Below are 449,377 nucleotides of genomic sequence, written 5' to 3'. Positions count from 1 at the left end.
GTCGGCCGGGAGCTTGGATGCCGGGCGCAGCGCGCCGGCGATGTCGGCGACCATCTGCTCGACGCGTCCGGCCAGCAGTTCGTGCTGCTGCTCGGCCCGCAGGCCGAGTTCGACAGAGCGGGCCGTCGATCCGAAATCGGCGACGGTCTGACCGAGGCTGCGGAGGCCCGCACCGTGGAAGACCTTGCCCGCCGTCTGGCCGACGGCGAACTTCGCGAGGGCCGCGGCATCCGCTCCCTTGAACTGCTTGGCGAAGTCGGCGAGCAGACGCTTGCCGACGAGCTGCAGGAGGACGTTGTTGTCGCCCTCGAAGGTGACGTAGACGTCGAGGTCGGAGCGGAGACCGACGAGGCGGTTCTCGGCCATGAAGCCCGATCCGCCGCAGGCCTCGCGGGCCTCCTGGATCGTGTTCAGCGCGTTCCACGTGCTGAGCGGCTTGAGCGCGGCCGCGAGGGTCTCGAGGTTCTCGCGCTCGGCGGGGGTGTCGGCCTTGCCGCCGAAGACGCCGTCGAAGGTGCGCAGCAGCTCGTCATGCGCGAAGTACTGCGCGTAGTTCTGAGCGAGGAGGGGCAGGAGGCGCCGCTGGTGCTTGCCGTAGTCGAGCAGCACGACCTCGTCGGTGCCCGCTCCCGAGTCGAACTGACGACGCTGGTTGCCGTACGTCAGCGAGATGTACAGGGAGAGCGACGAGGCGATCGTCGCCGCACCGTCGAGCGAGACGCGACCCTGCACGAGGGCGCCGAGCATCGTGAAGAAGCGGCGACCGGTGCTCTCGATGGGGCTTGAGTAGGTGCCGTCGGCGGCGACATCGCCGTAGCGGTTGAGGAGGTTCGTGCGCGGCACCCGGACGTTGTCGAAGGCGAGACGACCGTTGTCGATGCCGTTGAGCCCGCCCTTGACGCCGTCGTCCTCGCTCTGCACGCCCGGGAGCAGCTCGCCCTCGGTCGTGCGGATCGGTACGAAGAAGCAGTGCACACCGTGGTTCACGCCCTTCGTGATCAGCTGCGCGAAGACGGTCGCGGCCTGTCCGTGGACGGCCGCGTTGCCGAGGTAGTCCTTCCACGCCGCGCGGAACGGGGTGTTGATGACGAACTCTTCGGTGTCGGGGTCGTACGTCGCGGTCGTGCCGATGGCGGCGACATCCGATCCGTGCCCGATCTCGGTCATGGCGAAAGCGCCGGGGAGCTTCGCATCGCGGATGTCGGGGATCCAGCGGTCGTGGTGCTCCTTCGTGCCGAGCTGGAGCACGGCCGAGCCGAAGAGTCCCCACTGCACACCGGACTTGATCTGCATGCTGGGGTCGGCGAGGACGAGCTCCTCGAAGCCCGCGAGGTTGGCACCGTTGTCCTCCTCGCCGCCGTACTCCTTCGGGAGGGCACGGGTCGAGCCGCCGTTCTTCGCGAGGAGGCGCACCTGGCCCATGACGCGCTCGCGGTGCTCGGCGACGCTCTGGCCGTCGATGCGCCAGTAGGCGGGGTCCTTGATGAGTTCGCGGACGGTGAGGCGGGTCCCGCCCCACGTGCCCCGGAGCATCGCGCCGACCGTGTCGATGTCGATGCGGGCTTCGTGCGCCTCGTCGGCGCTGTGCGGCGCGGTGGGGGCCCCGCCGGCGGGGGTGCGCTTGTCGGCGGCGGGGGTGGAGGAGCGGACGACGGTGTCGGTCATCACTGGCCTTTCTGAGGACGCCGGGGTACGGCGACGGGACAGGGAAGTTCGACAATCACGGTAGGAGTCCTCCAACACGACACCAAGTTGGTTGTGCTATCGCGACAAGTGGCGTCGGGGACGTGGTCCGGGCGGGTTGTACGGCGCCTACACGGGCGGCGCAAAGGCAGCTCGCTCGGGCCGGAACGGCGTCCGGTGCGTGCACGTTCACGGAGCGTGACTGACAGACTTGGGGGATGCCCGTTCTCCCCTCCGACGCGAGCGTCGTCCACCTCCGTTCCGGCGGCACCAGCGTCGTCGTCGACCTGCAGCCCGACACCGCCGCGGCCATCGTCCACTGGGGCGCGGATCTCGGCGATGCACCGCACGACACGCTCGTCTCGCTCGCGACCGCCTCGCGTCTGCAGCGGGTCTCGGGCGGGCTCGACCGCACGGTGCGCCTCGGCGTCGTCGGAACCGCGGCATCCGGCTGGGCGGGAACGCCGACCCTCGAGGGTCACCGCGACGGCGAGGACGTCGGCGCCCTCTTCGCCCTGACCGACCTGCAGGCGACCGAGGACACCCTCGAGCTGCACTTCACCGACAGCGAGATGCAGCTGTCGGCACGGCACGAGCTGCGGGTCACGGCATCCGGACTCGTGCGGGCGCGGACGACGGTCCGCAACGACGGTGCGGGCGTCTACACGGTGCAGGCTCTGCACACGACGCTGCCGCTGCCGTGGGACGCGACCGAGATCCTCGACACGACGGGGCGCCACCTGCGGGAGCGCTCGGCCCAGCGCCACGAGCTCACGTTCGGTACGCACGTGCGTGAGTCGCGTCGCGGCCGTCCGGGGGCGGACTTCACCCTGCTGCTGGCTGCCGGCACGCCCGGGTTCGGGTTCGAGCGCGGCACCGTGCACGGCGCGCACCTTGCCTGGAGCGGCAACTCCCGCATCTTCGCGGAGCGGATGCCGACAGGTGAGTCCTTCCTCGGGGCGGGCGAGCTCTACCTGCCCGGCGAGATCCGTCTCGCGCAGGGCGAGGAGATCTCCTCGCCCGAACTGCTCGGCTCCTGGGGAGACGGCCTCGACGAGCTCGCGGTGCGATTCCACGAAGAGTGGCGAGCACGCCCTCAGCACCCCACCCGCCCTCGGCCGATCACCCTCAACACGTGGGAGGCGGTCTACTTCGACCACCGCCTGCCCAAACTCATCGCCCTCGCCGATGCGGCGGCGGAGATCGGCGTGGAGCGCTACGTCTTAGACGACGGCTGGTTCCGTCACCGCCGCGACGACACCGCGGGCCTCGGCGACTGGTACGTCGACGACACCGTCTGGCCCGACGGCCTGCATCCCATCGCCGACCACGTCGTCGCGAAGGGGATGGAGTTCGGCCTCTGGTTCGAGCCCGAGATGGTCAACCCCGACAGCGACCTCGCCCGGTCGCACCCCGACTGGATCCTCCGCGGCCGCACCGACCTGCCACCGTCCGCGCGTCAGCAGCAGGTGCTGAACCTCGCGCACCCCGAGGCCTACGCGTACATCCGCCAGGTCATCTCGGACATCCTCGCGGCGTACCCGATCGCGTACATCAAGTGGGATCACAACCGTGACCTCGTCGACGCCGCCGCCGGTCCCGGCGGTGCGGCCCGCGTCCATGCGCAGACCCTCGCGGTCTACCGCCTGATCGACGAGCTCAAGGCCGCCCACCCGGGCCTCGAGATCGAGAGTTGCGCCTCGGGCGGCGCGCGCGTCGACCTCGGCATCCTCGACCGCACCGACCGCATCTGGACCAGCGACTGCCTCGACCCGGTCGAGCGCCTCGAGAACCAGCGCTACACCGCGCTCGTCGTGCCGCCCGAGATGATGGGCATGCACCTGACGACCCCGCACGTTCACTCCACCGGCCGCACCGTGTCGCTCACGATGAGCGGCGCCGTCGCCCTGTTCGGCCACTTCGGCATCGAGTGGGACGTCACGACGCTGTCAGAGACGGATGCCGCGACCGTCGGCGCGTGGGTCGCCCTCGCCAAACGGGTGCGCCCCCTCGTCGCGACGGGCCGCTTGGTCAACGCGGACGTGGCCGACCCGGGGCTCGACGTCCGCGGCGTCGTCGCGGAGGACGCGGCATCCGCCTTCTTCACGATCACGCAGACGCAGACGCTCATCTCCTCGCCCACCGGCCGCGTGCGCCTGCCGGGACTCGACGCGGACCGCGTCTACCGTGTGCAGCTCGTCACGCCGGGCGGGATCGTCGAGACCCCCGCGCAGTCGCCGCTCGAATGGGCGCACCACGACACCGTGATGACCGGGCGTCAGCTCGCCGTCGTCGGTGTACGTCCGCCCGTGCAGAACCCTCAGCAGTCCGTCGTCGTCGAGGTCACCGCGGTCTGACGTCCGTCAGATCCGTTCGAGCTGGTCGAGGAACTCGTCGGCCATCTCGACCTGACGACGGAGCTTCTCGCGCCGTGCCGCGGCCTCGGCGCGGACGCCGTCGAGGCGGGCACGGATCTGCGGGTCGTCGGCATCCCCCGCCATCGCGTCGACGACCTCGAGGAGGTCCCGCATCTCGTCGAGGGTGAAGCCCAGCGGCTTCATGCGACGGATGAGCAGGATGCGGGCGACGTCGCCCTCCGTGTAGAGACGGAAGCCGCCGTCGGTGCGCGCGGACGGGGTGACGAGGCCGATCTCGTCGTAGTGGCGGAGGGTGCGGAACGAGAGCCCGGTCCGCTCGGCGACCTCGCCGATGCGCATCGTGTCGTCGGTCATGCGTTCCCCTCGGGTGGACAGCAAACCTCACGTTACGTTAGGTTTGGTCGTGCGCGATCTGCGCGCCCCCATTCTTCCGCGCCGGCACCGGGTCTGTGCGCACCCCTCCTCGACGGAGTCATCATGACCGCCACCACTCCCGTGCGCCCGCGCATCGAACCGACAGTGCTGCAGGCCCTCCGCAGCCCGCGCCTGCTGACGCGGGAAGTCCTCGCCGGACTCGTCGTCGCCCTCGCCCTCATCCCCGAGGCGATCGCGTTCTCGATCATCGCGGGCGTCGACCCCCGCGTCGGGCTCTTCTCGTCGTTCATCATGGCCGTCGCGATCGCCTTCCTCGGCGGTCGCCCTGCGATGATCACGGCGGCGACCGGAGCTGTCGCGCTCGTCATCGCGCCCGTCGTCCGCGAGTACGGGATGGACTACTTCATCGCGACCGTCCTCCTCGGCGGGGCCATCCAGATATTGCTCGGCCTCGTGGGCGTCGCGAAGCTCATGCGCTTCATCCCGCGCAGCGTCATGGTCGGCTTCGTCAACGCGCTCGCGATCCTGATCTTCCTCGCCCAGCTGCCGCAGCTGTTCGGCAACGGGATCCCGTGGCTCGTCTGGCCACTGTTGGCCGCAGGCCTCGTCATCCTCTACGCGATGCCGCGGCTCACCAAGGCCGTCCCGGCTCCCCTGGTCACCATCGTGCTGCTGACCGCGGCCGTCGTCGTCTTCGCGTGGAACGTTCCGACCGTCGGCGACCAGGGTGAACTCCCCGAAAGCCTGCCGTCCCTGTTCATCCCGAACGTGCCGCTCACGCTCGAGACGCTGCAGATCATCGGCCCGTTCGCCCTCGCGATGGCGGTCGTGGGGCTCCTCGAGTCGCTCATGACCGCCAAGCTCGTCGACGACATCACCGACACGCACTCCTCGAAGACCCGCGAATCGCTCGGCCAGGGCGCCGCGAACATCCTCTCGGGGGCGTTCGGCGGGATGGGCGGCTGCGCGATGATCGGCCAGACGATGATCAACGTGAAGGCTTCCGGTGCCCGCACCCGCATCTCGACGTTCCTCGCCGGCGTGTTCCTGCTCATCCTCGTGCTGGCGCTCGGCGACATCGTCGCGATCATCCCGATGGCGGCCCTCGTCGCCGTCATGATCATGGTCTGCATCGGCACGTTCGACTGGCACAGCATCCGCCCGGCCACGCTCCGCCGGATGCCCAAGAGCGAGACCGCCGTCATGCTCATCACGGTCGTCGCCACCGTCTGGACCCACAACCTCGCGATCGGCGTCGTCCTCGGCGTGATCGCGGCGATGATCATGTTCGCCCGGCGGGTCGCGCACTTCGTGACCGTCACGCGCACGGTGGATGCCGCGGCATCCACCGCTCACTATGCGGTCGACGGCGAGCTGTTCTTCGCTTCCAGCAACGACCTGACGACGCAGTTCTCGTACCCGGACGACCCGGCGAACGTCGTGATCGACATGTCGCGTTCGCACGTGTGGGATGCCTCGACGGTCGCCGCCCTCGACGCCATCGTGAACAAGTACGAGCGGATGGGCACCGCGGTGACGATCGTCGGGTTGAACGACACGGCATCCGCATTCCACGGCCGGCTCAGCGGAAAGCTGGGCGCCGGCGAGTGATCGGGGGTTGACGGTGGTGCGGCAGGCCTGAAGGATGCCGGGGGCGCCCCGCTTCGGAGCGTCACGACGAAGGGGTCCCATGGCAGAGCCGGCACGATTCGCGATCATCGGCACGGGCTGGCGCTCGGAGTTCTTCCTGCGCATCGCCGCGGCGGCACCGGAGCGGCTGCAGGCCGTCGGCGTGCTCGCCCGGTCCGACGCCTCGGCGGCACGGGTCGCCGGCTGGAACGTGCCGATCCACCGCTCGCTCGACGACCTGCTGGCCGCCCGGCCGGACTTCGTGATCGCGTCGGTGACGTGGCCCGCGATGCCGGGGGTGATCACCGAGCTCGTGGAGCGCGGCGTGCGCGTGCTCGCCGAGACGCCGCCCGCCCCCGACGCGGACGGCCTGCGGAAGCTGTGGCACGACGTCGGCGCGAGCCGGCTGGTGCAGGTCGCCGAGCAGTACATGCACATGCCGGGGCACGCCGCCCGACTCGAGGTGGTCCGGTCGGGTGCACTCGGCGCCGTCGGCGGGGTGCAGGTCTCGTCGACGCACCTGTACCACGCGACCTCGATGATCCGGACGTTCCTGGATGCCGGCATGGCCGAGGCGATCGTGTCCGCACGAACCTTCACCGCGCCGCTCGTCGATCCGTTGACGCCGGCCGGATGGTCGGACGACCTCGCACCGAAAGAGCGGACGACGACGATCGCGACGCTCGACTTCGGCGACGGGCGGATGGGCCTGTACGACTTCGTCGACAACCAGTGGTGGAACCCGATCCTGTCGCGCCGGATCGTCATCCGCGGCTCGCACGGGGAACTCACCGACGACACCGTGCGCCGCTTCGAGGGCGCCGAGGTGCTCACCTCGCCGATCACGTACCGCCGTACGGGTGTCGACCTGAACCTCGAAGGCAACGACGTCGTGTCGGCCGCCTTCGAGGGGCGGATCGTCTACCGGAACCCCTGGGTCGGGACGCGACTGTCGGAGGACGACATCGCCGTCGCGTCGTTGCTCGAGCTCACCGGTCGGTGGGCCCGCGGTGACGGCGCGGAGCCGTATCCGCTGGCCGACGCCTGCCAGGACCATCTGCTCGGTCTCGCGATCGGCGAGTCGGCTCGGACGGGCGCCGATGTGCGGGTCGCCCGTGAGGCGTGGAGCTGACGGCCTCAGGCCTTGTCGTGCAGGGTGATCCGGTAGCCGTCCGGGTCGGCGAAGGTGAACGTCCGGCCGAACGGGCCGTCGATGGGCGCTGCGACGATCTCGTGGCCGTCCGCGGCGAGCGCGTCGTGGATGTCCTGGACGTCGGTCGCGCGCAGCCAGATCGCCGCGCCCATCCCGGGGTGGACCCCCGAGGCGAGATCCGTGCCGGGCACGATGTCGCGGAGCGCGAAGGCGATCGGCGCGGTCTCGAACACGACGGCGTGCGGAGGCCCGGCGGGTGAGCGGACGAGCCCGAGGTAGTGCTCGTAGAAACGTTCCGAGGCGTCGAGGTCGCTGACCTGCAGGGAGACGAAGTCGGGTCCGATGGCGGGCATGAGGCATCCTTTCGTTGTCAGTTATCTGACACTTGCCAGTGTATGTCAGAATACTGACATGGTCCACTCGGATGAGATCGATCTGCCGACGTCGCTCGGCTATCTCCTCAAGGAAGCGGCGACCGCGCTGCGGGTCGCGATGGAGGATGCGCTCCGCCCGTTGGAGCTGACGGTGACCGCCTACTCGTGCCTCGAGATCCTCGCGCAGCGTCCGGGGTCGTCGAACTCCGATCTCGCTCGAGGTGCCTTCGTGACGCGGCAGAGCATGAACGTCCTGCTGCAGACCCTGGAGCGGGAGGGCCTCGTGACGAGGCCGGCGACCCCTGCGGAGGGCCGGGTGCTGCCGGTCACCCTGACCGATGGCGGGCTGCGGCGTCGGGAGCAGGCGAGCTCCGTGGTCAAGTCGGTGGAGGATCGGATGCTGGCCGAGTTGTCTGCGCAGGAGCGCGCTCAGGCGTTCGACGTGCTCACCCGCATGACGCGGGCGCTGCGGGAGGCGTGAGCGGGGCTACGCCTTCGCGATGACGGCGACGACGGCCTCGCCGTAAGCCTCGCGCTTCTTCGCACCGATGCCGGTGATGCCGTCGAGGTCGGCGACCGACGTCGGACGGTGCTCGGCGAGGGCACGCAGGGTCGCATCGCCGAAGACGATGTACGCGGGGACGCCCTGCTCCTTCGCCTGCTCGGCACGCCACGCGCGGAGCGCCTCGAAGAGGTCGCGGTCACCCTCGGGCAGCGCGTCGGCGGCCGACTGCTTCTTCGCGCGGGTCGATCCGCCGCCGGTGCGCCCGAGGACGTCGCGCCGCAGTGGCACGGGCTCCTCGCCGCGGAGCACCGGCATGCCCGCGTCGCCGACAGCGAGGACGCCGTACTCCCCCTGCGCGACCAGGATGCCGCGAGCCAGGAGCTGGCGGACGACCGAGCGCCAGTCCTGCTCGGACAGGTCGTTCCCGATGCCGTAGGTGGAGAGCTTGTCGTGCCCCTGCTGGCGGATCCGTTCGGTCGAGCCGCCGCGGAGGATGTCGATGAGGTGCCCGGCGCCGAAGGCCTGGTTGCGCTCGCGCTGCAGGCGCACGATCGTCGAGAGGAGCTTTTGCGACGCGACGAGGCCGTCCCAGGTGTCGGGCTGGGTGAGGCAGGTGTCGCAGTTGCCACAGGCATCCGACGACTGTCCGAAGTAGCCGAGGAGGTTCTGCCGGCGGCACGAGACCGTCTCGCACAGGGCGAGCATTGCGTCGAGGTGCTGACCCATGCGCATCTTGTAGGTGCGGTCGCCGGGCGACTGGTCGATGAGGCGGCGCTGCTGGACGACGTCGCCGAGGCCGTAGGCCATCCATGCGACCGCGGGCTCGCCGTCGCGGCCGGCGCGGCCGGTCTCCTGGTAGTAGCCCTCGACGGATTTGGGCAGGTCGATGTGGGCGACGAAGCGGACGTCGGGCTTGTCGATGCCCATGCCGAACGCGATCGTGGCGACCATGACGACACCGTCTTTGCGCAGGAACCGGGACTGGTGCCGGGCGCGGATCGAGGCATCCAACCCCGCGTGATACGCGAGGGCGTCGACGCCCTGCGTGCGCAGGTACTCGGCCGTCTGCTCGACCGACTTGCGGCTGAGCGCATAGACGATGCCGGCGGAACCCTCGGGCTGCGTGCGCACGAACTGCACGAGCTGACGCCGCATGTCGACCTTGGGCTCGATGCGGTACTGGATGTTCGGCCGGTCGAAGCTCGCGACGAAGTGGCGGGCGTCGGGCAAGCGGAGGCGCTCGGTGAGCTCGGTGTGCGTCGCGCGCGTCGCCGTGGCGGTGAGTGCCATGCGCGGGACGCCCGGGAAGCGCTCGGCGAGGTCGCCGAGCGCCAGGTAGTCGGGGCGGAAGTCGTGGCCCCACTGCGACACGCAGTGCGCCTCGTCGATCGCGATGACGCTGAGCTGGGCGCGCTGCAGGAGCGCCGTCGTCGCGGGGACGGACAGCCGCTCCGGGGCGACGTAGATGAGGTCGAGTTCACCGTCGAGGAGCGCCTGCTCGACACCGGCGCGCTCGGCCGGGGTCTGCGTGGAGTTCAGGAAGGCGGCGCGGACGCCGTTGGCGATGAGCGCGTCGACCTGGTCGTGCATGAGCGCGATGAGGGGACTGACGACGAGGCCCGTGCCGGGACGCACGAGCGCCGGCACCTGGTACGTGATCGACTTGCCGCCACCGGTCGGCATGAGCACGACCGCATCGCCGCCCGCGATGACGTGCGAGACGATGTCGCCCTGATCGCCGCGGAACGCCGTGTAGCCGAAGACCTCGGTGAGCACCTTGACCGGGTCGTCGCCGACGTGGTCGCGGCGCTCGAGACGGAGGACGGATGCCGGGGGTGCGGAGGTGCGCTGCTGCGGGGCCGGCTGAGCTCGTGCGGGCTGGGCACGGGCGGGCTCGGAGCGCGTGGGCTCGGCGCGCGCGGCGCGGGCGACGGACGCGGCGTAGTCGTCGTAGCGCGGGTCGGGCGGCGGCGGTGAGTCGAAGTCGTCCGGCGGCGGAACGTCGTCGGGATCCCACACGAGATCGGCGTAGGGGTCGTTCTGCCATCCGCCGTCACTCACCCGGTCAACCCTAGCCGCGGCATCCGACACGGTCTGCGGGTGTGGAGAGTCTCGGCGCCCGCGCGGGGTTGGGGAGGAGGGGTGATCCGGGTTCGCGAGGCGGGTCGGGCTCGCGGGGCGGGTCGGGTCGGGTTCGCGAGACTGCACCCGCGCGACGAGACTGCATCCGCGCGACGAGGGTGCGGCGCGCGAGCGCAGTCTCGATGCGGACGTGCAGTCTCGGGGCGAGGGGCGGGACGGGGGCGAGGGGCGGGACGGGCGCGAGCGGGGCGGCGGCCCGCGGCGCGGGCGAGCGGCGCGGCGGGCGCGCTGCGGCCGTGCGAGGCGGTTCGGCCGCGAGACTCCACTCGCGCGACGAGGATGCGGCGCGGGCACGCAGTCTCGATGCGGGCGTGCAGTCTCGCCGACGGCGGGGGGCGGGGGGCGGGCGCCGTCAGCACCACTTCTCGGCGAGCGTGCCGATGACGTTCGCGTTCCGATTCGTCGCCGCGCCCAGCAGTTTCGCCGCGCCCAGCGGGTCGACCGTGCCGTCCTGATAGCCGGGCTGCAGCAGCGCGTGCACCGCGCGCCCCCGCACCACCATCCGCCCGCGACCATCGTCGCGCGCCTCGATCTCGGCGATCCGCTCCGGGGTCAACTCGTCCTTCAACAGGTAGACGTAGTGCCGGGCGAGCCCTGGATTCGCCTCGGCCAGCTCACGCGTCTGCCGAGCGACCTCGCGGAACTCCGCGGCGGAGTAGACGATCGACGGCACCTCGAAACCCCGGTCGGCGAGGAACGCGTCCTCGAGCGTGCGCTCGATCCGCTCGCGCGAGCGCATCCGCGACGCGAACCGCACGTTCCCGGTGTTGATGTGCGTCTCGACGTCCTCGAAACCCACACCCTCGACCACCCGGCGGATGTCCTCCTTCGGGAAGACGCGCTTCGCGCCGAGATTGATCGCCCGCAGGAACGCCAGGTACGTCGTCATCCGCCCAGTCTGCCCGCACCGGCCGACACCCACGAGGGAGCAGGATGAAGACATGAACGAGCTCACGCGCTGGCTCCGCGACCAACCGTCCCTCACCGGAACCCCGCCGCCGCTCGACCTCTCCGATCTCCCCACTGACCCCCACGACCTCTTCGACGCCTGGATCCGCGCCGCCGCCGATGCCGACATCGCCGAGGTGCGTGCCGCGACGCTCGCGACGGCGGATGCCGGTGGCCGCCCGGACGCGCGGACCCTCATCCTGAAGGGTGTCAGCGCCGATGGGTGGGAGTTCGCCGGCCCGCGATCCTCCGCGAAGGGACGCCAGCTCGCCGACAACCCCGCCGCTGCGCTCAACTTCTGGTGGCAGCCCGTCATGCGCGCCGTCCGCGTCCGCGGCACCGTGCACGAGGCGACACCCGAGGAGAGCGCAGCCGACTTCGGGGCGCGCCCCGCCTCCAGCGACGCGGCGCCGTCCGACTGGGTGCTCTGGCGCCTCATCCCAGACCGCATCGAGTTCTGGCAGGGTTCCCACGACCGTCGGCACACCCGCATCGTCTACACGCGCGACGGCGACGACTGGGGCCACGAGAGCTGAGGCCCGCGGCCGCGAGGCATTCGTCGACGGATGCCTCGGGGTCGACACGTCACCGCCACGACGTGGCGCGGCCGACCGGTCGCGCAGGATTGCCCGCGACGATCGCTCCGGGGGCGACGTCGCGAGTCACGACGGCACCGGCTGCGACGATCGCGCCGTCACCGATCGTGACGCCCTTCAGGATGATGGCGCGTGCTCCGATGAGCACGTGACGGCCAATGCTGATCGGCGCGGAGCGCACGTGGCGTCGTCCGTCCTCGAACTCGATGTCGTGGAAGTCCGTGTCCATGATCTCGACGTCCCACGACAGTTCGGCGCCCTCGTGCAGTGTGACGCCGGTTTCGACATTGATCGTGTTGCGGGCGCCGACGGCCGCTCCCGGCATCACCGTGAGCCGAGCCCCGGACCCGACGTGGATCCGCGCACGCCTGCGGATGATCGCTCCCGGACGCAGATCATAGGTGCCACGCCCGGCCATCTTGACGCCGGGCTGCAGCTTGACCCCATGGTGCCCCCGCGCCGAGGCGCGCAGCCTGTTCATGATCTTCTTCAGTACGCGCATGATGTCCCCTCGATCGCGCGGAATCGCCCCGTCGCGATTATGACGTCGCGAGCCGATCCGCGCGAGTCCGCGCACAGACCGAGCCGAAGCCTAGAGCCGCACGACCTCGGTCACGCGGACGACCGCGGCGCCCTCCTCGACGGATGCCTCCAGGTCGACCTCCGCGCGGATACGCCAGTCGTGGTCGCCGGCCGGGTCGTCGATGATCTGCTCCACACGCCAGACACCCTCGGACGCAGCCGACTCGTCGATGACGCACAGCGCGGGACTGCGCGCGGTACCGCCCGTCAGGATCTCGTCGTGGTCGTCGAAGTAGCGGTCGAGGACGTCGGGCCAGGCGGCATCCGGATCCAATTCGACCAGCGCATCGTCGTTCTGGAGCGCAGCGAGCTGCACCCGGCGGAACATCTCGTTGCGCACCAGCACGACGAACGCGCGCCGGTTCGCGATGATCGACGGCGGCGCGGGCGGCACGACCGGCGCCTCGGGATCGTCGGCGGGGTTGATGAGTGCGTTCCACTCGTCGACGAGGCTCGAGTCGACCTGGCGCACCAGCTCGCCGAGCCACTCGATCAGATCCAGCAACTCGTCGGTGCGGGCCTCGGCCGGAACCGTCTGCCGGATCGCGCGATAGGCATCGGACAGGTACCGCAGCACCAGGCCCTCGCTTCGGCCCAACTGGTAGAACGACACGAACTCGCCGAACGACATCGCCCGCTCGAACATGTCGCGGACGACCGACTTCGGCGACAGCTCGAAGTCGCGCACCCAGGGCTGGCTCGACGCGAACGTCTCGTACGCCTGCGCCAGCAGCTCCGCGAGCGGCTTCGGCCACGTCACCGCCTCAAGCAGCTCCATCCGCTCGTCGTACTCGATGCCGTCGCGCTTCATCGCCGCGACCGCCTCGCCACGCGCCTTGAACTCCTGCTGCGAGAGGATCGCGCGCGGATCGTCGAGCGTCGACTCGATCACGCTCACGACATCGAGCGCGTAGTGACCGCTGCCGGTCTCGCTGTCGTCCGGGGACAGCAACTCGATCGCGGCGAGCGCGAACGGCGACAGCGGCTGGTTCAGCGCGAAGTTCGGCTGCAGATCGACGGTGAGACGGATGCCGTCGGCATCGGCCTCGACGATGTCCGCCGCCACGAGGGTCCGGAACAGCGCGATCGCCCGGCGGGCGAGCTCGTACTGCCGCGCCTTCGGTTCGTGGTTGTCGAAGACCAGCGAGCGGACGTTCTCGAAGACGTCGCCGCCGCGACCGATGACGTTGATGAGCATCGCCGCGGTCAGCTTCAGCTGCGGCGACAGCGGCTCGGGCTCGGCGGCGACGAGGCGCTCGAACGAGCCCTCACCCCAGTTCACGACGCCGGTCGGCGCCTTCTTGCGGACGATCTTCTTGCGCTTGGCGGCATCGTCCCCCGCCTTCGCGAGCGCGACGGCGTTCTCGATCTCCCACTCGGGCGCCATCACGACGACGCTGCCGTGCGTGTCGAAGCCGGCCCGCCCCGCGCGTCCGGCGATCTGATGGAACTCGCGGGCTGACAGCTGGCGCATCTTCGTGCCGTCGTATTTCGACAGCGCCGTGATCAGCACCGTGCGGATGGGGACGTTGATGCCGACGCCGAGGGTGTCGGTGCCGCAGATGACGCGGAGCAGCCCGCGCTGCGCGAGCGTCTCGACCAGCCGGCGGTAGCGCGGCAGCATCCCGGCATGGTGCACGCCGATTCCCGCGCGGACGAGCCGCGACAGCGTCTTGCCGAACCCCGTCGTGAAGCGGAACCCGCCGATCGCCTCGGCGATCGCGTCGCGCTGCTCGCGCGTCGTGATCTTGACGCTCGACAGCGCCTGCGCCCGCTCGAGCGCCGCTGCCTGCGAGAAGTGGACGATGTAGACCGGCGTCTCGCGATTTTCGAGTAGCCCCTCGACCACCTCGTGCACGGGCCGCCGGGCGTAGGAGTAGTCGAGCGGCACCGGGCGCTCGACACCCGCGATGTGCGCGACGGCGCGGCCCGTGCGTCGCTCGAGGTCGCTCTTGATCGCCGAGACGTCGCCGAGGGTCGCCGACATCAGCAGGAACTGCGCTCCCGGGAGGAGCAGCAGCGGCACCTGCCACGCCCATCCGCGATCGGGGTCGCCGTAGTAGTGGAACTCGTCCATCACGACCTGGTCGATCTCGGCGTCAGGACCGAGGCGCAGCGCGACGTTCGCCAGGATCTCGGCGGTGCAGCAGATGATCGGCGCGTCGGGGTTCACCGACGAATCGCCCGTGACCATGCCCACGGCATCCGGTCCGAAGATGTCGACGAGCGCGAAGAACTTCTCGCTGACGAGGGCTTTGATCGGAGCCGTGTAGTACGTGCGGCCGCCGCGGGCGAGGGATGCCGCGTGTGCCGCGACCGCGACGAGCGACTTGCCCGTGCCGGTCGGGGTCGCGAGGATCACGTGCGATCCCGACGCGAGCTCGAGGACCGCCTCGTCCTGCGCGGGGTACAGCTCGATGCCGCGCTCGATCGTCCACTCGAGGAAGCCCTCGTAGACGGCGTCGGGGGTCGACCCCGCCGGAATGCGGTCCCGGAGCGTCGAGGTCATCCCTCGAGTCTGCCCCACCGGCGGCGGGACGGCGTGCCCAGTGCAGGCTTGATCGGCTCCGACCGCCCGGAACGGGTGCGAGCGCGCGTCTCAACCTGCACTCGGCACACGTCAGGGCATGTCCGCCTTCGCCGCGAGCACGCGCGCCGCCGCGGCGTCGACCTGCGCGGCGAACTGCGGGTCGGCGGTCGCCTTCGCGAGCACCGCGTCGTACATCGCCGGGAACGCCGACGGATCCGCCGAGACGAGCACCACGTCGACGCCGGCGGAGATCGCCTGCACGGCGCGATCGGCGGGCGACCAGGCCGAGACGGCGACGGCCGCGGAGAGGTCGTCTGAGAACACCACACCGTCGAAGCCGACCTCGCTCCGCAGGAGCCCGACGACCTTCGGAGAGAACACGGCCGGCGTGGATCCGTCGATCCGGTCGTAGATCGCCGACGAGACCATCACCGCGCTCGGCCCCGCCTCGGTGAGCGGCCGGTAGACGCCGACGTCCGGACCGTCCGGAGTCACCGTCGTGTCGACCACGTCGGCCGTGGTGTCGGTGTTCGCGGACACGTGGCCGAGGCCCGGGAAGTGCTTGAACGTGGGGAGGATGCCGGCATCCCGCATCCCCTCGGCGAAGGCGCCCGCCTTGCCTGCGACGGTCGACGCGTCGTAGCCGTACTGCCGGCCGTACCCGCCGATCGGCGGGTTGTCGAAGCGGGTCGCCTTGCTTGTGACGATGTCGGCGACGGGGGCGAGGTCGAGGTTCACCCCCGCCTCGGCCAGCTCACGCCCCCACGCCTCGGCCTTCTCCTGCAGCTGATCCGACGGCAGGTCTGCCTGACGGATGCCGTAGGGCATCGCCCCGAACCCCGGCCCCCGCAGCACTTGGACCTCGCCGCCCTCCTGATCGGTCGCGACCCAGAGCGGCAGGTCGCGCTCGGCGAGCGACGTGAAGCGCGACACGACGCCCGCCGTGGCCGCCACCCCGCCCGTCGACCGCCCGCTCAGGAAGACGCCGCCGGCGTACCGGTCGCGGACGGCGGCGAGGGTCGTCGGCGATGCGGTGGTCGCGCGAGTTCCGACCATGAAGAGCTGGCCGACACGCTGCTCGAGCGAGAGCGCGTCGACCGACTCAGGGGTGGAAGAAGGTGACGCGGAGGGCGATGCGGGGGGAGGGGATGCCGAGGGTGACGCCACCGGCGACGCTGAGGCGGTCGGCGACGAGGCGGGCGGTGCAGGAGACGCCGTCGGCGAGGCGGCACACCCCGCGAGGAGCGACGCGGCCATCACCGTGACGAGAGCGGACCATCTCCACGACCGACGCACACCGACATTCTGCGCCTGCTCCGGCCGTCGTGGGCCGGGCTCGGCGTTCCGTATTCAGTCTCGTCGGCAACTCACAAGGACGCGACGCCCCGGGCGTCCGCAGGTCCACCCGTCACGGGTCGCCACCCGAGACTGAATACCGGACGGTCAAACCGCGCGCCTCAGCTGCGCCCCGGCGTGTGCAGCCTCGCGAGGTAGGCGCCCGCGCGCACGGGTGCGCCGCCGCGATCGGTGAGCGAGACGACGACCGTGACGGCGGTCGCGAGCGGGATGGTCCATGCGGCGGGCTGCGCCAGCAGCGGAGCGGCGATGCCGACCCCGCCGACCGCCGCGTGCACGAGGAACGCGAGCCCGCACGCGACCGCGCCGGTCACCATGCCCGCCACCGCGCCGCGGGCCGTCAGCCGCGACCACCAGATCGACAGCAGCAGGACGGGGGACAGAGCGGATGCCGCGAACACGAACACGGCGCCGACCGAGGCCACGAGTCCCGCCGGCTGGGTCAGCAGGGCGATCGCGAGGGGGACGAGGGCGACGAGCAGGGCGGACAGCCGGAACGAGCGGACGGACCCGCTGAACACGTCCTGGCTGATGACGCCGGCGAGCGAGACCGTGAGTCCCGCCGACGTCGCGAGGAAGGCGGCGAAGGCTCCGGCGACCACGAGGGCGGTGAGCAGTTCCCCGACGAACCCGGGGAAGACCCGTGCGGGAAGGACGAGCGCGACGGTGTCGGCGACGCCCGGTCGGGCGAGATCGGGCGCCACGATCCGCGCGAGCAGACCGATGACGCTCGAGACGGCGTAGAAGACGCTCACCATGACGATGACGAGGACCGTCGTCCGCCGCGCCGAACCGCCGGTCGGGCTCGTATAGAAGCGCACGAGGACGTGCGGCAGTCCCATCGTGCCGAGCAGGAGTGCCAGCAACAACGAGCCCGCCGCGTAGGCGTCGAGCCCCGAGGGCCCTGCATCGGCGGGGAAGACGACGAGCGGATCGATCTCTCTCGCTCCCCCTCCGACCGCGAAGGCGATGAGGACGGCGGGCACGAGTAGGGCGGTGAGCTTCAGCCAGTACTGGAACGCCTGCACGTATGTGATCGCCCGCATCCCGCCGGCTGCGGCCGCCGCCGCGACCAGCACCGCCACGAGCACGGCGCCCACCCACGGCGGGATGTCGGCGACGACCTGCAGCGTGATCCCGGCGCCGTGGAGCTGCGGCACGATGTACAGCCACCCGATCAGGAGGCACGCGACGCTCGTCACCCGGCGCGCGCGTCGCGAGTCCAGCCGCGCTTCGATGAAGTCGGGGATCGTGTACGCGCCGCTACGTCGCAGCGGTGCGGCGACGAACAGCAGGACGAGCAGGTACCCGGCCGCGTACCCGATCGGGAACCAGAAGCCCTCCGACCCGCTCAGCAGCACGAGTCCCGACAGCCCGAGGAAGGTCCCGGCCGAGAGGTACTCCCCGCTGATCGCCGAGGCGTTCCACACCGGCCTCACGGTCCGGGATGCCACGAAGAAATCACCCGTGGTCCGCGAGACGCGCAGCCCGTAGACCCCGATGAGTGTCGTCGCGCCGACGACGAGCGCGACGGCCACGAGGTCGAGGACGGCGTTCACCGCTCGTCCTCGTCGCGGAGCGCGCGGTAGCGCCGCTCGTTGCGGTTCGCCCCGCGCACGTAGAGGATCGCGAAGCCCGCAATAGCGGGGTAGAACCCGAACGCGTGCAGCAGCCACGACAGCGGCACGCCGAACCACACGATCTCATCGAGTTCCGGGATGAGCGTGAGGGCGCCGTAGAGGACGAGCACCACCACGACGAAGCCGAACAGCGTGCCGAGCGCGAGGCGCAATTGCGACCGCCGCAGCGCCCGCGCGTATGCCGCCTCGACGTCGTCGACGGGCGCCCCCGGCAGGGCGATGCCGCGCGTGGGTGCGCCGGGCTTGCCGGCGCCCGCCGAGACGCGAACGCGGTCCGCGCTCACCGCGCCGCCGGCCTCACGCGCCGGTCCGTCCGAGCAGGGCCTCGCGCACGAGCGGCACGAACCGGCGACTGACGGGGAGCGCGGTGTCCCCGACCCACACGGCGGGTTCGGCACCCGAGAGGCGGACTTCGGTGACGGATGCCGCCCGCACGAGGAACGAACGATGGATCCGGACGAAACCGGCATCCGCCCACCGCGTCTCGAGCTCGGAGATCGGGATGCGCACGAGGTGCCCGGCGTCGCCGTCGGTCTGCAGACGCGTGTAGTCGCCCTCGGCCCGCACCCAGCGGACGTCGCGACGGTGGACGAAGCGGACGGTCGACCCGACCGTGACGGGCAGGACCTCGTCGCCGTCCGCCGGCGGTTCTGTCACGACGATCCGGTCGACGGCGCGGCGCAGGCGGTCGGCGCGGACCGGCTTGAGCAGGTAATCGAGGGCCCGCAGCTCGAACGCATCGACCGCGTGCGCGTCGTCCGCGGTCACGAACACGATCGCCGGCGGCTGCGCCAGCGCTCCCAGGGCGGCGGCGAGGTCGAGGCCCGACAGCCCCGGCATGTGGATGTCGAGGAAGGCGGCGGCGACCGCGCGCTCGGTGAGCAGCCGCAGCGCCTCGGCACCCGATGAGGCCGTGATCACCTCGCCTATCCGCTCGTCTGCACGCAGGAGGAAGGCGAGCTCGTCGAGCGCCGGCTTCTCGTCGTCGGCGACGAGGACGTCGATCATGGCGGTCACCTCAGCCCTGCCGAATCGTGATGCGGTTGCGACTTCGGGACGCGCATCCGCACCAGGGTACCGGCGCCCGTGTTCGTCTCGACGACGAGCCCGCCCTCGGCGCCGTAGAGCTGCCGCAGCCGGGTGTCGACGTTCCGGAGTCCCACGTTCGCCGCATCGCCGGTGCGGGTCAGGAGCGCATGAAGCTCGTCGGGATCCATGCCCGCGCCGTCGTCCTCGACCGTGATCTCGGTGTGGGTGGCGGCATCCTCCGACGCGATGAGGATCGTCCCGCCGCCCTCCCCCGGCTCGAGACCGTGCCGCACGGCGTTCTCGACGAGCGGCTGCACCGAGAGGAACGGGATGACGGTGGCCAGCGTCTCGGGCGAGATCCGCAGCGTCACGGTGAGGCGGTCGCCGAAGCGCGCCCGCTCGAGTTCGAGGTAGGAGTGGATGCTGCGGAGCTCTTCCGCCAGTGTCGTGAACTCGCCCTGGCGCCGGAACGAGTACCGGGTGAAGTCGGCGAACTCCAGCACCAGCTCGCGGGCGCGCGGCGGATCGGTCGTGATGAACGAAGCGATCGCGGTCAGCGCGTTGTAGATGAAGTGCGGCGAGATCTGCTGCCGGAGCGCACGCAGGTCGGCTTCGGCGAGCGCGGCGCGCGAGGCATCCAGCTCCCCGAGCGTCGCCTGCGCGGCGCACCACTCGGCGACCTCTCCCGCGGCGCGGACGAGAGCGGCCCGCACGGGAGCGGCGAAGGCGACGAGCACGCCCGCGACGACGCCGTCCACGCGGATCGGTGCGCCGACGGCCTCGAGGCCGTCCCCTCCCTCGGCGCGGGGGAAGACGCGGCGCTTGCCGGTCTCGGCGACCTGCGCCGCGATGCGGCGAGCCGCGGCATCCAATCCCTCGGACTGGCCGTCACGCGCGACGACCACGTCGCCGACCACCAGCACGACCGCCGCGCTGCCGAGGACGGCGCGCAGATGCCGCGCGGCGCGCGCGACGTCGGGGGTCGCGAGCCCGCCGCGCAGGTAGGGGGCTGCGAGGCTCGCCTGGTGGAGGGCGCGGTAGGTGGCCTCCTCGGCCTCGCTGCCGAGGCCACCCGCGCCTCGTGCGTAGCGGCGGGCGAGCAGCAGCAGGGCGGACAGCACGATGCCGCCGACCACGCCGAGCAGGGCGGCGAGGACGACGGCATCGGTCATGCGATGAGCCTAGATCGCGGGCGTCAGCAGCAGCGGGCGCCCGGGTTGCGGTCCTGGTCGTCCATCTTCTGACGCCAGAACTGCCGCTCGGTCATGGGCTCCTCGTCGGGGTGCACCCGACGCTGATGCGCGACGTACGTCGCGTAGGCCGTGTCGCCCATGAGGGTCGTCATGTACCAGCGGATGCCGCGGCCCGTCCGCAGCACGAGGTCGAGCATCGCCCGCATCGGCGAGACCGCGGCATCCATCCGTGTACTCATGTCAGTGCCTGTTCGCTGCGCGCTCGTCGGCGAGGATCGGCTCCCACTGCTTCTCGAGCTCGCGCTCGGAGGCGGTGCCGATGAGCCCGGCGGGGGCGAAGCGGCGCGAGGGCACCGGCTCGTCCTCGTGGTTCTCGCCGCCGCCGCGGCGGATCGCGGCGATCGTGACGATCACCGAGGCGATGATCACGATGATGGCGAGGACGACGAACACGATCGACAGGGTGCCCTGCACGAAGGTGTTGCGGATGACGGCCTCCATGACCGCCGGCTCGCCGAGTTCGGTGTTCCCCTGCGCCAGCGCGTCGCGGTAGCGGAAGTGGTTCGACCAGTATCCGATCGCCGGGTTCGGCGAGAAGATCTTGTAGGCCGAGGCGGTGATCGTCACGACCGCCGCGAACGCGAGCGGCAGAGCCACGATCCACAGCCACCGCACGTACGTCGGGCCGCGCTTCGCGATGATCGCGAGGACCACGGCGAGGGCGATCGCGGCGAGCAGCTGGTTGGCGATGCCGAACAACGGGAAGAACGTGTTGATGCCGCCGAGCGGGTCGGTGACGCCGAGGATGAGGATCGCTCCCCAGCCGGCGACCATGATCGCCGTCGTGATCCAGACGCCGGGACGCCACGACACATCGCGGAACTTGGGGACCCAGTGGCCGATCGAGTCCTGCAGCATGAAGCGCGCGACGCGGGTTCCGGCATCCACCGCCGTGAGGATGAACAGCGCCTCGAACATGATCGCGAAGTGGTACCAGAAGGCCATCATCGCGGGGCCGCCGAGGGCCTGCTGCATGATGTGCGCGAGGCCGAGCGCAAGCGTCGGCGCACCGCCGGTGCGCGACACGATCGATTCTTCGCCGACGGCCGCCGCCGTGCTCGTGAGCATCTCGGGAGTGAGGTTCACCCCCGTGATGCCGAGCGAGTTGACGAAGGCCACGGCACCTTCGACGGTGCCCATGGTCGATGCCGCCGACGCGTTCATCGCGTAGTAGATGCCCTGGTCGATCGAGATCGCGGCGACGAGGGCCATGATCGCGACGAAGGACTCCATGATCATGCCGCCGTACCCGATGAAGCGCGTCTGGCGCTCCTTCTCGACGAGCTTCGGGGTCGTGCCCGAGGAGATCAGCGCGTGGAATCCCGAGAGGGCGCCGCACGCGATCGTCACGAACAGGAACGGGAAGAGGGGGCCTGCGAACACCGGCCCGGTGCCCTCGAGGGCGAAGTCGGTGACGGCGGGAACGGTGATCTCGGGGCGGACGAGGACGATCGCGCCGGCGAGCATCACGATGACGCCGATCTTCATGAACGTCGAGAGGTAGTCGCGGGGGGCGAGCAGCAGCCAGACCGGCAGGACCGCGGCGATGAAGCCGTAGATGATGATGCCCCAGGCGATGACGCTGCGGTCGAGGTGCAGGAACTCCTGGCCCCATGCGGTCTCGGCGACCCAGCCGCCGGCGACGATCGCGCCGATGAGCAGGACGAAGCCGATGATCGAGACCTCGGTGACCTTGCCGGGGCGGAGGTACCGCAGGTACAGGCCCATGAAGAGGGCGATCGGGATGGTCATCGACACCGAGAAGACGCCCCAGGGGCTCTCGCCGAGCGCGTTGACGACGACGAGGGCGAGGATCGCGACGATGATCAGCATGATCAGCAGCGACGCGACGATCGCGGCGGTGCCGCCGATCTTGCCGAGCTCCTGGCGAGCCATCTGGCCGATCGTGCGGCCGCCGCGGCGCATCGAGAAGAAGAGCACCGTGTAGTCCTGGACAGCACCGGCGAGCACGACGCCGACGATGATCCAGATGGTGCCGGGGAGGAAGCCCATCTGCGCCGCGAGCACGGGACCGACGAGGGGACCTGCGCCGGCGATGGCGGCGAAGTGGTGGCCGTAGAGGACGCGACGGTCGGTCGGGACGTAGTCCTTGCCGTCCTGCTTGACCTCGGCCGGGGTGGCCCGACGGTCGTCGGGGCGCAGCAGGTGCTTCTCGATGACCTTCGAGTAGAACCGGTAGCCGATCAGGTAGGTCGCGACCGCGGCGAACACGAACCAGATCGCGTTGACGGTCTCACCGCGCACGATCGCGAGCATCGTCCAGCCGAGACCGCCGGCGAGCGCGATGAGCGCCCAGACGACGATCTTCAGCGGCGTCCAGCGGCCGTCTTTGGCTTTCTGCTCCTCGGTGAGGGCGACGGGGGGAAGGGAGGGATCGGGTTCGAGCGTGGCGGCCTTGCCACGGCGCGACGGTGCAGACATGGGCGACTCCTTCGGGCGCGTCTTTGCGTACACGTCAGGGTAGGAAAACGGATGCCGCCTCCCCCGGCTCGCTCGTGGGGTGCTGCGACGAGCGGCGTCACCGGCGCGACGAACGGCGGCGGTGCGGATGTCCAGTCCTGGCGGCGAGACGTTCGAGACGCTTACGGTTGACCCACACGACAGAGGGAGTCCCCGTGGCACACGACGCCGCACTGACGGTCACGCGCAACGACGAGAAGAACCGCTACGAGATCCACGTCGACGGAGCCGTGGCCGGCTACACCCTCTTCACCGTCGACGACGCCGGTCGCACCGTGATGCCCCACACCAAGATCGACCCCGCCTACAAGGGCCAGGGCCTCGGCTCGACCCTCGTCGCCGACGCGCTCGCCGACCTCGCCCGCCGTGGCGACGAGGTCGTCCCGCAGTGCCCGTTCGTCGCGGGCTACCTCGCGGAGCACGACGTCCCCGGCCTCACGGTCGCCTCTCCCGACGCGGAGTGAACGATGACCCGCCTCGACGCCGACCCGACCGAGACCGTCGACGCCCCGGCATCCTGTGACGGCCCGAGGGCGCTGCTGCTGACCGCACGCGAGGTGCCGCTCGGCGGCGTCCGCGGCATGCAGGTGCACCGTGCCCTGCCGCAGCGCGAGCTGCCGATGGTCGGCGCCTGGTGCTTCCTCGATCGGTTCGGACCGCAGGTGACGACGATGCGCGTCGAACCCCACCCGCACATCGGGCTGCAGACGGTCACGTGGCCGTTCGCCGGCGAGACCCGCCACCGCGACACGATCGGCTCCGACGTCGTCATCAAGCGCGGGCAGCTGAACATCATGACCAGCGGCGCAGGCATCGCCCACTCCGAGTACTCGATGGGCGACGAGCCCGCCGTCACCGACGCCCTGCAGCTCTGGGTCGCGCTGCCCGAGTCGCGCCGCCACGGGGGGCCCGACTTCGAGCGGCACACCGACCTGCCCGTCGTGGACCTGGGCGACGGCGCGGCGGCGGTCGTCGTGGTCGGCGAGCTCGCCGGCATCCACTCGCCCGCGACGATGTACACGCCGATCGTCGGCGCAGAGGTGTTCCTCCCCGCGGGGGCCCGCGTGCGGATCCCGCTGAACCCGGCGTGGGAGCACGCCCTCGTGGGTGTCGACGGCGCACCCGTCGTCCACGCCGCCGACGAGGAGTCGGTCGAGCTCGGCGACCACGATCTGCTCTACCTCGGCCTCGCGCGGGAGGTCATCGAGATCGAGGCGCCGACCGATGTCACGGTCTTCGTGCTGGGCGGCGAACCCTTCGAGAGCGACATCGTCATGTGGTGGAACTTCGTCGGACGCAGTCACGACGAGATCGTCGCCGCACGGGACGAGTGGGAGGCGGACTCCCCGCGCTTCGGGCACGTCGTCACCCACGGCGACGAGCGCATCCCGGCGCCACCGCTGCCCACCGTCCGCCTCACGAAACGCCGCCGGCGGCTCTGAGGCCTCAGGTCGCCGTGTCGACCCGGACGACGAGCGAGGCCGTGTACCCCGCATCGACATCCCCGGTCATGGTCGCGAGTTGCAGCGCTCCGCCGTCGTCGCCGAAGACCATGTCCGACGCGAGCGAGAGCCGGCCGAGGTTGCTCGCCGAGTCCCCGTAGCCCGCCCGCGCGTACACGGCCGACGCCGCGGACTCCGGGAACGCCAACTGCGAGGTCGCGATCGCATTCCCCGAGTCCGTGATCGATGCGGCGTCGGGGTAGACCTCGAAGTGGATGTGCGGCCAGCGGCCCGGGTAGCAGCCGGGGAAGATCGACGTGAACGTGACCTGGCCGTCGGCATCCGTCACTTGGACACCGCGAAGCCACGAGCGGTCCTCGACGCCGCCCGTGTACATCGAGTACCGCCCCTCGGCGTCGCAGTGCCACACGTAGACGGCGACCCCCGCGAAGGGACGGTCGCCGTTCGCCATGTCGGTCAGGCGCAGCGTGAACGAGAGCGGCACGCCGTCGACGGCGTCACCGCCGCCGACATCGGCGCGGATGTCGCTCCGCACGACTCCGCTGCCCTCGAGCACATCGGGCCCGTTCGAGCCGTCGCCGGGGAACGGTCCGGCCGTCTCCTCGGGGATCTCGCCGGAGGGCAGGGCGGTGGCCGCGCCGCCGGCGGTCGCCGTCGCCGAGGGGGTCGCGGCCGGCGAGGCGGCGGCCGAGCTCGGCGCCACGGACCCGCGCGGCGTGCACGCGGCGAGGAGGGCGGCTCCGGCGGCGATGCCGACGGCGCCGAGCATGCCGCGGCGGGTGAGGAGCGTGCGGATGTCGAAGGCGGCGCCCTGATCGACGACGTCGTCGTCGGGCCGGTCGAGCAACCGGCCTTCGAAAGCGGGGCCGTCGGGTGTGCGAGTCGGTTCGGGGCTGTTCACGGGGCGGTCTCCTCGGTGTCGGATCCCAGCGTGGCGGAGGGGGTGATGCGCCCCCGGTGGCAAGGCTATGGGAACACTGTGGCCGCCGCCGTTCCGCGGTTTTGCACGGCCCAGTGGTTCCGCACGCGCGGATAGCCTTGGACCCGTGACCCGGACCCTGCTCTCGACGCGCGTGCTGCTGGTCTGCGCCGCACTCGGAGTGGCGACGGGCCTGCTCGGCGGGGTCGCCGGCATCCTCACGCCGTTCGTGATCGCGGCGGCTCCCTACGCGTACGGCCTCGTCCTCGGTTCCCACGTCCTGCCGGGCATCATCGCGCAGCAGGTTTTCCGGATGCCGCTGGTCGCGCTGACGACGCACGTCCTCGCCGCCCTCGTCGCGAGCGCCGTGAACCCGGCGTGGATAGGCCGGTTCCTCGCCACGGCGCTCCTGTTCGGCGCGATCCAGGAGGGCGTCGCCGCCCTCACCCGCTACCGCGCCTGGGGGCGCTGGCGTTTCTACGTCTCGGCCGTCGCCATCGGGGTCGTCGTCGCCGTTGCGGTCGCCTTCGCCGCCGACCTCACGATCCTCCCCACCTGGGCGCAGATCGCCTACTTCGTGTTCTCGATCCTCGGGCCCGTCGCGTGGACCGCCGCCGGCCTCGGCGTGGGCTCGAGCCTGCGCCAGGCGGGTGTCGCGCGACAGCCCCTCAGGAGCAGGTAAGGGCAGGCTAACCTAGGAGTCACCCCTCCTCGTTTGGACTCTCGTGACCTCTGCCGACTCCGGCGCCACCGAAGCCCCGCTCGCCCCGGGAGCCCCGCCCGCGCTTCTGCACGTCCGGGATCTCGCGATCGTGCACGAGGGAGCGATTTCGGCATCACCGGCATCCGTCTCGTTCGATGTCGCGGCGGGCGAAGTCGTGCTCCTGCTCGGACCGAGCGGATCGGGGAAGTCCACCCTCGCCCTCGCCCTGAACGGGCTGATCCCCCAAGCTGTGCCGGCCGCGCTCACCGGCACGGTGTCGGTCGCCGGCCTCGACGCGACGACGACACCCGTGGCGACGCTCGCCTCGCGCGTGGGGATGGTCTTCCAGGACCCGGACGCGCAGCTCATCACCGGCTCGCTGCTCGACGACGTCGCCTTCGGGCCCGAGAACCTGCGGCTCCCGGTCGAGGACGTGCTGTCGCGCACCGAGGACGCGCTCCGGGTGATGGGGCTGTGGGAGAGGCGTCACGAGAACCCCGACCGCCTGTCGGGCGGAGGGAAGCAGCGCCTCGCCATCGCGAGCGCACTCGCCCTCGGTTCCGATCTGCTCGTCCTCGACGAACCCACGGCCAACCTCGACCCGGCCGGCATCGAGGACGTCTACGACGCGCTCACCGCCGTGGTCGCCGACGGCCGATCGATCCTCCTCGTCGAGCACAACCTCGATGCCGCCGTCGGGCTCGCCGACCGGGTCGTCGTCCTCGACGCCGCGGGCCGGACGGTCGCCGACGGCGCGGTCGACGAGGTTCTCCGCGAGCGCGCCGAGCAACTCCACACGATGGGTGTGTGGCTGCCCGTGTCGACCCTCGCCGCCCTCGCCCTGCGCCGTGCCGGATGGCGGATCGAGCGGATGCCGCTGACCGCCGCCGAACTCCGCGAGGCCCTCGAGCAGGTCGACGCCCCCGTACCCAGTGCAGGTTCAGACGCGCGGGAGGCGGCCGAACGGGCACCGAACCCGTCGCTGGACCTGCATCCGGCGCACCCGGCGGTCGAGGTGCGCGGGCTCACCCTCCGCCGCGGCCGGCGCGAGGTGCTGCACGACGTGGACCTGACGGTCGCGCCAGGCGAGTTCGTCGCCGTCGTCGGAGCCAACGGGGCGGGGAAGACCAGCCTGCTGCAGGCGATCGCGGGGGTCGTCCCGCCGCCGCGAGGCGCCGTCCGCGTGGCGGGAGCGGACGCCGCGCGCACCCCGCTCCGCGACCTCTCGCGGCGCGTCGGATTCGTCTTCCAGAATCCCGAGCATCAGTTCATCGCCCCCACCGTCTTCGACGAGCTGGCCCACGGCCTGCGCGGCCGCCATCTCTCCGCCGATGAGGTCCGCGAGCGGACGATGGAGGTTCTGACGCGGTTCGGCCTCGAGCACAAGGCGGACGTCCACCCGTTCCTGCTCTCGGGCGGGCAGAAGCGGCGGCTGTCCGTGGGGACGGCCCTCGTCGGCGGCGCGCCGATCCTCGCGCTCGACGAACCGACGTTCGGACAGGATCGCGCGCGCGCCGACGAGCTGCTTCGCCTGCTCCGCGGTCTGAACCAGGACGGCACGACGATCCTCGTCGTCACCCACGACATGCAGCTCGTCGCCGAGTACGCGACCCGCACGATCGTCGTCGACGGCGGACGCATCGTCGCCGACGCCCCCACGCGGGACGTCTTCGCCGATGAGGCGCTGCTGCGCCGATCGGGACTGCGCACCCCGCCGCTCACGGCGGCCCTGCGCGACGTGACGCGGCATCCATCCCTCAGGACGATCAACCGACTAGCCGATCTCGAGGCGGCGGCCGGATGACCACCGCGATCGACCCCTACGCCGTCGCGGCGCCCGCAGGCGCGTGGCTCACGCGATTGAGCCCGCTGGCCAAGCTCGCCGGTCCGCTGCCGGCGATGCTGCTGCTCATCTTCACGCGCGACCTCGCCACCCCGGCCGTCTTCCTCGGGTCGGCGTACGTCCTCGTGCTCACGGGCGCGCGGCTCACCGGTCGCGTCGCGCTGCTGCTGTTCGTCGCGGTCCCCGTCGGCGCGGCGGTGATCGGTTTGGCACTGTCACTGTGGGCCGACCCGGGACGGGTAGATCAGGCCGTGCCGGTCCTCTCGGTCGGTGACTGGACGCTGTACCTCGGCGCGATCGAGGTCGGGCTGGCGACGGGCCTGCGGCTCGCCGCGATCCTCGCCCTGGGCTTCATCGCAGGGCTCACCACGACGGGCTCCGACCTCGTCCGCGCGCTGGTGCAGCAGCTGCGCGTGCCGTACCGCATCGGGTACACGGCACTCGCCGCGTTCCGCTTCGTGCCGCGCTTCGGCTACGAGCTCGAGGTCATCCGCCAGGCCCACCGGGTGCGCGGAGCCCACGTCGGCCGAGGTCCCCTCGCGGCGATCGCCCGCTGGTGGGGCTACATCGTGCCGCTGCTGGCGGGCGCGATCCGTCACGCCGAGCGTGTGGCGCTCGCGATGGACGCCCGCGCCTTCGGCGCGCACCCCGACCGCACCGAACGGCACCTGCTGCCCTGGCGACGGCGTGACACCGTCTTCACCGCCGTCTTCTGGATCGCCTCGGCGACCGCGCTCATCGCCCTCTTCCCGTGGACCCTGTGACGAAAGGATGGCGATGGCCCGCGCTAGCGCACTCGTGAAACCCGAGGTGCAGGAGCTCCTGCACCTCACCGTCGTGCGGACCGAGAGGATCGCTCCGCACTGGATGCGCGTCACCCTCGGCGGCGGCGAGATCGATCGATTCACCTTCCGCGGATACGACCAGTGGTTCCGCCTGTTCCTGCCCATCGGCGGTGAGGAGGGGCTCGATCGCATCCCCGCCAAGGCGAACGGGCTGCTGGGGTACCTCCGGTTCCTGCGCATCCCCGAGGGCGTCCGCCCCGTGATGCGCAATTACACCGTACGGGCGTACCGCGCGGCATCCGCCGACCGCGGCGCCGAGATCGACGTCGACTTCGTCCTGCACGGTGACGGGGATGCCGCGGGTCCGGCCTCGGGATGGGCCGAGCGCACCCAGCCCGGCGAGAGCGTCGTGATCATCGACGAGGGCCTCGGGTTCAACCCGGCGCGCGGGGTGGAGCGCGTCGTGCTCGTCGCCGACGAGACGGGCGCGCCGGCGGTGGCCGGCATCTGCGCCTCGCTACCGGCATCCGCCACCGGCATCGCGATCGTCGAGGCCCCGACCGCGGCGGACGTCCTGCCGATCGACGCCCCTGCCGGTGTCGAGGTCCGCTGGCTGGTGCGGGAGGCGGATGCCGCGCCCGGCCGGAGCGCTCTCGCCGAGCTCGAGCGGCTCGCTCCCATGGCGGGCACGCACTACTTCATCGTCGGCGAGCAGCACCTGCCGACCTCCGCCCGTCGTCACCTCGTCGCTCACGACGTCGACAAGGCGGCGATCAGCTTCATCGGATATTGGCGCTCGACGACGGGACACTGACATGGGGAAGATCACCACCGCGTACCTGCTCACCTGCGCCGCGATCGGCGTCGCCTCGGGGATCGTGCTCGCGGTCGGATGGTGGGTGTCGCTGGGCCTGTTCGCCACGATCCCTTTCGCGAGCGTCGCGATCGCCGGGCTCTGGGTCATGCCCGCCGTCATCGCCTTGCGCCTGCTCAACCGACCGTTCGCGGGGCTTCTCGTCGGCGTCATCTCGGGTCTCGTCCTCGCACCGTTCTGGACGATCTCCGCGGTCGCGACCACGGTGTTCTGGTCGCTGTTCCCCGAGCTGCCCTTCTTCGTGACCCTGTACCGCCGCTGGGCGACGTGGCTCCACTACGCCGGCGGCGCGGCGGTCGGCGTCGCGTATCCGATCCTCGCCGCGCAGTCGTTCGACCTGTGGTCGATGAGCCCTCCACTCGTCGCGCTGTTCATCGCGCTCTGCGCGGTCAGCTGCCTCGTGGGGACGTGGGCCGGCATCCTCCTCGCCGACCGGTTGCGCGCGGCCGGAGTGGCCCGTCTGGCGCGACGGCGGGCGCCCCGGACCGCCTGAACGGATGCCGCAGAATGCCCCTCGTGCGCGCGTGATCTCCGGTGCTACTGTGAGGCACCCTTCCCGCGAGGCCGGCACTCCCGAGGTCGCCGACCGCCCCCCGTGCGGGGGCGGTTCGCGTTTCTGAGGAGGCCCGCGTGACCACGACACCCGTTCACCTGACCCGGCCGGACGGCAAGGGTCTCGCCACCGGTACGCTCGGCCTGTGGGGGTCGACCGTCATCGGCCTCGCCTCGACCGCGCCGGTGTATTCGCTCGTCGCGACGCTCGGCTACGTCGTCCTGGCCGTGGGAGGGCAGGCGCCGATCGCGTTCGTGATCGCGTTCGTCCCGATGCTGCTCATCGCCTTCGCCTACCGCGAGCTCAACAACGCCGTCCCCGATTGCGGGACGGCGTTCACATGGGCGACGAAGGCGTTCGGACCGTGGGTGGGGTGGATGGGCGGCTGGGGCGTCGCGATCGCCGGAATGATCGTGCTCGCCAACCTCGCTCAGGTCGGTTCGGTCTACTTCTGGGCTCTCCTCGGGCAGGAGTTCGAGGAGCAGAACGACTGGCGGATCATCCTGGTGGCCGTCGCCTTCATCGCGGCGATGACCTGGATTTCGTGGCGCGGCGTCGAGATCGGCGAGCGCATCCAGAACGTGCTGCTCGGCATCCAGTACCTCGCCCTCATCATCTTCGTGATCGCCGCCCTCACGCAGTTCTTCACGGGGGGCGCACCGGACGCGACGCCCTTCAGCTGGGAATGGCTCAACCCGTTCGCGTTCGGCGACTGGGGCGGGTTCGTCGAGGCGATCCTGCTCGCGATCTTCATCTACTGGGGCTGGGACACGTGCCTCGCCCTCAACGAGGAGACGAAGGACCCCAAGCGCATCCCGGGGTTGGCCGCGCTGCTGACCTGCGTCCTCCTCCTCGTCACCTACGTCTCGGTGACGATCGCGGCGATGATGTACGCGGGCCTCGGCGAGGAGGGGGGTGGGCTCGGCAACCCCGAGAACGCCGACGACTTCTTCCTCGGCATCCGCGACGGTCTCCTCGGGCCGTGGGGCTGGCTGCTCGTGGTCGCCGTGCTCATCTCGGCGGTGTCGTCGACGCAGACGACGATCCTCCCGACGGCGCGCGGCACCCTCGCGATGGGCGTCTACCGGGCGCTCCCCGCCAAGTTCAAGGACGTCCACCCCGACTACCGGACGCCCTCGTTCTCGACGCTCGTCATGGGCGTCGTCGCGATTGTCTACTACGTCGTCATGACGACGATCAGCGATGCGATCCTGCAGGACACGATCCTCTCCCTCGGCCTCGCGATCGCCTTCTACTACGCCCTCACGGGGTACGCGTGCGTCTGGTACTTCCGCGCCGACCTGTTCCGCTCCGCGCGCGACTTCTTCTTCAAGGGGCTGTTCCCGCTCATCGGCGCACTCATGCTCACCTACGCGTTCGTCCAGTCGGCGATCGACATGCTCGCTCCCGACTACAGCTACTACGGCACGCTGCTCGGGATCGGCTCGACGTTCGTCGTCGGCATCGGGGCGCTCGCGCTGGGCGTGGTCCTCATGGTCGTCTGGTTCTTCTTCCCCCGGGCCAAGCGCTTCTTCCGTGGCGAGAGCCTCAACCGCGACACCCCCGTCCTCGTCCCCGACGACACCAGCTCGCTCCCCCGTTCGATCGACGGCGGCATCTGACCGCCCGAAAGGAACCTCCCGCATGCGCATCCTCATCATCGGCGCTGGCGGTGTCGGCAGTGCTGCCGCCCGCATCCTCCGCCGCCGCGACTTCTTCGAGGCCGTCGTCATCGCCGATTACGACCCGGCCCGCCCGCAGGCGCTCGTGGAGGAGCTCGGCGACGAGCGCTTCGTGGCCGCGCAGGTGGATGCCTCGAGCGCGGAGTCCGTGGCATCCCTCGTCCGCGAGCACTCCGCCACCCACGTGCTGAACGCCGTCGACCCCCGGTTCGTCATGCCGATCTTCGACGGCGCGTTCGCGGCCGGGGCGACGTACCTCGACATGGCCATGAGCCTGTCGCAGCGGCATCGGGAGCGCCCCTACGAGAAGGTGGGCGTGAAGCTCGGCGACGCGCAGTTCGCGAAGGAGCAGGAGTGGCAGGATGCCGGGCGCCTGGCGCTCGTCGGGATCGGCGTCGAGCCGGGCCTGTCGGACGTGTTCGCCCGCTACGCCGAGGACGAGCTGTTCGACGAGATCGACGAGCTCGGCGTCCGCGACGGGGCGAACCTCGTCGTCGCCGGCTACGACTTCGCGCCGTCGTTCTCGATCTGGACGACGATCGAGGAGTGCCTGAACCCGCCCGTGATCTACGAGGAGGGGAAGGGCTGGTACGTCACCGAGCCGTTCAGCGAGCCGGAGGTGTTCGACTTCCCCGAGGGGATCGGGCCGGTCGAATGCGTCAACGTCGAGCATGAGGAGGTGCTCCTCATGCCGCGGTGGACCAAGGCCAAGCGCGTGACATTCAAGTACGGCCTCGGCGACGAGTTCATCGAGGTGCTGCGGGTGCTCAACAAGCTCGGCCTCGACAAGACTGACCCGCTGACGGTGAAGGGGGTACAGGTCTCGCCGCGCGACGTCGTGGCGGCGGCCCTTCCCGACCCCGCCACGATCGGCGACAGGATGAGCGGCAAGACCTGCGCGGGCGTGTGGGTGACAGGCACCGGCAAGGACGGGCAGCCGCGCTCGACGTACCTATACCACGTGGCTGACAACGAGCAGACGATGCGCGAGGACAACTCGCAGGCCGTCGTCTGGCAGACCGCGATCAACCCCGTCATCGCGCTCGAGCTCCTCGCCCGCGGCACCTGGTCGGGCACGGGCGTGCTCGGCCCCGAGGCGTTCGACGCGAAGCCGTTCCTCGACCTGCTCGCCGCGCCGAAGCCCGAGGGCTACGGCTCGCCCTGGGGCATGCGGGAGCAGCCGCATCCCGTTCCGTCCGAGGCCTGACGCGACCGAGGTCCCGATCGGGCCGGGAAACGTCGCATCGTTTCCGGCCCGATCGGGACCTCGGGTCGTGTGGTCAGCGCTTGCCGGCGATCCGGCGCGAGACGATGTCGCGCATGATCTCGTTCGTGCCGCCGTAGATGCGGTGGACGCGAGCATCGAGGAAGGCGCGCGCGATCGGGTACTCCATGATGTAGCCGTAGCCGCCGTGCAGCTGGACGCAGGCGTCGAGCACCTCCCACTCGCGCTCGGTGGCCCAGAACTTGACCTGGGCGGCATCCTCCGCCGAGAGCTTGTTCTCGCCGTACAGCGTGATCGCCCGGTCGATGTAGGCCCACATGACGTCGACCGTCGTGACGAGGTCGGCCATCGCGAAGCGCGTGTTCTGGAAGTCGATGATCCGCTGGCCGAACGCCTCGCGGTCCTTCGTGTAGGCGATCGTCCATTCGACGCCGGCTTGCGCGGCGGCCGCGCCCGCGACACCGATCGACAGGCGCTCGAGGGGCAGGTTCATCATCAGCTGGACGAAGCCCTTGCCCTCCTCGCCCCCGATGAGATTGGCGTCGGGGACGAAGACGTCGGTGAAGCTGAGCTCCGCCGTGTCGTGCCCGTGGAAGCCCATCTTGTGCAGCTTCTTGCCGTGGTCGAACCCGGCCATGTCGGCCTCGAGCAGCAGCAGCGAGAAGGCGTCCGGACGGTTGCCCTCGCCCGTCTTGACGAAGACGACGAAGATGTCGGCTGTCGCGCCGGAGGAGATGAACGTCTTCGCGCCGTTGACGATGTAGCCGCCGTCGGTCTTCTTCGCGGTGGTCGAGATGCCACGGAGGTCGGAGCCGGCGCCGGGCTCGGTCATCGCGAGCGCGCCGATGATCTCACCGGTCGCCATGCGCGGCAGCCAGGTTTCCTTCTGCTCCTGGGTGCCCATGTGCACGAGGTACGGCACGGCGAGGTCGTCCTGGATGCCGAAAGCGCCGGCGAGCGAGCCCGCTCCGGCACGGATGATCTCCTCGTTCACGACCGTGCGGAAGCGGTAGTCCTGCAGCATGCCCGCGCCGCCGAACTCCTCGGGGACGCTCAGGCCGATGACGCCCGCCTCGCCCGCCGCGAGCATCGTCGCGCGGTCGATCTCGCCGGCGGCATCCCACTGTTCGCGCTTCTCGTTCGTGACGTACCGCTTGACGAACTCCTTGACGACGTCGCGGAACGCTTCGTGGTCCTCTTCGTAGATGTTCCGCTCCATGCGCGGCCCCCTTCGTGTCTGTGCTTTCACACACGGCTTTCACACACGCGCGACGCTGCGCTCGTGGGCGGCGTCGCCACCGTTCACTGTACGCGCGTCGTGGGATCGAATGCCAGGGCGGGCGCGACTGAGTGCCGCGCCCTCAGTCGTAGTCAGGGGCGGGCTCGAGCCCGAAGAATTCCTCGAGTGTCCGGAACCCGCCGTCCGCATAGGCGGCGGCGAGTTCTCGGCCGATGAAGCGCAGATGCCAGGGTTCGGCCGAATACCCGGTCGTGCCGGTGTGACCCTCTTCGTAGCGGACGATGAATCCGTAGCGCCACGCGTTCTCGACGATCCAGTCCGACTGCGGCGTCCCGCCGAAGCCGTCGTGGTCGCCGCACCCGGCGTCGCACGCGACCACGTCGACGGCGAGTCCCGTCTGGTGCTCGCTGTGCCCCGGGCGCGCGCTGCGCAGGTCGGCCGCCGCCTTCCCACGGTTCGCGACATGGCGGTTGTAGGTCTCGACCTGGTTGTCGTAGGGGCGAAAACCGCTGCTGACGCCGATGTTCCCAGCACCCGCCGCGGCGAGGTCGATCGCGAGCTCATCGAGCGCTGCGGCCGTCTGGTCGAGCAACCAGCCGCCCGCGACGATCCGCAGCTCCTGCGGCCGGGCTTGAGGTGTCGGCCAGTGGTCGATTGGATTCAACGGATGCCGCTTGTTCGCGACTACCCAGACGCGCCCCGCCTCGTGCAGGTCGATGCAGGGCGCCGAGCCGTCGGCGACGGCGGCGCGGAAGGGCTCGGCTCCTCCGAAGGCGGCGATCACATCGCCGTCGGAGCCGGTCGCGAGCGCGGTGGTCACGGCTTCCGTCTCGCAGATCGGCGTGGGCTCGTCGACGGGTTCGGCCGTGGGTTCGGTGACGGGTGAAGCCGCCGGGGACGACGCGACAGCGGCAGGATCGGATGCCGGTTCCGCGACCGCCTCGTCGGGTGCGAAAGCGCGCGACAGCACGATGACGAGAGTCACCACGACGGCCGTCGCGAGCGTGAGGAGGACGAGGGCCCGGCGCTGCCGTCGACGACGGAGTACTCTTCGCCGGACGGCGCTCCTCGACTCGGACACCTGGCCAGTCTTCCAGGAGGCCACCGGAGTCCGTGATGTTCGAATCACCCGCGCGTGTCGTTGACTTAGATTAGTAGATGTGTTCGAATGGGTCGATGCGATGGCAGGGACAGGACATCTCGGCGGTCGACGACGCGGCCCTGCCCGGACTCGAGTCGATGGGCGGCCTCGTCCGATCGGTCGCCACGCCGGAGTTCGCCGGGATGACCTTCCACGAGGTCGTCGCGAAGTCGGCGCTCAACCACGTGCCGAGCGGGTCGGCGATGCCGTTCTCGTGGACGGTGAACCCGTATCGAGGCTGCCAACATGCATGTGCCTACTGCTTCGCTCGTCAGACGCACACGTACCTCGACCTCGATGCAGGTGCCGATTTCGATTCTCAGATCGTCGTCAAGGTGAACGTCGCAGAGGTGCTCGCGCGCGAGCTCGCCAAGCCGTCGTGGCGACACGAACCTGTCGCCCTCGGGACGAACACGGATCCGTACCAGCGCGCTGAGGGGCGCTACAAGCTGATGCCCGGCATCATCGACGCACTGACGTCCAGTGGCACACCGTTCTCGATCCTGACGAAGGGCACGCTGCTGCGCCGCGATCTTCCCTTGCTGACGGATGCCGCGACCCACGTCCCGATCCATATCGCCATGTCGATCGCAATCCCCCACGAACCGCTGCGGCAGCTCCTCGAACCGGGAGCCCCGTCGTTCCAGGCACGGCTCGACACGGTGAAGGCCGCAACGGATGCCGGCTTCTCGGTGACCGTCTTCCTCATGCCGATCGTCCCGCACCTGACCGATGGGATCGACGTCCTCGACGATGCGATTGCGCGGATCGCGGCATCCGGAGCACGTCGGGTCGTCTTCGGGGCGCTGCACCTGCGCCCGGGCGCGAAGGAGTGGTTCTGGCAATGGCTCGAGCGGGAGTGCCCGGACCTCGTGCCGGCCTACCGTGGCCTGTACCCGGGCGCCGCCGTGTCGGCGCCGAAGGGCTACCGCTCGTGGCTGTCGGCGCGCGTGCGTCCGCTGCTGCGGCGACACGGCCTGCACGGCCGACTCGAGGAAGAAGACGTCCCGCCGCGCGGGATGGGTCCGGTGCGGACCACGGGGCCGGTCATGAAGACCGCGACCCGGGAACAGGCATCCGCGATGCTGTTCTGACTCAGCCGTCGGGGATCAGGCGCTTGCCGAGGACCGAGGTCGCGTCGCGGGCATAGCCGAGGGTGTCGTAGAACTCCGCGACGGCGTCGTTCCCCTCGCGGACCATGAGCATCACCTTCGGGCAGCCGAGCGCCTCGAGTCGGCGCTCCGCCTCGGCGACCAGCATCCTTCCGATGCCCTCGCCACGGCGGTCCGGGTCGGTCGCGAGGTAGTACAGCCAACCCCGGTGGCCGTCGTAGCCGGCCATGACCGAGCCGACGACGCGATCGCCGTCGGCCGCGACGAGCAAGAGGTCGGGCCAGACGGCGCGCGCACGTGCGATGTCGCGGTGCGGATCGTTCCAGGGACGCGTCAGACCGCACGCGTGCCAGAGCGACACGACCTGCTCGACGTCGGGATCACCGAGGGGGCGGATGACAACCGGCATCCGCCCACCCTAGTGAGCGATCTCAGGCGTCGACGTTCGAGGCCTGACGACCCGTGATCTCTTCGAGCACGTCGTCGCCGGCGCGCGCCTCGTCGAACGGCGCGTCGATCTCAGCGCGCTCGAGCATCTCGGTCATGCGACGGCGGCGCTGACGCGTGATGAGGGTGACGACCGTGCCCGCGCGGCCCGCGCGACCGGTACGGCCGGAGCGGTGCGTGTACGTCTTGTACTCGTCGGGCGCGTCGGCCTGGACGACCAGGTCGATGTCGTCGACGTGGATGCCGCGGGCCGCGACATCGGTCGCGACGAGGACGTTCACCTTGCCGTCGGTCAGGCGCTGCAGGTTGCGCGTGCGCTTGGCCTGGTTCAGGTCACCGTGGAGGGCGACGGCGGCGATCCCGGCATCCTCGAACTGCTCGACGAGCATCTCGGAGTAGGCGCGCGTACGGGTGAAGACGAGCGTCTTGCCGTCGCGGTCGACCAGCGACGTGAGGATCTCGGCCTTGTCGCGGTGGTCGATCACGAGCACGCGGTGGTCGATCGTGCTGGTCTCCTGCGTCTCGCCGGCGACCTCGTAGACGGCCGGGTCGACGAGGAACTCGTCGACGAGCGCGGCGACCTCGCGGTCGAGCGTGGCCGAGAAGAGGAGCTTCTGCGCGTCGTCCTGCACGAGCCGGAGGATGCGCTGCATCGGCTCGAGGAAGCCCAGCTCGCTCATGTGGTCCGCCTCGTCGAGGACGACGATGCCGACCTCCGACAGGTCGAGTTTGCCCTGCTTCTCGAGGTCCTCGATGCGGCCGGGGGTGCCGATGACGATGTCGACGCCCTTCTTGAGCGCGCCGACCTGGCGGCCCTGCGGCACGCCGCCGTAGACCTGCGTCGTGAACAGGCCCACGCTCTGCGCGAGCTCCTGCACGGTGCGGTCGATCTGCAGCGCGAGCTCGCGCGTCGGCGCGAGGATCAGAGCCTGCGGCGAGCGGCCCCAGGCGCGGCGCTTGCCGGCCTGACCGCGCAGCACGCGCTCGACGAGCGGGGCACCGAAGGCGATCGTCTTGCCCGAGCCGGTGCGGCCACGGGCGAGGACGTCACGGCCGTCGAGGATCGGGCGAACGGTGGCCGCCTGGATCGGGAACGGGCTCGTGGCGCCGAGGCCTTCGAGGGTCCGGACGATGTTCTGGCCGAGGCCGAGGTCAGCGAACGAGGCCTGCTCGACGGACGCGGCATCCACCGCTTCGGCCTGCAGCCGCTCGTGCACGACGTCGACGTGGTCCTGGTGCGCCTTCGACTTCTCGTCGGCCTTCCAATCCGACCGGTTCGCGCGCTCGTCGCGACGGGGGCGGTCGTCGCGGCGGGGGCGGTCATCGAACGACCGGGTCGGACGCTCGCTGCGGTCGAAACGGGGACGCTCAGCCCGGTCATCACGACGGGGACGGTCATCGAACGAACGAGCGGGACGCTCGTTGCGATCAAACCGCGGACGCTCGGTCCGGTCATCACGACGCGGACGGTCATCGAAGCTTCGCGCGGGGCGCTCGGTGCGGTCGAAACGCGGACGCTCGGCGCCACCGGCACGGTCGAACCGCGGACGCTCCGTGCGGTCATCGCGACGCGGACGGTCATCGAACGACCGAGCCGGACGCTCGTTCCGGTCGAAACGCGGACGCTCAGCGCCACCGGCACGATCGAAACGCGGACGCTCGGTCCGGTCATCCCGACGCAGACGGTCGTCGAAGCTGCGCGCCGGACGCTCACTACGGTCGAAACGCGGACGCTCCGAACGGTCATCACGACGCGGACGGTCATCGAACGACCGAGCAGGACGCTCACTACGGTCGAAACGCGGACGCTCATTACGGTCGAAGCGCGGGCGCTCAGCGCGATCGAACCGCGGACGCTCGCCCTCGGCGTCGCGACGGGGACGGTCGTCGAAGCCGCGGTCGCCGCGGGCGTTCGAACGGATGCCGCGGGCTTCTGCCCGGCCGGCGCGGTCCTGTTCGGTCCAGCGGCCCTTGGCGGGTGCCGACTCCTCGGCGGCGCGGAAGCCGCGGTGCTTGGGGCTCTTGCTGCCGGCGGTTCCGGCGGAGGCCTGACCGGGGCGACGCTTCGCGTCCTGGTACGAGGTCTTCTTGCCGTAGCGGGGTTCGAAGTTCTGCGCGCGGCCGCCGGCCGGCTTCTTGTTCTTGGGCATGCGTGTGCTTTCTGAGTTCTCGCACGAAACAGCGCCGTGCGCGCGCGCACGGTGAGACCCGGACTTCCGTCGGCCGGGGGCCATTCCAGTTACTGGTTCCGAAACCGCGGATCGGGTTTCGAGATCGGCCCCGAGGACTACACAGGATGCCCGCGCACAGCGCGGTGTCCTCCGCCGACTGCTCCACGATACCCGCCTCACCTGTGAAGCGGCCGCGCGGATACGCTGGCCGCATGGCCGCCGACCCCACCGGAACCCGCTTCACCCTCCACACCGCTGGCGTCTCCGCCGAGATCACCGAGGTGGGCGCCGCGCTCCGCGCGCTGCGCGTCGGGGAGGTCGACCTCGTCCCCGACTACCCCGACGACGTGCCGACACCCGCGGCATCCGGGATCGTCCTGGTGCCGTGGCCGAACCGCATCCGCGACGGCCGCTGGGAGGACGACGGCGAGCTCCGCCAGCTCGCGATCACCGAGCCGAAGTTCGGCAACGCGTCGCACGGGCTGCTGCGGTTCGCGCCGTACCGGGCGGAGGAGCAGACGGATGCCGCCCTCACCCTGCGCGCGGACGTGTTCCCGCAGTCGGGGTACCCGTACCACCTCGACAACCGGGTGACCTACGCGCTCGAGGAGCGCGGACTGCGCGTCACCCACGCGATCACGAATGTCGGAGCCGGCGACGCGCCCGTCGCGGTCGGAACCCATCCCTACTTCCGCATCTCCGACGTCGACACGGCCGACCTGTCGCTGCAGCTCGAGGCGCGGACGTGGTTCCGCCTCGACGAGCAGAACATCCCCATCGCCGAGGAGCTGGTCGACGAGGCGCACGACCTGAGCTCACCGCGACGCGTCGGTGACCTGTCGCTCGACGTCGCGTTCGCCGGGCTCTCCCGCCGTGACGGTCGCATCGAGGCTCACCTCGTCGCACCCGACTCCCGGCGCCTGACGGTGTGGGCCGGCGAGGGCTTCGAGTACGTGCAGGTGTTCACGACCGATCGATTCCCCGGGCACGACGTCGCGGTCGCGATCGAGCCGATGACGGCGCCCGCCGACGCGTTCAACTCCGGGCGGAGCCTGCGCCGACTCGCGCCCGGCGAGACATGGACGCTCGAGTGGGGCGTCGACCTCACCGAGGCCGACTGACCCTCACTCCTCGCGCCGCGGCTCGTCCGCGCCCGGCTCTTCGACGTCAGGCTCCTCGACGGCGGCCGGCTCGTCCATCGGGATCTCGATGTCCGGAGCCTCCTCGATGACGAGCGCCGTGTCGACGGCCGCAGCACCCGTGACGGCGACGGATGCCGCATCCCGCCGCGCGCGCCGCGTCAGCGGAGCCTGGCTTCCCGCCGACGCACCGGCGACAGCCGGGACGACGTCGCCGCGCCTGGCGGCACGACGCTCCTTAGCACCCTCGACGAGGTTGTAGAGGGCGGGAAGGACCAGCAGCGTCAGGATCGTCGACGACACGAGGCCGCCGATGACGACGATCGCGAGCGGCTGCGAGATGAACCCGCCGTGTCCGGTGATGCCGAGCGCCATCGGCGTGAGCGCGAAGATCGTCGCCAGAGCCGTCATGAGGATGGGTCGCAGACGGCGAGCGCCACCGGCGAGCACCGCCTCGGGGGTCGACAGACCCTTCTCGCGGTACTGGTTGACGAGGTCGATGAGGACGATCGCGTTCGTCACGACGATGCCGACGAGCATCAGCACGCCGATGAGCGACGCGACACCCAGGGGCACACCCGAGGCGATCTGCAGCAGGATCGCACCGGTCGCCGCGAAGGGAACCGAAATCAGCAGCAGGATCGGCTGACGCAGCGACTTGAAGGTCGCGACCATCACGATGTAGACGATCAGGATGGCGGCGAGGATGGCGAGACCCAGCTGCGCGAAGGCATCCTGCTGCTGCGTCACGACGCCGCCGACCTCCGCGTCCGCTCCCTGCGGGAGGTCGGCGCCCGCGAGCGCCGCGGTCACGGCGGCGCCCGCCGCGTTCAGGTCGTCGCTCGCAGGGGTGACGGTGACGGTCGCCGTCCGCTGGCCGCGCTCACTCGTGATGGACGAGGGCCCCTCGGACTGCTCGACCGTCGCGACCTCGTCGAGGCGGATGAGTCCCGAGGCGCTCGCGATCTCGAGTCCGCGGAGCTCCTCGATGGTGTCGGGGATCTCGGCGGCCTTGAGGTAGACGGTCAGGGTCGAGTCGTCGATCTCGACGGTGCCGATCTGGCGCGGCTGCATCGTGTTCGCGACGAGCCCGCCGACCGCGACCTCCGACAGGCCGAGCTCCGCCGCCTTGTCGCGGTCGACGGCGACCGAGACGAAGGGGAGGGATGCCGACAGGTTCGAGTCGACCTGGTCGACGCCGTCGGCGTCCTTCAAGGCCGCGACGACCTTGTCGGTGGCGTCGCGGAGAACACCGGCATCGGGCGCCGTGATGTCGACCTCGACGTCGGTCGAGCCGAACCCGCCCTGGGCGGCCGCGACGGTGATCTCACCGGCATCCTCCACGTCGGCGACGGCCTTCTGCACGTCGGTGCGGATCTGCTCCTGGTCGGCGTCGGGGTCGGTCGTGATCGAGTAGGTGATGCCCGTTCCGCCGCCCGAGAAGGCGTCGCGGAGCGCGGAACCGGTGGAGCCGATCGAGGTCTGCACGGTGTCGACGCCGTCCACGTCGAGGAGGACCTCTTCGACGCGCTTCGCCGCGGCATCCTGCGCGTCGAGGCTCGCGGTCGCGCCGATGTCCTGGCGGACGGTGAAGGTGTTCTGACCCGAGTCGCCCAGGAAGTTGACCTTCATGAGCGGCACCGCCAGGATCGTCCCCCCCAGCACGAGGACGGCGAGGAGGATCGTGACGACCGAGTGCCGAAGCGTCCAGCGGAGCACAGGGAGGTACGACTTCTGCAGGCGGGTCGGCGGGGCGGCGGGGTCTTCGGGGTCGATGGCCCGGCCCGCGGCATCCAGAACCGGCTTGCCCGGCCGCAGGAACCAGTACGCCAGCACGGGCACGATCGTCAGCGCGACGAAGAGCGAGGCGAGCATCGCGATCGTGACGGTCAGTGCGAACGGACGGAACAGCTCGCCCGTGAGGTCGCCGACGAAGGCGATGGGGAGGAAGACGGCGACGGTCGTGAGGGTGGATGCCGTGATCGCCGACGCCACCTCGCGGACCGCCAGGCGGATCGAGGCCAGCTTGTCGGCGTCGCCGACGTAGTGCCGCTTGATGTTCTCGATGACGACGATGGAGTCGTCGACGACGCGTCCGATCGCGATCGTCAGCGCGCCGAGCGTCAGGATGTTGAGCGAGTAGCCGAACGCCTGGATGCCGATGAACGTGATGAGCACGCTCGTCGGGATCGAGATGGCGGTGACGAGCGTCGAGCGCACCGACAGCAGGAAGATCAGGATCACGACGACGGCGAACGCGAGGCCGAGCAGTCCCTCCTGGGCGAGCGCCTCGATCGACTGCTCAATGTACGGCGCCTGGTCGAAGACCACCGTGACGGTCGCGCCGTTGCCGAGGTCGTCCTTGATCGTGGACAGCGAGTCGCGGACGAGGTGCGAGACGTCGACGGTGTTGGCTGCGGGAAGCTTCGTGATTGACACGGTGAGCGCCGGCTTGCCGTCGACGCGCGAGATCGACGTCACGGGGTCTGTGTCGAGGACGACCTTCGCGACGTCGCCGATCGTGACATCTCCCGCTGCGATCTGGTCGGCGTCGGTCGGGACGAGCGGGAGATCCGAGATGCCGTCGACGGAGTCGAGCTTCGTGCCCGTCTGCACCGTGAGGGTCTGGTCGCCCTCCGAGACGGTGCCGCCGGGGAAGAGCGTGCCGTTCTGGTCGAGGGCGTCGGTGATCGCCGTCTGGGTGTAGCCGGCCTCTGCGAGCTTCTCCTGATCGGGGGTGATCGTGACGCGCGAGGTGCGACCACCGACGATCTGCGCCGCGGCGACGCCGTTGAGATCCTCGATATCGGGGATCACGGCGTTCTCGAGTCGGTCCTGCACGGCGGTCTCGTCGCTGTAGCCGGTCACGGCGATCGAGATGACCGGCAGGTCGTCGGTCGAGAAGGCGAGAACGTTGGTGTCGAGGTCGTCGGGCAGCGAGTCGAGGCGGTTGATCGCCTGGAGGATCTTCTGCTCCGCCGTCGCGAGGTCGGTGCCGTAGGCGAAGGATGCCTGGACGATCGACGCGTTCGTCGTGCTCGTCGACGTCGTGGACTCGAGGTCGGGGACGGCCTGGATGGCCTGTTCGATCGGGGTCGACACGTCGTTGTTCACGACGTCGGGAGAGGCGCCCGGGTAGGTCGTCAGAATCGACAGCTGCGGCAGCTGGATCGGCGGGATCAGCTCCTGCTTGAGGCTCGTGAGTGCGAGGCCTCCGAAGATCGCGGCGACGATCGTGATGAGGGCGATGAGCGCACGGTTCTTGAGGCTCAGGACGGCGAGGTGAGACAACGGGGGCCTGTTTCCACGATGCAGGGGGCGGTGCGGGGACGCGCGCCAGTATTTCACGCGTGTCAGCCCCCGAGGCTGGGAACCGTCGTCAGGCGAGGATGAGCGTTCGGATGGCGGATTCGGGCGAGACCGTGGTGTCGAGGATCAGGCCTCGCCGATACCGGTCGAAGACCCTCGGGTCGATGTACGAACTCCTCGCGACCGTGGGGGTGTTGCCGAGAGCTTCGGCAGTGACCCTCACGGCGAGCACCTCGGCCCGTTTGAGGTCGCTCTTCTTCGTCGCCGGGCCGATCTGAGCGAGCGCTTCCGCTGCGGTGATGGTGCCGCGGAGAGTGCGGAAGTCCTTGGCCGTGAAGCTTCCGCCGGTCATCGACCGGACGTAGAGATTCACGTCCCGGGCGCTCAGTGCGACGCGCCGACGCCCGCGCAGGTACGCCAGGAGGGGCGAACTGGGACGCCCTCCGACGAGCAGCTCGACCGCCGCAGCGAGGTCCACGTCGTCGACTTCCATCTCCTGCCGCTGACCGCTCTTGCCGGGGAACCGCAGCGCGACGACGGTGCCGTCGACCACCGCGTCGCGACGGAGCAGCGTCGTGAGCCCGCGGCTGCCGTGCTTGACGAGGTACCGCTCAGCGCCCACGCGCGGGGCGGCGAGGTCGAGGAGACGGAAGGCTGCGGCGAGGACGCGCTCCTGGTCGATGTCGTCCCGGCGGAGCGATGTGGTGACCCGTCCGCGGGCGCGCGGCAGAGCCTCGGCGAGCTGCAGCGCTCGGGCGTACTTGCCTTTGTCGCGGCCGGCGGTCCACTGCGGGTGGTACCGGTACTGCACCCGCCCCGCCTCATCGACGCCGGTCGCTTGGACATGGCCGTTCGCGTCGGCGCAGATCCACACGTCCTGCCATGCCGGCGGCAGCACGAGGGCGCGCACGCGGTCGGCCTCCGCCTTCGGGAGCGGAGAACCGTCGGCATCCACATAGCGGAAGCCGGTGCCGGAACGCATCCGCCGGTATCCGAGGTCGACACCCGGCCGTACGCGCTTGAGTCGTGGCACGTCAGTGCGATCGGAGCATGTCGATGAGCTCCGCCTTTCGAGCGTGCGAGTACCCGCTGAGCCCGAGCTCCTTCGCCCTCGAGCGGAGGTCGGCCACCGTCCAGTCCTCGTAGTCGCCGGCCTGACCGCCGCGCTTGCCGACCGCCTTCCGACCGTCGCGGGCGGCAGCGTTGGAGATGCGCGCGGCCTTCTCCTTCGACGCCCCGTCGGCGCGGAGCTCCTCGTACAGTTCGGGGTCTTTCAGGCTGTTCGAGCCGCGTCCTGCCGGCATGGTGCATCCGCCTCACGTGTCGATCACGGGCAAGGATCGCCCGCGTGCGGCCACGTTATGTCACCGCATGGCCGACCTGTCAAGGCCTGTCGTCACCTGAGAGAACGCTGATAGCAATGTCTGGACGCACACCCGCGTCACCCCCGCCCCGGCGGACAACGGAGACAATCAGAGGGAGCCTCCAATGAACCTCGCACTCATCATCATCATCGTGATCGCCATCGTGCTGGCGATCGTGGGTGGCATCACGGAAGGCCTCCAGTTCCTGCTGTGGGTCGCCATCATCGTCGGTGTCATCGCCCTGATCGCCTTCTTGCTGCGAGTACTGCGCAAGAACACATGATCGTCTGACGCGCTCCCCCAGGCGTGTCAGCGGCGCTCTCCCCCAGAGCGCAACGAGGCCCCCTCCCGTTCACGGTCGAGGGGGCCTCATCATTCCCGGCATCCGTTCTCGACACTCGAGATATATCGTGTTATCTTCTGTCCAACGCGATATATCTTGACTCGCGCTCACCCGCAGGAGACAGAATGACTCTCGAAAAGTGGCTCGTGCAGCCCGGGGAGACCCGCGTCATCGACCTCGACGGCATCCGTCGACTCAAAGTGGGACTCGTCGGCGGACAGATCGACGTCGTCGCCCACGACGAGCCCGGCGTCCGCATCGAAGTGCACTCGGTCACGCAGAAGGAACTGCGCATCGAGGCGCAGAACGGGGCGATCGAGATCGACCATGCGCAGCTCCGATGGGACAACTTCCTGACCTCCTTCCGCAACTTCGGGAGCGGAGGCCCGCAGGCCGAGATCAGCATCGCCGTTCCGCGTGACATCGCCCTCACCCTCGGCGTGGTCAGTGCAAGCGCGCTCGTCGCAGGCCTCACGACCGACGCGAAGCTCAACACCGTCTCGGGCGACATCATCGTCGACGGGCTCACGGGCGACGTGACGGCGAACTCCGTCTCGGGCGATGTGCAGATGCGCGGACTCACCGGCACCCTGAACGCCAACGCCGTGTCGGGGGCCATCACCGCCGCGGGCACGATCCGAACCGCCTTCGCCGACACGGTCAGCGGCGCCGTCCTCATCGACTCGAGCGGGCCGACGCAGAACGTGTCGTTCAACACCGTCAGCGGCGCGGCCACACTGCGCCTCGACGAATCGGTGGCCGCGAAGTACACCCTCCGCACCGTGAGCGGAAAGCTCAACGTCGACGGGATCGACCGCTCGCAGAGCGGGATCGGCTCGAACTACTCCGGCACGGTCGGCGAGCTCAGCGGCTCGTTCGCCGAGGTCCGCGCCAACACCGTCTCGGGCGACGTCACCGTCATCCGGCGCACCAGCGCGGCCATCGCCGACGAGGCTCCGATCCGAGAGGAGATCTGACATGCCCCCCGTCTTCTCCCACGGCGATCTGCGCATCTACCTGCTGAGCCTCCTCGACGGGGCGCCGCGCCACGGTTACGACCTCATGCAGGCACTGTCGGACCGCACCGGCGGCACCTACACGCCGAGCGCGGGAACCATCTACCCGCGCCTCTCCAAGCTCGAAGAAGAAGGACTCGTCACCAAGACCGTCGACGGGCGCAAGACCGTCTACGAGATCACGGATGCCGGTCGTGCCGAAGTGGCATCGCGCTCGGGTGACCTCGCCGGGATCGAGGCCGGGCTCGCCGACAGCGTCCGACTCATCGCCGACGAAGTGCGAGCGGGCGTCCGCGAGGCGATGCGGAGCCTGCAGGCCGACCTCGCCGCAGCCTCCCAGCCCTCCGCACGTCCGACGCCGTCCTCGACGCCCGACCCGCGCGCATCCGCTCGCGAGCAGGTGCGGCGGGCCGACGAGCTGCTGGCGGAGTTCCGCGCCGAGCTCCGTGCGGACCTTCGGAGCCACGTCGCGCGGGGCGGCGACCTGGCGGCATCCGTCATCGACGACCTCAAGGGTGCGCTCGACGAGGCGGCCGAGGCCGTGCGACGCGCAACGCGGGGCTGATCAGCCGCCGGGCCAGAGCTCCTCGGGCCAACTCTGCTTCTCACGCCACGGATCCTCGTCGTCGCGCGCCGGTTCGCCGATGGGCACGACGAGGATCGGTCGCGGCTGCCGGTGGGCCAGGCGCGCGGCGACGGACCCGGTGAAGAACTCGCGGATCGATTCGCCGATGCCGCGCTTGCGGGTTCCCACGACGATCAGCCGCGCGTCGGTGCGCTCGGCCAGATCCTTCATCGCGAGCGCGGGATCCCCCGCGAGCATCTCGAGCTGCCAGGCGATGTCCACTCCGTCCAGCGCACGCGTCGCCTCGTCGCGGAGTTGCGTCTCGAGCGCCTCGCTGGGGATCGCATCGAGGTTGATCGGCGCGGTGTGCACGTAACCGTCGGGATCCTCGTAGGAGACGAACCGCGTCACGTCGACATGAGCGACAAGGAGCGCCGCACCGTGCATCCGGGCGTACTGCGCCGCTTCCCTGAGCACACGGGACGACTGACCGGGCACGATCCCGGCGATCACCGGACGGTGAGGACGACGGACCATAGGCTGCGACTCGGCGTCGGGCATGGCGGATCACCTTTCCTGGATCCCCGCCCGCGAGGGCGGCGGGAACGCTCCGTGGTACCCTGAATGCTACTCTTCCCGGCCTCTGCCGGACTGTGACTGCGTCGGGCTGCCGGACCAAGCCCGCACTCGTGAAATGAGGGGGTTACGCATGGGGCGTGGCCGTCAAAAGGCGAAGAACACCAAGATCGCCCGTGAGCTGAAGTACGACACCTACAGCTTGAACATCAACGCGCTCGAGCGTGAGCTCGGCGCGCCCGGTGACGAGCAGTACGAGGACAAGTGGGCCGATCAGTACGCCGACGAGGATGACGAGGACGACGAGTCCGAATCTCCGTCGCCGTCGCTCGAGAAGGCCTGACCTCCACCTTCACGCTCACCACGATCCGTGGCGCTGTTCCCACTCCTGTTCGACCGTCTTCCGTCGTGCGATCACAACGCCTGCGGGAAGCGCCAGGAGCGAGATCCCGATGAGGATCACGAGCGGCGCCGTCCATGAGTCGGTGGCATCGTGCAGGACGCCGACCCCGATCGGCATGAACATCGTCACGCCGTAACCCACGCTCTGAGCGAATGCGCTGAGGGCGACCGTCGCGTCGTGCGTCCGCGTGCGAAGTCCGACCGAGGTCAGCACGAGCGGGAACAGCAGCGGGAGCGTTCCGAGGAGCGCCACCCAGAGCCAGGGAGCGGATGCCGGGGCCACCAGCAGCCCACCCGCTCCGAGCACACCCGACGCCGAGGCCACGATGAACAGCGGCAGCACGACGCCGCGCCGTGCGACGAGCGCGGGCACCACGAGCGACGCCGGCAGCCCGATGAGAGCGAACAGCGAGAGCAGGACCCCGGCGACCTGGGGCGTGACACCCGCGGTGTCGACGAGGATCTTCGGCAGCCAGGCGAACGACGTGTAGGCGACGGCGCTCGAGGCGAAGAAGGTGATGGCGAGCGCCCACGCGGTGGGGAGCCGCCACATCCGCCCGAACACACGGGTGCTGGGAGCCTCGAGGTCCACGTCCGCCGCGGCGGCGCGGCGGGAACGGACGGCGAGCACGATCCAGGGGATCAACCCCGCCACCGCGAACACCGCCCACACCCCGAGCGACGTACGCCACCCGGCGGCGTCGGCGATGGGCACCGCGATCAGCGGGGGCAGGAACGTCGACACGGCCATGGTCGTCGTGTAGACGGTCGTGAGCAGGCCGATGCGCTCGGCGAAGTACTTCTTCACCAGCGCCGGCACGAGGACGTTGCCGACGCCGACACCCGCGAAGATCAGCGCGGACCCGAACAGCAGTCCGTACGCATCGAGCGCGGCGGCGCGGGCGACGAGTCCGAGCCCCACGGCGCCGAGCGCGACGAGGGTCGTGCGCTCGAGGCCGAACCGGCGTTCGAAGCCGGCGGCGAGCAGACCGAAAACCGCGAAGCAGAGCGGCGGCACCGTGCCGATGAGTCCCAGCACGGCGGCGGGGAGATCGAAGTCCTCGCCGATCGCATCGAACAGCGGCGACAGCGACGCGACCGCCGATCGCAGTGAGAACGCGAGGAGGACGATGCCGACGACGGCGAGGATCCGGCCCCGTCCCACGGCGAGGGGGTCAGGTGTCGTCACCGACTCAGCCTAGGCCGCTCAGGACTCCTGGGTGCCCTCGACCCAGGCGAGGTACTCGTCGCTGACCGTGCCGGTGACGTACCGACCGTCGAAGCAGCTCATGTCGAGGTCCTCGACGTCGGGAGCGCCCTCGAGGATCGCCGCCTTCAGATCGTCGATCTCCTGGTAGACGAGATAGTCGCAGCCGAGCTCCTCGGCGATCTCGGGGATCGTCCGGTTGTACGCGACGAGCTCGTGACGCGACGGCATGTTGATGCCGTAGACGTGCGGGAAGCGGATGGGGGGCGCGGCCGACGCGAACGTCACCGACTTGGCCCCGGCATCCCGAGCCATCTGGATGATCTCGCGCGACGTGGTCCCGCGGACGATCGAGTCGTCGATCAGGAGGACGTTCTTGCCCTTGAACTCGGTCGACATCGCGTTGAGCTTCTGGCGCACGCTCTTCTTGCGGATCGCCTGGCCCGGCATGATGAACGTCCGGCCGATGTAACGGTTCTTGTAGAAGCCCTCGCGGTACTCGATGCCGAGCTTGCGCGCGACCTGCATCGCGGCGGGACGAGAGGAGTCGGGGATCGGCATGACGACGTCGATCGACCCATCGGGGGTGTACTTCGCGATCGTGTCGGCGAGGCGCTCGCCCATCCGCAGACGGGCCTCGTAGACCGAGATGCCGTTCATGACCGAGTCGGGACGCGCGAGGTAGACGTACTCGAACGAGCACGGCACGAGCTTCGGGCTCGGGGCGACCTGCTGCGTGAAGAGGTTGCCCTCGAGATCGATGAACACGGCCTCGCCCGGCTCGACGTCGCGGACGACCTCGAAGCCGCCGTTCTCGAGGACGAGCGATTCGGACGCGACGGTCCACTCGTACCGGCCGTTCTCGGCCTTGCGGGTGCCGAGGATCAGGGGACGGATGCCGAAGGGATCACGGAAGGACAGCAACCCGTATCCGGCGATCAACGCGATCGCGGCGTAGGAGCCCTCGACGCGCTGGTGGACGCGCGTGACGGCCTCGAAGATCTGCTCGTGGTCGAGCTCGAGACCCGAAATGACCTGCTGCAGCTCGTTCGCCAGGACGTTGACGAGCAGTTCGGTGTCGGAGCTCGTGTTCAGGTGACGGCGATCGGTGCGGAAGAGCTCCTCGGTGAGCTCGCGCGTGTTCGTGAGGTTGCCGTTGTGGACGAGGACGATGCCGTACGGGGCGTTGACGTAGAACGGCTGCGCCTCCTCCTCGTTCGAGGCGGTGCCCTTCGTGGCGTAGCGGACGTGACCCAGGCCGATCGTCCCCAGGAGCGCGCGCATGTCGCGGGTGCGGAACGCCTCGCGCACCATGCCGCGGTTCTTCGCGATGTGGAAGATGCCGCTCGATTCGGCCGTCGCGATACCGGTCGAGTCCTGACCGCGGTGCTGCAGCAGCAGCAGGGCGTCGTAGACCTCTTGGTTGGCGGGCCCCTGAGCGACGACGCCGACGATTCCGCACATAGGTGTAGCTCAGTCCGTTTCTGCGAAGGAACCGACCAGGCGGACTGCGCCGCCGTCGACGCCCTTCGCGCCCTGCTCGTAGTCGCCGGCCGGCAGCGCCGAATCCGACACCGTCCCGACCTGCCAGGTGTGGATGCCCTCTGCCGAGAGGGTGGATGCCGCAGCCTCGGCGGTCTCAGGCGAGACGACCGCGAGGAAGCCGATGCCGAGGTTCCACGTGCCCTCGGTCTGCTCGAGCGACAGCCCGCCGATGTCGGCGAGCACGCGGAAGACGGGCGAGGGCGACCAGGTGGAGCGGTCGACGTCGACCCAGGTGCCCACGGGCAGCACGCGCGCGAGATTGGCCGCGATGCCGCCGCCGGTGACGTGGCTCAGGGAGTGGATCGCGCCCGGGTGCGCGTCGATCGCGCGCAGCAGCGGTGACGTGTAGAGGCGGGTGGGCTCGAGGAGCTCCTCGCCCCACGTGCGACCGAAGTCGGCGGCGTTGTCGCCGTAGCCGATCCCCGCGTTCGCGATGATGTGGCGGATGAGCGAGTAGCCGTTGGAGTGCGGCCCGCTCGAGGCGAGTGCCAGGACGACGTCGCCCGAGCGGACGCGGTCGGCGCCGAGGACGGCATCCGCTTCGACGACACCGGTCGCGGCTCCTGCGACGTCGTAGTCGTTGATGCCGAGGAGCCCCGGATGCTCGGCGGTCTCGCCGCCGACGAGCGCCGTCCCCGTGGCGGAGCAGCCGTCGGCGATGCCGCGGACGATGTCGGCGATGCGCTCGGGGAACACCTTGCCCGTCGCGATGTAGTCCGTCATGAAGAGGGGCTTCGCACCCACCACGACGATGTCGTCGACGACCATGCCGACCAGGTCCTGGCCGATCGTGTCGTGCTTGTCGATCGCCTGCGCGATGGCGACCTTCGTGCCGACGCCGTCGGTCGAGGTCGCGAGCAGCGGCTTGGTGTAGCCGAGCAGGGCGGATGCGTCGAAGAGTCCGGCGAAGCCGCCCACGCCGCCGAGGACCTCAGGGCCCTGGGTGCGACGGACGGCCGATTTCATCAACTCGACGGCGAGGTCCCCCGCCGCGGTGTCGACGCCGGCAGCGGAATAGGGATCGGTGGGAGTCGAGGCCACCCGCACAGCCTACCGGCCACCGGACCGGGTGATCCGCCATCATCGCCACGGGACGCCGACCACAGGGGCGCCATAGGATGTCGCCATGAGCGGGGCTGAGCGGCCCGAGTGGGTCGTACGGGAGGACGCGAGCACGACGGTGCTCGTCGCGCTGTACGTGCGCCAGGCGCTCGGCATCCGTGCTCCCGAGGAGCTTCCCCACCTGCGAGGAGCTCCCGCAGCGCAGCCCGTCGACGATGACGCCGCCGCCGTCCTGCAGCGGCAGTGGTTGGCGTACTGGGCGATGGCGGTCGAGCCGCAGGCGCACCCCTCTCCTGTTCCGCTCGATCTGGTCGACGGCTTCGAGACCCTCGCTGTGCTGCCCGTCGAGGGGTTCGACGAGCTGCGGGCGGCCATGGCCCCGTTGGCGGAGGATGCCGTCGCCTACGCGAACTGGGCGAGCGACCGCTACGCCGCGCAGGCTCGTTCGGGCTCGGCCAGCAGCTACCGCGCCTACGCGAGCGCGATCGCCGAACACGAGCGGCGCGTCGGACGTCGCGCGCACTCGTTCGAGCTCAACGTTCAGGTGCTCCCGCTGACGCAGCGGGGCGTGTGGTGGATCGGCTCGCTCACGATCGCTGTCACCGACGGACTGCGCGGTGATGTGGCAGCGTTCGACCCGGCGATTCAGCCGATCATCGCCGAACTCGCCTGATCAGTCGGACTCTTCGACGCGTTCCCGCTCGATGCGCACCGTGGTGCTCCGCCGTCCCAGCACGCGGTCGAAGATGAGGGCGACGAGCCCGCCGAGCGCTACGCCCGCCGGCACGCAGCCGAGCAGCAGGAAGCCGAAGACCTGGCTCTGCGAATAGGTCGCGCCCGTGCTCTCACTGATCTGACCGTCACCGAACGCGTACGTCAGGATGAGCGCAACGACGATGCCGAGTGCCGCCCCCGCTGCGAAGAACGCGGCGAACCGAGGAGTGCGCCGCAGTTGCGCGGACTCGACGTTCGTTTCGGAATGCTCGGCCATGAGTCCATTGTCCACCCCCGCCTCACGGACGCGGGTCGTCGACCATCTCCGGCTGGGCCGCGCGAGCGCTGTTGCGCTTGCGCCGCTGCACCGATCCGACCGCCAGAAGCGTCGCGAGGAGCGCCGCGACCCCCACGACGATGACGGGAACCAGGATGCCGGTGCCCCCGGCATCCGCTTCGTCACCGGCCGGCGCCGCAGCCGGCTCGGCGGTGGTGCACGTCGCAGCGACGGCCAGGTCGAGCGTGCCGGAGGCTCCTGACCACAGGACCTCGCGACCCTCGGCGGTCGGCTCGGTCGCCGCGGCGACCCCGTCGAGGTTGACGGTGTCGCCCGCCTCGGAGACCGCGGCGGCTCGCAGATCGATCGTCGCCAACGGAGCCTGCGGCATCTGGTCGGCACCCTCGGGTTGTACGTCGAAGAGAAGAGATCCCCTCTCGCCGTCGAGGACGAGGGTCGGCGCCGAAAGGGTCGTCTTCACGCCGGCCGTATTCGTGTAGACGAGCGAGCCGTCGAAGCTCACGCTGCCGGCCGGGGCGATCGGCTCGAGCACGCCCTTGCCCTCCTCGAAGGTGAGGGTGCTGTCATCGGCGGTGACGGAGCCGCTCGCCTGCACATCGGAGGCACCGGCATCCCACACGAGCTTTGCCTCGGACACGGTGCACGTGCGGGGTGCGGCCTGAGCGGAGATCGCGGTGACGGGGAGGAGAGCGGCCGCCAGAGCGATCACGAGGATCGCCGAACGCGCGTTCACCCCGAGGTGTCGTGCCTGCATGCGGTTCCTCTCCGCAGGCGATCGTACCGGCGGGCGGGGCTGCCGCGAGGTCTTCAGGGTCGCAGCGGGAGGAGTCCGTCGAGGTTGGCCCGCACGCCCGACGCGCGGACGGTGCCGGCTGTGACGGCGTCGGCCCAGGCGGTCTGACCGGTGGCGAGCGCGATCCAGGTCGCGGCATCCGTCTCGATGACGTTGGGAGGGGTGCCGCGTGTGTGACGCGGGCCCTCGACCACCTGCACGGCGCCGAAGGGAGGGACGCGGACCTCGACGGAGTTGCCGGGCGCCTTCTCGACGAGCAATTGCAGCAGATAGCGGACGGCGGTGGCGAGGTCGGTGCGCGCCGCGGAGCCTGCGGCGACGGCGGCGAGCGCGTTGCGCCCGTCTCCGGTGCTGATGGTGCGAGCCATGGATGCCACCGTAACGCGCGCGCGGCGCTCGGTAGTCTGGCGGGGTGAAGATCCTGGTCCTCGGCTCGGGCGCGCGCGAGCACGCCATCATCCTCGCTCTGGTCGCCGAAGGCGCCGGGCACGAGATCTTCGCGGCCCCCGGCAACGCCGGCATCGCCGCCGACGCGGCCCTCGTCGCAGACCTCGACCAGAACGACCCCGCCGCCGTGACCGCCTTCGCGAACGAGCAGCACATCGACCTCGTCGTGATCGGTCCCGAAGCACCGCTGGTCGCGGGCGTCGCCGATGCGCTGCGCGAGCGCGGCATCCCCGTCTTCGGACCGGGCAAGGCCGCCGCGCAGATGGAGGGGTCGAAGGCGTTCGCGAAGCGGATCATGGATGCCGCGGGCGTCCCGACCGGACGCGCGGCGCGCGCGCAGACCCGCGACGAGGTCGCCGCCGCGATCGACGAGTTCGGCGCCCCCTACGTCGTGAAGGCCGACGGGCTCGCTGCCGGAAAGGGCGTCATCGTCACGTCCGACCGCGAGGCAGCCCTCGCCCACGCCGACACCTACCTGCCGAGCGGCCCCGTGCTGGTCGAGGAGTTCCTCGCCGGCCCCGAGGTCTCGCTCTTCTTCCTGAGCGACGGCGACACCGTCCGCGCGCTCAGCCCCGCGCAGGACTTCAAGCGCGCGCTCGACGGCGACGAGGGGCCCAACACGGGCGGCATGGGCGCGTACTCGCCCCTCCCCTGGCTCGCGGATCGCTTCGGCAGCGAAGAGGCGTTCGTCGCGCAGGTGACCACTGAGGTCGCGGAGCCCGTCATCCGACAGCTGGATGCCGAGGGCACCCCGTTCATCGGGCTGCTCTACGCCGGGCTCATCCTGACCGACGCCGGCGTGAAGGTCATCGAGTTCAACGCGCGCTTCGGCGACCCCGAGACGCAGGTCGTCCTCCCCCGGCTGACGAGCCCGCTGTCACGGCTGCTGCTCGCCGCCGCGAGCGGCACGCTCGAGTCCGAGCCCGCTCCGGAGTTCTCCGCCGAGGCGGCCGTCACCGTCGTCCTGGCCAGCGAGGGATACCCCGAGCAGCCGCTCACGGGTCGCCCTCTCACGGGAACGGATGCCGCGGCATCCGTCGACGGCGTCCACCTCGCCCACGCGGCGACCACGGACGCCGATGGCGGACTCATCGCGACCGGTGGCCGCGTGCTGAACGTCGTAGCCCTCGGCGCGGACCTCGCCGACGCCCGCGCCCGGGCGTACGCCGCCCTCGAGCAGATCTCGCTCGAGGGGGCGCACTACCGCCGCGACATCGCGCTCAGCGCTTCGCAGTGACCTTCAGCGCTTCGCAGTGACCTCTAGCGCTTCGCGAGGTGCGCCGGCCGACGCAGGAACAGCACCAGCACGACGCCCACCGCGATGACGGCGGCCGGCAGCAGCATCGCCTGACCCATGGCGGTCGAGAATCCCTCGGCGACGGCGGGCGGCATCCCGCCACCTCCGCCGAAATCGCCACTGGCTGCATCGCCCGCACCGGGCAGGTTCGCCTCGAGGCGCGCCTGCATGACGGCGGCGATCGCAGCCGACCCGATGACCGAACCGATCGTCCGCGTCGTGTTGTAGATGCCCGAGCCCGCGCCCGCCTGCTGCGGCGGGAGGTTGCGGGTCGCGGTGGTGGCCAGCGGTCCCCACATGCCGGCGTTCGCGACGCCGATGATGGCCGAGGGGATGAGCAGCAGGAGGACGGGGGCCTCGGTGTTCATCAGAAGCACGTAGCCGACGAGACCGACGACCATGAGCGACAGTCCGGGAACGAGCAGCACCCGCGGGTCGACCCGGTCGAGGATGCGGCCTGCAAAGGGTGCGAGGACTCCCGACAGCACCGCCATCGGGATGAGCAGCAGTGCCGACTCCGTCGGGGTGAGTCCGCGCGCGAGCTGCGTGAAGAACGCCATCGGCAGGGCCATGCTCGTCACGGTGAAACCGACGGCGGCGATCGCGAGGTTCGAGATCGCGAAGTTCCGGTCGCGGAACAGCGCGAGCGGCACAAGGGGTTCGCTCTTGGTGCGCGCCTGCGTCCAGACGAAGACCGCGAGGACGGCGACACCGGCGACGATCATGACCCACACCCAGGGCGCCCACTCGTAGTGCTGGCCCTCTTGCAGTCCGAAGACGATGAGGAACAGGGCGACCGCGCTGAGGACGACGCCGAGCACGTCGAATCGGTGCGGGTGCGTCTCGAGCTGCGGAACGAGGCGCACGGCGAGGACGAAGGCGATGATCCCGACGGGGATGTTGACGAAGAAGATCCACTCCCAACCGAAGCCGTCGACGAGCAGTCCGCCCGCGAGCGGACCGACGAGGGTGGCGACACCGGCGGTCGCACCCCAGAGGCCCATGGCCGCTCCGCGTCGCTCGGCGGGGAACGTGCGGGTGATGACTGCCATCGTCTGCGGCGTCATGAGCGCGGCGCCGAGGCCCTGGGCGGCGCGCGCGATGATCAGCATCTCGAGCGAGCCCGACAGTCCGCACGCCAGCGAGGCGAGCGTGAAGATCGCGAGCCCGATGAGGTAGATGTTCTTCGGCCCGAACCGGTCGCCGAGGCGCCCCGTCACGAGCAGCGGGACGGCGTACGTCAGCAGGTAGGCGGACGTGACCCACACGACGTTGTCGAGGTTGCTGGTGGTGGGGTCGAGCGCCGCCTTGATGGCAGGGTTCGCCACCGAGACGATCGTGGTGTCGACGAGGATCATGAAGAACCCGAGGACGAGCGCCCACAGCGCGGGCCACGGATTCGTCGGGACGGGGGCCGCACCGGGGGTGCGGACGGTGGTCGTGCTCTCGCTCATGCGCGTGCGGATTCTCTCTGTGCCAGATAGCGGTCGGTGACGGGGATGTCGACGACACCCCAGACGGTGTCGGGACGCCGGATGAACTCGACCGCGTCGTCGAGCCAGGCGATGTCGGCGGCCAGCAGAGCGGCCTGCCGGTGGACCTCGATGAGGAACTGCGGGTGCGACCCGTGCGCGATGGCGGTCTCGCGGGCGCTCCGGTGCGCGTCGAGGGATGCCGCGAGCAGCTCGCGACGTTTCGCGAGCAGCGCGATCACCTCGGACCGATCGAGGTTGTGCGCCTCGGTGAGGGCGATGCGGAACCGCTCGGGGCTGTCGATGGATCGCAACTCGTGCCGCACCCATGCCAGAAGCGCCCGAGCCCCGGCATCCGTCAGCGTGTACGTCGTCCGCTCGGGCCGGTTCCCCTCGCGGTCACTGCCGGCCTCGGCGAGGAGATTCTGCCGTTCGAGGCGAGCGACCGTGTGGTAGATCGTGCCGTGGGTCAGGGGGATCATGCGATCCGCCCGACGCTCGCGCAGCAGACGCACCATCTCGTAGGTGTGCATGTCGTCCTCGTGCAGGAGCGCGAGGAGCATGATCGCGGTGGGGGTGAGCCGCGAGACGGCGTCCGCCATGGTGCTCCCTCCGCCGATTAGTCCATGTGGACTATACGCCTCTTCTCGGGATCAATCGGTGGCGTCGGTGGCTCGGAGGACGGCCCACGCCTGGTCGACGCCGTCGGTGACCGCCGTGATCTGGATGCCCACCATCCGACTGACCGTGATCCCCGTGATGCGCCCCGGAGCACCGCATCCCTGCGTCACGGTGATGGGTCCCTTGAGCGTCACCGGCGGATCGTCTTCACCGGCCGCGGGACTCAGCGACAGGGTGATGGTGGCGTCTCGGGGGATGCAGTCGAAGTCGAGGGTGTACTCCTGCTCGCGCACAGCGCTTGCCGCCACGTTCAGGGCGGTCCGGGGTTCGACGCCGACCGCATCGCCGTCGAACACGAGGCGGGTCGCTTCGAGCGGGCTCTCGTCGGGAACCCGGTAGGACGGATCGGCAGACTCCTCGACCGATGGGGACGGGGCCGGCGACGGAGGGGGCGACGACGGTGGCTCGACGATGGATACGGACGGGGCCGGCGAGGGCACCGCGTCATCGACCCCGGTGGTCGAGACACAGCCGCTCAGACCGAGCGACAGCGCGAGGGCGGTCAGGGCGAGGAGCGGGCGGCGCATGACGACAGGGTACGCACGGGCCCGCGCCGCCCGCGATAATGGCCGGGTGACGGATGCCGCGACTGCCCTGCCCGGATGGACCCACGTGTACTCGGGCAAGGTCCGGGACCTCTACCGACCCGCCGACGGCACGGACGGACGGATGCTGGTGGTCGCCAGCGACCGCGTCAGTGCGTTCGACCAGGTGCTGGACCCGGGCATCCCCCAAAAGGGCGAGCTCCTCACCCGCCTGAGCCTGTGGTGGTTCGCGCAGCTCGCGGGCGGTGACGGAGGACGGCCCATCCCGAATCACCTGATCGACGGCGTCGAGGCGCCCGCCGAGGTCGCCGGTCGCGCCATGGTCGTCCGCGAGCTCGACATGCAGCCGATCGAGTGCGTCGTCCGCGGCTATCTCACCGGGTCGGGCTGGGCCGAGTATCAGGCCGACGGCACGGCCTGCGGCATCCCGCTCCCGTCGGGCCTGCACAACGGCGATCGCCTGCCCGAGCCGATCTACACCCCTGCCTACAAGGCACCGCTCGGCGAGCACGACGAGAACATCTCGTTCGAGCGCAGCGCCGAGCTCATCGGTGAGGCCCGTGCGGCCGCGCTGCGCGACGCGTCGCTCGAGATCTACCGCCGCGCCGCCGCCCTCGCCGAGGCGAAGGGGCTGATCCTCGCGGACACGAAGTTCGAGTTCGGCTACGACGCCGACGGCGTCCTGACCCTCGCCGACGAGGTCCTGACGAGCGACTCGTCGCGGTACTGGGATGCCGAGACCTGGCGCACCGGCTCGACGCCGGCCGAACGCATGGCGAGCTTCGACAAGCAGATCGTCCGCGACTGGCTCGCGGCGAAGTGGGACAAGCAGGGAACGCCTCCCACCGTCCCCGCCGACGTCATCGAGCAGACGGCAGCCAAGTACCGCGAGCTCCTCGAGCGCCTCTCCTCATGACGGCGTCGCTCCCGCACGCACAGCCCGCTCCCAGGTAGCCTGACCCCAGGCATCCCCCACCATCTGAGGAGCACGCGCATGCCCATCTGGACCCTTCACGGCGATGGACGCCGCGTCGCCCCCGGAGCCGTCGTCACCCCGAGCGAGCGTCTCGGCTGGGGCAGCACGATCGCGATCGGCGCCCAGCACGTCGTGGCAATGTTCGGCGCGACGTTCCTCGTGCCGCTGCTGACCGGCTTCCCCGTCAGCACGACGCTGCTGTTCTCGGGACTCGGGACGCTCCTGTTCCTGATCCTCACGCGCAACAAGCTGCCCAGCTACCTCGGCTCGTCGTTCGCGTTCATCGCCCCGATCACGGCCTTCGGCCCGGGCCAGGGCCAGCCGCTCGACAGCCCCGAGCAGATCGGTCAGGCGCTCGTCGGCGTCTTCGTCGCCGGCATCCTGCTCGCCGGCATCGGGTTCCTCGTGCAGGCGACGGGAACGCGCTGGCTCGAGAAGCTCATGCCGCCGGTCGTCTCGGGCGCGATCGTGGCCCTCATCGGCCTCAACCTCGCGCCGGCCGCGTGGAACAACTTCCAGACCGACGCGGTCCTCGCGACCATCACCCTGGTCGCGTGCATCCTGTTCGCGGTGCTCTTCCGCGGCATCCTCGGACGCGTCTCGATCTTCCTCGGCGTCGTCGTCGGCTACATCGCCGCGCTGATCATGGGCAAAGTCGACTTCTCGGGAGTCACCACGCTGATCGACAACGGGCAGTGGATCGGTCTGCCGACCTTCCACCTGCCGTCCTTCGGTGATCCGGTCGCCTGGGGACTCCTGCCGATGTTCCTGCCGGTCGTCCTCGTCCTCGTCGCCGAGAATGTCGGCCACGTGCGCGGTGTCGCGACGATGACCGGAGACCCCACGGTGAACAAGCGCACCGGCCGCGCCCTTCTCGCCGACGGTCTCGCGACGACCCTCGCCGGCGCGTTCGGCGGCTCGGGCACGACCACCTACGGCGAGAACATCGGCGTCATGGCGGCGACCCGCATCTACTCGACGGCGGCGTACTGGGTGGCCGGCATCATCGCCGTGCTGCTCTCGTTCTCGCCTGTCGTCGGCGCCGTGCTCTTCACGATCCCGAGCGGCGTCATCGGCGGCGTCACGACTGCGCTGTACGGTCTCATCGGGGTCATCGGCATCAAGATCTGGGTCGACAACCAGGTCGATTTCTCGCGGCCGGTCAACCAGTACACGGTCGCCGTCGCGTTCGTCATCGCGATCGCGAACTTCACGATGGACCTCGGTCAGCTGCAGTTCGGCGGCATCGTGCTCGGCACGGTCGCCGCCCTCGTGATCTACCACGCCGGCAACGCGATCGCCCGGGCGCGCAAGACGGGGGCAGACGACGGCGGTCCCATCGTCCCGATCGGTCAGCTCGGCGGCGACCCCGACTGACGGGGAACAACCTCGGGTGCGGATGCGTTCCATATTCACATGAATACGTCCGCGCTCGACCGGCTCGCTCCCACCACCGCGATGGGGGCCGTCACGCTGCTCGTCGGCGACCTCGACGGCATGACGCGGTACTACCGCAACGTCGTCACGCTGACGGTGCTCGACGCGGCCGGTGACACCGTCACGCTGGGCCGCGCCGGACGTCCGATCGTCGTCCTACGCCACGAGCCGGGACTCCGACACGCCCCGGCCGGCGCCGCGGGCCTGTTCCACACCGCGATCCTTTTCGAATCCCAGACCGCGCTGGCCGCAGCGATGTTCTCGCTCGCGCAGCACTCGCCGCAGTCGTTCGCCGGCAGCGCCGACCACCTCGTGAGCCAGGCCTTCTACGCCACCGACCCCGAGGGCAACGGCATCGAACTCTACTGGGACCGCGAGCGCACCGAGTGGTCCTGGACCCACGGCCAGGTCGAGATGGACACCCTGTACCTCGACCCCAACGCCTTCCTCCGGGAGCATCTGACGGATGCCGCGGCCCAGGGCGCGAGCGCCGATGATGCGGCATCCGTCGGTCACGTCCACCTCTCCGTCGGCGACGTGCGGACCGCCCGAGCGTTCTACGTCGACGCGCTCGGCTTCGACGTGACGGCGGAGCTCGGCGGGTCCGCCCTGTTCGTGAGCGCGGGCGGCTACCACCACCACATGGCGATGAACGTGTGGAACTCGCGCGGTGCGGGACCGCGCATGCCGGCGCTCGGGCTCGGCCGCGTCGACCTCGCCCTGCCCGATCAGGACGCGCTCGGCGAACTCGGTGAACGCCTGAGTCATCACGGCGTGCAGGTCGTCGACGACGGTCGGACGGTCTCGTTCACCGACCCGTGGCGCAACACCCTCCACGCCGGCGCGGCGCTGTAGGCCTCAGGCGGATTCGCGCACGACCAGCTGCGTGTCGAGCAGCGTCTCGTGGGGCGGGAACCCGCCGGCCAGGAGCGTCAGCAGGACATCGGCCATGACCTCGCCCTGCTGCAGCGAGGGCTGCCGCACGGTGGTGAGCGTCGGCGAGACCGACGTGGCCACCGGCGAGTCGTCGTACCCGACGATCGCGACGTCCTCGGGGACGCGGAGTCCCGCACGAGCCAGCTCGACGAGCGTTCCACGCGCCATGAGGTCGCTCGCCGCGAAGAGACCGTCGAACCGGGCGCCGGATTCGAGGATCCGCCGGACGGCCGCGGCGCCTGCTGCGGCGGTGAAGTCGCCGTCCTCGACCGCGACGGGCGCCAGGCCCGCGGCATCCAGCGCTTCGCGGAAGCCCGTCAGACGGTCGATGCCACCGGGCATCGTCGTCGGGCCGGTGATCGTCGCCAGCCGCGTGCGACCCTGGTCGATCAGGTGCTGCGTCGCGAGGCGGCCGCCTTCGACGTTGTCGACGTCGACGTAGTAGTCCCGTTCTCGCTCCCGGACGGGCCGGCCGCCGTAGACGACGGGCATCGCGGCGGCGATGCGGTCGATGAAGGCGTCGCTCGTGTGGTGCGAGACGATGATCGCCCCGTCGACGGCACCGCTGCGGAGGTACGCCGTCGCCTTGTCGTCCGGATCGTCGCTCGCGATGATCAGGTTGAGCACGTAGTCCGACTTGGAGACCCGCGTGTTGATGCCGCTCACGATCGCCGCGAAGAACGGGTCGCCGAAGAAGCGGGTCGTGTCCTCGGGAACGACGAGGGCGATCGCCATCGTCGCCCGGCTGGCCAGCGACCGCGCCGCACGATTGGGCACGTAGTTGAGCTCGTCGATCGCCCGGCGGACGGCAGCGAGCGCGGCAGGACTGACGGCGGTCGACCCGTTCACCACGCGCGAGACGGTGGAGCGGGACACCCCCGCCGCTGCAGCGACCTCTTCGATCGTGACCGGCGACGCGAGCGTTCCGGGCGGAGGAATCGTCACCGAGGGGCCGCTCGTCACCGGCGAGTGAAGGGTTTCGGACACGGTCACCTCGGGAAGTGCAATCAGTCGATCGCTCGGTCGGCGATGACCCGACGATACTCCAGCGCGCTGTCCTTGAACGTCCGTTCCTGGGTGTCGTAGTCGACGCGGATGAGCCCGAAGCGCTTGTCGTACCCCCAGGCCCACTCGAAGTTGTCCATGAGCGACCAGTAGAAGTACCCGCGCACGTCCACACCGGCGTCGGCCGCATCCAGGATCGCCTCGAGATGCCCCCGGAGGAACTCGACCCGGTCCTCATCGTGCACCCGGGTCTGGCCGCCCTCGTCGACGGTCTCGTCGTCGTAGGCGGCGCCGTTCTCGGTCACGAACAGGGCGGTACCGGCATCCTGCGCGTATTCGTCCCACACCCGCTCGAGAAGCGTCGTCAGCCCCGCGGGCTGCACCTCCCAGTGCATCGCCGTACGGGGAAGTCCGCGCTCGTACCAGTGGATGCCGTGGCCCGCCGGCCAGGGCGAGCCCACGACGCGGTCGGTCGGCGCATCGCCCGGCAGGGGCGGGTCTGCCGGGGCCGTGCCGCCGACGAACTCGCCGTGGTAGTAGTTCACGCCCAGCACATCCAGCCGCTGCGAGATGGTGTCGAGGTCGCCGGGGAGGACCGCCGCCTCGAAGCGGGCCACCTCGTCGGCATCGACGCCGCGGATGTCCTCGACGATGTCCGCAGGGTAGCTCCCGCGGAAGATCGGGTCGAGGAACCACCGGTTGAACTGCCCGTCGATGCGACGCGCGGCGTCCACATCCTCCGGTTTGGCCGGATCGGCCGCCTCGGCGACGGTGAGGTTCAGCGTGATGCCGAGGTTCAGCGCGGGGTCGCGGCGGCGCAGCTCCTCGACCACGAGACCGTGTCCGCGCAGCAGGTGGTGGGATGCCAGCATCCCGTCACCGATGCTGAACCGGCCGGGGGCGTGGATCCCGCCCGTGTAACTGAGGAACGACGAGCACCACGGCTCGTTCAGGGTCGTCCAATCGGTGACGCGGTCCCCGAGGGCGTCGTGTACCGTCAGCGCATACTCGGCGAACCGCTCGCTCGTCTCACGCGCCGTCCACCCACCGCGCTCCTCGAGCGCCTGCGGCAGGTCCCAGTGGTAGAGCGTGAGCCACGGGCGGATGCCGGCGGCCAAGAGCTCGTCGACGAGGCGTTCGTAGAAGTCGACGCCCTTCGGGTTGGCCGCTCCCCCGTCGGGCCGCACGCGCGACCACGAGGTGGAGAAGCGGTAGGTGTCGAGGCCGAGCTCTTTCATGAGCGCCACGTCACCGCGGTAGCGGTGGTAGTGATCGCACGCGACATCCCCGTTGTCACCGCCGATGACGGCGCCCGGCACGCGGCTGAACGCATCCCAGATCGAGGCCGTGCGGCCGTCCTCGAAGGCAGCTCCCTCGATCTGGTAGGCGGCGGTCGCGGCGCCGAAGAGGAAGTCGGTCGGGAAGGGGCGCGGGGTTCGGGCGGGCACGGGGGCAGAGTACTCCTGCGAAAGGACGTTCACGGTGAGGCCGTCAGCCCTTGACCGCGCCGGCCATGATGCCGCTGACGAGCTGCTTGCCCGCGAAGACGAACAGCAGGATCAGCGGAACGGTGGCCAGGAGGACGCCCGCCAGGACGACGGAGTAGTCGACGAAGTAGTTCGCCTGCAGAAGCGACAGCGCCACCGGGAGGGTCGGGCTCTGCCGGTCGAGCACGATGAACGGCCAGAAGAACTGGTTCCACGCACCGACGAACGTGAAGAGGAAGAGCATGGCCGCGGCGGGACGCGCTGCGGTGACGCCCACCGTCCAGAAGGTGCGGATCTGACTGGCTCCGTCGACGCGGGCGGCCTCGATGAGTTCGTCGGGCACCGTCTGGCCGATGTACTGCGTCATCCAGAACACCCCGAAGGCGCTCGTCAGCGCCGGGATGATGATCGCGCCGATGGTCCCCGTCCATCCGAGGTCTGCGAACAGGATGTACAGCGGGACGACGCCGAGCTGCATGGGGACGGCCATGGTGGCGACGACGAACGCAAGCAGGAACTTGCTGCCACGGAAGCGCAGCTTGGCGAACGCCCATCCGGCGAGCGTCGAGAAGACGACGACCGACGCCGCGATCAGCGTCGAGCTGAAGACCGAGTTCCACAGGGCCAGCCAGAAGTTGACGGCCGGGTCGTTCATGACCGAGAGGGCGTTCGTCACGAAGTTGGCGCCGGGGATCCACGACATGTTCGGGTCGTTGATCGTGAACTGGTCTCCCGAACCGATGAGGAACGACCAGTAGTAGGGGAAGATCGCCGACACGGCGACGACGCCGAGCCCGACATAGACCCAGAAGCCGGCGCGCACGCCGCGGATGCGGGTGGTCCGCTCGCCGCGACGACGACGGGCGGCGTTCGGGATGTTCTCTTCGACGATGGCCAGGGGCGGCTCGCTGATGGTGGTCATCGCGCGGCATCCTTCCGTGCGCGTCGCGGCGCTTTCACGCCGCGGCCGCCCTCGTCGCGGACGAGGCGGCGGGTGATGAGGAGGTTCACGAGACCGATCACCACGATGATGATGAACAGGATCCACGCGAGGGCGGCGGCGCGACCGAAATTGAACTCGCCCCAGCCGATGTTGTAGAGGTACAGCGTGATCGTGAGCCACTGCTGGGCGGGTCCGCCCTCGCCGGTGTTGTCGAACATCCGCGGCTCGTCGAAGATCTGCAGACCGCCGATCGTCGAGGTGATGATCACGAAGATGAGGGTCGGGCGGAGCGAGGGCAGCGTGATGCTGACGAACTGGCGGAACGCGCCGGCGCCGTCGACCGTGGCCGCCTCGTAGTACTCGCGCGGCACCGCCTGCATGGCCGCCAAGAGGATGAGGGCGTTGTAGCCGGTCCAGCGGAAGTTCACCATGGTGGCGATCGCGACGTGGCTCCAGAACGGGTCCTTGTGCCAGGCGATGGGATCGAGGCCGACGGAGCCCAGCGCGTTGTTCACGAGGCCGTGGACGTCGCCGAACATGTTGCTGAAGATCAGCGCCACGGCGACGGGCGCCATGACGAACGGGAGCAGGACGCTCATGCGCCAGAACGTCTTGGCGCGGATGTTGCGGTCGAGCATCGCCGCGATGAAGACGGCGAGCAGCAGCTGCGGGACGGTCGAGAGCAGGAAGATGCTGAACGTGTTGCGCAGGGCGACCCAGAACTTCGGGTCGTTCAGGATCCAGGAGTACTGCTCGAAACCGACGAAGGTGCCGGAGTTGCGGATGAGATCCCATTCCTGGAACGAGATGACCGCCGTGAACCCGATCGGGAACAGACCGACGATTGCGAACAGGATGAAGAACGGCGAGATGTAGAGATAGGGCGAGACCTTCACGTCCCAGCGGCTGAGTCGCTGACGGAAGGAGAGCACACGGATCGGACGGTCCCCGGCGGTGGGCCGCTCGTCCACGGGGGTCTGTGGGCGGATGTCGGTGGTGGTCACGAGTCGTCTCCGTGGTGGTCGAGCGATGGAAAGGGATGCCGGCCGCCGCAGAGCGCGGCCGGCACCCCCGTCAGGAGTGGATCAGAAGGCCTCGACCTCGGAGACCCAGGTCTCCCACGCGGCATCCTCGGACTCGGACTTGTCGAAGACGCGGTTCACGGCGTTCTGGAGCGCGTCGTGGTACTTGAAGTAGTCCGCGCTCTTGAACGGCAGGACCGTGACGGCCTCGGCGCGGTCCGCGCCGATCTCGCCGGTCTTGGCGCCGTTGTAGTAGTCGTTGACGTAACCCGTCAGGTCGGCGTTCTCGTACGCGTCGACCTGGCTGGGGAACGCGCCGACGTTGACGAACGCCTCGACCTGCTGCTCAGGAGCGGACAGCCAGTCGGCGAGCTTCTGCGCTTCCTTCACGTTCTTGCCGTTGGCAGGAATGGTCAGGTACGAGCCGCCCCAGTTGCCGCCGCCGCCCGGGAAGGTGTTCGCGATCTTCCAGTTCTTCTGATCCGGCGCGTAGCCGGAGATGATGCCCTGCATCCAGCCGGGGCAGAGGACCGTCGCGAAGTCGTCGCCCTGGAAGGACGCGATCCAGTCGTCGCCCCACTGCGCGGAGTATGCCGAGTTCGGCACGGCGCGCTCGACGACGCTCTTATAGGCGTCGGCGATCTCGGGGTTCGAGGTCGCGATGACGGAGCCGTCCGGCTTGTCGTAGGTGTACTCGATCTGGTTGACGATGCCCTGCAGGACCGAGTTGGCCGAGTCGATCATGGCCTTGCCGGATGCCTCGCGGTACTGGTCCGCCACGTCGAAGTAGTTGCTCCAGTCGCCGTCGAACAGCGCCTCGACCTCAGCGGGCTCGGACGGCAGACCGGCCGCCTCGAAGAGGTCCGACCGGTAGCAGATCGCCTGCGGACCGATGTCGGTGCCGTAGCCGATGAGGTTTCCCTCGGGGTCCGTCGCGGCCTTCTCCTTCCAGTCCAGCCAACGGCCCTTGAGGTCGTCGGGGACGGGGGCGAGCAGGTCGGAGTACTGCATGGCCTCGCTGAGCCAGTCGACCTCAACGGCCTCGATGTCGGCGAGACCGCCCTTGCCGAGCTTCTGGAAGAAGTTCTTGCGGGCGTCACCCGACTCGGCCGCCTTGTTGTGGACGATCGTGACGTTCGGGTTCTCGTCCTCGTACTTCTGGAGGAACTCGTCGGTGTAGCCGAAGTTGTTGAAGGTGGCGATGGTCAGTGTGACCTTCTCGCCTTCCGCTCCGGTGCCGCCCTGGTCGCCGCCGCCGGCGCAGCCGGCGAGGACGAGAGCGGAGGTGGCGGCGACGCCGGCGATCAGGCCGACGCGGCGCAGGGCGCGTGCGTTCACAGAACACTCCTTTGTGGTGTGGCGAGAGCGAGGTGCAAGGATCTCCCGCATGGGAGCGCTCTCATCGAGTGATGCCGACGTTATGGGATCGCTCCCACGACTGTCAAGGGAGCGCTCCCACGACGGCGATCACGGTTTGGTCACGAGCCTCGACCTGCGCGGACGGTGCGCGGGCACGTCGGGCTCTAGACTGGTCGCGCACCCCTGCCCGCGACATCCCGGAGCTTTCTGATGCCCACCATCGTCGTCGACGTCATGCCCAAGGCCGAGCTCCTGGACCCGCAGGGGAAGGCCGTCGCCGGAGCGCTGCAGCGCCTCGGCCACGCCGGATTCGGCGATGTCCGGATCGGCAAGCGCTTCGAGCTCACCGTCGAGACGGCCGACGAGCAGACCCTCGCCGCCGTCCGCACGATCGCCGAAGAGATCCTCTCGAACTCCGTGATCGAGGACGTCGTCGGTATCGAGGTCGTCGAGTGACCGTCCGCGTCGGGGTCATCACCTTCCCCGGCTCGCTCGACGACGGCGACGCCCGCCGCGCCGTCCGGCTCGCCGGCGCCGAGCCCGTCGCCCTCTGGCACGGCTCCCACGACCTCGAGGGCGTCGACGCCCTCGTCCTGCCGGGCGGCTTCAGCTACGGCGACTACCTGCGCGCAGGCGCGATCGCGGCGCTCGCGCCCATCATGTCCGAGGTGAAGGATGCCGCGGCCAAAGGGATGCCGATCCTCGGCATCTGCAACGGATTCCAGATGCTCGTCGAGGCCCACCTGCTGCCGGGCGGCCTGATCCGCAACGCGCACCAGCAGTTCATCCGCCGCGACCAGCGCCTCGTGGTCGAGAACGCCGACACCGCGTGGACGAACGAGTTCCGCCGCGGCCAGGAGATCGTCATCCCGCTGAAGAACGCGGACGGCGGCTACATCGCCTCCGACGAGACCCTCGCGCGGATCCAGGGCGAGAACCTGGTGGCGTTCCGCTACGCGGGCGTCAACCCGAACGGGTCGATCGACGACATCGCGGGGCTCACGAACGAGCAGGGCAACGTCGTCGGGCTCATGCCGCACCCGGAGCACGCGATCGAGCCCGGGTTCGGACCCGACACCGCGGCCGCGATGCGGTCGGGGGTCGATGGCCTGCGGTTCTTCACGGCGGCCGTCTCGGCCGTCGTGCACGCCGCGGCCTGATCCGGCTCAGCCGCCCAGCCTGCGGGCGAGGTGCGGTGCCGTGCGACTGTCGGGTTCTGCCGCGACGGCTTCGGGCGTCCCCTCGGCGACGACGCGGCCCCCGGCATCCCCGCCCGACGGGCCGAGGTCGATGACCCAGTCGGCCGACGCGACGACGTCCATGTCGTGCTCGACCACGACGACGGTGTCGCCGGCGTCGACGAGGGCGTGCAGCTGCGCCAACAGTCGCCGGACGTCGGCGGGGTGCAAGCCGGTCGTCGGCTCGTCGAGGAGGTACAGCGTGTGGCCGCGCCGCGCGCGCTGCAGCTCCGTCGCGAGTTTGATCCGCTGGGCCTCGCCGCCGGAGAGCTCTGTCGCCGGCTGGCCGAGGCGCAGGTAGCCGAGACCGACGTCCTGCAGGGTGCGGAGGCTCCGGGATGCCGCGGGCACCCCCGCGAGGAACGTCGCCGCCTCGTCGACGGTCATCGCGAGGACGTCGGCGACGGTCTTGCCCTCGTAGGTGACTTCGAGCGTCTCGGGGTTGTAGCGCGCACCGTGGCAGGTCGGGCACCGGCCGTAGCTGCCGGGCAGGAAAAGGAGCTCGACGGTGACGTAACCCTCTCCCAGGCACGTCTCGCAGCGGCCGCCCGCGACGTTGAACGAGAACCGGCCGGGCGTGTACCCGCGTTCGCGCGCGAGGTCGGTCGCGGCGAACACCGCGCGGACGGCGTCGAACAGTCCGGTGTAGGTCGCGAGGTTCGACCGCGGGGTGCGACCGATGGGCTTCTGGTCGACGCGGACGAGGCGGTCGACGGCCTCCAGGCCCGTGACGGCGCCTACCCGCAGGGTGTCGATGGACGCCGCCGGCAGCGTCGCCTCGGCGATGCGCTCGGACGGCTCGTCGGCATCGCCTCGGCCGTCGGCATCCGCGTCGTCGACGGCGTCGCCCCGCAGATGACGATCGACGACCTCGCGTAGGACGCGGCTGACGAGCGTGGACTTGCCCGAGCCCGAGACGCCCGTGACCGCCGTGAAGACGCCGAGGGGGAACGCGACGTCGAGCCCGTCGAGGTTGTGCAGTGAGACACCCTGGAGCGAGAGGATGCCGGTGGCCTCGCGGCGCTCCCGTCGCACCGATGCGTCGGCGCCGGGGAAGAGGAACGGACGCGTCGCCGACTCGGCGACGGCGGCCAGCCCCTCGACCTCGCCGGAGTAGAGGACGGCGCCGCCGGCCTCACCCGCGCCGGGACCGACGTCGATGATCCAGTCGGCGCGACGGACGACGTCCATGTTGTGCTCGACGACGAAGACCGAGTTTCCCGAGGCGCGAAGCTGCTCGAGGACGTCGAGGAGCGGTGCGGCGTCGTCGGGGTGGAGGCCGGCCGACGGCTCGTCGAGGACGTAGACGACCCCGAACAGGCCCGAGCGCAGCTGGGTCGCCAGCCGGAGGCGCTGCATCTCACCCGGCGAGAGGGTCGTGGTGACCCGACCGAGGCCGAGGTACCCGAGACCGAGGTCGAGCAGCACCTGGATGCGGGCCACGAGGTCGGTCGTGATGGCGACGGCGACATCGGTGCGCTCGCCCGACGCGGTGGTCGGGAGGGCGGGCGAGGCATCCCGGATCTGCGTCGTCGGACGCAGGACCTCGGCGAGTTCGCGGATCGGCAGGGCGTTCAGCTCGGCGATCGAGTGCCCTGCGAACGTGACGGCGAGCGCTTCGCGGCGCAGGCCCGTCCCGCCGCACAGCGGGCACACGCCGGTGCGGACGAAGCCGAGCACGCGGTTGCGCATCGACGCGCTCTGCGAGTCGGCGAGCGTGTGGAAGACGAACTTCTTCGCGCTCCAGAACGTGCCGTTGTAGGGCTTGGCGACACGGTCGCGCTGCGGAGTGATCTGCACGACGGGCTGCTCCTCGGTGAACAGGAGCCAGTCGCGGTCGGCCTGGTCGAGTTCGCGCCACGGGCGATCGACGTCGTAGCCGAGGGTGATCGTGATGTCGCGGAGGTTCTTGGCCTGCCATGCCCCCGGCCACGCCGCGATCGCGCCGTCGCGGATGCTCAGCGACGGGTCAGGCACGAGCGTGTCCTCGGTCACCGTGTGCGCGACGCCGACGCCGTGACACTCGGGACAGGCGCCCGCCGCCGTGTTCGGCGAGAACGCGTCGGAGTCGAGGCGCGTCGTGAAGCCGGTCGGGAACGTGCCCGCCCGCGAGAACAGCATGCGCAGCGAGTTCGACAGCGTGGTGACCGTACCGACGCTCGACCGCGAACTCGGCGCGCCCCGCCGCTGCTGCAGGGCGACGGCGGGCGGGAGCCCCGTGATCGAATCCACGTGCGGGTCGTGACCCTGTTGGATCAATCGCCGCGCGTACGGCGCGACCGACTCCAGGTAGCGGCGCTGCGCCTCGGTGAAGATGGTGCCGAACGCGAGCGAGGACTTGCCCGAACCCGAGACACCGGTGAAGGCGACGATCGCGTCGCGGGGGACGTCGACATCCACGTTCCGCAGGTTGTTCTCGTGCGCCCCGCGCACACGGACGAAGGCATCGGCGTCGCGGCGGGGGGTTTCAAGCATCGAACCAGCCTAGGTGTCGTGGTCCCGGCACGGGCCGAGGCCCTGGGCCGGACGATAGCCTCGGACGCATGGCTTCGATCAGCGTCAGCGTCCCCTCTGCCCGCCTCGCCGAGGACCTCTCCGACATCGACGGGGCCGACGTCTTCGTCTGGAAGATGGATGCCGCCTCCCCCCGCCCGCGCATCGACATCGTCGTCCCGCCGTACATGTCCGGGCAGGACCCCCTCGCCCGGCTCGAGGGTGTCGAGGTCGGACTCGTGCAGGGTCAGGCGATCGGCTACGAAGGCATCGAAGACCGCCTGCCCGCCGGTACGGTCTTCGCGAACGCCACGACCGTTCACGAGGCGGCCACCGCGGAACTCGCCGTCGCCCTGACGCTCACAGCGCAGCGCGGCATCGACCGGTTCGTCCGCGCGCAGGAGAAGGGCGACTGGTCGCCGTTCCAGGCCACCGGTCTCGCCGACCGCCGCATCCTGGTGCTCGGCTACGGCGGCGTCGGCAAGGCGATCGCCGCACGTCTCGCCCCCTTCGAGGTCGACCTGGTACCGGTCGCCTCGAGCGCGCGCGACGAGGACGGCATCCGTGTGCACAGCGTCGACGAGCTGCCGGACCTCCTCCCCGGCGTCGACATCGTCGTTACCTCGCTCCCCGGAGGCGACCAGACCCGGCACATCATCGACGACGCGTTCCTCGCCGCCCTGCCCGACGGCGCCCTCGTCGTCAACGTGGGACGGGGGTCGCTGATCGACACGGACGCCCTCGTCGCGCACATCCGGAGCCGCGGCATCCGAGCGGCCCTCGACGTCACCGACCCCGAACCGCTCCCCGCGGACCACCCGCTGTGGACGCTCGACGGCGTCGTCATCGCGCCGCACGTCGGCGGGGCGACCGATGCGATGCACCCCCGGATCGTGCGGCTGCTGCGTCGCCAGATCGGGCACCTGCTCGCGGGCGAGGAGCCCGAGAACGTCGTGATCCGGACCTGATCAGACCGTGAACACGCTGTGCACGGGGCCGCAGACGGAGCGGCCCCCGAGCGCGGTGAGCTCCATCAGCACCGACGTGCCGGCGAGGCTGTAGCCGAGCTGCTCGAGCAGCTGCTGCCCGGCGCGGAGCGTGCCACCCGTGGCGAGGACGTCGTCGACGAGCAGGACGCGCGCGCCGGAGGACAGGTCGCCCGACATCTCGATCGTCGCGCTGCCGTACTCGAGGTCGTAGCTCACCGAGCCGGCGGGACGCGGAAGCTTGCCCGCCTTGCGGATCGGGGCGAGACCGGTGCCCGAGGCGATCGCGATCGCGCCGGCGAGCAGGAAGCCGCGCGCTTCGACGCCCGCGACGACGTCGAACGAGCCGATGAACGGCTCGGCCATGGCCATCGCGATGGTGCGGAGCCCCGCGGGGTCGGCCAGCAGCGGCGAGATGTCGCGGAAGAGGATGCCGGGTTCGGGGAAGTCGGGGATCGTCGCGATGAGCGCTTCGGCTCGGGCGAGTGCGTCGGGATTCACTGGGTCGAGGGTACTCGACAGCGTCTGATACCGCGTGCGCAAGCGCTTGCGCTAGGCTGGCGCGCATGACTTCGACCCCCTCCCCGACCGTCACCTCGACGCTCGCTCCGATCGGCGAGAGCCGGCCCGGCGCCGAGTGGTGGCGCACCGCCGTGATCTACCAGATCTACCCCCGCTCCTTCGCGGACGCCTCGGGCGACGGCATCGGCGACCTGCCCGGCATCACGTCGCACCTCGACGACCTCGCCTCGCTCGGCGTCGACGCCGTGTGGCTGAGCCCCTTCTTCACCTCTCCCCAGAAGGATGCCGGCTACGACGTCGCCGACTACCGTGACGTCGACCCGCTGTTCGGCACCCTCGGCGACTTCGACGACATGCTCGAGGGCGCTCACGCCCGCGGCATCCGAGTCATCATCGACCTCGTCCCGAACCACTCCTCCGACAAGCACGTCTGGTTCCAGCAGGCCCTCGCCGCCGCTCCCGGCAGCCCCGAGCGCGCGCGCTACATGTTCCGCGACGGCACGGGCGAGAACGGCGAACTGCCCCCCAACAACTGGGAGTCCGTCTTCGGCGGCCCGGCCTGGACGCGGATTGCCGACGGCCAGTGGTACCTGCACCTGTTCGACACGTCGCAGCCCGACTTCGACTGGACCAACCCCGAGGTGCGCGCCGAGTTCGAGGCGACGCTGCGCTTCTGGCTCGACCGCGGCGTCGACGGCTTCCGCGTGGACGTGGCGCACGGCCTGATCAAGGCCGACGGCCTGCCCGACTACACCCCGCCGGCCGAGGCCGACTCGATGGGCGGCGCGGAGCCGGTCCCGTATTGGGGTCAGGACGGCGTCCACGAGGTCTGGCGCGAATGGCACCGTGTGCTCGCGGAGTACGACGGGGACCGCGCGCTGTGCGCCGAGGCGTGGCTGCCGACGGTCGACGAGACCGCCAAGTGGGTGCGCTCCGACGAGATGCACCAGGCCTTTAACTTCCCCTACGCGATGAGCGAGTGGGATGCCGCGCAGCTGCGCGAGATCATCAGCGAGTCCCTGCGCGCCTTCCCCGCCGTCGGCGCTCCGGCCACGTGGGTCCTCTCGAACCACGACGTCATCCGCCACGCGACCCGCCTCGCGATGCCCGGTCACCCCCAGGGGCACGGCGTCGGGCCCGAGACGCCCGGCAAGCCCGATCCCGCCGCGGGACTTCGTCGCGCCCGCGCGGCGACCGCGCTCATGCTCGCCCTCCCCGGCTCGTCGTACCTGTACCAGGGCGAGGAGCTCGGACTCCCCGAGGCGATGGAGTTGCCCGACGACGTCCGCGAGGACCCGACCTGGTTCCGCACGAACGGTGAGCGCTACGGACGTGACGGATGCCGCGTCCCGCTGCCCTGGACCGCCGATCAGGGCGCGTTCGGCTTCAGCCCGACGGGCGAGAGCTGGCTGCCGCAGCCTGCGGAGTGGACGGCGCTCGCCCGCGACGTGCAGGAGGACCAGCCGGACTCGACCCTGTGGCTGTACCGCACGCTGCTGGCGACCCGCCGCGCGCACGACCTCGGGTCGGGCGCGCTCGAGTGGCTGGACGGCTACGGCGAGGACGTCATCGCCTTCCGCAACGGCGACATGACGGTGATCGCGAACGTGGGCACGACCCCGGTCGCGCTGCCGAAGGGGACGCTGCTGGTCGAGAGCGACGCGTTCGAGGGGCGCGAGCTGCCGGCCGACACGACCGTGTGGATCGCCGCGGACTGACGTGACCGGCATCGACGACGTCGCCCGCGCCGCAGGCGTCTCGGCGGCGACCGTCTCACGCGCGCTCAGCGGGCGCGGGCGCATCTCGGATGCGACCCGCGCCCGCGTGCGTGCGGCCGCGGCCGACCTCGGCTACGTGGTTTCGGCTGCGGCATCCGCTCTGGCGACGGGGCGTGCCGCGAACATCGGCGTCGTCGTCCCGCTGCTCGACCGGTGGTTCTTCGCGAACGTGCTCGACGGCATCGCGAGCCGCCTCGCACCGCAGGGCTACGACATGACGCTCTACAGCATGAGCGACGAGCGGTCCCAGCGGGACGGCGTGCTGGACGTGTCGCTGCGGCGCGGCCGGGTCGACGGAATCATCGTCCTCTCGGTGACCCTCGCCGACGACGAGGTCGACCGGCTCCTCGCGCTCGATCTGCCCGTCGTGGGCCTCGGCGCCACCACTCCCCGGCTGCCGGCACTCCGCGTCGACGAGCTGGCCGTCGCCCGCGCCGCGACCGAGCACCTGCTGACCCTCGGCCACCGGCGCATCGCGCACATCGGCGCAGGCTACGCGGGAGATCCGGGCCTCGACATCCCGTCGCTGCGCCGGCACGGTTTCACCTCGGCGATGGCGGATGCCGGCATCCCGGACGCTCCCTTCGCCGCGGCGGACTTCACGATCGAGGGCGGACATCGCGCCGCACTCGCCCTGCTGGACGGTGCCGCTGCGCCGACGGCGATCTTCGCGGCATCCGACGAGATCGCCTTCGGCGCCATGTTCGCGGCGAGGGACCGCGGACTCGAGGTGCCGAGGGAGCTCTCGGTGATCGGCGTCGACGGGCACGAGATGGGCGGCTTCTTCGGCCTGACGACGATCGCCCAGTTCCCGCACGAACAGGGCGAGCGTGCCGCCGCCGCCGTCCTCGCCGCGCTCGAAGGGCGCCAGGAGCTCGGCGAACTCGCGTTCCAGCTCGTCGAGCGGACCTCGACAGCCGCTCCCGTAGAGGACTCACTGAGGTAGCGGCGGCCCCGTCCCCGTAGGCTCGACGTCATGCCTCTCGACCTCGAAGCGATCTACACCGACCTGCACCGGCACCCGGAACTGTCGTTCCAGGAGACCCGGACGGCCGGCGTCATCACACGCGAGCTCGCATCGCTCGGCCTCGACTACGAGGAGGGCGTCGGCCGCACCGGCGTCGTCACCGCGATCCGCAACGGCGACGGACCCGTGATCTGGCTCCGCGCCGACATGGACGGCCTCCCGGTCCCCGAGCAGACCGGCCTCTCCTACGCGAGCACCGCCCGCGGCGTCGACCCCTCCGGGCAGGACGTCCCGGTCATGCACGCCTGCGGCCACGACATGCACGTAACCGCCCTGCTGGGCGCGCTCGAGAAACTGCAGGCGACCCGTGAGGAGTGGTCGGGCACCGTCGTCGCCGTCTTCCAGCCCGCCGAGGAGTACGGCGCAGGGGCACAGGCGATGATCGCCGACGGCGTCTTCGACCGGTACCCGAAGCCCGACATCGTCCTCGGCCAGCACCTGACACCGCTTCCCGCCGGAACGATCGGCGTGCGCCCGGGCACCCAGATGGCGGCATCCGACGGCATCACCGTCACGATGCACGGCCGCGGCGGTCACGGCTCGCGTCCCCACGCGACGATCGACCCGATCGTCATGGCGGCGGCGACGGTCATGCGCCTGCAGACCGTCGTCTCGCGCGAGGTCGACCCGCGCGAGATGGCCGTCGTCACCGTCGGCTCGATCCACGCCGGCCTGAAGAACAACATCATCCCGGCCGAGGCGACCCTCGAGCTGAGCCTGCGCTATCCGAACGACGAGGCACGGGCCGACATCCTCGAACGCGTCGAGCGTGTCGTCCGCGCCGAGGCCGCGGCATCCGGTGCGGAGCAGGAACCGACGATCACGACGCTCCACACCCTGCCGCCCACCATCAACGACATCGACTCGACCGCCCGCCTGACCGCGGCGATGGACCGCGCGTTCGGCGAGGGCACCGTCGTGGATCCCGGTATGTTCACCGGGAGCGAGGACGTCTCGTGGTTCGCCCGGGAGGCCGGCGTTCCGCTCGTCTACTGGTTCTGGGGCGGCGTCGACCCGCAGCAGTACGCGGATGCCGCTGCTGCCGGTACGATCTCGCGTGACATCCCGACGAACCACTCCCCGTTCTTCGCCCCCGTCCTGCACCCGACCATCGAGCGCGGCGTCGACGCCCTGACCGTCGCCGCGCGGGAGTTCCTCACATGAGCAACGACGACTGGCTGCCCTTCGCGCCCCTCGACCCGCAAGAGCACGAGAAGCCCGAGCGTCCGGCGAACCCGAACCGGGTCCCGATGATCCTCGGCGCGGTCGCCGGCGTGCTCCTGGTCGCCGTCATCGTGGTCGTCAGCGTCTACCTGCTACGGGCGACCGAGCCGACGACGGCAGCGCCGCCGGCGCCGGCGACCTCGCAGGCCGCACCCCAGCCGGCGCCCTCGCCATCGCAGGACCCCGAGCCGTCGGAGCCCGTGGCGGAGGAGCCGCCCGCCGCGGCATCCACCATCGAAGTGAACGGGTCCGGTTTCACCGTGAAGACCGCCGACGGCACGGTCGACCACAAATGGGCCGATGACTCGGGTCCGGTGATCGCTGCGCTGACCAAGGCTTTCGGCACCGCGCCGAAGGAGGAGTTCGTCAACGGCGACGCCGAGAACTGGGCGTACGACATCTACGTCTGGCCGGGGTTCCGCCTGTACGACGTCTTCCTCGGCGACGGCGGCCGTTCCCGGGGCGAGGTCCCCGCACCGACGTGGATCGCACTGACCTCCGGGCTCCCCCAGGACGTGCAGGTCGCGAACGAGTTCGGAGTGGCCGTCGGCGACAGCCTCGACCAGGCTCGCAGCAAGGGGCCCTTCGACGAGTTCACGCTCACGAACGGCCGCGTGCGCCTCACCTACGGCGAGGGCCGCGGAAAGTTCTACAGCAACGGGTCGCGCGAATTCAGCGCCTTCGTCGAGTCCGACGAGTCCGGTCAGAAGGTGGCCTCGATCACCTACACGTTCCGCGCCCGCGGTCAGTGATCGGTCGGCGCCGTCGTGCGCGCATCCACCAGTCGCCGTCCGCTGACGACGCCCGGTAGCCCGCGCCCGGCGGGGGTGGCGAAGAAGAGGACCGCCCACACCAGCACGAAGACGACCGAGAGGATGCCGAGGGCCGCCCCCAGCTCGCTGAGCAGGAGGTAGCCGCCGATCCCGCCGACGAAGCGGAGCGCCCGTGCGCCGGGCTCCGGCAGGCGGCCGCCTTCGTAACGCAGCTCGACGCACAGGTCGCCGACGGTGCGGCCCGTCGCGAGGACGACGACGGTCCACACGGCGATCGGCACCCATCCCGAGGCGATGTCGGCGATGACCCCGTCGGCGACCAGGTCCTCACGGCGCAGTGCGTACTGCAGGAAGAGCTGAATCGTGGTCCCCGCGGCACCTCCGAGGATCGCCGTGCCGAGCAGGTCGCAGACGGCCCCGAGCAGGCGGCGGCCGCGCGTGACCGGGCGGGGCTCACCGGCATCCGCTGCCTTCTCGACGCCGCGCAGTCGCGCCGGGACGAGGAGGGCGACGATCGAGCCGACGAGGGCGCCCAGGGTGTTGGTGAGCAGGTCACCGACGTCGAAGAGGCGGTACCCGCACGGGAACAATCCCCACACCCCGGTCAGCTGGGTGGTCTCGATGAGCAGGGACAGGAGGAACCCGACGAGAGTGGCGATGACGACACCCCGACGCCCCACGACCCGGATCAGGAACCCGAGGGGGAGGAAGAGGAGGACGTTGAAGGCGACCTGGAGGAGTCGGATGTCGGTCAGCGGCGACCCGTCGGCGAAGGCCCCCACGAGGTCGTCGATGGTCGGCGCGAGCGAGAGCACCGCCCCCGAGCAGCGGTAGTCGTCCGAGGCGGGCAGGGGAAGGAGCGTGTAGCTCCAGATGGCCAGGAAGTAGACGAGGGATGCCGCCCAGAACGCCACGCGGCCGAGACTGAGACGACCACGGCGACGGTAGCTGACGGCTACGACGGGGACGAAGAGGATGAGCCCGACGACTGCCCCGAACAGGATCGCGACGACTGCCGGGAAGACTTGTCCGCTCATCCGGCGAGTCTAGGGAATAGTCCGTGACCCGCCCGCGTTGCGGCGGGTTCGCGGGAGGCGTAATGTCGCCCGCCGTGACCAGTGACAGCCGCGACCCGAACGCGGTCCCTTCTCCCGCCGTGAAGCGCATGCTGATCGGCGAACCCCTCGACACCGAGAAGCTCGATGGGCAGTTGCTTCCGAAGAAGCGCGCGCTGCCCATCTTCGCGTCGGATGCACTGTCGTCGGTGGCCTACGCGCCGCAGGAACTCCTGATGATCCTGCTCATCGGCGGGACGGCGTTCATGGCGTTCGCGCCGCCCGTCGCCGCCGCGGTCGTCGTGCTGCTCGTCGTCGTGGTCCTCAGCTACCGCCAGCTCATCAAGGCGTATCCGTCGGGCGGCGGCGACTACGAGGTCGCCCGCACGAACCTCGGCGAGAAGGCCGGCGTCGTGGTCGGGTCGGCGCTGCTCGTCGACTACGTCCTGACCGTCGCGGTGTCGGTGTCCTCCGGCGTCGACAACATCATCTCGGCGCTCCCGTTCCTCAACGCATGGCGCGTGGAGCTCGCGGTGGGCTTCGTGATCCTCCTGGTGATCGTGAACCTGCGCGGCGTGCGCGAGGCGTCGCAGGCGTTCGCGATCCCCACGTACGTGTTCATCGGCTCCGTCGCGCTGATGATCGGGACCGGCCTGTTCCGCTGGGCGATCGGCGACGCACCTGTCGCCTCGAGCGCGGCGTACACCGTCGAGCCCGAGGCCCTGTCTCAGGTCGCGTTCATCCTGCTGCTGCTGCGCGCCTTCTCGAGCGGCTGCTCCGCCTTGACCGGAGTCGAGGCCGTCAGCAACGGTGTGCCCGCATTCCGCACCCCCAAAGTCAAGAACGCGCAGACGACCCTCGTGCTCATGGGCGGCATCGCGATCGTCCTGTTCGCGGGGCTCACCTCGCTCGCCCTCATCGCCGGCGTGCACTACGCCGAGAACCCCTGCAGTCTGATCGGCTTCGATTGCGCGGCCGGCCCGCAGCCGAGCCTCATGGCGCAGGTCGCGGCAGCCACCTTCGGCGGCGACTCGGTGTTCTTCTTCATCATCCAGGCCGCTACCGCCTGCGTCCTGCTGCTCGCCGCCAACACGGCGTTCAACGGGTTCCCGCTGCTCGGGTCGGTGCTCGCCCGCGACAGCTACGCACCCAAGGCGCTGAACTCGCGCGGCGACCGCCTCGTCTTCTCGAACGGGATGCTGATCCTCGGCGGCGCGGCGATCGCGATCCTCGTGGTCTTCCAGGCGAACCTGACCACCCTCATCCAGCTCTACATCATCGGCGTGTTCGTGTCGTTCTCGCTCGGCCAGATCGGCATGGTCCGGCACTGGCGTCGCGAGCTGCGACTCCTCAAGGGGAACTCGGCCGCGCGGCGGGCTGCCCTGTCGGGACTCGCCATCAACACCGTCGGGGCGGCGTTCACCGTCGCGGTCCTCGTCATCGTGACGATCACGAAGTTCACGCACGGCGCCTGGCTGGTGTTCCTGGCGATGCCGGTCCTCGCGTTCCTCATGATCGGCGTGAACCGGTACTACCGCGACGTCGAGCACGAGATCGAGATGGACGACACCGTGAGGTTCGGCGCATCGGGCGACCTCGCGATCATCCTCGTCGGCAAGCTGCAGAAGCCCGTGGCCAAGGCCATCGACTACGCCCTGGCCGCCAAGCACGAGAAGACCCTCGCCGTCCACGTCGCGGTCACGACCGACGACATCGCCGAGTTGAAGGCCGATTGGGAGTACCACCGGATGCCGGTGCCCCTGGTCGTGGTCGATTCGCCCTACCGCCACTACGGCTCGCCCCTGATCGGCTTCATCGAGAAGTACCGCGAGAAGCACGGGCCCTCCGTCGTGACCGTCTACCTGCCGCAGTACATCGTGGGCCACTGGTGGGAGACCCCGCTCCACAACCGCCGCGCCCGCCGGATCGCGCAGCAGCTCATGATGGTCCACGGCGTCACTGTGACCCTGGTGCCGTGGCTGCTCGACTCGTCCGAGATCGTCTACGGGCGCCGGTCGCGCCCGCTGCCCGGCGACGATCGCGGCGGCCGCGTCGATCAGCGTCATTACGGTTTGGTCGAGCATTCCGACAACTGACGCGCCGGGCCGTGCCACCGCGCACCGGCGTAGCCTAGAGGGGTGACTTCTCCCGCCCTGTCCGAGTCGGCCACGCTCGACGCTGCCCGGCTTCGCGAGGACTTCCCGATCCTCCAGCAAGAGGTCAACGGGCACCCGCTTGTCTACCTCGACTCCGGAGCGACGAGCCAGAAGCCCCGGCAGGTGCTGCAGGCCGAGTACGACTTCCTCACCCGCAGCAACGCGGCCGTCCACCGCGGCGCCCACACCCTCGCCGCCGAGGCGACGGATCTGTTCGAGGATGCCCGGGCTACCGTCGCGCGCTTCGTCGGCGCGCGCGAGGAGCAGCTCGTGTGGACGAGCGGCGCCACCCAGGGCCTCAACCTGGTGGCCTACTCGATCGGCAACGCGACGCTCGGGCGGGGGGCACCGGCATCCGCTCGCCTGGCTCTGCAGCCCGGCGACGAGATCGTCGCGACCGAGTCCGAGCACCACGCGAACCTCATCCCGTGGCAGGAGCTCGCCGCGCGCACCGGCGCCGTTCTGCGGCACATCCCTGTGTCGGACGATGGCCGCCTCGATGTGGATGCCGCGGCGCAGATCATCGGCGAGCGCACGCGGATCGTCGCGTTCTCGCACGTGTCGAACGTCCTCGGGATCGTGAACCCGGTCGCCGAGATCGTCGCGCTCGCGCAGAAGGTCGGCGCGCTGACCGTGCTCGACGCCTGCCAGTCGGCACCGCACATGCGGCTCGACCTGCCCGCGATGGGGGTCGACCTCGCCGTCTTCAGCGGGCACAAGATGCTCGGGCCGTACGGGGTCGGCGGTCTCTACGGCCGCAGTGAGATCCTCGAGGCCATGCCGCCGTTCCTCACGGGCGGGTCGATGATCACCACCGTGACGCTCGACGAGGCCGGCTATCTGCCGCCGCCTCAGCGTTTCGAGGCGGGCACGCAGCCGATCGGACCCGCGATCGGGCTCGCGGCCGCCGTGTCGTATCTGGAGGACGCCGGCATGTCCGCCGTACACGCGCACGAGGTTCGCCTCGCCGCGCGCATGCGCGAGGGACTCGTCGACATCCCCGGCATCCGTCTGCTCGGCGATGCCGAGGGCGCGGAGCGCGTCGGCCTCTGGAGCTTCGTCGTCGACGGCGTGCACGCGCACGATGCCGGCCAGTTCCTCGACGCGCAGGGCATCGCCGTCCGCGTCGGACACCACTGCGCAGCTCCCCTGCACCGCCGGTTCGGCGTGACGGCATCCGTCCGCGCATCCGCCGCCCTGTACAACACCGACGCCGATGTCGATGCCCTGGTCGATGCCGTCAGCGGCATCCGGTCCTATTTCGGAGTGAACGAATGAACGGTCTCGACTCGCTGTATCAGGAGCTGATCCTGGACCACTCGAAGCACCCGCACGGCCAGGGCCTCTCGTCCGAGGAGGGGCGGACCGCGAGCTCGCACCAGCACAACCCGATGTGCGGCGACGACATCACCCTCCGCGTGCGCGTCGACGACGCCGGCGAGCGCATCGTGGACCTGTCGTGGGAGGGTTCGGGCTGCTCGATCTCGCAGGCGTCCGCATCGATGCTCGCGGCCCTGATCGAGGAGGACGGCGGCGACGCCGGTCTGCCGCGCGAGGACGCCGTGAAGCTCATAACTGGGTTCCGCGAGGCGCTGCGTTCGCGCGGAGCGATCCCCCTCGACGAGGAGACGTTCGCCGATGCCGCCGCGCTGTCGGGGGTCTCGAAGTTCTCGGCTCGCGTCAAGTGCGCGATGCTCGCGTGGGTCGCGCTCGAGGACGCCCTCGCCCGGGCCTGAGCCGGCGGACGAGGACGTCGCTTCGGCCAGGCGTCACGCCGCCTGCAGCACCTCGCGCTCGAGCCGAGCGTAGGACGCTTCCATGCCGTCCGCCATGCCGGTGGCGAGGATCATGTCGCGCGTCTCGCGATCGGGGTATTCGATGAGGAGCGTCAGCAGCGTCGCACCGTCCTCCTCGTAGAACTGCAGGTCGTTCGTCGTCGACGGACCCTCCATGCCGATCATCCTCTCGGTGCTGACCGAGCGGCGCGGTTCGTCGAGGAGCAGCGTCTCGCCCTCGAAGCCGAAGCGGCTCTCGGGCTTGCCGTCCTCCTCCCACACGTTCCGGTAGTGCTCGCCGACGACGCACTCCACCATCGACCACCCGTCGGGGCCCAGCATCCACTTCTTCAGCAGCTCGGGGTCGTTGTGCGCCCGCCAGACGAGCTCCCGCGGACCGTCGACGAGACGCGTGATGCGGACGTGGGTGTCGTCGAGCAGTTCGACGTTCGTGCCCTCGCCCTGGAACCAGTCGCGCAGGTCGTGGAGGACCGTGTCGAGCTGGTTCATCGCCATGCGCGATCCTTCGACGGCGCCCATCGCGACGACCTGCTCAAGCGCCTCGACCGAGGTGAAGTACGTGATGTTCGAGAGCCGGGAGCCGGTGGCGGTTTCGTCGAAGGAGAAGCGCATGCGCATGGAGGGGAAGCCCGACATCGGCTCGCCGTTCTCGTCGGCGAACGCGTCGAGCACCTCGAAGCTGCGACCCTCGTCGATGGCGAGGAACTCCCATGTGCCGCGGGACTTCTCACCCTGGGGGCTGGTCATCGCGTAGTCGGCGTGACCGCCGACGGTGAAGTCGAAGGCGGTGAACGTGGCCGGCCAGCCGGGAGGACCCCAAAACCGCTCGAGCTGACGCGGCTGCGTGAACGCACGCCACAGGCGGTCGACGGGGGCGTCGACGTCAGCCGTGAGCGTCATCGTGAGGTTGTCGGTGTCGGTGGTGATGTCGGTGACGGGCATGTCTCACTCCTTCGTGGGATGGGTCAGTTCTCGGGCTCGGCGAGAAGGGCGTCGAGCCGATCGACGCGGGAGCGCCAGAGGTCTTCGTACTGTCCGAGCAGCGCCCGGGCGCGGGCGATCATGTCGGGGTCCGCTCGAACGAGGCGCTCGCGGCCCTCCGCGCGCTTGACGACGAGCTCGGCCGCCTCGAGCACGGCGACGTGCTTCTGGACGGCCGCGAACGACATGTCGTAGTCCGCGGCGAGCGTGGAGACGGACTGCTCGCGCTCGAGCGTGCGACGCAGGATGTCGCGCCGCGTCGCCGCCGCCAGGGCGTGGAAGACGCGGTCGATCCGATCATCGCTGAGCTCCGTTTGTGCAACCATTTGGTTGTACGTTAGATCAGCGGATGCCGGGCGTCAAGAGGTCTTCTTCTGCCAACCCCGGGCGGTCAGGCGAGCGAAAGGAACAGCTTTTCGAGCTCTTCGGGCGCCATGTCCCCATCGGGATCAGTGAGGCACTCTCGCAGTGCCGTCGAGATGACGAGGAACCCGGCCCGGTCGAGCGCCTTCGACACGGCGGCGAGTTGATGCACGACATCGCGACACGAGGCATCCTCTTCGACCGCGGAGATCACGGCGGCGAGCTGCCCCTGCGCGCGCTTGAGACGATTGACGACCTTGCGCTTGGCTTCGGGGTCGCCGGTCGCCGGGTCGTCGATTCGCGCTGCGTCACTCATGTCGTCACCCTCTCGTCGCGTCGGCATCGATGATACCCCCCTGGGTATTGATCCCCGCGGAATCGAAAGCGAGTGTGAGCGGCGCGAAGCGCGCTCGGTGTGCCGCGCGCGCTGACCGAGGGGGAATGGGCCGGTGAGAGGTTTCTCATTCTGGGCGTCGTTCATAACGGGTGGTTTCGGTGGTTTTTCGGGGTCTGAATGTCGGTGGTTGGTGCGAGAGTGCAGGTATGACGGAACCGATGGAAATCCCCGATGGTGAGACGTATCCCGCTGCCATCGCGGGCATCGTCGCGGACGTCGAAGACATCGGGGTCGAGTTCGCCCGCGTGAAGATTCGTGAGCTTCGCGCCCTGGCCGCCGCGGGACGGTTGGCGGACGCGCAAGGCGCACCCCGGAACGCACGGGTCCAGGTGCACGACATGGTGCTCCGGTCGATCTCCGCCGAGGTCGCCGGGGTGATGCGACTCACCGACCGGGCAGTGCAACGACGGATCGGCGAAGCGCGAACAATCGTCGAAGGATTCCCCGCTGCGGTCGCTGCGTGGGAGGCCGGGCGGATCGTGCAGGGCCACGTGAAAGCGATCGTCGACGCCGGGCTGAACCTGCCCGCGGAATTGTGGGCGGAGTTCGAGAAGGTCGCGATCGAACGTTGCGACGGCGAGACGCCGAACCGTGTCCGGGGTGAGCTCGAAATCCTCGCGCACCGGATGCACCCACGATCGTTCGCGGAACGGCACGAAGAGGCAGCCACGGGCCGGTGCGTGCGACTGATGCCGGGGCGGGATGGGATGAGCGACCTGATCGCGACGTTGCCGACGGTGATCGCGGAGGGGATCCACGACCGGCTGACGCAGCAGGCACGGGCGATCATCGACACCCGGGATGAGCGTGCTTCCGGCGAGGACGCCGACGTTGTCGCGACAGATGCACGATCGACCGATCAGGTCCGGGCCGACGTATTCGCCGACCTGCTGCTCGCAGGCTCCCCGGCGTTGGATGACACGCGCGACACGACCGCCGGACCCCTCGGCGCGATCCGCGCGAGGGTGCAGGTTCTTGTGCCCGCCGCGACCCTCGCCGGTGCGGACGACGGGCCGTGCGATCTCGCGGGCCGATCCCCGATTGACCCCGCGACCGCCCGCCTTCTCGCCGGGGCGACGCACATCTGGGAACGCCTGTTCCACGACCCCACCACCGGCGTCACCGTCGCGACCGACTCATACCGCGTGCCATCCGCGATGCGACGGTTCCTGCAAGCCCGCGATCAGCACTGCCGGTTCCCCGGATGCCGCGTCGCGGCCATCCGCTGCGAGATCGACCACACCCACGACCACGCCCTCGGCGGCAAAACAGAACTCTCCAATCTCGCCCACCTGTGCCAGAGACATCATTCGATGAAGCAGTTCACCGCCTGGCGGGTCCGACAACTGTCGGGTGGAGTCCTGGAATGGACCTCACCCCTCGGCAGGACCTACAGAGAAGACGCACCCACACCGGCCGTCGCCTTCACCCCTGGCACAGCACACCCCGGAGACCCGGCACCCTTCTGAACCGCTGGGCGCCAGCCGCACCTCGCACACGCACGCGCACGCTCCCGCACGATTCGCCGCAGCTCGCGATGGCTACTCAGACGAGCGACGCGCACGCGACGCACATCGTCGCCTGCGGCCGAACCTCCAGCCGCGCCTCGGGAATCGGACGGCCGCAGCGTTCGCACACCCCGTAAGTCCCGGCATCCACTCGCGCCAGAGCCGTTGCGACCTGCGCCAGTTCATCCCGCGTCGACGCGCGCAGCGCGGCCACCCGCTGCCACTCCCCTGACAGAGTCGACCCCTCGGGGTCGTGCTCGTCGTCCGCGGTCGCGTCGGCCCTGTCGACCCGCAGCGCGGCGTCGTCGGCATCGAGACGGGCCAACTGGTCCGTCAGCTCCCGCTCCCGCTCCCGCAGCCGTTCGATCGGATCCATCCGGTCAGCGTAGGCCTACCCACCGACCCGGCGACCGTCAAGACCGTCGCGGCACCGGCATCCGACCTCCAGAGTGAGACTCAACGGAAGGAGCCCCCATGGCTGACAACGACGGCACCGAGCACGCCGACCCCGAAGAGATGCCCGACACCGAGGAACTCGAAGAGCCCAGCGTCGCGAAGGAGGCCGGCGAGGAGCCGAAGGCACCTCAGCCGCAGGGCGAGGAGCCCAGCCACCACGCGGTCGGCATCGGCGTCATCGACTCCGACCCGGACGACACCGAGGAGTGAGTCGGACTACTCGCCGGCGCCCTCCAGCGAACCGGTGAGCCGGTCGTACTCTGCCGTGCTCGCTACGCACGAGACGAGGCGGTCGTCCTGGTACTGCCAGGTGTCCGAGGACGGCGAGTAGAACGAGTACTCGTACACGGACTCCTCGTAGGGCACCCCGATGAACTCGGCGAATGCCGCCTCGCACTCGGCGTAAGCCTTCTCCTCGACGACCTCGGCACCCGGATACTCACCCTCGGGCAGCGTGAACTCGTGGTACGCCTCGAACGTGTGCTCCTCCGCGCACGGCACCGCCGCGACACTGCTCGTCTCACTCTGCTCGTCCACCGCCAGCCCCGCGAGAGCATCGTCGAAGAAGCAGTCACCCGGTGCGATCGTGAACACATCGAGGTCGCCGCCGGCGTCGATCTGCCCCGTCTCATCCCGGGACGCACCACCGAGCAGCGCACTGAGCGACGTGGCGCACCCCGACAACATCACAACGGCAACGAGAAGGGCGACGGCAGCGCCCGAACGACGAACAGACATGGATCCCCCAGGACCAGAAAGCGATAGCGGCGGTTCAGCGTATCGGAGTCGTCACGAGACGAAACGGCCCGAGCCCGCCGCACTTCCCTCAATGGTCCCGTCCTCGAGGCCGATGACGCATCTCGCTATGCGGTCGCCGAGCGCCCAGGACTCCGCCGTCGGCAGGTAGTACCAGAAGTCGAGCGTCGAATCCTCGTACGATCCGCCGACGTAGTCAGCGAAAGCGTCGTAACAGATCTCTTCCGCGGCATCACTCACCGCGTCGTCGCCCGGGAACAGGGCCGTCGGCGACATCGCGTCGGGGAAGTGAGACATGCCCAGGTCGCCCTTGGCGTACAGCTCGTACCAGTGCGGCTCCTCGCACGGGATGAGGAGCATCGTCCACGCCCCCTCGCCGTCGTACGCACCGTACTCGTTCGGATCGTCGAAGCAGTCCCCGACCCTGAGGTACTCGAAGGCGATGTCGTTGTCGACATCCTCGGCCTCGGTCTCCGCCTCGGCCGGACGTTCCGGCGATGACGCCCCGCCCCGCACCTCGAGGATCGTTCCCGCGACGACGGCCACCACCTGAGTACACCCGGACAGCAGCGGCGCCATCGCCGCGGCGACCACGAACGCCGCGAAAACGGCACGGCGCCGCGAGTGAGCTGTCGACATGAATCCCCCAGGAGTGCGCGTCGAGCTGATGCGGTCAGCGTATCGAAGCGGGCCCCCGCAGACACGACGGGATGCCGGTGCCCCGCCGATAGGATGGGGGCGTCCCCCGGCATCCCGAGTCTTGGAGCCCAGCCGCGTGAGCACCCCAGTCGCAGACACCGTCGAGAACGCCATCGCCACGCCGGAGCGGGAGCAGCCGTACGGCGCCCTCGGCCTGAAGCCCGACGAGTACGACAAGATCCGCGAGATCCTCGGCCGCCGCCCCACCTCCGGCGAGCTGGCGATGTACTCCGTCATGTGGAGCGAGCACTGCTCCTACAAGTCCTCGAAGATCTACCTCCGTCGCTTCGGCGACAAGGTCTCGGACGAGATGAAGGAACGGCTCATGGTCGGCATGGGCCAGAACGCCGGCGTCGTCGACGTGGGCGAGGGCTGGGCCGTCACCTTCAAGGTCGAGTCTCACAACCACCCGAGCTACATCGAGCCCTTCCAGGGCGCCGCGACCGGCGTCGGCGGCATCGTCCGCGACATCATCTCGATGGGCGCGCGCCCCGTCGCGGTCATGGACCAACTCCGCTTCGGCGACATCGACGACCCCGACACGGCGCGCGTCGTGCACGGCGTCGTCAGCGGCATCAGCTTCTACGCCAACTGCCTCGGCCTCCCCAACATCGGCGGCGAGACCGTCTTCGATAAGGTCTACCAGGGCAACCCGCTCGTCAACGCGCTCGCGGTCGGCGTCCTCCGCCACGAGGACATCAAGCTCGCCAACGCCACCGGCGCCGGCAACAAGGTCGTGCTGTTCGGCGCCCGCACCGGCGGTGACGGCATCGGCGGGGCATCCATCCTGGCGTCCGATACCTTCGCCGACGGCGGCCCCACCAAGCGTCCCGCCGTGCAGGTCGGCGACCCGTTCGCCGAGAAGGTGCTCATCGAGTGCTGTCTCGAGCTGTACCAGGGCGAGCTCGTCGAGGCGATCCAGGACCTCGGCGCCGCCGGCATCTCGTGCGCGACGAGCGAGCTCGCCGCCAACGGCGGCTCGGGCATGAAGGTCGACCTCGAGAAGGTGCTGCTGCGCGACCCGTCGCTCACGCCCGAGGAGATCCTCATGAGCGAGAGCCAGGAGCGCATGATGGCGATCGTCGCTCCCGAGAAGCTCGACGCGTTCCTCGCCGTCGTCCAGAAGTGGGATGTCGAGACAAGCGTCCTCGGCGAGGTCACCGGTGACGGCCGCCTGCAGATCTTCTGGCACGGCGAGCAGATCGTCGACGTCGACCCCTCGACGGTCGCGGTCGACGGCCCCGTCTACGAGCGCCCCGTCGCTTACCCGACCTGGATCGACGCGCTCCGCGAGGACTCCGCCGCCGCCCTCGAGCGGAGCGACGATCCCGAGGTGCTGCGCGAGCAGTTCGTGAAGCTCCTCGGCAGCCCGAACCTCGCCGACACGTCCTGGGTCACCAACCAGTACGACTACTACGTCATGGGCAACACGGCCCTCAGCTTCCCCGACGACGCCGGCATGATCCGCGTCGACGAGGAGTCGGGCCTCGGCTTCGCGATAGCGACCGACTGCAACGGCCGCTACTGCCAGCTCGACCCGTACGCCGGTGCGCAGCTCGCCCTCGCCGAGGCGTACCGCAACGTCGCCGTCACGGGTGCCGAGCCCACCGCCGTCACCGACTGCCTCAATTTCGGCAGCCCCGAGAACCCCGAGGTCATGTGGCAGTTCGGGCAGACCGTCGACGGTCTCGCCGACGCCTGCTTCGAGCTCGGCGTGCCCGTCACCGGCGGAAACGTCAGCTTCTACAACCAGACCGGCGACCAGCCCATCTTCCCGACGCCCGTCGTGGGCGTGCTCGGCATCATGGACGACGTGTCGCGCCGCATCCCCAGCGGTTGGCAGGATGCCGGCGAGAACATCTACCTGCTCGGCACGACCTCGACCGAGCTCGACGGCTCGGCCTGGGCCGACACGATCCACGACCACCTCGGCGGTCGCCCGCCCAAGGTCGACCTCGCCGGCGAGAAGACCCTCGCGGGTCTGCTGCAGGCAGCCCGTGACGAGATGCTCGTCTCGAGCGCCCACGACCTGTCGGCCGGTGGCCTCGCTCAGGCTCTCGCCGAGGCGACGACGCGGTTCGGCGTCGGCGCCCGCGTGTGGCTGCGCGAGATCATGGAGCGCGACGGTGTGGATGCCGCGACCGCCCTGTTCAGCGAGTCGACCGGCCGAGTCATCGTGTCGGTTCCCCGCGAGGAGGACGTGAAGTTCCGGGGCCTCTGCGAGGGGCGCGGCTACCCCGTGCTCCGCATCGGCGTGACCGACGACGCACCGGAAGGCGAGCAGGCGGCCCTCGAGATCCAGGGCGTCTTCACGCTCCCGGTCGGCGAGCTGCGCCGCGTCTCGAAGGCGACCCTCCCCGCCGCGTTCGGTGCGATCGTCGACGAGGTCCCCGCGTGAGCGACGACCCCGAATACGCCGACTTCGTCGGGCGCAAGCGCGCCCGCACCAAGGTGGTCGCGTGGACCGTCATCATCGCGATGGTCCTCGTAGGCGGCGGCGCGACCGTCCTCACGCTGCTGTTCGGCTGAGCCGACCGATGGACGCCACCGCGCCTGCCCTACCGGGTCGCGCGGTGCTGCAGCAGCGCTGGAGCGGCGCCTGCTTCCTGCACTGGCGGGTCGATCCGGCGCTGATCACACCGCACCTGCCGCCCGGGACCGAGCCCGACGTGTTCGACGGGTCGGCGTGGGTGGGCCTCATCCCGTTCGTCCTGAGCGAGTTCCGCTTCCTGCCGCTGCCCCCGGTCCCCTTCGTCGGCCGGTTCGTCGAGATCAACGTCCGAACGTACGCGAAGGATGCCGACGGTCGCCGCGGCGTCGTCTTCCAGACCCTCGAGGCCGAACACCTCCTGCCCGTCCTCGGTGCGCGCGCCGTGTTCGGCCTGCCCTACCGCTGGGCGAAAGCCGCGACGCGGACGGACGGCGATGCGATCGAGTACGCCTCGCGACGGCATCCGGGATTCGGAGATCGGGTGCGCACCCGCATCCGCGTCACGGCCGGCGACGAGATCGTCGACGACGAGCTGAGCCGCTTCCTCACGGCGCGCTGGGGCTTCCACGAGCGGCACCTCGGTCGCACGATCTGGGCTGCGAACGAGCACGAGCCGTGGCCGCTGGTCCGCGCCGAGCTCGATCGACTCGACGACGGCCTGCTGGCGGATGCCGGATTCCCGGGTCTCGCGGATCGCGCGCCTGACTCCGTGCTGGCGATGCCCGCCCGGCATCCCGGCGTCGTCACCCGCTTCTCGGGCGCACGCCTCGTGCGCTGACGCGCGTCAGGCGGGGAGCGCGTCCCGCAGCCGGGCGAGCGTCGCCCGCCAGTCGTCGAGCCCGTCCGCGTCGGCCCACAGCTCGGCGAGCTCGGACTCCCCGCCGACCTTGTCGAGTGCGGCGCGAGCGGCGGTCACCGCGGATGCCGGAGGTGCTCCCACCCGGCCGAGGAACCCTTCCACCGACTCGGTGTCCTCCTCCTCGGACAGCGCGAGGCCCGCGCCGTGAGCGACGACCGCCGCCGCGGCGACCGCGACCTCGTCGAGGCCCGAGTCCGTCTCGTCTTCGCCGAGATAGTCCCGCAGCACGTCGCTGACGACGTCCCACGAATCCGCCTCATCGAGTTCCCATGCCCAGTCCGCCGCGGTGTCGTTGCCGAACGGTTCTTCACTCCATGTGCCCACGCCGCAGAGCGTAGCGAGCGGAAGCGACATCCAGAACGGCCGATCCCTGGGAGCGCGTCCACCGGTCGCGGATAGCATGGCGGCATGCAGCTCTGGATCGTGGGGATCGGAGCCGCGCTGGCCGAGTTCTGGTGGGTCGCCCCCGCCGCTGCAGGAGCCGGTGCGGTCGGGTTCGTCGGCGTGCGCCGCGGCCGGACGACCCGTGCCCGTCGCCTCGCCCTCACCGCCGCGCAGCGCGAACTGCAGCAGGCGCGCACCGACGCCGTCGGCGCGCGCGCCGCGGCGCGCGTCGCGCAGGCCGAGCTCAGCCGCGTCGACGCCGAACGCGCCACTGGGCGCGCCCGCCCCGACGACGTCCGCGCCGCGCGTCGGGCCCTCGAGACCGCGCAGCGCGCCAAGGCCGCCGCGAGTGCGACGATCCGCGTCGCCCGCGCCCGCGTCAGCGCGGAACGAGCCGCCGTGCCCGCCCGCGGCACGGACCCGAAGCATCTCCCGCTCGCGCGTCTCATGGCCGCCCACGATGCGATCGCGGCGCGATGGATGGAGTACGAGACGGATGCCGCCCGCCGCCTCGCGTTCCCCGCGCTGAGCGACGTGCGCGTCCCCGCGACGGCCGAGTTCCTGCGCCTCGAGGGCATCGCCCGCGAGCACCGCCCGGCATCCCCCACCGCTCCTCTCACCCCCGAGCAGTTCACGGCGTACCGCTCCGCCGTCGACGACGCCGGTCGTGCTTTCGGCGTCGCCGAGCAGGAGGCCTGGCGTCTCGCCGGGCACCGCCCGAACGACGCGCCGACCGACACAGCGGCGCCGCTGTGGAGCGTCATCGCGTCCGAGGCGATCGCGCGATCGGTCGACGGCATCGCGCGCGCGGCGGAGGGCGCGGCATCCGCTCTCGAGGCCTACCGGTCGCGGCGCGACGGTCGTGACCGCGACCAGCCGCGCCCGTAAGGTGTAGCGAGTGGACGGATTCTGGGCCTTCGCGGGCAACTACTGGTGGCTCGTGTTCCCGCTCTTCGGGCTCGCCTCTGCCGCGAGTGGATCCTTCGCCGCGGCCTCGAAGCGCCGCCACAAGCACCGCCTCGAGATCATGAAGGCGAAGGCGGAGCTCACCGCCGCCCGCGCCGCCGCCAAGCGCGGCATCGGCTCCGCCGCGGCGGCCGAGGTAGAAGCCCCGTCGCAGTCCCTCACCGACCAGGCCGACGACCTCCGCGCCGTCCACGACGAGGTCACCCACCGCTGGCTCGACTACGAGCTCGACGTCGCGAAGCTCATCGCGTTCCCGTCGATGAGCAACGGCCGCGACCCCCTCACCGCCGGATTCCTCCGCGCCAAGAAGATCGCCGATCGCGCGCGCCCCGCCGACGGCTCCAAGCCCACCGCGGAGCAGATCGCCGAGTACCGCCGGGCCGTCACCGACTTCGAGGTCGCCTTCGACCTCGCCGAGCGCGAAGCCCGTCGCACCCGTGATTCGGGACTGACGGATGCCGAGCGCAAACGCCTGGCGACGGCATCCCGCATGCTCGCCGTCGCCACCGACGATGCCGCAACCCCTGCTGAGCGTCACCTCGCCTACCAGCGCGTCCGCGAGGAGATCGACGGGCTCATCGCCCTGTCGGACGAGGCGGTCGAGGTGCTCGAGAAGAAGGTCGCCCAGCCGATCACCGAGCGCCCGAACACCGAGCGCCGGGACACCGAGCGCCGGAACGACGAAGGGGACCCGGCCGAAGCCGGATCCCCGTGACGTCGCCGACCGATCAGTCGGTGACGATCGTGTCGTAGGCGTCGGGGTTCTCGGTCAGCCACTCGTCGATGGCCTCGGCGTACTTGCCCTCGCCGTATTTGTTGACGACGGTGTCCTCGAGACTCGCGTACTGCTCGTCGTCCAGCGTGATGCCGGCGATGAGCTCAGCCGCCTCGGGGTACTCCTCCGTGAAGCCGTCGGTCGCGAGGAAGTGCAGGGCCTCGGCCTCGCCCATCGCGCCCTTCGGGTCCTCGAGGTCCTTGAGGTTGTACCGGTCGTTGGCCCAGAACGGACGCCACGAGGTCACCACGATGTCGCGCTGCGCCGCCTCGGCGCTGTCGAGCTCGGTGAGCATCGCCGCAGTCGACGAGGTCACGAGCTCGTAGGTGTCCTCGAGGCCGTACTCGGGGAGCATCGACTCCTGCGTCTGCTTCGTCAGACCCGCACCCGGCTCGATGCCGTAGATCTTCCCGCCGAAGCGGTCGGCGTTCGCCTTCAGGTCGTCGATCGAGTCGATGTCGACGTAGTCGGGCACCGCGATGGTCAGCTTCGCGCCCTCGTAGTACGCACCGAGGTCGTCGATCTTGTCGCCGTACTTGTCCATGTAGGACTTGTGGGTGAGCTCGGGCCAGGCCGACGGGTAGATGTCGACATCGCCCTGCGCGAGACCGGCGTAGAGCGGCCCTGCCTCGGTGAGCTCCTGCATCTTGACCGTGTAGCCGGCCTTCTGGAGCTGGTCCTCGAGCAGGTAGGCGGTGCTGAGACCGTCGGTCCACGAGGGCAGGTAGCCGAGGGTGATGGTGCCGAGGCTGTCCTCGCCGCCCTCCTGCGCGCCGCCCGCGGCCTGGTTGCCGGTGGCGCAGCCGGCGAGGGCGAGGGATGCCGCAGCCCCGATCGCGAGGATCCCGGTCAGGTGTCGCTTGTTCATGAGTGCCTTCCGTATGTGATTGCTGGTTCCGTATCGTGCAGGTCCGGGTGCAACCGGACCGTGCGGCGCGAGGCCGCACGTGTGTGGGGTCAGATCCCGCCCGTGGCGATCGGTGCGCGGCGCGGGGATGCCTGCTCACGCTCTGCCTCGGTGGCCGCATCCTGCGCAGCGTCCTGAGGATGCGACGCATCGCCGCCCTTCTGACCAGGTGTCCGGCGACGCGCGATCGCACCGAGAAGCGATCCCCGCTGGTTCTTCAGCGCACCGAGCGCTCCCGTGAGGCGGTCGAGGTAGACGGCGAGGATGACGACGCTGAGGCCCGCCTCGACGCCCTTCGCGATGTCGACCGTGGACATCGCCTGGACGATCTCCTTGCCGAGGCCGTCGGCGCCGGCGATACCGGCGATGACCGCCATCGACAGCGCGAGCATGATCAGCTGGTTGATGCCCGCCATGATGCTCGGCATGGCCAGCGGGAGCTGCACACCGCGGAGTATCTGGCCGGGAGTCGCACCGAACGCGTGACCGGCTTCGACGGTTTCACTGTCCACGCCGCGGATGCCGAGCTCGGTGAGACGCACACCGGGGGGCAGCGCGAAGATCACCGTCGCGACGACGCCCGGCACGACGCCGATGCTGAAGAAGACGATCGCGGGGATCAGGTAGACGAACGCCGGCATGCTCTGCATGAGGTCGAGCACGGGGCGGAGGATCGCGCTGAACGTGTCGTTCCGAGCTGCGGCGATGCCGAGCGGCACGGCGATCACGACGGCGATGATGGCCGCCACGAGGACGAGCGCGAGGGTCTGCATCGAGGTCACCCACTGGCCGACGCCCAGGATGAGGACGAAGCCGACGACGGTGCCGATGGCGAAGCGCCACGAGCGCAGCAACCACGCGAGCGCGGCGAAGACGACGATGACGGCGACGATCGGCAGCGAGAGCAGCGCGTTCGCGAGCGCGTCGACCAACCAGCCGACGACGGCCGAGACGCCCGACAGCAGCCAGCCGAGGGTGTCGCGGATCCAGTCGACGCCGGCGTCAGCCCATTCACCGATCGGAATGCGGAAACCATCCATCAGCGCACCTCCTCCTTCTCGGCGGCGGGGCCGTCGACCGCGCCTCCGGCGAGTGCTTCGTCGATCACGGAGCCGGGCACCGGGTCGAGGATCACCGGGATCTCCGTTGTCTCAGTGGTGGAGGGTCCGAGCGCCGTGAGCAGCGTGATGCGGGGGATGACGCCGACGAGGCGGCCCTCGGCATCCGTCACCGCCAGCGGCAGCGGCGACTCGGCGGCGGGGACGAAGAGGTCCATGAGGACGTCGTCGCGGCCGACCGCCTGCGGCACGGGGCGCAGGAGCGACGAGATCGTCGTCTCGCCACGGCGGACGAGCTTGAGGGCGTCGCGGTCGCTGATCATGCCGAGGAGCTTGCGGCTGCGGTCGGTCACGTAGACGGCGGCCATGCGGGCGTCGCGCATGGTGCGCAGCGCCGTGCGGGGGCCCGCTGCCTCGGTCACCGACACCGAGCCGGGTCGTTCCATGACGTTCGCCGCCGTGAGGACGCGGGCGCGGTCGACGTCCTGCACGAACTGCTCGACGTAGTCGTTGGCGGGGTCGGTGAGGATGTCCTCGGGGGTGCCGATCTGCACGATGCGGCCATCGCGCATGACCGCGATCCGGTCGCCGAGGAACATCGCCTCGTTGAGGTCGTGCGTGATGAAGATGATCGTCTTCTGCAGCTTCTGCTGCAGGTCGAGCAGCTGCTCCTGCATCTCGCGTCGGATGAGCGGGTCGAGGGCGCTGAACGCCTCGTCCATCAGTAGGATGTCGGTGTCGGCGGCGAGCGCGCGGGCGATCCCGACGCGCTGCTGCATCCCGCCCGACAGCGCGGACGGCAGCTTGTCACCCCAGCCCTCGAGGCCGACGAGGGCGAGGATCTCCTCGGCCTTCGCAAGGCGCTCGGCCTTGCCGACGCCCTGCAGTTCGAGCGGGTAGGCGACGTTGGCGGCGACCGTGCGGTGCGGCAGCAGGGCGAAGTGCTGGAACACCATCGCGATGCGCTCGCGACGGATGCCGCGGAGCTTCGAGGCCGGGATGCCGGTGATCGGCTCACCGTGCACGAGGACTTCTCCGCCGGATGCGTCGTGCAGACCGTTCAGCATGCGGATGATCGTGGACTTCCCCGAGCCGGACAGACCCATGATCACGAAGATCTCGCCCCGCTCGACGCGGAAGCTCGCGTCGATGACGGCGGCGGTCCCCGCGTCGCGGACCTGGTCCCGGGGTTCCCCGGCCTTCAGGCGCTTGACCGCCTGGCCGGGGTTGCGTCCGAAGACTTTGAACAGATTCTTCGCTTCGACAGCGGCAGTTGTCACGTGCTTCCCTCGGCGGGCGCGCACGCGTCCGCATCGGTAGCGTCCGGGTGGCGATCACCGGCATCCGCACGAGCGAAATGTCACTCGAGTGCAGAGCTTCGGCGACGAACATCGGGATCGTCGCCCAGACCGCCGACCATACGAGCGCTCGTCGCCGGCTCCCCAGGAAGTCGGTTCGAACGGCCGCGGACTGGTCGTCGAGGGCACTGGGCCCGCCTTCGACGGTAACGAAGTCGGTTGACATGGATCAAATCGAGCCACCCTCTTGACCATGTCGAAATGCGACGGTATTCCGCGCGCGCGGCAGTCGGAACAAGCCTCACCGACCCTCGGGGGTGCAGAGTGGGAGGGTCCGCCCGGAATGAGGAGCACCACGCATGAGCGAGTTCGCCCGACGCATCGACGCCACGACGATCGACCACCTGCGGTCGACGGGTGCCACCAAATGGTCGGCGGAGGACGGGACGCTCGGTGCGTTCGTCGCCGAGATGGACTTCGGGATCGACCCGACGATCACGGCGGCGCTGCACCGCGCGGTGGATGCCGGGTCCTTCGGATACATGCCGCGCGGGATCAGCGCCGACCTCTCCGACGCGACCGCCGAGTTCGTGGCGCGCCGGTACGGCTGGGGGGTCGCGGCATCCGACGTCCAGCCGATCCCCGACGTGATCATGGGACTCGAGCTCGCCATGGAGCACTGCTCCGCACCGGGCTCGAAGATCATCGTCCCGACACCGTCGTACATGCCGTTCCTCTTCGTCCCCCCGATGCGCGGGCGCGAGGTCATCGAGGTGCCGCTCGCCGTCCGCGAGGGTCGGTACGAGTTCGACCTCGACGCCCTGCAGCGGGCGTTCGACGACGGTGGCAACCTCCTGCTGCTCTGCAACCCGTACAACCCGGTGGGCCGGGTCTTCAGCCGCGCTGAGCTCCTCGCGATCTCGGAGGTGGTCGAACGCAACGGCGGCCGGGTGTTCTCGGACGAGATCTGGGCACCTCTGGTCTACGGCGGCTTCACCCACACCCCCTACGCCACGGTCTCTCCCGCCGCGGCGCAGCACACCATCACCGCGATGAGCGCCTCGAAGGCCTGGAACCTGCCGGGTCTCAAATGTGCGCAGCTCGTGCTCACGAGCGACGCGGACCGCGAGGTCTGGGAGGAGATCGGCCCGTTCTCAGGTCACGGCACGAGCAACCTCGGCGCGATCGCGAACACCGTCGCGTACCGCGACGGGGACCCATGGCTGGCCGATCTGGTGCCGTACCTCGAGCACAATCGCGACACCCTGCTCGAGCTGCTTGCCGAGGAGATCCCCGACGCATGGATGCCGAAGCCCGAGGGGACGTACGTCGGGTGGATCGACTTCCGCGCCACCGGCATCGGCGATCGTCCCGCGGAATTCTTCACGCGCGAGTCGTCGGTCGTCCTCACCGAAGGAACGATGTGCGGCGTCGCCGGGACCGGCTTCGCCCGCCTGATCTTCGCAACTCCGCGGCCGATCCTCGAACAGGTCGTGCGCCGTCTCGGCGCGTCCCTTCGGGCCTGACCGCCCGCTGATCGGATCCCGCGGCCCCTGGGGGTCGCGGGATTCGTCGTATCCGGGTGTTGACACCCCCTAGGTTCAGTGGTTACCTACTGATGTAACTAACCCACTAACGAGAACGCGGAGTCGGAATGGTCGACGAAGGACGCCCGCTCTTCCTGCAGATCGCGGAGAGCGTCGAGGACTCGATCATCGACGGCACCCTGTCCGAGCTGGAACAGGCGCCGTCGACGAACGAGCTGGCGGCCTTCTACCGCATCAATCCGGCCACCGCGGCGAAGGGAATCGCGATGCTCACCGACAAAGGCGTCCTCGTGAAGCGCCGCGGCATCGGCATGTTCGTCGCCGACGGCGCTCGCGAGCTGCTGCTGACCGAACGGCGATCGGCCTTCGCCGACCGCTACCTCGACCCGCTCCTCGACGAGGCACGCAAGCTCGGCCTCGGACCCGACGACCTCGCCCGCCTCCTGGCGGAGCGCGCCCAGACCACCACCACGAAAGGAACGTCACGATGACCGCCGTCATCGAGGTGAAGAACCTCACCAAGCGTTACCGCGACACGATCGCCGTCGACGACGTCTCGTTCTCGATCGAGCGCGACGCCATCTACGGCCTGCTGGGCCGCAACGGCGCCGGCAAGACGACCGTCATGTCGATCCTCACGGCGCAGAACTTCGCCACCGCGGGCGAGGTCCGCGTCTTCGGCGAGCCGCCCTACGAGAACGCCGCCGTCCTCAGTCGCATGTGCTTCGTCCGCGAAAGCCAGAAGTATCCCGATGACGCGACGCCGACGCACGCCTTCCGCATCGCGCGACTGTTCTACCCGAACTGGAATCAGACCGTCGCCGACCAGCTCATCCGCGAGTTCCGTCTGCCGATGAAGACCCGCATCAAGAAGCTCTCGCGCGGTCAGCTCTCGGCCGTCGGAGTGATCATCGGGATCGCAGCGCGCGCCGAGGTCACCTTCTTCGACGAGCCGTACCTGGGGCTGGATGCCGTCGCGCGCCAGATCTTCTACGACCGGCTCCTCGAGGACTACGCCGAGCATCCCCGCACGATCATCCTGTCGAGTCACCTCATCGACGAGGTCGCGAACCTCCTCGAGAAGGTCATCGTCATCGACGGGGGTCGGATCATCATGGACGAGGACACCGAGTCGATCCGCGGTCGCGCCTCGACGATCGTCGGCGACACCGCGGTCGTCGAGGAGTTCGTCGCCACTCGCGAGGTCATCCACCACGAGAGCCTCGGACGGATCACCAGCGCCACCGTGATCGGCGCGCTGAGCGCCGAGGACCGCAGCGAGCTCGCCCTGGCCGGCCTCGACGTCCTGCCGGTCTCTCTGCAGCAGCTCATCGTGCGGCAGACGCAGAACGCCGCCAAGACGGACGAAGGAGCACTCCGATGAACCGCACACTCAACGTCGTGCGCATGCAGCTGGTCAACCGCTCCACCTTCATCTGGGTGCCGTTGATCGTCCTGGGCGGCACGGTCGCCATCAGCCTGGCCATCTTCTGGCTCCTCGCGGGCAACGTCGAGTCGACGACCATGTTCGGCGGCGGAGCGCAGGCTCCCCTCTGGTACTTCCTGGCCGTCGGCATCCAGGCGCTCACGCTGAGCTTCCCGTTCGCGCAGGCGATGAGCGTGACGCGGCGCGAGTTCTACCTCGGCACTCTGCTGACGGCCGCGTTGACCTCGGTCGGTCTGGCCGTGCTCTTCGTGGTCGGCGGGCTGATCGAATCGCTCACGCGCGGCTGGGGCATGAACGCCTACATGTTCCGCCTGACCTGGATCTGGTCGCAGGGACCGCTCGTCGCGGGACTGTTCTTCGCCGTCGTCGCGATGCTGTTCTTCGTCGTGGGGTTCTTCTTCGCGAACGTCTACAAGCGGTGGGGCAACCTCGTCCTGACCGTCCTGCTGATCGCGCTGGCGCTGGTGTTCATCGTGATCCTGTGGATCATCGGTCGAGCGGATGCCTGGGGGCCGGTCTTCGCCTGGTTCGGGTCGCTGACCCCGATCGCTCTGACGGGCGCGTTCGTCCTCGTCATCGCGGCGTTGGCCGCGATCTCGTACGGCAGTCTCCGGCGGGCCATCGCCTGACCAGCCGCCGACCGACGGGGCCGGGATCGCACATGCGGTCCCGGCCCCGTCGTCGTGCTGTGCGGAACGCGCCGATCAGCGCTCTTCAGCCGCTTCCGTGTGATGGCGGATGACCTCCGCCACCACGAAGTTGAACCACTTCTCGGCGAACTCGGGATCGAGGTCGGCCTCTTCGGCGAGCCGGCGCAGCCGCGCGGTCTGCTGCTCCTCGCGGGAGGGGTCGGATGCCGGCATCCCGTGCTCCGCCTTGAGGACGCCGACCTGCTTCGTGCAGCGGAACCGCTCGGCAAGCATGAAGACGAGGGCGGCGTCGATGTTGTCGATGCTGGATCGCAGGGTCTGCAGCTGGACGTTCGGGTCGGTCATGATTCCTCCGGCGACGAGAGTACCGCGGTCGATGATGGTCAGCCGTGCAGGAAGTCCTTTCGCGACGGCTCGTGCACGGGTTCGAGCCAGAGCTTCACGACGACGCCGACGGCGGACGGCGGGGTCTCGGGCAGGGTGACGCGCAGGGCGTCGGCATCCTGCGACCACTCCGCGGGCCCCGCGCCGAGCACGGTGAGCTCCGCGATCCGGCGCCCCAGCAGTCCGCTCGACCGCCCCCACGAGCGGATGCGGGCGACGCCGTCCTCGGGCCACCGCAGGACGGTCGCGTACAGGTAGTCGCCGGTGACGTCGGTCCGGGTCGTGAAACGGACGTCCTCCGACGTGTAGGGCGCGAACGCGTCGTCGATCATCGACCCCGCGACGACCTCCGTCGGCCCCTCTCCGGGGATGAGCCACGGCCGCGACCCGAAGACCGCCTCGCCGTTCACCGTGAGCCAGTCGCCGATCCCCTCCAGCAGCTCGCGCTCGGCCGGGGCGATCGTGCCGTCGGCCTTCGGACCGATGTTCAGGAGCAGGTTGCCGTTCTTCGCGACGACGTCGACGAGCTCGCCGACGAGGTCGTCGAGGCTCTTGTAGTCGTGGTCCTCGATCCAGCCCCACGACGTCTTGCCGACCGAGCTGTCGTTCTGCCAGACATCGGGACGGATGCCGGGCATCGCCCCGCGCTCGATGTCGTAGACCGCGCTCCCCTCCGCGAACGCCGTCCACTTGTAGTTGATGACGACCCCGCGGCCCCACTCCGCGGCGCGGTTGTAGTAGTACGCCGCGAGCAGGCGGAGATAGGGCTCGAAGGCGGGCTGTTCGAGCCACCAGTCGAACCACAGCACTTGCGGCCGGTACCGGTCGATGATCTCGACGGTCCGCAGCAACCAGTCCTCGAGGAACTGCTCGTTCGGCGCCGTCTCCTCGCGCTGGGCAGGACCATAGAAGTCCGAGAAGCGGGCATCGCGGACGTCGGAGTCGAACCGCATCCCGCCGTTCATGAAGAACCAGTGCTCCGCCCGGTGCGACGAGGCACCGCGCACCATCCACGCGTCGTCGACGGCCGTCATCAGCTCGCCGAACACGTCGCGTCGCGGACCCATCTGCGCTGCGCTCCACCGGGAGCGGGCGGTGTCGTACATCGCGAAGCCGTCGTGGTGCTCTGCGACCGGCACGACGAACTGCGCGCCCGCGCGACGGAACACCTCCGCCCACTCGGCGGGGTCGAAGCGGTCCATCGTGAACGAGGGGATGAAGTCCTTGTACCCGAACCGATCGTGCGGCCCGTAGGTCGCGCGGTGGTGTTCGAACGCCCGGTCGGCCTCGAGGTACATCGTCCGCGAATACCACTCCCCCTGTGCCGGGACCGACGGGATGCCCCAGTGGATGAAGATGCCGAACTTCGCATCGCGGTACCAGAGGGGCGCCTCGTATGCGCGCAACGATTCCCACGTCGCGTCGAACGGGCCGGCGTCGACGACGGCGCGGACAGCGGCGAGCGCCGCCGAGTTGTCGCTCACGTCGACGCGAGGAGGGAGGGATGCCGGGTCGAGGGGCTTGAGGGGAGAGTCGGCCATGCCACGATCCTGGCTCCGACCGGCCGGGGCTGCAACGTGGGAGTCGTGGTCGTCGGGAGATCCCTCAGAGATCCACACGTCGCCCGAAGCGGCGCTCGCCCCGCGGCCGCGGCGAGCATGTGGCAGCCGAGCGCAGCCGGACGATCTCGTGCGGCTGCAAGCCCGCCGCTTCGCCGAAGTCCTCGACCGAGACGAAGCCGCCGTTCTTGGTGCGCACCTTCACCGCCCGACGTGCCTTGGTGCGGCTGAGCCCCGGCAGGTCGGCGAGCTCATCCGCCGTCGCTGTCTGCACGTCGACGGGCTCGGCCGGTTCCGCCGGTGCGCGCGCCTGGAGAAGATCCGCGGAGGTGGCGCCGACGGCGTCCGCCAGCCGGACCGACTCCGGCAGCGGCGCGACCTTCACCGCGGAGCGCTTCCGTCGGGTGCTGCTGCGCGACGACGTCGACCGCGTGGATGCGGCCGACCGCGCGGGCTGCGACGCGCGCCCGCCCGCGGAACGACGCTCCCAGCGGGTCCGCAACCAGCCGGGGTTGATCATGAGCGCACCGACGATGCCCCCGAGGTGGCAGACCGCGTTCACGACGCCCGTGAACGGCCCCCACAGCTCGAACAGGACCGTCAGTGCGAGTGCACCGCTAGCCACGCCGATCACCCATGCCGCACGCCTGCGCGACGCCGTCGCGACGACGAGGAAGCCGAGCCATGCGACCGCCGGCCCGATGAAAGGGAGGAGGAGCCATGAACTGGTGCCGATCAGCCAGCCCCAGGTCGGGACGTCCTCGCGGGACGACGTGGTCACGCGTAGTCCCGCACGTTCAGGACCATCGTGACCGTGTCGTCGTCGTCACGCGTCTCGGAGACGAGCTCGAAGCCGGCCTGGTCGGCGCGCGAGCGGATGCGCTCGGCGACGGCGCGCTGCACGTGACGGGCGTAGGCGGCATCCAACTGCGTCATGAGGGAGGTCGCCTCGGCTTCGGTCACCTCGTGGCCGTCGAGGCGCGACAGGTGTGCGCCCCACACACCGTCGTCGGTGCGCGACATGACGATCTCGACGCCGTCGATGGTCGCCGTCAGAGCGCCGTTTGCGATCGCCGCGTCCGCTGCGCCGAGGTCGGCGAGCGCCGCCGCGAGCAGGTCCGGGTCCTTCATGCGGGTCTGCACTGCGATCGGCACGGCCTCCGACTCGCCCCGGGGGTCCGACTTCGCGCCGGAATTCATCGCGATCGCGCCGAGCGCGCCGGTCCCGCCGACGGCCGCCGCGGCGGCGAGCGCGGCGGGCAGGAGGATCAAGGAGATGCTCATCGGATGGTTCCCTTTCCCACGGATGCGGCGCGGTCCCCGCGCACGCCCAGATCGTCCAAGAGTTCGGCGAGCGCGGCATCCGTCGCCCAGCCGTTGACGGAGACCGCACCGTCCACCGCAATGCGCACCTCGAGCGAGTCCCGTCCCCCGTCGCGCGCGATGCGCTCGACGTCGGGCGCGTACCGCGGGGTGAGCGCGCGGATCGACTGATTCCGCGAGCCGATCCACGGCCGGCGCGTATCGGGGAGGTCCCGGAGGTACGGACCGTCGCACAGCAGATCCGTCGCCGCGAGCAGACGCGAGATGTCGTCGCGCTCCGCCGACCACGCCTGCAGCCGGTCGAGCGTGTATCCCGAGAAGGCCATGACGCCGAGATCGGCTCCGCGGAACGCCTCGGCCACGACGGCGAGCGCACCGGCCTGGTCGAACGGTTCCCCGCCTAGCAGCGTCACGCCCTCGGCGCCGACCGCGTGCGCCTCGGCGATCCAGCGGTCCGCGAGCGCGGCGGGGTCATCGAGCAGCGCACCCCGCTCAGCCCACATGTGCGGGTTGAAGCATCCGGGGCAGCGGACCGCACACCCCTGCACCCAGACCGCTGCCCGCAGCCCCGGGCCTTCAGCCGCGGTGGCCGGCACGAAGCGGGACCACCGCAGCGCTGCGCCGCTGCGCGCGGGCGGTGTCGTCCCGAGAAGGCTCCCCTCCCCGCCGACGCCGAGCGACTGGGCGACGATCACCGGTCCCGATCCTCCTGCAGGAGCGAGTCGGATGCCGTCGCTCCGGTGCGCGTGTAGTCCTCGGTGAACTGCGACGAGGTCGTCTCGGCTTCCAGCAGCGCTTCGAGCTGCTCGATGTAGTCGAGGCATTCCGCCCCGGTCATGCCGAAGGTCTCGGCGGCGACGGATCCGTCGGGCCGCAGCTGCACCACGAGCTTCTTCATGTCCACTCTCGTTCCTCACCCGACAATCAGTAGTCCACGGTACGTCCGCCGCGGCGCGAGGAGAGGGGCCCGTGGCTCTCGGGCGCGATGCCGACGGCGTCGAGGGCGTCGAGGTCCTCCGTCCCCGTCGCACCGACCGCACGCTGGGCGGCCCACGCGCGTATCCGCTGGACCTCCTCGGCCTGCGTGACGGCGAGGGGGATCATCGACTCGACGACCCGCGTGACCACATCCGTCGTGATCGTCTTGCGGCCGCTGAACCCCTCGTAGAGGGCGGCGACCACGGCTTGCTCGATCTCGGCGCCCGAGTGGTTCTCGCTCGCGGCGACGAGGGCCGACACGGCGGCGGGATCGCCGGCGACGTTGGCGAGACCGTTCGCCTCGGAGGCGTGGGCCGCGAGCTGCAGCGTCCAGATGGCCTCGCGCTCGACGGTCGTCGGCAGGTCGACGAAGAAGATCTCGTCGAAACGCCCCTTGCGCATGAACTCCGGCGGCAGGGCGTCGATGTTGTTGGCGGTCGCGACGACGAAGACGGGGTGCTTCTTCTCCTGCATCCAGGTGAGGAACGTGCCGAACACGCGCGCCGTGGTCCCCGAGTCGCCCTGCCCCGTGGTGTTCGAGAAACCCTTCTCGATCTCGTCGACCCACAGGATGCAAGGGGCCACGGCCTCGGCGGTCGCGATGGCCGTTCGCAGGTTCTGCTCGCTCGACCCGACGAGCCCCGAGAAGATGCGGCCGATGTCCAGTCGCAGGAGAGGAAGACCCCAGGACGCGGCCGTCGCTTTCGCGGTCATCGACTTGCCGCAGCCGGGCACGCCCGTGATCAGCACGCCCTTCGGGGAGGGCAGCCCGTATTCGTGGGCGCTGGGCAGCCACGACCCATTGCGGCGCTCGAGCCAGCGCTTGAGGTTGGTGAGGCCGCCGACGTCGTCGAGGTCGAGGTCACCCGTGATGAACTCGAGCACACCGGACTTGCGCACCACCTGGCGCTTCTCATGGAGGACCACGCGGATGTCGTCGCCGGTGAGGGTGCCGTCGTTGACCATCGCCTGCGCGAACGCGTTCTCGGCTTCGGCCATCGTGAGACCGAGGGCGGCCTGGACGAGCGCCTCGCGCGCCGCGTCGTCCGCGTCGACGCGGATCTCGCCGGCGTTGTTGGTGATCATCGTGTCGAGCAGCTCGCGGATCTCCGCCGCGGTCGGCAGGGGGAAGTCGAACAGGTGGGTGAGCTCGTCGAGCTCGGGCGGGATCACCCGCACCGGCGCCGTGATGACGAGCGTGCGCGACACGTCGCCGTGGCGGAACTCGAGCGCCGTCTCGCGCACCGTCCGCACGATCGCCGGGTCACCGGGACGGTGCTCGCTGCCGAAGTACGCGTGCAGGTCGCAGAAGATGAAGACGCTCGGGTCACTCACCCCCGCCGCGTGCTGCAGCGCCCGTGCCGGATTCGTCGTGTTGGACACGCTCTTGCCGTCCGGATCGATGAGTCCCAGGGCGGACGTCCACGTCCACACGCGGCGGCGGTTGCGCTGGGCGTGCGCGGCATCCGTGATCGCGGACACCGCCCGGACCTCCTCCGCGGTCTCGAGGTACAGCAGCGGCAGGCGTGCCTTGAAGGCCGCGTCCAGCGTGGCGTCGAAGGTCACGTCGTTTCCCTTTCGTGTGGAGGTCATGGTCAGTCGGATGCGGGTTCGTCGAGTCGGATCGTCCACGTCCCCGATCCGTCGTCGGAGTCGACGCGGAAGACGACCCGATCGCTCGGCGGCCAAGACGATCTCGTGTCGACGTCGTCGAATCCCTGCGCGACGTCGGTGGCGGCCTCGCCGGGGTAGAGGGCTTCGACTCCGAAGAAGCCATCGCCCCGGTAGACGAAGCGTCCGCTCAGGGCCTCGCCGTCGTAGACGAGGAGGGCGGGTCCCTCGCCCGTCACCGTCCTGCCTTCGACGGGCGTCGGCGTCTTCCGAGTGACCGTCGCCCGCCAATCCGTCAACCGAGGGGCGAACCAGAGACGACTCGCGTGATCGCCGGCCACGAAGGTGAGCGGCCGCGACCCGGTCACGAGCCCGATGTACGTCGGCCGGTCCTCGGTGGCGCTGACGTCGACGTCGGTCTGCTGATGGACGTTGACGTAGTCCTGCTGGCCCTGGGTGAGCGGGCCGATGACCCAGACGTCGTCGCCCGCCGGGAGATCGAGGTACCCGCTGCCCGCCGTCCCGATCAGCGTGTCGCCGTCGAGGCGGACCTCCCGCGCTGCGGGGTCCGACCACGGACGGTACTCGTACTCGTTCGGGTCGGTCAGCAGCAGATCTCCCGTCGCGGGGTTGATGCCCACGAACGGCACGACGATGAACGCCACGACGACCGCGACGACCGACCCCGCGAGGAAGGTGATCGTCGAGAACCGCCGGATCCGGGCATCCGCCGCCGTCATGGCGTCTCCGTCGGCGTCGGCGTGGATGCGGCGTCGGTCGGAAACTCGATCCGCCACGAGGTGTCGTGCCAGGACTCGACGTAGAACAGGACGAGGGGCGCGTCCCGCCAGGCGATCGAGCGGTCGAACGGTGACTCCTCGAAGAGCGGCTGCTCGCTGCCGTGCGCGGTGACGACCTGGATCACGAGGTCGTCACCGCCTCGCGCGCTCACGCGCGCCGTCGTCGCGCCGCCGTCGTGGGTGAACATGAGGGTCTGCGAGCTCGAGAGGACATCGTCGGCCCGCAGGCCCCGGTCGAAGCGCAGCGACGCCTCCCAGGTCTCGTCGCGGGGACCGTCGACCCACAACTCGACGTCGGGCTGGTCGACGAGGACGACGATCTTTCCGTCCCAGAGCGTCGAGAAGCGCGGCGGCTCTCCGCCCTCACCCTCCGTGACGATGCGGCCGTCCGCACCCGTGACCCAGACGGCGTTGAGGCGGGTGCCCTCCGCGGGGGTGAGGACGATCGGCGTGTCGACGTCGAGACCAGTCAGCCGGATCACGGCGCCGTCCGGGCCCCGATAGGTGTCGGCTTCCGGCTCGTCTGCGACGGTGGGGTCGGGATTCGTCCAGGGCGACAGAGCATGGTCGCCGCCGCCGCCTATCGCCCGCACCTCGAAATCGCCGGCGTCCGCGTATCCGAGAGCGATCAGCCCTGCGATCACCAGGCCGACGGTGGTGATCAGCACGGTGAAGCTGTTGACGCTCGGCCCCGCGGACCTGCCCGCCGTCATCCGTCCGCCCGCGCTCATGAACCCCTCCGACCCGTCACGTTACCGAGCCGCCGGATCAGGCTGGGAAGGCTAGGAGCGCCGTCGGTGACGGTGCTATTGTCCGATGCCGCACGCGGCCCGGGACCCCGGTGCGCTCGTCGATCGCGAGCGAGACGATCTCGTCCGCCTGCTGACCGGCGACCACGACGGTGTCCCGAGCGACGACGTGGTGACGCGGCCAGATCGTGCCGGACTCGGCGAGCGCGATCGGCTGCAGTGTCTCGCCGCCACCGCGCACTCTCACCGTCGCGAGGGTGTCGCTCCCCCGCAGGCCCGCATAGAGGAAGACGCCGTCGCGCGACATCGCGAGCTCCGCCCCGGCATCGCCCGGGTACGCGCCCAGCTGCGCACCGCCGACGAGCCGCCACGTACCCGATGCGTCGGCGGCCAAGGCGAAGACCTCGCCGGAGTGCTCGGTCACGACGTAGAGATGCCCGCTCGGGTGTGCACGCAGGTGGCGGGGCCCCGTGCCCGCCGGCAGCTCGAGCCGCTGGATCTCACGACCGCTGCGCCAGAAACGCACGAGGTCGAGGCCGGTGTCGGTCGTCGCGATGAGTCCGCCGGGGAGGGATGCCGCCTGGTGGGCGCGCGAGGGACGCGTCGACGCCACGACCTCGGACTCGTCGTCGTCGGCGTGCGGCACGAAGTCCGCGTACTCCTCGCCGACGACGGCGCGCAGGGCCCGCGCCGCCGAGGCGAGATCGGATGCCGGGGCTCCCTCGGCGACGGCCGCCCAGCGCCGCGCGGCGCCGGGGCGCCCGTCGGCGTTCAGCGCGACCCTCACGACGCCGCCGTCGCCGTAGCACGACACGATCAGCGCGTCCTCGAGCGCGAGCACGTGGCACGGGCTCTCGCCGACGGCGACCTCCGCGCCGAGCGGCACGAACGTGGTGTCGCCGGTCCGACGGTACGCGCGCACACTGCCGCGCCCCTCGAGCACGGCGTAGACGACGTCGAGAGACGGATGCCGCGCGACCCATGACGGCGATTCGGCCGCGACGACATCACGGCCGACACCGAGCGGACCGCTTGCGAGCGGCGAGTCGGGGCCACCGGCATCCAGCAGTCCGATGCCCGTCGCCGACCCGCCCATGTCGGCGGAGTACCCGCCGAGCAGGAACCGCACCGGTCAGTCGAGCAGGTCGTGGCGCACGATGACCGCGTCGCGCGCGGGGCCGACGCCGATCACCGAGATGCGCGTGCCGCTCATCTTCTCGAGCGCGAGGACGTAGTCCTGCGCGGTCTGCGGCAGGTCCTCGAACGTGCGCGCAGTGGAGATGTCCTCGTCCCAGCCGGGGAAGTTCTCGAGGATCGGCGTCGCGTGGTGGAAGTCGGTCTGGTTGACCGGCACCTCGTCGAACCGCTGCCCGTCGACGTCGTAGGCGACGCAGACGGGGATCTCCTTGAGACCGGTGAGGATGTCGAGCTTCGTGAGCACGAGGTCGGTGATGCCGTTGATCCGCGTCGCGTAGCGCGTGATCGGGGCGTCGTACCAGCCGACGCGGCGCGGCCGGCCGGTCGTCGTGCCGAACTCGAAACCGCGCGAGCGCAGGAAATCGCCGCTCTCGTCGAAGAGCTCCGTCGGGAACGGACCCGAGCCGACGCGGGTCGTGTACGCCTTCACGATGCCGACGATGCGGTCGAGGCGGTTCGGGCCGACACCCGATCCGGTCGAGGCGCCGCCCGCCGTCGCGGACGACGACGTGACGAACGGGTACGTGCCGTGGTCGATGTCGAGCATCGTGGCCTGGCCGCCCTCGAAGACGACGACGTCACCGGCATCCAGCGCATTGCTGAGCATGAGTCCGGTGTCGGCGACCATCGGGCGCAGGCGCTCGGCGTAGGAGAGCAGATCCTCGACGACCTCGTCGACCGTGATGGCGCGGCGGTTGAAGACCTTCACCAGCAGGTGGTTCTTCTGATCGAGTGCACCCTCGACCTTCTGCCGCAGGATGTTCTCGTCGAAGAGGTCCTGCACGCGGATGCCGGTGCGGTTGATCTTGTCGGCGTACGTCGGTCCGATGCCGCGACCGGTCGTGCCGATCATCTTCTTGCCGAGGAAGCGCTCGGTCACCTTGTCGAGCGTGCGGTGGTACTGCGTGATGATGTGCGCGCTCGCGCTGACCTTGAGCCGCGAGACGTCGAGGCCGCGGGCCTGCAGCGCGCCGAGCTCGGCGAAGAGCACCTCGAGGTCGATGACGACGCCGTTGCCGATGACGGCGTTGACGCCGGGCGACAGGATGCCGCTGGGCAGCAGGTGCAGGGCGTACTTCTCGTCGCCGATCACCACGGTGTGGCCGGCGTTGTTGCCGCCGTTGAACTTGACGACCCAGTCGGTGCGCTCGCCCAGGAGGTCGGTGGCTTTACCCTTGCCCTCGTCTCCCCATTGAACTCCGACGATCACGATGCCTGGCATGGGCTCTCCCCCGTTATCGGACGGTTACACCCCATCCTATCGGGCCGGGTGAGACGTGCCGACGGAGGGTGGCGGATACTCTGTCCGTCAGAGTATGGTCGGCGCATGACCCGGGAGATGCGGGAACCCACGTTCCTCATGCTGACGGCTCTCGCCGACGGCCCCAAGCACGGCTACGCCCTCATCGAGGAGGTCGACCGTGTCTCACGCGGACACGTGCGCCTCAAGGTCGCGACCCTGTACGCCGCGCTCGATCGCCTCGAGAAGGAGGGCACGATCCGCATCGCCCGCGAGGAGCGGGTGCAGGGTCGCGTGCGCCGGTACGTGGAACTCACCCCCGACGGCGTGGGCCTTCTCGCCGAGGAGGTCGCCCGGCGCGAGGTCACCGTGGCCGAGGCCCGGCGGCGCCTCGCTCTGCGCCCCGCGCTCGGAGGTGCCCTGTGACCACGGTCGACGACACCCCCTGGCGCCGCGCGCTCCGCGCGTACCCCTCCTCGTGGCGCGACCGGCACGGCGAGGCCATGCTCGGGACCCTGCTCGACGAAGCCGAGGCGCAGGGACGGGACGAACCCTCGCGCGGCGAGCGCATCGCGCTGATGCGCAGCGGCCTCGCGGTCCGCATCCTGGGGTGGATGCCGCAGCCCGCCCGCGAGGCCGTCGCCACCGCATCCGCGGCCACCGGATTCGCCCTCGCCATGGTGTTCGCCGTCTTCAGCGGGTTCGAGGTACGGATGGACTGGCGCCTTCCCCCCGAAGGTCAGAACCCCGACCTGCAGGCGAGTCCGGGACTCATCGCCGCGGGCCTGTGGGCGATCGCGTTCGTCCTGATCCTCTGCGGCGCCGCACGGGCGGCGCGCCTTGCGCTCGCGGCCGCCGTCGCGGGCGCCGTTGGAGCGCTCGTCTACGCGCAGATCGATCCGCTGGCCGGCCCCCGCGCGATCGTGACGGTGACGCTCACGGTCCTCGCGCTGCTCGCCCTGCTGGCCCCGGTGCGCGCCCGCCTTGCGGCAGGCGTGACGGCAGCGGTGACGACCGGCATCCTCCTCTTCTTCCACCTCTCCTTCGAGGTGCCGCCCGGCAGCCCGTCGGATGCGATCTGGACCCGGGTCCTCACGGCGGAGTTCACCGGCTTCCTGGCGGGTGCCGTCTGGGTGCTCGCCCTCCTCACGGCGATCGTGCGCGCTCGCACCGTCGCCCGTCTCGTCGCCGCCGTCGCGGGTGTCTGGACGATCGTCTGGCTGATCCGCCTCACGATGTGGGACGTCGCGACCGGGATGCTGGGGCTCGCGGTTGTCGTCGCGGTCGGCGCCGTCGGGGTCGGGATCTTCCGCGCGGGGGCCCGATGGGGGCACGGAACCCACCCGCGGGAAGGCGCTGCCTGACACGGCTCGCAGCGCGCTAGGGTTCGGTCATGCGTACCCGAACGTGGCCGACAGTGTGGTCGGTCCTCCGGCTGATCGCGGCCGCTCTCATGATGTCCGCCGTCGTCACGCAGTTCGTGACGACGGTCCGGACCGCGATCGCGAACGATCGCGACGTCACGACGACGATCGCGAACTTCTTCAGCTTCTTCACGATCCTCTCCAACATCGTCGGGGTGCTGGCACTGCTCGCTGCGGTCATCTGGTTCTGGATGCGGCCGTCTCACGAGGAGCGCGAACCGGCCGGCGTCGCGCTCGGCCTCGCCGCGGCGACGACATACCTCTTCATCACCGGCGTCGTCTACAACCTGCTCCTCCGGGGCTTCCCGACATCCGACGACCACGTCGCCTGGGCGAACGAGATCGTGCACGTCGTCGCGCCGCTGTTCCTGCTGCTCGACCTCGTCGTCGCACCCACCCGCAGAGCCCTCCCCTGGCGCGCGGTCGTCGCGATCCTCGCCGTCCCGATCCTCTGGATCGGCTACACCCTCGTGCGCGGACCTCTCGTGATCGACCCGACGGACGGTGTGGCGTTCTGGTACCCGTACCCGTTCCTCGACCCGAACGGCGTAGCCGGCTGGGGCGGTGTCGGCGCCTACATCGTCGGGATCGCGACCGCCTTCGTGGTCATCGGCGCGCTCGTCGTCTGGGTCGGGCGCCTGCGCACGCGGTCGACGCGCGTCCCCGTCACGGCCTGACGGCGACGGAGGACTCGCGCACGATCAGGTGCGTGGGCAGCGGTGTGTCCTCGGTGAGGGCGTCGGGTTCCTCGACCGCGAGGAGGACCTTCTGCATCATCAGCTCGCCGAGCGCGCGGAAGTCCTGCCGCACCGTCGTGAGCGGCGGCGACAGGTAGGCGGCCTCGGGAACGTCGTCGAATCCGACGACCGCGACGTCGTCAGGGACGCGGAGGCCGCGCCCGCGGAGAGCCGACAGCAGACCGATCGCCATGTGGTCGTTGCCCGCGAACACGGCGTCGCCGGGCTCGAGATCCAGGCCGCGGCCGATCTCGGCTCCGCTGGCCGCCGTCCAGTCGCCGTGGATCGGCTCGACGACCGCGAGCTGGTGCGCCCCGAGCTCATCGCGCCACCCGCGGATGCGCTCGACGGCGTCGGGATTCCGGGCGGGGCCGGCGATGTGGAGGATGCGGCGGTGCCCCCGCTCCGCGAGGTGGCGTACCGCCGAACGGGCGCCGCGGTACTGATCGATCGACACGAGCTGGCGGTTCCGGCGCTGGGTCGCGGCAGCGGCGACCATCGGCACGCCGAGGTCGAGCCCGCGGACGACCTCGAGCACGCCGAGGTCGTTCACGACGATCACGATGGCGTCGACCCGCTGACGGAGCAGGCCCTCGACGACCGAGCGGATGCTGGCGGCATCCGTGTCCGCAGCCGTCACGGAGTCGACCGAGTACCGCTCGACGCGCGCCGCGACGTTGAAGTGCATCGCGACAGACGTGGGCCCGAAGTCCGCCGTGCCCGGCGTGATCAGCCCGATCGTCCGGGTGCGCTTGGTGACGAGCGCGCGGGCGGCGGGCGACGGGCTGTAGCGCAGCTGCGCCATCGCCTGCTCGACGCGGGCGCGGGTGGCCGGGCGGACGTTCGGCAGATCGTTGAGCACGCGCGACACGGTCTGGTGCGAGACGCCCGCCAGGCGCGCGACGTCGAAGATGTTGGCGGACTTCGCGCCGCGCTCGTCGCTCACGACTCGTCCTCGGGACGCGCGACGAGCGCCAGCAGCGAATCCACCGTGAGCGAATCGGCGGGAATCGTGTCGACGAGGCGTCCGCCGCGCATGATCGCGATCCGGTTCGAGACCCGCAGCACCTCTTCGAGCTCGGCCGAGATGAACAGCACCGAGAGGCCGTTGTCGGCGAGGTCGGCGACGAGCCGCTGGATCTCGACCTTCGCGCCGACGTCGATGCCGCGCGTCGGCTCGTCGAGCACCAGCACCCGCGGCGACAGCGCGAGCAGGCGGGCGAGCAGCACCTTCTGCTGGTTGCCGCCCGACAGCGTCCCTGCCGGCCGGTCCGGGTCGGCGGGGCGGATGTCGAGCGCCTCGATCCAACTCATCGCGAGCTCCCGACGGCGCGCGTTGCCGAGCCGGTGCAGAATGCCGCGATCGGCCTGCAGCGCGAGCGTGATGTTGTCCTGCACGCTGAGCTCGCCGATGATGCCCTCGGTACGGCGGTTCTCGGACGAGTAGACGACGCCCCGACCGATCGCCCGGCGCGGGGTCGGCAGGTGGGCGGGAGCACCGCGCACCTCGAGCTCGCCGGCATCCGGTCGGTCCACACCCGTGAGCGCACGCGCCAGTTCGCTCCGCCCCGAGCCGAGCAGCCCCGCGAGTCCGACGACCTCTCCCTCGCCGATCGACAGAGTCGCCTCGGTGAGGCCCGTCCCCGAGGCGAGGCCCCGTCCGGCGAGCGCGATCGGGACGGATGCCGCGGCATCCTCCCTCTGATGGACGTCCATCTCGTCGGCCCCGCGACCCAGCATCTTCTCGACGAGATCGATGCGCAGGAGCTCGGCCGGCACGTACTCGCCGATCAGACGCCCGCCGCGGAGGACCGTGATGCGATCGCAGATCTCGTAGACCTGGTCGAGGAAGTGCGAGACGAACAGCACCGCGACGCCGCGGGAGGTCAGCTCGCGGATGACCCGGAAGAGTTCGGCGACCTCATCCAGGTCGAGGCTCGAGGTCGGCTCGTCGAGCACGACGACGCGCGCGTCGACCGAGATCGCGCGCGCGATCGCGACGAGTTGCTGAACGGCGAGCGAATGCCGCGACAGGCGCGTGCGCGGGTCGATGTCGAGCCCGAGCCCCTCGAGGATCTCGGCCGCCCGGCGGTGGGTCTCGCGCCAGTCGATCGCTCCGAAGCGGCGGCTCTCGCGACCCAGGAGCACGTTCTCACCGACCGACAGGTTCGGGAGCAGGTCGATCTCCTGATAGACCGCGCTGATCCCGGCGGCGAGGGCATCGGCGGGCGAAGCGAAGTGCACCGGCTCTCCGCCGACGCGGATCGTCCCGGCATCCGGTCGGAGCGCACCAGTGATCGCCTTGATGAGCGTCGACTTGCCGGCGCCGTTCTCGCCCATGAGCGAGTGGACCTCGCCCGGCAGCAGCCGGAAGTCGACCGCGTCGAGCACGGTCTCGGCGCCGAAGCGGACGGTCGCGCCGGTCACGTGCACGACCGGCGCGACCGCTGCTTCGCGCGCATCCATACGGACCATCATGCCCGCGGTGAGCCTCCCCCGAGGTTCACCGCGTCGTTCGCGCGGTCCGCGCGACCAGCAGACGCTGCACGACGACGAAGACGAGCAGCAGCGCGCCGATCGTGATGCGCGTCCAGGACTGGTCGACGCCGAGGAACGAGATCGCCGTCTTGATGGTGCCGTAGACGAACACGCCGATCATCGAGCCGAGCACGAACCCGCTGCCGCCCGTCAGCAGCGTGCCGCCGATCACCACCGCGGCGATGGTGTCGAGCTCGGTCCCGATGCCGTTCAGCGGGTACGACGCTCCGGTGTACGCCGTGAACACGACGCCCGCGAGCCCCGCGCACACCCCGCTGATGACGTAGGCGAGCAGCTTCGTCCGCACGACCGGCAGACCCATGAGCCGCGCCGACTGCTCGTTGCCGCCGATCGCGTAGATCGTCCGGCCGAACCGCGTGAACTGCAGGATCAGGATGCCGACGACCACCACGACGAGCGCGAGGATGCCGGTCGGGGTGATGTAGAAGCTGCCGGGGCCACCCTGCATGCGGGTCGACTGGAGCCACAGGATCGCCGGCTCCTCGACGCGGATCGAGGACAGGCTCACCATGAACGCGAGCCCGCGAGCTGCGAACATCGCCGCGAGCGATGCGATGAACGGCTGCACCCCGAAGTACTGCACGAGCACCCCGACGAACAGGCCCATGAGCGCCCCGAGGACCAGCATGACCGGGATGACGAGAGCCACCGGCATCCCCTGGCTCAGCATGCTGGCACCCAGCATCCCGGTGAACGCCATGACCGCGCCGACCGAGAGGTCGATGCCGCCGGTGAGGATGACGAAGGTCATGCCGACCGCGAGGATCAGCAGGTACGCGTTGTCGAGCAGGAGCGCCGACAGCACGCGGGGGGTGACGAAGTTGCCGAAGTAGGCCTGCGCTCCGACGAGCATCGCGATGAGGATCACGACGGCGGCGAACACGGGCACCCATGAGGCGTGCCGGCTGCGGAAGCGCTGGATCGTGTCGGCGAACCCGCCGGTGCGACCGAAGTCTGCGGTGACGGCGCTCACGAGGCCACCTCCGCGGTGCGACGGCCGCCGCCTCGGACGGCATCGACCCCCTTCGCGAACAGCGACCGCGTCCGCGGCGACTGCACGAGGACCACGATCACCACGACGATCGCGAGGAACAGCGGGCTGACCGCCGGCGGAACGCCGAGGAAGGTGATCGTCGACTTGAGCGTCTGGATCGTGAAGACGCCGACGACGGTGCCCGCAATCGTGAACTTGCCGCCCATGAGGCTCGTGCCGCCGAGGACGACGGCGAGGATCGCGTCGAGCTCGATGTAGAGACCCGCTGCGTTGGCGTCGGCCGCCATGATGTTCGACGAATAGAGGATGCCGGCGAACCCGGCCAGCAGACCGCTCGCCGCGTACGCGCCCCAGATGATGCCGCGCGAGCGCACACCCGCGAGGCGACTGGCCTCGGGGTTGATGCCGACGGCCTCGGTGAGGACGCCGAGGGCGGTCCGGCGCTGCAGCACGGCGACGATGACGATCGCGATGACCGAGACGTAGAAGGCGAACGGCAAGCCCACGAGGTAGCCCTGCGCCATGAAGCGGTAGGGCGCGCTCGTGATGGTCGTGATGAAGCCGCCCGTGATGAGCAGGGCGACGCCGCGACCGGCGAGCATGAGGACGAGGGTCGCGATGATCGGCTGGACGCCGACGACCGCCACGAGGAAGCCGTTCCACACACCGAGCAGCAGCGCCACGAAGACGGCGAGCGCGATCGCGATGAGCACGGTCGACAGGTCCTCGGGAGCGGGCGAGGCCGAGATGTAGGTGAGCGCGACGGCACCCGAGACCGCCATGATCGCGCCGACCGAGAGGTCGATGCCGCGCGTCGCGATGACGAGCGTCATGCCCAGCGCCACCAGCATGAGCGGTGCGCTGTTGCGCAGGATGTCGATCAGCGGGCCGTACAGCTGACCGTTCTGCACCGTGATCGAGATGAAGGAGGGACGCGCGATCGTGTTGACGATCACGAGCACGAGCAGTGCCGCGATCGGCCAGACGAGGCGGTGCGCCAGGAAGCGCTTCAGGGTCGGGTTCATGCCGCTGTCTCCGGGTTGAGGCGAGACGACGTCGTCTCGCCGGACTCTTGCGCGATGAGGGCGACCAGATCGTCGACCGTCACGTCGGCGGCGTCCAGTTCGCCGATCTTAGAACGGTCGCGCAGCACCACGATGCGCTGGGCGATGCGGACCACCTCCTCGAGCTCCGAGGAGATGAAGACGACCGAGAGGCCCTCGGCCGCGAGCTCGGCGACCTTGCGCTGGATGTCGGCCTTCGCGCCGACGTCGATGCCGCGCGTGGGCTCGTCGAGGATGATCAGCTGCGGCGCCGTGGCGAGCCACCGGGCGAGCAGCACCTTCTGCTGGTTGCCGCCCGAGAGGTTGCGCACGAGCGCGTTCGGGTCGGCAGGGCGGACGCCGAGCGCCGAGATGTACTCCGAGACGATGGCGTCGCGCTCGGCCTTGCCGATGGGACGCATCGCGCCGCGCTTGGCCTGGATGCCGAGCACGATGTTCTCGGCGACGGTGAGGTCTGCGATGATCCCCTCGGCGCGACGGTCCTCGCTCGAGAAGGCGATGCGCTTGTCGATCGCGTTCCGCGGGGTCGTGATGCGCGCGGCATCCCCCCGCACCTCGTGCGTACCGGCATCGGCGCGGTCCGCGCCGTAGACGAGACGGACGAGCTCGCTGCGGCCTGAGCCCAGCAGGCCGGCGATGCCGACGACCTCGCCCTCGTAGACCTCCATGTCGACGGGTTCGATGACGTTCTTGCGACCGAGCCCCGCGACGCGGAGCACCGGCGTCGCGCCGCGGTCGATCTCGCGCTCGGACGTGCGGGACAGCGCCTCGAGCTCATCGAGCTGACGGCCGATCATCTTGGCGATGAGCTCGCCGCGCGGCAGCTCGGCCGGCAGGTACTCCCCCACCAGCTGACCGTTGCGCAGGACCGTCAGGCGATCGGAGATCTCGTAGACCTGATCGAGGAAGTGCGTGACGAAGAGGATGGCGACGCCGCGGTCGCGAAGGCCGCGCACGACCGTGAACAGCTGCTCGACTTCGCTGCGGTCGAGGCTGGAGGTCGGCTCGTCGAGGACGAGCACGCGGGCGTCGGCGACCGTCGCGCGGCTGATGGCGACGAGCTGCTGCACGGCGATGGAGTGCGACGAGAGCGCGGACCGCGGATCGATGTCGAGCCCGAGGGCGGCGAGATGACGCGTCGCCTCGCGGTGGGTCGCACGCCAGTCGATGAAGCCGGTGCGCCGCACCTCGCGGCCGAGCATGACGTTCTCACCGACCGACAGGTTCGTGCAGAGGTTGACCTCCTGGTACACCGTGGAGATCCCGGATGCCTCTGCGTCGGCGGTCGAGCGGAAGACGCGCTGCTCGCCGGCGACCTCGATCGTCCCGCCGTTGATGGCGTAGACGCCCGTGAGCGCTTTGATGAGCGTCGATTTTCCGGCGCCGTTCTCGCCCATGAGGGTGTGCACCTCGCCGGCGCGGAGGGTCAGATCGACCCGGTCCAGCGCGAGCACGCCGGGGAACCGGATGGTGACGTCCCGCATCCGCACGATCTCGTCGTGCTGCGGAACGGTGGCCGGGGATTCCGGCGTGGCTGCGACATCGACCATGGGGCGCGCCTTTCCGTGATGACCGCCGGGGACCGGAATCCGGTCCCCGGCGGTGGTTCGGTGATCCGAGCGGATCGTGAGGGGTGGCGACCGATCAGTACGGGCGGGAGTCCAGGACCTCGGCGGCCTGCTCCTGCGTGAACGACTGGTCCTCGACGATCGTGCGCTTCTCGACGGTCTTGCCGTCGACGACGGACTTCACGAGCTCGGCGGCCTTCTCGCCCAGGAGCGGGTTGCACTCCACGATGAAGTTGAATTCGCCGCCCGCGAGGGCGGTCATGCCGTCCTTCACCGCGTCGATCGTGACGATCTGGATGTCCTTGCCGGGGGTCAGTCCCGCCGCCTTGATGGCGTCGAGTGCACCCAGACCCATGTCGTCGTTGTGCGCGAACAGCACGTTGATGTCCTTGCCGTACTTCTGGAGGTAGCCCTCCATGACCTTCTTGCCGCCGTCGCGGGTGAAGTCACCCGTCTGCGAGTCCATCACCTTGACGTCCGTGCCCTCGATGGCCTCGTTGAAGCCCGTGGCGCGGTCGAGTGCGGCCGACGAGCCGGTCGTGCCCTCGAGGACGACGAGGTTCGCGCCCTTGCCGTCGAAGTTCTCCTTGACCCACTCGCCGGCGGTGCGACCCTCCTGCTCGAAGTCGAGGCCGACCCACGAGGCGTAGAGGTCGTCACTGGCCGAGACCGTGCGGTCTTCGAGGATGACCGGGATGCCGGCATCCTTCGCTTCCTTCAGGACGTCGTCCCAGCCGTCGACCGTGATCGGGGCGATGACGATGGCGTCGACGCCCTGGTTGATGAAGTTGCGGACGGCGGAGATCTGCGCCTCCTGCTTGTTGTCCGCTGCGTTGAACGTCAGCTTGAACCCGTTCTCCTCCGAGAACGCCTTCTTCATCGACTCGGTGTTGGCTGCGCGCCACCCGGACTCGGAGCCGGTCTGTGCGAACCCGACCGTGATCAGGTCGCCGCCGCCACCGTTGCCACCCGCGCCGGGTGCGCCGTTGCCCGCGCATCCGGTGACGACGAGTGCCAGTGCCCCCAGCATGGCCGCTGCTGCGAAAGCAGTCTTCTTCATCCCAAAACCTCCTTGTTCGGGTCCGGCTCACCGCCGGTGTTCCGGGCCGCCATGGCTTCCGGTTGCTCGAATGTTAGCCTTCACATTTTGCTCCGCGCTAGATTGTGAGCGGTAACATTTGCGTAACGCGGCGGATGAGTGGGTGTCACCTCTCGAGGTGGGGAATGGCCCGTTCTGCACAATGTGAGCATTCACATACGGCGCACCGAGCCGCCGAGCGGAGATCCTCACCGACATGCCGCGGCCCGGCATCCATTCCCCCGCGTGTCGCCCGGATCTCCGCCGCACCGCCCGCGCGTAACCGCGCCGGGGCCGGACCGCCCCCTCGATAGGATGGGGACCATGTCGAAGGTCCTTCAGTCCCTGCCCGTCGGCGAGCGCGTCGGCATCGCCTTCTCGGGGGGTCTCGACACCTCGGTCGCCGTCGCCTGGATGCGCGACAAGGGCGCCGTCCCCTTCACCTACACCGGCGACCTCGGCCAGTACGACGAGGACGACATCGCGTCGATCCCGGGTCGCGCGCTGCAGTACGGCGCCGAGGGATCCCGCCTCATCGACTGCAAGCCGATGATGGTCGAGGAGGGTCTCGTCGCCCTGTCGTGCGGCGCGTTCCACATCCGCTCGGGCGGACGCACCTACTTCAACACGACCCCGATCGGCCGGGCCGTCACCGGCACGATGCTCGTCCGCGCCATGAAGGAGGACGGCGTCGACATCTGGGGTGACGGCTCCACTTACAAAGGCAACGACATCGAGCGGTTCTACCGCTACGGCCTGCTCGCGAATCCTGCGCTCCGCATCTACAAGCCGTGGCTGGATGCCGACTTCGTCACCGAGCTCGGCGGCCGCACCGAGATGAGCGAATGGCTCGTGGCGCACGGGTTCCCGTATCGCGACTCGGTCGAGAAGGCGTACTCGACCGACGCGAACATCTGGGGCGCGACCCACGAGGCCAAGACCCTCGAGCACCTCGACGTCTCGCTCGAGATCGTCGAGCCCATCATGGGCGTCCGCTTCTGGGACCCGGCCGTCGAGATCGAGACCGAGGACGTGTCGGTCACCTTCGAGGCGGGACGCCCCGTCGCGATCAACGGCGTCGAGTACTCGGATGCCGTGGGCCTGGTCATGGCGGCGAACGAGATCGGCGGGCGCCACGGCCTCGGCATGAGCGACCAGATCGAGAACCGCATCATCGAGGCGAAGTCCCGCGGCGTCTACGAGGCGCCGGGTATGGCGCTGCTGTTCATCGCGTACGAGCGCCTGGTCAACGGCATCCTCAACGAGGACACCCTCGCCACCTACCACGAGCAGGGCCGTCGCCTCGGTCGCCTCATGTACGAGGGTCGCTGGCTCGAGCCGCAATCCTTCATGCTGCGCGAGTCGATCCAGCGCTGGGTGGGCTCCGCGATCAGCGGCACCGTGACCCTGCGTCTGCGCCGCGGCGAGGACTACACGATCCTGAACACCGAGAGCCGCAACCTGTCGTACTCCCCCGAGAAGCTCTCGATGGAGCGCGTCGGTGACGCCGCCTTCGGTCCGACCGATCGCATCGGTCAGCTGACGATGCGCAACCTCGACATCGCCGACTCGCGCGCCCGCCTCGAGCACTTCGTGTCGCTCGGCATGATCGGCGGCGCGACCGCCGACCTGGTCGGCGAGCTCGAGCAGGGCGGCGCCGACGCCATCACCGGCAACTCCGGTGAGATCGACGAGCTGGCGGGTGCGATCGACGAGGCGGGGGACTCGGCATCCTTCGACTTCGGCGCCGACTGAGAGCTCGCTGAATTAAGTTGCACACGATTGTGCAACTTCGTATGATCGTGGCGTGACCACGACTGCATCGCCGCGTCGTCCGAGAAAGGATGCCGCGGCGAACCGCGCGGACATCCTCGCGGCGGCAGCGGCCACCATCGCCCGAGACCCCCACGCTCCGATCGACGCCATCGCGCGCGCCGCCGGGCTCAGCCGTCGCGCGCTCTACGGGCACTTCGACGACCGCGACACGCTGCTGCGCGCCATGATCCTGGGCGGCGCCGAGCGCTTCAACGCGCTGGCCGGCGACGTCGATGACAGCGGCCCCGCGCCCGTCGCCCTCGCCCGTCTCGCCCTCGCGCTGTGGGATGGCGCCGCCGACGTGCAGTTCGCCGCGACCGTGGCCCTCGACGACTCGCACATCGAGGAGACCGCGGCGGTGCTCACCCCGGTCCGCCGGCGGGTCCTCGCGATCGTGACCCGGGGACGCGACGAGGGCACGATCCGCACCGACATGCCCGCTGCGACCGTCGCGCGCCTGATCGAAGAGGCCGCGCGCACCGTCATCACCCGGCTCGACACCGCCCGGCCCGAAGCCGCGTCGGTCGCCGTCCGGGCGATCCTCGGCGTCGCCGGCCTCGGCTGGCGGGAGGCCGACGAGGTGCTCGAAGGAGCCCGCGCGTGAAGATCGTGCTCGACGACGTCTCGAAGGGTCGCGCCGGCGGCATCCTTCCCGCGACGGACGCCACGTTCGCGTCGGGTCGCGTCACCCTCACCACCGCCGAGACAGAACAGCGCCCGTCGGTGCTCGGTCTCATCGCCAGCGGACGCATGCGAGCCGACACCGGCACCGTCACGATCGACGGCCGCCGCAGCCCCCGCCGGCTGAGGAAGGTCGTCGCCCTCGTCGACGCCCCCGATGTCAACGACCCGGCGCCCGACGTCGCCGTCGTCGGCGTCGTCGAAGAGGAGCTCATGTTCGCCGGGCGGCGCGCCGATCCGCTCTCGGCCCGCCGTTGGCTCGACGAGCACGGCTGGCGACCGCTCGCACGCACACCCATCGGGCAGCTCGACGCCGACGACCGCATCCGGATGCTGCTCGAACTCGCCGCCCTCCGACGCGGCATCGAGGCGCTCGTCCTCGTCTCGCCCGACCGTCACGGGGGCGATCCCCGGCACTGGCAGCGCATCGCCAAGGACTTCGCCGCACGCGGCTTCGCCGTCCTCGTCATTGCCGGCACGGCCGCCGCCACGGCCCTCGAGGCTGAGCCCCCCGCCCGCCAGGGTCGTGTCGGCCGGCCCCGCCTCCGGGCGACCTCGGCCCTGCGCTCCCGGCGCCGTGCCCTCACCGACTCTTCGACCGAAGGCATCCTCTCGTGAAGATCCCCGCTCTGTTCGCGGCCGAGCTGCGCCGCCTCACCTCGACCCGCATGCGGGTCATCGCCCTCATCGCCCTGATCCTCGTGCCGGTCCTCTACGGCGGCCTGTACCTGTGGGCGAACCAGGACCCGTACGGCAACCTGTCGGAGGTGCCCGTTGCCCTCGTCGTGCAGGACGAAGGGGCCACCCTCAACGGCGCCGACCGCAACCTGGGCGACGAGGTCGCCGACTCGCTGCTCGAGGACGGCAGCTTCGACTGGCACGAAGTGGATGCCGCCGGCGCCCGACGCGGCCTCGATGACGGCTCGTTCGATTTCGCCGTCACGCTCCCCGCCGACTTCACCTCATCCGTCGCGTCCATCTCGTCGAAAGACCCTCGGCAGGCCGAGATCGACCTGACCACAAATGACGCCAACAATTACCTCGCCTCGACGATCGGCAGTCAGGCGGTCTCGCGGATCCGCACGACGGTCACGGAGAAAGTGGTCCGTGAAGCCGGGCTCACGATGCTCGATGCGCTCAACACCGTGCGGGTGAAGCTCCTCGATGCGGCCGACGGGGCCGGTCAGCTGACCGACGGACTCGCGAGCGCCGGTGACGGTGCCGACACGCTCGCCGACGGCGCCGCCACCCTCGCGGACGGGACGGCGAAGCTCCGGACCGGTGCCGATTCACTGGCGTCGGGCATCGACACGCTGTCCGACGGACTCCAGTCCCTGACCTCGGGCGCTGAGCAGGTCTCGGGCGGCACGGCGAAATTCCGGAGCATCGCCGACCGCGTCGGCTCCGCCGCGGACCGGGCCGCGTCCGCCGTTCCGTCGCTGCATGACGACCTCACGGCACGGTTGCAGAAGCAGGGACTCGACGCCACCCAGATCGCGCAGGTGCTCGACGTCGTCGACCCGATCGGCACCCGCGTCGCCGACCTCGACACGCGCGTGCAGCAGGCCGTCGCGCAGATCGACGCCCTCGATGCCGGCGCCGCCCAGGTCGCCGACGGCAGCGCGAAGCTCGCGTCGGGGGCCGCCACGGCCGCGACCGGCGCCCACACCCTCGCCGACGGGGTTGCGAGCGCCGACGCCGGTGCGCACAAGCTCGACGAGGGATCCCACACGCTGGCCTCCGGCATCCACACCCTCGACGAGGGCGCCACAAAGCTCCGCGACGGCCTGCGGGACGGTGCGCAGCAGCTCCCCGACGACAGCGCCGACACGCGCAAGGCGCAGGCGTCGACCCTCTCGGACCCGGTCGGCATCTCCGAGGCGTCCGTCACCCAGGCGCAGAACTACGGCGCGGGCCTCGCGCCGTTCTTCGCCGCCCTCGCCGGCTGGATCGGCATCTACGCCCTGTTCCTGATCGTGAAGCCGATCTCGAAGCGCGCCGTCACGGCGCTCCGCTCCCCCATCCGCGTCACCCTCGCGGGGTGGCTCACGCCGGCCGCCCTCGGCGCGGTGCAGATGGTGTCGCTGTTCGGCGTGCTCTCGATCGCGCTGGGGTTCTCGTTCACGCATCCGCTGCCGACCCTCGGCATCCTGCTGCTCGCATCGGCGACGTTCGCGGCGATCATCCTCGCCCTCAACGTCTGGCTGGGGTCGGTGGGGCAGTTCGTCGGACTCGTCCTCATGGTGCTGCAGCTCGTCACCGCGGGCGGCACGTTCCCGTGGCAGACGCTTCCGGCACCGCTGGCCGCGCTGCACCACGTCCTGCCGATGGGGTACGTCGTCGACGCGATGCGGCAGGTCATGTACGGCGGTGTGGCCGGGCGCGCCTGGACGGATGCCGCGGTCCTCGCGACCTGGCTGGTCGGCGCCCTGGTGGTCGCGGTCGCGGGCGTCACGCGGATGACGTTCCGCCGGACGATGCGGGACCTGCAGCCGAGCCTGATCGGCTGAGTCAGCCGCCCGCGGCGGGCGGGGTCTCCTTCGCCTCGGCGAGTTCGTCGACGTGGAGGTTCCGGCGATCGATCGTGCCGTTGCGGTAGGCCTGTCGTCCGACCATGTGCGCCGAGAGCGGCGCGGTCGCGAACTGGATGAGCAGGACGGGGACGAGGAACGCCACGACCGCCCAGGACTGCAGCTCGAGGCCGATCGCGATGGCGATCAGCAGCAGTCCGAGCACCTGCGGCTTCGTGGCTGCGTGCAGCCGCGTAGGCACGTCCCGGAACCGCATCAGGCCGATCGCGGCCGTGAGGCACAGGAGCGCGCCGACGAGGATCAGCAGCAGGGCGACGACGTGGAGGATCTCGATCATCGGTCGACCTCCGAGTCGCGGCGCGCCACGAAGCGGGCGATCGAAACCGATCCGAAGACGCCGACGGCGGCGACGATCAGCAGCACCGGCAGGGTTCGGGTGTGGTGGTTGATGGCCATCTCGGCGCCCAGCGCGCAGATGAGGAGCGTCAGGAGCACGTCGGAGGCGACCGCGCGGTCGAGGATCGACGGACCGATGATGATGCGCCAGACGGTCATGAGTGCGGCGACACCGAAGACGGCGCAGATGAGGACGATGAGGATGGTGGTCACGAGCTCTCCTCCTTCACGCGCGTGCGAATGCCCTCGGCGCCGGCCTGCGATGCGCGGACGGCGTCGAGCTGAGCCCGCGAGCCGACCGCACGGACGAGCCGTGCCTCCCAGCGCTGCACCATCCGGCGCTGCTGCTCCACCTCGGCATCCGTCGACGCTCCGAGGACGTGCAGGTACAGGATGCGGCGGTCGCGGTCGGTCTCGAGGACGAGCGATCCCGGAATGAGGGATGCCGTGACCCCCACGTGCGCCATGATCAGGTCGTCGTCCGTCACGAGCGGCACGGCGACGACCGAGACGCCGGGCTGATGACCGGGCCGCACGACCTGCCACGCGACGACGAGCGAGCCCTTCACGACGGCACCGACGAACTGGAGCGTGAAGACGAGCAGCCACCACGGGTTGAGTCGTCCCGACAGTTCGACGGGGGGCAGGCGGAAGACGCTCGTCACGAAGACGGCGACCACGACGCCGGTGAGGAAGGCGAGCACCGTGAACTGACCCCACAGCAGCATCCAGAGCGCGACGAGCCACAGGAAGAACGGCAGCTGCCGCCAGATGCCGGTCAGCGCGCTCCGCTGGATGTCAGTTCCCACCGTTCACCTCCTCCTGCAACTGGGTGAGGCTCACGGGGTTCAGGAGCGACGCTCCCATGCTCGCGCACAGGTGGTAGAGCGGACCGGCGAAGACGGTCAGTGCGATCGTCACGGCGACCATGCCCGTCGTCGAGGCGGTCATGATGCGCGGGATGACGCGGCGTTGCGTCTGGACGCCGGCGGCGGGGGCGTCGTCGAGGTACGAGATGCGGTCGATGACGCCGGACTCCTCGTTCGCGTCCTCCTCCTCGCGCCAGAACGAGAGGTTCCAGGCTCGCATGAGGGCGTACAGGGTGAGAAGGGACGTCAGGATGCCGGCGACGATGAGCGCGTACATGATCGGCGTGCCGACGGCGGCGGCCGCATCGAACAGCGCGTACTTGCCGATGAATCCCGAGAAGGGAGGCAGTCCGCCGAGGTTGATCGCCGGGATGAAGTAGAGCACGGCCAGCAGCGGCGCCGCGCGCATGAGCCCCTTGACCTTGAGGATCGAGGTCGATCCTGCGCGGCGCTCGACGAGCCCGACCGCGAGGAAGAGCGTCGTCTGCACCACGATGTGGTGGACCATGTAGTAGATCGTGGCGCCCAGCGACGCGGGCGTCGCGATCGCGAGCCCGAAGACCATGTATCCGATGTGGCTCACGAGCGTGAACGACAGGATGCGCTTGAGCTCGGCCTGAGCGACGGCGCCGAGGATGCCGACGATCATGGTGGCGAGCGCGACGATCAGCAGCAGTTGGTTGACGTCGTTGTCGCGGAAGATCTGCGTCTCGGTGCGGATCATCGCGTAGACGCCGACCTTGGTCAGCAATCCGGCGAAGACCGCGGTGACCGGCGCCGGCGCGGTCGGGTACGAGTCGGGCAGCCAGAACGACAGCGGGAAGACCGCGGCCTTGATGCTGAAGGCGAGCAGCAGCATCAGATGCAGCACGAGCTGCACCTCGTCGGGGAGCTCCCCCATCCGGTCGGCGAGCTGCGCCATGTTGACGGTGCCGAGGGCGCCGTAGATCGCCGCGATGGCGGCGAGGAAGAGGATCGATGAGACCAGTGAGACGACGATGTAGACGACGCCGGTGCGGATGCGGGACTCGGTGGACCCCAGCGTGATGAGCACGTACGACGCGACGAGCAGGATCTCGAACCCGACGTAGAGGTTGAAGAGGTCGCCCGCGATGAACGCGTTGAAGATGCCGGCGGCGAGGATCAGGTACGACGGGTGGAAGATCGAAACCGGCGTCTCCTCATCGCCGTCCGCGGCGCCCTGACCCACGGAGAAGAGGAGGACGGCCAGGAGCACGATGCTGGAGACGAGCACGAGGAGCGCGGCCAGCCGGTCGACGTATAGGACGATGCCGAACGGGATCGGCCATCCGCCGACCGAGACGGCCAGCGGCATCCCGCTGACGTCCACGTAGTACAGCAGCACGGCGGCGATGACCGCGGCGACGGTGAGGGTGACGATCGAGACCCCGACCTGCACCCGACGCCGACGCCCGAAGATCAGCGCGATGCCCGCGCCGAGGAGCGGCAGCGTGACGAGCAGGGGGACGAGGGCGGTCATCGGTGCCCTCCCGGCTTGTCGGTGGGGGCGTCGTCGCGCAGTTCGGCGATGTCCTGCGCGTGGAGGATCACGATGGGGGAGGTCTCCGTCCCGATGAAGTCGGTCGTGGCGTCGTCGTCCTCGTCGGTGATCTCGTCGTCCATCGTCTCTTCGTCGCGGGCGCCGCGCTCGCGCACCTCGCGGTCGGCCTCGTCGTCGGCGACCGTGTCGGCCTGTCCCAGCTGCCAGGAGCGGTAGATGAGCGCGAGCAGGAACGACGAGATCGCGAACGTGATGACGATGGCCGTCAGCGACAGGGCCTGCGGCAGCGGATCGCTGAACTCCTCACCCTCGCCGTCGCTGCCGAAGAAGGGCGCGACGCCGGGAGCACCCATGACGATCAAGAGGAAGAGGTTCGCAGCGTTACCCAGGAGCAGGAAGCCGATGAGGACGCGCGTGAGGCTGCGCTCCAGCATCGCGTAGACGCCGGCGGCGAAGAGCACACCCATGATGATCACGAGGACGAGCGAGACGGTCATGCGCTCACCCGCTCCCGCTGCGCCTGCGTCTGCCGGTCGACCTCGGCGCCGAGGGAGCGCAGCACGTCGAGGACGAGTCCGATCACGACGAGGTACACGCCGACGTCGAAGATCGTCGAGGTCACGAACTCGACCTCGCCGAGTAGGGGGATCTCCGCCTCCCAGTACGTGCTCGTGAGGGGCGCGGCACCGAAGAACAGCGGCACGATCGCACACGACAGGGCGAGCACCATGCCCGCGCCGAGGAGTCGGCCGGCATCCGTCGGCGCGGCCGCACCCAGCTCCCACCGTCCGCCGGCGACGTAGCGCATGACGAGTGCCATACCGGCGACCAGGCCGCCGGCGAATCCGCCGCCGGGCAGGTTGTGGCCGGCGAACAGCAGGTACACCGACACGACGATGATCGAGTGGAAGAGGACGCGCACGATCACTTCGAGCAGGAGCGATCTGTTCTCGGGCTTCACCTTCAGTCCGCCCACGAGCCACGCCTGGCGGGTCGAGCCCGGCGCCGTGGAGCGGGGGCGCGGTCCGTCGGCCGTCTCGACGAGCGGACGGCGGCTGCGTCCGGAGCTCGTCGGAAGAGAGGGCAGGACGCGGCTGTCGGAGCGGTTGGTGACGAAGACGAGGGATGCCACGCCTGTCGCCGCGAGGATGAGGACCGAGAGCTCGCCCATCGTGTCCCACCCGCGCAGGTCCACGAGTGTCACGTTGACGACGTTCTTGCCGTGCCCGATCTCGTAGGCGAGGTCGGGGAACGGACCCGAGACCGGGTCGGCCACGCGGGCACCCGTCGCGATGAGGGCGACGGCCGCCATCGTGACGCCGACCCCGATGCCGATGACGGCGCGGACGACGGGGAGCACCGACGCGTTGTGGTCGCCCAGGCGTGCCGGGATGCGGCGGAGCACGAGCGCGAACGCGATGAGGGTGACCGTCTCGACGAGGATCTGCGTGAGGGCGAGGTCGGGGGCGCCGCTGGTCGCGAACAGGAGCACCATGCCGAGACCCGTGACCGAGACGAGCACGACTCCCGTGTAGCGCTTGCGTGCGCGGATCGCGACGATGCCCGCGAGGATCATGACGGGAGCGGCGAGCAGCTGCGCCGGGCTCTGCCAGGCGTCGACGGCGATGCGCCACTCGGTCGAGGCCAGCAGGGCCGTGGCCTCGGCGGCGATGAAGACGACGAAGATCGTCCCGACGTAGAACGGCAGCGAGCCGCGCTGGGTGAGCGACGTCGTCCAGACCGAGACCTTCGCGACGCCGCGCAGCGACAGGTTGTAGACGTCGTTCGCCGTGAACGGCAGCATGCGGGTTCTGAGTGGGCGGCGCTGCGTGATCCAGAACAGCAGCGCGCCGAGGGCGATCGAGCCGAGCGAGAGGAAGAGCGCGGGCTCCCACCCGTGCCAGAGAGCGAGGTGATATTCCTTGCCGCCCTCCTCGAGCGGGATGCTGTCGGCGTAACCCGCGAGACCCGAGTCCAGCAGCGGCGCCGTGACGCCGGCGACCATGGTCAGCCCGCTGAGCACGACCGGCGCCACCAGGAAGCCGATCGGCGGGTCGGGCCACTCCGTGCGCTCGCGCGGCGCACCGGCGGCATCCTTCTTCGTCCAGAAGGCACCCCACACGAAACGGATGCCGTACGCCGCCGTCAGAGCGGAGCCGCCGAGGATCCCGATCAGGGGGATGAGGGCCGTCGCGGACGCGCCGCCCTCGAGGAACGAGGTGAGCGCCGCTTCCTTCGCGACGAAGCCGACCGTGGGCGCGACCCCCGCCATCGACGCGATCGCGATGATCGAGAACGTCGCGAGCGTCGGCGCCTGGCGCCCCACCCCTGAGAGCTCCCCGATGTCGCGGGTGCTCAGCTGACGGTCGATGACGCCGACGATGAGGAACAGCGCCGACTTGAAGAGGGCGTGCCCGACGAGGAGGGCGAGACCGGCGAGGGCGCTGTTGCGTTCGCCGTAGCCGAGGACGACCGTGAGCATGCCGAGCTGGCTGACGGTGCCGAAGGCGAGGATGCGCTTGAGGTCCGACTCGCGCATCGCCTGGAATCCACCGAGGAGCATCGTGAAGATCCCGAGGCCGATGACGATGGGTCGCCACGGGTCGGTATCCGCGAAGGCGGGCGCGAAGCGGGCGATCAGGTAGATACCGGCCTTCACCATGGCGGCGGCGTGCAGGTACGCGCTCACCGGCGTCGGCGCGGCCATCGCGCCGGGGAGCCAGAAGTGGAACGGGAAGATGGCCGACTTGCTGAGGGCCCCGACGAGGAGCATGACGATCGCGGCATTCAGGGCGACGGCCTCGCCGCCCTGGAAGACGGGCCCGGTCTCGATCATCGTGGTGATGCTCGTCGTGCCGTAGAGGACGACGAGCATGACGACGCCGATCAGCATGACGAGCCCGCCGAGCGTCGTCACGAGCAGGGCCTGCAGAGCGGCGCGTCGGCTCGCGCCGCGGCGGTGGTAGAAACCGATGAGCAGGTACGAGAGGACGCTCGTGACCTCCCACAGCATGATGAGCACGACGATGTCGTCGGTCAGCACAAGCCCGTACATCGCACCCGCGAAGGCGAGGAGGACCGCCGAGAACGTCGCGAGGCCCTCGCGCTTGCCGGCGAAGTACCAGCGGCAGTAGAGCATGACGAGCGCGCCGACGCCGGTGACGATGAGCGCCATGACCCAGCCGAGAACGTCCATCCGCATCGACAGCTGGACCTTGAGATCGGGAATCCAGGCGTATGTCTCGAACGGGATATCACCGTTCAGCACGCGCGGGGCCTGCAGCGCCGTGTGCACGAACGCGGCGATCGGAACGAGAGCCGCGACGAGGAAGGTGCGCGAGCCGAGCCGGGAGACGAGGGCCGGCAACAGGAGCGGCACGAGGGCGAACGCCGCGAGGAGGATCAGCAACCTGGCCTCCTTGTGCAATCGCGGGGGTCGAGATGTCCAGTCTACCGGCTGAGGGATAGGCGGCGCCCGGCCGGCTCCCAGGTCACCCCGGTACGGGCGCGGTCGTGTTCCCTCGTCGGAATGTGCAGGTGAGGGTGAGGGATGCCGGTTCCCGCCCCTCGAGCATCGCGACGACCGCCTCGCCCGCCGCGCGTCCCTTCGCGCCCGCGTCCTGCGCGAGCGTCGTGAGCGCGTAGGGGGCCAGACCGTCCACTGCGACACCGTCGAAGCCCGTCACGCTCAGGTCTTCCGGAACCCGGAGCCCGGCTTCCTCGGCGGCACGGATCACCCCGGCCGCCAGGAGGTCGCTCTGCGCGATGATCGCGGTCGGCCGGCGACCCGAGAGCAGCACACGGCCCGCGGCGAGCCCTTCGTCGATCGAGCTCTCGCGGACCGCGTAGGCGGCAGCATCGGGGAAGATCTCCCGGGCGCCGAGCAGTCGATCGCGCGTGACGTCGACGGTGATCTGCGCGGGATCGTCGATGAAGCCTCGGGGACGCGCGGCATCCTTCGCCAGCGTCACCAGCGCCACGTCATCGTGACCGAGGGAACGCAGGTGCTCGGCGGCCGTCCGCTGGGCCTCGACGTTGTCGAGGAGCACGCGGGGGACGTCGGCTCCGGCATCGCCCTCGATCACCACGACGGGGATGCCGCGACCGCGGAGCACGTCGACCGACGACTGCAGGATCTCGTTGCAGCCGAGGAGGATCGCCGCGTCCAGGGGCGCGGTCGTCAGGGTGGGGCCGGACTCCGCCGGGCCCTCGTCGGTGAGCAGGAGGATGCCGGCGCCGATCGGGCTGAGGGCGGCCGTGAGTCCGTCCATCATCTCGGTGGTGACGGGGTCGCGGAACGCGATGCCGAGCCGCTCGCGGAAGAGCACCGCCACGACGCCGGCTCGGCCGGTCCGCAACGACGCCGCTCGCGGGTCGGGACCGGTGTATCCGAGGGCATCGGCGGCGCGCATCACCTTCGCGCGGGTGGCGTCGGAGACGGCGACCTTGCCGCTGAAGACGACGGATGCCGTCGAGGCCGAGACTCCGGCGTGGCGCGCGACGTCGGAGATCGTCGCTCGGCGGCTGCTCATGCTCTCGATCGTAGCCGCACGGATCCGATTGTCGAATCGATTCGGAGATGCCGCTAGAGTGACCGTCATGACCCTCGAGCTCACCTCCGCGCGCCTGTGGACCTGGCGTCTCGCCGTGTTCGCGATCTTCACCGCGAGCGGCTTGAGCATCGCGACGTGGGCGTCGCGGGTGCCGTCGATCAAGGCGGCGCTCGGTATCGACAACGCCACCATCGGACTCCTGCTGCTCGGCATGGGAGCGGCGTCGATTCTGGGCCTGTCGGTCTCTTCGGTCATCGCGGCGCGTATGGGTACCCGGCGCGGGATGCTCCTGGTAATGCTCGTGCTGGCGACCGGCCTGTTCCTCATCGGGCTGGGCACGGACGTCCTTGCCGCCGTCCCCGTGGTCCTCGTCGGGCTGATGCTGTTCGGCTTCGGCAACGGCGCCCTCGACGTGCTCATGAACGTCGATGGGGCGGCGATCGAGGTCGAGGTGAAGAAGACGATCTTGCCGCTGTTCCATGCGTTCTTCAGCCTGGGCACCGTCATCGGAGCCGGGCTCGGGGCCCTCGCCGCTCGTGCGCAGATCTCGGTGTTCGCCCATGCCGCTGTGATCGCGGTGTCGATCGCGGTCATCGCCGTCGTCGCGTTCCGTTTCGTTCCGCACCGTGAGTTCGGTTCACCAGACGCAGCACCGGCCGGGTGGCGGGCCCGCCTGATGATCGCCCTATCGGCGTGGCGTGAGCCGCGAACCTACGTGCTCGGCGTCGTGATCCTGGGAATGGCGTTCGCCGAGGGCGGCGCGAACGACTGGATGGCGCTCGGCGTGAGCGAAAACCACGACAGCACGGAGGAGCTCGGCGCCGCCGCACTCATGGTCTTCTCCGTCGCGATGACCGTGCTGCGTGTGTTCGGCGGACCTCTCGTCGACCGTTTCGGTCGAGTGGCGACGCTGCGCGTCCTCGCTGCGACGACGGTCGCAGGCATCCTGCTGTTCATCCTCGCGCCGAACCTGCCGCTCGTGTTCGTCGGGGCTGCGCTGTGGGGGGTGGGCGCCTCGCTCGGCTTCCCGCTCGGCATGTCGGCGGCGGCCGACGATCCCGAACACGCGGCAGCGCGCGTGAGCGCTGCGGCGACGATCGGCTACATCGCGTTCCTGTGCGGGCCGCCGATCCTCGGTGTGATCAGCGACCACATCGGTCTGCTGAACGCGCTGTTCATCATCGCCGCCCTCGTCGCGGCGTCCGGGTTCGCGTCCGGTGCGGCCAAGCCGCTGCCGGGAACCCGCGGCACCGGTCACTGACGCAGATCAGAACAGGCGGGGCGCCCCGGACTCGATGCCCTTCATCTCGTCGTAGTCCAGAGTGACGCAACGGATGCCGCGGTCGGTCGCGAGCACCTTCGCCTGGGGCTTGATCTCCTGGGCGGCGAACACGCCGGTCACGGGTGCGAGGTGCGGGTCGCGCCCGAGCAGCTCGAGGTAGCGCGTCAGCTGCTCCACGCCGTCGATGTCGCCGCGGCGCTTGACCTCGACGGCGATCGTGCCGCCCTCGGGGTTGCGCAGCAGAAGGTCGACCGGCCCGATGGCCGTGGGGAACTCACGTCGCACGAGCGTCAGGTTCTCGCCGATAACCCCCACCTGCTCCGCGAGCAGCCGCTGCAGGTCGGCCTCGACGCCGTCCTTCACGAGACCCGGATCCACGCCGAGCTCGTGCGATGAGTCGTGGAGCACCTCGTAGATGCGGATCGTCAGTTCGTCGCCCGTCTTGGCGTGCGTGACGCGCCACTTCTCGACGACGTCGATGTCGTCCTCGCCGGGCTCGATGATCGTCAGCGTGCACGGCGGGCTCATCCAGTTCAGCGGCTGATGCTGGATGTCGCGGTGGAACGCGACCGTGCCGTCCGCCTTGACCATGATGAGACGGGTGGCGGGGGGCAGATGCGTGTTCAGGCGACCGGTGTAGTCGACGGAGCAACGGGCGATGACGAGACGCACGGCGACGAGCCTACCCGCGGCATCCGTCCCCGTAGGCTGGTCGCATGACGACGCGCTCCCCCTGGTCCTGCATCCTCTGGGACGTGGACGGCACGATCGTCGACGCATCCGTGGGCATCCTCAGCCGCCTCGACCGCTGCCTCACCCACTTCGGGTACCCGGCGCCGACGCGCGCAGAGCTGGTCCACTGGATCGGCCCGCCCATGTACGACTCGTTCCAGAAGAACGTCGGGATGACGCCGGAACAGGCCACCGAAGCGGTCACCTATTACCGGGCTCTCGGCAAGGCCGACGGGTACACCGCGAACGTGGAGCTCTACCCGGGGGTCGGGGAGCTGATCGCGGACATCGCGGCGGCGGGCATCCCGCAGGCGACCGCGAGCTCGAAGCCCGAGGTCCAGGTCGTCGCGCTCATGGAGCACTTCGGCCTGTCCGAGCACATGCAGGCGATGGCGGGTGCGACACCGGACGAGAAGACACTCGCCACGAAGGCCGACATCGTCGCCGAGTCATTGCGTCGCCTGAAGGCGGCTGGAGCGGATATCAGCCGCCCGATCCTCATCGGCGACCGCCACCACGACGTAGACGGGGCCGCCGCGAACGGCGTCCCCGTCATTTTCGTACGGTGGGGCTTCAGTTGGCCCCACGAGAGCGATGGGGCGCAGGCGGCGGTCGACACGATGGCCGAACTCCGCCGCCTGCTCCTCACTGCTGAGGTGTGAAACCTCAGACGGGGCGAATGTTCTCCGCCTGCAGGCCCTTGGGGCCCTGGGCGATGTCGAACTCGACTCGCTGGTTCTCTTCCAGCGAGCGGTAGCCCGAAGATTCGATGGCTGAGTAGTGGGCGAAGACGTCGGCGCCGCCTTCATCGGGAGCGATGAACCCGAAGCCCTTTTCCGAGTTGAACCACTTGACGGTACCGCTGACGCTCATGAACTGCCTTACTGATTGATGCCGGCGACACGTCCGCCGGTCCTTCCCCAACCTAGCCCTCACAACCTGTACAGTCACCCCCTCCGTAGGAAGGTGACACAAACGTTGCCCGCCAGACACCCATGGAGGGACGAAATGAGGGACGGATGACACCTCTCAATACCCCCGGGGGTATTCTGGTGACCATGCGCACCATCATCATCGGTGGAGTCGCCGCAGGCATGTCCGCGGCGACCCGCCTGCGTCGACTCGACGAGGACCGTGAGATCGTCGTCTTCGAGCGAGGCCACCACGTGTCCTTCGCGAACTGCGGGCTCCCCTATTACGTCGGCGGCGTGATCGAGGACCGCTCCTCGCTGCTGCTGCAGACGCCGGCATCCCTCGCCTCCCGCTTCGCGCTGCAGGTCCACGTCCGCCACGAGGTCGTCGCGATCGACACGGCTGCGAAGACCGTGAAGGTCCGCGACCTCGAGACCGGCGACGAGCGGATCGAGCCCTTCGACGATCTCGTCCTCGGCATGGGCGCGACGACGGGCGATCCCATCCCGGGTGAGGGGATGCCGGTCATCACCCTCCGGAGCGTCGAGGACGTCGACGCGATCACCGCCGTCCTCGCCGAGGCCGCCTCGCCGCGAGCCGTCGTCGCGGGAGGCGGGTTCATCGGGATCGAGGCGGTCGAGAACCTCGTCGCCCGGGGCGCACGGGTGACCCTCGTTCAGCGGGGCCATCAGGTACTGAGCCCCCTCGACCCCGAGATGGTCTCTCCCGTCCACCGGGCACTCAGCGATGCCGGAGTGGATCTGCGCACGGGCGTGACCGTGTCGGGAATCGGTGCCGGCGTCGCCACCCTCTCCGACGGGACCGAGGTGCCCGCAGAGCTGGTCGTCGACGCTCGCGGCGTGCGTCCCGAAGTGCAGATCGCGAGGGCCGCGGGGATCGCGCTCGGTCCGACGGGCGGCATCGCCGTCGACGACCGGCACCGCACGAACGTGCCCGATGTGTGGGCCGTCGGCGACGCCGTCGAGAAGACCGATCACCTGGACGGCACCGCGACCCTCGTCACCATGGCCGGGCTCGCGAACCGGCACGGTCGCGCGGTGGCCGACGACATCGCCGGTGCGGCGACCGTCGCCGCGACCCCTGCTCTGGGGACGACGATCGTCGGAGTCCTCGGCCTCACGGTCGGTCTCGTCGGCTGGAGCGAACGCCGACTCGTCGCGGCGGGCCGGCCGCACCGCATCGTGCACACGCACCCCTTCTCTCATGCGACCTACTACCCGGGCGCCGAGCAGATGGCCATGAAGCTGTTGATCGATCCCGACACCGACCTGATCCTCGGCGCGCAGCTCGTGGGGCGGTCAGGCGTCGACAAGCGGCTCGACGTCCTGGCCGTCGCGATGACGGCAGGGCTCACGGCATCCGCTCTCACTCAGTTGGAACTCGCCTACGCGCCGCAATACGGTTCGGCGAAGGACGCGATCAACATGGCGGGGTACGTGGCCGAGAACCTGGCGACCGGTGCCGACCGTACGATCCAGTGGCATGAGGTGGATGCCGCCCGCGCAGCCGGCGCCGTGGTCGTCGATGTGCGCACGACGGGCGAGCACGAGGCGGGATCGATCCCCGGGTCGATCCTGATCCCCCTCGACGAGCTTCGCGAGCGTCACGGCGAGCTCCCCGATGCGCCGCTCATCGTCCACTGCAGGGTGGGCCAGCGGGGCCACACGGCCAGCCGCATCCTGCAGCAGCTCGGTCACGACGTCCGCAACCTCGACGGCGGGTGGCTGACGTGGACCGACGGAGCCGAGACCGCCGGCCGCAGCTGAGCCGGCTGGACGAGAGCCCCGACAACGGAGAGCTCACGGGCCAACCGCCCGAGGGATGTCAGCGAGTCCGACGAACGAGAGCGGAGACCACGGCGACGGCGGTCCCTGCAACGATGCCGACGAGCGTCTCCCCCAGACGATCGCTCAGCAGGACTCCGGCGGTGGTCGGTGCCGCGAGCTGCACCATCAGGAGCGCCAGCGGCGTGATGAACACCATCGCGATCGCATAGTTGCGGCCGACGAACAGTTCGGCGGCCGCTTGGAGGGCGACGGCGATCAGGATCACGCCGAGCGGCGGCACCCCCAGGGCGAGGATGGCTGCGGCCACCACCACTCCGAGACCCGTTCCGATGAGACGCTGCAGGCCGCGGATGATGCGCGCCTTCACGTGCGGCCCGCTGACCGCCGCGACGGCACCGACCATCGCCCAGTACCAGTGCGAGTCGAGCAAGAGGAGCCCGGCGATTCCACCGAGGAGCGTCGCGACCGCGACCGTGATGGCCATCTCCGCGGCCACGGCACCGACGGCAATGCGGTTCTTCGTCCGTGTCAGGCGCGGGATGCTCCGGGCCGAAACGGCCTCGTAGACGAACGTGATGATGATCGAGAAGATCACCGCCGCGAGGCCGACGGCGAGGACGTCCATCAGTCGGGTGACATCAGCGGGGACGGATGCCGTGGCTCCCGCGGCGAACACGATGAAGAGGGCGCCCGGCGGGTGCCATTGCGCCGAGTAGGCGAGCAGCGTGACGAGCGAGGCGACAGCCGACACCACGACGATCGCCCACGGCGCCGCCAGGCCGGCGACCGACGTCGCCGTGCCGATGAGCATCGCGGTGAGGAGGACGGCGCCGGCGGCCGCCTGCATCCTGACCCGATCGCCGATCCGGTCGGTGCGCCCGTAGAGCGACGCGAAGGCTCCGAAACTCGCGTAGATGCTGAGATCGAGCCGGCCCATCGTCCAGAGGAAGAGGAGCGGGACACCCACGCTGATCGCCGCGCGGATCGCGACCGTGTGATCGCGGTCGTACGGTGCGACGCGGATGACCCCGGTCCAGATCCGGCCACGCGATGCACTCACCTGACGAGCCTACGCGCCGAGGGCTGACGCCTCAGGGGGCCGCATGCGAGCGAATCACGGGAGACGCCTCAGTGCACGGGGCCCTGTGCCTCCGACTCCCCGACGGGCTTCCGCACGAAGGCCGCCAGCACAACGGCCACCGAGGCGACCGCCGCGCCGACGAAGAAGGCGGTGTGCACGCCGGACGCAACAGCGCCGATCGCATCGGCCCCGGATGCCGCCGCGGCAGCGCCACCGACCGACATGAGCGTGATGAACAGAGCCGTGCCGGCCGCACCGGCGACCTGCTGCAGCGTGCTGACCGTCGCGCTGCCGTGCGAATACAGCCGCTGCGGAAGAGACCCCAGCGCCGACGTGAGCAACGGCGTGAAGACGAAGCCGAGCCCGAGGTTCAGAGCCATGTGCACCGCGATGATCCATGCGACCGACGTGCCTTCACCGAAAGTCGTCATGCCCCACAGGGCCGCCGCCGCGACGACCATGCCCGGAAGGACCAGCGGCCGCGGTCCGAAGCGGTCGAAGAGCGATCCGACGACGGGAGCGATGATGCCCATCAGCACACCGCCGGGAAGGAGCATGAGTCCGACGGTCAGGGTGTCGAGCGCGAGGACCTGCTGCAGGTAGATGGGAAGCAGGATCAGCGACCCGAACAGCGCCGACATGACCACGATCACGAGGACGACGGCGAGGCTGAACGAGCGCGACCGGAAGGTCCGCAGGTCGAGAAGAGCGGCATCCGTCCGCTGCAGCACCAGCTGACGGACGACGAAAGCGATGAGGGATGCCGCGCCCACGACGAGCGGGATCCACACGGGAACCGGGGCGTGGCCCGACGCCGACTCGCCGATGGAACTGAGGCCGAAGATGAGACCGCCGAAGCCCAGGGCCGACAGGACGACGGAGAGGATGTCGAAACGCGCGTCCCTCGTCTCGGTCACATTGCGCACCCAGAGCGCGCCGAGGGCGATGGCGACGAGCGCGATCGGCAGGACCAGCCAGAACATCCAGCGCCAGTCCAGCGCCGAGAGGATGAGCCCCGAGACCGTGGGGCCGATCGCCGGCGCGACCGCGATCACGATGCTGATGACCCCCATCATCCGCCCGCGGTGTGTCGCCGGCACGACGTTCAGCACCGTGGTGAACAGCAACGGCATCATGATCGCGGTACCCGACGCCTGGACGATGCGGCCGACCAGCAGCATCCCGAATCCCGGCGCCAGAGCCGCGATGAGCGTGCCGATCGCGAACAGCGTCATCGCGGTGAAGAACACCTGGCGCACGGTGAAGCGCGCGAGAAGCGTTCCGGTCAGGGGGATGACGACGGCCATCGTGAGGAGGAAGCCTGTCGTCAGCCACTGCGCGGTGGCTGCCGTGATATCGAGGTCGACCATCAGGCTCGGCAAGGCGACGCCCATGATCGTCTCGTTGAGGATGACGACGAAGGCGGCAACGACGAGGAGCGCGATGACCGGTCCGGTCTTCGCGGGGGGAACGGCGACCGTCGGGGCGGGCGCTGTGCCGGGGCGGGAGTCACTGAGTGTCATGGGTTGCCTTCGATGTCGCGCGATGAGGATCGTGTCGATGATATATGACAGTGACTGCCATATTGGCGGTCAGCGCATATTTGACGATCAGTGCAACAATGAGGTCATGAACGGGTATTCCCCTACCGACGGGCCCGCCACGGAGCGGCCCGCCGAGGGACTGCGCGAGCGGCGTCGCCGCGAGACCCAGCGCGAATTGTCGGATGCCGCGATCGAGCTGTTCGAGAAGCACGGCGTGACCGGCACCACCGTAGATGACATCGCCGAGCTCGCAGGCACATCGCCCCGCACCTTCTTCCGCTACTTCCCGACGAAGGAGGCGGCCATCCTGCAGCCGACGGAGGACTCCGAGTCGATGCTGAAGGCGGTGAGCGCCGCCGTGGTGAGCGGAAACCCGCTGTTGCGCGCTCTCGAGAACACCTGGCTGGCGCAGATCACCTGGTTCGACTCCCGTCCCGAAGAGCATGAGCGTGCCCTCCGGGTCAGGCGGCTCGTCGGTCAGGAGCCGACGCTTCTCGCCCTCGCGCTGCGCAACGAGGCAGACCAGGTGGATGCTCTGACGGCGACCGCGACGGATGCCGCGGGGTCGGATGCCGACGTCCTCACCGCCCGCGCCGCGATCGGGATCGTCTTCCTCATCGTCCGGCTCGCCTTCGATGAGTGGGCCCGTCGCGCCGAGATCGGAACCTCAGCCAGCGTGCGGGAGATCTACCTCGAGATTCGACGCAGCACCGCGGCGATGAGCGATCAATTGGGCGACTCGCCCGCCTGAACTCGGTTCAGTAGGTCTCCGACGGGGAGCCCACGTCGATGCCCCTCAGATCGGCAAGACACAGGCCGCTGTCACCGACCGGACGATTGTCGCTGTCCCAGCTGGTCAGATAGTCGATGTCCCACTCGACGTCTCTGGCTGTCAGGGTCTCCAGCAGCAAGTCGGCGCGTTCTGTGTCACCCTGAGCCGCGGCATCCCAAGCCGCCGTGATCACAATGCACCCCCAGAGGCGCTCGGTTCGATACGGCAGCTCAGAACGAGGGCCTCCGGTGAAGAACTCCGGGGGGTAATCGACGGGCCAGTGATATCCCTCCGGCAGCGCGAGATCGAAAGAGCGAACGGCCTCCTCGTACTGCTGCTGAGGGGAGGGACTGGGGGTCTGCGTCTGCGCGAGGGAGCTGGGGGTGACCATCTGCGGGTCGGGCGCGGTCGACACGACGCACGCCGACAGAGTCACGGACACCGCGAGACCACCCAAGATGACGACACTGATCACCAGGGCTCTGCGCGACGTGAAGAACATGTACCGAACCGTACAGCGACCCCAAGACGGGCCGACAACCTCAGTCGGTTTCGACGTAGACGTCGAGGTTCTTCGCTACCTCGGAGAGCGACACCTCGAACGAATCGACAGACGCCCAGCTCTGAAGGGCCGAGGGACACGCCTCGTCGGACAGGAGAACGGTTCGCGTCCCCGCTTTGAGCGCGAGCAGTCCACAGCCGTGAGCTGCCGCGCTGTCCGATCCCTGCCCGAAAGAAGCAGAGCCATATCCTCCGAAGAACACCCCGTAGGTCGTGTAACCGTCCGATGTCTCGGCCGAGTAGACCGCCGCATTAGTGTCGCGCAGCCGGGGGGTGTCACCTTCGTCGAGGTCTGACTCCGTCAGGTCGTTTCCGAACACTGCTGCGACTTGCGGAGGTGACAAGGTGCGGCCTGGCTCGAGACCCGCGAAGGTGTCCCTCGCCTGCTTCAGCACGAAGCCCATCTCAGCCTCCACGCTGTCTTCCGCCTCTTCGGTCACCTGTCGATGAAGTTGGGACGCGACGCACCCCGTGAGGACGAGGGTCACGACGGCCACCATCGACAGTGCGGGCAGAATTCCCACCCGTACAGATGTCCGGGTCATGCCGGTTCCTCCCTTTCCATCGGCGGACGACGGGGCATCACGCATCGGCCCCAGACGCATCGGCTGATGTGAGTGTGCGCGCGAGGGCTCGCACCTCGGATTCAGGCAGCAAGCCTGAGTAGAAGGCCAGCCCTTCCCGAACCGCACTCAATGTCGTCTGGATCTGGCCCGCGCGAATGTCAAGCGCATGGTGGGTGCCGTAGACGGTCGATGCCGGCTTGGCGCGGAACTCCGCACCCTGAATAGCCCCCAGCATCTCTTTCGAGTTCTTCCAGAACTCAACGCCGTCCCGTGTACCGACGATGTGGACGTAGCCCGCCTTCACAGGCTTGCCCACGAGGCGGCTGAAAGAATCCACGTCGTCAGCGCGCAACACGGTAGGCGCAACCACCGCAGCGTCACGACGCGCGCGGCGGAGGGCTCGCGTGTGCAATGACAGGCGTACGCCCACGAAGAGGACGATGGCCACCACGGCAGCTATCCCGGGCAGAATTCCCAGGAGTATCGCGTCTAGAGCAGACCCGCCCATCCGCTCCACCCCGGACCCGGTGATCAGGAAGCGAGCCAGGATCGCCAGGAGGCAGATCGCGAAGGTTGAGGCGAGAAATACTCCTAGCCACTTGCCGGATTGGTTTGTTCTCATTGGTCGCTCGCCGTCCCAGCAGAGTGGATGCCTCAGGTAGCTTGCCACTCCCGCTGGTGCGAGACCTACACCGCCCGCGCCGCGAAGAAAGGTGCCCCACCAACGACGAAGCCGGTCGGGGTTCTCACCACCAACCGGCTTCGTGTCGCACTGTCTGTGGGTGTGTTTGGATTTCCTCGGGGCCAGGCACCGACAGGGCCCGCGAGAGGTGGGCTCCGTCGCTTTCCACGTTTGCGGCTGACATTTTCCAACTCCCAGGTCAGCGGTGATTCCCACGGCAGCGTCTCAGGCACGGGCCGGGCTTCGCCGAACAGACATCCGGAGGCCCCTCCCGTTCGAAGTGATACTCGTCCGACCTGGAGGCCCTCGGCAGACGCCGTCGTTCGGGGCCGGTACGCGACTGACGAGCGTCTGCAGAGCAGATTCGCGGTTCTGCGCGCTGAGGCGACCAAGGTGGTAGATGGTGGCGTCCTCGAGGGACGACCCCCAGCCCTCGTAGGCCTGATAGGAAACGGACGGGTTGACGTTGATGGTGGTGGCCGAGCTGTTCGTCAGGGCGGTGAGCGTCTTGTCGGCCTGGGGGCTCAGCCGGTACGAACCTTCGTCGACGTTGTATGACGTATAAGTGACCGCCACTGCCCCGCCAGCGCCCGTGACGGCGGCCGCGGATTCGTGGTTGAACGGCTGGACCCCTACTGCAAGGAGGGCGGCGGTGGCAGCGACGGCAATGCCGGCGCGCCACGGTTTCAACGCGGACATGTCAAGCTCCTTTGCTTGGTGTGCGGGGCGACAGTGCCCCAAAGACCAAGGCCCGGGCGTACTGCCCGGGCCCTGGTGCGTTCAGTCAAACTCTTCGATGGTCCATTCGTGGCGCCATTCGATGACGGGCCGGTCGCCGTCGAAGCGGATGGGCAGCCAGACGTAGTCCGCGATGGTCGTGTCGACGTCGGCGAACTCTTCCATCGGCTCATCGCCGTCCTTGCCAGGGGCGAAGTGCTCGACGAACGCGTCGTGGGCGCGGGCGCCGTGGTCCAGGTACCTCGGTAGCCACCGGTCGGCGATCGCGATGTAGAGGTCCTTCTTGTCCGGGTGTTTGAAGACGGAGGAGATCTGGGAGTGGAACGAGGTGCGGGATTCGTCGGTCGGGTGCAGGTCTCCGAGCACCTCGAACGGACCATGGTAGGAGCGCGATACGGCCGCTTCTGACGGGTTCGGGTAGTACCCGGTTGTTCCCGAGGTCAGGAGGTAGTGCAGCCGGTTGCGGTACAGGTGGGCGGGAGCTTCGCGGACGAAAGGCGGTTGCGGCTGCGGGAAGTGGGTGGAGTAGTAGCCGGTGACGTCGGTGTAGTCGGTGGTGAGATCGGCACAGATCATCTCCGAGTGCACGCGTTCGAAGTAGTAGTACCCCTTGCCGTCGTGCGGGTCGACGACCAGATCAAAGTCCCCGGCGCTCATGTCCAACGGTTTCAACCAGGTGCGCACGATCTCATATGGTCCGAGGATGTCGTCGGCGACCAGGACGGTCGAGCGCTGTAGTGAGCCCTTGGTCATGATCTTGAGCCACGCGACGAACTTCTTCGTCTCGGCGTTGTAGATGATGTGCGGCCGGTCGACGAGCTGCTTCGGGTGCAGCGGAGAGTCTTCATCGTCTTCCACCGGCGGGATGATCAGCCCGCGGTCCTCCCAGTTGTAGAGGTCGGTCGACGAGTAGCACCGGACACCCCAGTGCCAGATACCGCTTCCGGGTGCGGAGAACTCTTTGTTCTCGCCGTACCAGTAGTGGACACCGTCGACGGTGATCACAGAGCCGCCGTGCGCGTGGATACGTTCGCCCTTGGTGTCGAGCCACACCTGGCCGGGCTTGATGGATGTCTGCATGGACGTCTCTCTGCAACGCGCTCAGGCGTCAACGGGTTCAGGTTTGCGCCATCCGACGACCGGTGCCGCCGGATCGTCGCTGGCGGGTCGGAATGACTCGGTGAAGGTGTGCTCGCCGGGACCGACCTCGATCTCCCGGCCGCTGCCGGGTAGGACGACGACACCGGTGGAGGCGGCGGGCACCTGGATGCGGATGGTCAGGGCGTCCCCGTCGCGCGCCCATCGGATGGAGGCGGTGCCGCGGACGCTGTCATAGCGAGCGGATGCGTGGGTCAGTCCGCCCCCGGGTCGCGGCTGGTACCGCACCTGTTTCCACCCGGGCGCATCGCTGGCGAGCCCGGCGACGGTCTCGTGAAGGAAGCTGGCGACGGCCCCCAGCGCGTAGTGGTTGAAGGAGGTCATGTCGCCGGGGTTGATGTTGCCGTCGGGCAGCATCGAGTCCCACCGCTCCCAGATAGTGGTGGCTCCCATCGACACCGGATAGAGCCACGACGGCAACTCCTCCTGCCGAAGCAGGTGGTACGCGTAGTCGACACTTCCTGCGAGGACGAGCGCGTCGCAGATGATGGGCGTGCCTACGAATCCCGTGGAGATATGGAACCCGCTATGCTCCACCAGCTCGAGGAGCCGCCTTCCGGCCCGTCCAGCCTGAGCCTCGCTCTCGAAGAGGTCGAACACGAGGGCGACGGCGATGGACGTGGGTGTGTCGCTGACAACCCGACCGGATCCGGAGATGAACTCGTCCTGGAACGCACGTGTGGCGCGATCGGCGATCGCCGCATATCGCTGTGCGTCCTCCTCTTTGCCGAGGAGCGCTGCGGTGTCCGCGAGGATGCGTGCGGTGCGTACGTGGTAGGCAGTCGCTACGAGGTACTTATCGGTGTGGGACTTGCCCGGGTCCTCCGGCGGTGCGGTGGGGTCAAGCCAGTCGCCGAGCTGGAAGCCGCCGTTCCAGAGGCCGCTATTGCCGGTGAGGTTGTCGACCAGGTCCACCCAGGCGCACATGCTCGCGTACTGCTCGGTGAGGATCCGGGTATCGCCGTCGGCGAGGTACATCTCCCACGGCACGACCACCGCGGCGTCTCCCCACGCGGCTGTCGGGAAGTTGGGGAAACCGCATTCGATCCACGGCACGAACTGGGGCACATGCCCTTGCTCGGCCTGCTCGAAGGCGAGATCCCTGAGCCATCCCGTCAAAGTTCCCTGAGCAGCGAAGAGGCGCAGCGCGGTGGGTGCGAAAACCTGGATGTCGCCGGTCCAGCCGACGCGCTCATCGCGTTGCGGACAGTCGGTGGGGAGGTCGACGAAGTTGTCGCGCATGCTCCACTGCACGTTCGAGTGGAGCTTGTTCAGACCGGGATGGGATGACTCGAACCAGGCCGTCTGACGCATGCTGGTGTGGATGACCACGGCTTCCACGTCCCCATCAGTGAGTTCGCCGGGCCAGTTCTCCAGTTCCGCGTACTGGAACCCGTGGATGGTGAACCGCGGCGTGTAGACCTCTTCCCCGCCTCCGCGCGTCGTGTACGTGTCGATGGACGTGGCGCCGCGGAGCGGTCGAGTTCCGAGTTCGCCGTTCTCGATGACTTCGGCGTGATGGAGCCGCACAGTGCGGCCGGCTTCAGCTCGTACTCGGATCCGGATGACGCCGGAGATGTTCTGACCGAAGTCCAGGCGGATGCGACCGTTTGGTCGACGCTCCGCGGACACCGGCGCGATGGTTTCGACCTGTTGTACGGGAAGGGCCGTGGGTGATTCGATGCGCGCGGTGAAGTCGGCGCGGGGCAGGACCCGGACCGGGCTCCAGGCAGCGGCGTCGAAGGATCGCGTCGACCAGCCGCGCGGCAGGAGCCTCGCGTCGAAGGTTTCCCCTTCGTACAGGCCGACCGCCGTGATGGGTGACGCGGACCACGCCCACTCCAGCGGAATGTGATGCATGGTGCCGTCGGTGGTGGTGACCTCGAGCTGAGCGAGCAGGGCGACGTCGGTGCCGTAGATGTCCCACAGCCCGCCATCAAAGCCGATATGGCCTCTGTACCAGCCGTCCGCGAGCCAGGCTCCGATGACGTTCGTTCCGCCGACGAGCCCGTCGGTGACATCGTGCGTCTGATAGCGGATCCGGTGGCCGTAGCTGGTCCAGCCGGGTGCCAGGACGTCGTCCCCGACGCGCGCGCCGTTGAGTTCCAGTTCGTAGACTCCGTGCGCCGTCGCGTACACGCGGGCGCGGGCGATGTCGCCGGGGACTCGCGCGAGGTCGAAGGTTGCACGCAACAGCCATGCAGGGCGAGGCCCTTCGTGGTCCGCTTCGACGGAAGGTGAGACGAAGTCGACGTTCCAGTCGTCCCCGAGGCCTGTCTCAACCCGGACCGAGAGGGCGTCCTCGGTGGACCCGGCGCGCAGTTCGCCGCCCTCCCGGGCGCTCAGCGGCGCAAAGGGCCAAGCGACAAGCTGCGTGTCCGAAACGGCGGTCATCTCTACGCGGCCGTCGTCGTGCGCGAAGCGAAGGTCGAACGGTCCGGGCCCGACGGCGGTGAAGGAGATGCGGGGTGCCGCTTCTCCGATGCCGATCGTCTTTCCGCCGCGCCTGTTCTCGAGCCAGAGCTCGGTGATGGTGGTCATGTCAGCCTTTCACTGATCCTGCGGTGAGGCCCTTCATGACCTGCTGGTTGAGGAAGAGGTAGATGAGGAGGGTGCCGAAGACATTCACGGCGATGGCGGCGAAGGTAGGCCCGTATTGGACAGCTCCGTACTGGCCGGTGAAGTTGAGCAATCCGACCTGGATCGTACGGAGATCGCTGCTGTTGGTGAACGTCAGCGCGATGAGCAGGTCGTTCCAGAGGAAGAAGAACTGGACGAGTCCCACGGTGAACAGCGCGTTCCGCACGAGCGGCAGGCCTACGGACCAGAAGGACCGGAAGATATTGGCACCATCGAGCGTGGAGGCTTCGAAGATCTCGCGGGGCACGGCTCGGAAGAACGTGGCCATCATGAAGACGGTCAGCGGCATGCCGATCGCCGTGTAGGTGAGGATCAGCGGCCAGAGCGATCCGTTCAGGCCCGTCCGGAAGTAGATCGTGAACAGCGGCAGCAGGATCATCTGAGCCGGAACCATGATCCCGGCAAGGAAGAGGAGCAGGACCGTGCCCCGTCCTTTCCACACCATTACCTCGAGAGCGAAGCCAGCTGCGGCGCCGAACACGAGGATGATCGCGAGGGATGGGAAGACGGCGATCACGCTGTTGAGGACGTACTTGCCGAACTCCCCGGTCGTGAACACCTCGACGTAGTTCTCGAAGCCGAACGAGCTCGGGAGCGCCCAGAACGGCTCATTGAGGAACTCGTTCTGCGTTTTGAAGGAACCGAGCAGCATCCAGACCATCGGGTAGATCTCGATGATCAGGAGGATCGCGATGCCGATCCGTAGGGGGAGACGTCCGAAGAAGTCCTTCGGGCCTCGACGGCGGCGAGCGGGGGGTCGCGTCGCGGTCTCGAGTCGCTTGCCGGATACCAGCAGGCTGGTGGTCGTCATGGTCAGCTCTCCTTCGTGAGGTCGCGGCGCGTTGACCGGAAGATGAACACGGTAAACAGGAGGCAGAGGATGGTGAGCATGAGCGCGATCGTGCTTCCGTACCCGTACTGGCCGTAGGTGAAGGACGTGCGGAACATGTAGAGGGTGAGCGGGGTGGTGGCGCTGCCTGGACCGCCGTTGGTGAGCGCTACGACGGTGTCGAAGACTTTGAGGGTGCCGTTGATGCTGAAGATCAGCGAGGACAGCAGCACCGGCAGCGACAGGGGTAGGACGATGGTCCGGACGAGCTTCCACCCAGCGGCACCGTCGATGCGTGCGGATTCGAGGAGCTCGTCGGGGATGTCGACGAGGCCTGCGTACAGGAGCACGGCGTAGAACCCCATCGACCGCCACAGGTCCATCAGGATGATGATCCAGAAAGCGGCTCCCGGCGTCCCGAACCAGTCCACCGACTCCAGCCCGAAGGCGTTGAGCAGGGAGTTCACGGGGCCTGTGGTGGGTGCTGCTTCGAAGAGCCGCTGGAACAGGAGAGCGACGGCGACGGTCGGAAGAACGACCGGGAAGAAGACGATCGTCCGGATGAGGCCCGACGCCTTCCTCAGCCAAAAGACGTACATCAGCGCAAGCAGGTAGCCGACGCCCACCTGGAGGACCGTCAGGATCGCGGCGTACATCAGGGTGAATCCGATGGCGTTCCACGCGGCGGGGTCCTGGAAGAACGTGACGAAGTTGTCGACGCCGTTGAACTCGAACCCCGTGATGGGGTTACCGTCCTGAACCGTGTAGAAGAGCGACCACACGATCGGGATCAGCATGATCAGGGAGTAGACCAACAGGGCTGGGCCTACGAGGACGAAGATGGCGCGCTTGTCGCCCAGGACTTTGTTCATTGGGGGTCTTTCGGGTGTGGATGAGCGGAGGTCAGGGCGGGCCCAGGGCCCGCCCTGACCGTGGTGTGGCTCAGCCCTTGTCGTTGGCTGCCTGGACCAGTTCCATGAACTGCTGACCGGAGACCGAGCCCGTGGCGAGACCGCCTCCGTTGGTCTGGCTGACGCTGGTGCCCTCCGAACTGAACAGCGCCTCGAACCAGAGCACGCTCGAGGGCGCCGCCTCGATCTCGGCCTGGACGGCCTGAGTGGTCGAGGGGAGGTCTGCCGGCGGGTTGTCGACGACGAAACCGGATACGACACCGCTGTCGGCAAGCACGGTGTCGCCGTAGTTCTCGGCGATGCACTTGATCCACGCGCCGGTGTCGTCGCCGTAGTTCTTCTGCGCGAACATCACGGGGATGCCGACGTTGGCCGGGATCTCGTCGATGCTGCCGGCGCCGCCGTCGACGGCAGGGAAGCGGGCGAATCCGATGTTGTCCGGTCCGCCGATCTGGTTCTGGGCTTCGTCGGCGAAGTTCGCCAGGGCCCAGCTGCCCATGTAGAAGAAGGCGGCCTTGCCGGTCAGGAAGGTGTTCATCGCGGCGTTGTAGTCGACAGACCCGACCGCGTCGCCGAAGTATCCGGCTTTCCCGAGCTCGGCGACGGCGTCAGCGGCTGCGACATACTCGGGGTCGGTCAGCTTCGCTTCTCCGTCGGCGACCTTCTGGAGCGCGTCGGCGCCCAGGTCGCGGAAGATGTAGTCGCCGACCAGACGGGTGACGGGCCAGCCGTCCTTGCCCGCCGCGCTGAAGGGCTGGACGCCGGCGGCATCGAGGGTTTCAGCTGCCGAAACGAGGTCGTCCCAGGTCTCCGGGACCTCGACGCCGTTGTCGGAGAGAAGCTCCTTGTTGTACCAGAAACCCTCGATGTTGAACTCGGTCGGGAGGGCGTAGAGGCTGCCGTCACCGTACAGAGCCTTGATCGTCGACTCGGCTGCGGGCTGGATGCGATCCGCCACACCGAGCTCATCGAGGGTCTCGGACAGGTTCAGAACCTGGCCTGCGTCGATGAACTGGCTCATCAGAGAGGGGGTTCCCGCTGCCATCGACATGCTCGACAGGCCATCCTGGCTGGCCAACAACTGGAGCTGCTGGTCCCACTGCGTACCGGCGATGTCGTCCGCCTTCAGCGGAGCCGCCTTCTCCTCGGCTGCGCACTGGTCTTTGGACAGTGTCTCGAGGGTGCCGACGATCGTCGTGTTCTCGGTCTGACCGAGGTAGGTGAACTCGCCGGTCGACTCCCCGGAAGACGGGCTTCCGGCCGGACCACAGGCCGCAAGCGCGAGAGCGCCTACGCCGAGAGCGGCGAGAGCAGGAACGAGGCGACGGGCGCGCCGCGATGCTGTGGACACTATTCCTCCTTGAATGTGACGCCTCGGTTTTGAAGCGCTCCAACGAACGATGACACCGGTTTTATGGACTGTCAAGGATGCGGGAGGTAACGAATATGAAACGCTTCATTTCAGATGCGGTCACCGATATGATCGCAACTGCCACGACGTCGCCCGACTCGTCGCGGTGAAGGGATCCGATGGTCATGGAGCGGTCACCGGCGCCGAAGCCGCTGCCCAGCATGGCCGACGTGGCTGCGCACGCAGGGGTCGCCCTGGGCACGGTATCGAACACGCTGAACAACCCCGAGAAGGTGCGGGAAGCAACAAGGCGACGAGTCTTGTCGGCAATCGCGGAACTCGGGTTCGTGCGGAACGACGCAGCGCGATCCCTCGCCGCCGGAGTAAGTACTTCCGTGGGCCTCGTACTTGCCGACCTCGGCAACTCGTTCTTCGTCGACATCGCACGAGGCGTCGAAGCGGTGATGCGACGACGCGGCATGGACGTCCTGATCGTCAACTCCGACATCGAGCCCACTCGTGAAGTTCACAACCTCGAGTTGCTCGATCGCTCGAGAGTTGCCGGCATCATCATTGCTCCCCTCGACACGGACCTCGCTCGTTCAAACTTCCTGCCCACTCGTTCAACACCGACCGTTCTCGTCAACTTTGAGTCCCCATCGCTCGCCTACTCGGGTGTCATAGTCGACGAGCATCACGGTGGCCGCTTGGCCGCTGACCATCTCCTCGCCCTCGGTCGGAGGCGGCTGGTCTTCACAGGTGGTCCGCTGTTCCTCTCCGCGGTTTCCGCGCGACTGGAGGGCGCCCGCGAGGCCGTCGCGGAGGTCCCAGGCGCATCGCTCGAGATCGCCGAAACGCGGGGGCTGAATATTCGTCACGGGCGCGAGGTGGCAAAGCGGCTCTTGAGCCGGGGCGCCGGTGCATTCGACGCGGTGATCGCAGCCTCCGACCTCCTCGCGATCGGTCTCATCCAGGTGTTCGGTGAGGTGGAAGGCTTTTCTGTGCCCGGCGACATCGCGGTCACCGGGTATGACAACAACCACTTCGCATCTGAGAGTGCCGTGCCAATCTCGACCGTCGCTCAGCCCGGTGAAGAGATGGGACAGGCTGCTGCGGATCTTTTGCTGGAGCGGATCGAAAGTCCCACAGCACTGAACAGAACAGTGACACTCGAACCACGCCTCATCCCGCGTACGTCTTCGCTGGGTGCTGCTTGGCGTCGGGACTGACGACGTGCACCACCATCGCTTTTGAGCAACGAATGACCGAGTCAGGCGCGAGCCCGGCTGCGCCGCTGGACAGGGACGAACTCCGAAGCCACGCCAAGTTCAACAGCCGTTAGGTGAAAGCTGACGCCGACCGACCTGGGCAATCCGGAGAAACGGCGAGCGCGCGACTACGGCTACCGCGCACTCACCTCAGCGGCGGCGTTCGCCATCGACGACATGCGCCGCATGGTCAGCTTCATCAGCAGCAAACGCGGCTGAACTCGCCCACCGACGACGAAACCGGTCGGGGTTCTCACCACCGACCGGCTTCGTGTCGCACTGTCTGTGCGCGAGGGGGGAGTTGAACCCCCACGCCCTTTCGGGCACTGGCACCTGAAGCCAGCGCGTCTGCCTATTCCGCCACTCGCGCGAACCCGTGTCGCCACGGGATCAACTTTCCGAGGATATCATGGCGCGAGCCCGCCGGAGAAACGGCCGCAGCTGTGTTCCCCAGACCCTGCCAGGGTCGACAACTAGCATGTGAGCACCGGTCCAGACTGCCTGAGGAGCCCCGTGGGACTACTTGACAGCTTCGAGAAGGGAATCGAGCGCGCCGTGAACGGCGCGTTCGCGAAGACCTTCCGCAGCGGTGTGCAGCCTGTAGAGATCGCCTCCGCACTGCGTGCCGAACTCGATGCGAAGGCCGCCGTGGTCTCGCGCGACCGCATCCTCGTTCCGAACACTCTCGTCGTCCGGCTCGCTCCGGCAGACCACGAGCGCATGGGCGCGCTGGGCCGCGCGCTCCACGACGAGCTCGTTCAGCTCGTCGAAGGCCATGCCAAGGCGCAGCAGTACAGCTTCGCCGGTCCGGTCTCGCTCTCGATCAACGCCGACGAGTCCCTCACGACCGGAACCGTCCGGGTCGACTCGCACTCGGCCGGCGCCGAGGACGTGTCGTGGCACGGTGTCGTCGAGATCGACGGCCAGCAGCACCGCCTCACCGCGAGCCGCACCGTCATCGGACGCGGGACGGATGCCGACATCACGATCTCCGACGCCGGAACCAGCCGCCGGCACGTCGAGATCCTGTGGGACGGCCGCCGCGCCATGGTTCGCGACCTCGGTTCGACCAACGGCACACAGCTCAACGGTATGAAGGTCGGGGAGGCGGCCCTCGAGCCGGACTCGGTCGTCACGATCGGGCGCACGCGCATCACGTTCCGCGTCGTCGCGCAGGCATCCCGCCGCATCCCCCCGCGGCCGCAGGATCCGGCGACGCGCATGTTCGACATCGGAGGCCAGGCATGAGCGAACTGACACTCCTGCTGCTGCAGATCGGGTTCCTGATCCTGCTGTGGTTCTTCGTCTTCGCGGTGGTCTACTCGCTCCGCGCCGACCTCTTCGGGGTCAAGGTGCGGAAGATGCCCGAGCCGGTCGCCGCCGCGCCCGGACCCGTGGCGACCGCTCCGGCGAACGCTGAGACCTCGATCGTCTCGCCGATCGCGAACCGGCCGGCCGCCCCGAGCGGTCCGCAGAAGGCCACGAAGAACACGGCCTCGCGCATCGTGATCACCAGCGGACCGAAGGCCGGGCTCGAACTGCCGCTCGGTGACGAACCGCTCACGATCGGTCGCTCCAGCGAATCGGGCCTCGTCATCCGCGACGACTACACCTCGAGCCACCACGCGCGGCTCGTGCTGTGGGGCGAGCAGTGGATGGTGCAGGACCTCGACTCCACGAACGGCACCTGGCACGACGGCGAGCGCGTCGCCTCTCCCGTCCCCGTGATCGTCGGCGCCCCCATCAAGGTCGGCGCCACGACGTTCGAGCTGCGGAAGTAGCGGCCCGCACCGATGGTCTTCGAGGGGTCGAGCGCCGCCATCTCCCATACCGGGAAGGTCCGCTCCAACAACCAGGACTCGGGCTTCTCGGGCTCGAACCTGTTCGTGGTCGCGGACGGCATGGGCGGCCACGCCGGTGGCGACATCGCGTCGAGCATCGCCGTCCACCACCTGGAGGGCCTCGACCACGGGTTCCCGACCCCGGCCGAGGCGGAGCGGGAGCTCCGTGAGGCGATCGTGGATGCCGCGCACGTCCTCGTCGACACCGTCGCCGAACGTCCCGAGCTCGCCGGCATGGGAACGACGGTCAGCGCCGTCCTGATGGTCGACGACTACGCCGTCATCGCCCACATCGGCGACTCGCGCGTCTACCTGTTCCGCGATGGGGCCTTCACCCAGATCACGACGGACCACACCTTCGTCCAGCGGCTCGTCGACTCGGGTCGGATCACACCCGAAGAGGCCCGTTACCACCCGCGCCGTTCCGTCCTCATGCGCGTGCTCGGCGACATGGGCACCGACCCCGAGGTCGACGCGTTCATCATGCAGACCCAGCCGGGCGACCGCTGGCTGATCTGCTCCGACGGTCTGTGCGGCGTCGTGGACGATGCGCAGACGGCGAAGGTGCTGCGCCAGGATCTCGCTCCCGGCCGCACCGCTGACATGCTCCTGAAGCTGGCGCTGGATGCCGGGGCCCCCGACAACGTCACGATCGTCCTCGTCGACGTGGGGGGCCGGCATCCGATGTACAGCGGGACGGCGACCGTTGTCGGCTCCGCGGCCACACCCAAGGGCATCGAGATCCCCGTCGCCCGGCCGGCCCGCACGGGCTGGTTCCAGACCGGACGCCAGGCGGCGAACGAGCCGAGCCACTTCGAACCGGCAGCCGAGTACCTCGAGGAGCTCATCGAGGAAGACCGTCGCCGGGGACGCCGCCGGCGCGTCTGGTGGTTCGTCGGGTTCATCGCGATTGTGGCGGTCATCGCGGCGGGCGTGTTCGCCGGATACGCCTGGACGCAGACCCGCTACTTCATCGGCGCCGACGACGACAGCGTCGTGATCTATCGCGGCATCCAACAGGACATCGGTCCGATCTCACTGTCGACGCCGTTCGAGGACACCGACATCCTCCTCGCCGACCTCCCCGCCTATCAGCGGCAGTCGGTGGAACAGACCATCTCCGCCCGATCGCTCGCCGACGCGCAGGCGATCGTCGACAACCTCCGCCAGGGGACCCCATGACAGCCTCGGTAGAGACCGACACGACGGTCATCAAGGCACTGCGCAAACTGCGGATGCCGGCGACGCAGCGCAACCGCGAGCTCGGACTCCTCGTGTTCGCGGTCGTCGTGACGACGGTCGCGGTCATGCTCGTCCAGCTGGGCACCCGCGGCGAGATCGACCCGACGTTCCTCTCGTACTGCGGCGGGCTCGCCGGTCTGGCGCTCGCTCTCCACATCGTGACCCGCATCTGGGCACGGGACGCGGATCCGTTCGTCCTGCCCATCGCGACCCTGCTGACCGGTCTCGGCGTCGCGATGATCTACCGGCTCGACATCGCCGAGGGGCGTCTCGGCTGGGGTTCGCTGGGCTTCCGCCAGCTGGTGTGGGCTGCCATCGCGATCGCGGGGGCGATCCTCATCGTGGTCTTCCTCCGCAACTACCGCGTCCTCTTCCGCTACACGTACGTGTTCGGGCTGACGGGCATCCTGCTGCTCCTCCTGCCGTTCGTGCCGGGTCTCGGCATCAAGGCCGGCGCAGATGTCTGGGTGTCCATCGGCGGCGTCTTCTCGTTCCAGCCCGGTGAGCTCGCGAAGATCTGCCTCGCGGTCTTCTTCGCGGGATATCTCGTCCGCACCCGCGAAGCGCTCAGCTCGGTCGGCACGAAGTTCCTCGGCATCACGTGGCCGAAGGCCCGTCAGCTCGGCCCGCTGCTGATCGTCTGGGGTGTCTCGCTCGGGATCATCGTCCTGCAGCGCGACCTGGGTACCGGCATCCTCATCTTCGGCATGTTCATCGCGATGCTCTACGTCGCGACGGGCAAGGCCAGCTGGGCGATCCTCGGAGTCCTGATGGCCGCCGCCGGCGCTCTCGTCGCCTCGCGAGTCCTGCCCTACGTCGGACTGCGCTTCTCGAACTGGCTCGACGCGTTCAACCCGGACTACATCAACGGCAGCAGCTTCCAGCTCGTGTCCGGGATCTTCGGTCTCGCCCACGGCGGGCTGATCGGCACCGGCTGGGGTCTGGGGCGCCCCGACCTGACGCCGCTGGCGCACAACGACTACATCCTGCCGAGCCTCGGCGAAGAGCTGGGTCTGGTCGGTGTGTTCGCGATCCTCGCGCTCTACATGGTGTTCGTCAGCCGCGGCATCCGCATCGGCATCGCCGGTCAGGACGATTTCGGCAAGCTCCTCGCGACGGGCCTGTCGTTCACTCTGGCCCTGCAGGTGTTCATCATGGTCGGCGGCGTGACCCGCGTCATCCCGCTCACCGGTCTCACGATGCCGTTCCTCGCGGCGGGCGGATCGTCGCTCATCGCGAACTTCCTCATCATCGCGATCCTGCTTCGCATCTCCGACGCGGTTCGCTCCAGGCCCCGGGTGGTGATCGGATGACCAAGCAACTACGCCGACTGAGCGTCGTCGTGCTCCTCATGTTCCTCAGCCTCTTCGCGGCGACGAGCGTCATCCAGGTCGCTCTCGCCGGGCAGCTGAACGAGAACCCCAACAACCGCCGCACCCTGTACGACTCGTACGAGGTGCAGCGCGGGACGATCTTCGCCGGCGGTACCGCGATCGCCTCGTCGAACCCGAGCGACGACGTCTACAGCTGGATCCGCACGTACCCGGATGCCGAGATGTGGGCGCCCGTGACCGGGTTCATCAACCCCGTCCTCCGTTCCTCGACCGGTCTCGAGTACGCGATGAACGCGGCCCTCGCCGGAACGGGCAGCCGCCAGTTCCTCACCCGCTTCGACCAGATCGTGAGCGGACAGCCGCCGCGCGGGTCGAACGTGCTCCTCTCGCTCGACCCGAAGATCCAGAAGGTCGCCTACGACGCGCTCGACGGCCTCGAGGGAGCCGTCGTCGCGATGGAACCCGACACCGGCCGCATCCTGGCCATGGCCACGAGCCCCAGCTTCGACACGAACCTGCTCGCGTCGCACAACAGCTCCGCCGTCAACGCGGCCGACCAGAAGCTCGAGGCCGACCCGCTGCGACCGCTGACGAACCGCGTGACCCGCGAGACCGAGCCTCCCGGATCGACGTTCAAGCTCGTCGTCGCGTCGGCGGCGCTGTCGTCGGGCAAGTACACGCCCGATTCGGAGTTCGACAACCCGGCGACCTTCACGCTCCCCGGAACGAGCAACATCCTGCACAACTTCGACCGCGGCACCTGCGGCCCCGGCGAGAAGACGACCCTGGCGACGGCGCTGCGGCTGAGCTGCAACATCCCGATGGCCGAGCTCGCGCTCGAGCTCGGCACCGACGCGATCCGCGAAGAAGCACAGAAGTTCGGCTTCAACTCGGCCTTCGAGATCCCGCTCAACGTCGCCGCCTCCAGTTACCCCGAGGGCTTCGACGCGCCGCAGACGGCGCTGAGCGGCATCGGCCAGACCGACGTCCGCGCGACCCCGCTGCAGATGGCGATGGTCGCGGCCGGCATCGCCAACGACGGCGTCGTCATGAACCCTCGCATGGTGGACCGCGTCGTCGCCCCCGACCTGACGGTGCAGGACGAACCGGCGAACACCGAGTTCGGTCGCGCCGTGAGCCCGGAAGTGGCGAAGACCATGACCGAGCTGATGACCGCCAATGTCCAAAACGGCGCGGCGTCGGGTGCGAGAATAGACGGCGTCGACGTCGCCGGGAAGACCGGAACGGCGGAGCACAATCCGGGGGACCCGTACACGCTGTGGTTCACCGGGTTCGCGCCCGCTGAAGACCCGAAGGTGGTCGTCACGGTGATGGTGGAGAACGGTGGTGGGCTCGGCCAGAACGGCACGAGCAACGGGATCGCGGCCCCGATCGCGAAGAAAGTGATTGAGGCGGTGCTGAGCGAATGAGACCGACGCAAGGTGTGAGCTTCGGCGGACGGTACGAACTGGACTCCCGGATCGCCATCGGCGGCATGGGCGAGGTCTGGGAAGCCACCGACCACGTCATCGGGCGTACCGTCGCGATTAAGATCCTCAAAGACGAGTACATGGGCGACCCCGGCTTCCTCGAGCGCTTCCGCGCCGAAGCTCGGCACGCCGCTCTCGTCAACCACGAGGGCATCGCCAGCGTCTTCGACTACGGCGAGGAGAACGGCTCCGCCTTCCTCGTGATGGAGCTCGTCCCGGGCGAGGCTCTGTCGACGATCCTCGAGCGTGAAGGCGCCCTGTCGACCGACAAGACGCTCGACATCGTCGCTCAGACCGCCTCGGCTCTCCAGGCGGCGCACGCCGCAGGCCTGGTCCACCGAGACATCAAGCCCGGCAACTTGCTGATCACCCCCGACGGCCGCGTCAAGATCACCGACTTCGGCATCGCCCGTATCGCCGACCAGGTGCCGCTGACGGCGACCGGTCAGGTCATGGGTACGGTTCAGTACCTCTCGCCCGAGCAGGCGTCAGGGCACGCGGCATCCCCCGCGACCGACATCTACTCCCTCGGCATCGTCGCGTACGAGCTGCTGGCGGGACGCCGTCCGTTCACGGGCGAGTCGCAGGTCGCGATCGCGATGGCGCAGATCAACGACACCCCGCCGCCGCTCCCCGACACCGTGTCGGAGCCCGTGCAGCGCTTCGTGATGAGCATGATCGCGAAGAAGCCCGACGAGCGTCCCGCGTCGACCTCCGCCGTCGCGCGCGCCGCGGGAGCCCTGCGCCGCGGTGACGTCGCGGGTGCTGCGGCGATCGTCCCGGCCATCGCGGGTGCCGCCTCGACGGACGCCTTCACCCAGCTGCTGACCTCCAACACGGGTTCGGATGCCACGACCCGCCTGCTGCCGTCTGCGGGTGCCGCCGCGGCCGGAGCGGGCGTCGGAACCGGCACGGCTGCACTCGCGACGGAGCAGGCCGCGTCGGAGCAGAAGCCCAAGAAGAAGCGCAGTCCCTGGACGTGGCCTCTCGTGGCCCTCATCGCCCTGCTCGCGGTCGTGCTCATCGGCACGCTCATCGCGCTCTTCGGGCCGAAGGACGACACAGCGGATCCCGGGCCGTCCAGCCCGCCGCCGAGCTCGCCCTCCCCGCCGGCATCGTCGCCTCCTCCCTCGTCGCCGCCGCCCCCCACGACCGCGGCGCCCAACCCCGCCTCGCTCGGACTCGAGGGCAAGTCGTGCGACGAGGCGACGCGCATCCTGAACGACAACGGATTCAACAACGTCCAGTGCGAAGACGGCGACCCCGCCCCCACCGACGGCCAGGTCGGTCAGGTGTACCGCGTGAACCCGACGGGCAACGTCAACACCGCGGACCAGATCACGCTGCTGCGCTACACCGACGCGGCGCAGATGGAGACGCCCGCGGCGCCGAGCATTCAGGGCGGCAACGCAGACGGCACGGTCACCGCCGGTTCCACGGTCCGCATCATGTGGGACAGCTACACCTGCCCCGCCGGTGCCCCGCAGGCGACGAGCTACACGATGACGGTCTCGGGCGGAGTGTTCAACACGAACGGCGAATCGACGGCGAGCTTCGCGATCGGGGATCGGCCGCAGGAGGTCGTCGTCGACGACAACGGCAGCCAGGCCCTGTCTGTCACGTACACGGTGACCTGCAACGGCGACAACACCGAGCGCGTCTCGGGAGACTCGTCGGAGGCCGCGGCATCCATCGTCCCGGCGCCGGAAGAGACCCCGCCGCCGGCCGACGGTGGGTCCGACGAGGGCCAGGGCTGATCGCGACGGCTTTCAGCAGGCTTTCGAACGCGGTCGGATAGGCTGTCCGGGTTCCATTCCGGGGAGTGAAGTGTCCGTTACATCACGTGTGCTGTCGGGCCGCTACCGAGTCGATGACCTCATCGGCCGGGGTGGCATGGCTTCGGTGTACCGCGGGCAGGATCTGACGCTCGGGCGACCCGTCGCGATCAAGATCCTCGAGCCCGACCTCGCTGCCGACGGCGCGTTCCGCACCCGGTTCCGCCTCGAGGCGCAGTCGGCGTCGCGCATGTCGCACCCCGCGATCGTCCGCGTCTACGACGCCGGTGAGGAGACCCGGACGGATGCCGCGGGCCGCCCGCACCCCGAGCCGTACATCGTCATGGAGCTCGTCACCGGCCACCTGCTGAAGGACATCATCAGCGAGGGACCGGTGCCCCTCGAGGACGCACTCCGGTACACCGACGGCATCCTCGAGGCGCTCGAGTACTCCCACCGCGCCGGTGTCGTCCACCGGGACATCAAGCCGGGCAACGTCATGGTGACCGATGCCGGTCAGGTGAAGGTCATGGACTTCGGCATCGCACGCGCGGTGTCGGATTCCTCCTCGACCGTGGCCGAGACGACGGCCATCATCGGCACCGCGTCGTACTTCTCGCCCGAGATGGCCAAGGGCGACCCGGTCGACGCACGCGCCGACATCTATTCGGCCGGCATCGTCCTGTACGAGCTCCTCACGGGCCAGCCGCCCTTCCGCGGCGAGAACCCGATCGCCGTCGCGTACCAGCACGTCTCGGAAGCCCCGATCCCGCCGTCCGAGGTCGTCGAGACCGTCCCGCGCTCCCTGGACGCCCTCGTCCTCCGCGCGCTGGCCAAGGATCCGTTCCAGCGTCCCCAGACGGCGGTCGCGTTCCGCGACGCCCTCGCCGCCGCGACGGGTCGCAAGGTGCCCAGCAAGCGCCGGGTCGAATCGCTCAGCAACGAGCTCTACGGTCCCGACCCGAAGCAGGCCGCCGAGACCGCACGGTCGCTCCGGCAGCTCACGAGCGACGACACCATGCGTCGGACCCAGGCCGGTCCTCCCGCCGCGTGGGTCTGGGCCGGCATCGCGATGCTGGCCGTCCTCCTCGTGTCGGTCTTCATCTGGGTCAACAGCATCCGACCCGATGAGGGGACGGTCACCCCCAACGCCCTCGTCGTGCCCGACGTCGTGACCATGACGTGGGACCGCGCCGATCAGGTGATGGGCGCGGCCAAGCTCGAGGCCCAGCAGGTCCAGGAGACGAGCGCCGATGTTCCCGAGGGAGCCGTGATCAGGACGGATCCCCTCGCGGGGACGACGGTCGCACCCGGCGACCAGGTGACGGTCTACGTCTCGAAGGGCATTGAGAAAGCCGCCCTTCCGACCCTCGCGAACCTCACGGTGCGCGAAGTCACGACCTCTCTCGAACAGGCCGGGCTGACCCTCGGCTCCATCACCCGACGGAACGACCCCCAGCTCGCCGCCGACGTCGTCATCAGCGGGTCGGTCAACGGCGCGTCGGTGGCCCCCGGAGACGAGATCCCGAAGGGCACCGCCGTGGATCTCGTCGTCGCGACGGGAACCGTCACGGTCGAGGACTTCGCCCTCAACTACACCGTCGACAAGGCGGTGGAGATCCTGAAGTCGGAGCAGTACGGCCTCAACCCGATCGTGCAGGAAGACCCCTCCTGCCCCGCGACCGATCCCCGCATGGTGAAGGTCCAGTCCGCGATCGGTGAAGTCCCCGTCGGATCCGAGATCACCCTCACGACCTGCAGCGGCTGACCGCCTCAGCCGACGGTGCGATGCGGCGACAGCCGGGCGCCCCGCTGGGCCGCCCCTGCGACCCCGATGCCTTCGAGCCATGTCCCGAGCAGGAGATAGCCGGCCTCGGTCAGCACGCTCTCGGGGTGGAATTGCACGCCCTCGATCGGCAGCGAACGGTGGGCCAGGCCCATCACGGTGCCCGATTCGGTTCGCGCCGTCACGCTGATCTCGGCGGGGAGGGAGTCCTCGCGGACGGCGAGCGAGTGGTACCGGGTCGCAGTGAACGGCTGCGGCATCCCTGCGAGCACACCGGACCCGTCGTGCGTCACGCGGGAGGTGCGTCCATGCATGAGGTCGGAGGCGTGCGACACCACGCCGCCGAAAGCGACCGCGATGGCCTGGTGCCCGAGACACACGCCGAGAAGCGGCGTCCGCGTGTCCGCGCAGTGTCGCACGATCCCGATCGACGCCCCCGCGTCCTCGGGCGTCCCGGGACCCGGGGAGATCAGGACGCCGTCGGCCGCGTCCACGCGCGCGACGGCACCGGCGGCATCCGCCTCGACCATGTCCACCCGAGCCCCCAGCTCCACGAGGTAGCCGATGAGGGTGTGGACGAAGCTGTCGTGATTGTCGACGACGAGAACCCGGATGCCGGTGGTCACCCGCCGCCGCCGACGGTGGACTCCTCGCTCGGCCACACGGTCTGGAAGACCCACGGGAAGACGTAGAAGTACAGCAGGTACAGGATGATGGCGACCAGCACGAGGAGAATGAACACCCGCACCCACCAGGGACCGGGCAGTGCTCGCCACAGCGCGGCGTACATCAGGCGCCCACCCCGCCGGTCAACGAGGCCGGCGGACCGTCGGCTGCGGGAGTGAACTCGTCGAACACGGCGTAGGCGATGATGCGCTCCAGGGAATTCAGTTTCGGGGCACAGCTCGTCAGCGTGAGGTAGCGGCCATTGGCGGCGACGCCTTCCTGGTTCGGGACCGGCAGGAGCACCTGGACCTGACTGGGCTGGACGTACTCGAACGAGCGGAACCGGTAGGTGTACCACCCGGCTTTGGTCTGGATGACGATCGCGTCGCCGACCACCAGCTTGTCGATCGGATCGAAGGGCGCGCCCGAGGTCCAGCGGTGAGCCGCGTACGCCGTGTTGCCGACCGCACCCGGCATGGCGGTGTCGGGGTAGTGCCCGATCTCGCCGCGGTCCATGATGTCGGGGCGGGTCACACCCGAGGCGATCTTGAACTGCCAATCCTTGCCGAAACGCGGGACCTTCATGATCCCGAACACCTCGGCGTGCTTCTGGTCGCCCAGGACGGGAATCGCTTCTTCCGCGGAATCGGGTTGCTGCGTGGGGCTCGGGGCAGGAGACGCCTCGGGGGTCTCCTCCGCCTCGGTCGCCCACTGATCGGCCAGCGCCTGAGCCGCGGCGTGCTGCTCGCTCTGCACGATCGCGTCGCCGATCCAGGTGTGCCACGAGACGTAGAGGAGGACCACGACGCCCAGAGTGAGCAGAATCTCACCCAGGACGCTCGCGACGGTGGCGCGGGGTCGTGGGCGGGATCGACGCGTGCGTCGGGTCTGGTGCTCCGTGGGCGAGGAGTCGGTCACGATCGGAGTTTAGCCAGCGAAGGCTGAATCGGGGCTGGCAGGTAGACTTCTCGCCATGGCACGTGGAGACAAGGACGAGGACCGACTGGTTCAGCCCGAGGGCGAAGCCGCCCCCAACCCGGTCTGGTTCAAGCCGATCATGATCGGGCTGATGCTGATCGGACTCGTCTGGATCATCGTCTTCTACCTGAGCGGCCAGGCCTTCCCGATCCCGCAGATCGGTCCGTGGAACCTCGCAATCGGGTTCGGCATCGCGTTCATCGGATTCCTGATGACCACGCGCTGGCGCTGAACCCTGGCATCCCACCGACAGGAATTACACCGGTGTGATTCATCCCCAGCCTGGGGATGAATCTGTGGATAACTCAGAGATACAGCAGGGCGGGTACCGTCGCGGTCACCGCGACCAGGCCGACGCCCACCGCGACGAGCAGTGCGGCCTGCAGCGGTTGACGCTTCTGCGCGCGCGTCCGCGCGAAGATGAACCCGATGAGCAGGCCCACGAGCCCACCACCGATGTGGGATTGCCACGAGACGCCGGACCCTACGAACGAGAACACCAGGTTGATCCCGAGCAGGATCGCGATGGGCAGGATGTTCGCGCCGACGTGTCGGCCGATGATGAGCATCGCCGTGAGGAGGCCCCAGACCGCTCCCGAGGCGCCGACGACCGCGGACCCCGGTGCGATCAGAGCAACCAGGGCCGAGCCGCCGATCGCACTCAGCACATAGAGCGCGATGAAGCGCACCTTGCCGAGCAGCGGTTCGAGGCTGCGGCCGAGCGCCCACAGGGCCAGCATGTTCAGGGCCACGTGGAAGGGGAGCGGCGTCGAGTGCACGAAGGCGACCGTCAGCATGCGCCACGGTTCGAACGGCGCAGCGCTCCCGGGAACCGCGTACGCGGGCGCGAACGCGAGGGCGTTCGTGACCTCGCCGCCGACGACGGGGATCAGCTGCACGAGGTACATCGCGAGCGTGAAGATCATGATCGCGTAGGTGACGACAGGGCGGTCGCTGCGCATCTTGCGCGCGAAGCGCCCCGGCATCCGCTTGACCTCCGCCGACCGTGCCCCCTTCTGCTGCTCCGCCAAGCACTCCGGGCAGATGACGCCGACAGGAAGCGGTGTCTGGCACTCGGGGCAGATGGTGCGCAGGCATCGCTGGCAGAGCACGAAGCTCTGACGGTCAGGATGCCGGTAGCAGAAGTTGTCCGGATTGGTCCGGGGGTCGGCGGAGGTCACGAAGGGATCAGGCCTCGGCGATGTCGATGGAGGAGATGACGACGGGCTCGACCGGACGGTCCTGCGCACCGGTCGGGACGGCGCTGATCTTGTCCACGACGGCACGCGACGCGTCGTCGGCGACCTCGCCGAAGATCGTGTGCTTGCCGTTGAGCCACGGGGTCGGGTCGGTCGTGATGAAGAACTGCGAGCCGTTGGTGCCCTCGGCCTTGCCGGTGATCGCATTGCGGCGCAGGCCCGCGTTCGCCATGGCGAGCAGGTAGGGCTTGCCGAAGGTCAGCTCCGGGCTGATCTCATCGTCGAAGTTGTAGCCGGGGCCGCCGATGCCCTGGCCGAGCGGGTCGCCGCCCTGGATCATGAAGCCGGGGATGATGCGGTGGAAGATGACGTCGGTGTAGAGGGGACCTTCGCCGGGCTTGCCCGTGGCGGGGTGCGTCCAGGCCTGGGATCCATCGGCCAGACCCGTGAAGTTCTTGACGGTGCGCGGCGCCTGATCGCCGAACAGGTTGACGACGATGTCGCCGTGGGTGGTGTGCAGTGTCGCGACAGCGGAGTGAATCGGCATACTCATCATCCTCTCACTTGCAACCCCCCGCGCCGCCTGAATGCGTCTGGCAGTATGGACCCACTACGTCCCCGGATGAACCCCGAAAAGGGAGGGCCCCGTGAGCCTCAACCGCAAGACCAAGAAGGAACTCCGCAAGCTGCAGAAGCAGGCAGCGAACCTGTGGGAGTCGCAGCAGGTGCTCGTCGGTCAGGCCGGTGACGTCGCCCGTGAGGCGGGTCGCCAGCTCGGCAAGTACAACCACGACCACGTCGTGCCCGCTGCCAAGCACTCCTACGAGCGTTACGCCGCTCCCTACGTCGACCGCGGCGTCGAGACGGGACGCAAGGTGCTCAACGGCGCCGTCGTTCCGGCTGCCGGTGCCGTCGTGGGAACCGCACTCTCGGTGTGGGATGTCGCCAACGACCAGCGCCACCGCTTGTCGAAGGGCAAGGGCCTCGGCGGCTTCGACGCCGACTCGTTCCGCAAGAACGCCGCCAAGGCGGGCAAGAAGGCCACCAAGAAGCTGTCGGTTCCGCAGAAGAAGAAGGGGCTCGGCGCCGGTGGCGTCCTCGCCATCATCTTCGGCGTCGCCGCGACGGCCGGTGTGCTCTACGCCGCGTGGCAGACGCTTCGCGCAGACGACGAGCTGTGGGTGGCGGACGACCCGCTGCGCGCGCCGGATGCCTGAATCCACGCCCGTACCGTCGGAGCGCGTCGCTGAAGCGGCGCGCTCCCGGTCTTTGTCGGTGCAGTTCGTCGCTCGCCCCGCGGCCGGGAGCCTCGAGGAGGCCGCGGAACTTCTCGGGCTCGCGGCATCCGACATCGTGAAGACCCTCGTCGTCAAGCGCAGTGACGACACCTATCTGTTCGCCCTCATCCCCGGTGACCGGGCGATCTCCTGGCCAAAACTGCGGGCGGTGGTGGGCGTGAACAAGCTGCGTCTCCCGGAGCCCGAGCTGGCGCTCGCTGCGACCGGCTACGAACGGGGAACGATCACGCCGATCGGCAGCACGACCGCCTGGCCGGTCTACGCCGACGCGAGCATCGTCGGCAAGCAGATCGCTATGGGAGCCGGCGCGCACGGCTTCAGCCTGTTCGTCGACGCCGATGACCTCATTCGCTCCTACGATGCCGTCGTCGCAGACATCTCGCAATCGATGGGCGAACGGCGGGTCTGACCGCTCATTACGGCACGCGGGGTACCCGGCGCCACGCGTTGTCGCCATTCCAGACGTCGACCAGCATGATGGCATGACCTCCGCTGTCTCGCGCCGTCTGCTTTCTATCCTCACCGTGGTCGTCGCGGCGCTGACCTTGGTCGGCTGCGCAGGCACGTCGACGGCGGGCGGTGCGTCGGCGACGCCGTCAGCATCTCCCACGCAGACCACGTCGGCAGAGGACGCCGCCTTCACCGCTGAGATCGCGGCCAGGCTGCCCGAGGCCGACATGGACACGCTCATCCCGATGGTGCACCAGCTCTGCGAAGACCTGTACGACGATGACAAGGGCTATCTGCTGGGATACGGGGTCTTCAATGACAAGATCCGTGAACAGTATGGCGACGAGGCCGTGGAGATCATCGTCCCGCCGGCCGTCGAGACCTACTGTCCCGGAGACGAGCCGAAGATGGTCGAGGCGTTCAAGAAGCAGATGGCCGAGGAGTTCCCCGACGTCGATCTCGCCGAGTCCCTCGCCATCTCCCGCGCGTTCTGCGCCGACCTCGAAAGCATGTCCATCGAGAAGTCCGTCGACCGCTTAATCACGACGGCCGAATCGTTCCTGACCAGTGAGAGCGCCCCGGCGATCATCGGGATGGCACCGACGGCGTTCTGCCCCGAGAAGACAGACGCCGTCATCGCGTACCTCAGAACGCTTTGCGCGAAGAGGCGCATGGTCAGGCGATGAGCCCCGCCATCCGCATCGCCGTGTCGACCAGACCGACCCGGGTCAGGGCCGCAACCTCCCTCACAGGGAACCAGGCGGCCTCATCCGTCGAGCCCTCCTCCTCGTTCCGGAGCTCGCCACCGACGACGTGGGCTCGGTAGACGATGCGGAGGGCCTGGATCGGTCCACTGCCGTGGAACCGGTCCTTCTCGGCGATCACCTGGGAGTCGGTGCCCAGGATTCCGTCGAGTTCCACGTGAAACCCCGTCTCCTCGAGGACCTCCCGGACCGCGGCATCCATCGGATCCTCACCGGGACCCAGCCCTCCGCCGGGCATCGTCCACGCGGGTCGCGTGGGGCTGTTCCAATGGGCGAGCAGGATGCGGTGGTCGTCGACGACGACGGCGTAGGCAGCAACGCGGATGTCCACGCGTTCACCCTAGAGGATGGGCGGTCCTGGACGTGGTGGCAGGCGACTGCCTGGGACGCAGGATCCCCAACCGTACGTCCCAGGCTGATGTCGCGAGCGGATCCCCAAAGATCCCGCTGCCCACGCGGGACTTCTGCTCATCGCTGGGCCGAAGCTGCGGGTCATCGGCGCCATCGGCGACACCTTCATCGTCGCCATCCGAACGCAAGCGCAGCGCAAGGCTCGCTCAAGATTCGCGCAAGATGCCCTGAAGGAAGAGGTGCGGAACGGGAGAAAGCCGGGATCCGTGGGGATTCCGGCTTTCTGACTGTGGAGCCTAGGAGATTCGAACTCCTGACATCCTGCTTGCAAAGCAGGCGCTCTACCAACTGAGCTAAGGCCCCCGGTGCGGTGACGGTGGGGCTACCAGGACTTGAACCTGGGACCTCTTCATTATCAGTGAAGCGCTCTAACCGCCTGAGCTATAGCCCCGTCGTTGCCGGCTCACGCCTGCAACCTCCAAGACTTTACCCGACGATGGCACTGTTTGACGAATCCGCGCGACCGGCGGGGCCCGTCGCATGCCGCCGTTCTGGTTCACTGGGCTCATGAGCACGACCATGCACGCCGAGCCGCAGGGCGCCGGCCTCGGACAACGACTGAACTGGCTGCGCGCCGGAGTCCTCGGAGCGAACGACGGCATCGTCTCCGTCGCGGCTGTCGCGGTCGGCGTCGCCGGCGCGACGACGGACCTCGGGCCGATCATCACGGCCTCCTCCGCCGCGCTCGTCGGCGGGGCCATCTCGATGGCGCTCGGCGAGTACGTCTCGGTGAGCAGTCAGCGCGACACGGAACGCGCGCTGATCGAGAAGGAGAAGCGCGAGCTCGCCGAGATGCCGGAGCAGGAGCTCGCAGAGCTGACGGAGCTGTACCGCGAGAAGGGACTGTCCGAAGAGACGGCACGCAAGGTGGCCGAGGAACTCACCGCCCACGACGCGCTGGGTGCTCACCTCGACATCGAGCTCGGCATCGACCCGGACGAACTCACGAGCCCGTGGCAGGCCGCTCTCTCGTCGGCGATCGCGTTCACGCTCGGCGCTCTGCTGCCGTTCCTCGCGATCCTGCTGCCACCCGCGGAATGGCGCGTTCCGACCACCTTCGCCGCTGTGCTCGTCGCGCTCGCGCTGACCGGAACGATCTCGGCCCGCCTGGGCGGCGCCGGCAAGCGTCGAGCCGTCACCCGGCTCGTGGTCGGCGGGGCACTCGCCCTCGCCGTCACGTGGGCGCTGGGTCTGCTGCTGGGCACCTCCGTCGTGTGACGGGATGCCGCGGCATCCGACTCAGTTCGAGGTGAAGCCGACGAGCAGTCCTCCGGTGACCTTGACCATGAGGTTGTAAATACCGGCCATGACTGCGCCCAGCACGGTCACGACGATGAGGTTGAGGATCGCGACGACAGCGGCGAACGCCATCACCTGGGGCAGGTTGATGACGGACCCGAGCGTGAACGAGTTCTCACCGTTGACCGCACCGAGCAGCGCGTCGACCTGACCGATCAGGTTCGTCGAGCTGATCACGAGGTAGATCAGCAGGGTCGAGACGACCGTGACGATCGCCAGAGCGACCGCAGCCAGGAACGACAGCTTCACGGCCGACCAGAAGTCGACGTAGACGAGACGGAGGCGGACCTGCTTGGCGGTCGTCCGGCTCGAGGACTTCTTGGCGAGTTTGTCGGCAACAGAGCTCATGCGTCACTCTCTTCGGTGGTCTCGGGAGCCGAGGCGGCTTCAGGATCGGCTGCAGCTTCGGCCAGTCCACGCTCGCCGTTTCGGGCGATGGCGAGGATCCGGTCGTCGTCGTCGGGCCGGGCGAAGACCACGCCCATTGTGTCGCGGCCCTTGGCGGGCACCTCGGCAACGGCCGAGCGTACCACCTTGCCGCTGGCAAGAACCACGAGGACCTCGTCGTCCGCGCTGACGATCAGCCCGCCGGCGAGCTCGCCGCGGTCGTCGTGCAGCTTGGCGACCTTGATGCCCAGACCACCGCGGCCCTGCACGCGGTACTGATCGACGGCCGTGCGCTTGGCGTACCCGCCTTCGGTGACGACGAAGACGAATCCTTCGTCACGGACGACGGATGCCGAGAGCAGGCTGTCGCCGTCGCGGAAGGACATGCCCTTCACACCCTCGGTCGACCGGCCCATCGGGCGGAGGGACTCATCGCTCGCCGTGAAGCGCAGCGACATGCCGAGCCGCGAGACGAGCAGCAGGTCGTCGGTCGAGTCGACGAGCATCGCGCTGACGAGCTCATCGCCGTTCTCCTCGTCCTGACCACGCAGACGGATCGCGATGATGCCGCCCTGACGGTTGGTGTCGTACTCCGTGAGGGCCGTCTTCTTGATCTTGCCGTCGCGCGTGGCGAGGACGAGGTACTCGGCCGTGGCGTAGTCGCGGATGTCGAGGATCTGGGCGACGTCCTCGCCCGGCTGCAAGGCCAGGAGGTTCGCGACGTGCTGGCCCTTCGCGTCGCGCCCGCCCTCGGGGAGCTCGTAGCCCTTCGCGCGGTAGACGCGACCCTTGGTCGTGAAGAAGAGGAGCCAGTGGTGCGTGGTCGACACGAAGAAGTGCTCGACGATGTCGTCGGCGCGCAGCTGCGCGCCCTTCACTCCCTTGCCGCCACGGTGCTGCGAGCGGTAGTTGTCGCTGCGCGTGCGCTTGACGTACCCGTTGCGCGTGACGGTGACCACGATCTCCTCTTCAGGGATCAGGTCCTCCATCGACATGTCGCCGTCGTAACCGTGCAGGATGTGCGTGCGACGCTCATCCCCGAACTTCGCCACGATCTCGCCGAGTTCGTCGCCGATGATAGCGCTCTGCCGGTCGCGCGAGGCGAGGATGTCGTTGAGGTCGGCGATCTTGAGCTCGAGCTCGGTCGCCTCGTCGACGATCTTCTGGCGCTCGAGGGCCGCCAGGCGGCGCAGCTGCATCGTGAGGATCGCATCGGCCTGCGCGTCGTCGACGTCGAGGAGCGCCTTCAAGCCCTCGCGCGCCTCATCGACCGTAGGGGAGCGGCGGATGAGGGCGATGACCTCGTCGAGCGCATCGAGCGCCTTGAGGTAGCCGCGCAGGATGTGCATGCGCTTCTCGGCCTCGCGCAACCGGTACCGGGTGCGGCGGACGATGACCTCGAACTGGTGCGTCAGCCAGTAGCTGATGAAGCCGTCGATCGGCAGCGTGCGCGGCACGCCGTCGACGATCGCGAGCATGTTCGCGCCGAAGTTCTCCTGCAGCTGCGTGTGCTTGTACAGGTTGTTGAGGACGACCTTCGCGACGGCATCCCGCTTCAACACGATGACGAGTCGCTGACCCGTGCGGTCGCTCGTCTCGTCGCGGATGTCGGCGATGCCGCTGAGCTTGCCCTCGCGCACGAGAGCCGTGATCTTGGCGGCGACGTTGTCGGGGTTGACCTGGTACGGGAGCTCCGTGATCACCAGGCAGGTGCGGTTCTGGATCTCCTCGACGTTCACGACGGCGCGCATCGTGATCGAGCCGCGGCCGGTGCGGTACGCCTCGCGGATGCCCTTGGTGCCGAGGATCTGCGCACCGGTGGGGAAGTCGGGCCCGGGGATGCGCTCGATCAGCGCGTCGAGGAGCTCTTCGCGGGAGGCATCCGGGTTCTGCAGCGCCCACATGACGCCGTCGGCCACCTCGCGCAGGTTGTGCGGCGGGATGTTCGTGGCCATACCGACGGCGATGCCGACCGACCCGTTGACCAGGAGGTTCGGGAAGCGCGAGGGGAGGACGACCGGCTCACGGGTCCGGCCGTCGTAGTTGTCCTCGAAGTCGACGGTGTCCTCGTCGATGTCGCGGACCATCTCGAGCGCGAGCTGCGCCATCTTCGTCTCGGTGTACCGCGGGGCGGCGGCGCCCATGTTGCCGGGGGAGCCGAAGTTGCCCTGACCGTCGGCGAGAGGGTAGCGCAGCGACCAGGGCTGCACGAGGCGGACGAGCGCGTCGTAGATCGCGCTGTCACCGTGCGGGTGGTACTGACCCATTACCTCGCCGACGACGCGGGCGCACTTCGAGTAGCTCTTGTCGGGACGGTAGCCGCCGTCGTACATGCCGTAGATGACACGACGGTGGACGGGCTTGAGGCCGTCCTCGACGCGCGGCAGCGCACGCCCCACGATCACGCTCATCGCGTAGTCGAGGTAGCTCCGCTGCATCTCGACCTGGAGGTCGACCTGGTCGATGTTGCCGTGCGAGTAGCCGGCAGTCGGGTCGGGACGCTCTTCGTCAGCCATGTTCTCTCAGTCTTCGTTCGTCGTCGTCGGAGTGCAGGGGCGGATGCGGCGGACTCAGATGTCCAGGAACCGCACGTCCTTGGCGTTGCGCTGGATGAATCCGCGCCGCGCCTCGACGTCCTCGCCCATCAGCACGGAGAAGATCTCGTCGGCCGCCGCGGCATCGTCGATGGTGACCTGACGCAGCGTGCGCGTCTCGGGGTCCATCGTCGTCTCCCACAGCTCCTTGGCGTTCATCTCGCCCAGACCCTTGTAGCGCTGCACGCCGTTGTCCTTGGGGATGCGGCGGCCCGCGGATGCGCCCTCGCGCAGCAGCGCGTCGCGCTCGGCGTCGCTGTAGACGTACTCGTGAGGAGCGTTCGACCACTTGAGTCGGTACAGCGGCGGCTGCGCGAGGTACACGTAACCGGCCTCGACGAGCCCGCGCATGTAGCGGAACAGCAGCGTCAGCAGAAGCGTCGTGATGTGCTGGCCGTCGACGTCGGCATCCGCCATCAGGACGACCTTGTGGTACCGGGCCTTCTCGATGTCGAAGTCCGGTCCGATGCCCGCGCCGAACGCCTGGATCATCGCCTGGATCTCGGCGTTTCCGAGCGCCCGGTCGAGCCGCGCCTTCTCGACGTTGAGGATCTTGCCGCGCAGCGAAAGGATCGCCTGCCGCTCCGGGTCGCGACCGGAGACGGCCGACCCACCGGCGGAGTCACCCTCCACGAGGAAGATCTCGCTGATCGACGGGTCCTTGCTCGTGCAGTCCTTGAGCTTCTCCGGCATGGATGCCGACTCGAAGACGCTCTTGCGACGGGCGGTCTCGCGCGCCTTGCGCGCAGCCATACGTGCAGTCGCGGCCTCGATGGCCTTCGTGATGATGAGCTTGGCCTGCTGCGGGTTGCGGTCGAGCCAGTCCATGAGCTGGTCGCCGACGACCTTCTGGACGAAGGCCTTCGCCTCGGTGTTGCCGAGCTTGGTCTTCGTCTGCCCCTCGAACTGCGGTTCGGACAGCTTCACCGAGATGACGGCGGTGAGGCCCTCACGGATGTCCTCGCCCGCGAGGTTCTCGTCCTTGTCCTTGAGGAGGCCCTTCTCCTTCGCATAGCGGTTGATGTACATCGTCATCGCCGCGCGGAAGCCCTCTTCGTGGGTGCCACCCTCATGGGTGTTGATCGTGTTCGCGAAGGTGAACACGTTCTCGGTATAGCCCGAGGTCCACTGCATCGCGAGCTCGAGCGAGATGTGGCGGACCGTGTCCTCGGACTCGATCTCGATGATCTCGTCGTTGATGACCTCGGCCTTGCGGACCTTGTTGAGGTACTCGACGTAGTCGACGAGGCCGCGCTCATAGAGGAAGTCGTCGTGGCGCTGGGCCGTCTCCGACCCGCCCTCGGGAAGATCCACGACGTCGATCGCTTCGGGACGCTCGTCGGTCAGGGTGATGCGCAGCCCCTTGTTCAGGAACGCCGTCTGCTGGAACCGGGTGCGCAGCGTGTTGTAGTCGACCTCGGTCGTCTCGAAGATCGACCCGTCGGGCCAGAACGTGATGGTCGTCCCGGTCTTGTCGCTCTCCTCGCCCTTGGCCAGCGGGGCCTCGGGCTTGCCGCCTCCCGAGAAGGTCTGACGCCACACGTGTCCCTGACGTGCGATCTCGACCTCGAAGCGCGTCGACAGCGCGTTGACGACCGACGAACCGACGCCGTGGAGACCACCCGAGACGGCGTAGCCGCCGCCGCCGAACTTGCCGCCGGCGTGGAGGACCGTGAGAACGACCTCGACGGTCGACTTGCTGGGGTCGGACGAGTGCGGGTCGACGGGGATGCCGCGACCGTTGTCGACCACGCGGAGTCCGCCGTCCTCGAGGATCGTCACGTGGATCGTGTCGCAGTACCCCGCGAGAGCCTCGTCGACGGAGTTGTCGACGATTTCGTACACGAGGTGGTGGAGGCCGCGCTCACCGGTGGAACCGATGTACATGCCGGGCCGCTTGCGAACCGCTTCGAGACCCTCCAGAACCTGGATCTCAGAGGCGCCGTATTCGGCGGGAATCCGGGGCTCGGCGGGAGTTTCGGGGTCTTCGGGAACGGTGTCGGGGGTTTCTGACGTCATCGGTTTCGTGCGCTCCACATCCATCGTTCAGGCCTTCCTCCCAGTCTATCGGAAAGGGGGCGCTATGAGCGGCTGAACGGCGCTGTGAGCGCGTGAAAGCTTCTCGGAGGGTGCGGGACGTGCCTCACCCGTAGGTATCGCGAGGGCCCCGCCCTGGAACGGCTCTGGGGCCCCATTTCCATGAGGGGACGTCCGGGCCCACGAAACGGACCGATTCGACGCCGGCTTCGGGGAACCGTCGGATGAGCTCCGTCACGATCGTCGCGCGCATGAGGTGCAGGTTCTTCGCCCACGCGGTCGAATCGCACTGGACGGTGAGCACACCGTCGCTCAGCGCGACGGGATCTGCGTGACGCGCCGTCTCCTCACCGGCGACCTCGGCCCACTTGAGGACGAGGTCCTCCTTGGCGAGTTGCACGTCCCATCCGGACTGACGCGTGAGGTCGGCGAGCAGATCGCCCATTCCCTTCGGGTCCCGCCCCGACGTGAACGGCTGGTTCTCGTCGTCGTCGTTCCGCCGCCGCTTGCGGCGCTTCTTGGCCGCGGAGGGCTCGAGACCGCGCAGGCGCAGGTAAGTGGAGACCGTCTCGGGGATGCCGCCGGCGTCAGACATCGGCATCCGCCACGATCGTTCCCGCCTCGACACGGACGGTCCGGACGCGGAGGGCCTCGGGGACGTCACCCTCGACGGCGGCGGTGACGATGACCTGTTCGAAGTCCGCGACGACCCCCGCCAGACGTGTCCGACGATCGGCGTCGAGTTCGGCGAAGACGTCGTCGAGGATGACGATCGGGTCACCGAGTCGCAACTGGTCGCGCAGGAGCTGCGCCGACGACAATCGCAGCGACAGCGCGGTCGACCACGACTCGCCGTGCGACGCGTATCCCTTCACGGGGAGCCCGCGGAGCCGGAGGAGCAGATCATCCCGGTGCGGCCCGACGAGGGTCACACCGCGCTCGAGTTCCTGCGCGCGTTTCGCGGCGAGACCGGCGCGGAAGGATGCCGCGATCGCGTCCGCTCCGATCGCCGAACCCGTCTGCGTCACGGCAGCGCCGTCGTCCTCGGGGTCGGCACCCTCCACGGTCAGCATCCATTCGAGCTGCGGGCCGTGATCGGCGCCGGCGATCGCCTCGTAGGCATCGCGCATCGGCTGCGCGAGGTCCTCCGCCAGACGGAGCCGCGCCAGGATGATCTCGGTCCCGAGCGAGACGAGCTTGTCGTCCCAGACGTCGAGGGTCGTGAGCTGCTCTGCCTTGAGGCTCCTGGCCCGCGCGGATTTCAGCAGGGCGGTGCGCTGCTTGAGTACGCGGTCGTAGTCGGCCAGCACACCGGTCATGCGGGGGGAGCGCTGCACGAGCAGCTGATCGGCGAACCGACGGCGCGACGACGGATCGCCGCGGACGATCTGCAGGTCTTCGGGGGCGAACAGCACCACCTGCGCGTAGCGCGGGAGTTCGGAGGTCCGTACCGGCGAGCCGTTGACCCGCGCCTTGTTCGACCCGGACCGGTTGAGCTGCGCCTCGAGCTGGATGCGCCGGTCGCCGTAACCGAGCCGCGCGCGGACGAAGGCGGCATCCGCTCCGTAACGGACCATCGGCGCGTCCTGTGAGACGCGGTGCGAGCCGAGCGTCGCGAAGTAGCCGATCGCCTCGGCGAGATTCGTCTTGCCCTGACCGTTACGGCCGACGAAGACGTTCGGACCGGCGACGAGGCCCACCTCGGCCGACGCGTAGTTGCGGAAGTCGACGAGACTCAGATGCTCCACGATCACCAGCTCACCCTCCTTCGAGGCACCGACACGCCTCGAGGTGGACGGACGACGGGGTCAGCGCAGCAGCAGGTTCGGCTGCAGCAGGTATTTGAAGCTCTCGGGCGTGCCCGAGGTCTGCGGCGTGATGAGAACGGGGCTGAGCTTGTTCGCGTTCTCGCTGGAGGTGAACGTCACACGCGTGAACTCGCTCTTCACCGCACCGAGGGCCTCGAGCAGGTACTGCGGGTTCAGACCCAGCGTGACCTCGTCACCGGCGAGCGTCGCGTCGACCGATTCGGTCGCGCGAGCCTGCTCGGTGCCTGCGGCATCCATCGACACGCCCTCGTCCGAGAACGTGAACCGCAGCGGCGCGGAGCGGTCGAGCACGAGCGAGACGCGGCGGACCGCTTCGGCGAGCTCGGCGGTGTTGACGACGGCGTAGTGCTCGGTCTGCGCCGGGAAGAGGCGCCGGACCGGGGGGAAGTTGCCCTTGATCAGGAGCGACGTGACGGTCTTGTTGCCCGCGGTGAAGGCGATGATCTCGCGATCACCCGATCCCGAGAACGACACCTGGATGTCACCGGCGTGGGCGAACGTCTTGCCGACCTCGGTCAGGGTGCGAGCGGGAACCAGCGCCGTGGTCGCCTCTTCGCGGGCGACGGCGCCGCTGTCGAAGTTGATCTCACGGAGAGCGACCCGGTAACGGTCCGTGGCGACGAGGCTGAGCTCGTTCCCGGTGACCTCGAGCTGGACGCCGGTGAGCACGGGGGTGACGTCGTCACGGGATGCCGCGAACGCGACCTGCGCGATGGCCGTCGAGAAGTCGTCGCCCGGGACGAGGCCCGAATCCCCCGAGACCTCGGGAATCGCCGGGTACTCGGCGACCGGCATGGCCGCGAGGGTGAAGCGCGCCGACCCACAGGTCAGGAGGATCTCGCCGTCGGCGTCCTGCGTGATCTGGATGGGAGCGTTCGGCAGCCGGCTGGCGATCTCGGAGAGGAGCCGGCCGTGCACGAGGATCGTGCCCGGTTCGTCGACGGTCGCGTCGATGCGGGTGCGAGCGGATGCCTCGTAGTCGAATGCGGCCAGCGACAGACCGTCGTCGGTCGCTTCGATGAGCACGCCGGCGAGGATCGGCTGGGGGTTCCGCTGCGGGAGCAGCTTCACCACGAACGACACGGCTTCGCTGAATACGTCGCGGTTGACGTGGAACTTCACGGATGCTCCCTTGACGGCGAGATGGGCCCTCTCATGCTAGTGCCCATGTCGAGCCGGTCCGGAAGCGTCTCTGCGTGGATCGAGCGGAGCCGGATCTCACCCCTCGGTGTGATCGGACCGGGTTCTCATTAGATAGTTCTCTGTCTTCTTGTTAACAGTTGTGGAAACTGTGGATAAGTCGGTGGATCCCAGTCGCCGAGCCGGAACCACATCTGTGTAACTTGTGCACGGGCTGCGGAAACTCGCGGGACAACGCGGACGTCGACGATGTCGCGTTCAGACCTTCATCCACAGGCGGCCGCCGTTCGTTCACATCTGAGGGCCGTCGCCGCACAGTTATCCACAGGCTTTCCACACTGTGGGAAACCGCATTGTGGGGGTGAGTCCGGGAGCGTGTCAAGTACGCCCGAACGCTCGGGCGTGTGCGTCCGTCAGCGGCCGGAGCGGCCCAGCTGCGACGTGATCTCCGACACCTGGTTGTAGATCGAGCGACGCTCCTTCATGAGTTCGCTGATCTTCTTGTAGGCGTACATGACCGTCGTGTGATCGCGGTTGCCGAAGAGCTGACCGATCTTCGGCAGTGACAGACTCGTCCGCTCGCGGCACAGGTACATCGCGATCTGTCGAGCGGTCGCGACCGACTGCGACCGGCTCGATCCGTAGAGGTCGTCGACTGTGAGGCGGAAGTACTGGGCCGTCGCGGAGATGATGTCGGTCGGCGAGATGACGTTTGCGTCGTCCTGGTCCACGATGTCGCGGAGCACGGTCTGCGCGAGCGAGATGTCGAGGTTCGACCGGTTGAGGCTCGCGAAAGCCGAGACGCGGATGAGCGCGCCCTCGAGCTCCCGGATGTTGCTCGAGACCTTGGTGGCGATGTACTCGAGGACCTCGTCCGGCACCTGGAGTCGCTCCGACTGGGCCTTCTTGCGCAGGATAGCGATACGGGTCTCGAGGTCGGGGGCCTGCACATCGGTGATGAGGCCCCACTCGAAGCGGCTCCGCATCCGGTCCTCGAAGCCGGTGAGGTGCCGGGGCGGGACATCGCTCGTGATCACGACCTGCTTGTCGTGGTCGTGCAGCTGATTGAAGGTGTGGAAGAAGGCTTCCTGGGTCTCGGCGCGACCCTGGAGGAACTGGATGTCGTCGATGAGCAGGATGTCGACGTCGCGGTAGCGCGCCTGGAACGCCGACGCCCGGTTGTTGACGATCGAGTTGATGAAGTCGTTCGTGAATTCCTCGCTCGACACGTACCGCACCTTGATACCCGTGTAGAGGTTGATCGCGTAGTCGCCGATCGCGTGCAGGAGGTGGGTCTTGCCGAGTCCCGAGTCGCCGTAGATGAACAGCGGGTTATACGCCTTGGCCGGAGCTTCCGCGACGGCGACGGCCGCGGCGTGTGCGAAGCGGTTGGACTGACCGATGACGAAGTTGTCGAAGGTGTACTTCGGGTTCAGGCGGGTGTCGTTGCGGGATGCCGGTGCCGCCTGCTCGCTGTAGTCCTCGGCGTTCGGGCGGATCGGGGCCGTGGGCGTCGGTGCGAGAGCGGACTGCACGGGGACGGGCGCGGTGAGGTGGGCGTCGCCGAGTTCGGGGTTCACCACGACGCGGAACGTGCTGGCGGCCGGTTCGGCGTCGACCTGGGCGAGGGCCTCCATGATCGGGCCGCGCAGGCGCTTGTTGAACTGGCCGGCGGTCAGATCGTTGGGCACGTCGAGATACAGGGTGCCGCTCATGACGCCCTGTGCGACGGCGAGGTTCACGAACCCGTGCAGTTGCGGAGTGACGCGGTCGTCGTGAGCGAGGACGTCGAGCACAGCGGTCCAGACGGGGACATCTGGAAGTTCGTGCTCGGACATGACCCTCCTGGGGTGTGGACAATGGTGTGTACGGGACTGTGCACAACCTGTGGATAAGTGTCCGGATCACGCTAGTCATCTGGGCAGCGCAAGGCAAAACCCACTGTAGAACCGGCCCGCGTGTCGTCGCCAGCGGCGTTCGACCACCGGTGGATAATGGCCGGTCGGTGTGACGAGTTTGGGATCTCAGGAATCTCGACGTATCCTAGGTCGGTTGACTTGCGCCTTTTCGGCGTGGGTCCCCCATGTACCTGTGTCCCCGGTCTCGAGCGTTCGGGTGACCCCGCCTTTCCGGAGTGATCTTCATGAGCAAGCGCACGTTCCAGCCCAACAACCGCCGCCGCGCCAAGAAGCACGGCTTCCGCGCCCGTATGCGCACCCGCGCCGGCCGCGCCATCCTTTCGGCTCGTCGCTCCAAGGGGCGCACCGAGCTCTCGGCCTGACGCCACACGGTGCTGGCGCGCGGGAATCGCATCACCCGCGGGGCGGACTACCGTTCCGTCGTCCGCGGAGGTTCTCGCTGTGCGGCAGCGCACACCGTGACCCATGTGGTCAGCACTTCTGAGCAGCGCCCCCCACGCTTCGGCTTCATCGTGAGCAAGCGCGTGGGGGGCGCTGTCGTGCGCAATACCGTGAGGCGGCGCCTTAAGGCGATCTGCGCGGAAGCCCTCGACGGCGTCCGTCCCGGGGCCGACGTGGTGATCCGCGTGCTGCCGTCTGCGGCATCCGCCGACTACGCGGCGCTGCGCACCGAGGTCGTGCGATGCCTCGAACGGAAGGCCGCCGCGTGAGCTCCGCACCTCTCCCCTCCTACACGCGAGGAGAAGCGGTGGTGGATGCCGCAGCACTGCCGGCATCCCTCGTCCTTCTCCCCCGCAACGCCGTGATCGGTCTCCTGCACGGATACCGCGCCACCATCTCCCAGACGTACGGCGATGTCTGCAAGTACTATCCCTCGTGTTCGGCCTATGCACTCGGCGCGGTGCAGCAGCACGGTGTGATCAAAGGGTCGGCACTCGCAGCCGCCCGCCTCGCACGATGCCACCCGTGGGCAGCGGGCGGCATCGATGATGTCCCCGCCCACACGCACTTCCGGCACGACCTGACTTCGCACGGCTTCGTCGTGCCCCGCAGAAAGGACTGATCCTTGGTGGATCTCTTCGCCGCCGCGGCGACCCTGCCGCCCCTTCCGAACCCGACGACCCCGAAACCCGGCGGCACGGACTTCTTCAGTGTCATCCTGTGGCCGTTCAAGTTCGTCGTCGAGGCGATCCTCGTCTTCTGGCACTGGATCTTCACGTCCATCGGTTTGCAGCCGGATGCGGGTCTGACCTGGGTTTTGTCCATCGTCGGTCTCGTCATCGTCGTGCGTGCCGCGCTGATCCCGCTGTTCGTGCGGCAGATCAAGAGCCAGCGCAAGATGATGGAGCTCGCGCCCGAGATGCGCAAGATCCAGGAGCGCTACCGCGGCAAGCGCGACCAGCTCTCTCGCGAGGCCATGAGCCGCGAGACCATGGCGATGTACAAGAAGCACGGCACGACGCCGCTGTCGAGCTGCCTTCCACTCCTGGTGCAGATGCCGATCCTTCTCGGCATGTTCTACACGCTCAGCGAGGTCAAGCGGCACGCGGAGTGGGGCGTCGGTGGCACCGGCCTTCTCAATGCCACGCTGACGCGCGAGTTCTACAACGCCGAGCTCTTCGGTGTCGCGCCGCTGCACGTCAACATGATCGACGCGATCAACACGAATCAGACCGCGACGGTCGTGATCCTCGTGATCCTCGTCATCCTGATGATCCTGTCGCAGTTCTTCACGCAGCTGCAGATCATCTCGAAGAACCTGTCCCCCGAGGCCAAGACCGGCCAGGCGTACCAGATGCAGCGCATCATGCTCTACGTCCTCCCCCTCGCCTTCATCTTCTCGGGTGTCTTCTTCCCCCTCGGCGTGGTCATGTACTGGTTCACGTCGAACATCTGGACCATGGTCCAGCAGTTCATCGTCATCCGGAACCTGCCGACCCCCGGCTCCGAGGCCGCGAAGGCGCGCGAAGAGCGTCTCGCGAAGAAGGGCAAGGCGCTCGACGCCACCGGCAAGGTCATCCCGATGGCCAAGTACGAGGCCGAGCAGCAGCGTCTGCTCGAAGAGGCGGAGCGTGCGAAGGCGGCTGCGCCGAAGCGTCAACAGCCGGTAGGTAAGAACCGTGCCAAGAAGCAGGCTCAGAAGGGCAAGCAGGACAGCTCGTCCTGACGAGGACTGAAGGATTCACGATGACCACGACTGACAACACCGCCGGCGCCCGCCCCGCGCCCACCGTCGACGAGCTCGAGCAGGAAGGCGACATCGCGGCCGACTTCGTCGAGGGGATCCTCGACATCGCCGACATCGACGGCGACCTGACGCTCGACGTGCGTGCGGGCCGCGCCTACGTCTCGGTCGAGAACGAGCAGGCCGGCGCGCTGTCGCTGCTCGCCGATCCCGACACGGTGCAGGCGCTTCAGGAACTCACCCGCATCGCTGTGCAGACGAAGACGGGACGCTTCTCGCGTCTGATCCTGGACGTCGGTGGATCCCGTGACGCCCGTCGAGGCCAGCTGCAGAAGCTCGTCGAGCGAGCCCTCGAGCGCCTCGACGACGGTGCCTCGCAGGCATCCCTCCCACCGATGTCCAGCTACGAGCGCAAGCTCGTGCACGACATCGCCGCAGAACACGGCCTGGTGTCCGAGTCCTACGGCGAAGGTGCGGACCGCCACACGGTTCTCCGCCGTGGGTGATGTTTCACGTGAAACACCCGAGGCTGAACCGGATGCCGCGGCATCCGTCTTCGGCGATCGGGTTGATCTCGCGCGTCGGTTCACCGCAGCGCTGATCGCACAGGGCGAGGAACGCGGGCTCATCGGTCCGCTCGAACTCCCCCGCATTTGGACGCGCCACATTCTGAACAGCGGCGTTGCGGCTCCGTTGTTCACCGCAGGATCTCGCGTCGGCGACATCGGATCCGGTGCGGGTCTCCCCGGCCTCGTCCTCGCGATCGCGCGGCCCGACGTGCGCTGGGTGCTCGTCGAGCCGATGGAGCGGCGCATCGCCTGGTTGACCGAGCAGGCTGACGCGCTGGGGCTCGACAACGTCGAGATCGTCCGTGCGCGCGGCGAGGACTGGACGGAAGGTCCCGTCCTGGATGCGGTGACGGCGCGCGCGCTCAGTGCATTCCGTACGCTCATCCCCATCACCGCACCCCTCGTCCGGAACGGCGGGGAGTTGATCCTGCTGAAGGGCGCGAACGCGGCGAACGAGATCGCGGCAGCAGAGAAGATCGTCCGCAAGTTCCGGTTGTCGGATGTCCGCGTCGAGCCCATCGGCGACGGCATCGTCGAGGAGCCGACACGGGTGATCCGCGCGACTGTGCGCTGACACCCGTCATGTTTCACGTGAAACAGTGCCGCGCTAGTGGCACGGTCGATGTTTCACGTGAAACACCCGCCACCGCACGTTTCACGTGAAACATAGGCTCATCCGCTGACAGGGGAGGCCTCGACTACAGTGGAATAGTCCTCGACACGACAGGAGTATCAGGTGCCGGATTCGGAGAATACCACCTCTCCCGCACCCTTCTCTTTCGACGACAGTCCGATCGCCCGCGAGTTGGCGAATCTGACGTCGCGCCGGAAGGCATTGGCGGCGATCGAGGTCGAGTTCGACGGCACGACGCGCGTGCTCACCGTGTCGAACCAGAAGGGCGGCGTGGGTAAGACCACGACGACCGTGAATCTCGCCGCTGGCCTCGCATCGGTCGGTGCACGTGTTCTGGTGATCGATCTGGATCCGCAGGGAAATGCGTCGACCGCCCTCGGGATCCCCCACAGTGCTGACGTGGCCAGCATCTACGACGTGATCATCGACGACGAGCCGCTCGCGGATGTCATCCAGAGCAGCCCGGAATCCCCGAATCTGCTGTGCGCCCCCTCGACCATCAACTTGGCGGGTGCTGAGATCGAGTTGGTCTCCAAGGTCGCCCGCGAGCATCGCCTGCGAACGGCCCTGGACGCGTATCTGAGTGAGAACCATGTCGACTTCGTCTTCATCGACTGCCCTCCGTCGCTCGGACTTCTCACGATCAACGCTTTCACCGCCGCGACCGAGGTCCTGATCCCGATCCAGTGCGAGTACTACGCACTCGAGGGCCTCAGCCAGTTGCTCGGCAGTGTCTCGATGATCCAGAAGCACCTCAACCCCGCGCTGCACCTGTCGACGATCCTGTTGACGATGTACGACGGCCGCACCCGTCTCGCGCAGCAGGTGGCAGACGAGGTGCGCGAACATTTCCCGGAACGGGTCCTGAAGACAGTCATCCCGCGATCGGTCCGCGTATCCGAGGCTCCGAGCTTCGGACAGACGGTCATCGCCTACGACGGACAATCCGCCGGCGCCGTCGCCTATCGCGAAGCCGCGGTAGAGATCGCGCGCCGCGGCAACGAGCAGAGAACAGAAGAAGGAGCCGGCTGATGGCCAAGCGAACCGGACTGGGCCGAGGCATCGGCGCCCTCATTCCCACCCAGGATTCCTCAGAAGCCCGTCCCGTGGACGTGTTCTTCCCGGGTGCATCAGTGCCGGAGGCGAAGAGCGACGGATCCGAGCAGCAGTCGATTGCCGCTACAGAGGCCGACGCGGACCTGGTCGCCGTTCCGGGAACCCGCCTCATCGAGGTCGACCCGAACGCCATCGTTCCGAACCCCCGCCAGCCGCGCACGAATTTCGATGCGGATGATCTTGCCGAGCTCGTGCACAGCGTTCGTGAGTTCGGCGTCCTGCAGCCGGTCGTGGTTCGCCGCAACGAGGACGGAGAGTACGAGCTCATCATGGGTGAGCGTCGTACCCGTGCGGCACGGGAGGCCGGCCTCACGGCGATTCCCGCCGTGCTGCGCGAGACTGAGGACGAGAACCTCCTGCGCGACGCGCTGCTCGAGAACCTCCACCGGTCACAGCTGAACCCGCTCGAAGAAGCGTCGGCCTATCAGCAACTCCTCGAGGACTTCGGGATCACCCAGGAAGAGCTCGCGACTCGGATCGGCCGCTCGCGCCCGCAGATCAGCAACACGATCCGTCTCCTGCGCCTGCCGGTGCCGGTGCAGCAGCGAGTCGCGGCGGGAGTGCTGAGCGCCGGCCACGCTCGCGCGATCCTCTCGGTCGACGACGTCGACACGATGCAGCGACTCGCCGACAAGATCGTGAATGAGGACCTGTCGGTGCGCGCGGCCGAGGCTGCGGCGAAGACCATCGGGAACCGAGTCCGGCCACTGCCGAAGGCGGGGACGCGCCGTGCCCACCTCGACGACGTCGCCGAGCGGCTGGGGGACCGACTCAACACGAAGGTGAAGATCGCACTGACGGCACGGAAAGGCCAGATCACGATCGATTTCGCTACGATCCAGGATCTGAACCGGATCCTCGGTGAGCTCGGCGAAACCGAGTTCGGCACGTCCTGATTCTGTGCCCTGCGGGCCTCGCGCTCAGCGTCCGAGCGTAGGCTTGAAAGGTGAGTGATCGTCCCAATCTTCCTCGACGGGCCAGTCTCGAGGTACTCCGTGCGGAGGCATCGGATGAGCTCTCGGTCCTGGTCGAGGAACGCCTCCGCGACGGCGAGGACCCCTGGGCCTTCATGGAGGACCTGCCGACCGTCGACGAGCTCGTCGTGCTGACCCTGCGCGCCGAGAACATCGCCTCCGATGGCGGGCAGCGTCCGACCGAGGCTCGCAACTACCGCGTTCTGCGTCAGATCGCACTCGACTACCCGGCTCTGAGCGCCTCCGTGTGGCGCCTTCTCGGCAGTGAGCCGCACCGAACCTGGAATGTGTCCGTCCGCGCCTCCTGAATGTTCCACGTGAAACATTGCCGTTCACCCGAGCGGGCTACGGTCGGGACGTGTCCAGATCGATTCTGATCGCCGATCTCGATCTCCGTGGAGGGCGGGATCTGACACACGAGCGCATCGCGGCATCCCTCTTCACACGCGGTGTGCCCGCGGTCACCGCACTGGAGGATGAGCGGGTCCTCGTCCGCGTCGCCGTGGATGCCTGGGGCCGGCTCATCACCACGGATGACGGAGGGCGACTCGTGCGTGCGGATCCGTCGCCCATCATCGCCGCATTCGCGGAGGAGTGGCAAGCCGATCTGCGGCTCGAACGAGGCTCGGTGGTGCTGGCGGCATCCGCTCGCCGACGGGGATCGGGCGACTCGTCGCGTGTCGCACCGTCGGTGGCAACGCCCTCTCGCATCCTCGTCGTGGGTGGCATCGTGCCGATCGATCCGGAGCGGCGACGGGGGCTCGCCGCGCAGCTCGAGTGCTCACTCAGCGTCGTGCCGGCAGGGGACATGCACCTGGTGCAGACGCACGGCGATGCGCACATGGACTGGCCGCCCGCGCAGCGCCCGGTCGTGAGGCTGTCCTTGGAGGGTGGGGCGCTCACCGTCGAGGTCTACAGCCGGATCGCGCTCGACGACGAGCCACCGGAAGGACGCTGGGCGATGCGCGGCATCCCGGATCTCACTGCCTCGTGGCGAGCGGATTGGCAGGGCGTCCTGACGGGAGCGGGCGAGATCGCCGACGTGCAGCGGGTGCTGGCTCGCGCCGACCTCTCGTTGAGCGCACGTCGCGGTCCCCGGGATCCGCAGGCGGCACTGGCCGAGTGGGGGACGGATGCCGCGGCGCTCGACGCGTTGCGGGATCACCCGAATGACGATGCTCTGCTCGACGCCGTCGTCGCGACCCTGAGCCTGCCGCGACAGACGGTGCAGCTCCTGCGGGGGAGTATCACCGTCGACGATCTGCCCGGTTCGCAGCACATCGAGCGCACCGGCATCCGACGAGCGGTCTGGGAACAGACCCATCCGACTCGGCCGTCCCTCTGGACGCGGCTGGTGCGGCGGATCCGCGGTGACGGCGCCCGAAACGACGAAGGACCCGGCGACCGGGGTCGCGCGGGTCCTTCGTGAAGCGGGGGTCTCAGCCGATGTAGTCGGCGAGGTCCTGCTGGAGGGCGAACTTCGGCTTCGCACCGATGATCGTCTTCTCGACCTCACCCTTGTTGAAGACCTTCATCGCCGGGATCGACGTGATCTGGTACTGCATGGCGAGCTGCGGGTTCTCGTCGACGTTGAGCTTCAAAACCGTGATCTTCTCGGGGTTCTCGGTCTGGATCTCGTCGAGGATAGGCCCGACCATGCGACAGGGTCCGCACCACTCGGCCCAGAAGTCCACCAGCACGGGGCCTTCGGCGTCGATGACGTCCTGCTGCCAGGTGCTCTCGCTCGTTGCCTTGGCGGTCATATGTCTGTCTCCTTAGGGGTCGACACGATCGTGTCAGTGGTGAGAACGCAGCGGATGCCGCGATTGTTCCGCGGTCAGGCCGCGTCGGCCTCGGCGTCGGGGAGACCGTCGATGATCGAGGCGTCCGTCGCCGGTGCCCCGGCGTCACCGCGAGCGGCGAGGTAGTGCTCGAGGTCGAGAGCGGCGACCGTGCCGCTGCCGGCGGCCGTGACCGCCTGGCGATAGGTCGGGTCGATGACGTCACCGGCGGCGAAGACACCGGCGACCGAGGTCTTCGAGGTGCGACCGTCGACCCAGACCGTTCCGTGCTCGGTGATGTCGAGGACGTTGTGCACGAGGTGGGTCCGCGGGTCGTAGCCGATGGCGACGAACACGCCGTCCAGGGCCAGGTCGCGCTCGGAACCGTCGACGGTGTCGCGGAGGCGGACGCCGGTCACGGCATCCTCACCCAGCACGTCGATGACCTCGCTGTTCCAGACGAATTCGATCTTCTCGTTCGCCTTGGCCCGGTCCTGCATGATCTTGGAGGCGCGGAGCTCGTCGCGACGGTGGATGACGTACACCTTCGACGCGAACTTGGTGAGGAACGTCGCCTCTTCCATCGCCGAGTCGCCGCCGCCGACGACGGCGATGACCTTCTCGCGGAAGAAGAAGCCGTCGCACGTCGCGCAGTAGGAGACGCCGCGACCCGAGAGGCGGGTCTCGCCCTCGATGCCGATCTTGCGGGGAGCGGAGCCGGTGGCGAAGACGATCGCCTCGGCCTCGTGAGTCTCGCCGCGCCCGAGGGTCACGCTCTTGATGTCGCCCGAGACGTCGAGCGAGACGACGTCGTCGTAGACGACCTCGGCGCCGAACTTCTCGGCCTGCTCCTGCATCTTGGCCATGAGGTCCGGGCCCATGACACCCTCGGGGAAGCCGGGGAAGTTCTCGACCTCGGTGGTGTTCATCAGCTCACCGCCGGCCTCGACCGAACTCGCCACCACGAGCGGCGACAGGTTCGCGCGGGCTGCGTAGATGGCCGCGGTGTACCCCGCGGGGCCCGAGCCGATGATGATGACCTTGCGCACGATGAATCCCTTCTCCATCGGGGCGGAATTCCTCGCCCCGACACGTCCAACCAATGCTAGCCGCGTGGCATTCCACGTCGCCTGGGGACGCGCGTTCGTGTCAGCGGCCGGGCAGGAAGCGGCGGAGCGCACGGCCCGCCGTGGCGAGCTCGGGAGTGCGGAACGCGGCGAGGATGGCGGCGTACACAGCCAGGGTGACACCGCCGATGAGGGCGGCGCCGAGGAAGCCCGTGAGCCCGTTCGTCGTGGTCCACCCCGGGACACCGCCGGCCCAGAGGAAGACGCCGACGCCGGCCGCCGCCGCAGGAATCGCCGCGAGTGCGAACCGTATGACGGCGCGGGCGGCGCCGCTCAGGCCGAGCGGACCGATCTTGCGCCGGAGAAGCGTGATGGCAAGGGAGAACTGGACGATGTTCGCCACGGACTGCCCGAGCGCGATCGCGACGGCCAGCCAGGCGAGCGGAAGCAGGTCGGCACCGACGAGAGCGCTGGCGATCAGTGCGGACGCGACGACGAGGACCGCCTGCACGAGGGTGTAGACGAACGGGGTGCGGGTGTCCTTCAAGGCGTAGAACGTGCGCTGCAGGCCGAACTGGAACGACAGGGGGAGCAGTGCGACGAGGTAGGCGCCGAGGACTGCGGCGAAGGCGACGGCGTTGTCAGGACTGTCGGTGAAGATCCGCGACAACGGCACGATCGCCGCGACGATGGCCGCGAGGACGCCGACCATGAATATCCCGACCGTCCGGGTCAGCGACGCGAGATCCTGGGTCACCTGGTCGGTGCGACCCTCCGCGACGTGTTCGCTGAGACGTGTGTAGTACGGCGTCCCCAGGGACAGCACGATGACCGAGAACGGCAGCATGAACAGCAGCCACGCGAACTGGAGGCTCGCATTCGCGGCGCCGGTGCCGGACGCCGCGCCGACGATGTTGACCTGGAAGACGCCCGCGATCTGACCGACGACGACCATCAGGAACGTCCAGCCGGCGAGGCGACCGATGTCGCCGAGTCCGAGGCCGCGCCACCGGAAGTCGGGTCGGACGCGCAGCCCGGCGCGACGCCAGAAGAACAGCAGGATGACGGCTTGCAGGACGATCCCGGCCGTGGCGGTTCCGCCGAGCACGGCGACCATGCCGGGCGTCCAGCCGGTGACCTCGGTGTGCGGGCCGAACATCCAGATGAACGCACCGAAGCCGAGGATCGAGACGACGTTGTTCACGATCGGGGACCACGCGTACGGACCGAAGACGCGGTTCGCGTTCAGGATCTCGCCGACGAGCGCGTAGAGACCGTAGAAGAGCACCTGCGGGATGCACCAGTAGGCCAGGGCGAGCGTCAACGCCTGCTTCTCGGGTGTGAACCTGCCGCCGTAGAGGAGGATCAGCAGAGGCGCGGCGATCACCGCGATGACCGTGACGACGGCCATGACGACCATCCCCAGCGTCAGGAGCTTGGAGACGAAGGCATCGCCTCGGTCGTCGTGCGTGCGGACCGCCTTCACGATCTGAGGCACGATGACGCCCGCGAGCAGGCCCGACGAGATCAGGTTGAAAACCGTGTTCGGGAGCGCGTTGGCGACCGCGAACGCGTCCGCGGCACTGCCGGCGACAACGGGGAGCGCCGCAGCGAGGACGATGTTGCGGATCAGGCCCGTCAGCCGGGACGCCATGGTCCCGGCGGCGACGGTGGCGCTCGCGCGGCCGAGGCCGGCCATCAGGCGTCCACCGGCATCCGTCGACGACGCCGGATCGTGCGGACGACGCCGAAGACGAGGAGGACGCTGACGAGGACGGCGAGGACGACGACGGCGACCGATTCCCACTCCGCACGCACCGAGACCTGGACGGTCTCCCGTGGACCGATGTCGAGACCGGCGGGTGTCCGCAGCTGCAGGCCGACGGACGACTCCCCGCTGCCCACGAGTGCCGAGACGGGGACGGCGACACGGCTGGTCTGCTGCCCTCCGATGCTCACCTCGGTCGTGGACTCGATCACGAGGCGCGCGTCACCGGGCGTCGCGAGAAGATTCACGCGCGCCGGCCACGGCAGGTCGTTGCGCACCGTGAACACGAGCGGAGCGGACGAGCCCGCGAGAGTGATCGGACCGCCGAGGACGAGCGCCACCCCGTCGGTCCAGGTGTCGATGCGGTCGCGTTGCGCCTGGACCGCGGCATCCCATCCTTCGCGATCGTCGCGCCACGCGTTGCCGAGGAGCTGCAGCTCCGTCGCGCGTTCCGATGAGGCGAGCAGGGCGGGGTCCTCCAGCACACCGGCGATCAGCCGGAGGCCGGGCTGGGCGTCGCGGAAGTCGTCGATCATCGCGATGCGGTCTTCATCGGGAGCGATCGAGGTGAGCCGGACGGTAGCGGGCCTCTCGGCGAGCAGGCCGTCGAGGTCGGTCGTCGTCCACCCGGGCAACGCCGTCGCGGCCTGGATCGCGTCGCGGAGTTCGGACTCGGAGCGGCCGTTCGCGCGGTCCACCGTGACCAGCAATGAGCCGGCAGGGCTGCTGAGCGTCGCCCGCGCCGTGTACTCGGCGAGGGCGTTGTCGCGGGCGGTGTCGTCGGCCGAGGTCGATGCCTGCTCGAGGAGGGCCGACAGGTCCCGGTCGTAGACGAGGAGATCAGCGCCGTCGGCGGTGGCGTGAGCCGCGGCATCCGTTCGGACGACGGAGCTCGGGAGCAGGGTCACCGGCGTGTCGGTCGTCCCGGTGAGGGCGCCGAGGACCGTCGCCGTCTCGGCGCCGGCCGTGCCCGTCGCCGGCCAGAAGACCGCGTCGCGGTCCGCGCCGACGTCGAGCAGCTCGTCGAGCGTGGGGACCGTGACCGCACCGGGCGTCGGCGTCGGTTCCGGAGTCGCGCCTCCCGCGGCAGCCCCCGCGGCGGCGAAGTTCGCGGCATCGAGGTAGGCGGCGTACGAGGCCAGCTGAGCCGGTGATGTCGCACCCGCCCCGACCTGGGCGGCGAGGTCGGCGTCGCCGTATTGCAGGGCGAATCGGTCGTTGGGCAGCGACATCAGCTCGTCGAGCCACGAGACGGCGTCGGCGGGAGCGGCGGAGCCGAGCGCGCGGATCGATGCGGTGATCGCCGGGTCGATCGCGAGGATCGCATCGGTGCCGGCGACCGCGTTCAGCTGGCCGCGCAGATCGCCGTCGTCCGCGGTCAGCGTTCTGAGCGTGTCCGCGCTCAGTGACCCGCTCGACTGCGGCCCGGCGGTGATCGGGACGACGACGCCGACCTGCTTCGCCGGTTCGCCGGTGCGCGGCACGACGATGACGGTCCGGGCCCGGACCGTCTCGTCGCCGGTGCGGTAGACGACGCGCGCCGGGTAGACCCCGGGATCCTTGTCGTCGAAGATCTCGTCGTCGGTGTCGACGGAGACCGACTCGGATGCCGATTGCTCCGCTGCGATCTCGGGCACAGCAGTCTCGCCGACCTCGGCGAAGGGGACCGCCGCGGCCCCGCTGTCGAGCCAGGAGCTGAGGGCGCCGCCGGTCGTCAATGGCCGGGTTCCGAGCTCGAAGGTCGCGTCGCCCGCGGCGAGGGCCTCCGTGCCCGGATTGTCGGCTGTGACGGTCAGGGTGAGGGAACCGGATGCCGGGAGGATGCCGTTGTTCGTCGGCGCGAGCACCGCGGTCGGCGGCTGCTCCTCGCCGGAGTCCTCGACGGCGGCGAAGGCGAGCGGCGCGGGGGCACTCAGGGCGATGGCGGCGGTCGCTGCCGTCGCCGCGCGGAGCCAACGGGATCGGCGCGGCGGACGTCGGCCCGGAACAGGCGAGATGAAGGTCATGAAGAGGTCGATTCCTGTGCGATCCATGACCGCACCATCGAGAGCGATTCTAGGGTCACCGCCCTGCAGAGCCCCTGATTGGGCGCGAGGGCCGGTTGAATGGACGGGTGAGCGACTCCCGGCATCCCGACCCCTCTTCGATCGTCGCGCTCCGCGCGGACCTCGCCGCGGCGGGCTACACGGCCGACGCGGTGCGGGCGGCGTGGGGTCCCCTCGCCGACGATGCGATCGGCCGCGGACTGCTCGCTCCCGCCCGCCGGGCCCTGTCCGACCGCACCGACGCGCTGGCGGTCCTGAGCCGTCTGCTGTTCCTGGGCGACCCGGCATCCGTCGCCGACGTCGACGCCGCACTCCCCACGGCGCGGGCTGCGGCCCTCGAGCGGCTGGGCCTGGTTCGCATCGATGGCGAGGCGGTCACCCCGACGGCGCTGCTGCGTCCGCAGGACTACTCGGATGCCGCGGGTTCCGGCCAGTGGTGGATCGTGAGCGATCTCGACGAGGCGGCGCTCGGCGGCGCCCTGCCGACGGGACACGTCCTGGGGGTGGGCGGTGCGTCGCTCACACTCGCCGGACTGCAGCTCGACACGCCCGCGCAGCGTGTCCTCGATCTCGGGACGGGATGCGGCATCCAGGCCCTTCGCGCCCGCCGGAACGCGCCCCGCGTCGTCGCGACGGACATCTCGGAGCGCGCGCTGCGATTCACCCTGCTCAATGCGGCCCTGAACGACGTCGACGGGGTCGAGGTGCGCCACGGCAGCCTGTTCGAACCGGTTGCCGGCGAGGAATTCGACCGCGTCGTCTCGAATCCGCCGTTCGTCATCACCCCGCGCGTCGCGGGAGTGCCCGAGTACGAGTACCGGGATGCCGGCTTCGCGGGCGACGACCTCGTCGCCGCGTTCGTGTCGGGTGTGGGCGACGTCCTCGCCCCCGGCGGGACGGCGCAACTGCTCGGCAACTGGGAGTACCGGGAGGATGCCGACGGTCTGGAGCGCGTGCGGGCGTGGGTCGCGGCATCCGCTCACCCGCTCGACGCGTGGATCGTGGAACGGGAGCGCCTCGACCCGCTCGCCTACGCGGAGCTGTGGGTGCGCGACGGCGGCACGACCCCCGGCAGCGCCGACTACGCCCGCCTCATCGACGCGTGGCTCGCCGACTTCGCCGAGCGCGGCGTGACCTCGGTCGGGTTCGGGTACCTGCTGCTTCGGCGGACGCCGATCGGGATGCCGCCCCTCGCCCGGTACGAACGGGTCACCCAGCCGGTGGGGAGCGCACTCGGGACGCACCTGGGCGAGGCACTCGCCGCGTGGGACCGGCTCGGGCTGCTCGACGACGACGCACTCGCCGAGACGACCGTGGTCGTCGGCTCGGACGTCACTGAGGCCCGTCACCACCGCCCGGGCGCGGAGGAGCCGTCGGTCATCGAGCTGCACCAGGGCGGCGGTTTCGGCCGCGTGCTGAACGTCGACCCGGCGCTCGCCGCGCTCGTGGGGGCGTCCGACGGCGATCTGCCGCTCGGCGTGCTCATCGACGCGATCGCCGACCTGCTCGAGGTGGACGCCGCCGCGCTCCGCGCCGACCTGCTGCCGCGCGTGCGCGAGCTCGTGTTCACCGGGTTCCTGCGGCTGGGGTGACCGGGGGCGCGCGCCCGCCGGCTCCCACTCGAGCCCGAGGCGCCGCTCGGTAGGCTCGTAGGCATGCTGAACATGGCCGAGGGTCTCGCGCGCCTGGGCGCCCTCGCCGAGGCTCCCGTCTCGGCCGCGCTCGCCCGTGCGTTCGCGGATGCCGGGTACGAGCTCGCGATCGTCGGCGGACCCGTCCGCGACGCGCTCCTCGGGCGCAGGGTGAACGACCTCGACTACACGACGAACGCGCGTCCCGACGACATCCTGCGCATCGTGAAACCCCTCGCGACGGCGACGTGGGACATCGGCCGCGCCTTCGGCACGATCGGTGCGAAAGTCCGCGGCGAGCAGGTCGAGATCACGACCTACCGTGCGGACAGCTACGACGGCACGACCCGCAAGCCCACCGTCGAGTTCGGCGACGCGCTCGAGCAGGACCTGGTCAGGCGCGATTTCACGGTCAACGCGATGGCGTTGCGGATCCCCGGCCCTTCGCTCGTGGACCCCACGGGCGGCGTCGAGGACCTTGTCGGCCAGACGCTGCGGACGCCCACCGACCCCGACGTCAGCTTCGGCGACGACCCGCTCCGCATGCTGCGCGCCGCCCGCTTCGCGAGCCAGCTCGGCATGGACGTCCACCCGGCCACCCTCGAGGCGATGACCCGCCTCGCGCCGAGCCTGTCGATCGTGAGCCCGGAACGCGTGCAGGGCGAGCTGGTGAAGCTTCTCGCGACCGACGCGCCGGACCGCGGCATCCGTCTGCTCGTCGACACCGGCCTCATGGAGCTGTTCCTGCCCGAGGTCCCGGCGCTGCGGCTCGAGGTCGACGAGCACCACCACCACAAGGACGTCTACGAGCACTCGCTCACGGTGCTCGCGCAGGCGATCGACCTCGAGAAGCAGCGGCATCCGGGCCAGGCGCCCGATGTGACGCTGCGGCTCGCGGCCCTGCTGCACGACATCGGCAAGCCGGCGACCCGCAAGCTCGAGCCCGGCGGTGCGGTCAGCTTCCACCACCACGACGTCAAGGGCGCCCGCATGGCGCGGAAGCGCCTGCAGGCGCTCAAGTTCGACGGCGCGACGACGGATGCCGTGTGTCAGCTCATCGAGCAGCACCTGCGCTTCTTCGGGTACGCCGAGGGCGCCTGGACCGATTCGGCCGTCCGCCGCTATGTGCGCGACGCGGGTGAGCAGCTCGAACGGCTGCACATCCTCACGCGGGCAGACGTGACCACGCGGAACAAGCGCAAGGCGGGTCGCCTGCGCTCGGCCTACGACGACATCGAGACGCGGATCGCGCAGCTCGCCGAGCAGGAGCAGCTCGAGGCGATGCGCCCGGCGCTCGACGGCAACCGGATCCAGGAGGTCCTCGGCATCCGCCCCGGTCGCGAGGTGGGCGAGGCGTACCGGTTCCTGCTCGACATCCGCCTCGATGAGGGCGTCGTAGAGCCGGAGGTCGCCGAGCAGCGCCTGCGCGACTGGTGGGCCGCGCGAGCCTGACTCACTCGACGTCGTCGGGCTCGAACACGGTCTCGATCGACGTCTCGAACAGACGCGCGATGCGGAACGCGAGCGGCAGGCTCGGGTCGAATCGGCCGCGTTCGATCGAGATGATCGTCTGACGCGAGACCCCGAGCTCATCCGCGAGGCGCTGCTGCGACCAACCGCGATCCTGCCGCAGCGCGGGCAGCGAGTTCTCCACCCTCAGCCCCGGCGCTGCGCGATGAGGTAGCGGATGCCGAAGCTGCCCATCGCGACGAGCAGGACGCCGATGAGGGCGATGAGCACGTCGATCCGGATGCCGGTGATGGCGAGGAACGCCGTGCCGAGCCCGACGATGAGGAGGATGTCCGAGAAGGCGCCCTGCGCAGCGCGGTTGTACCAGGCGCCTTCGACGGACTCTTCGGGGCGGTCGAGGGCGCCGCGCAGGGTGCTGCGGTCGACCAGGAACACCCAGGCCAGGGCGACGAGGGCGGGGAGGGTCACGACCGTGAAGCCGATGCCCACCACGACGGGCGGGGTGGGGGCATCCCCCATCACCGCGGCGATGACGCCGACCACTGCAGCGAGGACGAGGCCGACCGGGGTCGCGATCGTCATCGCCGGGATGCGGCTGCCGCCGCGGAGGCGTCCCCACCGGGTGCGGTCCTGATCCTGCGTCGCGTGGCTCACGGCATCCCCTTGTGTCAAGTGACCTTTACGTAAAGCAACCTTGACACAGGCTGCGGATGACCGCAAGCGGGCCGCTCGTAGGCTGGAGCCGGGACCCCCGGACGAGGCCGTCGGGGCGACGTGGATCGATCTCAGCGCCGGAGGCGCCGAGCCGCAGTCAGGTCGATGACGAAGAGCGCGGCTCCTTGAATGACGACGGCGAGGCCGTGTCCGCGCGCTTCCGCGGCGCTCAAGCGACCGCCGAGCGTCGGCTGCCGCACCGCGAGGTGCGCACCGGTGGCGACGTAACCCACGTCGAGGGCGGCGTTGACGAGGAGGATGCGGCGCAGCATCCGCTTCTTCGGAACCTCCGCCCGCCGGCGGGTGAACGCGGCGAGGGCCACGTCGATCGCACCCCACATCAGCGTCTGCAGGCCGAACGCGCGGGTGCGTCGCGGCAGGGCGAGCGCGCTCCCGACGAGGACGGATGCCGTACCCCACCGCGTGAGCCGATGGACGACGGTACCGGTGACGCTCTTCGCTGATGCCATGTCCCCATGATGGCGCGGTCCGGCCTCTTGCAGGGCAGGACCGCGCCCGCGGGGTCTTCAGGCGGCGCGTGATGCCGCGAGGGTGCGACCGGCGTCGACTGCCGCCTGCTCCGCGCCGGCCTTCAGCTCGGCCGCGGCGTCAGAGAACGCGTCGAGGGCGGGGTTGACCCCGACGAGGGTGAAGGGTCGGTGGACCACGGTGAGGTCGAGACCCCAGACATCCTCGAAGACGCGGCGGAGCCACCCCGTCGAGTGATCCCAGCCCTCCTTGGGGCTACCGGGCTCGTAGTTCCCGCCCAGGACGGTGACGAGCGTCGCCGCCTTGCCGCGCAGCGCCGTGCCCTGCGGGTCGATCCGCGGGTCGGTGTAGGCCACGTCGAACCAGGTCTTCACGTGCTGCGAGACGCCGTAGTTGTAAAGCGGAACGGTGAACAGCAGCGCGTCGGCGTCGATGAGCTCGTCCGCCAGCCGCGCACGCAGGGCGACGGCCTCCTGCTGGCCTGCGGTGTGCGCCTCGGCGGGGGTGAAGCCCGAGGTGACCGAGTCGCGCCAGGCCGTGGCGGGGATGGGGTCCGCGGCGACGTCGCGGCGCACGACCGTGCTCGACGGGTGAGCGGCGAGCCACTCGGCCTCGACGAGGTCGCCGAGTTCACGGCTGGCCGATGTGGCGGGGAGGATGCTGGCATCCAGGCGGAACAGGGTCATTAGCTTCTCCGATCAGAGTGACTATGAAAAACAAAGCGGCTTTGCGAACGCTAGCACACGTACGATGGAGGCATGGCCGAGACTCACGACGCGCGTCAGTGCGACGCCGCGGTCTCGCACGCATTCTCGGTCCTCGGCAAACGCTGGAACGGCATGATCCTCGACGTCCTCGGCGCGGGCGAGCTTTCGTTCTCGGGGCTGCGCCGCGCCGTCGCCGGGATCAGTGACGCCGTGCTGTCGGACCGTCTCACCGAACTCTCGGATGCCGGTCTCGTCGCGCGTCGGGTGGATCCGGGACCACCCGTGGCGGTCACCTACGCGCTCACCGAAGCGGGCTGCCGCCTCGTGCCGATCCTGACCCAGCTCGGGGAATGGGCGGACGGCAACCTCGCCCGACGCTGAGCTCGCGTGTCGCGCGTATGCGGATGCAAGGGATCCGAGGCGACGCGCCGCGGTGAGGGCCGGACGCGCGGCGTGTCGCGCGCGAACTGTTGCATCCGCTGACGCCTCGCACGCGACCCCGGCGAGCACGCCCCGCACGCGAGAACGCCCCCCGTCCGAGGGACGAGGGGCGTTCCGGCTGTGTGCGGTGATCAGCTGCAGGCTTCGCTGATCTTCTTCGAGGCGTCGGTGAAGCCCGTGATGCCGCCGGTCAGCTCGTTGGCTGCCGCCTGGAGGGCGTCGTTGTCCTTCGCGTCGACGGCGTCGCTGACCTTGACGAAGACCTTCTCGAACTCGTCCCAGGCCGATGCGTACGCCTGGTAGGCCTCGGAGACCTCGGGGTTCGTGATCTCGCCCGAGATCTCGTCGATGCGGGTGCCGATCTTCGTGAACATGTCGCGTGCACCCGACGTGTCACCCGACTGCACGGCGGAGGAGAGCTCGCCGCTGGCACCGTTGACCTCGGTGTTGAGTTCGCTCAGCTCGGTCTGCAGGATCTTGCAGGCGTCGGCCGCGCTCTGGTCGCCCGCGGGCGCCTCGGCTTCGGCGGAGGGCGACTGCTCGGCGGGGGCGGAGCTGACCGGCGCCGGGTCGGTGGTGGTACCCGACTCGGCCGAACCGCAGCCGGTCAGGGCGAAGAGGGCGATCGTGGCGACGGCGAAGCCGGTCGACAGGGTGGTCTTGCGCGACATGTGAGGTCTCCTTGGTGTGCGACGAGCGGGGACACGCACCAGGACGAAGCGCCCCCCGACGATCGACCACGATAGCCGAGCCGTCGCGGGCGGCTGAGCCAGTGGACCGGGATCGAGCCGTGTGCTAGTCCCGGGCCGCCGCGACCGGCAGCGTTCACCCGGGGGTCACCTCCCGGACACGCCTCCTTGTTTGTATCGACGCGTGTCCTCGCCGATCGTGACCGTCATCCTGCCGGCGAAGGATGCCGGGCCCTACATCGGGACGACCGTCACGACGCTGGCCCGGCAGTTCCGGAACTCGGATCGGCTGCGGCTCGTCGTCATCGACGACGGCTCGACGGACGACACTCGCGTGCAGGTGCAGCACTTCGCCCGGGACATGCCCCACGTCGAGATCCTCTCGAACGCGCACTCGGTCGGTCTCGCCGCCGCACGCAACCAGGGACTCGAGAAAGTGGACACGGACTTCTTCTGCTTCGTCGACGGCGATGACTGGATGCACCCGGACCGCCTCGAGAGCCTCGTCGCGTCGATGCGCCGGCTGGAATGCGACTTCGTCCGCACCGATCACGTGACCGACACCGACGGTCGCCGGCGGCTCATGCGCGCCCCGTTCGCGTGGCGGGAGCGCGTGCTCGCGCCACGCGACGCCATCCTGCCGGCGGACGAGACCACGATGGTCGACTACCCCTATGCCTGGGCGGGCATGTTCCACCGCCGCGTCCTCGACGAGGGGCTCGCACACTTCGAGCCGGGCCTGTTCACGGCGGAGGACCGGCCCTGGATCTGGCGGCTGCACCTGCACGCGAGCACCTTCGCGATCGTCGACGCCCCGGCGATCCTCTACCGCCGCGGCGTGACCACGTCGCTCACGCAGATCCTCGATCGCCGACAGCTCGACTTCCTGCCCGCCTTCGCCGAAGCGATCCGCGTCGTGCAAGACGACCACGACGCGGAGCGGTTCCTCCCCAAGATCGCGACGACGACCATGTCGGTGTGCGCGTACCACCTCTTCCGCGCTCGAGCGATGGCGACCTCGGAGCGCACGGCCTTGCGCAGCGGCATCCGGGATCTGCTGCGTGCCATCCCGCCGGACCAGATCGACTCGGCACTGCAGCGCCTGTCGGACCGGCGTCGTCGCATCCTCGCCCGCCTCGTTCGCGAGGTCCGCGCCGCATGACGCAGATCTTCGTCGTGAACTCCGCGTACGGGCTGATGACGGCCGTCGCAGGAATGGATGCCGGTGCCATCCCGGCATCGGGCGAGGCCCGCATCCTGGTCGCGGTGAATGCGGCGATCATCCCCGAGGTCGGCGAGGGCATCGTCGACGCCGCCCATCTCGCGACTCTCCGCGACCGGTTCGATCTCGTCATCGACCTCAATGCGCTGCTCGCCCCGGAGCGCCCGTCGCACTGGCAGGTGACCGTCGCGGAGGCTGCCGTGCTCGAGCGTCTGCTGCGGCAGGCGTGGAGGATCGACGGAGACCGCGTCGAGCTCTACCTGCAGAGTCCGCAGGTCGCGCCGTCGCGGGTGTTCATCGACGTCTTCGCGGGAGCACCGGTGTCGATCATCGGCGACGGCCTGATGACGTACTCACCGTTGCGCGACCGGTGGCCGCCCGCGGTCGCGAGACGCGTGACGGGCGTCGTGTACGCCGACACCGTCCCCGGGGTCGAGCCGCTGCTGTTCGCCGGCACGACGCGAGCCCCCGTCGGCATCGCCTCGTTCCGCGCCGTCGTGGACGACGTGGCCCGGGCGACTCTCGACCCGGCGATCGACGAGCTCGCCGACGTGCCGCGCCCCGTGCTCGTGCTCGGCCAATACCTCTCGGCCCTGAAGCTCGTCTCGGCCGACGAGGAACGGCGGATGCAGCGCGACATGATCGACCGCGCACTCGCCTGGGAGCCGGAGACCATCGTCTTCAAACCGCACCCGTCGGCTGCCCCCGCCCTCATCGACGACCTCGCCGCCCATGCCGCGGAGCGCGGTGTGGCGTTCCGGGCGTTCCGCGGCGACGCACCCGCCGAAGTCCTCGCGCTGCGCGTTCCGTTCGTCGGCGCCGTCGCGGGGTTCTCCACCGCGCTGCCGACTCTGCACGCGCTGACGGGATTGCCCATCGCCTCCGTCGGCACCGAGGTGCTCCTCCACCGACTCACCCCGTTCGAGAACGGCAACCGCATCCCCGTGACCATCATCGATGCGCTCACCCGCACCGATTCGCCGTACCGGGGAGAGAGTCTGCAGCACCTCGTCGACGCGGTCGGCTATGCCATGCAGCCGGAGAACGCCGCGCCGCTGCGCGCGAGGGCCGAGGAGTTCCTCGCCGCGGCATCCCCTCAGGAGCGGGACCGGTACGTCCCTCGCGCCCGGCTCAGTTCGCTCGGACTCCCCGGCGGACGGCGTCCGGGGTTCTTCGCCCGTCGGCTCGGATCCCGCGGGGGCGCCACTCGGGTCGCCGAAGTGGAACTGATCCTGCGCGGCGCCCGGCGCCGCAGTGCACGGGCGTGGCGCGCCCTGCGAGGAGAGTGAGCATGGTCGAGACGGTCGCCGTCATCCCCGCCCGCGGCGGGTCGAAGGGGGTTCCGGGCAAGAACGTCGCCCGGGTCGGCGGCATCCCCCTCGTCGCCCGGGCGGTGCGCGCGGCGCGGGCCACCGGTGTCATCGACCTCGTCGTCGTGTCGACCGACGACGACGCCATCGCCTCCGCAGCCCGTGCCGCGGGCGCGCGCGTCGTCGCCCGCCCCGCGGATCTCTCGGGAGACACGGCCAGCTCCGAGAGCGCGCTCCTGCACGCGCTCGACGTGCTCGCCGCCGACGGCATCGCTCCCCGCGTGACCGCGTTCCTGCAGGCGACGAGTCCCTTCCTCCCCGCAGGTCCGCTCGCCGAGGCGGTCACCGCCGTCCGCGACGGAAGAGCCGACAGCGTGTTCTCGGCGCGGGAGAGCTACGAGTTCGTGTGGCAGCGGGATGCCGACGGTGCCGCCGCCGCCATCGGTCACGACGCCGCGCATCGACCTCGCCGGCAGGACCGCGAGCCCCACTTCGTCGAGACCGGGGCGTTCTACGTGTTCGCGACCGCGGGGTTCCGCGGGGCGCGACACCGCTTCTTCGGACGCACCGAGATCGTGACGGTGCCCGAGGCGACCGCGATCGAGATCGACGATCCGGCTCAGCTGGGGACCGCCCAGGCGCTCGCCCCCCTTCTCGATTCGCCCGAGGCGGTGGCGGCCACCGCGCTCGTGACCGACTTCGACGGTGTGCACACCGACGACAGCGCATGGGTGGATGCCGCCGGCACCGAGCACGTGCGCGTGAGCCGCTCCGACGGGATGGGCGTCGCCCTGTTGCGTCGTGCGAGCGTGCCCGTGCTGATCCTCTCCACGGAGCAGAACCCCGTGGTCCGGGCGCGCGCCGAGAAGCTGCGTGTCGAGGTCATCCACGGCGTCGAGGACAAGGCATCCGTCCTGCGCCGGTGGGCGCAGGATCGGGATGTCGATCTGACGGAGACCGCCTATCTCGGCAACGACATGAACGACCTGGCGGCGATGGCCCTCGTCGGATGGCCGGTTGCGGTGGCCGACGCGCACCCCGCGGTGATCGCGGCTGCCCGGATCGTGCTCGGCCGCTGCGGCGGTGACGGCGCCGTCCGAGAGCTGGCCGACCGCATCCTCGCGGCGCGCTGACCGCACGCATCCGACAGCCAGCCGCCCGGTGCCCGCCACACGGGGTTCATTCCCCCGTCACCGTCGCGAACCACGCTGAGGGTCAGCATCGACGAAAGGATCCGTCATGACGGTGACCATCGGAAGCCACGTACTGGGCGGCGGGCACCCCGTGTACGTCATCGCCGAGATCGGCCTGAACCACAACGGCGACGTCGCCCTCGCCAAGCGGCTCATCGACGTCGCTGCGGATGCCGGTGCGAATGCGGTGAAGTTCCAAAAGCGCACGCCCGAGATCGCCACTCCAGCGCACATGCGCGACGTCCTCCGCGAGACGCCGTGGGGCACGATGACCTACCTCGAGTACCGTCACCGGGTCGAGTTCGACCGCGACCAGTACATCGAGATCGGCGACCACGCGACCATGCGAGGGCTCGACTGGTTCGCGTCCCCGTGGGACGTCCCGAGCGTCGACTTCCTCGAGGACCTGGGCGTCGTCGCCCACAAGGTGGCCTCGGCGAGTCTCACCGACATCGAGCTGCTCGAAGCACTCCGTGCCACCGGCAAGCCGGTCATCCTCTCGACCGGCATGTCGACGATCGAGCAGATCGACCGCGCGCTCGACGTCCTCGGTACCGACCGCACCGTGCTCATGCACGCCACCTCGACCTACCCGATGGAACCGGAGGAGGCGAACATCAAGATGATCGCCTCGCTGCGCGACCGCTACGCGGGGATCCCCGTCGGCTACTCCGGACACGAACGCGGCCTGCAGATCTCCCTCGCCGCCGTCGCGATCGGCGCCGTCGCGGTGGAGCGTCACATCACGCTCGACCGCACGATGTGGGGCTCCGATCACGCCGCATCGCTCGAGCCCACCGGTCTCGCGCATCTCGTCCGCGACATCCGCGTCATCGAGATGGCCCTCGGCGACGGCGTCAAGCGCATCTACGAGGGCGAACTGGCGCCCATGGCGAAGCTGCGCCGCGTCCCGGCATGACCATGAGCACCGACCGGTCACCGGACCTGCGCGTCGTCGCGATCGCCGACGCGGACTCCTTCGTGAAGTGGTCGGCGGCGCTCATCGACTCCGCGCCGGAGGTCGACCCGCACCTGGTGCTCGTGCAGACGCCCCTCGTGGTGAGCGTCGCGCAGGAGCATGCGGCTCTGGCGGGCACCGGCATCCGTCCCGAAGCGGTCACGCGTCTCGCCTACGACGCCCTCGCCGGGTGGCTGTCGGCGGATCGACCCGACGTCGTCGTGGTCGGCGGGCGCGGCCCGTTCGTGCGACTGATCATGCGGCAGATCGACCGGGTCACCCCTCGACCGGTCGTCGTCTCGGGACTTCCGGGCATGTCGATCCCCGCGCAGCGCGGAGCGGCGCTCTACCGCCGCTACAGCGACCTCATGGTGGTCCACTCGCGACGCGAACAACGCGCCTTCGCGCAACTGGCGGATCGCCTCGGCCTCGACATGCGTCCGAGTCTCGCGACCCTGCCATTCGCCCGGCCGACCCGCGGGGCGGGCGGCGGTACGGACCTCGTGTTCGCCGCGCAGGCGATCGTGCCCCACGAGCCGGCGGAACGCAGCCGGCTCGCCGGGATCCTGCGGTCGGCCGCGCTCGCCGACCCCACGCGGCGCGTGGTGGTCAAACTGCGCTCCCGGCCCGAGCTCGGCGAGGCCGAGACGCACTTCGAGCGCACCGGACTCACCGGCCTGCTCCGCGACCGGCCCGACAACCTCGTGTTCTCGCACGAGCCGATGTCGCGCGCCCTCGAGACCGCCGAGGGGCTCGTGACGATCAGCTCCACGGCGGCGATCGAGGCCATGGCCATGGGCGTACCGGTCATCGCGCTGACCACCTTCGGCGTCTCGAAGACGCACCTCAACACGGTCTTCGTCGGCAGCGGTCTGCAGGGTGAGGCGGACGACGTCATCGCGCGTCGGTTCCGGCACCCCCATCCGGGGTGGCTCGCCGACAACTACTTCCACGACCCGAGCGAATCGACCTGGTGGTCGGACGTCGAGCACCTCATCGATCAGCGCCGGCGCGGTGTCCTCGTCCCGAGGTACGTCCCGGCGGCACGAGGGGGCGCACTCCACGACGCCTGGCAGCGCAAGGCCGTGCTCGGCGCCGAGGATCGCTCGGTTCTCGGATCGATCGCGCTCGCGGTCGGGGCGCCGCTCGTGCGGGGGATCCTCTCCACCCGCACGATGCTCGGCCGTCGCGGAGCGGAGTCGTGGTCCGACGACGGCAGCGACATCACGGTCACCCCGGCGCGCTATCAGGACCCGGTCGTCCGTCCGCGCCGGTCGGTCCTGGCCACCGTCATCGACTGAAGATCGCGTTCATCACGCCGCTCTGCAGGCCGATCCACACGACGAGGATCCCCCCGCCGATGAGAATGGTCGCCCACGGGACGGCCCTCTTCAGCCGGCGGCCGCCCGGGGCGACACCGGGCGGAGGACGCAGCGCTTCGACGGGCGGCGTGAACGGCAGGGCGGTGCCCGGCTCCCCGCTGAGAGGGGCGGATGCCGGTGTCCCGGCGGCGGGCATCGCGAGACGGTCGTCGCGCCACCGCTCCCACTGCGCCAGTTTGTCCATCAGCGCGCCGACGACGGAGAACAGCCATCCCCACGTCCGCGGATCGAGGGTGGAGAAATCGCGCTTGCCGTAGAGGAACATCCAGTCGTCGACGATCTCGATGTCGAGCTGGGCGGCGTTGTCGATGAACCGCGCCATGATGTCAGGAGTGAACAGGTAGAGCGCGTCCTGCTCGTAGCCCTGCGGGCAGTAGAGCGAGAAGTACCTGTCGAAGTCGCCCTCGAGACTCAGGCGCTGGTGCCGGTCGAAGGACTGCGGCAGGTTCGTGCCGAGGAAGGTGTTGTTGCCCTCGGCATCCAGCACGATGTGGGGCAGTGGCGTGTGGAGGCGGATCGCGACGTAGCCCCACCGGTGGGTGGTCCGGTTCTTGCCGGACCCCGTCGTGTAACGGTAGTTGCCGAACTCGACCATGCGGGGCTGCTCGCCACGGAGGATGTCGGTCGCCGTGCGGGAGCTCCCGAGCGAGAAGATCATGCCCGGAAGGGGCGGATCGGATGCCTGGGGGAACCAGGTCATCCCGTTCGCCCGGGCGAAGTGGTCGAGGCGATACCAGCGCACGCCGCCGTTCCGATACGCCCTCACGATGAGGGCGGTCAGGCCGGCCGCGATGAGTGCGACGACGAGGATGATCGCGATCGAGCCGACACCGTTCGGAGCTGAGCCCTCGAAGAACGGGGCGAACACGAGCCGGAAGATCAGGTTGACGACGACGAGACCGAATACTCCCACGACGCCGACGACGAGGCATCCCGCGGCCCAGCCGGCGGTCTTGGGGGCGCGACCCGTCGCGAGGAGCTGCTTGCGGTAGGCCCGCGCGGTGGCCCCGTCGACGGGGTCGGTCAGGGGGCGGGCGTCGAAACCGGGGGCGCTCATCGGGTCACTCCGTGTCCGTCGAGGACGGCATCGGCGGGAATCTCGACCGCATCGAGACCCGCGCGCGCCACCAGAGCGGCTGCGAGGGCGGCGCTCCCGCCGACGAGTGTCGAGTCGAGGTCGGGATCGCTCACCAGCACCCAGGCGCGGTCGTCGGGCCAGATGAGGCTCGGGCTGAGGATGTCGTCGGCGTCCTCGCCCCGCCACGGCGCGGCATCCGTCCACCCGAGATCGGCGAGTTCCGAGACCCCGCCGCGGAAGAGCACGTGGGTGCGGCCGGGCAGCTCGAGCCGCGGGCCCGCCGAGATCTCGCGGGAGAGGATGCCGTCGTGCCAGGTGCGCTTGCCCGTGACCGCGCTCCACAGGTCCTTCGCGCTGCGTCCGAGCATCTCGTTGTGCCGGTGCAGGTTCGCGTCGGACGGGTCGCCCGCCTGGTAGACGGTGCGCGACGAGCGCACCCGCATGCCGCCGAGGAGGCCGGGGTGCCCGTCCCACAGTGCGACGACACCGTCATCCGGCGCCGCCGTGTGCGAGGCCAGGACTGCGGCGATCTCGGCCACCTGGGCAGGATCGAGTTCGCCCCCGAGAGGCGGGTTCACCCAGTCGCCCGCCGGGGTGACCAGCACTCCGGGCGTCTCCGTGGAACGGGTCAGGTGCTCCCAGTCCGCGAGCGGGGAGAACTCCGTCCCGAAGATCCCGGCCGCCTCGCGCCACGTCAGGGGGCGCTCCTCGATGCGCGAGAACAGCGACTCGCGTCCCGCGTCGGTCATGGCGGCGACGGCGTCGAACGACGGCATCCGCTCGTTCGGGATCCGCTCGAGGTGGACGGGGTGCAGGATGCGGACATAGGCCTCGAACCCGCGCGGTGCGACGTCGTGGACCGTGCCGCGGGGAGGATCGTCGAGCCGTCCGCGCAGCCAGTCGCCTGCAGAGACATCCCCGGTCCACTCCATGCGGCCACGGTACCGAAGACGCCACCCCGCGAGAGATCCTGCGCGCGGGGTGGCGTCGGGTACCTGCTCTGTGTCAGGCGTGGGTGTCAGCCGGCGTGGGCCGCGCGGACGTCGACGACCCACGTCACGCCGAAGCGGTCGGTGAGCATGCCGAAGCCGGCGCTCCACGGCGACGCCGCGAGCGGCTCGACGACCGTCGCCCCCTCGGCGAGGGACTCCCAGCGCGCGGCGACCTCGTCGAGCGTGTCGCCCTGCAGCGAGACGAAGAAGGCGCGATCGGTGATCGTGGCGCCGTTCTCGCGACGGGTCGACCCGGCCACGGCCTCGGCGCCCCGCGTCTCGCCCGGGACGTCGTACGCCATCAGTCGGAAGCCGTCGGCCGCGACGAGGATGCCGAACACGACCTTCTCGGCGCCGGGCGCCTCGGCGGGCATGCCGAGCTGCGCGTACGTCGTCACCGAGACGGTGCCGTCGAACACACGGCCGTAGAACTCGAGCGCGTCGCGGGCGTCGCCGTGGAAGTTGAGGTGCGTGGTGGTGGAGAGGGTCATGATCGTCCTTCGGTCGGTGGCTGTCTGCCGGCATCCACTCTTCGCCGCATAGAGGACCGTTTCTGTCCGCTTCTCGAGCAGGATGGAGGAATGTCATCGCCGTCGCACCGGATGCTGGATCTGCTGTCCGTCCTTCAGTCGCGCCGCGACTGGGGCGGCCAGGAACTCGCCGACCGGCTCGGAGTGACCGTCCGCACGGTGCGCCGGGACGTCGACCGGCTGCGCGAGCTCGGCTACGCGATCACGGCGGCGAAGGGCCCGTACGGCGGATACCGGCTGAGCCCGGGCGAGGAACTCCCGCCGCTCCTCTTCGACGACCAGCAGGCGGTGGCCATCGCCGTCGCACTGCAGTCGGCATCCGGAGTCGACATCACGGATGCCGCGGCCCGAGCCCTCGCCACGATGCGGCAGGTCATGCCGTCGCACCTTCGTCACCGCATCGACGGGATCCGGTTCGAAGCGGGGGCGCCGGCCGAGCAGGTCGCGACCGCCGCGCTCGAAGCGGTGAGCGTCGCGACGCGCGAGCACCGGACGCTGCGGTTCGACTACGGCGACGACGCCGATCGCCCGGCCCGGCACGCGGAGCCGCACGCCGTCGTCGCGCGGGACGGGCGCTGGTACGTCGTCGCGTGGGACCGGGATGCCGCGGACTGGCGCATCCTCCGGCTCGACCGGCTGCGGCCCCGCCAGGGCGGCGGGGTCCCGTTCGAGCCTCGGGAGATCCCGACGGGGGATGCGCGGACGTACCTCGCGGCGCGGTTCAAAGGATCCGAGACGACGGACCGGTGGCCGGTGACGGGCGAGATCGCCCTGCCGCTGCCCGCAGGGCGGGTCGCGCCGTGGCTCGGCGACGCCGAGCTCGCGGAGCGCCCCGACGGCACCTGCGTCGTGAGGGTCGGGTCGTGGTCGTGGGCAGGGGTGCTCGCCTGGGCACTGCGGTTCGACGTGCCGTTCGAGATCCTCGGGCCGCCGGAGCTGGCCGCGGCGGCGGCCGAAGCGGGGCATCGGATGGCGGCGTCCGCGGCGGGGCCGGCCGATTCCGCAGCAGGGCCGGGCATCCGCTAGACTGTTGTGGTTGTCCGTCTGCGCTCATGCGCGGAATCAGCGGACACGTGCATCAACCCTCCTGATGCCGGGAAACGCCCGGCATCCGTTCTAGTCCGAAGGAGGTGGGTTAGTGACGCACATCCACCAGTACGAACTCATGGTGATCCTCGACCCCGAGATCGACGAGCGCCAGGTCGCTCCCAAGCTCGACGGGTTCTTGAAGGTCATCACCGCAGACGGTGGCTCGATCGAGAACGTCGACGTCTGGGGCAAGCGCCGTCTCGCCTACGAGATCCAGAAGAAGAACGAGGGCATCTACGCCGTCGTCAACTTCACCGCCACGAGCGAGGCCACGCAGGAGCTCGACCGTCAGCTCAAGCTGAACGAGCAGATCATGCGTACCAAGGTCCTCCGCGCCGAGGAGGCGATCGCTCAGGTCGCCGCCGAGAAGGAGCGCGCTGAGGCCAAGGCCGCCCGCAAGGCTGCGAAGGCCTAAGGCTCATGGCCGGCGAGACCATCATCACGGTCGTGGGGAACCTCACGGCAGACCCCGAGCTGCGGTACACGCAGAACGGCCTGCCCGTCGCGAACTTCACGATCGCATCGACGCCGCGCAGCTTCGACCGTCAAGCCAACGAGTGGAAGGACGGCGAAGCGCTGTTCATGCGCGCGTCGGTCTGGCGCGAGTTCGCTGAGCACGTCGCAGGCTCGCTCACCAAGGGCATGCGGGTCGTCGCGACCGGCCGCCTGAAGCAGCGCTCCTACCAGGACCGCGAAGGCAACAACCGCACGGCGATCGAGCTGGAGGTCGACGAGATCGGCCCCTCGCTCCGCTACGCCACTGCCCAGGTCACCCGGGCCGCCTCAGGCGGCGGCGGTGGCGGCGGCAACTTCGGCGGCGGTCAGCAGCAGTCGCGTCCGCAGGTGCAGCAGGACGAGCCCTGGGCCACGCCCGGGTCTTCGGCCCCTGACGCCTGGAGCGCGCCCGGGACGAGCTACGGCGACGACACCCCGTTCTGATTCGAATTCCGGATGCCGCGGGCCGCGGCATCCACCTCTCTTAAGGAAGACACATGGCTGGAAAGGCAACCGGCGACCGCCGCAAGCCGCGGAAGGGCGCGAAGAACGCCGCTCCCGCGAAGGCGATCCGCGTCGGCGTCATCGACTACAAGGACGTCGCGACGCTTCGTAAGTTCATCTCGGAGCGTGGGAAGATCCGCGCCCGTCGTATCACCGGAGTCTCGGTGCAGGAGCAGCGTCTGATCGCCAAGGCGATCAAGAACGCCCGTGAAATGGCGCTCCTGCCCTACGCCGGCGCTGGCCGGTAAGGAGCACCGACATGGCAAAGCTGATTCTCACGAACGAGGTCGCCGGGCTCGGTAGCGCCGGTGACGTCATCGAGGTCAAGAACGGGTACGCCCGTAACTACCTCATCCCCCAGGGCTTCGCTGTGGCCTGGACCCGCGGTGGCGAGAAGCAGGTGGCGTCGATTCGCGCCGCCCGCGACGCCCGCGCGATCCACGACCACGAAGAGGCTGTGGCGCTCAAGAACACGCTCGAGTCGAACACGGTCAAGCTGACCGTCAAGGCCGGCGCGGAAGGCCGTCTGTTCGGTTCGGTCAAGCCGGCCGACGTGGCCGACGCCGTCAAGGCCGCCGGTCTCGGTGACCTCGACAAGCGCAAGATCCACATCACCTCGCCGATCAAGGCCGTGGGACAGCACGAGGCGACCGTTCGCCTGCGTGACGACCTCACCGCCGCGATCACCCTGCAGGTGGTCGCCGCCAAGTAATCCTGGCGCGCGGTTCGGATGCCGCGGTTCCTCCCCTTCGGGTCGGGACCGCGGCATCCGGCGTTTGGGGCGGGTGTGCGGGCGTGTTGGAGTTCGCGGATGCGGGCGTGCGGGTTCGCGGATGCAATAGATCGTGGCCGACACGCCGTGTCTCGAGGCCTGGTGGCGGGGTGTCGTGCCCGATCTCTTGCATCCGCGCACGCCGGAGGAGCGGATGCCGGTGCTCGAGCCGCGGCATCCGCCCCTCCCGGGCTGTGTCAGGCGGTGCGGCGACGCAGGGCGAGCAGCGCCCCTGCGAGGATCAGCGCCGCGGCGGACAGCGGGAGCCACGTCACGGGCACGCCACCTGCCTGAGCCAGGGCTCGAGGCATCTCGGTCGCGGTGGCCTGCGGTGTCATCGACGTGCCGGGAGCACCCGGGATCTGGTCGTCCGTTCCCAGACCCGGGGTGTCACCCGGAACCGTGCCCGGGTCGACCGGGTCCACGGGGTCAACCGGGTTCGTCGGGTCCACGGGGTCAACAGGCTCGACGGGGTCCGTCGGGTCGATCGGGCCGGTGCCAGGACCGGTTCCCGGGTCGGTGCCAGGACCGGTTCCCGGGTCGGTGACGGTGCTGTCGCCGATGATCGACACGGCGGTGTCACCGACGGTGATCGGGATGCCGATGGGCAGCAGAACCTGCGTTCCTCCGCCGATCCCGTTCTCACCCGAGGTGATCGGGGTGCCGATCGTGCCGGTGCTCGGCGCGGTACCCGTTCCTCCGCCGACGCTCGTGCTGTCACCGATGACGGAGACGGCCGTGTCGCCGATCATCACCGGAAGCGTGATGGGTGCGACGACCTGGGTGCCGGATCCGATTCCGTCGGAGCCGTCGGTCGACGGGCCCTCGGTGGCTCCGGTGGCGGGAGTGCTCGGGGCCGCGGCGCCCGTGCTCTCGGTGGTGCTGTCACCGATGACGGAGACGGCGTTGCCGTCGACCGTCACCGGGACGGTGATCGGTGCGACGACCTGGGTGCCGGATCCGATGCCGTCAGAGCCGTCGGTGGACGGACCTTCGGTGGTTCCTGCCGCGGAGGCGGTGGGAGCGGGGGCTCCGGTGCTCTCGGTGGTGCTGTCTCCGATGACCGAGATGGCGTTGCCGTCGACCGTTACCGGAACGGTGATCGGTGCGACGACCTGGGTGCCGGACGCGATGCCGTCGGTGCCGTCGGTGGTGGCCGACGGGGCGGGCGATGCCGGTGCGCTGGGAGCCGCGGCATACGTGCTCTCGGTGGTGCTGTCGCCGATGACGGAGATCGCGACGTCCTCGACCGTCACGGGCACGGCGATGGGGGCGACGACCTGGGTGCCGGACCCGACTCCGTCCTCTCCGCCGGTGGTGGCCGACGATGCAGGCGACGACGGTGCGGCCGTGGCCGCTGCATCCGTGCTCTCGGTCTTGCTGTCACCGATGACCGACACCGCGGTGTCCTTTACGGTCACCGGGGCCTTCACGGGGGCGACGACCTGTGTGCCGGACCCGATGCCGTCTGACCCGCCGGTCGACGCTGCGGGCGCCTTGGCGGGATCCTTTGCAGGTGCGGCAGGCGCGGCATCCGTGCTCTTGGTCGAGCTGTCACCGATGACCGAGACCGCCGTGTCCTTGACCGTGACGGGTACGGACACGTTGATGATGGCCTGCGACCCGGAGGCGGCACCGTCGGAGCCGCTGGTGGATGCAGAATCCGAATCGCGCGACGGAGCCGCGGACGACCCCTTGTCGCTCGAGCTCGTGGACGAGTCGCCGACCAGCGAGATCGCGGTGTCGCCGATGGTGACCGGGACGTCGACGTTCAGGAGCGCCTGGGTGCCCGAGAGCAGCCCGTCCTCTCCGGACGTCGTGGATTCCGCGGCCTGCGCGGCCGCTGCGCCGAAGAGCGTGATGCCCCCGGCGACGAGCGTACCCAGGAGGGCACGCGACAACATGGTGTTCATTTCTCTCTCCTGGAAGATGACTGGGGATGGCGCGGATGCGCCCTCACGTGGGACGTGCGGGATGCGTGCCGCGAAAACGCGCGGCGCAATCCCCGTCAGTCGGGAGAGACGTCGCTGTCGAAGAAGGGTGCGGGCAGGCCGTGCTCGTCGTGCGGCCGTCCCCGACGCGCCCAGGCACGGTGCGCAACGGGGAAGCCGAACGGAAGCAGGGCGAACAGCCCGGCAGCCCCTCCGGAGGAAGCGGACGTCAGAGAACCGGTTCCCGCCAGGGGCGCTGCGGGCGCGGGCGGGGCGGTGTCAGGCGTGGGGGATGCCGCGAGCCCGGCAACGGCCGACGATACGTCGGCGGAACGAGCCGCCACGGTCGCCTGGAAGGCGTCACGCGTTGTCAGAGCAGCGGGGCTGACCCGTGCGGCAGAAGCTGGCGTCGAAAGCGCACCGACAGCGGTCGCGGCGGGTGTCGTGCCGGTCGCGGAAGCGTCGGCATCAGGCGACACCGGCAGAGGGTAAGCGGGAATGACCCCGAGGCCCGGTGTGACGGGCTCCGTCACGGGGTCGATGGCGTCAACGACCGGGGGGAGCACGGTCTCGATCACCGGGTCGATCGCGTTCACAACCGGCTCGATAACCGGGCGGACGGCATCCACGATAGGAACGACGACACTGTCCGTGATGGGCGTCACGACGGTGACGACGGGAGGCAGGACGGTATCGGTGACGGGCTTCACCGCCGTTTCGACGACGGGCTTCACGACCTTGTCGGTGACGGGCGCGACCACCTTGTCGACGACCGGCTTCACGATCTTGTCTGTGACAGGCTGCACGACCTTGTCGGTCACGGGGGTGACGACCTTGTCCGTGACGGGCTTCACCGCCTTCTCGGCCACCGGCTTCACGATCTTGTCGGCGACGGGTGTGACGACCTTCTCGATGACGGGCGCGACCGCCTTCTCGGCCACGGGCGTGACGAGCTTGTCGGTAACGGGCTTCACGACCTTGTCGGTCACCGGTGCAACGGTCCGTCCGACGACCTTGGTCACCCCGCTGAGGAGCCCATCGTCTTCGCGGTCGGCGGCATGGGCGTGCGATGCGCTCAACACGACCGCGAAGGCCACCCAGAGCAGGGCGACGCCGAGTCCGACCGCAGCGAGGAGACCGAGTCGGACGAACGCTCGTTGCGTTGTAGGCACAGGTCACCTCCACGATGTCTCATCGGAACGCGCGCCGTGATGGCCGCGTTCTGCGGGGTGCCTGGAACAGCCACGGTACCGACTTCCTATGAATTTGACAAGAGCACTTCGGGCATCCTTTTGAGGGGTGAGCAAACCGCAGAAACCGGCCGACTTTCTCATTTGACAAATCGCGGATTCTGCACATGTGTGGGGATAACCCTGAACCTTCAAGCGCCACTTGAGGTCGGTTAGCCATCCACAGGCTGTGGGAAAGCAAAGTCCAGATCAAAGTTCTATTCCTGCGCTCCCAACACGGAGATTCCACGCGTTGTCCACAGGCTCTCTGCACAGGGTGAGCGGCGTTTCGCGCAGATTCTCCACACAGTTATCCACAGGCCGGTTTGCGTGTGTCCGAGCCCCTCCCTAGCGTGTGCGAGGGCCTTCCAGCAGGTCCGGAAGAGGGGCTTGGATGTCGATCGCGGACCTGTCTGACGACCGAATCGGCGGATCCCGCGGTCCGGAACGCACCCCGCCGCACGACATGCTCGCGGAACAGAGCACCCTGGGCGGCATGCTCCTCTCGGGAGACGCGGTCGCCGATGTCATCGAGGCCCTTCGGGGAACCGACTTCTACGTGCCCAAGCACGAGCTGATCTTCGAAGCCGTCCTCTCCCTCTACTCGCACGGTGAGCCCACCGATGTCGTCGCCGTGACGGATGAGCTGATCAAGACCGGCGATCTGCAGCGCGCCGGCGGCGCGGACTACCTGCACTCCCTCACGTCGATCGTCCCCACCGCAGCGAACGCGGCCTACTACGCCTCGATCGTGCGGGAGCGAGCACTGCTCCGTCGCCTCGTCGAAGCCGGCACCCGCATCGTGCAGATGGGCTACAACGGCCAGGGCGAGGCTCTCGACCTCGTCAACAACGCGCAGGCCGAGATCTACTCGGTGACCGGGCAGGAGCAGTCCGAGGACTACGTTCCCCTGCAGGTCGCCGTTGACGCCGCTGTCGAGGAGATCGAAGCCGCGCGCGGACGCGACGGTCAGATGACCGGCATCCCGACCGGGTTCGCTGCCCTCGACCAGCTCACCAACGGCCTGCACGGCGGACAGATGGTCGTCGTCGCCGCTCGTCCCGCCATGGGTAAGTCGACGCTCGCGCTCGACTTCGCTCGCGCGGCCGCCATCAAGCACAACCGCCCCACCGTGTTCTTCTCGCTCGAAATGGGGCGCAGCGAGATCGCTATGCGACTCATGAGCGCCGAGGGTGCGGTGCCGCTGCAGAGCATGCGCAAGGGCATGCTCGACAGCCGCGACTGGACCACGATCGCCTCGACCCGCGGTCGCATCAACGATGCGCCGCTGTACATCGACGACAGCCCGAACATGACGCTCGTCGAGATCCGCGCGAAGTGCCGCAAGCTCAAGCAGCGCGTCGGACTCGAGATGGTCGTCATCGACTACCTCCAGCTCATGACGAGCGGTAAGCGCGTCGAGTCCCGTCAGCAGGAGGTCTCGGAGTTCTCCCGTGCGCTGAAGCTGCTGGCGAAGGAGCTGCAGGTTCCCGTGATCGCCCTGTCGCAGCTGAACCGTGGTGCCGAGCAGCGCGCCGACAAGAAGCCTGCCATCAGCGACCTGCGTGAATCGGGCTCGATCGAGCAGGATGCCGACATCGTCATCCTGCTGCACCGCGAAGCCGCGTACGAGAAGGACAGCCCCCGCGCCGGCGAGGCTGACCTGATCGTCGCCAAGCACCGCAACGGCCCGACCGACACGGTCGTCGTTGCGTTCCAGGGTCACTTCTCGCGCTTCACCGACATGGCCGTCGGGATGGACTGAGCAGGCCGGACCTTCCGGAGAGGACACCGATGCGAGACCTCGTCTACTACGTCGCCGTCAGCATCGACGGCTGCATCGCCGATGAGAACGGCGGGTACGACGCCTTCCTCATCGAGGGCGACCACAACGCTGTCATCTTCGGCGAGTACGCCGACGCGCTGCCTGGGCACGTGCAGCGGGCGGTCGGCATCCAATCACCGAACACCACGTTCGACACCGTGATCATGGGGTGGAACACGCTGATTCCCGCGCTGGATGCCGGGATCACGAGCCCGTACCCGCACCTCCGGCAGATCGTCGCCAGCCGCCGGGAGCGCGATGTCGACCCGTCGGTCTCCCTGACGAACGATCCGGTGGCGACCGTCCGGTCCCTCAAGGCCGAGGACGGCGCGGACATCTGGCTGTGCGGTGGCGGCGAGCTCGCCGGGGCGTTGCTGCCCGAGATCGACCGGCTCGTGCTGAAGCGCCACCCGGTCGCTCTGGGCTCCGGCATCCGCTTGTTCGGTGAGGCCGCCCCGGCGGAGTACCCCTTCACGCGGACGCGTGTGCGCGAGTTCGCCTCGGGTGTCGCGATCGAGGAGTACGTGCGCCGCACGGCCTAGCGGCGTCAGGACTTCGGGCGCTTGACTCCGCGCGGCCGCCAACGCCACCACATGACGTGGTAGTCGCCCTGCTCGACGTCGTAGATGCGCCCGCAGATCGTGCACTCGCATTCGTAGGTCATCGACCAGCCGGGTTCGCTCGTCGAGAGGATGCGGATGTTCCCCGCGTCCTCTTCCTTGCGTGGGTCGCGGTGCTCGGGACCCGGGTAGTCTTCGCACCAGCACGACCGGTTGGCCCGGTGCTCTAGCTTCGCGAGGGCGAACTCGACGTTCGCCGAATTGGGCCGGATCAAGCCGCCGAGATTGAGCTTCTCCGTGGCCTTCCGGATGCGGGCGACGTGCGGCACGAGCGGGTCCACCAGGTCGGGGTCGCGACTGCCGAGCACCTGCCACGTCGCATGGAGCACGCGGTCCGTCTCGCCGGAGAGGAAGTCCTCGAGCAGGGTCGTCGTCATGCGGGATGCCTCCTCAGCAGCTTCTCGGTCACCATCATCGCTCCGCCGAGCACCGCCGGGATGCCGCCGCCGGGGTGCACGGAGGCGCCGACGCGCCACAGCCACGGCCGCCGGAGATCGTGGTGCGCAGGCCGGTGGAACGGTCCGCTCATCCACAGAGGACGGGCGGCACCGTAGAGGGCGCCGTGGTGCTCGCCGAACGTCCCGAAGTACGCGGGGTCGAGGACCGCGGCATCCGTCATCGCATCGGTCAGCAGCCCGTCGAGGCCCATCGTGCGGGAGATCCGTTCGACCTCGCGCCGCACGAACGGGTGCTCGAGGCTGTACCCCGACCCGTCGGCCGGGGCGGTCAGCAGGACGGCGAGCGTGCTGCGGTCGTTCGGGTAGACCTGGCCGGCGCGGTAGAGGTTGACGAACGCCATCGTGTCGGCGGGCTCGTCGCCCGCGGCGAGGCTGCGGTGCAGGGCGTCGGGCTTCGTGGGGAGGATGACGCTGTGCGCGGCGATCCACTCGGGGAGCGGCTCGCGGAGCGTGCCGTAGATCGCGACGGCCGAGCACGACAGGGCGCCCGGTGTGCGCCGCCGCCTGCCGAGAAGGGCGTCGACCCGGTCCGCGTCGAGCGCGCTCACGACGATGTCGGCCTCGAACGATCCGCCCGTCGTCGTGACCCGTCCGTGCTCGATGCCCGTCACGGACTGACCCGTGCGGATGTCGACACCCGCGGCATCCGCCATGCGCTCCAGCGCGAGCGGGATCTCGTAGACGCCGCCGCGGGGGACCCACACACCGGATGCCGCCATCACGGCCGGCATGCTCGCGTAGAGCGCAGGCGTCCGCTCGGGCGGGACGCCGGCGTTGAGTGTGTGGATGGCGATGATCTCGCGGAGGCCGTCGGGCATCCACGTCAGGCTGTCGAGGTATGCCCGCGTGCTCAGCCGCGGCCCGTACACGGCGAGCAGTCGCCGCAGCGCGGGCAGTGAGCGCCGGTCGAGCGGGTCAGCGACGAGAAGCGCGGTCACGTCGTCGGCGAGGGGAGCGTGCTCGTCGCTGAACCGCTTCCACGCCGGGTACCAGCGGTGCTCGGGCGGCACGGGGAGGGTGACCTCCTCGCCCTCGTAGTAGTAGCGGCCGACCTCGGGCAGCCGCTCCAGCTCGAGGGCGCCGGGGTCCGTGCCGAGGCGGGCGCACAGCTCCTGCCACACGCCGGGGAACGTCACGAGCGAGGGGCCGGAGTCGATGCGCTCGCCGTCGACCTCGAGCCGCCTACTCTTACCGCCGACCGTCACGGCCCGCTCGAGCAGGGTCACGTCGTGTCCGGCGCGGGCCAGCAGAGCGGATGCCGCCAGCCCCCCGAGTCCTGCGCCGATGACGACGATGCGGCTCATCCGTACACCTCGAAGAACATCTTCGTCAGCTGCAGTCCGCTCGCGACCGAACCGGCGACATAGGGGAACGCGATCGACACCGGGTACAGGCGACGCCCGGTCGCGGGGGTCGGACGCACCAGCATCCATCCGACGAGGACGCCCGCGATCGCGAGGTTGACCGCTGCGACGGGGATGCTCACGAGCGCGAACAGGACGGTGGAGGCGAGCCACCAGCATCCGCTCCACACCGCGGTGCCGCGCGGGCCGAGGAGGACGGCGGTCGTCCGGATGCCGGCCTCACGGTCCTCGTCGATGTCCTGCACCGCGTCGTAGGCGTGCTTCGCGACGCTCCAGGCGAGGAGTCCGATGACGGCGGGCCACAGCGGCGGCTCGCCGAGGGCAACCGGGACGATCAGCAGGGGCAGACCGTAGGCGGCGTTGCTGATCGAGTCGAGGAACGGCCGCTGCTTGAACCGCAGCGGCGGCGCCGAGTAGAAGACGAAGACGAGCGTGTAGAGGAGGATCAGCAGGCCGGCCGCGGGCGGGTAGGCGATGAGGAACCAGACGAGGAACGGCACGTTCGTGATCGCGACCGCCCAGACGATCAGCCGCACCTCGCGCGGCTCGATCCGGGCGCCCTCGATCGAGCCCTTCCGCGCGTTCAGCGCGTCGGTCTCCTGGTCGAAGATGTCGTTCACGCCGTAGATCAGCAGGTTGAACGGCAGCGTGAGCCACAGCAGGAGCGGGATCGCCGCGGCATCCAGCAACTGACCCGTGAGCCACATGCCCAGCACGCCGGTGCCGATCGTGTTGATCCAGAGGACCGGGCGCGAGATGTGGACCAGGCGGCCGAGCGTCGACCACGCCGAGACGCGAGGAGCCGGAGCGGGCTGATGGTCGATGGCGGGACTCCTCGGGTGGCGACGGCGCGGACGACCGTGTCCCGCGATTGTATGCGGCGACGACGAACCCCCGGCCGCTCTTGCGCGGGGGGTGCGGATTAGGAGCGCGTGGTTGCCAACCAGGGGGCGAGGATGTCGCGGGCCGGCGTCCAGGTCTGGCGTCCGTAGCGGTCGTTGTCGACGTGGCGCAGCGCGGCCTCGCCGCTGAACATGCTCACGAAGTACTGCATGCCCTGCCAGGCGGGGAACGTCTCGCCGGGGTTGCTCGAGAGGCGTCGCCCCACTGCGGCCATGGCCGACAGTGTCCCCGTCGTGCCCGCCCACTGCAGCCTGAATGTGTCGCCGCTGAGCTCGGTCGCGAGTCCCGCCACCTGGCGAGCGGTGATCCGGTCGCCGGCGACCTCGACCACACGCGGGGCGTCGGCGTCGAGGGCGACCAGCGCGACGGTCCGGGCGGTGTCGTCCTTCGTCGTCACGTCGAGCACCTGGTCCGCCGACGACCAGTAGAGGACGCGCTTGCGGTCGCGGAGGATCAGCGGCGCCTGGCCGGCGAGCAGTTCGGTGAACATGCCTCCCAGCACAGACGTCGCCTGGATCGGGGCCGCGTCGAGGTCGGCGGCGAACTCGCGGCGCAGCTCGAGGTTGCGGTTCGTCCCCGGGGTGAGCCGACGGTAGTCGGCGGAGTAGTCCGACGGCAGGAAGCGCGGCACGCCCGCCGCGACGGCCGCGGCGAGCAGCGCGCGCTGCGCGTCGACGATCACGGGGCGGAGGCCGCTGACCGCCGAGACGACGACGTCGGCACCGGATGCCGCGGCCATGAGCGCATCGTGGTCCGCGTAGTCGGCGGTCACGATCTCGACCCGCGGGTCGTCGCCGAAGCGCTCGGCCGCGGTCGAGCTGCCCGGACGGGTCAGCACCCGGAGCCGGACGTCGTGGTGGAGGAGCTCGCGGGAGATGCGGCTGCCGAGGTCGCCGGTTGCGCCGGCGACGAGAACGGTGGTGGTCACGTGGTCATCCTGCGGGTGACCACGTGTTCCGGGCGAGGGGTTGCGTTCCGCTCGCCTCAGCCGGCCGGCTCGTCGAGCGCGATGCGCGCGCGGCGCGCGACATCGAGGATGCGGCCGACGTTCTCGACGGCGACCCCGGGCTCGTCGTCGCCGAGGTGCTCGAGGGTCGCGAGCTGCGAAGCGAGGAGCGCCGGCGGCATGAAGTGCTGACGCGAACGCATCCGGCGGTCCAGCTCCTCGGGCGACACGACGAGTTCGACGAAGCGAACGTCAGGCGCGGCGGCGCGGATCCGGTCGCGGTAGCGGCGGGCCAATGCGGAGCACGCGACGACGAGACCGGGCGCCTCGGCGAGGGTCTGTCCGACGATGTCGAGCCAGGGTGCGCGATCCTCGTCGTCGAGGGGGTGGCCCGCCTCCATCTTCTCGACATTGGCCTGCGGGTGCAGATCGTCGGCGTCGACGAAGTCCACGCCGAGATCGACGGCGAGAGCGGCTCCGACGGCGGTCTTGCCCGACCCGCTCGGACCCATGACGACAATGCGGGGTGCGGTGCTCACGACGCCACCTCCACGTCGGTCAGGGTCACGACGACTTTGCTGCTCTCGGCGGGGCGCCGTGCGGTCTCGAACGCTTCGATGGCCGCATCGGGGCGGAACTCGTGGGTGATGACGGCCTCGATCTCGGGGCGGCGGCTCAGGACCTCGATCGCCTCGTCGATCTCATCGAGGAAGCGGAAGGCGCCGGTGAGTGTGGCTTCTTTCGAGATGAGCGGGGCGATGTTCACACCGACCGGCTGGTTGGGCAGCATCCCGATCTGCACGACGGTTCCGCGGCGGCGGACGGCGGCGATCGCCGACGACACGGCGGGTGCGGCTCCCGAGCACTCGAGGACGACGTCGTAGACGTCGGAGGGCACCTCGTCCTCACCCACCCGCCAGACGCCGTCGACGCCGAGCGCGCGTGCCCGCTCGAGCGGCTCGGCCAGCAGGTCGGTGATCTCGACGCTCGCCGCTCCCGCCTCCTGTGCAGCGACGACAGCGAGCAAGCCGATCGGACCCGCACCGCAGACGAGCACCCGCGCGCCGGCGAGGGAGCCCGACCGGCCCGCGCCGTGAAAGGCGACGGCCAGGGGCTCGGCCAGGACGGCGCGGCGCACGGGCAGGTCCGAGGGCAGGGTCCGGATCATGCCGGCATCCACCACCAGGTAGTCGCTCATCGCGCCCTGCGTGTGCGGGGTCGTCGCGGCGCTGCCGAGGTAGCTGCCTCCGGGACGCAGGTGCGGCTCGACGGGAGTCGACCCTTCGGGACCGAAGCGCGCGGGATGCACCGTCACGGGCGTCCCCGGCGACAGCAGACCGGACGGGTCGAGGTCGACCCAGCCCGACAGCTCGTGCCCGGGAACCAAGGGCTCGGTGACAACGAACGCGCCGTTCGCCCCCTCGGAGTAGTAGTGCAGGTCGGATCCGCAGATCCCGACGTATCCCACCCGGATCCGGACCTGTCCCGCGTCCGGCTCGGGGACGGGATGGTCCGCGACCGTGAGGTCGAGCTTGCCGCCGATGACGACTGCGTCCATGTGTGTCTCTCCTCGGGTCAGACGACCGCGGTCATGCCGCCGTCGACGAACAGGTTCTGGCCGTTCACGAAGTCGCTCGCCGCCGAGGCGAGGAACACGAGCGGTCCGCGCAGCTCCGCGACGTCACCCCAGCGGCCGGCCGGGGTGCGCTGGGCGACCCAGTCCGAGAAGTCCGCGTCGGCGACGAGCGCCGCGTTCATCTCGGTGGCGAAGTAGCCGGGCGAGAGCGTGTTGACCTGGATGCCGTGGCGCGCCAGGTCGGCGGCCATCCCACGACTGAGCTGGGCGATACCGCCCTTGCTCGCGGCGTACGGGGCGATGGTCTGGCGCCCGAGCATCGACTGGACCGAGGCGATGTTGATGATCTTGCCGGAGCCGCGCGCGATCATGCCGGGAGCCACGAAACGCGACACGTAGAAGGCGCTCGACAGGTTGCTCGAGATGACGGCATCCCAGTCCGCGACGGGGAACTCCGCGAAGGGCGCCCGCCGCTGGATGCCGGCGTTGTTGACGAGGATGTCGGGGGCGCCGACTCGCTCGACGAGGTCGCCGATCGCCTCCTCGACAGCCGCGGCATCCGTGACGTCGAACAGGGCTGCCTCGGGACGGATGCCGGTGCGCTCGGCGATCGCGGCGGCGCTCCGCTCGACGGCCTCGGCATCGCGGCCGTGGACGATGACGCGGGCGCCGGCCTCGGCGAGGCCCACGGCGAGGCTCTGGCCGAGCCCCCGCGATGATCCCGTCACGAGGGCCAGACGGCCGGTGAGGTCGAAGACGTCAGACAAGGGACACCAGGCCGAAGATGCCGAGCACGATGAGGAAGCCTACGACCGACTCGAGGGCCTGCTGCACGGTCCAGGTCTTGAGGGTCGTCTTGACGTCCATGCCCATGAGGCGACCGACGAGCCAGAAACCGGAGTCGTTGACGTGACCCGCGAAGACGGAGCCGGCGGCGGTGGCGAGGACGATACATGCGACCTGCAGGGCATTGAATCCACTCGACAGAACGGCGGGTGCGACGAGCCCCGCGGCCGTCACGAGGGCGACGGTCGCCGAACCCTGCGCCACGCGGAGGAGGAGCGCGATCAGGTAGGCGGCGAAGATGACCGGGACGCCGATCGAGGCGAGCGAATCCGACAGCGCATCACCGATGCCCGAGGCGCGCAGGACGCCACCGAACATGCCACCCGCGCCGGTGATGAGGACGACCGAGCAGATCGGTCCGAGCGAGGACTCGACGATCTTGTCGAGCGCGCTGCCGCCGACACCGCGGCGGGTGCCGAGGACGAACAGGGCGACGAGGACGGCGATCAGCAGGGCGACCTGGCTCGTGCCGATGAGGCCGAGCGCCTGCACCCAGACGGCGGTGCCGTCGACGGCTCCCGACGAGACGAGCGCCGCAGAACCGGTGTTGAGGAGGATCAGGACCAGCGGGATCGCGATGACGCCGATGACGGTGCCGGCCTTGGGCGGGTTCGTGGGTTCGACGTCCTCGCCGAACAGACGGGGGATGGCGAGCGGGATGCGGCGGTCGATGAAGCGCGCCCAGAGGTACCCGCTGAGGTACCAGGTGGGGATCGCGACGACGAGACCGATGAGCAGGACGAGGCCGAGGTTCGCTCCGAAGGTCTCGCTCGCGGTGATGGGGCCGGGGTGCGGCGGCACGAAGACGTGCATGACCGAGAACGCGGCGGCGGCCGAGATGCCGTAGAGCAGCATGTGCTTGCCGCCGATGCGGCGCGCCACGGCGAAGATGATCGGCAGCATGACGACGAGGCCGGCGTCGAAGAACATCGGGAAGCCCATGAGGAGCGAGGCGACGCTCAGCGCGATGGCGGCGCGCTTCTCACCGAAGATCGAGACCATCTTCTCGGCCAGCACGCGGGCGCCGCCCGAGCTCTCGATGAGCGCGCCGAGCATCGCTCCGAAGCCGACGAGAAGTGCGACCGTGCCGACGGTCGAGCTGAAGCTGTCGATCAGCACCTTGCCGATGCTGCCGACGGGGATGCCGGTGGCCAGTGCCGTCAGCAGCGAGACCAGCACGAGCACGATGAACGCGTGCATGCGGACCTTGATGATGAGCAGCAGGATCAGGGCGACCGCTCCGGCCGCGATCAGAAGGAGCGGTAGCGCTCCGAGTGTTTGCGTCCACTCGTCCATGGGTGTGTTCTCCAGTGAATCGTCCCGGTGCCGGGGCCATTCCCGGCAGCGAGCCCACGGTGCCACATAAGTAGTACCTTTCGCAAGCGAATGATCGTACTTTTCGCGGTAGCGTGAGCATCGCTACGAAGGACACCGATGCCCACGCCTGCCACCACCGCATCCCACGCTCACATCGTCGAGACCCTCGGCCGGAGGATCGTCGGTGGTGAGTTGCCGCCCGGAACCGGGCTGACCCTCGCCGGTCTCGAAGAGTCGTTCACCGCGTCGCGGACGGTCGTGCGCGAAGCGGTCCGGGTCCTCGAGGCGCACGGGCTGCTCACCTCGCGTCGCCGTGTCGGGCTCGTCGTCCGGCCTCAGGCGGAGTGGGACATCTTGAACGCGGACATCATCGAGTGGTCGCTCGACAGCCCCCGACGGCGCGACGTGCTGATCGAACTGACCGACCTGCGCGTCGCCGTCGAACCCGTCGCGGCCCGGTTGGCCGCGGAACGGGCGGGGGATGCCGAGCGCGACGAGCTCGTGCGGTGGGCGACGCTGCTCAGCGACCTCGGGAATCAGGGTCTCGGCGACTCGGACGAGTACCTCGACGCCGACATCGCCTACCACCGGCTTCTGCTGAGAGCCTCGGGCAACGCCCTGTTCGAGAAGCTCGGCGACCCCATCGCCGAGATCCTGCGCGGCCGATCGGTGCGAGGGCTGACGCCCGGGATGCCGCGGGTCGGCACCCTCGAGGCCCACCTCGCGACGGCTCGGGCGATCCACGACGGGCGCGGTGCCGACGCGGAGGCCTCGGCCCGGGAGCACCTGACGCTCGTCTCCGGCGAGGTCGAGGAAGTCTGACCCGCGGGCCCTTGACGCACATACCCTAGGGGGGTACCGTATCTGTCATGAACGGGTACGACGCGAACAAGGATGACCTGCAGAAGCGACTGCGCCGGGTCGAAGGCCAGGTGCGCGGCATCGCGCGCATGGTCGACGAGGACAAGTACTGCATCGACATCCTCACGCAGGTCTCCGCCGCGACGAAGGCGCTCGAGACCGTCGCGCTCTCGCTGCTCTCCGACCACCTGAGTCACTGCGTCGCCGAGGCGAGCGCCGAGGGCGGCCAGGTCGCCGCCGAGAAGATCCGCGAGGCGAACGACGCGATCGCGCGTCTCGTCCGCTCCTGAACCCTGGAGGACACACCATGACCGACCGCATCCAGCTCGGACTGACCGACGTCTCCGCATCCGGGGCGCCCGCCGCACCGGCATCCGCCGTCAACGAAGAACTGCTCGTCACCGGTATGACCTGCGCGCACTGCGTGGCGAGCGTCCGCGAGGAGCTCTCCGAGATCGACGGTGTCGAGGCCGTGTCCGTCGACCTCGTCGCCGGCGGCACCTCGCACGTCACCGTGCACAGCGCGACCCCCCTCGACGACGACGCTCTGACCGCCGCCATCGAGGAGGCCGGATACACCCGGGTGTCCGCGTGAGCACCGACGTCGAGCTCGACATCTCGGGGATGACCTGCGCTTCGTGCGCCACCCGGATCGAGCGGAAACTCAACAAGCTCCCGGGCGTCGAGGCATCCGTCAACTACGCGACCGAGAAGGCGCGCGTCCGTGCCGAGGGCGTCGAGACGGCGCAGCTGATCGCGACCGTCGAAGCCGCAGGGTACGCCGCGGCGGTGCCGGCCCCTGAGCCCGGGGCGGCCGAGGCGGAGGACGAAACCACGCCGCTCCGCCAGCGGCTGCTGATCAGCGCGGCCCTCTCGTTGCCCGTCGCGCTGATGTCGATGATCCCGCCGCTGCAATTCGAGAACTGGCAGTGGCTCGCGCTGACCCTCGCGGCTCCGGTCGCGGTGTGGGGCGCGTGGCCGTTCCACCGTGCCGCCGCCGTCAACCTGCGCCACGGCGCGGCGACGATGGACACCCTCATCAGCCTCGGCGTCATCGCGTCGTTCGGCTGGTCGCTGTACGCCCTCTTCTTCGGCGGCGCGGGCATGCCCGGCATGACCATGACCTTCACGCTCGTCGGTGCGCCGCAGGCGGGCGGACACGAGATCTACCTCGAGGTCGCCGCGCTCGTCACGGTCTTCATCCTCACGGGCCGCTACATCGAGGCTCGCGCGAAGCGGGCGTCGTCCGAGGCGCTGCGCGCGCTGCTCGAACTCGGGGCGACGGATGCCGCAAAGCTGCAGAACGGCGTCGAGACCCGCGTGCCGGTCTCGCAGCTCGTCGTCGGCGACACGGTCGTCGTCCGCCCCGGCGAGAAGATCCCGTCGGACGGACTCGTCACCGCAGGGATGAGCAGCGTCGACGCGAGCATGCTCACGGGTGAGTCGATGCCCGTCGAGGTCGCTGAAGGGTCCCGCGTCGTCGGCGCGACGATCAACGTCGGTGGTCGACTCGAGGTGCAGGTCACCCGCGTCGGCGCCGACACGGAACTGGCGCGGATGCGGCGGCTCATGGAGGAGGCGCAGACCGGCAAGGCCGAGGTGCAGCGCCTCGCCGACCGCGTCTCGGCCGTCTTCGTGCCCGTCGTGATCGTGCTCGCGCTCGCCGCCCTCGTCGGCTGGGCGATCGCCGGTGCGCCGTGGGAGCTCGCCTTCACCGCTGCCGTCGCGACGCTCATCATCGCCTGCCCGTGCGCGCTCGGGCTCGCGACCCCGACCGCCCTGCTGGTGGGAACCGGGCGCGGGTCGCAGCTCGGCATCCTCATCCGTGGTCCGCAGGTGCTCGAGCAGACCCGTACCGTCGACACGATCGTGCTCGACAAGACGGGCACCGTCACGACCGGACGCATGAGCGTGACCGACGTGCTGCCTGCGAGCGTGTCCCGCGAGGAGCTTCTCTCGGTCGCGGCGGCCGTCGAATCGGGGTCGGAGCACCCCGTCGCCCGCGCGATCGTCGCGGCGGCGCCGACGGGGCGCGTCGAGTCGTTCCAGTCGCACGCCGGATTCGGTGTGCAGGGTGTCGTCGAGGGGGCGGCGGTCGTCGCCGGCCGGCCGTCGTGGCTCGCCGAGCAGTGGGCCGTTGCCGTGCCCGCCGATCTGCCCGAAGGGACGGTCGTGGCGGTCGCGCGCGACGGTGTGTACCTCGGCGCGATCATGGTCGCTGACACGGTCAAGTCGTCGAGCGGGGAAGCGATCGCGCGGTTCCGCGAGCTCGGGCTCGAGCCGATCCTGCTGACCGGCGACACCGAGTCCTCTGCAGCTCGGGTCGCCGCTGAGGTCGGGATCTCCCGCGTCGAGGCCGGCGTGACACCGGCGGGCAAGCTCGACACGATCCGCCGTCTGCAGGGCGAGGGCCGGGTCGTCGCGATGGTGGGCGACGGTGTCAACGACGCCGCGGCGCTCGCAGCCGCCGACCTCGGGATCGCGATGGGCGGCGGCACGGACGCGGCGATCGCGGCATCCGACATCACCGTCGTCTCGGGCGACCCGATCGTCGTCGCCGACGCGGTGCGTCTCGCGCGGCGGACCCTGGGCGTCATCAAGGGCAACCTGTTCTGGGCGTTCGCGTACAACGTCGCCGCGATCCCGCTCGCGATGGCCGCGCTGCTGAACCCGCTCGTCGCCGCGGCGGCCATGGCACTGTCGTCGGTGTTCGTGGTGACCAACAGCCTGCGCCTGCGCGGGTTCCAGGCGGTCGGGCGGGGCTGAGGGCGGCGCTGTGCGCGCGGTGCGGGGCGCCTCTGTACGCGGATGCAATAGATCGCGCGCGACGCGCCGAGCCGCGGCATCCTTCACCCGCGTGTCGCTTCGGATCTCTTGCATCCGCGGACATCGAAAGCGGCGGAAGGCCCGGAATCCGCCGCCCGGGGGATGTTGCCGAGGTGACGCAGGCTTACCGTCGAGGGCATGGATATGCATCAGCTGTCTCGAGCATCAGCGGGAGCGACGGCCGCCGTCATCCTCGGCTTCGCGGTCGGCCTGATCGCCGACAACGCCCTCATCGGACTCGCCGCGGGCGCAGTGTTGATCGGGCCGGGCGCGTACATCGGCCTGCGGCTGACTACCGGAAGGCCGGGTATCCCGGACTGAGGCCGCTGTCCGCGGGCCGCGATGAGCCCGGGTGTCCGTCGGCTTCGGCCGTGGGGCCGAGACCATCAGTCCGCGCACGATGAGACACAGACCTCCGCGTTCAGCACGCCGGTCAGCCCGAGCCGCCCGCCTCGGATAGGGTCCCGGAGTGTCCACAAACCCTTTCGGCGAGGTCCCCGTCCTGCCCGTAGCGATCCCGCTCGGCATCGCGCTGTTCGTCCTGTTGATCGCCGTGTTGGCGCGTCGGAACAAGCTCACGTGGGCTCGCGCCGTGACAGCCGTCGTCGTCGCGGTCTACGCCGCCGGGATCTTCGCCAACACGATCTTCCCGATCTACCTGTCGCCCGTCGACAGCGGTGAGCCGTGGACCCCGAAGCTCGCGCTGGTGCCGTTGTACGACTACGAGGTCGACGACGCGCTCATGAACATCGCGGTCTTCGTGCCGCTGGGAGTTCTGATCCCGCTCCTCATGCGTCGCTCGTCCTGGGTGAAGGTCGTGCTGGCCGCCGTCTCGGTCAGTCTGGGGATCGAGCTCGCGCAGTTGGTTGCGCAAGCGTTCTTCGCTGGCGGTCACATCGCCGACGTCAACGACCTGATGTGGAACACCGTGGGCGGCGTCGCCGGCTACGCGGTCTACCTGCTCGCCCTGCGCATCCCCGGCCTGTCCTCGCTCGTCCGCCTGTTCCGGTGGCATGACGACGCGGCGCCACGGACGGTGGCGAGCGCTCGTCACGCCGGAACGGCTTCCTGACGGCGCCTCATAAGATGAGGGGCCCCACCGGCTGACCGGCAGGGCCCCTCCCATGATCGGGCTGGCTTACTTGAACACGTCCTTGACGTTCTCGCCGGCCTTCTTGAGGTTCGCTTCGCGCTGGTCGGCTTCGCCCTCACGGCGAAGTTCCTCGTCACCGCGGTGGTCGCCCAGGGCTTCCTTCGCCTTGCCGGCGATGTCCTGCGCAGCGTTCTTGATCTTGTCGTCGAGACCCATGGCACACTCCTCAGTTCGTGGGAATCCCAGAATCCGACTCGCGGCGATTCCGCTCAACCGCTTGCATTCGACGCCGTTTGGTGAAACTCATACTTTTCGCCGACGCCTCGCAGGGGCGCAGCCACGCGATGCGGATGCCGGTCGGGTCTACTTTCCGCATCGACCTGCCCAGTTCTCGTCTGGTTCGTCGGCGTCGGGTGACGTTCCGGCATCCTGCGGCGCACGCCGGGGCTTCACGTCACGCAGGGCCAGCGCGCCGGTGCACGGCACCGCGAGCAGGTCTCCCTCGACGAGGTCGGTGGGCAGGGCTGCCTGGTTGTAGGGCCACGTGGGCGCACCGACGTCGCCCGGGACGATGTCGAACATCGCCGTCTTCGCGGTGGACGCACGACCGATGAGGCGGCAGTGCTCCCACTGGATCGGGAGGTCGTGCGTCGTGCAGTCGATGAGCGCCAGACGGCGCCCGTCCTGCGAGTCGACGCGCAGGGTCACGCGGAAGACGAGGACGGTGACGTCCATGCCGATGCCGCGACGACGGGCATCCTGCGTGTGCGGGTGGGCGAGGTCGCCGGTCATCACGCACGGCGTCCCTTCGAGCGCGGCCAGGCGCGTGAGCGACACACCAGCCACGGTCACATCGCACACCTCCGCGACGGTGTGCTCGGGCCAGGCCCGCCGTTCGATCGGATCGGGGATGCTGCGTCGCAGCGAGGGGAGGACCGAGGTCAACGTCATGAGCACAGTCCTAAGCGCTCACACACCGCCCGGGAACAGGTCCGAACGGAACCCATACGGCCGGCCCGCGCGTCGCACCCGGCACCTAGGGTGAGGGGATGTTCACCGTCACCGAGTCCGTCACCATCGACCGCCCGGTGACCGAGGTGTTCGACTTCTTCACCGAGGGCCGCGCCCGGTGGGACGAGTCGGTCGTCTCCGAGCAACTGACGTCGCCGCCGCCCGTCGGCGTCGGATCGACCCTTCACACACGGATGCGGGCGGTCGGTCGCGAGGTCGACTTCGACTGGCGCGTCACGGCCTACGACCCCGGCGCGCGGATGGCGGTGACGAGCACGAGCGGGATCATGGCCACGTCCTCAGACCTGCAGTTCGCCGATGCGAACGGCGCGACCGTCGTCGCCGTGCGCATCGACGCCGAGCCGACCGGGATCATGCGTCTCGCCGAGCCGATGATCGCCGACTCGATCCGCTCGACGCTGTCGACGTCGCTCACCCGCGCGAAGCGGATGCTGGAAGGCTCCTGACCCGGCGTCATCCTCTGGGCTGACACGGATGCCTCTCCGGGCCGACGACCTGCGCGCGGTGCCTGCGTAGACAGGAAGCATGAAGCGCACACTCGCCGCCCTGTCCCTTGTCCTCGTCGCCGCTGGCGTCATGACGGCCTGCGCGCCGACCGATGGTGATGACGAGGAACGCATCGTGAGGACCGTCAGCGAAGGATCGATCATCCCCGTCGCCGACCTGGTGCCCGACGATGCGAAGCGATTCACGATCGTGTGCCCGTACGAGAGCGTGGAGGATGTCGCCACGCGTCTCGGCGTCCCGGCGAAGACCGTCCCCGACCTCTCGAAGCGCGACGATGCACAGGCGCTTATCGTCGTGACCGCGGACGGCGTCGATGCAGCCGAGTTCCCGCGTGACCGCGTCGACCTGTGCTCCACCGAGGGCGCGTGGGCGGTCTACGAGAGGACTGACACGGCCACGGCCGCCGTCGCGCGCAAGGACGACGTGTACGTCGTCACGCGCTGACCTACTTCACCAGGGGCCGCACCGTCGTGAAGCCGCCGTCAACCGGGATCACCTGACCGGTGATGCGACCGGCATCCGTCGACAGCAGCCAGTCCATGACCGTTGCGACGTCGTCGGCCGTCTGCACGCCGCCGAGCGGGTACTGCTTCTCGGCTCCCTCGCGCTGCATGGGGACGCTCAGCATCCCGGCGGTCATCGGGGTGTCCGTCATCCCCGGAGCGACCGCGTTGACCCGGATGCCGCGCGCGGCATACGTGGCGGCGGCACTGCGCACGAGCGCCTCGATGCCCCCCTTCGCGGCGGCGATCGCCTCGTGGTTGGCGACGCCGATCCGGGCGACGACCGAGCTCGCGAAGACTGCGGCGCCGGGCTGTTTGCCCGTCGCCTCGAGCCAGGCCTGCAGGATCCAGATGCTGCTCTCGAGGTTGACGCGCAAGATGTCGCGCGCTGCGTCGGCCTTCGTCCGATGCAGCGGGGTGATGAGCGTGCTGCCGACCGCGTGCGCGAGCCACGCCGGTGCGTCACCCAGCTCGGACCGGCAGCCCTCGAGCGCTGCGGCGGCACCCTCGGGCGTCGTCACGTCGGCCTCGATGTGCGCGTCTGCCTCGACGGAGGCGAGGGATGCGGCATCCCGCCCCACCGCGGCGACGCGCAGACCGCGCGCCCGCAGCCGCGCGACGAGGGCGCTCCCGACTCCACCGCGGGCGCCGGTCACGAGGGCGATGTCGGTCGAGGTCATGGTGCTCTCCTTGCTCAGGTGTGCGGAACCGTGATGTCGCCGCGGCGGATCGCGTCGGCGCGCTCGCGGATGCCGGTGATCTCGTCGTCGTCCAAGCGCGACACGTTCTTCACCTGCAGCGACATGCGGTGGTTGGCGGCGAGGGGCTCCTCGTGCCGGATGAGGTAGTCCCAGTACAGGGTGGTGAAGGGGCAGGCGTCTTCGCCGATCCGTTTCGCGGGGTCGAACGGGCACGTCTTGCAGTACGGGCTCATGCGGTCGATGTACTTGCCGGTCGCGGCATACGGCTTGCTGCCCATCAGCCCGCCGTCCGCATACTGGCTCATGCCGAGCGTGTTCGGGAGTTCCGCCCACTCGACCGCATCGACGTAGACCGCGAGGTACCAGGCGTGCACCTCCCGGGGATCGACGCCGAGCAGCATCGCGTACAGACCCGTCACCATGAGGCGCTGGATGTGGTGGGCGTACCCGTTCTCGAGCGTCGTGCCGATCGCGTCCTGAAGGCACGCCATCGCCGTGTCGCCGGTCCAGTAGAAGTCGGGGAGCGGTTCGAACGCCTCGAAGGCGTTCCGCTCGAGGTAGCCGGGCATCTGCGTCCAGTAGATGCCGCGGACGTATTCACGCCATCCGAGGATCTGCCGGATGAAACCCTCCACGGCGGGCAGCGGAGCCTTCTTCTCGCGGTAGGCCGCCTCGGCCGCGGCGACGACCTCGCGTGGAGTCAGCATCTTGAGGTTCATCGACGACGACAGGTGCGCATGCCAGAGCCACGGTTCGCCCGGCCACATCGCGTCCTGCGTCTCGCCGAAGCCCGGCAGACGTTCCTCGATGAACAGGTCGAGCGCCTCGAGGGCCTGCGCGCGGGTGACCGGCCAGGCGAACGAGTCGAGCGAGCCGGGGTGGTCGGCGAACCTCTTCTCGACGAGCGCGATGACCTCGCGAGTGGTCTCGTCGGGCTCGAACCGAGCGCGCGGGGGGACCAGCCCCGGTCCCTGCTTCGGGAACGACTTGCGGTTGTCGGCGTCGTAGTTCCACGACCCGCCCACCGGCTGTCCGCGGGTCGTCATCAGCACGTCGTGCTTCTTGCGCATCTCGCGGTAGAAGTACTCCATCCGCAGCGACTTCCGCCCTTCGGCGTGCGCGGCGAACTCGGCGACGGTGCTGAAGAAGTGCCGGTCCTCACGGATGTCCAACGGGATGCCGCTGTGCTCGGCCACGTCGCGCAGCGCTTCGCGCACCCGCCACTCGCCGGGCTCCGTCACGACGAGTCCCTCGGGCTTCAGCGTCGTCACGTCGGCCGCGAGCTGGTCGGCCAGCGAGTCCTTCGTCGAACGGGCGTCGAGCTTCGCGTAGTGGAGGGGGCGCCCGGCATCCGTCACCTCCGCGGCGAAGTGCCGCATCGAGGCGAGGAAGACGGCGGTGCGCTGCTTCGTGCTCCAGACGTGCTCGGATTCGCCCGCGACCTCGGCCATCCAGACGGTGTCCTGATCCGGGTCGAAGCCGTCGAATGCGCTCGACTCATGATCGAGCTGATCGCCCAGCACGATGACGAGGTGTCGCAGCATGGCGCCAGCGTAGGAAGGGGGTCGGACGGTTCCCACCGCTTGTGCCGAGCGGGCGAGCGCGCTAGCGATGGGGGCTCTGCCAGGGCCTCCCTCGTCCGCGCCCAGAGGCTTATCGTCGACGGCAGGAGGTTGACACATGCACACCAGGACACTCGGACAGGGCCTGCAGGTCTCGGCGATCGGGCTCGGAGCGATGGGGATGTCGCAGAGCTACGGACCCAACCCCGGTGATCGCAGCGAGATGATCGCGGTGCTCCGCTCCGCGCTCGACGCCGGCGTCACGTTCTTCGACACCGCCGAGGTGTACGGCCCATACGTCAACGAGGAGCTCGTCGGCGAAGCCCTCGAGCCGGTGCGCGATCAGGTGGTCATCGCGACGAAGTTCGGGTGGGACATCCAGAACGGGCAGTCGGTCGGACTCGACAGCCGTCCGGAGCAGATCCGTCGCGTCGCCGACGCGTCGTTGCGCCGGCTCCGGACCGACACGCTCGACCTCTTCTATCAGCACCGGGTCGATCCGGACGTCCCCATCGCCGACGTCGCGGGGACGATCGGCGAGCTCGTCGCCGAAGGGAAGGTGCGGCACTTCGGGCTGTCCGAGGCGTCGGCCGCGACCATCCGCGCCGCGCACGCCGTGTTCCCGGTGACCGCCGTGCAGAGCGAGTACTCGCTGTGGACCCGCGATCCCGAGGTCGAGGTCCTGCCGACCCTGGCCGAACTCGGGATCGGTTTCGTGCCCTTCAGCCCGCTCGGCAAAGGTTTCCTCACGGGGACGGTGAGCACCGACACCGCATTCGATGAGGGCGACATCCGGCGCCGCGTGCCGCGTTTCGAGGCGGAGAACCTGTCCGCGAACCAGGCATTGGTCGATCATGTGAAGGTCCTCGCCGAGGCGAAGGATGCCGCGCCCGGCCAGATCGCGCTGGCGTGGCTGCTCGCGCAGCATCCGTCGATCGTGCCGATCCCCGGCACTCGGCGCACGTCGCGCATCCGCGAGAACGCTGCGGCGACCGAGGTGGCGCTCTCGGCAGACGACCTCGCCGACCTCGCCGGCCTCGCGCAGCGGGTCGGTGTCGCCGGCGACCGCTACAACGCGACCCTCATGGAGTACGTGAACCGCTGAGCGACACCGCCCCGCGGCGCGCGGCACCGGCGCCGGCTGGCATCCTGGGTGCATGCCCGCCACCGAGGACGCCCCCGACGTCGACGTCGAGCACGTCGGACGCGGCAGCCATCGCACGCGTGTGACGCGCGTCGAGACCACGGCAGGCGACGGCGGACGGCCCTTCGTCCTCGTCGCCGGTGTCGGTGTCGCAGCGACGTACTTCGAGTTCCTCGCGCCCTCGCTCGCCGAGCACGGGGACGTGTTCGCGCTCGACCTGCCCGGATTCGCGGGGATGCCGCGGCCCGGCGACCAGCCCACGGCGGAGTTCTTCGCGGATCGGGTCGAAGAGGTCCTCGATCACTACGGCCTCGAGGATCCGGTGATCATCGGTCACTCGATGGGCACGCAGGTCGTCACCGAAGTCCTGATCCGACGGCCGCAGCTGCGGCACGCCGTGCTGGTGAGCCCCGTCGTGAACGACCAGGAGTCGTCGCTTCCGATCGTTGCGCTGCGGTTCGCCCAGTCCGCGACGCGCGAGACGTTCCACCTCGCGATGACCGCGCTGTCGGCATACGTCCTCTGCGGGTTCGTCTACTTCGTGCAGGTTCTGCCGCACATGCTGCGATACCGGTTGGTCGAGCGGATGCCGCGGGTCGAGGCATCCGTCCTGTTCATCCGCGGCGAGTACGACGCGACGTCACCGCGCCGGTTCCATTCGCGGCTCGTAGCCGCGGCGCGGAAGGCCCGCCGGTGGGAGATCCGGGGCGCGGCGCACTCGATCATCAACGCGCACGCGGTGGGGGCGGCCGAGCTCATCGTGAAGCACGCGAACGATTCGCTGCGGCCGAAGGGACGGATGCCGGCCGAGGAGGCCGCCGTTCCGCCACCGCCCCACGCCGGCATCGGGGTCGTCTGGAGCGCGATGCTCGAACGCGCCGCCGAATGGTGGTCGGCCGCGCGCCGCGACGAGGCCGGCGTCGAACGCGCGAAGGAACGGCACGCCCGCATCCTCTGGCGCGCCTACTCCCGCGCGCGCCAGGACCCGCGCCGCGAGGTGCGCTGAGACTCAGGCCGGCCAGACGTCGAGCGCGCGTTCGCGCGCTGAGGTCACAGCCGCGGCGACCGCTCCGGTGACCACGACCTCGCCCCCCAGGGTCGACGCGACGAGCTCCGGCGCGGGCAGGTCCAGGTCGGTCGGGAGCGACCGCCGCGCCGCAGCGACGACCTCGTGCACGCCGTCCGCGATCGCGCCCGACACGACGACACGCTCCGGGTCGAACATGCTGCCCAGGACGCTCACGATGCGGGCGAGGGCGAGGCCCACGCGGTCCACGATCCGCAGCGCGTCGGCGTCTCCCCGGGCGGCCATCGCGAGGACCGTCCGGGCGTCGAGCTCTTCTGGCCCGACCTCCCGGAATCCCGCCGTCGCCTCACCGGAGCGGGCGAGTTCGGCGGCCCACGATGCCACCCGCGATCCGAGGCCCTCGGCGCCGCGCACGCCGTCGACGTGGTCGAATGCGACCATCTCGCCGACCCCGCCGTGATGACCGCGCAGCAGGTGTCCGTCGACGACGACCCCGGCGCCCAGGCGCGACCCGGCGAGCAGGGCGATGTAGTCCTGGCATCCCTTCGCGGCCCCGTTCGACCCCTCGGCGACCGCAGCCAGCGACGCGTCGTTCTCGATCCGCACGATCGGTGCCCACGAGAGGACGTCGACGAGGTCGGGGTTCATGCGCTCCCAGAAGCGGGTGGGATGCCGCGGCGACCGCCCCGTGCGGTCGACCGGCGCGGGCACGCCGGCGCACACCGCGAGCACGTCCGCTCGCGTGCGACCCGCAGCGGCCAGGGCCCGGTCGACGGTCTCGGCCACGGCAGCGGCGCGAGCGGGGGCGTCGTCACGGTCCAGGACGAGGCGCGCGTCGGCATCCGCCATCGACTCGCCCCGGAGGTCCGCGATCGACACCGACACGTGCTCGTGTCCGGCGTCGATGCCGACGACGAGGGCGGCGTCGTCTCGCAGCGCGAACCGACGCGCCGGGCGGCCCTTGCGGTAATCCCCGGCCAGACGTGCATTCGGCAGCTCGGCGAGCAGCCCGCGAGCGACGAGGGCAGCGGTCGCTTCGATGGTCGTCGACCGCGTCAACCCCGTGGACTCCATCGCGTCCGTGGCGGTGAACTCGAGTGTCTCCCACGCGAAAGCGAGCACGGCGTCCTGACTCGCCGGGCGAGTCGGAGGAGAGACGAGTGTCGACATCGGGGTCTTGACCTTTCGGGATCTGCCCTGCAATATTGCCTGCATCGGATTGATTTGGCGACTAAATATAGTCGCGAGGTTTGACCGATTCGGGATCTTTCGTCCGCAACGACGCGATCGGATACACATGTCATCGACCCATTCCCGGCTGCGCCGGGGCGCCGCGGCGCTCGCCGTCCTCTCGATCGGGGGTGCACTGCTCGCCGGTTGCTCGGCCGACGGCCGCGAGACCCTGCGGTTCACTTTCAGCAAGCGCGAGGCGCTGCCGTTCATGCAGGACGTCGTGCAGAAGTACAACGCCTCGCAGGACCGCGTCACTGTCGAGATGGACACCTCGGGCGTCGACGTCGTCTCGGCCAGCTTCGTCCGAGGCAACCCGCCCGACATCATGCTCGCCAACTACAACTACGAGGTCGCCCGCTTCGTGCAGCGATGCGCGCTCAGCGACCTGAGCGGGACGGATGCCGCCGCCACGGTGCGCGAGGACCTGCAGCCCCTCATGGAGCAGTACGGCACATGCGAGGGTCGCACGAGTGCGCTGCCGTACTCGGTGATGGCGTCGTCGGTCATCTACAACACGCAGATCTTCGAGGAGAACGGCCTCGAGGTGCCGACCACGTGGGACGAGCTCATCGCCGTCTGCGACGCGCTCGAAGAGGCAGGCGTCACGCCGATCTACGGCACCTTCAAGGACGACTGGACCGTGGCGCAGGGCTGGTACGACTACGCGATCGGCGGGTCCGTCGACGTGATCGACTTCTTCGACCGCCTCGCCGCGGAGGGCGCGGAGGTCGACAGCTCGTCGGAGGTCTCCTTCGAGAAGACCTTCACCGAGCCGGTCGAGAAGGTGCTGCAGCTCGCCACCGAGTACACGAACCCCGATGCCGACAGCCGCGCATACGGCGACGGCAACCTCGCGTTCGGCGAGGGCGAGGCGGCGATGTACCTGCAGGGGCCGTGGGCTTTCAGCGAGATCGCCAAGACAGCGCCCGACGCCCCGCTCGGAACGTTCCCGCTTCCGATGACGGATGATCCCGACGACCTCGCGATCCGCGTGAACATGGACCTCGCGGCCATGATCCCCGACGCGTCGACGAAGAAGGATGCCGCCCGGGACTTCCTCGAATACCTCTACCAGCCCGAGATCATCGAGGCCTACAACGAGTCGCAGCTCGGGTTCGCACCGACGACGGATGCCGCTCCGCCGCAGGATCCGCGAATCGAGGGCATGCAGTCGTTCTACGACGAGGGTCGGATCTACCAGGGTCCGTCGGTGCTCGTCCCGAAGACGATCCCGGTGTTCGCCTACGCGCAGGCCATGCTGTTCGGCCAGGACCCCGCGCGCACGTTCGCCACCATGGACAGTGACTGGTCGCGACTCGCGTTCCGCCAGCCCGTCCTCACCGACGAGGCCGAGGAGGCAACGCGATGACCACCACCACAGGGTCGACGACGACCCTCCTGACTCAGGGCGACCGCACCGCGAGGCGCAGTTCGAAGCGCGTCGAGCCGATCTACTACCTGTTCCTGCTGCCGACGGTGCTGCTGTTCACCCTCGCGATCACGGTTCCGGGTCTCATCGGCATCTTCTTCAGCCTCACCGACTCGATCGGGCTGGGGGAGTGGAACTTCATCGGGTTCACGAACTACATCGCCCTCTTCAGCGACCCGGCGATCCTGCAGAGCTACCTGTTCACGGCGGGCTTCGCGATCGCGACCGTGATCGTCGTCAACATCGCGGCGTTCCTGCTCGCCGTCGGGCTGACCGCCCGCATCCGCTTCAAGACGGGCCTTCGCACGATCTTCGTGATCCCCATGGTCATCTCGGGCATCATCATCGCCTACGTCTTCAACTTCCTGTTCTCGAACTCCCTGCCCACGGCGGGGTCGACCCTCGGCATCCCGTGGTTGCAGGAAAGCCTGCTCGCGAACCCCGACCTCGCGTGGATCGCCATCGTCATCGTGACGGCGTGGCAGGCGATCCCCGGGACGCTCCTCATCTACATCGCCGGGCTGCTGTCGGTGCCGGGCGACGTGTACGAGGCGGCCGACCTCGACGGCGCATCGAAGCGCCAGCAGCTGTTGCGGATCACGCTGCCGCTGGTCGCCGGCTACGTCGTCATCAACGTGATCCTCGGGTTCAAGGGCTTCCTGAACGCCTACGACATCATCGTCGGTCTCACAGGTGGCGGGCCTGGGACGGCGACCCGCAGCGTCGCGATGACGATCATCGCGGGCTTCAACGGCGGCGACTACGCCTACCAGATGGCCAACGCGACGATCTTCTTCATCGTCGCCGTCGTGATCTCCCTCCTCCAACTCTCGCTCACGCGCGGAAGGAACCGAGTCTGATGTCCACCACGCAGCCCGCGCTCGCCTTCGAACAGGCCGATGCCGTCACCGCGACGGACCGCCCCGCCGACGCCCCGCGTCGCCGGCGCCGCGCGGTCGCCGAACGTCCCAGCTGGTCGACCACCGTCATCCTCTTCCTCTGCGCCATCACCGTCCTCCTGCCGCTGTACGTCACGATCTCGATGTCGCTGAAGACGACGGGACAGGCCGTCGACGGCAACGCGTTCTCGCTGCCGGCCCCGATCAGCTTCGACGGGTTCGTGCAGGCGTGGAACCTGACGCAGTTCCCCGTCGGCGCCGCGATCTCGTTCTTCGTCACCGCCGGCACCGTCGTCGCGACGATCATCCTCGCCGCCTTCGCCTCGTATGCGATCGTCCGCAACTGGGACCGGAAGCTCTTCCGCTACTCGTTCTTCTACCTGCTCGCGGCGATGTTCATCCCGTTCCCCGTCGTCGCGCTGCCGCAGATCCAGCTCACCGGCCGGCTCGGGCTCGACAACCCGTTCGGGGTGATCCTGCTGGCGACGATGTTCCAGCTCAGCTTCAGCGTGCTGCTGTTCACCGCGTTCCTGCGCTCGATCCCGATCGAGCTCGAGGAGAGCGCCCGCATCGATGGCGCCTCGACGTGGCAGACGTTCTGGAAGCTGATCTTCCCGCTGCTCGCGCCGATGAGCGCGACGGTCGGCATCTTCGCCTTCCTCTACGCGTGGAACGACTTCATGCTCCCGTCGCTCATCATCTCCGACCCGTCGATGCAGACCCTGCCCGTGCGGCAGAACCTGTTCCAGACGCAGTTCAGCAACAACTACAACGTCGCCTTCGCGTCGTACCTCATGGCCATGGCCCCCGCGATCCTCGCGTACCTCTTCACCCAGCGCTGGGTGATGGAGGGCGTGACGCAGGGCGCCGTCAAGGGCTGACCGACCACCGAACCCCGAAAGGACACCGTGACCTCCGACGTGCAGACCGCACCCGAGACCGCCGACCTCACCGACGCCGAGCTACCCGAGTGGTGGCGCCAGGCGGTCGTCTACCAGGTGTATCCCCGCAGCTTCGCGGATGCCGACGGTGACGGCATCGGCGACCTGCGCGGCATCCGCTCGCGGGTGCCCTACCTGAAGGAACTCGGCGTGGACGCGGTGTGGATGAGCCCGTTCTACCCGTCGGAGCTCGCCGACGGCGGGTACGACGTCGCCGACTACCGCGACGTCGATCCCCGCCTGGGGACGCTCGCCGACGCGGACGCGCTGATCGCCACGCTGCACGAGGCCGGGATCAAGGTCGTCATCGACATCGTGCCGAACCACACGTCCGACCAGCACGCGTGGTTCCAGGAGGCGCTCGCCTCGGAGCGCGGGTCGGCTGCGCGGGCGCGGTACATCTTCCGCGACGGGAAGGGCGAGAACGGCGAGGAGCCGCCGGCGGACTGGCAGTCCGTGTTCGGCGGGCCGGCCTGGGAGCCGGTCGGCGACGGCCAGTGGTACTTCCACAACTTCGCCGTCGAGCAGCCGGACCTCGACTGGTCGAACCCCGAGGTGCGTGCCGACTTCGTGCGGACCCTCCGCTTCTGGTCCGACCGGGGCGTCGACGGATTCCGCATCGACGTCGCGCACATGCTCACGAAGGACCTGCCCGTCGACCTGCCGACGCAGGCCGAGCTCGACGCGATGCCGCACGACGGGCAGCACCCGATGATCGACCGCGACGACGTGCACGAGGTCTACGCCGAGTGGCGTGCGGTCTTCAACTCGTACGACCCGCCCCGCACCGCCGTCGCCGAGGCCTGGGTCGCGCCCGCCCGCATCCCGCTGTATGCCAGCGCCGAGAGCCTCGGGCAGGCGTTCAACTTCGACCTCCTCGAGGCCGACTTCGATGCGAGCCAATTCCGACGCATCGTCACCGACAACCTCGCGCTCGCCGCGTCGTCGGGATCATCGACCACCTGGGTGCTGTCGAACCACGACGTCGTGCGCCACGCGACGCGTTACGGGCTGCCGCATCCGGCCCGGGATGCCTCGGGCCGCCCCGCGCGCAAGCACGGCAACGAATGGCTGCTCTCCGGCGGCGCCGCGTCGACCGTCGATGCCGACGCGGGGATCCGGCGGGCGCGCGCCGCGAGCCTGTTCGTCCTCGGGCTGCCGGGATCGGCGTACATCTATCAGGGCGAGGAGCTCGGCTTGCAGGAGGTCGGGGACATCCCAGAAGGCGACCGCCAGGACCCGACGTTCTTCCGCAGCCCTGGCGAGGACATCGGGCGGGACGGATGCCGAGTGCCGATTCCCTGGTCTGAGTCCGGATCGTCGTTCGGCTTCGGCTCGGGAGGAGCGCACCTGCCGCAGCCGGCGTGGTTCGGCGAGATGTCGGTCGAGGCGCAGGAGGGGGATCCCACGTCGACGCTGAACCTCTACCGCCGCGCGCTGCATCTGCGCGACGACCTGCAGACCGCGGAGGAACTGACCTGGCTCGAGACGGGGCGTGCCGATGTGCTCGCATTCACCCGACCGAACGGTTGGACCGTCGTGACGAACTTCGGCGACGAGTCGGCCGACCTGCCGGCGGGCGAGGTGCTGCTCGCGAGCGGAGATCTGGACGGCGGGCAGCTGCCGGGCGCGACGACGGTCTGGCTGCGCGCCGCACGCTGACGCGCGTCGGCCCGGCCCTCCGACTCCAGCGCCGAATCACCACTCAGCTGTCGAATCACCGCCGGAATGCACGACGATGGGTGGTGATTCGGCACGCGGGTGGTGATTCGGTAGGCAGGGGGACGGATGCCCGAGGGCGACAGCGTGTACCGGTTGCGGCAGCGGCTGGCCGCGGCATCCGTCGGTCACGTCGTCGTCGCGGGGGAGCTGCGTTCCGGCGCGGCGGCGGGCACCCCGCTCGCGGGTGCGCGGATCACCGCGTACGACACGCACGGCAAGCATCTGCTGACCCGGTTCGACACCGGGCAGACGATGCACACGCACCTGCGGATGCAGGGCAGCTGGACCGTGACGCGGCCGGGTCGACGCATCCCCTCGCGCGAGGATCACCGGGTGCGCGTGCGGATGCGCCTCGACGACGGGTCGACGCTGTGGGGCATCGACCTGCCGGTGGTCGAACTCGTCGCGACTGCGGACGAGGGCGCCCTGCTGGCGTACCTCGGTCCCGATCCGCTGCGGGACGACTGGGATGCCGCCGAGGCGGTGCGTCGACTGTCGTTGCAGTCCGAGCGGCCTCTGGTCGCGGCACTCCTCGACCAGCGGAACCTCGCCGGACTCGGCAATCTGTGGGTCAACGAGACCGCATTCCTCTCCGGCGTGCATCCGTTCGCACCGGTCGGGTTGGTCGACCTGGTTCCGCTCGTCGAAAAGGCGTCGCGGATGCTGCGGATCTCGGCGACCGTGCCGGGCATGTACCAGGTGACCACCGGTTCGACCCGGAAGGGCGAGTCCCATTGGGTCGTCGGACGCGCCGGGCGCCCATGCCTGCGCTGCGGCACGCGGATCCTCGTGCGCGACGAGGTCGCGAACGACCCGGAGCGCCGTCGCACCTGGTGGTGCCCACGCTGTCAGCCGGAACGATGACGGCTAGGTTGGGCGCATGATCGAGCTCGCCGACTTCGTCCCGCATGCGCCCGTCGAGCCGGAGATCATCGCGGCGTACCGCGACCGCGTTCCGGCGGAGATCGTGGAGATCTGGGAGACCTACGGCTACGGGACGTTCGGCGACGGCTTTCTCCGGGTGATCAACCCAAGGGTGTACGAAGAGGAGCTCGGCGACCGGATCGGAAAGACGCAGGGCGACGGCACCGCGATTCCCGTCATGGTGACGGCGCTCGGCGACCTGATCACGTGGGAGCCGAGCATCGGAGGGCTCGTAGCGCTGATGTTCCGCAGGAACGACGGCACCGGCCTCGGCAGTGCGAAGACATTCTTCGGGCTGCTGCGCCTCGACGGCGCGGACCACCTCGCGGAGAAGTTCCACTGGGACGTGTTCCCCGAAGCGTTCGCGCAGCAGGGGGCGCCGGCGTTCGACGAATCCTTCATCTTCGTGCCGCTGCCGTCTCTCGGCGGACCGGGTACAGCAGACACGCTGAAGAAGCGTCAGACCATCTCGGCGATCCAGGTCATGGTCGACCTGCAGGGCCCGATCGGTCACTGAGCGGCGCCGACCGGCGACCGCAACCCCTTCGCCCCTGTCGGCCACTCGACATAGCGTCGCGGCATGGCTTCTTCCCCCGCCCCCAAGACGTGCGCCTCGTGTGGACGTGAGATCCAGTGGCGCAAGAAGTGGGAGAAGAACTGGGACGAGGTGAAGTACTGCTCCGACGCGTGCCGGAGGCGCGGCATCCGCCCCGTCGACGAGAAGCTCACCGCGTCTATCCGCGAGCTGCTCGACGCACGCGCGGCGTCGGCGACGATCTGCCCGTCCGAGGCTGCTCGCGCCGTGGGCGGCGAGGAGTGGCGCGACCTCATGGAACCCACACGTCGCGCCGCCCGCCGGCTCGTCGCCGCAGGCGAGGTCGAGATCACCCAGCGGGGGCAGGTCGTCGACCCGTCGACCGCGAAGGGGCCGATCCGCATCCGGAAGGCGCGCTGACGTGCAGACCTTCGTCCCGTTCGACGACCTCGCCCGCGGCATGGCGGCGCTCGACACGAAGCGGCTCGGCAAGCAGCGCGTCGAGACGTTGCAGGTGATGCGCGCGCTCACGATCCCGGGCTACGGCTGGCGACACCATCCCGCGGTGAAGATGTGGCGCGGGCACCGAGCCGCGCTCATGGTCTACCAGGACCTCACGGTGGATGAATGGGTGCGCCGCGGCTTCGCCGACACGACTCGCGCCTCGACCCTGGCGACGCTCGACGAGATCCCCGAGGACGGTGCCGAGTACCGGTCCGGAACGGTGCGGATGCCGCCCTGGTTCGGCCGCGAGGACGTCCACCGCTCGCACCGCTCGAACCTGCTGCGGAAGGACCTCGAGTACTACCGCGCGCAGGGCTTCGACGACCCCGACGACCTCCCGTACGTGTGGCCGACGGCCGAGGAAGAGTGAGTCAGGCGGATGCCGCCCAGTCACGCACCTGGGCGAGGAGATCCGCTTTGCGCCCGGCATCCGCGAAGGACGCCTCGATCGAGTTCTCGGCGAGCTTCGCCAGTTCCGCCGTGTCGAAGCCGAGCGAGGCGACGGCGGCGTAGTTGTCGCCGATGTAGCCGCCGAAATACGAGGGATCGTCGGAGTTGATCGTCACGACGATGCCCGCATCGACGAGCTCGCGCAGGGGGTGGGCGCTCAGCTCGGGCACGGCGCGCAGGCGCACGTTCGACAGCGGACACACCGTCAGTGCGACGCGGTGCTCGGCGAGGTGTGCGAGCAGTTTGGCGTCGTCGATGGAACGGATGCCGTGGTCCACCCGCTCGACCTCGAGAAGTCGCAGCGCCTCCCAGACGTACGCCGCCGGTGCCTCCTCGCCGGCGTGGGCGACGCGACGCAGTCCCAGCTCGGCTGCCCGGCGGAACACGCCCTCGAACAGCGATGGCGGGTAGCCGACCTCCGCGGAGTCCAGACCGATGCCGAGCAGCTCGTGGGCACGCGGCGCGATCTCGTCGAGGAGGGCTTCGGCCGAGGCGACCGGGTGGTCGCGGACGATGCAGACGATGAGTCCGCCGGAAATGCCGAACCGCTCCCGCCCGACCTCGAGTCCCGCGCGGAGCCCGTCGATGACGACGTCGACCGCCACGCCGTTCGCGGCGTGCACCTGCGGGTCGAAGAACATCTCGACGTGATGCACCCCGTCGGCGGCGGCCCGCTCGAGGTAGGCGACGGCGAGGTCGGTGAAGTCCTGCGCGGTCCGCAGCACCGCCATGCACGCGTAGTAGAGGTCGAGGAAGGACTGCAGGTCCTCGAAGTCGTAGCGGTGCCGCAGGTCGGCGACGTCCGCGAACGGAAGCGTCACGCCGTTCCGCTCGGCGAGGGCGAACGCGAGCTCGGGTTCGAGTGTGCCCTCGATGTGCAGGTGCAGCTCGGCCTTCGGGAGGGTACGCAGATCGGGGCTCGTCACGGGGAGCCATCGTACGCACCCGCCCTAGGCCGCGACCTCAGCTCGCCGTGCGCTTGCGCCCGAACAGCGCGCCGTAGATGAGGAGCACGATGATCGAGCCGCCGATGGCGAGGAGCCACGTCGACAGCGAGAAGAACTCGTTGAGGTTGACGTTGAAGATCAGTCCGCCGAGCCAACCGCCCAGCAGTGCGCCGACGATGCCGAGCAGCAGTGTGACGAACCAGCCGCCGCCCTGCTTGCCCGGCAGGATCAGCTTCGCGATGGCACCGGCGAGCAGACCGAGGATGAGGAAACCGAAAAAGCCCATGATGACTCCTTAGCGATCGTGAATCTGGGTCCGTCAGAGCGGATGCCGTCAGTCCAGTCGCTTCGGCACGTCTTGCGCTACGTCCTTGACGGGGCGGCGAAAGTGAGCGCGGGATACCCTCGAGGCATGACGATCACGGCACGCTACCGCCTCGAGCGCGCGTTGCCGTCGGCCATCGGCATCCGCGCGCTCAGCGCGCCGCAGCATCCCGGAACGAACGGCTGGGTGAGCGAGTGGGGAACCAACGCGCACGGCGAGATCGCCGGCTGCCCGCCGTCAGCGGCCTGACCCGCACCGCTCGTCGGTGCGTCCTCAGCGACCCCTGATCCCCGACGCGGAAAGCGATCCGTCATGTCCTCCTCTCCTTCTTCCCGTACAGCCCCGCACGAGATCTGGCGCGGTATCCGCCAGACCGTCCGCACCGACACCTTCGGCGGCATCCTGCTGCTCGCCGCGACCGTCGCGGCGCTCATCCTCGCCAATTCACCCGCCGCGCCCTGGTACGTCGGGCTCCGTGAGACGTCCTTCGGTCCCGAAGCCCTCCACCTCGACCTCACCGTCGCCCACTGGGCGGCCGACGGTCTGCTCGCCGTGTTCTTCTTCGTCGTCGGCCTCGAGCTCAAGGAGGAGATCGTCGCCGGGCGACTGCGCTCGCCGCGCGTCGCCGCGGTGCCGGTGATCGGAGCCCTCGGCGGCGTCATCGTCCCCGCGCTCATCTTCACAGCCTTCACCGTGACCCTGCCCGGCGACGCCGTGCGCGGCTGGGCGATCCCCACCGCGACCGACATCGCCTTCGCGATCGCCGTGTTCGCCGTCGTCGCGAAGGGCCTGCCGCCGGCGCTGCGCGTGTTCCTGCTGACCCTCGCCGTCGTCGACGACCTCTTCGCCATCACCATCATCGCGACCGTCTACACCGACGACCTGCAGCCGCTGTGGCTCGCGGCGGCGATCGTCCCGCTGGTCCTGTTCGCTCTGGCGGTGCGGCGCGGCATCCGTCACTGGTGGGTGCTGATGCCGCTCGCGATCGTCACGTGGGGCTTCGTGCACGCGTCGGGGGTGCACGCGACGATCGCCGGCGTGGTCCTCGCGTTCATGGTCCCGGCGACCGTGACGCCGCGTGCCCGGGTGCAGGTGGGGACGGATGCCGACGGTTCCCCCGTCCACGATGCGTTGACGGCGCACTTCGCCGACCGCTTCGGGCCGATCTCGACGCTCGTCGCCCTGCCGATCTTCGCCTTCTTCTCTGCCGGCGTCACGGTCGGCGGCTGGGAGGGGCTGACGGCGGCCTTCACCGATCCGGTGACCCTCGGCATCCTCGTCGGACTCGTCCTCGGCAAACCTGTGGGCATCTTGCTCGCGGTGTTCCTTCTGACGCGGATCCCGGCGGTGCGGCGGACGTTCGAGCTGCGGTGGGGTGACATGGTGGGCGTAGGGCTCCTGGCGGGAATCGGGTTCACCGTCGCGCTCCTCGTCGGCGAGCTCTCGTACGGCGTCGGATCGCTCGAGGACGATCACGCGAAGATCGGCATCCTCGCCGGGTCGGTCGTCGCCGCGATCCTCGGCGGTGCCGTCCTCGCCTGGCGCGCCCGTCGCGTGCGTCAGACTGGAACGACACCCCCGTCCTGAGGAGCCCCGTGAGCCGCACGCAGCCGACGCCCGCGACGTACCAGCGCAACGCCCTCGCGCCGAGCCTGCTCGCCGCGGCGGTCCTGTTCGTCGCGCCGGCCCTGCTCGAGAGCGACTGGTTCCTCACGGTGCGTTTCGTCGCGACGATCTTCGCGCTCATCATCGGGTGGTTCGCGTTCCAGGCGAAGCACTGGTGGTGGATGCCGGTGATGCTCGCGATCGCAGTGGTCTGGAACCCGGTCTTCCCGTTCGAGTTCTCGGGCCCGATCTGGAGCGCCGCTCAGGTCGCCGCCGCGTTCGTCTTCCTCGGCGCGGGCGCGACGATCAAGGTCCGGCGCGACACCTGAATCAGCGGAGGTCGAGCACGACCTCCGGGTGGTCGGCGAACACCTCGAGAACGCGGTCGAAGTAGGTCGTCCCCGTGCCGGCGCGCAGGTCGTCGAGCTGTCGCTGGAGGTCGTCCGACCGGAACCGCCCCGGCTGTGCCAGCTTCTCCCGCAGCCAGCGGACCGTCTCGGCGACCCCCAGCGCGTCGCGGCTGTGCGCGGCATCCCGCCAGACGATCCGGACGGCGTCATCCCCGGCCAGCGCCCCGTACCCGCCGTAGAGCAGGTCGTCGAGCGCGTCGAGGCTGGCGCCGAGTTGCCAGTCCTCCCCGGTCATGAAGTGGCGGTTGAGTTCCTCGTAGAGATCCGGGATGCCGCCGATGCGGCCGCCCTCGATGACGTACTCGGCCACGCGGCTCAGGGGACCTTGTGGCCTGCAGCGGTGATGAGGCCGTACCACTCGGGTCGGGTGAGGGGGATGTCCGAACCGGCGGCGGCGTCCGCGACGCGCTGCGGGTTGGTGGTGCCGAGCACCACCTGCATGTGCGCGGGATGCCGGGTGATCCAGGCCGTGGCGATGGCGGTCGGCGTCACGTCGTACTTCGCGGCCAGGCGGTCCATCAGTTCGTTCAGCTCGGGGTACTCGGGAGCGCCGAAGATGACGCCGTCGAAGAAGTTCTTCTGGAACGGCGACCACGCCTGCAGCGTGATGCGGTTGATGCGCGAGTAATCGACGAGACCGCCCCCGTCGCGGGTGATGGAATCTTCCTCTCCCGCCATGTTCGATGCGAGGCCCTGCGCGACGATCGTCGAGTGAGTGATCGACAACTGCACCTGATTGGCGACGATCGGCTGGGTCACCGCCGTCTTGAGCAGATCGATCTGCCGCGGCGTGTGGTTCGAGACGCCGAAGGCACGCACCTTGCCCGACGATTCGAGGTGGTCGAAGGCCCGCGCGACCTCCTCGGGCTCGACGAGCGCGTCGGGACGGTGGAGGAGGAGCACGTCGAGCCGATCGGTGCCGAGCGCCTGCAGCGACTCTTCGGCCGACGTGACGATGTGCTCGTACGAGTGGTCGAAGTGCCAGTCGTCGGCGACGATGCCGGTCTTGGTCTGCAGCGTGATCTCGTCGCGCTCCGCAGGGCTGAGGTTCAGAGCCTCGGCGAATCGGCGCTCGCAGCCGTGGCGGCTGCTGCCGTACAGGTCGGCGTGGTCGAAGAAGTCGACGCCGGCGTCGCGGCACGCGTCGTACAACCCGCGGATGGCCTCGTCGGACATCTCCTCGATGCGCATCATCCCGGCGACGACGTTGGGGACGTGGTGGTCGGTGGGCCCGAAGGGGACGAGGCGCATCATGCTCCGTTTCTGCGCCCGATGGGCGCTGCCGAGTGATCAGTCTGACCTGTGACGGCTCGTGCGTCGAGGAGGGTGCGTGACAGTACCGTCGAACCGGCGACGGCTGCCGGCATCGCAACGACGGCGCCGAGCGGGATGAGGAAGCAGAGCTGCGTGGCCACGCCGAAGCCCAGCACCCGCGCACGGTTGCCCTTGCGCAGGGCGCGGCGAGCCGCGGCATCCCATCCCCGTGCGGCGAGGGCCCGCGAGGTGAGCTCGTCGGCCAGGAGCCACCCCGTGAGGAAGGCGGCGACGACGGCGCCGAGGACGGTGCCGACCAGGGGGATGAGCCCGATGAGGCCGGCGACGATCGCCGCGAGCAGGCCGCGGAGGATGAGCCCGATGCTGTCGCCGATCGAGCGCCAGAATCCGTAGTCGGATTCGACCGGCGCGTCGCCGAGGTGCTCCTCGACGGAGCGCCAGATGCGCTCGTAGAAGGGATCGCCGACGAGGAGCGTCAGGGCGGTGAACGAGACGACCGCCAGGACGATCGCGCCGCCGAGGATTCCTGCGCCGATGCCGAACCGCACGAGTGACGCCGCGACGTCCGACCATCCGTCGGCGAACCCCGTGACCGCGGTGACGATGTCGCGCAGGAAGACGATGAGCGTGATGATCCCGGCGAGAAGGAGGAGGCCGACGATCGCGGCGGGGATCAGCCCGAGCGCCATCCGGCCAGGCAGGCGCCCCCAGAAGCCGAATCCGCGACCCAGATCGCCGACGCCGCGGAAGAACGACGCGACGGGATGCGTCGCGGGTGGGGGAGTCGTCATGAGCCCATCCTGCCGTGTCGGCGCGACGCCGGCTCTCGACACCGAGCGTCGTTCATCGATATACATCTATCGAATATCGATAGATGGAGGCCGTTCATGATCACACTCGCCAAGGTCGGTGCGGGTTTCGTCTTCACCGTGATCGTCATCGTGCAGGTGTGGGTCGTGCCGGGCATCGCCGACGTCGTCGTGCAATGGGTGCCGGAGCTCGCTGGGCTTCGGGATGCCGGTGTGGTGCTCGCGGGCATTTTGCTGTCCTGCGTGCTGGCCGCCCTCGTCTGCGTCTGGCGGTTGCTCACCCGCGCTGACCGCGGGCGGCTCTTCGACGATGGCTCGATGCGCTGGGTCGACGGGCTGGTCGGGTGCGCGGCTGCGGCGATGATCGTGGTCGTCGTCGGCTGCGGGGTCGTCTTCGGCGCGGGTGCGGGGAGCCGGGCCGTCCTGCTGATCGCCGGCCTCGCGATGGTCGTCGGGCTCGGCGTCGCGCTCCTTCTCGGAGGGCTGCGCGAGGTTCTCAGGCAGGCGGTTCTCTTGCAGGATCAGGTCGGGGGTGGCGCGCAGGCACAGGAGACCCCGTCGCGGTAGGGGTTGCATCCCGCGCGGGACTTGGCTGGAGTGGTGCGATGACAAACGACACCACGGCTGCACCCGCCCAGGAGAAGCCCGGTCTGAAGCGCGCCGTCGGCACGTGGCTGCTGTTCGCCTTCATCGTCGGCGACACCCTCGGCGCCGGCATCTACACGCTCGTCGGCACGATGGCGACCGACGTCGGCGGCGTCATCTGGCTGCCGCTGCTGATCGCGCTCGTCGTCGCGCTGCTCACGGCCGGCACCTACGCCGAGCTCATCACGAAGTACCCGCACGCCGGAGGCGCCGCGCGCTACGTCGACAAGGCGTTCGGCATCCCGTTCCTGTCGTTCCTCGTCGGGTTCCTCATGATGGCCTCGGGCATCACGACGGCAGCCGCTCTCGCGAACGCCTTCGCCGGCGACTACTTCACCGCTCTGGTCGACATCCCGCCGATCCCCGTGGCCATCACGTTCATCGCCCTCCTCACCCTCATCAACCTGCGAGGTGTGAAGGAGTCGCTCGCCACGAACATGGTGGCCTCGATGATCGAGGTCTCGGGCCTGGTCATCGTGATCGTCGTCGCGGCGATCGTGTTCGGCAGCGGAGGCGGAGATCCGTCGCGCATCTTCGAATTCGCGCCGGACGTTCCCCCGCTCGAGGGGGCCTTCGCGGCATCCATCGTCGCCTTCTTCTCGTTCCTCGGTTTCGAGGCCGCCGCCAACATGGCTGAAGAAGTGAAGAATCCCTCCCGGGCGTACCCACGGGCGCTGTTCGGGGCGATCCTGACCGCGGCGGTCGTCTACCTGCTGATCGCGATCGGCGCCGTCATCGTCGTCGAGCCGACCGAGCTCGCGACCTCGACCGGTCCGCTGCTCGAGGTCGTCACCGCCAGTGGGCTCGCCGTCCCGGGGTGGCTCTTCAGCCTCATCGCCCTCGTCGCGATCGCCAACGGTGCGCTGCTGTTCATGGTGATGGCGAGCCGCGTCGCCTACGGTCTGGCCGAGAACCAGCTGCTGCCGCACGCGTTCGGCAGGGTGCTCCCGAAGCGGCGTACGCCGTGGGTCGCGATCATCGTCGTCGCCGGTGTCACGATGCTCCTCACGGTCGTCGGCGACATCTCGACGCTCGCCAACACGACCGTGCTGCTCCTGCTGCTGGTCTTCCTGACGGCGAACGTGAGCGTGCTCGTGCTCAAGAAGGACAAGGTCGAGCACAAGCACTTCTCGGTCCCGCGCATCGTGCCGGTCCTCGCGATCATCGCGTCGATCGTCCTGCTAACCCAGCAGGAAGGGCCGGTCTGGCTGGCCACCGCCGGCTACGTCGTCGTCGGGACGATCCTGTTCTTCATCGCGCGCTACGGCCGACGTCGCGGCGACCGCAAGATCGCCGAGCGGACGGGCTCCATCCCCACCGTCTGACCGATCGCGAAAGGGTCAGCACTCGCTGTATAGTCAGCGTGTGCTGACCCTTTCTTCTCGCCTCGACGTCATGAACCGCTTGGGACGCGCGATGGCGGATCCGTCGCGCTCCCGCATCCTGCTGTCGCTCCTGGAGCGACCCGGATACCCCGCCGATCTCGCCCGCGACCTCGAGCTGACGCGGACCAATGTGTCCAACCACCTCGCCTGCCTGCGCGGCTGCGGCCTCATCGTCGCGACGCCCGAGGGTCGGCGCACGCGGTACGACATCGCCGATCCGCATCTGACCGCCGGGCTCGCACAGCTGCTCGACGCTGTCGTCGCGGTCGACGCCGGTGAAGAGTGCGCGATCGACGGATGCCGGTGCTGCGCGTGACGGCTGTCGCCGAGGCGTCGCGGGCCGGAGTGCTGCGTCGCCGCATCCGGTGGATCGTCGCCGCCACGATCGCGTACAACCTCATCGAGGCCGTGGTCGCGGTGACGGCGGGGACGATCGCCTCGTCCGCCGCGCTGATCGGGTTCGGGCTCGACTCGACCATCGAGGTGCTGTCGGCGGCCGCGGTGGCATGGCAGTTCACTCGACGTGACCCGGAGCGCTGGGAACGCGGGACCCTGAGGGTGATCGCCGTCGCGTTCTTCGCGCTCGCGACCTATGTCACCGTCTCGTCGGTGACGGCGCTGGTGCTCCGCACCGAGCCCGAGACCTCGCCGATCGGGATCGTCCTCACGGCGGTGAGCGTGCTGGTCATGCCGTTCCTCTCGCTCGCCGAGCGACGTGCCGGCCGGCAACTCGGCTCGGCGACGGCCGTGGCCGACTCGAAGCAGACCCTCATCTGCACCTACCTGTCGGCGGCGGTCCTCGTGGGTCTCGTGGCGAATGCCGCATTCGGCTGGTGGTGGGCGGATGCCGTCGCCGGTCTCGTCATCGCGGTATTCGCGGTGCGCGAGGGGGTCGAGGCCTGGCGCGGTGACGCGTGCGCGACCTCGGTGGGAATGCTGCTTGAGGACGAGCACGACCACCACGACTGACGCGTGCCGTCAGCTCGCCGGGTCGATGTCGACAGGCACTCGCACCGTCGCGCGCAGACCGCCGGTCGTTCGTGCCGCGAGGGTGAGCTCGCCCCCGTGAGCTCCGACGATCGCTCCGACGATCGCGAGTCCGAGTCCGTTCCGCTCGTGATCGGATCGGCGGATACGAGCGGTCCCGCGTTGGAACCGTTCGGCCAGCGTCGCGACCACGGTGGGATCAAGCCGTTCGCCGCCGTTCTCGACGATCAAGATCGCGACGTCGGATGCCTGGGGGAACCCACCTCGGTCAACGCGGGCGAGCAGCAGCCTCGATCCGACGGAGGACCCGCGCATGGCGGGCTGACCCGAGCCGCGTGCTGCGGGCGCCCGTAGGCTGGCTCGCATGAGCGACGGCGCAGGAGAGAACTGGTCCCGGAACATCCGCTACACGGCGGAGCGGTACGTCGCGCCGAGGACCGTCGACGAGCTGCGCGAGGTGGTCGCGGCATCCGATTCGGTCAAGGCTCTCGGCTCGCGTCACTCCTTCACCCGCATCGCCGACACGGGCGGGACGCTCGTGTCGACCGCCGAGCTCGATCTTCCGATCCAGGTGGATGCCGCGCAGAAGCGGGTGCGCGTCGGCGGGGGCGTCCGTTACGGCGAACTCGCGCAGGAGCTCGACCGGCAGGGGTGGGCGCTCGCGAACCTCGCGTCGCTGCCGCACATCTCGGTCGCCGGCGCCGTGAGCACGGGCACGCACGGGTCGGGTGTGGGCAACCGCTCGCTCGCCGCCGCGGTGACCGGCCTCGAACTCGTCACGTCGACCGGTGAGCTGGTGCAGCTGACCGACCGCGACGACGCCCTCGCCGGCGCGGTCGTGGGGCTTGGTGCGCTCGGGATCGTGACGACCGTCGAGCTCGCGATCGAGCCGACGTACGAGGTCGCGCAGACCGTGTACGAGAACGTGCCGCTCGAGGCAGTGCGGAAGGCGTTCGACGTCATCGCGGGGTCGGCCTACAGCGTCTCGTTCTTCACGACGTTCCGCGACGACATGTACGTCGACCAGGTGTGGCGCAAGGAGCGCACGGATGCCGCGGCGACCCCGATCCCCGCGGCGCTGCGCGATCGCCAGGCGTCGGGCGCCCGGCATCCGCTCCCTGGCGTCTCGGCGGCGTCGTGCACCGTGCAGGGCGGCAAGGCGGGGCGGTGGCTCGATCGGCTGCCGCACTTCAAGCTCGAGTTCACGCCGTCGAACGGCGAGGAGCTGCAGTCCGAGTTCCTGCTGCCGTTCGGCGACGCGGTGGCTGCGTTCGACGCGGTCCGCGAGCTCTCCGAGCGCCTGAAGCCCGTGTTGCAGGTGTGCGAGGTGCGGACGATCGCCGGCGACGACCTGTGGCTCTCGCCGAGCTCGGGTCGGGACTCGGTCGCGTTCCATTTCACGTGGACCAATGATGAGGCCGGGGTTGCGGAGGTACTGCCCGAGCTCGAAGCCGCGCTCGCGCCGTTCGGTGCCAGGCCGCACTGGGGCAAGGTCTTCACGCCGCGCGATCCCGCCGAGCTCTACCCGCGGTGGGCGGAGTTCGTGCAGCTGCAGCGTGCGCTGGACCCGCGCGGTGCGTTCCTGAACGACTACTTGCGGGCGCTCGGGCTGTAAGGCAGGGCGCGCTCTATTCGCGGGTCGAGATCGTGCGAGTCGGCGTGGCGGGTCGCGATCGGGCGAATCGGCAGCGGTTCAGAACGGCGCCAGGTCTCCGGGAGTAACGGTGGCAGGGGCGAAGGCGACGGCCGGGGTGGGTGCGTCTTCTCTGTAGGTCCTGCCGAGGGGTGAGGTCCATTCGAGGACACCACCCTCGAGTTGTCGCACACGCCAGGCGGTGAATTGCTTCATCGAATGATGCCGCTGGCACAGGTGGGCGAGGTTCGTGAGTTCTGTTCGTCCGCCGAGGGCGTGGTCGTGGGTGTGGTCGACCTCACACCGGATCGCCGCGACTCGGCATCCGGGGAAGCGGCAATGTTGATCCCTGGCTTGCAGGAACCGGCGCATCCCGGACGGCACGCGGTACGAATCGGTCGACACGGTGACCCCGGTCGTCGGGTCGTGGAACAGGCGCTCCCAAACGTGCGGCACCCTGGCGAGCACCCGCGCGGTCGCGGGGTCGATCGGCGAGCGGCCCGCGAGATCGCACGGCCCATCATCCGCACCGGTCAAAGTCGCGGCCGGGACGAGCACCTGCACCCTCGCGCGGATCGCGCCGAGCGGTCCGGCGGTCGTGTCTCGGGTGTCGTCCAACGCCGGGGTGCCCGCGAGCAGCAGGTCGGCGAACACGTCTGCCCGAACCTGGTCGGTCGAGCGCGCATCGGTTGCCACGACGTCGGAGCCGGCCGAGCGCTCCTCTCGCGTGTCGATGATCGCGCGCGCCTGCTGCGTCAACCGGTCGTGGATCCCCTCCGCGATCACCGTCGGGAGCGTTGCGATCAGATCGCTCATCCCATCCCGCCCTGGGATCAACCGCACGCATCGGCCCGCCGCAGCCTCCTCGTGCCGTTCCGCGAAGCTCCGTGGGTGCATTCGGTGCGCGAGGACTTCCAACTCTCCTCGCACCCGGTTCGGCGTGTCGCGTTCGCATCGTTCGATCGCGACCTTCTCGAACTCCGCCCACAACTCCGCGGGAAGGTTCACTCCGGCGTCGACGATCGCGCTCACGTGCCCGCGGACGATCCGGCCGGCTTCCCACGCGGCCACCGCCGCCGGGAACCCTTCGATGGTCACTCGGGCCTCGCCGATCCGGCGTTGCACCGTCCGGTCAGTCAGTCGCATCGCCCCCGCGACCTCGGCCGAGATAGATCGCAGAGCTATGTCGTGCAGGAGGACGTTCGCGTCCGCATGAGCGCTCTGCGCGTCCGCCAAACGCCCGGCAGCGGCGAGCGTGCGAAGCTCCGCGATCTGCCCCGCAGCGATCTGGCGGCCTACATCTTCGACGTCCGCGACGATCCCCGCGACGGCAGCGAGATACGCCTCACCACCGGGGGTTTCCGTCTCGTCCGTCATACCTGCACTCTTGCACCAACCTCCGACATCCAGACCCGAGAAACCGGCCGAATCCGCACTCGGCAGAGACCCCTCAGATGAGAAATCGCTCATCTTCGGAGGCATGCCGACACCCAGCTCGTCGACGACGCCGGCGCCACGGTGCGGCATCCTGGAACGCACCCCACCCTCCCCCGAACAGGACCCATGCCCCACCTCCACACCGACCCCGGCGACCACGACGCGACGGTCAGCTTCTTCATCGTGCGCACCGACGGTCCGGAGCCGCGCCTGACGTACCACCTGCATCTCAAGGTGCGGAAGCTCATGATGTTCGGCGGGCATATCGAGCGCAACGAGACGCCGTGGGCGGCGGTGCTCCGCGAGCTCGTCGAGGAATCCGGCTACCAGCCCGCACAGGTCCAGCTGCTGCAGCCGCTCATCCGGATGAGGCAGGTGACGGATGCCGCCGCCCACCCCGTCCCGGTGATGTCGTCCACTGCCTGCACCTCCGCCGATCCGGCGCATTTCCACACCGACCTGCTCTACGCCCTCATCACCGACGAGGAGCCCGCAGGCGCACCGGAGGACGGCGAGTCCACCGACATCCGTCTGGTCACGCGCAGCGAACTCGACCGCATCCCCGACGAGGACATCTTCGAGATGTGGCGCGAGGCGGGACGGTTCATCCTCGACGAGATCCTCGACGCCTGGGAGCCCGTCGCGATGGACGCCTACCCCGGCACAGCGCCCCTGGTGTGAGTCCTACTCCGCGTCCGTCTCGACCTCGCCGTTCGCGATGGCGTCGGCATAGGTGCGCAGGTCGGGACCCGGTTCCCAGTCGATGAACTTGTCCTTCAGCTTGCCGGTCAGTGCCGCGAACGCCTCGTCCGATGTCATCTCGCCCGAGCCGGCGAGGTCCACGACGGCCTCCCGCAGCACCCGGTCGGCGTCGTCGAGGATCTTGGCGCGCGCTTCTTCGTTCCAGCGAATCTCTGAGCTCTTCATGCCGGGACGGTAGCCCGCCGATGGATGCCGAGAGTCGGGGTTGCGTTCCTCCGCACGATGCGCTTGCGCCTCGTACCCCATCCCCGCACCCCTGGCAAGCGCATACCTCCGACCCGGGGCGCACCGAAAGATGGCTGCAGCGGTCGATGTTCGACTCCTCGGGCTGATCACGCCCAGTCGGGCCCCCGCGGGAGGAGTCGCCGTGAGCAGCACCACATCCCGAGGCGTCGCCGTCGTCACCGGCGGCAGCGCAGGACTCGGTCGCGCTATCGTCCGCGAACTCGCCGACCGCGGCTGGGATGTCGCCGTCCTCGCCCGCGGCCGCGACGGGGTGGATGCCGCCACCGCCGAGGTCCGCGCCACGGGACGACGCGCACACGGCATCTCGGTCGATGTCGCGGACAACGCTGCGGTCGACGCCGCCGCATCCGAGATCGAAGCGGAACTCGGCGAGATCGACCTCTGGGTCAACAACGTCATGTCGGGGTCGATCGCCCCGTTCCTCGAGACGACTCCCGAGGACTACGAACGGGCGACCCAGGTCACCTACCTCGGCACCGTGAACGGCACCCGCGCCGCACTGACGCGGATGCGGCCGCGCAATCGCGGTCACGTCATCCAGATCGGCTCGGCTCTGGCACACCGCGGCATCCCGCTCCAGGCGGCGTACTGCGGCTCGAAGCACGCCGTGCACGGATTCACCGACTCGGTCGTGTCCGAACTCACCCATGAGGGCAGCGCGGTCGCCGTCTCGATCGTCGACATGCCGGCCCTGAACACCACGCAGTTCGGCTGGGTGAAGTCGCCCTTCTCGGAGCACCCGCAGCCCGTCCCGCCGATCTACCAGCCCGAGGTCGGAGCCCGCGCGGTCGCCGACGTCGCGGACAAGCCCCGCCGCCGCACCTGGGTGGGGGAGTCGACCGTCGGCCTCGTGCTCGGCACCCGCGTCGCCGGCCGGTTCATGGACTGGTACCTCGCCAGGAACGCCTGGGAGGGGCAGTTCGCGCCCGACAAGGGCTCGTCGACCACCCCGCCCAACCTGTACGAGCCCGTACCCGGCGACCACGGGGCTCACGGCGCGTTCGACGATCGCGCGCGCGGCGAGAGCATCCAGACCCGCGCGCTGCGGCACCGGCCCGAGTTGTACTCCGCGGCATCCGTCGCCGTCGTCGCCGCGCTCGCCGGCGTCGTGAAGCTGCTGCGGCGCTGAGTCTCCCGGGCCGGGGAGGCCACGGGTAGCATCCGTACTCGTGCCCGCCTACTTCGAACGAACCGACGCGACCAGGTTCCAGCCGACGACGTTCACCGGGGGAGCCTGGAACGTCACCGAGCAGCACGTCGCCCCGCCGATAGGCCTCCTCGCCCATGCGATCGAGGTCGATCACGCGGCGCGCAGCCCGCAGCCGATGCAGCTCTCGCGGCTGTCGGTGGACATCCTCGGGGTGATCCCGATCGACGACGTCGAGGTGACCTGCCGCGTGCTGCGCCCGGGGCGGAGCATCGAACTCGTCGAGGCAACGCTCTCGCAGGCGGGCCGGCCCGCGCTCAGCGCGCGGGCGTGGCTCATGCACACCCGCGACACCGACCCGCTCGCGGGCACCGCCCACCCCGCGATGCCCCCACGCGACACGATCGAGCCCGTCGATCCGTCGTCAGCCTGGCCCGGCGAGTTCATCGCGACCGTCGGCGAGGTGCGACGCCGACAGCAGGAACCGGGTCGTGCACAGACCTGGATCCTCCCCGCCGTCCCGCTTCTCGAGGGAGAGCCGGTGTCGACGACCGCGCGGCTCGTCTCGCTCATCGACATCGCCAACGGGATCACGCCTCGCGCCGACCCGCGCGAGGTGGCCTTCCCGAACCTCGACCTCACCCTGCACCTGGTCCGCACGCCCGAAGACGGATGGATCGGCTTCGACACCACCGTCACCTTCGGCGCGACCGGCCTCGGCATGACCCACACGGTCCTCCACGACGAACGCGGTGTCGTCGGATCCGTCGTCCAGTCCCTCACCGTGAGGCCGCACCGATGACCCTTCCCCTTGCAGGAAAGACCGCCCTCGTCACGGGCGTCTCGCGCCGTCGCGGCATCGGCTTCGCGGTAGCCTCCCGCCTCGCAGAGCTCGGCGCGAGCGTCTTCGTGCAGCACTGGCGGCCTCACGACCTCGACCAGCCATGGGGCGGGGACGACCTCGATGCGGTGCGCAGCGGCATCCGCTCGGCCCTCGTCGGCGACGCGAGATTCGGCGACGTCGAGGCGGATCTGACGGATGCCGGGGCGATCCCCGACCTCATCGACGCCGCGTCCGCGCTGACCGGCCGCCTCGACGTCCTCGTCTGCAATCACGCCAAGAGCGGCGACGACGGCAGCATCCTCGACATGACCGCCGACCGGCTCGACGCGTTCTGGAGCACGAACGCCCGCTCGACGCTCCTGCTCACGGCGGAGTTCGCCCGCCGCCTCGCCCCGCCGCAGTCGGGTCAGCGGCGCCCGGGCGACGCGATCGAGGGCGCGAAACCGTACGCCGAGCCGACCGGGCGCGTGTTCTGGATGACCTCGGGCCAGGGCCACGGCGCGATGTTCGGCGAGGTTGCGTATGCGACGAGCAAGGCGGCGCTCGCGGGCATCACCCGCACCGTCGCGGCCGAACTGCTCGAACTCGGCATCGTCCTCAACACCGTCAACCCCGGCCCCGTGAACACCGGCTACATGGATCCCGACACCGCCGACCGCGACACGTCGGGACTCGACGAGTGGATCCGGGCGACCCCCTTCGGCCGTGTCGGCGTGCCGGCCGATCCCGCCGCACTCATCGGCTGGCTGTCTACGGCCGAGGGCGCCTGGGTCGTCGGCCAGGTCCTCACGAGCGACGGCGGATTCAGCCTCTGAGGCGACGTTTGCACGATGGGCGGGTTGGGAGCGGCCTCGCCGGTCTGCGCCGGCATCACCCGCACCGCCGGTCGTGCATCCGCCGCGGCAACCCGGCGGCTTAGAGTCTCCTCAGCGCCCGTCACCGCAGACGGGCGCGTCGAAGGAGACGCACGCATGACAACGGATGCCGCGGACGCGATCGTCGTCGGAGCGGGACTCGCTGGGCTGGTCGCCGCATCCGAACTGCTGGATGCGGGCAAGCGCGTGCTGATCGTCGAGCAGGAACCCGAGGCGAGCTTCGGTGGACAGGCGTGGTGGTCGTTCGGCGGCCTGTTCCTCGTCGACTCACCCGAGCAGCGCCGCCTCGGCGTGAAGGACTCGCTCGAGCTCGCGCGGCAGGACTGGTTCGGCTCGGCGGGCTTCGACCGCCCCGAGGACCGCTGGCCGCGGGCGTGGGCTGAGGCGTACCTGCAGTTCGCCGCCGGTGAGAAGCGCGCATGGCTGCGGGAGCGCGGCATCCGCTTCTTCCCCGTCGTGGGATGGGCCGAGCGCGGCGGCGACCGGGCGACCGCGCACGGCAACTCCGTGCCGCGGTTCCACATCACGTGGGGCACCGGTCCGGGCGTCCTCGAACCTTTCGTCCGCCGCGTGCTCGAGGGGGTCGCCACCGGCCGGGCACGCATCGCCTTCCGGCACCGTGTCGACCGGCTCGAGGTCGACGGCGGCGCGGTCGTGGGGGTGAGCGGCGCGGTCCTCGCACCCGACTCCGCCGAGCGGGGTGCTCCGAGCAACCGGAACGAGACGGGCGAGTTCTCGTTCCGCGCCGGCGCAGTCCTCGTCTCGAGCGGCGGCATCGGCGGCAATCACGACCTCGTCCGCGCCCAGTGGCCCACCCGCATGGGACGCGCCCCCGAGACGATGCTCTCCGGCGTGCCCGCGCACGTCGACGGACGGATGCTGGGGGTCGCCGAGACCGCCGGCGCCCACCTGATCAACGGCGACCGCATGTGGCATTACGTCGAGGGCATCCAGAACCACAGCCCCGTGTGGCCGAGCCACGGCATCCGGATCCTGCCGGGGCCCTCGTCGCTGTGGCTGGATGCCACCGGTCACCGTCTGCCCACGCCGCTATTCCCGGGGTTCGACACGATCGGCACGCTCGAGCACATCGTGCGCGACGGTCACGACCACAGCTGGTTCGTGCTCAACCAGGCGATCCTGAAGAAGGAGTTCGCGCTGTCCGGCAGCGAGCAGAACCCCGACCTCACCGGCAAGGACCTGAAGCTCCTCGCGGGGCGGCTGAAGGCCGGCCGAGCCACGCCTCCGGTCGAGGCGTTCAAGGAACGCGGGGCGGACTTCATCGTCGCCGACACGGTTCCGCAATTGCTCGAGCGGATGCGGGCGGCATCCGCTCTGCTCGACATCGATCGCGTGCGCCTCGAACTCGAGGCCCGGGACCGCGAGATGGCCAACCCGTTCACGAAGGACGCGCAGGTCACCGCGGTCCGGCAGGCGCGGCGTTACCGCGGCGACAAGCTGCTGCGCGTCGCGACCCCCAGGCCGATCGCCGACCCGAAGAACGGTCCGCTCATCGCGGTGAAGCTCCACGTCATCACGCGCAAGAGCCTCGGCGGCATCGAGACCGACCTGTCGGGTCGTGCGCTCGCCGCCTCGGGGGAGCCGATCCCCGGCTTGTACGCAGCCGGCGAGGCGAGCGGCTTCGGCGGGGGCGGCGTGCACGGCTACCGCGCGCTCGAAGGCACGTTCCTCGGCGGCTGCATCTTCTCGGGCCGCGCCGCCGGACGCGCGATGGCGAGCGCCGTGTGAGCGGGATCCCCTAGGCGGCCGCGCCGGTCGGCGGCGGCTGAATGGGGGTCGAGCCGGTGAGGGGGAGCGCGATCGACTCGGCGAGGGGACGCGCCGCGTCGCGGAGCTGGTCGAGCGCGCTGCGCGTGCGCGCCTTCACCGTGGCGAGGGGGGTCCCGGTCATCTCGGCGATCTCGGGCTGGGTGTGTCCGCCGAAGTAGGCGAGCGAGACCACCTGTTCCTGCTCGTCCGGCAGCTTCCGCAGGGCACGGTGGCTGGCTGCGGTGCGGTCCGGGGTGTGCGCCCCCGCGTCCGCGGGCCGCGCCTCGCGAAGGGTGGCGACGGCATGGCGGTGCACGATCGCGAGGATCCAGGAGAGCGCAGCGGTCCGCTTTGCGCGGAAGCGTCCCGCGTCGTGCCACACCGATACGAAGGCGCTCTGCAGCACCTGCTCGGCGAGACGCCGGTCGCCGGTGACGCGCACGGCGACGGCGAAGGCGGCCGCGGACGTCGCGTCGTAGAGACGGGTGAAGGAGGCGACATCGCCCGAGGCCGACCGGGCGATGAGTCGCCCCAGTGCGGCATCCTTCTCGGGCGCGGGTAGTTCGGACATGACTGAATGGTGCGCTTCCACAGGGGGCGCATCGAGCTCTTGCCGAGCGCGCGCGGGAGTGCTAGCAGTATCCATTCATATGAATGACTCGGCTGTCAGCGCACCGCAGCCCCGATCGCGGCACCCACCCTGGCCACCTGCATCGCGAGGGCCACGCGGTACAGCGGCGCCATCATCCAGCCGAGCCCGCTCCTGCGGCGACGGTACGTGCGCTCCCACGAGTAGTCGATATGTACCGTCGTTCCACCCGCGGCCGGCTCCAGGCGCAAGCCAATGCGCCGCGCGTTCGCCTTCGGGGCGTCGGGGTAGCGGAACGTCCACGTGACGTGGTGCGTGTCGGCATCCATCGTCCGGCTGATGGACAGCCGACGGAACGCCGGTCTGGTCTCGACGTCGTCGCGAGGCGTCGCGACCCAGTCGCCATCGGGGGCGGCGCTCACGTGGTCCACGGAGTCCTCCCACTCCGGCAGGCGCTCGGGGTCGGACACGAGCGCCCAGGTCTCGTCGACGGGTGCAGCGACGAACGACGCGGCCGACCGGGCGAGCGGATGCCGCCGCCGCGCCGTCGTCACCGGCGGCAACCCCGCGGCGGCGTCCAGCCGCGCACGCAGATCGTCGGCCGTCATGTTCAGGCGGCGCAGCAGCGCCTCGATCGCCCCGCTCGGCTCGTCGAGCAGGCGGCGCAGGATGCCGGCGCTCGTTCCGTCTCCCGGTGAGGTCAGCACCCGTTCGGCCACGGGGGACCACGCCCATCCTGCGGAGGGTCCGACGGCGATGGGCCCGGGTGCGAGGCCGGCCCCCGCGGCGCCGAGCGCGGCGAGGTGAGCGGCCTCCTCCGCGGCGACGGCCTCACGGGCTGCCGCGATCGTCGCTCCCGCGGCTCGGAGGACCTGGCCGGCATCGGCCTCGTCGAGGGTGAGCGCGAGGAACAGGTGCTCGACACCGAGCTCGGTGCGGCCGGTGCGGGATGCCTCCTCCATGGCATACCGCGTGAGGCGATGTGCGTTTCCCATCGCCGTCGTCATCCTGCTCATGCTTTCCTCCGGGGTACCTCGATGGTCGGATCGATCCGCTTCGCGTACTTCTTGTGCACGGCCTGGCGGGTGACGCCCAGCGCGTCGGCCACGCCTTGCCAGGACATGCCCGTTCGCAGGGCGGCCTCGACCTGCCGGAGTTCGAGGGTGTCGGCGAGGATGCGTAGGGAAGCGACGGCGCGGAGTCCTGCGCGCGGGTCGGTGGTGTCGCTTGCGACGTCGATCGCACGGGGAGTGTCCATGGAGCAACCTTGGTTGACAGGCTTCCGTCTTGTCAACCCGAGTTGCTTGACGAGCGGTAACGTTGCCGCATCCGTCACGATTCGTCAAGGCATGGGGATCGCTCATCCTGCGGTGGGAAAGTGATGCCCATGACCGTTCCCACTCTCACACTCAACGACGGACACACCATTCCCCAGCTGGGCTTCGGCGTCTTCCAGGTCGATCCCGCCGAGGCCGAGCGCATCGTCAGCGTCGCCCTCGAAGCCGGCTACCGCCACATCGACACGGCGGCGGCGTACCAGAACGAAGAGGGCGTCGGCCGGGCCATCGCGGCCTCCGGCATCCCTCGTGACGAGCTGTTCATCACCACGAAGCTGTGGAACTCCGAGCAGGGTCGCGCCACGGCTCGTCCGGCGATCGAGTCGAGCCTCGAGAAGCTCGGGCTCGACCACGTCGACCTGTATCTGATCCACTGGCCGCGCCCCGACAAGGACCTCTACGTCGAGACGTGGCAGGAGTTCGAGAACTTCCAGGCCGACGGTCTGACGCGCTCGATCGGCGTCTCGAACTTCCACCAGCCGCACCTGCAGCGCCTGTTCGATGAGACCGACACGGTGCCGGCCGTCAATCAGATCGAGCTGCACCCGGCATTCGCGCAGCGCGAGCTCCGCGGCTTCCAGGAGCCGAAGGGCATCCTCACCGAATCGTGGGGGCCGCTCGGTCAGGGCAAGTACGACCTGTTCGGCGAGAAGGCCGTGGCGGATGCCGCCGAGGCACACGGCGTGAGCCCGGCTCAGGTCGTCATCCGCTGGCACCTGCAGGAAGGCCTCATCGTCTTCCCGAAGTCCGCGACGCCCGAGCGGATCCGCTCCAATTTCGACGTGTTCGGCTTCGAGCTCACCTCGGACGAGGTCGCCGCGATCGGCGCCCTCGATCGTGGTCTGCGTGTGGGATCCAACCCGGAGACCGCCACGTTCTGATTCCCACAGAGCGAAAGGGCGCCGAGCGATCGGCGCCCTTTTTCTGTGCGACCCCCCTTACGGCTCCCAGGGTGACCTCGATACAATCGATCGACCTCGAATCGATTCGAAATCCCGAAAGCCCGCATGGCCACCTCTCTCACGACGGGCCGCCCCTGGCGCGTCATCCTCCTTTTCACCCTGCCGCTGATGATCGGCAACGTGGTGCAGCAGCTGTACCACTTCGCCGACACGATCGTCGTCGGGCGCCTCCTGGGCGTCGACGCGCTCGCCGCCGTCGGCGCGACGGGCAGTCTCCTGTTCCTGCTGCTCGGCTTCGCGTGGGGTCTGACGTCCGGTTTCGCGATCCCCACCGCGCAGGCCTACGGAGCGATGGATGCCGACGGTGTCCGCCGCTCCGTCGCAACCGGTGCGTTCCTCAGCGGCATCACGACCATCATCCTGACCGTCGGCGCGCCCCTGATCGCCGAGCCTGCGCTCGTGGCGCTGCAGACCCCGCCCGAACTCCTCGCCGACGCGACGATCTTCACGCAGGTCAGCTTCCTCGGCGCCGGCGCGCTGATGTTCTTCAACTTCCTGTCGGCCGTCATCCGAGCCATCGGCGACTCGCGGACGCCGCTCATCTTCCTCATCGTGTCGTGCGGTCTGAACGTCGTCCTCGTGATCGCCGCCATCGCGTGGCTCGGTCTGGGCGTCGCGGGCGCGGCCCTCGCGACCGTCATCGCCCAGGCGGTCTCGGTGCTCCTGTGCCTCGAGTTCGTGCGCCGCCGCATCCCCGAGCTGCACCTGCGGCGCGAGGACTGGCGCATCACCCGCGCCGACATCGTGGCCCACCTGCGTCTCGGCCTCCCCATGGGATTCCAGGCGTCGATCATCGCGATCGGCGCACTGACTGTGCAGGTCGCGCTCAACACGCTCGGCGGCGAGGCGATCGCCGCCTATACCGCGGCATCCCGTGTCGACGGCCTGGCGGTCGCCCTGCTGCAATCCATGTCGCTCGCCGTGTCGATGTACGTCGCGCAGAACTACGGCGCCGGTCGCCCCGACCGCATCCGCCGCGGTGTCGTCCAGGCGACGTGGATCGCGCTCGGCGCGGCGGTGGCCCTCGGCATCCTGCTCATCTCGCTCGGCGCACCGATCGTCCGCATCTTCGTCGGCGACGGCGCGGACGAGGTCGTGCACCTTGCGGTGTCGATGCTCGTCATCAACGGGCTGAGCTACACCGCGCTCGGCGTGCTGTTCGTCACGCGCGGCGCGCTCCAGGGCCTCGGCAACGCCGTCATCCCGACGGTCACGGGCGTCGTGGAGCTCATCGCGCGCGCCGTCGCGGCGATCCTGCTCGGCGCGCTGTTCGGCTTCATCGGGGTCGCGTGGTCGAACCCGCTCGCGTGGATCTCGGCCGCCGTCATCCTCATCCCGGCGTACATCCGCGCGCACAAGATGCTCGCGACGATGCCGATGGCGCCCATGACGATCACGCCGACGACGCCGATCGCGGTCATCGGGCCGGTCGACGGTTCCATGACGGTCGAGACCGTCGTGACGCAGCCGGTGCCGCTGCCGCAGGTGTCGTCCCGGATGCGGCGCGCCCTGCGCCGTCGCCCCGGCACCACGCGTCGGCTCGCTCGCAAGCGCTGACCGGCGCCCGCGTCGAGGTCCCTCCGGGCCGGGAATCGCCCCGCCATTCCCGGCCGGATCGGGACCTCGGCCCGCCTGCACCACCCGCGGGCCGTGACGCAAGCGATTCCGGCGAGCCGGCCGGCGGGTGCATGATCGGGGGATGACTACCGTCTTCCCCGCGCTCACCGAGATCCCCGACCCGCAGTTCGTCATGGTCGGCGACGGGTATCGCGTCGCGACGTACGAGTGGGGAGCGACGGATGCCCCGACGGTCCTGCTCGTGCACGGGTTCGCCTCGAGCGCCCGCGACAACTGGGTGAACACGGGCTGGGTGCGCGACCTGCTGCGCGCGGGCTACCGCGTGCTCGCCGTCGACCAGCGCGGACACGGCGCCAGCGACAAGCCGCACGAGTCGCGGGCCTATGCGCTCCGCACGATGGTCACCGACGTCGAGGCCGTCCTCGACACCTACCTCGTCGACGAGGCGCTCTACGTCGGGTACTCGCTCGGCGCCCGCGTGGGTTGGGAGGTCGCGCGCGACCTGGAACCCCGCATCCCGCGCGTCGTCCTCGGCGGCGTGCCCGACGGCGTGCCCCTCGGCCGCCTCGACCTCGACCAGGTTCAGGCGTACGTCGACGAGGGGACCCCGGTGACGGATGCCGTGACCCTGAACTACATCACCCTCACCGAGCGGGTGCCCGGCAACGACCTGCGCGCGCTGCTCGCGATCGCCCGCGGCATGCGCGCGACCGGCACGGTCGACCCCGATCCGGGCAACGCCCCCGCGCAGCCCGTGCTCTTCGCGACCGGGACCAAGGACGGCATCATCGAAGGTTCCCGCACGCTCGCCGCGGCGACGCCGCAGGGCCGGTTCGTCGAGATCCCGGACCGCCACCACTTCAACGCGCCCGGATCCCGCGCGTTCCGCGAGGCCGCGCTGGCCTTCCTCGCCGAGTAGGCCGCGCCGCGGCACCCGTTGCGCAGTCAGGCGTCGCGGGCCGCGGCATCCTTCCGCGCCTTCGCGCGTGCGATCAGCAGACCGGGCAGCACGGATGCCGCGAGACCGAGGGCGACGACGGCCACGGTGACCGGCCAGTCGAACCGGAAGACGGTGAGCAGGAGGATCGCGCCCACGAGGGTGCCGATGACGAGTCCTGCGATGCGTCCGATGTTCACGTGCTCAGTCTTGCAGGTAGGCCGCGCCGCGGCATCCGTCGACGTCCCACTCCGGCCGGGAATGGCCGCGGGATACCCCGCCCGATCGGGACCTCGCGCCGCGCTACGCTCGCGGCATGACCGATCTGCCGTCGTGGGGCGTCGCCTCCGATTCGCCGACGGCGGAGCACTACCGCACGTTCGGCGCGCTCGAGGCTCGCGGCTCGTCCGCGGCGTACGAGGACTGGGCGCTCGGGGTCGCGGATGACGCCGAGATGCTCGAGCTGATCGACGAGCTCCCGCGCGCCAAGCGGCAGGCGAACCTCGTCTTCGCCGCGATGCGCGTCGTCGGCGTGCCGATCGCGTCATGGCAGGGCGCGCGCGGAGAGGCGATCGCGCGGTGGCCTCGGATCCGCGAGGTCGCGCTGACCCACGCGACCCAGACGAACGAAGCCGCGCGCTGCGCCGTGCTCCTGCCGCAGCTCGCACGCATCCCGGGCCCGCTCGCCCTGCTCGAGGTCGGAGCGTCCGCGGGACTCTGCCTCTACCCCGACCGGTACACGTATCGCTACACCGACGACGACGGCACCGTCACGCGCATCGACCCGGTGGTTCCGACCGACGTCGTCATCGACTGCCGCATCGAGAACACCGCGCCGCCGACGCATCTGCCCGACGTGGTCTGGCGCGGCGGGATCGACCTGAACCCGCTCGACCCCGCCGATCCCGAGACGCTCGCCTGGCTCGACGCCCTCGTGTGGCCCGAGCACCATGACCGCCGCGCCCGCCTCGCGGCAGCGGCGCGAGCCGCGGCATCCGATCCCGCTCCGATCCGCGCCGGTGACCTCAACGACCTGATCGCGGATGCCGCGGCATCCGCCCCCGCCGATGCGACGCTCGTCGTCTTCCACACCGCGGTGCTCGCGTACCTGAGTCCTGAGGATCGCGATCGCTTCCGCCGCACGATGGCGCAGACGGATGCCCTCTGGCTCTCGAACGAGGGGCTCGGCGTCTTCCCGGAGTTCGAGCGAGTGGTGCCGCCCGGAGAGCGGCACCGGTTCGTGCTGGCGGTCGACGGCGAACCCGTCGCGCTCACGCACCCGCACGGCCGCACCTATCGCGCGCTCTGAAACCGGTTCGGGGACGCGACCCGCCGCCTGTCGGCATCCCACCCGACATCACGCGTCCCCGGAACCTCGCCCCGCGAGCCCGCGAGTGGCAACATCGGCAGAAGACCCGGAAGGAACCACCATGGCAGGCAAGACCAGCGAGGGCGCCGGCTTCAGCGACGCCGAGAAGGCCGCGATGAAGCAGCGGACGGACGAGCTCAAGGCGATGAAGGGCCTGAAGGGCCTCGCGAAGATCGAGAAGGAGAACCAGGCCTGCCTCGATGCGATCGCAGCGCTCGAGGGCACCGACCGCCTCATCGCCGAGCGCGTGCACGTCATCGTCCTCGAAGAGGCGCCGCACCTGAACCCGAAGACGTTCTACGGCTTCCCGGCCTATGCGAAGGACGGCAAGGTCGTCGTCTTCTGGCAGCCGGCATCCAAGTTCAAGACCCGCTACGGCACGGTCAGCTTCGACGAGACCGCGCAGCTCGACGACGGCCCGATGTGGCCCGTCTCGTTCGCGGTGATCGAGATGACGGATGCCGTCGAGCAGCGCATCCGCGAACAGGTCAGGCGCGCGGCACCGCGAGACTGACGATCCGGTCGTCGCCCTCGCGGGGCGACCCCCGCCCGTCCGTGTTGTTGGTGAGCACGAACAGCGTGCCGTCGGGGCCGAGGGTCACGTCGCGGAGCCGGCCGTACTCGCCGGCGTAGAGCTCGGTCGATGAGGTCGGATCCGCCACGGGGACAGCCCGCAGCACGCGCCCGCGCAGGTTGGCGACGAGGATCGTGTCGTTCACGATGGCGATGCCGCTGGGGCTCGCGGCATCCGTCGGCCACGTCTGCACCGGATCGATGAACCCGTCACCCTCGCCGCCGGTGCTCTCGACGTACGGCCACCCGTAGTTGCCGCCCGGCTCGATGATGTTGAGCTCGTCGCGGTAGTTCCGGCCGAACTCGCTCGCGAACATCGTGCCGTCCTCGGCCCACGCGAACCCCTGCACGTTGCGGTGCCCGAGGCTGTAGACGGGGGAGGTCGGGTCGGGATTGTCCGACGGGATGCCGCCGTCCGGGGCGATCCGCAGGATCTTGCCCGCCAGCGAGCCGGGGTCCTGCGACGCCGGCTCGTCGCTCGTGTCGCCGTTCGCGATGTAGAGCATCCCGTCGGGGCCGAACGCGATGCGGCCGCCGTTGTGATGGGTGCCCGCCGGCATCCCGTCGATGACCGACGTCCGGCCGCCGAGACCGTACGAGCCCGGCTCCCCGGTCAGCGGGTACCGCTCGACGCGGTTGCCGCTGCGCGCCGTCGAGTAGACGAAGAGGGAATCACCGTCGGTGGCGAGTCCCAGCAGCCCGCCTTCGGCACTGTGGGCGACGCCCGCGATCGTCCCGACGACCCGTGTCGCCCCGTCGGGGGCGACCTCGAGGATGCGGGCGGTGTCGCGCTCGCTGACGAAGACGGTGTCGCCCACCACGGCCATCGACCATGGCGCATCGAGCCCGCTCGCGACGGTCCGCGGTGTCTCGGGCGCGGGGACCGGTGTCGGGGTGGGGGTCGGCGACGGCGTGGGGCTCGGCGACGCGGGCGCCGACGGGGAGGGCGACTCGGCCGCAGGGTCCTCGGCCGACGTGCACCCGCTGAGCAGGAGGGCCGCGGCGACGCCGACACCGGCGATGGAGGAGGAGGTGCGTCGTCGCGAGAGCATGCGCCCAGTCAACCGCATCCCGCCCCGCGGAGGACGGAACCAGGTGAACGACCTAAACTGGGGGCATCCCGTTCCCGTCTGTGAGAATCACGCCTGTGTCTGACGCTGCCCCCCGCGCCTTCGAGGTGCGCCACCTCCAGATGGGGCGCGCCCTTTTCGCGGCACTCGCGGCGATCATGATCACCTTCTCGGCCGATCACTCCGCCGAGGTCGGGATGTCGGTGTTCAGCGGCTTCGCCGTCGCCACCGCCCTCATCCTCATCCTCTCCGCCTGGCTCGTCTTCCCGGCGGGTGAACACTGGCAGGCGGTGCTCCTCGGCATCCTCTCGATCGTCGCAGGCATGATCGCGACCCTTCCCGTGGTGCGGACGGTCGACGGATTCTTCACGACCGTCCTCGTCTGGGCGCTCGTGGCCGGAGCCGCGGAACTGATCATCGGCATCGTCGGACGTCGCCGGGGCGATCCCGCGGCGCGCGAGGCGGTGTTCGTCGGTAGCCTCACCCTCATCCTCGGGGTGGTGCTCGCGTTCATCCCCCGCGACTACATGCTCGAGTACTACATCGAACAGGCGCGTCGCTCATTCACCCTCACGGGGTCGACGATCGGCGTCGGCGTCTTCGGCGGCTACGCGGCCATCGTCGCCGTGTACCTCGGGATCGCCGCGTTCTCGCCCCGCCCCGACGCGGCGGCTGCCGTCGAGACGGCCGACACGGATGCCGCTGGAGGCCGCGCATGAGCGAGAAGAACCCCACCCGCCGCGACCTGATGCGTCCCGTCCACCTGCTCGGCTTCGCCCTGCTCGCGGCGGTGTTCGCCGGTGTCGTCACCCTCGTGTCGATGGGCGTCCTGCAGGAGCAGCGCGCCGGAGCCGTCGACATGCACCTGCGCGCGTGGGCGATCGCCGGCGTCGTCGCAGGGATCACGTTCATCGCGACCCTCGTGATCATGGCACTGTCGCTGCTCGCCGTAGACCCGGCGAAGATGGCGAAGCCCGTCACGCGCGGTCTGCTGCTCGACCCCGAGGACGAACAGTCGAGCGGTGAGGGCGACACCGATCGCCGTCAGGCACCGCCTTCCGGGCACTGATCCGACGGACCCGAAGCGGGACCGGGAAACCGGCCCCGCAGCCGCGTCAGCGCAGCAGGTCGACGAGCCGGTCGGCGAGCCCCGCGTAGCCGGCGGGCGTCAGCGCGAGCAGGCGCTGCTTCGCGGCATCCCCGATGTCGAGTCCGTTCACGAACTCGGCGAGCTCGGGCGCGCCGACGCGGCGGCCGCGGGTGAGGTCCTTCAGCAGGGCGTACGGGTCGGTGATCTGCGAGCGGCCCGCGACGATCTCAGCGCGCACGACGGTCTGGATCGCCTCGGCGAGCACCTCCCAGTTCGCGTCGAGGTCGGCGAGCAGCACGTCGCGCGACAGTGAGATCTCGGTGAGACCGCGCTGCAGGTTGTCGAGCGCGAGCAGCGAGTGGCCGAAGGCGACGCCGATGTTGCGCTGCGTCGTCGAGTCGGTGAGGTCGCGCTGCTGACGCGACGTCACGAGCGTCGCGCCGAGCGTCGTGAACAGGCCGCCGGCGATCTCGAGGTTCGCCTCGGCGTTCTCGAACCGGATCGGGTTGATCTTGTGCGGCATCGTCGACGAGCCGGTCGCCCCGGCGACGGGGATCTGCGCGAAGAAGCCCATCGAGATGTAGGTCCACACGTCGGTGGCGAGGTTGTGCAGGATGCCGCCCGCGTGCCGCACGCGGTCGTACAGCTCGACCTGCCAGTCGTGCGACTCGATCTGCGTCGTCAGCTCGTTGAAGCCGATCCCGAGACCCTCGATGAAGCCGCGCGAGAGCGCGGGCCAGTCGACGTCGGGCTCCGCGGCGAGGTGCGCCGACCATGTGCCGGTCGCGCCCGAGAACTTCGCGAGGTACTCGCCCTGGGAGATCTGTGCGGCCACCCGCTGCAGGCGCCATGCGAAGACGGCGAGCTCCTTGCCCATCGTCGAGGGCGTCGCGGGCTGACCGTGCGTGCGCGAGAGCATGACGGCATCCCGGTGCTCTTCGGCCAACTGCGTCAGCGAGGCGATGACGGCCTGCAACTTCGGCAGCCACACGCGCTCGACGGCGCGCTGGACCGTGAGGGCGTACGAGGCGGAGTTGATGTCCTCGCTCGTGCAGGCGAAGTGCGTGAGCTCGGCGATCGCGTCGAGCCCGAGCGACGAGAGCCGGTCGCGCACGAGGTACTCGATCGCCTTGACGTCGTGACGGGTGACGGCTTCCTTCTCGGCGAGCCAGCCGATCTCCTCGGCGCCGAAGTCGCGGTACAGGGCGCGGAGGGACTTCTTCTGCTCATCGGTGAGCGCGGACGATCCGAACAGGCCGCGGTCGGTCAGCGTGATGATCCACTCGACCTCGACCTCGACGCGGGCCCGGTTCAGTCCCGCCTCCGAGAGGTACTCGGCGAGGGGTGCGACGGCGGCGGCGTAGCGGCCGTCGAGCGGGCTCAGGGACATCGAAGGCAGGGAGGACACGCGACTCCGTTCGGTGGGGGGTGCGCTCACCGGCGAAGCGCGGGTTCGAGCTGCCGGAACAACGCCCGGCTGGCGCTCTCGATCATACCGAGCACCTCGTCGAACATCGCAGGGCCCCCGTAGTAGGGGTCCGGGACGTCGAGCGCACCGTCGCCGCGCGCGTCGAAACTCAGCAGGAGGGCGAGCTTGTCGACGTCGGCAGGACTGCGCGCCCACTCCGAGAGGATCCGCTCGTGCGAACGGTCGAGCGCGATGACGAGGTCGTTGCGGTCGAAGTCCTCGCGCGAGAACTGCTTCGCGCGGTGGCGGGTGCCGTCGTAGCCGCGACGGTCGAGGGCGTCGAGAGTGCGGCTGTCCGCTCTCTCCCCGACGTGCCACTCGCCCGTACCGGCGCTCGTCGACACGACGAGGTCGCCGAGGCCCGCCTGGTCCGCGAACCACCGGAAGACGACCTCCGCCATCGGGGAGCGGCAGATGTTCCCGGTGCACACGAAAACCACGCGGAAAGCATCATCGGGCGCGGGCACCTCTCCATTGTGCTGATCGAGAGGCCTTCTGCACAGACCGGGCGGTGGCCGCGGCATCCACGTCCTTTGCCGAAACCGCAGTGACGACGGATGCCGCGGGTCACCCTCGACGCATGTCAGATGTCGTCGCGCCGTCCCCGTATCTCTGGGGCGCTCCACTCGAGGAGCGCCTCGCCGCCCTGGATCAAGCGCTCGCACTGCTGCAGATAGCCGAGGCTCAGGCCCTCCAGCTCCTCGACCAGGTCCGCCGTCTGGCGCCTGTCGTCGATTGGAGCGCGACCGCCGCGGACGCCTTCCGGGCGGCGGTCTCGGCCTGGGAGGACGAGATCGCACGCCTGACGGCGTCGATCCCGTCGGTGATCGACCAGACGCGGAGCGACCGCCAGTGGATGCAGGCGGTGGGGTGAGTGAGCGACATAGAGATCCGGAGCGGACGCGTCGTCGCTGTGGACACGGCCACGCTGCGCGACGCTGCCGCCCGCGCCGATCTGGCGGTCGCCGACGCGGAGAGTCTGCGCGCGGCCCTGGCGAAGGTCGATCATCTGCTCGGCGTGACGATGATCGGAGGCACCGCGGCGCACCCGGTCACCGTTGCGACGACCGTCTGCGAGCAGGGCGAGATGCTCGTCACGGCGCTTCGCAACACCGCCACGGCGTACGAGCTCGTCGAGCTGCAGGCTCGGCAGGCCGCCGCGGCAGCAGGTGACCCGGGCGATCGACGCGAGGCGGTGCTCCTGGCCCGCAGGATCGAGCAGCTCGAGGCTTCGTCTCCGGCGGCCGCCGCCCTCGCGGACCAGGCGGTCGCCGACGCTCCGAACCCCTTCGCGACGGTCGCGGGTGAGCTGTTCTGGCCGAGCATCTTCCTCGGCACGCTCGGCGCTGCCGCGGTGGGTCTGTACAGCATGGGGACGCTTGCGATCCGGGCCGCGGGGAAGGGGGTGATCCCCGACGGCAGCACGCTCGTGGGGGCCCCGAGGACCCCGACGGTCCGGCTGATGAACGTGAGAGAGGGCACGGCGCCCGACTCGATGTCGGCTCTCGCGCGGCGGCAGCCGTCCACGGAGCGTCCCGGAGACATCCGCGTCGAGCGTTACACGATGCCCGGCGGCAGTCAGCGGTTCGCGCTCTACGTCTCGGGGACGCGGACCAAGGGCGACATCGGGACGTTCGGCATGGCGACGAATGTGCCGCTGTACTTCGGGGTCGCGTCGTCGTCTTACGAGGCCACGCGCATCGCACTCGAAAGGGCCGGGGCGAAGCCGGGGGACTCCGTGATGGTCAGCGGTCACTCGCAGGGGGCGATGATCGCGAGCCGCCTCGCGCTCGAAGAGGAGTACGACGTGCCGATGCTGGTCGGCTTCGGGAACCCGGTGCAGGCGGACGTGGGAGCGGACACCCTGCAGGTCGACTTCCGCCACAGCGACGACGTCGTCCCTCTTCTGGCCGCCGGAGGACACGACGCCTCGATCGGTGCGACGGGGAGCATGGTCGTCGAACGGAACATCAACCCCTGGCCGTGGCTCGACTCCCACCAGATGGATGCCTACACCGAGACCGCCGAGATGCTCGACGCCTCGTCCGATCCGCGGATGGATGCCGTGCGGCAGCGCCTGGCCGAGTTCGGGCAGGCCGAATCGGTCGAGGTCTTCGTCTACGACACCGAGGAGGGCGTCACGCCTTCGTCTGCGGACGCAGGATGATCCCGAAGATGAAGTTGATGATCGAGATGAGCAGGGCGGCGACGACGCCCAGCCAGAACGACTCGACCGAGAGTCCCCAGCCCCACCATTCGGTGAACCACCCCGTGAGCCAGAACAGGAACCCGTTGATGACGAGCGAGATGAGACCGAGCGTCAGGATGTAGAGCGGGAAGGCGAGGATCTTCAGGATCGTGCCGATCACGGTGTTGACGATCGCGAACACCGCAGCGACCGCCAACAGCGACAGCACGAGCTGGAGTGTCTCGCCGGGTGCGAACGGGGTGACCTGGACGCGCAGCGGCTCGATGAGCGTGACGACCCAGATGGCGAATGCGTTGATCACGACGCGGATGATGAAGCGCATGCCCGCAGTCTCCCACGCAGGTCGCCGCCCCGCTCGTAGACTCGTCGCGTGACCGACATCCCCATCCGGGTTCGACCTGAGATCGCCGCCCTCCCTTCGTACAAGCAGGGCAAGCAGGCCGGCGCCACCGCCTACAAGCTCTCCAGCAACGAGAACCCGTTCGATCCGCTCCCCGGCGTCGTGGCCGCGGTGCGGGACGCGGTCGCGTTCAACAGGTACCCGGACGCGCTCGCCGGTCGCCTCCGAGCCCGGCTCGCCGAGCGGTTCGGCGTGACCGACGACCGCATCCACATCGCCGCCGGGTCGGTGTCGATCCTCTATCAGCTCGCTCAGGCCGCGGCATCCGTCGGCGACGAGATCGTCCTGCCCTGGCGCTCCTTCGAGGCGTACCCCGGCATCGTGACGGTCACGGGAGCGACGCCCGTCATGGTCCCGCTGAATGACGCCGCCGCCGTCGACCTGCCCGCGCTCGCCGCGGCCGTCACCGAGCGCACCCGCGCGATCTTCGTCTGCACGCCCAACAACCCCACGGGGGCCGTCGTGACCCAGGCCGACTTCGACGCGTTCGTCGCGGCCGTTCCCTCCGACGTGCTGATCGTCCTCGACGAGGCGTACGTCGAGTTCGTGACGGATGCCGCCGCGGTCAAGGGCGAGCAGGTCATCGCTGCCGGGCACGACAACGTCGTGATCCTCCGCACCTTCTCGAAGGCCTACGGGCTCGCGGGCCTGCGCATCGGCTACGCCGTCGGGCACCCCCGCATCCTCGATGCCGCCCGCAGCGCCGGCATCCCCCTGTCCGTCACCGCCCAAGCCGAAGCCGCCGCCCTCGCCAGCCTCGACGCCGAGGACGAGCTGCGCGAGCGCGTCGCCGTCGTCGCCGAGCGGCGCGACCGCCTCATCGTGCGGCTCCGCGAGAACGGCTGGGACGTGCCGGCCGCGCAGGGGAACTTCGTCTGGCTGCCCGCGGGGGAGCGCTCGCTCGACGTCGCCGCGGCGTTCGAGGCCGCCGATCTCGTCGTCCGGCCGTTCGCCGGTGACGGCGTCCGTGTGTCGGTGGGCGAGGATGAGTCGATCGACCGCGTGGTCGAGGTCGCGGCATCCGTCCGTCCCTGATCGGACCTCAGACGACAGCGTCCCCGGAGCCCTGAGGAGGGCGTTCCGGGGACGCGTCGTGTCTGTGCGAAGCGGTCCCGACGACGTCTGGCGTCCCCGGAACCGGCCTAAGACTCAGCGCGAGGACTTCTCCTTGGGCCCCCGCACGAAGAGCGTCTCGGTCTGCTCGAGCTCCATGCCCTTCGTCTCGGGCACGCGCCAGGCGACGTACACGAACGACAGAGCCGCGAACAGGGCGTACATGCCGTACGTGAGCGGCAGGGACCAGCCCGACATCGCGGGGAACGACACCGTGATGAGGAAGTTGGCGACCCACTGAGCGGCGGCGGCGACACCGAGTGCCTTGCCGCGGATGCGGCTGGGGAAGATCTCGCCGAGGAGCACCCAGACGAGCGGACCCCACGAGGCGCCGAAGCCGACGACGAAGAGGTTGGCGGCGACCAGGGCGATCGGACCCCACGCGCCGGGCAGCGACACCTCGCCGTCGACGGTCACCGCGAAGGCGAAGGCCAGCGCCATCGTCGCGAGAGACAGGGTCATGAGCACCGAGCCCGTGAGCAAGATCGGCTTGCGACCGACGCGGTCCACGAGCCAGATCGCGATGAGGGTGACGACGACGTTGGTGACCGAGGTGATGACACTGATGAGCAGCGAGTTGCTCTCGTCGAAGCCCACGGCCTTCCAGAGCGTGGTCGAGTAGTAGAAGATCACGTTGATGCCGACGAACTGCTGGAACGTCGACAGGATGATGCCGACCCACACGATGCCCTGGAGGCCCAGAACGGGTCCGCGCAGCGATGCGCCCTTGCTCTTGCGGTCGTTCTCGATGGCGGAGCGGATGTCGTTGACGGACTTGTCGAGGTCCGCTGGGGGAACGAGCCGCGAGAAGATCTCACGGGCTTCGTCGTTGCGGCCTTTGGCGAGCAGGTAGCGCGGCGACTCCGGCATCGTGAAGGCGAGGATTCCGTACACGGCCGCCGGGATGACGCCGACGAGGAACATCCAGCGCCAGGCGTCGAGTCCGAGCCAGAGCTGCTCCGCGGCGCCGCCGGCGCTGTTCGCGAGGACCGCGTCCGAGAGGAGCGCGGCGAAGATGCCGAGGGTGATCGCGAGCTGCTGCAGCGAGGCGAGGCTGCCGCGGATCTGGCGCGGTGCGATCTCGGCGATGTAGGCGGGGGCGACGACCGAGGCGATGCCGATGCCGATGCCGCCGACGACGCGCCACACGATGAGGTCGGGGACGCTGAAGGTCAGCCCGGATCCGATCGACGAGACCAGGAACATGACGGCGCCGAGCATCATCGTCTTGAGGCGGCCCCAGCGGTCCGAGAGCCCGCCGGCGATGATCGCGCCGACCGCGCAGCCGAGGAGTGCGACGGCCACGACGAACCCGGTGAGCACCTTGTCGAGCTCGAAGTTGCCCTCGATCGCATCGACCGCGCCGTTGATGACCGATGAGTCGAACCCGAAGAGGAAGCCACCGACTGCTGCGGCGATCGACAGCCCGATCGCTCGTCGCCCGTACGGGCTCTTGATCGAGAAGGCGTCTGCGGGAATCGTGCCGGTAGTGCTCATGAGGGACGAGGGTACCCGCGGTCTCGTGCGACCGACTCGCCCTTGCGCCCGCGACGAAAACCGATACTGACGCGGCGTCACACCGCGGTGAACCCGAGCTTGTCGACGCCGCGAGCGATCCACGGATGCCGCGCGAAGGCATCCCACACGACGGTCGACCCGAGCGCCGCAGCACCGAGCACGGCCGTGGCGCCCTTGTTCAGGCCGTAGCGCGGGCCGGCGTACCAGGGCTGGTCGCCCTCCAGGTTGACGCCGTCGGTCGCGCCCCATTCGTTCCAGGCGCCCGGGTGCTCGTCGCGCAGCACGCGGAGCGCAGGCGCCACCTCTTCGGGGGCGAGCGCGAGCGCGCCGAACAGCGACACCGGCGGGATGGTGCCGTCCCAGCGCGGCTCGTGGCCCGCAGGACGCGCACCGTTGACGACGTAGCCGCTCGGGCCCTCCCCGGCGGCGGGTCCCCAGAGGCCGGCGGCGAACGTCTTCGACTGCGCAGCCTGATCGGCGCACCACGCCTTGTTCGCGAGCGACGCTTCGCGCGCGTTCGCCCACCAGTCACGGCCGTCGCGGTCCCGCACGCGCTGGAACGGGTAGAACGCGAGCGGGAAGTGGTAGACGAACAGGGTGCCGGCCCGCTCGTACACGCACTCGTGCCCGCCGTACTCGCCGACGGGCTTGTCGAAGCCGTCCCACAGCGCCTGCGCGCGCTCGGCGGTGACACCGGGGTGGCCCGCGGCGAGCAGGTACATCGGCAGCTGCTCGGCCGTCATGTCCCACTGACTCACGAATCCGTCGCCGTCGGCGCCTTCCGCGTAGTCGTCGGTGGCCGATGCGACCCACGCCATGCGCACGAGGGTGCGCCCGGAGTCGTCGACGGTCGTGATCCAGTCCCAGTCGATGCGCTCCAGCATCCGGTCGACCGCGGCCGTCACCTCGGCATCGTCGAGGAAGGATGCCGCGACCACCGCGCCGCACAGGGCGAGGGTCGTGTCGATCGTCGAGTACTCCGACCGACCTTGGCGCTCGCCGGTGGCGGCGTCGACGAAGTGCGCGAGGAAGCCGTTCTTCTCCGGCACCGTCTGCTCGAGGGTCCGGACGGTGCCGCGCACCCGGTCGAGCACCTCGCCGCGGTCGAGGATGCCGCGGTCCACCCCCACGCACCAGGCGGCGAGGGCGAAGCCGGTCGCGGCTACCGTGGCGACATCGGGCAGGTCGTCTTTGTCGAGGACGAGCCCGGTGCCGGCCCCCGACGGCGTGGAGAAGCGCCAGAGCCACCGGATGGAGGCATCCACCTCCTCCTCGGTGAGGTCGCGGATGTCGGACGGGAGGGTGTCGACGGCGGGGAAGGTCATGCGGCGGACCTCTTCTCGAACGGGTTGGGGATGGCGTCCAGCAGCTGCCGTGTGTAGGCGGCCTGCGGGTTGTCGATGACCTGCTCGGCGGGCCCGGACTCGATGAGCTCGCCGTTCTTGAGGACGAGCGCGTGGTTCGCGAGGCTCTTCGCCGAGAGCAGGTCGTGGGTGATGTACAGCATCCCGACGCCGTGATCGGCGACGAGCGACTGCAGCACCTCGAGGATCTCGGCGCGGATCGACACGTCGAGACTCGCGATGGGCTCGTCGGCGATGATCAGCCTCGGCTCGGCCGCGAGGGCGCGGGCGATGACGACGCGCTGGCGCTGGCCGCCCGAGAGCTCGTGCGGCAGCCGGCCGATGAAGCGCCCGGCGGGGGTGAGGCCGACCGTCTCGAGCAGGCTCGCCGAGCGCTCGATCGCCTCGCGGCGCCCGACGTGCAGGAAGTTCACGAGAGGCCGGGCGAGCGAGTAGCCGACGGTCAGCGTCGGGTTGAGTGCGGCGTAGGGGTCCTGGAACACGTACTGCACGTTCCGCCGATACTCCCGCGCGATCTTGCCGCGCAGCTTCGCGATGTCGTGCATCGATCCGTCGGCCTTCGCGGCGTACCGGACCGAGCCCGACGAGGGCACGTCGATGCGGGTGAGGATGCGGGCGATCGTCGACTTGCCCGAACCGGACTGGCCGACGAGCGCCGTCACCTCTCCCTCGCGGAGCGTGAACGACACGTCCTTCACGGCGTCGACGTGCTCGGTCTTCATCCCCTGCCTCTTCGCGAACCGTCGGCCCAGATCGTCGATCTCGAGCACCGTCCGCCCCTGGACCGGCGCTTCCTGCGACACCTCGGCGGGCTCGTCCAGTTCGGCGCCGGTGTAGCCGGCGACGTCCTCGCCGAGCAGTTCCGCATAGGACCCGACGAGGTGGATGGAGTACGGATGCCGCGGGCCGGGGCTCACGGCATCCGTCGCCGAGATGTCCTCCACGATCTCGCCCTCGTACATGACCGCGACGCGGTCCGAGAAGTCGAGCAGCGTGCCCATGTCGTGCGTGATGAGCACGGCGCCGAAGCGCTCCCGTTCCTGCAGCTCTCGGATCTTGTCGAGGATCGACTTCTGCACGACGACGTCGAGGCCGGTGGTCGGCTCGTCGAACAGCACGAGCTGCGGCTGCAGTGCGAGGGCGAGGGCGAGGTTGACGCGCTGCCGCATGCCGCCAGAGAGCTCGTGCGGGTACATTGCGAGGAAGCGCTTGTCGACGCTGACGAGGTCGAACAGCTCCTCGCAGCGCTCGCGGATCTGCTGATCGGTGAGATCGGTGTGCTCGTGCATGACGTCCTCGAACATGCGCCGCACCCGGACGACCGGGTTGAGCGAGTTCATGCTCGACTGGAACACCGTCGACACATACGACCATCGGTACGGTCGCAGGTCGTCGCCCGACAGGTCGGTGACGTCCCGATCGCCCCAGCGGATCGTCCCGCTCGTGATGCGTCCGGGGCTGCGCAACAGCTTGAGCACCGCCTGCGCGAAGGTGGTCTTGCCCGAGCCGGACTCGCCTGCGAGCCCCACGAACTCGCCCGGCGCGACCTGGAGCGACGCGTTCTTGACGGCGTCGACGACCGCGCCGACCTTGGGTCGGTACTGCACCGACAGGTTCTCGACCGAGAGCACGGATGCCGCAGTGTCCATCAGTTCTCCTCCTCTTCACGCAGGTGGGGGTTGCTCAGCATGTCGACGCCGAAGTTCACGAACGTCAGCGACGTCATGAGGAGCGCGAGCATGACCCCGGGGGCCACGAGCCAGACCCACAGGCCCTGCACGAGGGCGCCGTTGGCGTTGGCCTGGGCGAGCATCTGGCCCCAGCTGACGGTGTTCGGGTCGCCGAAGCCCATGAACGACAGCCCGGCTTCGGCCGCGATGGCGGCGGTCGCCGCTCCGATGAACCCCGAGACGATGAGGGACGACATGTTGGGCATGATCTCCCGGAACACGATGCGCAGCATCCCGTCACCGCCGAACCGGGCGGCCGTGACGTAGTCGCGGTTGCGCATCGAGATGATGAGCGCGCGCATCTCTCGGGATGCCCCGGCCCAGCTCGTGATCGCGACGACGAACACCAGCAGGGCGAGGCCCCGGGTCTCGCTGTACGCGACGATGACCATCATCAGCGGCAGGACCGGGATGACGAGGGCCAGGTTCGTCGCGAACGACAGCACGTCGTCGAGCGCGCTCCCCTCGCGATACCCCGCCAGCAGACCGACGACGATCGCGATGACGATGGTCGCGAGTCCGCCGAGGACACCGATGGCGAACGAGAGCCTCGTGCCGTGGACGAGCTGCGTGCCGATGTCGTAGCCGAGGGTGTTCGTGCCCAGCCAGTGGGCCGCGCTCGGATCCTGCGACGGGGCGAACGACGCATCGGTGGGGCTGTACGGCGTCAGGATGTCGGCGAGGATCGCGACGAGCGCGAAGACGGCGAGCATCACGATGCCGACTCGCGCCTTCCGGCTCGACCAGATCACCTGGTACCAGCGCGGCGGCCGGACGACGGCGACGACCTCCTTGGTCGACGCATCCGCGTCGGTGATGCGTCGCCGGAAGGTCCGCACGGGTTCGGTGCGGTCGGGCAGCACGCCGCCCGCCGGCTGCGGCATCGATGCCGGCTGCGGGAGGGGGGTCTCTTCAGGAGCCATGTTCGTCACCCGACTTTCAGACCGACGCCTTGCGGGCGCGGGGGTCGATGAGCGGATAGATGAGGTCGACGATGAAGTTCGCCGTGAGGACGATCACGATCGTCGCGAGGAGGATCGCCTGCATGAGCGGGAAGTCGCGGTTGCTCGTCGCCTCGCCCATGAGCCGCCCCATGCCGGGGTAGTCGAAGACGGTCTCGATGAGGATCGACCCGCCCATGAGCACGCCGAGCGAGAGCGCGAACCCGGTGATCACCGGCAGCAGAGCGTTCCGGGCGGCGTAGCCGAGCGCGAGCGTCCGCTCCTTGAGACCGGCCGCCGACGCGAGGCGGATGTAGTCCTCGCCGAGCACCTGCACCATCGTGTTGCGCATCGACAGGATGAAGCCGATCGGGGCGGTGATCATGAGCGTCAGCGCGGGCAGGAAGCCGTGTGCGATGACGTCGGCGATGTGTTCGGGGGTGCCCGGGTCCGTGTAGCCGTACCCACCGGTCGCAGGGAACCAGCCCAGCGTGTAGGCGAACAGGAACACGACGATGAGGGCGATCCACACGGACTGCAGGTTGCCGACGAACGTCGATCCGACCGAGATGGTCGCATCGAAGCGGCTGTTGCGCCGCCAGGCGGCGATCGCGCCGAAGAGCGTTCCGATCACGAACGCCAGGATCTGCGTGAGACCCACCAGCACGAGCGTCCAGGGGAGCGCTTTGCCGAGCACTTCGATGACCGGCGCAGGGAAGTAGGTGAACGAGATGCCGAGGTCCCCGGCCGCCAGCTGCTGCAGGTACTGCCAGTAGGCGATGAACACGTTGTCGTCGCCGTAGCCGAGCATGGTCCGGATGGCGGCGACCTGAGCGGGGTCGACTTCGCCGCGACCGGTGAGCTGGGTCACCATGATCTCCGCCGGGTCGCCGGGCTGCAGCCGCGGGATGATGAAGTTCAGCGTGATCGCCGCCCACAGCGTGAGCAGGAAGTAGCCGGTCTTGCGTGCGTAGTACACCACGGCTCAGTCCTCCCCGGTGCCGGCGGATGCGTCCGCACCATCGGTGGGGCGGAGCTCCGACGCGAGGCGGATCAGCTGGTCGACCGGGTACGGATCCTCCTCGCTCGGCCATCCGACAGCGTTCTCGGTCCGGTAGATCAGCCGGCTCGGTGCGTACTGCAGGGCGATGTACGGGAACTCGGTCATGAACACGTCGATGACGCGTTCCTCGATCTCCTTCGCGCGGGCGGGATCCGTGACGTTGGCCCACTCGTCGATAAGCGCATCGATCTCGGGGTTGGAGTAGCGCGCACGGTTGAGGAGCAGCTCCTTGTCATGCGAGATCTGCGATGACTGCAGGCGCGCGCCGAGATCCCGCGACCGCTGGCATCCGCCTCCGACGAAGTCGACGACCATGTCGAAGTCACCGGAACGCTGCATCCCGTCGACCGCGTTCGGGTCGGTGGTGACCATCTTCACCTGGACGCCGACGTCCTTGGCGTTGCGGACCACGACATCGGCCATCGCGATGATGTCCATCCAGCCGGCCTGGACGCTGAAGATGAACGACAGCGGCTTGCCCTCGTCGTCGACCCGCCACCCGTCGGCGTTCTTCTCGTAGCCGGCGGCGTCGAGGAGTTCATTGGCCGTGTCGGGGTCGTAGGGGATCGTCTCCTTGCCGCGCCACTTCTCGGGGATGTCCTGCTCCTGGTAGGGGAGGAGGAGCATCGACTGGCTGGCGGGCTCCATGATCCCGTACGTCGCGCGCTCCGTGATCGCCTCGCGATCGATCGCGTAGGCGAACCCCTCACGGAACTTCGGGTCGTTCAGCACGGGCCGCTCGTTGTTGATCGCGAGCACGGTGGTCGCGTCCGGCGGGTAGAAGAAATGCGCGTTCTCGGGGTCGGGGGCGACCACCGAACGGTTCGGGTTGGGGATGTCGCCGCGGTAGAGGTCGAGCGCGCCGCCGCGGAGCTTCAGCGCACCGGAATTGGCGTCGTACTGCCCCTCCATGGAGATCCGCTGGATCTTCACCTCGTCGGCGTTCCAATAGTCCGGGTTGCGCTCGAGGATGAGGCGTCGACCGTTGTAGTCCTTCGGGACGAAGGGGCCGGTCGCGACGCCGGCGGTGTCGACGAAGAGCGTCGGGTCGCCCTGCTCGGCGTAGATGTGCTCGGGCAGGATCTTCATCGTCGAGAGGATGCCGTCGGTCTTGGGTACGGCCGCTCCGGTGAACTGGATCTCGACCGTGTGGTCATCGAGTGCCCGCACGTTCTCGGCGGGAGCGCCGAAGTACTCGCCCCAGATGCCCGCCCGGTCCGCCGCGGGGAACTCCTTGCCGACCATGAACGTGTAGACGACGTCGTCGGCGGTGAACGGCTCGCCGTCGCTCCACTGCACGCCGTCGCGGAGCGTCAGGACTATGCGGTCCGGTGTCGGCCACTCGTACGAGGTGGCGAGCCACGGGATCGCCTCGCAGGTGAACCGGTCGCGGATCATCAGCGGCTCGAACAGCCACGTCTGCACGGTGGCGTTCGGGGACAGCCAGTTGTAGTTCAAGATGCCCTGCACCGACCCGGCTGCCTCGGACGGCATCCGGATCTCGGCGATCATGCCCTCTTCGGCGGCCGGCGCCGGCGTCAGGCCGATGTTCGCGCAGGCGGACGTCGCCAGCAGCGCGGACACCAGGGCGGCGCTCGCCGCCATCCTCGTTCTCGTGCGCGTTCTCATCGGAACCTCCTCGTTCCTCGGGGTGGGGCGCGCGGCGCCCGGGTCTCAGTCCGTCGTGGTGTCGACACCCGCCGACGCGGCGCAGCCGCAGGACTCGCGGATCACGAGTCGCGTCGGCAGCACCGTCCGCGGCTCGAGGTCGTCGCCGAGGGCGCCGGCAGCGGCGTGCGCGCCCAGGTCGGCGACCGGCTGGTGGACCGTGGTCAGTCGGGGCGAGGCGATCTCGGCGAGGGACTGGTCGTCGAACCCGGTGATCGCCACATCCTGAGGGATGCGGTGGCCGAGTCCCGGCAGTGTCGCCAACAGGCCGATGGCGAGCTCGTCGTTGGCGCAGACGAGCGCATCGGGCAGCCCGCTCTCGTGCACCTGGCGGGCCGCCAGGGCGCCGCTGCGGACGTCGAGGCCGTAACGCAGCGGTGCGCCGGCTTCGTCGAGTCCCGCGTCGCGGAGTGCGTCGCGGAATCCGTCATAGCGGAGGGTCGTGTCGGGGGAGCCGTCCGGTTCGCCGACGAACCACAGCCGGCGGTGTCCATGGGTCTCGATGAGGTGGTGGGTCAGCTCAGCCGCCGCGCTGCGGCCGTCGGTCAGGACCGCGGGCGCCTCGGCGCTCTCGCCGGCGACGACCACGACGCGTCCGGCCGCGGCGAGTCGGCTGATCTCGGCATCCGGGATCGTCCCGCCCGCGACGATGAGTCCGTCCGTACGCTCGGCGAGTTGACGGACGGATGCCACGGCGTCGGGACGCAGGTGCGTCCCGAGCACGTTGATCGCGACACCGCGCTCGACGGCGACCGATTCCGCGCCCTCGATGAGCGCGGCGAAGTACGGGCCCCCGAGACCCGGCAGGACGATCCCCAGCGTGTTCGTGCGCTGGTACGAGAGCGCACGGCCGAGGGAGGAGGGCGTGTAGCCGAGGCGGTCGATCGCCTCGCGCACGCGTTCCTTCGTCTCGCCGGTGACGCGGGGATCGTCGTGCGTGACGCGCGAGACCGTCGCGACCGAGACGCCCACCTCGCGGGCGATGTCGCGGATCGTCGGTCGCGATCCTGTGCGCGACCGGGGGGTGCGTGCGTCGGTCATGTCCCTCCGTCACCTCCTCGTGAGTCCGGGGTCCGGCGATGTAACCGGATACATCGAGAGACTGTAGCGGTGGTAACCGGTTACATCAACCCCTCACGACGACAGGCGTCGGTACGCGTCGCCGAGCCAGCGGTCGTACGCGGCCCACGGTTCACCGATCCGCTCGCGCACCTCGTCGACGTGGGCGAGCAGGAGGCCGGTGAGGGTGAACCATTCGCCGCCTTCCCGCAGCTCGCCGAACTCGATGTGCCGCGCGTGCTCGACGCGGCGGTCGCCCGGCTCGAAGGCCAGCAGCTCGTCGTGCATGATCGCGGCGAGTCGGCGTCGGGGCGTCGCAGAGGTCCCGATCTTCACCCGGTCCCGGTACCGCAGGTAGTAGACGACGTCGATGCGAGGGCGCGGGAGGTCGGCGTCCGGAGCATCGCCCAACCGCCACCCGCACCGGGCGCACACCCACGCGTCCTCGAGACGTTCCCCGCATCCGCCGCCGCACACGCGGCACGGCGAGGGGAGCGATGTGGGCACGACGTCATCCTGATCGACGGTTCCGACATCCGTGCCCGTCCGGCGGGAGGGACCCCGGCGCGAGCCGCGGGGGGAAGGCGGGTCGACGACCGAGGCTCCCGGATGCGTCACCGTGGTGCATTGGCGAACGCGATCCCGCGCGGACACCCGGGGCTGGGTTGCCGGTGACGATACGCGAAAGCGGGTCGAGACAGAAGGCATTCGATGATCCGGCTGGAGCGGGGTCTCCCCCAGACCCCAGCCGGATCGTCGCGCTGTAGCGTGGCCCGCACGCGGGAACGCCTGGAGCCCCCAGAAACCAGTCCGAGTGCGGGCTAACCAGCTCCCCAACTGTTGGTCTACAGCGATCCGAATGTACCGCCGCCTAGGTCGCCATTTGTCCCCCTTTCGGGGGACAAGCCCGATGTGCTAAAAACTTCTTCCCGCTCATCGCTGGGGAAGGATGGAGGGGTGTCCACGCTGATCGTCGTCGCCCACCCCGACCCCACCTCCCTCACCCGCGATGTCGCGGCACGACTCGCCGCTGCCCTCCCCACGGGCCAGGTCGAGATCGCCGATCTGGCTGCAGAGGGGTTCGATCCTCGGTTCACCCTCGCCGACCGGCACTCGTTCCTCGTGGGGGGCGACTACCCCGAGGACGTCGCGGCTGAGATCGCGCGTGTGGAGCGCGCCGACCACCTCGTCCTCGTCTTCCCGGTCTTCTGGTGGTCGATGCCGGCCGTCCTGAAGGGGTGGATCGACCGCGTGTTCGTCAACGGCTGGGCGTTCGGCGTCGGCGAGGGCGAGGGGATCAGGCCAGGGCTCGGCCGCCTCTCCGCGCACATGATCCCGATCGCGGGATCGGATGCGGCACTGTACGAGCGGCGTGGGTACGACGCGTCCATCGCGACGCAGATCGGCACGGGGATCTTCGACTACTGCGGCATCCGTCGCGGTCTGACGGAGTTCCTCTACGACGCCGACAGCGGCGCTGCGGCTGCCCACGTCGACGGCGTGGTCGAGCGGATCGCGGCCGCTGTCCGCGGCTGACCGACCCGCGGCATCCGCTCAGCGGAGCGCGTCGACCACCTTCGGGCGTGGCTGGATGTAACCGGATACATCAGGTACTCTCCCCGGGGTAACCGGTTACATGACCTGCAACGTCGCAGAGAGGAACGAGCCATGGCGTCATCGACGCTCGCCGACCGACTCGATCGCATCGTGCTCTACCAGGCGTATCCGCAGAGCTTCGCGGATGCCGACGGTGACGGGATCGGCGACCTCGACGGTCTCGCGGGGCGCCTCGATCACCTGTCCTGGCTCGGCGTGGACGCGGTCTGGGTGAATCCCTGCTTCGTGTCGCCCATGCGGGATGCGGGCTACGACGTCGCCGATTTCGACCACGTCGATCCGCGCTACGGCGGCGACGCCGCGCTCGACCGACTGGTCGCCGCGGCGGACCGGCAGGGAATCGCCGTCATCCTCGATCTCGTCGCAGGCCACACGTCGGATGAGCACCCCTGGTTCCGTGCCGCCATCGACGACCCGACCGATCATCGGTACGTCTTCTCCGACCGCGAGGCCGACGGCTTCGAGGCTGTCCCCGGGCCCCGCGGCGGCTTCTACAAGCCGAACTTCTTCGCCTTCCAGCCCGCGCTGAACTTCGGCTACGCCAGGACCCACCCGGACGAGCCGTGGCGTCAGTCAGTCGACGCCGAGGGGCCGCGTCGCAACCGCGACGCCCTCGTCGACATCATCCGCCGCTGGTACGACCGCGGCGTGCAGGGGTTCCGCGTCGACATGGCGGCCTCGCTCGTCAAGGACGACCCCGGCCACGTCGAGACCGCGAAGCTGTGGAACGAGGTCCGGGCGCGGCTCGACGAGAGCCACCCGGGCCGCATCCTGCTCTCGGAATGGGGTGATCCCGCACGGGCGATCCCGGCGGGCTTCCACAGCGACTTCTTCCTGCAGTTCGGCGGAGACACCGATGGCCGGCCACTGAAGTCCCTGTTCAACGACAACGCCGGCACGGTCCACGACGCGTGGAACCAGTCCGAGGTGTGGGCCGGAGCGGACGCGACCGGGGATGCTGCGGACTTCGTCGCCGCGTGGCGCGAGGCCGCCGGCGCGATCGACCGCGACGGCCGGGGCGGCGTCGTCGGGCTCCCGACGGCGAACCACGACTTCACCCGCATGGTCAGCGGGCCGCGCGATGCCGAACAGGCCCGCGCGGCGCTCCTTCTCGTGCTCACGTGGCCGGCGATGCCCTCGATCTACTACGGCGACGAGATCGGCATGCGATACGTGCCCGGGCTCGCGTCGCACGAGGGATCGTCGCTCGGCCCCCGCTACAAGCGCGCCGGCTCGCGGACGCCGATGCAATGGGGCGACATGGGCGACGGCATCCATCCGTCGCGGTACCTCCCCGAGGACCCCGACCCCGGCCGTCCGACGGTCGCGGCGCAGCGGGACGACCCCGGCTCGCTCCTGACGTTCGTCCGCGCCGCGATCGCGCTGCGGCGTGAGGACCCGCGGCTCTCCGCCCGCGCGCCCGTCGAGGTCCGGACGACGGGCTACCCCTTCACCTACGTGCGCGGCGGCTCCCTGCTCATCGCCCTGAACCCCTCGCGCACGCCGCGGACGGTCCCGGATGCCGGTGGCCGCCTCGTCCACGGATACGCCGCGCACTTCGACGGCGACACACTTCACCTCGACGCGTTCGGCTGCGCCGTCGTCGAGCTCGACCACACGACGGCCGCGGCACCCGCGGCATCCGATGAAAGGACCCCCGCATGACGACGCACACCGGACCGACGACCGACGCGCCCGAGGGATTCCTCTGGGGTGCCGCGACGGCCGCGCACCAGATCGAGGGCGGCAACGTCAACACCGCGCACTGGGAGTTCGAGCACGCCGCCGACACGACCGTCGAGGAGCCCTCGGGCGACGCGTGCGACTCGTACCACCGCTACCCCGAGGACATCCGCCTGCTCGCCGAGGCGGGCCTGGGCACCTACCGCTTCTCGATCGAGTGGGCGCGGATCGAGCCCGAGAAGGGGGTGATCTCGCGGGCGCAGCTGGACCACTACCGCCGCATGATCGACACGTGCCGGGATGCCGGCATCACCCCGTTCGTGACGCTGCACCACTTCACGGTGCCGCGCTGGCAGGGCCGCGACGGCGGCTGGTACGCCGACGACGTCGTCGACCGGTTCCGCCGCTACACCGAGACGGCGACGCGCATCCTCGACGACGTCGAGCACGTGGTGACGATCAACGAGCCCAACATGATGGTCAACCAGACCGAGGCGAAGATCGACACCGAGCAGGGCGTCAACTTCCCGGGGCCCTCGCCGCACGTCGCCCAGGTGATCGCCGAGGCCCATCACGCGTCGCGGGAGGTGCTGTCGGGCCTCGGGCACGTGAAGAGCGGCTGGTCCGTCGCGAACCAGGTGTACCAGGCAGCGCCCGGGTACGAGAAGGAGCGCGACGAGTGGGGCTACTGGCGTGAGGACTACTACCTCGAGCAGGCGCGCGACGACGACTTCATCGGCGTGCAGTCCTACCTGCGCACGATCATCGGTCCCGACGGCCCGGTGCCCTTCCCCGACGACGTCGAGCGCACGCTCACGGGCTGGGAGTACTACCCCGAGGCCCTCGGGCACGCGCTGCGCCACACCCACGAGGTGACCGGCGGCATCCCCATGATCGTCACCGAGAACGGGATGGCGACGGCCGACGACAGTCGGCGCATCGACTACACGACCGGCGCCCTCCAGGGCGTGTCGGCGGCGCTCCGCGACGGCCTCGACGTGCGCGGCTACCTGCACTGGTCACTGCTCGACAACTACGAGTGGGGTTCGTACCGCCCGACGTTCGGGCTCATCCACGTCGACCACGAGACCTTCGTGCGGACGCCCAAGCCGAGCCTCGCCTGGCTCGGCGACCTCGCGCGGCGCGGGGTGATCCCCGCGACCTGACGCGCCGGAGGGATGCCGCGGCATCCCTCCTCGGGAATCGTCATCTCCTCGCGAACCGACACGCGAACGGGCGCGGATCCCGCAGGACCCGCGCCCGGACGAACGCCGTCGGCGTCCGCGTCAGTCGTCGATCTCGCTCGCGATGACCGAGCCGGAGGCGTCGAGGGTGATGTCGACGACCTGACGGTCGCCGGTGAGCACCGACACGTCGAACGGCGAGCGGTTGTCGTCGTCGGCGTCGATCTCGAGGATGCGGCCCGGCTGCTCGGCCAGGGCGGCATCCACCATGGCCGTGAGCGTGGCTGCATCGAGCACGTTCCTCGGAGCCCGGTCGTCCGCCTCAGCGGCCTCGGTCTCATGAACCGCGGCGGTGCCGTCTGCGGTGATGCGCACCTCGGTCTCGGCGCCGTCGCCCGCGGTCAGCGTGACGTCCCACGTGCCGTCGCGGTTGGCGTCGATCGCGGTCGGCTCGCCGTCCGCGACGCCCTTGGCGGCATCGACCAGCGCAGACAACTCGCCCGCGTTCCCCGCGCCGAAATCGGCTGCCGGGGCGACCTGCGCGTCGTCGTCCGTGCGCTCGGTCGTGGCCGCGACGTCGTCCGACGCGGTCTGCGAACGCTGACTCGAAGAGAGGCTGTCGAAGCCGTCGTCATCGCGGTCATCGGCGACGGCCGCGCCGATCGCGACTCCGCCGCCCACGAGAAGCAGGGCGCCGAGGGTGGCACCGCCGGCGATCATCGCGGTGCGGCCGCGACGCTTCGAGTGTGCGGCGGCAGGGGCCTCGGTCTGGGCCTCGGCGATGGGGGAGGTGGGCTGGTCGGGGGTGGTGGTGTTCTCGCTCATGAGGACAGCCTGCCGAGCGGGCACTGAAGCAGACCTGAAGCGACCTGAAGCGGTCTTCAGGATGCCGGGGTGAGAGGATCGTGTGATGTCCGAGAGCCTCTCCTCCGCAGCCTTCCCGCTCGACCGCGACGCCGCCGACCGGATGTGGGATGACTACCGCGCGGCCCACCCCGCCGCCGCCACGGCCGGCGCGGAGTACACCGTCGAGCACTTCGGCGACAGCCCGCGGCTCGCGGATCAGCTGCTCGACGCCGTGCTGAACGGTCCGAAGCGCGCGACCTCCGAGCTGGTCGCCGAATTCTCCGAGCACGGCGACGCCCTGCCGAGGATCGGTTCGCACTGGATCGCGTGCGACGGCACCGGAGCGCCGCGGATCATCATCCGGAGCACCGAACTCCGCGTCGGTCCGTTCGCGAGCGTCGACGCGGGGTTCGCGTTCGACGAGGGTGAGGACGATCGCTCGCTCGAGAGCTGGCAGCGCGAGCACCGCCGCTACTTCACGCGGGTCGCGGCCGCCCGCGGTGCGGAGTGGTCGGAGGACGACGAGATCGTGTTCGAGCGCTTCGCCGTGGTCTGGCCGCCCGAGCACGCCGACTGAGACCAGCCTGTCGCCCTCAGTCCGCGACCGGCAGGCGGACCGTGAAGCGCGCGCCGCCCAGCGGTGAATCGCCGATCGAGACGGTGCCGCCCGACGCCCGCACCACGCCTGCGACGATCGCGAGCCCCAGGCCGCTGCCCCCGGCATCCCTCGCCCGTCCTTCGTCGAGGCGAACGAAGCGTTCGAACACCCGCTCTCGCTCCGAGGCCGGGATGCCGCTGCCGTCGTCGTCGACCGTCATCACCGCGTCAGCGCCGTCGCGGGCGACTCCCACGGCGATCCGGGATGCCGCGTGCCGGGCCGCGTTGTCGGCCAGGTTCCGGGCGATGCGGCCGAGAAGGCGTTCGTCACCCGTGACCTGCACCGCAGTGATCGCGGAGCCGTCGACCGTGACTCCGGCGGCGCGCAGACGCGCCACCTCGGCGAGGGCGAGGTCGTCGAGGTCGACGGTCCCTCGGCGGTGCGGCGCCTGCTCGTCGAGCCGCGCGAGGACCAGCAGGCCCTCCACGAGGTCCTGCATCCGCGCGCCCTCCTCGGTCACCACCTCGGCGAGGTCGTCGAGGGTCGTCGCCTCGGGATGGGCGCGGGCGAGCTCGGCATGCTGGCGCATGGTCGCGAGCGGGGAACGCAGCTCGTGCGAGGCGTCCGACACGAACCGCCGCTGCGCCGTCGCGGACGCGTCGAGTCGGTCGAGCATGCGGTTCATGGTGACGGCCAGCGCCGCGATCTCGTCGCGCGAAGACGGTTCAGGGACACGGCGGTCGAGTCGATCGGCGGTGATGTCGTCGACCTCGCGACGAATGCGGCCGACCGGACGCAGGGCGCGCCCGACGACCCACCAGGTGACGGCCGCGACGACGAGGACGACAAGAAGAGTGGATGCCGCCAGCAGCCAGCCCGCCGTGGCGAGCGTCGCCTCGTCGCCGTCGACGGGGACGGCGAGGACGACGCGGGCATCGTCGTCCGCCTCTTCGACGACGATGAGGACGGGGTCGCCGTCGTAGGTCACGACCTCGCCGTCGCGATCCGCGGGCAGGGTGCCGTCCTCCGCGTCCTCGGATGCCGCGACCACACGACCCGACTCGTCGACCACCTGCACGATGTCGTCGTCGAGGTCGGCGATGCCGGCCGTGCCCGAGTCGTCGATGCGGGTCGCGATCTCGGCGGCGCGCGTCTCGGCGGCGCGCGTCGTCGCGTCCCTCACCTCCGAGCTCAGCACGGCGCTGAAGCCGATCGATGCCAGCACCATGACGATCGCGACGATGATCGTCGCAGCGGCGGTGATCCGCGCCCGCAGCGTGCAGAGCACCGGCATCCGTCCCTTCGTGGACATGGGGTCAGCCACCGTCGGCCGCCAGTCGGTAGCCGGCACCGCGCACCGTCTCGATCGCGTTCCGGTCGAACGGGCGGTCCACCTTGCGGCGCAGGTGCCCGACGTACACCTCGACGATGTTCGGGTCGCCGTCGAAGTCGTCGTCCCAGACGCCGGCGATCAGGTCGCGCTTGGAGACGACCTGCCCCTTGTGGCGGATGAGGTGCAGGAGCACGGCGAATTCGCGCGAGGTCAGGTCGATCGCGGTGGAGCCGCGGCGGACGCGCCGCGCGGCCGGGTCGACGTGCAGGTCGCCGGCCTCGAGGGCGACGGGGCGCTCGACACCGCCGCGGCGGATGAGCGCCCGCAGCCGTGCGACCAGCACGGGGTACGAGAAGGGCTTCGTGACGTAGTCGTCAGCGCCCGCATCGAGCGCGTCGACCTGATCCCACTCGCCGTCCTTGGCGGTGAGCATCAGGACCGGGGTCCAGTTCTCCTCGGCCCGCAACGCCTCGCAGACCTTCCATCCGCTCATGCCCGGCATCATGAGGTCGAGCACGATCGCGTCGTACCGCGTTTCGCGGGCGCGCCACAGGCCGTCGATGCCGTTGTGCGCGACGTCGACGGCGAAGCCCTCGGCCTCGAGCCCGCGCCGCACGCCGTCGGCCAGGCGCACCTCGTCGTCGACCACCAGAACACGCATGCGCCCAGTGTGGCGTGCGAACGCTGAAGCAGGGCTGAAGCGGGCCGATCAGCCGCGTCCGGGAGGGCCTGCCGAGTCGCGCCAGACGACACGGCTGACGGGGCGTGTGTCTACCTCGGCGTGCGCACCGCGGATGGTCGCGATCAGCCCGGTCATCGCGTTCCGGCCGATCCGCTCGAGGTCGACCTCCACCGACGTGAGCGGGGGAAGGAGGAAAGGAGCGAGGGCGGTGTCGTCCCAGCCGGTGACGCTGATGTCCTCGGGGATGCGCCATCCACGGCGGCTGGCGGCGCTGATGACACCGGCCGCCACGAGGTCGTTGGCGGCGATGACGGCGAGCGGCGGTGCGTCGTCGGGAAGAGCCTCGACGGCCGCGACCCCGGACTCGCCCGACCAATCGCCGTCGTGGACGCCGAGCGAGTCCAGTGCCAGGCGCTCGATCGTCTCGAGGTAGGCGCCGCGCCGCGACCGGGCGGACGCGAAGTTCTGCGCGCCGGCGACGTGCAGGAATCGGCGGTGGCCGAGCTCGGCGAGCCGCTCGATGATGGTGACGATGGCCGAGCCGTCGGCGAGTTCGCCGATGCCGCGCATCTGGTCGTCGAGCTCGGCGGCGACGGTGACGGCGGTGCCGGGAGGAAGTCTCTCGACCACCTCGGCGTCGACGGGCGCGAACGACAGCACACCCTCGACCTGCCCCCATTCGACCAGGTCCAGCAGTCGGTCGGCCCGCGACGCGGCCCCGCCGTCGTAGCTCATGACGTCGACCGAGAAGCCCGCGTCGTGCGCGACGTCGGTCGCTCCCGAGAGCATCCGCGCCGGGTTGAATGCGACGGTGGGCAGGAGGACGGCCAGCCGTCCGGTGCGCCGCGTCCGCATCGACCGGGCGACGAGGTTGGGGCGGTACCCGAGCTCGTCGATCGCGGCGCTGACGCGCTCGCGGGTGGAGGGCTTCAGTCCCTCGCCGTGGAACCGCAGGAACCGAGACACCGTCTGATGCGACACCCCGGCGACCCGCGCGACCTCGAGGATCGTGGGGCGCTTCGTGCCGCTCGCGGCGTCGTCGGTCATGGGTCGATGTTGACAGAGAAGATGAACGTTCACTAACTTCGAGGACGAAAGGTGAACGTTCACCTTCATCTCGAGGAGGAGAGCGGATGCCTCAGCACGACACCCGATCGCGGGTCGCCATCATCGGCACCGGCGCCATCGCGCACGCGCACGCCGAGGCGCTCGGCCAGCTCGCCGACGACGTGGAGATCGTCGCCGTCGCCGACGTCGACCCGCAGAAGGCGCGCGAGTTCGCCGCGAGGTTCGGCGCGACCCGCTTCTACACGGATGCCGCCGAGCTCCTCGACACCGAGACCCTGGACCTCGTCCACATCTGCACGCCGCCCCAGTCGCACGTCCCGCTCGCCCTCCTCGCGCAGCGAGCCGGAGTCCCGTCCCTGGTCGAGAAGCCGATCGCGCTCAGCCTGGAGGAGGTCGATCGCCTCGTGGCCTCCGAGGAGGCCACCGGCGTGCCGGTCCTCACGGTGTTCCAGCATCGCTATGGAGCGGCCGCGCAGCGGTTGCGGCGCCTCGCCGACTCGGGCGCCCTGGGCCGCCCGCAGGTGGCGACCTGCGAGACCCTCTGGTACCGGCCGGACGAGTACTTCGATGTGCCGTGGCGAGGGCGGTGGGAGGTGGAAGGCGGCGGCCCGACGATGGGCCACGGCATCCATCAGTTCGACCTGCTCCTGTCCGTGCTCGGGCCCTGGTCCCGCGTGAGCGCCTTCGCGGCACGCCAGTCCCGTCCGACCGATACCGAGGACGTTTCGATCGCCGTCGCCGAGTTCGAGGGCGGCGCGCTGGCGACGATCGTCAACTCGGTCGTCTCGCCGCGCGAGACCTCCCGGCTGCGGTTCGACTACGAGTTCGCGACCGTCGAGGTCGAGCACCTCTACGGCTACACCGACCGCGATTGGACCTTCACTCCCGCGGCGGGTCACGAGGAGCTCGCGGACCTGTGGAACGCCGACTCCGATGTCGTCAGCGGGCACCGCCTGCAGATCGAGGCCGTTCTGGCTGCTCTCGCGGCCGGAGAGAGCCCGGGCGTCGGCATCCACGACTCGCGGCGCACCCTCGAGTTCGCCGCGGCCGTCTACGCCTCCGCCTTCCGGGGTGTGCCGGTCCGCGCCGGCGAGATCGATTCCGACGATGCGTTCGCCCGCAGCATGGACGGCGGCATGGTGCCGTGGGCCCGAGTGAAGGAAGCCACCCGATGACCGAGTCCGCCCTGACCCTCGTCGAAGAGGACGACGTCGTCAGCATCCTCGACGGCGACGTCGAGCTGCTGCGGTACACCTTCGTGCCCACCACGCCGCAGCTCGAGTCGCCGAAGCCCTTCGTCAGCCCGTTGCGCACTCGCGCCGGCCGCGTCGTCAGTCTGTTCCGACCGCACGACCACGTCTGGCACAAGGGCATCGCGTGGTCGCTGCCCGTGGTCGACGACGAGAATTTCTGGGGTGGTCCGACGTTCGTCCCCGGCCGCTTCTACGTCCAGCTGCCGAACGACGGGTCGCAGGAGCATCGCGAGAACGTGGCCGCCGAGGTCGAGGACGGCGCAGCGGTCTTCGCCCACCGACTCGACTGGGTCACCGAGGGCGGCACGCGCATGTTCGAGGAGCGCCGCGAGCTGACGGCCCGCGTCGTGACCGACGATGCCTGGGTGCTGACGTTCGAGACCGCGATGACCAACGTGACCGAGGCGACGATCTCGATCGGCTCGCCGACGACCCGGGGCCGGGAGAACGCGGGGTACGGCGGCCTGTTCTGGCGCGGTCCGCGGTCGTTCACCGGCGGCGCGGCCATCAGCCCCGAGGGTTCCGGCTCGGGAGACGACATGCGCGGTCAGCGTCACGAGTGGATGGCCTACGCCGGTGCGCACGACGAGATCGACGCATCGTCGGTGCTCGCCTTCGTCGACGATCGTGACAACCCCCGGCATCCGCCCCAGTGGTTCGTCCGCACCGAGGAGTTCGCCTGCATCAACCCCGCCCCGTTCTTCAGCGAGGAGCTGGCGGTCGAACCGGGCGAGACGGTGCGTTTCCGCTACGCGGTGACGATCGCGGATGCCGAGGCCCCAGACGCGGCGCACCTCGCCGACCTCGCTCGCAAGGTCCTGACCGCATCTCGAGCAACGAGGTCGGCGTGACCGCGACGACCTTCCCCGGCGGGACGTCGGTCACGTTCCTCGACGTGTACGACGACGCGGCTCCCGACGGCATCCCCGGCGGGAGCCCACACCTGCACCTCGCGTCGACGGAGTGCTACGTCGTGCTCGAAGGGTCGGGCGAGCTGCACACGCTCGACCTCGCCGGCGCCCGCGAGATCCCCTTGCAGGCCGGATCCGTCGTCTGGTTCACCCCGGGGACGATCCACCGCGCCGTCAACCGCGGCGGCCTCCGCGTCCTCGTGATCATGAGCAACGCGGGGCTCCCCGAGGCCGGCGATGCCGTGATGACCTTCCCCGCCGACGTCGTCGCGGACCCGGCGCGGTACCGCGCGGCGGCCGCAGCCCTCCCGGACGGGTCGGCGGCGGAGCGCGCCGACGCCGCCGCCCGCCGGCGCGATCTCGCGGTCACCGGCTACCTGGACCTGCGCCGCGCTCTCGAGCAGGGGGATGCCGGTCCGCTGCGCGCGTTTCATGCCGCCGCCGCCGCGATCGTCCGCCCGCGCGCATCGTCGTGGGAGGACATCGTGGCCGCCGGGCCTGCCGCGCTGTCCGACCTCTCCCTCGCGCACGTCGCCGCGCTCGCGGGCGGAGCCGCGGATCATCTCGCCGACGCGACGGTGCGGCAGGTGACGCTCGACGACGAGCGCGGGTTCGGCATGTGCGGCCGGCTCCGCGCGCTCGACGCGCGATCCTGAGCCCGGCCTTGTCCCGAACGCACGGCGAATCGCGGCATCCGTTGTCGACCTCATGCAGAACCGGCCATGCGTCGGGGGTTAGCGTGGGAGGGTGACCCCCTCGTTCGAGGCTCCGGCCGAAGCATCCGACGTCGTCCGCGTCCTCGCCGCCGACGGTTCGTACGCGCCCAGTGAGGCGGCCGAGCGCTACCTCCCCCTCATCGACGCGCTGACCGACGCAGAGCTCGAGACGTTCTACCGCGACATGGTCGTGGTGCGCGCCTTCGACCGGCAGGCGACGAACCTGCAGCGCCAGGGGCAGCTCGCCCTGTGGCCGCCGTCCTTCGGGCAGGAGGCTGCGCAGGTCGGCTCGGTGCGCGCGGCCCGCGCGCACGACCACGTCTTCCCGTCGTACCGCGAGCATGTCGTCGTCACGACGCGCGGCGTCGACCCGATCGACATCATCCGACTGATGCGCGGCCTCACGCACGGCGGCTGGAACCCGGCCGACCACCAGAACACGCACATCTACACGCTCGTCCTCGGCGCGCAGACCCTGCACGCGACGGGCCTCGGCATGGGCCTCGTCTTCGACGGCCGCACCGGCACGGGCGACCCCGAGAAGGACGAGGCGGTCATCGTCTACTACGGTGACGGCGCCTCCAGTCAGGGCGACGTCCACGAGGCGATGGTCTTCGCCGCCAGCTATCAGACCCCGCAGGTCTTCTTCTTGCAGAACAACCACTGGGCGATCTCCGTGCCCGTGTCGACTCAGTCCCGCGTGCCCCTCGCTCGCCGCGGCGAGGGCTACGGCATCCCGTCGGTGCGGGTGGACGGCAACGACGTCCTCGCCAGCTACGCCGTCAGCAAGCTCGCCCTCGACGAGGCGCGCGCCGGCGGCGGCCCCCGCGCGATCGAGGCGCTCACGTATCGGATGGGCGCCCACACGACGAGCGACGACCCCACGAAGTACCGCACGAGCGACGAAGAGGAGTCCTGGGCCGAGCGCGACCCGATCGCGCGCATGCGGGCCTTCTTGCAGAACCGCGGCGCCTCGGCATCCTTCTTCGACGAGGTGGATGCCGCCGCCGCCGCCTACGCCGACGACGTGCGCGTGCGTACCAACGCGCTCGGCGACATCCCGACCGAGATCATGTTCGACCACGTCTACGGCGACGCCCACCCGCTCGTGCAGGAGCAGCAGCGCTGGCTCGCCGAGTACGAGGCATCCTTCGAGGAGGGGAACGCGTGAGCGACATCCAGACCCTGCCGTTCGCGAAGGCCCTGAACGCCGGCCTCCGGGCGGCGATGGCCGCGGACGACCACGTCCTGCTGATGGGCGAGGACATCGGCCCGCTCGGCGGCGTGTTCCGCGTGACCGAGGGCCTGCACGCCGAGTTCGGCTCGCAGCGCGTGCTCGACACCCCGCTCGCCGAGTCCGGCATCGTCGGCACCGCGATCGGCCTCACGATGGCCGGGTTCCGGCCCGTGATCGAGATCCAGTTCGACGGGTTCGTCTTCCCCGCCTTCGACCAGATCACGACGCAGCTCGCGAAGCTCACGAACCGTCACGAGGGCACCGCGAATTTCCCCGTCGTCATCCGCATCCCCTACGGCGGGCACATCGGCGCGGTCGAGCACCACCAGGAGAGCCCCGAGGCGTACTTCGCGCACACCCCGGGTCTGCGGGTCGTCTCGCCGTCGACGCCGAACGACGCCTACTGGATGATCCAGGATGCGATCGCATCGCCCGACCCCGTCATCTTCCTCGAGCCCAAGGCCAAGTACTGGATGAAGGGCGAGGTGGATGTCGCTGAGCGCGCCCTCCCGCTCCACGCCTCCCGCGTCGTCCGCCGCGGCACGGACGTGACCCTGGTCGGCCACGGCGCGATGGTCACGACCCTGCTGCAGGCCGCCGCGCTCGCCGAGGGCGAGGGAACCTCGTGCGAGGTCATCGACGTGCGTTCGCTCGCGCCGATCGACTACGAGCCGATCCTCGAGTCCGTCCGCCGCACCGGCCGCATGATCTACGCGCAGGAGGCGCCCGGCAACGTGTCGGTCGGCTCCGAGGTCGCGGCGACCGTCATGGAGCGGGCCTTCTACGCCCTCGAGGCACCGGTCCTCCGGGTGTCGGGCTTCGACGTGCCGTTCCCGCCCGCCAAGCTCGAGGGTCAGTACCTCCCCGACGCCGACCGCATCCTCGAGGCCGTCGACCGCGCCCTCGCCTACTGACCCCCGACGATGCCCCCTACCCGCGACCCCCGCACGTCCGCGAGACTGCACGTGTGCGCCGAGACTGCGGCGTGAGCCCGCTGTCTCGGCGTGCGGCTGCAGTCTCGCGGGGATGGAGATGACATGAGCACGCAGACCTTCCACCTGCCGGACGTCGGCGAGGGCCTCACCGAGGCCGAGATCGTGCAGTGGCGTGTGGCGCCCGGCGATACCGTCGACGTCAACGACGTCCTCGTCGAGATCGAGACGGCCAAGTCGCTCGTCGAGCTGCCGTCCCCGTTCAGCGGGACGGTCGGCGACATCCTCGCCACCGAGGGCACGACCGTCGAGGTCGGCGCGGCCATCATCACGATCGCGGGTGGCGAGGGGCAGCCGGATGCCGACATCGGCCGCTCCGAGCACGGTGAGAAGCCCGCCGAGGAGCCCGGTGGCTCGGTGCTCGTCGGCTACGGCACCGGTGGCGAGGTCAAGTCGCGTCGCCGCAAGCCGGCCGAGAAGCCCGTGACTCGTGCCGTGGGCGTCGTCGCGAAGCCCCCGATCCGCAAGCTCGCGCGCGACCTCGGCGTCGACCTGGCCGACGTGTCGCCGAGCGGCACCGCCGGCGAGGTCACCCGCGAGGACGTCGTCCGCCACGCCGAGCAGGCCTCGGTCTTCCGCAACATCGCGACCCCCGACCTCCCCGAGGAGCGCGAGCTCTCGATTCCCGTGGCGGCACCCGCGGCATCCGCTCCGGCTCCTGCAGCACCCCAGGCTGATGCCCGCGAAGAGGCCATCACGGTGAAGGGCGTGCGCAAGGCGACGGCCAACGCGATGACCTCGAGCGCGTACACGGCGCCGCACGTGTCGGTGTGGACCGACGTCGACGCGACCCGGACGATGGAGCTCGTCAAGCGGCTGAAAGCCTCGCCGGACTTCGCCGACGTGAAGATCTCGCCGCTGCTGATCTTCTCGCGGGCCGTCATCTGGGCTCTCCGCCGCACGCCGATGATCAATGCCGCGTGGGTCGAGACCGAGAACGGCGCCGAGATCCGCGTGCGTCACTACGTGAACCTCGGCATCGCCGCGGCGACCCCCCGCGGCCTGCTCGTCCCCAACATCAAGGACGCACAGGACCTCAACATGCGCGGTCTCGCGCGTGCGCTGGAGAAGCTGACCGCCACCGCGCGTGACGGCAAGACGACGCCGGCTGACCAGCAGGGCGGCACGTTCACGATCACGAACATCGGTGTCTTCGGGATGGATGCCGGGACCCCGATCATCAATCCGGGTGAGTCCGGCATCATCGCCATGGGCACGATCCGGCAGAAGCCGTGGGTCGTCGACGGCGAGGTGCGCCCCCGCTTCGTGACGACCGTGTCGGGGTCGTTCGACCACCGCGTCATCGACGGCGACGGCATCAGCCGGTTCATCGCCGACGTCGCCTCGGTCCTCGAGGAGCCGGCGCTCCTGCTCGACTGAGGGGTCAGGCGCGGTCGGTGCCGGCCTTCTCGTGGAACCAGTCGCCGAGTGCGTCGGCCGATTCGCGCGTCGACTCGTCGTCGCTCGCCGTCTGGATCGCAGCCACGGCCTCGCCGGATCCGTCTCCGGGAGTCGTCGGCTCGTAGCCCATGGACCACGTCGAGTACTTGCGTTCGGTCGCCTGCTCGTCGAGCAGGACGCGGACATCCATGTGACGGGGATCGCGGCCGATGCGCTCCAGGAGCGCTCGGACGGCGGCATCCGGTCCTTCGAGGATCTGGATGAAATCGGGGTGGGTGTAGACGAGCATCCCCGTGATGCCGTCCCGCGAGTTGTTCGTTCGACTTTCGGTGAGGAGCTCGACCAGGCGCGCGTGGTCGAAGGGCTCGGTCGCGCGGCTCGCGTAAGCGATGAAGGTCAACTGCTCGGTCATCCTCGTAATCCCCTCGGGCGTGCCGGGAGGAGATGCCGCCCGGTTTCGATGACAGTAACACCCGGCGGGAAGCCCATCCGGCCCTTGCGCAACCCCTTGGAAGAAGTCCGCTCCCCCGCCCGGCACATTCGGCAAATGGACGCCGACGAGCAGCAGCAGATCACGACGGACTTCGACGGTGCGGTCAACATGACGGCCGCTCAGATCGAGAAATGGCTCGACACGGACGAGTCGAAGGCGGTGGGCCAGAAGTCCGGGGGAGGAGAGTCCACCGGGCATGCCTCCGGGCGCCGGATCGTGAAGATCCTCCGCAAGAAGAAGGACGAGCTGACGGGCGCGGACTACGCGCACATGAAGAAGGTCCACGGTTACGTCGCCCGGCACTCGACGCAGCGTCCGAAAGGCGATGTGACGGACACGGATTGGCGCTACTCGCTGATGAACTGGGGCCACGACCCGAAGAAGTGATGGTGATGAGTCCGCTGAGGATCGACGCTTGAGTTTGAGAACCGTTATCAACAGCACGTAGACTCGCCGTCATGACCTCTCGTGTGCCCGCACTCGTCGCTCTCGCGGCCGGATCCGTCCTCGTTCTCGCCGGCTGCGCCACCGCGACCCCCGGCGCCTCTGCCAGCGACAGCGCGACCCTGAAGGTCGTCGCGTCCACGAACGTCTACGGGTCACTCGCGGCCGCGATCGGCGGCGACGACGTCGAGGTCACGTCGATCATCGACTCTCTCTCTCAGGACCCGCACTCGTACGAGGCGTCCGCGCGCGACCAGCTCACGGTGTCGCAAGCCGACCTCGTGATCGAGAACGGCGCCGGGTACGACGCGTTCCTCGACGGACTCATCGAGGCGAGCGGTACGAAAGCTCCGGTCATCACTGCCGTCGAGTACTCGCACGACTACCCCGGCAATGAGGGACACTCCGACGACGCGCACGCCGAGGGTGACGGACACGACCATGCCGAAGAGGGTGATCACGCGGGGCATGATCACATCGAGGGGTTCAACGAGCACGTCTGGTACGACCCGCACACCGTTGAGCACGTCGTCGAGGACATCGCCCACGAACTCGGTGAACTGGATGCCGCCAAGGCCGACACCTTCGAGGCCAACGCCAAGAAGCTCATCGACGGCATCGCAGGGCTCGAGACCTCCCTCGAGAAGATCTCGGCCGCTAACGCGGGCGAGAAGATCTTCGTGACCGAGCCCGTACCGCTGTACCTCACGGCTGCGGCCGGTCTCGAGAACGCGACGCCCGAGGCGTTCAGCGAAGCGGTGGAAGAGGGTCAGGACGTGCCGCCTGCCACCCTGCTCGAAGCGACGAAGATCCTCGACTCCGGCGAGGTCCGAACCGTCATCGTCAATGCCCAGACCGGCGGCGCCGAGACCACCGAGGTGACGAAGCTGGCCGAGAAGAACGACATCCCCGTGCTGAAGTTCACCGAGATCCTCCCGGAGGGTCTGACCTACGTCGAATGGATGCAGAAGAACATCGACGACCTGGCGGGTACGCTGACCCGGTGACCCCGGACGCACCAGCCCCTCTCGAGATCCGGGGTGCCGCACTGCGGCGCGGCGGTCGCGAACTGTGGAGCGGTCTCGATCTGACGGTCGAGCCGGGCGAGCTCATCGCGGTCCTCGGTCCCAGCGGTTCCGGCAAGACCACTCTGCTGCGCGCGATCCTCGGACTCGAGGACCTCAGCGAGGGGTCCGTCGAGGTCGACGGAAAGCGCGTCCGCCGCGCGGGCAACCGGGGAATCGGCTACCTGCCGCAGACCCGCCCGCTCCCACGGGACACCGCCCTTCGGGGGCGCGACCTCGTCGCGCTCGGGGTCAACGGCCACCGATTCGGACCCCCGATCCCTCGCCGGAAGGACCGCCAGCGGGTCGACGAGCTCATCACCCAGATCGGCGCGACGGAGTTCGCCGATCGCCCCGTCGGCATCCTCTCCGGTGGCGAGCAGCAGCGACTGCGCGTGGGGCAGGCCCTCGCCGACGACCCGCGACTGCTGCTGTGCGACGAGCCGCTGACGAGCCTCGACCTCGCCAACCAGCAGGCGGTCGTCGGACTCATCGATAAGCATCGGCGCAGCGGAGCCGCGGTCCTGCTCGTCACCCACGACATCAACCCGCTGCTCGGCAAGGTCGACCGGATCCTCTACATCGCGAACGGCCGCTTCACCCTCGGAAAGCCGAAGGACGTGCTGACCTCTCCCGTCCTCACCGACCTCTACGGCGCGCCGGTCTTCGTGCTGCGAGCCGGCGACCGGTTGGTCGTCGTCGGGGCGCCCGACGCCGAGGCATCCCACCATCATCACGAGGACCACGCATGAACTGGGACGACATCGCGAACGCCATGTTCGGCGGCGTGCCGGTCTACGGTCAGATCCTCGCACTCGTGCAGAACTCGGTGTGGGCGGGCGCCATCCTCGGCCTCGTCGGCGGGCTCATCGGCGTGTTCGTGCTGCAGCGCGACATGGCCTTCGCGGTGCACGGCATCAGCGAGCTGTCGTTCGCCGGTGCGGCGGCGGCGCTCCTGATCGGCGCGGACGTCGTCACCGGGTCGATCGTCGGATCGATGGTCGCCGCGGCCCTGATCGGCTGGCTCGGCTCGCGGGCGCGCGACCGCAACTCGATCATCGGTGTGCTCATGCCGTTCGGTCTGGGCCTCGGCATCCTCTTCCTCGCCCTCTACGACGGACGGAGCGCCAACCGCTTCAGCCTGCTGACGGGGCAGATCGTGTCGGTGCAGTCCGATCAGCTCACCTGGCTGATCGCCATCTCCGCCGTCGTACTGGTGGCGCTGCTGCTCATCTGGCGTCCCCTGCGATTCGACTCGCTCGATCCGCAGTCCGCGGCGGCGCGCGGCGTCCCGACCGGGCTGATCTCGCTCGCCTTCATGCTGCTGCTGGGTCTCGCGGTCGCCGTCGCCGTGCACATCATCGGCGCGCTCCTCGTCCTCGCCTTGCTCGTGACTCCGGCCGCCGCCGCGGCGCGTATCGCGCACGGGCCCGTCGCGGTCCCGCTGCTCGCGGCCCTCTTCGGCGTCGTCTCCGCAGTCGGCGGCATCCTGCTCGCCGTCGCCGGCACCCTGCCGGTGAGCCCCTACATCACGACGATCTCGTTCGTCATCTATCTCGTCTGCCGCGTCTTCGGCGATCGCCGGGGGCGGGTGCAGCGGACGGATGCCTCCCGAGGCACCCAGCCCGTCGCTAGGGCGCGAGCGTAGAATCCGCGCATGGCCCAGCGCAACACCTGGCAGCGCGAGCGCGTCCGCTCGGCGCTGTCCGACGCCCCGGGATTCGTGAGCGCCCAGGATCTGCACGCCGCACTCCGCGACGAGAACACTGGGATCGGCCTCGCGACCGTCTACCGGGCTCTCGCGACCCTCGCCGCCAGCGGTGAGGCGGACCAGCTGCAGTCTCCCGAGGGCGAGGCGATCTACCGGGCGTGCGCCAGCACCGGACATCACCATCACCTGATCTGCCGGGTGTGCGGCAAGGCCGTCGAGATCGAGGCCACCGAGGTCGAGACCTGGGCGAAGCGCACGGCGGCGGCGAACGGCTTCACCGACGCCGAGCACGTCGTCGACATCTTCGGTACGTGCGCCGAGTGCAGCGCCCGGATCGCGCGGGGCGACGACCGGCCCGAGGCTCGTGCGGACTGAGGTCCGCCCCGCGGCATCCCGAACGTCGTCGACCCCCGTACGGGGGTCGGCTGCGCGCGGTGCGCTCTGGCTGGGGCTCGGTTTCATCGGCGTTCTGGCGCTCATCGGCGTGGCGCTGTGGAGCCCATCACCCGAGCTCCCGACTCGCGCGCAGGACGGCCTGACCCTCGCCCTCAGCGTCCTCATCGAGTCGCTGCCGTTCGTGATGCTCGGCGTGATCCTCTCGATCGTCGTGCAGGTGTGGGTGCCGCCGGGGGTCATCGAACGCTGGATGCCGCGGAACCCCTGGGGCCGCCGCGCCGTCCTCTCCCTCCTGGGCATGCTGATCCCGGTCTGCGAGTGCGGCAACGTCCCCTTCGCCCGCGGGCTCATGATGCGCGGGTTCTCGGTCGCCGAGACGCTGACCTTCCTGGTCGCGGCGCCCATCGTGAACCCGATCGTCATCATCACGACCCACCAGGCCTTCGGCTTCGACGACGGCATCCTCGTCGCGCGCCTGCTCGGCGGGTACCTCATCGCGAACGTCATCGGATGGCTGTACAGTCGGCATCCCGATCAGGACTCCCTCATCACCGATCGCTTCCGCGACGCGTGCCTGGCCGAGCAGGGCGTCACGGGCGACCGCGGTCGGCGCAGCCTCGCGCAGTTCGTCGTCGAGCTGCGCGCCGTCATGCCCGCTCTCATCATCGGTTCGGCCGTCGCGGGTGCGGTGCAGGTCGTCGTGCCGCGCGATGTGCTGCTGTCGATCGGGTCGAACCCTGCCCTCTCGATCGCCGCGATGATCATGCTCGCGATGATCGTGTCGATCTGCTCCAACGTCGACTCGTTCTTCGCGCTCTCGTTCGCCTCGACGTTCACCCCGGGCGCCATCGTCGCATTCCTCCTCGTGGGTCCCCTCGTCGACGTGAAGATGCTCGCGCTCCTGCGCACCACCTTCCGCACCCGGGTCCTCGGCGTCCTGGTCGCCGCGGTCGTCCTCGCGGCGGCCGCGATCGGAGGGGCGGTGAACCTCCTTGCGTGACACCGTGTGGTTCCGGATGCTGGGCGTCGGCGCGGTCGCACTGATCTCGGCCCTGACGATCGCCCTCGCGGTGACCGGCCGGCTCGGGCTCTACATCAACCCCGAGTCGTCGTGGTTCGCGGTCTCGATGGCTGCCCTCGCGCTCGTCGGGTGCGCGATCAGCTTCGTCCTGCCGCTCGGCGCGGCGGAGGATCACGGGCACGACCACGGCGACGCGCCCGCCGACCACGACCACCACGATCACGACGAGCGTTCGCCGCGCACGCCCCGCCAGGTCGTCGGCACCGCGGCGACGGTTGCGGGAGGGGCGCTCGCGCTCGGTCTCGCGGGAACGATGCTGGTCGTCCCGCCGGCCACGCTGTCGGCGGAGCTGGCGGCATCCCGCACCACCGGCTCGGCACCGCTGTTCCAGAACGCCGACACCGTCGCGCTCGCGATCACCGGCGACACGGCCTCGTTCGGCATCGGCGACTGGGCGAGCGTGTTCGCGACGGCGACCGACCCCGAGGTGTTCGACGGCACCGAGATCTCGCTGACCGGCTTCGTCGCTCCCGGCCAGCAGGGCTTCGCCCTGACGCGGCTCATCATCACCCACTGCGTCATCGACGCGCAGCCGGCGAGCCTTCCGGTCGCCACCGACGACATCCCCCGCAAGGGCCAGTGGGTGACCGTGACGGGGACCATCCGCGACGTCGACGGTCAGCTGCAGGTGACGGCGGCCTCCGTCGAGCAGATCGACGAGCCCAAGGACCCGTATGAGTTCTGACAGCCGGCGCGCTCAGCGCCAGCGTCGGCAGGCCCGCGGGTTCTCGGTACGTGTGATCGCGGTCGTCGCGGTCCTCGCGCTCGTGGCGCTCGCCGCCGGCGTCATCACGACCCTGCAGGGTCCTCGGATCACCTCGGTCCAGGCCGACACGGCCGCCGCCGTCTCCTCCCCCGGTTCCCGCGTGATCTTCGAGACGACGCAGTCGCTCCAGAAGGTGGATGCCGCACAGGTCACCATCACGCCGGCGGCGCCGTTCAGCGTCGACACCTCGGGGCGGAGTGTCGGCATCCGCTTCACGGATCCGCTCTGGGACGAGACGACGTACACGATCCGCATCGACCGGTTGGCGGGTCTCGGGGGCGGCCCGGCCTCGACCGTCGAGGAGTCGTTCGCCACGCCGAAGCTGCACTCGTACGTCCTGCAGCGCAGCGAGGGCGGCGACAAGATCTACCGCGTCGACCTCGACGGCAACACGGAGCCCGTGTTCGAGCACGAGCACATCGAGGACTTCCGCGCGACGGCCGCGCACCTCGTCGTATCCACCCTCGAAGACGGGGTGTCGCACCTCATCGTCACGCGCACCGACGGCTCCCAGCCGAAGGAGCTCACCCTGCCCGGTGAGGGCGTCGTGACGAACCTGCAGAGCGCAGAACGCGGCAACACGATCGGTTACACCTTCACGGATGCCGACATCTCGGCATCCGGGGGACGCGAGAGCCTGCTCTTCACGGGCTCGACCGCGGACCCGGGCGCGGGGCCCGCCGAGATCTCGGTGACCGGGGCCGACAAGCGGGTCGAGGACTGGCGGTTCGTCCCCGGGACCGACACGATCCTCATGCTCACCTTCGACGGCGCGCTCAGCCTCGTGTCGTCGGCGGGGGCGCCTCCCGTGGAGCTCGGGAATGCGATCGGGATCGACGACATCGCCGGGACGACGGCCTACATCGAGCGCGTCGACGGACCGGCGATCGTCGACCTCGCCTCGGCGAAGGAGAACCCGCTCCCCCCGACGGCGGGGGAGCTCGGTCAGACCGGCTCGGTCCTGGCGATGTCCGACGGGTCGACCCTTCGCGCCCTCACCCCGTTCGACGGGCTGAACCCGCTCGGCACGAACATCATGCGGGTGGATGCCGACGGCAAGGCGAGCGTGGTCGCGAAGGTCGATCCCGCCGACGGACTCCTCCAGACGTGCGTGTCGCCGAGCGGCCGGTACGCGGCTCTCGTCATCGCACCGAACGTGGTCGACAACCCGTACGACGGTTACACGCTGCCGCTGCCGACGACGCTCGAGACGCGCATCTACGCCCTCGACGGGACGCAGGTCACCGTCATGGAGGGGTTCGACGTCGCCTGGTGCCGGAAGGCCCCCTCGCTGTGACCGCCCTCGTCGCCGCGACCCGCGAAGCCCTGGCGGGACTCCCGGCCGATGTCGCGCCGACCCTGCTCGGTGGCGAGCTGCACGTGACGACCGCGACCGGCTTCGTCGCCCTGCGGATCACCGAGGTGGAGGCGTACCACGGCCGCGGGACGGGGCCGCAGGCCGACCCCGGCTCGCACGCGCGGATGGGGCCGACCGCCCGCAATGCGACGATGTGGGGCGAACCCGGCCATCTGTACGTGTACCTGAGCCACGGCATCCATTCGTGCGTCAATGTCGTGTGCGGTCCCGAGGGTGTCGCGGGCGGAATCCTGCTGCGCGGCGGAGAGGTCGTCGACGGAGCGGATGCCGCGCACGCCCGCCGGCCCGCGGCGCGCACCGCGCGCGACCTGGCCCGCGGACCCGGCCGCCTCGGCGATGCGGTGGGGCTGCGGAATCCCGTGCACGACGGCATCGACGCGGTCACGGGGGAGGAGCAGGCCGGCGCGAGCGCGCGGCTGTTCCTGCGCGCCGATCCGCTGGTCGAGATCGCGACGGGACCGCGGGTCGGCGTCGCAGGGATCGCCGGGACCGACGCGTTCCCGTGGCGCTTCTGGATCCCGGGCGACCCGTCGGTGTCGGCGTTCCGCTGGGGGAGAGGGGCGCGCGAGGCCGCGGGCTAAGGTCGCGATGCCGGGAACACTCGCTCACCTCGGCGTGTTCCAGTGAGGGTGGGATGCCGCATCCCGCCCGACCCCGTGAGGTGACCCATGACCGAGACGTCCGCTGCAGACCGGCTCGAGGCCGCCCTCGCGTCGCTCGACCCGTCCGCGCGCGTGCAGGCCGCGATGACGGCGGGCACCCACCCGCGCTCGGAGTACATCCCGGTGCTCGTGGCGCAGTGCCGCATCGAGCCGCAGTTCCTCGTGCGCGAGATGCTGACCTGGGCGTTGACCCGACACGACGCCGATGAGGTCATCGACCGGCTCCTCGTCGAACTCGGCTCACGCGGGGCCCAGATCCGGGCGCAGGCGTTGCACACGATGTCGAAGATCGGCGGTCCGCGCGTGTGGCCGGCGATCACCGCCGACCTGCTGAAGGATGCCGACGACGCGGTCGCGCGCGTGGCCTGGCGGACGGCAGCACGGCACGTGCCGGCAGCCGAGGCATCCGCTCTCGCGACGACCCTGGCGACGCAGTTCGCCCGCGGCGAGGACGACACCCGGCGCAGTCTGAGCGAGGCGTTCGCGACGCTGGGCGAGCCGGCGCGTCCGCAGGTCGACTGGGCACTCGCGACGGGTGGCCCGTACACGCGCGCCCACGCCGCCGTGACCGCGCGACTGATGGACGACCCGGAGGCGACGTACGACGAGGCCGTGGCTGCGGCGCAGGCGTCTGAAGTCGGCCGCTAGCATGACGGGGTGCCCCAGGTATCCGTCATCCGCGCCTCAGACATCGACGCGGCGGTCGGCGGCGGGAGCCGTCAGTACCTGACGGGAACCCTGGCACGCGCTCAAGCGCTGGCGCATATCGAAGACGCTGAGCTCGAAGCGGGGATCTCGGACTACGACGCGGATACCGTCGACCAGCCGCATATGCATCCCCGCGCGCGGGAGTATCAATTGGTCCTGCGCGGCCGTCTGCTCATCCGCGAACTCGCTACGGGAGTCGTGCACGATCTTCGGGCCGGCGACTTCTACGTGATCGAGCGAAACACCGCGTATGCGCAGAAGGTCTACGCGCATACGCGCGTGTTCTTCTTCAAGAATCCGGCGGGCAACGACAAAGTTGCCGTGGAGCTCGACGCCGCCGCAGAGGAGTGGGTGGCGGAAGGGTGGCCAGAGTGACGGTCACGACGGTAGGGGAGTCGACCACGGCCCGCACGTATGCGCGGTTTCGGCTGCGGCGGTTCTTCTCCCGCGGATGGCGAGTCTTCGCGGCGGTGTTCACCGTGGGATACGCGGGTCTGCAAGCGGCGGTGTTCCTCATCGACGGGCTCGATCCGCTCCGCTTCCCGGTTGTCGCATCGATCTTCGGTGTCGCTCTCGTTGCCGCGATCATCGCCGGGCTGATCGCGCAGGCACGGCTCCGCAGTGTGACCGTTGCGGTGGATGCCGGACACAGCGTCACGGTCGTGGTGGGCGACTTCATGGACAACCTCGATAAGTACCCGCGCGCATCCTTCGTCCTGGGAATCAACGACCGCGCGGCGGTGGAGGGTCTCGCGGAGGACTCGCTGCACTTCGCAGTCCTCGATCGCTTCTCCCGCGGTGGCGCGCGCGAAAGGCAGGAGTCGCTCGATGACGCCCTGCTCGAGCAACGACTCATCCCCCGACGTCAGCGCGGTCGGGTGGAGTGGGATCGGCGGACCGTGCTTCCCCACGGGACAGTCGTCATGCAGCCCGTCGGGACGTTCGGTAGCGCGGGTGCGCGATCGGCGTTCCTCGTCGTCAACTCGTCGCGGGGCCGAACCGACTACCGCGGGACCGGCGCTAGCCGCAGCGCCGCCGACCAGGTGTGGGCGTTCCACGAGCACGCCGGCGTCTTCACCGACGAGATCTTGTTCTCACTCGTAGGAACTGGTCGCTCGCGCGACCTGAGCAAGATGCACTCTGCGCTGCGGATAATCGATCGCTACTTCGAGGGCCTCGCCCACGATCGTCCCGTCCGGATCGCGCGGGTCGTGATCTCAATCCTCCCCTCGGTCGTGCGATCTGGTGAAGTCGACCTCGACGTCCTCCACCGGTACATGTCCGCGAAAGTCGCAGCCGAGCGCACGTCGGCCACCGCGGCATCCGCCTGAGCCACGGCGAGGCGACACGCCCGGCCGTGCTAGACTGACTCTTCGTCTGCGCGCACTCCAGCACGCAGTTCGCATCCCACCCTCAGAAGACGGCCCAACAGCCGTGTCCGGGAGCGGGGTGCAGACAAGGGATCTTGGGTGGCACCGTCCGGTGTCACGGTACTAAGGAGAATCACTATGGCAGCAGTGTGCCAGGTGACTGGAGCTGTTCCCGGCTTCGGTCACAACATCTCGCACTCGCACCGCCGGACGAAGCGCCGCTTCGACCCGAACGTGCAGAAGAAGACCTATTTCGTTCCTTCGCTTGGTCGCAAGATCACGCTGAACGTCTCGGCTAAGGGCATCAAGGTCATCGACGCCCGCGGCATCGAGTCGGTCGTGAAGGACCTCCTCGCGAAGGGTGTGAAGCTCTAATGGCGAAGAAGGCTCAGGACGTTCGTCCGATCATCAAGCTGCGTTCGACCGCCGGCACGGGGTACACCTACGTGACGCGCAAGAACCGCCGCAACAACCCCGACCGCATCGTGCTCAAGAAGTACGACCCGGTGATCCGCAAGCACGTCGAATTCCGAGAGGAGCGCTGATCGCATGGCGAAGAAGAGCAAGATCGCGCGCAACAACCAGCGCGAGGTCATCGTCGCCCGCTACGCCGAGAAGCGTGCCGAGCTGAAGAAGACCCTCGTGGACCCGAACGCGACCGACGAGGCCCGCGAGGCCGCCCGCGTCGGCCTGCAGAAGCTTCCCCGCAACGCATCGCCGGTCCGCCTGCGCAACCGCGACGCCATCGACGGACGCCCCCGCGGCCACCTGTCGAAGTTCGGCATCTCGCGTGTCCGCTTCCGCGAGATGGCGCACCGTGGCGAGCTGCCCGGCGTGACCAAGTCGAGCTGGTAAGCACCACCTCCGCACGAAGCCCCCGTCCTCGGACGGGGGTTTCGTCGTTCCCAGGGCTCAGTCGGCCTTCATGACTGACATCACCAAACCCGCCGTCCTCTTCGTCTGCGTCCACAACGCCGGCCGCTCGCAGATGGCCGCAGGATACCTCCGCGCGATCGCCGGGGACCGCATCGACGTGTTCTCCGCGGGCAGTGAGTCCGACAACGCCGTGAACCCTAACGCCGTCGCCGTGATGGCGGAGGAGGGCATCGACCTCGCCAGGGCCGTGCCGCGGATCCTGACCACCGACGCCGTCCGCCGAGCCGACGTGGTGATCACGATGGGCTGCGGCGACGCCTGCCCGATCTTCCCAGGCGAGCGCTACGAGGATTGGCAGCTCACCGACCCCGCCGGCCAGTCCATCGAGATCGTCCGAGAGGTCCGTGATGATATCCGCGGGCGGATCGAGGAACTCGTCGGCAGCCTGCTCTAGGCTTCCGCGCACTCCATGTCGCCGGGGCTGACGGTGAGTCGCCCTCAGTCGCGGCCTGATCCACCTTCTTCCATCCAGTCACTTACTCGCGCGCTCTCATCGCCCAGGTCGCCTGTGTCGGGCGGAGTGAATACGATCGAGGCTGCAAGTACCGCCACAGCGGCGGCGCGAGCTATCTCCCGATGCGACGCGTCTTGGAATCGATGGGCGTCGGCGTCTCGCTGGATCGCCAGATGAGTGTCAATGTCGCCCAGGCGTTCTGCGATCACGGAGGCGAGTCCATCGCGGAGCTCTTCAAGGTTGGTGTTGTAGATCTCAAGCCGACGGTCGGACACTCGCAGTTCCGCGGTCGAGTAGCCGTGCGCGGACAGTTGCGCCCGGGTCTCGTTGCCTTCAATGGCGGCTATCTCATCCGGCTCCACCCTGCGGGTGAAGACGGCTTCGACGGTGTACCGGTCGGGTGCATCGGCGGTCATCAGCTCCGACGGGAGGGTGGTGACCAGGATCGACCGGAGGCCCAACAATGCGGGGCTACTGCCCGCGCTCTTCACTTGTGCATTCATGAACCGACGTTACGCCTCCGGCCTGGGCGTCGCACAGGAACCGGCGGCTGCCCCAGCCTGTCGCTGGAGCGGGGACCTCGCCAGGCGCGCACTGGGGGTTGCGTTGGCCTCAGAAGACGAGGTCCCCTCTCAAGCGGTCGTGCAGACAAACAGGATCCCCTCACAATCACCCCCCAGGTGAGTGCAAGGGGATCCACCCATCTCCAAAACACGAGGATCAAAAGATCTGCGGTGCTGGCGGGGCTTCTCCAACCGGGCGGCCCCCCCGACCGCCCTCATTGCTGACAGTGTCACGGATCCCCGCGCACCGATAGGGGGGTAGCCGGATACCACCCGGCCGGACACTTCGGGGGCGTTGGTCAGATGACGTCGGCGGCCGCTTCGGCGCGATGGTCATCCGGCGGCTCGGACACGAGGTAGAGCCCGCTGGTCGCGTCGGCAAGGCGCGCGAGCTTGCTCAACCACGCCCTGTTGATGGTCGGCGCGCGGCTACCGCGGTACGTGAAGCTGAGCTTCGAGTCGGAGTGGATCCAGACCGCTCGTCGGCCGTCATCCATGCTGAGGTCCTCGCGCCAGGTGAAGAAGAACGGCTCGCCACGTTTCAACTTGTTCCCGATCACGATCTGCAAATGCGCGAGCGCGCGATCTTCGATGTCGGTCTTCGCGTTGGTGCTGTAGTTGAAGCGCCCCATGGTGGTGACCTTCCCTTAACCGGGCGCATCCCATCAGACACACTGCTGAGCAGTGCTGCGGATCCAACATGCTGGTGCCCCACTCTGCAGGTTCCTCGCGTCACGCCGATCGGGCGAGGGGTTGCGCGCCACACGACAACGTGATGGTCGGCGGCTGGCAGATCGAGATGTACGACTGATCCGGCGAGGTGGTTCCAGATGCCTGTGATGCCGGCGGCGCGTGCGATCGTGCTGTGGCTACCTGGCCGAAATCTTCACGGCCGTAGCCGGTGTGCGGTCACCGGCCTGTTTCGGCGCTCCGACCTCACTGGTCGATTGACGCCATGTTGCCCTCGTCGTGCCGAGCGCCGGCGGCCGGCGTCAGGTTGTTGAGGCGCTCGATCTGGTCTTCCGTGAGTTCGACACCGTCGGCTGCTGTGTTCTCCTCGACGCGGTTGACGCGTCGCGTTCCGGGAATCGGAGCGATGTCTTCTCCTCGGGTCAGCAACCACGCGAGGGCCGCCTGCGCGGGCGTTGCCCCTGCTTCCGCAGCGATGGCTCGCACCTCATCGACGATCGCGAGGTTGCGGGTGAAGTTTTCGCCTGTGAACCGCGGATTGGTCTTCCGCCAGTCGTTGTCGGGAAAGTCGGTGACGGTGCGGATTTGTCCGGTGAGTAGCCCGTGGCCGAGCGGCGAGTACGGCACGAGCCCGATTCCGAGCTCGCGCAGCAGCGGAAGGATCTCCGCTTCCACGTCGCGGGTCCATAGCGAGTACTCGGTCTGCAATGCGCTCACAGCCTGTACCGCGTGCGCACGTCGGATCGTCTCCGGCGATGCCTCCGACAAGCCGAAGTGCAACACCTTGCCCTCAGCGATCAGCTCCGCAACGGCTCCTGCGGTTTCCTCGATGGGCGTCTTCTTGTCCACGCGGTGCTGGTAGTACAGGTCGATGTGGTCGGTACCGAGTCGCTGCAGGGAGCCTTCGACCGCGGTCTTGATGTTTGCGGCGCTGCTGTTCGGGTTTCGCTCACCACGCGAGTGGTCGTAGAGGCCGAACTTCGTGGCGATGACGACGCCGTCCCGACGTCCCTTGAGGGCACGGCCAACGATTTCCTCGCTGAGGAAAGGCCCGTAGATCTCGGCCGTGTCGATGTGGGTGACCCCGAGGTCGAGCGCGCGGTGGATCGTGCGGATGGACTCGGCATCATCCAGGCCGCCTTCGGCGGTGTAGGTGCCTGCCATGGTCATGGCACCGAGCCCGATGCGGGATACCTCAAGGTTTCCGAGCTGTGCATTTTTCATGGGTGTTTCTCCTGTTCGGTTCGAGCGCAGGTAGCGCACGGGGTGTTGGTTTTGAACGGGTTCATGATCGGGAAGTGCTCGGAGTTATCCATCGACGAGGTGGGGCCAGTTGGTCCCGAAGTAGTCGATGAACGCGTCTCCGAGCCGCTCCGCGCGGAGGCGCTCGCGGGACAGGGGAAACTCCTGCGGACGATAGTCCGGGTCGGCGATCGCCTTCGTGGCGAAGGAATGGTCCGCGATGGCCGCCTTGCCGATATATGCGAGATCCGCCCCCTGGTCCAACATGCGCTGCGCATCGCGGGCCGTCGAGATATGTCCGGCCACGCCCAGCGCGGCGCCACCGCGGGGGATGTCGAGAAAGTGCTCGATCAGCGTGGCGCTGCCCTCGGGTGCGTTGGCGGGAAGCTTGCGAACATCCCACAGTGAAAGGTCGAGCAGGTCGATGTCGCCGCTGGCGAATAACTCGCGGACGAGATCGACCATGTCGCCGAGCACCTGCCCGTGGCGCTCGACTGAAAGGCGGAGGCCCACATGGAAACCAGATCCGGTGCGCTCGCGAATCGCCTTCAGGACTTCCTTGACGAACCGGCTGCGCCCGGCCGGGTCGCTGCCGTAGCCGTCCTCGCGCAGATTGTTCGAGGCGTCGAGAAACTGCCCAACAAGGAAGCCGTGACCGCCATGGACCTCGATCCCGTCGAAGCCCGCGTTCTCGGCGCGGCGGGCCGCTTCGGCGAAGTCGTCCACAGCCTGGTGGACCTCGCTGGTGGAGAGTGCCCGCACCCCTGTCTGCGCATCGTCCCAGGGGCCGACGACGGTGCCGTGTGAGAGATTCGGGTCTGCGCGAACGCCTCCGTGATGGAGCTGGATCGATGATCTGGCACCGGCGGCGGCGACCCTCGCCGCCAGACGCTCGAGCCCTGGAAGATGCGAGTCACTGGAGATCCCGAGTTGTCCCGGCCACACCTGGCCTGCTGGGTGCACGAATGTCGCCGCGGTGTGAAGCAGTCCGAAGCCGCCGTCTGCCCGGGCGGCGAGCCAGTCGAGCTCATCATCGGAGAGCGTCCCGTCGGGGTGGCTCTGCTGGTTGGTCATCGGTGCGAGGACCAACCGGTTGGAGCCACCCCGATCAGCGCCCGAACCTCTCGCTCTGCTGCAGTCGATGTTGGCGCCCACGGGACGCGGAGCCGTGCCCATCCGAAACGCCTTCGTGCAGTCAGCAGCGCCGGGGCCGGACGGTACCCGCGCCGGTCCTATGGCCTCACTTGTCGGAGACTGGCCCGCGATCAACGCCTACCTACTCATTCACGCGGTCGCGAGCGCCAGCTCGCCGCACATCGCGTACTACCCCGCGGGATCGTGGGCAACCGTCGCCGGACTTGCTCTGCATGCCGAGATGGATTCCGCGAAGTCGCGGTGGTCGAAGCAGGTGACGAAGCTCGTCGAACGCAAGCTGGTCAAACGAAGTGGATCCGGCCGCAGCGTCACCTACACACTTCTCCACGAATCCGGCAACGGAGACCCGTACACCCGACCGCGCACTGCCGCAGACGGACCCTGGTTCGCCCTCCCGCATGCGTTCTGGCTCGAAGGGCATGAACGCGACATGGACACCGCCGAGAAGGTGATGCTGTTGATTTCGATGAGCTTGAAGCCAGGCTTCGAGCTTCCGGCCAGTCGAGCGCCATCTTGGTATGGGGTGTCGGAGTCGACGGCCAAGCGCGGCCTGCGGAAGCTCGAGCGTGACCTGCACATGATGTCGGGGGACGATTACGTACCCGACGCTAAGTCCAGGACGATGTGGAGGACTGTTCGCTCGTACCATCTGATCGGCCCTTGGGGTGCAGCCGAGAGGAAGGCCGCGATGCGCACTCGCCGGTCGCCGGCCTTCCAGGCTGCATCGGCGGCAGCCTCGGCGGCCGCAGCGTCGGCCTCAGCGACGGCGGCAGCCGCGTCGACCTCGGTGGCGGTCGAATCGGAGAGCTGACCATCATGCGCCGAAGAGGCCCGCGATGAGCTCGACGATGCGCGCAGCCGTCTCGACGCTGTCGACGAGGCTCGTTGTGCCCGCCTCGAGGTCGCTCAGCATCGTCTGGACCTGGCGCATAGTGTCGCTGAAGAGTGCGGCCGCTTGAGGGGCCATGAGGATGAGCGCAGGGACGGTCCAGCGGGAGTGCCGCGGGTCTCCGTCCAGGCGTGAGGTCGGAAGTTCGTTGGGGTTCAGGTTCGTAGTCATCGAGGCCCCTATGCGCGAGGTCTCGAAAACTCTGAACGAGCAACTCGGTGTCCCAGGGTGGGACAGTTGGTCCGCTGTGCGCCGAGGAAGGGAACGCCACCGAAAACGATCGTTTGCGGCTGCGCTGCGCCGAGGAGGCCAAGTTGCGCGCCAAAAACGTGGAGCAGAACCTAGTTTCGGTGGGCGTTTCCGGCGGCGAGGCGACGGTCAATCGCGCATCGGCCTCGATCAGCGCATCACGAGCCACTCTTGCTGATCCGGTGGATGAGTGCGACCGTCTTGGGATGACGGACGAGGATGCATCTGAGGCACGGTCGGCAGGTGGCCTAATCACGCAGAGGATGGTCGCCGAACGTGGGCGGCTGGAGGCGAGCGGTTGTCTGATCCTGGCGGCAGTGATGTTCGCCCAGGCGGCTTTGAGGGGTGTGCCGACTGACACGCTGGAGTGGGTCTTTCTCGCGGTGAGTGTAGTTCTGGGCGTCGGGTTCGTCGGGTTGAGTATCCGCGTCCTTCGCACGCGTAGTAAGCGGATAGAGGAGTTCGAAGCGAAGCACGGTGTCGGGGCGGGGCGACAAGAGCCTGTAACGCGCAAGTAGGTCGCTCCGGCGGCTCACAAACGGTCTGATTGGACGTTCCGATGCACTGGTGGCTGACAAAACTGCTCGAAGCCTCGATGCGCTTTATCTGGCCGATCGCGGGGATTCTCGCTGGGTGCGCGCTCATCTGGATGACGATCGTTTTTGCTAGCAAGGACGGGGGTCTTTGGATCCTTCTGATACCGGCGCTCACCGTCCTTCTGGTCTCGATGTTCGCGCTCATATGGAGCAACACCCCGCGCGCCAGGAAGCAGTGGCAGCAGTACGAGATGCCCGACGACCCCGACAGCTAGCTCGGGACGCGCGCCCTCTGGTCAAGGGCACCCAGTTCGCGACACTCTCACCGAGAGAGCGCTCGTCTGGTCCGCAGATAGCGGGTTTATTTGACTTGGCATCTGCGGTGCGGCTCGCCGCCGAAAACGATCGTTTTCGGCAGCCCCTAATCGGAATGCTGGGTATCTATGGTCGGACCGGAGGATGAGGCCGGAGCCCCGAGGTGGGCCAGTTCGAGAGCGACAGCGCGGGTCAGAGCCCTTCGCTAACCTCGAATCAGGCCGGACAGGGCTCAGACCTGGGGGATCAGAATGACGCGCGCGCAGATCACTCGCTTTCGCAAGATCGGGAAGTATCGAGTTTTTGAAAACTGGGGCGACGAAAGTCGGCCGAAGGACCTCGCCCGTGTCAACCTCATCTATGGGACCAACGGCAGCGGCAAGAGCACCCTCGCAAACATCCTCCACGCCTGCTCAATTGGCGCACCCGACGTCGCTCGAGCTGGGATTGAGTTCGACGTTTTGGTGGATGGCGTTCAGACCGTCGTGACTGAGGCGGCGGCGAATTTTTGGCCAAGGGTCCGTGTCTTCAACTCGGACTACGTACGGGAAAATTTGAAGTTCGACGACGTCGATGGGCCGCGCTCCGACAGCCTCCTAACCTTGGGAAAAGCCAACGTCGACGCCGAGCAAGAGCTCGCAGATGCAGAGAACCGGCGTACGGAGATCGAGCCAGCAGCAGCTGCCGCGCGAGCAGAGGCCAAGGCAGCAGACAAGTCCCTGCAACAGCGGATGACGGAGGTGGCCGGATACGTCGTCGATGATCTGCGCTCATCACCGGTTGCCACTTACCGCGGGACGAATGCGTACACTCGGGCCAACGTGCGAGCTTTGCTTGCTGGCGATCGTAGCGTTTTCGACGGCGCGTCGACGGACCTCCCGGCGGATCGCAAGCTGGCAACCTCGGACGCACTCCCGTCCTTCACGAACCTCCAGCGCCCTCGCTTTCCAGCCCTAGAAATCATCCAGGATGAGTCGATCGCTCTTCTGACGACCGACGTAACCGCCCGCCCGCTTGCCCGGCTGGCAAACGATCCTCCTCGAGCTCAGTGGGTCCAGGAGGGCCTCGCACTGCACGAGCAGGAAGAGAACTGCTCGTTCTGCGGCAACCACATCACGGATACGCGGCGATCGGAGCTGGCAGCCCACTTCGACAGGTCGATTGTCGACCTCCAGGAGCGGATCGATGAGCATCTGCGTCTCTTGGACCAGGCCAGCAGGTCATCTGGCGCTATGGCCGAGAGCATTCCGCGTGACGCAGATCTATACCCAGACCTGGCCGGTAACCTCAGATCTGCCAGAACAGTCGTGCGGGACCAAGTAGACCGCTTCCAAAGTCTCCTCCTCGCCCTGTCGGCGGCGCTCGCGGCTAAACGCGCCAATCCCTTCGTCTCCGGAATCGAAAAGTTCGATCTGGTCGAGATTCCGACTGCGGATGCGGTGATATCCGTAATTGACGCTCACGAGCAGCGACGGAGTGAGCACGTCGCGCTTGCCTCAGCGGCCGCCCGCAGGGTCGAACTGGCTCGCGTAAAGGGAATCATCGACGAGTACGATTCGAGCGCGAGCAGACTTCATGAACTGAACGAACATGCCGCGGCGCTCGAGTCGGAGCTCAAGGAGCTGAGCTCGCGAGTTATCGCACTCCGCAATTTGGACGCCGATCCGGTTCCGCAGGCGGCTGAACTTACGAGCAGTGTCACAAGGCTCCTGGGCCGCTCAGACCTGGCTTTCACCCCCAGTGAGGACGGCAAGCAGTACCGAATCGAGCGAGCCGGTAGCCCCGCCACACACCTAAGCGAGGGCGAACGCACCGCCATCGCCTTGCTTCACTTCTTGGCCAGCATTCGAGAAGGCGTCGTAAGCGGCGACGAACCGATCATCGTGATCGACGACCCCGTCTCGAGCATGGACGACGGGATCCTGTTTGGTGTCTCGTCCTTCCTATGGTCGTCACTGGTGGAAAGCACATACGCCAGCCAAATCATGCTCCTTACCCACAACTTCGAGTTGTTCAGGCAGTGGGTGATGCAGCTTGAATCCGCTGGACGACATGTTGTCGGCGGGTTCACCATCCATGAGATCCGGATGCGCCACCGCAGCCGAGGGGCGAGCACACCACGTCGACTTCCCCAGCTGGACCCCTGGACCGAGAATCAGCAACAGAGCCGTCGACTGAGATCGCTGTACCATTTCCTATTCGCACGGGTAGCTGAGTCGGTGTTGGCCGCAACCCCGGAAATGAGCCTCGCTGAACGTATGGACGTCCTAGCGCTCGCACCGAACGCGGCACGGAAGATGATCGAAGCGTTCCTCAGCTTCCGATTCCCCCAGCACATCGGCAGCTTTCACAGCGGCATGAAAGCGGCGATCAGGGAGCTCGACGATCCAGCTATCCGCACCCATGTCGAGCGCTACCTACACGCTTACTCCCACAACGAAGAAGGCAACATCTCCGCGATCGTGGATCCGAGCGAAGCGACTGTAGTGCTGCGCTCGCTCTTCTTGATGATGCGCGCTAACGATGCGAGGCACTTCAGCGCGATGTGCGAAGCACTCGGAATAGACGAGCCCACCCTATTCGCGCTCCCGAGGTAGTCATCGCGACCTGGCATCCCTGACAGCGGGGCCACATAACCCAACCAGAACAGCAACGAAGCCGCACTCGGACTCGGCAAGGTGCCAGGCGGCCTTACCCGCGAGCAAATACGTCGCGTCGTCAACGACATCGCCACTCAAACCGACGTCGTCGCCCTCACCATCGCCGAGTTCATCCCTCGCGACGCTCGCCATCCAGGGGCTCATCGACGGCCTCCCGCTCGTGAGCGAATAATCCCCCACGCACCACTTGACAGGGCCTGATTGGATGCCGCAAACGTTGTCGCCGCACGATCAGATTAGCCCCGCCGAAAACGATCGTTTGCGGCTCGTGCGCCCGAGATGCCGAACTGGACGCGCCACAAACGGCACCCGCTACCGGGTTTTGGCAGACCTTTCTGGTGGATCGGCTACCGCGGTAGCGACAGTATCGCCAGTGTCCCGACTACGCCGACCACGGTAGCGATCAACATCAACCAGCCTCTTCTGGTCGACGTGGTGCTGAGGGGACGCCGGTCATCCTCGATGCCCAACCGGGTCCTGATCTCCGCTGCTTCCTTATCGAGTGCTTCGCGGTGGTCGATGTGGCCGTAATCGGGCGTGCCAGCCACCCACGCGAGGTTGATGAGTTCTTCGCGGATCTGTTGCAGTCGGGCGTGGTCGCGCTTGGGAGCATCATCAGCTGTCATCTGAAGGAGCGCCCTTGCCCCGCCCCTTCCTGAGTTGTTGTCCGCCGATGATGGTGCCGAGAGCGCCGAGCACGGCGAGTCCTATCCCCGCGGGTGGCCCCGGGAGGTCTGAAGCGATTGCGAATATGGCGAGTGCGGTACCTCCGAGGAAAGTGAGGAGCGACCCAACGAACATGACGAGGTACGGGGCTCTCATGTGGTGCACTCTCCCACGCCCGAGCCCACCTGCTCTATCCCGCGTCGAGAGGGTGCCTCACTTCGGCTTCCGAAGAATGATCACCGCCACGAAGATGACACACACCGCGATTCCTGCCGCCATTAGTGCCCACCCAGGTAATCCGAGTGCTGCAGAGACCCCTACATCCGGTGATCCCTGGCGAATTTGCGGGACGAAGAGGAGAAGCGAGAACAAGACGGCCAACCCCCCGAAGAAGACGATTCCCGCGGTCCTGCCGTTCATAGTTGACTCCTCGCTTCAACCGCATCGGATGGCTCACGACACTATCTCGCTCGCAACGATGCATCGGGCTTAGCTCCGGAGGTCCCAAGCGGCCCGCAACCGCCGGGACGCTCGACGAATCGCTCTCGTCGAACCCGCTTGTAGCTCACCGCACAGCGACCTCTTCGCAGGCCTGCCCTTCGCCCACCGAAAACGATCGTTTCCGGGCGCATCGGATCAAGGCTGCTGAACTGCATGCCGGAAACGTGGATCAAAACCTGGTTTCGGCGGGCGGTTTTGGTCCTCCTGGCGGATGCGCGGTTACCTTAGGGCTAGCGCAGGTCGCGGACGTACTGTCGGCACACATGGACCCGTTGATAGCGAGAGCGCAGCTCGTCCTCGTCGTCGATATGACCATGGGCGAACGCCGCGTGTGGCTTGGACAACGGTTCGGGCGCGCGGAAACCGGATGAGTCGTCGCCGTCGCTGAGGTAGACGTGTAGGTAGCGGTAACGCTCTTGAAATCCATTCCGTCGGTACCACTCGTTCGCGGCAACGTCTTCCCTAGTCCACGCGTCAAGAGTGGTGACGCGCGTCTCAGAGAAGGCCGCAAGCGCGACTTCGAGCAGGGAGGTCGCTAGGCCGCGACCTTGGTGATCGGGGTGCACGGCGATCGTGTCGATCGTGGCTTCCGTCCCATCGACCTCGATATCGAGGACGCCGACTACGTGGCCCAGCGAATCGGTGGCGACAAGACCGATAGACGGTGCATCAAGCTTGCCGCGGTGCGGCTTGACGTGGTCGTAGTACTGGGTGGTCAGGAAAGCCAACGTGCGGCACCGGACCCACCCGTTCTCGTCACCGGGAGTGAACGGTCGGACGTCGTAGCTAACGGGGGTGAAGGTCATTCAGAGCAGTCTCCCGCAGATTCTTCTGCCGCCCGGGGCTCCTTCCGGCGAGTTCGGGCCGCCCCGCCGTAAACGATCGTTTATGGTGGGTCCACCTCAAGGGCGGCTCGACGTAGCCGCGACTATCAGCTCATCGATGTGGGTCGGTCACGAGCGAGCATCACCTCGGTGGGTGGCTTGTCGCACCGTCCCTCGATAGTGAGCTGTAGATGGTGCCCCTCTGCCGTGCGCGTCCATACCTCCCACCCATCGCTGGCGAGCACCCACGCGGTGCTCGCCGCAAAGGCACCATCGAGGTGGATCCGTGTCGGCTTGGTAGCAAGAGCGCGTCGAGGCGCGGGGGGCCTGTGCTCTGCAGGCCACAGCGTCGCGCTGTAGGTTGCGTCGTGACCCCTCACCGATGCCGTCGCCGACACATCATCGTCCCCGACGAGGCCCGCGCTGAATTGCAGCGAGTCCGGTGTATCGATCTCGAAACGGTAGAAGCAGCCGAATCGGTCTCTTGCTCTACCAAGGAGGTCCGAAGGTGAGGCCATGCGCGGAGTATGACACACGAGGAGTCGGGATCGAGTCCGGTCGCGTCGACCTCGACTGACTCGTCACACGCCGCCTGCTCTGAGATCCGCCGGCGAAGCGGTGCACATGCTCATCGGCGAGGCCGGGAAGGTCCTCCTTCATCCCCAATCTCGTCTAGACCGAGCGTCGGCATCGCTACCTAGACTGCTCCTCGTGAGCCCAGATCAGGAAAAGCACGTCTTCATCTCCTACGTGCACGAGGACAGCACCGAAGTGGACAAGCTTTGCAAAGTGCTTGAGGCCTCCAAGATCCCTTACTGGCGCGACAGGAAGTCGCTCGGTCCCGGTGATGCCTGGAAAGCGAAGATTCGCGAGGCGATCCGGGGTGGCTCGATGGTGTTCCTTGCCTGTTTCTCCGACCGCTCGCGGGCAAAAGAGAAGTCACACATGAATGAAGAGTTGACCCTCGCAGTAGACGAATTCCGCAAGATGCCCCCGGGAAGAACGTGGCTTATCCCTGTGCGCTTCGACGGCGGAGATGTGCCCGAATGGGATCTCGGCGCGGGGCGAGTTCTTGGGGACCTCAACTACTCTGATCTGTTCGGCGAGGGATACGCTCCCGAAGCAGCCTCGCTCGTCACAACCATTCACAACCTGATGGGTGACAAGCAACTCGGCCCCGTAGCGACGCTGAACGCCGTCGAGCAGGCAGCGGCCGCCGACCGAGTCGAACTGATGCGACGACTCACCAAAGAAATGCTCCTCGATCCAACCCGCCGCATCGAACTGGACGACCTTGTCTCGCATGAGGTCCAACGCATCCTGAAGGTCCTCAACGACGCCGACTGGGCGACCAGGCCGATCGGGGTGAACATCGAGGAACAGGCCACTCGGATCGTCACCGAGGCTCAAATCCTCATACAGATCACCCTTCCGTTCAGCGCATCACTCCAGGTCGCTGCGCGCTGGGGAGCGCCTGAAACGCTGGCCCCTTGGGCGAACGGGCTCCGGTCATTTGTGCAATCCGCCACGAGGCAGAAGAGCGGGACGGTGGGGCTGCTGAACCTTCGCCACCTTCCCGGCGTCGTGTCTGTGATGACCGCGGCCCTTGCGTCCGTTGCAAGCGGGCGCTGGGAGAATCTCAAGGAGCTTGTCGCGGAAAGCTCCGTCATCGATTCCTACAGCCCTCGACCGCTAGCCCTACTCGAGGCGGTTGACCCCTACAAGCCATTCGGTGGCGACGAGCTGACCAGTAACGCTGTGGCGCGCGCGGCACAATCCGATGCCCAACCCGCTGAGGTGGTCTCCGACCTGATCCAGAATCGTACGCAGAAGTTTTACACGCCCATCGCTGAGTTGCTGCACACCGTGCTCCGGCCCCTCTTCGAGGGAGAGATGCCCGACACCGCGACCTATGACCTGGAGTTCGATCGGGCCGAGGTCATATTAGGCGTCCTGGCGCAGGACGCCGTGAACATGCGCAAGGCTGTCGACGGGAGCACCTGGGGTCGTTCCCACTGGTTTGGTCGGTCCACCTGGCGCATGGCCGCGAGCCGAAACAATCCCGTGGCGAATCTTCAGCACGACCTATCCCAGCGTGGAGCAGCCTGGGGTCCACTGCGCGGCGATCTCTTCGGAGGCGACTCCGAGCGAGCCAGCGCAGCTGTGGAAGAATACTCAGCCTTATTTTCGGAGATCGCCCGCCACCGGTCCTGGTGACCCCAAACCCTCACCATCCCGGCAGCAGCAAAAGAGCGCTCGACGTATGCCGCTGGAGCGCACCTCGCGGCAGCGCAGCGGCCGCGCCGAAAACGATCGTTTTCGGCGGGGGGCGCCTCACCTGCTTCCGGTGGTCGCCGAGCGATGGGTGGCCGTGAGTTGGACGGATGGATCGATCGGCCGTCAGGCTGCGAGAGTGTGGATCTTGCTGCTGTAGAAGACGAGGGGCGCGCTGGACTCGTCGCGCTCGACCGATATCACGTTGAGGAGGACGAGGGTGTGGTCCCCGGCTTGGATCTCCGAGTGCAGCGTGACACCGATCTTGGCGAGAGCTCCTCGCAGGAAGACCGCACCGTCAATGACGTCGACATCTAGCCCCGAGAATCGCTCGCTCGTCGGCCGCCGCAGATCCTGCGCCACTGATATCGCGTCTTCGCTGAGCACGCTGATCCCCCAACGTTGCGCCCTTTTGAGGAGGGGCCACGTGGACGACGTGTGAGCAAACGACAAGGAGACAAGAGGCGGGTCGAGCGAAACCGACACCAGCGAATTCACTGGCATACCGACAACCGCACCTTCATCATCCTCGGCGGCGACCACCGCGAGCCCTGTAGCGAAGCCGGCAAGCGTACGACGCATGTCGCCTGGATCGACGGTCGGAGCCGGCCCCTCAACCTTCGTCGCGGGAGCCGCGTGAGAATCATCTAGAGCGGAGATGTGCGACATGGTCTAGTCCTTCCCGGAGTCGAACGTGAGGCGCCGTGATTGTTTCGGGCGTCCGAGTGCGCGAACATCCCAGCCCGCGGCTCGGTACGTGTCCGCGTCGAGGGCATGACGCGCGTCGAGGATTCGCCGGTGGGTGACGAGCGCACCGAGTTCGGCGGGGTCGGCATCGCGGAATTCTTGCCATTCCGTGAGCAAAGCGACCGCGTCCGCCTGTTCAACGGCCTTTTCTGCGCTGTCCGCGTATGACAGATCAGGGTGCTTCCGTCGCGCGTTGGGCATAGCTTCCGGGTCGTAGACGATGACCTGGGCTCCCTCGTCGTGCAGTAGTTGCGCGACGTGGAGCGCAGGAGCGTCGCGCACGTCGTCGGAGTTGGGCTTGAATGCGGCGCCGAGGCAAGCAATCCGCGCTCCGCGCAGGTCACCGCCGACGAGCTCGCGCAGGACGTCGACGGCGCGGGTGCGGCGGCGGTCGTTGATGCCGTCGACCTCGCGGAGGAACGCGGTCGCCTGGCCGACGCCGAGCTCGTCGGCGCGATGGGTGAACGCGCGGATGTCTTTCGGGAGGCAGCCGCCACCGAATCCGAGACCGGGGTTGAGGAAGCGCCCGCCGATACGAGAGTCGAGCGAGAGGGCCTGGGCGAGCAGGCTGACGTCGGCACCGGTTGCTTCGCACACTTCGGCCATCGCGTTGATGAACGAGATTTTGGTTGCGAGGAAGGAGTTCGCGGCAACCTTGACCAGTTCCGACGTCGCAAGATCGCTCACGACGACGGGAGTTCCCTCAGCGATGATCGGCGCGAATGCGGCTTCGAGCTGTGCTCGTGCCCAGTCGGATTCAACTCCGAAGACGAGGCGGTCGGGGTGCAGGGTGTCCTTCACTGCGAACCCTTCACGCAGGAATTCCGGGTTCCATGCCACCTCGAGGTCCGCGCCGGCAGGTGAGAGGCTGTGCACCATCTCGGTCACGCGGGCTGCGGTGCCGGTGGGCACTGTGGACTTGCCAACCAGGAGCGACCGGCTGGTGACGCGGCGGGCGAGCTCAGAGAAGGCGGAGTCGACGTAGGTCATGTCGGCCGCTGCCGAACCAGATGTTTGCGGGGTTCCCACGCAGATGAAGTGCACGTCGCCGAACGCAGCGGCATCGTCGTAGTCAGTAGTGAACCGCAGGCGGCCGCTGCCCAGCGCCTCTTGCAGCTTCTCGGGCAGGCCGGGCTCGAAGAATGGCACCACGCCCGAGTTCAACTGGCGCACTTTCTCCTCGTCGACGTCGATGCCGAGGACCTCGTAGCCGAGGATGGCCATGCATACGGCGTGGGTCGCGCCGAGGTAGCCAGTGCCGACGACGGTCAACCGCGGGTGCTCGACGACGGGGGGAAGTTCGATGGACACGCTGCTTCTCCTTGAGGTGTCAGTGAAGGTTGTTGGGTCGGCCGCCGGACGGCCGTGAGCTCCGATCCGAGCCCACGGTCGCCTCGTCAGCGATCTGCAGCGAGCCGCGGGTCGACGCCGAGCTGCGCAGGGAGACCGAGGTGGTCGCGCAGGGTCGTGCCGGTGTAGTCGTCGGGGCGCAGGCCGCGGCGCCGCAGGACGGGTACGACCTGATCCACGAACGCATCCATCCCGTCGTGCAGGTCGTCGATGGTGACGGTGAAGCCGTCGGCGGCGCCGGTCTGCACCCATTCCTGGAGGGTGTCGGCGATCTGTTCTGCCGTTCCGACTATGGACGGTGCCGGGTCGAGAACTCCGTGCCCGAGGATCTCCGTCGGGGTGCGTCCCTGCTGGGCGAGCTCGATGGCGTACGCGGCCTGCGCTACCCCGGGGTGCGGTCGCAGCTGCAATGTCTGCGTGGTGGTGAGTCGTTTGTCGCGGTCGGCGGGGTCGAGGCGCACCCCGAGGACGGCCGAGAGCTGAGCCAGTCGGCCCTCGATCCCGGCGGCTTCTTCCAGCACCATGCGACGCCGAACGGCTTCTTCAAGGGTGGGCCCAACGGTGAGTGCGAAGAAAGAGAGGAACTTCACCTCGTCAACGTCCCGGCCGGCTTCCACCGTCATTGACCGCATCATCTCCCGGTACGACTTGGACTGCTCCATCGTGGGGGCGTGAGCGATGATGCCGTTGGCGTACCTGGCGGCGGCTTGCACACCCAGCCCGCTGGCGAAGGGCATGAAGACCACCGGCTGGCCCTGCTCAGACGGAGGAATCTGCAGCGGACCCCGAGATGCGACATGACGGCCCTGCAGGTTGACGGGGCGGATCTGCGACGTGTCGGCGAACCGTCCCGTGGTCTTATCCGGGGTACCTGCTTCGCGGCGCCAGCTTCCCCACAGTGCCTGGGTGATCTGAACGGATTCGTTGAACCGCTCGTACTTCTCCTCGCGCTCCGGGACAGGGAGACCGTAGTTCGCGAACGCCTCCGGCTCGTAACTGGGGATAGCCTGCCAACCCGCACGACCGTGACTCATCACGTCGAGCGCTCGCACCTGACGGGCGATCGTGTACGGCTCGGCAAAAGACGTCGAAATCGTCGTGACCAGGCCGATGCGGCGCGTGGCCGGGGCGATCGCGGCCAGCGTCAGCGTCGGCTCCATCGAGACGATGGGAGGCCCGGATTCCAGGTCCCCCCAAATGAAGACACGGTCCGGCAGGAAGATGTAATCCAATCCGCCGCGCTCTGCTGCCTGTGCCGCGCGCACTATCGATGCCGTGTCCGTGTAGGCGCTCGTATCTGCCGAGGGCATCCGCCACGCGCCGGGGTGGTTGCCACTCATCGCTCCAAGCACAGCGCCAAGCGCGAACGTACTGCTGCTCATCGGTCATCCTTACGTCACCAGGAAGCGTCATACGGACACATCGTCCGTTTGTCTTCGACTAAGATAAGGACGCAGTGTCCGTTTGTCAAAGAGGAGTGGACCGTGATGAATGACCCAGCCGTCAGCGACCGCAAGACCCGATCGGACAAGGAGCGTAACCGTAGCCACATCCTCGACGTGGCGACAGAGTTCTTCGCTGAGCAAGGCGTCGACGGGCCTATGCATGACATCGCAAAACGCGCGGGCTTCGGGCCAGGCACCCTGTACCGCCACTTCCCGACCCGCGAAGACCTCCTCGCGGCCCTCCTAGAGGCCCGGTGGGATGAACTGTTCGCGCGCCGCGATGTCATCGAGCGCAGCGAACGCGACAGCGCCGCCGCACTGCAAGCCTGGTTGGACGCACTCAGCGATTACGTCACCGTGTTCGACGGACTACCCGACCCTCTCCGCGTGGCGCTCACGAAAGACACCTCTCCCCTCGCGATCACGTGCGAGACGCTCGTGGACACGACCGGACAGTTCCTGGCAGCGGCCCAGCGCGACGGCAAAGCTCATTCCTGGGTCGGCGCGCGCGAACTCTTTCTGGGAGTGCTCGCCTCCGTATGGGTCGGCGGAGCCGTACTCGCCGACGAGGCATCGACCAGCGCACTACGTCCCTTGTTGCGCGCGGGGTGGGAAAAGCCCTCAGTTCCACATCTAGGGCATGGCGGCCGCGCCGACGGCGACGCGTGAACCCGGTGCGCCGGTGCTCGAACGCCGAAACCACCAGCGACTCCGTCCCAACCTCGACACGAAGACCCTCAAATGACTGACTTCCCCTCGCTGCTTAGGTCGCGGAGCTCGGCCCGGAGGTATCTGCCCGAGCAGATTCCAGGGAACGAGATTCGAGAGATCCTCGAGGACGCCCGATCAGCCCCTTCCAACAGCAACACCCAGCCCTGGGTGACCCACGTCGTCTCCGGCGCACCCCTCAAGGACCTAGGAGATCAGCTCGTCGCCGCGTTCAACGGTGGTCATGACAGCCCCGACTTCACGACCGACTACGGCAACGGCATCCACCAGCACCGCGCGCAGCAGTTCGCCGCCCTGCACTACGGCAAGCAAGGCGTCGCCCGTTCCGACCACGACGGTCGGAAGCGAGTTCTCCTCGACAATCTCCGGTTTTACGGAGCTCCGCATGCCGCTCTCCTGTTCATGCCCCTGATCGGCGACGGCGTCAGAGCAGCAAGCGACGTCGGCATGTACGCCCAGAACTTCCTGCTCTCCCTCACAGCACGCGGCTACAGCGGCATCCCGCAAACCATGATCGGCAGCTACGCCGACACCGTCCGCTCCGCCCTCGGAATCGACCCCGAACTCAAGATGCTCTTCGCCATCTCATTCGGACTACCCGACAACGACTCTCCGCTCAGGAGCCTCAACACCCCACGTGTCCCCCTCGAAGACACTGTGGTTCTCCACGGCACAAAGGACGTGGTCGCCCGCGCATGAATCCGCCGTTGCGCGCGGCTCGTGAGACTCAGCGACCATGAACATCAGAGTCGAGATTCGGACGACCTTATTGGCGGCCTTCTCGGACGCCGCGGGTGCGGCCGAAAACGATCGTTTTCGGCGCAGCTGGCGAGTCGCGTCAAATTTTGAAGGCCGCATCCGACGCTCCCACCCACTGACGAACTCACCTGTGCCAAAGTCGCAGAATGTCTCCGAAGGATGAAGAGCAGGAACAGGCGTACCTAGAGCAGCTGCCCCCTCTTGTTCGCGCTGCCGCAACAGGCGATCTCGAACGAGCACGCGCGCTCCTCGCAGCCGGCAGGTCGGTCAATGAGGCAGATGCCACAGGATGGACCGCACTGCATGCTGCGGCTACACGCCGGCACCCGCAAATCGTTCGCGCTTTGCTGGCTGCTGGCGCTGATCCGGACGTCACAGACTCGGCAGGTTTTACGCCGCTGCTCAACGCGTCTGGCCCGGGAGACTCCGCCAGCGTCGAGGCGCTGCTGAATGCTGGTGCTGACGTCGCAGTATCGGACGTCGACAATGGCTGGTGCCCGCTGAGCCGTGCCGCGGAGTGGGACAACTTCGAGGTCCTCACCCTCCTTTTGGCGGCGGGTGCGGACCCCAACCAAGATTCGCCGCTCGTCGATGCAGCTGAGGCGGGCAGCTTGCGTTGCGTTCGCGCACTTGTGGCTGCGGGCGCCGACCCTACAAAACAGATCGATAGCCAGACTGCCGCAGAGTACGCGCGGTCTCATAACCACGACGACGTGGTGGCCTACCTAGAGAACCTCGTCGCAGCCGAACAGTGTTGAGCACCTCCTCGTGATGCGAGGCAGCGATGCCAGGCGGACGCCTCCCTGAACATAAGGTCAAGGCGTGTACGTCTATCGACCGACGCTCGCCTGGCGCCTCACGAACGCCGCTGGCGCATCGACGCTTCCGCTCCTGGGCGGATGCGCACTGATCTGGTCGCTGCCGGAAGGTGACGTGGCCGTCACCGCTGTTGCTATGTCGATCGTCATCTTCGGTTGCGTCTGGCTGGCGCGTGTTTTCCGCGTGCGCGTGATTCTCGACGATGCTGAGGTCCGGTTATGCAACTTCTTCCGCGTCGTGCGGGTCGCTCGGGCGCAGATAACGGAAGTCGACCAGGATCCGCGCACCGCGAAGCTTGAATGGTCCATTCCGGGTGGACGATCGAGAACTGCGACCATAAGCGCGGTCGCAGTGGGGATCAGCTACTCACTGCCAGCCTCAACGCTCGAAGTCCCCCGCCAGTTCCTGGCCCGTCTGGACAGATGGGTGAAGACGCGAGGGAATTGACGGTGACCCGCTTGACGATCGAGCTCGTGTCATTGGGTCCTTCCGCGGGCCAGCCACGGGCTCCTGTGATGAAGGCCAAGCCGAAAACGATCGTTTACGGCGCACGGCCGGGCAGGACCTCGCAAGAGGCCAACACGCCGCGAATCGACCCGCCGAAAACCCCCGCCGAAACCTTCCCGCGCCGAAACTCCCCGCGAACGTTTTCGGCGGGGCCGGTGGGCCCACCTAGACACCGTCCAACGCATCGGCGCCCGGGGCTACGCTCGAACGGTCGGAGGGAGCACCGTGCCGCTGGATCCGTTCTTCCGCGAGCGCCTGCGCACGCATCGCCGGTATCTCGCGAAGAAGGCGTGGACCGACCTGACCGCGCGGTTCCGACCGGCGCCGCCGGCAGCGCCGGCATCCGCTTCGGCGAAGAAGACGACGCCGCTCACCCCGCGCGAGCGGCACCGTCGCGCGGCGCTCAACTGGGACCGCATGGAGCTGCGCAGCGCCGGCATCCCCGGTCCCGACATGGAGACCACCGAGGTCACGGTGCCGGTCGAGGGGTACCCCGACGTCCGCATCCGCATCTACCGCCCCGCCTCCGCCCCGACTCCGGCACCTGCGTGCCTCGTGATCGGCGGCGGTGCGTTCCGCATCGGGGGCATCGACTATCCGACGGCGGATGCCTCGTGTCGCCGCCGCGCCGATCGGTCCGGGGTCGTGCTCGTCACCGTCGGGTACTCGCTCGCCCCCGAACAGCGCTATCCGACGCAGATCGAGCAGGTTCACGCCGCGTGGGTGTGGCTGCACGCGCACGCGCAGGAGCTCGGGATCGACCCGGACCGGATCGGCCTGAACGGTGCCTCGGCCGGCGGATGCCTCGCGGCATCCCTCACCCTCCTCAACCGCGACCGCGGCACACCCCAGGCGGCGCTGCAGATCCTCGAGGTTCCGGTCACCGACCTCACCGGCCGGTGGATCGACCTGCGCGCGACGTACGCCTTGGGCGTGCCCGCGTTCATCGCGCTGCGCGAGCTGCGCTCGGTCGCGAGCACCTACCTCGGCGACCGGTCGCGGGCGCGCGAGCAGTACGCGTCGCCGATGCGGGCCGCCTCGCACGCGGGGCTTCCGCCCGCCGTCGTGCTCACGGCGGAGTACGACCCGCTCCGCCGCGACGGCGCCACCTACGCGGCGAAGCTGCGGGACGCCGGCGTCGATGCGAGCGCGACGCGGTACCTCGGCGTGACCCACGACACTCCTCTTTATGTGGGCGCGCTTCCGGCCGCTCGCCGCTGGGAGGACGACGTCGTTTCCGCCCTCCGCCGCATCTGACGCGCTGGTAGCGTGCGCGACGTGCATCCTCCGATCGAGCCCCACGCATCCGGAATGCTGGACCGCCCGGACGGTGCCCGCCTGCACTGGGAGGTCTCGGGCTCCGACACCGGCCGCGGCGCGTTGTACCTGCACGGCGGTCCAGGCGGCGGCCTCGGCAAGGGCGGCTACCGGCGCGTGTTCGACCCCGAGCGCTACCGCATCGTCGGCTTAGACCAGCGCGGATGCGGCGCGAGCACGCCCTGGGCGATCGACGACCTCGCTCACCTCGACGACAACACAACCCCCGCGCTCATCGCCGACATCGAGGCGCTCAGAGAGCACCTCGGCATCGACCGCTGGCTCGTCTACGGCGTCTCGTGGGGATCCACCCTCGCCCTGGCGTACGCGCAGGCGCACCCCGAGCGGGTGAGCGAGATCATCCTTCTCGCCGTCACCGCCGGGGCCCGCGACGAGATCGAGTGGATCACCGACGGGGTCGGGCGTATCTTCCCCGAGGCTCGTGACCGCCTCGGCGACCTCGTGCCCGACGGTGAGCGCGTCGTCGACGCCTACGCCCGCATGCTGCGCGACCCCGACCCCGCCGTCCGCACCCGGGCCGCCGATGCGTGGGACGCGTGGGAATCCGCCCACATCGCCCTCTCCCCAGGGGCGGGGACCGGGCCGCTGCATGAGGATCCGCGGATGCGCGAGAACTTCGCCACCCTCGTGACGCACTACTGGGCGCAGGACTGCTTCCTCGACGTGCCGATCCTCGACCGGATGGACCGGCTGACCGGCATCCCGGGCGTCCTCGTCCACGGCCGGCGCGACGTCAGCGGACCGGCGCTCACGCCGTGGCTGCTGCACAGGGCGTGGCCCGGCAGCCGGTTGCACATCCTCGAGGAGGAGGGGCACGGCGGCCCGGCCTCGGCGCAACTCGCCTGCGACGCCGCCGACGAGTTCGCCCGCGGGCGACGCTGAGCGCACATCGGTCCCGAAAAGCAACCCCCTCCGCGGAATTCCGCGGAATCCGGCCGAAACGGCCACATTCGCCTCAAAAGTCACATCCGACACGCGACACGCCGACCAATTGGGCCGCAGATGACTCAAAATCCGCGGAATTCCGCGGTCCGTGGGTATATTCGGGACCGGTCGCAACGACCAGCCGGCGGTCACCCCGTCGGTCCGAGTAACTGAAGACGGCGATCCGCCGTCTGGAGGAGCACCATGGCCATCACCAAGACCGAACTCGTCGCCAGCATCGCCAGCGCCACCGGCGAGAGCCAGGCCACCGTCTCGCGCGTCGTCGACGGCCTGTTCTCGTCCGTCTCCGAGGCTGTCGCCAAGGGCGAGAAGGTCTCGATCCCGGGCTGGATCGCGTTCGAGCAGGTCGAGACGTCCGCTCGCACCGGCCGCAACCCGCAGACGGGTGCCGAGATCAACATCCCCGCCGGCAAGCGCGTCAAGGTCAGCGCCGGCTCGAAGCTGAAGGCTGCCGTCAAGTAAGACGCTGCAGTCGTACGAAGGGGGATGCCGAGAGGCATCCCCCTTCGGCGTTCCCCCACCTGCCCGCGCGTAGGCTTGCAGGGTGAATCCGCGCGCTCTCCGCTTCGCCGGGCCGGCGATCCTCGCGGGCGCGGGTCTCGTCGCGCTCCTGCTGGGGCTGGCCTACGGTGGCGGCGCTGCGCCCCTCGTGATCGGCGACCCCGGCCCGGTCGTCCGCTGGCTGCTCCCGGTCGCCGAGCTGACGGTCAACCTGTCGGCGGCGCTCCTCGTCGGGTCGCTCGTCCTGGCGCTCTTCTCGCTGGTCGCGGGGTCGAAGGAGTTCGACTTCGCCCTGGATGCCGCTTCTGCCGGCGCGGCGATCCTCACCGTCGCCAGCGCTCTCACCGGCTATCTGACGTTCCTGAAGGTCCTCGGCGCCACCCCGAGCGCCGACGCGGCGTTCGGCGAGCAGCTCGGCCGCTTCCTCGTCGACACCGACCCGGGGCGGGCCTGGCTGATGACGACGGTCGCCGGCGCGGTGCTCACCGTCCTGGCGTTCGCCGTGCGCGGCTGGCTGGCGACGCTGCTCGTGGCCCTCCTCGCGATCGCGTCCATGGTGCCGATGGCGACGGCCGGCCACACCGGCAGCGAAGCGAACCACAACATCGCGGTGACCTCGCTCGCCCTGCACATCATCGCCGCCGCGGCCTGGCTCGGCGGTCTGATGATGCTCCTACTCCTGCGTCCGCTCTTCTCGAGCGACCGCCTCGCCACGGTCCTGCAGCGCTACTCGAGCATCGCCCTCGCCGCCTTCGTCGTCGTGACCCTGTCGGGCATCGCGCGGGCGACCGTCGGCATCCTGTCGTTCCAGAACCTCTTCTCGGCGTACGGCGCCCTCTTGATGGTGAAGGTCGTCGCCCTCCTGGCGATGGGGGTGCTGGGGGCGTTCTACCGCCGCCGGTTGATCGCCGGCATCCGCGATACGGCCATCGCAGCACGCTTCTGGACGCTCGTCGTCCTCGAGGTCGTCTTCATGGGCATCGCCTCCGGCGCCGCCGTCGCCCTCTCGCTCACGCCGCCGCCGGTCGACACCACGCTGCCGCTCGACCAGACCCCGGCCGAAGTGCTGACGGGGTCGCCCCTGCCGCCGGAGCTCACCGTCGGTCGCTTCTTCACGACGTGGGACGTCGACCTCGTCTGGGCTTTCGCCGCCGGGTTCGGTCTGTTCTTCTACCTCGCGGGTGTGCGCCGTCTCCGCCGACGGGGCGACACCTGGCCCCTGGGACGCACGGTCCTCTGGGTCGCGGGTCTGCTGCTTCTGGTCTACGTCACATGCGGTCCGGTGAATGCCTACCAGGACTACCTCTTCAGCATGCACATGACGGCGCACATGCTGCTGTCGATGGCGATCCCGATGTGCCTCGTGTTCGGTGCGCCCGTCACGCTGGCGTCGCGGGCCATCCGCAAGCGCGACGACGGGACGCGCGGCGGTCGCGAGTGGATCCTCTGGGCGGTCCACAGCCCGTACGCCAAGGTCATCACGCATCCGCTCGTGGCCGCGGCGCTGTTCATCGTGTCGCTGTGGGCCTTCTACTACACGGACCTGTTCCGGTGGACGCTGTACGAGCACCTCGGGCATGAGTGGATGGTCGTGCACTTCCTGACAGTCGGGTACCTCTTCGTGCTGTCGCTCGCGGGCATCGACCCGGTTCCCTACCGACTGCCGCACGCCGGTCGCCTGCTGACGCTCATCGGCATCATGGCGATGCACGCCTTCTTCGGCATCGCGATCATGATGGCGTCGGGACTCTTCGTGGCGGAATGGTTCGGGTCGATGGGGCGCACCTGGGGCCTCGATCCGCTCGCGGACCAGTACACGGGCGGCGGCATCGCCTGGTCGATCGGCGAGATCCCGACCCTCATCCTGGCGATCGTCGTCGCGGTGCAGTGGAGCCGGTCCGACGAGCGACGCCAGCGCAGCACCGACCGCCACGCCGACCGGTCCGGGGATGCCGAGCTCGAGGCCTACAACGCCCGCCTCGCGGCGATCGCCGAGCGCGATGCCCGGCGGGAAGCCGCGCGCTGAGCCCGGTCAGTCGGCGGCTGAGACCGCGATCGACGCCGTCCCGTCGGGGAGGATCGTGATCTTGCCGGTGAGGAAGAACGGGACGAGCTCCTCCACGTCGTAGACGGAACCGTCGAAGATCGACCGGATCTGCACGTCGATCTTGGCGACGGCCTGGGTGCGCGTGATCGCCCAGCCGGCGCCGTCGGGTTCGAGAGTCACGACGGGGTTCTCTTCGATCTTCCACGTGGGCGGCTCGACGATCCGGTTGCGCACGTAGTAGCCGAACGGGCACCCGGTCGGCTGCAGGACCTTCTGCGTCGCGCACTGCGCCAAGAAGTCGTCCACCTCCTGCTGCACCACCCCGAGGAACTTGTCGGTCGGTTCGGCCTGGAACGACACGGGTATCTCGGCGAGAGGGGTGTCGGAGAGGACCGCGACCCCGGGACTCGACGTCGCCGCGGTGTCGACCGTGATCGAGTACAGCCCGGGTGAGAAGGCGAGCAGGGGAATCGGTTCCAGCGGGTCGGCGTCGGCGCCGTCGGGTGAGACCTGTCGCTTGTCGACCGAGAAGCCGTTCACCTCGAACTGCATCGAGCCGCGCACCTCGAGCTCGATGACGGCGAGGGGACTCTCCGCGAAGCGCCAGCGGGGGAGGAGCGCGCCGTCGTCGTCTCGTTCCACGTCGAAGGTCGTCGTGCCGGAGTGGCCGCCGACGCGGTAGGTGACGGTGACGGTGGTCGTGCCGTCGGCATCCGTCGTCTCCGAGACCGGCTCGACGTCCGTCAGACGGGTGAGGGCGCTGCCGCGCAGGAGTGCGCCGCTCGCGTCTGCGGGGAGCTTCGCGGCGGCGAGCTGGCTCGACGACGCGGAGACGCCCGGGAGCAGGAGAGCATCGGTCGCGCGACCGTCGGCGAGCAGGTGCAGGTAGTCGAGGACGAACGCAGTGGGGCTGTAGAGCTGCCGGTAGAGCACGGCGCCGGTCGCGCCGATGGCGCCGATCAGAAGGATGCCGATGACTCCGAGTGCGGTCAGATCGACCGCGAGCCGGCGACGTCGGCGCGGGCCGGCGACCGTCTCGGTCCGTGTGGGGGCAGCGGGGACGTCGGACTCGGCGGCATCCGCCGTCACATCGCCCCCATCGTGTTCCACGTGCTCAGTCTAGGAAAGGCCGGCTGGTAGCTAGCATGGTTCCGGTGAGCCTGCCGCCCCTGTCTCCCGAACAGGACGCGCTCTTCCGTCTCATCGAGGACACCCGCGAGCACGTGTTCGTGACCGGTCGCGCCGGAACCGGCAAGTCGACGCTCCTCCAGCACCTGTCGTGGAACACGACCAAGCAGATCGCCGTCTGCGCGCCGACGGGCGTGGCCGCCCTCAACGTCGAGGGACAGACCATCCATTCGCTGTTCAAGCTGCCGATCGGTCTCATCGCCGACAGCGAGATCGAGCAGACCGACGCGACCCGCAAGATCCTGAACGCCATCGACACCCTCATCATCGATGAGGTCTCGATGGTCAACGCCGATGTCATGGACGCCATCGACCGGTCGCTCCGGCAGGCGCGGCGAAAGCGCGCCGAAGCCTTCGGCGGGGTGCAGGTCGTCATGTTCGGCGACCCGTACCAGCTCTCCCCGGTCCCGCCCCGGGGTGACGAGCTGCGCTACATCCAGGACCACTACCGCTCGTTCTGGTTCTTCGACGCGCAGGTGTGGGCAGGCCCCCGAGCGGATGCCGGTGCCATCCGCTCCGACGGACTGCTCGATCTCGGGCGGGTCGGGGCTCCGCTGCACATCGCCGAGCTCCGCAGCATCCACCGGCAGTCCGACGACGCCTTCAAAGCGATGCTGAACGCCGTGCGCCACGGGATCGTGACGGCGGACATCGCGGGCGCCCTCAACGCGGCCGGCGCTCGGAAGCCGCCGGAGCCGGCAGCGGGCGAGGTGCCGATCATCACCCTCGCGACCCGCAACGACATCGTGTCGCGCATAAACCAGCGTCACCTCGACGCGCTGCCCGGGCCGGCGCAGACGGCGCGCGCAGAGATCAGCGGCGACTTCGGTCGCGGCGACGCCTACCCCGCCGACCAGGAGCTGCAGCTGAAGGTGGGCGCACAGGTCATGTTCCTGCGCAACGACATCGGCGGCTTCGGCGGCGACGGCCCCCGGTGGGTGAACGGGTCGATCGGCACCGTCACGCGCATCGCGGGCGGCACCGTCCGCGTCGAGCTCGACGGCGAGGAGCACGACGTCGAGCCGACGGTGTGGGAGAAGTTCCGCTACGCCTACGACCCGGGCACCCGCAAGCTGACCCGCGAGATCGTCGCGGAGTACACGCAGTTCCCGCTGCGGCTGGCGTGGGCGGTCACGATCCACAAGTCGCAGGGGAAGACCTACGACCGGGCGATCATCGACCTCGGAAACGGCGCGTTCGCCCCGGGCCAGACCTACGTCGCACTGTCGCGACTGACGTCACTCGACGGGCTCTACCTCTCGCGTCCCCTCCGCCCCGCCGACATCCTCGTCGACCGCGACGTGCGGCGCTTCATGGCCGGGGTCCGGGCGGCACAGAACGCCGGGTGAGACCCGGCATCCGTCATCACGCGAGGCGCGACCGGACAGGCGCGACGGGTGTGTTGTAATCGTTGAGACGAATCCCGGGGGTGATCTGCGCGTGGCAGGACGTGTGTCGAGGCGAGTGGTCGCTGCAGTGACGGCGCTCGGCCTCGCGATCGGTCTCGGCGCGTGCGCTCCCCAGCCGGAGCGCATCGACATCGGGGTCGACCAGGTCGACGGCGCCCTGCCCGCCGATCTCACGGAGCAGATGCAGTCGCTCACCGAGACGGCGATGACCTCGATCGGCGCCAGCGGCGCGATCGTCTCGGTCTCGGTGCCGTGGTCGGGTGAATGGGTCGCGGGCCTCGGCACGTCAGGCCCCGGCGGGCCCGAGGTCGACCCGTCCATGACCTTCAAGAGCGCCAACGTCACGCGCGCCATGACCTGCGATGTGCTGTACGCCCTCGTGAAGAAGGGGACCGTCGGCCTCGACGACACCGTCGGCGACTGGCTCGATTCCTACCCCGGGCAGGCGGGGATCACCCTGGGTGACCTGTGCGACAGCACGAGCGGTCTGGCAGGCTACCTCGGCCGGGTCTTCCCCCGCGTGATCGCGGCGCCCGAGCGCGTGTGGAACCCGCGCGAGCTCGTGGCCTACGGGATCGCCCAACGCGCGACAGCTGCGCCCGGCGCGGAGTTCCGCGATTCCGACACCGGGTACGTGCTCCTCGGACTCGTGCTCGAACGTGCGGGCGGTGAGTCGCTCTCCGACCTGTACAACGAGTACGTGTTCGAGCCGCTCGGGATGTCCTCCAGCGCCTACCCCACGGGAGCGGGCGGCGGAGATCGCCTCAAGGGTGCGTACATCGCCAACGGCAAGGACCGGAAGCCGGACTGCAGCGCCCCGATCGATGTGACCGAGGTCACCTCGAGCGTCGGTGCCGCGTCGGGCGGTGTCGTGTCGACCGTGGGTGATCTGTCGACGTACGTGCGCGCTCTCGCCGTCGGCGCCCGGTCGTACGACGCGGACACCCGCTACGCCGACCCTCGTCCCGCGAACTCCGAGCAGCCGGCATGGTTCACGGCGGACGGCGGCACCTACCAGGCCGGCAGTCTCGTCGGGCAGTTCGGCTCGCTTCCGGGCTACATGGTGGCGGCGTTCGCGGACCGGACGACGGGCATGTCCGTCGTGGTCGTCCTCAACGAATCTCGTGCGTCGTCGAACGCCGTGCGCGTGCTCGCCTGGCAGCTCGCGGCACTGGCCTCGAAGGCCCCTGCCGCGGACGGGCGTACGGCGCCCGAGATGGGCCTGCCGTGGACCGCGGAGAGCCTCGCGCCTGAGCTCGCCCGCTACGCCACCTGCGGAGGGTGACCGCACGCGGCACGTCGACGACCGCCGTCACGCTGGTCGTCGTGGGGTTGTGCTGCCAGGAGGTCGGCGCCTCGCTCGCGGTGCTCCTGTTCCCCGAGGTGGGACCGCTCGGCATGGTGATGCTGCGCCTCGTGTTCTCCGCGCTCATCCTCGGGCTGATCGCCCGGCCCTCCTGGCGCGGCCACAGCCGCGCGTCATGGCTCGCCGTCGTCCAGCTGGGCGTGGCGCTGGCGGTCATGAACGGGTTCTTCTACCTCGCCCTCGAGCGGCTCGCGCTCGGGGTGACGGTGACGATCGAGGTGCTCGGTCCGCTCGCCCTGTCGATCATCGCGAGTCGGCGGGCTTCGGCCTGGATCTGGGCGGGGCTCGCGCTCGTGGGCGTCGTCGCGCTCGGAGGCGGGGGGTTCGACCGGCTCGATCCGCTCGGCGTCGCCTTCGCCCTCGGCGCGGCCGTGAGCTGGGCGTTCTACATCCTGTCGTCGGCGAAGGTCGGCGCCGCGTTCCCTCGGCTCGACGGGTTGGCCCTCGCGATGGCGGTGGGCGCGCTCCTCTCGCTGCCGTTCGGCATCGCGAACGCGGGCAGCGCGCTTCTGCGGCTCGACCTCGTCGCGCTGGGTGCCGCCGTCGCGCTCCTGTCCTCGACCATCCCGTACGCCCTCGAACTGATCGCGCTCCGACGCCTGCCGGCGGCTGCGTTCGCGATCCTCATGGCGCTCGCTCCCGCGACGGCATCGCTGGCGGGTTTCGTGCTGCTCGGGCAGCACCTAACGGTGATCGAGCTCATCGGCATCGCGCTCGTCATCGCTGCCTCGATCGGCGCCGTCCGTGCGGCGGGGCGCCGCGCCGACGACGTCGTCGAGCCGGTCGGCTGAGCCGCGTCAGGCGGCGGCCGTCGCTCGCGCGGAGGCAGCGGCGGCCAGGTAGCGCTCGACGACCACGGTCGCGACCGCGGCGTCGGGGGCCAGCGGGGCGGTCACCGCATCGGCGCCGGCGCGGGCGATGACGTCGGCGAAGAACCCCGGCGCGAGGACGTAGCTGGCCGCGACGACCCGCATCGCACCGGCATCCCGAGCCGCGGCGACGGCGTCGGCGATCCTCGTGCCGGCGCCCGCGGCGAAGCCGACCGAGACGGGGGCGTCGATCCGCTCCCGCAAGAGGTCCGCCATCTCCGCGACGTCGACGGATGCCGCAGGGTCGCTCGATCCCGCCGCGGCCAGCACCACCGCATCGCCGGGGGCGAGGCCGGCATCGCGCAGTCGCTCCGCGAGCAGGTCGGCGAGGAGCGGATGCGGTCCGAGGGCGACGGTCGCGACGGCGCGGGAACCGGCATCCGTCACCGCCCGCGCGATGTCGACCTTCGTGTGGAACCCGGTCGACAGCAGGAGGGGCACGACGACGGCCGGGCGGGGGGAGGTGGCCTGGACGACGTCGTCGATCTCGGGCTGCTGGACGTCGACGAACGCCTCCGCCACGGCGACGTGGGGCAGCAGCAGACGCACCTGCTCGACGACGGCCGAGATGGCGGCGCGGCCCTCGAGCGAGCTGGTCCCGTGCGAGCAGGCGATGAGGACAGGGGTCACGGTGTCTCTCCCGGGGTGAGGACGTCGAGGCGGTAGCCGCGTTTGACGACGGTGCGGATGAGGGTCGGGATGCCGAGGGCCTCGCGCGTGCGCGCGATCGCGACATCGACCGCGTGGGTGCTGTCGCCGGCGCCCGAGCGGGGCAGGGCTTCGGCGAGTTCGGCTCGGCTGACGACACCGCCCCCGGCGGCGAAGAGGAGGGCGAGGATCGCGGCGGACGTGGGCGACAGGGGCAGGAGCGCGCCGTCCAGGACAGCAGCGCCGCTGCGAAGCTCCAGCCGCCCGGCTGCGGTCTCGAGGGCGGGGGCGCCGCCGCCGCCGAAGTGCGTGACGACGGCTCGCACGAGGGATCCGAGCCGGCCGCGCTCGGCGACGAGCGGTGCCGCTCCGGCCTCGACGAGCGGACCTGCCGTGATCGGGCCGACGGCGGCGAGGAGGAGCGTGCCGTCGACCGACCGGCGCACGATCGCGTCGAGGGCGCCCTCCCGTCGCGCCGTCGCGAGCCACTCGGCGGCGCCGGGCGCGGAGGTGAAGAGGACGGCGTCGACATCGCCCTGTGCCGTCTGGGCGACCGACCGTGCGACGGCGGCGGAATCGGGAGGAGGTCCCCAGCGGTAGACGGTGAGGCTCACGACATCGGCACCCGCGGCCGAGAACAGCTCGTCGAGCCCGTCCGCGCCCGACCCGTGGTGCTGGACCGCGACGCGACGGCCGGCGACGCCCTCGGCCAGCAGGAACGCGCCGAGCTCCTCGGAGGTCTCGGACTCGGCGACCCAGTCGGCGGTCAGGCCGGCCTGCTGGATCGCTCCGCGCGCCTTCGGCCCGCGCGCCACGATCTGCGCGCCCGCGAGCGCCGCGTGGAGCGCACCCTGCAGTCCCGCTTCGTCGGCGGCTTCCATCCACCCGCGGAAACCGACTCCCGTGGTGGCGACCACGATGTCGGGCGGATCGTCGATCAGCGCACGCGTCGCTCCGATGAGCGCGTCGTCGTCGATGTGCGACTCGATCGTCAGGGCGGGGGCGTGGCGCACCGTCGCCCCGTGCCGCTCCAGCGCCGAGGCGAGCTCGGCGGAGCGACGATCGACGGCGATGACGATCGTGCAGCCGCCGAGCGCGGCGGAGAGGGCGGGGCGGGCGATGGTCACCGGGGCGGATCCCCCGTTCCCGCGGCCACGGGCTCCGGCAGCAGCAGGCCGGCGGCGGCGACGTCGCCCACCACGATGACGGCGGGATTGCTCACCCCTGCGGCCGCGGCATCCGTCACCGCGTCGGCGAGGGTCGTGCGGGTGGTCCGCTGCGTGGGCGTGTGGCCGCGCTCGACGATCGCGACGGGGCGATCCTCGGGGGCGCCGGCCGCGAGCGCGGCGGCGACGAGCTTAGGGAGCGCGGCGACCCCCATGAGCACCACGGTCGTGATCGTCGCGTCGGCGAGGGCGGCTCGGGTGGCGGGTGTGACGGGTCCCTGTCCGATCGTGACGTGCAGGCCGGCGGCGGTGCCGCGGTGGGTGACCGGGATGCCGGCGGCCTGGGGAACCGAGACGACACTCGTCAGCCCCGGCACGACCTCGACGGGCACGCCTGCGGCCAGGCACGCGGTGACCTCTTCGCCGCCGCGTCCGAAGACGAACGGATCGCCGCCCTTCAGACGCACGACGCGCTTGCCTGCCTTCGCGTGGGCGACGAGGAGAGCGTTGATCTCCTCCTGCGGCACCGGGTGGTTGCCGGGGGCCTTGCCGACGTCGATCACCTCGACGTCGGGGTCGAGCTCGCTCAGCACGTCCGTCGGGCCGAGACGATCGGCGACGACGACGTCGGCCTCGGCGAGCAGCCGGCGACCGCGGACGGTCATGAGGTCGGCGGGGCCGGGACCACCGCCGACGAGGTCCACCCGCCCGGCGGCCTTCCGCCGGCGACGGAGGGGGAGCGTCCCCTCGCGGAGGGCTGACCCGATCGCGTCGCGCAGCCGGGCGGACCGGCGCGGGTCGACGCCGGCGTCGGAGGCCACTCCGACGATGACGTCCCCCGATCGCGTCTCGGCGGTGAGTCTCGCCGTGCCGTGGGCGCCGTCCGAGGCGTTCACGCAGAACACGCGGGCCGACTCGCACCAGGCCGCGACGGTCGCGTCGACGGATGCCTGGGCCGTCGCCGCGTGCACGAACCAGGCATCCGCCACATCGGCCTCGCGGGCCGGGCGGGCGGTCCACGTGACCCGTCCCGCGTCGACGAGCTCGCGCATCGCGTCACCGAGCGCGGGCGCGACGACGGTCACGAGCGCGCCCTCGTCGAGGAAGCGTCCCACTCGCCGGCCGGCGACGGTCCCCCCGCCGACGAAGACGACGCGTCGACCGGTGAGGGACAGCCCGATCATGGCGGTCATCGCTGCTCCTCCCGGAGGTAGACGATCCCGTCGGCGACGGCAGCGGGCCAGACGCGCAGGGCCAGCGGCTCCTTGCCGTTCGTCTCGAGGCACGCCCCGGTGCGCAGATCGAAGACCTGCTTGTACATGGGCGATGCGACCGTCGGCACGTCGCCGCGGGTGCCGACGATGCCGCGGGAGATGACGTGGGCTCCGCTGTACGGGTCGAGGTTCTGCACCGCGTGGACGCGTCCGGCGTGGGTGAGGAACAGTGCGACCTGCGTGCCGCCGAGGAGGGCGGCACGGCCGCGCTCGGTCTCGAGGTCGGTCACCGCGCACACCGCCGTCCAGCCGGCGGGCGGGGCCGCGGCATCCGTCTCATGCGTCACCATCGTCATCGCCGCACCTCCAGCGTCGTGCCGGCGATGAGCACGCCGGCGTCACGGTCCTCGGCGGTCGCCGGGCGGGCCTGCCCGCGCTCCGCCGTGTAGGCGAGGGAGGGGTCGGGCGTCGTGGGGGCGTTGACGAACGAGGCGAACCGGCGGAGCTTCTCGGGGTCGTCGAGGGTCGCCTTCCACTCGTCCTCGTAGTTCTCGACGTGGCGCGCCATCGCGGCATCCAGGTCGGTGCAGATTCCGAGCGAGTCGTCGAAGATCACGCGGCGCAGCTCGTCGATGCCGCCCTCGAGGTCTTCGAACCACGGGGCCGTGCGCTGCAGCCGGTCGGCGGTGAAGACGTAGTACATGAGGAAGCGGTCGATCGCCTGCAGGAGCCCTGCGTCGTCGAGACCCTCGGCGAGGAGCACCGCGTGGCGCGGCGTGAAGCCGCCGTTGCCGCCGACGTACATGTTCCAGCCGGCCTCGGTCGCGATGACGCCGACGTCCTTGCCGCGGGCCTCGGCGCACTCGCGGGCGCACCCCGAGACGCCGAGCTTGATCTTGTGCGGCGATCGCAGGCCCCGGTAGCGGAGCTCCAGCTGCACGGCCATGCCGACCGCGTCCTGCACGCCGTAGCGGCACCAGGTCGAGCCGACGCACGACTTCACGGTGCGCAGGGATTTGCCGTACGCGTGGCCCGACTCGAAGCCCGCGTCGACGAGGCGCTTCCAGATCTCGGGCAGCTGCTCGAGGCGGGCGCCGAACATGTCGATGCGCTGGCCGCCGGTGATCTTCGTGTACAGCCCGAAGTCCTGCGCCACCTGCCCGATCACGACGAGGCCTTCGGGAGTGATCTCGCCGCCGGCGATGCGGGGGACGACCGAGTAGCTGCCGTCCTTCTGCATGTTCGCCATGACGTGGTCGTTCGTGTCCTGCAGCGTCGCGTTCTCGCCGTCGAGCACGTGGCGGCCGGTGAGGGTCGACAGGATGCTGGCGAGCACCGGCTTGCAGATGTCGCAGCCGCGTCCGGTGCCGAAGCGGTCGATGACCGCGCTGAAGGTCGACAGCCCCGAGACGCGCACGGCGTCGAAGAGCTGCCGGCGCGACATCGCGAAGTGCTCGCAGAGCGACGTGCTGAGGGCGGCGCCCGTCTTCGCGAGCTCGCTACCGAGGAGCTTCGTGATCATGCCGACGCACGATCCGCAGGCGGCGCCGGCCTTCGTGCAGGCCTTGATGCCCTTCACGTCGGTGCAGCCCTCGTCGTGGACGGCCGAGCGGATGCCGCCGGCCGTGACACTGTTGCAGGAGCACACGAGCGCCTCGTCCGGCAGCTCGCCGGTCGGGGCGGCGACGCCGTCCTGCGGCATGAGGTACGCGACCGGGTCGCCGCCCAGCGCGCCGCCGACGAGAGGGCGGAGCGAGCCGTAGGCCGACGCGTCGCCGACGAGGATGCCGCCGAGCAGGGTCTTCGCGTCGTCAGAGACGACGAGCTTCTTGTAGACGCCGGCGACGGGGTCGGCGTAGACGACGTCGAGCGCGCCGGGCGTCTCGGCGAACGCGTCGCCGAAGCTCGCGACGTCGACACCCGAGAGCTTGAGCTTGGTCGACACGTCGAAGCCCGCGAAAGATGCCTCGAGTCCGAGCAGCCGCGCGGCGGCGACCTCGGCCATGGCGTACCCGGGGGCGACGAGACCGACGCACTGCCCGCCGAAGCTCGCGACCTCGCCGATCGCGAGGATGCGCGGGTCGGAGGTGTCGCAGGCGGCGTCGATGACGACCCCGCCGCGCGGGTCGACGGTCAGGCCCGCCGTCCGCGCGAGCTCGTCGCGAGGACGGACACCCACGGTGAAGACGACGACGTCGGTGCGCTCCCACGTGCCGTCGCGGAACTCGAGCCCCACGACCTGGCCGGTGCGGTCGGCGTCGAGTCGCGTCGTGAGTGCGGAGGTCCGCACGCCGATCCCACGCTGCTCGATGAGACGCCGCAGGGCGTCGCCGGAGGGCAGGTCGAGCTGCGCCGACATGAGCCGGTCCGAGGACTGCACGACGGTGCAGTCGACGTCGAGTCCCTGCAGGGCGCCGGCCGCCTCGAGGCCGAGGAGTCCGCCGCCGATGACGGTGCCCACGAGGCGGCGACCGAGCTCGGCGGATCGGCGCTCGACGAAGCGCTCCAGTGCCTCGACGTCGTCGAGGGTGCGGTAGACGAAGCATCCGTCGTGGTCGTAGCCGTCCACGGCGAGCCGCGCGGCGTACGAGCCGGTCGCGAGGACGAGCCGGTCGTAGCCGATGCGCTCGCCGCGGTCGGTGACGACCTCGGCCTGGCTGCGATCGATCCGCGTGACCGTCGTGCCGCGGAGGAAGCGCACGCGCTCGTCCGCCAGGGGAGCCGCGTCGAGCTCGAGGTCGTCGGCGGACGCACCGGCGAAGAAGGAAGTGAGGCCGACCCGGTCGTAGGGGTGCCGCCCCTCCTCGCCGATCACGGTGACCCGCCACGCGTCGTCGGTGCGGCTGAGCAGGCTCTCGACGAACCGGTGGGCGACCATCCCGGCACCCACCACGACCACGTGGGGCGGGGTGGGGCCGGTGGAGCTCATGTCGTGACCGTATGCGGGCGACGTTGCAGCCGGGGTCCCGTCGTGTTGCGGGCTCTTTACGGGGCGGGCCACGGCGATCACCGAGCGGCGACGGGAGCGTCCGCCGTGGCGGCGCGGGCGGCGGTCTCGCGGCGCGAGGCCCGCACGCGACGCGGAGCCGAGGGGCGGCCGTACGTGAAGTACAGCGGAAGTCCGACGAACAGCAGGCCGCCGACGAGGTTGCCGAGCACCGTCGGGATCTCGTTCCAGATCAGGTAGTCGCCGATCGTGAAGTCGCCGCCGAGGAGCAGGCCCGAGGGGAACAGGAACATGTTGACGATCGAGTGCTCGAAGCCCATGAAGAAGAAGAGCATGATCGGCATCCACATCGCGACGATCTTGCCGATGACGTCTTTCGAGACCATCGCGAGGACGACCCCGGTGGCGACCATCGCGTTGCAGAGGACGGCGCGGACGAAGAGCGTCAGCATGCCGTTCGCCCCGTGCTCGGCGTAGCCGACGGTGCGGCCTTCGCCGATGTGCCCGATCGCCTGACCGACCTCGTTCGGCGGGGTGGAGAACCCATTGGTGAAGACGATCGCCATGAGCACCGCGATCGCGAACGCGCCGATGAAGTTGCCGAGGAACACGAGTCCCCAGTTGCGGAGGATGCCGCCGAGCGTGACGCCCGGGCGCTTGTCGAGCCACGCCAGCGGGGCCAGCACGAAGACGCCCGTCAGCAGGTCGTAGCCCAGCAGGTAGAGCATGACGAAGCCGATGGGGAACAGCACGGCGCCGAGGAGCGGACTGCCGGTGGTGACGCTGATCGTGACGGCGAAGGCGGCCGCCAGAGTGAGGATCGCGCCGCCCATGATCGAGCGGATGAGGGTGTCACGGGTCGAGAGCATGACCTTCGACGCGCCGGCGTCGATCACGGTCTGGACGAGTTCGGTGGGCTTGACGTACGTCATCGCAGTGCCTTTCAGTCGTGGAGCCGGGTGTGAGGCTCGACGCTAAAGGGCGGGTGTTTCCCCCGACCGCACGGGGATCGACCGCTTTGGTTACCTCTTCCTCTCAAACGAAGAGGTCGCGATGTGAGAACGGATGCCGGGGGTCACTCCTCGTGCCCGACGGAGCGGGCTTCGAGGTAGGAGCACAACTCTGCGGCGACGGCGAGCTCGGCGGCCATGCCGTGGAGCTGGTGGCTGTTGAGGATCGTCGTGTCGGGCTGCGGTTCGAACGTCACGCGCCACGAGGCCTCGCCGATCTGCACGGGCTCCATGGAGATCGCAACGGTCGCATTCTCGAGGGGGACGATGACGAGCCCCGTGTCGGATCCGTCGGATCCGTCCTGGACGATCACCTTGATGCGGTCGCCCGCGCCCCGGGCGTCGTGGAACTCGGACACCCACGTCTCGAGGGTTTCTTTACTGCGGAACGGCATCGGGACTCCTCCCCCGGGTCGCGAGGAGGGTAGCGGATCGGCGGACACGTGGCCACAGGCATCCCTGCACCCTCTCTCATCACCTATTCTCGACGAGATCGCCGTGAACGGCGTCATTACCGGGGAGTGAATGTGGCGGACGTCGACGCGCAGACCAGCGAGGAGCCGCCAGCGACGGCCGGGTACTGGTACGACGAGTCGCCCGGCCAGCGCGAACGTGCCCGCCGCGTCCTCGAGGCCCTCCGCACGTACCGTGCTGCCGAGTCCGCGATGCGTCGGCGTACGCGGGACTCGATGTCCATGGGTGAGAACGAGCTGCTCGCCCTGCGCTACCTGCTCCGCCAGCCCGGCCACTCCGCTCGTCCCGCCGAGCTCGTGAAGTACCTCGGGGTGACGTCGGCCTCGATCACGACGATGCTCGACCGGCTCGAGAAGACCGGCCGGATCGAACGGCTGGCGAATCCGGCGGATCGGCGAAGCATCTTCGTGAAGGCGACGACGCACGCGAACGAGGAAGTGCGCGAGACCCTCGGCCGCATGCACGGGCTCATGTACGACGTCGCTGTCGGGATGAGTCCTGAGGCGCAGGAACACGTCGTCGACTTCCTGCGTCGGATGTCGGATGCCGTCGACGGTGTCGACCCCGTCGTCGTCGAGGAGCCCTGACGCACTCGCCGTACCTGGCTCGGGCGCCGAAAGCAACTGGTCGGTCGAAACCGGGCTCGCCACCCATAGTGGTCACATGAGATGCATCACCTACGCCGGCGAGACCGTGGTCACGACCGATGACGTGGCGGAGGCTCTCGTCACCCTGACCGCAGCCGTCGCCGAGGTGGGACGCGCCGACGCGGTCACGATCCCCATCGTCTTCGAGAAGAACGGCGAGATCGGCGAGGCATCCCTCGTCATCGGCGTCGGCAACGACGTCCTGTCGGTCGCGACCGATTGGGAGCGTGAGGAGCCGGACTTCTCCTTCGCCGCCGCGCAGCTGCGGCGCCACCCGCATTATCCGCGTGGCGATTCCGGCTCCGCCGAACCCGTGTACGACGAGGGCCCGGAAGCGTACTGGGACCCCGACCTCGACGGGTTCGGTCGCAACTGACCGGAGGTCAGTCCTCGACGCCCGCGGGCGGAGCGCCCAGAGCCTCGACCGCGTCGTAGAACTCCGCGGGGATCTCGGCCTCGATGAGCGGCGCGAGAGCATCGAGGCGGGCCGTCGAGGTGATCCCCACGACCGTCGCGTCGACCAGCGGGCTGCGCATCGAGAAGTGCAGGGCGGCCGCGGCGAGGTCGACGCCGTGCTCGCGGGCGAGATCCCGAACGCGGCCGAGGTGCGCGGCGAAATCGTCGGGCATCGGTCGGTACCCGAATGTGTCGTCGCCGTTCGCGAGCGTCCCGCCGCCGAACGGCGCGGCGTTGAGGACGGTCATGCCGTGCTCGCGCGCGGCGCGGAAGAGGGACTCGGCCGTCCGGCTGACGAGCGTGTACCGGTTGTGCGAGAGGACGACGTCGAAGACGCTGGTGTCGACGTATTCGCGCACCTGCGACAGCGTGCCCGAGGCTATGCCGATCGCCCCGATGACGCCCTGCTCCCTGAGTTCGAGCAGAGCGGGCACGGCCCCGCCGGGTGCCATGGCCTCCGCGAAGGAGATCGTGTACGGGTCGTGCAGCTGGTAGAGCGGCAGCCGGTCGAGTCCGAGGCGCGTCAGCGACTCGTCGAGCGATCGCTTGACGCGCTCGCCGTCGAAGGCGCCCGATGCCGGGTCGCTGTCCGCCTTCGAGTACACGGCGGTGTGCGACGGAAGACCGCCCGCGCGTCGGATCGCATCGCCGAGCAGCTGCTCGCTCTTTCCGCCCGTGTAGTTGTTGCTCGTGTCGACGTAGCCGAGAGAGGAGCGGATGAGCGCGTCCGCCAACGCCTCCGGGTCGGGGCGATCGCCGAGGCGGGACGCGCCCAGGATGACGGGGGTGGGCGAGAGTGTCGACATGAGAGCCTCCGGGCTTCTGTGCGCGGTCCACTCCGACGATACTCATCAGCGAGCGCGCGTAGCGTTTCGCGTGGGGGATGCCCCGACCCGAGGCATCCGTCCATCGATCTGCAAGGAGACCCCCATGCCTACTGTCGCCGCTTACGCTGCGCCGTCCGCGACCGAACCGCTCGTGCGCACGACGATCGAACGCCGTGAGACCGGACCCCGCGACGTCCTGATCGCGATCCGCTACGCCGGGATCTGCCACTCCGACATCCACCTCGTCCGCGGCGACTGGGGTCCGGTGACCTACCCGCAGGTCGTCGGTCACGAGATCGCCGGCGAGGTCGTCGAGGTCGGCTCCGATGTCACCGGCTTCGCCGTGGGCGACCGGGTCGGCGTCGGGTGCATGGTGAACTCGTGCCGCGAGTGCGAGAACTGCCTCGCCGGCATGGAGAACTACTGCCTGAACGGCAACACGCAGACGTACGGGTCCGTCGACCGCGACGGCACGATCACCCAGGGCGGCTATTCGACGCACGTCGTCGTCGACCAGGACTTCGTCCTGCGCATCCCCGAGGCGCTTCCGTACGAGTCGGTCGCGCCGCTGCTGTGCGCAGGCATCACCACGTACTCGCCGCTCGCGCACTGGAAGGTCGGCCCCGGCTCGAAGGTCGCCGTCGTCGGCATGGGCGGACTCGGACACCTCGCCGTCAAGATCGCCGTCGCCATGGGCGCCGAGGTCACGGTGCTGTCGCAGAGCCTGTCGAAGCAGGAGGACGGCAAGCGGTTCGGCGCGACGCACTACTACGCCACGAGCGACGCCTCGACGTTCACGGCCCTCGCCAACACGTTCGACCTCATCATCAACACGGTCAGCGCGCCGCTGAAGCTCGAGTCCTACCTGCGTCTGCTGCGCCTGGACGGCACGATGGTCAACGTCGGCGCGCCTTCCGAACCGCTGTCGCTGCGGGTGTTCACCCTCTTCGGCAACCGTCGCTCGTTCGCCGGCTCCAACATCGGGTCGATCGCCGAGACGCAGGAGATGCTCGACTTCTGCGCCGAGCACGGCATCGCCCCCGAGACCGAACTGATCGGTGCGGGCGAGATCAACGAGGCCTACGAGCGCGTGCTCCGCTCCGACGTCCGCTACCGGTTCGTCATCGATATCGAGACCCTGCAGGACTGAGTCCAGAAACCGGCGGGGCGGTGTCACCTAGGGGTGTTACCCTCGCGACAGAGCACGACGTCGTCCCGCCGGGGCCACCGGCACGCCGCCGCGCCGGGAAGACGAACACATGCCGTACCGCAGTCGCGAAACCTTGCAGCTCTGGCTGGACGAGTTCGTCGCCGCGCGTGAAGACGGAGACCTCATCAAGGTCGTCATCCAGGACGACTCCTGGGGTGATGACGGCGGGCTCGTCGTCGTGCCGCTGCGGAACGCGTCGACGACGGTCTACGTCCGGCCTCCGATGGGAGGCGACGCGCGCTGGCGCGTCGTGTTCGAACCGCAGCTCGACGAGGTCGCCCTCTCGGCGGAGGAGACTGCCGCACTCGTCGCCGAGCTGGGTACGGCCGCCGAGCTCTGCGGGTACCTCGAGGTCCGTTCGGTCGCGCACATCGAGACAGCGCCCACGGCCTGACGGCCGCGAGCGCTGCTCGGCGGACGACGTCCGCGGTGGTGATGTGGCGTCAGTGGGCGGAGTAGCCGCCGTCGACCAGGTGGTAGCTGCCCGAGATGAATGACGCGTCGTCGCTCAGGAGGAACAGCGTGAGCGCTGCGACCTCGGCATCCGTTCCGAGCCGTCCCGCCGCATGCTCCTTCTCGAGAGCCGACAGTGCATCGCTCGAGAGGCTCGCGCGCACGAGCGGGGTGTCGATGAAGCCGGGACCGACCGCGTTCGTGCGAACGCCCTGGGCGGTGTATTCGAGGGCCGCCACCTTCGTGAGGCCGACGAGGGCGTGCTTGCTGGCGACATAGGCCGCGTTCTGCGCGATGCCGACCGAGCCGAGCACGGAGGCCATGTTGACGACCGCACCGCCGCCGGCGGCCACCATCGCGGGCAGCTGGAAGCGCAGCCCGTAGAAGACGCCGTCGAGGTCGACGGCGCGCACCCGGTCCCACGCCTCGATGTCGTAGTCACCGATGTTCTGCGGCGCGGCGCCGATCCCGGCGTTGTTGACCGCGAGGTGCAGGGCGCCGTAGGTGTCCTGCGCGTAGCGGACGGCCGCCTCGGAGTCCTGCCATTTCGCCGTGTTCTGAGCGAACGCGGACGCGGTGCCCCCGGCATCCGTGATCTGCCTCACGACGGACTCAGCCGCCTCGAGCTTGATGTCGGTGACGACCACCGATGCGCCCTCAGCGGCGAGCTTGCGGGCGATCTCCGCTCCGATGCCGCTGCCGCCGCCGGTGACCAGAGCCGTCTTGCCGTCGAACCGTGCCATTGCATTTCCCTCTTCTCGCAGGGCCTGGCGCCGTGACTCTCGCGGCCGATGCCATGCACCTGAATACAACGGATGCCGCGCGCCGGCATTCCTGCGAGCACGGAAACGTGTGCGCCACAGCCATCGATTCCCTCGGTGACAGATGCGACGAGGGCGTACGGTGAGCGGAGGACCGGGGGAACGACCATGCTGAATCTCGCTGTGCGGAGCGTTGCTGCTGTCGCGGCGCTCCTCGTCGGAACGATCGCGCTCTCGGGCTGCATCTCCACGGGGCCGAAGAACTTGGACGATGCGCCGGACGGAGTGCCCTCCCCGGTAGCGACGGAGGTCGCGGGCTTTCCCGCCCTTGACGACCTCATCGTCCGGACCGCCGACACGGAGCTGCGGCTCGAATCCCTGCCCGAGGAGGCCGGGTACGCGGGCATGCCCGATGACGTGCCCGCCATCACCGGGGACGACCTGTACGTCTTCGTGCGGCAGGACGGATGGATGCTGTTCGCCGAGCAGCGGGGCGGCGACGTCGTCGGCTGCGGCCCGGATCTGTCCGAGCCGGAGATCACCGACCTCGGGAGGGGGTGGTGGAAGGTCGCGAACCGCTCGGAGGCCGACACGTACGCCCTGTGGCTCCAAGCCGGGAGCGGCCCCGGTCTGCCGATCGGCGGCACGGTCGGGTCGTCTCAGGCCTACGTGAGGTGGACGACCACGACTACGTTCGACGTGCCGGCCACGAGCTCGCTCGACGTCACGGCGAGTCCGGACGGAGAGGGCGGTTCCGTGCAGCTCCACCTCCGTGACGTGACCTCTCCGCTCACCGCCGTGGCGGCGACGATCGCGCTCCGCGGCGAGGGAGGGGGCGTCGACCTCCAACTCGCCATCCCGGACTGGGCATGCGACCAACCCGGCGACCTCACGCTCTTCTCCCGCCTGTCCCCATCGCAGATGGCGACGCTGGGCGAGGATGGTGCCGTCGACTACGACGTCGAGCTCGTCCTCGACGGGACGACGTACACCGCGAGCGGAAGCGCGGACGGCGCGTCGAGCGCCGAGCCGACGTGGACTCCGGGCCTGCCGTGACCCCCGCATGAGTTTCGTCGATGAGGGCGAGACGTTCTCGCGGATCGCCAGGATCACCGGACCGGTGACGTCCGACGACACCCGCCGGCTGGTCGAAGAAGGACATGAAGGCATCCTCCTCGACCATGAGTCTGTGGACGCGGCATCCTCTCTGCGGTGGATCGCGGAAGTGCCCGCGCTCCGCTTCATCGAGTTGCGCGGCAGGATCGTCACCCCGTCGCTGGCGATCCTCGAGGAGACGAGCGTTCGATCGTTGATCGTCAGGACGAATCACGCGCGTCCTGTGCCCACGGCGGACCTCCGCTGGGCGACCCGCATCCATTCGGAGTCCTCCGACTTCGCCGCGGACGGGTGGGTCGGCCTTCCCCGGCTGGAAAACCTCGTCCTCGGCCGGGTCGGTGGCGAGGTCATCACGGCGGGGGACGGATGCTCAGCCCTCGCGCATCTGAAACTGCAGGGTAAGCGGCAGACCGCCGCCTTCCGATGGGAGGACCCACCGAAGAAGCTGGATTCGATGCTCCTCCTGACGCTGCGGTGTCGAGATGTCGCTGCGCTGTCCGGATGTCGGGCGTTACGCAGCCTCCACATCGAGAACCCCGCCCTCCTCGTCGGCGCAGACGTCGTCGACGTCTCGCCGTTGGCCGACCTCCCCGTGCTGGACAGCGTGGGGATCGCCGAGAACCTTCCGATGGCGAGAGTGCCGAGTCTGCTCGAGAGTGAGGCGCCGTTCGGCTGGCTGCCGGTGGCGAAGGGGCATCATGACGGTGATCCGGCGGACCCGCGCCTGCGGGAGTTCGTCTTCCGCACCACGTCGTGATGATCCGGTCGGCCGCCTCATTGCTCGAACGGGTGGTGCCGCTGCGGCGGGCACCGATAGCTTCGACTCCCATGAGAGCGCCGGGGGTGTGGGATGGTCCTGACTGCGTTCGGCGTGACTCTTCTCGTCGGTTGTGCCCCCGCTGCTGAATGGGAGCATTCCAGACGCTCGGCCGGGCCTGGCGGAAAGGATTGCCGATGGCGAATGACTCAGACTCCGACGACGAGCGCTGGCTCGTCATCAACGGTCGCCGGTGGCGGCGCACCGACCCGTCCCTGCCCGCTGACCTCGTCGCGGCGCTGACGTCCCATCTCGGGCGCGGCAGGTCGGGTGTGCGCCGTGCGAAGGGCGATCCGGATGCCACTTCAGCGGCTCGCCGGCGGGTCGACCTCGCAAAGCACGGGCTCGGCGAGCGCGGTCCGTACTGGTGGGACGAGCCCGAGGTCGAGCGACTGCGCCGTGCGAGGCAGGCGCTCCGAGAGCTGGAGGAACTCGAGGGCTGAGGGGTTTCGCCGGCTGTAGGGTCCGGGTCAGCGGCGAGGTCACCGTTCCACCCGTCGGTAGGAAGGGGCTACCGCCGCGCGACCGTCGACCCTCGGATCACCAACCGCACCGGCAGGTTCCGGATGCCGGACTCTCGCGTGGAGCCGTCGATCGCTTCGAAGACGTGCTGCGCCGCGCGCCTTCCGAGCTGCTGCAGGTTGGCGTCGATGCTGGTGAGCTCGGGGCGGGAGTTGGTGGCCAGGAGCTCCCAGTTGTCGTACCCGATGACGGCGAGGTCGTCGGGGACTGTTCTGCCGAGGTCGCGCGCCGTATCGAGTACGCCGCGCGCGATCTGATCGGATGCGGCGAAGATGGCGTCGATGTCGGGGTGTCGAGTGAGAAGAGTGCTCGCGGCATCCCTTCCCCAGTGCTCGGACCAATCGCCGGAGAGGGGTTCGCCGACGAAATCGAGTCCCGCGTCCGCGAGTGCGGTGCGTGCGCCTTCGAGCCGCTCGCGAGCGGCGGCGTAGGTGGGGTCGCCGGAGACGTGCGCGATCCGTGAGCGCCCGCACGCGAGCAGGTGCTCGATCGCCAAGCGGCCGCCGGCGCGGTTGTCGGGAGTGAGGGACAGGTCGCGATCGTCGTCGGAGGGCGCATATGCGTAGACGACCGGGACGGGGATCTCTTGACCGAGCGAGGGGCGCGGGTCGGTCTGACGGCCGACCACGATGATCCCGTCGACTCGTCTGCTCAGGAGGGCGCGAAGGTGATGCTGCTCGCGAATGGCATCTCCGCGGGCATCGCATAGGAAGACATTCACCTGCCCAGCTCCGAAGGCGTCTTCGGCGCCCATGAGGATCGGGAGCATGAAGCGTCCGTCGAGGTCGCTCGTCAGCAGCCCCACGGTGCCGGTTCGGCCCGCGAAGAGCCCCTTGGCCATCGGGTTCGGTGTGAAGGCGAGCTCGTCCGCCGCCTTGAGTACCCGCCGTCGCGTGCTCGCCGCCACGTCACTGCGGTTGTTCATCGCCTTCGATGCGGTGGCGAGTGACACTCCGGCGGCGCGAGCGACATCGCCCAGAGTGGCCATGCGAGAACCGACTTCGTCGAGCGACACGGACCTACCTTTCGAAAAGATTTCGGAATCCATTATTGACCCTAGCGAACAACCGGCGCTAGTGTCCCGAAATGGGTTTCGATAGTTTCGAGATCCGCAGCACCAGGGCCGTGTGATCACCCACACGCTCACTCGACGGAGAGTAAGAGGACTCGCAATGACCACCATCCCTCGCCGGTCCCGACGGCGGACTTTCACTGCACTGATCACTGCCGGGCTCCTGGCCGGTTCGCTGGCCGCCTGCGCAGGTGGCGGGAACACGACGGGGGCGGCGCCTGCCGACATCCCCGCCGAAGGCGTGGACGACGGCTCCACTCTCACCTTGTGGACGCGCGCACCGCTCGAGAAGCAGGCGAAGCTCCTCGTCGAGGCCTACAACGACACGCATGAGAACCAGGTCGAGCTGACGGTCGTGCCCAACGACGACTACGTCGCCAAGGTGGGGGCCGCTGCCGGTTCGAACGGGCTCCCGGACCTCTTCGCTGCGGACATCGTCTACGTTCCGAACTGGGTCGAGCAGGGTTTGTTCCAAGACATCAGCGCGCAGATCGACGGCCTCGACTTCAAGGATGAGATCAACAAGGGGCACCTGAGTGCCGGCACGGTCGACGACAAGGAGCACGTGCTCCCGTTCGTCCTCGACCTCTCCATGCTGTTCTGGAACAAGGAGCTGTTCGAGGAGGCCGGACTCGACCCGGAGAAGGCGCCGGCGAACCTCGAAGAGTTCGCCGAGGCGGCCAAGGCGATCCAGGCCCTCGACAAGCCGGACGTCTACGGCACGGCTACCGGGCTGAACTGCGGCGGATGCCTCGTCTTCACGTGGTTCCCCACGGTGTGGGCCGATGGCGAGGACGTGCTGAGTGCCGATGGCATGGAGTCGTTGCTCGCCAGCGACACCGCCAAGGAGGTCTACTCGACCTGGAAGGACCTGTGGGACTCGGGCGCCGTTCTGCCCAGCTCCCAGGATGAGGCCGGGCCGACCTGGACGGCGGGATTCACCGAAGGCAAGGTCGGGCTCATGTACTACCCCGCCACGCTTCTGTCCTCCACGCCCTTCGACGCGGGCGTGGCGGGTATCGCCGGTCCCGACGGCGGCGCCTCGACCTTCGTCGGTGGTGACGGCATCGGCATCTCGAAGGACTCGAAGCAGTCGCCCCAGGCGTGGAACTTCCTCAACTGGCTCATGTCCGAGGACGCTCAGGTCGGTGTCCTCGCCAAGAACAAGGACGTCGTCTCACGAGCGGACTTCGCGTCGAACGAGTACTCCGAGGCGGACCCGCGACTGGTGACCATCAACGAGGTCGCGGGTCAGGGTGACACCCCCGTCGCGCTGAACTTCCAGCAGGCCTTCAACGCCCCGGGCAGCCCGTGGCTGACGCTCGTCCGCAACGCCGTCCTCGGCGACGGGGACACGGTCGACGCCGACAACGAAGAGATCACCGCCATCCTGCAGCAGTGATCCTCGGCGGGGGCCGCGCCGACCGCGCGGCTCCCGCCGGCATCCCCTCCACGAAAGGTCGACATGGTCGTCACCGCACCTCCCGCTCCCGCCCGCCGGCGGGCGCGTCGCCCCCTCGGCGGGCCGGCACAGGGCTGGGGCTTCGCTGCTCCCACGGCGCTGTTCGTCGTCTTCCTGTTCGTCATCCCGCTGTTGCTCGTCCTCCAGATGTCGGGCTCGGACTGGCCGCTCCTGGGTGGCAACCGCGGGCTGAACCTCCCCGAGAACTACGTCGATGCCGTCGATCACCGGTTGTTCTGGGATTCGATCCGGTTCACGCTGCTCTACACCGTCATCACGACGGTCCTGCTGATCGGTCTCGGCCTCGGACTCGCCCTGCTCGTGCAGGAGAGCACGCGCTGGAAGGGGCTGCTCCGCACGGCCTTCCTCGTCCCTTCCGCCCTGGGCCTCGCGTCCGCGTCGCTGCTCTTCTACGTCCTGTACTCGCCTCTCGCTGGGCCCTTCGCCGATCTGATGGATGCCTGGGGCATCACGTTCCTGGGTACGCCCGAGGGTGCGCTCTGGTCGACCGTCTTCCTCATCGTGTGGCGGTACGCGGGCTTCTACATGCTGCTCATGCTGGTGGGCCTGCAGGGAATCCCCGACGAGGTGTACGAGGCCGCGCGGATCGACGGTGCCTCGCGCTGGCAGACCTTCCGCGACATCACCGTGCCGCTTCTGCGGCCGACCTTCGCGCTCACCACCGTCATGTGCGTGACCGGCTCCCTGCTCGCGTTCGAGCAGTTCTACATCCTCACCAAGGGCGGGCCCGACAACAGCACGGTCACGATCGTGCAGCTCATCTACAGCGTCGCGTTCCAAGGGCAGAACAACCTCGGAGTGGCCGGAGCGCTCTCGGTGCTCGTGCTGCTCGCTCTGATCGTCATCAACTTCTTCCAGCTGCGTGCCTTCCGCCGCCCCGACGAGAGCTGACCTCCGATGACCATGACCGCCACGCGCACCCTCGTAGCCCCGGGGTCGACCCCCGACTCGCCGCGACGGCGTCGCTCCCGCGCACAGCGCCTCGTCCTCGGCATCCCCTATGCCGTCTTCACGACAGCCCTCGCCATCATCTTCTTGTACCCGCTCATCTGGACGGCGGTGTCATCGGTGGGCCCCCGTGCGGGTACGAGCCAGACGGAGGGCTGGGGCTTCGGCAACTACCTCGCCCTCGCCGACTATCAGGCGGGGATCTGGGTCTACCTCGGCAACTCCCTGTTCGTATCGATCTTGACGGTGGCGCTGACGCTGCTGCTGTCACTGACCGGCGGGTACGCGTTCGCCCGATTCGATTTCCCGGGCAAGAACGTGCTGTTCCTCCTGGTGCTCGCGATCTTGATGGTGCCGTACGCGACGCTGTTGATCCCGCTCTACGTCCTGCTGAACGCCGTCGGCCTGCAGAACTCGCTCGTCGGGGTGGCCCTGGTGATCACCATGTTCCAGTTGCCGTTCTCGATGTTCATGATGCGAGTGTCGTTCGAATCGGTCCCCAAGGAATTCGACGAGGCCGCCATGGTCGATGGGTGCTCCGCATTCAGCGCGCTGTGGCGCGTGCTGATCCCCGCCGTCAAGCCGGGATTGATCACCGTCGGGTTGTTCGCCTTCCTCACCGCGTGGAACGACTTCTTCGCGCCGCTCATTCTCATCAACGACTCCGCGCGGATGACGCTGCCTCTCGCGGTCGCCAACCTGCGGGGCCAGGTCCAGGGCGTCGTCGACTACGGCGCGACGGAGGCGGGGGTCGTCGTGCTGGCGCTGCCCTGCATCCTTCTCTTCCTGATCCTTCAACGTCATTACGTCCGCGGCTTCATGTCCGGCGCTTTCAAGGGATGACCATGACCACTCCGATCGTCGACACCGCTGTTTCCCGACCCATTGCGCCGGCCGATCCCTCAAGAGGTCGATTCCGTCCGCTCGGCCTCAGCGAGGTCCGGCTGACCGACGGCTTCTGGGCCGAGCGTCAGAGGCGCAACGCCGCAGCGACCATTCCCCACATCCGGGCGCGGCTCGAGTCCGAAGGCTGGCTCGGGAACTTCGATCTGGCCGCTGCGGGTGACCTTCCCGAGGGGCGCCGCGGACGAGAGTTCTCCGACTCGGAGGTCTTCAAGTACCTGGAGGCGCTCGCATGGGAGCTCGGCCGCGAGCCCGACGAGCGATCAGAGGAGAACTTCCGCGCCGTCGTCGCACGGGTCGCCGCCGCCCAGGAGCCGGACGGCTACGTCAACACCATGTTCGGCCGCCCCGGCCAAGCTCCGCGCTGGTCCGACCTCGAGTGGGGCCACGAACTGTACTGCCTCGGTCACCTCTTCCAAGCGGCGGTCGCCCGTCACCGCACGCGGCCCGACGCAGACGACGGGCTCATCGGTGTCGCGCGTCGTGCTGCGGACCTCGTCTGCCGCACGTTCGGCGAGGGGGGCATCGAGCGGGTGTGCGGGCACGCGGAGATCGAGGCCGGCCTGGCCGAGCTCGGCAGAGCATTGGGCGAGCCCGGATACATCGATCAGGCGGCCCTGTTCGTCGAGCGTCGCGGCCACGGCACGCTCGCCGACATCGAATGGGGCAGGGTCTACTTCCAGGACGACGTTCCGGTACGCGAGGCCGACTCCCTTCGCGGCCACGCGGTGCGCGCCAACTATCTCGCCGCCGGTGCCGTCGACGTCGCTGTCGAACGAGGCGATGCGGATCTGCTGGATGCCGTCCGGCGTCAGACCTCGCACGCCATCGCCCGCCGTACGTACCTCACGGGCGGTCAGGGATCTCACCACCAGGACGAGGCTTTCGGGCAGGACTGGGAGCTGCCCTCCGACCGCGCGTACTCGGAAACGTGCGCCGGGGTCTCCTCGATGATGCTCTCGTGGAGACTGTTGCTGTCCGACGGGTCTCCGGAACACGCTGACCTCATCGAGCGCACTCTCTACAACGTCGTGGCGACGGCGGTGGGGCAGGACGGCACGTCGTTCTTCTACGCCAACACTCTCCACCAGCGTGTGCCGGGCGAGCCCGCCGATCCGGAGTCGACGTCCCCGAGGGCATCCTCGTCGTCGCGCGCACCGTGGTTCGACGTGTCCTGCTGCCCACCTAATGTCGCGCGGACGTTCGCCGCCCTCGGCGCCTACCTCGCCACGGCGGACGACGACGGTATCCAGGTGCACCAGTACGCCGGTTCCGAGATCCGCACGATACTCCGGCCCGGGGTGACGGTCGGCGTGCGCGTCGAGACGTCCTACCCGGATGCAGGCGACATCCGCCTCGTCATCACGGAGTCGACCGGCGGGCCGTGGTCGCTCACTCTGCGCGTGCCGGCGTGGGCGGTCGGGGCGACGATCTCCGATGCGGATGGCACTCGAACCGCCGAGCCCGGGACTGTCAGCGTGCGGCGTTCCTTCGCCGTCGGTGAAGAGGTTGTCCTGACGCTGCCCATGGCGCCCCGTGTGACGCATCCCCACCCGCTCATCGACGCCGTCCGGGGGTCCATCGCGGTCGAACGGGGTCCGGTGGTCTACGCCCTCGAGTCGATCGACCTCGGTGCCGACGTGGATCGAGCCGTCGTCGTCGGCGACCCGGAACTGGATGTGCGGGGCGGCGAGATCCTGCTCCGAGTCGGCGTTCGCGCGTCCGAGGAAGCCTCATGGCCATATGGCGACGCGGTCGATCCGGTGGTCGAAGAGACGCGAGTGCGCCTCATTCCCTATCGAGAGTGGGGCAACCGCGGGCCCTCGACGATGCGCGTATGGATCCCGCGGTGATCCCGCGCGAGAAGTCACAATGGATGTGACTTCTCGTTCAAGATGACACTGGGTGAGGGCTTATCCGAGTTGTTGGCACTGATGAATGGTGGGATCCCGCTTGGCGTGGTGGGTGGCGATTCTCAGGCTTGATGACACTTCGTCGAAGGAATGCCCCTGATCAGGTGATTAAATCGCTTCGATAAGCGCTGAGATTTCAATCGCCGTCGCCCTCGCTAGTGTGATCGCAGGAAAGAGACGACCTCGCTGAATCGTGCCTTCGCCAGATCACTTCCCCTCAGCCAGACCTCGAGTCGGCCTGCATCTCCGAACACGCCATCGAACTGATGGTCTGAGGCGAGGTTGAAGAGGAGAAGGTGGCGGTCGTCCCCGCTGAGGGGTAGTTCCTTTTCCAGGACGTCGCGGTCGCCGTCGTCCAGACCGTAGGAGAGGTCGGGAAGCCCGAGAATGCGACTCCACCGCGGCGCGATCTGGTGCCGGTGCGTGGGGACGTCTACGCCTCCGCGCAAGCCCGCAGCGCGGTCTGCCTCGTTCTGCAGGCTGACCGCGAGGTCGGTGTCGGCCTCACGGTGACCGGCGAGCGCGAATGTCGGGAAGACGGAAGGGGAAGGGATGCTGACCGGATAGTCGGTCGCAACGAGACGGGGATCGTCGCGATCCCGGAGCTGAGCTTCGGTCAGGTGGAGGACCTGCGCACCGCCTCCGCGGAGAAAGGGGTCCGTGGTGCTGTCGCCGGTCGTGGTGTGGAACAGCTGAAGCACACCGTCAGACGGGAGAAGTGAATCCTTCAGGAATGACGCGATGGGCTCGTCCCATGAGAACGCATCGTGGAGGCAGAGGAGATCGACCTGCATGAGGAACACGGAGTCAGGTCTGTCGACACTGGGGACGGTTGTGGGAACGCCGCCCACGCGGTGCAGCAGTCGCTGCCGCTGATCGTCAGGCTCGCGGAGATACTCGCCGGCGTAGGGGCCCGCCTCTTTGTCGTGGGCCTGGTTCTGCTGCTCGACACCCGCGAAGTAGACGGCGGGGGCGATCAGAACGCCGTCGGTACCATATCGTTCGACGAAGTCCGCGGGGTCGTCTTCCCATTCATCCATCGGTCTGCCGAGGAGAGTGTCGAGAAGGTCGGAACCGGCCTCGTCAAGGGCAGCGGGGTCGAGTTCACGCAGACTCTGCATGATGCCCGCGTCCTGTTTGACGGATGATTCCAGTTCGTCGGCGGCGCGAACGATCTTGCTGACCCGAACGCGAGGAATTTCGACATCGGACTCCGCCGCAACCGCTGCCTCGTGAGCCTCACAGAACCTCATCCAGAGCTCGTTGCCTTCAATCCAGGTCCGTGGATGCATGAGTATTCCTTACGTAGGACGGGTAAGGCGACCGGTTCCCGAGCGCCTCACCCGTGCCACTTAGATGTTGACGCCGCAGTACCGCAGGAGGGCGATGCCGATACGGTGCTGATTCTCTAGGCTGTACTTCTGCACTCTAGATCGCATCGTGGCGCCCGTGGCGAACTTGAAGGTCTGACCGTCGATCTTCAACGAGAACGCCGTTTTGCTCGTTGCCATCTTGGAGTTGATGCACTTCTGGTGGACTTTAGTCGGCACCTGTACGAGATTGTGCTTGTTGTGAATCAGTTGCGCTCCGAACTTCTGAACCTGACTTTGCTCGACGATGTGGTGCCATTGATGGTTGGGCTTCGCATGTCCGACGGCGCTCTTGAAGGCAGGGAACGACTTGTAACCGTTGCTGGCAATCAGGCGAGCCCCGGGGATGATCCGAGCGACGGTGAATGCGCGGGCTGCGACAGGCACGCCCACTCGCAGAACGGCTGCGCCGAGAGCGATGATGATCAAGGGAATGGGGTCGGCGACCACCGGGAACGCAGCGCCCTCGGTGTCAACGACCTGCGTCAGCGTCGTCCCCTCGATCTCGTACGTAGTGGGAAGCAGGACGCCTTCAGCGTCAACCGCCCACGCGGGTTCGAACGAAGCGACAACTACTTCGTCGGCGCCGACGGCGCCGTCCTGCTCGCCTACACCCTCAGCAGACTCCGCCAAGCCCGCTTCGTAGTCGACTAGGTCGACGTCGTGGTTGGGAACCCAGTCCTCATCTATCGCGGGAACAGCTACGTCTGTCCGAACAATGATGATTTCCCCGTTGGACAGCTGACGAAGTTCCGTGCCTGCGTCCAGCGAGATGTCGTAGTCGTACCGGTGAGTCGGGGACGAACTGAACGTCTCGTCCGCGACAGTGAGCACGCGACTCGTTAGCCCACCTTCTGCAGGCACGACAGCGACTCCGAGACCGTTCTCGGAGGGGGAAATCGCGATCCCGTCACGTGTGAGCTCGAAGCCTCCCGCGGCAGGCAAGCCAATAGCGAGCCCGTCGACCCCGATATCAACAGAACCGGCGTCAGGATCCAAACTGGTCTCGCCCGCAGTGAAGGCCCCGCCCTCGGCGGTGAAAGCGCCGACCTCGCCCGCCTCGGGCACCGCGACATCTACGCCTGACAGCGCCACCGCAGCTAGAGCTTCTGATTCTGCGGCGGAATAGCCCTCGTCGGCAGTGGCCGGTGTCGCTTGGAGTAGCCCGAGGATCAAGGCTCCGACGGCAACGGAAACCCCGCCGACCCGCACTCCCCGTCTGTACTGAATCTCTTCCATAGTTCCCCCCTGTATTCCTGCCTATCCGGCATTTCGAGCAGGCTAAGCGGTCGCGACGAGGGCGCGCTTCCGCCAAAAGGTGGACCAGATGTAGCTCGTAGATTGATAAGTCCGTGAGTGCTTCGAGAGGCTTTGGAGATGGATCGCCCTGCGAAGGCTTCGGGGCTGGGGCGGAGGAGTGGCTGGGCGCATGCCAGCGTTCAGTGGCTACATAGGTCTGCGCGACCGAGTGCTCGGTGCGGCAGCTGGTGAGCGGCACCTGGTGGATCTTTCGAGCCTGTCGCGCGGCGACGGCAGTTGAGGGCTGGTCAGCGCGAGTATCCCGATCACGGATTCGATCGATGGCCCGCCCGTGTCGAAACGAGAAGTGACACCCGGGTCGAGAAAGTGCCACCTTGCACGAGAAGTCACAATGGAGGGGCTGACGGGAATCGAACCCGCGCTATCTGCTTGGGAAGCAGATGTTCTGCCATTGAACTACAGCCCCACTGCGCCCGGAGGCGCCTCGTAAGCCTAGCAAGGCTCGGAGGCGTCCGCCCGTCGCAGCGATCAGTCGTTCGACGGGCGCGCCGGCGGAGCCTGCGGGGGCGTCTGCGGCGGAACCGGGGGCTGACCTCCCACCGGGGGCTGGCCGCCCACCGGGGGCTGACCGGGGTACGGCGGCTGAGCTCCGGGGTGTCCGCCTCCGGGGTAGGGCGGCTGAGCCCCGGGCTGCCCGCCCCCCGGATAGGGCGCACCCGGCCGCGGCGCGAAGATCATGCCGCTTTCCTGCATCGCGCGCAGCATGCCGTTCTTCACCGCGGTGCGCTGGATGAGATACCCGACCCAGAGCGCGAGAGCGAAGATGCCGACGTAGATGATGATCCCGAAGATGATCAGGCCGGCGCCGAGCCCCGCGTAATCCCCATAGCTGTTCATGCCCGGAACTGTAGCGAACGGGAGGGACTTAGTCCCGCACCTTGACGGAAGCGGTCACCACCAGAATCCCGAGCACAGCGACGAGTCCGGCCAGGGCGGCCCACCCGCCCGCGGTCCACGCTGCCGCGCCGATCGTTCCGAGCACGCTCGAGCCGATGTAGTACGCCACGCTGTACAGCGCCACCGCGTGCTGTCGGCCCGAGCCACCGGCTCGCGCGGTTGCGGCGTTCGCCGTCGCGTGGGCCAGGAACATCCCCGCCGTGATGAGCAGGACTCCGAGCACGATGACGACCACCGGCGACGCGAGGGTGATGACGGCGCCGACGACCATCGCAGCGCCGGCGGCGACCAGCGGCATCCGGGTCCCGAAACGCTGGACGAGCGCGCTGGACAGACGTGAGGTCACCGTGCCCGACAGGTACGTCAGGAACACCAGCGAGACAGCCGTCGCCGACAGGAAGTACGGCGCGGCTTCGAGGCGGAAGCCCAGCGCATTGAAGACCGCGACCATCGCCCCGACGACCATCGCGCCGATCGCATACAGCGGGAGTGCGCGCGGGTTCACAGCCTGTCGTCCGAGGACGCGCAGGCTGCGGGCGAGCGGCACCGGCCGGTGCTCCTCGGTCGGCGGCAACAGCACCGCGAACAGCACGGTCAGGGCTGCCGCGAGGATGCCGAGCAGCTCCAGCGACAGCCGCCATCCGACGACCTCGCCCACCGGCGCCGCGACGAGCCGCCCCGCGAGCCCGCCGACGCTCGTCGCGGCGACGTACGCTCCTGCCGCGACCCCCGCGCGCTGCGGACCTGCGGCCTCGTGCAGATACGCGACCGCGAGAGCCGGGATGCCGCCGAGCGCCGCGCCGAGCAGGAACCTTCCCACCAGCAGCCCGGCGAACCCCGGCAGCAGAGGCGATGCGACGGCGATGACCGCCGCGGCCACGGCGGCGACCCGCAGCATCCGTCTCCGTCCGAAGCGGTCGGCAGCGAGCGCCCACGGCAGGATCGCCAGGGCAAGCCCGAGCGTCGCCGCCGACACGACCCACGACGCGTCGGCCGCGGTGAGCCGGTACGTCTCGGCGATGCCCGTCAGCAGGCCCTGCGGCGCGTAGAGCACCCCGAACGTCGCGATGCCCGTCGTCCACATCGCCGCGCCGAGCCGACGGGGCGACGCGGTGAGGGGAGGGATGCCGACGGTCGTCACACGCTCCACGGTAGGCACGCGTCGCATTCAGATCCAATACCTATGTGTGTGAAGCGATAGCGTTCGCGCATGAGTCGTGACCGCCTCGTGGACCTGCTGCCGCACCTCCCGCTGCTCGACGCACTGGGTGAGGACGAGCACGTCACCCGCGCGGCCGAGGCGCTCGGGGTGCCGCAGCCGACCGTGAGCCGTGCGCTCCGCCAGCTCGAGTCGCGGCTCGGCGTCGCGCTGGTCGCGCGGGACGGCCGCGGCATCCGGCTCACCGACGCCGCGCGTCGCATGCTGCCCGGCGTCCGCGTCGCCCTCCGCGCGGCGCAGGACGCGCTCGACTCCCTCGACGACGCCCGGTCGACCGTCGGGCTCGCGTTCCAGAACTCGCTCGGCGAGAACCTCGTCCCGCGGCTCGTCCGGCGGCTGCGCGAGGCGCGCCCCGACATCCGGGTGCAGCTCTGGCAGGGCGCACGAGACGCGTGCCTCGCCGAACTCGACTCTGGACGGACCGACCTCGCGATCGTCTCGGGGGCCGCCGCGACGCATCCCTCCGGAGAAACGCTCCACCTCTACGACGAGCCGCTCGTCGTCGTTGTCCCCGAGGGGCACCGACTCGCGACGGCCGCGCGGGTCTCGCTCGCGGACGTCGTCGGTGAGACGCACGTCACGCTCAAGCCGGGGTACGGACTGCGCCGCACGCTCGAGCAGCTCTTCGCCGCCGAGGGCGTGCCGCTCGACATCGCCTTCGAGGGCGACGATCTGCGCACCCTGCACGGTCTCGTCGCCGCGGGGCTCGGCATCGCCATCGGGCCCGAGGTGCCGCATCCGCTCGACGGGTGCGTGCAGCGGCCCATCGACGATCCGCGCGCGGCGCGCGACATGGGCGTGGTCTTCCGGTCCGGGCCGCGCCCGCCCGCGGTTGACGACGTCATCGCCGTGCTCCGGGAGCTCACGCGGTCCTGACGCGCGGCAGAATCGAGGCATGCGCGCGATGGTGATGGAACGGATCGCAGGACCCCTCGTCGTCACCGAGGTCCCCGATCCGGTCGCGCCCGCGGGCGGCGCCGTCATCGAGGTGCACGCGACGGGCCTCTGCCGCAGCGACTGGCATGCCTGGGTCGGACACGACGACATCGCCCTGCCCCACGTTCCCGGGCACGAGCTCGCGGGCGTCGTCGTCGAGGTCGGCGCAGGCGTCGAGAACTGGTCGGTCGGCGACCGGGTCACGGTGCCGTTCGTCTGCGGATGCGGCCGGTGCGACTGGTGCCGCACCGGCAACGCTCAGGTGTGCCCCGACCAGCAGCAGCCCGGCTTCACCCACTGGGGTTCGTTCGCCGAGCGGGTCGCCCTCCATGCCGCCGACCGCAACCTCGTCGCCGTGCCGCAGTCGATCTCGTTCGCCGCTGCCGCCGCACTCGGATGCCGCTTCGCCACCGCCTACCGTGCGCTCACCGCGCGTGCGCACCTGACCCCGGGGGAGTGGGTCGTCATCGTCGGAGCCGGCGGGGTCGGGCTCAGCGCCGTCATGATCGCGAAGGCGCTCGGCGCGAAGGTCGTCGCGGTCGACCGGTCGGTCGCGGCGCTCGACGTCGCACGCACTCTCGGCGTGGATGAGGTCATCGTCGCGGACGGGCGCGACGTGCCCGAGGCCGTGCACGCGATCACGGGTGGCGGCGCCCACGTCTCGATCGACGCCGTCGGCAGCGAACAGACCTGCGCGGATGCCATCCACAGCCTGCGCCGCCGGGGCCGGCACGTGCAGGTCGGGCTGCTGCCCTCGGCATCCGGTCTCACTCCAGCACCGCTGGCGCGCGCCATCGCGTGGGAGCTCGATCTGCTCGGCAGTCACGGCATGGCGGCCGAGGATTACCCGGGGATGCTGGAGCTCATCGCCCGCGGCACGCTCCGCCCGCAGGACCTCATCGAGCGGACCGTGTCGCTCGAGCAGGCCGCCGAGCTGCTGCCGGTCATGGACTCGGCGTCGCCCGCGGGGATGACGATGATCGACCCGCGGCTCACACCTTCGGCCTGAGTAGAGCGTCCAGCGCGACGCGCATCGCGGCGACGGGGTCCGTGCCGTCGGCGAGCCAGCGCACTTGGATGCCCTCCCACGTGCCGATCACGAGGTCGGCGAGCATGGTGGCGTCTTCCGTCGTGGTCAACCGTCCGGCCGCACGGTCGTGCTCGATCGCGTCGCGGTAGTCGGGGATGACCGACGCGTAGCGCTGCCGCAGCCACTCGTGCGCCTCATGGTCGGCGTGCGTCGCCTCGGCCTGCACAACGGTGAACATGCGCACGAGTTCGCGCCGGGCGATGTTCCGCTCGACGATCGCGAGCACCGTGGGGATGAAGCCGTCCCGGGCGGAGCGCTCGAGGAAGTCCGTGTCGGCGGCATCCTCCTGCGAGAGGACGGCTGCCAGCAGCGACACCTTCGTGGGGAAGTGGTGCATGACGGTCGTGAGGCCGAGATCCAGCTGCTTCGCGATCTGGCGCAGGGACCCGCCCCGGTACCCGTGCGTACCGAAGACGGCCGTCGCCGTCGCGATGATCTCGCTGCGCCGCGCGGCGGACTTCGCGTACGGTCCGCGGGCCGGTGCATCGGTCATAGTCGAACAGTAGATCACGTGAAACCGTGCACCTGCACGTTTTTGGGCTAGCGTTGTCGCGTGCAGAACTATCGCTGGGTGAAGGACGGCTCGCAGGAGCCCGGGACCATGCGCTACGGCGCCGACTACAACCCCGAGCAGTGGCCTCGCGAGGTGTGGGACGACGACATTCGCCTCATGCGCACGGCGGGCGTGAACATCGTCTCGCTCGGTATCTTCTCGTGGGGCCTGCTCGAGCCCCGCCCCGGCGAGTTCGACTTCTCGTGGCTCGACGAGATCATCGACCTGCTGCACGCGAACGGCATCGACGTGGACCTGGCGACCGCGACGGCGTCGCCTCCCTCGTGGATGGCCCGGCGGCATCCCGAGATCCTGCCGCAGACCGTCGACGGCACGATCCTCTGGCCCGGCGCCCGCCAACACTGGCGGCCGACCTCGCCCGTGTTCCGCGAGTACGCACTGCGCCTGGTCCGCGCGCTCGCCGAGCGCTACGGTGACCACCCCGCCGTCGTCGCGTGGCACATCTCCAACGAGCTCGGATGCCACAACCTCTACGACTACTCCGACGACGCCGCGCGCGCGTTCCGGGTCTGGCTCGAAGCCCGCTACGGCACGATCGAGGCGCTCAACGACGCGTGGGGCACGGCGTTCTGGTCGCAGCACTACGAGGAGTGGGACGAGATCCTGCCGCCGCGATCGGCGCCGACCATCCGCAACCCCGGGCAGCAGCTCGACTTCGAGCGGTTCTCGTCCGATGCCGTCCGCGACCACCTGCGCGCCGAGGCGGCCGTGCTCGACGAGGTGACCCCCGGCATCCCGCGGACGACGAACTTCATGGTCGCGCAGAACGTCCGCGACATCGACTACCCGTCCTGGGTGCCCGACGTCGACTTCGTCTCGAACGATCACTACCTGCGACCCGGCGAGTTCGGGCGCGACGACCTCTCGTTCTGGGCGAACCTCACGGGCAACATCGCCGGCGGACTGCCGTGGTTCCTCATGGAGCACGCGACGAGCGCCGTCAACTGGCGCGAGGTCAACCCGCCCAAGCGCTCCGGCGAGCTCGTGCGCGACGCCCTCACGCACGTCGGGCACGGCGCCGACGCGGTCTGCTACTTCCAGTGGCGGCAGTCGCGCGCCGGCGGCGAGCGCTACCACTCCGGCATGGTGCCCCACGCCGGTGAGAACAGCCGCGTGTTCCGCGACGTCGTCGCCCTCGGCGGAGCGCTGCGCGACGTATCGCCGGTCACCGGTTCGCGTCGCCAGAAGGCGCACGTCGCGATCGTCGTCGACTACGAGTCGTGGTGGGTCAGCGGGCGCGACGCGCACCCGTCGGACTCGCCCGCCTACGATGTCGAGTCGCTCGCCTGGTACCGGGCCCTCCTCGACCTCGGCGTCCGCGCCGACGTCATCCCTGTCGGTGCCGCGTTCGACGGGTACGAGGTGCTCATCGCCCCGATGCTGCACGTCGTCCCCGAAGACCTGCGGTCGCGTCTCGAGGCATATACGGATGCCGGTGGCCACCTCGTCACGACGTACTTCTCGGGCATCGTCGACGAGAACGACCGCGTCTGGCTGGGCGGCTACCCCGGCGCGCTGCGCGAGCTGCTCGGCGTCATGGTCGAAGAGTTCGTGCCGTTGCTGCCCGAGGAGCGCATCGCCCTCGCCTCGGGAGCCGTTGCGCACGGCTGGACCGAGCGGATCGTGCACGTCGGCGACGACGTCGAGCTGCTCGACACCTACGCCGACGGCGACCTCGCCGGTGCGCCGGCGGTGACGCGGCGCAGTCTGCCCGCGGGCGGGTCGGCGACATACGTGTCGGCCGACATCGGCCGCGACGGCGTCCGCGCGGTGCTCGCGGGGCTCGGTCTCGAGGCGCTCGCCGGCGACCCGCGGTCGGCGGACGGCCGACTCGACGTCATCGAGCGCGGCGACGACGAGGCGCGCTACGTCTTCCTCTCCAACCGCACCGACGACGAGGTCGCGGCGCCGGTGGTCGGCGACGTGCTCGTCGGCGGCGCCGCGGCATCCGGTGTCGTCACGGTGCCGCCGCGGGGAGTGGTGGTCGTCCGCGTCGCGCGCTGAGGGTGTGATGCGCCGGGAGGCTGGCCGCGTGCTGCCTTCGGCGGCCGGGAGGCTGGCCGCGTGCTGCCTTCGGCGGGCGGGAGGCTGGCCGCGTGCTGCCTTCGGCGGGCGGGAGGCTGGCCGCGTGCTGCCTTCGGCGGCCGGGAGGCTGGCCGCGTGCTGCCTTCGGCGGCCAGTAGGCTGGCCGCGTGCTGCTCAGCGACCGCGACATCCGAGGCGAGATCGACGGAGGCCGTATCGGCCTCGACCCGTGGGACCCGGCGATGGTCCAGCCGTCGAGCGTCGACGTGCGGCTCGACCGGTACTTCCGGCTGTTCGACAACCACAAGTACCCGTTCATCGACCCGTCCGAGGACCAGCCCGAGCTGACGCGCCTCATCGAGGTCGCGCCGGACGAGCCGTTCATCCTGCATCCGGGGGAGTTCGCGCTCGGCGCGACCTTCGAGCAGATCACGCTGCCCGATGACGTCGCCGCGCGCCTCGAGGGCAAGAGCTCCCTCGGTCGACTGGGCCTCATCACCCACTCGACGGCGGGCTTCATCGACCCCGGTTTCTCGGGTCACGTGACGCTCGAGCTCGCGAACGTCGCGACCCTTCCCATCAAGCTGTGGCCGGGCATGAAGATCGGGCAGTTCTGCTTCTTCCGCCTGAGCTCGCCGGCCGAGAACCCCTACGGCACCGGCCCGTACAAGAACCGGTACCAGGGGCAGCGGGGGCCGACGGCATCCCGCTCGTTCCAGAACTTCCACCGCACCGACGTCGGGACGACCGACGCCGGCGCGAAGGGGAACTGACCGCGCTCGTCGTCAGGAGCGTGCGTCCGCGGCGCTCCAGCTCGCCAGCAGGCGCAGCCGGTCGGCGGTCTCCGATCCCGGTTCGGCGCCGTAGACGACGAGGTTCTGACCCGGGTCGGCAGGCAGGGGCATCGCTTCGAACGTGAGGTGGAGTTCGCCGACGACCGGATGCCGGATGCTCTTGATCCCGGCGTCGTGGGTGCGAACGTCGTGGGACCGCCACAGCTCGCCGAACTCGGGGCTGAGGCGGTTGAGCTCGTCGACGAGCTGTTCCAGCGCCCGATTGAGCGGGTCGGAACCGACCTCGCGTCGGAGATTCGCCACCAGGTTGGCGGCGGCGGTGTGCCAGTCGACGAAGAACTCCTTCGCACCCGGCTCCAGGAACGTGTAGCGCGCGGTGTTGGGGATGCCGTCGGGCGCGGCGTCGTACAGCGGCGAGTAGACGGCCCGCCCCAGGGTGTTGGCGGCGACGAGGTTGCGTGCCGCGGTCGCGACGAACGCCGGTGAGTCGCTCAGACCGTCCAGGATTCGCTGCACGGTGGGCCGGACGGTCGTCCGTTCGGGCTGCGCGGCGGGTCGGAGTGAGGCGGTGGTGCCGGTCAGGTGGAACAGGTGATCCCGTTCGGTGGACGTGAGCTGCAACGCGCGGGCGACGGCGTCGAGGACCGAGGGGGAGACGACACCCACGGCGCCGCGCTCCAGCTTGGTGTAGTAGTCGACGCTCACCCCCGCGAGCATCGCGACCTCTTCGCGGCGGAGCCCCGCGACGCGGCGATTGCCGCCGTAGGCAGGGAGCTTCGCCTGCTCGGGTGTGATCCGTGCGCGCCGGGACACGAGGAACTCCCGCAGCTCGTTCTCGCCGTCCATGTTCCGAGGCTACGACGGAGCCCGCACTCGAGGGTGGTTCCACGAGAGCCTGGTTCGCCCGACGCGACGGGCGTTCACTGGTGTTCGACGCCCGCCGGCCTGCTACTGCCCCCCCGCGCCGACGCGCGCGGCTGAAAGGAACACCATGGACACCACCCCCTCCGTGACTCTGAACACCGGGGCCGAGATGCCGCTGCTCGGCTTCGGCGTCTTCCAGATCCCCACCGACGACACCGAGCGCGCCGTGGCCGACGCCATCGCCGCCGGGTACCGGCTGATCGACACGGCTGCGAGCTACGGAAATGAGGAGGCGGTCGGTCGAGGCATCGCGGCCAGCGGCATCCCGCGTGAAGAGCTCTTCATCACCACCAAGCTCTGGATCCAGCGCCGCGGCGAGCAGGGCGCCATCGACGCGATCGACGCGTCGATGGCGAAGCTCGGGCTCGACTACCTCGACCTGTACCTCATCCACCAGCCCTTCGGTGACTACTACGGGGGATGGCGAGCGATGCAGCGGATGCATGAAGTGGGACGGATCCGCGCGATCGGCGTCTCGAACTTCGCACCCGACCGGCTCGTCGACCTCATCGAGTTCGGCGGGACCGTGCCGGCCGTGAACCAGATGGAGGTCAACCCGTTCCACCAGCAGGCCGACTTTCAGCGGCTCCTCACCGAGGAGGATGTCGTCCTCGAGGCCTGGGCGCCCTTCGCCGAGGGGAGGAACGACCTCTTCGCGAACCCGGTGCTCACCGAGATCGGTGAGGCCCACGGCAAGACCCCTGCGCAGGTCGTGCTGCGCTGGCTGCTGCAGCGCGGCGTGGTGTCGCTGGCCAAGTCGGTGCGGCGCGAGCGGATGGCCGAGAATCTGAGCGTGCGGGACTTCGCACTGTCGGATGAGGAGATGCATCGCATCGCGGGCCTCGAGGTCGGTCGGTCCCAGTTCTTCTCGCACGCCGACCCCGAGATGGTGCGGCGGCTCGCTGCGCGCGCGCACGACTGAGAGCGGCGGCACCCCCTACCGCGCCGGTGTCGGTGCGGTGGGGGTGGGGTGGCGCTCAGTCGCGCTGCGCCTGCTCGTAGCCGCGGGTGAAGCCGCGCTCGAAGGCCTCGGCGACGGCGGGATGCTGCGCGAAGCCGCGCCGCTCGCTGTGACCGTGCCGGTGGCCGCAGTCACGACCGTGGTCGCCGTGCCGGTCGTGGTGGCCGAAGCCGTGGCCGCGGTGCGGACCGAAGCCGTCTCCGCGGTGCGGCCCGAACCCGTGGCGCGGACCGAAGCCGCGACGGTGGCCGCGTCCGGGACGGGGCGGCATCGGCTGCGAGTCGTCCCAGCCGAGTTCCCGCGCGATCGCGTCGAGCGAGCGGAGCAGGGTGTCGTAGTCGTCCTCGGGGACGGCGGCGGAGACCCGCGCCTGCACGGCGGCGACGATGTCGTCGCGCCGCGCCTCCGTCCCGGCCTGCGCGGCCTGCTCGTGGAGCTCGCGCGCCACGAGGCGGTGAACGAGCTTGAGGCGGTATCCGAGGGTGTCGTTGGATGTGGTGTTCATGAGGTGTCCTTCCGGGACGTCGTGTCACCGGCGGACGTTCCGCGATGACCATTGCATGTCAGTGTGCAAGTACATGCAGCGTGACATGCATCGGTGGTGCATGTCAAGTGACATGGATGCCGTCGCTGCCGGTATCGTCGAAGCGTGACCGATCCCACCGGCGACCTCGACGCCCTCCTCGCGGCCTTCGCGCAGATGCGCGGACGCGGCGGACCGCATCGGCATCACCCCGGCGGGCCGCACGCCCACGGCCCGCACTCGGATGGCGGACCGCCGCCGTGGATGCGCGGCGAGCGCGGCTTCGGTCCCGGCGCGCGCCTCGCGGGCGCTCCCGCCCGCATCCGTCTGCTCGACGCGCTGGTCCACGCCGCGCACCCGCTCTCGGTGAGCGAGATCGCGGACGCGATCGGCGTCGACCAGCCGCGCGCATCGCGGCTCGTGCAACAGGCTGTCGAACTCGGGCTCGCCGCTCGTGAGGCAGACCCCGACGATGCGCGGCGCACGCGCATCGCGCTGACCTCCGAGGGGCGCCGCCGTGCCGGGGACTTCCGAGGCGAGCGACGCGAGCGGCTCTCCCGCGCGCTGGCCGACTTCACGGCCGAGGAGCGCGCAGAGCTCGTCCGCCTACTCGGCAAGCTCGCGGCATCCTGGCCCCGCGAATGAGGCGCTAACCCGGCCGACCCCCGGAACGCAAGAAGGTGAGCGGATCCCCCTCCGTCAGTAGCCTGACGGCATGTCCGACAGCGCCTCACCGTCAGAGACCGTCGCCCACCCACCCGCGTCGCGGGCGAAGGCCAGCGTGTGGGTGATCGCGCCGGCAGCCGTGGTCGCGGTCGTCTTCAGCGCGTTCGCGATCGCGCTTCCTGCCCAGGCCGAGGCGTTCTTCGGGACGATCCAGGGTGCGATCATCGACACCTTCAGCTGGTACTACGTCCTCATCACCGCCTTCTTCGTCGCCTTCTGCCTCTTCCTCGGGTTCAGTCGATTCGGCGACATCCGCCTCGGCAAGGATGACGACAAGCCCGAATTCTCGACGGGTGCCTGGTTCTCGCTCCTCTTCGCCGCGGGGATGGGGATCGGCCTCGTCTTCTACGGCGTGAGCGAGCCGCTCAGCCACTTCGTGGACCCGAAGCCCGGCGTCGAGGGCACGTCCGCGCAGCTCGCACAGTCGGCGCTGACGCAGACCTACCTGCACTGGGGCGTTCAGGCGTGGGCCGTCTACGTGGTCGTCGGCATCGCCCTCGCCTACGCGATCCACCGCCGCGGACGCCCGCTGTCGATCCGGTGGGCGCTCGAGCCCATCCTCGGTCGGCGTGTGCGCGGCGGGTGGGGCAACGCCATCGACGCCATCGCCCTCGTCGGCACGCTGTTCGGCGTCGCGACGAGCCTCGGTCTGGGAGTGCTGCAGATCAGCTCCGGCCTAGACAGCGCGGGGATCATCAAGGATCCCAGCCTGCTCGTGCAGGTCATCATCATCGCCGTCATCACGACCGCCGTGCTCTTCTCGGTGCTGTCGGGCGTGACGAAGGGCATGAAGTGGCTGTCGTCGCTGAACCTGATCCTCGCCGGGCTCTTGCTGCTGTTCGTCCTGTTCACGAACGACACGTTCTACCTGCTGCGCGAGTGGGTGCAGTCGATCGGCTCGTACCTGCAGAACTTCGTCGGGCTGAGCTTCAGCGTCAGCGCCTTCCAGGGCGCGGAGGGCCAGGCCTGGCAGGCGACCTGGACCTCGTTCTACTGGGGCTGGTGGATCTCGTGGGCGCCGTTCGTCGGCATCTTCATCGCCCGCGTCAGCCGTGGTCGCACGGTGCGCGAATTCGTCATGGGAGTGCTCATCGTGCCGACGCTCGTCGGTGTGCTCTGGTTCGCGGTCCTCGGTGGCTCCGCGATCAAGCTCCAGCTCGACGAGCCGGGCGTGATGACGCAGGCCGACGGATCGGTGAACGTCGAAGGCGCGCTGTTCCAACTGTTCGAACACCTGCCCGCACCGCTGCTGCTCACCATCGGGGCTCTCATCCTCATCGCGCTGTTCTTCGTCACCTCAGCGGACTCGGGTGCGCTCGTCATGGGCATGATCGCAACGGGCGGCGACCCCGAGCCGAGCAAGCCCGTGCGCACGCTCTTCACTCTCATCACCGCGCTCCTCGCGATCGCGCTCCTGATCGCGGGCGGGCTGACGGCGCTGCAGACGGCGGCCATCATCATCGCCCTGCCGTTCAGCATCGTGATGCTGCTCATCTGCTGGTCGACCGTCGTCGCGTTCCAGCGCGAGAGACGCATCTACGAAAAGGCCGAGCGGGCGCAGCTGCTGGATCACATCGGGGAGCACTACGGCCTCGAAGTCGAGTCCGAGAACGAGCGCGGCATCCGACTGCCTTGGGGACGGAAGCGGGCCGACTGACCGGCTTCCGCTGCGGTCACCGGCCGGCGTCGACGGGGAGCGAGGCGGAGCTCAGCCTCGAGGCGGCCGCGGCGTCGAGGACGAGCATGACGCGGTCGTGGCGCTGCAGGAAGGATGCCGGGAGCTCGGCGGTCTGCGGACCCTCGACGGCGCGCGCCACGGCGTCGGCCTTCGACTCGCCCCACGCGATGAGGACGATCTCGCGCGCCTCGAGGATCGTCCCGATGCCCTGCGTCAACGCCCGGGTCGGCACGAGGCCGGCGTCGCCGTCGAAGAAGCGGCTGTTGTCGGCGACGGTCCGCGGAGCCAGGTCGACGACGCGAGTGCGGGAGTCGGGGGCGGAGCCGGGCTCGTTGAACCCGATGTGCCCGTTCGCCCCGATGCCGAGGATCTGCAGGTCGACGCCGCCCGCCGCGGCGATCGCCGCCTCGTAACGCGCCGCTGCGGCGACGGGGTCGGCGGAGATCCCCTCGGGGACGTGCGCGCGGGAGGGGTCGAGGCCGAGGGGGCCGATCACCTCGCGGGCGATGACGGAGTGGTAGCTCTCCGGGTGGTCGACCGGCAGGCCGACGTACTCGTCGAGCGCGAACGCTGTCGCGCGCGCGAGGTCGAGGCCGGCCCGCACGCGGTCGGCGAGCGCCCGGTAGAGCGGCTGCGGGCTCGATCCGGTCGCGACGCCGAGCACGGGTGCGGGGCGATCGCCGAGGGACGAAGCGATCACCGCGGCTGCGGCGACACCGGCGCCGGTGGCGTCGGGGGAGAGCAGGATTCTCACGAGAGCGCCTTTCCGAGAGAGGGGGCGAGCGCGCTGAGGCTCGGGTACCGGATCTCAGGCAAGGTAGACCGCCCCCTGCACGTGATCGATGGTGAGCTGGCCGATGCCCACGAGGGCTGCGTCCTCGCCGAGCGCCCCGACGACCAGGGCGGGAGGGCGGGGGATCCGCCCCGCCAGGCGTTCCGTGACACCGTCGACGAGCCGGTCGGTGCGCCGCGGCAGGCGTCCGGCGAGGATCACGACGCGGCAGTCGAGGATCACGGCGAGCGCGGCGACCGACATCGCGATGTGGTCGAGCAGTCGCTCCGCGCGGGCGTCGTCGCCCTGATCGAGAACCGCCATCGTCGAGGCGTCGTCGACCGTTGCGGCGCCGAGCGCGAGCACGCGCGTCTCGAGGTCCCCGCCTGTGCCGTGGTCCTGCGCGAACGCCGCCGGATCGGTGATGAGGTAGCCGATCTCGCCCGCGGCGGAACCCGCTCCGCGCACGAGGCGGTCGCCCGAGACGATCCCGGCGCCCACGCCCACCCCGAAGACGAGGGCCGCGAGGTCTCCGGTGCCCTGCCCGGCGCCGCGGGTCCACTCGCCGATCGTGACGGCGTTGGCGTCGTTCTCGACGACGACGGGGAGCCCCGTGCGCCGGTGCATCAGGTCGCGGACGGCGAGGCCGTGCCAGTCGAGCTCGACTGAGTCGCTGACGGTCCCGTCCGGGGCGACGACGCCGGGAACCGACATTCCGATGCCCTGCGCGGGGGTCCCGAGCTCGGCGGCCGTGCGGACGAGCCCGTCCGCGAGCCGGCCGATGCCCTCGAGGCGAGACGATGCCGACGGCATCCCGTCCTCGCCGCGGAGGGATTCGCGGGCCTCGTGGCGGATGTCGCCGTTCAGGTCGATGAGCGCTCCGCGGGCGACGGTGGCGGTGACGTCGAGGGCGACGACGGTGCGTGCCTCACCGAGCGGCCGGTAGCGGTGCGTCGGGCGACCGACGCCGCCGGAGTCGCGCTCGACGGCGAGGAGCCCGTCGGCGACCATCCGTGCGCACAGGCGGTGGACCGTCGCCGAGGCGAGCCCGGTCGCTTCGATGAGCTCCGCGCGGGTGAGAGCGCCACCCGCCTGCAGGGCGTCGAGGATCGCGGTGCGGTTGATGCGGGTGACGTCGGCGTTGGTCGCCGTGCCCTTGCTCGCCGCGCGTTCGCCGCTCATCGTTCCCCTGACGCCCTTTTCGTCTTACTCTGAGATAAAAGCAGACGGATGGCGCTCCCGCAAGACCGCCGGCGCCGTCCCCGACATCGGAGCAGCCGTGGCCCCCACCTCCTCTTCACCCACCGCGTCCCTGCGCCGCGCCGGTCGGTTCGGTCTCGGGGCCGCACCTCTCGGCAACCTCTTCCAGGAGATCGCCGACGCCGAGGCCGCGGCGATCGTCGACGGTGCCTGGGACAGCGGCATCCGCGTCTTCGACACCGCGCCCCACTACGGACTCGGCCTCAGCGAGCGGCGCCTCGGCGCCGCGCTCGCCCGCCGACCGCGCGACGAGTTCGTCCTCTTGACCAAGGTCGGGCGGCTGCTCGAACCCGACCCGAGCGGTGCCGGTCGCCTCGACGACGAGGGGTTCATGGTCGAGGCGACGACCCGGCGCCGGTGGGACTTCTCGGCCGACGGCGCGCGCCGATCGCTCGAGTCCTCACTCGAGCGGCTGGGGATGGACCGGGTCGACATCGTGCACCTGCACGACCCCGAGGGCCGCGTCGACGAGGCGATCGATGGCGCCCTCCCCGCCCTCGTCGCGCTGCGAGAGGCGGGTGTCATCTCCGCCGTCGGCGTCGGGTCCAAGGACACCGCCACCCTCACCCGCATCATCGAGACCGGCATGGTCGACGTGGCCATGGTCGCGGGGCGGTACACGCTCCTCGAGCAGCCCGCCGCCGACGACGTCCTGCCCGCCGCGCTCGCCCACGGAGTCGACATCATCGCCGTCGGCGTCTACAACTCGGGGCTCCTCGCGACCCCGCATCCGGATCCCGCCGCGCCCTATGAATACGGCTCCGCGCCCGAAGCCGTCTATCGTCGAGCTGTACGTCTTGCAGACGCGTGCGCGGCGCGTGGAGTGCCGTTGCCCGTCGCCGCCCTGCACTTTCCGCTGCGGCATCCGGCCGTGGTGAACGTGACGGTGGGACTCGGCAGGGCGTCGCACGTGGCGCAGACAGCCGGATACGTCAGCGAGCCGCCGACCGAGGAGTTCTGGCGCGGTCTCGAAGAGGAGGGCCTGGTGCCCGAAGGAGAACGATGACCGAGCACGTCCTGTGGTACCGCCGCCCCGCGGAGACCTGGAACGAGGCACTGCCCCTCGGCAACGGTGCGCTGGGAGCCATGTGCTTCGGCGGTGCGACCGACGCGCTCCTGCGTCTGAACGACGAGACCCTCTGGTCGGGGAGCCCCGCGAGCGAACTCGCCGCGCCCGTCGTCACCGCCGACGAGGCCCGCGAGGCGCTCGCCGAGGCCCGTGCCGCCGTCGCCGACGGGCGTGAAGAGGATGCCGACCGTCACCTCCGCCGTCTGCAGCACCGCCACGCGCAGTCGTTCCTCCCGTTCGCCGACCTGCGCCTGCGCATCGACGGCGCGACCCCCGACCAGGTCGAGGACTACCGCCGCGAGCTCGATCTGGCCACGGCGACCCACGTCGCCGCCGGCACGCGCGCCGGGGCGGCGCTGAGCCACCGCACATGGATCAGCGCCCCGCACGGCGTGCTCGTCCACGAGCTCGAGAGCGACGAGCCGATCGACGTCCGCGTCGAGCTCGAGACGCAGCTGCGCGAGCTCGGCCGCGTCGAGATCGACACCGCGACGACTCTGCTCGTGCAGGCACCCTCCGACGTGACGCCCCCGCACGACGTCGTCGACGAGCCCGTCGTGTACGAGGACGACGCCGTCTCGGTGCGCGGAGCCCTGCACGCCCGCATCGTCACCGACGGCACCCCGGTCCGCGGCGGCCGCGTGCTGCGCGCGACCCGTGTGACGGTCGTGCTCGCGACCGCGACGACCTTCACCGGCATGGGACGGATGCCGGCGGGCACCGAGCGTGCCGCGGCCCGCCGCGCGGCCGAGCTCGTCGACGCCGCGATCGCCGCGGGGCTCGACGAGGTGCGGGCGGCGCAGCTCGCCGATCACGCGGCGCTGTACGACCGGACCGAGCTCGCGCTCGGCGCCGCGCCCGATCCCGAGCGCGACACGGCCGAGCGCCTGCGCGACCTCGCCGACGACGGCGCCGTCGACATCGGCCGCGACCCGGGGCTCGCTGCGCTCCTCTTCCACTACGGCCGCTACCTGCTGATCTCGTCCTCGCGGCCCGGGGGGCTCCCCGCCACGCTCCAGGGCATCTGGAACCAGGACCTCCGCCCCGACTGGAGCTCGAACTACACGACGAACATCAACGTCGAGATGAACTACTGGGGCGCCCATAGCGCCAACCTCAGCGAGACGGAGGAACCGCTCCTCGACCTCATCGAGGCGCTCGCCGACAGCGGCGCCGAGACCGCGCGTCGGCTGTACGACGCCCCCGGCTGGGTCGCCCACCACAACACGGATGCCTGGGGCTACACGCAGCCCGTCGGTGACGGTGTGCACGATCCCTCCTGGGCGTTCTGGCCGATGGCGGGCTTCTGGCTCTGCCTGCACCTCGCCGAGCGCGACGCGTTCGGTGTCGCCGACGAGTCCGAGCGGCGCCGTGCGTTCCGTCTGCTGCGGGGCGCGACCGCCTTCGCCCTCGCGTGGATGACACGCGCCGAGTCGGGCGAGCGGGGCACCGCGCTGTCGACGTCGCCCGAGAACACGTTCCGCACCCGAGACGGCGGTTCGGCTGCCGTCGCCGAGTCGGCCACGCTTGACATCGTGCTGCTGCGGGCGCACCTCGACGAGTTCGTGCGCCTCGCACACCTCCTGGGGCAGGAGGACGATCCGCTCGTCGCGCGCGCGCAGGACGCCCGTGCCGGCCTGCCCGAGATCCCCCTTGAGGACGGCTCGATCGCCGAGTGGCCCGGTGGCCGGGAAGCCGTCGACCCCCACCATCGTCACGTCTCGCCGCTCGTGTTCGCCTACCCGGGGACGGAACCCCTCACGCCGGAGCTCGGGGCTGCGGCATCCCGCTTCCTCGACCTTCGCGAGGACGAGTCGACCGGATGGTCGCTCGCGTGGAAGATCGCCCTGCGCGCCCGGCTCGGTCAGGAGGATCGCGTCGCGGACCTGCTCGCGCTCGTGTTCCGTGACATGTCGGTCGCCCGCGGCGGCCACTCCGGCGGCCTCTACGACAACCTGCTCGCCGCGCACCCGCCGTTCCAGATCGACGGCAACCTCGGCTACGTCGCCGGCCTCGCCGAGTGCCTCGTCCACTCGCACGGCGACGCGATCGGGCTGGTGCCGTCGTGGCCGTCGGCGCTCGGAGCGGGTTCGGTGCGCGGTCTCGTGGCGCGTCCCGGTGTCGAGGTCGACCTCGCGTGGGACGACGCCGGCGCCGTGACCTCCGCCCGCGCACGTGCCCGGGTTGCGTCGGCGCACGGCGCGCGCACCTTCCGGGTGGGCGACCGCGAGATCGAGGCGACGCTCGACGATGCGTGGAGCGTCCTCATCGGCGAGTGATCGCCTTCGCACAGCGTGTGTCGGGAATGCGCGCGTGACGGATGCGTTTCCCCGACGTATGACACACGTAGGAATCATCGGAGCAGGTCACATCGGTTCGGCTGTCGCGCGCGGACTCGTCGCGCAGGGGCACCAGGTCGCGATCAGCAACTCGCGCGGTCCCGAGACGCTCAGCGATCTCGTCGCCGAACTCGGTGAGAACGCTCAGGCCATGACCGCGAAGGATGCCGCAGCATTCGGCGAGTGGGTCGTCGTCACCGTCCCGCTGAAGGCCATCGACGACCTCCCCGTCGACGAGCTCGCCGGCAAGATCGTCGTCGACACGAACAACTACTACTGGGAGCGCGACGGCCACATCGCCGAGCTCGACGAGAAGAAGACCACGACCTCGCGCATGCTGCAGGAGCGCCTGCCGCAGTCGACCGTCGTGAAGGGGTTCAACCACATCCCCGCCGCCGACATCACCACCGACGGCGCCCCCGCCGGCACGCCCGGCCGTCGCGCACTGGCGACCTCGAGCGACTCGGCCGACGCCGTCACCTTCATCACCAAGGTCTACGACGACTTCGGCTTCGACACCGTCAACGTCGGCGGCCTCGACGAGAGCTGGCGCGTCGAGCGCGACCAGCCCGCCTACGTCATCCGCCAGAACGCCGACGAGCTGCGCGAGAACCTCGCCCGCGCCGAGCGCTGAGCCCCGGCATCCGCGTCGAGCCGACGCGATCTGCGCTCATCTTCTTCGGATGGATGCCGATTGCGTCGGCTCGACGGCGTCGCGGGAGCTGTCGCGGTCAGCGCAGGTGCGCCGGCCGCGGCAGCTTCACGAAGAGCATGAGGACGAGGCCCACCACGAGCACGATCGCGATGCCGAGGATGCCCCAGTAGGTCGCACCGAAGACCGTGATGAACAGCGTCCACATGCCCGGCGCCAGGAAGCTGACGACGCGTCCGGTCGTCGCGTAGAGGCCGAACACCTCGCCCTGCATGTGCTCCGGGGTCACGCGAGCCAGGAGTGAGCGCGTCGAGGCCTGCGCGGGACCGACGAAGGCGCAGAGCGCGAGACCGAGGATCCAGAACGGCAGTTTGCCCGCGTCGTGCAGGAGGAACACCCCCAGGGCCGACGCGACGAGACCCACGAGCGACGTGAGGATGATCGCGCGGGCGCCGAAGCGGTCGTCGAGGCGACCGGCGAGCACCGTCGAGATGCCGGCCACGAGGTTCGCGGCGATGCCGAAGAGGATGACCTCGTTCGGCGAGAACCCGAACGCGACGGCGGCGAGCACACCGCCGAAGGCGAAGACGCCGCCGAGGCCGTCGCGGTAGACGGCGCTCGCGAGCAGGAACCACGCCGTCGGGCGGTGCGAGCGGAACAGGTCGCGGATCGAGCGGAAGAACGCGCGGAACCAGGCGGTGAACCCGAGTGGCGGCTCTCCCGGGGGCGCCGGCGGTTCGGGGACGTTCCGGAAGAGCGGGATCGCGAAGACGATCGTCCACACGGCGCAGCCCGCGGCGATGAGCCGGTACGCGAGGCCGTCGGACGTGTCGAGACCGAACCACTCGACGGCATTGAGGACGACGACGGCGACGAGGGCGAGGATGCCGCCGATGTAGCCGAGTCCCCAGCCGAGTCCCGACACCTTGCCGACCGTGCGGGGCGTCGAGACGCTGACGAGCAGCGCGTTGTAGTTGACGCCGGCGATCTCGGAGGCCACGGCGCCGAGCGAGACGATGATCGCGCCGAACCAGAAGTAGGTCGGGTCGGCGAAGACGAAGAAGAGGCTGAACTGCAGAAGGGCGAGCAGCGCCGTCGCGATGAGCAGCCACCGCTTCTTGCGGCCCTTGCGGTCGGCGACCTGTCCGAGGATCGGCGCGAGCAGCAGGATCGCGAGTCCGGCGATCGTCGAGACGAGGCCGTATCCGCTCGACAGCTCCGCGAGCGCGGACTCCTTGATCGGGTCGTCGTCGGCGAGGCGGGCGACGTTCTCGGGGAGGAACGTGTCCGACACGAGGTACAGCGAGACGAAGACGAAGGTCAGTATGACCGAGTTGAACGGCTGCGTCGCCCAGTCCCACATCGCCCAGGACACGACGTTCCTGCGGGCGACCGGTCGTTCCTCGAGGTCCTGGAACATCACGGGGAGGGCGCCGCTGTCGGCGGTGGCGGGGATCTCGGGCGTCCCGCCGTTGGTGCGCGTCATGAGCCGCACCCTACCCCGCGGCGGGGTCCTCGCGGTGACGCCGCGGGTGCGGCTCCGGAGAGCCGGGCGGATGCCGCATCCGCATCGGACGATGCAACATCGGCCACGGCGGGGGTCGGGGCCGCTCCTACGCTGGAACCGGGGCGACGTCGCGCCCGGGAAACGGAGCATCATGGAGCGCACACTCTCCATCCACTCGATCATCGCGGGGGCGCCGGTCGCCGGCTCCGGCGAGGAGATCTCGGCCGTGGCCGCCTTCGACGGCGCACCGCTCGAACCCGCCTACCGGGCGACGAGCCCCGAGGAGTTCGAGCGCGCCGCATCCGCAGCCGCCGACGCGTTCGACGCCTACCGCGCGACAGACCACGAGACGCGCGCCGCCTTCCTCGAGCGGATCGCGGACGCGATCGAGGCGCGCGGCGCCGAGATCACGGAGCGCGGCGTCGTCGAGACCGGCCTGCCCGCGGCGCGCCTCGAGAACGAGCGCGGCCGCACGACCGGCCAGCTGCGCCTGTTCGCCGCCGTCCTCCGCGAGGGCAGCTGGGCGGGTGCGCGCATCGACCGCGCACTGCCCGACCGTGCGCCCGCGCCGCGGCCGGACCTCCGCCGCCGCCTCGTGCCCCTCGGCCCGGTCGCCGTCTTCGGCGCCAGCAACTTCCCGCTCGCGTTCTCGACCGCCGGCGGCGACACCGCGTCGGCGCTCGCCGCCGGGTGCCCCGTCATCGTGAAGGCCCACCAGGGGCATCCCGGCGTCGCCTCGCTCATCGGCGACGCGATCGCCGAAGCCGTCGAGGCGTCGAGACTGCCCGGCGGCGTGTTCTCGCAGGTCTTCGGCTCGGGCCGCGACATCGGCCAGCGCCTGGTCGCCGACCCGCGGATCGCCGCCGTCGGCTTCACCGGCTCGCGCGCGGGCGGGCTGTCCCTCGTCCGCACCGCACAGCAGCGCCCCGTGCCGATCCCGGTCTACGCCGAGATGAGCAGCATCAACCCGGTCGTCGTCCTGCCCGCCGCCGTCGAGGCCGACGGCGGAGCCATCGCGGCCGGGTACGTCGACTCGCTGACGCTCGGCTCGGGGCAGTTCTGCACGAACCCGGGCATCCTCGTGGTGCCGCGCTCCGCCGCAGGAGACGAGTTGCTGGGCCGCGTCGCCGAGCTCGTCCGCGGCCGGACGGGGCAGACCATGCTGACCCCCGGCATCCACTCCGCCTTCCGTGAGGGCGTCGACGCGCGCCGAGCCGCCGACACGGCGATCGTCGGCGAGGGTGCGCCCGGCGAGGGCCCCCACGCGCCTGCGCCGATCGTGTTCGAGGCGGATGCCGCATCGTTCGGCGACGCGCTGGCCGACGAGGTCTTCGGGGCCGCGGGACTGGTGCTGCGGTACGACTCGGCCGAGCAGCTGCACGGCCTCGTCGACGGCCTCGAGGGGCAGCTGACCGCCACGGTGTTCGCCGCGGAGGCCGACCACGAGGTGGCCCGCGGCCTGCTCCCGGTGCTCGAGCGGCGCGTGGGGCGCATCCTGTTCAACGGCTGGCCGACGGGGGTCGAGGTGACGTGGACGATGGTCCACGGCGGACCGTTCCCGGCCACCTCGGACTCGCGCAGCACGTCGGTGGGCGCCGCCGCGATCGAACGCTTCCTGCGGCCGGTGGCGTACCAGAACGTGCCCGCCGGGCTGCTGCCCGAGGTCGTCCGCGACGACAATCCGTGGGGCGTCCCGCAGCGCGTCGACGGCGGGATCGTGCTGCCCTGACGCCGGCGCCGCCGCGCGCGCTACCGGGCGAGCGCGGCGGTCTCGGGAACCGGTGTGACCAGCCGGCCGTCCGCGAGGTAGGCGCGCAGGTTGTCGAGCACGAGAGCCGCCATGTCGGCGCGGGTGTCGACGGTGCCGCTGCCGAGGTGGGGGAGCAGCACGACGTCGTCGCGACCGAGGAGGGCGCTCGGCACGTGCGGCTCGTCGGCGAAGACGTCGAGCCCGGCGCCGCCGAGGCGGCCCGCCTCCAGCGCGGCCACGAGGGCGTCCTCATCGACGACCGACCCGCGGGCGATGTTGACGAGGTAGCCCTCCGGCCCGAGCGCGTCGATGACCGCGGCATCCACCAGGCCGACGGTGCCCGCACCGCCGGCGACGGCCACGACGAGCGCGTCGCTCTCACGGGCGAGGGCCACGGGGTCCGGAACGAACCGGTACGGCACGCCCTCGACGGGCCGCCTGCCCGAGTACGAGACCTGCACGCCGAAGGCGTCGGCCCGTGCGGCGATCGCGCGGCCGATGCGGCCGAGCCCGAGGACGCCGAGCCGCGAGCCCGAGAAGCGCCGTGTGAGGGGGAAGGCGGATGCCTCCCACCGCCCCGCGCGGACGAAGCGGTCGGCGGCCGAGAAGCCGCGGAAGACGTCGAGCAGGAGCCCCAGGGCGGTGTCGGCGACGCAGTCGGTGAGGACGTCCGGCGTGTGCGAGACGACGATGCCGCGACGGGATGCCGCGTCCACATCGGTCGTGTCGTAGCCGACGCCGAAGTTCACCACGGCCTCGAGGCGCGGCATCCGCTCGATGAGGTCGGCGTCGACGCCGGTGCGTCCGCTCGTGACGACGATCCGGGCGGCCTCGGCGACGGCGGCGAAGCCGGGGTCGGTGCGGTCCGCCGGCAGGAGCGCGGCGGCGAAGTCCTCGCGGAGGGTCGCCGCGAGGCCCGGCAGCAGGGGGCCGACCTGAACGATCTCACCGGGGGCGGGACGGGATGCGGGGGGCGTCGTCATGCGGCCGATGCTAGGTTCGCGCAACGATGCGCGTCCAAGATCGAAAAGGCATGGATCGATCCGCTTACGACATGCAAGCCCGCGATCCGCGTGATCCTGCGGAAGACGGCGGCGCGGTGGCGTCCGAGAGAGCCGTCCCTCGGAATCGCGCGGAATCCCGCGGGTCCCGGCGTATTGACCTGACTCGGCGGTCTTCCACATCCTGGGACCGTCTCCGACCCGAGAGTGCCCCACCGGCTCCGGACCCGCGATGCCGCAGGAGACTCGATTCTGGAGGAACAACGATGTCTTCTTCTTCACCCCGAACCCGCCGATTCGCGGGAGTCGCCGCCGGCGCCGCCGCCGCTGTCCTGTTCACCGGATGCGCCGTCGCGAACTCCGAGGGAACGTCGACCGGCGCCGACAGCGACGCCCTGCGCGTCGTGCTCTCGCAGGAGCCGCCGACCCTCGAGCCCTGCGAGGCGAACCTGACCTCGACCGGCGTGGTGGTGCGCAGCAACATCACCGAGCCGCTCGTCGAGCGCGACCCCACCACCGGTGAACTCGACCCGCTGCTGGCGACCGCGTGGGAGCAGACCGGCGACACCGAGTGGACCTTCACCCTGCAGGAGGGCGTCACCTTCCAGGATGGCTCGCCCTTCAACGCCGAGGCCGCCGCGTTCTCGATCGACCGCGCCGTCAACTCCGACCTCGGCTGCAACGTCGAGGGCTACGTCTTCGGCGACGACGACCTGGGCGTCGAGGCCGTCGACGACACGACCCTCGTGATCACGACTCCGAGCCCCGACCCGATCCTCCCGCTGAAGCTCTCGTTCATCGAGATCGTGCCGACCTCGACCGACACGTCGGCGAAGGTCCGCGAGCCGATCGGCACCGGCCCCTACGCCGTCGCGCAGTGGGATGCCGGGACCCGCCTCACGCTCGAGCGGTACGACGACTACTGGGGCGACGCCCCGGAGTTCGCGTCCGTCGAGTACCAGTGGCGTGACGAGGGCACCGTGCGCGCGGCGATGATCACGAGCGACGAGGCCGACATCGCGACCGGCCTGAGCGTCGACGACGGCATCGGCGACCTCGGCGTGGCGTACCCGAACAACGAGACCGTGGCGCTCCGCTTCACCGGCGACATCGCGCCGCTCGACGACATCCGCATCCGTCAGGCCATCAACTACGCGGTCGACCGTGAGGGCATCGTCTCGTCGCTCTACCCCGACGGCGACGTCGTGGCCGCGCAGCTGATCCCCGAGGGCGTCGTGGGCCACAACCCCGACCTCGAGCCGTGGGAGTACGACCCCGAGCGCGCCGCCGAGCTGGTGCAGGAGGCCGCCGCCGACGGCGTGGCCGTCGACACCCCGATCACGCTCGTCGCCCGCAACGCGCAGTTCCCGAAGGTCGGCGAGATGGCAGAGGTCCTGCGCGAGCAGATGGCCGCGGCGGGCTTGAAGGTCGAGCTGCGGATGGTCGACACGACGCAGCACCTGCAGTACCAGCTGCGTCCGTTCGTGACCAACGAAGGGCCGATCGCCCTGCTGGTCCAGCACGGCAACCAGGCCGGTGACGCGCAGTTCACCGTCGAGCAGTACATGTCCTCCACGGGCGCGCAGAGCACCTTCGGCACGGACGAGTTCGACGCGATCCTGGACGCTGCCTCGCAGCTGTCGGGCGACGAGCGCCAGCAGGCCTACGCCGACATCTTCGAGTACCAGAACGAGGAGATCGTGCAGTTCTCCTTCATCGCCCACCAGACCGGCATGCTCGGCATCTCCGACCGCGTGTCGTACGAGCCGAACTCGGCCTCGGGCGACGAGCTGCGGATCTCGCAGGTCACCCTGGCCGGCTGACGCCGAGTCGTACCGCTCGCCGAATTCGGGAGGAATCAGCCATGTGGAGCTACCTGCGCGGACGCATCCTGCAGAGCGCACTGCCCCTGGTCGCGGTGGTGCTGGGAGTCTTCCTCCTGGCGCGCCTGACCGGCGACCCCGCCAGCCTCTACCTTCCGCTCAACGCGACGGAGGAGATGAGGGCCGACTTCAGCGAGCGGTACGGGCTCGACAAGCCCGTCTGGGCGCAACTGGGCGACTACCTGGCCGGCGTCGTCCGGTTCGACTTCGGCGTCTCGATGCGCACAGGAGAGCCCGCAGCCGACATGGTGCTGCGGGCCTTCCCGGCCACCCTGCAGCTGGCTGCGGCGACGATGCTGCTCGCGGTGATCATCGCCGCGGTGGTCGGATGCTGGGCCGCGCTGAAGCCGAACGGCGCCGCCGACCGGGTGGCGAGCTTCACCTCCATGACCGCGGCCAGCGTGCCGGACTTCTGGCTCGCGATCATGGGCATCTGGATCTTCGCCATCTGGCTGGGTGTGCTGCCGACGTCCGGCACCGCGGGCGCCGCGGCCTGGATCCTGCCGGTCGCGGTGCTCATGATGCGCCCCGTCGGCGTGCTCACCCAGGTCGTCCGGGGCTCGATGGTCACCGCCCTCGGCCAGCCGTACGTGAAGGTCGCCCGCAGCAAGGGAGCGGGCGAGTTCTACATCGTGTCCCGGCATGCGCTACGGAACGCTGCGGCTCCGGCGCTCACGGTCGCGGGCGATCTCACGGTCGGATTCATCAACGGCGCCGTCGTGATCGAGTCGATCTTCGGGTGGCCCGGCATCGGCAAGCTGATGATCGACTCCATCCTCATGCGCGACTTCCCCGTGCTGCAGGCCGCCGTCCTGCTCACCGCGATCGCGATCTTCGCCCTCAACATCCTGATCGACGTCTGCTACGCGCTGCTCGATCCGCGGGTCCGCCCCGCGGCGAAGCGACGCCGGACGTCGAAGCCCACCACCGAGTCGACGAAGGAGCCGGCCCATGTCTGAACTCCCGGCCACGCAGAACATCCTCGCGCTCGAGGACCGCGCCCAGACGGGCCGGCGGGCGAGCCTGTTCCGGATGCTGCTGAACGACCCGGTCGCCACGGCGTCCGCCGTCATCCTCGTCGTCGTCGGCCTGACCGCGATCGTCGCGCCGCCCCTGCTCGGCGACCTCGCCCGCGCGCAGGATCTCGGCGCCCGCAACCTGCCTCCCTTCAGTGTCGCTGAAGGGAGGCAGTACATCCTCGGCAGCGACAGCCTCGGCCGCAGCATGATCGCGCGCATGATGGTCGCGGCCGGCACGACGCTCGGCGTCGCGGTGCCCGCGGTGCTGGTGGCAGCCCTCGTCGGTTCGGCCTGGGGCATCTGGGCCGGCTTCCACCGCGGCTGGCGCGAGGCGGTCTCGATGCGCATCGCCGACGTCATCATGAGCTTCCCGTCGCTGCTGCTCGCCGTCGTCGTGCTGTACATCTTCAACCCGAGCGCGGCGAACATCGTGCTGGTCCTGGCGGTCACCCGCATCCCGGTCTACCTCCGCACCGCACGCGCCGAGGCGGCCGAGCTGCGCTCGCGGATGTTCGTCGACGCGGCGCGCAACTTCGGCACGCGTCCGAACGCCGTCATCCGCCGGCACATCGTCCCGAACGTCCTGCCGACCCTCGTCACCCTCGCCACGCTCGAGTTCTGCTACGTCATGCTCGCCGAATCGTCGCTCAGCTTCCTCGGCATCGGCATCCAGCCGCCGGACGTCAGCTGGGGCCTCATGGTCGCGCAGGGACGCGAGTACCTCTCGCAGGCGTGGTGGCTGTCGGTCCTGCCGGGCCTCGCGATCGTCATCACGACCGTGGCGGCGAACGTGCTGGCCGCGTGGCTGCGCCTCGCGACCGACCCCGGTCAGCGCTGGCGGCTCGCTTCGAAGGGGCGCCGCCGGTTCATCGGCCGGGTGACGCCGCGCGCCACGCGTTGAGGACCGTCCGGTGAGCGTCGAGGCGCTCCTCTTCCTCGCGCTCATCGTCTTCGTCGCCTCGTGCCTGCAGGCCGCGATCGGGTTCGGGCTCGGCATGGTCGCCGCCCCCTTCGTCGCGATCGTCGACGCGTCGCTCCTGCCGGCGGTCGTCATCATGCTCGCGATCATGGTGTCGGCGGTCATCGCGGTGGTCGAACGGGCCGCGCTCGATGTGCGGGGCGCGGGGTGGGCGCTCGTCGGACGGGTGCCCGGCAGCATCCTCGGTGCGGTCCTCGTCGCCGTCGTGTCGGCCCAGGCCATCGGCTGGCTCGTCGCCGCGACCGTCCTCGTCGGCGTCGTCGCGTCCCTCCGGGGATGGATGCCGCGGGTCACCCGGACCACGCAGGTCGTCGCCGGGGGCCTCTCGGGGGTCATGGGCACCGCGACCTCGATCGGCGGTGCGCCGATGGCGCTCGTCTGGCAGGGGTCTGACGGACCGCGCCTGCGGGGCACGATGTCGGCGTTCTTCCTCGTCGGGTCGGTGGTCTCGACGATCGCGCTGGCGGTGCTCGGTCAGATCTCCCTGCACACTCTGCAGGTCACGGGCCTGCTGGTGCTCCCTGCGGCGCTCGGTATCGTCGCGTCGCGCTTCGCCGTCCGCCACCTCGACAAGCGCCGCGTCCGTCTCGTCGCGCTCGGCGCCTCACTCCTCGGCGCGGTGCTGCTCATCGGCACGCAGACGGCCGCGCTGCTCGCCGGCTGAGCGGCTCAGCGCACGCGGCGCTCGAGTGGCGCGCCGGCGGCGAGCAGCTCGAGGTTGCGAGCGATGTCGGCGGCGCGTGCGGCGAAGACCTCGCGCGCGTGCCCCGAGTGGTGCGGGGTGAGGACGGTGTGCTCGAACGCGGCCAGGCGGGCGACGGATGCCGGTGCCTCGACGCCGGTCGGAGCCCCCCACCAGACGTCGATCGCGGCCCCGGCGAGCCGGTCGCCGGCCAGCGCCTCGCAGAGCGCGTCGAGGTCGATGACCGGACCACGCGCGACGTTGACGACGATCGCGCCCGGCGGCAGGAGGGCCAGCTCGTGCGCCCCGATCGCGCCGCGGGTGGCGTCGCTGAGCGGAATGGTCACCACGAGCACGTCGGATGCCGCGAAGAACGAATTGCGCTCGTCCTCGCCGTACACCGTCGCGTCCGTAACGCCGTCGGGCAGCGCTCCGGTCACATGCCGGCGGAGGAATGCGATGCGCATCCCGAAGGCCTGCGCGAGCCGGGCGACGGCGCCGCCGATCTCGCCGGCGCCGGCGATGCCGATGGTGCGCCCGGCGAGCGCGCGGTGGAACGGCACGTCGTCCGTGTTCATGACCGTGCGCCACGCCCCGGCTCGCATCTCGGCATCGGCCTGGCGGGCGCGGCGACGGAGCATGAGCGTCGTCATGAGCACGTGCTCGGCGATCGCCTCACCGTGGTGACCGGTGTTGCACACGGCGGCACCGTCCGGCACCGACCCCGGCTCGAGGCGGTCGACGCCCGCGCCCGTCACGTGGACGAGGCGGAGGCGCCCGGCATCCCTCGTCATCGCCGGCGTCAGCCGCGAGCACACGACCGCGTCGGCGTCGGCGAGCGCGTCGGCGATCTCGTCGTCGGTCGCTCCGGGCAGCAGCACGGCTTCGCCGAGGACGTCGGCGAAGCCGCTGATGACGGGATCGGTGACGACGACCTTCACGACGGGGTCACCACCGCGGGCTGGCGAGCGTGTACTCGGGGACGTGCCGCTGCATGTAGCCGGTGTCGTCCCGCTCGCGGATGCCGGAGTCGAGGTACTGGCGGTGCAGGCGCTGCAGGGCGTCCTCGTCGAGTTCCACCCCGAGGCCGGGGCCCGTCGGCACGGCGACCGCGCCGTCCGAGAACGACAGCGCGCCCGGGACGATGACGTCCTCGTCCGCGCGCTTCCACGGCCAGTGCGTGTCGCAGGCGTAGTCGAGGACTTCGGTCGCCCCCGCCAGGTGCACCATCGCGGCGAGGCTGATGCCGAGGTGCGAGTTCGAGTGCATCGACAGCCCCCAGCCGACCGTCTCGGCGATGCCGGCGAGCAGGCGCGACCGTTCGAGTCCGCCCCAGAAGTGGTGGTCCGAGAGGACGACGTCGATCGCGCCGGCGCGGATCGCGGGAGCGACGTCGGCGAAGCTCACGACGCACATGTTCGTAGCGAGCGGGATGCCGGTGCTCGCCCGCACCGCGGCCATGCCCTCGATGCCGGGGGTCGGGTCCTCGAGGTACTCGATGACGCCGGTGAGCGCGTCGGCGACCCGCACCGAGGTCTCGACGCTCCACGCGCCGTTCGGATCGATGCGCAGCGGATGCTCGGGGAACGCGTCGCGAAGGGCCAGGACGGCCGCGATCTCGTCGTCCGGGTCGAACACGCCCGCCTTGAGCTTCAGCGCGCCGAACCCGTACTCGTCGACGATCCGCCGCGCCTGCGCGACGATCCCCTCGGGGTCGAGCGCCGGTCCCCAGGCGTCGGCGGGCGAGCCGGGGTGACCCTCCCATTTGTAGAAGAGATAGCCGCTGAAGGGCACCGTCTCGCGGACGGCGCCGCCGAGCAGATCGCTCACCGGCAGACCGAGCGCCTTGCCGCGCACGTCGAGGGCTGCGACGTCGAACGCCGACAGCACGCGGTCTGCGGTGCTGCTGCCGGTGACCATGCCCGACATCCCGTGGCCGCCGGTGCCCGTGTCCGAGCGCAGCGACGCGCGGACACGGGCACGCAGCTCGTTCGTCGCGAAGACGTCGCATCCGATCAGCAGCGCCGCCGCGGCTTCGAGGCGACGGAGGTGCCCCTCGTCGCCGTAGGTCTCCCCGAGTCCGGTCAGGCCGCTCTCGGTGCGGATCTGCACGATCGCGCGCAGCGCGTACGGCTCGTGGACCCCGACGGTGTTCAGCAGGGGGAGGTCGGCGAAGGCGACCGGGACGACCCGGACGTCGCGGATGGCGTGCTCGGCGCGGCGCACGATGGGCCTCAGCGCGCGGCGACGAACGAGTCCGCCAGCACGCGGCGGGCGTCCGAGACGAGCTGCTCGAGGTGGTCGGCGTGCTCCGGCAGTGCGTCGACCAGGGGAGGTCGGACGTGCCCGGCATCCACTCCGGTGAACCGCGTGACACCCGCCTTGATCAGCGAGACCGCGTACCCCGGGACGAGGTTCCGAAGCCGGACCAGCGGGTGGAAGAACGCGGCGTCGAGCGCTGCGATCGTCGCGGTGTCCTCGTTCTCGACCGCGGCGAAGTACGCCAGCGCGATGTCGGGCGCGAACGCGAAGGATGCCGACGAGTACAGCGGCACGCCGATCGCCCGGTAGGCCACCTGCGCGATCTCGGCCGTGGGGAGGCCGTTGAAGAACTGGAAGTCGGCGGCACCCGGCACGTCGCTGTCGCGGACGGCGCGGATGATCCGGGTGATGACGTCGATCTCGCCGACGCCGTCCTTCAGTCCGACGACGTTCGGGATGCGGGCAATCTCGAGGGTCGTCGCCTCAGTGAAGCGCGCGGTGCCGCGGTGGTAGGCGATGATCGGCAGGCTCGTCGCCGACGCCACGCGTCGGACGTACTCGACGAGCCCGGCGTCGGGACCCGCCGTGAGGTACGGCGGCAGCAGCAGGATGCCGGTGGCCCCCGCGCGCTCGGCGACCTGCACCTGCTCGATCGCCGCCGGCAGCGGACCGCCCGCGCCGACGAACAGCGGGGTGCGCCCGCCGATCACGGCGGCGCTCGTCTCGACGACCGTGGCGTAGTCGGTCTGCCCGAGCGCGTGGAACTCGCCCGTGCCGCAGGCGGCGAAGATGCCGCCCGGCCGGTGCTCGAGGCCCTGGGCGATGTGGTCGCCGAGGGCGACGCGGTCCACGGTGTCCTCCCGGGTGAACGGGGTCACGGGGAAGAAGAGGATTCGGTCCAGCACGGCAACTCCCTAGATCCTCGGCCCGCTCCGATGCGGAGGCCGATCACGCTCGACGCTAGGGTTGCGATGGATACAATCGCAAACCATAATTTGCACCGATTGATATCGGGAGGGTATGGATGCTGTCGCTCGTCCAACTGGAGTGCTTCGTCGCCGTCGCGGAGGAGCTGCATTTCGGCCAGGCCGCCGCCCGGCTGCGCATGACCCAGCCGCCGCTCAGCCGGCAGATCCAGCAGCTCGAGCGCGAACTCGACACCCGCCTCTTCGAGCGGACGAGCCGGCGCGTGCAGCTGACGGAGGCCGGCCGCACACTGCTGCCGAGCGCCCGGCGCATCATCGACCTCGCCGCCAAAGCCACCGCCGACGTCCGCTCGGTCGGGCACGGGGCGTCCGGCACGCTCACCGTCTCGTACACGGCGATGGCGGGGCAGAGCGTGCTGCCCGCGTTCCTGCGGCGCGCGGCGCGCGAGCTGCCCGGCGCGACGCTGCTGCTGCGCGAACTCGTGACCGCCGATCAGATGGAGGAGCTCGAGAAGGGGACCGTGGACGTCGGCCTCCTGCGGCCGATCGTCGAGCGCCCGGGGGTCTCGTCGCGGTCCGTCCTCGACGAGAAGCTCGTGCTGGCCGTGCCGTCCGATTCCCGACTGGCGGAGCTCGCCGACCCGATCTTCCTCTCCGACACAAGCGACCAGCCGCTGCTCATGTACTCGCCGGGCGGCGCGCGGTACTTCCACGACCTGCTGCTGTCGATGTTCGTCCGCGCCGGCGTGCACCCGCGCATCGTCCAGTACGCCGGTCAGGTGCCCGCGCTGCTGGCACTCGTGAGCGCGGGTCTCGGGTTCACGCTCGTCCCGGAGTCGGCGCAGGGGCTTCCCATCGCGGGCGTGACCTTCCGGCGGCTCTCGCCGGACGACCGGTCCGACGACGTCAACCGGGTGCGGCTCGACGTCGCGTGGGCGACCGAGTCGACCAATCCGCTGCTTCCCGAGGCGCTGCGCGTCCTGGACGCGACGTTGGAGCAGCACGCCGCCGAGTCTGGGATCGATGCCGTCGGCGCATGAGTCGATGCCCTAACGGCCTTTGATGGCACCGGTCGGCTGTGCGTAGGGTGGGGCCACTACCGACGTCGAAGGCGAGGATCGGATGAGCACCCCCGTTGTGGTCTCCTACGACGTGATCCCCGTGGCGGGTCACGACAGCATGCTGCTGAACCTCAGCGGTGCACACGCCCCCTGCTTCACGCGCAACCTCGTGCGCCTGACGGACGTCGACGGTCGCGTCGGCATCGGCGAGGTGCCCGGCGGCGAGCCCATCCGCGCCGCACTCGAAGCCTCGGGTGCGCTGCTCATCGGCACGCCCGTCGCGGCGTACCGCGAGACGCTGCGGTCGCTCGCGGCATCCCTCGCCCACCTCGACGCCGCGGGGCGGGGCGACCAGACCTTCGATCAGCGCATCGCCGTGCACGCCGTGACCGCCTGGGAGAGTGCGCTGCTCGACCTGCACGGCAAGCAGCTCGGCCTGCCGGTGAGCGCCCTCCTGGGTGACGGACGTCAGCGCGACGAGGTCGACGTGCTCGGCTACCTCTTCTTCATCGGCGACGCCGCTTCCACTGACCTGCCGTATCTGCAGTCGGAGGGCGCCGCCGGGTCGTGGGAGCACGTGCGGCGCCGAACGGCACTCGACGCGGACGCCGTCGTCGGGCTCGCCCGCGCTGCGCAGGAGCGCTACGGATTCCGGGACTTCAAGCTGAAGGGCGGCGTCCTGCTGCCCGAGACCGAGGCCGACGTCGTCACGGCGCTCGCCGAGGCGTTCCCCGGCGCGCGGGTCACACTCGACCCGAACGGCAGCTGGCCGCTCGCCGAGGCCATCCGGCTGGGTGGACGCCTGCGCGACGTGCTGGCCTACGCCGAGGATCCCGTGGGGCCCGAGGGTCGCTACTCCGGCCGCGAGACGATGGCCGAGTTCCGACGGGCGACGGGCATGCGCACGGCGACGAACATGATCGCGACCGACTGGCGCGAGATGGCCCACGCGGTCCGCACGCAGGCCGTCGACATCCCGCTCGCCGACCCGCATTTCTGGACGATGGCCGGCTCGGTCCGTGTCGCCCAGCTCTGCGACGACTTCGGCCTGCAGTGGGGGTCGCACTCCAACAACCACTTCGACGTGAGCCTCGCGATGTTCACGCACGTCGCCGCCGCGGCCCCGGGGACGCCGACCGCCGTCGACACCCACTGGATCTGGCAAGACGGGCAGCGCCTCACCGTGCAGCCGCCGGTCATCCGGGACGGCCGGATCGCCGTCTCGTCGGCGCCCGGGCTCGGGATCGAGCTCGACGACGCGCAGGTCGCCGCCGCACACGAGCTCTACCTGCGCGAAGGGCTGGCCGGTCGGGACGACGCGCACGCCATGCGCTACCTCGTGCCCGACTGGGAGTTCCACCCCAAGCGCCCCGCCCTGCAGCGATCCCAGCTGGAGCGCACCGCATGAGCACGCCGTCGTCCGCAGAGGAGTCCCCCGTGTCGACCACCACCGCCGCGCCGCGCGCCGAGGCATCCGTCCCCTCCCGCACCGAGCGGGCCGTCCTCCTCGAGGTCCGCGACCTCACCGTGGCGTACCGCATGGGCGACCGCGAGGTCGAAGCCGTCCACCACATCGACCTGACGATCGGCGCGGGCGAGGTCGTCGCCGTCGTCGGCGAGTCCGGGTCGGGCAAGAGCACCATCGCGCACGCCATCATCAACCTCCTCCCGCCCAACGCGCGCGTGACGTCGGGGAGCGTGAGTCTCGGCGGCGACGACCTGACGGCGAAGCCCGAGGCGCAGTGGCGGAAGGTCCGGGGCAAGCGCATCGGCCTCGTGCCGCAGGACCCGTCGCTCTCGCTCAACCCGGTGCGCCGCGTCGGGCCGCAGGTCGCCGAGCCGCTCCGCATCCACAAGCTGGCGACCCGCGCTGAGGCGAACGCCCGGGCGGTCGAGCTGCTCGAGATGGCCGGGATCACCCACCCGGCCGAGCGCGCCAAGCAATACCCGTACCAGTTCTCCGGCGGGATGCGGCAACGCGCCCTCATCGCGACCGCGCTCGCCGCACGTCCCGAGCTGATCATCGCCGACGAGCCGACGAGCGCCCTCGACGTCACGGTGCAGAAGCAGGTGCTCGATCACCTCGACCACCTCGCCGACGAGTTCGGCACCTCGGTCCTGCTCATCACGCACGACCTCGGCGTCGCCGCCGACCGGGCCGACCGCATCATCGTGATGAAGGACGGCGCGGTGGTGGATGCCGGGCCCGCCGCACAGGTGATCTCGTCGCCGACCGCCGAATACACGCGCCAGCTGATCGCGGCATCCCCCGACATCTCCTCGCACGTGCGCCGCGCCGAGGCGACGACCCGGCGCGGCCTCGACGACAGCGACTGCATCGTCCGGCTGTCGCACCTCGTGAAGACCTTCCCGCTGCCGGCCTCGTCGCGTCGCGACGGCGCGCGCGAGGTCACCGCCGTCGACGACATCTCACTCGACATCCGCCGCGGCGAGACGCTCGCCGTGGTCGGGGAGTCCGGCAGCGGCAAGTCGACGCTCGCGCGCCTCGTGCTGCGGCTCGAGGAGCCGAGCTCGGGCTCGATCGAGTTCGACGGCGCCGACATCACCGAGCTCGCGCCGGCACCGCTGCGGCAGCTCCGGCGCAAGTTCCAGCTCGTCTATCAGAGCCCGTACGACTCGCTGAACCCGCGGCTCACGATCGAGCAGCTCATCTCCGAGCCGCTGCACTCGCTCGGTTCGATCGACGGCGCCGGGCGGCTCCGCAAGGTGCGGGAGCTCGTCGAGCAGACCGCGCTGCCGCAGGGCGTGCTCGCGCGCTACCCCGACGAGCTCTCGGGCGGACAGCGACAGCGCGTCGCGATCGCGCGTGCTCTCGCGCTCGATCCGGAGTTCCTCGTGCTCGACGAGGCGGTCTCGGCGCTCGATGTGTCGGTGCAGGCGCAGATCCTCGATCTGCTCATCACCCTGCAGGCCGAGCGCTCGCTCAGCTACCTCTTCATCACGCACGATCTGGGCGTCGTCGCCGAGATCGCCGACCGGGTGGCCGTCATGCGCCACGGACGCCTCGTCGAGGCGGGTGCGGCGGCGCAGATCCTGACGGCGCCGACCGATCCCTACACGCAGGCGCTCATCGCCGCGATCCCAGGGCAAGGTCGGCACGTGCGCCGGAAGGGCGCGTCGGTCTGAGACCGCGTCAGAGCTTCGCCGGCGCGAAGCGGTAGCCGATCCCGCGGACCGTCTCGATCCAGCGGCATCGCCGGGCCGTGCCGCCGAGCTTGCGCCGCAGATTCATGACGTGCACCTCGATGGCGTGCAGGTCGTGCGCGTTCACGTGATCGCCGTTGCCACCGTTCTGGCGACGCAGCAGCAGCACGATCCAGGACTTCTCGAGGACGACGTCGGGGTTCCTGACGAGGGCCAGCAGCAGATCGAACTCCGACCGAGTGAGGTCGATGCGGCGGTTGGCGAGCTCCGCCCGACGGGATGCCGGGTGCAGCCGCAGTCCGTCGACGACGAGCCAGTCCGACTCGGTCGGCGGCAGGGCGTCGGCGGCGCCGAGCGTACGACGCAGGATCGCATCGAGCCGGGCGCGCAGCTCGAAGGGGCGCCACGGGCGCAGGATGTAGTCGTCCGCGCCACTGCGGAAGGCCTCGACGGCGGCCGTCTCCTCGGTCATGTCCGAGAGGATGACGACCGATCCGGCGTGGAACGAGCGGATGCGGCGCACCACTTCGAACCCGTCGATCCCCGCAAGGGTGGTGTCGACGGTGACGAGGTCGGGCTGCAGGCGGTCGACGGCCTCGACCGCCGCGAAGCCGTCGGAGAACGAATGCACCTGGAAGCCGTGCTGCTGCAGCGTGGTGGAGAGGCGGTCGCGAGCCGTGCCGGCGTCCTCGACGAGGACGGCCACGCGTGTGACCGGTCCCAGGGTTCGCGCGGGAGCGGGGTGTTCGAGAAGAGTCATGTGTAGTCCGATGGGGTCCACGACTGTCGCTTCCCCCGCTTTCATTAAAATGCATTAATCTTCCGGCGCAACTCAGCGCGCCCCAGCACTACCTCAGCTTTGCCTCAGTTGCGGTCGGCGCCGTGTGTCGCTGCAGCCCTGCTGTCTACTCTGGCGAGGCGCGCTCGGACTGGGTGGGCACGTGCGCGCCCCGACCTGAGTCCGGCCGCCGATACAGGGGGTGCAGGATGCGGGGGATCGCACAGACACTGGTGTTGACCGGGGCCGTGCTCGCCGGCGAGGTCGCGACGCTCGTCGACGAATACGGCGAGACGGACGAGCTGATGCAGCAGCTGCTGGCGCGGGGCGTCGTCTCGCCGAACCAGCTGGCCGAGGCGGTGGCCCTCCACACCGGGCACCGCTACATGGACCTCTCGGGACGCCAGCTCGACGCAGCGGTCGTCGCGCTGCTGCCCGGCGGCATGTGCCGCAAGCACCGCGTGCTGCCGGTCGAGCGCACCGGTGACCGGCTCGTCCTCGCGATGGCGGACCCGTCCGACATCATCGCCCTCGACGATGTCGCGACGATCACCGACCTGCACATCTCGCCTGTCGTCGTCGCCCTGGATGCGCTCGAGAGCGCTTTTCAGCGCTACGTCCGCTCGGACGACGAGATCTCCGACCTGTCGGCCGCCCTCGAGGAGTCCGCCGCGGCGGAGGTCTCGGTCGAGGAGCTCGACCAGTCCGACAGCGACGCGCCCATCGTCCGCTTCGTCAACCTCCTCATCACGCAGGCGATCGACGACCGCGCGAGCGACATCCACGTCGAACCCGGCGAGACCCACCTCGCCGTCCGCTACCGCATCGACGGGGTGCTGCACGAGATGCAGCGCGCCGACCGCGCGATCCAGGACGGTGTCGTCTCGCGCCTGAAGATCATGGCCTCGATCGACATCGCCGAGCGCCGCAAGCCCCAGGACGGCCGGCTCTCGGTGACCCACGTCGGTCGCAAGATCGACCTGCGCGTGGCGACGCTGCCCACCGTGTGGGGCGAGAAGATCGTCATGCGCATCCTCGACAACACCGGCGTGAGCCTGTCCTTGCGCGACCTGCAGATGGGGCGGGGGAACCTGGGGCGGTTCCGCTCGGCGATCACCCGCCCGCACGGACTGGTGCTCGTGACCGGCCCCACCGGCTCCGGCAAGTCGACGACGCTCTACACGGCGCTCCGCGAGGTCGCGAACCCCGCCGTCAACGTCATCACCGTCGAGGACCCGGTCGAGTATCGGATCCCCGGGATCAATCAGGTGCAGGTCAACGCGAAGGCGGGCCTCACCTTCCAATCGGCGCTGCGCAGCATCCTCCGCTCCGACCCCGACATCGTCCTCGTCGGCGAGATCCGTGACACCGAGACGGCGATCATCTCGATCGAGGCGGCCCTCACCGGTCACCTCGTGCTCTCGACGCTGCACACCAACGACGCCCCCGGCGCCGTCGCGCGTCTCACCGAGATCGGCGCCGAGCCCTTCCTCGTGGCGACAGCACTGTCGGCGGTCGTCGCCCAGCGCCTCGCTCGGCGCCTGTGCACGGCGTGCCGCCAGCCGTACCGCGAGGATCCCGCCGTCCTCGAGCGCCTCGGCTTCCCGTTCGATCCGAGCGATCCGCCCGAGCTGTTCCGCAAGGGCGGATGTCCCGAATGCTCCGGCACGGGCTACCGCGGCCGCGTCGGCCTGCACGAGGTCATGGCGATGTCCGACGAGATCGAACAGCTCGTGGTCTCGCACGCGACCGGCAGCGACGTCCGCGCGGCGGCGCTCCGCGACGGGATGACGAGCCTCCGCGAGGACGGCTGGTCGAAGGTCGTGCTGGGGGCGACGACGATCGAGGAGGTCCTGCGTGTCACGGTCTGAACTGCGAGCCCGGGCGGTGTCGTCCGACGCCGGCGCGACCGCTCTGCTCGACGGCATCCTCGGTACCGCGGCGGGAATGGGGTCCTCCGACATCCACTTCTCGGCGGATGCCGTGACCCTCCACCGTCACGACGGACACCTCATCCCGGTCACGGGCTTCGAGGCGCCGATCCCGGGACCGACGCTGCTCGACGCGCTCGTGTCGATCATGACCCCATCGCACCGGGAGTCCTTCCACGCGACCGGTGACGTCGACCTCTCGTACACGGTCGCCGGCGTCGGCCGGTTCCGCGTCAACGTGTTCCGCCAGCTCGGCCAGGTCGCCGCGGCCTTCCGACTCATCGCGAGCCGTGCCTTCACACTCGCCGAGCTCGGAGCGCCCGAGGTGGCAGGCGAGCTCGCCCTGCGCCCGCGCGGTCTCGTGCTCGTCACCGGCCCGACGGGCTCCGGCAAGTCGACGACGCTCACCGCGATGATCGACCTCATCAACCGGACCAAGCAGGACCACGTCGTCACGGTCGAGGACCCGATCGAGTTCGTCCACACGTCGCGCCAGTCGCTCATCCACCAGCGCGAGGTCGGCGCCGACACGAGCTCGTTCGCCGAGGCGCTGCGCCGCGTCCTGCGTCAGGATCCCGACGTCATCCTCATCGGCGAGCTCCGCGACCCCGAATCGATCTCGACCGCGCTCACCGCCGCCGAGACCGGCCACCTCGTCCTCTCCACCCTGCACACGCAGGGCGCGGCCAAGAGCATCAACCGCATCGTCGACGCCTTCCCCGCGCACCAGCAGAACCAGGTCCGTACGCAGCTCGGCGACGCGCTGCAGGGCGTCGTCAGCCAGACCCTGCTGCCGCGCGCTCACGGGGGCGGCCGGGTGATCGCGACCGAGGTGCTCGTCTCGACGCCCGCCGTCGCGAACCTCATCCGCGAGAACCAGATCGCGCAGCTCTACAACGCGATGCAGGCCGGGGCAGGGCACGGCATGCACACGCTCGACCAGTCGCTGCGGCTGCTGGTCGAGCGCGGTGAACTGAACCTCGCCCTCGCCAAGCACTACCTGACCGACCCGAAGGCCCTCGACGGCGTGCGTGTGCAGCCGGCCGGCGTGCACGCCGACGCGTGGGCCGACCCGATGGATGCGTGGACGCGCTGATATGCCTCTTCAGGAGTACACCTACCGAGCCGTCGGCACGACCGGCGGCCCCGTCGTCAAAGGCACCGTCGAGGCGGCCAGCGAGAGCGCCGTCGTCTCCAAGCTGCGCGCGCAGGGCCTCGCGCCGCTGCAGGTCGCGCCGATGTCGACGACCGGCCTGCACCAGGAGATCTCGATCCCCGGGTTCGAGAAGGGCGTCAAGGTCGAGGACCTCGCCATCTTCGCGAAGCAGCTCTCCGGGCTGATCAATGCCGGCCTGCCGCTCATGCGCGCGCTCGCCGTCATCTCCGAGCAGACCGAGAGCAAGAAGCTGGCGTCCGCCCTCGTCGCGGTGCAGACCGACATCGCCGCCGGCAAGTCGTTCTCGGCCGCCATGGCGGCGCAGCCCAAGGCGTTCCCGCCGCTCATGGTGAGCCTCGTGAACGTCGGTGAGACCGGCGGTTTCCTCGGCGAGTCCCTCGTCGCCGTCGCGAAGTCGTACCGCTCCGACGTCGACCTGCAGCAGAAGATCAAGTCGGCGATGACGTACCCGATCGTCGTGCTCGTCATCGCCATCCTCGGCGTGCTCGCGATGATCACCTTCGTCGTGCCGATCTTCGAGAAGATGTTCGCCAGCATGGGCGGGGAGCTGCCCATCCCGACGCAGATCCTCGTGACCCTGTCGCGCAACATGATCTGGATCGGGCCGCTGCTCGTCGTCGCGGTCGTGGGCGGGGTGGTCTGGTACCAGCGCGTGAAGGACGCCGACCGCTTCCGCGGCGCCGTCGACCCGTTCCGGCTCAAGATGCCGATCTTCGGCGCGTTCATCACGAAGATCGCCGTGGCCCGCTTCGCCCGCAACCTCTCGATGATGCTCAAGGCGGGCGTGCCCCTCCTCCAGGCGCTCGAGCTCGTCGGCAAGGCATCCGACAACAAGGCCATCGAGGACGCCCTCGGCGAGGTGCGCGAGTCGGTGCGCCACGGCAGGTCGTTCTCGACGCCCCTCGCGAAGGCCGAGGTGTTCCCGGCCATGGTGTCGCAGATGGTGTCGGTCGGTGAGGAGTCGGGCACGCTGCCCGACATGCTCGAGTCGATCGCGGACTTCTACGAGACCGAGGTCAAGGCTGCGTCCGAGCAGCTGACCAGCATGATCGAGCCGATCATGATCACCCTGCTGGGTGTCCTCATCGGCGGCATGGTGGTCGCCCTCTACATGCCGATGTTCACGATGTACGAGCAGCTCGGCAGCTGAGACCCACGCGAAAAGCCCCGGACCCTGGAGGTCCGGGGCTTTTCGCGTGTGCCGTGGGTGGTCAGCCGGCGACGTAGAAGGCGAGCAGCGTCACCTCGGCGGTGACGGTGCCGTCGTCGTCGGTCGTGATTCCCGCGTTCGTGACGGCGACCGCGCGCGGTCCCTTGCGCAGTTCGTCGATCACGGCGGTCGCCTTCGTGCTGTCGGGTGCCGTGATGCTGACGGTGATGCTCACCTGCTGCGGCCCCTCGCCGGCCGGGGCGGCAGCGGGGTCGGCGGGAGCCGCGGCATCCGCTCCCTCGTCCGATCCCGACGTCTCCGTCGTCGTCTCGGCCGTCGTCTCGGTGGCGGCCGGGGTGGTGCCGTCGGCGGCACCCGCGGCCGCATCGACGGTGCGGGCCGCGAAGGCCGTCGTCTCGCCGACCGTGACGGCCACGACGCGGCCGTCGTGCTCCGAGGCCGCGTCGGCGGCGAGCTGGACGACGTCGTCGGCGCGGACGGATGCCGGGACCACCCGGCGCAGTTCCGCGACCTCCGCGTCGAGCTCGGTCATATCGGCGGCCTGAGCGGCGAGGCCGTCGAGCACGGCCTGCTGGGTCGCGTTGGACTGCTCGACGGACGCGGCGTCCGCGGTGATCCGCTGCGCGCCCGTGAACTGCGGCAGTGCGAACAGGAGGGCACCGGCGAGCAGGATGCCGAGGGACGCGACGGCCCCGATGAGGTTGACCAGCTGCTTCGTCATCGTCACTCCGTCTCGGTCGCCTGCTCGGGTGCGAAATCGCCCGAGTAGATGGTCTGGTCGAGCTGCACCTCGACGGTGTAGGTGTAGAGGCCCTCCTCCTCGGCGAGCGTCTGCACGCCCACCTCGAGGATCGCGTCGACGCCGCGGAGCGCCCGCGTCGCCTCGACCAGGCTGATGGGCTCGTCGCTGACGACGGTGACCGAGCCGGCCGCGCCGACGGTCTCGTCCGGTGCGGTGTCACCGGGCACCTGGCCCGCGGCCAGCGCGTAGCCGGTGACCGTGACGCCGGAGGGCAGCGCGTCGGCGATCGTTCCCACGGCCTTCCGCCAGGAGATGTCGCCGGCCATGGCCTGCGTGACGAGCCCCGACAGTTCGGTCCGCTGCGCCACCGCCTGGCTCACCGGCGCGAGCTCGGCGATGTCGGCGATGACGCGGTCGGTGTCGGCGTTCGCGGCGGCGAGCCGGAGGGCCGCTTGCACGTTCAGTGCGAACGCGCCGCCGATGAGCAGGAGTGCGACCACGAGCGAGCCGAGTCCGATGGTGACCCACGACCGCCCGATGCGCCGGACGTCACGGCGACGCGTCTCGGACAGCGGCAGCAGGTTGGCGCGGGGGAGGGACCCCGGCTTGAAGGCGGGGGTGCGCACGAGCGTGCTCATTTGGTTCCTCCGAGGAGCAGGGCGACGGTGGGAGCGATGCGCTCGTCGACGGCGGGGTGCAGCCCGTTCTTCACCCGGACCAGGTCGGCCCCGGTGATCCGGCGGACCTCGGTGCCGGCGACCTGCGCGAGGGCGGCCTGCAGGCGCGGGTGGTCGGTGTGCAGGCCCGTGATGAAGGTCGCGGCGACGGGCGCGGCATCCGTTCGATCCCGGTAGAACGAGACCGTTCCGCGCAGGCGGGTGACGAGATCGATCAGGACGTCCTGCAAGTCGGCCGACATGGCATCCGCAGCCGGCGCCTCGGGCACGCCCGCGGGCGGCGTCGCGACGGCCGTCCGGGCACGGCGCAGGTCGCCGCGCGAACGGATGGCGCCGTCGGCGGACTCCTCGACCCCGCCCGTCCGGAACCCGGTGAGGGTCTCGAGCTCGGTCGGGGCGGCCTCGATCTCGGTGACGCGGGCTTCGCCGCGCGGCACGTCGATGGGGATCGCGCGGGCGAACTGCGGCACGCCGTCGGTGGCGATCACGACCTGGGTCGTGTGCTCGCCGATGCCGATGAGCATGCCGGTGACGCCCTTCGGGGCGAGCCCCGCGAGCGCACGGCAGTAGCCGAAGGCGAGCAGATCGATCGAGTCGGCGGTGAGCCCCGCCTCGGCCAGGACCGAGACGAGGTCCTCCATCTGCTCCGAGACGGCGGCCACCATGAGGCCGTGCATGCCCTCGTCGTCGACGTGCGTCGGGATGAAGTCGAGCACCGCCTGGTCGACGGGGACCGGCAGGCGGTCCTGCACGTCGAAGGGCAGCGCCTGGCGCACGAGAGCCGTCTCGCGCAGCGTCGAGCTGTGCTCGCGCACGAGGACGCGGCGGCCGCCGACTCCCAGGACCACGTTGCGGCCCTTGATCCCGGCATCCGTCCACAGCCGGCGGAGCGCACCCACGACGACGTCGCGGTCGACGATCTCGGAGTCCTTCGCCGCGCCCGGGGGCAGCATCACCTCGCCGGCGGCGAGCAGGGTGGGAGCGCGCCCGTCGGTCACCTCGACGGCGCGAACGCTGTCTTCGGTGATCTCGAGCGCCACACGTGTCTTGGCCATCAGAGGACCTCCTTGCCTGGGCGACGGGTCATGACATCAGCCGACCGTCGAGAAGTGTGAGGTAGCCGTCGGCGATCGCGTCGCCGGCGACGATGCCGACCCACGCTCCGAGGATGATCCACGGGCCGAACGGGATGGCGGTGCGGCGACCCGCCCGCCGAGAGAACAGGAGAGCGACGCCGTACACGCCGCCGAGCACGAACGCGGCGAACGCGCCGACCACGAGCGGGCCCCACCCGAGCCAGCCGAGCAGAAGCCCCGCATAGGCGGCCAGTCGCACGTCGCCGCCGCCCATGCCGTCGGGGCGGATGAGGCGCAGGAGGCCGTAGAAGAGGTACAGCGCGACGAATCCGATGCCCGCGCGCACGAGCGCCCACGCGTCGGCGCCGAGCAGGACGGCGCCGACGAGCAGAGCGATGGTGACGAGGATGCCCGGGGTCGTGATCGCGTGCGGCAGGCGGCGGGTGTCGAGGTCGATCAGCGTCAGGACGATGCCCGCCGCCGCGAACCACAGGAACACCGCCAGGACGAGCGCCTGCGCGACCGTGGGTCCCGCGAGGCCGTCGGCGGCGGTGATGGCGGCGAACGCGGCGCCGACGGAGTCGAGCGAGGGTGCGGCGGGGAGCGGGATGCCGGAGCCCGGCCGCCCCGTGGCGAGCAGCCAGACGAGCGCCACGGCTGCGAAGGAGGCGCCCGTCGCGAGCTCGACGAGGGGGTAGCGCGCGCCGATCGCGGAGCGGCACGATCCGCATCGGCCGCGCAGGAGCAGCCACGACAGGACGGGCACGTTCTCGTACCAGCGGACCGGCTGGTCGCACGACGGGCAGCGGCTCTCGCGCAGCAGCGAGATGCCGGCGGGTACCCGGTAGGCGACGACGTTGAGGTACGAGCCGATGATCAGGCCGAACCCGCCGGCGATCACTCCGACGAGCGTGACGATCGTCGCCGGGCCGAGGAGGGCGGTCATCCGGCGCCGTCCGTCCGGGAGAGCAGCCCGCCGAGGCTCACCGTGGTCGTGCCGCCGCCGGGCATCGAGCCGGGACCCGACGATCCGCCGCCCTGGCCGGGGAGCAGCAGGGGGCGACCGTAGAAGTCCATCAGGCCACCGTGATTCAGCCCGCCGCCGTAGAAGGTGCCGTGCCATTCGCCGCCGCCGGTGATGCTGATGCGGCACGGCGTGTAGATCATCGCCGAGATGCCTGTACCCATGACGGTCGTGTTGATGTTGACGGTGCCCGCGGGGCTCACGCAGCTCGGCGCGCCGTCGGCGATGCGGTCCTCGACGATCCACCAGACCTTCGGGGTCTTGCCGGTGGCGGCCTTCATCGTGAGCGCCGTGATGTCGTAGTTGTTGGCGAGGAAGGCGATGTCGGTCTGCAGCGTGACGACGGGCTTCGAGCCGTTGTTGGAGCTGAGGGTTCCGCAGGAGCGCGCGTCGACGACGGTCGGCGACGTGAGCGCCGACAGCTCGCGCCAGCCCGCCGCGTTGCCCGTCGACGGATTGTTGTTCCTGAACCGGTTGCAGGTCCACGGGCCGTCGCCCGAGGTCGCGAGGGTCTTCACGGCGAAGCCCGGCCAGTGGGATGCGGAATAGCTGTAGTCGAACCAGCTCTGGAAGGTCGGTGCGGTGGGCGGGACGGTGGAGGTCGGCCACTGCAGGCCGCCGGCGGTGCCCTTCGCGACGCGCGCGTGGGCGGACGTCGGGTATTTCACCTGCAGGTGGCCGTCGAGCTTGATGGTCGACGCGCGCGGCAGGGTCAGCTTGCCCGCGATCGACACGCTCGTCATGTCGACGTTGCCGCCGGCGAACACGTTGCCGGGGTAGGTGAAGCCGCTCCACCCGAAGTCGATGGGACCGCCGACGTGGATGTCGCCGCCGATCATGCCCGAGATGCCCGCCGTGGCAGTGCTCGACGCGTAGAGGTTCCCCTTGATGGTGTCGCTCGCGTTCGACATCGAGATCGACCCGCCGGTGGCGACGGTGCCGTCGATCGTGCACTGGCCGTTCGTCTTCACGTTGCCGCCGGCGAGGATGTTCGCCGGCACGTGGTTCTGGCAGACGAAGGTGCCGCGGGGCATCATGATCGTCAGCAGGCGTTCGTCGAGCTCGTGCGAGCGGACTTCGCTCGTGAAGGTCGCGTCGCCGAAGAAGACCATGTCGGCGCCGAGTCCGGGCGCGACGGTCGTCGTCTTCTTCAGTTCGTAGCTGGCGCTCGTCACGGTCCTGCTGCCATCGGACCCGGTGCCCGTCGAGACGAAGGTGACGACATCGCCCGCGCACGAGGCGGTGACGGCGTAGGTCGGCGCCGAGGTGGATGCCGGCTTCACGACGCACGGGTCGGCGCCGGTCGCGGTCGACGAGGCCACGGCCGCAGCGAGGCCGGCATCCGAGGCCGCCTGCGAGTCGAGGCTGCCGCGCACCCCCGCGGTGGTCTGCGCCGTGGCGACGACGGCGCCGGCGAGGGTCACCGCGAGGAGCCCCAGCACCATCACGATCACGAGTACCGACACGAGCGTCGAGCCCTCGTCCCCCGAGCGGCGTCTGCGTGCGTTCACCAGCATTTCTTCCCCGATCCCCCAGCGGTCTTGCCCAGCGGCACGGCGGATCCCGAGATCGACGCGGCGGGCGCGGATGATGCGGCGGCGTCGAGCCGCGGCACGGCGATGTTCCAGGTCAGCGGTGCGTCCGCCGACGCGAGCGCGGCGAAGGGCCGCGCGGTTCCCGTCGGGTTCACGACCTGGCGCACCCGCGGCGCGAGCACGCCCCACGACGCCCCTGGTGCGGGTGCGCTGCCGGTCGCGAAGGCGGCGTAGGTGCGCACGCGGACCTCGCGGATGCCGGTGGCCGCCCCGGCGGGCGTCGTGAATGCCCATGCCGAGCAGCGGTCGCCGGGCAGCGCGGCGCGGACGACGGTCGTGCCGCCGCTCGTCTCGACGCGCACGGCGGAGGCGGAGCGGACCGTCGTCGACAGCGAGGTCGAGATCGCCTGCAGCTGGCCCGTGGCGAGGTCGCGCTCGCGGGTGACGGAGTCCGCGCGGAGCGCGCCGACGAAGACGGCGCCGAGGATGCCGAGGAACAGTGCCCCGACGAACATGTAGACGAGCAGCTCGACGAGCGTGAGCCCGGCGTCGTCGCCGGGCTGGTCGTTCGTGGGCTGGTCGTCGGAAGAGGCGGGGGTCACGGGCCGGTCACCACGATCTGCGTCGAGAGCGTGGCCGTCGGCGTGCCCGTCGCGGCCGGGGAGGAGTAGACCTTCGCGCGGATGGTCGCGACGCTGACGCCCGCGGCAGGGCACGTGCTGTCGGCGGTGAGGCGGGCCGTCTGACCCGAGCCCGCGGGGTCGGTCACGACGCCCGCGCTGCCGCGCGCGGCGAGGAAGTTCCTGACCTCGGCGCAGGTCTGCAGGTCGGTGTCGCGGAACTCGGCGCGCACCTCGGCGAGCAGGCTCGAGGCGAACGCGCTCGCACTCGCGGCGTCGCGGTTCGTCGAGCTCAGGGCCTGCGCCTGGATGGCGAGGGGGAGGATGGCGACCGCGAGCAGCGCGAAGAGGAACATCGCGATGACGACCTCGACGAGGCTCACACCGTCGTCGTCGCCGATCGGCTCAGGCGCGCGGGACATCGGGTCGTCCTTCGGTCGCGGGGTGGGAACGGGGATGCCGGGCCGGCGAGCTGCGCGCTCAGCCGACCCGGCGAGGTGGTGCGGGTGCTTACGGCGTGGTCGGCGCGGCGGTGCAGGACGGGCCAGACTGCTTGGACTCCTTGCCCGTCTCGGCGACCGTGACGCAGTAGTCCGTGATCGTGGCTCCAGAAGTCGGCTGGATCGTGATCGTGTACTTGGTCCCGTTGCGAAGGTTGTTCAGGCCGAGGTCCTGAGCCTTGTTCTGCGACAGGTTCGACGCGACCTGCGTAGCTGCGTTCGCGGCGACGGTGGCACGGGCGTTGTCCTCAGCCTGTGCCTGCAGGCCCGTGAACACGGGGACGGCGATCGCGGCGAGGATGCCGAGGATCACGACGACGACGATGAGCTCGATGAGCGAGAAGCCGGACTCGCCGGTCTCCTCCTTGCGACGGTTGCAGGCGGCCATGTAGTTCTTCAGCGATGCACGCATGTGCAGATCTCCTTGCTGGTCCGATGTGTTGGGACGCGAGGCGACGCGGACAGCAGGGCACGCCGAAGTGGCGCTCACCCGGAGACTCCCCAGTCGACCACCCCAGTGCGGTCACGGGCTCCCCAGGGCAGGGCCCCCGCGCATCCCACTATGCCCAGGCGAAGGGGCGAAAAGGGGTGCCGGGCGCTCAGTCGTTGCTCAGCCTTTCCTCAGTCCCCGGCGTGGGGCCCGGAACGGCCCTCGGCGAGTCGATCCGTCCCCCTAAGCTCGGGTCTCGGTGCGGGGGAGGGACCCCGAATCGCCGACGGGGGACCGCGAGCTGGGGCTCGCATCCGATCGCTCACGCGTCCATCGCGTGGTCCGATCAGCCGCGTCCGGTCGCACCGACCGAGGGAGAGAGCGCGCGTGGCGGAACACGTCATCCTGTTCGCCGGGCCGATGGGCGCCGGTAAGACGACGGCCATCCGCAGCCTGAGCGAGATCGACGTCGTCTCGACCGAGGCCGCCAACACCGACCGTGCCCAGGCCGACAAGGACACCACGACGGTCGCCCTGGACTACGGCGAGCTCACGCTCGGACCCGACGAGAAGGTGCGCCTCTACGGCGCCCCCGGCCAGAAGCGGTTCGACTTCATGTGGACGGTGCTCGCCGAGCGGGCAAAAGGCCTGCTGCTGCTCGTCAACAACGACCTGCCCGACCCCATCGCCAAGGTCATCGAGTACCTCGGTGAGTTCGAGGCGCTCGTCGCCGGCGGCGCCGTCGTCATCGGGGTCACCCGCAGCGACGTCGCGCCCACGCCCGACCTCGGCGCGTACGCCGACGCGCTGGCGCAGTGGCATCCCGATCGCACCATCCCGGTCTTCACGGCCGACCCGCGCAGCACCGACCACATGCGCACCCTGCTGCTGACCCTCGTCGCGAGCGTCGAAGCAGCCGAGATCATCGCGTCCGCCACGAGCGACGCCTCCGAGACCGCCGCCTGAGACGCGAGGACGACCCCCCATGAGCACCGCCCTGCACCAGGACGCCGACGTCATCGCACTCGCGACCGACGTCCTCGGCGCCTTCGCCGCCCACAGCACCTCCCTCACCTACGCGAGCGTGCTCACCGACGACGGCTTCGAGGTCGCCTCGCAGCACGGCGCCGTCGCGCAGAACGGCGGCCGATTCGCCAGCATCGCGAGCTCGCTGCAGGCCCTCGGCGAGGCCGCCGTGCGAGAGCTCCGTCTCGGCGGCGCCTCGTCCGTGCTCGTCTTCAGCGACGCCGGTCACATCGTGCAGGTGCGCGTCGAGGGCAGCACGCTCGTCCTGGCCGCCCTCTTCGGCTCGGGCGAGACGCTCGGCCACGCCCTCGCCCTCGCCCGGCGCGCGGCATCCGATCTCGGTCGCAGCCTGCCCCGCACCGGGTGATGCCTTCTCTGCGACTCACCCCGCGCCGCACGGCGGGCGCGACCCGGCGGGAACGCCGACAGACCACCCGAACGCCATCTGACAAAGGACACGACATGGCAAACATCCACGACTCCCTCGCGAAGCTCATGACGATCGACGGCGCCATCGGCGTCGCGCTCGTCGACTCCGGCTCGGGCATGGCCCTCGGCACCCTGGGCACCGGCCTGGACCTCGAGCTCGCCGCTGCCGGCAACACCGAGGTCGTCCGCGCCAAGCTCAAGACGATCGCGGCCCTCGGCCTGAACGAGTCAATCGACGACATCCTCATCACGCTGTCGTCGCAGTACCACATCATCCGTCCGCTGGCCGCGGCGCCCGAGGTCTTCATCTACATCGCCCTCGACAAGGCGCGCGGCAACCTCGCCCTCGCCCGTCTGTCGACCCGCGAGGTCGAGAAGCAGCTCGAGCTGTGATCGACCGCGGCGGCGGATCCTGCACCGGGTCCGCCGCCGCACCGCCTGACCCGTCGCACCGGCCCACACGAGGAGACGAGATGACCACTGACGCGCAGACCGCGGCCGAATGGCGCCCAGACCCACTGGGGATCGCCGCCTACCGCTGGTGGGACGGCTCCGGCTGGACCGGCTACACCTCCGACACGGATGCCGGGACTCCGACGGCCGTCGACCCCGCCGCCCGTGCGGGTGTGCAGCGCGAGGTGCACGTCTCGGCGCCGGCCGCGGCGCCCGTGGTCGAGCAGCCCGCCGCCGCGCCCTACGCCGCGGAGCCCGCGGCGCCCACGATCGGCGGGCCGACCCGCGGGCCGTGGCCGGCATCCCTCCCCGACTCACCCGTCCGGCGCGCGACGACCCTCGAAGAGGCCGCCGCCGGGCTCGGCGCCATGCCCGAAGGCGTCGCCGACGACATCGACTGGTCGCGCCTGGCCCTGCGCCTGAAGACCGCGATCGAAGCCGGCGAGAACGACCTCATCGAGGTGCGCGCGGGAGACCTGCCGCCCCTCGTGCTCGACGTCGCGCAGCACGCGTACTGGTGGGACCACCCGCTCGCCGACGTGCCGGGTCGCGTCACGTCGATGACGATCCTCGACGTCGACCGCGAGGCGCACCTGGCCGCAGAGCCCGGGCGCGACCTCGACCCGCTGCTGTGGGCCGTCGCTCACGCGTCGTTCGAGGCATCCGCTGCGCCCTGGATGCGGGCGGGCGACCGCTACCGCCTGCACCGCTGGCCGAACCTGACCACGCTGCCGCATCAGCCGCACCACCTGCGCGCGATCTCGCTGCTCGGTCAGGCGGCCCTCACCGAGGACGAGTTCTCGCGCGTTGCCGATCTCGACGCCCGCGAGGCGCGGCGCCTGCTGACGACCTTCAGCCTCATGGGACTGCTGCGCGTCAGCGCGGCCGAGGGGCGTTCGGTCTTCGTCGCGAAGCCGAAGCCCGCCGGCGGCGGACTGCTCGGACGACTCGCCAAGTTCTTCGGCGGGCGCTGAGTCCGACGCTCAGTCGGCGCCGGGAACGTCCCAGACCACGGGTGTGACGGTGCCGTCGCGCCAGTCGCGGCGCAGGATGCTGTAGGCGACGGATGCCAGCAGTCGCCCGTCGTCTGCGGGCCAGCCCTCGCGGTAGTAGGCCTCCTGCACCCAGCCGCAGCGGACGAACACCCGCCGCATCGCGATGTTGTCCTCCCGCGTCTGCCCTTCGAATCGGTTGACCTCGGGCATCGTCGTGAAGACGTGGTCGGTCGCCGCCCGCAGAACGTCCGCCGCGAGCCCGTGGCCGCGGTGCGCCGCGTCCAGTCGCAGGTCGAACAGGGGAGCGTCGTCGCTGAGGTCTTCGAGCCGGAAGAAGCCGATACGGCCGTGCTCGTCGGAGTCGATCCAGAACGACGCGTGATCCTCGTCGGCGTACGCGCCGTCGTCGATCGCCGCGGCGATCTGCGCCGCCGTGGGATCGGTCCGCACGTGGAACGGGAACGACTGCGACGTCATGAACGAGATCAGCGCCTCGCGGTCGGCGCCGGTGGGATCGAGGGACGTCAGGCGGATCGGCATCCGTCCACGCTAACGATCGACCGGGGTGGCGCCGAAGTCTGCAAACTTGATATGAGTCGGCTCAAGTTGGTTTGACGCTCGCGAGGTGTCGGAGTAGCGTTGAGTCATCGCGGCTCAGGTTGTGGCCAGGACCGCGGAAAGACTTCAGATCTACGCAAACGCCACACGAAGGAGAATCACATGGCACGTGCAGTGGGAATCGACCTCGGAACGACCAACTCGGTCGTCGCCGTCCTCGAAGGTGGCGAGCCGAAGGTTATCGCCAACGCCGAGGGTCTGCGCACGACCCCCTCGGTCGTCGCATTCACGAAGGACGGCGAGGTGCTCGTCGGCGAGACCGCCAAGCGCCAGGCCGTCACGAACGTCGACCGCACCCTGACCTCCGTCAAGCGCCACATGGGCACCGACTGGAAGACCCAGGCGATCGACGGCAAGAACTACACGCCGCAGGAGATCTCGGCCCGCATCCTCCAGAAGCTCAAGCGCGACGCCGAGCAGTACCTGGGCGACACGGTGACGGATGCCGTCATCACCGTCCCCGCCTACTTCAACGACGCCGAGCGTCAGGCCACGAAGGAGGCCGGCGAGATCGCGGGCCTCAACGTGCTCCGCATCATCAACGAGCCCACCGCCGCAGCCCTCGCATACGGTCTCGACAAGGGCAAGGAGGACGAGCTCATCCTCGTCTTCGACCTCGGTGGCGGAACCTTCGACGTCTCCCTCCTCGAGGTGGGCAAGGACGACGACTTCTCGACCATTCAGGTGCGCTCGACGGCCGGTGACAACCGCCTCGGCGGCGACGACTGGGACCAGCGCATCGTCGAGTACCTGATCAAGCAGTTCAAGGACACGAGCGGTGTCGACGTCTCGAGCGACAAGATCGCCCTGCAGCGTCTGAAGGAAGCAGCCGAGCAGGCCAAGAAGGAGCTCTCGAGCTCGCAGTCGGCCTCGATCAACCTGCCCTACCTCTCGCTGACCGAGTCCGGCCCCGTCTCGCTGTCCGAGACGCTGAGCCGCGCGAAGTTCGAGGACCTCACCAAGGACCTGCTCGACCGCACCAAGAAGCCCTTCGAGGACGTCATCCGCGAAGCCGGCATCAAGGTCGCCGACATCGACCACGTCGTGCTCGTCGGTGGGTCGACGCGTATGCCCGCCGTGAGCGAACTGGTGAAGAAGGAAGCAGGCAAGGAGCCCAACAAGGGCGTCAACCCGGACGAGGTCGTCGCCGTCGGCGCCGCCCTGCAGGCCGGCGTCCTCAAGGGTGAGCGCAAGGACGTGCTGCTCATCGATGTCACCCCCCTGAGCCTCGGCATCGAGACCAAGGGCGGCATCATGACCAAGCTCATCGAGCGCAACACGGCCATCCCGACCAAGCGCAGCGAGACCTTCACGACCGCCGACGACAACCAGCCGTCGGTCGCGATCCAGGTCTTCCAGGGTGAGCGCGACTTCACCCGCGACAACAAGCCGCTCGGCACGTTCGAGCTCACCGGCATCGCGCCGGCACCCCGCGGCATCCCCCAGATCGAGGTCACCTTCGACATCGACGCGAACGGCATCGTCCACGTGTCCGCCAAGGACAAGGGCACCGGCAAGGAGCAGTCGATGACGATCACCGGCGGCTCGTCGCTGCCGAAGGACGACATCGAGCGCATGGTGCGCGAGGCCGAGGAGCACGCGGCCGAGGACAAGAAGCGCCGCGAGGCCGCCGAGGTCCGCAACCAGGCCGAGACGCTCTCGTACTCGATCGAGAAGCTCCTCACCGAGAACGCCGACAAGCTGCCCGAGGACGTGAAGACCGAGGTCCAGGCCGACGTCGACGCGCTCAAGACGGCGCTCGCGGGCGACAACGACGACACCGTCAAGGACGCCTACGACAAGCTCAACGCGTCGCAGACCAAGATCGGCGAGGCGATCTACGCCGCGAGCCAGGCCGACGCCGCCCAGGCGCCGACCGATGCTCCGGCCGGCGAGCAGCCGGCATCCTCCGATGAGGACGTCGTGGACGCCGAGGTCGTCGACGACGAGGACGAGAAGAAGTAAGCATGGCGGACAAGGACTTCGAGAAGCCGGACGAGGGCGACGACGTCGCCGCGACCCCGGCCGAGGAGTCGGCCCGGCCCGCCGAGGATGCCGACACGGAGCCGGAAGCGCTCACGGTCGACGACATCCTCGGCGCGGCCCAGTCCGACGAGGCCGCCGTCGCGGACGCGCCGGAGGAGGAGCACGACCTGCTCCTCGACCTCAAGCGCGTGCAGGCGGAGTACGCCAACTACCGTCGCCGCACCGAGGAGCAGCGCGAGGTGGAGCTCGCGCGCGCCAAGGGCGCCGTCGCCAAGGGGATGCTCCCCGTGCTCGATGATCTCGATCGTGCCGAGAAGCACGGCGACCTCGCCGAGGGCAGCGCGCTGGCCGCGATCGCCGAGAAGATGCGGGCGGTCGTCGCCCGCCTGGGAGTGGAGCGCTACGGCGCTGCGGGCGACGCGTTCGACCCGCAGCAGCACGAGGCGATCTTCCAGGCGCCCACACCCGGCACGACCGAGCCGACGATCCTCGAGGTCGTAGAGGTCGGTTACCGCCTCGGTGACCTCGAGCTGCGTCCGGCGAAGGTCGTGGTCGCCGTTCCGGCCGAGTAAGGAGGCGCGCTGATGGCCAGTCAGGATTGGTTCGACAAGGACTTCTACAAGGTGCTCGGGGTGTCGAAGGACGTCTCCGATGCCGACCTGAAGAAGACGTACCGCAAGCTGGCGCGCACCTACCACCCCGACTCGAACGCGGGGGACCCCGCGGCCGAGGCGAAGTTCAAAGAGGTCAGCGAGGCGTACTCGGTGCTCAGCGACAAGGAGCAACGAGCCGAGTACGACCAGCTGCGCGCCATGGGGTCCGGAAGCGCCCGCTTCCAGCCCGGGGCGAGCGGCGGGTTCGAGGACGTGTTCAGCCGGTTCCAGCCGGGTGGCGCGGGCGGCCAGCAGGCCGACTTCGACGACCTCTTCGCGATGTTCGGGCAGCAGAGCGGCGGACGCTTCGGCTCCGGTCGGTTCGGGCAGTCGAGCGGCGGTTTCCGCGGCTTCGGCGGACCGCAGCGCGGGGCCGACGTCACCGCCCGCACGACGCTCGACTTCACGACCGCCGTGAAGGGCGACACCATCACGCTCCAGGGCGACGACGGCAAGCCCATCAAGGTCAAGATCCCCGCGGGGGTCTCAGACGGGCAGAAGATCAAGCTCCGCGGTCGCGGCCGTCCCTCGCCGGACGGCGGGGAGGCGGGCGACATCGTCCTCACGGTCGGCGTGCGCCCGCATCCCGTCTTCACGCGGGAAGGGCTGAACCTCCGCATCCATGTCCCCGTCACGTTCACGGAGGCGGCGCTGGGTGCGACCATCGAGGTCCCGACGCTCGGCGGCGACAGTGTCAAGCTGCGCGTCGCGCCGGGGACCCCGTCGGGGCGCGTGCTGCGCGTGAAGGGCCGCGGGGTGCAGACGGCGAAGGGCACCGGCGACCTGCTCGCCGAGGTCCAGGTCGCGGTCCCCACGCACCTCGATGCCGCCGCGCGCGAAGCGCTGGAGCGCTTCCACGAGCTGGAACCCAAGGAGAATCCCCGCGCCGACCTGATGGCCAAGGCGCGCGAGTGAGGTGAGACGCATGGCGAACGAGCAGGTCGACGAAGACGCCCCGATCCTGGCGATCGCGGTGGCCGCTGAGCTCGCCGGCATGCACCCGCAGACGCTGCGTCAGTACGACCGGCTGGGACTCGTGGTACCGGCGCGCACCCGTGGTGGGTCGCGCCGGTACTCCCTCCGGCACGTCGCGCAGCTGCGCGAGGTGGCGCAGATGTCGGCCGACGGCGTGAGCCTGCCGGCCATCTCGCGCATCATCGACCTCGAGAACCAGGTGCGGATGCTGCGCCGCGAGGTCTCGGGACTGCAGGGCCGCCTGCGCGACGAGGTCGCCGCCCGCCGCGGCGCCCGCGTGTTCGCCGCCGGCGCGACCGGCTCGGTCGTCACGCTCCGCCAGGGCACGCGCGTGCGCCGCGCGACCGACGTGGTGCTCTACCGCCCGCATCCCCCGACCGACTGACGCGGCGACGCGTCGGCGCGACGCCGCCGAGAGGTCGCAGATGGTCGCCCGGCGGGGGAGAAAGCGGCTAACTGCGACGTCTCGAGGCTTCTCCAGAAGGTGCGCCGCGCGAGGGCCGTACACAGGGCTGCGGGTTCGGGGTCGGCGACAGCGGAGATAGCGGGATCGTTGTCGGATGCCGAGCGTCCTTCCCCCGGAGCTGCCCGACCGCTTCCTGGTGGGGCACGCGCTCGACGCCGGTGTCACACGCCGTCGCTTGCGGCATCCGTCGTTGGCCGCACCGTTCTACGGCGTCCGCTCGCGCGAGCAGGCGAGCGACGTGGTGGCGCTCGCGTGCGGGTACCTGCCCAAGCTGCGGGCACGAGAGTACTTCTCCCACGCGACGGCGCTCGTGCTCGCGGGTGGTTGGGCTCCTGACCGACTCCGAGCCGTTCTCGACGTGACCGCGATCCCGCCGACCGTGCGCGCTCGGGGGGCGGGCGTGCGTGGGCACCAATCGCAGGAGGCACGCGTCCGGTTCGTCGGCGGGATGCCGGTGGCCGAGCCGGCCGCCGCGTGGTGCCAAACGGCATCCCTTCTCACCGACCGTGAACTCGTGGTCGCGGCGGACTCTCTTCTCCGTCGGCATGATCCCGTGCTCACCGTCGATGCTCTCGAGGCGGAAGTCGGCGGTCGGGACGGGGCGCGCGGCGTGCGTCGACTGCGACGTGCGCTCGCGCTTGTAGAGCCCCGCACGGATTCCGTCGCCGAGACATTCCTTCGACTGGACGCGCGAGAAGCGGGACTGCCGCTCTTCGAGGTGAACGCCGAGATCCGGGATGCGCACGGCCGGTTCCTGGCATACGGCGACCTCGTCCATGCGCCCACGAAGGTCGTCCTCGAGTACGACGGGCAGCAGCACCGCCTCGACGACCGCCAGTATGCGCGCGACGTCGAACGCCTCGACGACCTCGCCGCCGCCGGCTGGCGCGTCATCCGCGTGAACCGCTCGCATCGCGGTCCCGCCCGTCGAGCCATCCTGGAACGCGTGCGCAGCACCCTGGTCGCGCGGGGCTGGCGCGCCGAGACGTCGCACATGGTCGGGCAGCGGCGGCGAAAGTGACCATCTGCGACGGCTTGACGACGGCCGAGCGGATGCCGGGGGTCAGGCGGGGTCGATGCGGAGGGTGCCGGGGCCCTCGCCGACGGTCAGGTCGGTCACGAGGCGGAGCGAGCGCGCGAGCGCGTCGACGGCGGGGATGACGGTGCCGAACCGCTCGCGGTCGGAGATGACGGCGGTGAGGGTGACGAGGTGGGTGCCGGTGTCCCAGGTGTACGAGGCGAACGGCGTCTGACGCGGGTTCGGCGGCAGGGGCATCTCGAGCTTCTCGCCGACGCCCAATGGGGAACCGGTGAACGAGACGGTGTCGTCGTACTCGATGGGCATGCTCGCGCGCATGGTCCGCAGCTGCGGCGTGAGCTCCTGCACCTGAGCCATCGCGACGAGGAGCTCGGGGTCGTCCTTCCACACCCAGGCCAGCAGGCGTCCGTCGGCGCGGCGCATCAGCGCGGGGATCGCCTGGCTCATCGCCCACGCGGCGACCTTGCTGCCGGGCTGCTCGCGACCGAAGGCGGCGTTCGCCTGGGCGAGCAGCATCCCGATCGCCTTCTTGCGGGCGCGGCGTCCGCGGAACCCGAACGAGCCGGTGATCGGAACCCACTGCGCGGGGTCGGCCTGGGCGGAGATGCGGGTCATGCCGACAAGCGTAGGGGGGTCGCCTTCGACGGTCCTGAGCCCGGGGCGCGCCGACCTCCCAGCGGGCCCGAAACGGCTCGCGGGCTAGAATCGAGCCCCGGCGCCCCGCACATCCCTGCGCCCCACCGGCGAGAGCCCCTCGCCTCCGACGCACAGATTGGCCCGTACCCCGTGACCATGACGCCCCCGGACGGTCCCGCTCCCGAGCGCGGACCCCTCACCATCGTGATCGCGGCCGACACGTTCGCGCCCGACGTCAACGGAGGAGCCCGCTTCACCGAGCGTCTCGCCGCCGGCCTCGCCGAGCGCGGCCACCACGTGCACGTCGCCACGCCGAGCGTCGGGCACCGCAACCACGGCGTCTTCACCGAGGTGATCGAGGGGCAGCCGCTCACGGTCCACCGTCTGCCCGGGTGGCGCTATCGGCCGCACGACTGGCTGCGCTTCGTCCTGCCGTGGATGGGCAAGCACTACGCGCGCCGACTCCTCGACCAGGTCGACGTCGATGTCGTCCACAGCCAGTCGCACATCGTGATTGGCCGCGCGCTGACGCGCATCGCGAACCAGCGCGGCATCCCGGTCGTGGCGACGAACCACATCATGGCCGACAACATCCTCGACTTCACGCTGCTGCCGAAGTTCCTGTACGACATCTTCCTCAAGCTCGCGTGGGCCGACGCGGAGCGCACCTTCAAGATGTCGCGCGCCGTCACGACGCCCACCCGCAAGGCGGCGGAGTTCCTCGAGAACACGATCGACATCCATGGGGTCGTCCCGATCAGCTGCGGCATCCGCAAGAGCAACTACACGCCGAACCTCGAGCCGCGCGAGAACCGTCGCCGGGTGCTGTTCGTCGGACGACTCACGACCGAGAAGCACGTCGAGGTCACGCTCGAGGCGATCGCGAAGCTGCCCGACCTGAACCTCGAGTTCGAGATCGTCGGCGGCGGCGACCAGCGCAAGAGCCTCGGACAGGTGACCGAGCGTCTCGGCCTCGCCGACCGGGTCACCTTCCTCGGGCGGGTCTCGGAGGAAGAGCTCCGCGCGGCCTACACCCGTGCCGACGTCTTCGTCATCGCATCGGTGGCCGAGCTGCAGTCGATCGCGACGATGGAGGCCATGGCCTCGGGTCTGCCGGTCATCGCCGCGAACGCCGTCGCGCTGCCGCACCTCGTGCACGACGGCGAGAACGGCTACCTGTTCGAGCCGGGCAACTCGGACGAGCTCGCCGAGAAGATCCGCACCGTGCTCACCGCCGACCAGGCCGACTACTCGCGGATGCAGCAGGCCTCGCTCGACGGTGTCGAGATCCACGACATCGAGCGCACGCTCGACACGTTCGAGAAGCTCTACCGCGGCGAACCGCTCGACGGCTGACATGCGGCTGTTCTTCGACGCGCGCTACATCCGCACGGACTTCCACGACGGCATCAGTCGCTACTCGGCCGAGCTCGCACAGGCGGTGTCGGATGCCGCGTCCGCCCACCGGACCGAGGTCACCTACCTGATCCACGACGAGCGGCAGCGGGCCTTCCTCCCGGCCGATGCGATCACCCTGAAGATCCACGCGCCGACGTCGGTGAAGGAACCGTTCTCGTCGCTGCTGCTGAACCGGCACCGACCCGACGTGCTGTTCTCGCCGATGCAGACGATCGGCTCGGCGGGACGTCGGTTCCGCCTCATCCTGACGCTGCACGACACGATCTACTACCGCCACCGGACGCCGCCGCGCGCACTGCCCTGGTACGTGCGTCTCGGATGGCGGCTGTTCCACCTGTCGTACTGGCCGCAGCGGTGGACGCTGAACGCGGCCGACCTCGTCGCGACGGTCAGCGAGACGAGCGCTCGGCAGTTCGCGCGCGTGCGGCTCACGAAACGTCCGGTCGTCGTGATCCCCAACGCGCCGCAGCGACTCGCCGAGCTGCTGCCGCAGGGCACCGCCGTCGGCGCGGGTCCCGTGCGGAACCTCGTGTACATGGGCTCGTTCATGCCGTACAAGAACGTCGAGACGCTCGTCACCGCGATGCGGCAGCTGCCCGACCACACCCTGCACCTGCTGTCGCGTATCTCGCCCGAGCGGCGCGCCGAACTGACGTCCCTGGCGGCGGGAGCGTCGGTCGTCTTCCACGACGGCGTGACGGATGCCGCCTACGCGACGCTCCTGGCCGATGACGCCGCTCTCGTGACGACGAGTCTCGATGAGGGCTACGGCCTGCCGGTCGCGGAGGCTCTCGAACTCGGGGTGCCCGCCGTCGTGACCGACATGGAGATCTTCCGCGAGGTCGCCGGCGACGGCGCGCTGTACGTCGACCCGCTCGATCCGACGGCTGTGGCCGACGCGGTGCGTTCGCTCGACGAACCGGGAGTGCGGGACGCTCTGGTCGAGGCGGGGACCGCCCACATCCGCTCGTTTGACTGGGCCCGGTCGGCGCAGATCCTGCTGGCAGCGGCGATGGACCTCACGCGGCGCTGAGCCGGGTCAGACGCCGCCCGCTCCGCCCGCGTTGTTGCGGTTGTCGACGTAGGTCGCCGTCGCCTTCGCCATGCGTGCCTCGGAGTCGGCGCTGCGCCGAGCGGCGGCACCGTGGCCCTCTTCATCGGTGACGCCTCGGTCGAGGCGCGCGCGTCGGCGCGCGATGAGGAGGCTTGCAGCGACGATCCCGACGACGACGGCAGCGAATCCGAATTCCATGGGCTCAGGCTATCGGCCACGCGGTGTCCGGCCGACGGTCAGAAGAATCGGCCGCCGATCGTCGAGGACGCGAGGCTGAGGACGATACCGACAAGGGTCGATCCGGCGATGCCGATCGCGATGCCGCCGAGGAGTCGAGCCCCGGCATCCCGCCGCGCCGCGATGATGCCCATGACCAGGGCGGCGACCGAGACGGCTGACATGAACAGGGAGAAGACGGCGTTCACCAGTCCGATCGCGGCGGGGTCGTAGATCGCGCGGTAGAGCTGGATCTGGATCCCCGGCCACACGCCCTGCAGGAGGACCGGCACGGCGGCGACGATCAGGGCGACGAGGGCCAGGTTCCTGGCGGACGGGGCGGCGGTCGACGGCGGGTAGGGGTAGGGCTGCGGTGTGTACGGCGGAACGGGCTCGGTCATGGGGTCCTCTCGCGGGGCCCCGAGTCTAGGGCGGTCCGCCGACGCGGGGAAGGGGCGTCAGGGGCACCGGGCGCGGTCGGTGCGAGAGGGCTCGCGGCGGTATCCGTCGACGGCGACGAGGTGGAGTGTGCCGATCACGGCGCCGGCGACGACGATGAGCAGAAGCAGGATGAGGAGGAGTGCGGCGATCATGGCAGGAAGGCTATGCTTGGCCTGATCCTGCCACGAGTGGCCGTATCGTCACCGTTCGTAGGAATCCTGCCAGCGTGCGTCCTGCGCTGGTTCACGTCTCCCGGAGGTCGTCCATGATCCGCACCGTCGCCTGCGTCGTGCAGCCCGGTTTCGCCCCGTTCGAGTTCGGCCTCGCCTGTGAGGCGTTCGGGCTCGATCGCAGCGACGACGGCATCCCGAACTTCGACTTCCGCATCGTGGCGCCCGACCCCGGTGCGGTTCCGAGCAACCTGGCGTTCTCGATCAACGTCGCGGAGGGTCTGGCCTTCGCCGACGAGGCGGACGTCGTCGTCATCACGCCGATTCCGCGAGAGGCGTGGGCGAACGTCGACCCGCGCGTGATCGACGTCATCCGCCGGGCGGTCGGGCGGGGGGCCTGGGTGCTGACGGTGTGCAGCGGGGCGTTCGCGGTCGCGGCATCCGGAGTTCTGTCCGGTCGCCGCGCGACGACGCATTGGCGGTACGCCGAGACGATGGCGAGCATGTACCCCGACATCGAGGTCGACGCGAACGTGCTGTACGTGCAGTCTGATCGGATCATCACGAGCGCGGGAACGGCGGCGGGACTCGACGCGTGCCTCCACCTGCTGCGGATCGAGCTCGGGGCGGAGGCGGCCAACACGATCGCGCGCCGGATGGTCGTGCCGCCGCAGCGGGACGGCGGGCAGGCGCAGTTCATCGCGGCACCGCTGCCCGTGTCGACGTCGCTGTCGCTCACACCGGTGACGGACTGGATGCTGGAGAACCTGCGGCGGGACCTGTCGGTCGATCAACTCGCGGCGAAGGCGCACATGTCGCCACGGACGTTCGCGCGGCGGTTCAAGGCCGACTACGGCACGACACCGGGTGCGTGGCTCGGCCGGCAGCGGATCCTGCACGCGCAGCGTCTGCTCGAGCAGACCGACCTCGGGCTCGACGCGATCGCGTACGAGTGCGGGTTCGGTTCTGCGGCGGTGCTGCGGCAGAACTTCTCGCGGGTGCTGGGGACGACGCCGACGGCGTATCGGTCCCGCTTCGCCTGCGCCGCCGATCTGGCGTCGTGATAAAGTTGAGCCAGACGGACTCAAGTTTCTCTCGATCCTTCAGGAGCAGATGATGAACGCACAACCGGCCCCCGGGCAGGGGGAGCAGGGCAGCGCCCTCGAGCAGTTCGGCATCAACCTCACCGACCGTGCGCGGCAGGGCAAGCTCGACCCCGTCATCGGCCGCGACGGCGAGATCCGCCGCGTCAGTCAGGTGCTCACACGCCGCACGAAGAACAACCCGGTGCTCATCGGTGAGCCGGGCGTCGGCAAGACCGCGGTGGTCGAAGGGCTCGCGCAGCGCATCGTCGCGGGCGACGTCGCCGAGTCGCTGAAGGGCAAGGAGCTCATCGCGCTCGACATCTCCGCGCTCGTGGCCGGGGCGATGTACCGCGGGCAGTTCGAGGAGCGGCTGAAGAGCGTGCTGAAGGAGATCACCGAGTCCGAGGGTCGGGTGATCACCTTCATCGACGAGCTGCACACCCTCATGGGTGCCGGCGGCGGCGAGGGCTCTGTCGCGGCATCCAACATGCTGAAGCCCATGCTCGCGCGCGGTGAGCTGCGCCTGATCGGTGCGACGACCCTCGACGAGTACCGCGAGTTCATCGAGAAGGATGCCGCTTTGGAGCGGCGCTTCCAGCAGGTGTACGTCGGCGAGCCGAGCGTCGAGGACACGATCGCGATCCTCCGCGGACTGAAGGAGCGGTACGAGGCGCACCATAAGGTGGCGATCTCGGATGGCGCCCTCGTGGCGGCGGCGGCTCTGTCGCACCGGTACATCCCGGCGCGACAGCTTCCGGACAAGGCGATCGACCTCATCGATGAGGCGGCGTCGCGGCTGCGTATGGAGATCGACTCGGCGCCGCTCGAGATCGACGAGCTGCGCCGGCACGCGGACAGGCTGAAGCTCGAGGAGCTGGCGCTGAAGAAGGAGAAGGACGACGCGTCGAAGGAGCGTCTCGCGGCGCTCCGCGACCAACTCGTGAAGGTGCAGCAGGAGCTCGACGAACTGCAGGCGCGGTGGGAGCGTGAGCGCGCGTCGCTGAACGCGGTCGGCGACTACAAGACCCGGCTCGATGCGTTGCGCGTCGAGGCGGAGCGCGCGCAGCGCGAGGGCGACCTTGAGCGTGCGTCGCGGTTGCTGTACGCGGAGATCCCTGCGCTCGAGCGCAAGCTCGCCGAGGCGGAGCGTGCCGAGGGCGCGGCGGGCGACGGCGCCGAGCGCATGGTGGGCGACCGGGTGACCGACGAGGACATCGCGGAGGTCATCGCGGCGTGGACCGGCATCCCGGTCGGACGTCTGCTCCAGAGCGAGAGCGCCCGACTGGTGCACCTCGAGTCGGAGCTCGGAAAGCGGTTGATCGGACAGAAGCCGGCCGTGAAGACGGTGGCGGATGCCGTGCGCCGATCGCGGGCGGGGATCAGCGACCCGAATCGGCCGACGGGGTCGTTCCTGTTCCTGGGGCCGACGGGCGTCGGCAAGACCGAGCTCGCCAAGGCGCTCGCGGAGTTCCTGTTCGACGACGAGCGCGCGATGGTGCGCATCGACATGAGCGAGTACGGCGAGAAGCACGCTGTCGCGCGACTCGTCGGAGCCCCGCCGGGGTACGTCGGGTACGAGCAGGGTGGTCAGCTGACCGAGGCGGTGCGGCGCCGGCCGTACTCGGTGGTGTTGCTCGACGAGGTCGAGAAGGCGCACCCCGAGGTGTTCGATGTGCTGCTGCAGGTGCTCGATGACGGCCGGTTGACCGACGGTCAGGGCCGGACGGTCGATTTCACGAACACGATCCTGATCCTGACGAGCAACATCGGGTCGCCGGTGCTGATCGATCCGACGCTGACGGACGAGCGCAAGCGCGACCAGGTCATGGCCATGGTTCGGCAGGCGTTCCGGCCGGAGTTCCTGAACCGTCTCGACGACGTCGTGATGTTCACGCCACTGACAGAGTCGGATCTCGCGCAGATCGTGGAGCTGGCGGTCGATGCGCTGCAGCGGAGGCTGCACGCTCGCCGGTTGACGCTGGCGGTGACGCCGGATGCGCGGGCGTGGCTCGCCGAGCGCGGGTACGATCCGCTGTTCGGGGCGCGGCCGCTGCGGCGCTTGATCCAGTCCGAGATCCAGGACCGGTTGGCAATGGCGCTGCTCTCGGGTGGTGTGCACGACGGCGACGTGGTGCGGGTGGATGTCGCGGTCGACGGGTCGCAGCTGGTGCTGACGAGCAGTGGGCCGACACCTCCGGAGGAGTCCGGTGACGACGTCATCGAGGCGGAGCTGCTCGACTGATGATGCTCGTCTCGCTGCACACGATGCTGTCTCCGGGACGTGAGTCGACCGAAACCGACCCGCATCGTCCCACACGAGGACCGTTGGGCGGGCGCTGCGCGACCTCAGCGCACGCCGAAGCCTCAGAACGGTGCCGGGTCTCCGGGTTGTGCTGTGGCAGGGGTGAAGGCGACGGCCGGGGTGGGGGCGTCTTCTCTGTAGGTCCTGCCGAGGGGTGAGGTCCATTCGAGGACACCACCCTGGAGTTGTCGGACCCGCCAGGCGGTGAACTGCTTCATCGAATGATGCCGCTGGCACAGGTGGGCGAGGTTGCTCAGTTCTGTTTTCCCGCCGAGGGCGTGGTCGTGGGTGTGGTCGACCTCGCAGCGGATGGCCGCGACCCGGCATCCGGGGAACCGGCAATGCTGGTCGCGGGCTTGCAGGAACCTGCGCATCCCCGAGGGAACACGGTAGGAGTCGGTCGCGACGGTGACGTCGGTCGTCGGGTCGTGGAACAGGCGTTCCCAGATTCCGGTCGCACCGGCCAGCACCCGTGCGGTCGCGGGGTCGATCGGCGAGCGGCCGGCGAGATCGCACGGCCCATCATCGGCACCGGTGAGCGTCGCCGCGGGGACGAGTACCTGCACGCGTGCGCGGATCGCCCCGAGGGGTCCGGCGGTGGTGTCGCGGGTGTCGTCGAGCGCCGGGGTACCCGCGAGGAGCAGGTCGGCGAACACGTCGGCGCGGACCTGGTCCGTCGAGCGCGCGTCGGTCGCGACGACATCGGAGTCAGCCGATCGTTCGCCCCGGGTGTCGATGACCGCCCGTGCCTGCTGTGTCAGTCGGTCGTGGATCCCCTCCGCGATCACGGTCGGCAAAGTGGCGATCAGATCCGACATGCCATCGCGCCCGGGCATGAGTCGCACGCACCGACCCGCCGAAGCCTCTTCATGTCGTTCCGCGAACGATCGTGGGTGCATCCGGTGCGCAAGGATCTCGAGCTCACCCCGCACCCGGTTCGGCGTCTCGCCGTCGCAACGTTCGATCGCGATGGCCTCGAACTCCGCCCACATTCCTCCGGGCAAGTTCAGCCCGGCGTCGACGATCGCTTTCACATGGCCTCGGACGATCCGCCCTGATTCCCACGCTGCTACCGCAGCGGGGAACCCTTCGATGATGGTCCGAGCCTCACCGATCCGCCGCTGAACCGCCCGGTCGGTGAGCCGCATCACCCCGGCGACCTCGGCAGAGATCGACCGGAGCACCATGTCGTGCACCTGAACTCTCGCGTTCCGGGGTGCGCCCTGCGCATCAGCCAACCGCCCGGCAGCGGCAAGCACGCGAAGCTCCGCGATCTGCCCCGCAGCGATCCGGCGGCCCACGTCTTCGACGTCCGCGACGATCCCCGCGACGGTGGCGAGATATGACTCTCCACCGGGGGTTTCCATCGGTTCCGTCATACCTGCACTCTCGCACCAACCACCGACATTCAGACCCCGAAAATCACCGAAACCACCCGTTATGAACAACCCCCAGAATGAGAAAGCTCTCACCTATCCGCCCGGCCGACGTGGGACCTGAGCGACCCCCCGGCCGCGCCCTGTCTCAGGCGTGAAAGGATCGAGCATGCGAACCGTTCGGGCCCTGTGGGGTGCCACTCACCCGGGTCCCTCGCTCGTCGTCACGGTCCTGTCTCTCGCTCTCGGCGTCGCTGCCGGGTTGGAGCCGTGGCGGATCGTCGTTCTGGTCGTCGCGGTGTTCGCGGGTCAGATCTTCGTCGGGCTGTCGAACGACGCGATCGACCTGTTCCGCGACGCGACCGTCGGGCGGGCCGACAAGCCGCTCGTCCGAGGCGACACCCGGGTCCGCACGGCGTGGATCGCAGCGCTCATCGCGCTCGGGGTGGCCCTCATCCTGTCCGCGGTCCTCGGCTGGGCCATGCTCATCGCCCACGTCATCGCCCTGGCCTTCGCGTGGAGCTACAACGCGGGCCTGAAAGCGACACCCCTCTCGCTCGTCCCTTTCCTCGTCAGCTTCGGGATCTTCCCCTCACTCGCGACCCTCTCCGCGCCGGTCCCGCAGACCGCAGCCGTCTGGGCGTCGTTCGCCGGTGCGATGCTCGGCGCGGCCGTGCACCTCACGAATGTCCTGCCCGATCTCGAGGACGACCGGCGCACGGGCGTCCGCGGGCTGCCGCACCGGATCGGACCCTCGGCATCCGTCGTCCTGGCCGTCGCCGGAATCGTCATCGCTGCGATCGCCGTCCTCGTCGGCAGTCTGATCGAGGGCGCCGCTCCGGTCGTGATGGCCCTCTTCGCGGTGGCTGTGATCGTTATCGCCGGGGCCGTGATGATCAGGATGCGGCGGCGCGGCGCCGATCGCTCGGGATTCCGCCTCGTGATGGGTGCCGCACTCGTCCTCGCCCTCCAGCTCGTGGTCGCCTCCGGCACGGCATGATCCACGCGCTGTCGTACCCCGACCTTCACCGCCCGGCGGCGTCGAGACCCATCGCGTAGGCGTGCGGGACCAGCGACCCGGTCGCGGTGAGCACGGAGCCGAGCACCCGCGACCGCACCGCGTGCGCACGTCGCGCCACCGGACGGCCGAGGCCCATGTTCACGGCGGCGAGCCGTCCGGCCACGCGGGCCGAGCGGAGGCGATCCCGTTCCCACTCGGCGAGATCCGATTCGGGCGCTGACCCCAGCCGAGTCCACGCCGCGAGCAGCGGGGCAAGGGTCGCGGCATCCAGCAGTCCGAGATTCAGGCCCTGCCCGCCGATCGGACTGATCTCGTGGGCCGCGTCGCCGATCACGAACAGCCGATCGCGGCGCAGCGCGGGTGCCAGCACCCGTCGCACGCCGAACTCGGTCGCGGAGGTGACCAGCTCGGCGGCTTCGCTCTCGCCTCGCTCGCGCATGGCCTCGCGCAACCGTGCCGTGAGAGCGTGCGGCTCGCGCGATCCGCCTGCATCCCACGCGACGAAGCGGCGCTGCCCGTCGGGCAGCGGGAAGGACTCGAGCACCCCTCCGGGTGCGAGATGGACGACCGCGGTCTCGGCGTCCTCGCGCGGCGGGAGGGCGGCATCCGTCATCAGATACCGGTCCGGGTATGCGGTCCGTCGCAGCGCCGTCGAGCGGAACACCAGGCCCCGCGCGCCCACCCCGCCGGCCATGACCACGATCGGCGCGACGCGCTCGCCGTGGTCGGTCTCGACGCGCACCCGGTCGCGGTCGCGCGTCACGCGCGTCACCGTCAGACCGCGCTCAGGCTCCGGACCGTCACCGCGCAGTGCGGCTTCGGTCTCACCCTGCGGCAGCGTTGCGACGTACGGATGCCGCGCGTCGAGGCGGCCGAAATCGACGACACCCAACGTTCTCCCGTTGGTGCGGGCCTCGCCGCGACGCACTCGGACGGCGCGGGTCAGGATCCGCTCGGTCGCACCTCCGGACTCGAGAGCCGCGAGCGTCGGCGCGTGCAGTCCGATCGCGCGGGAGCCGCCACCGGCGGCCGGCCGTCGCTCGAGGACCGCGACGTCGACGCCGAAGCGCGTGAGTTCAGCGGCCAACAGCGTGCCCACGGGACCCGCTCCGACGACGAGGACCTCAGGCATCGCCGTCCGCCACCGCGAGGAGCCGGAACGGAGCCGGCGACGCCACGCGCCACGGCGCCCCGAGCGCCTGCTCGAGCTCTCCCGCCCGATAGCTCCTGCGGATCGACCGCAGGCCGTCGGTACGGAGGAAGGTTCCCCGTTCGAGCGCTGTGATGCCTATGCCGTACAGCGCATACGCGAGCGGTCCGCGCTCGATGTCGGCGTGCATGACGGTTCCCGACGACAGCGCGCGCGTGTCGTCGGCGAAACCCGCGAGCTCCTCGGCGTCCAGATGGTGGAGCACGTGGTTGGACAGCACGAGGTCGAACGTCTCGCCGGCATCCCGGAGCCCGGCGGCATCCGTCGCGGCGAACGACACGGTCGCGCTCTCGCGCGTCCGGGCGACCTCGAGCGCGCGCGGGTCGGGATCGATCCCGAGCCACGTGACCTCGAGACCGTCGCGCTCCGCCCACTCGGCGAGCCGCGCGACCACGTCGCCGCCCCCGCTGCCGACGTCGAGCACGCGCGCCGGTCGTCCGAGGTCCCTGAGGCGGGGACGGATGCCGCGTCGCCAGACCCTGCCCCACCCGCCGATCGCGCGGTTCACGAGATCGAACCGGCGCAGGGTCGCGGCGAGGGCGACGGGGTCGCACGCGGGGTCGTCCATCAGCTCCTGAAGCGCGGTGTCGCGCGCGGCGAGGTTCACGCGGCGGCCCGTCGGAACGTCAGTCGAGCGGCCTCGAGCGTCAGGCCGGGCCCGAACGCGAGAGTCGCCACGCGGTCGCCGTCGGCGAGGTCCGCTGCGAGCAGTGCTTTCAGGATGAACAGGATCGTCGCGCTCGACATGTTGCCGTAGTCGCGCAGCACGTCACGCGAGACGGTCAGGGCGTCGCCCGGCAGGTCGAGACCGCTCTCGACGCGGTCGAGCACGCTGCGGCCGCCGGGGTGCACGGCCCAGGTCTCGACGCCCTCGTCGCCGAGGAACGACTCCACCGCGCCGCGGATCTCCCGACCGATGATGCGCGGCACCTCGGCGGACAGGACCATCTCGAACCCCGTGTCACCGATCGTCCAGGCCATGTCCTTCTCGCCCTCGTCGGTCAGCACGGTCGCGAACCGATCCAGCTCGAACGTCGCGCCGGTCGCCCGGGCGACATCCGCGCTGACCACAGCAGCGGCCGCGCCGTCGGCGAAGACGGAGGCCGAGACGATCTCGTCGTGATCCGCCGGCGTTCGCACGTGCAGTGAGCAGAGCTCCGCGCAGACGACGAGCACGACCGCGTCGGGGTGGGCCGCGCAGATCTGGCTCGCGGTCCGGAGAGCGGGCACTGCAGCGGCGCACCCCATGAAACCGAGGTGCGACCGCGCGACCGTCGTCGGGAGGCCGAGATCGCGCACCAGGCGGTAGTCCGGTCCCGGCGCGAACATGCCCGTGCACGAGACGGTGACGACGTGCGTGACCTCGGCAGGATCGACGGATGCCGCGGCCAGGGCGTTCCGCGCCGCCTCGGCGAACAGCGGCGGCGCGAGACGGATGTAGGCGTCGTTGCGAGCGCCGGTCGACGGAGCCAGCAGAGTGCCGGTGTCGGTGACCGTCGGCATCCCCTCATCTTCGCGGGGGAGGGCGGTCGCCGCCGCTGCGGCGGCCAGATCGTCGAGCACGGTGTGCCGCGTTTCGATCGCGGAGGCGTCGAACGCGGCGCCGATCAGTCGCTTCGTCAGACGGTCGGCGCCGGGCTGCCCGGCGAACAGGTCGCGCACCTCGTCCTGTCGCAGGCGGGCGCGGGGCACGGCGGTGCCGATCGACAGGATGCGCGGGGTCATGGCCTCACCGTAACCGGCGAACGCGCGCGCGGCGTCGCGGGTTGACCGCGGCGATTCTCTGTGTGGGGTCTACCGCTTCGTGCGCCGGGGCAGGCAGACGGTGAAGGTCGCCCCCATGTGCGGCGCGCTGTCGACCCGCACGCTTCCGCCGTGCGCGACGACGATCGCCCGGAGGTTCGTCAGTCCGAGCCCGAAGCCCTGGATTTGGCGCGCTCGGGCGTCCGCCGTCCGGTAGAAGCGGTCGAAGGCACGCCGCTGCTCGGCGTGGTCGAGTCCCACGCCCCTGTTCGACACGGCGATCTCGACGCCTTCCTCGTTCGCCCGCGTCGTCACGGTGACGACGCTGTCGGCGTCGCCGAACTTGATCGCGTTGGTGAGGAGCTCGGTCACGCCGACGAGGAGCTGACGTTCGTCTCCTTCCGCCGTGATCGCGGGCGGCCCCGCCACCTCGACGCGCATGCCGCGGGCGGATGCCGCGCCGCGCACCTCGTCGACCGCGTGTCGCGCGATCGCCGCGATGTCGAGCTGGGCGATCGTCAACTCCTTCACCGTGTCGGTCGCGTTCAGGAGGTCCCCGACCCGGTGGAAGAGGTCCTCGGTCTTACGCGAGACGATCTCGATGTAGCGCTGCAGCTTCTCGTCGCTCGGGTCGGCGGCGTCGGCGAGCAGATCGAGGAAGCCGGTGATGCTCGTGATCGGCGTGCGCAGTTCGTGCGACACCGTCCGGAGGAACTGCTCGCGCACCTCGACCGCATCGGCGAGTTCCGTGACGTCGTAGGCGACGATGACGGTGCCCAGCAGGCGGCCGTCCTCGCTATGGACGCGTCCCGAGGACGCCAGGATCGCGACCTGCGCGCCCGCGGGACCGAGCCACTCGACGTGATTGGCGATGGTCTCGCCGCGCAGCGCCCGCGGGATGATCTGCTGGTCGTACGGGATCCGGCTCACGCGGTCCTCGGCGAGCACGTCGTCGCCGGCGTAGGGCGGCTCGTCGAGGCGGAAGCCGACCATCTCCACCATCCGGTGCGCCAGGGCATTCGCGACGTCCAAGCGTCCCTCCTGGTCGTAGAAGGCGACGCCCGCGTTGACGGTGTTGAGGATGCCGAGAGCGATCGCCTCGGCATCCTTCGCCTCCCGCAGGGCCTCGTCCTGTGCACGGAACGACTCGGCGAGGCGCCGCGCGTTACGGCGGAGGTGTCGTGCCGCGACGAAGACGAGGATCGCGATGCCGACGATGAGGGCAGGGAAGGCGAAGATGTTCGCCCACTCGGCTGCGGACGCCGGCCACGCCCCGCTGTGGACGAAGCGGTAGGCGATGATGAACACCGATCCGACGATCCCGACCGCCATGCCGTACCAGGGGAACCCGTAGGCGAGCCACAGGACCGGGAACAGCGCCAGCACGGTGACGGCCGGGACGAACGTCATGAGTTCGGCGCGCAGAAGCGCCACCGCGACGATGTCGGCCACCGCGACGGTGATCATCCACGCGCGCGAGATGCGTTCCCAGGGGATGACGAGAGCCGAGGCCGACGCGGCGGCGATGACCACGTAGGCCGTGATCGTCGTGGGCGTCGACAAGCGATCGGGCTGGGCGATGAACGCCACGACGAGGATGACCAGCGTGCCGAGGACGAAAGGCAGCTGCGCCCGCAGGAAGACGCGCACCCGGCCTGCCGGGGTCGCTTCCATCTCGAACAGGGGCATCGTCGCCTCGTCCTCCTTCGGCCCGCACGGGCCGGTACCGGAAACGTACCCCACCGCGAGCGGATCGCAGTCAGCGCGCGGCGACCCAGACCTCCACGCCGCTCTCCCCGAGCGTGAAGTTGATGGCCGTGCCGAGGGCGTAGGCATCCTTCGCGGCCTCGGGGCTGAGGTCGCTGACGACGGCCGTCACCGCGACGGGGAACGGGCCCGCCCCGCACGTCGACAGGGTCTCACCGACCTCGGGCTGCGCGGCTTCCTGCGGGCTGACGATGCTGAGGCAGCGCACCGGGTTCGGGTCCGCCGGCGTGCCGACGACGGTCGCGAAGACCGAGAAGCCGCGGAAGTCGGCGTAGCGACGACTGTTCGAATCGCTCTCGGGCGGCCATGCCTCGAGCTGCGTCAACGTCGCCACCTGCTCCGCGTCGGGATAGCGGGGCGCCTCGCGCGGGATCGACAGCGTGATCGCCACGGTCCCGGCCACCAGCGCGGCGGCGCTCGCGACGAGCCCGAGGTTCGTCGCCCAGCGCGGCCAGCGTCGGGGCGCGCCGTACGGGCGCTCCGGGTCGACGTCGGGGGCCGTCGTTTCCGCCGCGGGCGCCGTCTCAGGGGCATCGGCCGCGTCCTCGGCGGGCGGGCCCTCGTCGGGGCGTTCCGCCTCGCGGGCCTCGAGCTCGCGCAGGCGCGCGACAGCAGCGGCATCGCCTGCGATGTCAGCGCTGCGCCCGTAGGCGCGCTCGCGCAGTCGGGCCAGCTCGGCGGCGTCGTCGTCGTCCATCGGGACCACTAAACCAACAGTTCGACCCCGCCGGGCGCAAGCGGCTGTCGCCGCGCCGGGTCAGTCGTCGACGAGGATCGACTCGGCGACCGGTCGGCGCTCGCGGGGAGCCTCCTCGCGGGCGCGGAGATCGTCCGATGCGGAGTCGATGTCGCCGAGCGGGCCGACGGCCATCACCGTGACTGCACGCTGGTCCGCCGCGAGGTCGAACGCCGAGGCGATGTCAGCGGGGCGGAACCCGCCCATCTGGTGGGTGCTCAGTCCGTTCGCGTGAGCCTGCACCGTGAAGTGCGCCGCCGCCTGGCCGACGTCGTACGTCGCCCAGCGCAGCTCCTTGCCGTCCTGCTCCGTGGTCGCGACGAACACGACCAGGGCGGCGGCGTCGGCCGCCCATGCCCGGTTGAAGCCCAGGAGGCTCTCGACGACGACGGCGTGGGATGCCGAACCTCGCCGCGCGACGATGAATCGCCACGGCTGCGTGTTCGAGGCCGAGGGCGACCAGCGGGCAGCTTCGAGAGCGGACTGCAGAGCCTGCTCGTCGATCGGAGCGGAAGCGTCGAAGATCCGCGTGCTCCAGCGCTCGGTCAGGACGTCGAGGATGGGTGCGTCGGTGGATGCGGTGCGATTCGGCATCCGTCTATTCCATCACCGCCGACGATGCCTCGGCGTCATCACGTTCTCAGGACGTCGCCCAGTCAGCCGGCCCCGAGGTTCCCGCGGCGTACTCGTCGAGCGGGACGCGACCATCCCGCCACGCGTCGATGACGGGTTGGACGATGTGCCAGCAGTCGACCGCGGCGTCGGCGCGGACCGACAGCATGGCGTCGCCATCGAGGATGCCGGAGAGCACCTCGGCGTACGCCTTCAGGGCGCCCTCGCCGAGGTGAGCCTCGAGTGTCGCCTTCTCGAGCTCGAGCGGGTCGGCCTCGCCGTTGACGTTGAGGTCGAGCGAGATCGAGTCGGGTCCCAGCGAGAACCGCAGCACCGTCGGACCCGGGTCCCCCGTGAACCCGCCGGGCAGGTGTCGGACGGGGTGGAAACGGACCTCGACCTTGGCCTCGGCGTCGCCCAGAGCTTTGCCCGAGCGGAGCGTGATCGGGACTCCCTGCCACCGGGCATTCCGCACCTCGACGGTCATCTCGGCGAGCGTCTCGGTCTCGCGGGTCGGGTCGACGCCCGGCTCGTCGACGTACGACGGGAAGTCCCGCCCCCCGACCGTCCCTGCGGTGTACCGCGCCCGCCGCGACGAGGCGGCGGGGTCGTCGCCCCAGATCGCCGTCGCCCGGAGGGCGGCGCCGGTCGCGTCGCGGAGGTCGCGTTCACCGAGGGATGCCGGGGGTTCCATCGTCACGAAGGCCATCACCTGCAACAGGTGGCTCTGGATCATGTCGGTGAGCGCGCCGGCCTTGTCGTAATAGCCGGCGCGTCCCTCGAGGCCCAGCGGCTCATCGAACTGCACGAGGATCGACGCGATGTGATCGGCCGACCAGGCGGGTTCGATGAGGCGGTTCGCGAAGCGCACACCGAGCAGGTTGAGCACGGTGGAGCGGCCGAGGAAGTGGTCGACGCGGAAGACCTGGCCCTCGGGCACGAGCTCGGCGAGCGTCGCGTTCAGGTGCTCGGCGCTGGCCGCATCGAATCCGAACGGCTTCTCGAGCGCCAGGATCGTGCCGTCGGGGATCGTCACCGAGCGGAGCGCGTCGCAGGCCTTCGCCGCGACCGCCGGCGGCACGGCGAAGTAGAGGGCCGGCCGCCCCTCCGCAGCGTCCAGCAGCTTCTGCAACTGGTCGGGATCGGTGATGTCCGCCTTCGTGTACGTCGTGTCCGAGAAGGCGTCGAACGCGGACTCGGACCCCGTGGTCGCGAACGCCTTCCGCACCGTGTCGCGCCAGGCGTCGTCGCTCCAGTCGTCCGCACCCGCACCCGCGAGGCGCACCTTCCGCTCGGGCTCGTGGACGAGGAGCTGTCCGAGCGCGGGGAGGAGCAGCCGGGAGGTGAGGTCTCCCGACGCGCCGAGGATGAGCAGGGTCGTGTCGGCCGTCATGGGCGTCACCCTAACCCGCGGCGGCCCGTCGGAGCGGCGAGCGAACCGTCTCTTGCCCCACCGGGTGCCGCGCGTGACAATGACGACGATGTCCACCCCGATCGAGTCCTACGCCCTGCTGAGCAACTGCCGCACCGGCGCTCTCGTCTCCGATGCCGGGAGCATCGACTGGCTCTGCCTCCCTCGCTACGACGACGCGTCGATCTTCGGTGCGCTGCTCGGCGATGAGCAGCACGGCCGCTGGAGTCTCCGCCCCGCCGACCCCGCGGCGGCGGCGACGCGGCGGTACGACGGCGACACGTTCGTGCTCGTGACGCGCTGGCGGAGCGCGGAGGGCGTCGCGGATGTCATCGAGTTCATGCCGGTCGACGACGAGGCGGATGCCGTGGTCCGCCGCGTCGTCGGCATCGAGGGGACCGTGGCGTTCGAGAGCGAGCTGCTTCTGCGGTTCGACTACGCCCGCGCGCTGCCCTGGGTGCGCCAGATCGGCGACCACGATGCTCCCGTCCTGCTCGCGATCGCCGGCCCCGACGCCGTCGCGGTGCGCGGTCCACGGCTGCATCCCGACGGCACGACCCACCGCGCCGCCTTCAGCGTGAGCGAGGGGCAGACGGTCGACTCGGTGCTCACGGGGGACCGGTCGTACCACCGGCATCCCGTCGCGATCGACGTGGATGCCGCGCTGCAGCGCACGCGGACCTGGTGGACGGACTGGGCGTCCCGCGTCGAGCGCGGCGGGCCGTGGCAGGCGGCGCTCATGCGCTCGATGCTCGTCCTCCGCGCGCTCACCCACCCCGAGACGGGCGGGATCGTCGCCGCCGCGACGACGTCGCTGCCCGAGGACCCGGGCGGCTCGCGCAACTGGGACTACCGATTCGTCTGGCTGCGGGACGCCGCACTCACGCTCGAGGCCTACCTCGCCCACGGCTACACCGAGGCGGCGAGGCGGTGGCGGGACTGGCTGCTGCGCGCCGTCGCCGGGGATCCGGCCGACGTGCAGATCATGTATGGCCTCGGCGGCGAGCGAGACCTGCCCGAGCGCGAGCTCGCGAGCCTGCCCGGCTATCAGGGATCCGCGCCCGTCCGGATCGGCAACGGCGCGGTCGACCAGTACCAGGGCGACGTGATCGGGGAGGTCCTCGTCGCGCTCGAAGCCGCACGACTGGCCGGGGTCACCGAGACCCCGTCGTCGTGGTCGTTGCAGCGGGCGCTCCTGGCGCAGGTCGTCGAGTGGGTCGACCGGCCGGACAACGGTATCTGGGAGATGCGCGGCGACCTGCACCACTTCACGCACTCGCGGGCCATGGTCTGGGCGGCGCTCGACCGTGGCGTCAGGGCGGTACGCGAGCACGGCCTCGCGGGAGACGCCGACACGTGGGAGCGGCTGCGGGATCGGGTGCGCTCCGAGATCAACGAGACGGGGGTGGATGCCGCCGGCCGCCACTTCACGCAGCACGACAGCACTGACGAGGTCGACGCCTCGCTGCTGCTCCTGCCCGTCGTCGGCTTCTGCGCCGCCGACGACCCGCGGATGCTGGCCACCGTGGCTCGCATCGAGCGCGACCTGCTGCGGGACGGCTTCGTCATGCGGTACCGCACGTCCGCGGGGACCGACGGGCTTCCCGGCGACGAGCACCCGTTCCTCGCATGCTCGTTCTGGCTCGTCGAGCAGTACGCCGCGACGGGGCGCGTCGACGATGCGACGCGCCTCATGGACCGCCTCTGCGCCGTCGCGAACGACGTCGGCCTGCTGTCGGAGGAGTACGACCCCGGGGCCGGGCGCCACATCGGCAACACCCCGCAGGCACTCAGTCACCTCGCGCTCGTCGGCGCGGCGGATGCGCTCGCCGGGCACACGGGCCGCGCCGCGCACCGCACCTGAGCCGGGTGGGGAGCATGTCGGGTCCAGGCGACCACCGGTAGCCTCGACGGCGACAGAGTGAGAGGAGACGACGCGATGACGGAGACACCCGAGCCGCTGCCCGGCGACATGCTGGCGGAGCGCTACCGCCTCGTCGCGCAGATCGGGCAGGGCGGCATGGCGCGCGTCTTCCGCGCAGACGACACCGCACTCGGTCGCACCGTGGCCGTCAAGGTGCTCCGCCCCGCCGTCGAAGAGGCGGTGAGCGCCCCCGAGCGGGCGCGCAGCGAGGTCACTCTGCTGGCGTCGCTCAACCACCCGTCGCTCGTCACGCTCTTCGACGCGCACCTGACCGGCTCACCCGACTATCTCGTGATGGAGTTCGTCGACGGTCCGACCCTCAGTGCCCGCATCGCCGAGGGGCCGGTGCCACCGGCGGAGGTCGCGACCCTCGCCGCCGAACTCGGTGAAGCCCTCCACGTCGTCCACGGCTCCGGCGTGGTGCACCGCGACGTCAAGCCGTCGAACGTGCTGCTCGCTCCGCCGCACCTGCCCGGTGGGCGTCCGCGGGCCAAACTCGCGGACTTCGGCATCGCGCTCCTCCTCGACAGTGCGCGGGTGACGACGCCCGGCACGATCATCGGCACGGCCGCGTATCTCGCGCCCGAGCAGGTGCAGGGGCGCGACCCGGCACCGGCATCCGATGTGTACGCCCTCGGTCTCGTGCTGCTCGAAGCCCTCACGGGCGAGCGCGCCTATCCGAGCACCGACGGCGTCAGTGCGGCCATCGCCCGCCTGACCACGCCGCCCGCTGTCCCCGACACCCTCAGCGCGGGGTGGCGTTCGCTGCTGTCACGGATGACGGCGACTGCGCCCGAGGATCGGCCGACGGCTCTCCAGGTGGTCGAGGCCGCCGAACGACTGCGGGCGGAGCCGGTCGACGGTGCACCGCCGCTCCCCTCCGTCCGCGCCGCGGTCGCTGCCGGCATCCCGATCGCGTCCGTCGCCGGTGCGGAGGCTGCGCGAGACGAGGAGAAGGCGGGGGATGCCCCGACCCGCCGCTACCCGAGCAGCACCCCGACAGCGGCGACCGTCGCGCTCGCCGGTGAGGCGGCTCCCGGTGCCGCGAGCGACGGCACCCCGACGCGGCGGTCCCGACGCCCCCTCGTGATCGGGCTCGCCGTCGGCGCGGTCGCACTGATCGCGGCGGGGAGCATCTGGGCCGGATCGCTCGCGGGATCGCCGCAGCCGGTCTCGACCGATCCTGCGCAGACCGTCCCGCAGGAGTCCACTCCCGCCGAGGTCGTGTCGACCGATCCGACGCCGACCCCGACCGTCTCGACGACGAACGATGATCCCGCTCCCGACGACAAGGCGGCCGACGAAGCGGCGAAGGATGCCGAGAAGGCAGCCAAAGAGGAGCAGAAGCGCGCCGAGCGCGACGAGAACAGGGACCGCAAAGGGCCGAAGGACAAACCGTGAACGACGAGACCGCCCCGCCGCAGAAGCGGCGGGGCGGTCTCGTTTCGAGGACGACTCAGCGCGAGAGCGCGTCGCGCAGCTTGACGCGGGCACCCATGCGCAGGAGCGAGTTCTCATAGATCTTCGCGCCGACGAGGATCGCGCCGATGCAGGCGGCCAGCATGACGAGCAGAGCGAGGAGCGGCTCCCACCACTGCGCCTCACCGACGAAGATGCGCACCGGCATCCCGACGGGAGCCGAGAAGGGGACGTACGACATGATCGTCAGCACGACGGGGTTGTCGTTGAAGAAGATCACGAGGAAGTACGGCGCCATCACGATGTAGGTGAGCGGCGTGATCGTCGGGCCGATGTCCTCCTGGCGCGACACCAGCGCACCCGCCGCGGCGAACAGCGCCGCCAGCAGCACGAAGCCGAAGAGGAAGAAGACCGCGAACCAGGCGATGGGGCCGCCGAGCCCGGCGATGAGGAAGTCCTGTCCCGTCACGGTCAGCCCGATGATGGCCACCGCGGCGATGCCGACGATCTGACCCATCGCCAGGATCGTGTTGCCGAGGACCTTGCCCGCCAGGAGCGCGCGGGTCGGGATCGCCGAGATGAGCAGCTCGACCACACGGGTCTGCTTCTCCTCGACGACGCTCGTCGCGATCGTCGTGCCGAAGGTCAGCGCTGCGGCGAAGAACACACCGCCGAAGGCGATCGCGATGATGTACCGGAGGAACCCGTCGGTGCCCGCCGGCTCGAGGATCTCGACCTCCGGGGCGATGCTGAGCTGCTGCAGGAGGGTGTTCGACACCTGCTCGTCGAAGACCACCGTGTACCCGAGCGGCTCGTCGCCGCCGGGGATGACGGCCGCATCGACGGTGCCGTCGCGGACCAGATCACGTGCCTCGTCGGCGGACGCGGCATCCGTCACGTCGAAGGCCTCGGGGTCCGTGATGGCCGACGCCGTCTCAGAGGTGACCGCGATCGGCGTGCGGCTGTCGCTCTGGGCCGAGAAGCCCGCCCAGAGAACGCCGGCCAGCACGATCAGGAACATGACGGCGGTGGAGATGATGAACGACTTCGAGCGCAGCTTCGAGCCGAGCTCGCGCTCGGTGACGAGCCAGACGCTCTGACCGAACGAGGGGGAGACGGACGTGTTCACTGGATGACCTCCGTGAAGATCTGGGCGAGGGTGGGGCGGCGCGGCGCGAACGTGGTCACGTCGCCCGCGGCGACCGCGCGCTGCAGGACGCGCTGGACGGTCTCGTCGGAGTCGGCCTCGAAGAGGGCGTAGCCGCCGTCGAAGTCGACGACCTCGACGCCCGGCTCGTCGCGGAGCCAACCGGCATCCGTTCCCGAGACGAGCTCGAATCGGCGGGTAGCGTGCTCGGCGCGGAGTCCCTCGCGGGTGCCGGCCGCGCGGATCGTGCCGCCCGCGATGATGACGAGGTCGTCGCACAGACGCTCGACGACGTCGAGCTGGTGCGACGAGAACAGCACCGAGACACCCTGCGCCGCGCGGGTCTGCAGGACGTTCGCGACGACGTCGACGGCGATCGGGTCGAGGCCCGAGAACGGCTCGTCGAGGATGAGGACCTCGGGGTCGTGCACGAGGGCGGCGGCGATCTGCGCGCGCTGCTGGTTGCCGAGCGAGAGGGTCTCGACGTTGTCGGTGAGGCGCTCGCCGAGTCCCAGCTCTTCGAGCAGGGCGGTCGCGCGGGCCGCGGCATCGGTCTTCGAGAACCCGTGCAGGCGGGCGAGGTAGACGATGTGCTCGAGCACCTTCATCTTCGGGTACAGCCCGCGCTCTTCGGGCATGTAGCCGAACAGGCGGCGGTCGGCGGCGGTGACGGGCTCGCCGTTCAGGGTGACCTCGCCGGCGTCGCGGCCGAGCACGCCGAGCATGATGCGCATCGTGGTGGTCTTGCCGGCGCCGTTGCCGCCGACGAACCCGGTCAGCCGTCCGGGTGCGACGTCGAAGGCGACGTCGTCGAGGACGCGCCTCGATCCGTAGCTCTTGGTGATCCCGCGTAGCTGCAGCATCCGTTCCTCCTGTGATCGGTGCACCACCGGCGGTGGCACGTGTCCCACGCTAGGGAGATCGGATGCCGCGGACCTCCCCCCGGCGGGTGAAACCCGACCCCGCCGCGCGGGGGAGAGTGCTTGTCGGTGCATTCATAGGAATACGGATGCCGGGGCTCCCGTTGGAGTCTGCGATGCCCTCCGGCATCCCTTTCGATTCTCTTTGGAGGACCCATGACGGACCGCACCATCGGCTACATCGTCGGCAGCATCTCGTCGACCTCGATCAACCGCCGCCTCGCCGAGGCGCTGAAGCGCCTCGCCCCCGAGGGCACGACGCTGGTCGAGATCCCGATCGCCGACCTGCCCTTCTACTCGGTCGACCACGACGGGAACTTCCCCCAGGCCGCCGAGGACTTCAAGCAGGCGATCGCCGACGTCGACGGCGTCATCATCGTGACCCCCGAGTACAGCCGCTCCATCCCGGGCGTGCTGAAGAACGCGCTCGACTGGGCCTCACGCCCGTACGGCCAGAACTCCTTCAACGGAAAGCCCACCGCGGTCATCGGCACCTCGGGCAGCGGCATCGCGACCGCCGCCGCACAGCAGCACCTGAAGGCGATCCTCAGCCACTTCAACGCGCCCACGCTCGGCCAGCCCGAGGGCTACATCCAGAGCACGCCGGGCCTGTTCGCCGAGAACGGCGAGGTCACGAACGACGAGACCGCCGGCTTCCTGATCGGCTACCTCGAGGCCTTCGGCGACCTGGTCGACCGCTTCGCGAAGGTGCCCGCCGGCGCCTGAGTCGCAGCTTCCGCAGCCGAAACGGCCCCGCCCCGACTCGGGCGGGGCCGTTTCTCGTGTGGTCACGCTCAGGCGAGGCCGTAGCGGTGCGCCCAGACGACGGCGGCGACGCGGTCGCGGGCGCCGAGCTTCTGCAGCACGTTCGACACGTGCGTCTTCACCGTCGCCTCGCCGATGTAGAGCTCGCGGGCGATCTCGCCGTTGCTCATCGCCTGCGCGAGCAGCCGCAACACCTCGACCTCGCGGTCGGTGAGCTCCACCGGAAGGCGGGGCGCGGCATCCGTCTCGCGGGGGAGGGATGCCGCCGGTTCCGCCTCGGTCCGGGTGAAGCGCTCGATGACCCGGCGCGTCACGGCCGGCGCGAGCAGCGCGTCGCCCGAGGCGGCGACGCGGACGGCGTTCGTGAGCTCTTCAGGTCCGGCGTTCTTGAGCAGGAATCCGCTCGCCCCGGCCGAGAGGGCCTGGAACAGGTAGTCGTCGCGGTCGAAGGTCGTCACGATGACGACGGATGCCGCGATCCCGGCATCCGCCACGATCTGCCGCGTCGCCTCGAGGCCGTCCATGTCGGGCATCTGCACGTCCATGCAGATGACGTCGGGCTGAAGCGTGCGAGCGGCCTCGATCGCGGCGCGACCGTCGCCCGCCTCGCCGACCACCTCGATGTCGCCGGCGGCATCGAGGATCATGCGGAAGCCGGCCCGCATGACGGCGTGGTCGTCGACCAGCAGCACCCGGATCATGCCGGCACCGCCTGCGACAGCGGCACGCGCACCCGCACGAGGAAGCCGCCCCGGGGCCGAGCTCTCGCCTCGAGCGTTCCTCCGGACGCAGCCGCCCGTTCGCGCATTCCGACGAGGCCGAGGCCCGCTCGCCCGGAGATCGGTCCGCGGCCCTCGTTCGAGACCTCGAGCTCCACCGCGTCGTCGGCGTACCGCAGGCGCACGTCGGCCGTCGCGCCGGGCCCGCCGTGGCGGCGCGCATTCGTGAGGGCCTCCTGCGCGATGCGGTACAGGTTCACCTGCACCAGCTCGGGCGTCGGGACCGGATCCCCCACGATCGAGACCGTCGTCGGCAGGCCGTTCTCGTTCGCGTGGGCGACCAGGTCCGGCAGCGCGTCCAAGCGCACCGTCGACCCGCCGGGGGCGTCGGTCTCGGGGGTGCGGAGCGTCTCGAGAAGCTGACGGAGCTCGGTCAGCGCTTGGCGGGCCGAGGACTCGACGCCTGTCAGCGCGGTGCGCGCCGCATCCGGATCGCGGCCCAGCACCGTGCGCGCGGCGCCCGCCTGCACGCCCATCGCCGACACGTGGTGCGCGACCACGTCGTGCAGCTCGCGGGCGATGCGGACCCGATCGAGGGCGACGGCTTGAGCGGCCGTCCGCTCCCGCTCCCGCTCGAGTTCGCGGGTGCGCTCCTCGAGGGCGGTGCGCTCCATCGCGCCCGTGTAAGCGCGCTCGCCGAACAGGTACGCCCCGCCGAAGAAAGCCACGTTGACGAGGAACTGGATCATCGCGAAGGCCGCGAAGGGCGAGAACGGCCCCTCCTGCGACAGGCCGTCCTCGGAGGAGGCGGCGGTCTGGAAGATCGTGATCATCAGCCACACGAACATCGCGACGATCAGCAGGATGCGCACGAGCGCCGCGCGACGACGATCCGACACCCACGCGCCGACCGTGTACATCCCGACGAACAGGGCGACGTTGCCGACGTAGAGCTCGGGGATGCGCGCCGAGACTCCCACGAAGAACACGACGGACACTGCGATCAGGGTCGTCATCGGGTACCGGCGCCGGAAGGCGAGCGGCGCCGTCATCGCGACCGAGTAGAGCAGACCCCAGATGAGGTCGGGCTGTTCGTCGCCGTAGATGCCCGAGACCGAGCCCAGGGCGGTGCTGATCATCGCGGCGACGAACAGTCCGGCGGCGAGCCAGGCGTCCTGGCGTCGTTCGGCCGCGGTCGCCGCGCGGCGGAGCATCGATTCGGGCATGCTCTCCACGCTAGGGGGGGGACGTGAGCCGCGGCATCCGTCCCGCGGGGGAGTCGACGCGGCGTCAGAAGATCATCGGACGGTCGTCGTCGCCCTCGTCGTTCAGGTCCAGGTCGACCACGACCGGGACGTGGTCGCTCGGGATCTCGCCCTTGCGCTCGTCGCGGTGGATGGATGCCCCGACCACCCCGTCGGCGAAGGCCGAGGAGCCGAGGATGAAGTCGATCCGCAGGCCCTCATTGCGGGGGAAACGCAGCTGCTTGTAGTCCCAGTAGGTGTAGCCGGAGGGGACGAGCGGGCGGACGGTGTCGACGAGTCCGGCGTCGAGGAGGGCCTGGAACGAGGCGCGCTCCTCGGGGGAGACGTGGGTCGTCACGCCTTCGACCACCGTCGGGTCGCCGTTGTCGGCATCCGTCGGTGCGATGTTGAAGTCGCCGACGAGCGCGAGCGGCAGGTCGGGGTGAGCCGCGAGCGTCGACTGCGTGTAGGCGCGGAGGGCCTCGAGCCAGTGCAGCTTGTACGTGAAGTGCGGGTCGTCGAGCCCGCGGCCGTTCGGGACGTAGAGGCTCCACACCTTGACCCCGTTGATCGTCGCGCCCAGCGCCCGCGCCTCCTGCGGGGCATCCGGTCCTTCGTGCCCCTTCAGGAACCCGGGCATGTCGGGGAACGCGTGCTCGACCTCGGTGATCGGGGAGCGACTCGCGATCGCGACGCCGTTCCACTGATTGAGGCCGTGCGCTTCGACGTGATATCCGGCCTCTTCGAACGCCTCATAAGGGAACTGCTCGGGCTTGCACTTGATCTCCTGCATCGCGAGCACGTCGATGTTCTCGCGTACGGCGAAGTCGACGGTGCGCACGATGCGCGCGCGGATCGAATTGACGTTCCAAGTGGCAAGCCGCATGGGATCCAGCCTAGATCGGGCGTCGGACGCCGCCGGTCGTAGACTCGGTGCCGTGACCGTCGCCTCCACGCCCGAACTCGAAGCCGATCGCCAGCGCCTCATCTCGCTCATCCAGGAAGAGGCCGTTTTCCACGGCGACTTCACCCTGTCGAGCGGGAAGAGGGCCTCGTACTACGTCGACATGCGCAAGCTCACGCTCGACCACCGCGCGGCCCCCGCGATCGGGCGGATCATGCTCGACCTCATCCGCGACGTCGACGGCATCGTCGCGGTGGGCGGTCTGACGCTCGGCGCCGACCCCATCGCCAACGCCGTCATGCACGAGTCGGCGCGCACCGACGCTCCGCTCGACGCCTTCGTCGTCCGCAAGGAGCCCAAGGACCACGGCCGCGGTCGTCAGGTCGAAGGAGCGGATGTCGTCGGCAAGCGCGTCATCGTGGTCGAGGACACCTCGACCACGGGACAGTCGGCGCTCAAGGCGGTCGAGGCGCTGCGCCGCGAAGGTGCCGAGCCCGTCGCCGTCGCCGTCATCGTCGACCGCAAGACCGGAGCGCAGGCCGCCGTCGAAGCCGAGGGCCTGACCTGGCTCGCTGCGATCGACCTCGACGACCTGGGGCTGCAGCCGCAGTAGGTCCTATTTGGGCTCGAGGTCGTCCCACGGGTTGCGGTCGTCCTCGTCGTCCCGGCGCCGCCGCACCATCTGCACGACGACGATCACCAACGACGTGACCATCGTCAGCCCGACGACGGCGAACAGCAGGTTCTGCTCGAGTCCGCTCATGCGTCCACTCTCCCACGCATGCAGGCTCGGTGCGGAGGGGCGCGGAGCGCGGGCGCGGCGGGGCGCGGCGGGGCGCGTGGGTGTCCCGCGCGCCGAATCACCACTCGCGTGCCGAATCACCGGTGGAAGGCGCGCATTCGGATGGTGACTCGGCGTTCGGGTGGTGATTCGGCGACGAGGGCGGGACGCGGCGCGGCGCGGCGCGGCGCGCGAGCGAGGCGGGACGCCGGGACCCGCGTGGCGCGTGCGGGGAGGCACGGCGGATGCCGCGCAAGGGGATGCCGCGCACAGCCGCCGAGCGTAGGGTCGAGGATGTGGCGCGCGACGACTGGGACCCCGACGATCTCCCCGATCTGAGCGGCCGCCGCTACCTCGTCACCGGCTCGAACACCGGCCTCGGGTTCTTCTCGTGCCTTCAGCTCGCGGGAGCGGGCGCGCACGTCATCATGACGGCGCGGAACCCGTCGAAGCTGTCCCGCGCCAGGGCCGCGGTCCTCGCGCAGGTGCCGGATGCCGACCTCGAGACGCTCGCGCTCGACACGAGCAATCTCGGCTCGGTGCGTGCCGCTGCGGCGACCGTGCGCGGCCGCGTCGGACTCCACGGCGTCATGCTCAACGCCGGCATCGTGCACCCGCCGAAGACGCGCCAACTGACCCGTGACGGGCACGAACTCGTCATCGCGACCAATGCCCTCGGCCACTACGCGCTCGCCGGGGCCCTCCTCCCCGCCCTCGCCGCTGCCCGCGGTCGCATGGTCTGGCTCGGCTCCATCGCCACGAAGCTCTTCCCGTGGGATCCCGTGGATCCCGAACTGGTCGACGACTACACCCCGTGGCGCGCCTACGTGCAGTCGAAGGTCGCGACCGCGGCCATCGGATTCGAGGCCGACCGTCGGTTGCGCGCGGCATCCGTCCCCGTCTCGAGCCTCGTCGCGCACCCCGGCTACTCGCTCGGCGGACGGACCCGACGCATCGCCGGCGTCAGTGCGCCGTCGCGACGCAAGCGGTTCGTCGGCGGACTGCAGGCCGCCGTCTCGCAGTCGAAGGAGAGCGGCGCGTGGGCGCCGGTCCGCGCACTCGTCGATCCCGAGGCCGAGGGTGGCCAGTACTGGGGTCCCGCGCACACGTACACGGGCGCCCCCGTGCAGGTTCGCGCGCCGCGAGTCACGATCGACCCCGACGTTGGTGCCCGCATGTGGCACTACGCCGAGCACGCGACCCGTGCCGAATGGCCCTACCTCAAGGGCCGCAAACTCCGCCTGCGCTGAGGGTGCCGTGTAGATGTCGCCGCACCGGGTCTTGCCGCGGCGGGTGCGGTCCGCCGATCATGAATTCGGGAGGCGACATAGCTGAGGCGACGGCGGGAGATGCGCGAGATCCTCGACGAGGTGCGCACGATCATGGGCGAGCGGTCGATGGGGCTCAGCTGGCTGCGGATCTGGCTGGACCCGGACCACTCCCGGCTGGAGTTCTGGATGCGGGCGGCACTGCGCCGCCCGGGGAAGAGCGCGGGCTGACGGTCAGGCGGTGAGCCACACCGCGCGCGCGGCAGCGGCCGGCAGGTCGACCGTCGGCCCGCCGTCGATCTGCACGGCGTCGCGCCCCGTCGCGGTGACCGTGTGCCCGACGTCGATGCCGACCTCTTCGAGCGAGCGCAGCAGTGCGGGGTCCCGATCCGAGACCCGCAGGACGCGGCCGGTGTGTCCGATCGTCGCCTCGGCGAGCAGGACGAACGGCTCGCGCTCGACGCTCCCGTCCGGCCCGGGGATCGCGTCGCCGTGCGGGTCGAACCGCGGATGCCCGAGGCGCGCGTCGATCCCGGCGAGCAGTCGGTCGCTGATCGTGTGCTCGAGCACCTCGGCCTCGTCGTGCACCTCATCCCACGCGTAGCCGAACTCGCGGACGAGCCACGTCTCGATGAGGCGATGCCGACGGATCACCGCGGTCGCGCGGGAGGTCCCGGCATCCGTCAGCGAGATCGGACCGTAGGGACGGTGCGACACGAGGCCTTGGGCCGCGAGCTTCTTGATCATCTCGGTGACAGAGGAGGGCGCGAGTCCGAGTTCGGCCGCCAGCACCGACGGGGTGACGGGATCGGTCTGCCACTCGGTGTGGTGGTAGATCGTCTTCAGATAGTCGTCGACCGTGGACGCGGGCACGGACCCCAGATTATCCGCCGAACAGGGTCAGCCAGACTCAGCCGCCACGGGTACGAAGATCTAGAGGGCGTCGGAGGAGGCAGCGCTCCCCGCCGATGATGCTCGCCGGTCGATGCTGCGGCCGACCCATTCACGAAGGAGCGCCTGCTCTGCAGTGCTGAGACCCGTCAGCTCGTCGGTCACGGCTCGCAGCTGGATCAGGAGAGCATCGACGGGGCGGGAAGGGGTCTCGCCCCGGCTGTGGACGATCTGTGCGAGGACGCTGTTGAGCATGTCCTCGGACAGCACGGACATGCGCTCGGCATCGGCCCGCGCGGCCAGAAGTGCGCGGATCACTCCGTCGCCCGCAGCGCGGATGAGGTCTACTGCTCGTTCCTCCGGGACCATCAGGATGCCGGCAGAGGCGATCGCTCGCACGCGCGTCGTCAGGACATCGGGGACACCCGACGGCGTGTCGTGCTCGGCCTGTCGGGTCGCATGCGTGCCGTCGTTCATGAGGAGATACAGACCCGAGTTGGCAAGGCCGAAGTCGATGTGCGCTCGCCATGCTGCCCCCAGAGCGACAACGGGGTCGTCGTCGTCGTCGGCGACATCCTTCGATCGGGCATAGGTCTCGAGGACGTGGGCTGCGACTGCCCGAACCAGCCCCTGCTTGTCCTCGAACAGGCGGTAGATCGTGGGGGCTTGCACGCCCGCCCGCATAGCAACGGCACGGGTGGTCATCGCGGCCGCGCCGCCCTCGGCGATGAGTTCACTGGCGGCCGTGAGGATGATCTCCCGTATGCGATGCCGCTGTGTGTCCTCGTCTCCCGCGCCCATCTTCACAACGATACCGCGTTGGTGTTACTGTCGATATTATCACCGGTAACACTCCGACGTTAGCGGCGATTTAACCGTCGGAGGATTGGCATGCCAGAGAAGATCAAGATCGTCGGGCTCGAAGAGCACATCGCGCTCCCGCTGGTGCTGGATGCGTGGGAACGTTCGGGGGTCCAGCCGAACGCGCACTCCGGGTGGGGAGACGACCCGTTCGCCCGCCGGCTCCGGAGTACCGGCGCGGAGCGCCTGGCCGACATGGACGATCAAGGGATCGACGTGGCCGTCCTGTCGCTGAATTCACCCGGGGTCCAGAATCTGTCCGCAGCGGACGCGCCCGTCGTCGCGCGCGACGCGAACGATCACCTCGCCGCGATCGTGTCCGAACATCCCAACCGGTTCCAGGCGTGGGCCGCCATCCCCACGGCCGACCCGACCGCCGCCGCGGCCGAGCTCGAGCGGGCCGTCGACCGGCTCGGCTTCGTCGGAGCGATGCTCTACGGCCGCACCGGCGACGTCTTGGCTGACTCGCCGGCCCACGACGAGCTGTACGCGAAGGCCGTGGAACTCGGCGTGCCCCTGCACTTCCACCCGCAGGTGCCCACGCCCGGGGTCATCGAGTCCTATTACTCGGCCCTCGGCCCGGCCGGCATGGGCCTCGCTACCGCGGGCCTCGGCTGGTACTACGACCTCGGGATCCAGTACATGCGCATGATCTTCAGTGGCGTCTTCGACCGCCATCCCGATCTGCAGGTCGTCGCCGGGCACTGGGGGGAGTTGGTGATGTTCTATCTCGACCACACCGGCATCATGGCGAGCAACGCGAAACTCGAGCGACCGCTGCTCGACTACTGGGCCCAGAACTTCTGGATCGCGGGGAGCGGCACCGTGTCTCAGCGCTACATGCGGTGGACCGCGGAGGTCGTCGGGACCGAGCGGATGGTCTACTCGACGGATTACCCCTACACGTTCGGTACTCGCCCCGATGACTTTCCCTTCCTCGACACCTCTACCGGCGTCGGCCGCAGCTTTCTCGAGGATTCGCCATTCACGCACGAGCAGAAGGTCGCCATCGGTTCCGGCAACTGGGAGTTGCTGACGACCCGGCGGCGATGACACGTGACGGGCCTGTCGTCATGGGCCGAACAGGGTCAGCCAGAGCAGTAGGCCGTTGAGCGTCACGAGGAAGACCGACGCGAGGATGCCGGCGATCGTCGTCCATGCCCGGTTGCGGTACCCGCCCAGCACGTCCGCTTGCGCGGTGAGCGCGACCAGGGGGACGAGTGCGAACGGGATGCCGAAGCTCAGCACGACCTGGCTGATGATCAGGGCGAGCGTCGGGTCGACCCCGACGGCGAGGATCGCGAGCGCCGGCACGAGTGTCACGAGGCGCCGGGCGAGGAGCGGGATGCGGACGCGCAGCAGGCCGTGCATGATCTCGGCTCCCGCGTAGGCTCCGACCGCGCTGCTGGCCAGGCCGCTTGCGAGCAGACCGACGGCGAACAGGGTCGCGACGACGGGTCCGATCCCGTTCTGGAGCGCGGCATACGCGCCCTCGAGGCTGTCGGTGCCGGGGACGCCCGCGAGGTTGGCCGCCGCGAGCAGCAGGATGCAGAGGTTTACCGTGCCCGCGATGGCAAGCGCGATCGTCACGTCCCAGCGGGTGGCGCGGAGCGCGCGGCGAGTGTCGATCGCGGCGTCGGCGGCCGCGGCATCCGTCCGGCGGATCTCGGTCGGCCGGAAGCGGTCGCGCGCGAGCGAGCTGTGCGCGTAGATCGCGTGGGGCATGATCGTGGCGCCGAGGATGGATGCCGCGAGCAGCACCGAATCCGTTCCCTCGAAGCGCGGCAGGAGGCCCTCCACGACGCCGGATGCCTCGGGGGGACCGATGAAGACGCCGTAGGTGAAGCCGAGAGCGATGATCACCATGAGGCCGATGATCACGAACTCGAAGCTGCGTGCGCCGCGACGGGACTGGATGAGCAGCAGCGCGATCGAGACGGCCCCCGTGATGAGCCCGCCCCAGAAGAGGGGCACGCCGAACAGCAGCCAGAGCGCGACGGCGCCGCCGATGATCTCGGCGACGTCGGTCGCCATCGCGACGAGCTCGGCCTGCAGCCAGTACGCGCGGCGGGCGGTGTTCGTGCGGAAGCGCGCGCCGAGGAGCTCGGGCAGGCTCCGGCCCGTGACGATGCCGAGCTTCGCCGACAGGTACTGGATCAGCCAGGCCATCACGTTGCCGAGCACGACGACCCACACCAGCAGGTAGCCGTAGCGGGCGCCCGCGGTCATGTTGCTCGCGACGTTGCCGGGGTCGAGGTAGGCCACGCCTGCGACGAGTGCCGGTCCCAGGAGCCAGGCCGCGCGCGCTCGTGTTCGGACGGGCGGGGGATTTTTCGGCATACCGAAAAATCTAGCGCACGGGGCGAGTGGGGGTCGCCGGGGGCGTCGCGGGGGCGTGGGCGGCGCCTCCCGGCGCCGAATCACCACTGGGCTGCCGAGTCACCATCCGGATGCGCGCCTTTCGGTGGTGATTCGGCGCGGGGGCGGTGATTCGGCGCGGGTGGGCGTGCGCGCGGGCCGGGCGCGGGCGCGGGCGCGGACTAGCCTGGATCGGTGCCAGAGCCCACCGACACCGACGCCGAACCGCAGCTTCCGGTGGGGGTCGGGCCGTGGCCGGGCGACCGGGATGAGTGGCCCGACGACCCGCGCTACGACCGCGACCTGCTCGAGCACGGGGACCGACGCAATGTCGTCGACCGGTACCGCTACTGGACGATGGCGGCGATCGTGGCGGATCTCGACGAGAAGCGGCATCCGTTCCACGTCGCGATCGAGAACTGGCAGCACGACATGAACATCGGCTCGATCGTGCGCAGCGCCAACGCGTTCGGGGCCGCCGAGGTGCACATCATCGGCAAGCGGCGCTGGAACCGGCGCGGCGCGATGGTCACCGACCGGTACCAGCACGTCCGCCACCACGAGGACGTCGCGGCCTTCACCGCATGGGCGGATGCCGCGGGTCTGCCGGTGCTCGCGATCGACAACGTCGACGGGTCGGTGCCGGTGGATCGGGCGGACCTGCCTGAGCGCTGCGTCCTGCTGTTCGGGCAGGAAGGTCCGGGGCTCTCGCCCGAGGCGCTGGCCGCGGCATCCGGTGTCGTCGAGATCACCCAGTACGGGTCGACCCGGTCGATCAACGCCTCGGCCGCCGCGGCGGTCGTCATGTACGAATGGTGCCGCCGGCACGCCTGAGGCTCATCCCGCCCCCTCCGCGAGGCGGAAGCGGTGCTCGGGGCGGCCGGTCGTGCCGTAGCGCAGGCTGATCTCGACGAGACCGCGCGAGGCGAGCGCGGTGAGATGGCGCTGCGCCGTCGCGCGCGAGATGCCGCTCCGGTCGGCGACCTCGCTTGCGGACGCCTCGCCATCGGCGAGGGCGCCGAGGATGGTCCGCTCGGTCGCCGACCGCGACAGCGACGCCTGTTCGGGTGCGCCGCGCAGCACCGTCGCGGCCCGGTCGATCTGCTCCTGCGTCAGCGGAGCGGTATCGGAGAGCAGGTTGCGGTAGCGCGCGTAGCGATCGAGCCGGTCGGCGAGCGTCCGCGCCTCGAACGGTTTCACGAGGTAGGCGAGAGCGCCGGCGCGGAACGCCCGGCGGACGGTCCGCGCATCCGTCGCCGCGCTCAGGACGAACGCGTCGACGCCGCAGGCGCGCACCACCTCGATGCCGTCGCCATCGGGCAGATAGACGTCGGCGAGGATCAGGTCGGGCGTCTCGGCCCGCACCGCCGCCAGCGCGTCGGCTGCGGTGCGCACCGGCTCGAGCGCCGCGAATCCGCGCACCCCCGTCACGATGTCGCGGTGCACACCGGCGACGCGGAAGTCGTCGTCGATGATCAGCACTCGGATGTCAGTCATCCTCGCCCTCCTCGATCTCCCCGGGGCCGGCCGGCCCCATCACTCCCGGCAGGCGGGCCCCGAACACCGCGCCAATCCCGTCGCCGCCCGCATCGATGATCCAGACCTCGCCGCCGCGACGTCGCGCGATCTCACGCGACAGGGGCAGGCCGATGCCGTGCCCGTGCACCGCCGTGTCGGTGTCGGATCTCGTGCGCGCCGCGAACACGTCTCCGGGGTCCGCGATGCCCGCGCCCGAATCCGCCACCGTCACGACGAGCCCGTCCTCCTCCACCGCGTCGAGGAGCGTGACCTCCACCCACGACGGGCCCTCGGAGAGGGATGCCGCGGCCGTCACCGCGTTCCCGACGAGGTTCCCGAGCACCGCCAGGCTGTCCTCCACCTCGCGCAGCGTGCTGCGCAGCAACGTCTCCTCGCCCACCCGCAGCTCGACGCCGCGCTCGCGCGCGCTCTCCGCCATCGCACCGAGGAACGACTGCAGGACCGGGTCCGTCACGGCATCCAGTCCCGCGACGCGAGGGTCGACGGCGCCGCGGCCCGACACCTCGCGCAGGAAGTCGCGGGCCTCGTCGCCGCGGCCGGCGTCGAGAAGACCGGATGCCGCATGCAGCCGATTGGCGAATTCGTGACGCTGGGCGCGCAGCGCGTCGGTCAGCGTGCGGACGCCGTCGAGGCGTTCGGTCAGCGCGAGCAGGTCGGTGCGGTCGCGGAGGATGGCGGCCGTTCCGAGCGCGCGGGAGCCGCGGCGCACCGGACGCACGTCGATGTAGATGATGCGATCGCCGACCGCGATGCCCGAAGGTGCACCGGTCGACAGAGCCTCGCGCGCGGCCCGGTCGACGGGTGCGTCGGCGAGCGCCGATCCCGGCTCGACCCGCACCCCCAGCATCCGTGTCGCCGCATCGCTCCACACGCGCACGACCCCGTCCGGATCCACCGCGACCACGCCCTCGTCGGCACTCTCGAAGACGGCGGTCTGCGTCTGCACGAGGGCTGCCAGCTCCTCGGGCTGCAGGCCGAGCGTCACCCGCTCGAGTCGCCGGCGCATCAGCAGCGCGGCGACCGCGCCCAGCACGAGGGCGATCAGGACGGCGACGGCGATCCCGGTGAGGAGAGCGGGGAGATCCCGGAACACGCTGGCGCGCTCGAACCCGACGCTCACCTCGCCGACGGGACGGTCCGCGGCCCCGGGGGCGTAGACCGGCACCTTTGCCCGGGCCGACTCGCCGAGCGTGCCCGACTCCCACGTCACGACCTCGCGGCCGGCGAGGGCCTCGTCGAAGCTCGTGCTCACGACCTCACCGAGTCGGTCGGGGTCGGGGTGGGCGAGACGGATGCCGTGATCGTCGGTGATCACGACGAACAGCACGTCGGTGCGGGAGGTGACCGCGCCGGCGTACGTCTGGAGAGGGCCGTCCTGCAGAGCCGCCGCACCCGGGGTGCCGGGGTCAGCGGAATAGTCGGCCACCAGCTCCCGGACGTCGGGCGTCGTCGCGACGCTCCGGGCGATGTTGAGCGCAGACGATTCGGCCTCGGCACGGAGCTGCTGGACACCCAGGA

455 protein-coding genes and 4 tRNA genes (2 of these 459 only partly in view) are annotated in these 449,377 nt (G+C 69.6%); 232 read left to right on the top strand and 227 right to left on the bottom strand.

The window, feature by feature from the left end; translation table 11 throughout:
- On the bottom strand, positions 1-1,665 hold the 5' portion of the coding sequence (locus BLP38_RS13015) for an acyl-CoA dehydrogenase family protein (RefSeq protein ID WP_091358557.1). It extends 441 nt beyond the left edge of the window; the window shows 1,665 of its 2,106 coding nt (coding positions 1-1,665); it begins with the start codon at positions 1,663-1,665; its stop codon lies off the left edge, out of view.
- A 236-nt stretch (positions 1,666-1,901) separates the two neighbouring features.
- On the opposite strand from BLP38_RS13015, the gene BLP38_RS13010 reads away from it, so the two are divergent.
- The gene (locus BLP38_RS13010; RefSeq protein ID WP_091358553.1) at positions 1,902-4,040 is read left to right on the top strand and encodes an alpha-galactosidase; all 2,139 of its coding nucleotides are present in this window, start codon (positions 1,902-1,904) and stop codon (positions 4,038-4,040) included.
- A gap of 6 nt (positions 4,041-4,046) precedes the next feature.
- Here the strand turns inward: BLP38_RS13010 and BLP38_RS13005 are convergent, their stop codons facing one another.
- Positions 4,047-4,415 (bottom strand): MerR family transcriptional regulator, encoded by a 369-nt coding sequence (locus tag BLP38_RS13005; RefSeq protein ID WP_091358550.1) that lies wholly within the window; start codon positions 4,413-4,415, stop codon positions 4,047-4,049.
- 123 nt (positions 4,416-4,538) lie between these two features.
- Here BLP38_RS13005 and BLP38_RS13000 point away from each other — a divergent pair, with 123 nt between their 5' ends.
- Complete coding sequence (locus tag BLP38_RS13000; protein WP_091358546.1) at positions 4,539-6,047, top strand: SulP family inorganic anion transporter; 1,509 nt, start codon at positions 4,539-4,541, stop codon at positions 6,045-6,047.
- A gap of 79 nt (positions 6,048-6,126) precedes the next feature.
- Positions 6,127-7,197, top strand: coding sequence for a Gfo/Idh/MocA family protein (locus BLP38_RS12995; RefSeq protein ID WP_091358543.1), 1,071 nt, complete (start codon positions 6,127-6,129; stop codon positions 7,195-7,197).
- 5 nt (positions 7,198-7,202) lie between these two features.
- Here BLP38_RS12995 and BLP38_RS12990 read toward each other — a convergent pair whose 3' ends face one another.
- Positions 7,203-7,571 (bottom strand): VOC family protein, encoded by a 369-nt coding sequence (locus BLP38_RS12990; protein WP_091358539.1) that lies wholly within the window; start codon positions 7,569-7,571, stop codon positions 7,203-7,205.
- A 58-nt stretch (positions 7,572-7,629) separates the two neighbouring features.
- On the opposite strand from BLP38_RS12990, the gene BLP38_RS12985 reads away from it, so the two are divergent.
- Positions 7,630-8,073 carry a MarR family winged helix-turn-helix transcriptional regulator gene (locus tag BLP38_RS12985; protein ID WP_091358536.1) on the top strand — a complete coding sequence of 148 codons (444 nt, stop codon included), beginning with the start codon at positions 7,630-7,632 and terminating at the stop codon, positions 8,071-8,073.
- 6 nt (positions 8,074-8,079) lie between these two features.
- Here BLP38_RS12985 and recQ read toward each other — a convergent pair whose 3' ends face one another.
- Positions 8,080-10,158 (bottom strand): DNA helicase RecQ, encoded by a 2,079-nt coding sequence (recQ, locus tag BLP38_RS12980; RefSeq protein ID WP_091358533.1) that lies wholly within the window; start codon positions 10,156-10,158, stop codon positions 8,080-8,082.
- 433 nt (positions 10,159-10,591) lie between these two features.
- Positions 10,592-11,128: a DUF1697 domain-containing protein gene (locus tag BLP38_RS12975; RefSeq protein WP_091358529.1), complete on the bottom strand. Its 537-nt coding sequence runs from the start codon at positions 11,126-11,128 to the stop codon at positions 10,592-10,594.
- A gap of 52 nt (positions 11,129-11,180) precedes the next feature.
- Between BLP38_RS12975 and BLP38_RS12970 the strand changes: the two genes are divergently transcribed.
- Positions 11,181-11,723 (top strand): pyridoxine/pyridoxamine 5'-phosphate oxidase, encoded by a 543-nt coding sequence (locus tag BLP38_RS12970; RefSeq protein ID WP_091358525.1) that lies wholly within the window; start codon positions 11,181-11,183, stop codon positions 11,721-11,723.
- 49 nt (positions 11,724-11,772) lie between these two features.
- Here the strand turns inward: BLP38_RS12970 and BLP38_RS14450 are convergent, their stop codons facing one another.
- From BLP38_RS14450 to BLP38_RS12925, 9 genes are all read right to left on the bottom strand, one after another.
- Positions 11,773-12,285: an acyltransferase gene (locus BLP38_RS14450; RefSeq protein WP_157681107.1), complete on the bottom strand. Its 513-nt coding sequence runs from the start codon at positions 12,283-12,285 to the stop codon at positions 11,773-11,775.
- Positions 12,286-12,375: 90 nt separating this feature from the next.
- Entirely contained in the window at positions 12,376-14,874 is a 2,499-nt protein-coding gene (locus BLP38_RS12960) for a DEAD/DEAH box helicase (RefSeq protein WP_091358520.1), read from the bottom strand.
- A 111-nt stretch (positions 14,875-14,985) separates the two neighbouring features.
- Positions 14,986-16,152 (bottom strand): glycoside hydrolase family 3 N-terminal domain-containing protein, encoded by a 1,167-nt coding sequence (locus BLP38_RS12955; protein WP_091358516.1) that lies wholly within the window; start codon positions 16,150-16,152, stop codon positions 14,986-14,988.
- Between the two features lie 200 nt (positions 16,153-16,352).
- Positions 16,353-17,810 (bottom strand): sodium/solute symporter, encoded by a 1,458-nt coding sequence (locus tag BLP38_RS12950; RefSeq protein ID WP_091358508.1) that lies wholly within the window; start codon positions 17,808-17,810, stop codon positions 16,353-16,355.
- Entirely contained in the window at positions 17,807-18,175 is a 369-nt protein-coding gene (locus BLP38_RS12945; protein ID WP_091358504.1) for a heavy metal transporter, read from the bottom strand. The genes BLP38_RS12950 and BLP38_RS12945 overlap by 4 nt, the downstream gene beginning before the upstream one ends.
- 13 nt (positions 18,176-18,188) lie before the next feature.
- On the bottom strand, positions 18,189-18,899 hold the full coding sequence (locus tag BLP38_RS12940; protein ID WP_172824704.1) for a LytR/AlgR family response regulator transcription factor: 711 nt from the start codon (positions 18,897-18,899) through the stop codon (positions 18,189-18,191).
- Positions 18,900-18,904: 5 nt separating this feature from the next.
- Positions 18,905-20,092, bottom strand: a complete 1,188-nt coding sequence (locus BLP38_RS12935; protein ID WP_091358495.1) for a sensor histidine kinase — start codon at positions 20,090-20,092, stop codon at positions 18,905-18,907.
- Between the two features lie 23 nt (positions 20,093-20,115).
- Positions 20,116-20,352 carry a YbdD/YjiX family protein gene (locus BLP38_RS12930; RefSeq protein WP_231916510.1) on the bottom strand — a complete coding sequence of 79 codons (237 nt, stop codon included), beginning with the start codon at positions 20,350-20,352 and terminating at the stop codon, positions 20,116-20,118.
- A 1-nt stretch (position 20,353) separates the two neighbouring features.
- A complete protein-coding gene (locus BLP38_RS12925) occupies positions 20,354-22,615 on the bottom strand; it encodes a carbon starvation CstA family protein (protein WP_091358491.1) in 2,262 nt (753 codons plus the stop codon).
- 194 nt (positions 22,616-22,809) lie between these two features.
- Here BLP38_RS12925 and BLP38_RS12920 point away from each other — a divergent pair, with 194 nt between their 5' ends.
- A complete protein-coding gene (locus BLP38_RS12920) occupies positions 22,810-23,118 on the top strand; it encodes a GNAT family N-acetyltransferase (protein WP_091358487.1) in 309 nt (102 codons plus the stop codon).
- Positions 23,119-23,121: 3 nt separating this feature from the next.
- Positions 23,122-24,096 carry a pirin family protein gene (locus BLP38_RS12915; RefSeq protein WP_091358483.1) on the top strand — a complete coding sequence of 325 codons (975 nt, stop codon included), beginning with the start codon at positions 23,122-23,124 and terminating at the stop codon, positions 24,094-24,096.
- A 4-nt stretch (positions 24,097-24,100) separates the two neighbouring features.
- On the opposite strand, the gene BLP38_RS12910 is transcribed toward BLP38_RS12915, so the two are convergent.
- On the bottom strand, positions 24,101-25,018 hold the full coding sequence (locus tag BLP38_RS12910) for an intradiol ring-cleavage dioxygenase (RefSeq protein WP_231916509.1): 918 nt from the start codon (positions 25,016-25,018) through the stop codon (positions 24,101-24,103).
- A 145-nt stretch (positions 25,019-25,163) separates the two neighbouring features.
- On the opposite strand from BLP38_RS12910, the gene BLP38_RS12905 reads away from it, so the two are divergent.
- From BLP38_RS12905 to BLP38_RS12875, 7 genes are all read left to right on the top strand, one after another.
- Positions 25,164-25,718, top strand: coding sequence for an ECF transporter S component (locus BLP38_RS12905; RefSeq protein WP_165971278.1), 555 nt, complete (start codon positions 25,164-25,166; stop codon positions 25,716-25,718).
- 43 nt (positions 25,719-25,761) lie between these two features.
- Positions 25,762-27,543, top strand: coding sequence for an ABC transporter ATP-binding protein (locus BLP38_RS12900; RefSeq protein ID WP_091358473.1), 1,782 nt, complete (start codon positions 25,762-25,764; stop codon positions 27,541-27,543).
- On the top strand, positions 27,540-28,346 hold the full coding sequence (locus tag BLP38_RS12895; RefSeq protein WP_091358470.1) for an energy-coupling factor transporter transmembrane component T: 807 nt from the start codon (positions 27,540-27,542) through the stop codon (positions 28,344-28,346). The genes BLP38_RS12900 and BLP38_RS12895 overlap by 4 nt, the downstream gene beginning before the upstream one ends.
- A gap of 13 nt (positions 28,347-28,359) precedes the next feature.
- Positions 28,360-29,181, top strand: a complete 822-nt coding sequence (locus BLP38_RS12890) for a siderophore-interacting protein (protein WP_091359866.1) — start codon at positions 28,360-28,362, stop codon at positions 29,179-29,181.
- 1 nt (position 29,182) lies between these two features.
- Positions 29,183-29,734 carry an ECF transporter S component gene (locus BLP38_RS12885; protein WP_091358467.1) on the top strand — a complete coding sequence of 184 codons (552 nt, stop codon included), beginning with the start codon at positions 29,183-29,185 and terminating at the stop codon, positions 29,732-29,734.
- Positions 29,735-29,871: 137 nt separating this feature from the next.
- Entirely contained in the window at positions 29,872-31,416 is a 1,545-nt protein-coding gene (locus BLP38_RS12880) for an APC family permease (RefSeq protein ID WP_091358463.1), read from the top strand.
- A 22-nt stretch (positions 31,417-31,438) separates the two neighbouring features.
- Positions 31,439-32,683 carry a saccharopine dehydrogenase family protein gene (locus BLP38_RS12875; protein ID WP_091358459.1) on the top strand — a complete coding sequence of 415 codons (1,245 nt, stop codon included), beginning with the start codon at positions 31,439-31,441 and terminating at the stop codon, positions 32,681-32,683.
- Between the two features lie 73 nt (positions 32,684-32,756).
- On the opposite strand, the gene BLP38_RS12870 is transcribed toward BLP38_RS12875, so the two are convergent.
- Positions 32,757-33,920, bottom strand: a complete 1,164-nt coding sequence (locus BLP38_RS12870) for an acyl-CoA dehydrogenase family protein (RefSeq protein WP_091358456.1) — start codon at positions 33,918-33,920, stop codon at positions 32,757-32,759.
- A 142-nt stretch (positions 33,921-34,062) separates the two neighbouring features.
- Positions 34,063-35,022, bottom strand: a complete 960-nt coding sequence (locus tag BLP38_RS12865) for a M15 family metallopeptidase (protein ID WP_091358452.1) — start codon at positions 35,020-35,022, stop codon at positions 34,063-34,065.
- Positions 35,023-35,117: 95 nt separating this feature from the next.
- Between BLP38_RS12865 and BLP38_RS12860 the strand changes: the two genes are divergently transcribed.
- On the top strand, positions 35,118-36,176 hold the full coding sequence (locus BLP38_RS12860) for an Rv2578c family radical SAM protein (protein ID WP_091358449.1): 1,059 nt from the start codon (positions 35,118-35,120) through the stop codon (positions 36,174-36,176).
- A gap of 1 nt (position 36,177) precedes the next feature.
- Here BLP38_RS12860 and BLP38_RS12855 read toward each other — a convergent pair whose 3' ends face one another.
- On the bottom strand, positions 36,178-36,603 hold the full coding sequence (locus BLP38_RS12855; RefSeq protein ID WP_091358445.1) for a GNAT family acetyltransferase: 426 nt from the start codon (positions 36,601-36,603) through the stop codon (positions 36,178-36,180).
- A 22-nt stretch (positions 36,604-36,625) separates the two neighbouring features.
- On the bottom strand, positions 36,626-38,791 hold the full coding sequence (locus tag BLP38_RS12850; protein ID WP_091358441.1) for a DEAD/DEAH box helicase: 2,166 nt from the start codon (positions 38,789-38,791) through the stop codon (positions 36,626-36,628).
- A gap of 233 nt (positions 38,792-39,024) precedes the next feature.
- On the opposite strand from BLP38_RS12850, the gene BLP38_RS12845 reads away from it, so the two are divergent.
- A complete protein-coding gene (locus BLP38_RS12845; RefSeq protein WP_091358438.1) occupies positions 39,025-39,933 on the top strand; it encodes an aldose 1-epimerase family protein in 909 nt (302 codons plus the stop codon).
- 3 nt (positions 39,934-39,936) lie between these two features.
- Here the strand turns inward: BLP38_RS12845 and BLP38_RS12840 are convergent, their stop codons facing one another.
- The 3 genes from BLP38_RS12840 to BLP38_RS12830 form a co-directional block, all read right to left on the bottom strand.
- Entirely contained in the window at positions 39,937-43,242 is a 3,306-nt protein-coding gene (locus BLP38_RS12840) for an efflux RND transporter permease subunit (RefSeq protein ID WP_091358434.1), read from the bottom strand.
- Between the two features lie 88 nt (positions 43,243-43,330).
- Positions 43,331-44,293, bottom strand: a complete 963-nt coding sequence (locus tag BLP38_RS12835; RefSeq protein ID WP_172824703.1) for a DNA topoisomerase IB — start codon at positions 44,291-44,293, stop codon at positions 43,331-43,333.
- A gap of 1 nt (position 44,294) precedes the next feature.
- A complete protein-coding gene (locus BLP38_RS12830) occupies positions 44,295-44,564 on the bottom strand; it encodes a DUF7218 family protein (protein ID WP_091358429.1) in 270 nt (89 codons plus the stop codon).
- Positions 44,565-44,748: 184 nt separating this feature from the next.
- Between BLP38_RS12830 and BLP38_RS14355 the strand changes: the two genes are divergently transcribed.
- The 3 genes from BLP38_RS14355 to BLP38_RS12820 all read left to right on the top strand — a co-directional run bounded on the left by BLP38_RS14355 (position 44,749) and on the right by BLP38_RS12820 (position 46,548).
- Complete coding sequence (locus BLP38_RS14355; protein ID WP_164499361.1) at positions 44,749-44,907, top strand: hypothetical protein; 159 nt, start codon at positions 44,749-44,751, stop codon at positions 44,905-44,907.
- Between the two features lie 185 nt (positions 44,908-45,092).
- Positions 45,093-45,944, top strand: coding sequence for a DUF4097 family beta strand repeat-containing protein (locus BLP38_RS12825; protein ID WP_091358426.1), 852 nt, complete (start codon positions 45,093-45,095; stop codon positions 45,942-45,944).
- Between the two features lies 1 nt (position 45,945).
- Positions 45,946-46,548: a PadR family transcriptional regulator gene (locus BLP38_RS12820; RefSeq protein ID WP_091358422.1), complete on the top strand. Its 603-nt coding sequence runs from the start codon at positions 45,946-45,948 to the stop codon at positions 46,546-46,548.
- Here BLP38_RS12820 and BLP38_RS12815 read toward each other — a convergent pair whose 3' ends face one another.
- Positions 46,549-47,109, bottom strand: a complete 561-nt coding sequence (locus BLP38_RS12815) for a universal stress protein (RefSeq protein ID WP_091358418.1) — start codon at positions 47,107-47,109, stop codon at positions 46,549-46,551.
- Between the two features lie 148 nt (positions 47,110-47,257).
- On the opposite strand from BLP38_RS12815, the gene BLP38_RS12810 reads away from it, so the two are divergent.
- Positions 47,258-47,467 carry a DUF3073 family protein gene (locus BLP38_RS12810; protein ID WP_091358414.1) on the top strand — a complete coding sequence of 70 codons (210 nt, stop codon included), beginning with the start codon at positions 47,258-47,260 and terminating at the stop codon, positions 47,465-47,467.
- Between the two features lie 15 nt (positions 47,468-47,482).
- Here BLP38_RS12810 and BLP38_RS12805 read toward each other — a convergent pair whose 3' ends face one another.
- The 3 genes from BLP38_RS12805 to purM are packed head-to-tail and all read right to left on the bottom strand — an operon-like array spanning position 47,483 to position 51,325.
- Complete coding sequence (locus tag BLP38_RS12805; protein WP_091358411.1) at positions 47,483-48,715, bottom strand: MFS transporter; 1,233 nt, start codon at positions 48,713-48,715, stop codon at positions 47,483-47,485.
- Positions 48,716-48,733: 18 nt separating this feature from the next.
- Positions 48,734-50,197 carry an amidophosphoribosyltransferase gene (gene purF, locus BLP38_RS12800; RefSeq protein ID WP_091358405.1) on the bottom strand — a complete coding sequence of 488 codons (1,464 nt, stop codon included), beginning with the start codon at positions 50,195-50,197 and terminating at the stop codon, positions 48,734-48,736.
- Between the two features lie 9 nt (positions 50,198-50,206).
- Positions 50,207-51,325, bottom strand: a complete 1,119-nt coding sequence (gene purM, locus BLP38_RS12795; protein WP_091358402.1) for a phosphoribosylformylglycinamidine cyclo-ligase — start codon at positions 51,323-51,325, stop codon at positions 50,207-50,209.
- Positions 51,326-51,404: 79 nt separating this feature from the next.
- On the opposite strand from purM, the gene BLP38_RS12790 reads away from it, so the two are divergent.
- Positions 51,405-52,013 (top strand): zinc-binding alcohol dehydrogenase, encoded by a 609-nt coding sequence (locus BLP38_RS12790; protein ID WP_091358398.1) that lies wholly within the window; start codon positions 51,405-51,407, stop codon positions 52,011-52,013.
- Here the strand turns inward: BLP38_RS12790 and BLP38_RS12785 are convergent, their stop codons facing one another.
- From BLP38_RS12785 to BLP38_RS12775, 3 genes are read right to left on the bottom strand one after another with little or no spacing between them, the layout of a single operon-like run.
- Positions 52,014-52,331, bottom strand: a complete 318-nt coding sequence (locus BLP38_RS12785; protein WP_091358394.1) for a potassium transporter Trk — start codon at positions 52,329-52,331, stop codon at positions 52,014-52,016.
- 22 nt (positions 52,332-52,353) lie between these two features.
- A complete protein-coding gene (locus BLP38_RS12780; protein WP_091358391.1) occupies positions 52,354-53,106 on the bottom strand; it encodes an HtaA domain-containing protein in 753 nt (250 codons plus the stop codon).
- Between the two features lie 53 nt (positions 53,107-53,159).
- Positions 53,160-53,513 (bottom strand): sterol carrier family protein, encoded by a 354-nt coding sequence (locus BLP38_RS12775; RefSeq protein ID WP_091358387.1) that lies wholly within the window; start codon positions 53,511-53,513, stop codon positions 53,160-53,162.
- Between the two features lie 44 nt (positions 53,514-53,557).
- Between BLP38_RS12775 and purD the strand changes: the two genes are divergently transcribed.
- The gene (gene purD / locus BLP38_RS12770) at positions 53,558-54,829 is read left to right on the top strand and encodes a phosphoribosylamine--glycine ligase (protein WP_091358384.1); all 1,272 of its coding nucleotides are present in this window, start codon (positions 53,558-53,560) and stop codon (positions 54,827-54,829) included.
- 23 nt (positions 54,830-54,852) lie between these two features.
- Here purD and BLP38_RS12765 read toward each other — a convergent pair whose 3' ends face one another.
- The 3 genes from BLP38_RS12765 to BLP38_RS12755 are packed head-to-tail and all read right to left on the bottom strand — an operon-like array spanning position 54,853 to position 57,569.
- Positions 54,853-56,343: an MFS transporter gene (locus tag BLP38_RS12765; protein ID WP_091358380.1), complete on the bottom strand. Its 1,491-nt coding sequence runs from the start codon at positions 56,341-56,343 to the stop codon at positions 54,853-54,855.
- A complete protein-coding gene (locus BLP38_RS12760; RefSeq protein WP_091358377.1) occupies positions 56,340-56,963 on the bottom strand; it encodes a PadR family transcriptional regulator in 624 nt (207 codons plus the stop codon). Before BLP38_RS12760 ends, BLP38_RS12765 begins: the two co-directional genes overlap by 4 nt.
- 51 nt (positions 56,964-57,014) lie before the next feature.
- Positions 57,015-57,569, bottom strand: a complete 555-nt coding sequence (locus tag BLP38_RS12755; RefSeq protein ID WP_091358373.1) for a hypothetical protein — start codon at positions 57,567-57,569, stop codon at positions 57,015-57,017.
- Here BLP38_RS12755 and BLP38_RS12750 point away from each other — a divergent pair.
- The 3 genes from BLP38_RS12750 to BLP38_RS12740 all read left to right on the top strand — a co-directional run bounded on the left by BLP38_RS12750 (position 57,568) and on the right by BLP38_RS12740 (position 60,855).
- Positions 57,568-58,503 (top strand): phosphoribosylaminoimidazolesuccinocarboxamide synthase, encoded by a 936-nt coding sequence (locus tag BLP38_RS12750; protein ID WP_231916507.1) that lies wholly within the window; start codon positions 57,568-57,570, stop codon positions 58,501-58,503. The two genes, BLP38_RS12755 and BLP38_RS12750, sit on opposite strands and share 2 nt — an antisense overlap.
- Before the next feature lie 78 nt (positions 58,504-58,581).
- Positions 58,582-59,940: a uracil-xanthine permease family protein gene (locus BLP38_RS12745; RefSeq protein WP_091358367.1), complete on the top strand. Its 1,359-nt coding sequence runs from the start codon at positions 58,582-58,584 to the stop codon at positions 59,938-59,940.
- Between the two features lie 39 nt (positions 59,941-59,979).
- A complete protein-coding gene (locus BLP38_RS12740) occupies positions 59,980-60,855 on the top strand; it encodes a VOC family protein (RefSeq protein WP_091358364.1) in 876 nt (291 codons plus the stop codon).
- Between the two features lie 3 nt (positions 60,856-60,858).
- On the opposite strand, the gene BLP38_RS12735 is transcribed toward BLP38_RS12740, so the two are convergent.
- The 5 genes from BLP38_RS12735 to BLP38_RS12715 all read right to left on the bottom strand — a co-directional run bounded on the left by BLP38_RS12735 (position 60,859) and on the right by BLP38_RS12715 (position 66,731).
- The gene (locus BLP38_RS12735) at positions 60,859-61,881 is read right to left on the bottom strand and encodes a LacI family DNA-binding transcriptional regulator (protein WP_231916506.1); all 1,023 of its coding nucleotides are present in this window, start codon (positions 61,879-61,881) and stop codon (positions 60,859-60,861) included.
- A gap of 62 nt (positions 61,882-61,943) precedes the next feature.
- Positions 61,944-63,389, bottom strand: a complete 1,446-nt coding sequence (locus BLP38_RS12730) for a GH1 family beta-glucosidase (protein ID WP_091358361.1) — start codon at positions 63,387-63,389, stop codon at positions 61,944-61,946.
- 43 nt (positions 63,390-63,432) lie between these two features.
- The gene (locus BLP38_RS12725) at positions 63,433-64,350 is read right to left on the bottom strand and encodes a carbohydrate ABC transporter permease (protein ID WP_091358358.1); all 918 of its coding nucleotides are present in this window, start codon (positions 64,348-64,350) and stop codon (positions 63,433-63,435) included.
- A complete protein-coding gene (locus BLP38_RS12720) occupies positions 64,347-65,375 on the bottom strand; it encodes a carbohydrate ABC transporter permease (protein ID WP_091358355.1) in 1,029 nt (342 codons plus the stop codon). Before BLP38_RS12720 ends, BLP38_RS12725 begins: the two co-directional genes overlap by 4 nt.
- Before the next feature lie 81 nt (positions 65,376-65,456).
- Positions 65,457-66,731: an ABC transporter substrate-binding protein gene (locus BLP38_RS12715; protein ID WP_091358352.1), complete on the bottom strand. Its 1,275-nt coding sequence runs from the start codon at positions 66,729-66,731 to the stop codon at positions 65,457-65,459.
- Positions 66,732-66,962: 231 nt separating this feature from the next.
- Here BLP38_RS12715 and purS point away from each other — a divergent pair, with 231 nt between their 5' ends.
- Together purS and purQ are read left to right on the top strand one after the other, a co-directional pair.
- A complete protein-coding gene (purS, locus tag BLP38_RS12710; protein WP_091358349.1) occupies positions 66,963-67,208 on the top strand; it encodes a phosphoribosylformylglycinamidine synthase subunit PurS in 246 nt (81 codons plus the stop codon).
- A complete protein-coding gene (gene purQ, locus BLP38_RS12705; RefSeq protein ID WP_091358346.1) occupies positions 67,205-67,912 on the top strand; it encodes a phosphoribosylformylglycinamidine synthase subunit PurQ in 708 nt (235 codons plus the stop codon). The genes purS and purQ overlap by 4 nt, the downstream gene beginning before the upstream one ends.
- Positions 67,913-67,918: 6 nt before the next feature.
- Here purQ and BLP38_RS12700 read toward each other — a convergent pair whose 3' ends face one another.
- Complete coding sequence (locus BLP38_RS12700) at positions 67,919-70,465, bottom strand: excinuclease ABC subunit UvrA (protein WP_091358343.1); 2,547 nt, start codon at positions 70,463-70,465, stop codon at positions 67,919-67,921.
- Between the two features lie 68 nt (positions 70,466-70,533).
- On the opposite strand from BLP38_RS12700, the gene BLP38_RS12695 reads away from it, so the two are divergent.
- Positions 70,534-71,451, top strand: coding sequence for a 2-hydroxyacid dehydrogenase (locus BLP38_RS12695; protein ID WP_091358339.1), 918 nt, complete (start codon positions 70,534-70,536; stop codon positions 71,449-71,451).
- Here the strand turns inward: BLP38_RS12695 and BLP38_RS12690 are convergent, their stop codons facing one another.
- Positions 71,452-71,970: an adenine phosphoribosyltransferase gene (locus BLP38_RS12690; RefSeq protein ID WP_091358335.1), complete on the bottom strand. Its 519-nt coding sequence runs from the start codon at positions 71,968-71,970 to the stop codon at positions 71,452-71,454.
- Between the two features lie 65 nt (positions 71,971-72,035).
- Between BLP38_RS12690 and BLP38_RS12685 the strand changes: the two genes are divergently transcribed.
- From BLP38_RS12685 to BLP38_RS12670, 4 genes are read left to right on the top strand one after another with little or no spacing between them, the layout of a single operon-like run.
- On the top strand, positions 72,036-73,709 hold the full coding sequence (locus BLP38_RS12685) for a glycoside hydrolase family 13 protein (RefSeq protein ID WP_091358332.1): 1,674 nt from the start codon (positions 72,036-72,038) through the stop codon (positions 73,707-73,709).
- Position 73,710: 1 nt separating this feature from the next.
- Complete coding sequence (locus tag BLP38_RS12680; RefSeq protein ID WP_091358329.1) at positions 73,711-74,715, top strand: LacI family DNA-binding transcriptional regulator; 1,005 nt, start codon at positions 73,711-73,713, stop codon at positions 74,713-74,715.
- Positions 74,716-74,745: 30 nt separating this feature from the next.
- Positions 74,746-75,960, top strand: a complete 1,215-nt coding sequence (locus tag BLP38_RS12675; RefSeq protein WP_091358325.1) for an amidohydrolase — start codon at positions 74,746-74,748, stop codon at positions 75,958-75,960.
- Complete coding sequence (locus BLP38_RS12670; RefSeq protein ID WP_091358322.1) at positions 75,957-76,772, top strand: hypothetical protein; 816 nt, start codon at positions 75,957-75,959, stop codon at positions 76,770-76,772. The genes BLP38_RS12675 and BLP38_RS12670 overlap by 4 nt, the downstream gene beginning before the upstream one ends.
- Here the strand turns inward: BLP38_RS12670 and BLP38_RS12665 are convergent.
- The gene (locus tag BLP38_RS12665; protein WP_091358319.1) at positions 76,766-77,830 is read right to left on the bottom strand and encodes a VanZ family protein; all 1,065 of its coding nucleotides are present in this window, start codon (positions 77,828-77,830) and stop codon (positions 76,766-76,768) included. The two genes, BLP38_RS12670 and BLP38_RS12665, sit on opposite strands and share 7 nt — an antisense overlap.
- A gap of 62 nt (positions 77,831-77,892) precedes the next feature.
- Here BLP38_RS12665 and BLP38_RS12660 point away from each other — a divergent pair, with 62 nt between their 5' ends.
- From BLP38_RS12660 to sufU, 3 genes are read left to right on the top strand one after another with little or no spacing between them, the layout of a single operon-like run.
- Positions 77,893-79,944: an APC family permease gene (locus tag BLP38_RS12660; RefSeq protein WP_091358316.1), complete on the top strand. Its 2,052-nt coding sequence runs from the start codon at positions 77,893-77,895 to the stop codon at positions 79,942-79,944.
- A 42-nt stretch (positions 79,945-79,986) separates the two neighbouring features.
- A complete protein-coding gene (locus tag BLP38_RS12655; protein WP_172824702.1) occupies positions 79,987-81,282 on the top strand; it encodes a SufS family cysteine desulfurase in 1,296 nt (431 codons plus the stop codon).
- Positions 81,279-81,740: a Fe-S cluster assembly sulfur transfer protein SufU gene (gene sufU, locus BLP38_RS12650; RefSeq protein ID WP_091358312.1), complete on the top strand. Its 462-nt coding sequence runs from the start codon at positions 81,279-81,281 to the stop codon at positions 81,738-81,740. Before BLP38_RS12655 ends, sufU begins: the two co-directional genes overlap by 4 nt.
- A gap of 33 nt (positions 81,741-81,773) precedes the next feature.
- On the opposite strand, the gene BLP38_RS12645 is transcribed toward sufU, so the two are convergent.
- From BLP38_RS12645 to BLP38_RS12635, 3 genes are all read right to left on the bottom strand, one after another.
- Positions 81,774-82,742 (bottom strand): SRPBCC family protein, encoded by a 969-nt coding sequence (locus tag BLP38_RS12645; protein WP_091358309.1) that lies wholly within the window; start codon positions 82,740-82,742, stop codon positions 81,774-81,776.
- Between the two features lie 23 nt (positions 82,743-82,765).
- Positions 82,766-83,107, bottom strand: coding sequence for an ArsR/SmtB family transcription factor (locus tag BLP38_RS12640; RefSeq protein ID WP_091358307.1), 342 nt, complete (start codon positions 83,105-83,107; stop codon positions 82,766-82,768).
- A 65-nt stretch (positions 83,108-83,172) separates the two neighbouring features.
- Entirely contained in the window at positions 83,173-83,460 is a 288-nt protein-coding gene (locus BLP38_RS12635) for a metal-sensitive transcriptional regulator (protein WP_091358304.1), read from the bottom strand.
- Positions 83,461-83,687: 227 nt separating this feature from the next.
- Here BLP38_RS12635 and BLP38_RS12630 point away from each other — a divergent pair, with 227 nt between their 5' ends.
- Positions 83,688-85,010 (top strand): HNH endonuclease, encoded by a 1,323-nt coding sequence (locus BLP38_RS12630; RefSeq protein ID WP_091358299.1) that lies wholly within the window; start codon positions 83,688-83,690, stop codon positions 85,008-85,010.
- 76 nt (positions 85,011-85,086) lie between these two features.
- Here BLP38_RS12630 and BLP38_RS12625 read toward each other — a convergent pair whose 3' ends face one another.
- A complete protein-coding gene (locus BLP38_RS12625; protein WP_091358295.1) occupies positions 85,087-85,425 on the bottom strand; it encodes a TraR/DksA family transcriptional regulator in 339 nt (112 codons plus the stop codon).
- A 98-nt stretch (positions 85,426-85,523) separates the two neighbouring features.
- Between BLP38_RS12625 and BLP38_RS12620 the strand changes: the two genes are divergently transcribed.
- Positions 85,524-85,715 (top strand): hypothetical protein, encoded by a 192-nt coding sequence (locus tag BLP38_RS12620; RefSeq protein WP_091358292.1) that lies wholly within the window; start codon positions 85,524-85,526, stop codon positions 85,713-85,715.
- Between the two features lie 6 nt (positions 85,716-85,721).
- Here BLP38_RS12620 and BLP38_RS12615 read toward each other — a convergent pair whose 3' ends face one another.
- The gene (locus BLP38_RS12615; protein WP_091358289.1) at positions 85,722-86,243 is read right to left on the bottom strand and encodes a septum formation family protein; all 522 of its coding nucleotides are present in this window, start codon (positions 86,241-86,243) and stop codon (positions 85,722-85,724) included.
- A 51-nt stretch (positions 86,244-86,294) separates the two neighbouring features.
- The gene (locus tag BLP38_RS12610) at positions 86,295-86,900 is read right to left on the bottom strand and encodes a septum formation family protein (RefSeq protein ID WP_133398879.1); all 606 of its coding nucleotides are present in this window, start codon (positions 86,898-86,900) and stop codon (positions 86,295-86,297) included.
- Positions 86,901-87,036: 136 nt separating this feature from the next.
- Here BLP38_RS12610 and purL point away from each other — a divergent pair, with 136 nt between their 5' ends.
- The 3 genes from purL to BLP38_RS12600 are packed head-to-tail and all read left to right on the top strand — an operon-like array spanning position 87,037 to position 90,229.
- Positions 87,037-89,358: a phosphoribosylformylglycinamidine synthase subunit PurL gene (purL, locus tag BLP38_RS12605; RefSeq protein WP_091358285.1), complete on the top strand. Its 2,322-nt coding sequence runs from the start codon at positions 87,037-87,039 to the stop codon at positions 89,356-89,358.
- Positions 89,355-89,489 (top strand): hypothetical protein, encoded by a 135-nt coding sequence (locus BLP38_RS14445; RefSeq protein ID WP_269457017.1) that lies wholly within the window; start codon positions 89,355-89,357, stop codon positions 89,487-89,489. Before purL ends, BLP38_RS14445 begins: the two co-directional genes overlap by 4 nt.
- An 8-nt stretch (positions 89,490-89,497) precedes the next feature.
- Positions 89,498-90,229, top strand: a complete 732-nt coding sequence (locus BLP38_RS12600; RefSeq protein ID WP_091358282.1) for a YqjF family protein — start codon at positions 89,498-89,500, stop codon at positions 90,227-90,229.
- Positions 90,230-90,235: 6 nt separating this feature from the next.
- Here BLP38_RS12600 and BLP38_RS12595 read toward each other — a convergent pair whose 3' ends face one another.
- Entirely contained in the window at positions 90,236-90,634 is a 399-nt protein-coding gene (locus BLP38_RS12595) for a DUF4259 domain-containing protein (protein ID WP_231916505.1), read from the bottom strand.
- 84 nt (positions 90,635-90,718) lie between these two features.
- Between BLP38_RS12595 and BLP38_RS12590 the strand changes: the two genes are divergently transcribed.
- Positions 90,719-91,582, top strand: a complete 864-nt coding sequence (locus tag BLP38_RS12590; protein ID WP_091358275.1) for a hypothetical protein — start codon at positions 90,719-90,721, stop codon at positions 91,580-91,582.
- 10 nt (positions 91,583-91,592) lie between these two features.
- Positions 91,593-92,375 carry a hypothetical protein gene (locus tag BLP38_RS12585; RefSeq protein ID WP_091358270.1) on the top strand — a complete coding sequence of 261 codons (783 nt, stop codon included), beginning with the start codon at positions 91,593-91,595 and terminating at the stop codon, positions 92,373-92,375.
- 13 nt (positions 92,376-92,388) lie between these two features.
- On the opposite strand, the gene BLP38_RS12580 is transcribed toward BLP38_RS12585, so the two are convergent.
- From BLP38_RS12580 to BLP38_RS12570, 3 genes are all read right to left on the bottom strand, one after another.
- Positions 92,389-93,303: a glycine betaine ABC transporter substrate-binding protein gene (locus BLP38_RS12580; protein ID WP_091358266.1), complete on the bottom strand. Its 915-nt coding sequence runs from the start codon at positions 93,301-93,303 to the stop codon at positions 92,389-92,391.
- A gap of 89 nt (positions 93,304-93,392) precedes the next feature.
- The gene (locus tag BLP38_RS12575) at positions 93,393-94,382 is read right to left on the bottom strand and encodes an ABC transporter permease (protein ID WP_091358262.1); all 990 of its coding nucleotides are present in this window, start codon (positions 94,380-94,382) and stop codon (positions 93,393-93,395) included.
- Positions 94,382-95,680, bottom strand: a complete 1,299-nt coding sequence (locus BLP38_RS12570) for a quaternary amine ABC transporter ATP-binding protein (protein WP_091358259.1) — start codon at positions 95,678-95,680, stop codon at positions 94,382-94,384. The genes BLP38_RS12575 and BLP38_RS12570 overlap by 1 nt, the downstream gene beginning before the upstream one ends.
- A 377-nt stretch (positions 95,681-96,057) precedes the next feature.
- On the opposite strand from BLP38_RS12570, the gene BLP38_RS12565 reads away from it, so the two are divergent.
- The 4 genes from BLP38_RS12565 (at position 96,058) to BLP38_RS12550 (ending at position 99,321) form a co-directional block, all read left to right on the top strand.
- Entirely contained in the window at positions 96,058-97,224 is a 1,167-nt protein-coding gene (locus tag BLP38_RS12565; RefSeq protein WP_091358256.1) for a MalY/PatB family protein, read from the top strand.
- Positions 97,225-97,352: 128 nt separating this feature from the next.
- Positions 97,353-97,736: a GntR family transcriptional regulator gene (locus BLP38_RS12560; protein WP_091358253.1), complete on the top strand. Its 384-nt coding sequence runs from the start codon at positions 97,353-97,355 to the stop codon at positions 97,734-97,736.
- Positions 97,733-98,629, top strand: a complete 897-nt coding sequence (locus BLP38_RS12555) for an ABC transporter ATP-binding protein (RefSeq protein WP_091358249.1) — start codon at positions 97,733-97,735, stop codon at positions 98,627-98,629. The genes BLP38_RS12560 and BLP38_RS12555 overlap by 4 nt, the downstream gene beginning before the upstream one ends.
- Positions 98,626-99,321, top strand: coding sequence for a hypothetical protein (locus BLP38_RS12550; protein ID WP_091358246.1), 696 nt, complete (start codon positions 98,626-98,628; stop codon positions 99,319-99,321). The genes BLP38_RS12555 and BLP38_RS12550 overlap by 4 nt, the downstream gene beginning before the upstream one ends.
- 75 nt (positions 99,322-99,396) lie before the next feature.
- Here the strand turns inward: BLP38_RS12550 and BLP38_RS12545 are convergent, their stop codons facing one another.
- From BLP38_RS12545 to BLP38_RS12495, 11 genes are all read right to left on the bottom strand, one after another.
- Positions 99,397-99,687 (bottom strand): chorismate mutase, encoded by a 291-nt coding sequence (locus BLP38_RS12545; protein ID WP_018187867.1) that lies wholly within the window; start codon positions 99,685-99,687, stop codon positions 99,397-99,399.
- 38 nt (positions 99,688-99,725) lie between these two features.
- Complete coding sequence (locus tag BLP38_RS12540; protein WP_091358242.1) at positions 99,726-101,267, bottom strand: alpha-L-fucosidase; 1,542 nt, start codon at positions 101,265-101,267, stop codon at positions 99,726-99,728.
- A 64-nt stretch (positions 101,268-101,331) separates the two neighbouring features.
- Complete coding sequence (locus tag BLP38_RS12535) at positions 101,332-102,066, bottom strand: ComEA family DNA-binding protein (protein ID WP_091358239.1); 735 nt, start codon at positions 102,064-102,066, stop codon at positions 101,332-101,334.
- The gene (locus BLP38_RS12530; RefSeq protein ID WP_091358236.1) at positions 102,063-102,569 is read right to left on the bottom strand and encodes a hypothetical protein; all 507 of its coding nucleotides are present in this window, start codon (positions 102,567-102,569) and stop codon (positions 102,063-102,065) included. The genes BLP38_RS12535 and BLP38_RS12530 overlap by 4 nt, the downstream gene beginning before the upstream one ends.
- Positions 102,566-103,303, bottom strand: a complete 738-nt coding sequence (locus tag BLP38_RS12525) for a 4Fe-4S single cluster domain-containing protein (protein WP_091358234.1) — start codon at positions 103,301-103,303, stop codon at positions 102,566-102,568. The genes BLP38_RS12530 and BLP38_RS12525 overlap by 4 nt, the downstream gene beginning before the upstream one ends.
- On the bottom strand, positions 103,300-103,506 hold the full coding sequence (locus tag BLP38_RS12520; RefSeq protein ID WP_091359855.1) for a DUF2997 domain-containing protein: 207 nt from the start codon (positions 103,504-103,506) through the stop codon (positions 103,300-103,302). The genes BLP38_RS12525 and BLP38_RS12520 overlap by 4 nt, the downstream gene beginning before the upstream one ends.
- 26 nt (positions 103,507-103,532) lie before the next feature.
- On the bottom strand, positions 103,533-105,152 hold the full coding sequence (locus tag BLP38_RS12515) for an AAA family ATPase (protein WP_091359851.1): 1,620 nt from the start codon (positions 105,150-105,152) through the stop codon (positions 103,533-103,535).
- 29 nt (positions 105,153-105,181) lie between these two features.
- Positions 105,182-105,994 (bottom strand): hypothetical protein, encoded by an 813-nt coding sequence (locus BLP38_RS12510; RefSeq protein WP_231916504.1) that lies wholly within the window; start codon positions 105,992-105,994, stop codon positions 105,182-105,184.
- Positions 105,934-106,728: a hypothetical protein gene (locus tag BLP38_RS12505; RefSeq protein ID WP_231916503.1), complete on the bottom strand. Its 795-nt coding sequence runs from the start codon at positions 106,726-106,728 to the stop codon at positions 105,934-105,936. The genes BLP38_RS12510 and BLP38_RS12505 overlap by 61 nt, the downstream gene beginning before the upstream one ends.
- A 37-nt stretch (positions 106,729-106,765) precedes the next feature.
- Entirely contained in the window at positions 106,766-107,875 is a 1,110-nt protein-coding gene (locus BLP38_RS12500) for a lactonase family protein (RefSeq protein WP_091358225.1), read from the bottom strand.
- A 3-nt stretch (positions 107,876-107,878) separates the two neighbouring features.
- Positions 107,879-109,165: an adenylosuccinate synthase gene (locus tag BLP38_RS12495; RefSeq protein WP_091358222.1), complete on the bottom strand. Its 1,287-nt coding sequence runs from the start codon at positions 109,163-109,165 to the stop codon at positions 107,879-107,881.
- A gap of 105 nt (positions 109,166-109,270) precedes the next feature.
- On the opposite strand from BLP38_RS12495, the gene BLP38_RS12490 reads away from it, so the two are divergent.
- The 3 genes from BLP38_RS12490 to BLP38_RS12480 are packed head-to-tail and all read left to right on the top strand — an operon-like array spanning position 109,271 to position 111,284.
- Positions 109,271-109,609, top strand: coding sequence for a PadR family transcriptional regulator (locus BLP38_RS12490; protein WP_091358220.1), 339 nt, complete (start codon positions 109,271-109,273; stop codon positions 109,607-109,609).
- Positions 109,606-110,547 (top strand): hypothetical protein, encoded by a 942-nt coding sequence (locus BLP38_RS12485; RefSeq protein ID WP_091358217.1) that lies wholly within the window; start codon positions 109,606-109,608, stop codon positions 110,545-110,547. Before BLP38_RS12490 ends, BLP38_RS12485 begins: the two co-directional genes overlap by 4 nt.
- Positions 110,548-110,576: 29 nt before the next feature.
- A complete protein-coding gene (locus tag BLP38_RS12480) occupies positions 110,577-111,284 on the top strand; it encodes a Pr6Pr family membrane protein (protein ID WP_231916502.1) in 708 nt (235 codons plus the stop codon).
- On the opposite strand, the gene BLP38_RS12475 is transcribed toward BLP38_RS12480, so the two are convergent.
- From BLP38_RS12475 to BLP38_RS12450, 6 genes are all read right to left on the bottom strand, one after another.
- Positions 111,274-112,290 carry a LacI family DNA-binding transcriptional regulator gene (locus BLP38_RS12475; protein ID WP_091358212.1) on the bottom strand — a complete coding sequence of 339 codons (1,017 nt, stop codon included), beginning with the start codon at positions 112,288-112,290 and terminating at the stop codon, positions 111,274-111,276. The two genes, BLP38_RS12480 and BLP38_RS12475, sit on opposite strands and share 11 nt — an antisense overlap.
- Entirely contained in the window at positions 112,287-113,810 is a 1,524-nt protein-coding gene (locus tag BLP38_RS12470) for a sugar ABC transporter ATP-binding protein (RefSeq protein ID WP_091358208.1), read from the bottom strand. The genes BLP38_RS12475 and BLP38_RS12470 overlap by 4 nt, the downstream gene beginning before the upstream one ends.
- 37 nt (positions 113,811-113,847) lie before the next feature.
- Positions 113,848-114,876 (bottom strand): ABC transporter permease subunit, encoded by a 1,029-nt coding sequence (locus BLP38_RS12465; protein WP_091358204.1) that lies wholly within the window; start codon positions 114,874-114,876, stop codon positions 113,848-113,850.
- Entirely contained in the window at positions 114,873-115,922 is a 1,050-nt protein-coding gene (locus tag BLP38_RS12460) for an ABC transporter permease (protein ID WP_091358200.1), read from the bottom strand. The genes BLP38_RS12465 and BLP38_RS12460 overlap by 4 nt, the downstream gene beginning before the upstream one ends.
- On the bottom strand, positions 115,919-117,511 hold the full coding sequence (locus BLP38_RS12455) for a sugar ABC transporter ATP-binding protein (RefSeq protein WP_091358196.1): 1,593 nt from the start codon (positions 117,509-117,511) through the stop codon (positions 115,919-115,921). The genes BLP38_RS12460 and BLP38_RS12455 overlap by 4 nt, the downstream gene beginning before the upstream one ends.
- A gap of 94 nt (positions 117,512-117,605) precedes the next feature.
- A complete protein-coding gene (locus BLP38_RS12450) occupies positions 117,606-118,589 on the bottom strand; it encodes an ABC transporter substrate-binding protein (protein ID WP_091358193.1) in 984 nt (327 codons plus the stop codon).
- A gap of 342 nt (positions 118,590-118,931) precedes the next feature.
- On the opposite strand from BLP38_RS12450, the gene argG reads away from it, so the two are divergent.
- Genes argG through BLP38_RS12430 form a run of 4 tightly spaced genes read left to right on the top strand, consistent with a single transcriptional unit; the run spans position 118,932 to position 123,613 of the window.
- Positions 118,932-120,362 carry an argininosuccinate synthase gene (gene argG, locus BLP38_RS12445; RefSeq protein ID WP_091358189.1) on the top strand — a complete coding sequence of 477 codons (1,431 nt, stop codon included), beginning with the start codon at positions 118,932-118,934 and terminating at the stop codon, positions 120,360-120,362.
- Between the two features lie 52 nt (positions 120,363-120,414).
- Positions 120,415-121,026: a TetR/AcrR family transcriptional regulator gene (locus BLP38_RS12440; RefSeq protein WP_091358186.1), complete on the top strand. Its 612-nt coding sequence runs from the start codon at positions 120,415-120,417 to the stop codon at positions 121,024-121,026.
- Positions 121,023-121,721: a hypothetical protein gene (locus tag BLP38_RS14350; RefSeq protein ID WP_091358183.1), complete on the top strand. Its 699-nt coding sequence runs from the start codon at positions 121,023-121,025 to the stop codon at positions 121,719-121,721. The genes BLP38_RS12440 and BLP38_RS14350 overlap by 4 nt, the downstream gene beginning before the upstream one ends.
- Complete coding sequence (locus BLP38_RS12430) at positions 121,718-123,613, top strand: YhgE/Pip domain-containing protein (protein WP_091358179.1); 1,896 nt, start codon at positions 121,718-121,720, stop codon at positions 123,611-123,613. The genes BLP38_RS14350 and BLP38_RS12430 overlap by 4 nt, the downstream gene beginning before the upstream one ends.
- A gap of 1 nt (position 123,614) precedes the next feature.
- Here BLP38_RS12430 and mnhG read toward each other — a convergent pair whose 3' ends face one another.
- The 7 genes from mnhG to BLP38_RS12395 form a co-directional block, all read right to left on the bottom strand.
- Positions 123,615-123,971 (bottom strand): monovalent cation/H(+) antiporter subunit G, encoded by a 357-nt coding sequence (gene mnhG, locus BLP38_RS12425; RefSeq protein WP_091358174.1) that lies wholly within the window; start codon positions 123,969-123,971, stop codon positions 123,615-123,617.
- A complete protein-coding gene (locus tag BLP38_RS12420; protein WP_373457715.1) occupies positions 123,968-124,189 on the bottom strand; it encodes a monovalent cation/H+ antiporter complex subunit F in 222 nt (73 codons plus the stop codon). The genes mnhG and BLP38_RS12420 overlap by 4 nt, the downstream gene beginning before the upstream one ends.
- Before the next feature lie 50 nt (positions 124,190-124,239).
- The gene (locus BLP38_RS12415) at positions 124,240-124,839 is read right to left on the bottom strand and encodes a Na+/H+ antiporter subunit E (RefSeq protein ID WP_091358165.1); all 600 of its coding nucleotides are present in this window, start codon (positions 124,837-124,839) and stop codon (positions 124,240-124,242) included.
- Positions 124,829-126,400, bottom strand: a complete 1,572-nt coding sequence (locus BLP38_RS12410) for a Na+/H+ antiporter subunit D (RefSeq protein WP_091358162.1) — start codon at positions 126,398-126,400, stop codon at positions 124,829-124,831. Before BLP38_RS12410 ends, BLP38_RS12415 begins: the two co-directional genes overlap by 11 nt.
- On the bottom strand, positions 126,397-126,918 hold the full coding sequence (locus BLP38_RS12405; protein WP_091358158.1) for a Na(+)/H(+) antiporter subunit C: 522 nt from the start codon (positions 126,916-126,918) through the stop codon (positions 126,397-126,399). The genes BLP38_RS12410 and BLP38_RS12405 overlap by 4 nt, the downstream gene beginning before the upstream one ends.
- Entirely contained in the window at positions 126,915-129,830 is a 2,916-nt protein-coding gene (locus BLP38_RS12400; protein ID WP_091358154.1) for a Na+/H+ antiporter subunit A, read from the bottom strand. Before BLP38_RS12400 ends, BLP38_RS12405 begins: the two co-directional genes overlap by 4 nt.
- 82 nt (positions 129,831-129,912) lie before the next feature.
- Entirely contained in the window at positions 129,913-130,953 is a 1,041-nt protein-coding gene (locus BLP38_RS12395; RefSeq protein ID WP_091358151.1) for a LacI family DNA-binding transcriptional regulator, read from the bottom strand.
- 67 nt (positions 130,954-131,020) lie between these two features.
- Here BLP38_RS12395 and BLP38_RS12390 point away from each other — a divergent pair, with 67 nt between their 5' ends.
- The gene (locus BLP38_RS12390) at positions 131,021-132,235 is read left to right on the top strand and encodes an MFS transporter (protein ID WP_091359847.1); all 1,215 of its coding nucleotides are present in this window, start codon (positions 131,021-131,023) and stop codon (positions 132,233-132,235) included.
- A 6-nt stretch (positions 132,236-132,241) separates the two neighbouring features.
- On the opposite strand, the gene nucS is transcribed toward BLP38_RS12390, so the two are convergent.
- The gene (gene nucS, locus BLP38_RS12385; RefSeq protein WP_091358148.1) at positions 132,242-132,928 is read right to left on the bottom strand and encodes an endonuclease NucS; all 687 of its coding nucleotides are present in this window, start codon (positions 132,926-132,928) and stop codon (positions 132,242-132,244) included.
- Positions 132,929-132,972: 44 nt separating this feature from the next.
- On the opposite strand from nucS, the gene BLP38_RS12380 reads away from it, so the two are divergent.
- A complete protein-coding gene (locus tag BLP38_RS12380; protein WP_091358145.1) occupies positions 132,973-133,650 on the top strand; it encodes an HAD hydrolase-like protein in 678 nt (225 codons plus the stop codon).
- Between the two features lie 4 nt (positions 133,651-133,654).
- Here the strand turns inward: BLP38_RS12380 and BLP38_RS12375 are convergent, their stop codons facing one another.
- A complete protein-coding gene (locus BLP38_RS12375) occupies positions 133,655-133,861 on the bottom strand; it encodes a cold-shock protein (protein WP_018187833.1) in 207 nt (68 codons plus the stop codon).
- 185 nt (positions 133,862-134,046) lie between these two features.
- Here BLP38_RS12375 and BLP38_RS12370 point away from each other — a divergent pair, with 185 nt between their 5' ends.
- Complete coding sequence (locus tag BLP38_RS12370; RefSeq protein WP_091358142.1) at positions 134,047-135,687, top strand: FAD-dependent oxidoreductase; 1,641 nt, start codon at positions 134,047-134,049, stop codon at positions 135,685-135,687.
- A 58-nt stretch (positions 135,688-135,745) separates the two neighbouring features.
- Here BLP38_RS12370 and BLP38_RS12365 read toward each other — a convergent pair whose 3' ends face one another.
- Together BLP38_RS12365 and BLP38_RS12360 are read right to left on the bottom strand one after the other, a co-directional pair.
- Positions 135,746-136,768: an FUSC family protein gene (locus tag BLP38_RS12365; protein WP_091358139.1), complete on the bottom strand. Its 1,023-nt coding sequence runs from the start codon at positions 136,766-136,768 to the stop codon at positions 135,746-135,748.
- A 68-nt stretch (positions 136,769-136,836) separates the two neighbouring features.
- Positions 136,837-138,312: a DHA2 family efflux MFS transporter permease subunit gene (locus BLP38_RS12360; RefSeq protein WP_091358137.1), complete on the bottom strand. Its 1,476-nt coding sequence runs from the start codon at positions 138,310-138,312 to the stop codon at positions 136,837-136,839.
- A 106-nt stretch (positions 138,313-138,418) separates the two neighbouring features.
- Here BLP38_RS12360 and BLP38_RS12355 point away from each other — a divergent pair, with 106 nt between their 5' ends.
- A complete protein-coding gene (locus BLP38_RS12355; RefSeq protein ID WP_091358135.1) occupies positions 138,419-139,084 on the top strand; it encodes a TetR family transcriptional regulator in 666 nt (221 codons plus the stop codon).
- A 7-nt stretch (positions 139,085-139,091) separates the two neighbouring features.
- On the opposite strand, the gene BLP38_RS12350 is transcribed toward BLP38_RS12355, so the two are convergent.
- The 9 genes from BLP38_RS12350 to BLP38_RS12315 form a co-directional block, all read right to left on the bottom strand.
- A complete protein-coding gene (locus tag BLP38_RS12350; protein WP_091358133.1) occupies positions 139,092-139,607 on the bottom strand; it encodes a hypothetical protein in 516 nt (171 codons plus the stop codon).
- Positions 139,608-139,647: 40 nt separating this feature from the next.
- Positions 139,648-140,154, bottom strand: coding sequence for a hypothetical protein (locus BLP38_RS12345; protein WP_157681106.1), 507 nt, complete (start codon positions 140,152-140,154; stop codon positions 139,648-139,650).
- Between the two features lie 94 nt (positions 140,155-140,248).
- Positions 140,249-140,854, bottom strand: a complete 606-nt coding sequence (locus BLP38_RS12340; protein WP_091358127.1) for a hypothetical protein — start codon at positions 140,852-140,854, stop codon at positions 140,249-140,251.
- A gap of 285 nt (positions 140,855-141,139) precedes the next feature.
- Positions 141,140-141,613 carry a hypothetical protein gene (locus tag BLP38_RS14270; RefSeq protein ID WP_157681105.1) on the bottom strand — a complete coding sequence of 158 codons (474 nt, stop codon included), beginning with the start codon at positions 141,611-141,613 and terminating at the stop codon, positions 141,140-141,142.
- An 81-nt stretch (positions 141,614-141,694) separates the two neighbouring features.
- On the bottom strand, positions 141,695-142,732 hold the full coding sequence (locus BLP38_RS12335; protein WP_091358125.1) for a family 43 glycosylhydrolase: 1,038 nt from the start codon (positions 142,730-142,732) through the stop codon (positions 141,695-141,697).
- Between the two features lie 21 nt (positions 142,733-142,753).
- A complete protein-coding gene (locus BLP38_RS12330) occupies positions 142,754-145,351 on the bottom strand; it encodes an alpha-L-rhamnosidase (RefSeq protein ID WP_091358122.1) in 2,598 nt (865 codons plus the stop codon).
- A gap of 1 nt (position 145,352) precedes the next feature.
- Positions 145,353-146,261, bottom strand: a complete 909-nt coding sequence (locus tag BLP38_RS12325) for a carbohydrate ABC transporter permease (RefSeq protein WP_091358119.1) — start codon at positions 146,259-146,261, stop codon at positions 145,353-145,355.
- Between the two features lie 2 nt (positions 146,262-146,263).
- Positions 146,264-147,151 (bottom strand): carbohydrate ABC transporter permease, encoded by an 888-nt coding sequence (locus BLP38_RS12320; RefSeq protein ID WP_091358116.1) that lies wholly within the window; start codon positions 147,149-147,151, stop codon positions 146,264-146,266.
- Between the two features lie 70 nt (positions 147,152-147,221).
- Positions 147,222-148,541: an ABC transporter substrate-binding protein gene (locus BLP38_RS12315; RefSeq protein WP_091358113.1), complete on the bottom strand. Its 1,320-nt coding sequence runs from the start codon at positions 148,539-148,541 to the stop codon at positions 147,222-147,224.
- Between the two features lie 221 nt (positions 148,542-148,762).
- On the opposite strand from BLP38_RS12315, the gene BLP38_RS12310 reads away from it, so the two are divergent.
- Entirely contained in the window at positions 148,763-149,770 is a 1,008-nt protein-coding gene (locus BLP38_RS12310) for a LacI family DNA-binding transcriptional regulator (protein WP_231916616.1), read from the top strand.
- 325 nt (positions 149,771-150,095) lie between these two features.
- On the opposite strand, the gene BLP38_RS12305 is transcribed toward BLP38_RS12310, so the two are convergent.
- Positions 150,096-150,179: transfer RNA gene (locus BLP38_RS12305), tRNA-Leu, on the bottom strand.
- Between the two features lie 143 nt (positions 150,180-150,322).
- Here BLP38_RS12305 and BLP38_RS12300 point away from each other — a divergent pair.
- The 7 genes from BLP38_RS12300 to pknB all read left to right on the top strand — a co-directional run bounded on the left by BLP38_RS12300 (position 150,323) and on the right by pknB (position 159,259).
- Positions 150,323-151,057 carry an FhaA domain-containing protein gene (locus BLP38_RS12300; RefSeq protein WP_091358107.1) on the top strand — a complete coding sequence of 245 codons (735 nt, stop codon included), beginning with the start codon at positions 150,323-150,325 and terminating at the stop codon, positions 151,055-151,057.
- Complete coding sequence (locus BLP38_RS12295; RefSeq protein ID WP_091358104.1) at positions 151,054-151,590, top strand: FHA domain-containing protein FhaB/FipA; 537 nt, start codon at positions 151,054-151,056, stop codon at positions 151,588-151,590. The genes BLP38_RS12300 and BLP38_RS12295 overlap by 4 nt, the downstream gene beginning before the upstream one ends.
- 12 nt (positions 151,591-151,602) lie before the next feature.
- Complete coding sequence (locus tag BLP38_RS12290; protein ID WP_091358101.1) at positions 151,603-152,832, top strand: PP2C family protein-serine/threonine phosphatase; 1,230 nt, start codon at positions 151,603-151,605, stop codon at positions 152,830-152,832.
- Complete coding sequence (locus tag BLP38_RS12285) at positions 152,829-154,205, top strand: FtsW/RodA/SpoVE family cell cycle protein (protein ID WP_091358099.1); 1,377 nt, start codon at positions 152,829-152,831, stop codon at positions 154,203-154,205. Before BLP38_RS12290 ends, BLP38_RS12285 begins: the two co-directional genes overlap by 4 nt.
- Positions 154,202-155,656 carry a peptidoglycan D,D-transpeptidase FtsI family protein gene (locus tag BLP38_RS12280; protein WP_091358096.1) on the top strand — a complete coding sequence of 485 codons (1,455 nt, stop codon included), beginning with the start codon at positions 154,202-154,204 and terminating at the stop codon, positions 155,654-155,656. The genes BLP38_RS12285 and BLP38_RS12280 overlap by 4 nt, the downstream gene beginning before the upstream one ends.
- The gene (locus tag BLP38_RS12275) at positions 155,653-157,473 is read left to right on the top strand and encodes a protein kinase domain-containing protein (protein ID WP_091358093.1); all 1,821 of its coding nucleotides are present in this window, start codon (positions 155,653-155,655) and stop codon (positions 157,471-157,473) included. The genes BLP38_RS12280 and BLP38_RS12275 overlap by 4 nt, the downstream gene beginning before the upstream one ends.
- A gap of 136 nt (positions 157,474-157,609) precedes the next feature.
- Positions 157,610-159,259, top strand: a complete 1,650-nt coding sequence (gene pknB / locus BLP38_RS12270; protein ID WP_231916501.1) for a Stk1 family PASTA domain-containing Ser/Thr kinase — start codon at positions 157,610-157,612, stop codon at positions 159,257-159,259.
- Positions 159,260-159,264: 5 nt separating this feature from the next.
- Here pknB and BLP38_RS12265 read toward each other — a convergent pair whose 3' ends face one another.
- Genes BLP38_RS12265 through BLP38_RS12260 form a run of 3 tightly spaced genes read right to left on the bottom strand, consistent with a single transcriptional unit; the run spans position 159,265 to position 160,861 of the window.
- On the bottom strand, positions 159,265-159,903 hold the full coding sequence (locus BLP38_RS12265) for an anthranilate synthase component II (RefSeq protein ID WP_091358088.1): 639 nt from the start codon (positions 159,901-159,903) through the stop codon (positions 159,265-159,267).
- Positions 159,900-160,067 (bottom strand): hypothetical protein, encoded by a 168-nt coding sequence (locus BLP38_RS14345; protein WP_172824700.1) that lies wholly within the window; start codon positions 160,065-160,067, stop codon positions 159,900-159,902. Before BLP38_RS14345 ends, BLP38_RS12265 begins: the two co-directional genes overlap by 4 nt.
- Positions 160,067-160,861 carry a class E sortase gene (locus BLP38_RS12260; protein WP_091358083.1) on the bottom strand — a complete coding sequence of 265 codons (795 nt, stop codon included), beginning with the start codon at positions 160,859-160,861 and terminating at the stop codon, positions 160,067-160,069. Before BLP38_RS12260 ends, BLP38_RS14345 begins: the two co-directional genes overlap by 1 nt.
- A 55-nt stretch (positions 160,862-160,916) precedes the next feature.
- On the opposite strand from BLP38_RS12260, the gene BLP38_RS12255 reads away from it, so the two are divergent.
- On the top strand, positions 160,917-161,153 hold the full coding sequence (locus BLP38_RS12255) for a cell division protein CrgA (protein WP_091358079.1): 237 nt from the start codon (positions 160,917-160,919) through the stop codon (positions 161,151-161,153).
- A 73-nt stretch (positions 161,154-161,226) separates the two neighbouring features.
- On the opposite strand, the gene BLP38_RS12250 is transcribed toward BLP38_RS12255, so the two are convergent.
- Together BLP38_RS12250 and BLP38_RS12240 are read right to left on the bottom strand one after the other, a co-directional pair.
- The gene (locus BLP38_RS12250) at positions 161,227-162,102 is read right to left on the bottom strand and encodes a rhomboid family intramembrane serine protease (RefSeq protein WP_231916500.1); all 876 of its coding nucleotides are present in this window, start codon (positions 162,100-162,102) and stop codon (positions 161,227-161,229) included.
- A 7-nt stretch (positions 162,103-162,109) separates the two neighbouring features.
- The gene (locus tag BLP38_RS12240) at positions 162,110-162,667 is read right to left on the bottom strand and encodes a peptidylprolyl isomerase (RefSeq protein ID WP_091358068.1); all 558 of its coding nucleotides are present in this window, start codon (positions 162,665-162,667) and stop codon (positions 162,110-162,112) included.
- Between the two features lie 100 nt (positions 162,668-162,767).
- On the opposite strand from BLP38_RS12240, the gene BLP38_RS12235 reads away from it, so the two are divergent.
- The 3 genes from BLP38_RS12235 to BLP38_RS12225 all read left to right on the top strand — a co-directional run bounded on the left by BLP38_RS12235 (position 162,768) and on the right by BLP38_RS12225 (position 164,554).
- Complete coding sequence (locus tag BLP38_RS12235; protein ID WP_091358064.1) at positions 162,768-163,337, top strand: DNA helicase; 570 nt, start codon at positions 162,768-162,770, stop codon at positions 163,335-163,337.
- A complete protein-coding gene (locus tag BLP38_RS12230; RefSeq protein ID WP_172824699.1) occupies positions 163,330-163,827 on the top strand; it encodes an aminoacyl-tRNA deacylase in 498 nt (165 codons plus the stop codon). Before BLP38_RS12235 ends, BLP38_RS12230 begins: the two co-directional genes overlap by 8 nt.
- Before the next feature lie 115 nt (positions 163,828-163,942).
- Complete coding sequence (locus tag BLP38_RS12225) at positions 163,943-164,554, top strand: hypothetical protein (protein WP_231916499.1); 612 nt, start codon at positions 163,943-163,945, stop codon at positions 164,552-164,554.
- Here the strand turns inward: BLP38_RS12225 and BLP38_RS12220 are convergent.
- The 3 genes from BLP38_RS12220 to BLP38_RS12210 all read right to left on the bottom strand — a co-directional run bounded on the left by BLP38_RS12220 (position 164,544) and on the right by BLP38_RS12210 (position 165,434).
- Positions 164,544-164,963 carry an NUDIX hydrolase gene (locus BLP38_RS12220; protein ID WP_091358053.1) on the bottom strand — a complete coding sequence of 140 codons (420 nt, stop codon included), beginning with the start codon at positions 164,961-164,963 and terminating at the stop codon, positions 164,544-164,546. The two genes, BLP38_RS12225 and BLP38_RS12220, sit on opposite strands and share 11 nt — an antisense overlap.
- Before the next feature lie 310 nt (positions 164,964-165,273).
- Positions 165,274-165,346, bottom strand: a tRNA-Ala gene (locus BLP38_RS12215).
- 14 nt (positions 165,347-165,360) lie between these two features.
- A tRNA-Ile gene (locus tag BLP38_RS12210) sits at positions 165,361-165,434 on the bottom strand.
- 116 nt (positions 165,435-165,550) lie between these two features.
- Between BLP38_RS12210 and BLP38_RS12205 the strand changes: the two genes are divergently transcribed.
- On the top strand, positions 165,551-166,261 hold the full coding sequence (locus BLP38_RS12205) for a VIT1/CCC1 transporter family protein (RefSeq protein WP_091359844.1): 711 nt from the start codon (positions 165,551-165,553) through the stop codon (positions 166,259-166,261).
- A gap of 21 nt (positions 166,262-166,282) precedes the next feature.
- Here BLP38_RS12205 and BLP38_RS12200 read toward each other — a convergent pair whose 3' ends face one another.
- The 7 genes from BLP38_RS12200 to dnaA all read right to left on the bottom strand — a co-directional run bounded on the left by BLP38_RS12200 (position 166,283) and on the right by dnaA (position 176,167).
- On the bottom strand, positions 166,283-166,690 hold the full coding sequence (locus tag BLP38_RS12200; protein WP_091358050.1) for a DUF3566 domain-containing protein: 408 nt from the start codon (positions 166,688-166,690) through the stop codon (positions 166,283-166,285).
- Entirely contained in the window at positions 166,687-169,245 is a 2,559-nt protein-coding gene (gene gyrA / locus BLP38_RS12195) for a DNA gyrase subunit A (protein ID WP_091358048.1), read from the bottom strand. Before gyrA ends, BLP38_RS12200 begins: the two co-directional genes overlap by 4 nt.
- A 54-nt stretch (positions 169,246-169,299) precedes the next feature.
- Positions 169,300-171,342, bottom strand: coding sequence for a DNA topoisomerase (ATP-hydrolyzing) subunit B (gene gyrB, locus BLP38_RS12190; protein ID WP_091359841.1), 2,043 nt, complete (start codon positions 171,340-171,342; stop codon positions 169,300-169,302).
- Between the two features lie 124 nt (positions 171,343-171,466).
- Positions 171,467-171,961 (bottom strand): DUF721 domain-containing protein, encoded by a 495-nt coding sequence (locus BLP38_RS12185; RefSeq protein ID WP_091358045.1) that lies wholly within the window; start codon positions 171,959-171,961, stop codon positions 171,467-171,469.
- Entirely contained in the window at positions 171,948-173,114 is a 1,167-nt protein-coding gene (gene recF, locus BLP38_RS12180) for a DNA replication/repair protein RecF (protein WP_091358043.1), read from the bottom strand. Before recF ends, BLP38_RS12185 begins: the two co-directional genes overlap by 14 nt.
- A 54-nt stretch (positions 173,115-173,168) precedes the next feature.
- On the bottom strand, positions 173,169-174,311 hold the full coding sequence (gene dnaN / locus BLP38_RS12175; RefSeq protein ID WP_091358040.1) for a DNA polymerase III subunit beta: 1,143 nt from the start codon (positions 174,309-174,311) through the stop codon (positions 173,169-173,171).
- A gap of 431 nt (positions 174,312-174,742) precedes the next feature.
- Positions 174,743-176,167 carry a chromosomal replication initiator protein DnaA gene (dnaA, locus tag BLP38_RS12170; RefSeq protein ID WP_091358037.1) on the bottom strand — a complete coding sequence of 475 codons (1,425 nt, stop codon included), beginning with the start codon at positions 176,165-176,167 and terminating at the stop codon, positions 174,743-174,745.
- A 305-nt stretch (positions 176,168-176,472) separates the two neighbouring features.
- Between dnaA and rpmH the strand changes: the two genes are divergently transcribed.
- The 10 genes from rpmH to BLP38_RS12120 all read left to right on the top strand — a co-directional run bounded on the left by rpmH (position 176,473) and on the right by BLP38_RS12120 (position 183,155).
- Positions 176,473-176,610 (top strand): 50S ribosomal protein L34, encoded by a 138-nt coding sequence (gene rpmH, locus BLP38_RS12165; protein WP_064002918.1) that lies wholly within the window; start codon positions 176,473-176,475, stop codon positions 176,608-176,610.
- A gap of 9 nt (positions 176,611-176,619) precedes the next feature.
- The gene (rnpA, locus tag BLP38_RS12160) at positions 176,620-176,958 is read left to right on the top strand and encodes a ribonuclease P protein component (RefSeq protein ID WP_091358033.1); all 339 of its coding nucleotides are present in this window, start codon (positions 176,620-176,622) and stop codon (positions 176,956-176,958) included.
- 38 nt (positions 176,959-176,996) lie between these two features.
- A complete protein-coding gene (gene yidD / locus BLP38_RS12155; protein ID WP_231916615.1) occupies positions 176,997-177,311 on the top strand; it encodes a membrane protein insertion efficiency factor YidD in 315 nt (104 codons plus the stop codon).
- A gap of 6 nt (positions 177,312-177,317) precedes the next feature.
- Positions 177,318-178,415 (top strand): membrane protein insertase YidC, encoded by a 1,098-nt coding sequence (yidC, locus tag BLP38_RS12150; RefSeq protein WP_091358027.1) that lies wholly within the window; start codon positions 177,318-177,320, stop codon positions 178,413-178,415.
- A gap of 20 nt (positions 178,416-178,435) precedes the next feature.
- On the top strand, positions 178,436-178,939 hold the full coding sequence (locus tag BLP38_RS12145; protein WP_091358024.1) for a Jag family protein: 504 nt from the start codon (positions 178,436-178,438) through the stop codon (positions 178,937-178,939).
- The gene (gene rsmG / locus BLP38_RS12140) at positions 178,932-179,576 is read left to right on the top strand and encodes a 16S rRNA (guanine(527)-N(7))-methyltransferase RsmG (RefSeq protein WP_231916498.1); all 645 of its coding nucleotides are present in this window, start codon (positions 178,932-178,934) and stop codon (positions 179,574-179,576) included. Before BLP38_RS12145 ends, rsmG begins: the two co-directional genes overlap by 8 nt.
- A 162-nt stretch (positions 179,577-179,738) precedes the next feature.
- The gene (locus BLP38_RS12135) at positions 179,739-180,668 is read left to right on the top strand and encodes a ParA family protein (RefSeq protein ID WP_091358018.1); all 930 of its coding nucleotides are present in this window, start codon (positions 179,739-179,741) and stop codon (positions 180,666-180,668) included.
- Positions 180,668-181,648: a ParB/RepB/Spo0J family partition protein gene (locus tag BLP38_RS12130; RefSeq protein WP_091358015.1), complete on the top strand. Its 981-nt coding sequence runs from the start codon at positions 180,668-180,670 to the stop codon at positions 181,646-181,648. Before BLP38_RS12135 ends, BLP38_RS12130 begins: the two co-directional genes overlap by 1 nt.
- A gap of 50 nt (positions 181,649-181,698) precedes the next feature.
- Positions 181,699-182,034 carry a tryptophan synthase subunit alpha gene (locus tag BLP38_RS12125; protein ID WP_091358012.1) on the top strand — a complete coding sequence of 112 codons (336 nt, stop codon included), beginning with the start codon at positions 181,699-181,701 and terminating at the stop codon, positions 182,032-182,034.
- 50 nt (positions 182,035-182,084) lie between these two features.
- Positions 182,085-183,155 carry a hypothetical protein gene (locus BLP38_RS12120; protein WP_157681104.1) on the top strand — a complete coding sequence of 357 codons (1,071 nt, stop codon included), beginning with the start codon at positions 182,085-182,087 and terminating at the stop codon, positions 183,153-183,155.
- Between the two features lie 10 nt (positions 183,156-183,165).
- Here the strand turns inward: BLP38_RS12120 and trxA are convergent, their stop codons facing one another.
- The 4 genes from trxA to BLP38_RS12100 form a co-directional block, all read right to left on the bottom strand.
- A complete protein-coding gene (trxA, locus tag BLP38_RS12115; RefSeq protein WP_018187790.1) occupies positions 183,166-183,489 on the bottom strand; it encodes a thioredoxin in 324 nt (107 codons plus the stop codon).
- A 74-nt stretch (positions 183,490-183,563) separates the two neighbouring features.
- A complete protein-coding gene (trxB, locus tag BLP38_RS12110; RefSeq protein WP_172824737.1) occupies positions 183,564-184,556 on the bottom strand; it encodes a thioredoxin-disulfide reductase in 993 nt (330 codons plus the stop codon).
- Positions 184,557-184,656: 100 nt separating this feature from the next.
- Entirely contained in the window at positions 184,657-186,273 is a 1,617-nt protein-coding gene (gene murJ / locus BLP38_RS12105) for a murein biosynthesis integral membrane protein MurJ (RefSeq protein WP_091358002.1), read from the bottom strand.
- Entirely contained in the window at positions 186,273-188,375 is a 2,103-nt protein-coding gene (locus BLP38_RS12100; RefSeq protein WP_091357999.1) for a DUF6049 family protein, read from the bottom strand. The genes murJ and BLP38_RS12100 overlap by 1 nt, the downstream gene beginning before the upstream one ends.
- Before the next feature lie 80 nt (positions 188,376-188,455).
- Between BLP38_RS12100 and BLP38_RS12095 the strand changes: the two genes are divergently transcribed.
- Both BLP38_RS12095 and BLP38_RS12090 read left to right on the top strand, forming a co-directional pair.
- Positions 188,456-189,979 carry a DUF7059 domain-containing protein gene (locus tag BLP38_RS12095; protein ID WP_091357995.1) on the top strand — a complete coding sequence of 508 codons (1,524 nt, stop codon included), beginning with the start codon at positions 188,456-188,458 and terminating at the stop codon, positions 189,977-189,979.
- A 63-nt stretch (positions 189,980-190,042) separates the two neighbouring features.
- Positions 190,043-191,470 (top strand): CCA tRNA nucleotidyltransferase, encoded by a 1,428-nt coding sequence (locus tag BLP38_RS12090; protein ID WP_091357992.1) that lies wholly within the window; start codon positions 190,043-190,045, stop codon positions 191,468-191,470.
- A 1-nt stretch (position 191,471) separates the two neighbouring features.
- On the opposite strand, the gene BLP38_RS12085 is transcribed toward BLP38_RS12090, so the two are convergent.
- From BLP38_RS12085 to BLP38_RS12070, 4 genes are all read right to left on the bottom strand, one after another.
- On the bottom strand, positions 191,472-191,672 hold the full coding sequence (locus tag BLP38_RS12085) for a helix-turn-helix transcriptional regulator (protein WP_091357989.1): 201 nt from the start codon (positions 191,670-191,672) through the stop codon (positions 191,472-191,474).
- Positions 191,673-191,674: 2 nt separating this feature from the next.
- Positions 191,675-192,142, bottom strand: coding sequence for a hypothetical protein (locus BLP38_RS12080; RefSeq protein WP_091357986.1), 468 nt, complete (start codon positions 192,140-192,142; stop codon positions 191,675-191,677).
- A gap of 131 nt (positions 192,143-192,273) precedes the next feature.
- Positions 192,274-192,672 (bottom strand): DUF6992 family protein, encoded by a 399-nt coding sequence (locus tag BLP38_RS12075; RefSeq protein WP_091357983.1) that lies wholly within the window; start codon positions 192,670-192,672, stop codon positions 192,274-192,276.
- Positions 192,673-192,729: 57 nt separating this feature from the next.
- On the bottom strand, positions 192,730-193,377 hold the full coding sequence (locus tag BLP38_RS12070; protein WP_091357979.1) for an FMN-dependent NADH-azoreductase: 648 nt from the start codon (positions 193,375-193,377) through the stop codon (positions 192,730-192,732).
- A 72-nt stretch (positions 193,378-193,449) separates the two neighbouring features.
- On the opposite strand from BLP38_RS12070, the gene BLP38_RS12065 reads away from it, so the two are divergent.
- Entirely contained in the window at positions 193,450-193,779 is a 330-nt protein-coding gene (locus BLP38_RS12065) for a winged helix-turn-helix transcriptional regulator (RefSeq protein ID WP_091357976.1), read from the top strand.
- A 191-nt stretch (positions 193,780-193,970) separates the two neighbouring features.
- Here the strand turns inward: BLP38_RS12065 and BLP38_RS12060 are convergent, their stop codons facing one another.
- Positions 193,971-194,510 carry a hypothetical protein gene (locus BLP38_RS12060; RefSeq protein WP_091357973.1) on the bottom strand — a complete coding sequence of 180 codons (540 nt, stop codon included), beginning with the start codon at positions 194,508-194,510 and terminating at the stop codon, positions 193,971-193,973.
- Between the two features lie 202 nt (positions 194,511-194,712).
- On the opposite strand from BLP38_RS12060, the gene BLP38_RS12055 reads away from it, so the two are divergent.
- The 5 genes from BLP38_RS12055 to BLP38_RS12035 all read left to right on the top strand — a co-directional run bounded on the left by BLP38_RS12055 (position 194,713) and on the right by BLP38_RS12035 (position 200,512).
- Positions 194,713-195,690, top strand: a complete 978-nt coding sequence (locus tag BLP38_RS12055; RefSeq protein WP_231916497.1) for a glycosyltransferase family 2 protein — start codon at positions 194,713-194,715, stop codon at positions 195,688-195,690.
- Complete coding sequence (locus BLP38_RS12050; protein ID WP_091357967.1) at positions 195,687-197,039, top strand: polysialyltransferase family glycosyltransferase; 1,353 nt, start codon at positions 195,687-195,689, stop codon at positions 197,037-197,039. The genes BLP38_RS12055 and BLP38_RS12050 overlap by 4 nt, the downstream gene beginning before the upstream one ends.
- 2 nt (positions 197,040-197,041) lie before the next feature.
- Positions 197,042-198,193, top strand: a complete 1,152-nt coding sequence (locus tag BLP38_RS12045) for an acylneuraminate cytidylyltransferase (protein ID WP_091357964.1) — start codon at positions 197,042-197,044, stop codon at positions 198,191-198,193.
- A 106-nt stretch (positions 198,194-198,299) separates the two neighbouring features.
- Positions 198,300-199,172, top strand: a complete 873-nt coding sequence (locus BLP38_RS12040; protein WP_091357961.1) for an N-acetylneuraminate synthase family protein — start codon at positions 198,300-198,302, stop codon at positions 199,170-199,172.
- Positions 199,169-200,512, top strand: coding sequence for a DUF6716 putative glycosyltransferase (locus tag BLP38_RS12035; protein ID WP_157681103.1), 1,344 nt, complete (start codon positions 199,169-199,171; stop codon positions 200,510-200,512). The genes BLP38_RS12040 and BLP38_RS12035 overlap by 4 nt, the downstream gene beginning before the upstream one ends.
- On the opposite strand, the gene BLP38_RS12030 is transcribed toward BLP38_RS12035, so the two are convergent.
- The 3 genes from BLP38_RS12030 to BLP38_RS12020 form a co-directional block, all read right to left on the bottom strand.
- The gene (locus BLP38_RS12030) at positions 200,502-201,650 is read right to left on the bottom strand and encodes a hypothetical protein (protein ID WP_091357955.1); all 1,149 of its coding nucleotides are present in this window, start codon (positions 201,648-201,650) and stop codon (positions 200,502-200,504) included. The genes BLP38_RS12035 and BLP38_RS12030 overlap by 11 nt on opposite strands.
- On the bottom strand, positions 201,647-202,603 hold the full coding sequence (locus BLP38_RS12025; protein ID WP_091357952.1) for a hypothetical protein: 957 nt from the start codon (positions 202,601-202,603) through the stop codon (positions 201,647-201,649). Before BLP38_RS12025 ends, BLP38_RS12030 begins: the two co-directional genes overlap by 4 nt.
- 86 nt (positions 202,604-202,689) lie before the next feature.
- Positions 202,690-203,154, bottom strand: a complete 465-nt coding sequence (locus BLP38_RS12020; RefSeq protein WP_091357949.1) for a VOC family protein — start codon at positions 203,152-203,154, stop codon at positions 202,690-202,692.
- A 90-nt stretch (positions 203,155-203,244) separates the two neighbouring features.
- Here BLP38_RS12020 and BLP38_RS12015 point away from each other — a divergent pair, with 90 nt between their 5' ends.
- The 5 genes from BLP38_RS12015 (at position 203,245) to rplI (ending at position 205,993) form a co-directional block, all read left to right on the top strand.
- Positions 203,245-204,219, top strand: coding sequence for a helix-turn-helix transcriptional regulator (locus BLP38_RS12015; protein ID WP_091357945.1), 975 nt, complete (start codon positions 203,245-203,247; stop codon positions 204,217-204,219).
- A 139-nt stretch (positions 204,220-204,358) separates the two neighbouring features.
- Entirely contained in the window at positions 204,359-204,697 is a 339-nt protein-coding gene (rpsF, locus tag BLP38_RS12010) for a 30S ribosomal protein S6 (protein WP_036282987.1), read from the top strand.
- A gap of 5 nt (positions 204,698-204,702) precedes the next feature.
- Positions 204,703-205,221 (top strand): single-stranded DNA-binding protein, encoded by a 519-nt coding sequence (locus BLP38_RS12005; RefSeq protein WP_091357942.1) that lies wholly within the window; start codon positions 204,703-204,705, stop codon positions 205,219-205,221.
- A gap of 53 nt (positions 205,222-205,274) precedes the next feature.
- The gene (gene rpsR / locus BLP38_RS12000) at positions 205,275-205,529 is read left to right on the top strand and encodes a 30S ribosomal protein S18 (protein ID WP_005054609.1); all 255 of its coding nucleotides are present in this window, start codon (positions 205,275-205,277) and stop codon (positions 205,527-205,529) included.
- A gap of 11 nt (positions 205,530-205,540) precedes the next feature.
- Positions 205,541-205,993 (top strand): 50S ribosomal protein L9, encoded by a 453-nt coding sequence (gene rplI / locus BLP38_RS11995; RefSeq protein ID WP_091357940.1) that lies wholly within the window; start codon positions 205,541-205,543, stop codon positions 205,991-205,993.
- A 257-nt stretch (positions 205,994-206,250) separates the two neighbouring features.
- On the opposite strand, the gene BLP38_RS14440 is transcribed toward rplI, so the two are convergent.
- Entirely contained in the window at positions 206,251-207,966 is a 1,716-nt protein-coding gene (locus BLP38_RS14440) for a chaplin family protein (RefSeq protein ID WP_091357938.1), read from the bottom strand.
- Between the two features lie 95 nt (positions 207,967-208,061).
- The gene (locus tag BLP38_RS11985; protein WP_091357936.1) at positions 208,062-209,156 is read right to left on the bottom strand and encodes a hypothetical protein; all 1,095 of its coding nucleotides are present in this window, start codon (positions 209,154-209,156) and stop codon (positions 208,062-208,064) included.
- A 451-nt stretch (positions 209,157-209,607) separates the two neighbouring features.
- Here BLP38_RS11985 and dnaB point away from each other — a divergent pair, with 451 nt between their 5' ends.
- Positions 209,608-210,978, top strand: coding sequence for a replicative DNA helicase (gene dnaB, locus BLP38_RS11980; RefSeq protein WP_065572052.1), 1,371 nt, complete (start codon positions 209,608-209,610; stop codon positions 210,976-210,978).
- Between the two features lie 29 nt (positions 210,979-211,007).
- A complete protein-coding gene (locus BLP38_RS11975; protein WP_091357933.1) occupies positions 211,008-211,580 on the top strand; it encodes a dihydrofolate reductase family protein in 573 nt (190 codons plus the stop codon).
- Between the two features lie 5 nt (positions 211,581-211,585).
- On the opposite strand, the gene BLP38_RS11970 is transcribed toward BLP38_RS11975, so the two are convergent.
- From BLP38_RS11970 to BLP38_RS11935, 8 genes are all read right to left on the bottom strand, one after another.
- Positions 211,586-212,035 carry a hypothetical protein gene (locus BLP38_RS11970; RefSeq protein WP_091357929.1) on the bottom strand — a complete coding sequence of 150 codons (450 nt, stop codon included), beginning with the start codon at positions 212,033-212,035 and terminating at the stop codon, positions 211,586-211,588.
- The gene (locus BLP38_RS11965; protein WP_091357926.1) at positions 212,032-213,420 is read right to left on the bottom strand and encodes a phytoene desaturase family protein; all 1,389 of its coding nucleotides are present in this window, start codon (positions 213,418-213,420) and stop codon (positions 212,032-212,034) included. The genes BLP38_RS11970 and BLP38_RS11965 overlap by 4 nt, the downstream gene beginning before the upstream one ends.
- Positions 213,417-214,208 (bottom strand): UbiA family prenyltransferase, encoded by a 792-nt coding sequence (locus tag BLP38_RS11960; RefSeq protein ID WP_442922944.1) that lies wholly within the window; start codon positions 214,206-214,208, stop codon positions 213,417-213,419. Before BLP38_RS11960 ends, BLP38_RS11965 begins: the two co-directional genes overlap by 4 nt.
- A gap of 194 nt (positions 214,209-214,402) precedes the next feature.
- Positions 214,403-215,311: an NmrA family NAD(P)-binding protein gene (locus BLP38_RS11955; RefSeq protein ID WP_091357923.1), complete on the bottom strand. Its 909-nt coding sequence runs from the start codon at positions 215,309-215,311 to the stop codon at positions 214,403-214,405.
- Between the two features lie 56 nt (positions 215,312-215,367).
- Positions 215,368-215,868, bottom strand: coding sequence for a gluconokinase (locus BLP38_RS11950; RefSeq protein WP_091357920.1), 501 nt, complete (start codon positions 215,866-215,868; stop codon positions 215,368-215,370).
- The gene (locus BLP38_RS11945) at positions 215,865-216,887 is read right to left on the bottom strand and encodes a zinc-binding dehydrogenase (protein ID WP_091357917.1); all 1,023 of its coding nucleotides are present in this window, start codon (positions 216,885-216,887) and stop codon (positions 215,865-215,867) included. The genes BLP38_RS11950 and BLP38_RS11945 overlap by 4 nt, the downstream gene beginning before the upstream one ends.
- 17 nt (positions 216,888-216,904) lie before the next feature.
- The gene (locus BLP38_RS11940; protein WP_091357913.1) at positions 216,905-217,672 is read right to left on the bottom strand and encodes an SDR family oxidoreductase; all 768 of its coding nucleotides are present in this window, start codon (positions 217,670-217,672) and stop codon (positions 216,905-216,907) included.
- Positions 217,665-219,047, bottom strand: a complete 1,383-nt coding sequence (locus BLP38_RS11935; RefSeq protein ID WP_091357910.1) for a GntP family permease — start codon at positions 219,045-219,047, stop codon at positions 217,665-217,667. The genes BLP38_RS11940 and BLP38_RS11935 overlap by 8 nt, the downstream gene beginning before the upstream one ends.
- A gap of 138 nt (positions 219,048-219,185) precedes the next feature.
- Here BLP38_RS11935 and BLP38_RS11930 point away from each other — a divergent pair, with 138 nt between their 5' ends.
- The 6 genes from BLP38_RS11930 to BLP38_RS11910 all read left to right on the top strand — a co-directional run bounded on the left by BLP38_RS11930 (position 219,186) and on the right by BLP38_RS11910 (position 223,827).
- On the top strand, positions 219,186-219,890 hold the full coding sequence (locus tag BLP38_RS11930; RefSeq protein ID WP_091357907.1) for a FadR/GntR family transcriptional regulator: 705 nt from the start codon (positions 219,186-219,188) through the stop codon (positions 219,888-219,890).
- 47 nt (positions 219,891-219,937) lie between these two features.
- Positions 219,938-220,219: a metal-sensitive transcriptional regulator gene (locus BLP38_RS11925; protein WP_091357904.1), complete on the top strand. Its 282-nt coding sequence runs from the start codon at positions 219,938-219,940 to the stop codon at positions 220,217-220,219.
- 17 nt (positions 220,220-220,236) lie between these two features.
- Entirely contained in the window at positions 220,237-220,524 is a 288-nt protein-coding gene (locus BLP38_RS11920) for a heavy-metal-associated domain-containing protein (RefSeq protein ID WP_091357901.1), read from the top strand.
- A gap of 29 nt (positions 220,525-220,553) precedes the next feature.
- Entirely contained in the window at positions 220,554-222,695 is a 2,142-nt protein-coding gene (locus BLP38_RS11915; RefSeq protein WP_091359833.1) for a heavy metal translocating P-type ATPase, read from the top strand.
- A gap of 198 nt (positions 222,696-222,893) precedes the next feature.
- A complete protein-coding gene (locus BLP38_RS14265) occupies positions 222,894-223,076 on the top strand; it encodes a hypothetical protein (RefSeq protein ID WP_157681102.1) in 183 nt (60 codons plus the stop codon).
- A 148-nt stretch (positions 223,077-223,224) separates the two neighbouring features.
- Positions 223,225-223,827 carry a VanZ family protein gene (locus BLP38_RS11910; RefSeq protein WP_091357897.1) on the top strand — a complete coding sequence of 201 codons (603 nt, stop codon included), beginning with the start codon at positions 223,225-223,227 and terminating at the stop codon, positions 223,825-223,827.
- Between the two features lie 66 nt (positions 223,828-223,893).
- Here the strand turns inward: BLP38_RS11910 and BLP38_RS11905 are convergent, their stop codons facing one another.
- Together BLP38_RS11905 and BLP38_RS11900 are read right to left on the bottom strand one after the other, a co-directional pair.
- Positions 223,894-224,064: a CsbD family protein gene (locus BLP38_RS11905; RefSeq protein ID WP_091357894.1), complete on the bottom strand. Its 171-nt coding sequence runs from the start codon at positions 224,062-224,064 to the stop codon at positions 223,894-223,896.
- A 147-nt stretch (positions 224,065-224,211) separates the two neighbouring features.
- Entirely contained in the window at positions 224,212-224,799 is a 588-nt protein-coding gene (locus tag BLP38_RS11900) for a hypothetical protein (protein ID WP_231916496.1), read from the bottom strand.
- A 98-nt stretch (positions 224,800-224,897) separates the two neighbouring features.
- Between BLP38_RS11900 and BLP38_RS11895 the strand changes: the two genes are divergently transcribed.
- Together BLP38_RS11895 and BLP38_RS11890 are read left to right on the top strand one after the other, a co-directional pair.
- Complete coding sequence (locus BLP38_RS11895; protein WP_091357890.1) at positions 224,898-225,326, top strand: SRPBCC family protein; 429 nt, start codon at positions 224,898-224,900, stop codon at positions 225,324-225,326.
- A gap of 79 nt (positions 225,327-225,405) precedes the next feature.
- On the top strand, positions 225,406-225,831 hold the full coding sequence (locus tag BLP38_RS11890; RefSeq protein WP_091357887.1) for a hypothetical protein: 426 nt from the start codon (positions 225,406-225,408) through the stop codon (positions 225,829-225,831).
- Between the two features lies 1 nt (position 225,832).
- Here the strand turns inward: BLP38_RS11890 and BLP38_RS11885 are convergent, their stop codons facing one another.
- A complete protein-coding gene (locus BLP38_RS11885; protein WP_091357883.1) occupies positions 225,833-226,570 on the bottom strand; it encodes an SDR family NAD(P)-dependent oxidoreductase in 738 nt (245 codons plus the stop codon).
- 14 nt (positions 226,571-226,584) lie between these two features.
- Complete coding sequence (locus tag BLP38_RS11880; RefSeq protein ID WP_091357880.1) at positions 226,585-228,135, bottom strand: cryptochrome/photolyase family protein; 1,551 nt, start codon at positions 228,133-228,135, stop codon at positions 226,585-226,587.
- Between the two features lie 136 nt (positions 228,136-228,271).
- Here BLP38_RS11880 and BLP38_RS11875 point away from each other — a divergent pair, with 136 nt between their 5' ends.
- Positions 228,272-229,258, top strand: coding sequence for an aldo/keto reductase (locus BLP38_RS11875; RefSeq protein ID WP_091357876.1), 987 nt, complete (start codon positions 228,272-228,274; stop codon positions 229,256-229,258).
- Positions 229,259-229,310: 52 nt separating this feature from the next.
- A complete protein-coding gene (locus BLP38_RS11870; RefSeq protein WP_091357872.1) occupies positions 229,311-230,303 on the top strand; it encodes an alpha/beta fold hydrolase in 993 nt (330 codons plus the stop codon).
- A gap of 3 nt (positions 230,304-230,306) precedes the next feature.
- On the opposite strand, the gene BLP38_RS11865 is transcribed toward BLP38_RS11870, so the two are convergent.
- The gene (locus tag BLP38_RS11865) at positions 230,307-231,494 is read right to left on the bottom strand and encodes an ROK family protein (protein ID WP_091357868.1); all 1,188 of its coding nucleotides are present in this window, start codon (positions 231,492-231,494) and stop codon (positions 230,307-230,309) included.
- 127 nt (positions 231,495-231,621) lie between these two features.
- Here BLP38_RS11865 and BLP38_RS11860 point away from each other — a divergent pair, with 127 nt between their 5' ends.
- From BLP38_RS11860 to BLP38_RS11825, 8 genes are all read left to right on the top strand, one after another.
- Positions 231,622-232,926, top strand: coding sequence for an ABC transporter substrate-binding protein (locus BLP38_RS11860; protein ID WP_091357865.1), 1,305 nt, complete (start codon positions 231,622-231,624; stop codon positions 232,924-232,926).
- Entirely contained in the window at positions 232,923-233,846 is a 924-nt protein-coding gene (locus tag BLP38_RS11855; protein WP_091357862.1) for a carbohydrate ABC transporter permease, read from the top strand. Before BLP38_RS11860 ends, BLP38_RS11855 begins: the two co-directional genes overlap by 4 nt.
- Positions 233,846-234,766 carry a carbohydrate ABC transporter permease gene (locus BLP38_RS11850; RefSeq protein ID WP_091357857.1) on the top strand — a complete coding sequence of 307 codons (921 nt, stop codon included), beginning with the start codon at positions 233,846-233,848 and terminating at the stop codon, positions 234,764-234,766. Before BLP38_RS11855 ends, BLP38_RS11850 begins: the two co-directional genes overlap by 1 nt.
- Before the next feature lie 27 nt (positions 234,767-234,793).
- Entirely contained in the window at positions 234,794-236,488 is a 1,695-nt protein-coding gene (locus BLP38_RS11845) for a glycoside hydrolase family 13 protein (protein WP_091357852.1), read from the top strand.
- Between the two features lie 126 nt (positions 236,489-236,614).
- Complete coding sequence (locus BLP38_RS11840; protein WP_091357849.1) at positions 236,615-237,412, top strand: Fpg/Nei family DNA glycosylase; 798 nt, start codon at positions 236,615-236,617, stop codon at positions 237,410-237,412.
- Positions 237,413-237,428: 16 nt separating this feature from the next.
- Complete coding sequence (locus BLP38_RS11835; protein WP_091357846.1) at positions 237,429-237,989, top strand: GAD-like domain-containing protein; 561 nt, start codon at positions 237,429-237,431, stop codon at positions 237,987-237,989.
- A gap of 63 nt (positions 237,990-238,052) precedes the next feature.
- Positions 238,053-238,427 carry a DUF2256 and DUF3253 domain-containing protein gene (locus BLP38_RS11830; RefSeq protein ID WP_091357843.1) on the top strand — a complete coding sequence of 125 codons (375 nt, stop codon included), beginning with the start codon at positions 238,053-238,055 and terminating at the stop codon, positions 238,425-238,427.
- A 1-nt stretch (position 238,428) separates the two neighbouring features.
- Complete coding sequence (locus BLP38_RS11825; RefSeq protein ID WP_091357840.1) at positions 238,429-238,881, top strand: MSMEG_6728 family protein; 453 nt, start codon at positions 238,429-238,431, stop codon at positions 238,879-238,881.
- 1 nt (position 238,882) lies between these two features.
- Here BLP38_RS11825 and BLP38_RS11820 read toward each other — a convergent pair whose 3' ends face one another.
- Entirely contained in the window at positions 238,883-239,887 is a 1,005-nt protein-coding gene (locus tag BLP38_RS11820; protein WP_091357837.1) for an adenosine deaminase, read from the bottom strand.
- Between the two features lie 37 nt (positions 239,888-239,924).
- Entirely contained in the window at positions 239,925-240,194 is a 270-nt protein-coding gene (locus BLP38_RS11815; protein ID WP_091357834.1) for a GlsB/YeaQ/YmgE family stress response membrane protein, read from the bottom strand.
- Between the two features lie 126 nt (positions 240,195-240,320).
- Between BLP38_RS11815 and BLP38_RS14260 the strand changes: the two genes are divergently transcribed.
- The 3 genes from BLP38_RS14260 to BLP38_RS11805 all read left to right on the top strand — a co-directional run bounded on the left by BLP38_RS14260 (position 240,321) and on the right by BLP38_RS11805 (position 242,167).
- Positions 240,321-240,482 (top strand): hypothetical protein, encoded by a 162-nt coding sequence (locus BLP38_RS14260; RefSeq protein WP_157681101.1) that lies wholly within the window; start codon positions 240,321-240,323, stop codon positions 240,480-240,482.
- 63 nt (positions 240,483-240,545) lie between these two features.
- A complete protein-coding gene (gene nhaA, locus BLP38_RS11810) occupies positions 240,546-241,820 on the top strand; it encodes a Na+/H+ antiporter NhaA (protein WP_091357831.1) in 1,275 nt (424 codons plus the stop codon).
- Between the two features lie 8 nt (positions 241,821-241,828).
- Entirely contained in the window at positions 241,829-242,167 is a 339-nt protein-coding gene (locus BLP38_RS11805; protein ID WP_091357829.1) for a DUF6804 family protein, read from the top strand.
- 1 nt (position 242,168) lies between these two features.
- Here BLP38_RS11805 and BLP38_RS11800 read toward each other — a convergent pair whose 3' ends face one another.
- From BLP38_RS11800 to BLP38_RS11790, 3 genes are read right to left on the bottom strand one after another with little or no spacing between them, the layout of a single operon-like run.
- On the bottom strand, positions 242,169-242,558 hold the full coding sequence (locus BLP38_RS11800; protein WP_091357826.1) for a barstar family protein: 390 nt from the start codon (positions 242,556-242,558) through the stop codon (positions 242,169-242,171).
- A 5-nt stretch (positions 242,559-242,563) separates the two neighbouring features.
- Positions 242,564-243,499 (bottom strand): aldo/keto reductase, encoded by a 936-nt coding sequence (locus tag BLP38_RS11795; protein ID WP_091357824.1) that lies wholly within the window; start codon positions 243,497-243,499, stop codon positions 242,564-242,566.
- Entirely contained in the window at positions 243,499-244,314 is an 816-nt protein-coding gene (locus BLP38_RS11790) for an EI24 domain-containing protein (RefSeq protein ID WP_091357821.1), read from the bottom strand. Before BLP38_RS11790 ends, BLP38_RS11795 begins: the two co-directional genes overlap by 1 nt.
- A gap of 96 nt (positions 244,315-244,410) precedes the next feature.
- On the opposite strand from BLP38_RS11790, the gene BLP38_RS11785 reads away from it, so the two are divergent.
- The 4 genes from BLP38_RS11785 to BLP38_RS11770 are packed head-to-tail and all read left to right on the top strand — an operon-like array spanning position 244,411 to position 247,331.
- Positions 244,411-244,899 (top strand): DUF2975 domain-containing protein, encoded by a 489-nt coding sequence (locus tag BLP38_RS11785; protein WP_091357818.1) that lies wholly within the window; start codon positions 244,411-244,413, stop codon positions 244,897-244,899.
- A 38-nt stretch (positions 244,900-244,937) separates the two neighbouring features.
- Positions 244,938-246,302 (top strand): APC family permease, encoded by a 1,365-nt coding sequence (locus tag BLP38_RS11780; RefSeq protein WP_091357815.1) that lies wholly within the window; start codon positions 244,938-244,940, stop codon positions 246,300-246,302.
- Between the two features lie 40 nt (positions 246,303-246,342).
- Entirely contained in the window at positions 246,343-246,678 is a 336-nt protein-coding gene (gene cmtR / locus BLP38_RS11775) for a Cd(II)/Pb(II)-sensing metalloregulatory transcriptional regulator CmtR (protein WP_091357811.1), read from the top strand.
- Positions 246,660-247,331 (top strand): cation diffusion facilitator family transporter, encoded by a 672-nt coding sequence (locus BLP38_RS11770; RefSeq protein ID WP_091357807.1) that lies wholly within the window; start codon positions 246,660-246,662, stop codon positions 247,329-247,331. Before cmtR ends, BLP38_RS11770 begins: the two co-directional genes overlap by 19 nt.
- Positions 247,332-247,340: 9 nt before the next feature.
- On the opposite strand, the gene BLP38_RS11765 is transcribed toward BLP38_RS11770, so the two are convergent.
- Positions 247,341-247,664 (bottom strand): ATP-binding protein, encoded by a 324-nt coding sequence (locus tag BLP38_RS11765; RefSeq protein ID WP_231916495.1) that lies wholly within the window; start codon positions 247,662-247,664, stop codon positions 247,341-247,343.
- A gap of 49 nt (positions 247,665-247,713) precedes the next feature.
- Here BLP38_RS11765 and BLP38_RS11760 point away from each other — a divergent pair, with 49 nt between their 5' ends.
- Complete coding sequence (locus tag BLP38_RS11760) at positions 247,714-248,964, top strand: FAD-binding protein (protein ID WP_091357804.1); 1,251 nt, start codon at positions 247,714-247,716, stop codon at positions 248,962-248,964.
- A gap of 78 nt (positions 248,965-249,042) precedes the next feature.
- Here BLP38_RS11760 and BLP38_RS11755 read toward each other — a convergent pair whose 3' ends face one another.
- Complete coding sequence (locus BLP38_RS11755) at positions 249,043-250,359, bottom strand: HNH endonuclease signature motif containing protein (RefSeq protein ID WP_091357801.1); 1,317 nt, start codon at positions 250,357-250,359, stop codon at positions 249,043-249,045.
- 186 nt (positions 250,360-250,545) lie between these two features.
- Here BLP38_RS11755 and BLP38_RS11750 point away from each other — a divergent pair, with 186 nt between their 5' ends.
- Entirely contained in the window at positions 250,546-251,100 is a 555-nt protein-coding gene (locus tag BLP38_RS11750) for an NUDIX domain-containing protein (RefSeq protein WP_091357798.1), read from the top strand.
- Between the two features lie 3 nt (positions 251,101-251,103).
- Here BLP38_RS11750 and BLP38_RS11745 read toward each other — a convergent pair whose 3' ends face one another.
- Positions 251,104-251,346, bottom strand: a complete 243-nt coding sequence (locus BLP38_RS11745) for a hypothetical protein (protein WP_091359828.1) — start codon at positions 251,344-251,346, stop codon at positions 251,104-251,106.
- A gap of 202 nt (positions 251,347-251,548) precedes the next feature.
- On the opposite strand from BLP38_RS11745, the gene BLP38_RS11740 reads away from it, so the two are divergent.
- The 4 genes from BLP38_RS11740 (at position 251,549) to BLP38_RS11725 (ending at position 256,042) form a co-directional block, all read left to right on the top strand.
- Positions 251,549-252,556: an SDR family oxidoreductase gene (locus BLP38_RS11740; RefSeq protein ID WP_091359825.1), complete on the top strand. Its 1,008-nt coding sequence runs from the start codon at positions 251,549-251,551 to the stop codon at positions 252,554-252,556.
- Between the two features lie 40 nt (positions 252,557-252,596).
- A complete protein-coding gene (locus BLP38_RS11735) occupies positions 252,597-253,376 on the top strand; it encodes a thioesterase family protein (protein ID WP_091357795.1) in 780 nt (259 codons plus the stop codon).
- A complete protein-coding gene (locus tag BLP38_RS11730) occupies positions 253,373-254,233 on the top strand; it encodes an SDR family oxidoreductase (RefSeq protein ID WP_091357792.1) in 861 nt (286 codons plus the stop codon). Before BLP38_RS11735 ends, BLP38_RS11730 begins: the two co-directional genes overlap by 4 nt.
- Before the next feature lie 156 nt (positions 254,234-254,389).
- On the top strand, positions 254,390-256,042 hold the full coding sequence (locus BLP38_RS11725) for an FAD-binding dehydrogenase (RefSeq protein ID WP_091357789.1): 1,653 nt from the start codon (positions 254,390-254,392) through the stop codon (positions 256,040-256,042).
- 10 nt (positions 256,043-256,052) lie between these two features.
- Here BLP38_RS11725 and BLP38_RS11720 read toward each other — a convergent pair whose 3' ends face one another.
- The 3 genes from BLP38_RS11720 to BLP38_RS11710 form a co-directional block, all read right to left on the bottom strand.
- Complete coding sequence (locus BLP38_RS11720; protein WP_091357786.1) at positions 256,053-256,634, bottom strand: sigma-70 family RNA polymerase sigma factor; 582 nt, start codon at positions 256,632-256,634, stop codon at positions 256,053-256,055.
- 95 nt (positions 256,635-256,729) lie between these two features.
- On the bottom strand, positions 256,730-257,647 hold the full coding sequence (locus tag BLP38_RS11715) for an SRPBCC family protein (protein ID WP_231916494.1): 918 nt from the start codon (positions 257,645-257,647) through the stop codon (positions 256,730-256,732).
- Between the two features lie 17 nt (positions 257,648-257,664).
- Entirely contained in the window at positions 257,665-257,910 is a 246-nt protein-coding gene (locus BLP38_RS11710; RefSeq protein ID WP_091357780.1) for a hypothetical protein, read from the bottom strand.
- Between the two features lie 129 nt (positions 257,911-258,039).
- On the opposite strand from BLP38_RS11710, the gene BLP38_RS11705 reads away from it, so the two are divergent.
- The 3 genes from BLP38_RS11705 to BLP38_RS11695 all read left to right on the top strand — a co-directional run bounded on the left by BLP38_RS11705 (position 258,040) and on the right by BLP38_RS11695 (position 261,448).
- Entirely contained in the window at positions 258,040-258,870 is an 831-nt protein-coding gene (locus tag BLP38_RS11705) for an aldo/keto reductase (RefSeq protein ID WP_091357777.1), read from the top strand.
- Positions 258,871-258,996: 126 nt separating this feature from the next.
- Positions 258,997-260,508, top strand: coding sequence for an MATE family efflux transporter (locus BLP38_RS11700; protein WP_091357775.1), 1,512 nt, complete (start codon positions 258,997-258,999; stop codon positions 260,506-260,508).
- A gap of 142 nt (positions 260,509-260,650) precedes the next feature.
- Positions 260,651-261,448 carry an alpha/beta fold hydrolase gene (locus BLP38_RS11695; protein ID WP_091357772.1) on the top strand — a complete coding sequence of 266 codons (798 nt, stop codon included), beginning with the start codon at positions 260,651-260,653 and terminating at the stop codon, positions 261,446-261,448.
- Positions 261,449-261,474: 26 nt separating this feature from the next.
- Here the strand turns inward: BLP38_RS11695 and BLP38_RS11690 are convergent, their stop codons facing one another.
- Positions 261,475-261,666: a hypothetical protein gene (locus BLP38_RS11690; protein WP_091357769.1), complete on the bottom strand. Its 192-nt coding sequence runs from the start codon at positions 261,664-261,666 to the stop codon at positions 261,475-261,477.
- Positions 261,667-261,782: 116 nt separating this feature from the next.
- Between BLP38_RS11690 and BLP38_RS11685 the strand changes: the two genes are divergently transcribed.
- Positions 261,783-262,775, top strand: a complete 993-nt coding sequence (locus BLP38_RS11685) for a DUF2332 domain-containing protein (protein WP_091357765.1) — start codon at positions 261,783-261,785, stop codon at positions 262,773-262,775.
- 121 nt (positions 262,776-262,896) lie between these two features.
- Entirely contained in the window at positions 262,897-263,349 is a 453-nt protein-coding gene (locus BLP38_RS11680) for a hypothetical protein (protein ID WP_091357762.1), read from the top strand.
- On the opposite strand, the gene BLP38_RS11675 is transcribed toward BLP38_RS11680, so the two are convergent.
- Positions 263,324-264,460 (bottom strand): PQQ-dependent sugar dehydrogenase, encoded by a 1,137-nt coding sequence (locus BLP38_RS11675; protein ID WP_091357759.1) that lies wholly within the window; start codon positions 264,458-264,460, stop codon positions 263,324-263,326. The genes BLP38_RS11680 and BLP38_RS11675 overlap by 26 nt on opposite strands.
- Before the next feature lie 95 nt (positions 264,461-264,555).
- On the opposite strand from BLP38_RS11675, the gene BLP38_RS11670 reads away from it, so the two are divergent.
- Both BLP38_RS11670 and BLP38_RS11665 read left to right on the top strand, forming a co-directional pair.
- Complete coding sequence (locus BLP38_RS11670) at positions 264,556-265,197, top strand: acyl-CoA synthetase (RefSeq protein WP_091357755.1); 642 nt, start codon at positions 264,556-264,558, stop codon at positions 265,195-265,197.
- Positions 265,194-265,547, top strand: a complete 354-nt coding sequence (locus BLP38_RS11665; RefSeq protein WP_091357752.1) for a hypothetical protein — start codon at positions 265,194-265,196, stop codon at positions 265,545-265,547. Before BLP38_RS11670 ends, BLP38_RS11665 begins: the two co-directional genes overlap by 4 nt.
- A gap of 46 nt (positions 265,548-265,593) precedes the next feature.
- On the opposite strand, the gene purB is transcribed toward BLP38_RS11665, so the two are convergent.
- Both purB and BLP38_RS11655 read right to left on the bottom strand, forming a co-directional pair.
- Positions 265,594-266,976 carry an adenylosuccinate lyase gene (gene purB / locus BLP38_RS11660; protein ID WP_091357748.1) on the bottom strand — a complete coding sequence of 461 codons (1,383 nt, stop codon included), beginning with the start codon at positions 266,974-266,976 and terminating at the stop codon, positions 265,594-265,596.
- A gap of 26 nt (positions 266,977-267,002) precedes the next feature.
- Positions 267,003-267,476 carry a low molecular weight protein-tyrosine-phosphatase gene (locus BLP38_RS11655; RefSeq protein WP_091357744.1) on the bottom strand — a complete coding sequence of 158 codons (474 nt, stop codon included), beginning with the start codon at positions 267,474-267,476 and terminating at the stop codon, positions 267,003-267,005.
- Between the two features lie 140 nt (positions 267,477-267,616).
- Between BLP38_RS11655 and BLP38_RS11650 the strand changes: the two genes are divergently transcribed.
- Together BLP38_RS11650 and BLP38_RS11645 are read left to right on the top strand one after the other, a co-directional pair.
- The gene (locus tag BLP38_RS11650) at positions 267,617-267,910 is read left to right on the top strand and encodes a hypothetical protein (RefSeq protein WP_091357741.1); all 294 of its coding nucleotides are present in this window, start codon (positions 267,617-267,619) and stop codon (positions 267,908-267,910) included.
- On the top strand, positions 267,911-269,203 hold the full coding sequence (locus tag BLP38_RS11645; protein ID WP_091357737.1) for a hypothetical protein: 1,293 nt from the start codon (positions 267,911-267,913) through the stop codon (positions 269,201-269,203). It begins immediately after the preceding gene.
- On the opposite strand, the gene BLP38_RS11640 is transcribed toward BLP38_RS11645, so the two are convergent.
- Positions 269,175-269,567 (bottom strand): phage holin family protein, encoded by a 393-nt coding sequence (locus tag BLP38_RS11640; protein WP_091357733.1) that lies wholly within the window; start codon positions 269,565-269,567, stop codon positions 269,175-269,177. The two genes, BLP38_RS11645 and BLP38_RS11640, sit on opposite strands and share 29 nt — an antisense overlap.
- Positions 269,568-269,615: 48 nt before the next feature.
- On the opposite strand from BLP38_RS11640, the gene BLP38_RS11635 reads away from it, so the two are divergent.
- Entirely contained in the window at positions 269,616-270,680 is a 1,065-nt protein-coding gene (locus BLP38_RS11635) for a histidinol-phosphate transaminase (RefSeq protein WP_091357729.1), read from the top strand.
- Positions 270,681-270,794: 114 nt separating this feature from the next.
- Here the strand turns inward: BLP38_RS11635 and BLP38_RS11630 are convergent, their stop codons facing one another.
- From BLP38_RS11630 to BLP38_RS11595, 8 genes are all read right to left on the bottom strand, one after another.
- Positions 270,795-272,255 (bottom strand): sugar porter family MFS transporter, encoded by a 1,461-nt coding sequence (locus BLP38_RS11630; protein ID WP_091357726.1) that lies wholly within the window; start codon positions 272,253-272,255, stop codon positions 270,795-270,797.
- Between the two features lie 77 nt (positions 272,256-272,332).
- Positions 272,333-273,601, bottom strand: coding sequence for a glucoamylase family protein (locus BLP38_RS11625; protein ID WP_091357721.1), 1,269 nt, complete (start codon positions 273,599-273,601; stop codon positions 272,333-272,335).
- Positions 273,598-275,289 carry an ABC transporter ATP-binding protein gene (locus tag BLP38_RS11620; protein ID WP_091357717.1) on the bottom strand — a complete coding sequence of 564 codons (1,692 nt, stop codon included), beginning with the start codon at positions 275,287-275,289 and terminating at the stop codon, positions 273,598-273,600. Before BLP38_RS11620 ends, BLP38_RS11625 begins: the two co-directional genes overlap by 4 nt.
- The gene (locus BLP38_RS11615; RefSeq protein ID WP_231916493.1) at positions 275,289-276,293 is read right to left on the bottom strand and encodes an ABC transporter permease; all 1,005 of its coding nucleotides are present in this window, start codon (positions 276,291-276,293) and stop codon (positions 275,289-275,291) included. Before BLP38_RS11615 ends, BLP38_RS11620 begins: the two co-directional genes overlap by 1 nt.
- 16 nt (positions 276,294-276,309) lie before the next feature.
- On the bottom strand, positions 276,310-277,293 hold the full coding sequence (locus tag BLP38_RS11610; protein WP_091357714.1) for an ABC transporter permease: 984 nt from the start codon (positions 277,291-277,293) through the stop codon (positions 276,310-276,312).
- 3 nt (positions 277,294-277,296) lie between these two features.
- Complete coding sequence (locus BLP38_RS11605) at positions 277,297-279,003, bottom strand: ABC transporter substrate-binding protein (RefSeq protein ID WP_091357710.1); 1,707 nt, start codon at positions 279,001-279,003, stop codon at positions 277,297-277,299.
- Positions 279,004-279,048: 45 nt separating this feature from the next.
- Positions 279,049-280,083: a LacI family DNA-binding transcriptional regulator gene (locus BLP38_RS11600; protein ID WP_091357707.1), complete on the bottom strand. Its 1,035-nt coding sequence runs from the start codon at positions 280,081-280,083 to the stop codon at positions 279,049-279,051.
- Between the two features lie 93 nt (positions 280,084-280,176).
- Positions 280,177-280,608, bottom strand: coding sequence for a GIY-YIG nuclease family protein (locus tag BLP38_RS11595; protein ID WP_091359819.1), 432 nt, complete (start codon positions 280,606-280,608; stop codon positions 280,177-280,179).
- A gap of 450 nt (positions 280,609-281,058) precedes the next feature.
- On the opposite strand from BLP38_RS11595, the gene BLP38_RS11590 reads away from it, so the two are divergent.
- The 3 genes from BLP38_RS11590 to BLP38_RS11580 all read left to right on the top strand — a co-directional run bounded on the left by BLP38_RS11590 (position 281,059) and on the right by BLP38_RS11580 (position 284,567).
- Positions 281,059-281,637, top strand: coding sequence for an NAD(P)H-dependent oxidoreductase (locus BLP38_RS11590; protein WP_091357704.1), 579 nt, complete (start codon positions 281,059-281,061; stop codon positions 281,635-281,637).
- 132 nt (positions 281,638-281,769) lie between these two features.
- The gene (locus BLP38_RS11585; protein ID WP_091357701.1) at positions 281,770-283,383 is read left to right on the top strand and encodes an alpha-amylase family glycosyl hydrolase; all 1,614 of its coding nucleotides are present in this window, start codon (positions 281,770-281,772) and stop codon (positions 283,381-283,383) included.
- A complete protein-coding gene (locus BLP38_RS11580) occupies positions 283,380-284,567 on the top strand; it encodes a glycoside hydrolase family 1 protein (RefSeq protein ID WP_091357697.1) in 1,188 nt (395 codons plus the stop codon). Before BLP38_RS11585 ends, BLP38_RS11580 begins: the two co-directional genes overlap by 4 nt.
- Positions 284,568-284,687: 120 nt before the next feature.
- Here the strand turns inward: BLP38_RS11580 and BLP38_RS11575 are convergent, their stop codons facing one another.
- A complete protein-coding gene (locus BLP38_RS11575) occupies positions 284,688-285,410 on the bottom strand; it encodes a PepSY domain-containing protein (RefSeq protein ID WP_091359815.1) in 723 nt (240 codons plus the stop codon).
- Positions 285,411-285,495: 85 nt separating this feature from the next.
- Here BLP38_RS11575 and BLP38_RS11570 point away from each other — a divergent pair, with 85 nt between their 5' ends.
- Entirely contained in the window at positions 285,496-286,008 is a 513-nt protein-coding gene (locus BLP38_RS11570; protein ID WP_091357694.1) for an ASCH domain-containing protein, read from the top strand.
- A gap of 16 nt (positions 286,009-286,024) precedes the next feature.
- On the opposite strand, the gene BLP38_RS11565 is transcribed toward BLP38_RS11570, so the two are convergent.
- The 3 genes from BLP38_RS11565 to BLP38_RS11555 are packed head-to-tail and all read right to left on the bottom strand — an operon-like array spanning position 286,025 to position 289,091.
- A complete protein-coding gene (locus BLP38_RS11565) occupies positions 286,025-287,341 on the bottom strand; it encodes a sensor histidine kinase (RefSeq protein ID WP_231916492.1) in 1,317 nt (438 codons plus the stop codon).
- Between the two features lie 4 nt (positions 287,342-287,345).
- The gene (locus tag BLP38_RS11560; RefSeq protein WP_091357687.1) at positions 287,346-288,023 is read right to left on the bottom strand and encodes a response regulator transcription factor; all 678 of its coding nucleotides are present in this window, start codon (positions 288,021-288,023) and stop codon (positions 287,346-287,348) included.
- Between the two features lie 48 nt (positions 288,024-288,071).
- Positions 288,072-289,091 (bottom strand): LacI family DNA-binding transcriptional regulator, encoded by a 1,020-nt coding sequence (locus tag BLP38_RS11555; protein ID WP_091357684.1) that lies wholly within the window; start codon positions 289,089-289,091, stop codon positions 288,072-288,074.
- An 86-nt stretch (positions 289,092-289,177) separates the two neighbouring features.
- On the opposite strand from BLP38_RS11555, the gene BLP38_RS11550 reads away from it, so the two are divergent.
- The 6 genes from BLP38_RS11550 (at position 289,178) to BLP38_RS11525 (ending at position 295,601) form a co-directional block, all read left to right on the top strand.
- A complete protein-coding gene (locus BLP38_RS11550; protein ID WP_091357681.1) occupies positions 289,178-290,287 on the top strand; it encodes a Gfo/Idh/MocA family protein in 1,110 nt (369 codons plus the stop codon).
- Positions 290,284-291,216: a PmoA family protein gene (locus tag BLP38_RS11545; protein WP_091357677.1), complete on the top strand. Its 933-nt coding sequence runs from the start codon at positions 290,284-290,286 to the stop codon at positions 291,214-291,216. The genes BLP38_RS11550 and BLP38_RS11545 overlap by 4 nt, the downstream gene beginning before the upstream one ends.
- Positions 291,213-291,932 (top strand): cupin domain-containing protein, encoded by a 720-nt coding sequence (locus BLP38_RS11540; protein WP_091357674.1) that lies wholly within the window; start codon positions 291,213-291,215, stop codon positions 291,930-291,932. The genes BLP38_RS11545 and BLP38_RS11540 overlap by 4 nt, the downstream gene beginning before the upstream one ends.
- 91 nt (positions 291,933-292,023) lie before the next feature.
- A complete protein-coding gene (locus BLP38_RS11535) occupies positions 292,024-293,163 on the top strand; it encodes a thiamine pyrophosphate-dependent dehydrogenase E1 component subunit alpha (protein ID WP_091357671.1) in 1,140 nt (379 codons plus the stop codon).
- A gap of 56 nt (positions 293,164-293,219) precedes the next feature.
- On the top strand, positions 293,220-294,143 hold the full coding sequence (locus BLP38_RS11530; RefSeq protein WP_231916610.1) for an alpha-ketoacid dehydrogenase subunit beta: 924 nt from the start codon (positions 293,220-293,222) through the stop codon (positions 294,141-294,143).
- Positions 294,144-294,266: 123 nt separating this feature from the next.
- A complete protein-coding gene (locus tag BLP38_RS11525) occupies positions 294,267-295,601 on the top strand; it encodes a dihydrolipoamide acetyltransferase family protein (protein WP_091357665.1) in 1,335 nt (444 codons plus the stop codon).
- A 4-nt stretch (positions 295,602-295,605) separates the two neighbouring features.
- On the opposite strand, the gene BLP38_RS11520 is transcribed toward BLP38_RS11525, so the two are convergent.
- Positions 295,606-296,034 carry a BLUF domain-containing protein gene (locus BLP38_RS11520; protein ID WP_091357662.1) on the bottom strand — a complete coding sequence of 143 codons (429 nt, stop codon included), beginning with the start codon at positions 296,032-296,034 and terminating at the stop codon, positions 295,606-295,608.
- A gap of 135 nt (positions 296,035-296,169) precedes the next feature.
- Between BLP38_RS11520 and BLP38_RS11515 the strand changes: the two genes are divergently transcribed.
- The 16 genes from BLP38_RS11515 to BLP38_RS11440 all read left to right on the top strand — a co-directional run bounded on the left by BLP38_RS11515 (position 296,170) and on the right by BLP38_RS11440 (position 307,025).
- Positions 296,170-296,502, top strand: coding sequence for a DUF3140 domain-containing protein (locus BLP38_RS11515; RefSeq protein WP_091357658.1), 333 nt, complete (start codon positions 296,170-296,172; stop codon positions 296,500-296,502).
- Positions 296,503-296,573: 71 nt separating this feature from the next.
- Positions 296,574-297,566 (top strand): metal ABC transporter solute-binding protein, Zn/Mn family, encoded by a 993-nt coding sequence (locus BLP38_RS11510; RefSeq protein WP_172824698.1) that lies wholly within the window; start codon positions 296,574-296,576, stop codon positions 297,564-297,566.
- Entirely contained in the window at positions 297,518-298,375 is an 858-nt protein-coding gene (locus BLP38_RS11505) for a metal ABC transporter ATP-binding protein (RefSeq protein WP_373457699.1), read from the top strand. The genes BLP38_RS11510 and BLP38_RS11505 overlap by 49 nt, the downstream gene beginning before the upstream one ends.
- Entirely contained in the window at positions 298,372-299,271 is a 900-nt protein-coding gene (locus BLP38_RS11500) for a metal ABC transporter permease (RefSeq protein WP_091357649.1), read from the top strand. The genes BLP38_RS11505 and BLP38_RS11500 overlap by 4 nt, the downstream gene beginning before the upstream one ends.
- Before the next feature lie 9 nt (positions 299,272-299,280).
- The gene (locus BLP38_RS11495) at positions 299,281-299,709 is read left to right on the top strand and encodes a Fur family transcriptional regulator (protein WP_091357646.1); all 429 of its coding nucleotides are present in this window, start codon (positions 299,281-299,283) and stop codon (positions 299,707-299,709) included.
- The gene (locus tag BLP38_RS11490; protein ID WP_091357643.1) at positions 299,699-300,730 is read left to right on the top strand and encodes a permease; all 1,032 of its coding nucleotides are present in this window, start codon (positions 299,699-299,701) and stop codon (positions 300,728-300,730) included. Before BLP38_RS11495 ends, BLP38_RS11490 begins: the two co-directional genes overlap by 11 nt.
- 4 nt (positions 300,731-300,734) lie before the next feature.
- Positions 300,735-301,496, top strand: a complete 762-nt coding sequence (locus BLP38_RS11485) for a TIGR03943 family putative permease subunit (protein ID WP_091359812.1) — start codon at positions 300,735-300,737, stop codon at positions 301,494-301,496.
- Positions 301,486-302,874 (top strand): hypothetical protein, encoded by a 1,389-nt coding sequence (locus BLP38_RS11480; protein WP_091357639.1) that lies wholly within the window; start codon positions 301,486-301,488, stop codon positions 302,872-302,874. Before BLP38_RS11485 ends, BLP38_RS11480 begins: the two co-directional genes overlap by 11 nt.
- The gene (locus BLP38_RS11475; RefSeq protein ID WP_091359809.1) at positions 302,871-303,536 is read left to right on the top strand and encodes a DNA-3-methyladenine glycosylase; all 666 of its coding nucleotides are present in this window, start codon (positions 302,871-302,873) and stop codon (positions 303,534-303,536) included. The genes BLP38_RS11480 and BLP38_RS11475 overlap by 4 nt, the downstream gene beginning before the upstream one ends.
- A gap of 87 nt (positions 303,537-303,623) precedes the next feature.
- On the top strand, positions 303,624-304,265 hold the full coding sequence (locus BLP38_RS11470) for a HEAT repeat domain-containing protein (RefSeq protein WP_091357636.1): 642 nt from the start codon (positions 303,624-303,626) through the stop codon (positions 304,263-304,265).
- A gap of 9 nt (positions 304,266-304,274) precedes the next feature.
- Positions 304,275-304,700: a cupin domain-containing protein gene (locus BLP38_RS11465; protein ID WP_091357631.1), complete on the top strand. Its 426-nt coding sequence runs from the start codon at positions 304,275-304,277 to the stop codon at positions 304,698-304,700.
- Positions 304,697-305,656 (top strand): hypothetical protein, encoded by a 960-nt coding sequence (locus tag BLP38_RS11460; protein ID WP_091357627.1) that lies wholly within the window; start codon positions 304,697-304,699, stop codon positions 305,654-305,656. The genes BLP38_RS11465 and BLP38_RS11460 overlap by 4 nt, the downstream gene beginning before the upstream one ends.
- Positions 305,657-305,833: 177 nt before the next feature.
- On the top strand, positions 305,834-306,070 hold the full coding sequence (gene rpmB / locus BLP38_RS11455; protein WP_018187658.1) for a 50S ribosomal protein L28: 237 nt from the start codon (positions 305,834-305,836) through the stop codon (positions 306,068-306,070).
- Positions 306,070-306,240, top strand: a complete 171-nt coding sequence (gene rpmG / locus BLP38_RS11450; RefSeq protein ID WP_005051772.1) for a 50S ribosomal protein L33 — start codon at positions 306,070-306,072, stop codon at positions 306,238-306,240. Before rpmB ends, rpmG begins: the two co-directional genes overlap by 1 nt.
- 4 nt (positions 306,241-306,244) lie before the next feature.
- Positions 306,245-306,550, top strand: a complete 306-nt coding sequence (gene rpsN / locus BLP38_RS11445; protein WP_018187657.1) for a 30S ribosomal protein S14 — start codon at positions 306,245-306,247, stop codon at positions 306,548-306,550.
- A gap of 70 nt (positions 306,551-306,620) precedes the next feature.
- Entirely contained in the window at positions 306,621-307,025 is a 405-nt protein-coding gene (locus tag BLP38_RS11440) for an arsenate reductase ArsC (protein ID WP_091357623.1), read from the top strand.
- A 44-nt stretch (positions 307,026-307,069) separates the two neighbouring features.
- On the opposite strand, the gene BLP38_RS11435 is transcribed toward BLP38_RS11440, so the two are convergent.
- The 4 genes from BLP38_RS11435 to BLP38_RS11420 all read right to left on the bottom strand — a co-directional run bounded on the left by BLP38_RS11435 (position 307,070) and on the right by BLP38_RS11420 (position 310,654).
- Positions 307,070-307,588, bottom strand: a complete 519-nt coding sequence (locus BLP38_RS11435; RefSeq protein ID WP_091357619.1) for a hypothetical protein — start codon at positions 307,586-307,588, stop codon at positions 307,070-307,072.
- Between the two features lie 359 nt (positions 307,589-307,947).
- On the bottom strand, positions 307,948-308,280 hold the full coding sequence (locus BLP38_RS11430) for a DUF7882 family protein (RefSeq protein WP_020098424.1): 333 nt from the start codon (positions 308,278-308,280) through the stop codon (positions 307,948-307,950).
- 304 nt (positions 308,281-308,584) lie between these two features.
- On the bottom strand, positions 308,585-309,562 hold the full coding sequence (locus BLP38_RS11425) for an aldo/keto reductase (protein WP_091357616.1): 978 nt from the start codon (positions 309,560-309,562) through the stop codon (positions 308,585-308,587).
- Positions 309,563-309,646: 84 nt separating this feature from the next.
- A complete protein-coding gene (locus BLP38_RS11420) occupies positions 309,647-310,654 on the bottom strand; it encodes an oxidoreductase (RefSeq protein ID WP_197672422.1) in 1,008 nt (335 codons plus the stop codon).
- A gap of 94 nt (positions 310,655-310,748) precedes the next feature.
- Here BLP38_RS11420 and BLP38_RS11415 point away from each other — a divergent pair, with 94 nt between their 5' ends.
- Positions 310,749-311,546 carry a hypothetical protein gene (locus tag BLP38_RS11415; RefSeq protein ID WP_172824622.1) on the top strand — a complete coding sequence of 266 codons (798 nt, stop codon included), beginning with the start codon at positions 310,749-310,751 and terminating at the stop codon, positions 311,544-311,546.
- 3 nt (positions 311,547-311,549) lie between these two features.
- On the opposite strand, the gene BLP38_RS11410 is transcribed toward BLP38_RS11415, so the two are convergent.
- The gene (locus tag BLP38_RS11410; RefSeq protein ID WP_091357607.1) at positions 311,550-311,795 is read right to left on the bottom strand and encodes a hypothetical protein; all 246 of its coding nucleotides are present in this window, start codon (positions 311,793-311,795) and stop codon (positions 311,550-311,552) included.
- A 47-nt stretch (positions 311,796-311,842) separates the two neighbouring features.
- Between BLP38_RS11410 and BLP38_RS14255 the strand changes: the two genes are divergently transcribed.
- The 3 genes from BLP38_RS14255 (at position 311,843) to BLP38_RS11395 (ending at position 315,321) form a co-directional block, all read left to right on the top strand.
- Positions 311,843-312,391 (top strand): hypothetical protein, encoded by a 549-nt coding sequence (locus tag BLP38_RS14255; RefSeq protein ID WP_157681100.1) that lies wholly within the window; start codon positions 311,843-311,845, stop codon positions 312,389-312,391.
- Between the two features lie 41 nt (positions 312,392-312,432).
- Positions 312,433-312,684, top strand: a complete 252-nt coding sequence (locus BLP38_RS11400; protein ID WP_091357600.1) for a hypothetical protein — start codon at positions 312,433-312,435, stop codon at positions 312,682-312,684.
- 291 nt (positions 312,685-312,975) lie between these two features.
- Positions 312,976-315,321, top strand: a complete 2,346-nt coding sequence (locus BLP38_RS11395) for an AAA family ATPase (protein ID WP_091357598.1) — start codon at positions 312,976-312,978, stop codon at positions 315,319-315,321.
- A gap of 1,460 nt (positions 315,322-316,781) precedes the next feature.
- On the opposite strand, the gene BLP38_RS11380 is transcribed toward BLP38_RS11395, so the two are convergent.
- Positions 316,782-317,357 carry a GNAT family N-acetyltransferase gene (locus tag BLP38_RS11380; protein ID WP_091357588.1) on the bottom strand — a complete coding sequence of 192 codons (576 nt, stop codon included), beginning with the start codon at positions 317,355-317,357 and terminating at the stop codon, positions 316,782-316,784.
- A gap of 729 nt (positions 317,358-318,086) precedes the next feature.
- Between BLP38_RS11380 and BLP38_RS11375 the strand changes: the two genes are divergently transcribed.
- Positions 318,087-319,592 (top strand): toll/interleukin-1 receptor domain-containing protein, encoded by a 1,506-nt coding sequence (locus BLP38_RS11375; protein WP_197672421.1) that lies wholly within the window; start codon positions 318,087-318,089, stop codon positions 319,590-319,592.
- Positions 319,593-319,775: 183 nt separating this feature from the next.
- Here the strand turns inward: BLP38_RS11375 and BLP38_RS11370 are convergent, their stop codons facing one another.
- From BLP38_RS11370 to BLP38_RS11360, 3 genes are all read right to left on the bottom strand, one after another.
- Positions 319,776-320,318 carry a flavin reductase family protein gene (locus tag BLP38_RS11370; RefSeq protein WP_091357581.1) on the bottom strand — a complete coding sequence of 181 codons (543 nt, stop codon included), beginning with the start codon at positions 320,316-320,318 and terminating at the stop codon, positions 319,776-319,778.
- 3 nt (positions 320,319-320,321) lie between these two features.
- Positions 320,322-321,668, bottom strand: coding sequence for a UDP-glucose dehydrogenase family protein (locus BLP38_RS11365; protein ID WP_231916491.1), 1,347 nt, complete (start codon positions 321,666-321,668; stop codon positions 320,322-320,324).
- 125 nt (positions 321,669-321,793) lie between these two features.
- Positions 321,794-323,128 (bottom strand): NtaA/DmoA family FMN-dependent monooxygenase, encoded by a 1,335-nt coding sequence (locus tag BLP38_RS11360; protein WP_091357572.1) that lies wholly within the window; start codon positions 323,126-323,128, stop codon positions 321,794-321,796.
- A 105-nt stretch (positions 323,129-323,233) separates the two neighbouring features.
- Here BLP38_RS11360 and BLP38_RS11355 point away from each other — a divergent pair, with 105 nt between their 5' ends.
- The 8 genes from BLP38_RS11355 (at position 323,234) to BLP38_RS11325 (ending at position 330,815) form a co-directional block, all read left to right on the top strand.
- Positions 323,234-323,860 (top strand): TetR/AcrR family transcriptional regulator, encoded by a 627-nt coding sequence (locus tag BLP38_RS11355; RefSeq protein ID WP_091359805.1) that lies wholly within the window; start codon positions 323,234-323,236, stop codon positions 323,858-323,860.
- A 72-nt stretch (positions 323,861-323,932) separates the two neighbouring features.
- Positions 323,933-324,619 (top strand): nitroreductase, encoded by a 687-nt coding sequence (locus BLP38_RS11350; protein ID WP_091357569.1) that lies wholly within the window; start codon positions 323,933-323,935, stop codon positions 324,617-324,619.
- 206 nt (positions 324,620-324,825) lie between these two features.
- Positions 324,826-325,437 carry an ankyrin repeat domain-containing protein gene (locus BLP38_RS11345; RefSeq protein WP_091357566.1) on the top strand — a complete coding sequence of 204 codons (612 nt, stop codon included), beginning with the start codon at positions 324,826-324,828 and terminating at the stop codon, positions 325,435-325,437.
- Between the two features lie 64 nt (positions 325,438-325,501).
- Positions 325,502-325,945: a hypothetical protein gene (locus BLP38_RS14250; RefSeq protein WP_157681099.1), complete on the top strand. Its 444-nt coding sequence runs from the start codon at positions 325,502-325,504 to the stop codon at positions 325,943-325,945.
- Between the two features lie 285 nt (positions 325,946-326,230).
- Positions 326,231-327,262: an alpha/beta hydrolase gene (locus BLP38_RS11340; RefSeq protein WP_091357564.1), complete on the top strand. Its 1,032-nt coding sequence runs from the start codon at positions 326,231-326,233 to the stop codon at positions 327,260-327,262.
- A 54-nt stretch (positions 327,263-327,316) separates the two neighbouring features.
- On the top strand, positions 327,317-328,225 hold the full coding sequence (locus BLP38_RS11335; protein WP_231916609.1) for an alpha/beta fold hydrolase: 909 nt from the start codon (positions 327,317-327,319) through the stop codon (positions 328,223-328,225).
- 246 nt (positions 328,226-328,471) lie between these two features.
- Positions 328,472-328,750: an HU family DNA-binding protein gene (locus tag BLP38_RS11330; protein WP_064002669.1), complete on the top strand. Its 279-nt coding sequence runs from the start codon at positions 328,472-328,474 to the stop codon at positions 328,748-328,750.
- A gap of 82 nt (positions 328,751-328,832) precedes the next feature.
- On the top strand, positions 328,833-330,815 hold the full coding sequence (locus tag BLP38_RS11325) for a cytochrome c oxidase assembly protein (RefSeq protein WP_091357557.1): 1,983 nt from the start codon (positions 328,833-328,835) through the stop codon (positions 330,813-330,815).
- A 6-nt stretch (positions 330,816-330,821) separates the two neighbouring features.
- On the opposite strand, the gene BLP38_RS11320 is transcribed toward BLP38_RS11325, so the two are convergent.
- Positions 330,822-331,946 (bottom strand): hypothetical protein, encoded by a 1,125-nt coding sequence (locus BLP38_RS11320; RefSeq protein WP_091357554.1) that lies wholly within the window; start codon positions 331,944-331,946, stop codon positions 330,822-330,824.
- A 35-nt stretch (positions 331,947-331,981) separates the two neighbouring features.
- Between BLP38_RS11320 and BLP38_RS11315 the strand changes: the two genes are divergently transcribed.
- The 3 genes from BLP38_RS11315 (at position 331,982) to BLP38_RS11305 (ending at position 335,590) form a co-directional block, all read left to right on the top strand.
- Complete coding sequence (locus BLP38_RS11315; protein WP_091357550.1) at positions 331,982-333,373, top strand: ATP-dependent DNA helicase; 1,392 nt, start codon at positions 331,982-331,984, stop codon at positions 333,371-333,373.
- A gap of 91 nt (positions 333,374-333,464) precedes the next feature.
- A complete protein-coding gene (locus BLP38_RS11310; protein ID WP_231916490.1) occupies positions 333,465-334,718 on the top strand; it encodes a serine hydrolase domain-containing protein in 1,254 nt (417 codons plus the stop codon).
- A complete protein-coding gene (locus BLP38_RS11305) occupies positions 334,715-335,590 on the top strand; it encodes an EamA family transporter (RefSeq protein ID WP_091357547.1) in 876 nt (291 codons plus the stop codon). The genes BLP38_RS11310 and BLP38_RS11305 overlap by 4 nt, the downstream gene beginning before the upstream one ends.
- Before the next feature lie 6 nt (positions 335,591-335,596).
- On the opposite strand, the gene BLP38_RS11300 is transcribed toward BLP38_RS11305, so the two are convergent.
- The 7 genes from BLP38_RS11300 to BLP38_RS11270 all read right to left on the bottom strand — a co-directional run bounded on the left by BLP38_RS11300 (position 335,597) and on the right by BLP38_RS11270 (position 343,048).
- Complete coding sequence (locus tag BLP38_RS11300) at positions 335,597-336,298, bottom strand: sirohydrochlorin chelatase (RefSeq protein WP_091357544.1); 702 nt, start codon at positions 336,296-336,298, stop codon at positions 335,597-335,599.
- Positions 336,295-337,443 (bottom strand): uroporphyrinogen-III synthase, encoded by a 1,149-nt coding sequence (locus BLP38_RS11295; RefSeq protein WP_091357540.1) that lies wholly within the window; start codon positions 337,441-337,443, stop codon positions 336,295-336,297. The genes BLP38_RS11300 and BLP38_RS11295 overlap by 4 nt, the downstream gene beginning before the upstream one ends.
- The gene (cobA, locus tag BLP38_RS11290; protein WP_091357537.1) at positions 337,440-338,675 is read right to left on the bottom strand and encodes a uroporphyrinogen-III C-methyltransferase; all 1,236 of its coding nucleotides are present in this window, start codon (positions 338,673-338,675) and stop codon (positions 337,440-337,442) included. The genes BLP38_RS11295 and cobA overlap by 4 nt, the downstream gene beginning before the upstream one ends.
- Positions 338,672-339,052 carry a nitrite reductase small subunit NirD gene (gene nirD / locus BLP38_RS11285; protein ID WP_091357533.1) on the bottom strand — a complete coding sequence of 127 codons (381 nt, stop codon included), beginning with the start codon at positions 339,050-339,052 and terminating at the stop codon, positions 338,672-338,674. The genes cobA and nirD overlap by 4 nt, the downstream gene beginning before the upstream one ends.
- Positions 339,049-341,625 carry a nitrite reductase large subunit NirB gene (nirB, locus tag BLP38_RS11280; protein ID WP_172824697.1) on the bottom strand — a complete coding sequence of 859 codons (2,577 nt, stop codon included), beginning with the start codon at positions 341,623-341,625 and terminating at the stop codon, positions 339,049-339,051. Before nirB ends, nirD begins: the two co-directional genes overlap by 4 nt.
- Before the next feature lie 77 nt (positions 341,626-341,702).
- A complete protein-coding gene (locus BLP38_RS11275; protein WP_091357526.1) occupies positions 341,703-342,575 on the bottom strand; it encodes a formate/nitrite transporter family protein in 873 nt (290 codons plus the stop codon).
- 143 nt (positions 342,576-342,718) lie between these two features.
- Positions 342,719-343,048 carry a hypothetical protein gene (locus tag BLP38_RS11270; RefSeq protein ID WP_091357523.1) on the bottom strand — a complete coding sequence of 110 codons (330 nt, stop codon included), beginning with the start codon at positions 343,046-343,048 and terminating at the stop codon, positions 342,719-342,721.
- Between the two features lie 132 nt (positions 343,049-343,180).
- Between BLP38_RS11270 and BLP38_RS11265 the strand changes: the two genes are divergently transcribed.
- A complete protein-coding gene (locus tag BLP38_RS11265; protein WP_065572297.1) occupies positions 343,181-343,714 on the top strand; it encodes a MarR family winged helix-turn-helix transcriptional regulator in 534 nt (177 codons plus the stop codon).
- A gap of 76 nt (positions 343,715-343,790) precedes the next feature.
- Entirely contained in the window at positions 343,791-344,150 is a 360-nt protein-coding gene (locus BLP38_RS11260; RefSeq protein WP_091357519.1) for a hypothetical protein, read from the top strand.
- Positions 344,151-344,157: 7 nt separating this feature from the next.
- Here the strand turns inward: BLP38_RS11260 and BLP38_RS11255 are convergent, their stop codons facing one another.
- Positions 344,158-345,036 (bottom strand): aldo/keto reductase, encoded by an 879-nt coding sequence (locus BLP38_RS11255; protein WP_091357513.1) that lies wholly within the window; start codon positions 345,034-345,036, stop codon positions 344,158-344,160.
- A 124-nt stretch (positions 345,037-345,160) separates the two neighbouring features.
- On the opposite strand from BLP38_RS11255, the gene BLP38_RS11250 reads away from it, so the two are divergent.
- Together BLP38_RS11250 and BLP38_RS11245 are read left to right on the top strand one after the other, a co-directional pair.
- Positions 345,161-346,207: an NAD(P)-dependent alcohol dehydrogenase gene (locus BLP38_RS11250; RefSeq protein ID WP_091357509.1), complete on the top strand. Its 1,047-nt coding sequence runs from the start codon at positions 345,161-345,163 to the stop codon at positions 346,205-346,207.
- Positions 346,208-346,316: 109 nt separating this feature from the next.
- Entirely contained in the window at positions 346,317-346,661 is a 345-nt protein-coding gene (locus tag BLP38_RS11245) for a hypothetical protein (RefSeq protein ID WP_091357505.1), read from the top strand.
- Between the two features lie 49 nt (positions 346,662-346,710).
- Here BLP38_RS11245 and BLP38_RS11240 read toward each other — a convergent pair whose 3' ends face one another.
- Positions 346,711-347,463 (bottom strand): SDR family NAD(P)-dependent oxidoreductase, encoded by a 753-nt coding sequence (locus BLP38_RS11240; protein ID WP_091357501.1) that lies wholly within the window; start codon positions 347,461-347,463, stop codon positions 346,711-346,713.
- Between the two features lie 186 nt (positions 347,464-347,649).
- Here BLP38_RS11240 and BLP38_RS11235 point away from each other — a divergent pair, with 186 nt between their 5' ends.
- The 3 genes from BLP38_RS11235 to BLP38_RS11225 all read left to right on the top strand — a co-directional run bounded on the left by BLP38_RS11235 (position 347,650) and on the right by BLP38_RS11225 (position 349,857).
- Entirely contained in the window at positions 347,650-348,537 is an 888-nt protein-coding gene (locus tag BLP38_RS11235) for a hypothetical protein (RefSeq protein ID WP_091357497.1), read from the top strand.
- A gap of 7 nt (positions 348,538-348,544) precedes the next feature.
- Positions 348,545-349,354: a hypothetical protein gene (locus BLP38_RS11230; protein ID WP_091357494.1), complete on the top strand. Its 810-nt coding sequence runs from the start codon at positions 348,545-348,547 to the stop codon at positions 349,352-349,354.
- 197 nt (positions 349,355-349,551) lie between these two features.
- A complete protein-coding gene (locus BLP38_RS11225; RefSeq protein WP_091357492.1) occupies positions 349,552-349,857 on the top strand; it encodes a biopolymer transporter Tol in 306 nt (101 codons plus the stop codon).
- A gap of 68 nt (positions 349,858-349,925) precedes the next feature.
- On the opposite strand, the gene BLP38_RS11220 is transcribed toward BLP38_RS11225, so the two are convergent.
- Complete coding sequence (locus BLP38_RS11220; protein WP_442922943.1) at positions 349,926-350,924, bottom strand: LacI family DNA-binding transcriptional regulator; 999 nt, start codon at positions 350,922-350,924, stop codon at positions 349,926-349,928.
- Positions 350,925-351,108: 184 nt separating this feature from the next.
- Here BLP38_RS11220 and BLP38_RS11215 point away from each other — a divergent pair, with 184 nt between their 5' ends.
- From BLP38_RS11215 to BLP38_RS11200, 4 genes are all read left to right on the top strand, one after another.
- Entirely contained in the window at positions 351,109-352,410 is a 1,302-nt protein-coding gene (locus BLP38_RS11215; protein WP_091357487.1) for an ABC transporter substrate-binding protein, read from the top strand.
- Between the two features lie 63 nt (positions 352,411-352,473).
- Complete coding sequence (locus BLP38_RS11210) at positions 352,474-353,382, top strand: carbohydrate ABC transporter permease (protein ID WP_091357484.1); 909 nt, start codon at positions 352,474-352,476, stop codon at positions 353,380-353,382.
- 12 nt (positions 353,383-353,394) lie between these two features.
- Positions 353,395-354,282, top strand: a complete 888-nt coding sequence (locus BLP38_RS11205; RefSeq protein WP_331710083.1) for a carbohydrate ABC transporter permease — start codon at positions 353,395-353,397, stop codon at positions 354,280-354,282.
- Positions 354,283-354,284: 2 nt separating this feature from the next.
- On the top strand, positions 354,285-356,195 hold the full coding sequence (locus BLP38_RS11200; protein ID WP_442922927.1) for a glycoside hydrolase family 127 protein: 1,911 nt from the start codon (positions 354,285-354,287) through the stop codon (positions 356,193-356,195).
- Positions 356,196-356,410: 215 nt separating this feature from the next.
- Here the strand turns inward: BLP38_RS11200 and BLP38_RS11195 are convergent, their stop codons facing one another.
- The 5 genes from BLP38_RS11195 to BLP38_RS11175 all read right to left on the bottom strand — a co-directional run bounded on the left by BLP38_RS11195 (position 356,411) and on the right by BLP38_RS11175 (position 361,001).
- Complete coding sequence (locus BLP38_RS11195) at positions 356,411-357,547, bottom strand: DUF1963 domain-containing protein (RefSeq protein ID WP_091357473.1); 1,137 nt, start codon at positions 357,545-357,547, stop codon at positions 356,411-356,413.
- Between the two features lie 60 nt (positions 357,548-357,607).
- A complete protein-coding gene (locus BLP38_RS11190) occupies positions 357,608-358,864 on the bottom strand; it encodes a hypothetical protein (protein ID WP_157681098.1) in 1,257 nt (418 codons plus the stop codon).
- A 413-nt stretch (positions 358,865-359,277) separates the two neighbouring features.
- Positions 359,278-359,351 (bottom strand) — tRNA-Gly (locus BLP38_RS11185).
- A 62-nt stretch (positions 359,352-359,413) separates the two neighbouring features.
- A complete protein-coding gene (locus BLP38_RS11180; RefSeq protein WP_091357468.1) occupies positions 359,414-359,782 on the bottom strand; it encodes a hypothetical protein in 369 nt (122 codons plus the stop codon).
- Between the two features lie 28 nt (positions 359,783-359,810).
- The gene (locus BLP38_RS11175) at positions 359,811-361,001 is read right to left on the bottom strand and encodes an MFS transporter (RefSeq protein ID WP_231916488.1); all 1,191 of its coding nucleotides are present in this window, start codon (positions 360,999-361,001) and stop codon (positions 359,811-359,813) included.
- 51 nt (positions 361,002-361,052) lie between these two features.
- Here BLP38_RS11175 and BLP38_RS11170 point away from each other — a divergent pair, with 51 nt between their 5' ends.
- The gene (locus BLP38_RS11170) at positions 361,053-361,937 is read left to right on the top strand and encodes a LysR family transcriptional regulator (protein WP_091357462.1); all 885 of its coding nucleotides are present in this window, start codon (positions 361,053-361,055) and stop codon (positions 361,935-361,937) included.
- A gap of 19 nt (positions 361,938-361,956) precedes the next feature.
- A complete protein-coding gene (locus tag BLP38_RS11165; RefSeq protein WP_091357459.1) occupies positions 361,957-363,006 on the top strand; it encodes a zinc-binding dehydrogenase in 1,050 nt (349 codons plus the stop codon).
- Here BLP38_RS11165 and BLP38_RS11160 read toward each other — a convergent pair.
- Positions 362,990-363,580 (bottom strand): TetR/AcrR family transcriptional regulator, encoded by a 591-nt coding sequence (locus BLP38_RS11160; RefSeq protein WP_091357456.1) that lies wholly within the window; start codon positions 363,578-363,580, stop codon positions 362,990-362,992. The two genes, BLP38_RS11165 and BLP38_RS11160, sit on opposite strands and share 17 nt — an antisense overlap.
- Positions 363,581-363,640: 60 nt before the next feature.
- On the opposite strand from BLP38_RS11160, the gene BLP38_RS11155 reads away from it, so the two are divergent.
- On the top strand, positions 363,641-365,665 hold the full coding sequence (locus BLP38_RS11155; protein WP_091357453.1) for a beta-galactosidase: 2,025 nt from the start codon (positions 363,641-363,643) through the stop codon (positions 365,663-365,665).
- 188 nt (positions 365,666-365,853) lie between these two features.
- Entirely contained in the window at positions 365,854-366,459 is a 606-nt protein-coding gene (gene dcd / locus BLP38_RS11150; protein ID WP_091357450.1) for a dCTP deaminase, read from the top strand.
- A 12-nt stretch (positions 366,460-366,471) separates the two neighbouring features.
- Here dcd and BLP38_RS11145 read toward each other — a convergent pair whose 3' ends face one another.
- Positions 366,472-367,326 carry a helix-turn-helix transcriptional regulator gene (locus BLP38_RS11145; protein ID WP_091357447.1) on the bottom strand — a complete coding sequence of 285 codons (855 nt, stop codon included), beginning with the start codon at positions 367,324-367,326 and terminating at the stop codon, positions 366,472-366,474.
- Positions 367,327-367,471: 145 nt separating this feature from the next.
- Here BLP38_RS11145 and BLP38_RS11140 point away from each other — a divergent pair, with 145 nt between their 5' ends.
- A complete protein-coding gene (locus BLP38_RS11140; RefSeq protein WP_091357443.1) occupies positions 367,472-368,326 on the top strand; it encodes an aldo/keto reductase in 855 nt (284 codons plus the stop codon).
- Positions 368,327-368,381: 55 nt separating this feature from the next.
- Here BLP38_RS11140 and BLP38_RS11135 read toward each other — a convergent pair whose 3' ends face one another.
- On the bottom strand, positions 368,382-368,870 hold the full coding sequence (locus BLP38_RS11135) for a hypothetical protein (RefSeq protein WP_091357439.1): 489 nt from the start codon (positions 368,868-368,870) through the stop codon (positions 368,382-368,384).
- A gap of 144 nt (positions 368,871-369,014) precedes the next feature.
- Here BLP38_RS11135 and BLP38_RS11130 point away from each other — a divergent pair, with 144 nt between their 5' ends.
- Positions 369,015-369,533, top strand: a complete 519-nt coding sequence (locus tag BLP38_RS11130) for a MarR family winged helix-turn-helix transcriptional regulator (protein ID WP_091357435.1) — start codon at positions 369,015-369,017, stop codon at positions 369,531-369,533.
- A gap of 70 nt (positions 369,534-369,603) precedes the next feature.
- Positions 369,604-371,271, top strand: coding sequence for a BCCT family transporter (locus tag BLP38_RS11125; protein WP_231916487.1), 1,668 nt, complete (start codon positions 369,604-369,606; stop codon positions 371,269-371,271).
- A 16-nt stretch (positions 371,272-371,287) separates the two neighbouring features.
- Here BLP38_RS11125 and BLP38_RS11120 read toward each other — a convergent pair whose 3' ends face one another.
- Positions 371,288-372,046, bottom strand: coding sequence for a glucosamine-6-phosphate deaminase (locus tag BLP38_RS11120; RefSeq protein WP_091357427.1), 759 nt, complete (start codon positions 372,044-372,046; stop codon positions 371,288-371,290).
- Positions 372,047-372,100: 54 nt separating this feature from the next.
- The gene (locus BLP38_RS11115; protein ID WP_091357423.1) at positions 372,101-373,246 is read right to left on the bottom strand and encodes an ROK family transcriptional regulator; all 1,146 of its coding nucleotides are present in this window, start codon (positions 373,244-373,246) and stop codon (positions 372,101-372,103) included.
- Between the two features lie 97 nt (positions 373,247-373,343).
- Between BLP38_RS11115 and BLP38_RS11110 the strand changes: the two genes are divergently transcribed.
- Genes BLP38_RS11110 through BLP38_RS11100 form a run of 3 tightly spaced genes read left to right on the top strand, consistent with a single transcriptional unit; the run spans position 373,344 to position 377,366 of the window.
- On the top strand, positions 373,344-374,330 hold the full coding sequence (locus BLP38_RS11110) for an aldo/keto reductase (protein WP_091359799.1): 987 nt from the start codon (positions 373,344-373,346) through the stop codon (positions 374,328-374,330).
- Positions 374,327-376,672: a glycosyl hydrolase family 95 catalytic domain-containing protein gene (locus tag BLP38_RS11105; RefSeq protein ID WP_091357419.1), complete on the top strand. Its 2,346-nt coding sequence runs from the start codon at positions 374,327-374,329 to the stop codon at positions 376,670-376,672. Before BLP38_RS11110 ends, BLP38_RS11105 begins: the two co-directional genes overlap by 4 nt.
- Positions 376,673-376,730: 58 nt before the next feature.
- Complete coding sequence (locus BLP38_RS11100) at positions 376,731-377,366, top strand: NADPH-dependent F420 reductase (RefSeq protein WP_091357415.1); 636 nt, start codon at positions 376,731-376,733, stop codon at positions 377,364-377,366.
- A gap of 97 nt (positions 377,367-377,463) precedes the next feature.
- Here BLP38_RS11100 and BLP38_RS11095 read toward each other — a convergent pair whose 3' ends face one another.
- On the bottom strand, positions 377,464-378,870 hold the full coding sequence (locus BLP38_RS11095; RefSeq protein WP_091357412.1) for an MFS transporter: 1,407 nt from the start codon (positions 378,868-378,870) through the stop codon (positions 377,464-377,466).
- Between the two features lie 172 nt (positions 378,871-379,042).
- On the opposite strand from BLP38_RS11095, the gene BLP38_RS11090 reads away from it, so the two are divergent.
- Entirely contained in the window at positions 379,043-380,620 is a 1,578-nt protein-coding gene (locus tag BLP38_RS11090) for an aldehyde dehydrogenase (NADP(+)) (RefSeq protein ID WP_091357408.1), read from the top strand.
- 20 nt (positions 380,621-380,640) lie between these two features.
- On the opposite strand, the gene BLP38_RS11085 is transcribed toward BLP38_RS11090, so the two are convergent.
- Positions 380,641-381,624, bottom strand: a complete 984-nt coding sequence (locus BLP38_RS11085) for a 2-hydroxyacid dehydrogenase (RefSeq protein ID WP_091357405.1) — start codon at positions 381,622-381,624, stop codon at positions 380,641-380,643.
- 284 nt (positions 381,625-381,908) lie between these two features.
- Here BLP38_RS11085 and BLP38_RS11080 point away from each other — a divergent pair, with 284 nt between their 5' ends.
- The 4 genes from BLP38_RS11080 to BLP38_RS11065 are packed head-to-tail and all read left to right on the top strand — an operon-like array spanning position 381,909 to position 386,187.
- Positions 381,909-383,465 carry an ABC transporter substrate-binding protein gene (locus BLP38_RS11080; protein ID WP_091357401.1) on the top strand — a complete coding sequence of 519 codons (1,557 nt, stop codon included), beginning with the start codon at positions 381,909-381,911 and terminating at the stop codon, positions 383,463-383,465.
- Positions 383,466-383,506: 41 nt separating this feature from the next.
- Positions 383,507-384,484 (top strand): ABC transporter permease, encoded by a 978-nt coding sequence (locus tag BLP38_RS11075; protein ID WP_091357397.1) that lies wholly within the window; start codon positions 383,507-383,509, stop codon positions 384,482-384,484.
- Complete coding sequence (locus tag BLP38_RS11070; protein WP_091357393.1) at positions 384,477-385,445, top strand: ABC transporter permease; 969 nt, start codon at positions 384,477-384,479, stop codon at positions 385,443-385,445. Before BLP38_RS11075 ends, BLP38_RS11070 begins: the two co-directional genes overlap by 8 nt.
- Before the next feature lie 10 nt (positions 385,446-385,455).
- Positions 385,456-386,187 (top strand): sulfite exporter TauE/SafE family protein, encoded by a 732-nt coding sequence (locus BLP38_RS11065; RefSeq protein ID WP_091357390.1) that lies wholly within the window; start codon positions 385,456-385,458, stop codon positions 386,185-386,187.
- Positions 386,188-386,192: 5 nt separating this feature from the next.
- Here the strand turns inward: BLP38_RS11065 and BLP38_RS11060 are convergent, their stop codons facing one another.
- The 3 genes from BLP38_RS11060 to BLP38_RS11050 are packed head-to-tail and all read right to left on the bottom strand — an operon-like array spanning position 386,193 to position 389,372.
- Complete coding sequence (locus tag BLP38_RS11060; protein ID WP_091357387.1) at positions 386,193-387,146, bottom strand: NAD(P)-dependent oxidoreductase; 954 nt, start codon at positions 387,144-387,146, stop codon at positions 386,193-386,195.
- Positions 387,147-387,153: 7 nt separating this feature from the next.
- Positions 387,154-388,431: a glucarate dehydratase family protein gene (locus tag BLP38_RS11055; protein WP_231916486.1), complete on the bottom strand. Its 1,278-nt coding sequence runs from the start codon at positions 388,429-388,431 to the stop codon at positions 387,154-387,156.
- 8 nt (positions 388,432-388,439) lie between these two features.
- Positions 388,440-389,372: a 5-dehydro-4-deoxyglucarate dehydratase gene (locus BLP38_RS11050; RefSeq protein WP_091357380.1), complete on the bottom strand. Its 933-nt coding sequence runs from the start codon at positions 389,370-389,372 to the stop codon at positions 388,440-388,442.
- A gap of 119 nt (positions 389,373-389,491) precedes the next feature.
- Here BLP38_RS11050 and BLP38_RS11045 point away from each other — a divergent pair, with 119 nt between their 5' ends.
- The 3 genes from BLP38_RS11045 (at position 389,492) to BLP38_RS11035 (ending at position 393,601) form a co-directional block, all read left to right on the top strand.
- A complete protein-coding gene (locus BLP38_RS11045; RefSeq protein ID WP_091357378.1) occupies positions 389,492-390,433 on the top strand; it encodes a LysR family transcriptional regulator in 942 nt (313 codons plus the stop codon).
- An 82-nt stretch (positions 390,434-390,515) separates the two neighbouring features.
- A complete protein-coding gene (locus BLP38_RS11040) occupies positions 390,516-391,862 on the top strand; it encodes an enolase C-terminal domain-like protein (RefSeq protein WP_091357376.1) in 1,347 nt (448 codons plus the stop codon).
- 29 nt (positions 391,863-391,891) lie between these two features.
- Positions 391,892-393,601, top strand: a complete 1,710-nt coding sequence (locus BLP38_RS11035; RefSeq protein WP_331710082.1) for an ABC transporter ATP-binding protein — start codon at positions 391,892-391,894, stop codon at positions 393,599-393,601.
- A gap of 7 nt (positions 393,602-393,608) precedes the next feature.
- Here BLP38_RS11035 and BLP38_RS11030 read toward each other — a convergent pair whose 3' ends face one another.
- A complete protein-coding gene (locus BLP38_RS11030; protein ID WP_172824696.1) occupies positions 393,609-394,379 on the bottom strand; it encodes a response regulator transcription factor in 771 nt (256 codons plus the stop codon).
- 227 nt (positions 394,380-394,606) lie between these two features.
- Between BLP38_RS11030 and BLP38_RS11025 the strand changes: the two genes are divergently transcribed.
- Genes BLP38_RS11025 through BLP38_RS11015 form a run of 3 tightly spaced genes read left to right on the top strand, consistent with a single transcriptional unit; the run spans position 394,607 to position 398,655 of the window.
- On the top strand, positions 394,607-396,268 hold the full coding sequence (locus tag BLP38_RS11025) for a GspE/PulE family protein (protein ID WP_091357370.1): 1,662 nt from the start codon (positions 394,607-394,609) through the stop codon (positions 396,266-396,268).
- A complete protein-coding gene (locus tag BLP38_RS11020) occupies positions 396,255-397,424 on the top strand; it encodes a type IV pilus twitching motility protein PilT (protein ID WP_231916485.1) in 1,170 nt (389 codons plus the stop codon). Before BLP38_RS11025 ends, BLP38_RS11020 begins: the two co-directional genes overlap by 14 nt.
- Position 397,425: 1 nt before the next feature.
- The gene (locus BLP38_RS11015) at positions 397,426-398,655 is read left to right on the top strand and encodes a type II secretion system F family protein (protein ID WP_091357367.1); all 1,230 of its coding nucleotides are present in this window, start codon (positions 397,426-397,428) and stop codon (positions 398,653-398,655) included.
- A 61-nt stretch (positions 398,656-398,716) separates the two neighbouring features.
- Here the strand turns inward: BLP38_RS11015 and BLP38_RS11010 are convergent, their stop codons facing one another.
- From BLP38_RS11010 to BLP38_RS10975, 8 genes are all read right to left on the bottom strand, one after another.
- A complete protein-coding gene (locus BLP38_RS11010) occupies positions 398,717-399,397 on the bottom strand; it encodes a hypothetical protein (protein ID WP_091357365.1) in 681 nt (226 codons plus the stop codon).
- 2 nt (positions 399,398-399,399) lie between these two features.
- Complete coding sequence (locus tag BLP38_RS11005) at positions 399,400-400,056, bottom strand: hypothetical protein (RefSeq protein ID WP_091357362.1); 657 nt, start codon at positions 400,054-400,056, stop codon at positions 399,400-399,402.
- Positions 400,053-401,150, bottom strand: a complete 1,098-nt coding sequence (gene pilM / locus BLP38_RS11000; RefSeq protein WP_091357360.1) for a type IV pilus biogenesis protein PilM — start codon at positions 401,148-401,150, stop codon at positions 400,053-400,055. Before pilM ends, BLP38_RS11005 begins: the two co-directional genes overlap by 4 nt.
- Positions 401,151-401,178: 28 nt before the next feature.
- Positions 401,179-402,117 carry a prepilin peptidase gene (locus BLP38_RS10995; RefSeq protein ID WP_091357358.1) on the bottom strand — a complete coding sequence of 313 codons (939 nt, stop codon included), beginning with the start codon at positions 402,115-402,117 and terminating at the stop codon, positions 401,179-401,181.
- Positions 402,114-403,706, bottom strand: a complete 1,593-nt coding sequence (locus BLP38_RS10990; protein ID WP_157681097.1) for a type IV pilus modification PilV family protein — start codon at positions 403,704-403,706, stop codon at positions 402,114-402,116. Before BLP38_RS10990 ends, BLP38_RS10995 begins: the two co-directional genes overlap by 4 nt.
- The gene (locus BLP38_RS10985; RefSeq protein ID WP_091357354.1) at positions 403,703-404,332 is read right to left on the bottom strand and encodes a PulJ/GspJ family protein; all 630 of its coding nucleotides are present in this window, start codon (positions 404,330-404,332) and stop codon (positions 403,703-403,705) included. The genes BLP38_RS10990 and BLP38_RS10985 overlap by 4 nt, the downstream gene beginning before the upstream one ends.
- On the bottom strand, positions 404,329-404,772 hold the full coding sequence (locus BLP38_RS10980) for a type IV pilus modification PilV family protein (RefSeq protein ID WP_091357353.1): 444 nt from the start codon (positions 404,770-404,772) through the stop codon (positions 404,329-404,331). Before BLP38_RS10980 ends, BLP38_RS10985 begins: the two co-directional genes overlap by 4 nt.
- A gap of 88 nt (positions 404,773-404,860) precedes the next feature.
- Entirely contained in the window at positions 404,861-405,262 is a 402-nt protein-coding gene (locus BLP38_RS10975; RefSeq protein WP_091357351.1) for a type IV pilin protein, read from the bottom strand.
- A 405-nt stretch (positions 405,263-405,667) separates the two neighbouring features.
- Here BLP38_RS10975 and BLP38_RS10970 point away from each other — a divergent pair, with 405 nt between their 5' ends.
- The 4 genes from BLP38_RS10970 to BLP38_RS10955 all read left to right on the top strand — a co-directional run bounded on the left by BLP38_RS10970 (position 405,668) and on the right by BLP38_RS10955 (position 408,162).
- Positions 405,668-406,246, top strand: coding sequence for a GTP-binding protein (locus tag BLP38_RS10970; RefSeq protein ID WP_091357349.1), 579 nt, complete (start codon positions 405,668-405,670; stop codon positions 406,244-406,246).
- Positions 406,247-406,265: 19 nt separating this feature from the next.
- Positions 406,266-406,673 (top strand): roadblock/LC7 domain-containing protein, encoded by a 408-nt coding sequence (locus BLP38_RS10965; RefSeq protein WP_091357347.1) that lies wholly within the window; start codon positions 406,266-406,268, stop codon positions 406,671-406,673.
- A gap of 95 nt (positions 406,674-406,768) precedes the next feature.
- A complete protein-coding gene (locus BLP38_RS10960; RefSeq protein ID WP_091357345.1) occupies positions 406,769-407,128 on the top strand; it encodes a hypothetical protein in 360 nt (119 codons plus the stop codon).
- Between the two features lie 80 nt (positions 407,129-407,208).
- Positions 407,209-408,162, top strand: a complete 954-nt coding sequence (locus BLP38_RS10955) for a DUF2510 domain-containing protein (protein ID WP_091357343.1) — start codon at positions 407,209-407,211, stop codon at positions 408,160-408,162.
- A 9-nt stretch (positions 408,163-408,171) separates the two neighbouring features.
- Here BLP38_RS10955 and BLP38_RS10950 read toward each other — a convergent pair whose 3' ends face one another.
- Positions 408,172-408,723, bottom strand: coding sequence for a GNAT family N-acetyltransferase (locus tag BLP38_RS10950; RefSeq protein ID WP_091357341.1), 552 nt, complete (start codon positions 408,721-408,723; stop codon positions 408,172-408,174).
- Between the two features lie 180 nt (positions 408,724-408,903).
- Between BLP38_RS10950 and dnaK the strand changes: the two genes are divergently transcribed.
- The 5 genes from dnaK (at position 408,904) to BLP38_RS10925 (ending at position 413,902) form a co-directional block, all read left to right on the top strand.
- Positions 408,904-410,766: a molecular chaperone DnaK gene (gene dnaK / locus BLP38_RS10945; RefSeq protein WP_091357339.1), complete on the top strand. Its 1,863-nt coding sequence runs from the start codon at positions 408,904-408,906 to the stop codon at positions 410,764-410,766.
- 2 nt (positions 410,767-410,768) lie between these two features.
- Complete coding sequence (locus tag BLP38_RS10940; RefSeq protein ID WP_091357337.1) at positions 410,769-411,359, top strand: nucleotide exchange factor GrpE; 591 nt, start codon at positions 410,769-410,771, stop codon at positions 411,357-411,359.
- A 12-nt stretch (positions 411,360-411,371) separates the two neighbouring features.
- The gene (locus tag BLP38_RS10935) at positions 411,372-412,355 is read left to right on the top strand and encodes a DnaJ C-terminal domain-containing protein (RefSeq protein WP_091357334.1); all 984 of its coding nucleotides are present in this window, start codon (positions 411,372-411,374) and stop codon (positions 412,353-412,355) included.
- A gap of 10 nt (positions 412,356-412,365) precedes the next feature.
- Positions 412,366-412,800 carry a heat shock protein transcriptional repressor HspR gene (locus BLP38_RS10930; RefSeq protein WP_091357331.1) on the top strand — a complete coding sequence of 145 codons (435 nt, stop codon included), beginning with the start codon at positions 412,366-412,368 and terminating at the stop codon, positions 412,798-412,800.
- Positions 412,801-412,975: 175 nt separating this feature from the next.
- Entirely contained in the window at positions 412,976-413,902 is a 927-nt protein-coding gene (locus tag BLP38_RS10925; protein ID WP_091357328.1) for a DUF559 domain-containing protein, read from the top strand.
- 42 nt (positions 413,903-413,944) lie between these two features.
- Here the strand turns inward: BLP38_RS10925 and BLP38_RS10920 are convergent, their stop codons facing one another.
- Positions 413,945-414,535: a hypothetical protein gene (locus BLP38_RS10920; protein WP_091357325.1), complete on the bottom strand. Its 591-nt coding sequence runs from the start codon at positions 414,533-414,535 to the stop codon at positions 413,945-413,947.
- 177 nt (positions 414,536-414,712) lie between these two features.
- Between BLP38_RS10920 and BLP38_RS10915 the strand changes: the two genes are divergently transcribed.
- Positions 414,713-415,912 carry a glycosyltransferase gene (locus BLP38_RS10915; RefSeq protein ID WP_091357322.1) on the top strand — a complete coding sequence of 400 codons (1,200 nt, stop codon included), beginning with the start codon at positions 414,713-414,715 and terminating at the stop codon, positions 415,910-415,912.
- A 1-nt stretch (position 415,913) separates the two neighbouring features.
- Positions 415,914-417,008, top strand: a complete 1,095-nt coding sequence (locus BLP38_RS10910) for a glycosyltransferase family 4 protein (protein WP_091357320.1) — start codon at positions 415,914-415,916, stop codon at positions 417,006-417,008.
- 6 nt (positions 417,009-417,014) lie between these two features.
- Here BLP38_RS10910 and BLP38_RS10905 read toward each other — a convergent pair whose 3' ends face one another.
- From BLP38_RS10905 to BLP38_RS14435, 3 genes are read right to left on the bottom strand one after another with little or no spacing between them, the layout of a single operon-like run.
- Entirely contained in the window at positions 417,015-417,227 is a 213-nt protein-coding gene (locus BLP38_RS10905) for a hypothetical protein (protein ID WP_091357317.1), read from the bottom strand.
- 38 nt (positions 417,228-417,265) lie between these two features.
- A complete protein-coding gene (locus BLP38_RS10900; RefSeq protein ID WP_091357315.1) occupies positions 417,266-417,646 on the bottom strand; it encodes a hypothetical protein in 381 nt (126 codons plus the stop codon).
- A 57-nt stretch (positions 417,647-417,703) separates the two neighbouring features.
- The gene (locus BLP38_RS14435; RefSeq protein ID WP_269457015.1) at positions 417,704-417,838 is read right to left on the bottom strand and encodes a hypothetical protein; all 135 of its coding nucleotides are present in this window, start codon (positions 417,836-417,838) and stop codon (positions 417,704-417,706) included.
- Positions 417,839-417,951: 113 nt separating this feature from the next.
- Between BLP38_RS14435 and BLP38_RS10895 the strand changes: the two genes are divergently transcribed.
- Together BLP38_RS10895 and BLP38_RS10890 are read left to right on the top strand one after the other, a co-directional pair.
- Positions 417,952-418,920 (top strand): GlxA family transcriptional regulator, encoded by a 969-nt coding sequence (locus BLP38_RS10895; protein WP_091357312.1) that lies wholly within the window; start codon positions 417,952-417,954, stop codon positions 418,918-418,920.
- 52 nt (positions 418,921-418,972) lie between these two features.
- Positions 418,973-421,183 carry an ATP-dependent Clp protease ATP-binding subunit gene (locus BLP38_RS10890; RefSeq protein WP_442922926.1) on the top strand — a complete coding sequence of 737 codons (2,211 nt, stop codon included), beginning with the start codon at positions 418,973-418,975 and terminating at the stop codon, positions 421,181-421,183.
- A gap of 122 nt (positions 421,184-421,305) precedes the next feature.
- On the opposite strand, the gene BLP38_RS10885 is transcribed toward BLP38_RS10890, so the two are convergent.
- A complete protein-coding gene (locus BLP38_RS10885; RefSeq protein ID WP_091357307.1) occupies positions 421,306-422,622 on the bottom strand; it encodes an HNH endonuclease signature motif containing protein in 1,317 nt (438 codons plus the stop codon).
- Positions 422,623-422,788: 166 nt separating this feature from the next.
- Between BLP38_RS10885 and BLP38_RS10880 the strand changes: the two genes are divergently transcribed.
- Complete coding sequence (locus tag BLP38_RS10880; protein WP_091357304.1) at positions 422,789-423,619, top strand: UbiA family prenyltransferase; 831 nt, start codon at positions 422,789-422,791, stop codon at positions 423,617-423,619.
- A gap of 25 nt (positions 423,620-423,644) precedes the next feature.
- Here BLP38_RS10880 and BLP38_RS10875 read toward each other — a convergent pair whose 3' ends face one another.
- The 7 genes from BLP38_RS10875 to BLP38_RS10845 form a co-directional block, all read right to left on the bottom strand.
- Positions 423,645-424,772 (bottom strand): FAD-dependent oxidoreductase, encoded by a 1,128-nt coding sequence (locus BLP38_RS10875; RefSeq protein ID WP_091357301.1) that lies wholly within the window; start codon positions 424,770-424,772, stop codon positions 423,645-423,647.
- A complete protein-coding gene (locus tag BLP38_RS10870) occupies positions 424,765-425,457 on the bottom strand; it encodes a methyltransferase domain-containing protein (RefSeq protein ID WP_091357297.1) in 693 nt (230 codons plus the stop codon). Before BLP38_RS10870 ends, BLP38_RS10875 begins: the two co-directional genes overlap by 8 nt.
- Positions 425,454-426,575, bottom strand: a complete 1,122-nt coding sequence (locus tag BLP38_RS10865; RefSeq protein ID WP_091357294.1) for a type III polyketide synthase — start codon at positions 426,573-426,575, stop codon at positions 425,454-425,456. The genes BLP38_RS10870 and BLP38_RS10865 overlap by 4 nt, the downstream gene beginning before the upstream one ends.
- 69 nt (positions 426,576-426,644) lie before the next feature.
- Entirely contained in the window at positions 426,645-428,282 is a 1,638-nt protein-coding gene (locus BLP38_RS10860) for a sensor histidine kinase (protein WP_091357290.1), read from the bottom strand.
- 70 nt (positions 428,283-428,352) lie between these two features.
- On the bottom strand, positions 428,353-429,057 hold the full coding sequence (locus BLP38_RS10855) for a hypothetical protein (RefSeq protein WP_091357286.1): 705 nt from the start codon (positions 429,055-429,057) through the stop codon (positions 428,353-428,355).
- Between the two features lie 60 nt (positions 429,058-429,117).
- A complete protein-coding gene (locus BLP38_RS10850) occupies positions 429,118-429,690 on the bottom strand; it encodes a nitroreductase family protein (RefSeq protein WP_091357281.1) in 573 nt (190 codons plus the stop codon).
- A 46-nt stretch (positions 429,691-429,736) separates the two neighbouring features.
- Complete coding sequence (locus BLP38_RS10845; RefSeq protein WP_091357277.1) at positions 429,737-431,101, bottom strand: glucose-6-phosphate dehydrogenase; 1,365 nt, start codon at positions 431,099-431,101, stop codon at positions 429,737-429,739.
- Positions 431,102-431,180: 79 nt separating this feature from the next.
- Between BLP38_RS10845 and BLP38_RS10840 the strand changes: the two genes are divergently transcribed.
- Positions 431,181-432,983, top strand: coding sequence for a glycoside hydrolase family 15 protein (locus tag BLP38_RS10840; RefSeq protein ID WP_091357274.1), 1,803 nt, complete (start codon positions 431,181-431,183; stop codon positions 432,981-432,983).
- A gap of 75 nt (positions 432,984-433,058) precedes the next feature.
- Positions 433,059-434,444, top strand: coding sequence for a serine/threonine-protein kinase (locus tag BLP38_RS10835; protein ID WP_091357271.1), 1,386 nt, complete (start codon positions 433,059-433,061; stop codon positions 434,442-434,444).
- 55 nt (positions 434,445-434,499) lie between these two features.
- Here BLP38_RS10835 and BLP38_RS10830 read toward each other — a convergent pair whose 3' ends face one another.
- Positions 434,500-435,591 (bottom strand): ABC transporter permease, encoded by a 1,092-nt coding sequence (locus BLP38_RS10830; protein ID WP_091357267.1) that lies wholly within the window; start codon positions 435,589-435,591, stop codon positions 434,500-434,502.
- Positions 435,588-436,472, bottom strand: coding sequence for an ABC transporter ATP-binding protein (locus tag BLP38_RS10825; RefSeq protein WP_091357264.1), 885 nt, complete (start codon positions 436,470-436,472; stop codon positions 435,588-435,590). Before BLP38_RS10825 ends, BLP38_RS10830 begins: the two co-directional genes overlap by 4 nt.
- A gap of 213 nt (positions 436,473-436,685) precedes the next feature.
- Here BLP38_RS10825 and BLP38_RS10820 point away from each other — a divergent pair, with 213 nt between their 5' ends.
- Positions 436,686-437,255: an NADPH-dependent FMN reductase gene (locus BLP38_RS10820; protein ID WP_091357259.1), complete on the top strand. Its 570-nt coding sequence runs from the start codon at positions 436,686-436,688 to the stop codon at positions 437,253-437,255.
- A 68-nt stretch (positions 437,256-437,323) separates the two neighbouring features.
- Here BLP38_RS10820 and BLP38_RS10815 read toward each other — a convergent pair whose 3' ends face one another.
- The 3 genes from BLP38_RS10815 to BLP38_RS10805 form a co-directional block, all read right to left on the bottom strand.
- Positions 437,324-437,995, bottom strand: a complete 672-nt coding sequence (locus BLP38_RS10815; RefSeq protein WP_091357255.1) for a response regulator — start codon at positions 437,993-437,995, stop codon at positions 437,324-437,326.
- Positions 437,992-439,239 carry a sensor histidine kinase gene (locus BLP38_RS10810; protein ID WP_091357251.1) on the bottom strand — a complete coding sequence of 416 codons (1,248 nt, stop codon included), beginning with the start codon at positions 439,237-439,239 and terminating at the stop codon, positions 437,992-437,994. The genes BLP38_RS10815 and BLP38_RS10810 overlap by 4 nt, the downstream gene beginning before the upstream one ends.
- 64 nt (positions 439,240-439,303) lie before the next feature.
- Positions 439,304-440,143: an exodeoxyribonuclease III gene (locus BLP38_RS10805; protein ID WP_091357248.1), complete on the bottom strand. Its 840-nt coding sequence runs from the start codon at positions 440,141-440,143 to the stop codon at positions 439,304-439,306.
- Positions 440,144-440,195: 52 nt separating this feature from the next.
- On the opposite strand from BLP38_RS10805, the gene pyrE reads away from it, so the two are divergent.
- Positions 440,196-440,774 carry an orotate phosphoribosyltransferase gene (gene pyrE / locus BLP38_RS10800; RefSeq protein ID WP_091357245.1) on the top strand — a complete coding sequence of 193 codons (579 nt, stop codon included), beginning with the start codon at positions 440,196-440,198 and terminating at the stop codon, positions 440,772-440,774.
- 3 nt (positions 440,775-440,777) lie between these two features.
- Here pyrE and BLP38_RS14340 read toward each other — a convergent pair whose 3' ends face one another.
- A complete protein-coding gene (locus BLP38_RS14340) occupies positions 440,778-440,924 on the bottom strand; it encodes a hypothetical protein (protein WP_165971326.1) in 147 nt (48 codons plus the stop codon).
- A gap of 314 nt (positions 440,925-441,238) precedes the next feature.
- Here BLP38_RS14340 and BLP38_RS10795 point away from each other — a divergent pair, with 314 nt between their 5' ends.
- Entirely contained in the window at positions 441,239-442,192 is a 954-nt protein-coding gene (locus BLP38_RS10795) for an SDR family NAD(P)-dependent oxidoreductase (protein WP_091357242.1), read from the top strand.
- Between the two features lie 99 nt (positions 442,193-442,291).
- Positions 442,292-442,441, top strand: coding sequence for a hypothetical protein (locus BLP38_RS14245; RefSeq protein WP_157681096.1), 150 nt, complete (start codon positions 442,292-442,294; stop codon positions 442,439-442,441).
- Between the two features lie 3 nt (positions 442,442-442,444).
- On the opposite strand, the gene BLP38_RS10790 is transcribed toward BLP38_RS14245, so the two are convergent.
- Together BLP38_RS10790 and BLP38_RS10785 are read right to left on the bottom strand one after the other, a co-directional pair.
- On the bottom strand, positions 442,445-443,083 hold the full coding sequence (locus BLP38_RS10790) for a metal-dependent transcriptional regulator (RefSeq protein ID WP_091357239.1): 639 nt from the start codon (positions 443,081-443,083) through the stop codon (positions 442,445-442,447).
- Positions 443,084-443,143: 60 nt separating this feature from the next.
- Positions 443,144-443,902, bottom strand: coding sequence for a TetR/AcrR family transcriptional regulator (locus tag BLP38_RS10785; RefSeq protein ID WP_091359792.1), 759 nt, complete (start codon positions 443,900-443,902; stop codon positions 443,144-443,146).
- Positions 443,903-443,992: 90 nt separating this feature from the next.
- On the opposite strand from BLP38_RS10785, the gene BLP38_RS10780 reads away from it, so the two are divergent.
- The gene (locus BLP38_RS10780; protein ID WP_091357237.1) at positions 443,993-445,015 is read left to right on the top strand and encodes an amidohydrolase family protein; all 1,023 of its coding nucleotides are present in this window, start codon (positions 443,993-443,995) and stop codon (positions 445,013-445,015) included.
- Positions 445,016-445,033: 18 nt separating this feature from the next.
- Here the strand turns inward: BLP38_RS10780 and BLP38_RS10775 are convergent, their stop codons facing one another.
- Entirely contained in the window at positions 445,034-446,302 is a 1,269-nt protein-coding gene (locus BLP38_RS10775; RefSeq protein WP_091357234.1) for an Nramp family divalent metal transporter, read from the bottom strand.
- Between the two features lie 213 nt (positions 446,303-446,515).
- On the opposite strand from BLP38_RS10775, the gene BLP38_RS10770 reads away from it, so the two are divergent.
- Positions 446,516-447,154: a TrmH family RNA methyltransferase gene (locus BLP38_RS10770; RefSeq protein WP_091357231.1), complete on the top strand. Its 639-nt coding sequence runs from the start codon at positions 446,516-446,518 to the stop codon at positions 447,152-447,154.
- Between the two features lie 3 nt (positions 447,155-447,157).
- On the opposite strand, the gene BLP38_RS10765 is transcribed toward BLP38_RS10770, so the two are convergent.
- Together BLP38_RS10765 and BLP38_RS10760 are read right to left on the bottom strand one after the other, a co-directional pair.
- A complete protein-coding gene (locus tag BLP38_RS10765; RefSeq protein ID WP_091357229.1) occupies positions 447,158-447,817 on the bottom strand; it encodes a response regulator in 660 nt (219 codons plus the stop codon).
- Positions 447,810-449,377, bottom strand: the 3' portion of a protein-coding gene (locus tag BLP38_RS10760; protein WP_091357226.1) for a sensor histidine kinase. The gene runs 64 nt beyond the window's last position; the window shows 1,568 of its 1,632 coding nt (coding positions 65-1,632); the start codon falls outside the window, past its right edge; the stop codon is at positions 447,810-447,812. The genes BLP38_RS10765 and BLP38_RS10760 overlap by 8 nt, the downstream gene beginning before the upstream one ends.

This window comes from Microbacterium sp. LKL04 (genome assembly GCF_900102005.1).
Classification (GTDB): Bacteria; Actinomycetota; Actinomycetes; order Actinomycetales; family Microbacteriaceae; genus Microbacterium.
This window is presented reverse-complemented; position numbering and strand designations above follow the sequence as displayed.

Bases quoted from the DNA above. Each gene is read 5' to 3' on its own strand.
- BLP38_RS12550 (WP_091358246.1), top strand. From the start codon at position 98,626: ATGAACCGCACACTCAACGTCGTGCGCATGCAGCTGGTCAACCGCTCC.
- BLP38_RS11700 (WP_091357775.1), top strand. From the start codon at position 258,997: ATGGCCACCTCTCTCACGACGGGCCGCCCCTGGCGCGTCATCCTCCTT.
- BLP38_RS11665 (WP_091357752.1), top strand. From the start codon at position 265,194: ATGAGCGAGAAGAACCCCACCCGCCGCGACCTGATGCGTCCCGTCCAC.
- BLP38_RS11105 (WP_091357419.1), top strand. From the start codon at position 374,327: ATGACCGAGCACGTCCTGTGGTACCGCCGCCCCGCGGAGACCTGGAAC.
- BLP38_RS11380 (WP_091357588.1), bottom strand. From the start codon at position 317,357: ATGACCTTCACCCCCGTTAGCTACGACGTCCGACCGTTCACTCCCGGT.
- BLP38_RS11510 (WP_172824698.1), top strand. From the start codon at position 296,574: ATGACCTCTCGTGTGCCCGCACTCGTCGCTCTCGCGGCCGGATCCGTC.
- BLP38_RS12610 (WP_133398879.1), bottom strand. From the start codon at position 86,900: ATGTCGACAGCTCACTCGCGGCGCCGTGCCGTTTTCGCGGCGTTCGTG.
- BLP38_RS11100 (WP_091357415.1), top strand. From the start codon at position 376,731: ATGACACACGTAGGAATCATCGGAGCAGGTCACATCGGTTCGGCTGTC.
- BLP38_RS14265 (WP_157681102.1), top strand. From the start codon at position 222,894: ATGGATATGCATCAGCTGTCTCGAGCATCAGCGGGAGCGACGGCCGCC.
- BLP38_RS11245 (WP_091357505.1), top strand. From the start codon at position 346,317: ATGCCGTACCGCAGTCGCGAAACCTTGCAGCTCTGGCTGGACGAGTTC.
- BLP38_RS11480 (WP_091357639.1), top strand. From the start codon at position 301,486: ATGAGTTCTGACAGCCGGCGCGCTCAGCGCCAGCGTCGGCAGGCCCGC.
- BLP38_RS12695 (WP_091358339.1), top strand. From the start codon at position 70,534: ATGGCTTCGATCAGCGTCAGCGTCCCCTCTGCCCGCCTCGCCGAGGAC.
- BLP38_RS11090 (WP_091357408.1), top strand. From the start codon at position 379,043: ATGGAGCGCACACTCTCCATCCACTCGATCATCGCGGGGGCGCCGGTC.
- BLP38_RS14245 (WP_157681096.1), top strand. From the start codon at position 442,292: ATGCGCGAGATCCTCGACGAGGTGCGCACGATCATGGGCGAGCGGTCG.
- BLP38_RS14345 (WP_172824700.1), bottom strand. From the start codon at position 160,067: ATGTACGCCGCGCTGTGGCGAGCACTGCCCGGTCCCTGGTGGGTGCGG.
- sufU (WP_091358312.1), top strand. From the start codon at position 81,279: ATGAACGGTCTCGACTCGCTGTATCAGGAGCTGATCCTGGACCACTCG.
- BLP38_RS12645 (WP_091358309.1), bottom strand. From the start codon at position 82,742: ATGCCCGTCACCGACATCACCACCGACACCGACAACCTCACGATGACG.
- BLP38_RS12660 (WP_091358316.1), top strand. From the start codon at position 77,893: ATGTCGCCCGCCGTGACCAGTGACAGCCGCGACCCGAACGCGGTCCCT.
- BLP38_RS12845 (WP_091358438.1), top strand. From the start codon at position 39,025: ATGGCCGCCGACCCCACCGGAACCCGCTTCACCCTCCACACCGCTGGC.
- BLP38_RS12490 (WP_091358220.1), top strand. From the start codon at position 109,271: ATGACCCGGGAGATGCGGGAACCCACGTTCCTCATGCTGACGGCTCTC.
- BLP38_RS12870 (WP_091358456.1), bottom strand. From the start codon at position 33,920: ATGGAGCGGAACATCTACGAAGAGGACCACGAAGCGTTCCGCGACGTC.
- BLP38_RS11115 (WP_091357423.1), bottom strand. From the start codon at position 373,246: ATGAGCGGCGAACGCGCGGCGAGCAAGGGCACGGCGACCAACGCCGAC.
- BLP38_RS12600 (WP_091358282.1), top strand. From the start codon at position 89,498: ATGGACGCCACCGCGCCTGCCCTACCGGGTCGCGCGGTGCTGCAGCAG.
- BLP38_RS11080 (WP_091357401.1), top strand. From the start codon at position 381,909: ATGTCTTCTTCTTCACCCCGAACCCGCCGATTCGCGGGAGTCGCCGCC.
- BLP38_RS12035 (WP_157681103.1), top strand. From the start codon at position 199,169: ATGACCATGAGCACCGACCGGTCACCGGACCTGCGCGTCGTCGCGATC.
- BLP38_RS10895 (WP_091357312.1), top strand. From the start codon at position 417,952: ATGATCCGCACCGTCGCCTGCGTCGTGCAGCCCGGTTTCGCCCCGTTC.
- BLP38_RS10980 (WP_091357353.1), bottom strand. From the start codon at position 404,772: ATGTCCCGCGCGCCTGAGCCGATCGGCGACGACGACGGTGTGAGCCTC.
- BLP38_RS12330 (WP_091358122.1), bottom strand. From the start codon at position 145,351: ATGACCACCATCACCGAGCTCTGGCTCGAGAACAGGCGCGGCGGAAAG.
- BLP38_RS11705 (WP_091357777.1), top strand. From the start codon at position 258,040: ATGACCGTTCCCACTCTCACACTCAACGACGGACACACCATTCCCCAG.
- BLP38_RS10925 (WP_091357328.1), top strand. From the start codon at position 412,976: ATGCCGAGCGTCCTTCCCCCGGAGCTGCCCGACCGCTTCCTGGTGGGG.
- BLP38_RS12820 (WP_091358422.1), top strand. From the start codon at position 45,946: ATGCCCCCCGTCTTCTCCCACGGCGATCTGCGCATCTACCTGCTGAGC.
- BLP38_RS12070 (WP_091357979.1), bottom strand. From the start codon at position 193,377: ATGACCCTGTTCCGCCTGGATGCCAGCATCCTCCCCGCCACATCGGCC.
- BLP38_RS10880 (WP_091357304.1), top strand. From the start codon at position 422,789: ATGCGAACCGTTCGGGCCCTGTGGGGTGCCACTCACCCGGGTCCCTCG.
- BLP38_RS11600 (WP_091357707.1), bottom strand. From the start codon at position 280,083: ATGACCGACGCACGCACCCCCCGGTCGCGCACAGGATCGCGACCGACG.
- BLP38_RS11330 (WP_064002669.1), top strand. From the start codon at position 328,472: ATGGCCATCACCAAGACCGAACTCGTCGCCAGCATCGCCAGCGCCACC.
- BLP38_RS12100 (WP_091357999.1), bottom strand. From the start codon at position 188,375: ATGGATCGCACAGGAATCGACCTCTTCATGACCTTCATCTCGCCTGTT.
- BLP38_RS12005 (WP_091357942.1), top strand. From the start codon at position 204,703: ATGGCCGGCGAGACCATCATCACGGTCGTGGGGAACCTCACGGCAGAC.
- BLP38_RS11570 (WP_091357694.1), top strand. From the start codon at position 285,496: ATGTCCGAGAGCCTCTCCTCCGCAGCCTTCCCGCTCGACCGCGACGCC.
- BLP38_RS13005 (WP_091358550.1), bottom strand. From the start codon at position 4,415: ATGACCGACGACACGATGCGCATCGGCGAGGTCGCCGAGCGGACCGGG.
- BLP38_RS11880 (WP_091357880.1), bottom strand. From the start codon at position 228,135: ATGCTGCGACACCTCGTCATCGTGCTGGGCGATCAGCTCGATCATGAG.
- BLP38_RS10940 (WP_091357337.1), top strand. From the start codon at position 410,769: ATGGCGGACAAGGACTTCGAGAAGCCGGACGAGGGCGACGACGTCGCC.
- BLP38_RS11855 (WP_091357862.1), top strand. From the start codon at position 232,923: ATGACCACCACCACAGGGTCGACGACGACCCTCCTGACTCAGGGCGAC.
- BLP38_RS11830 (WP_091357843.1), top strand. From the start codon at position 238,053: ATGGCTTCTTCCCCCGCCCCCAAGACGTGCGCCTCGTGTGGACGTGAG.
- BLP38_RS11765 (WP_231916495.1), bottom strand. From the start codon at position 247,664: ATGCGCGGGTCCTCCGTCGGATCGAGGCTGCTGCTCGCCCGCGTTGAC.
- BLP38_RS12665 (WP_091358319.1), bottom strand. From the start codon at position 77,830: ATGAGCGGACAAGTCTTCCCGGCAGTCGTCGCGATCCTGTTCGGGGCA.
- BLP38_RS10835 (WP_091357271.1), top strand. From the start codon at position 433,059: ATGACGGAGACACCCGAGCCGCTGCCCGGCGACATGCTGGCGGAGCGC.
- murJ (WP_091358002.1), bottom strand. From the start codon at position 186,273: ATGGCCGGCCTCGGCCGCGCGAGCGCCACCGTCGCCGCCGGGACCATG.
- BLP38_RS12915 (WP_091358483.1), top strand. From the start codon at position 23,122: ATGACCCGCCTCGACGCCGACCCGACCGAGACCGTCGACGCCCCGGCA.
- BLP38_RS12635 (WP_091358304.1), bottom strand. From the start codon at position 83,460: ATGAGTGACGCAGCGCGAATCGACGACCCGGCGACCGGCGACCCCGAA.
- BLP38_RS12875 (WP_091358459.1), top strand. From the start codon at position 31,439: ATGCGCATCCTCATCATCGGCGCTGGCGGTGTCGGCAGTGCTGCCGCC.
- BLP38_RS11195 (WP_091357473.1), bottom strand. From the start codon at position 357,547: ATGCATCCACGGACCTGGATTGAAGGCAACGAGCTCTGGATGAGGTTC.
- BLP38_RS12020 (WP_091357949.1), bottom strand. From the start codon at position 203,154: ATGACCCTCTCCACCACCACGCACCTCAACTTCCACGGCGACGCCCGC.
- BLP38_RS12295 (WP_091358104.1), top strand. From the start codon at position 151,054: ATGAGCGAACTGACACTCCTGCTGCTGCAGATCGGGTTCCTGATCCTG.
- BLP38_RS11225 (WP_091357492.1), top strand. From the start codon at position 349,552: ATGGCGAATGACTCAGACTCCGACGACGAGCGCTGGCTCGTCATCAAC.
- BLP38_RS12420 (WP_373457715.1), bottom strand. From the start codon at position 124,189: ATGACCGTCTGGCGCATCATCATCGGTCCGTCGATCCTCGACCGCGCG.
- BLP38_RS12935 (WP_091358495.1), bottom strand. From the start codon at position 20,092: ATGACCGATGCCGTCGTCCTCGCCGCCCTGCTCGGCGTGGTCGGCGGC.
- dnaB (WP_065572052.1), top strand. From the start codon at position 209,608: ATGTCGATCGCGGACCTGTCTGACGACCGAATCGGCGGATCCCGCGGT.
- BLP38_RS12455 (WP_091358196.1), bottom strand. From the start codon at position 117,511: ATGGTCGATGTCGCAGCCACGCCGGAATCCCCGGCCACCGTTCCGCAG.
- pknB (WP_231916501.1), top strand. From the start codon at position 157,610: ATGGCTTCGGTGTACCGCGGGCAGGATCTGACGCTCGGGCGACCCGTC.
- dnaK (WP_091357339.1), top strand. From the start codon at position 408,904: ATGGCACGTGCAGTGGGAATCGACCTCGGAACGACCAACTCGGTCGTC.
- purS (WP_091358349.1), top strand. From the start codon at position 66,963: ATGCCCACCATCGTCGTCGACGTCATGCCCAAGGCCGAGCTCCTGGAC.
- BLP38_RS11425 (WP_091357616.1), bottom strand. From the start codon at position 309,562: ATGAAAAATGCACAGCTCGGAAACCTTGAGGTATCCCGCATCGGGCTC.
- BLP38_RS11905 (WP_091357894.1), bottom strand. From the start codon at position 224,064: ATGGGTCTCGACGACAAGATCAAGAACGCTGCGCAGGACATCGCCGGC.
- BLP38_RS12280 (WP_091358096.1), top strand. From the start codon at position 154,202: ATGACCAAGCAACTACGCCGACTGAGCGTCGTCGTGCTCCTCATGTTC.
- BLP38_RS12255 (WP_091358079.1), top strand. From the start codon at position 160,917: ATGGCACGTGGAGACAAGGACGAGGACCGACTGGTTCAGCCCGAGGGC.
- BLP38_RS10810 (WP_091357251.1), bottom strand. From the start codon at position 439,239: ATGCCCGAATCGATGCTCCGCCGCGCGGCGACCGCGGCCGAACGACGC.
- BLP38_RS12890 (WP_091359866.1), top strand. From the start codon at position 28,360: ATGGCCCGCGCTAGCGCACTCGTGAAACCCGAGGTGCAGGAGCTCCTG.
- BLP38_RS11145 (WP_091357447.1), bottom strand. From the start codon at position 367,326: ATGGACGGCGAGAACGAGCTGCGGGAGTTCCTCGTGTCCCGGCGCGCA.
- BLP38_RS10935 (WP_091357334.1), top strand. From the start codon at position 411,372: ATGGCCAGTCAGGATTGGTTCGACAAGGACTTCTACAAGGTGCTCGGG.
- BLP38_RS11420 (WP_197672422.1), bottom strand. From the start codon at position 310,654: ATGACCAACCAGCAGAGCCACCCCGACGGGACGCTCTCCGATGATGAG.
- BLP38_RS10975 (WP_091357351.1), bottom strand. From the start codon at position 405,262: ATGCGTGCATCGCTGAAGAACTACATGGCCGCCTGCAACCGTCGCAAG.
- BLP38_RS12335 (WP_091358125.1), bottom strand. From the start codon at position 142,732: ATGCAGACATCCATCAAGCCCGGCCAGGTGTGGCTCGACACCAAGGGC.
- BLP38_RS12940 (WP_172824704.1), bottom strand. From the start codon at position 18,899: ATGATCGACGTCCTCGTCGCCGACGACGAGAAGCCGGCGCTCGACGAG.
- BLP38_RS12725 (WP_091358358.1), bottom strand. From the start codon at position 64,350: ATGACCACCATCAGCGAGCCGCCCCTGGCCATCGTCGAAGAGAACATC.
- BLP38_RS10805 (WP_091357248.1), bottom strand. From the start codon at position 440,143: ATGCGGCTTGCCACTTGGAACGTCAATTCGATCCGCGCGCGCATCGTG.
- BLP38_RS11010 (WP_091357365.1), bottom strand. From the start codon at position 399,397: ATGACGAAGCAGCTGGTCAACCTCATCGGGGCCGTCGCGTCCCTCGGC.
- BLP38_RS11915 (WP_091359833.1), top strand. From the start codon at position 220,554: ATGACCTGCGCTTCGTGCGCCACCCGGATCGAGCGGAAACTCAACAAG.
- BLP38_RS12670 (WP_091358322.1), top strand. From the start codon at position 75,957: ATGAGCAACGACGACTGGCTGCCCTTCGCGCCCCTCGACCCGCAAGAG.
- BLP38_RS11790 (WP_091357821.1), bottom strand. From the start codon at position 244,314: ATGACGACTCCCCCACCCGCGACGCATCCCGTCGCGTCGTTCTTCCGC.
- BLP38_RS12470 (WP_091358208.1), bottom strand. From the start codon at position 113,810: ATGGATGCGCGCGAAGCAGCGGTCGCGCCGGTCGTGCACGTGACCGGC.
- BLP38_RS12885 (WP_091358467.1), top strand. From the start codon at position 29,183: ATGGGGAAGATCACCACCGCGTACCTGCTCACCTGCGCCGCGATCGGC.
- BLP38_RS14340 (WP_165971326.1), bottom strand. From the start codon at position 440,924: ATGAGCGGACTCGAGCAGAACCTGCTGTTCGCCGTCGTCGGGCTGACG.
- BLP38_RS12625 (WP_091358295.1), bottom strand. From the start codon at position 85,425: ATGGATCCGATCGAACGGCTGCGGGAGCGGGAGCGGGAGCTGACGGAC.
- BLP38_RS12785 (WP_091358394.1), bottom strand. From the start codon at position 52,331: ATGGCCGAGCATTCCGAAACGAACGTCGAGTCCGCGCAACTGCGGCGC.
- BLP38_RS12495 (WP_091358222.1), bottom strand. From the start codon at position 109,165: ATGCCAGGCATCGTGATCGTCGGAGTTCAATGGGGAGACGAGGGCAAG.
- purF (WP_091358405.1), bottom strand. From the start codon at position 50,197: ATGTGCGGAATCGTCGGCGTCGTCGCTCAGGGGCCCGCCAACCAAGAG.
- BLP38_RS11745 (WP_091359828.1), bottom strand. From the start codon at position 251,346: ATGAAGAGCTCAGAGATTCGCTGGAACGAAGAAGCGCGCGCCAAGATC.
- BLP38_RS11885 (WP_091357883.1), bottom strand. From the start codon at position 226,570: ATGACCTCGACCGACATCGCCCTCGTGACCGGCGCCCGCGGTGGAGTC.
- BLP38_RS11925 (WP_091357904.1), top strand. From the start codon at position 219,938: ATGAACGGGTACGACGCGAACAAGGATGACCTGCAGAAGCGACTGCGC.
- BLP38_RS11125 (WP_231916487.1), top strand. From the start codon at position 369,604: ATGTCCGACAGCGCCTCACCGTCAGAGACCGTCGCCCACCCACCCGCG.
- BLP38_RS11555 (WP_091357684.1), bottom strand. From the start codon at position 289,091: ATGACCGACGACGCCGCGAGCGGCACGAAGCGCCCCACGATCCTCGAG.
- BLP38_RS11495 (WP_091357646.1), top strand. From the start codon at position 299,281: ATGGCCCAGCGCAACACCTGGCAGCGCGAGCGCGTCCGCTCGGCGCTG.
- BLP38_RS11275 (WP_091357526.1), bottom strand. From the start codon at position 342,575: ATGACGTACGTCAAGCCCACCGAACTCGTCCAGACCGTGATCGACGCC.
- BLP38_RS12755 (WP_091358373.1), bottom strand. From the start codon at position 57,569: ATGCGCCGCCCGCTCCTCGCCCTGACCGCCCTCGCGCTGTCGCTCGGT.
- BLP38_RS12765 (WP_091358380.1), bottom strand. From the start codon at position 56,343: ATGAGCGAGAGCACGACCACCGTCCGCACCCCCGGTGCGGCCCCCGTC.
- BLP38_RS11840 (WP_091357849.1), top strand. From the start codon at position 236,615: ATGCCCGAGGGCGACAGCGTGTACCGGTTGCGGCAGCGGCTGGCCGCG.
- BLP38_RS10910 (WP_091357320.1), top strand. From the start codon at position 415,914: ATGCGGCTGTTCTTCGACGCGCGCTACATCCGCACGGACTTCCACGAC.
- BLP38_RS11935 (WP_091357910.1), bottom strand. From the start codon at position 219,047: ATGGACGAGTGGACGCAAACACTCGGAGCGCTACCGCTCCTTCTGATC.
- BLP38_RS12640 (WP_091358307.1), bottom strand. From the start codon at position 83,107: ATGGTTGCACAAACGGAGCTCAGCGATGATCGGATCGACCGCGTCTTC.
- BLP38_RS12310 (WP_231916616.1), top strand. From the start codon at position 148,763: ATGGCCGACGTGGCTGCGCACGCAGGGGTCGCCCTGGGCACGGTATCG.
- BLP38_RS11470 (WP_091357636.1), top strand. From the start codon at position 303,624: ATGACCGAGACGTCCGCTGCAGACCGGCTCGAGGCCGCCCTCGCGTCG.
- BLP38_RS12860 (WP_091358449.1), top strand. From the start codon at position 35,118: ATGCGATGGCAGGGACAGGACATCTCGGCGGTCGACGACGCGGCCCTG.
- dnaA (WP_091358037.1), bottom strand. From the start codon at position 176,167: ATGTCCGAGCACGAACTTCCAGATGTCCCCGTCTGGACCGCTGTGCTC.
- BLP38_RS11750 (WP_091357798.1), top strand. From the start codon at position 250,546: ATGCCCCACCTCCACACCGACCCCGGCGACCACGACGCGACGGTCAGC.
- BLP38_RS12340 (WP_091358127.1), bottom strand. From the start codon at position 140,854: ATGAGAACAAACCAATCCGGCAAGTGGCTAGGAGTATTTCTCGCCTCA.
- BLP38_RS11345 (WP_091357566.1), top strand. From the start codon at position 324,826: ATGTCTCCGAAGGATGAAGAGCAGGAACAGGCGTACCTAGAGCAGCTG.
- BLP38_RS11220 (WP_442922943.1), bottom strand. From the start codon at position 350,924: ATGGCCACTCTGGGCGATGTCGCTCGCGCCGCCGGAGTGTCACTCGCC.
- BLP38_RS11860 (WP_091357865.1), top strand. From the start codon at position 231,622: ATGTCATCGACCCATTCCCGGCTGCGCCGGGGCGCCGCGGCGCTCGCC.
- BLP38_RS10855 (WP_091357286.1), bottom strand. From the start codon at position 429,057: ATGGACGACGACGACGCCGCCGAGCTGGCCCGACTGCGCGAGCGCGCC.
- BLP38_RS11505 (WP_373457699.1), top strand. From the start codon at position 297,518: ATGGATGCAGAAGAACATCGACGACCTGGCGGGTACGCTGACCCGGTG.
- BLP38_RS12815 (WP_091358418.1), bottom strand. From the start codon at position 47,109: ATGCCCGACGCCGAGTCGCAGCCTATGGTCCGTCGTCCTCACCGTCCG.
- BLP38_RS10915 (WP_091357322.1), top strand. From the start codon at position 414,713: ATGACGCCCCCGGACGGTCCCGCTCCCGAGCGCGGACCCCTCACCATC.
- BLP38_RS11615 (WP_231916493.1), bottom strand. From the start codon at position 276,293: ATGGCTCCTGAAGAGACCCCCCTCCCGCAGCCGGCATCGATGCCGCAG.
- rpsN (WP_018187657.1), top strand. From the start codon at position 306,245: ATGGCGAAGAAGAGCAAGATCGCGCGCAACAACCAGCGCGAGGTCATC.
- BLP38_RS11675 (WP_091357759.1), bottom strand. From the start codon at position 264,460: ATGCTCTCGCGACGACGCACCTCCTCCTCCATCGCCGGTGTCGGCGTC.
- BLP38_RS11620 (WP_091357717.1), bottom strand. From the start codon at position 275,289: ATGGACACTGCGGCATCCGTGCTCTCGGTCGAGAACCTGTCGGTGCAG.
- BLP38_RS11045 (WP_091357378.1), top strand. From the start codon at position 389,492: ATGCTGTCGCTCGTCCAACTGGAGTGCTTCGTCGCCGTCGCGGAGGAG.
- BLP38_RS12520 (WP_091359855.1), bottom strand. From the start codon at position 103,506: ATGAAGAAGCTCGTGGTGCAGCTGCGGCCCGACGGATCCGTCGCCGCC.
- BLP38_RS12925 (WP_091358491.1), bottom strand. From the start codon at position 22,615: ATGTCTGCACCGTCGCGCCGTGGCAAGGCCGCCACGCTCGAACCCGAT.
- BLP38_RS10845 (WP_091357277.1), bottom strand. From the start codon at position 431,101: ATGACGGCCGACACGACCCTGCTCATCCTCGGCGCGTCGGGAGACCTC.
- BLP38_RS12530 (WP_091358236.1), bottom strand. From the start codon at position 102,569: ATGAGCATCTCCTTGATCCTCCTGCCCGCCGCGCTCGCCGCCGCGGCG.
- BLP38_RS11355 (WP_091359805.1), top strand. From the start codon at position 323,234: ATGAATGACCCAGCCGTCAGCGACCGCAAGACCCGATCGGACAAGGAG.
- BLP38_RS12040 (WP_091357961.1), top strand. From the start codon at position 198,300: ATGACGGTGACCATCGGAAGCCACGTACTGGGCGGCGGGCACCCCGTG.
- BLP38_RS10860 (WP_091357290.1), bottom strand. From the start codon at position 428,282: ATGCCCCTGTTCGAGATGGAAGCGACCCCGGCAGGCCGGGTGCGCGTC.
- BLP38_RS10825 (WP_091357264.1), bottom strand. From the start codon at position 436,472: ATGCTGCAGCTACGCGGGATCACCAAGAGCTACGGATCGAGGCGCGTC.
- BLP38_RS12955 (WP_091358516.1), bottom strand. From the start codon at position 16,152: ATGGCCGCGTCGCTCCTCGCGGGGTGTGCCGCCTCGCCGACGGCGTCT.
- BLP38_RS12405 (WP_091358158.1), bottom strand. From the start codon at position 126,918: ATGACCGTCTCGCTCGTCCTCGTGATCATCATGGGTGTGCTCTTCGCC.
- BLP38_RS11410 (WP_091357607.1), bottom strand. From the start codon at position 311,795: ATGACTACGAACCTGAACCCCAACGAACTTCCGACCTCACGCCTGGAC.
- BLP38_RS10780 (WP_091357237.1), top strand. From the start codon at position 443,993: ATGCCAGAGAAGATCAAGATCGTCGGGCTCGAAGAGCACATCGCGCTC.
- BLP38_RS11640 (WP_091357733.1), bottom strand. From the start codon at position 269,567: ATGCGCTTCATCATCCGCGTCGTGATCAACGCATTCGCCATCTGGGTC.
- BLP38_RS11865 (WP_091357868.1), bottom strand. From the start codon at position 231,494: ATGTCGACACTCGTCTCTCCTCCGACTCGCCCGGCGAGTCAGGACGCC.
- BLP38_RS12895 (WP_091358470.1), top strand. From the start codon at position 27,540: ATGACCACCGCGATCGACCCCTACGCCGTCGCGGCGCCCGCAGGCGCG.
- BLP38_RS11780 (WP_091357815.1), top strand. From the start codon at position 244,938: ATGACAAACGACACCACGGCTGCACCCGCCCAGGAGAAGCCCGGTCTG.
- BLP38_RS12025 (WP_091357952.1), bottom strand. From the start codon at position 202,603: ATGGAGTGGACCGGGGATGTCTCTGCAGGCGACTGGCTGCGCGGACGG.
- BLP38_RS11525 (WP_091357665.1), top strand. From the start codon at position 294,267: ATGAGCACGCAGACCTTCCACCTGCCGGACGTCGGCGAGGGCCTCACC.
- BLP38_RS11215 (WP_091357487.1), top strand. From the start codon at position 351,109: ATGACCACCATCCCTCGCCGGTCCCGACGGCGGACTTTCACTGCACTG.
- BLP38_RS12185 (WP_091358045.1), bottom strand. From the start codon at position 171,961: ATGCCGATGTCTGACGCCGGCGGCATCCCCGAGACGGTCTCCACTTAC.
- BLP38_RS11200 (WP_442922927.1), top strand. From the start codon at position 354,285: ATGACCACTCCGATCGTCGACACCGCTGTTTCCCGACCCATTGCGCCG.
- rpsR (WP_005054609.1), top strand. From the start codon at position 205,275: ATGGCTGGAAAGGCAACCGGCGACCGCCGCAAGCCGCGGAAGGGCGCG.
- BLP38_RS12145 (WP_091358024.1), top strand. From the start codon at position 178,436: ATGACCACGACTGACAACACCGCCGGCGCCCGCCCCGCGCCCACCGTC.
- BLP38_RS10765 (WP_091357229.1), bottom strand. From the start codon at position 447,817: ATGACTGACATCCGAGTGCTGATCATCGACGACGACTTCCGCGTCGCC.
- BLP38_RS11770 (WP_091357807.1), top strand. From the start codon at position 246,660: ATGCCGGTGCTGCGCGTGACGGCTGTCGCCGAGGCGTCGCGGGCCGGA.
- BLP38_RS10885 (WP_091357307.1), bottom strand. From the start codon at position 422,622: ATGACGGAACCGATGGAAACCCCCGGTGGAGAGTCATATCTCGCCACC.
- nirB (WP_172824697.1), bottom strand. From the start codon at position 341,625: ATGAGCTCCACCGGCCCCACCCCGCCCCACGTGGTCGTGGTGGGTGCC.
- BLP38_RS11560 (WP_091357687.1), bottom strand. From the start codon at position 288,023: ATGCGTGTTCTGGTGGTCGACGACGAGGTGCGCCTGGCCGACGGCGTG.
- BLP38_RS11260 (WP_091357519.1), top strand. From the start codon at position 343,791: ATGAGATGCATCACCTACGCCGGCGAGACCGTGGTCACGACCGATGAC.
- BLP38_RS12930 (WP_231916510.1), bottom strand. From the start codon at position 20,352: ATGAGTACACGGATGGATGCCGCGGTCTCGCCGATGCGGGCGATGCTC.
- BLP38_RS11360 (WP_091357572.1), bottom strand. From the start codon at position 323,128: ATGAGCAGCAGTACGTTCGCGCTTGGCGCTGTGCTTGGAGCGATGAGT.
- BLP38_RS12630 (WP_091358299.1), top strand. From the start codon at position 83,688: ATGACGGAACCGATGGAAATCCCCGATGGTGAGACGTATCCCGCTGCC.
- BLP38_RS11430 (WP_020098424.1), bottom strand. From the start codon at position 308,280: ATGGGGCGCTTCAACTACAGCACCAACGCGAAGACCGACATCGAAGAT.
- BLP38_RS11875 (WP_091357876.1), top strand. From the start codon at position 228,272: ATGCACACCAGGACACTCGGACAGGGCCTGCAGGTCTCGGCGATCGGG.
- BLP38_RS11680 (WP_091357762.1), top strand. From the start codon at position 262,897: ATGGCAGGCAAGACCAGCGAGGGCGCCGGCTTCAGCGACGCCGAGAAG.
- BLP38_RS10920 (WP_091357325.1), bottom strand. From the start codon at position 414,535: ATGACCCGCATCTCCGCCCAGGCCGACCCCGCGCAGTGGGTTCCGATC.
- BLP38_RS12580 (WP_091358266.1), bottom strand. From the start codon at position 93,303: ATGAACAAGCGACACCTGACCGGGATCCTCGCGATCGGGGCTGCGGCA.
- argG (WP_091358189.1), top strand. From the start codon at position 118,932: ATGTCGAAGGTCCTTCAGTCCCTGCCCGTCGGCGAGCGCGTCGGCATC.
- BLP38_RS12685 (WP_091358332.1), top strand. From the start codon at position 72,036: ATGACTTCGACCCCCTCCCCGACCGTCACCTCGACGCTCGCTCCGATC.
- BLP38_RS11715 (WP_231916494.1), bottom strand. From the start codon at position 257,647: ATGGGAAACGCACATCGCCTCACGCGGTATGCCATGGAGGAGGCATCC.
- BLP38_RS12970 (WP_091358525.1), top strand. From the start codon at position 11,181: ATGAACGAGCTCACGCGCTGGCTCCGCGACCAACCGTCCCTCACCGGA.
- BLP38_RS12390 (WP_091359847.1), top strand. From the start codon at position 131,021: ATGACCCTCGAGCTCACCTCCGCGCGCCTGTGGACCTGGCGTCTCGCC.
- BLP38_RS14355 (WP_164499361.1), top strand. From the start codon at position 44,749: ATGAACCTCGCACTCATCATCATCATCGTGATCGCCATCGTGCTGGCG.
- BLP38_RS11165 (WP_091357459.1), top strand. From the start codon at position 361,957: ATGCGCGCGATGGTGATGGAACGGATCGCAGGACCCCTCGTCGTCACC.
- BLP38_RS12615 (WP_091358289.1), bottom strand. From the start codon at position 86,243: ATGTCTGTTCGTCGTTCGGGCGCTGCCGTCGCCCTTCTCGTTGCCGTT.
- BLP38_RS10955 (WP_091357343.1), top strand. From the start codon at position 407,209: ATGACCACTGACGCGCAGACCGCGGCCGAATGGCGCCCAGACCCACTG.
- BLP38_RS12060 (WP_091357973.1), bottom strand. From the start codon at position 194,510: ATGTCGCGCAAGACCACCCTGTCGACCGGCTTCGCCGTCGCCACGATC.
- BLP38_RS11710 (WP_091357780.1), bottom strand. From the start codon at position 257,910: ATGGACACTCCCCGTGCGATCGACGTCGCAAGCGACACCACCGACCCG.
- BLP38_RS10875 (WP_091357301.1), bottom strand. From the start codon at position 424,772: ATGCCTGAGGTCCTCGTCGTCGGAGCGGGTCCCGTGGGCACGCTGTTG.
- BLP38_RS12825 (WP_091358426.1), top strand. From the start codon at position 45,093: ATGACTCTCGAAAAGTGGCTCGTGCAGCCCGGGGAGACCCGCGTCATC.
- BLP38_RS11400 (WP_091357600.1), top strand. From the start codon at position 312,433: ATGCACTGGTGGCTGACAAAACTGCTCGAAGCCTCGATGCGCTTTATC.
- trxA (WP_018187790.1), bottom strand. From the start codon at position 183,489: ATGACCGCCAAGGCAACGAGCGAGAGCACCTGGCAGCAGGACGTCATC.
- BLP38_RS14440 (WP_091357938.1), bottom strand. From the start codon at position 207,966: ATGAACACCATGTTGTCGCGTGCCCTCCTGGGTACGCTCGTCGCCGGG.
- BLP38_RS11395 (WP_091357598.1), top strand. From the start codon at position 312,976: ATGACGCGCGCGCAGATCACTCGCTTTCGCAAGATCGGGAAGTATCGA.
- BLP38_RS10890 (WP_442922926.1), top strand. From the start codon at position 418,973: ATGAACGCACAACCGGCCCCCGGGCAGGGGGAGCAGGGCAGCGCCCTC.
- BLP38_RS11720 (WP_091357786.1), bottom strand. From the start codon at position 256,634: ATGTCCGAACTACCCGCGCCCGAGAAGGATGCCGCACTGGGGCGACTC.
- BLP38_RS12790 (WP_091358398.1), top strand. From the start codon at position 51,405: ATGAGCGGGGCTGAGCGGCCCGAGTGGGTCGTACGGGAGGACGCGAGC.
- BLP38_RS10965 (WP_091357347.1), top strand. From the start codon at position 406,266: ATGAGCACCGCCCTGCACCAGGACGCCGACGTCATCGCACTCGCGACC.
- BLP38_RS12410 (WP_091358162.1), bottom strand. From the start codon at position 126,400: ATGACCGCCCTCGTCCCCCTGCTCGTCACGCTGCCGCTCCTCGGCGCG.
- BLP38_RS10950 (WP_091357341.1), bottom strand. From the start codon at position 408,723: ATGCCGATCCGCCTGACGTCCCTCGATCCCACCGGCGCCGACCGCGAG.
- BLP38_RS14260 (WP_157681101.1), top strand. From the start codon at position 240,321: ATGACGATCACGGCACGCTACCGCCTCGAGCGCGCGTTGCCGTCGGCC.
- cobA (WP_091357537.1), bottom strand. From the start codon at position 338,675: ATGACCGCCATGATCGGGCTGTCCCTCACCGGTCGACGCGTCGTCTTC.
- rpsF (WP_036282987.1), top strand. From the start codon at position 204,359: ATGGTGATCCTCGACCCCGAGATCGACGAGCGCCAGGTCGCTCCCAAG.
- BLP38_RS11725 (WP_091357789.1), top strand. From the start codon at position 254,390: ATGACAACGGATGCCGCGGACGCGATCGTCGTCGGAGCGGGACTCGCT.
- BLP38_RS12065 (WP_091357976.1), top strand. From the start codon at position 193,450: ATGGCCGAGACTCACGACGCGCGTCAGTGCGACGCCGCGGTCTCGCAC.
- BLP38_RS10785 (WP_091359792.1), bottom strand. From the start codon at position 443,902: ATGGGCGCGGGAGACGAGGACACACAGCGGCATCGCATACGGGAGATC.
- BLP38_RS11625 (WP_091357721.1), bottom strand. From the start codon at position 273,601: ATGACCTTCCCCGCCGTCGACACCCTCCCGTCCGACATCCGCGACCTC.
- BLP38_RS11580 (WP_091357697.1), top strand. From the start codon at position 283,380: ATGACGACGCACACCGGACCGACGACCGACGCGCCCGAGGGATTCCTC.
- BLP38_RS12675 (WP_091358325.1), top strand. From the start codon at position 74,746: ATGCCTCTCGACCTCGAAGCGATCTACACCGACCTGCACCGGCACCCG.
- BLP38_RS12380 (WP_091358145.1), top strand. From the start codon at position 132,973: ATGACGACGCGCTCCCCCTGGTCCTGCATCCTCTGGGACGTGGACGGC.
- pilM (WP_091357360.1), bottom strand. From the start codon at position 401,150: ATGGCCAAGACACGTGTGGCGCTCGAGATCACCGAAGACAGCGTTCGC.
- BLP38_RS12575 (WP_091358262.1), bottom strand. From the start codon at position 94,382: ATGGATGGTTTCCGCATTCCGATCGGTGAATGGGCTGACGCCGGCGTC.
- BLP38_RS12200 (WP_091358050.1), bottom strand. From the start codon at position 166,690: ATGAGCTCTGTTGCCGACAAACTCGCCAAGAAGTCCTCGAGCCGGACG.
- BLP38_RS12325 (WP_091358119.1), bottom strand. From the start codon at position 146,261: ATGACGACCACCAGCCTGCTGGTATCCGGCAAGCGACTCGAGACCGCG.
- BLP38_RS11190 (WP_157681098.1), bottom strand. From the start codon at position 358,864: ATGGAAGAGATTCAGTACAGACGGGGAGTGCGGGTCGGCGGGGTTTCC.
- BLP38_RS12995 (WP_091358543.1), top strand. From the start codon at position 6,127: ATGGCAGAGCCGGCACGATTCGCGATCATCGGCACGGGCTGGCGCTCG.
- BLP38_RS10905 (WP_091357317.1), bottom strand. From the start codon at position 417,227: ATGGAATTCGGATTCGCTGCCGTCGTCGTCGGGATCGTCGCTGCAAGC.
- BLP38_RS12205 (WP_091359844.1), top strand. From the start codon at position 165,551: ATGAGCACGACCATGCACGCCGAGCCGCAGGGCGCCGGCCTCGGACAA.
- BLP38_RS12320 (WP_091358116.1), bottom strand. From the start codon at position 147,151: ATGAACAAAGTCCTGGGCGACAAGCGCGCCATCTTCGTCCTCGTAGGC.
- BLP38_RS11180 (WP_091357468.1), bottom strand. From the start codon at position 359,782: ATGAACAGCTATGGGGATTACGCGGGGCTCGGCGCCGGCCTGATCATC.
- BLP38_RS11975 (WP_091357933.1), top strand. From the start codon at position 211,008: ATGCGAGACCTCGTCTACTACGTCGCCGTCAGCATCGACGGCTGCATC.
- BLP38_RS11605 (WP_091357710.1), bottom strand. From the start codon at position 279,003: ATGAGAACGCGCACGAGAACGAGGATGGCGGCGAGCGCCGCCCTGGTG.
- rpmB (WP_018187658.1), top strand. From the start codon at position 305,834: ATGGCAGCAGTGTGCCAGGTGACTGGAGCTGTTCCCGGCTTCGGTCAC.
- BLP38_RS11970 (WP_091357929.1), bottom strand. From the start codon at position 212,035: ATGACGACGACCCTGCTCGAGGACTTCCTCTCCGGCGAGACGGACCGC.
- BLP38_RS11565 (WP_231916492.1), bottom strand. From the start codon at position 287,341: ATGTCCACGAAGGGACGGATGCCGGTGCTCTGCACGCTGCGGGCGCGG.
- BLP38_RS12780 (WP_091358391.1), bottom strand. From the start codon at position 53,106: ATGCAGGCACGACACCTCGGGGTGAACGCGCGTTCGGCGATCCTCGTG.
- BLP38_RS12565 (WP_091358256.1), top strand. From the start codon at position 96,058: ATGAGCGAGTTCGCCCGACGCATCGACGCCACGACGATCGACCACCTG.
- BLP38_RS11135 (WP_091357439.1), bottom strand. From the start codon at position 368,870: ATGAACACCACATCCAACGACACCCTCGGATACCGCCTCAAGCTCGTT.
- BLP38_RS11920 (WP_091357901.1), top strand. From the start codon at position 220,237: ATGACCGACCGCATCCAGCTCGGACTGACCGACGTCTCCGCATCCGGG.
- BLP38_RS12275 (WP_091358093.1), top strand. From the start codon at position 155,653: ATGAGACCGACGCAAGGTGTGAGCTTCGGCGGACGGTACGAACTGGAC.
- BLP38_RS14450 (WP_157681107.1), bottom strand. From the start codon at position 12,285: ATGCGCGTACTGAAGAAGATCATGAACAGGCTGCGCGCCTCGGCGCGG.
- BLP38_RS10850 (WP_091357281.1), bottom strand. From the start codon at position 429,690: ATGCCGAATCGCACCGCATCCACCGACGCACCCATCCTCGACGTCCTG.
- BLP38_RS11965 (WP_091357926.1), bottom strand. From the start codon at position 213,420: ATGAGCCGCATCGTCGTCATCGGCGCAGGACTCGGGGGGCTGGCGGCA.
- BLP38_RS11870 (WP_091357872.1), top strand. From the start codon at position 229,311: ATGCCCGCCACCGAGGACGCCCCCGACGTCGACGTCGAGCACGTCGGA.
- BLP38_RS10840 (WP_091357274.1), top strand. From the start codon at position 431,181: ATGACGACGATGTCCACCCCGATCGAGTCCTACGCCCTGCTGAGCAAC.
- BLP38_RS12290 (WP_091358101.1), top strand. From the start codon at position 151,603: ATGGTCTTCGAGGGGTCGAGCGCCGCCATCTCCCATACCGGGAAGGTC.
- BLP38_RS11760 (WP_091357804.1), top strand. From the start codon at position 247,714: ATGAGCGACGGCGCAGGAGAGAACTGGTCCCGGAACATCCGCTACACG.
- BLP38_RS11030 (WP_172824696.1), bottom strand. From the start codon at position 394,379: ATGACTCTTCTCGAACACCCCGCTCCCGCGCGAACCCTGGGACCGGTC.
- BLP38_RS10820 (WP_091357259.1), top strand. From the start codon at position 436,686: ATGACGGACCGCACCATCGGCTACATCGTCGGCAGCATCTCGTCGACC.
- BLP38_RS12075 (WP_091357983.1), bottom strand. From the start codon at position 192,672: ATGGCATCAGCGAAGAGCGTCACCGGTACCGTCGTCCATCGGCTCACG.
- BLP38_RS12090 (WP_091357992.1), top strand. From the start codon at position 190,043: ATGCTGAACATGGCCGAGGGTCTCGCGCGCCTGGGCGCCCTCGCCGAG.
- BLP38_RS11895 (WP_091357890.1), top strand. From the start codon at position 224,898: ATGTTCACCGTCACCGAGTCCGTCACCATCGACCGCCCGGTGACCGAG.
- BLP38_RS12050 (WP_091357967.1), top strand. From the start codon at position 195,687: ATGACGCAGATCTTCGTCGTGAACTCCGCGTACGGGCTGATGACGGCC.
- BLP38_RS12760 (WP_091358377.1), bottom strand. From the start codon at position 56,963: ATGGCGGACGCCGTCTCGCGGCTCACCCCCACCGCGATCATGCTCCTC.
- BLP38_RS12540 (WP_091358242.1), bottom strand. From the start codon at position 101,267: ATGGCCGACTCTCCCCTCAAGCCCCTCGACCCGGCATCCCTCCCTCCT.
- BLP38_RS11515 (WP_091357658.1), top strand. From the start codon at position 296,170: ATGGACGCCGACGAGCAGCAGCAGATCACGACGGACTTCGACGGTGCG.
- BLP38_RS11070 (WP_091357393.1), top strand. From the start codon at position 384,477: ATGTCTGAACTCCCGGCCACGCAGAACATCCTCGCGCTCGAGGACCGC.
- BLP38_RS12620 (WP_091358292.1), top strand. From the start codon at position 85,524: ATGGCTGACAACGACGGCACCGAGCACGCCGACCCCGAAGAGATGCCC.
- BLP38_RS11240 (WP_091357501.1), bottom strand. From the start codon at position 347,463: ATGGCACGGTTCGACGGCAAGACGGCTCTGGTCACCGGCGGCGGCAGC.
- BLP38_RS12985 (WP_091358536.1), top strand. From the start codon at position 7,630: ATGGTCCACTCGGATGAGATCGATCTGCCGACGTCGCTCGGCTATCTC.
- mnhG (WP_091358174.1), bottom strand. From the start codon at position 123,971: ATGATCGAGATCCTCCACGTCGTCGCCCTGCTGCTGATCCTCGTCGGC.
- BLP38_RS11250 (WP_091357509.1), top strand. From the start codon at position 345,161: ATGCCTACTGTCGCCGCTTACGCTGCGCCGTCCGCGACCGAACCGCTC.
- BLP38_RS10865 (WP_091357294.1), bottom strand. From the start codon at position 426,575: ATGACCCCGCGCATCCTGTCGATCGGCACCGCCGTGCCCCGCGCCCGC.
- BLP38_RS12590 (WP_091358275.1), top strand. From the start codon at position 90,719: ATGCAGCTCTGGATCGTGGGGATCGGAGCCGCGCTGGCCGAGTTCTGG.
- BLP38_RS11370 (WP_091357581.1), bottom strand. From the start codon at position 320,318: ATGTCGCACATCTCCGCTCTAGATGATTCTCACGCGGCTCCCGCGACG.
- BLP38_RS11815 (WP_091357834.1), bottom strand. From the start codon at position 240,194: ATGGGCTTTTTCGGTTTCCTCATCCTCGGTCTGCTCGCCGGTGCCATC.
- BLP38_RS11435 (WP_091357619.1), bottom strand. From the start codon at position 307,588: ATGAATGCACAAGTGAAGAGCGCGGGCAGTAGCCCCGCATTGTTGGGC.
- gyrA (WP_091358048.1), bottom strand. From the start codon at position 169,245: ATGGCTGACGAAGAGCGTCCCGACCCGACTGCCGGCTACTCGCACGGC.
- BLP38_RS12830 (WP_091358429.1), bottom strand. From the start codon at position 44,564: ATGCCGGCAGGACGCGGCTCGAACAGCCTGAAAGACCCCGAACTGTAC.
- BLP38_RS11025 (WP_091357370.1), top strand. From the start codon at position 394,607: ATGCGGGGGATCGCACAGACACTGGTGTTGACCGGGGCCGTGCTCGCC.
- BLP38_RS11095 (WP_091357412.1), bottom strand. From the start codon at position 378,870: ATGACGCGCACCAACGGCGGGACGCCCGAGATCCCCGCCACCGCCGAC.
- gyrB (WP_091359841.1), bottom strand. From the start codon at position 171,342: ATGACGTCAGAAACCCCCGACACCGTTCCCGAAGACCCCGAAACTCCC.
- BLP38_RS11335 (WP_231916609.1), top strand. From the start codon at position 327,317: ATGCTGGACCGCCCGGACGGTGCCCGCCTGCACTGGGAGGTCTCGGGC.
- BLP38_RS11015 (WP_091357367.1), top strand. From the start codon at position 397,426: ATGCCTCTTCAGGAGTACACCTACCGAGCCGTCGGCACGACCGGCGGC.
- BLP38_RS11900 (WP_231916496.1), bottom strand. From the start codon at position 224,799: ATGACGTTGACCTCGGTCCTCCCCTCGCTGCGACGCAGCATCCCCGAT.
- BLP38_RS10960 (WP_091357345.1), top strand. From the start codon at position 406,769: ATGGCAAACATCCACGACTCCCTCGCGAAGCTCATGACGATCGACGGC.
- BLP38_RS10995 (WP_091357358.1), bottom strand. From the start codon at position 402,117: ATGACCGCCCTCCTCGGCCCGGCGACGATCGTCACGCTCGTCGGAGTG.
- BLP38_RS12360 (WP_091358137.1), bottom strand. From the start codon at position 138,312: ATGACACTCAGTGACTCCCGCCCCGGCACAGCGCCCGCCCCGACGGTC.
- BLP38_RS11755 (WP_091357801.1), bottom strand. From the start codon at position 250,359: ATGACGGACGAGACGGAAACCCCCGGTGGTGAGGCGTATCTCGCTGCC.
- BLP38_RS11545 (WP_091357677.1), top strand. From the start codon at position 290,284: ATGACCGAGTCCGCCCTGACCCTCGTCGAAGAGGACGACGTCGTCAGC.
- BLP38_RS12740 (WP_091358364.1), top strand. From the start codon at position 59,980: ATGAATACGTCCGCGCTCGACCGGCTCGCTCCCACCACCGCGATGGGG.
- BLP38_RS11170 (WP_091357462.1), top strand. From the start codon at position 361,053: ATGAGTCGTGACCGCCTCGTGGACCTGCTGCCGCACCTCCCGCTGCTC.
- BLP38_RS12775 (WP_091358387.1), bottom strand. From the start codon at position 53,513: ATGGCTCGCACCATCAGCACCGGAGACGGGCGCAACGCGCTCGCCGCC.
- BLP38_RS12395 (WP_091358151.1), bottom strand. From the start codon at position 130,953: ATGAGCAGCCGCCGAGCGACGATCTCCGACGTCGCGCGCCACGCCGGA.
- BLP38_RS11785 (WP_091357818.1), top strand. From the start codon at position 244,411: ATGATCACACTCGCCAAGGTCGGTGCGGGTTTCGTCTTCACCGTGATC.
- BLP38_RS11500 (WP_091357649.1), top strand. From the start codon at position 298,372: ATGAACTGGGACGACATCGCGAACGCCATGTTCGGCGGCGTGCCGGTC.
- BLP38_RS13000 (WP_091358546.1), top strand. From the start codon at position 4,539: ATGACCGCCACCACTCCCGTGCGCCCGCGCATCGAACCGACAGTGCTG.
- BLP38_RS12240 (WP_091358068.1), bottom strand. From the start codon at position 162,667: ATGCCGATTCACTCCGCTGTCGCGACACTGCACACCACCCACGGCGAC.
- BLP38_RS11085 (WP_091357405.1), bottom strand. From the start codon at position 381,624: ATGACGACGCCCCCCGCATCCCGTCCCGCCCCCGGTGAGATCGTTCAG.
- BLP38_RS12350 (WP_091358133.1), bottom strand. From the start codon at position 139,607: ATGTTCTTCACGTCGCGCAGAGCCCTGGTGATCAGTGTCGTCATCTTG.
- BLP38_RS12990 (WP_091358539.1), bottom strand. From the start codon at position 7,571: ATGCCCGCCATCGGACCCGACTTCGTCTCCCTGCAGGTCAGCGACCTC.
- rpmH (WP_064002918.1), top strand. From the start codon at position 176,473: ATGAGCAAGCGCACGTTCCAGCCCAACAACCGCCGCCGCGCCAAGAAG.
- BLP38_RS11270 (WP_091357523.1), bottom strand. From the start codon at position 343,048: ATGCCGTTCCGCAGTAAAGAAACCCTCGAGACGTGGGTGTCCGAGTTC.
- BLP38_RS10900 (WP_091357315.1), bottom strand. From the start codon at position 417,646: ATGACCGAGCCCGTTCCGCCGTACACACCGCAGCCCTACCCCTACCCG.
- BLP38_RS10775 (WP_091357234.1), bottom strand. From the start codon at position 446,302: ATGCCGAAAAATCCCCCGCCCGTCCGAACACGAGCGCGCGCGGCCTGG.
- BLP38_RS11530 (WP_231916610.1), top strand. From the start codon at position 293,220: ATGGCCGCGGACGACCACGTCCTGCTGATGGGCGAGGACATCGGCCCG.
- BLP38_RS14435 (WP_269457015.1), bottom strand. From the start codon at position 417,838: ATGATCGCCGCACTCCTCCTCATCCTGCTTCTGCTCATCGTCGTCGCC.
- nhaA (WP_091357831.1), top strand. From the start codon at position 240,546: ATGTCCTCCTCTCCTTCTTCCCGTACAGCCCCGCACGAGATCTGGCGC.
- BLP38_RS11835 (WP_091357846.1), top strand. From the start codon at position 237,429: ATGATCGAGCTCGCCGACTTCGTCCCGCATGCGCCCGTCGAGCCGGAG.
- BLP38_RS11075 (WP_091357397.1), top strand. From the start codon at position 383,507: ATGTGGAGCTACCTGCGCGGACGCATCCTGCAGAGCGCACTGCCCCTG.
- BLP38_RS12545 (WP_018187867.1), bottom strand. From the start codon at position 99,687: ATGACCGACCCGAACGTCCAGCTGCAGACCCTGCGATCCAGCATCGAC.
- BLP38_RS12480 (WP_231916502.1), top strand. From the start codon at position 110,577: ATGCGTACCCGAACGTGGCCGACAGTGTGGTCGGTCCTCCGGCTGATC.
- BLP38_RS12560 (WP_091358253.1), top strand. From the start codon at position 97,353: ATGGTCGACGAAGGACGCCCGCTCTTCCTGCAGATCGCGGAGAGCGTC.
- BLP38_RS11210 (WP_091357484.1), top strand. From the start codon at position 352,474: ATGGTCGTCACCGCACCTCCCGCTCCCGCCCGCCGGCGGGCGCGTCGC.
- BLP38_RS11930 (WP_091357907.1), top strand. From the start codon at position 219,186: ATGCCCACGCCTGCCACCACCGCATCCCACGCTCACATCGTCGAGACC.
- BLP38_RS12850 (WP_091358441.1), bottom strand. From the start codon at position 38,791: ATGCCCAAGAACAAGAAGCCGGCCGGCGGCCGCGCGCAGAACTTCGAA.
- BLP38_RS12130 (WP_091358015.1), top strand. From the start codon at position 180,668: ATGGCCAAGCGAACCGGACTGGGCCGAGGCATCGGCGCCCTCATTCCC.
- BLP38_RS12285 (WP_091358099.1), top strand. From the start codon at position 152,829: ATGACAGCCTCGGTAGAGACCGACACGACGGTCATCAAGGCACTGCGC.
- BLP38_RS12505 (WP_231916503.1), bottom strand. From the start codon at position 106,728: ATGAGCGCGGGCGGACGGATGACGGCGGGCAGGTCCGCGGGGCCGAGC.
- BLP38_RS11650 (WP_091357741.1), top strand. From the start codon at position 267,617: ATGTCAGATGTCGTCGCGCCGTCCCCGTATCTCTGGGGCGCTCCACTC.
- BLP38_RS12230 (WP_172824699.1), top strand. From the start codon at position 163,330: ATGCCTGAATCCACGCCCGTACCGTCGGAGCGCGTCGCTGAAGCGGCG.
- BLP38_RS11685 (WP_091357765.1), top strand. From the start codon at position 261,783: ATGACCGATCTGCCGTCGTGGGGCGTCGCCTCCGATTCGCCGACGGCG.
- BLP38_RS11040 (WP_091357376.1), top strand. From the start codon at position 390,516: ATGAGCACCCCCGTTGTGGTCTCCTACGACGTGATCCCCGTGGCGGGT.
- nirD (WP_091357533.1), bottom strand. From the start codon at position 339,052: ATGACGATGGTGACGCATGAGACGGATGCCGCGGCCCCGCCCGCCGGC.
- BLP38_RS12855 (WP_091358445.1), bottom strand. From the start codon at position 36,603: ATGCCGGTTGTCATCCGCCCCCTCGGTGATCCCGACGTCGAGCAGGTC.
- BLP38_RS12975 (WP_091358529.1), bottom strand. From the start codon at position 11,128: ATGACGACGTACCTGGCGTTCCTGCGGGCGATCAATCTCGGCGCGAAG.
- BLP38_RS11235 (WP_091357497.1), top strand. From the start codon at position 347,650: ATGCTGAATCTCGCTGTGCGGAGCGTTGCTGCTGTCGCGGCGCTCCTC.
- BLP38_RS12375 (WP_018187833.1), bottom strand. From the start codon at position 133,861: ATGAGCGTCAGCGGTACCGTCAAGTGGTTCAACTCGGAAAAGGGCTTC.
- BLP38_RS12745 (WP_091358367.1), top strand. From the start codon at position 58,582: ATGCCCATCTGGACCCTTCACGGCGATGGACGCCGCGTCGCCCCCGGA.
- BLP38_RS11255 (WP_091357513.1), bottom strand. From the start codon at position 345,036: ATGTCGACACTCTCGCCCACCCCCGTCATCCTGGGCGCGTCCCGCCTC.
- BLP38_RS11795 (WP_091357824.1), bottom strand. From the start codon at position 243,499: ATGCGCCTCGTCCCCTTCGGGCCCACCGACCACCACGTCCCCAACGTC.
- BLP38_RS12450 (WP_091358193.1), bottom strand. From the start codon at position 118,589: ATGAAGAAGACTGCTTTCGCAGCAGCGGCCATGCTGGGGGCACTGGCA.
- BLP38_RS12810 (WP_091358414.1), top strand. From the start codon at position 47,258: ATGGGGCGTGGCCGTCAAAAGGCGAAGAACACCAAGATCGCCCGTGAG.
- BLP38_RS11575 (WP_091359815.1), bottom strand. From the start codon at position 285,410: ATGAGCGAGAACACCACCACCCCCGACCAGCCCACCTCCCCCATCGCC.
- BLP38_RS11730 (WP_091357792.1), top strand. From the start codon at position 253,373: ATGACCCTTCCCCTTGCAGGAAAGACCGCCCTCGTCACGGGCGTCTCG.
- BLP38_RS12015 (WP_091357945.1), top strand. From the start codon at position 203,245: ATGTCATCGCCGTCGCACCGGATGCTGGATCTGCTGTCCGTCCTTCAG.
- BLP38_RS11160 (WP_091357456.1), bottom strand. From the start codon at position 363,580: ATGACCGATGCACCGGCCCGCGGACCGTACGCGAAGTCCGCCGCGCGG.
- BLP38_RS11230 (WP_091357494.1), top strand. From the start codon at position 348,545: ATGAGTTTCGTCGATGAGGGCGAGACGTTCTCGCGGATCGCCAGGATC.
- BLP38_RS11945 (WP_091357917.1), bottom strand. From the start codon at position 216,887: ATGGACGCAGTCGTCATCGGCGGCAAGCTCGACCTCACGGTCGCGGAC.
- BLP38_RS11890 (WP_091357887.1), top strand. From the start codon at position 225,406: ATGAAGCGCACACTCGCCGCCCTGTCCCTTGTCCTCGTCGCCGCTGGC.
- BLP38_RS13010 (WP_091358553.1), top strand. From the start codon at position 1,902: ATGCCCGTTCTCCCCTCCGACGCGAGCGTCGTCCACCTCCGTTCCGGC.
- BLP38_RS10930 (WP_091357331.1), top strand. From the start codon at position 412,366: ATGGCGAACGAGCAGGTCGACGAAGACGCCCCGATCCTGGCGATCGCG.
- BLP38_RS12700 (WP_091358343.1), bottom strand. From the start codon at position 70,465: ATGCTTGAAACCCCCCGCCGCGACGCCGATGCCTTCGTCCGTGTGCGC.
- BLP38_RS12960 (WP_091358520.1), bottom strand. From the start codon at position 14,874: ATGACCTCGACGCTCCGGGACCGCATTCCGGCGGGGTCGACCCCCGAC.
- BLP38_RS11350 (WP_091357569.1), top strand. From the start codon at position 323,933: ATGACTGACTTCCCCTCGCTGCTTAGGTCGCGGAGCTCGGCCCGGAGG.
- BLP38_RS12750 (WP_231916507.1), top strand. From the start codon at position 57,568: ATGACGACAGGGTACGCACGGGCCCGCGCCGCCCGCGATAATGGCCGG.
- rplI (WP_091357940.1), top strand. From the start codon at position 205,541: ATGGCAAAGCTGATTCTCACGAACGAGGTCGCCGGGCTCGGTAGCGCC.
- BLP38_RS11005 (WP_091357362.1), bottom strand. From the start codon at position 400,056: ATGAGCACGCTCGTGCGCACCCCCGCCTTCAAGCCGGGGTCCCTCCCC.
- BLP38_RS14270 (WP_157681105.1), bottom strand. From the start codon at position 141,613: ATGTCCGCGTTGAAACCGTGGCGCGCCGGCATTGCCGTCGCTGCCACC.
- BLP38_RS11140 (WP_091357443.1), top strand. From the start codon at position 367,472: ATGGACACCACCCCCTCCGTGACTCTGAACACCGGGGCCGAGATGCCG.
- BLP38_RS11520 (WP_091357662.1), bottom strand. From the start codon at position 296,034: ATGACCGAGCAGTTGACCTTCATCGCTTACGCGAGCCGCGCGACCGAG.
- BLP38_RS12370 (WP_091358142.1), top strand. From the start codon at position 134,047: ATGCGCACCATCATCATCGGTGGAGTCGCCGCAGGCATGTCCGCGGCG.
- BLP38_RS11630 (WP_091357726.1), bottom strand. From the start codon at position 272,255: ATGAGCACTACCGGCACGATTCCCGCAGACGCCTTCTCGATCAAGAGC.
- BLP38_RS12355 (WP_091358135.1), top strand. From the start codon at position 138,419: ATGAACGGGTATTCCCCTACCGACGGGCCCGCCACGGAGCGGCCCGCC.
- BLP38_RS11440 (WP_091357623.1), top strand. From the start codon at position 306,621: ATGACTGACATCACCAAACCCGCCGTCCTCTTCGTCTGCGTCCACAAC.
- BLP38_RS11315 (WP_091357550.1), top strand. From the start codon at position 331,982: ATGGTTCCGGTGAGCCTGCCGCCCCTGTCTCCCGAACAGGACGCGCTC.
- BLP38_RS12045 (WP_091357964.1), top strand. From the start codon at position 197,042: ATGGTCGAGACGGTCGCCGTCATCCCCGCCCGCGGCGGGTCGAAGGGG.
- BLP38_RS12030 (WP_091357955.1), bottom strand. From the start codon at position 201,650: ATGAGCGCCCCCGGTTTCGACGCCCGCCCCCTGACCGACCCCGTCGAC.
- BLP38_RS10815 (WP_091357255.1), bottom strand. From the start codon at position 437,995: ATGATCCGGGTGCTGCTGGTCGACGACCACGCCGTCATGCGGGCCGGC.
- BLP38_RS11585 (WP_091357701.1), top strand. From the start codon at position 281,770: ATGGCGTCATCGACGCTCGCCGACCGACTCGATCGCATCGTGCTCTAC.
- BLP38_RS12555 (WP_091358249.1), top strand. From the start codon at position 97,733: ATGACCGCCGTCATCGAGGTGAAGAACCTCACCAAGCGTTACCGCGAC.
- BLP38_RS11205 (WP_331710083.1), top strand. From the start codon at position 353,395: ATGACCGCCACGCGCACCCTCGTAGCCCCGGGGTCGACCCCCGACTCG.
- BLP38_RS11850 (WP_091357857.1), top strand. From the start codon at position 233,846: ATGTCCACCACGCAGCCCGCGCTCGCCTTCGAACAGGCCGATGCCGTC.
- BLP38_RS12460 (WP_091358200.1), bottom strand. From the start codon at position 115,922: ATGAACCCGACCCTGAAGCGCTTCCTGGCGCACCGCCTCGTCTGGCCG.
- rpmG (WP_005051772.1), top strand. From the start codon at position 306,070: ATGGCGAAGAAGGCTCAGGACGTTCGTCCGATCATCAAGCTGCGTTCG.
- BLP38_RS11695 (WP_091357772.1), top strand. From the start codon at position 260,651: ATGACTACCGTCTTCCCCGCGCTCACCGAGATCCCCGACCCGCAGTTC.
- BLP38_RS11550 (WP_091357681.1), top strand. From the start codon at position 289,178: ATGCCTCAGCACGACACCCGATCGCGGGTCGCCATCATCGGCACCGGC.